This window comes from Lactobacillus helsingborgensis, assembly GCF_003173695.1.
Taxonomy (GTDB): domain Bacteria; phylum Bacillota; class Bacilli; order Lactobacillales; family Lactobacillaceae; genus Lactobacillus; species Lactobacillus helsingborgensis.
Window position 1 is genome coordinate 230,686 of the sequence record NZ_CP029544.1, and the last position, 461,373, is coordinate 692,058.

A 461,373-nucleotide genomic window follows, 5' to 3' on the forward strand; every position below is an offset into this window, starting at 1 on the left:
ATAACTGTAAGCAATATAATAGCAAGGTGTTTTTTTAAGGAGGACTTAGATGCGTAGAAAAGAAACTAAGAACCTGGCTATTACAGCCATATTTGTCGCAATCTTTTTATTGCAAACTTTCATCCCTAATATCGGTTATATTCGAATATTGCCGACACTTCCTGCTATCACAACTGTTCCCTTGACTGTTGCCGTTTATTCTCTAATTATGGGACCAATAGCCGGGACTTTCTTTGGTATTTTCTGGGGTATTGCCCGTTTGGTACAGGCTTATACCCAGCCGGGAGATATTGTGAGTTTAATGCTCTTTCAGAATTTTGTTATCGCCGTGATTCCAAGTGTCTTAGCGGGACTATTCCCCGGACTAATTGGCAAATTAACCGTTAAAAAGAAAAACCGTTTTAAAGAAGTAAGTTATACCGCCGCTGGTGCTATTACTTCTTTGACCAACACCATTTTTGTAATTTTGTTAACCAGCCTTATTTTTATAGGTAATCCCGCTCAACTAGTAGGGCACTTAGGCAATTTTAGCCACGGCACGCCTTTGATAAAAGCTTTAATAATTGCTTTAGGCATGAATGGTCTGGTTGAAGCGGTGTTTACTGCAGTGGTGACACCGATTATTGTTACCCCGCTCAATAAGGTTTTAGCTCGACTAGGGTAAACCCAGTAAATTTTTAAACAAAATTTAATATTTCTTGTTTACCAGTAGCATCAACGAAAAAAGCTGCTATAAGTCTTTCAATTTTTGAAAGGCTTATTTTTTTGTTGACAATGTTGAGTAGTTAAATTAGTGTATTAGATAAATAGTACACAAGTATTACAAAGAGGATTATACAAATGACTGAAATTTTACGAGTAGATCAAGTCACTAAGACATACGGCAAGCGGGGCGAAAAGCAGTATCAGGCTCTCAAAGGAATTAATTTTGCGGTCAATTCAGGCGAATTTGTAGCAATTATGGGTGCTTCTGGTTCTGGTAAAACTACGTTGCTCAATATCTTGTCGACTTTAGATAAACCAACAACAGGCAATGTTTTTATTAATCACGAAGATAACAACACGCTAAATGCTAATCAGCTGGCTGATTTTAGGAGTCAGCAAATTGGCTTTATTTTTCAAGATTTCAATCTCTTGGAAAATTTAACTAATCGCGAAAACATTGCTTTACCTTTAAGCTTACAGGGTATTTCTCCCAGAAAAATTGATCCGCTGGTTGACAAAATTGCGACTAGGTTAGGGATTAGAGAAATATTGGCTAAATATCCTGCTGAAGTATCTGGTGGGCAAAAGCAGAGAGTGGCAGCTGCTAGGGCGTTGGTGCATGAACCGGCAATTTTGCTTGCGGACGAGCCAACTGGCGCCTTGGATTCAAAGAGCGCCAGCGAGTTGCTTTATACTATGGCTGATTTAAACCAAAACGATGGTATTACCACTCTGATGGTTACGCATGATCCGTTTGCTGCCAGCTTTGCCAGTCGCATTTTATTTATTAAAGACGGCCAAATTGGTGAACAAATGTTGAAAAATGGGCAGTCGAGGCAGGAATTTTATCATCTGTTAATTGATCACTTAGATACTGATGAATAAGGAGAACAAAAATGATTTGGAAGTTGTCCTTAACGGGAATCAAGAGTCGCTTTAAAGATTACGCGGTTTTGTTTTCCGGCTTGGTTGTTGCCAGCATGATTTTTTACATGTTCCTCACAATCACCATTAATCCTACTTTTATCAAAAATGATATTGCAGCACCAAGTAACTATGTCCGCTTTACCTTTGGTTTTGGTATTGTCTTGTTGGTCATCATCACTGCGGTTTACCTGGTTTATGCCAACTCTTTTTTACTGAGCATGCGCAAACATGATTACGGCATGTACATGATGCTCGGAGCTAAGAGTACTAAAATCGGGGCACTAATTTTTCTAGAAACTCTGATAACCGGTATTTTTGCCACAATAGTTGGTATTATGCTGGGCGTTGGTCTGACCGCTATTGTATCGCAGCTGCTGATATCTCGTTTAGGCTTGACGGTGAAGCATTTTGCCGTTATTTTACCCAATGCTATTATCTGGACGATTATCTTCTTCATTTTCATCTTCTTATTTGGTGCTTTGAAAAATGTCCGTAAATTAACCAAGACGCCGATAATTGAATTATTGCGTGATGACCAAAAGCCGGTCGCCTACAAGCGTCAGCCGGTCTTGCACTGGATTCAAGGAATATTGGGTCTGTTACTTTTAGCTGCAGGCTACTTTATTCTGGGTCTTCCAGGCGGTGCTATCTTATTTATTATTCCAGCAGCGCTAGTGACCATAGTTGCCGGTTCATACTTCACATTTAATGCTTTTTTCAGTGCCTTAATTGGGTTCTTGCTTAACCGCAGAAGCTTTTCTTATCATGGCATCCGGGTATTTACTTTAGGCCAGTTGAAGTTTCGGCTGCATGATTATACCCGAATTTTAACCGTGGTTTCACTGCTTTTTGCCTTGGCACTTGGTGCTATTACTGTGGGACTTAATTTTGGCACCCTCAGTGAGCAGCTTGAAGGCAATTTTTATTATGACACCACTATTATCAGTGACTCTCCCAAAGTTGAGCAGGCTAAAAATAAGCTAACTATTACCCGTAAGCAAACTTATCATTATAAGGAACAGGGCAAGTATTTATACTTTAACCGCAGTGAATTTAATAATAATCCAGTTAAAAACGTCAAGTTTTACATGAAAAATGGTCAGCCCGCCTACAAGACGATCAACTTGCCTACTGAAAAATTAGATGTGCCAGCAACGTATGCCAATAATGCTTTTGGCGCTATGGTTCCTGATGGTATTGCTAAAATCATTCGCTTGGTTTCACCTGAAAAGTGGGCACAGAAAAAAGGGCAGAATAAATTTGTCAGTTTCGTAAATGTGAAAAATTTCGATCAAGATTACCCCACCATCTTAAAATTACAAAAACAGCAGTTAAAAGAAAATTCTGCTTATGAGTATATATATACTTCGAGCAAGGCTGGCAGTTACCAGTTAATCAAGAATTTCAGCAGCGGGTTTGAATTTATGGGCTTCTTTTTAGGTATTGCCTTTCTAACCATGCTGGCTTCAACCCTGATGTTCAAGGTGCTAAGTGGTGCAGCCAGTGACAAAGTGCGCTACCAAATGTTATTTGAAATTGGCACAAGGGTAAAGGTATTGCGTCAATCTATCAGAAATGAGATTGGAGTGCTGTTTCTTCTGCCCGGTGTATTGGGCGTAATCGACGTGCTTTTCGGGTTAAGACTGTTTAAATTGCTTTTACCGCACCCCTACCAGAATTTATGGATTCCGTTTACAATTTTTATCGTGCTTTATCTGATTTATTACTTATTAACAGTGAAATTATATGAAAAAATTGTGCTTGCACATGAATAAAATTGGGGCAGTAATTAATACAAGTTTGTTTTTAGTAAAAGAAAAGGAGCAGTAATGATTTGGAAGCTATCCGTGACGGGTATTAGGAATAGGCTGAAAGACTATCTGGTATTATTTTCCGGCTTGATTGTAGCCAGCATGATTTTCTATATGTTCTTGTCAATTGCTACTAACCCTGTATTTATTAGTAAAGATGTCTACGGTAGAACAGCATACCTGACGTATATTTTTACCTTTGGCATTATTTTGTTAGTAATCATTACATCTGTCTACCTAATTTATGCCAATTCATTTTTGTTAAGTATGCGTAAACATGACTATGGCATGTATATGATGCTCGGGGCCAAAAGCACGCGGATTGGCTTACTAATTTTTTCTGAAACTCTGTTAACCGGCTTTTTAGCAGTTCTACTGGGAATAATACTGGGGCTCGGGTTGACCACAATAGTTACCAAGGTGCTGGTAGGTAAATTAGGGCTCGAAATTACGCACTATAAGGCAATATTACCCAGCGCAATAATAGGGACTTTGCTTTTCTTTGTTATTATTTTTCTCTTGGGTGCACTGAGCAATGTGCACAAACTTACACATACTCCGGTAATTGATCTTTTACACGAAGATCAAACTCCCATTAATCTTAATCATCATCCAGTTTTGCGGGGAATTGAAGCAATTTGCGGTGTGCTTTTGCTGGCTGTCGGTTACTATGTAATGACTTTGTCCACCAGATATATTTACTTTCTTATACCCACCGCTTTAGTAACAATTATTGCTGGTTCTTTCTTCGTCTTTAATAGTGTCTTTACAGCTATAATTAATTATTTACTTAATAAAAAATCTTTTTCATATCGTAGCATTAATGAATTTACTCTTGGGCAGTTGAAATTTCGTTTGCAAAGCTATACCAAGATATTAACTATGATTTCAATTCTGTTTGCTTTGGCACTAGGTGCAATCACAGTAGGGCTTAATTTTGGCTCCATGAAGGATGAGACGCAAAAAAGCATTTATTATGATGCTACAATTGTTAGTCAGACGTCAGCAGTTAAAAAAGCAGAAGCTAAGTTAACCATTACTAATAAGCAGACTTATCACTACAAAGAAAAGGGGATGCACCTCTACTTTAACCGCGCGGAATTTGAAAAACAGCCGCTGAAAGAAATAGAAATCTATTTTCATGACAATCAAGACAATTTACCTACATATAAAGTGAAAACACTGGTTACTGCCGAACTGGATCAACCGGAAACAGCTGCTAACAGCATTTTTAGCCAAATGGTGCCTAACGGCATTCCTAAGAAAATTAAGCTAGTTTCACCAAAAAGGTGGAATACACTTGGTGGTCAGAAAAAATTCGTCAGTTATATTAAAGTTAAAGACTTTGCCCATGATTTTCCAGTAATTAAACAAATTCAAAAACAGCAACTAAGGGAAAATCGCAATTACCAAGATATATACCTTTCTTCCAAATCATATAACTATAATAATATGATTGGCTTTACCAGTGCTTTTGAATTTATGGGCTTTTTCTTAGGAATAGCATTTCTGACCATGCTCGCTTCGACGTTAATGTTTAAAGTTTTAAGTGGTGCGGCCAGTGACAAGGTGCGCTACCAGATGCTACATGAAATTGGAGCCAGGCCACAATTATTGCGCAGTTCGATCAGAAAAGAAATTGGTACTTTGTTCACCATGCCTGCAATTTTAGGCATAATAGATGTCCTTTGTGGCTTACAACTGTTTAAAACATTGCTGATATCTCCATACCATAATATCTGGATTCCATTCACAATATTTATTGTGCTTTATCTGGGTTATTACTTGTTAACAGTTACGTTATATCAAAAGATTGTCCTAACAACTGAATAATTTTAGGGTGAGTTCCCAAAGTTAGATTAGAATTTTTAATAATTATTTTGTTAAGGCTTGATGTCGATATTCAATCGGCGTCAAGCCTTTTAATCTGCTCTTGATTCTTTTATTAATGTAATCACTGATTGCCCTTCTCCAATTCGATTAAGTTTTGATGGCAATCCCCCGGACTATAAAGCATTTCTGCTTTTAAGAACTCAAAGAAGTTCTTTGTTGAGTCCGTGATCCAGTGATAAGTTTATCCCCGAAAGCATGTAACGAATGCAGGAGGGTAAGTAGCTGGGTTCTGGTTTGTGAAAGTTAAAGTGGGCAGCCTAGGCTTTCTTTTAAAAAAGCAAAAAAGCAATCCACTGGATTGCCTAGACGTCTAGTACGCCTCTTTTGCATGCAAAGATCGCACTTTATTTCTTCTACTGAAATTATAGCATAAGAACACATGAGAGAATAGTGAAGTACGCCTTTCGATCCTCCCCGAAAAAAGGTGATAGCATGGGAAGGATTGTACATTTATTTCTTCTGAAGTGTTTACTACTAACAAGTCTAACGCCTGCATTGCGCAAGCTAGGACAAGATTTTGATAAATTAGCCAATTTAATCGAAAAGATGCTTCGGTTATTTAAGTAGTAATCAGAAAGAAATGGACTTTTGTCCTACCTCTTTTTGATTACTGCTTTATTTTTTATGTACCTTTTAAAATTGCTAGCTACTTGGCTTTAGCTCTATTTCAATTAATATACTATGTTAAGCTACTTTGGTATAGGTGAAAGTCGATAGGAAATAAATTCTGCTAGCTTTTGGATTTGTCATATCCACCTTATTTGCGTCAAATATGACAGTTTTATTAATAAAAATAAAAAGGCAATTATATTATTTATATAAATAACGAAGGTTTTTTGAAAGGAAAAGAAAATTATGGTTTATAAATACTATTCGCACTTTAAGTTTTTTTGTTTAAATATTTTTGGATTAATTTCCAGTATGCAGAATATTGTTACAGCATACATCGTTGGTTCGTTAATTAATTTGGCAACGGCTAAAAATTTTGCAGCTATTCCAGTCTTTTTTGGTAAAAACATTTTGTTATTGATCTTAATTTTAGTCGCCACTTTAATTTTTGATTATCTTAAAGCAGATGCTGCTAAGCAGGTCAATACTAAGTTAAGGCTTAAAGTGATGAGAGGTATGCTCTCGGATGAGCAAGAAAATGCTTCTAATTTAGGTTTTTTAACTAATGATTTTAAACTTTTGGAAACAAATCGCTATGATGCTGAAATAGGAATTTTGATTTATTCATACACTGTCGTATTTGCTATGGCATTCGCTTTGTATCTAAATTGGCAGCTTACAATAATATTCTTTATTGGTTCGGTTATACCAACAATTGTTTCCACCTTTTTCCAAAAGCCTATTCAAAATGCTGCAGAGGCTTGGACAAATGCTAATGATAAATATGTTAATCAAACTAAAAATTTGTTATCTGGTACTGCTACCTTTAATTTATATGATAAGCAGGATAATGCAGTTAAACAAAATCAGTATAAAGTTAACCAATTAGAAGAAAAATTAGCCAAGATGAATGTGCTTAATACTAATACCAGTGCTTTTCTTAATGCAATTGCAATTATGGGTACTTATTTATTGCCGTTTGCAATTGGTATTGCATTAGTAATTAAAGGCCAAACTACTTTAGGTGCTCTTTTTGCAATAACGCAATTATCGAATTCATTTGTAAATCCAATTTTACAAATTCTGCAAGAACGAAATAATTTGTCTACTACAAAGCCAATTGTTCGAAAGATAAAGCAATATATACAAAAAGCAGATAATGTGGAGCGTGAACAAACCAATGATCCTACATTTAATGAACTACAAGTGCAAGACCTAGATTTAATGCGTCAGGATAAGGTATTAGCACAACATATTAATCTTGATATTAAGTCTGGCCAAAAAGTTGCGGTCATCGGACCCTCAGGATCAGGGAAATCTACGATGTTACAGTTTCTAATGTATGGTAAGTATGGTAAATCTAAAAAAATTATACTTGATCATAACGAAGTAGCGGCAGGATCGTTTACTAAGTTGTTTGCCTATTCCAGCCAGAGTGCAGTTATTTTTTCTGATACGCTTTGGTTTAATCTAACTCTAGGAGCCAATATAGCTAAAGAAAAAGTTCTTGAGGTATGTCAAGGACTACAGTTAGGACAATTAATTAAAGAAAAGGGATTTGATTATCAATTAGGTGACAATGCAGATCAACTATCTGGTGGCCAATTGTCCAGAATTGAGGTGGCACGGGCTATTTTAGCCAATCGACCAATTTTATTACTGGATGAAATTAATGCTTCACTTGATAAAACTTCATCAAAGGCAATTCACCAATATATTTTTGATTCAAACTTTACTTTTGTTGAAGTTATTCATCATTACGATCCAGAAGAACTGCAAAAGTATGATGTAGTTGTTGATTTTAATCAATACCAATTTAACGATAAGAGCCTGTCGTAGTCAGATAGATAATAACCCAATTTACCTCAGCATTATATAATTTTCATTTTTAATTTAATAATACTTTTATATTTTTTGATTATAATAGATTATAATAAAATTAAAAAATTTAATATTTGATAGTTAATCAAATAGTTGAGGAAATTTAAATGACAATTGGTGAATTACTAAAAGACTATCGCATTCAGCAAAAGAAAACACAAAGGCAATGGGTTAATGATGTGGTAAGCCCGTCATTTTATGCAAAAGTTGAAAAAAATTTAAGCAGCATTTCAGCAGATAATTTAATTGAACTATTAAACGTTAACAAAATTTCATTAACTGATTTTTTTGGTAAGTTAAACCACCAGGCGAAGACCGTACATGACGAGAACCTAGAGATTGATAGAATGGTTAATGAAGCGTATTATCAAAATTCTGTGCATGATCTGCAACAAATACGAAATTTTGTTGCGGAAAGTGATTTTCCAAATAAAGAAGATAAATTAGATATAATTGATATCTTTATTGCAATAATTAACAAAAATCTTTCCAGTATTGATAGTGGCGTTATAGATAGATTGAAAGAAAGAACGTTTGATGTTTCTCATTTTAATTCTGATAGTTTAAGATTGTACTGCAACCTTATGAGTTTTTATGATTTAGATAGTAATTTATTGATTTCAAAAAGAGTAATACGTCAGTTTATTGGTTCAAGTAGCATAGATATTCAGAAGTTAGTTTTATCTATAATTATTAATATGATGATTTTGTGTATTCGTAACAAAAAATTCGAAGAAACAGCATTTTATGTTAGTAGTGAACAACAAATCAAAACAAAACCAGATATATTTTTCTATAAAACTATTGCTCCAGCTTTTGAAAATATAGTCAAATATCATTATGATCAAAATCCTAAGTATCTTAATAAAATACAAATAATAATTAAAAGTGTAAAAATTGCTGGCATGCCCAGTTATGGTAAAGAACTTGAAGAACTAATGATTGCTAATAAATAAAATTTTTAAATGTCATATTAAACCATTAAGAGTTAAATATGACATTTTTTATATGCTTATATAAAATCGTAATAAACTAGAAGTAAATAGAAAGGAGTAAGAAAATTGAAAATTTATTACATAAATTAATTCTTATTGTGCTCAATTTAGATTAATTAGAAACATGGGAAAAATGTTTTGTAAGTTAAGCGAAGATTTAAAAATTATGTCTAAAGTAGATGATCATATTTATGAAGCATTTGTAGATGGATTATTTATAAAGTTTAGACCGGAAAAAAATTATAAAGATAAGCAAGTTTTCTATAAAGGGAAATGCTTTAAAAACTAAGTATTAAAATATGCTAAAGAAAATAGATAGCTTATTAAAAAGTTGGTAGCGCTAACTATAATTAAGTTAAAAGGTGGTCTGCTTGAAGGAGCGAACAGAAAGTTTGGTGATCTTGATGCAAAAATTAAAAAATATGCGCGTTGGACTGATAGAACTTTGTGCGACACTCATTATTGGCGGTTTGATGATAATTGCTGGTATTATTTTAGGGTTGGATATAGCTTCTTTAATTATTAAGTTATTTAGCGGTTTAATAAAACCAAATGTGCCGAATTTTAACGTCATTAACAGTTTTCTGCGGATAAATTCAGGCATGCAAGTGGCTATGTTACTGGCGGTTCTAATAATTGTTGGCGGCATAGTAGTAACTTATAGGTTAACCAGAACTATTTTAAAAAGTGTAGCTGCAAAAGAAGTTGCACCTGCAATTTTTCAAAAACATTTAGGACTAAGAATAATTGAAATGGTTTTAGGGTTGATACTAATAGTAACCGGCTATTTTATACTAAATTTGCCTAGTCAAAATCTGTTTAATACTTTATTGGCAGCCTTTGTTACAATTGTGTCAGGTACTTATTTACTTTGCCACTCGTTATTAAGCTTGCTGCCTGCAACTTGGTTTAACAAAATTAAGTTAACTAAAGGAAAAACGCTGCTGGGACTTCATCATTATGCTGGCGTTTTTACTATCATTTCCTTACTTTTCGCCTTGACTATGGGCGCTCTGGCTTTAAGTCATGACTTTAATGCCTTTTCTCAAGATATTAAGAGAGGAACTTATTATGATGGCGTAATTGTCAGCAACACCGCCAATATTAAAAACGATGTGGCGCAACTAAAAATTAAAAAGCAACAAACTTATCATTATAAAGAAACAAAAGGGCACTTTTATTTTGTTCGTAATGAATTGGCAAATAATCCAATTAAGTATGTCAAAAGCACCGGTAGACGCAATTTTCAAGTCAAATCTATTAAGTTAGACCAATTGAATAAAAATTCTCTAGCAGATGACAGTTTTCGTGAACTCGTTCCCAATGGTTTTAAAAATAAAAAAATTGCACTTCGTTCAACTGCAGAATTAAATAAGATTAAAGGTAAAACTAAATATCTGACTGTGGTGCAGCTAAACAGTTTTGATAGAGACTGGCCGTTTTTACTAAAAATTGAGCATAAACAGGCTCAAAGTAATCTTGCTTATAGTCACCTCTATAGCAACTCTAAGGCGGCTACTTATCAGCTGATATTGGGGATGAATAAAGAAATGAAGATCTTGGGCTACTCATTGGCGTTTGTATTTGGTACAAGCCTGATTGCGATCTTGATAATAGCAGTCAAAGCTGCTAAACGGGATCAGAAATTTACGAATGAAAGACTAGCTCAAAGAACATGGCAGAGCAAAACCGGGCTTTTATTCTTTATTCCCGCAATATTTGGGGTCTTTGATGTTTTGTTTGGCTTGAGATTTTTCAATCAGGTTTTGCCAACAGCGTATTATGAAGTTTGGCTGCCAATAGTGCTAATGTTGCTGGCTTATTTTGCTATTTATCTGCTAACAGTAATGCGGCATCACAAAGTTGAGTTTTAAAAATTTAGGCAATGAAAAAGCACGCTAAAGAGCGTGCTTTTTTCAGCGTCTTTAATTAATGAAAGATAATGCCTAAAATTAGTCCGCAAACTTGCATTAATTGAAACCAAAATAAATTTTGCGGTGCTAAATCAAAAGTTGTGGGTACTCGGTGCTTAATATTATCTTCATCAACCCAGAAAGCCATATCCTTGGTCTGCTTCTGTCTGAATGCCTGCACGTTTTTATAGAGCTTCGGCAAAGTTACAAAAATTAATAGTTGCCAAACTGGTAAAAGACGGAATATGACGCTGATAGCGACTATTGCAAATGGAGCCAGGGTTAAAAAACTGAATAAGTTTAATGAATTTTTTACGCCAATGTATGAGGGGAGGGTATGGCGCCCGTTAGCCAGATCTTGTTTTAAGTCGCAGGTATTATCAGCCAGCATTGTCGCTGCGTTAAAGAATGCTTGGGGTAAAGCTACCCAAAAAATTAACAGGAGGTTGGCTAAATTGCCCCCAACAATAAATTGCGGCCAATCAAAGTTTAAATAGGCTAATTGACTTACTGGTGAATTGATGTAAACGGCTAAGAACATAATTCCCAGTCCTTCGAATAAGCCAGCAAGAATTTCGCCTAGCGGTACTCTGGAAAAGGGAACGGGGCCGTAGGTGTAAAATACAGCCACAAAAAGTCCGGGGGCACCGATCAGCAAAATAAAAAGATTGGTTCGCACAGTTAGCCAAATTCCTAAGACTGCTGCGATTAAAAGCAGAGTAAGCATGACCGCCATTGCAGTTGTCGGCGATAAATTACGTTTGCCAATTAAATTATGTTCTTTTTGATAATCTTTGCTTTTAGCCAGACGATAGTCCTGAACGTTATTAAAACCAGTCACAAATAAAGCGATTGCGCCTTGAGCAACTAAGTATATTAAAGAATTTTGCCAATTAAAAGTATGAAAATAAAAGTAAGCAAATAGAATTCCTAATAAATAAGGCATTAAACTATTGAGCTTGGTATTAAGCCGCACCAACTCAAAAAAATCGGTTACTGTAAAGTGACTGTACTTTTTTTTAGCCTCCATTGGTTTTCCTTTCAAAATATTGTCTTTATTTATCCAAAATTAATTGCTGGTTTTTAACTTTGCCAGTTGATAACCATTATCCGTAAACAGTTTGAATTTATCTTTTAAGCCCGAGGTGACGTAGACTTTTTTCTTTTTAGTAATAAAAATTGCCTCTACGCCAGACAGATGTTCTACATAGTCATAGCCCTTTTTCAAACCGCGATTAAATACTGCAGTTGACAGTCCATCACCTGTGGTTGACCGCTTAGCAATAATTGTGACACTTAACAAGTTGTTTTGACAAGGGTAACCCGTTTGGGGATCCATTAAGTGACTATAAATTTTGTTTCCGACTTTGAGATAACGTTCATAAATACCTGATGTTACTGCAGTAGCATTCTTTTCCGGTAAGGAGCCGATCGCATCACCCCGCGCAGCACTGGGGTCTTGAATCCCCACGGTCCAATTACTGTTATTGGTTGGGGAGTTGCCTAAAACGTAGATATTGCCGCCCAGATCAATAATGGCACTGGTGACGCCCTTTTTTTGCAAGACTTTCATAACTTCATCAGAAATAAAGCCTTTAGCCATTCCTCCTAAATCAAGCATCATCTTCTTTTTCTTTAAGAAAACGGTGCGTTTTTGATCGTTAAAAACCACATTACGGTAATTAACTAACGGTAGCCGCTTTTTAATGGTACTTGCTTTAGGTTTATGGGCATCGGGGAAGCCTATTCGCCATAAGCTGGTAATTGGTCCAATTGTTAAGTCGAATGTACCAGCAGAAATTTTGCTGTAATGATACGCGTCTTTACACATACGGTAAATAGTAGGGGTAACTTTGACCGGTTTAATTCCGGCATACCTGTTGATTTTGTCTATTTCACTGCCTTTTTGGTTAACCGTGGTTTGAGCTGCTAATTCCTTAATCCGGTTAAAGCCGGCCTTCAGGGCTTTTTGTTGGTGTTTATTGTAAATCTTGATGGTGCAAACAGTTCCCATTAAAAATTGGGTATCTGAAGTGGGAGTAGTGGTAACAGGTGTTTTTGTTGGGGCAGTAGTTTTACTTTGAGTTGAGCAAGAAGTTAGGCTAAAACATGCTAATAAAATTGCAATTACCAGCATAAACTTGTTTGGTTGCTTGGTCATATCACTTATTTCTCCTAATAAAAAAGAGCGGCTAAATGTCACTCTTTTTGTAATTAACTAATTAACTTTTTATTCTTGATAAACAATATTGTCAACCTTGATAGTTCCGCTTTCACCCTTTTGTGCGGCATTAATTAGTTGATCAGCATAAGCGATAAATGAATGAGAAGATTCTGTTGCTCCCGAAACTGCTTGAACTTTTTCGGTGTTTCCTTTAGCTTTTAAGAATTCTTTTTGTAATTTTGGAATGTACTCTTTCGGTCCAACTTTGTTAACTTTCTTCATCTGCTTTTCGTAAGCAGCATTCTTGGTCTTGGAAACACCTTTTTTGTTAATTTGGTCGTATTTAAAATCACTGACTTTGCCTTTTTTGACTACCATGGTTAACACTTGACGGTAACCGTGGCTGTAGTTCTTTTCTGCTAATTTATATGTGCCGTCTTTTAATTTTTTATTGTTATTGATGTGAATGGTAGTAGTATCACCTTTTTGAGCTGCCTGTGTTAACTGGTTGACATAGTTCTTTAAAGTGGTGCTTGAACTGGTAGCACCGGAAACGACTTGGATAGCGCTTGAATTAGCGCCACTAGCGGCAAATGATTTTTGCAATTTAGGGATGTATTCTTTAGGACCAATTTTTGCTTGAGAATACTTCTTCATTTGTGCTTCATATTTGGCGTCTTTCGCCTTTGATTTACCATTCTTGTCTACGTTATCATAGCTGGTGTCTGTAACCTTGCCATCTTTAACGGTCATAGAAACCTTTACTTTATAGCCATTGAAATAATTGTCTTCGACTAATTTGTAAACCCCATCTTGCAATTTGCCACCGGCAATCTGCTTAGGGGTTTTCTTCTTTTCGACCTTACTTTCTTTTGGCTTAGAATCGCTTGAAGAACTTTTCTTAGCCGTAGTTGAACAAGCACTAAGCAAAAGCGTAGAAAGTGCCAAAATAGCTGTGCTGGTTATAAATTTATTATTTTTCATAATATCTCCCTCAGTGATCATATCAAACCATATAACATTGTGTACACATTCACTTACTTAGATTATAAAATACAGTTTTACTTTGTGCAACTACAAAATTTAAAAACAAAAAAGTTATTTTAATAGCAAAGAAAGCGCGTAACAAAAACAAAATTAGGAAAGATTGTGAAAGTAGCCACTTTACCATAATTGTAAATACTAGTATAATAAAAGACAACTAGTACATTTGCATTAAGGAGTGTTAAAAGTGGCTGAAACGAATATTGTAGTAATTGGCGGCGGTTACGGCGGTCTGTATACCACCAAGCATCTTGCCAAAAAATTAAAAAAGCGGCATGATGTTAAAATTACGCTGATTGATAAAAATCCCTATATGACCATGATGACTTCTTTACACGAAGTAGCAGCTAACCGAGTAGAAGCTAAGAGTCTTAAGTATGATCTGCAGCGTTTATTTTCACGGAGAAAAAACGTTGATGTAGTAACTGACAATATTACTAAAATTGATCAATCTGCCAAAAAAGTTATTGGCGATAACGGCACTTATCCATACGATTACGTCATTTTAGCTATTGGTTCGCAGCCTAATGACTTTAACACTCCTGGTGTTAAAGAAAACGGCTTTGTTTTGGGTAATCTTGATGATGCAGAAAAACTGCGGGATCACATTGATCTGATGGTTCATTTAGGCTCTCAAGAAAGAGATCCTGAAAAAAGGGCACAATACCTCAACTTCGTCGTTGTTGGTACTGGCTTTACCGGAACTGAGATGGCTGGGGAATTAAACTCCTGGCGTGGTGATTTAGCTAAAAAATATAATTTGCAAAAAGACGACATCAAGATAACCATGATGGAAATGGCGCCAACGGTAATGAATATGCTTGATCGCGCTGATGCTGCCAAGGCGGAGAAATATCTCTTAAAGCGGGGCGTAGATATTAAAGTCAATACAGGTGTAGTTGGTGTTCATGAAAATTATATTGACCTGAAAGACGGTTCAACGTATCCAACGAGGACATTGATCTGGACTGCTGGTGTTAAGGCTGTTGCTACAGCTAAAAACTTTGGTTTTGAAACTGGTAGAGGCGGTAGAATTTTAGTTAATGAATATTCACAAATTCCAACCGATCCCCACGTTTATGTCATAGGTGATGTGGCTCTTTATGATGCTGATGGCAGCGGTCGGGGTGAACCACAGGTGGTTCAGGGAGCTGAATCCGCCGGTAAATGTGCTTTGAGAAATATTTTGAGCCAGATTAACGGCGGTGAACCCGTTAAATTTAAGGGTACTTATTCCGGCTTTATGGTTTCACTTGGACCTAGTTGGGGTGTTGCGTCTTTAGTTAATACTTTCCATCTGAGTGGCTTTTTCGCTATCTTGATGAAAGACGTAGTGGACATGATTTACTTTATGGAAATCTATTCCGGTTACTATCTTTTCCACTATGTAATGGACGAATGGTTCAGAATTAAGCGTCCAACTTTATGGCGGGGCAATCTTAATAGGTACGGCAATGTTTTATGGGCAGTACCATTGAGAATTTATTTAGGCTTGATGTGGTTAGTTGACTGCTGGTACAAGGTACAGGGCAGCGGCTCTTGGTTCACTAATAAGCTGCAATTGCAATTCCCGTGGCTGATTCAAGCTGCTACCAGTGGTGCTTCACAAAAGGCAGCGGCTACGACTGCCGCAAGTGGTAAAGCCGCTACAACTGCTGCTCCTGCTCTATTTTCCCTCAATTATGATTATGGTCATTCCCCAATGGCAGTCTTTGATAAAATGCCAAGTTGGGTGCAAGCAGTAACTAAAGTTCTAATTCCTAATAAAGAAGCTGCACTAGTAGCACAAAAGACTATGACGTGTTTGGAAATTGTTTTAGGAGTTATGTTAGTATTAGGCTTATGCACGTGGTTTGCTGGTGGTATGAGCGCAATCTTCGTAGCTATTTTCTGTTTATCAGGAATGAACTACTGGGTCAATGTCTGGATGGTATTTGCTGCTATCGCTGTAATGAACGGCTCGGGTAGAGCATTCGGTCTTGACATGTGGTTTGTTCCGTGGCTGCAAAAGAAACTGACTAAACTTAGATATGGCGTCTTGAAGCCGATTTACCACGTTGATAAAAATGGAATAAAAAACTAACAATGGTAATTCTAAAAAGTCCTATGGTTTTATCTATAAGACTTTTTTAGTTTTAATTGTTAGTGAGGTAAGACATGGAAATTTTAAAGAGGCTTAAACCTGGTGACTTTTTAATTGTAGTAATTTTATTAATTATTAGTTTCACGCCCTTTTTTATGGTACATAATTCTAAAAAAGAGGGTAATCAGGTAATCGCTATAGTAAAAGTTAATAATCGCCAAGTTAAAAAGCTTTCTTTAGATCATGACCAAAAATGGCAGTATCAAAGAGACGGTAAAATTAATATTTTACAGGTGAAAAACCACAAAATTCGCGCAATTGATGCTAACTGCAAGGACCAAGTATGTGTTAAAGAAGGCTGGAAAAGTAAAAGCGGAGATACAATTGTTTGTTTGCCACACAAATTTTTAGTTGAGTTAAAAAACGAAAATCAAATTGATGATGATAAATAGATTTAGATATTATGACTGAAACAAATAGTTATTTACGCACGTATGTGTTTACAGGAATTTTATGCTCCCAAGGAATTATTCTTAGCGTTGTTGAGCAAATGTTTCCTGCACCCTTTTTCTTTGCACCTGGTGCTAGGCTTGGCTTAACCAACATTATTACGATGATGGCATTAATGATTTTGCCTTTTAAAGATTGTATTTTATTGACGTTTTTGCGCTTAGTATTAGCCGCTTTGATGACAGGGGGCACCAGTACCTTTTTATTTGCTGCTGCAGGTTCATTTTTAAGTCTGTTTTTAATGAAAATGTTCTTACCGTTGGTTCCCAGATTTTTGAGCATAATAGGAGTATCAATCCTTGGCGGCGTCTGTCATAATTTTGGTCAATTATTAATTGCCGTGCTGCTAGCACAAAGTAAATATGTTTTATTATATTTGCCATTATTGACAGTATTCGGAATTCTTTCTGGAACAATAGTTGGTCTTGTCAGTAGTTTTTTAATGCATTACGTTGATGCATTGAGTTTTATTAAAGGGATAATTAATAAAGGTATTTAACATGTCAAGGCTAGAAAAAGAATTAAGAAAAGTCCAAAGCAGCATTCAAAAAAATATCAGGACTCCCAAAGGTAAACTGGGAGAGGCAATCAGGTACACATTTTCCAAGCCTGGCAAACAATTGCGTCCCAGTTTTGTCTTACTTTTTGGCAATATGGGTAATGAACCAAAAAAGGAAAGACTAATTAATATTGCCGGGTCAGTTGAAATTCTTCATAACGCTACCTTAATTCATGATGATATTATAGACAATTCCAGTGTCAGAAGGGGCAGTCAGTCAGTGCAGGCAAAATATGGCAAGACCATTGCGCTCTATGCTGGAGACTATTTATTTGCACTTTCATTACAATTGCTCAGTGAGAATACTTCAAAAATAACTAATCTGCGCGTTAATGGCTCAACTATGCAAAAAATTCTTGCTGGTGAGACTACTCAATTTGGTAATGAGTACAATACTTCGATTACTGAAAAAGAATATCTTGAACAAATTCGGGGCAAAACGGCAAGCTTGTTTGGTTATGCTTGCTATATTGGGGCACTTGAAGGAGGTCTTAACAAAAGACTGGCCAGAAGTGCTCAGCAAGTAGGTGTGCTATTTGGACAAGCGTTTCAATTACGGGATGATATTTTAGATTACACTGCGTCAACTGCCGAATTAAAAAAGCCGGTTTTATCTGATGTAGTTAACGGTGTTTATACCGGGCCACTAATTTTTGCCTTAAAAAAAGATAACACTGGTAAATTAAATAAGCTGGTTAAGAAAGGTAGAAACATAAGTTCTAGTGAGTTAGCCCAAATAGAATATTTAGTCAATGAATTAGGCGGCATTAGGCACGCCCAGAAGCTGGCAAATGACTTTACGAGTAGTGCGTTAGCACTGCTTAAAGATAAATTTAGCAATTATTCTGGATATGATGAGGTTGTTGAGATAGTTCGAAAAATGCTTACCAGAAATTATTAAATAGCAAAAAAAGGAGGTTGATTATTCAACCTCCCTTTTTGATATTAGGAAAACTTTTTAAGGTACTAAAGATGATTGTTAGTCTTAACCTTAAGCTTTTTTAGGCTTACGTGTAATGCCAAACAATACTTGCAAAACTACCAAAGCGCAGTAGGCAAAAAGCATATATACTAAAAGGCTAATGTCTGCCCTAGTGGAAGAAAACCAATACCACTGATTGCCCTCAGTGCTATAGATCAAATTAGCCAGACCTAGTAAAGCTAAAATCAAAACATTAATTATTGCAAAAATCCATAAGTTGCCGTTTTCATGTTTAGCAACATATATCATCGACCAGGCTGCTGACCATACTCCCCAAAGACCGGTAGCAGCAATTATAATCCAGTAAAAAACTGTAGCAAACATATTATGCCTCCTTCTCAACAACTTTATTTTACCATAAAGTTCATAAGATCACATGTTTAATTTGTGAGCAAGTGCAAATAGTATTTTGCCAGCTGCTAATCCTATTGCCAGCTGGATTAATAAAAAAAACTTAGAAATTTGTTCAAAATAATTACTAATTGTACTTGACATGCTACATACCTTTACTTATAATCCTAAGTATTAAATTAAATTTGAGGAGGCAATTTTAATGAAACATCAATTTTTAAGTAAACGAATCAACATTAGAAACAGCATTTCTCAAAATTTGATTGCCTTGTTGTTGTCGCGTAGGACTTAGCGTGAAAGAATTACTTTTAGTAATTAACATGTTGAGCCCTTGTTTGCGTCTTAATGAATAGGGCTTAACAAATAACTATCTTGGGCCTCATTCATTAAGTTGAATGAGGTTTTTGTTACCAGGCTAGTTAGAGAAGGAGAAAATGATGAACAAGTTTACTAAAAAAATGATGGGTATCCTAACGGTAGGAACAGCTGCCTTTATGATGGCAGGTTGTTCAGTTGCCAAGAATAGTAACAGTAGCGGTACTCATCAAGACAAAGACACTGTCAAAATTGGTGTCAACATGGAATTATCTGGCACGGCTGCAGGTTACGGAAATGCCCAGAAACAGGGAATTCAGCTAGCAGCAGCTGAAATTAACAAGGCTGGCGGCATTGATGTTAACGGTCATAAAAAGAAAATTAAGCTGATTATTCGCGATAACAAAACAGCGATTGCTACTTCTGCTTCGGTAGCAGCACAACTGGTAAATAAAGATAAGGTGGCAGCAATTGTAGGGCCGGCCACTACTAATGCGGGAACAGCTGAAATTCCTAATATTACTAAAGCAGCAGTTCCCAGCGTGAGTCCTTCTGCAACTGATCCTGATTACACTAAACAGAAAAACGGCAAGGTTCAACCATACGTTTTTAGAGCCTGTTTCCAAAACAATTTCCAAGGAGAAAGTGCCGCTAAGTTTGTCACAAAGAAGCTGAAAGCAAAGCGTGTAGCAGTTTACGCTGATAATTCAAGTGATTACGGTACCGGTTTAGCTAAAGCCTTTAAGAATACATATAAGGGTAAAGTAGTTGATAGCCAAACATATTCAGAAGGTGACAAGGACTTTAATGCCGTTTTAACTTCATTTAAGTCAAAGAAGATTGACGCTATTTATGTTCCGGGCTATTACACAGAAGTTGGTCTGATTGTTAAGCAGGCACGGCAAATGGGTATTAAAGTGCCAATTGTGGGTAGTGACGGTATGGCTGATCCTAAACTTGCCCAAATTGCTGGTGCTAAGAATGCTACCAAAGTTTACTACACTACACCATTTTCCACTCGTGTAGCTGCTAAAAATCCAACAGCTGTCAAGTTTATGAATGCCTTTAAAGCACGTTATCATGCACCGGCTCCAACGTTTTCAGCTTTAGCTTATGATGCAGTCTACATGGTTAAGACTGCCATTGAACAACAAAAATCAGATGATTCAACTAAAGTCGCTGCCGGCTTAGCTAAGATTAAAAATTTTGATGGGGTTACCGGTAAGATTACAGTTAATAAAACTCATGACCCAGAAATGCCAATTGCAATTGAAGAAATGACTAATGGCAAAGTAAGTAATTCATTTAGTGTTGAATAGATCCAAAATTTAAAAGGGGCGCTTAAATTTGCAAACAGTATTACAGCAAATCATTAATGCCTTGTCACTGGGCTCAATATATGCCTTGCTGGCATTAGGCTATAGCATGGTTTACGGCATTATTAATTTAATTAACTTTGCTCATGGCGATATCTACATGCTGGGGGCATTCTTTGCCTACTATGTAATTAATGCTTGGCATTTTAACTTCATCACGGCATTACTTTCAGCAATGATTGTTGGTGCGGTTTCGGGTGTAGTGATCGAGTATTTTGCTTATAGACCATTGCGTAAATCACCGCGAATTGCTGTCTTAATAACAGCTATCGGAGTTTCATTTTTACTTGAAAATGGCATGTCTTACTTTGTGGGTTCAAACGCACGTAGTTTTCCGCAGGTAATTGAACAAGTCAACTATGTGTTTGGCGGCGTTCAAATTTCCAATATTCAAATTTTAATTTTAGTAACTGCTTTGATACTAATGGTTTCACTGCAACTGATTATTAAAAAAACTAAGATGGGACGTGCAATGCGGGCTGTATCTGTTGATCCTGCCGCTGCCGAATTAGTTGGGGTTAATGTTAATCACACGATTTCTTTTACTTTTGCCTTGGGTTCAGCTTTAGCTGGTGCGGCAGGAGTGCTGATTGGCATGTACTATAATCAAATTGATCCTTTAATGGGGATGACTCCCGGTATTAAAGCCTTTGTGGCAGCCGTTTTAGGAGGAATTGGTTCGGTACCCGGTGCCTCACTTGGTGGCTTCTTAATTGGTATTTTAGAAACCTTCTTCCAATCTATTGGTTTGTCCGCATATAAAGATGCAGTAGTTTATCTTGTGTTAATAGTCATTTTGCTCTTTTTACCAGCAGGTATTTTCGGCAAAAATGCCAAGGAAAAGGTATAGGTGGCAAAATGAAGGTTAATTGGAAATACATTTTATCGTGGCTCGTAATTATGGTAGCCGGCTTTTACTTAATCAACGCCTTAATCATAGTTGGCGTAATTGATGATTTTATTGAAAACATGCTGGTTACGATTGGCATTAATATTATTTTGGCAACAGGTTTGAACCTGATTATCGGCTTTAGCGGTCAGTTTTCACTGGGTCATGCCGGTTTTATGGCAATTGGTGCATACGCTACTGCAATCATTACGCAACACATGAGTAATGAAGTTGGCTTTTTGCTTTCACTGCTAGTAGGTGTGCTTTTAGCCGTTATTATTGCGGGTGTGATTGGAACAGCCACATTTATTCGCTTGAAAGGAGACTATCTGGCAATTGCCACATTAGGGGCTGCCGAAATTATTCGCAACGTAATTAATAATTTAAAAATTACGGGCGGCTCTGCCGGCATGTTTAATATTCCCCAGTTATGTTCATGGCCTACCGTTTATATCTTAGTTTGTGTGACTACAATCGTTTTGATGAATTTTATTCGTTCCAAAAATGGGCGTGCAATTAAGGCTGTGCGTGAAGATGAGATAGCCGCTGAAGCAATGGGCATTAATACTACTAAATGGAAATTAGCTGCTTTTGTATTGGGCGCAGCTACTGCTGCTATCGCCGGCAGTTTACATGCCTCTTATTTACAAACAATTTCACCATCAAACTTTGGTATCATGGAATCAATTTCTATCTTAGTTATAGTTGTTTTAGGTGGTGTTGGTAGTATGACAGGCACATTTGTAGCAGCAACTGTGCTGGGAGTTTTAGATACTGTTTTACAAAACTTTGGTTCTTTGAGAATGGTTATCTATGCTATTGCCCTCATATTAATTATGATTTTTAAACCATCTGGGCTTTTAGGTAATTGGGAATTTTCACTTAAAAACTTAACCCGCCATTTTGGCAAAAAGGAAAGAGGCTAGTATATGGCACACTTATTACAGGTTGAACATGTAGTGCGCAAATTTGGCGGATTGACTGCAGTTAATGACGTTTCACTTCATTTAGATAAGCATGAACTAGTTGCCTTGATTGGACCTAATGGTGCGGGCAAGACCACTTTATTTAATTTGTTAACTGGTATGGTGCAGGTAACAAGCGGCAAAATCAATTTACAAGTTAATAATCAAAATTATGACTTAACCCATAAAAGTGCTGTTCAAATTGCTGACTTGGGCTTATCCAGAACTTTTCAGAATATTCGGTTATTTAAAAACTTGTCTGTCATGGATAACGTTTTAACTGCAATGACCAATGAGTACCAAGAAGGCTTTTTAACCGCTGTCTTTCGTTTGCCCCGTTATTATAAAACTGAGAAGGACATGAAAGAAGCGGCACAAAAACTACTAGCAATTTTTGATTTAACTGAAAACGAAAATACTCTTGCTAAAAACTTGCCCTATGGTACACAAAGACGGTTAGAAATTGTCCGTGCTTTAGCTACACAACCGCAAATTCTTTTCTTAGACGAACCCGCTGCCGGTATGAATCCCGAGGAAACAGCTGACTTAACCAATCTTATCAAATACATTCAAAAAGAATTTCAAATTACCGTTCTTCTAATAGAACATGACATGTCTTTAGTAATGAATTTAGCAGAACGAATTTATGTTCTAGATCAAGGAGAAATGCTTGCTACTGGCAGTCCAGAAGAAGTCAAAGCAAATCCTAAAGTGATTGAAGCATATCTAGGAGAGGGTGAAGACTAGATGGCTATGTTAGAAGTACGAGATTTGTCTGTTAACTATGGTGTCATTCAAGCAGTTAAAAACGTCAGTTTTGAAATTAATCAAGGTGAAATAGTAACTTTAATCGGAGCTAATGGTGCCGGCAAATCAACTATTGTCAAGACAATTTCAGGATTGCTCAAGCCTAAGAGCGGGCAGATTTTATATCTTGGTAAAGAAATTGAACATAAAAGTGCCCCGCAAATCGTCAGCGCCGGCATTTCACAAGTTGCAGAAGGCAGACATATTTTTGCGGGGATGACAGTAATGGAAAATCTGCAAATGGGAGCTTTTCTCCAAAAAAATCATGAAGAAACTGCAAAGACTTATCAGGAAATCTTCAAACGATTCCCTATTTTGCAAAAAAGGCGTCACCAAGATGCCGCCACTCTGTCTGGTGGTGAGCAGCAAATGCTGGCAATGGGTCGTGCCTTAATGGCAAAACCCAAATTGCTGTTATTAGATGAACCCTCAATGGGGCTTTCGCCTTTATATATCCAGGAAATTTTTAAAATCATTAAAGAATTGAATGAAAAGGGCACGACTATTTTATTGATTGAGCAAAATGCTAAACAAGCATTATCAATTGCCGATCGGGGGTATGTGCTTGCAACTGGAGTAGTGCAATTAAGCGGCACTGGTAAAGAACTATTAGCTAATCCGGAAGTCCAAAAAGTCTATTTTGGTGGTTAATAGATAGTATCTTTTTAAGTAAAAAATTTTAAATACAATCTTAGGTCAAAAATAAACTAAACTACATTAAAAGGCTAACTTTTATAATTATAAAAGTTAGCCTTTTTAGTGAATTTAAGCGGGTTTATGATAATTTTTGCGCAACTACTGAAAACTCAAGCGGAAATTGTGGTGAATCAGAGGGAAGAACCCAGCCCTCATCTTCTTTACTATAGATTAATGATGGCAAAGCTTTCCAATCAGTAACTTTTTCCTCTCCAACTTGTTTAATGGTTAAGCCCGCAGCAATCAATGAATTAATAATTTCCGCAAAATCATGGGCCCAATTATGATTAGTCTGGTGCTTAATTTTACCAGCAGAATTAGGCGTATACGAAGAATCTGACTGATAGGTAATTTCAGTGCCGCTAAAATAATCTTGAATAATTTCCAATCCCGCATTGTCTAAAGCAAATAATATTGGATGGCTGTCCCTAATCATAAAAGTGCCACCAACCGCTAATAGTTGTGCAATAGAGTTTGCCCATGATTTAAGGTTAGGAAGCCATGTAATAGTACCAGCACTAGTGACAATTAAGTCAAATTGACCTAATTTTTCAGGCATGGCTGCGGCCGCAAAACGAGCATCGCCTTCGACATAAGTAATTGGCGTTTTAGCTTGTTTAGCTAGATTACGCGCATATTTCAAAGCCGTAGGTGAAAAATCCAACCCATAAACGTCTTTAGCTCCCAGACGTGCCCAGCTGAGTGTATCGTCACCAATGTGACATTGCAAATGCAGTAGGCGCTTATTTTTAACAGAACTGGCAGGTAAAAAGGGCTTTAATACTGCTAAGTCATGTTTCACTGTAGTAGTGATAGCTTTGGGGTTTTGGGCAAATTCAGACAGATTGCCATAACCGCCATGGGCATGAACATCAGCCCGGTCGTTCCAATTGTTCAAATTATCCGTAATTGCAGAGTAGTCATCCTGAGACTGCATAGGTTCTCCTCCTAATTGCAGGAAAATATCATATTTTTGTGTTGTTGTAAGAAACAACTTTCATTTTTTGCTCAGTCATATTCATAACTGTTACAGAAGCATTGCGTGGATCTTCGGTAATAGCAAAATCACCATAACGATCTGCAATACTGCGGATAGTAAAACCATGAGTTACAAGTAAAATGTTTTCGGCACCATCTAATTGGCTAATTAACTTAAAGCCTTTATCAAGTCTTTGCCAATATTCTTGCGCGTTTTCCGCGTCATGAAATGGGTCTGCATCTTTAATCCAGTTCTTAATGGTGTCAATTGGTTCATTTTTAAATAAGTCACTGTGGTTCTGGTAGCCGTGAGGACCGCCAATCATTTGCCAAGCAGCGTCAATATCCATGCCTTCAAAGTAGCCGTAAAAGTGTTCACGGAAAAAAGGCGTCGCAATATGCTGAATTTCATCATGATTAACATTGTGCTTAACAATGATGTCGCAGGTATCACTAGCTCTTTTTACATCACTTGATAAAGCAATATCAAAAGGAATATCTTTTAAAATTTCACCAGCTTGATCAGCGCCGGCTATACCTTTGTCTGTCAAGGGTGTGTCACACCAACCCTGCATTTTGTGGTAACGGTTAATGTAAGTTTGACCATGACGAACAATATATATTCTTTTCATTTTCTCCTCCGCACTTCTAAAAATTTATTCGTGATATAGTTTCTCTACTCGATCAATATCGATAGGCTCAATAGGGTAAAGTGAGCCCGTTGGGTACATCACAGACACACCGTTATTATGCTTAAGTCCAATTGCATGCCCTAGTTCATGTTCTACAGTATTGAGAATACGTTCGTAGGTATAATTATACGGTGAAAAGTTCTGTAAATAATAAATGTTTAATCTGGTAACGGCAGAATACATAATTCCAGTCTTCACGTAGTAATGAAAAGTGGTGTAACCAGCATAGTTGGTGTTGGGACTATAAACTTGTTCAACAACAATATTGGCTTTTTTCCTACTGCTTGCTTTGGTAAAAGTAAAGGCATCGGTCTTGTTCCATGCCTCAATCGCATCGTTTGTAGCAGAAATAAGTTCCTGGTTGTCTTCAAGATCAATATAGACTGATGCCTTAGGTTTTTTCCACCGCCAAGATGTGGCGACAGCAGCTGCTTTTTTCTTCTTGGTTTTTTTACTTTTCTTGGCTTTCTTCTTAGCTTTTTTGGCATAAATGACTTGAGAAGACCACACAGATGATGAATTATCTGTAATTGCTGGTAAATTACTCCCAATTGTTAAAACGACTATTAATGCACAAGCCAGTTTAGCTAAGAAATGGCGCATATTTTTCATGCCTTGATCAACTCCATTACCTTTCATTATATAAGAAAAATAGTAAAAGTATCATATTTTACCAACTTTATTACTTAAAATTATAGTTATTAATTGCTCAACTTTCATAAATTTTTTCCTTTTTGTAAAAATAGTTAATAGGTTTTAATATAAACCGATTTCATGGTAAAATAGTATGCAAGTTTTGAAAAAAATAGGTGAGTTTATGACAAAAGCGATGAATGATAAAGAATTCGAACAAAAACATCTCGACCAGATTTTGAAAATGATCAGAGCAAAGAAAGTCGAGCTGTCTTCGTCAATTAGATCCGCTGAAGGCGAGGCCCAAGAACTTAATTCACACTTTTTTGATGACGTAAAATTGGATTATGACGGTTATTCAACCTCAATGGAAACTGCACTGTCTATTCATCAGCAACAACAACTACTTGATGAACGGCAAAATGCCTGGCAACATGCAGCCAAACAACTGAGTACAGTGCAAAAACTAGAGCAAAAACCGTATTTTGCCAGAGTTGATTTTAAAGAAAATGGTGAAAAGCCGGAGACTATTTATATTGGTCTGGGTTCCTTTGCTGATAAAAATAATCATTTTCTGATTTACGACTGGCGGGCACCAATTTCGTCGATATACTATGATGGCAAGATTGGCAAGGTTTCCTATATGTCGCCAGAAGGTGAGATTACCGTTGACATGACCAAAAAGCGGCAGTTCATGATTGAAGACGGCAAAATCACTAATATGTTTGATACTGATGAATCCATTGGTGACCAAATGCTGCTGGAAGTGTTAGGCGAAAAATCCAGCACGCAGATGAAGTCAATTGTCACGACAATTCAACGCGAGCAAAATAAAATCATCAGAAATACCAGTGCTGATTTGCTCTTTGTACAAGGTGCTGCCGGCTCAGGTAAAACCTCTGCTATATTGCAGCGTATTGCCTACTTGCTTTACCGCTACCGTGGCAACTTAACCAGCAGTGACGTGATTATGTTTAGCCCCAACCAGTTATTTAACGATTATATTAAAAACGTTTTGCCTGAAATGGGCGAGCAAAACATGGTGCAAATGACTTACTGGCAGTTTGTGGCTAGAAGGTTGCCGGGAATGACCGTGGAAAACTTATTTGATCAATTTGAAGATAGCGCTGCTGATTCCGCCATTAGTCAGTTTAAAGACTCTACCAATTTTTTCAATTTACTGCACCATTATGCGAAACACCTTAATAAGCGCGGTTTAATTTTCAAAAATATTTATTTCCGTAATAAAAAACGACCATTTTTTACCAAAGAAAAAATTAGTGAACTCTATTATTCCTTTAACGATAATTACAATTTAAGCAACAGAATTGATGCTACAAGAGAGGAATTAATTAAGTCTCTTAACCGCAAGATTAATGGTGAAACTAAGAAGGCTTGGGTATCTGACGCTATCCAAAACTTGAGCCAAGAACAGTTGAATGCTCTTTATGATCATCCTGACCAAGAATTTGAATCTGAAGAAAAAGAAGAAAAGTTCCTTAGTCGTAAAATTGTTGTGAAAGCACTCGATAAGGTTTTCCAACAAATTAGACGCAATAATTTTATCAACATGAGGGCGCAGTACCTGAATTTTCTCCGTGCAGTTCCTAAAATGACTGATTTAGCTAAATGGCAAATTACAGTGGAGGATTGGGAAAAGCATGTTGCAGAGGTTAAACAAAGCTTTATACGGCACTACATTCACATGAGTGATGTTTCCGCCTATTTATACCTCTATGACCTAATTACCGGGCGTCATGTTGATTATGAAATGCGGTATGCGTTTATTGATGAAATTCAGGACTACACTCCGTTTCAACTTTGTTATCTGAAATATAATTTCCCACGTGCCAAATTCACAATGTTGGGAGACTTGAACCAAGCTATTTTTACTAAAGATGAAAGTAGAAGTTTGCTTAAGCAGATTAGCGGTTTATTTGATCCTGAAAAAACAGATGTCGTTCAGCTGACAAAGTCCTACCGGTCGACTGAGCAATTGACTAATTTTACCAAGCAAATTTTACGGCAAGGTGAAAAAATTGAGTCTTTTAACCGGCAAGGACCTAAACCAACACTTTGGGGACGCTCCACTAATGCAGCGGCTGTAGCAGTGCTGGAAAAAATTTTAGCCCAAAATAATGAAGGTAAAATGACAACAGCTGTTATCACTAAAGATTTAGCCAGTGCGAAGATTGTTGCACAAAAACTGAAAGATGATGGGGTGAAGGCCACATTGATTGCCAGTGCTAATCAGCGGTTAGTCGACGGCACACTGGTTATTCCGTCATATTTAGCTAAAGGACTTGAATTTGATGCTGTTATCATGTGGGCAGCTTCAAAAGATAATTATCATCGCGTTGATGAAACGCAATTAGTTTATACAATAACTTCCCGTGCGATGTACAAGCTTGACATTATTTACACTAATGAAAAGAGTCCGCTGCTCGAGGTAGACCGGGAAAGTTATGTAGAAAAATAGGCGATTCTATGACTAACACTGAAAAATTTACCTTCAAACCAATTGCGCAAATGACCGGGCGGGAAATGTTTTGTGTTGCCCGCTTACGGATTGATACGTTTGTAACTGAACAGAAAATCACGGTACCGGAACTTGATGATCAGGATCTAGATGCTATTCAAGTTTATTTGCTAAATAAAGAAGAAACTGCCGCTTTAGCTGTTTGTCGTATTTTTCCAGAAAATGGCAAGTGGATGTTAGGCAGAGTAGCGGTTGCTGCAGCAGCCCGCGGGCAAAAGCTGGGGACCAAAATGATGGCGCAAGTTGATGAATATTTGCGTAATCAAGGCGCTAACCGGCTGTATTGCCATGCACAATGGCAGGCCAAGCCCTTTTATGACTTTTTAGGCTATAAAACAAAAGGAGAGCCCTTTGTAGAAGCTGACATTAAGCATGTCATGATGTATAAAGATTTATAGCAAAACAACTTGCACTATAATTGTGCAAGTTTTTGTTTAATTGCTGCGGCTACAAGATTAATTAAAATTTCGTTACCTAAAGCGGTAAAGTGCTGTCCATCTTTTTGATAATATGAAGATAGATTTGCCAATTGGCTGAAATGCGCAATCAAATTAATAAAAGGAATATTATTTTTAGAGGCACAATCTGCAGCAATCTGATTATAAGTTTCCATGTCCTTTAGAGTGTAATATTGCATGATATCCTTGTTATTAGGGTCTTGATAAGACGGACCTGTAATAATCATGCGGGAAGCGCCAATATTTTGAACCATGTGATTAAGGTTGGCAGCATAATTACTGCTGCTGATGCCCCAACTATTTGACATGTCATTTGTGCCATATTCAAGCACTACTATATCTGCCTCCTCAGGGATTAGATTTAACCTCTGTATTCCTGCAGTAGTTGTTGCTCCACTTAAAGATAAATTGATAATCTGCGCGTTATCCCCAAGTTTTTTCTGCACACCGCTGGTTATGACATTGGTATCACGCCCAGCACGATAGCCGTTGAATAAAGAGTCACCAAAGAGAACTATTTTTTTCATAAAAGCACCTTTCTTTTAGCTAGCAAATTAACTTGATGAGTGGTATTAATTTACTTTATATATTAAAACAAAAACTTAAGGAAGATTAAGATGAAGAACTATTTACAGTTTAACAGGGAACAATGGCAGTCTTTTTCTACTGCTGCACCAGTCAAAATCACTGATACGGAGTTAACACAGATTAAATCGGTGGGGGATATTATTAACTTAACTGATGTACAAGAAATTTATAGCAGTTTGGTTAAATACCTTTTTTTAATTTACCAGGAAAAATTGTCTTTACAACAAAAGCAAAGTGAATTTTTGCACCAAAAAGTAGCTGCTGCGCCCTTTATTATTGGCATCTCCGGTTCAGTAGCGGTGGGTAAATCTACTACTGCCAGATTGTTAAAGGTCTTATTAAGCCGTACTTATCCTGACTTAAAGGTTCATTTGATGACCACGGATGGTTTTATTTATTCAAATCAAGAATTAAAAAGGCGTAATTTACTTGAGCGCAAAGGTTTTCCTGAAAGCTATAACATGAACTTGCTTACCAATTTTTTGCAGGACGTATTAAGTGGTAAAAAAGATATTGTCTACCCGCTTTATTCACAGGAACTAAGTGATATAGTACCAGGGAAATACGGACATGTGCGCCAACCTGACATTTTGATAATTGAGGGTATTAATACGTTGCAATTACCCACTAATGGTCAAATAGTGACCAGTGATTTTTTTGATTTTTCTATTTATATTGATGCACCTGAGGATCTGATTGAAAAATGGTTTATGCAACGCTTTGTCAGGTTGCTGGAATTAAACAAAGATAATCCGCATAATTTTTATTATGAAATGGCAAATGGTCCAAGGGATGCAGCTTTGCAGTTTGCGCAAGAAACTTGGCAAATGGTAAATTTGGTTAATTTACGAGAATATATCGCCCCTACTAAACAACGGGCAAGCTTAATTTTGCATAAAACGGCGGGACACGTGATTGACCAAATATATTTAAAGCAAATATAACAGCTTAACGGCAGCAAAGTCTATTTGTGTTCAAGTGTTAGACAAAGGGTCGGCATCAATGTCGCAATATGCTTTTTTACTAGCTAGAACGCAAACTTTTTTAAAAATAAAAATGCTTGATTTTAAGGTGTTGGTAAAGGCCAAATTTTGCTATACTAATCATTATGAATGAGATTTATTTACTATTAATAAAAAAATTTGCTTTGCCTCCAGCGTGGTTTCCTCTAAATATCAATTAGTTTATAAATAGATTTAAAGGAGTAAAAAATAATGCAAGCAATTAACTTAAAAAAAGGTATGGTTTTCAGTCAAGACGGCAAATTGATTCGGGTTTTGAAAGCTAATCATCATAAACCCGGAAAAGGCAACACTGTTATGCAAATGGATTTGCGTAATGTGGAAAGTGGTGCTGTTGTTCATAAAACTATGCGTCCAACCGAAAAGGTTGATTTAGTAGAAATTACTAAGAAGAATGCCCAATATCTCTATAATGAAGGTGATATTTATACCTTTATGGATACAGAAACTTATGAGCAATATGAAGTAGCAAGCGATCAATTAGGTGATGATAAGCTTTACTTAATGCCTAACATTGAAGTGCAATTGGAATTTGCTAATGACCACAAATTGCTTGGTATTGAGTTGCCGGCAACTGTGACCATGAAAGTTACTCATACTGAACCGGGAATTAAGGGTGCAACTGTCACTGGCTCTGGCAAACCGGCTACTATGGAAACTGGTTTGGTTGTGCAAGTTCCTGACTTTATCAAAGAAGGAGAGGAACTGGTCATCAATACCTCTGAAGGTGTCTACAAGTCAAGAGCAGATGCTGGCAAGTAGTTCTGTCATTAACTGAATAATAAAAGGACGTAATTTTTATGATTACGTCCTTTTTTCTGGTTAAATATCACCCACAGCTTTTCTCGTGGTAAGCATTGATTCTTGTAAAGCAGTTTCTTCTTGCAAACATGAGGTCAAAATATCAATTAGATACATATTCGAGAATTGCGAGTTGATAAATTTTTCATTATTAGCAAACCGCGGATTATAGACGTGAAAAATCAAGTCACTAAGTTGAGCAACCGGATTTTCGAGATAACTGGTAATCGAAACAATTTTGGCATGGTGTTTTTGTGCCGATGTCAATGTTTTAACAATGCAATCGGTTGTACCACTATTTGATACCGCTAAAAACAGGTCATTGCTTTTGGCAATACTGGCACGCATTTCCATCCAATTAGGATCGCTGAAGCTCTGTGCATCAAATCCCATGCGCATTAATCGTAAACCCAGTGTAGCAGCAGAAACTCCGGAACTACTCGAACCAATTACAATAATATGTTCCTGCTTTTTTAACAACGAAATAAATTGCTTGATTAAACTTTGATCGATCATTTGTTGAGTATTTTTAATAACTGTTTGATAAAAATTGAAAACTTCACTCAAAATGTCATCTTTTTGTTTAGGAACAGTATTAATTAAATGATGACCAATGTTAACCTTCATATCGGAGTAACTTTTGCAGCCGATTTTTTTAACAAACCTGGTAATAGTAGAAATGGAAGTCGAAGTACGGTTAGCTAATTCTGTAATTTTCATATTATTTATTTCTGGACTGTTTTGCAAAATGTAATTAGCAATAACTTTTTCGTTCTTAGAAAAATTTAAGTAGTTTTTTTGAATTGCTATAAGTGGATTCAAAATAATTTCCTCCTGACAAAGCCTTAAAATTTATTGTAAGTGGATAGGTTTGCTTTTTTTCATTGTACTCTTTTTTGTCAAAAATGAAAATAATTTTCTTTAAAATAAAATTGCGAAAATTATTTTCTTGTAGTATTATCAGTTATGAAAGGGGTATCAAGAGCTAATGAAAAAGCAACCATACATTCTACCAAATATTTATATGAAGCGTGATGGCAAGCAGCTGACTATTAAATTACAAAATGAAAACAGTGGTCCTTATCAACTCTTAATGGGTGATGTGCCAGAAGTTAAACATATTCAAAATGTTGTAGCAGAAAGTTCTACTGGTGATTTTACAATCAAAATCGCGCGTAAAGACCTGCCAAAATACTACATCATCAAGAGTGCAGAGCCTGGCTTTGCAACCAATATCTTTGCTGAACGTGTTATTCCCCTTGAGAATGCAATTAATATTCGGGATATGGGCGGATATGCGGCTAAAGATGGACGCTTTTTAAAATGGGGCGTCTTGTTTCGGGGAGATCAGTTATCAAAGCTTAATGACAGCGATCAACAAATATTAACAAATTATAACTTGCAGACAATTGTTGATTATCGTTCACCACATGAAAGACAGTTTCATCCCAATAAATATTTACCCACAGTTTTAGAAATTCTCAATTGTGATCCACAGTCAAGTTTTTCTGAAGCCGCCGCAAATGTAGTTGATTTAAAGGGTGAAAATGAAAAATTGGTTCAGTCTCTGGAAAACGGAGAAGTACCAGAAAAGTATATTAACGATCGCGGCGAAAATGTCATCGAAAGTTATGAAGACTTGGTAACCTCTCCGATTGCGCAAAAGTCTTATGGCAGAATGTTAAAAGCTGTTGTGCGTAGAGAAGCTTTGCCATTGCTCCATCATTGCCGTGGTGGCAAAGATAGAACCGGTTTTGGCTCAATGCTGATATTGCTGCTGTTGAATATCAAAGAAGAAGATATAGTGCGCGATTACATGCTGACTAAGATTATTCGCAAAGAAAGAAACCAGTTAAAGTATGACTTGTATCATAAACTAGTTCAGAAAAAATCATATCTTGATTACTTGATGGCTATGATTGACACGCGTGAAAGTTACATTAAAGCGGCAATCAATAAAATATACGAGCTCTTTGGTACTCCCGAAAACTACTTTCAGCAACATTTTAAATTAACTATGGCTGAAATTAACCGTACTAGAGATTTTTACTTAGAAAAGGGGAATGAAAATGGCAAATAACAATTCCGAAGTTGCAGTAATTTTAGCCAGTCATGGCTATTTGGCAAAAGAAGCATTGCGGAGCGCAGAAATGATTGTAGGCAAGCAAGAAAATTGTGCTTATTTGGCTGTGACTGAAAATCTGAATCTGGATCAAGCAAAAGAAAAAATGAATCAAATGTATGATGAGCTTGACACCAGTAATGGCACCATCATTATATGCGACATTTTAGGTGGCACCCCGTCAAATGTCAGTGGTACCTTTTGCTTAGAAAAAGAAAATATCTTGGTGTTAAGCGGGTTGAACTTGCCAATGCTGTTAGATTTATTTACCAATCGCAATCGCAGCTTGGCTGAGCTAGCAGAATCACTTGAAAAGTCCTATAACATGGGCTTTCAGAATATTTCAGAAAGATTTAAAGAAGAGGAGCAAGACGAAGATGGCAGTGGAATTTTGTAGAATTGATGATCGTTTAATTCACGGACAAGTGGTAACAACTTGGCTTAATGTTAAGCAAATTGAGCAGGTAATCATTGTTGATGATAAAGTTGCTAAGGATAAGATTCAATCGAATGTTTTAAAAATGAGTGTTCCGCGCAATGTTAAATTACATATTTTTTCGACTGAAAAATTTTTAAAAATTGTTCCTCACAACCCGGTAACAAGGAGAACCATGCTTTTGTTTGCCTCTCCATTTACGGTGGAAAAAATTGTTGACAGTGGTTATCAAATACCAAAATTAAATATTGGTGGTATTCGCGGCAATGATGAGCGTAAGCAATATACGAAAGCTGTTTTCTTAACTGATGAAGAAAAGAAAGCATTGGAGAAGTTGCTGGACTTAGGAGTAGATATAGAAATTCAAATGGTTCCAACAGATGGAGCCGTCAAATTAAGTGAGGTTTTACAGAAATGAAAGTCTTTATCTTAACGGCTTTGGCCTTTCTCTTAGGAATTGATAATGTCAGTACAAAGATGTTCAGGCGCCCATTGTTAATTGCACCAATCGTGGGCATTATTTTAGGTAATTTACAAGCCGGACTTATTATTGGTGCAACTCTTGAAGTTATGTGGATGGGTATTGGTGACGTTGGTGCCTATATGGCTCCAGATATCATTACCGGTACGATGATCAGCACTTCACTTGCAATAATGGGTAATACCAGTGGCAATATTTCGACAATGGTGGCAACTGCAATTACACTTGCTGTTCCAACATCAATTTTGGCACAACAATTGCTGGTCTTAATTGAAACAGTTAACTGTTCTCTTAACGGCTGGGCTAAACGGCTAGCTGATAATGCTGACGTTAAAGGTACATTTTGGCTGACTTGGCCACCGGCATTTTTATACGGTTTTGCTTGTGCATTCCCTACCTTTCTGGCTCTACAATTTGGTGCTGGCGCAATTCAACAAGCAATAAATGACCTGCCTAAATTTATCATTAATGGTTTAAGCACAGCAGGTTCAATCATTCCTTCTGTAGGTATTGCATTATTAATGATGACAATGCTTAAAAAAGGTGAATTATGGATGTTTATTATTTTAGGCTTTGTGTTATCGTCCTATTTAAAGCTGGATATCTTACCGATTACATTGATCGCCTTAGTATTTGCCTTCTTATATGAAAGAGCAACTCGTGAGCCTAGTGCTAAAGCGCAAGTTTCACCAAATACTCAAGTCGACAATTCAAATAGCGCTGAAGAAGACGATGAGGAGGACTATGACCTATGAGTGAAGAAAAATTAACTGCGCCAGAACATAAATTGAACAATAGAGATATTTGGCGCATGTTTATGCGACTCAATACAATGCGCATTACCCTAAACTATGAAACACTGCAAGGTGTAGGATTTATGCGGGCAATCGCACCGGCTCTGGCAAAGATTTATCCTGATAAAAAAGACTTATCAGAAGCTATGAAGCGGCATTTGGTTTTCTATAATTCCCACGTTAACTTCGATGCCGTGATTTTAGGATTATCAGCTGCGATGGAGGAGACAACGACTCCCGATGAAAAAGATGGGATCAACCCGTTAAAAACCGGTTTGATGGGACCACTAGCTGGTTTAGGTGATAGTCTGATTAAATTTACCTGGCTGCCAATCGTTGGTAGTATAGGTGCCTCAATTGCTTTTGGTGGCAGTATCTTTGGCCCGATTTTAATGTTTATTCTCTATAACGTAATTAACATGGGGGCAAGATACTATGCCGTCTCATTTGGTTATAAGAAGGGCATTGATTTTTTAAATAATAATGAACAAAACGATGTTATCCAGCGTATTTCCACAATGGCTAATGTAGTAGGACTAATGGTTGTTGGTGCTTTGATTTCAACGGTTATTAAGGTCAAAACACCGTTAAAAATTGTGGTTCATTCTAATGTCTCTAACAAAGTTGGTGGCAATGTCATTAGCTTGCAAACAATGTTTGATAAGATTATGCCAGGTCTGTTAAGTCTACTGGTAACTGTTTTGGTTTACTACATCTTAAAGAAGACGAATGGTAAACATGCGGCAATGTTAATTATTGCAATGATGGTGGTAGTAGTGGGCTTAACATATTTCAAGATTTTATAATATAAGTCGATTCTTTAGTTTAAAGCTTTAATATAATTAAAAAGGCTGCTAAATTGCGTTAACAAAACGCTAATTTAGCAGTCTTTTAAGGTATAACCAACTTGCTATTTCTTCCTTATTAAAATATTTTTCTAGGGCTTTTTATTGAGTTCAGAAACATTATTTTTAACGTCTTTGGGATTAATTGGCTCTCCAAATGACAGTGTAGGAATTTTTAGTATAGCCCAAATAATTAAAGGATAAATCCCTATTTTCAGTTGTCCAAATACTGCAAGTACTGTTCCCAGCCATAAGAAGCAGGAACGGACAATTTTTAGATAGTATAACTGGCGGTTAGTTTTGATATCTTTTTGGTTTTTAATTTTAAAATATCTAATTTGTGCTTTTGGTTTACCAGCTGTTGACTGAGGATTATTTTTATTACTATTCATGTTTGCCTCATTTTGATAATTCATTTTATGTTGCTTATTAATAGTGCCGGAAGTTGACTTATTTTTACTGGAACTATTGTTAATAAATAATTTGCGAGTATCAAAAGTAGTCTTATTATAAATTGTATTATATATTTTTCTTTTAGGATGGGCCCAACCCATGCCGCGCTTGCCATAGTTGGGAATAATGGCTTTTTTAATAGCTCTCGTCGCTCTGCCTTTTGTTCTGGCAGAGATAGACTTTCTTAAACTGGGTTTTCTAAAACCGATTTTGACCATTATTTATTCTTCTCCTTAATCTTCCCATTTACATAAGGTGTAACCTTCGCTAATAGCTTCTTTTAAAGGCATTTGCGTAATGTTGCCATTTGCCGGTCGCAATCCGCGGCAATTAGGATCAAAATGGTAGCGTCTGCCAGAGGTGGGAGCTACGTAAACTGTCCGACTATTGCGGTCATTAGCTGCGGCCTGCTTTGCTTGTGCCTTTTTTTGCGCCAGTAACTGCTTTTTTTGCTTTTGCTGTAAAGCCAATTGCCGTTTTTGCGCGCGTCTTCTTTTTTGGGCTAGTTGTCTGGCACGCTTTTCCCGCCGCTTTTGCGCTAACTGCTTTTTCCTTAATTTTGCTTTTTTAGCTGCCAGCTTTTTGGCTTGGGCTTTTTTTCTTTCAGCGGCTAATTTTCGCGCTTTTTCTTCTTTTCTTTTTTCAGCTGCTGCCTTTTGCTTACGGCTTTTTTCTACTTTTGCTGAGCGAGCTTCAGTGGAATGGTGTGTACTTTGCGTTTCATTGTTATTGCCAGAACCGAGATTAGTAAAAACAGTGATTACTGCAATAACAAGCCAAAACCACCATTTTTTATAAAAAGGTCTTTTATATTGCATATTTTATACCCCCATATACTAAATAATTATTTAATATAATCATATCGCATATAGGCTTAAAATGCACAGCTTTTTTGTATAAATATATACAATATAAAGCAATAGCCACTTTTAATTTATTTGCTATCTAGAATAAAAATGGTTGTTATAAAGTGCTTCGCTGCCCATTTGTTAAAGGTATAATAATAGCCGGGAGGAAAATGACTATGAGTATAGGACCATTATCTGAGTGGGTGACAGCAACAGCTGAGATAGTAAAAATGATAAAGGTGTACTCAATAGTGCAGCATATTATCGAAATTCTGAATAATGATAATATGCCACATGCTAAAAAAGAAACGGATATTGAACAATCGCTGCAATATCTTAACTAAAAGGGTATCTAGTTTAAACGCTAGATACCTTTTTAAGGGCAAAGAGCAATTAATAATCATGAAAAAGTGACATTTATCATCTTTGAGTCTTGTTATTTTACCGTTATAATGACCTTGTCATGACTTAGAAAGCGCTTTTAAAAATGTAATTTAATTTTTAGGAGATAACTATGAAGTGCAGTAAATATCGTTTTATTACTCAAATCACTGTGGCAACACTTTTAGGCTTAAGTCTAAAAGTGTTAAGTACAACCAATGCCAAAGCAGCTCAAATTGATGTTCCAGCAGTACTTATACAGCAAAAAGATTTTGAGCAGAAAGGTCAAGATCCCTTGTTAAATGGCAAGTATGTTTCTAATGGTTACACGGATGGTGGTTATACGTATCTCAACCCCAGCGACACATCACCGGAGCGGGAGAGCTCCTATCATCTGGATACGGATGAGGGTTGGTCTAACGACTTGCAAACAATAGTTTATGATAATGCAAATAAAGAGTGGGTTATTTATTATTTACATACAGCAAAAGTAATTAATGGTGATGCTGGTGCCCAGCAAAATTGGCAGCGCGTAACCACAAAGGACTTTATTCATTTTTCTCAGCCAGCTATCGCCATCAAGGATTTAAAAGGTGATATAGGTGATGCCTGGAGTAGTGCTTGGACAGGCTCAATCATTGTTAACGCAGGCAATATTGCGGGCGTTCCCAAAGGTGCTCAAGTCGCATTCTTTTCAGGCTTAAGCAATAAAGATAACCAGCAGAATATCTGGGCTGCTTGGTCTGATGATAACGGCAAGACCTTTGCTCATCCTTTAAATGATAAAAAAATCATATTAGATCATTATTGGCCGTGGACTTCAATTAATAGGTCAGATGAAAGAGACCCTGCTGTTTTTTATTGGCACAATAAACTCATTATGTACGTAGCTGAAGGCGATAATATTGGCGTTTATCAGTCTGATGATGGTCTTAACTGGTCTAACGCAAATGGTAATCAGGCTGACAGCAAAATTGACAGCAGTACTTTTTTCAAAGGACTACCGTTTGAAGCACCTGTCGAATGCCCCGCTTTAAGGAGCATGAAAACGGCAGGCGGAGAAACAAAACAAGTGCTTTTCTTCGGTGCCAAAGCGCCACAAGCGAAACAGACAACTGGCACTTATTATATAGTCGGACACTTGGACGACAAGGGAATGTTTACTCCCGAAACGGAAGCGAAAAGATTAGACCAGGGTACTGATTATTACGGTGCCAACTTCAGTGGCAATTACGACTTGGAAAAAGCGGACGATTCACTCATCTCAATGGGTTGGATTGGCAACTGGAACTATACCAATTCAGGGATTAAGGCGAATCAAGAAGGCTTTTTACCAAATTCAACACGGATAGGAACGTATTCCTTAGCCAGAAAAATAAGTTTAAATGACGATTTGACAATCACTAGTGTGCCATTAACTACTGGACTAGAGGAAAAGAATGTTCAAAAGAGTGTAGGAAAAGTTGCCAGCCAAAAGCCGATTGCTAATGACTACTACAGTTTGTTAAATTTAAAAAAGCAACCAGCAAATAGTAAGTATGTGTTGCACTTTTCAACTAAAGACCAAAGTGCATATCAAGGAGCTGTGAGACTGGTGCTTAATCAAGGGCAGGACAACAACATTCTAATTTTTGATCCAGCAACCGGCAAGTACCGTCTTGACGGCGTAAGCAGTGAATTATCAGGAAACGCAGCTAGTTATTATAAAAATGGTTATGAAAGCGGCATGGGCTATATCAATGACTCCGGCTTGAAAGGGTCATCTGAATTTACAATCACAGTTTATACTGATAAAAATGCCATTGAAATTTTCTTTGAGAATGGTCAAGCGGCAACTGTAGCCCGCTTTTGCGTTAACAATGTGCAAGATGTGCAAATAGATGCCCAAGATGAAAGTAAGAAGAATCAATACGAAATAAACTATGGTCAAGTAGGCAAAGACCTAATCGGCTTTGAAGAAAAGCCTGCAGCAAGTGAATCTGGTGGAAGTACTAGTAGCGGAAATAACGTAATTAACACTGAAACTCCTACTGTAAATAGCCCTGTAACTAATAAGCCTGATGCAAATAAAGAAACTGATAATTCAGCAAAGAAAAAACAGGCACAAAAAAGAGTTGTGATGCATAATTCTTGGGTTTATCACAGCAATGGCAAAAAATCTTTTCTTAAAATAAATGCCGGGGCTACGATTTCTACGTATGGTGTAACAGAAATCAAAGGCAAGAAATACTATATTTTGGCAAGTGATAAGTATATTCTGGCAACTAATGTGACAGGCAAGAAACGGCAACTACGCCACAATACTTTTGTCTACAATCAAAAAGGACAAAGAATTAAACGTTACTACTTCAAGAAAGGCAAAAAATTGGTAACTTTTGGTGGCAGCGTGAAACTCAAGCATAAAGCCTTTTACATCATTGGCAAGAACATGTATGTCAAACGAGCTAATTTTTAACTATTTTGAATAGATAAAAATGCACTTTCACAATCTGAAAGTGCATTTTTGCTATTTAATTTGTTTCACTCTGATTAACCTGTAATTGGATATTGAATAGTTGGGTTTCTAAATTGCCGGCTTTGAGGGCATTCTGTATTTTGTAATCTAACTTTTCCAGATTATCGTTGTAATCCTTGAATTTAGGTAAAACCGCACCGTCTTTCATAATTAAATCAAGCTTTTTAATAGTTAGGTTATGAAAATTGATTACCTTTTCATCCAAGATTTTTTGTGCTTGTGTGCTTTTTACGACTGCTGGTAAAACCGAGCAGCCCATATTGGTCTTCATGACTTCTCTTTGGACTTTTTTATTAGTGCATAATAACTTCATGAATTCCCAAGCTCCCTTGGTGTTTTTGGCTTTACTTGAGATTGCAAACATGGTGGTCTCAATTGGAGTCGCTTTAATTCCTTTCATACCGGGCATTTTGGTACACTTCCATAAAAATTTGTTATTGCGAGTGATGTGGAAAGGATAAGAAGTGTAAGTCCGGTATTGGGCCAGCCCCAGCGGCATGAAGGTTACACGTCCTTTGTCAAATAACTGGGAGGTAACGTTAAAAGTCGACTGGTCGTTCACAATATTTTCTATCAGAGCAAAAGCACGTCTGGAACGATCTGAGGTCAATTCAACTTTGCCGTCATTTTTATTAAATATTTGCGCACCATAGGCAAATTGGGCGTCTTGCCAATTGTAATTCATCGTTACACCATAGTATTTTTTCTTGGTATTGGAATAAGTGACTTGGTGGCACAGTTTATAAAATTGCTGCGGTGTCCAGTCAAAACTCGGCGTCTTGATTTTGAATTTCTGCAGCAGCGTTTTGTTCATGACCATTAGTGTGGGATTAGCTTCATAAGGCAAGGCCAGCTGCTGACCACCATATTGCCCTGCTTTAAGCGTACTGGCATAAAAAGTTGAGTTTTTAATGTTATCTTGCCACATGAAAGAGGATAAGTTTTTAAATGCGCCTTCACTGGCCAGGGCATTAAAATCGCGGTTGGGTACAATTATCAAGTCCGGGGTTTTATTTTCAATGATTTTTTCACTTAACCAATTGCGGTAATCATCCTGTTGAATACCACTTTCATACTTTATTTTGATGTTGGGGTGTTCCTGTTTAAATTTGCGGATAGCATAATCAATTACTTTATATTGGTGTCCGTTGGGTACGTTCCAGCTGCTGCTGGTATAAAGCCCGATTGTTAGCGTCTTTTCGTTTTCTTTCACACGGTAGCGCCAATAAAAAGCGCCACTGATGATTAGGATAAGTGTAACCAGTATTATGATAATTTTATTTTTGCGTTTCATTGTCATCCTTAATATTTTCGCTTGTAACTCCAGTTTGCACAGCCCAAATTGCTAGTTGTGTGCGGTCGCGTAGTTGCAGCTTATCCAGAATTTTTGAAATGTAGTTCCGGACAGTTCCTTCTGATAAAAAGAGTTTAGCTGCAATTTCTTTGTTGGATAAGCCTAATCCTACTTGCTGGATTACCCGCCATTCGTGTTGGGAAAAGTTCTTAGTATCTTTATCGTTTACTTGAATAGCATAGTTGGCCTGTGCCATTTTGGAAAAGAGTCGAAAGACCTTTTCAGCAATATCAGGATTGATCATTGCTCCGCCGTGATACACAGTTTTAATTGCCTGATATAGTTCCTTGGTTGAAGCGCCTTTTAACAAATAACCTGAAGCACCATATTTTAAGGCGCTGAAAATAAAATCATCGTCATCAAAAGTAGTTAAGATTATTACCTTAATACTAGGATATTTTTCTTTGACATATTTTGTGCAAACAGTACCATCCATGACCGGCATCCGCACATCCATTAGGATAATGTCTGGCTTTTTCTTTTTAATACTCGCCAATACTTCTTGACCATTCGCAACGGTATCCGTAACGGTAAAGTCGGGATTGGCATCAAGAATTATTTTTAACGAGTCTCTTATTAATTGTTGATCGTCAGCTATCATTATTTTAATCATACATATCACCCTCTGCTGGAATATCAACTACTATTGTAAAACCGTTTTGGCCGTCAAAACTAATTTTTCCATTTATTATAGCTACCCGTTCTTTCATTTGCGTAATCCCATAGCCGGGAACAATTTTTTGGGCTCCCGTGCCGTTGTCCTTAATTACCATTTGGTATGTCTTTTGATCCGGTTTAGTGCAGGCAATAGAAACTTGACTTGCGTGACCATGTCTGAGCGAATTAGTAATTGCTTCTTCAATTATTCGAAAGACCACATCTTCGGTTGTTTTTTCAAAATCTGCCGAGCCCCAATGGTAAGAAAAATCAATTTTAATGCGGGAAATATCAGCATATTCCCTTAGCATTTTTTTCAGAGATTCTTGTAAAGTATAATTATTTAGCGCTCCGGGGCGAATACGGTTAAGCGCTTTACGGACATCCTTAATTCCCTCTTTGACTGCTGTTTGAATTTTTACCAGCTGTTTTTTAGTGGCATCCTTATCAACATCAATTAATACTAAGGTAGCGTCAATACCTGCTGCGATCCCAGTTAGTGCGTGACCCACTGAATCGTGAATATCGCGGGCAATGCGTTTTCTTTCACGGTCTTTAGCAATATATTCTGATAAAGCAGCATAGTTTTTTAACTCGTAGTTAGCTTTAGAAGCTAAAGCTAACTTGTTTTGGATGTCATTTTCTTGGTTTAACTGGTAAATAGCAAAATAAATTAAAATTAAGATAAAGAGCGTCAAGTTCAAGATGGTAATAAAATTTTTCCAGACTAACAATTTGGGTCCAATGTTAGAGGGTAAGAAGTTTAAGTAAATGGTCAAATCGGGTAGAGTCATGAAGTGGCTCAGAATTGAATAATCTGTAATCACTAATAAAAATAGCAAAAAGACTACTACCATCATCCATACAAGATAGTCGCGAAAATCATATTGGTTGCGATTACTAATAATAAAATCAACAAAAATCAGCAAAAAAATACCATTGTATGTCAGTCGTAGAGATAGAAAAACAAAAATGGCTAAAATGAATTCTACGAAGATTATAGTATTGTTTAATTCAGTGTCTTGTTTAAAAGCTGAATAATGGTGGTGAAAAGACATTACAACTGCCAAAACGGAGAAACTGATGATGCTTTCTCCAAAAATTGCTCGGGGCGAATCAGGAATATGGTGTAATGATTCCAAAAATTGGTAGGATTGAGATGTTTTAATGACATAATCTGTGGCATAAATAAATAATGTGGCATTAAATAAGATGGCAAAAAAATTGAGCCATAACATTGTTCTGCGTAAAAAGATTAAGACTTTGAATTTAGGCATTATTGCCACCCTAAGACGTTATAACGATTGATATTTTTATCTGTAATTAAATAAACCGGTAAGATAATTGTTCGTGGCACTTTTTTACCCGCAATTAACCTGTATGCTATTCTGATAGCTGTCTTACCCATATTTAAAGGGGTCTGAGCTGCAGAGGCGATGGCATTATGATTGACTCCTAACAGTTTTTTCATGTTTTCAGATCCATCCACGCTATAGACATCTATTTGTCGTTTTAACTTAACCTCATCAATTGCAGCTAGGGCACCAACAGCTGCTTGGTCATTCAATGCCATGATGGTATCAAATTTGGGCCCTTTTTTGAGTGCTTTTTCTACTAGTGGCAAAGTTATTTCAGACTGCCCGTAGGTATTAATTTTGCCCACGATATGAAAACGGTTGGCCTTTGGTGATTTTCTGATAGTATCAGTAAATCCCTGTATCCGATTATTGGCGGAATAAGCAGAATAGTGTTCCAAAAGCAAAATACGCGCAGTTTTTTTATGCTTTAACAGGTGTCGCGCACATAATTGCCCCGCCCGATAATTGTCGGATAGAATCGTACAATCAGCATACTTATCCGATTTCATCTGTGAGTCAACAACAATAATTTTAATTCCTTTTTTCTTAGCTAAACGCAGCGCATTTTGAATTTTTCTACTGTTGCCGTCAACCGGATTAATAATGATGGCATTCATTCTTTGCCGGATAAAAGTATGCAGTTCTTCAACTTGTTTATTCACAATTAGTGCTGGATCCCTATTATATAAGCGGTCGTGATGGTCTTCGACATAATTAGCAATTTGCTCGTTTAAGACGGGGTAAAAACTATTATTCATTGTCATATAAGTTGAACCGATTTTGACCTGCTCGTCCTGACTGGGATATACGATAAACGTTACATACACTAGTAAAATAAAAAAAGCAGCAAGAACCAACTCGCTTGCAAGCAGGATACTTGTTTTGCGGTGGGAATGTAGGTTGTGCTGCTTTTTTAGTTTAGTTAAATTCATGCCATCATCTCATTCACTATTCAGAATATCACTTATATAGTAATTATTGCCGAAAAAATAATTTCCTTCAACCATATTTTAGGAAAGCGCTTTTAAAATGTGACAATTGTCATATCCGATTTTATGACATTTAGCACTATTAGCACAGACAAAGATTGTGCTAATTTTAACTTATACTAATGAAGAGAGGAATGAAGTATTGAAATATTTAATTTTGGTTTCTCACGGACAGTTTGCTGAAGGAGTAAAAACTTCATTGGAAATGTTTGCTGGGGATGCTATTAAGCGTTGTTTTGCATTATGTCTTCATAATGGTGATTCTGCAGAAGACTTTACTAAGAAAGTTATCGCCTTTTTGCAAAAAGAAGAGTTTAAAAAAGAAGATGAATTTGTTGTCATTGCCGATATCATTGGCGGCAGTCCGCTAACTACTTTTTTAAATGTCTTTTCTGAAAAGGGCTATCTTGCAAATTCTGTAGTAATCGGCGGAATGAACTTTTCAATGGCACTTACCGCGCTAATCTCCTTAGACACTATGCCTAAAGAAGAATTGGTTAAGTCAGCTTTAAGTGAAGGTGAAAAAGCAATAAAGCAATATGAAATTCCACAAAATTCAGTTGATAACGAAGATGACATTTAAATCTAGGAGGAAAAACAATGACTGTTTCATTGATTAGAGTCGATGACCGGATAATTCATGGTTTAATTACTACCCGTTGGGCAAAAGAACGTCCTTGTGACGGAATTATAGCTGTAAATGACAAGGCAGCTACCAATCCTATCTTAAAATCCGCCTATAAATCTGCGGGGGAAGATCAGGGTAAGAAAACTTTTATATGGACAATGGCTCATTTTAATGATGTTAAGGATAAAGTATTGAATTCTAAGACGCGGTACTTTTTGATTACCAAGAATCCACAAGATATGAAGCACATTTTGGTCGATCTTGATTTTGTCCCAAGTGACCAAAAAGAGTTGATTGTGGGTCCAGGTAATGACCGTCCGGGAGCAATCAAATTAGGTAGTAATCAATCTTTTACACAAGAAGAAGGTGATGCTTTTGAGGCAATTAGCCAAAAAGGATATAAGGTTCACTTTGCTTTATTACCAGATAAACAATTAGGCTACTGGGATAAATTCAAAGGGAAATTCGGTTATTGAGATATATTTACTCAAACGAGTATCTAGCCTTAATAATTTTAATAAGAAGAAGGAGAAAAAATGACTATAAGTTGGTTACAAGCCGCTATTTTGGGAGTATTTGCGTGTTTATGTTCAAACTCCTGTATGGCTGGTCAAGCAGTCGGTAATTATACTATTGGACGGCCACTAGTTGGTGGATTGGTCTGTGGTATCGTTTTAGGCAACTTGCCGCTAGGAATTGCCTGTGGAGTTGCTACCCAGTTGGTTTACATTGCGTTAGTTACACCCGGTGGTACGGTTGCTGCTGATGTGCGGGCAATTTCATATATTGGTATTCCTCTGGCTATGGTTGCTATTTCATCACGTGGACTTAACCCAATGGGTTCAGCAGCTGCAAACATGGCGAAATCTCTTGCCACTTTGGTAGGTACAGTTGGCTCGGTACTATTTTACGCAGTGGCATTTATGAACTTGATTTGGCAAGCATTTGGCTGGAAAGATATTCAAAATGGTAAGTTAAATCGCCTCTACGGAGTTGATTTTGGCTGGCCTTGGTTATCTCACTTAGTATTCTCATTCCTGCCGACACTTTTGATGACGCATTATGGTGCAGAAGCCGTAACTGCTTTGAGAACAGCCTTACCAATGAACGGCATCCCAATGAAGACCCTGTTTACTGTTGGTGCGATGCTACCATGTGTTGGTATTGCTATCTTGCTTCGTCAAATTATTAATAAAGCGACTGATTTCATTCCATTTTTAGTTGGTTTCACTTTAGCAGCTTCATTACACTTAAACCTTGTTGCTGTGACAGTTATTTCATTATTGTTTGCTGTAATTATGTATGAAATTGAAATGGCTAAGGGCTCAGGAAATTCAAGTACTAGTTACGCCTCATCAAATGAAAATGCCGTTGGTGACGATGAAGAAGAGGAGGACATCTAAAAATGGATGCAGAAAAAAAGAGAATTAGCCATAAGACCCTGAATAAGTCTTTTAATATCTGGTTTTGGGGTGCATTAACCTGCTTTTCACAAGAGCACATGCAGACGTTTGGCTATTTATGTTCGATGTTGCCAATTATCAAGGAATTATATCCTAATGATAATGAAACACAGACTAATAATATTAAGGCATATACAGCGTTCTTCAACACCAACCCGATGCTAGGTTCAGTTATCATCGGTGCTACTGCCAGTCTTGAAGAAGCTCGTGCAAATGGCGAAAATATTGATGGTCAAACTATTAATGACATGCGTGCCGGTTTGATGGGACCAATAGCTGGTATTGGTGACTCTTTAATTGACGGTACTTTGATTCCGATTTTACTTGGTATCGCTTTGGGTATGTCAAGAAACGGTTCACCAGTTGGTGCTATTTTTTACATCATCGTTTGGGATCTCATTGCTTACTTTGGTCAACGTTTCCTATACTTTCGTGGTTACAAGCTGGGGGATAAAGCTGTCGGCTTTTTAGTAGGTAAGCAAGGTAAAGCTGTTAGACGTGCGATCTCCATTGTCGGTGGTATGGTTGTTGGTGGTGTTCTGGCTACCTGGGTTAACGTCACTACTTCTTTACAACTGAGAGATAATACCGGACACGTTTTCCTTGATTTGCAAAAGCAGTTAGATGGTATCTTCCCTGGTATCTTAACAGTAATCGTTACTCTTTTCTGCTGGTGGTTAATGTCCAAAAAGCATGTTTCTGCTATCTGGACAATGATCATTTTGATTGGTGTAGCTTTTGTCGGTGTTGTCCTTGGCGTATTCAATCCAGGACTCAAATACTAGAAGTAAAAACGGTGTAATAATGGACCTTAAGAAAATAACTGCCGGTTATCAAAACGAAGTTAATTATCAAAAAAAGATGCTGCAAAATTTACAGTATTGGCTGCAGACTTTATTGGCAATTGCCGCAATCGGCTTGGTCTTATGCTATTATTTCTATGGCAAAACAACTTGGCTCTTTATTGTGGGCGTGATTTTACTGGTATTTGGTGTTCTTGGCGGAGCTATTGTTGCTTATGGCAGGCACCGTGGTAAGCAGAATGTCAAATTGATAATTTCTGATTACGAAAAGAAAGTTAACTATTTAAAAAATAAATAAAGAGTAAATCAAATAGGGCTGAAGAAATAATTCTTCAGCCCTATTTTTGTATTTAAAAATAATATTTTAAAACTTGGTTTCTTTAATGTCGTCTTCTGGACGGTGTTCTTGGATTCGTATTATTTGCCAGTCATAATCGTTTTTGTTGCTATTAGTTAGATCAATAGTCAGTTCATTATTGCTAAACTCAAACTCTAATTCTGTTCTTTGATCAATCAGTTCGATGCGGTTAGGCTTAGCAGTTAGACCGATAATTTTGATAGTTTCGGGTAAGGGAGTCTTAACAAAAATATATTTTTGATATTTTGCATGTCTATTTTGCAAGATAAAGCAGCTGTCTTCTGCTACATTGCCAACTTTAAGGGTACAAGGCTCGCTTTCATTAAAAGCATGACCAAAAATGTGCATCCAATTGTTGATTTGTTTTAGCATTAATTCTGTTTCAGGTGCTAGCTTGCCATCTTCAGTGACTGGAACATTAATGATCGTTTTTGCTCCTGCTTTGCGGTTTAAAACCAGTCTGTCTATTACGTCTGTCGCAGTCAAGTCAGTACCTTGTGTAGGCTTTTCTATTAAAGAAATAGTGTATTTTGCACATGCTTTCTTAAAATCAGGAATATTTGCATCAGCAGCAATAACGCGGGCGCCAATATTGCGGGCAGTTTTTACTAAAAAATCAGCATCTACATCTTTTGCATTTTTTAGTTTAAAATTTAATACGATGGCAAAATCGGGATTCATTAATTTCTCTCCTTTAGTAAATATTATTAATAAGTTTAACCCAAAAGGTGGTAAAGATGAAAATTATTATTTCACCAGCAATGAAAATGACAGTCGACCGCGAATCTTTTCCAGCTAAGTCGCAGCCGCAATTTTTAGCCCAAGCACAAGAATTAGCTGCTTTTTTAAAAAAGTGCAGTTTTAATGAATTACAAAAAATCTGGCAGTCAAGTGAACGTATGACTAAGGAAGGCCAGAGACAAATAAATGAGCTTAATTTAAGCCAAAAAGATGGCCTGACCCCGGCAATCATCTCATATTCTGGTATTCAGTATCAATATATGGCGCCTGATCTGTTCACAGCACCTGCGTTATCCTATTTACAAGAAAATGTCCGCATATTATCCGGATTATACGGTGTACTGCGTCCTTTTGACGGAGTTTGGCCCTACCGCTTGGAAATGAAAAATAAAGTTACAGGCTTTAAACAACCTGACTTATATCAGTTCTGGGGAGCAAAAATTGCTGACAATCTTTTTGATGAAGATCAGATACTCATTAATTTGGCTTCAAAAGAATATTCTCGTAATATCAGCCCTTATGTGACAGCAGGCAGGCAAATGATCACCATTAATTTTCAGGAAAAGAAAAATGGTCAGTGGAAGACGGTTGGTGTTCACGCTAAAATGGCTCGTGGAGAAATGGTCCGGTATATTGCGGAAAAGCAGTTGACCAGGCCGCAGCAGCTACGTGAATTTACTGATTTTGGTTTTGCTTTTATGCCAGATTTGAGTACTGCTGCTTCTTATGTTTTTAGGACAGAATATGATTTTAAGCGGCGGTAGAACAAAAAGATATTTGGGACAAAGCACACTAAGTAAGATTATGAATGAGGGAATAATATGGAAATAGTTTTTGTACGTCACGGCTTAACTGATTTGAATAAGATTGGCCGCATGCAAGGGTCATCATTTGATCACGATTTAGATGAAATTGGTCAAAAACAGGCAGAGACAGCCGCAGCGAATTTTGATCCTGCACCTTTTGACGTCGTTTTTTCAAGCCCATTAAAAAGGTCGTTAACAACCGCTAAAATTTTTACCAAGGGTCAAAAAGAAATTAAAATTGATCAACGCCTGACGGAAATTAATTTCGGCGAATGGGACGGGCAATTTTTAACCGCGCTGGGGCAAAAATATCCCGATGCAATTGATCCTTGGGGTAAAGCGGCTGCTGACTACATTAAATATGCACCCAGTGGCGAGTCATTTACGGCGCTTAACCGCAGGTGCGGCAGTTTTATGACTGACATGGAAAAGAATTATCTGGATAAAAAAATTCTGGTATTTTGCCATGGCACCTTAATTAGGATGATGTTTGCCCACTGCTTAACTAATGGCGACATGAATTGCTTTGAAACTATGGCTAATTGCGCATTAGCTAAAATGTCCTATCGTGACGGCATATACAGGTTGAATTACTATAACCGGATATTGACATTTGAATAACAATAATAGGCCTTGAAGTAAGGCCTTTTTTGTTAGTGCATTTTAATTGACTAGAGCTAATAAAAAAATTATTCTGTAATAAGTGACGCAGTGTCACTTATTAAAATTAGAAGGTAAATAACGAGATGGTTAAAGCTACTTTTATTAACTTGCCGGCAAGCAAGAAAAAGATAATCAAACAGTCTTTGGTAAATGAGTTTAGTACCTATCCACTAGCAAAGGCGCAGGTGGCACGGATTGTTGCTCAAGCAGGTATTGCGCGCGGCGCATTTTATAAATATTTTACCGATTTAAATGATGCCTACCAGTATATATATAAGATTGCCTTAAAGGCGGTTCATTCACCGGTTGAACTAACTTCGGATTTTGAGCCGCAGCAATATTACCAGAATGTAGCCAATTTCATTGAAAAGGCGCAACAAAGTTCTTATGCAGGTCTAATCAAAATGCACATTTTGTACAACGAGAATTCAGCGGCACAACCTTTTCCGCGAGAATTAATCACTAAATTAGATCCGCAAAATTGGAGTGCAATGGTTCTTAGTCATGCGACAATCCGCTTGGTGATGGAAAATCCAGAACAAGAAAAAGAGGTTATGGCTCGCTTTAAGGCCAGTTTAGAACTATTAAAAAGGGGAACAAATTAATGTTTTTAGCAATTAAAGAAATAAAAAGAGAAAAGCTGCGTTACGGACTAATCATTTTGATGATTTTTTTAATTAGTTACCTTATATTTGTCCTTTCGTCTCTGGCAGTTGGTTTAGCCAGTGAAAATACGCAGGCATTAAAGTCTTGGGATGCTCAGAAAGTCGTTTTAAATAAAAATGCGAATGTTAGTATGAGCCAGTCGGTTTTAACTAAAAGTGATTTAGCAAAAACTACTTTAACTAAAAATGAGGCGCTGGTGGGACAAATACCAGTTGTAGTTAAAAAATCCGGAAGGCCGCAAATCTCAGCGCAATTTATTGGTGTCAAGAAAAACCAGTTCATTTATGATGATCAAGAATTAATTGCAGGCAGAAAAGCCAAAAAGAACTATGAAGTTACTGTGGATCAAGCTTTTAAAACTAAGGGCTACCAATTAGGTGATCGCTTAGAGTTAAATGGTTCAAGTAAGAAATATCGCATCGTTGGTTTTGTCCAAAATGCTAAAATCAATATTGCCCCAATTGTTTATGGTACATTGCAGTCGTGGAAGAAGCTGCGGCAAGGACTGCCGACCTTAAGGGCCTCGGCTATTATTTCACGTGATCATAATTATAAATACAATCACAAGGACAGTAAGACATATCCCATTGCGCAATTTATTAAAAAGCTTCCGGGCTATACCGCACAAAATATGACATTCGAGTTAATGATAGGTTTCTTATACGTTATTTCACTGATCATAATTGCCGTCTTTCTTTATATTCTAACGATGCAAAAAATGCACAATTATGCAGTGATGCGGGCACAAGGGATTCCGTGCAGCACGTTAGTTAAGGCAACAATCAGTCAAGCGTTAATTTTAGTTTTAGTTGGATTGGTTATCGGGTTAGTGGCTATGGCGGTAACTGTCAAAGTTTTACCTGCTGCAGTACCTATCAGTTTTACCCCGGACATCATTTTGTCGGGTACGTTGGGATTACTCATAACTGCAATTATTGGTAGCTTAATTCCAATCAGATCAATTCTCAAAGTAGATCCAGCACAAGCAATAGGTGAATAATATGGCAATTATTGAATTAAAAAATGTTCAAAAAGTATATGGTAAAGGTGCCGCAGAAGTAACAGCACTCAATAACGTAAATTTTAAGGCAAATTTAGGTGAAGTGGTATTAATCATGGGGCCTTCAGGCGCTGGTAAAAGCACCTTTTTAACCATTGCAGGTTCTTTACAAAAGCCAACCGCAGGAGAAGTCATAGTTAACGGCCAAAATATTGCAGATATTTCTGCTAAAGACAGCGACCGTTTACGTCTGACTCAACTTGGCTTTGTATTGCAGGCGTATAATTTAGTACCATTTTTAAAGGTCAAGGAACAGTTTGAATTAGTTAATAAGGTGAAAAAAACAGGCAATATCAATGAAGAAACGTTACAAAAATTGCTCAAACAATTAGGTATCAGTTCATTGCTTGATAAGTATCCCGCTGAATTATCTGGTGGACAGCAGCAGCGTGCTGCTATTGCCCGTGCACTTTATGCTAATCCTCAAATTTTATTGGCCGATGAACCTACAGCTTCTCTAGACAGTAAAAATGTCAGTGAAGTGGGGCAACTTTTTCAAAACTTGGCTAAAGACTATCACAAGGCTATTCTACTGGTAACTCATGATCCTAGACTCAAGCAGTACGCAGATCATATTTATGAAATGATGGATGGTGAGATTAAGCAAAAAGTTTAGTTATTAAATTATAGCTATAAAAATAACACTATAAAAAATAACCATAGAATAGAATTTAATTAAAAGCAAAAAATTAGCTAAACTTTTTTTCTCAGTAGTAATTTTATTATTTATAATAAAACTATTTTATCCGGATTTTTGTTATTAATTAGAATTAACTATTTAAAACCGAAATTTTATAGAAAATCACACATTTCTTTTATATTATAAAAAGTACTTTGCTCTTGACAAAGTACTTTTAAATTTACTATTCTTATATGTGAAAAGAAAATGTTATTTTTTGAGATAAGATAACTGGAAAAATTAAAAATAAAATTATTAATTTGTTTTTTAACTATTTGAGTAAATTACTAGGAAATAATAGTTTCTTTGCTAAAATAACAAAAAGTTATTTTTTTGTATATGTTTTTGTTTGGTATAATTTTTATTTTATTTTATTAGTGGCAATCAGAAAAGCTACTATAATAAATCAATTTATGTAGAGGTACAAAAATGAATGATGTCCCTGAAGATAAGTCGATTGAATTATCGACCGACTATCAAAATCACAGTATTAATATGAACTTTTCAGATAATCTGACAGAAGATTCTGAAGTAGGCTATATTCTTTCTGCTGCTTTCTTTTCTTTTTGCGCTGCTCAAGGTTTGAGCAAAGATGAAGTAAGTGACATGGTTTCACAGTATTATGATGAGTTTATAGAAAATAATGGAGAATAATTTTCTTCATTAAAATATATATCATTCGGCAATAATTTGATTGTCGGGAAATAGCTGGTTTTTGTTAGGAATAACAGTACGTTTTAAAGTTAATCAAGGAATACCAAAATGGCTAGAAAAAAAGAAATAGGAAGAAATAAAATTTTAAGCATTGCCTATAAGATGGTTGTTAAAGATGGTATTGAGAGTTTGACTGCCCGCAATATTGCCAAGGCAGGGCATTTTTCAACGCAGCCTTTATATCTTGAATTTAACAGTATGGAAGACTTGCGCAAAGAAGTATTGCGTAAAATTGCGGACAATTTAAAGAATAATATTTTGCAGAAAAGGTATACGGATAAGCCTTTAATTGATATGGATTTATCTTATATTGATTTTGCCAAGGAACAGGAAAACTTGTTCAGAGCAATGTTTGTTGATGGTAAGTTCGGCAGTAAGATAATTGCTGATACTTTAATTGACTTTGGTGTGGAAAAGTTCAGGGAACAATATCCTAAGACTAAATACCCAGAAGACAAAATAAGAAGCATTATCATTGCCAATTGGATTACTACTAGCGGTATCGCTTCACTACTCGTTAATAAAATAGCAACTTTTACCCAAACGCAGATCATCAATGTTTTAACAGCTCAAATTAATGATGCCATTTTAAATGATTGGCTCAGTAAGACTAATAAAGTTTCATTATTTAAAACTGGCGAAGCGGAAAGCAAAAGTAAAAGCAAGAAGTAATTCTTAGTGTTTGCAGAGTGCTTATAATGTACTAAATCAACCATTTTACAGAAATTATCTATATAAATCTTTTTAAGAGCAGGAAAATGTTAAAAGCATACGGATATGCTATAATTAATCTTGAAATTAGTTTCTGAAAGGTGGTTTTTATGAAAATTCTTGCATTATCTGGCTCAAATGCCAATAATTCATTTAATGAGGCATTGCTTAAATTTATATCTAAGCAATTTGCCGACAAGTATGATTTTAAACTGGCAACAGTAAAAGGGTTGCCAATGTTTAAAGAGGGCGAAGATGCTCCAGAATCTGTTCAAGCTTTGACAAAAGAAATTGAAGATGCCGATTTAGTATTAATTGGTACTCCTGAGCAGCAACACTCTGTTACTAGTGCGTTAAGTAGTGCTTTAGAATGGCTTTCTTGCGTGACTCATCCGTTTAAGAATAAGCCAGTTGTGATTGTTTCTACTTCACCAATGCCACAAGGTGGTTCTCGTTCACAAGGTCGTTTAAAGAGCGTGTTGACAGCACCTGGTTTTGATGCCCAAGTCTTTAATGATGACGAATTTATGTTGGGAGTCGCACCAAAGCAATTTGACGAAAACGGTAATTTGACTAACAAGGAATCTGTTGAATTCTTGGGTCATTTCTTCGACGAAGTTGATAGTTGGTACGCACAAGTTACTAAGTAGGAGGGTCGAGAATGAAAATATTAGCAATTGTTGGTACAAATGCATCTTTTTCATATAACCGTTTTTTAGCACAATTTATCGCTAAGCGTTATGCTGATAAAGCAGACATTGAAGTAAAAGAAATAGATAAGTTAACACCATTCTGCAGAACAGAAATGGCTGATGATACTATTAAGGCTTGGATTGAAGAAGTTAAGAGCGCTGATGGTATAGTAATTACTACACCTGAATATGATCACACTATTCCTGCTCCGTTAAAGAGTAGTCTTGAATGGTTGGGTTCACATGCTGGTCCTAATGTCATGAAGATGAAGCCAGTAGCTGTTGCTGGTGTATCATACGGTTCACAAGGTACTGCTCGTGCTCAAGAAGATATGCGTGAAATTTTGCTTTCACCTGACATGAGCGCAAATGTTTTACCTGGTAACGAAGTTTTAATTGGTCAAGCTCCAGATAAATTCAATAAAGAAACTGGTGAATTGACTGATGAAGCTACCATTAAGCAAATTGATGGTATGATGGACAACTTCTTCAAGTTTGTTGAACAAGCACATAAATAAACTTTTGCTAGATTGATTAGCAGAGAGTAAAATAACCGGATAGGAGTGTCCTATCCGGTTATTTTTGTTTGAAAGGAAGTTGGCATGTCTAAACCCGTTGTTCTGCCTCTTAAGTCTGTGCGTAATCCCCGAGATTTAGGGGGATATATTGGCTTTAATGGGGGCAAAATTAAAGCACACCGGCTATTGCGGTCTGGTAATATTAGTCAGATAACTGCTGCCGACCAGCGTTTTTTGCTTGATTACGGTTTAACTAAAATTATTGATTTGCGCTCGCCAGCAGAATGCAAGGCAAACCAGGATCGCGATCTACCGGGCGTTACGCATTATGAGTTTCCGCTATCGGCTGAAGATAATACTGGTGGTCATGGCTTGGATATGAGTAAAGAATTCGCCAAATACCGTCGTGATCAATATGCTGGGTTTGATATGATGTGCAGGCGATACCGTGAACATATCAACAATAAGCAAGCTCAGCGCAGTATTCATCAAATTGTAAGTGTCGTAGCTGATACTGCTAATGGTGCAGTTTTGTATCATTGCTCAGAAGGTAAAGACAGAACAGGTTTAGTAACGATGGTGCTTTTGTATATTTTAGGTGTTGACCTAGAAGTAATTAGACAGGACTACCTTTATTCAAACTATCTGCTGAATAATTATCGTCACGTTCGGGATGAAAAATTTAAAGCAGCGGGAGAAAATGATAAGTTTCGTGCCAATATGCGCATTCTAGGCTCAGTAGCTAATGCTTTCTTTGATACCAGCTTGATTACAATTAATGATAATTTTGGCGGTATTGATTCATACATATCTAATCAACTGGACATAAACGCAGAAATGCAAGAAATGATGAGAGAAAAATATTTAGAGGATTAGGGATAAGATTATGATTAAAACTTTAGCTTTAGAACAACAGGTAGGACAACATCATGCTTTAGGAACGTCAATTACTTTACAAGTTTTTGGCGCCAGAGATAAGAAAGTAATTAACGATTCTTTTGCTTTAATTGACCATTACGAAGACATATTGACGGTTAACCGTGATGAATCGGAAGTAATGGATGTTAATCATGCGGCTGGAAAGAAGGCTGTACAAGTTTCCAGCGGCACTTATGATTTAATTAAACTTGCTGTAGAAGAAAGCCGGGAAAACTTTGGCTTTAATGCTCTTATCGGTCCGATAGTTAAATTGTGGTCAATAGGCTTTAAGAATGCTCATGTACCAGAGCCTGAGCAAATTAAAGAGAGAATGAAACTGATTGATCCTTATAGCGTTGACTTAAATGATCTTGACCAGACAGTTTACCTGAGAAAGGCTGGGATGGAATTAGACCTTGGTGGTATAGCTAAGGGCTGGATTGCTGATCGAATCAGGGATTTGTGGCGTGCTTATGGTGTGCACGCTGGAATTATTAACCTTGGCGGCAATATCTTGCTAGTTGGTGATTCTCCTAAAAGAGCCAATGGTCAGTGGTCAGTCGGGGTGCAGGATCCAAAAGAGCCTCGGGGCAAAAATATTACTTCTGTCATGGTACCGCAATGTTCAGCTGTTACTAGTGGCACCTATGAACGCTACTTAGAAGTTGCTGGTCATAAGTATCATCATTTAATTGATCCCCGTACAGGCTATCCAGTTGAAACAAATTTAGCAGGAGTCACTACATTTACAAAAGATTCTGTTGAAGCTGAAATTGAATGTAAACGGCTGTTTTTTGCGGGAAAACCTCTTGCGGGTTGGCATGACGATCCCGACCGCATTGGTGCCATCTTTGTGTATAATGATGAACACATTGAGTATGACAATTTTCAAAATTGATAAATAAAAAAGTGCCTCAAAGGCACTTTTATTTTGCCGTTATTTCCTGCAATTTAAGCAGCGGTACGACTAATACTAAAAATACTGTTAAATAGGCCGTTGGATAAACCAGGGGTGTTGTAGATAATAAATCTAATGAAGGAAGAATCAAGGGTTTGCTGAATGAACCACGGATTCTGTAAGGCGTTAAGCATTGATAATATGATGTAGACAAAGAAATAACTGGCGAAAAAAGACACTATCGCGCCTAAAACGCTGTCCAGCAGATTACCAAAATTGGTAGCATGGGGGTTTTTATTTGGCACCCAGCCTTTAAAAACTTTAACAATCATTTTGCCTACAAAAACAATCACGAAAAATGCTAAAAAGCGAAACAACATCAGGTTGGTTCCGGGAGTTAAAGTGGTCTGAATATTTTGCCCTGTTATCTGACTGTATAGCCAATTGCCGACTGGATTTTGAAAAAGAATTGCGGCAATAAAAACAATAGCAGCAAAAATCAAATTAATAATTAATCTGGTGAAGCCGGTTTGAAAACCTTTGTAGGTTTTTAGTGCCAAGTAGGCCAGAACAATTAAAGTAACTATCATATTTATCTCCTTTGACGATATTATAGCTTATTTTAGTCGTTTAGACTTTGACGACAGTCGAAAAATATTTCATAATTAAAGGGATGCATTGACTTTACATTAAGCCAATTTTAGCGTTAAATTTAAAGGGTGTGAAACAAGGTTTCACGGGTGAAAAATGAATCCTGAACAGTTTGTCCAAGAATTATCAAAACGTAATTTTAAATTAAATGAAAAACAAATCAACCAATTTAACCAATACTTTAACAGTCTAATTGAAGCCAACAAGCACGTTAACCTCACGCGAATAACTGCAGAAGATGATGTTTATCTTAAACATTTTTATGACAGCATTACGCCGCTTTTGACCTTTAGTACGGTTTTGAAGTCAAGCAGTTCTTTATGCGATGTTGGTGCAGGTGCCGGTTTTCCTTCGATACCATTAAAAATTATGCAACCGGACCTGCAAGTAACAATAGTTGATTCTCTTGGTAAAAGGCTGAATTTTTTGCAGGATTTAATTGCACAATTGGGCTTAAAAGATGTTGCTTTAGTGCATGGCAGAGCAGAAGATGTTGGTCAAAATAGCCGCTACCGTGAACAATTTGATATTGTTACAGCTCGTGCTGTAGCCAACATGGCTGTTTTAAGTGAATACTGCTTGCCACTTGTCAAAAAAGGCGGCAATTTTATCGCCCTCAAAGGTCCAAAGGCAGAAGATGAATTAGGAACTAGTAAAAAAGCGTTAAGCATTTTAGGTGGTAAAACAGTAGCTGTTAAACAACTGCAACTACCCCAAAGTACAGAGGAACGCACGCTTATCCTAATAGAAAAAGTAAAGGCAACGCCTAAAAAATATCCACGGCAGGCGGGAACGCCTCACCGTAAACCAATACATTAAACAGGGGGACTCAAAATGTCATTATTTTCTTCTTTGCGTCATCATGAAGAAATTCCTAAAAGTAAACAAATTCAGGATATTGAGTTAAGTAAAATTAAACCTAATTCTTATCAGCCACGACATGAGTTTTCCGAGGAATCAATTCGTGAATTAGCATCGACTCTTGATAAAGAAGGCTTACTGCAACCGATTATTGTACGTGAAAAAAATGACAATTACGAAATTATCGCGGGTGAACGCAGACTAAAGGCAGCTCAACATCTGGCATGGGAAAAAATTCCAGCAATAGTCAAGAACATGGATGACAGTCAAGCAGCATCATTAGCTTTAATTGAAAACTTGCAAAGAGAAGATTTAAATCCAATTGATGAAGCTCAGGCCTACAATAATTTGATGAAGTTAAATAAGCTTACGCAAACCACATTGGCGCAAAATATTGGCAAGTCCCAATCTTATGTCGCTAACAAGTTGCGTTTACTCAAGTTAACGCCCAAGGTGCAAAGCTATTTAGCTAGTGGTGAAATTTCACCGCGTCATGGACGCTGTTTAGTTGGACTGAGTGAAAAAGATCAGAGCCGCGTTCTGGATGAAATCTTGGCAAATAACCTGAATGTTAATGACACTGAAAAAATTGTCAAAAATGTTGACCAATATTTTGCCGGTAAAAAAAATCAGGCGAAAGAAAAAGAGCAGTCTGAGCAAACGAACAGGTCGGTTAATCGTATCCCTAAGGACTTAAAAGTACAAATAAATACGATTAAGAAGGCAATTAAGCTTGCCCAACAATCAGGCATCAAGGTCAAATTTAAGGAAAACAACGATCCTGATGATTATATGATTACAATTGAATTAAAAAGAAAGTAGGAAGGCATGGAAAATATGGTGAGTGTAATTTCGGTTGCTAACCAAAAAGGTGGCGTCGGTAAAACGACAACCACAATTAATTTAGCAGCTTCAATTGCGGAACGTGGGTACCAAGTTTTAATTGTAGATATTGATCCACAAGGTAATGCAACTTCTGGATTGGGAATAGAAAAATCCGAGATTGATCAAGATATTTATAGTGTGTTGATTGACGATGTTCCTCTTAAAGATACGATTTTCCATACTTCTACTAACCGCCTCGACTTAGTTCCAGCAACTATTAATTTGTCAGGAGCTGAAACAGAATTAATTAGCATGATGGCACGGGAAACCCGCTTAAAATCTGCTTTAGACACAATTAGTGAAAATTATGATTTTATTTTTATTGATTGTCCACCGTCTTTAGGGCAGCTGTCGATCAACGCTTTTACAGCATCAGACTCAATTTTAATTCCTGTTCAAAGTGAATATTATGCTATGGAAGGTCTAAGTCAGCTACTCAACACCATTAGGTTAGTCCAAAAACACTTCAATAAAGATTTGGGTGTTGAAGGTGTTTTGCTCACAATGCTGGATGCACGGACTAATTTAGGTGCTGAAGTAGTCAAGGAAGTACGCTCCTATTTTTCTAATAAAGTATATAAAACTATTATTCCGCGGATTACCAAATTGGCGGAAGCGCCAAGTTATGGTGAAGCAATTACAGAATATGCTCCTAATTCCCGCGGAGCTGAAGTTTACGACGATTTAGCCAAGGAGGTGTTAAAGAATCATGGCAAGAAACTCAAGAAATAAGGAAACCAAAAAGCATGGTGGTCTCGGTCGCGGCATCGAAGCGCTGTTTGAAGACGAACCTCAGATCGAGGACAACGAAGAAGAAATTCAGGACCTTAATTTAAGCGATATTAGACCCAATCCATATCAACCACGTAAAAATTTTGATGACAAGTCACTGAAGGAACTGGCTGATTCTATTAAAGAAAATGGTGTCTTTCAGCCTATAATTGTGCGTAAGTCTATTAACGGCTATGAAATTATTGCCGGTGAAAGACGGTTTAGGGCTTCGAAGATGGCCAAGAAAGGCACAATACCTGCTATAGTCCGTGATTTTAGTGAAAGTCAAATGATGGAAGTGGCAGTGTTAGAAAACTTGCAACGTGAAGATTTAACACCGCTTGAGGAAGCTCAAGCTTACGAAATGTTGCAAAAAAACTTGGGCCTTACCCAAGAAGAAGTTTCTAAGAGAATGGGTAAATCTCGTCCGTATATTGCCAACTACCTACGTTTATTGACCTTACCTAGCAAAACTAAGCATTTGTTGCAACATGGTGATCTTTCAATGGGTCAAGCGCGGACGCTTTTAGGTTTGAAAAACAAAGATAAAATTGATGAAGTGGCTAAGCAAGTGGTTAAAGAGGGAATGCCGGTGAGAAAAGTGGAAGCTTTGGTTGCTAACCTTAATTCCAAGAAGCCGCGCAAGAAGACTGTTAAAAAATCCGCTTTTATTCGTGCCACAGAGCATCAATTAGCAGATAAATTAGGATCTAGTGTCAATATATCCGAAAATAAAAAGGGCAGCGGCCATTTATCAATAGGATTTTCATCAGTTGACGAATTGAATAGAATACTTGATGTTTTGGGAGTAGATCTTGATGAATAAAGAAATCTCCTATAATTTAGCTGATACTGTACTCATGAAGAAACCTCACGCTTGTAAGACTAACGATTGGGAAGTTTTGCGTTTAGGAGCAGATATCAGATTAAAATGTATGGGATGTGGTCACATTGTAATGATGCCCAGATCTAAATTCACACATAATCTGAAAAAAGTCTTAACTAAAGCAAATGATCCCGTTAATGTTAAAAACGAGCTTTATGTACCTAAAAATGACATAGCGCGACCAAATTTTAATCAAGATAATAAATAGTTTTTGTTAAAGAAAGAGGATAAAAATGTCATTAACTGCTGGGATTGTTGGGCTACCAAATGTCGGCAAATCAACATTGTTTAATGCTATTACCAAAGCTGGTGCGGAGATGGCCAATTACCCATTTGCGACAATCGAACCTAATGTGGGCATGGTTGAAGTTCCAGATAAAAGACTGGCAAGGATTCAGGAATTAATTCCTGCTAAAAAGATTGTTCACACTACTTTTGAATTCACCGATATTGCTGGTTTAGTTAAAGGTGCTTCCAAAGGAGAAGGCCTCGGCAACAAGTTTTTGGAAAATATTCGTCAAACTGACGCAATTATTCATGTTGTGCGGGCTTTTGAAGATGATAATATTACTTCTGTTACCGGTAAAGTTGATCCGGAAGAAGATATTAATACTATTAATTTAGAACTCGCAATTGCCGATTTAGATGCTGTTAACCGCCGGATTAATAAGGTTAAAAAGATTGCCCAGCAAAATGATAAAGAAGCTAAAGCTGAATTTAATGTTTTACAAAAAATCAAGCCGGTTTTAGAAGAAGGCAAGGCTGTACGCTCCATCAGTTTTAATGAGGACGAGCAAAAGATCGTCAAAGGCTTGTTCTTGTTAACAGATAAGCCTGTGATTTACGTAGCTAATATTGCAGAAAGCTCAATGGCTGAACCTGAAAAAGATCAGTATTACCAAATTGTTAAAAAGCACGCTGAAAGTGAAAACGCTGAATGCTTAGGTATTTCTGCTGCTACTGAGGAAGAGATTGCTGGTTTAGAAGATGATGAAAAAGCTGAATTTTTAGAGGCAGAAGGCGTAACTGAATCTGGACTTGACCGTTTAATTCGTGCAGCTTACCACATTTTAGGACTGAGAACATTCTTTACAGCTGGTGGACCGGAAACGCGAGCTTGGACTTTCCATGAAGGAATGAAAGCTCCACAAGTTGCGGGAGTAATTCACTCTGACTTTGAGCGGGGCTTTATCCGCGCAGAGGTAGTTTCATTTACTGATCTTGATCAATATGAAACTATGCAAAAAGTTAAAGAAGCAGGTAAATTACGTCTTGAAGGTAAAGACTATGAAGTTCAAGATGGTGACATTATTGAATTTAGATTTAACGTTTAGGAAAAAATAATGGCAGAAAAGAAAACTGAAGAACAGGCTAATCAAGCTAACATAGATGTAAATAAGCAACAAAAGCTTAAAGAGAAAGTAATCAACCAAAACAGGGACGATGAAGTTAAGCAGATGACACCCACTGAATTACGTAAGCAACTCAGTAATAAGAACTCCGATTACGTTTTTCGTTTGCAAAAAGAACTCGAAGCTCAGGGAAAAATGAGCAGTGAAGATGCACAAAAGCGCATTGATGCCCTTTTAAGTGATTTAGTAGTTGCCCAGCGTCACGGACAACCTGCTAGCACTTACTATAATATGTCTCCTAAGTTAAAAGCAGCAGACATGTTGAAGCCTAAGAAAAGAAAAGCGTCAGATATACCATTTTGGCAATATGCTACGGATAATGCAATGTTTTACACCGCCTTATTCTTTGGACTTTTTGGTTTAGTAGGTTTGTTCCAAAAAAATGAAAAGTATAATCCACAGACGGGTGTTCTGACTTTGCTGGTTATTGGCGTAACTTTAGGAGTCTTCATGACTAAATATAATGATTGGGTTGTTCCCAGTACCGGTAAGACTAAGAAGATACCGTGGTCCAAGTTTATCTGGAGTTCTATTTTGTTAATGGTAGTTCTCTTTTTATTCCTCTACATCGTTTCAATACCAGCGTTTCGCATTATTAATCCTGCTTTGCCTGCTATATATAACCTCATTATTGCAGCTGCAGTTTATGGTATTCGGTGGCTCTTTAGGAAGCACTACCAAATTATTGGTTCTGCCTTTGCTCCAGCTGATAGGAGCAAATAAAGTGTTTTTTGTCAAGAAAAGAGCTATACTTAGATAACTATATATTTTAAAGGATAAATAGATTTATCATAGGTCTATTTATCCTTTTTAAACTGAATTCACTTACGAAATTAAGCAAATGCAGTAAAAATCAGAAAGGGGTATTCAATGATTAATACGCTGCGTAAATCAATTAGGCAGTATAAAAAACTATCTTTACTGTCGCCTTTATTTGTTACTGGTGAAGTTATCATTGAAATGTTAATACCGTATTTAGTTGGTATTTTGATTGATAATGGAATAATGAAAGGGAACATGGACTATATTACTAAGAGTGGTATAGTTTTGCTGGTGTTGACCCTGGTTTCACTTATTTTAGGTTCAGGTGCCAGTTACGCTTCCGCACATGCCGCAGCTGGATTTGCTGCTAATTTACGTAAAGACATGTTCTATCATGTGCAGGATTATTCTTTTGAAAATATTGATAAATTTTCAAGTGCCAGTTTGGTAACGAGAATGACGACTGATGTTAACAACATTCAGATGTCTTACCAAATGCTAATAAGAATTGCAGTCAGAGCGCCAATGATGTTGCTGGTTTCAATCATCATGTCTGTTATTGTCAGCCCGCGGTTGTCACTGGTTTTTGTTGTGGTTGCACCCATTTTTGTAATTCTTTTGGGCTTGGTTATCAAGAGTGCCAGCAAATATTTCCCTAAAATCTTCCGCGGTTACGACCGCATGAACCAAGTAGTTAGGGAAAATATCCGCGGTATCCGTGAAGTTAAGACTTATGTGCAAGAAGAAGCGCAGACTGTTAAATTTAAAAAGTCAGCCGGCTTTATTTATAAGTTATTTGCTACAGCACAGAAAATTATGTCGCTTAACTCAATGATCGTTATGGCGGTGTTAAACATTTCCAACTTGGCTATCTGCTGGTTTGGTGCAAAAGAAATAGTTGGCGGTAGTTTGCAAACCGGTCAACTGATTTCAATGTTTTCATATTCCAACTCTGTTTTGGGCAGTTTGAATATGCTGGCTATGATTATTACCCAGTTAGTTGTTTCAGGTGCTAGTGGTCATAGGGTTGCAGCGGTCATTAATGAGAAGCCTTCAATTGAAAATCCGCGTAAGCCATTAAAGCACATGAACAACGGCGAAGTGATTTTTGATCATGTAAACTTTAAGTATGATCCAGATGATAAAAACCTGGCCTTAAATAATATCAACCTCAATATTAAAACGGGTGAAACGATTGGTATTATTGGTCGGACAGGTTCTTCTAAGTCAACGCTAGTGTCAATGATTCCGCGTCTTTACGACACAGATTCAGGAGCCGTGCGGGTAGCGGGACATAACGTGAAGTCTTATGACCTGAAGACCCTGCGTGATAACGTTGCTATGGTTTTGCAGAATAACGTTCTCTTTTCCGGTACTATCAAGGAAAACTTGAAGTGGGGTAATGAAAACGCCACTGATGAGGAGATTATTGCTGCAGCCAAAGTTGCTCATGCTGACGACTTTATCCGCGAAATGCCGGATCAATACGATACAATGGTTGAGCAAGGTGGTAATAATGTTTCTGGGGGACAAAAACAAAGAATTACTATTGCGCGGGCATTATTGAAAAAGCCTAAAATCTTAATACTGGATGATTCTACTTCTGCAGTGGATACACAGACTGAACGGCAGATTCGTGAGGCTTTAGGTCAGAATATGCCAGACACAACCAAGATTATCATTTCTCAGAGAATTGTATCTATTAAGGATGCAGATCGCATCATAGTAATGGATCAAGGAAAAATCCAGGACATTGGTACACATGATGAATTGATGAAACGTAACGATTTATACAGTTCAATCGCTAAGTTCCAAGAAGAACAAAAGAAGTAGGTGATTAATTTGGATAAAGCAGTAGAAAATAATAAAACTAAGAGTACGGCTAAGCGTACGAAAACTCTGGGACGTCTGCTCAAATTAGTTGCCAGTACCAGTCCCTGGATGCTCATTACTTCAAGCGTTGCGATTATTTTAACCGCTGCAGCAAATGTTTTAGGGTCATTATTTATTGAGCGTTTAATCAATGACTATATCATTCCGCTTACTAAAGAGGCTCAACCTAACTTTGGTCCGCTTTTACATGCAATTGCCGTGATGTTTGGTTGCTATGCTATTGGTTTTATTTCCAACTATCTTTTTGCCGTATTAATGGCGGTTTTAGCGCAAAAAGTACAGTTCAGGGTTCGTAACGAAATGTTCGAACACATGGAAAAATTGCCTATTTCATATTTTGACGAAAATGACTACGGCGATATTATGAGTCGCTACACTAACGATATTGATACGTTAATGCAGATGATTTCACAGTCAATTCCGCAATTTATGAACTCAGCATTAAACTTAATTTTTGTATTAGGAGCAATGCTGACATTAAGCTGGCAATTAACTATTTTTACATTATTTGTTTTTGCACTCTCGATCATTATTGTTCGCTTCTTGACTGTCCGTTCTTCACATTTCTTTAAATTGCAACAAAAGGAATTGGGACAAGTTAATGGTTATAATGAAGAAATGCTTAATGGCCTTAAAGTTATCAAGGTCTTTAGTCATGAACCAGAAGTCGAAGAAGACTTTAATGATTACAATGAATCTTTAAAAGAAGCTGCTGGCAAGGCTAACACTTACGCTACAGTTTTATTCCCAATTATGGGCAACATGGGCAATTTGCTGTATGTTTTAATTGCAGTCTTAGGTGGAGCGGTTGCTATCAATCGTATTGCCCCGCTTTCTCTCGGTGTAATTGGTGCCTTTTTACAGTTATCTAAACAGTTTGCTATGCCAATTGCTCAGATTTCACAGCAGTTGAATTCTATTGTGATGGCCTTAGCTGGTGCTGAAAGGATTTTTAATTTAGAAGATCAATCAGTTGAAGTTGATGACGGTGACGTCACTATTACCAAAGATGAAAACGTCAAAGGTGCATGGCACTGGAATGTACCGCAAAAAGACGGTTCAATCAAGAAAATTACGGTTAAAGGTCATATTGTGTTTGACCACGTTAACTTTGGTTATTCACCGAATAAACAAATTCTGTATGATATTTCCATTGATGCTAAACCTGGTATGAAAGTAGCATTAGTTGGTGAAACCGGTGCTGGTAAAACCACTATTTCAAACATGATCAATCGTTTTTATGAAATTAATTCAGGAACGATTACTTATGATGGTATTCCAATTAGCAGGATAAAAAAGGATGATCTGAGACGGTCATTATCAATAGTTTTGCAAGACACTCACATGTTTACCGGAACGGTGATGGACAATATCCGCTTTGGTAATGCTGAAGCTAGTGACGATGATGTTTATCAAGCAGCCCACTTATCTCATGCTGATGAATTTATCCATCATTTAGATGAAGGCTATAAGACTATTATTGATGGTAACGGTGGTGATTTATCCCAAGGCCAAATGCAACTGCTCAGTATAGCGCGGGCAATGATTGCCGATGAACCAGTGATGATTCTGGATGAGGCAACTTCAAGTATCGATACGCAAACTGAAAAATTGGTTCAGGCGGGTATGGATAATTTGCTTGCCGGCAGAACCAGTTTTGTTATTGCGCACCGTTTATCAACAATAATTAACTCAGATTTGATTTTGGTCTTGGATCATGGTCATATTATTGAAGCTGGTAATCATGATCAGCTCTTAAAGAAAAAGGGCTACTATTACGAGCTGTATACGGGTAAAAAAGAAATAGAATAAGTAAAAAATATTCCTAGTTTTTAAATGACTGGGAATATTTTTTTGTGTCTATTAAGACTATAAGCAATTATTACTTTTAAAATATGAGTTTGTGTTATGGTAAAACAAAAGAATTTAACAGACTAGAGCTATTATTATTTTAGTTATTAACCTAAAAATTGACGTAAAGCGAAGGAATTAAGCAATGAATCAAATTATACAAATCTTAAGTGAACGCAAGGGTGATTTGGGGATTGCCTTATTGCAGCATTTACAAATATCACTTCTTTCATTGCTGATTGCAATGGTAATTGCAATGCCGTTAGCTTTTTGGGCTGTGAAGCATAGCAAGGCGGCAGAATTTTTACTGCAAGTTGCCAGTATTCTGCAAACAATTCCTTCTTTAGCATTGCTGGGTTTATTAATTCCGCTAGTCGGCATTGGCACAGTCCCAGCAGTAATTGCGCTTGTAGTCTATGCTTTATTGCCAATATTTCAAAATACCTATTTAGGCTTAACTGAGATTGATCCGGCACTGGAAGAAGCCGCGGACGCATTCGGGATGTCTCGCATGCAAAAATTGCTCAAAGTGGAATTGCCGTTAGCAATGCCTACTATTATTTCGGGTATCAGAACTGCTTTGGTTTTAATTATTGGCACCGCCACTATGGCTGCTTTAATTGGCGCCGGCGGTCTTGGCAGCTTTATCTTGCTGGGAATAGACCGCAATAATACTGGGTTAATAGTAATTGGTGCAGTTTGCTCTGGCGTTTTGGCTATTACCCTAAGTGCTTTAATTAAGTGGTTAGAACACGCCTCTGTCAAAGCAGCTTTGGGTATTTTGCTGGTCTGTGTCTTGTTTTTAGCAGGCAGCGGTATTTATGAAGCTGCCGCAAATCAAAAAGAAACTATTACTATTGCCGGTAAATTGGGATCTGAACCCGATATTTTAATTAATATGTATAAGGAATTAATTGAACAAGGAGATTCTCACGTTCAAGTTACTTTAAAACCTAATTTTGGTAAGACCACTTTTTTATTCAGTGCTTTGAAAAACTGTAAGATAGATATCTATCCGGAGTTTACGGGAACTGTTTTGGAAACTTTTGCTAAAACCCCAGTCAAAACTGCGGGTTTAACCGAAAAAGAAACTTATGAAAAGGCCAAAAATTTAATGAATAAACAGGATAAGCTCACACTGCTTAAACCTATGGCCTATGATAATACCTATGCTTTAGCCGTTAAAACATCATTTAAAAAGAAAAATCATTTGGCCAAAATAAGTGATTTAGCTAACATTACCAATCAGTTAAAGGGTGGCATGACGCTAGAATTTATTGATCGTGATGATGGCTTTAAAGGAATTAAAAAATTATATCAAATTGATTTCCCTGTTAAATCAATGGAACCGGCATTGCGTTATCAGGCAATTGACCAAAATAAAGTTAATATTGTTGATGCCTACTCAACAGACAGTGAATTAAGGCAATATCATTTAAGTATCTTAAAGGATGACAGGCATAATTTCCCGATTTATCAAGGCGCACCTTTAATGAGCAATGATTTTGCCCGTAAACATCCCCAAATTGTCCGCAGTTTGAATAAGCTGGCCGGTAAAATAACTGAAAAACAAATGCAGGAGATGAACTACAAAGTAAATGTTAAAAACATGGATCCGGGACAGGTAGCGCATGACTTTTTAGTGAAACAGCATTTGCTTAAGGAGAATTAAAATGACTTCAGCGATTAAATTTGAACATGTAAAAAAATCTTTTGCTGATAAAGTAGTGGTAAATGATCTTAATCTTGATATTCAGCAGGGTGAGCTTTTTGTTCTTGTAGGCAATTCTGGCAGTGGGAAAACTACTTCTATTAAGATGATTAACCGTTTGGAAGATCCTAATGATGGCCGCGTTTTAGTCAATCAGCGTCCTACTACTGAATATAACGTGCAGAAATTGCGCTGGCAAATTGGTTATGTGTTGCAACAAATTGCTCTTTTTCCTAATATGACTGTTGCTAAAAATATCACCCTAATTCCTGAAATACAGGAAAATAAAGGCAATTTAGCAGAAACTGCCGCCAAGTTACTACAAGAAGTGGGGCTGAATCCAGAGGAATATGCTAAGAGATACCCTCATGAATTATCTGGTGGTGAGCAGCAGCGAATTGGTATTTTACGGGCAATCGCCTCTAAGCCGCCGATTGTTTTAATGGATGAGCCCTTTAGCGCCCTTGATCCTCTTTCTCGTGCCAATTTACAAAGCTTGGTAGTTGATCTGCATAAGCAACTGCACAATACCATTATCTTTGTTACCCATGACATGAATGAGGCTTTACGTTTAGCTGATAGGATCGCCATTATGAAAGATGGGCAATTATTGCAGGTTGATCAGCCTCAGGAAATATTGCGGCATCCGGCAAATAAGTATGTCAAGGACTTTTTCAAGGGCAGTCTTGGTAATGACTTGTATGAAACACCTTTAAGGCAAGCCGCTTTGTTTAATGAATTTAAGCAGAAAAAAACAGCAACACTAGCATCTATGACTAAGGTTAGAGCTGATGAGAAACTTGCCAAGGTCTTAGCAATCTTAAGTGAGCAGGAAGAAGTTGCCGTGCAAAATGAAAATGGCACATTTTTAGGTTTCGTTGACCGACAATGGCTTGTGGCATACTTAAATGGTATTAATAAATTAAACTAAAAAATGAGCTGGAGTTTTTCCAGCTTTTTTAATAAAACGATAAAGTTGTGCCTGAATATTAGTAGTTTGTTACAAAATTGTCTAAAATATTAGACATAAGTTCTGCTACACTATATTTAGTAGACTACAAAAATAAAACAAATATAATTAATAAATAAAAAGAAGGGAAATAAGCCCTATGAAAATTTTAGTTGTCGATGATGATAAAGAAATCGTCGAATTGTTAAGTATTTACCTTAAAAACGAAGGATATACTCCCGTTGTTGCCTATAGCGGCAAGGAAGCAATTACCAAGCTGACAACTACTCCAGATATTGCACTGATGATTTTAGATGTCATGATGCCTAATATGAGCGGTATTGATGTTATTAAAGAAGTACGTAAGGATTCAGATATTCCTATTATTATTGTATCAGCCAAAACCGGTGATATGGATAAAATTCAGGGGTTAATTACTGGAGCCGATGACTATGTGTCTAAACCATTTAATCCGTTAGAGGTAATGGCGCGTGTTCGTTCACTGTTACGTCGTAGTCAAAAGCAGGTTAAAGACGATGAACCTGATATTTTAGAGGTAGGACCGCTAATTATTAACCGTGATTCTCATGAAGTTAAAACGATTGATGGTCAGGATATTCAATTAACAGCTTTAGAATTTGGTATTCTGTACTTATTAGCCAGTCACCCTAACCGCGTATTTTCTGCTGATGAGATCTTTGAACGGGTTTGGCAACAAGAGTCAATTGTTTCCGCTAAGACTGTCATGGTACATGTTTCGCACTTGCGCGATAAGATTCAAAAAGCGACTGGCGGCGAGGATGTCATTCAGACTGTTTGGGGTGTAGGCTATAAAGTTGAGGCTTAGCTAAATGAAAAAAGAACGGGTCAAGCTGACAGCTGCTGAAAAGAGTGAGTTGTTTGCTGAAGGTGTGATAACTGTTATTCTGCTCCTGCTATTAAACCTGTCAGTAGTTATTTTAATCAACTTGACAATTTTACAAAATAAAAACCTGGTTAATGGCATTTATTTTTTAAAAAGGACTATTACTTTTGCCGGTGGACGCCACTTATGGTCATGGCAGAATACTTTTATCATTTTTATGGGAGTTGGTGACTTAATCGTTCTTTATTGGCGGTTAATTCGGCGCTATCACCAAATGCAATTAAGGCACGTTATTTCCGAATTGCATTATATTGCTAAAGGACATTTTGACCATACCATATCTTTTAAGGTTAAAACCGATTTGCAAAAGGTTATTGATTCAATCAATTCACTAGTTGACAGTACCGTGAATGCAATTAATGAAGAAAAAGCAATTGAAAAGTCTAAAGACGAACTGATTAGCAATGTTTCTCATGATATCAGGACACCTTTGACTTCTATTATCGGTTATTTGGGATTACTTAAATCGGGGGTGTCGGATCCAGCAGATCAACAAAAATATCTTAATATTGCGTATATGAAAGCAGAACAGATGAAGTCGCTGGCTCACGATTTGCTTGAATATACCACATTAAAATCAACTAGTACCAAACTAAACTTGTCTTCTTTGCATATTTTTTCTATGTTAGAGCAAGTAGCAGCTGGTTTTGAATTCGAAGGTCAGGAAAAAGGGATAGTATTTAATATTGAAGCCAGACCGAAGAATTTAACCATTGAAGCTGATGCGGAAAAGTTGGTTCGCGTTTATAACAACCTGATTACCAATGCTTTAAAGTACGGCACCGGTGCCACGCAGATCAACCTGATTGCCAATTTAGTTAACAACAATGAGGTAGAGTTACGCGTAGAGAATAATGGTGCCCAAATTCCGGCTGATTCGCTTAAAAAAATCTTTGAACGTTTTTACCGGGTAGAAGGTTCACGGAATACCCAAACCGGTGGTACAGGACTGGGATTATCAATTACCAAAAGCATTGTTGATTTACATCATGGTAAAATTCGCTGTGAATCTGATCAGGATTGGACCCGTTTCATTATTTGCCTGCCATTAAACTTAAAGAGTGAGCAAAACCCCGGCGCAGCTGTGGTATAATTTTGACTGAGATAATAAATAGAGGAGTATAGCATGAGTATTTCTTTAAATACCTGTATTTTAATTTTAAAAGAACACCATCTGCTTAAGTCCAGCGCAGTTCAAGATACTGTTTCATCTAAAATGGAATATGTGTCTTATGACTCACGCGATGTTCAGACGAACACACTGTTCTTTTGTAAGGGAGCCGGCTTTCGCCCCACATACTTATCAATGGCAAAAGCTAATGGTGCTAACTGCTATGTAGCTGAACAGCCTTACCCAGAAGGTAAAGGGATGCATGCGCTAATTGTGCGCAATGTTTCAAAGGCAATGGCTTTGTTATCCGCTGCCTTTTTCCGTTTCCCGCAAGATGATCTGTTTGTAGTAGCGATCACGGGTACTAAAGGTAAGACAACCACGGCGTACTTTTTAAAAGGGATGCTGGACCAAATGAATGGTGGCAAAACCGCTTTAATTTCATCTGTTAATACTGTAGTAGGACCAGAAAAAGAAGATACTTTTAAATCAAGTTTGACTACGCCCGAATCATTAGACTTGTTCCGTGATATGAGAACAGCTGTTGATAATGGCATGACCCACATGGTTATGGAAGTATCGAGCCAAGCATATAAGAAAAACAGAGTATTTGGTTTGACCTATGATTTAGGTTTCTTTTTAAATATTTCTCCAGATCATATTGGACCAAATGAGCATCCTAACTTTGAAGATTATCTGCATTGCAAATTGCAGCTATTGGTTAATGCACGCAAGTGCATTATTAATGCTCAAACTGATCGTTTTGCTGAAGTTTATGCTGCCGCCACAACAACTACTGATCCAGACAGTATTTATTTATTTGCTGATGAGAAATTTACTAATCCGGATTTAAAACAGACGATTGATTTTCGCTTTGCAACTGAGGAGCTGGATATGGTGCGGACTAAATTCCAAGTGCTGTGCGTAACTCCTAAAGCAAAGAAGCTGAATATCAGTGGTAATTACCAGTTGAAAATGTTAGGTGACTTTAACGAATCTAACGGCACAGCTGCTGTAATTGGAGCCGGACTAGCGGGTATGGATCATGATTCCGCTGCTAAAGGCATTAGTCAGGTTACAGTACCTGGGCGGATGCAAACCCAAGTTACCAAGGACCACGGTGTGGTAGTTGTAGATTATGCTCATAATGAAGCGTCAATGATGGCACTAATGGGCTTTATGCAACGTGAATTTGATAATCCTAGGATTATTGTGGTTGTGGGCGCACCCGGTGATAAGGGCGTTTCGCGGCGTCCAGGATTTAGTCATAGCTTAAATGCGTTTGCCGATAAGGCCTTTTTAACCACTGATGACCCGGGGTTTGAAGACCCACAGGAAATCGCCCAGGAAATTGATGCTGGAATTGATCATTCTAAGGTTGACGTCACAATTGAATTAGATCGAGAAAAGGCAATCGCAGATGCTATCAGTATGTCTAAAAAGGGCGATATTGTTCTTATCTGTGGTAAAGGAGCAGATGGTTATCAAAAAGTGCGCGGTGTAGATACGCCATATCCTTCCGATATTACGGTTGCGCAACAAGTAATTGCTAAATTAGAAGGCTAAAAAACTTTAACGATTAGAAAAGTTGGTATAATGAAAAATTTTTTTACTATTATTGGCGGGATGGGCACTATTGCCACTGAAAGTTTTGTGCGTATGATTAATCATCGCATTAAAATTACTAAGGATCAGGATTATTTGAATTATATTTTAGTGAATGATGCACAAGTTCCCGATCGCACCACCTATATTAAAGATCACAGTAAGCCTAATTTTTTTAATGCCTTACGTGATGATGTTTTGCAGCAAGCGCCGCTAAAGCCTGACTTTTTTATCATGCCATGTAATACTGCTCATTATTTTTATGATGATCTGGCAAACTTAACTGATGTTCCCTTCTTAAATATGATGCGTATTGCCGTGCATAAGTTCTTAGTCGATTATCCCAATGAAAAAAAGATCGGGTTAATTGCTACAGAAGGGTCTATTTATGACCATTTATATGAAGATGAAATTAAGCAAGTAGGTCGCGAAGCTGAGCTTGGCGGTCCAGAAATTCAACCAATGGTTACCGAATTGATCTACTCGAATATCAAAGAAAAGGGTGTAGTTGACAAAGAACTCTATCACCGGATATTGCGTACAATGCATGATCAATACGGTTGCAATGTGATTTTGCTTGGTTGTACGGAATTATCACTGGCTCAGGAAAAAGCGCCAGATCACCCTTATAATGTAATTGACCCGCAAGTTACTATTGCCGATGTTGCAATTGAACTGGAGTTGCAAATACGCTCAGGGATGGATCCACAAACAGTGGTTAAGAAGTATTTGTATTAAGGTAAATAAACTGCTTAAAGAAGTTTAAAAAGATTAATAACCTGAAGTGACCCCCAAATTTAGGACAAATTTGGGGGTCACTTCAGTACACATCAAAGGTTCATGCTTTTTTTGTTTGGTCGTATTTTAATCGGTCATGCTATATTATTATACAGCAGGGGTAATTTTCACTTGGCGTTGAAAAAGGTGCTAAATGGAGCGGGTTTAATATCTAATAATAAATATGAGATAGCTAGTCCCATGCTCTTAGCGTGAGAGCTTTACTAACATCTACTCACGTTATAACCGATTTTGGGTTTAAGTAAAAAGTTTGCAGCAAAGCCAATAAGGATTAGCTACTCTGGGGTAAATCTTGGAAAGTGGCGAAAGCTATGCTAGCAACAAATGCCAGTTTGGCAGTCACTATGGTATTTTTACCAGTAATTGCGCACGTATTATGCAAAATGATTGATCGGTATTTTTTAATGAAAGGTAGTAAATAAGCTGAAATGAAGCAATTGGTCTAATTGTTAAATTATCAGGTAACGAAAAAAGGGAAGGCTGTTAAATCAACCTTCCCTTTTGCTATACGGCTTCAAATTCACAAACAATTATTTGCTGCAGTTTTAAGCCATACAGCTCTAAGTTTCGTAGCAATTTCACTTAATGTACACTATGTTAAGCGAAGTTGCTTTGGTATATATGGAATTATTTTTTTGATTAGGTATTTAATTTGCTTAATTTGTAATTAATTTGCGTATTTGGTATTTGGGTTGCTTATTTTTTGTTATTTCTGAAGAATATCATCCACTCATAAACACATGTAATAACTGTTATTAGATAATCATACCAATGAAAAGCTTTTGCAAAGCCCACTAGAGAGAGGAGAAATACAGCAATCAACGCTAAAGTAAAAAAGATAGGTATAGCAAGCGTCATATTATATCTGGCAAGCCAAGTATCGATTGGCAAAAGCTCTAGAGCCAAGATAATGATTATTATTAAAGTAGTATTCATGTTATAGTCACACCTTTTAGATTATTTAAAGATAGATAAATACGATTGTTCGTGCGGTCCAGTAAGCGACTGTGCTGTTAAAGTGAAAATAATGAATTAGTGCATATCGTATACCATCTTCAGCTTTACCTTCATAATCAGTTAGAAAGTTTACAAAAGCTTTTAGTGATTTAGCTTTTAAACTGTTACCAGTGATTTTAGCAACATATTTGGCAATTTCTTTAATTGTTTCTAACTTTAAACTACGCGTCTGGTTATTGTTTTGTTCAGTAATTTTATCTTGTAAGAGAGTATTCTGTTGCTCCTCACTAAGTCCAGCACCATTAACAATTTGATCAAACTCATCTTGTTGATCTTTAGTTAATGAACCGTACAATGCCTCATATGAACTGTCGTTTTGATTTTCATTGGAATTACTTACGGAGTTATCCGTAGCAGCAAATGTATTTACTACAGTTGTTGCCATAGTCGTTCCTATAAAACTTGCTGCTGCAAGAGAAATTCCCAATTTTTTAATGGTACTTTTCATAATAGTACACCTTTCATAATATTTTTCGTCAATGTCGACATTGATATTAAAACTATAATTCAGTATAAAAATTTGTCAATAAATAATATTAAAAAATAGTTATGTATATATAAACATATAGTTCGTTAAATATCCAGTTAATTTGTGCTTTATAATATGAAATTATCAAGTTTTTCAAAGATTAATAACTAGAAGATAAAATAAAAAATGACTCTTACGAGTCATTTGAAATAGTGATTACTTATTTAAAAAATACAGTGAAAATTAATATTATAGTAGGTGAAATTATTGTCAAAATAACTTTGAATACGTTACTTTTAAACGTTAAGTTCCCTATTGTTAGTGAATAATTATAAGCCAGTTAGAAGTGATCTTAATATGTCTCAAGGTCTTATGCCCAATTACTTAAAAATTTTTTGCCACCAGTGTTCATTTTTTCGAACTGGCTCTTTTAGGCCATTAGCAATATTTTTTCTTTATGTTCTAAAGAGCCCTGGCAGTTACCCAACTAAGGCGCGAGCTTAAAGTCAGCGTAACTTTTATTCTTGATACCATTAATGCCAATCCCAATCTGCCCCATCTATCCCGTAGTAATTTACTACTACACTTTAAAGAAGAAGGACAAAGAGCGGGATAATCGAGAAATAATGACTGAAATCAAAGCTATTTATGAAGAACACAAGCACCGCTATGGCTATCGCCGCATTACTGCAGAACTTAAGCGTCGCAGTTTATTAGTCAATCAATGTCACGCAAGGGCAATTCGCTTGATGATGGATTAATAGAAGGCTTTTTCGGGATACTCAAACTAGAAATGTTTTATGGCTTTGAAAAACAGTTTAAAAATCTCACTGAACTGGAAGATGCGATTAGAGACTACATTGAGTATTACAAGCAGAAAAGAATCAAGATTAAACTAAAATACACGACTCCGATTAAATATCGGAATCGTGCGTTAGGTCTTGCTTAATAATAAAATGTCTAACTTTTTAGTTGCACTTCAAAGTCTGAGGGTTTATTTTGGATTGAATTTGCCTAAATAATGGCAGCAATCCATTCGCTAACTTTAATAAATATCCAGCCAATCCAAGTTGTAGCTGAGCCGACAATGTTGGTTATTGAACTAAAAGATTTAATCGAAGTAACATTTGCTTGTAAAGCCGCTTTAGTAAATTCGGGTGCAATAGAAGTGCCAATATAAAAGATGGTGATGATAATTAATAAACCCGAGATAAGCATTCTGAAAATGTTACGATTGCAAAATGGTGCAACCAAAGCAAAGAGAAACATTAGTGAAGCTAAATCAGCAAAAGGCAGTACTTTATTACCAGGCAAAAGAAAGGCTAAAATTATTGCCAGTGGCAAGAGTAACAGTCCTGTTGAAAGCACTGATGGATCATCAATTAGTAAAGCGGTATCCATGCCAATGTAGAATTTTCTTTTAGGAAACCAATCCTTCAATTTGGCATTAACGTGATCTTTAACCATCACGAGTCCAGATACTAATACGTTAACAACTATGGGCAATAAGTACATTGAGGCAGCGATATTAACCCCTAATGTTAAAATTTTAGAAAAACTATAATTTGCTAAGATGCCCATTAATACACCAATAATTGCCCCAAAGCTGATTGGTTCGCCAAGTATACCCATTTTTTTGTTGATAGTTTCAGGATCTAACTGGATTTTATTCAAACCAGGGATATGTTCACAGATCCAATTACCAATGATACCGAAAGGTACCCAGGCCAAACATGTTAAGTGGGGAAAAGAAATGCCATTTAAGTCCTTGTTAGGAAATTTCTTTTGAATGATAGGTTGTGTGATATCAGCGATGATTAAAGTCAAAGTGTAAATAATCCAATCAGCAATAATAGCGATCCAGTAATTATTGGTCCCGGCGTAGATAACGGCGCCAACTAAGAGGAAGATCCAAAAATTGAAGATATCAAGATCAACCGTTTTAGTTAAATTTAAAAACAATAAGATTGCATTTATGACTAAAAAGCCTACTACTGCAACTAACATAATTGGCGAGCCCCAGCCGATAGTAGACGCCGTTCCCCAACCAACATCTGTGACTGTGAGCTTTAAGCCTAGTCGTTCAACCATTGCTTTAGATGCTGGACCCAAAGCGCCAAGCATCAAGTTAATTACCATTGATACTCCGGTAAAGCCGACTCCAACCAGCATACCTGCTTTAAAAGCTTTTGCAGGATGCATTCTGAAGATTAGACCAACGATAAAAAAGATGATAGGCATCATGACGGCGGAGCCCAAACCGATAATAGAATTAATAAAAGCCATTTAATAACCTCCAATTTATTTATTCATGGTTATTTTTGTGCACTTAAAAATCTTTCAGCAAATAGTTTTGGAGTATTCTTGAAAGCATCGGCGGTAGAACCAGCTAAGTGCGAGGTTAAAGTAACGTTTTCCAAACTTAAAAATGCAGAGTTTGCGGGTAATGGTTCATCGTCAAAAGTATCAATAGCTGCACCCGCAATTTTGCCCTGCTTGAGTACAGCAATCAGAGCTTTTTCATCGACCAGAGCTGAACGCGCCGTATTAATAAAGTAGGCCGTGGGTTTCATTAAATCGAACATATCTTGGTCAATAATGTGATGGGTTTCTTCCGTAGCCCGCATGTGAATTGTAATAATATCGGATTGTCTAATTAGAGCTGAAATGCTGTCGCTTTTTTCGGCATAAAGATTGTTACCCTTAACATAAGGATCGTAAAAAATAATTTTGGCACCAAAGCCCTTTAAAAATTGAGCTACTAATTGGCCGATGTGCCCAAAACCGATGATTCCAATGGTTTTACCACCAATTTCGGGAATATTATCTTTGTTAGGAAAATCCTTGTACCAAATGTCTTCGTGCATTTTGGCATTAGTACGGGCAATATTTCTGGTTTCGGCTAAAATCATACCAACGGTGAATTCCGCAACTGCTCGTGCATTGCGTCCGGCAGTGTTAATCACTTTAATCCCTTTACTTTGGGCATAATCCACATCTACATTTTCCATACCACCTCTTAAAACACCTATGTATTTAAGGTTTTGAGCCAGATCAATGACCTGTTTTCCGATTGGCATAAACTGCGTAATGATCATGTCATAATCTGCTATTTCAGCTAACAAATTTTGGTCAGTAATTTCGACTGCATTCGCTCCTTCTTGTTCAATTTTAATATTGTCATTTTGCAAACTTTCTACGGTTTCATGGCTCCAATCACGAATTTCTACAATGTCGCCATTTTCCTGAAATTGTGTTAAACCTGCTTTTAACATTTCGGGAGTAATCAAGTTATCTCCAAATGCTATTATTTTCATAATTATTCTCCTCTTAACTTTCTGATTAATGCATCAGCATTCCACCGGTTAAATCTACTGTTGCTCCAGTCATATAGCTGTAGACATCGGAAACTAACAGCGTGCCCATTTTGGCAATTTCTTCTGGTTCGACCACTCTGCCCATTGGAATCCTGCTGACATAATAATTAGGATCTTTGTCAAGATTGGCCTGAATCATTCTGGTATGCATGATACCGATAGCAATATTGTTGCTGTTGATGCCGTTTTGAGCCTGTTCTCTGGCAAAAGAGGCATTAAAAGCTATTAAGCCTGCCTTTGATGCAGCATAATGAGAGTGTCCGGTTGTTGAACCATAGTAAGCGGCCTGACTAGTTACATTTAAAACGTGGCCGCCGTGTTTTTCCTTATTGGCGGCAAGTGCGAATTTTTGGGCAAGTAGAAATGGTGCCCTAAGATTGGTTTTCATTTCCAAATCCCAATCTTGCTCTTTAATTTCCGTTACTTTGCCACTTAGCCAGATACCGGCGTTATTAATTAAAATATCTATTTGTCCCAACTGCTCGTGGGCTTCATCAAACAGTTTTCTGGCTTGATCAACTTGGGACAAGTCTGTTTTAAAGCCGTAAGCTTTTTGATGAGTCTCTTTTTCTACTTTGTCCAGTGTTACTTCCGGATGTTCTTTTTCATTTAAATAACTAAAAGCAACTGTGACGCCTTCTTTTGCTAAAGCTAAAACAAATTGTTGTCCTAAACCTGTAGCACCACCGGTTACTAATGCGTTTTTACCTTGTAGTCCTAGTTTCATTATTAATCCTCCTTAAAATTAAATTTTGTTGTTAGTTAGTTGTTTCTAATTGGGTATTGCCGATATCATTCCAAACAAAAGATTGGTCTTTAACTACTTTTTGATATAGATCATATTTTTCCTGATAAACCTCTGCCAGTTCAGGATTAGGAGTAATTGTTCTTGAAATATGAACCATACTTTTTGCTGCTGCTTTAAAGTCGGTAAATAAGCCGGACATTACGCCAGCTGCCATAGCTGCTCCCATTGCGCCGTTTTCCTTAACGTTAACTAGTTCTAATGGTTTTTGAAAAATATCTGCAAACATTTGTAACCATACTTGTGAATTAGTGATTCCGCCGGCTATGCGAATTGGAGAAGACAAAACATTGGCATTTATTTTGAGTAATTTTTCAACGTGAGCTTTATGGGCGAAACAAACGCCTTCATAAACTGCATTTACAAATTGGGCTAATGAGGTATCTTTTGAAGCCCCAATGAAGCCGGCAGATGAGTTCGCAATACCAGCGTTAGAGCCAAAAATGAATGGGTAAAAAATCAGTTTGCTTTCCCAAGGTTTAACTGCTGCCACCAATTTTGAGCAGTAATCATAGATACTATGTTCATCATTAACCATCTTTAACAGTTGGGTATGATCCTTCATAAATGTTTCTGTGAACCAAGTTAAGTTAGAGCCACTTGTAGGTGACGCCTCAGTTAAGAGATATTCGCCTTTAATCGGATAATCAGAAGTCATAAATAAGTCTTTAACAACTGAGATTTTGCTATCAATGTACTGGTTAATGCTCCAAGTTCCAGTTACAATTGATAACTGATTGTGTTTAACCAGTCCTGTTGAAAGTGCGCTTGCGGTGATGTCAAATAGCCCACCAGCTACTGGAGTTCCTTCACACAGTCCGGTTTTCTTGCTGACAGCTGCAGTGATTTTCCCGCATTCAGCTGTAGAATCTACTAGTGGTGGAATCTTTTTTAGCCACTTTTTGATACCGAAAAATTCGAATACCTTTTCATCTAATTTTTCTGTGTCTTGGTTAAAAAGTGAGGTGCCACTTGCGTTTGAAATTTCAAAACCTGCCTTGCCGGTTAGCCAATATCTGACTAAGTCGGTAATCATGAAGACATATTCTGTTTTGTCATAGACTTCAGGTTCATTTTCATCAAGCCACTTTAAAAGGGCAGCTGGTTGTGAACTCCAAATAGTGGCGTAGGTTCTAGGTCTGACAGCTGTTTCATAATTTTTATCAGCAAGCCATTTTTCGACAATAGCACTAGCCCTATTATCTGTAGAAATAATGCCATTGCGCACAAACTGACCATTCTTACCGATTAAGTAAAGGCCATTACCATGACCAGTCATACCGACCCCAGCAATTTCTTTCGGGTTAATTTTTGATTTTTGCAAAACATCATGAATGACCTGAAAGTTTACTGCTCTTAATTCAGACATATCCCTTTCAGTCCAGTATTCATGAGGTGTTATCATTTCCGTATATATTGTGGACTTTGCAATTTCGTTACCGGCAGCATCATAAATAGCTGCCTTAGTTGAAGTACCACCATTATCTATTCCCATTAAATATTTGGTCATTTTATACCTCTTTCATTGCCATAATTTGCTATTACTAGTAGTAATGCCAGAAAATCCTAATCTAAAAATCTGATCGACCATATTTAAAGTTTTAATAAAACCTCCGGCAAATAATTTAGAACTTATGTTTAATTTAGCTAGATCAGCTGATTCAGCTATTGCTGAACATGCTGGCAAAACTTCAATAGCATCAAACTTATTATTTTCAAGTATTGCGCCAGTTCTTTTAAGAGAACGACTGTCAATTAAGAAAAAACGATAGATCACGTTGAGGCCAATACTCTTTGCAATATTGCCTGCTTGAATATTAGTAGTAAAAACACCATCCACTTGGTACATGTTTTTAAGTAACCGCAAGCCTTTTGCATCTGGTGCAAAACCTGCAATTAATTCCAAATGTACAAAAGCTTTTTTTCTGAATTTATGAACGTACGAAGTTTGCTTAATTAAGTTTCCTATATCAGTGTTACTCAATAGAATAATTGATGCCTTAGACTTACAAGCAAGTTGCAAAAGTTTTAGCTCTCTAACTGAGGGTATGATTGTTTTCTGGTTCTGCATTCAATTTCCTCCAATTAAATTATTACTAGGCTTTATTAAAGAAAATTATTAAGTGGTAATTAGGATTTGGTAGTTGAATATATTTGAAGAGCCTCCTCAACTGTTTTGCCATCATGGACAATTGCAGATAGAGCTGCTACCTTACCAACTGGGTTAGGGTCTTGGGTAATATTTCTTCCAGTTGCAATTCCGCAAACTCCAGCTGTCATTAAGTTGTGGACGTATTCAAAGTAGGTCTTGTTGTCAGTTTTTGGTCCTCCCAAAGCTACTGCAGGACGTCTGGTGTTTTCTACAATTTTTCTGTCAGTCTCAATATCACCAGTAAATCTGGTTTTAATGACATCGGCACCGTATTCAACGCCTAATCTTGCTGCCGTTTTAATATAGTCTGGATTATCTGAGTTAGGTTCTTGGTCAGAAACGGCGTAAGAACAAGGAAGGGTCTCAGCAATCACTGGCACGTTCCATTCCTCGCCTTGTTTTGCGAGCCGCGCTAACATTTTATGAGAAAATTCTTCTCTATCACCTTGACTGCCGGGGAAAGTCATGCAGACAACGCCGCTTGCTCCTAGTTTTAATGCATCAGTGACATCGAAGAATTGTGCTGTTTCAGGAACACTGCTGTCAAAAACATTAACCGACCCGTCTACTCTTAAAATTGTCGGCACATCAATTAAATCTTGCGCAAATAATTGAGCTTGCCCGTAAGTAACTAAGGCACAGTTAAGCCCATACTTTAATAACTGATGAACGCTTTTGACTGAAAAATCTACCCCGTCTGTATTAGCGGAAAAACCGAATCCGTCTAAAGCGACAATAATCGTTTTGCCATCTTTACCAAAAATATTATTTAAACGTTTTGCTTTATCCATTTGTAATCTCCTTTTCTAATTGAAGTCAAAAAAAGAAGGTCCAAATAAACCCAAGTGCAGAATTCTGCACAGGTTTAATTGAACCTTCTAATTTTCTCGTTCAGTTTTATATTTTATTACGATGTAAGCATAGCAGTATTTGAAAACGCTGTCAATGAAATTTGGCAAATTGTTTTAGTAATAATTTTTCAAAGCAAATGCTATTGCTCATATCGTATAACTATACTATACTTGAAATAGTTGAATACGGTTTCTTCGGGGCAGGGTGCAATTCCTTACCGACGGTGACAATTAATAATTGAAGTCCGTGACCCGCGTTTTGCGGTGGAACTAGTGAGAGTCTAGTACCGACAGTTATAGTCTGGATGGGAGAAGAACAAACAAGATTAGACAGAAAACTCGCGTCGTTATTAAACTTCGCTGAAATCTTATTTGATGAATAAAAAATAAGCCTCGTTGATAAAATCAACGAGGCTTTTTAATGCTTAGGAAGTGAGATAGTGCAAGACAAGGATTATATGCAAATGGCAGCCCAAGAAGCTGTGAAAGCAGAAGGGATGACTTGGACTAATCCATTAGTTGGTGCGGTTTTAGTTAAAAACGAGCAAGTTTTAGCAACGGGCTATCACCATCAATATGGCAGAGAACATGCTGAAGTAAACACGTTAGCACATTTATCTGACCCCAAAGAGGCTCAGGGAGCAACCTTGTATGTCACGCTAGAGCCCTGCAGTCATTATGGCAAACAGCCTCCTTGTTGCAAAAAAGTAGCCGCAGCTGGAATTAAAAGAGTAGTTATCGGTCAGGTTGATCCTCATCAAATTGTAGCAGGTAAGGGCATTAAATATTTAGAAAGTCATGGTGTTCAGACTGAGGTCATTGGTGGCACTGAAAATTTAAATGTTGCGTATAACTTTTTTTATCGGCAAAAAAGACCGTTTGTAACACTTAAATATGCAATGTCTATTGACGGCAAAATTAATGCTGCGGGTAAAACGAGAACGCTTTTGACTGGGGATGCAGCTCAAATAGATGTGCAAAGGTTGCGCCTGCAAAACCAAGCAATTTTAATCGGGGCCAATACCTTACGAATTGATAATCCGCTGCTAACAGTTAGAATTAAGAACTTACCACAGCCACCAATTAAGATTGTTTTAACTAGGGATGCTAATCAGCTTGATTTTTCCAGTCAGATATTTAAGACACGTGGTGAAATTTGGCTGTTAAGTGCAACCAATTTATCGCAAAAAGTAGCTGAAAACGTTCATTGCTATACTGCAACTAATTGGACACCAACAAAAATAGTGCAATTTTTAGCTGAACATGAAATTCAGTCACTATTAGTTGAAGGTGGTAGCAACGTACAGACTCAATTTGTGGCAGCCGGTTTGGCGGACGAGATAGTAACATACGTAGCTCCTTTAGTTTTAGGCGGCACTGGTTTACCAGCTGTGTTTGGTCAGCCTGCAGCAACAAAAAGTGACTATCAACTTTTGGATGTTAAGAGATTCAATCAAGATATCAGAATACGCGTGAGGAGAAAAGAATGTTTACAGGAATAATTCAGGCAACAGGCACCATTACTCGTTTAGAAATTAGTGAGCAACATGCCAGATTGGGCATCTGTGCTTCTGCATTAACGCCAGCAGATTTGCCTTTAGGAGCAAGTATTGCCGTTAATGGTATTTGTTTGACTGTTACCGATTGGAGCGATAATGACTTTGCGGTAGACGTAATGCCGGAAACGATGAAAAGGACTAATCTAGGCCATTTACAAAAAGGTAGTTTGGTAAATTTAGAGCCCGCACTAGCACTGAACGGCAAACTAGATGGTCATATTGTTGCGGGTCATGTTGATACTACAGCTGAACTGGTTATAAGAAACGAAAATGAAAATTCCATAGAATTAGAATTCGCAGTACCACATAAGTATGCTCCCTTTATTGTTGAAAAAGGGTCGATCGCTATTGACGGCATCAGTTTAACCGTCACGATGGCAGAGAATGATCAATTTGGCGTAAGTTTAATTCCTTATACTATCCAAAATACTACGCTTGCACATTATCAGGTCGGTGATAAAGCAAATATTGAAGTGGATATGATTGGTCGCTACGCAGTTAAGCAGATTCAGGCTTGGAAAAAAGAATTTTGATGGAGAAAAAAATGACAGAACAATTGAATGAAAAAATGCAAAAGGTATTAAAACATATGCTAAAAGGTGGATTAGTTATTGTGGCTGATTCACCGCAGCGTGAGTCTGAAGGGGATATGATTGGCTTAGCAGAGAAGGTTACACCGCAAGCGGTTAATATGATGATTACTAAGGCTCGGGGATTATTATGCGTACCAATGAGCAAAGCGTATGCCGACCGTCTGCAATTAAAACCAATTGAAACTGGCTCGAACGATACTTTTGGCACGGCTTTTACTCTTAGTGTTGACTCCACTGAAACTACTACGGGAATTTCAGCTTTTGATCGTGCGAAAACAATTAAAAAGTTAGCTGATCCTAATAGTCAATGGGCTGATTTTTATCATCCTGGTCATGTTTTCCCGTTAGTAGCTAAAGGAGGTGGCGTGCTGGAACGGACCGGTCATACAGAAGCAGCCTTAGATTTGGCAAGACTAGCTGGCGTTGCTCCTGTTGGCTTTATCTGTGAATGTATTAAAAAAGACGGAACAATGGCCAGACGCAAAGATTTAAAAGCTTTAGCAGAAGGACTTGGCATACCTTATTTGACCATTGAGGAGTTAATTGAGTACCGTAAAAATCAGGAAAACAAAGATTTGGGAATTGAGTCTTTTACCAAGGTTGACTTTCCCACAAAATATGGTCATTTTCAGCTTGAAGGTTTCAGAGATACAAAGCACCCTGAAAAGCAGCCTACTTTGTTAATTAGCAAAGGTGAAGTTAAAAAAGGTGAGCCGCTTTTATTGCGGCTTCACAGTGAATGCTTAACGGGAGATGTGTTTGGTTCTAAGCGTTGTGATTGTGGCGCTCAACTTGCCGCAGCATTAACTAAAATTGAAGAAAATGGTTCAGGAGCGGTTTTATACTTGCGTCAAGAAGGTCGGGGAATTGGTCTTGAGAATAAATTACGTGCTTATAAGCTGCAAGATGAGGGTATGAATACAGTAGAAGCTAATCAACATCTTGGTCTGCCAGTTGATGCTCGCCGCTACAATGTCGCTGCTGAAATTTTAAGACAAAAGGGCGTTAGCGAGGTTAAATTAATGACTAATAACCCAGATAAAGTAGCGCAATTAGAAAACTATGGCATCAAAGTTACTGAACGCATTCCAGTTGAAGTGGGCATGACTGCAGAAAATAAAAAATATTTGGCAACTAAAAAACATGAAATGAACCATATTTTAAATGAGGTGGATTAATATGAAAGAAATTAACGGAAACATTGCTCAAGGACAAGATAAAAAGATTGGGATTGTTGTTGCTCAGTTTAATGGTGTGGTCACAGATCGTTTGCTTTCTGGAGCAGTGTCACAATTAAAAAAATCGGGCGTGAAAGATGAAAATATTGTGATTGTGAGAGTACCTGGAGCCTTCGAAGTTGCCCGCACAGTTAACTGTTTGGCAAAGAGTGGTAAAGTCGATGGTATTATTGCTCTAGGCGCAGTAATTCGGGGCGAAACTGCTCACTTTACCTATGTTTGTGAAGGCACTACGTCGCAGTTGGCAGCAGCATCAGCTAACGGAAAAGTACCAGTGATGTTTGGCGTGTTAATGACTGATACAGTTGCACAAGCAACTGATCGTGCCGGTGGTAAGTCAGGCAATAAAGGTGCAGAATGTGCGACGGATGTGTTAGAGGTTTTAAATATAGAAGAACAAATTAAACAATTATAATTACTACATTTAATCACTGTTAATAATGACTAGAAAACAAGTCGTTTCTATTCTCAGAAACGACTTGTTTTATTTTTTAATTAATAAATATGTGATTATCAATTATATATTATATAAAAGCTATTAATGTTATTTTATATCTTGAATTTTACTGTAGTATTTTAATTTATTTATCATTGTTTTAGTAAAAATAATTTATAATAAGCTTGCTTTGTTATTGTTTAATATATATACTGATGATGTGATAGTATACATACTTTTTTAGACAAAATAGTTCGATTTATGATAGAGGTAAGAAATGAATAAAGGATTAGATCACAATAAGCGGACTGGAGCACTGCTTTTTAGCAGTTTAACGGCAGCTGCGCTTGGTTTGATGAGTTTGAATACTAATGTCGTAAAGGCTGATAGCAATTCAGGAACACAAGACACTGCACGAAGCTTTAATAAGAATGATAATGATAGTCGTGTTAAAACTCGAGTAGCAAACAATACTGTATCTCAAGTAAATAATCAGGTCGTTACTACTAATAATGCGAATACCACTGCACCAGAAGGAAATGCTAATGGTACTACAGATAATGCAGATGAAACTCAAAATGGGAGTGTAGACTCACCGCAGGGCAACAATAAAGATTCCAACTCTCAAACTTCTGCTGGTAATGACCAACCAGAAACAGACATCACTCAGAATAAAAATAAAATTAGTACAAAAGCTATTAAAACAGGTAAGTGGGGTAATGCTGACGTAAGTTACGATAGTGATACTCACATATTAACTGTAAGTGGTAGTCATGATAAGGATAATCCGACTATTGTAAGTAATGCTGGTCTCGTAGCTGGATTTCTAGGTCAAGATGGACCAGACCCTGAGTGTACGCATGTAAAAAAGGTAAACTTTGACGGCTACTTTAAAGTTGTCGGCGATGTTAAGTCAGTTTTTATTCGTCTTAGAGGCCTAACTGATATTGAAGGTTTAGAAAACGTTGATACTTCGGAAGCAACCACCATGTATGCCTGGTTTAGTCAATGCAGTAGTCTTAAACATGTAGATCTTTCTCATTTTAATACCTCAAATGTTAAAAATATGTATTGTATGTTTGACCGCTGTACCAATCTTGAAGATCTTGACCTAAGTAAATTTGATACTTCCCAAGTCAAAGATATGTCATATATGTTTGCTGGTTGCAAAAGTCTCAAAGAATTAGATTTGCAGAATTTTAATACTTCCCAAGTCACAAATATGTCATGGATGTTTGCAGGGTGTGAGAGTCTTGAAAAATTAAATGTTACTAGCTTCAATACCACTAATGTTAAAGACATGTCATATATGTTTAATCACTGTGCAAGTTTGACTAACATTGATGTACACAGTTTTGATACTAAAAATGTTGAAAACATGACGTCAATGTTTAGTATGTATTATAAATACTCTAGCGATACGAGTTCAGTATTCGGTTGGGATTCCAGCCTTGTCTCACTTGATCTTTCTAACTTTAATACTAGTAAAGTTACGGATATGTCATTTATGTTCATGAAATGTACAAAGCTAAAAGACCTAAACATTTCTAGCTTTGACACCTCTCAAGTTACAACTATGAATAGTATGTTTCAAGGATGTAATAAGTTAACATACTTAGACCTGCGCAACTTTGATACTGCAAATGTTGTAGATATGTCATACATGTTTCGTGATACGAATAGTTTAATCGGTTTAAATTTGTCAAGTTTCAATACTTCTAAAGTAAAAAGCATGAGTCAAATGTTCTATCTCTACGCTAATCCTAAAGTAGATGGTAAATATCCTCAACTTTCGAACTTAAGAACCCTAGACATCAGCAATTTTGATATGAGTAGTAATGGTAACACCTATGGTATGCTGAAAGGGCACCAAAACCTGCTAGTTTTGAAACTGGGAAAAGGAAACAAACTCGTTTCAATTATGGGTCTTGATACACCAGGAACTTGGTTAAATGTTGGAAAGAAAACAATGCAGGATCCTGAAGGCTCAGAAAAATGGTCATCAGAACAACTGATGAAAAATTGGCAAGTTGGTGCAAAAGATGAAACGTACGTGCGTGAAACTACAATAACAGCTCATTATCAAGATGAAAAGGGCAAGACGCTTGCAGATGATGAGACCTACACTGGTACATACGGCACTCCTTATGAAGCTAAAGTCAAAGAAATTCCTGGTTATGTTTTAACGGCTATGCCGAAAAATGCTAAAGGACTGATAGGCGAAAACGTAGATGATATTATGTTTATTTATCAAAAACCTACAAATAACGGTAAAACGCCTGTTAAGGCCGCTGATGTAACGGTTCATTATGAAGATGAAAACGGTAATCAAATCGCTCCTAAAGTTATTTTAAGCGGTAATGTTGGTGACGGCTATCAAACTGAAATAAAAACTATTTCCGGTTATACGTTAAAGGCTAGACCTAATAACGCCACAGGATTCTTTACCAGCCAACCTCAGGACGTGGTTTACGTTTACACGAAGAATGATCAAAGTGCTAAGGAACCGGGAAAAGAACCAGGACAGGAACCAAGCGACAATGACAATAGTCATAATTCTAGCGGTAATTCAAAGCCCAATAAGAATAAGAAGGGACCACATAAGACTAATAAAAAGGCAACTAAAGAAAGCAAGTCTACCAGTAAGCCAAATGAAGGTCGTAGACAATCAGGTAAGTCTACTGGTGCAAGTAAAAAGACCAGAACTTTGGCTCAGACAGGTTCAGATTGGAAATCTCAAATAGGCATGCTTCTTTTAGGTATTTCAGCACTAGTTTTGAGTCTTTTAGGTGTGGGGACTAAACGCAGAAGAAAAGAATAAGAACTGTTTGAAGCATATTAATTTAAAAAGTTAACTTAAATCAATCATTTCTATTACGAGAAATGGTTGATTTTTTTGACCAATTTTTAATTGATCATTTCTTGGCGGTACCGCTGCATATTATTGCCAAGAAGGCTAAAAACAAGTAAAAGGGCAATTCCTGCAGCAAGTAAAGTAAGAGCTGGTTGGTGGCAAGCATTGGCGATTGCAGATATTCCGACAGTAAAAAAGATATTCAAGAGAGCACTCCCCAGCTGCAAGAAACTTGACTGGGAAGACTGCACCTCTTTACCGGTTCTTTTAATTCTAGTTTTATTGCACCAATTAGCGATTGGTAAAGTTTCGCCATATATCAGTACAGTAATAACAGTCATAGTAACGATTGTTTGGTTTAAAAAGAAAATTCCTAAAGCCAGCGTGGTAATAAATACTAAAGCACTAAGTAGCCAAAATCTATTATCAAAGCGAATAAGAATAGCACCTAAGAAAAGACCACTGACTACGGCAACTAGTAACCAGTAGACGTGACTGTAGTTAGGATCAATCGCTTTCCAGAAATAGATCATCAATCCGTTAAATACTGCTTGGAGAGCACTGGTAAAGATGGCAACAAAAATTGAGGCGCGTAAGCCTTTGCTAGCAGTTATTTTGTGCCAAACTGTCACGAGATGGGTTAAGGTTTTAAAGCTATTTTGGTTTTTAGTAAAGTGCCTTTGGTGTAAAGCAATAGAGAGAAAGATATTTATAAAAAAGCCGCTGCTTGCTACCAAGAGGAAAGACAAATAGTTGCGGGTAGTAAAAATTAAAACTGCCATCGCTGCCACACTGGCAATATTACCAATAAGTCCGGCAATGGAATTATGGTTAATAGTTCGCTCCAGTGCATTATCAGTCAGAAGTGACTTTAAATTCCCAGTGAAAGATAACCCTTCTACTAAGCTAAACATTGTTATACACAGATCAACCAGTATGTATAAAGGTACAAAGTATTTTTGCGGGAAAGTAAAAGGGAGTAATAAAAATAAACTCAGTAAAATATACATCCAGATAAGCATGCGCCTTTTGTCAGTGTTATCAAGCTTGGAACCGATAAATAAAACACTCACAATAAGTGCTAATGAACTGATGCTTGAGATCAAGCCGTTAATAACGATATTATCTGAATATTCACGGATAATTAGTGAACCGCCAATTCCAACCAAGATGCTGCTAAAATTCGTCAAAAAATTGATTAGTGGTAATAATATTTGATTACGGCTAAGAAAGTTATTATTCAATTTTGCCACGCTTTCGTTTAATTTAACGAAAAGCGTACCATGTAGCAATTTTTCTGGCACCAAATGCAACACAAAAGACCGTTTTCTTTGCGTAAAACGGTCTTTTTTAATATACAAATTCGTAAATCAAAGATTTTTTTCACTAGATAAATCTTACTTAATTCGTTTTGACAATTTACTACTGCCAAAAGTGCCACTAGATTTCCTTGTAAGCGTATACAGGCTCCCATAGAATTAATATAGATAGATTTAAAGAGGAGGAAAATGATGTCACAAGAAAGTTTAGCTACTGGTCAAAATACAGTAAAAAGTAAAAAATCAGTCAAAACTAGAGTGCAGCAATTTGGCACAGCGCTTTCGGGTATGATTATGCCCAATATTTCAGCGATTATAGCTTGGGGCCTAATTACTGCTTTGTTCATGGTTCCAGGCGGCTGGTTCCCTAACGCACATATTGCAGAGTTGATTAATCCAATGCTGCATTACTTATTACCATTGCTGATTGGCTATGTAGGTGGTCGAATGGTCTATGATGAGCGCGGAGCAGTTCTTGGCGCTATCGCTACCACCGGTGTTATCGTCGGAGCCAAAGTGCCAATGTTTCTTGGTGCGATGATTATGGGTCCTTTAGGCGGTTGGTGCATTAAGAAATTTGATCAATTATTTTTAGATAAAATAAGAGCCGGTTTTGAAATGATTTATAAAAATTTCTCTGCCGGTATCATTGGTATTATTTTAGCCATTATTGGCCAATCCATCATTAATCCTTTAGTTGTCAGTGGGAGTAACTTAGCTGCTAAAGGTGTTTCTTGGATTATTTCCGTTCACTTATTGCCATTAGCCAACATTTTTATTGAACCAGCAAAGGTTCTATTCTTAAACAATGCTGTCGGTAACGGTATCTTGGTTCCCTTGGGTATCCAGCAAGCAGGACAGCTGGGTAAGTCAATGCTATTTTTACTGGAATCTAATCCCGGCCCCGGTTTAGGAATTTTATTAGCTTTTTGTCTTTACGGCAAAGGAAGTTCTAAGTCTTCTGCTCCTGGTGCAGTCATCATTCACTTTTTGGGTGGTGTTCATGAAATATACTTCCCCTACATTTTAATGAAACCTATTTTAATTATTCCGGCAATTTTAGCAGGTGTTTCAGGTACATTTACGTTCCAATTATTGGGTGCTGGTTTAAAAGCTGCTGCTTCACCGGGTTCCATTATTGCAATTTTGCTAATGACGCCAAAAGGCAGCTATATAGCAAATCTAGCCGGAGTTTTGGTAGCAACTGCTGTCTCGTTTGTTTTATCTGCAATCATTTTAAAGCGGGATAAATCTTTAGGTGGTGACCTGGAAGAAAAACAGGCACAAGTAGAGCAAATGAAAGCTGAATCCAAAGGAATTACCAATAATAATGCGGACTTCAGCAAATCTGGAAAGATTAACAAGATTATTTTTGCTTGTGATGCCGGAATGGGTTCATCTGCAATGGGCGCATCTTTACTTCGTGACAAACTGAAAAAAGAAGGAATTACTGATATTCCAGTTACCAATACTGCTATTCGTGATCTTAAACCTGAACCTAATTTATTAGTTGTAACCCAAAAAGAATTAGCAGATCGGGCTATTGCCCAAACTCCAGACGCAATGCACATTTCTGTAGGTAACTTTATGAGCAGCAGCCGCTATGATGAAATTGCTGCAATGCTCAAGCAGGAAACTAAAGAAAATAAGCCTAGTGGCGCAGATAAGAATACGGCAGATACTACTAATGTTCTTGACAAGATCGACTTTGACAGAGTCCAAAAAATATATTTTGTCAGCGGGCAAAATAATATAGGTTCTACTACCATGGCTGCAAGCTTATTCAATGATGAGCTTGCCAAAACTCACCAGAAATTTGTTGCTGCCAGAAAAGCACTTGATGAAGTTGTTGATAGTGCAGATGAGCTGTTCATCACAACTAAACCTGTAGCAGAGCAGTTAGGTAGTCAAATAAGTAAAGCACAAGTGATTGTGGTTGATGATTTACTAAAAAGTAAAGAATTAAAACAACTAGTTCTTTATTTAAACGGTGAGGATGTGTAAGATGATGAACCTTGATCAAAATATGATAGTACTTAACCAAAAATTTGACACAAAAGAAGATGCGATTCGCACAGCTGGACAGTTGTTAGTTGATGGTGGTTGTGTAAGCACTGATTATATTGACTCAATGATTGCTCGTAATAAGGAGCTTTCCACCTACGTTGGCAACTTCATTGCTATTCCCCATGGTACAGAAGAAGGGAAAAAGTACATCAAAAAAACCGGCATTTCTTTTATTCAAGTTCCAGAGGGGATTGACTTCTCAGATGATCCAGCAAAAAAGCAAATTGTGACTGCCATTTTTGGGATTGCGGGTATTAATAATGAGCATTTACAAGTTTTATCACAAATTGCATCATTTTGTGGACAGATTGAAAATGTCGCCCACTTAGCAGACGCTCAATCAAAACAAGAAGTGATTGATTTATTGGAAGGAGCAAAAGGTTAATGAAAGCAGTTCATTTTGGAGCAGGTAATATTGGTAGAGGCTTTATTGGAGAAACTCTTGCCGCTAATGATTTTGCAATTACATTTGTTGACGTTAACGACACCATCATTAACGAACTTAACAAACGTAAAGAATACACCATTGAACTAGCTGCAGAAGGGCAACAGAAAATTACTGTCAAAAATGTTTGTGGCATAAATAATGGGCAAAATCCAGAAGAAGTGGTCGCTGCCATTGCTCACACAGATTTAGTGACGACTGCTATTGGACCCAAGATTTTGCAGTTTATTGCTCCACTGATTGCACAAGGGATCAGTGCCCGTAAGAATAGTGGCAATGAAGAAAAGCTGGATTGCATAGCTTGTGAGAATATGATTGGCGGTTCACAATTATTAAAAAAGGAAGTCTATCAACATTTAAACGAAGATGATAAAGAATACTGCGAGCACTATATTGGCTTTCCCAATGCAGCTGTAGACCGTATTGTTCCTTTACAAAAGCATGATGATCCGCTGCTTGTCTCAGTGGAGCCGTTTAAAGAATGGATAGTTGATGAATCTCAGATGGCTAATCCATCTTTAAAATTAACTGGAGTTGATTATGCACCTGATTTGGAACCATATATTGAGCGCAAATTATTTTCGGTTAACACTGGGCACGCTACGGTTGCCTATACTGGAAAAACTCTAGGGTACACCAATATTGGCGAAGCGATTAAAGATGAACAAGTATTAAAGCAACTAAAAGGTGTTTTACAAGAAACTGGCGCTCTGCTGATTGCTAAATGGCATTTTGATCCCGCTCAACATGCACAGTACCAAAAGAAAATTATTCAGCGTTTTGAAAATCCATACATTTCCGATACTATAGCTCGCGTCGGACGCACCCCAATCCGTAAGTTAGGTTATGATGAAAGATTTATCAGACCAATTCGTGAAGCTAAGAAACGGGGATTAAAGTATGACAAGTTGCTTGAAACCGTAGCTAAAATATACCAGTTTGATGTTCCAAGTGATGATGAAAGTGTCAAACTACAACAGTTAATCCAGAATAAATTTGCCGAAGTAGTTAAGCAAACAACCAGCTTGCAAGATCAAGATTTGATTGGTGAAATTGCTACTCAAATATCAGCAGAATTTAAAAAATAAATTAATTTAATGTATTAAAAACAGCCGTTATATAGTTTAATCATATTAATGGCTGTTTTCTTAATTAAATGTATTATCGCATATTTAGCAAGAGTAGAAAAATGGTTGTATTTACAGAGCGACAGCAGAAAATTTTGTTAAAGTTAATTAATAATAAAAATGGCCTGTCTTTAGCTGAATTGGAACAACAACTTGGTATTAGCCAGAGAACGTTATACAGAGAATTTGCTGATTTAAGACCAAGTTTACGGCAAGAAGGAGCAGTACTGACCAGCAAAAATGGTATTTATCAAGTTGAGGGTAGTGCTGCAACATTAAATAATATAGAAATAAGCTTGGCGGGGCAGAAAAATACACTTTATTTAGCTACTCCTTCAAGACAGAATGCAGTAATTTGCATCTTACTATTAAGCACTGCCGAAATGAAGATTAATAATTTGGCTTTAACTCTGGAAGTGAGCCAGGGCACAATTCAAAGGGATCTGGATGTGGTCGCTAAGTCATTGAAAGACTATGGCTTATCACTAATACGAAAAAAAGGCGTGGGAATTGTAATTAGTGGTTCCGAAGAAATCCGCAGATATCTTTTTTGCAGAATAGTTTTGCAAGAAATCAATGAATATCAATTTTTACAAGGACTAGCAAATAACGAAATAACGGGTAATTTGTTTGCCGTTCTTATTCCTACTGATCTCTTATTAGAATGTTATCAAACTCTAGCAGATTGTGTTTTGCCTCAACTTACAGGAATTTATGACAGACAGACCATCTCTTTAGTTTTAATGTTTTCTTTATCGTTATACCGTTTTAAGAATGGTTGCGTTTTAACTAATACAGTAGACAATAATATAAAGCCTAAATATGTCAAACTTGTAAAAGATTTTTTAACAAGACTAAAATATCATGATCTTGGCCACAAGTTAACCGAGAATGAAATCAACTTTCTGGCACTGCAATTGCAAAATAGTGATCGGATAAAAGCTCCTAGTAATATTGATGACATGGATTTATCACTTTCACTTCAAGTTAAGGAGTTCGTATCGTTGGTATCTACTGCCTATGGTTGGGATTTTACACGTAATCCAGATTTTTCTGAAAAAATTACCCTTCATATAAAAAGCCTGTTGCAGAAATCACAGCCTGTGTTGCCTGAGAATAGTTTAGAGTCAATTACCTATTTAACCGAAAAGTACCAAAAGCTAATCACTGTTATTAGTGAAAAATGGGCTGAAGTATTTACAAATAAAAAGCTTCATCAGTACGAAAAGCAACTTTTGCTTTTGTATTTTGCCAATGAAATTGAAAACCATAAATTTCGTCAAGGTCTAAGTGCCCTGGTAATTTGCGAAAATGGCTTTTCAACATCACAAATCTTAAAGAGCCGACTGCAACAAGAAATTCCAGAACTCACTCAAATTGATACGACTAAAATAACTAAGTTAAATCAAATTGAACTGGCAAATTACGACATTATTTTGACCACAGTTGATTTGCCCGGGTTTGCTAGAGATTATCTAGTTGTCAGTCCCTTGCTCTTAAACGATGAGGCGCAAAAAATAAGAAATTACTTGCAGACATACCAATATCAGAATGCTAATTTTAAGCAGGATAATAGTCAGCAGGCTTTGAAACAGCTGCAAGAAAGAAAAAAGGAACTTGACCTTTATCTTGATTTAGTTGATAATGTGCAACTTTTTACGTATCAAAATAATGAAGAACAAACTCTTAAAGAGGTCATTAAAGGCGTTATAGATTTACTGCCTTCAGCTATAATTATTGATTCGCAGCAGGTGGCGCAAAAATTATTTAAGCGTATTAACCAGTCTCCCGTGGGTATTCCCAATAGTAGTTTAGCTCTTGTTCACGCCAGTAGTTCGGCTGTCAGAAAGGCTTACGTTGCTGTGTGCCAGCTGCAGTCAGTGGTGAAAATGAAGGCAATGGATTATGACGAGGTCAGAGTAAAAAGATTTCTGCTACTTTTAGCTCCAAGCAAAAGCAGTAAGGTTGAAACTAAAGCATTGGGCACGGTCAGTAGTACACTGGTAATGAATAATGACAGTATCAGTTTATTTGAAAAAGGCGGTACTAGTGATTTAAAAGAGTTTTTAGCAGAAAATTTTTGGACTTTATTAGAGCAAAAAGATTAAAGAAAATTTCAAACACCCTTTTCCCAAGGGTGTTTTTTCTATTAAAAAAATCAAGCTTTAAGAAAATATTGCTAACTTGCAAGTCATTTTCTATGTGCTTGATTTTTGAAAATTATATTTTTAAAAAGGGAAATTTAGATATCAGGCATATTATTTAAAATCCACTGTTCTGCTTCGTGGGACCAGATACCGTTGTGCTTTTTGAGAATCTTACCTAACTCTGAATCAGGATCTACTTTAGCTAATTCTATCCGATCAAATTTCTTGTGGGTATAAATCAGCTTTTTACCACCACCAATTTCGGGTTGTGACAAGGTAGTTTCAGCTGCGGCATTAAGACCTAAGACATGAGTAATGACTTTGGCTACATCTAGTTTGTGCTCGGCAATTAATTTAGCTGCTTTAGCTTCGTTTTCCGCATTACCACCCGAAGTGCCAACAACGTGAGTAAAGTTGTAGTGGATATCATAGAAGTTGAGGTCAGCAGAAAATGATTTGTCGACTGGTCCAGCGAACTGGTTAAGGCAGGCATCTGTATTCATTAAACGCCCAGCCATTTCAGCCAGTGGCTTGACACTAATCATTAAGAACAAGTCATCGTATTTTTCATTATTTACTTTTGCATTCAATAATTTCTCTTGTTCGTCAACTGACAAGCCCTTAGTATTGACGAAATGAACTTCGACTTCGTCTGACGGGTAGAGCTCCTTGGCCCTATCTAATTTTGCCTGATCAATATCGGTTACAACTAGTCGTTTAGGCTTGGTATCAGCGTGAAGTGCATAGTCAATAGCCAGCAGCCCCATAGGACCGGTTCCGCCCACAATTAACATGTTGCCACCTGCTTTAATTCCCATTTTGTGATTGTAAGTATGGGGAATGAGGTGGTATTGGGCGTCAAAGGCAGCGATGACGCAGCTGACCGGCTCACATAAAGAACCTTCATAATAAGAATCGCCCTTAAATGGAATGAGGCAGCCTAATTCCATCACTTCATTAGGAATAATAATATATGTCGCATCACCGCCAATATAAGGATATGAATACCCCGGAACAAATGGTGTGTCGTCTCTAGCTAAATTTGGTTGAACTACGAAGTCTTCATTTTCGTGAAACTGATCTTGCCACTTAGAACCAACTTTTAAAATTTTGCCTGAAAATTCGTGTCCCACCATGATGGGATGATCTTTTAAATTATTAGGCGTTTTTTTGTGTTCTTCACCTTCCTTGGCTAATTTCCAAGAAGACATGCACATTGAATCGGACATAACTTCAGCCAGGATCTCATCGTCTTTTATTTCAGGTAATGAGACCTCATCAATTTTCATATTGTCTTTGCCGTATAATCGTAAAGCTTTGCTTAAAACCATTTTTAATCTCCTTAATGCTAAAAAACAGAAAGCGCTAACTTCACAAATGATACTAATAAATATTTACTGCAATTGCAATATGATTTAGCTTTATTGCACAAATGTGATTTAACTACATAAATCACGAATACCCAACGCGGTAATATCCGTAGTAATTAGAACATCTAAAATATGGGCGTTGAGAGCACCTAAAATTGATTTTATTTTATTTTTGCCACATGCGATTCCTATAACGGTTGGGACTTTTTTCAGCTCGTCCAGGTTCATGCTAATAATATGGTATTTGGATGAACTGATAATTTCACCATTCTCAGAAAAGGGGCGGGAAAGAATATCGCCTACGGCATTAGTTTCACTGAAAATTGTGGCGAAGCTGGAATTTTTATAAAATTCCTGCCACTGTTCCATATCAATTATTAAGTTGCTACCAATACCGACAATGGCATAGTCAAGATTTTGCCAGAGGTTAAAAATAAGCTGATTATTAGGGTTAGACATTAATTCATCTTGTAAACTCTGAGAACTGACTATCGCGGGACAATTGAGTGTTTCGCTTTTTGCGTTTAGTTTTTCACTCAAAAGGTAAGCCAAGCGATTGGACTGATAATCATTCTTAAGCCTCCCTGCTGGTCCACCAACTAAAGGGACAACCACGATACCGTGCTTTTCGTTTTTAGCTGGCATGGCCTGAAAAGCGTGCGCCAATGTTCTGCCCCAAGAAATGCCGACAATCGAATTGCTGCTAATTGTGCTTGAGAGATAATTAGCCGCAAAATTACCCAGTGTTTTTAAGTTTAAATCATTAATATTTTCAGGCACAATTAGAGCCTCTTTTAAATTGAATTTTTTCACAAGGAAGTCTTGCAGGTCGGTAAAATCTTGCGAACCTGAAGTAACTGTTATTTTTACCAGCCCGAGCTTTCTAGCTTCTTTTAACATTCTGCTGATTTGGCTTCTGTGAATATGAACTTTTTTTGCAATTTCTTCTTGTGTAAGACCATTTATATAATAAAGTTTTGAAACTGAAATGAGTTGGTTTATTAAATTTTCTTCCATAGTATATTGACCTTTTTAATTTAACAATAAAATTTAAAATACATCTTTATTATAAATCACATTTGTGAAAATTACCACAATATTATTGAATGTTACCCCATTAGTTGCTATATTTTTAGTTAAGATAGCGCTAACAAAAATACTAAATTTATTATTCACATTTGTTAAAAGGAGATAATAATATGGAAAATTGGATTGATTTGGCTAAGAAAACATACATTGTAACTGGTGGTTCTTCGGGAATTGGCGATGCAATTGTGAAAGAATTACTAGCAAACGGTGCCAATGTTGTTGATGCAGATTTAAATCCATCCCAAATCAATGATAATCATTTGCTTTACGTAAAATGTGACGTCACTTCACCTGAAGATGTTACTAATGTTATTAATCAAACTAAAACTAAATTTGGTCAGATTGATGGCTTAGTAAATAATGCCGGCATCAATTTACCAAGATTACTGGTTGACGAAAAAGAGCCTGAAAGCAAATATGAGATGCACCTAAATGACTTTAAAAAGATGTTTGCTGTAAATGTACAAAGCGTTTACTTGTTATCCCAAGCCGTTGCCCGTGAACTGGTACAAAAGCAAAAGGGCGTAATTGTGAACATGTCATCAGAGGCTGGTCTAGAAGGCTCCCAGGGACAAAGCATTTATTCTGCAACCAAGGGCGCAATTAATGGCTTTACCAGATCATGGGCAAAGGAATTAGGCAGATTTAATGTGCGTGTCGTTGGTGTTGCACCGGGCATTTTAGAGGCAACCGGTTTACGAACACCTTCTTATGAAGAAGCCCTAGCATATACCAGAAATATCACTGTTGAACAGTTAAGAAAAGGTTATTCAAGTACTTCAACCACTCCCCTTGGCAGAAGTGGCAAATTGTCAGAAGTAGCAGATTTAGTGAGCTACCTTTTGTCTGACAGAGCCAGTTATATTACTGGGGTCACAATTAATGTTGCAGGTGGAAAATCAAGGGGTTAAAGATGAAAGTTATTTTAATTGGTCATGGTAAAACAGGTGTTGCTTTTAAAGAAGCTGTGGAAATGATCTTTGGCAAAGCCGAAAATTTGATAGCTTTAACATTTGCTCCAGGAGAAGGGCTAAAAGATGTTTGTAACAAAATTATCACTGCCAGCTCAGGCATTCCCAGTGAACAAATCTTAATCGTGACAGATCTGTATTCTGGCACACCATATAATGCTGCGGCCAGTTTGGTTTTAAAGGGAAAAGCAAAAGATGTAATAGCGGGAATGTCGCTGCCAATTTTATTAGAAATTGTAACTAAGATGAATAGCACCTCAATTACAGATATAGTTAAAGGAATTTTGCAGGATTCTGGCACCTTTACCACGGCTTTAAGTGCAGAAATGCAAAAACAAGAAGAGGAGGATGATTTTTAATGATTATTAAATTTGCCAGAATTGATGACCGATTAATACATGGTCAAGTTGCTACTGTATGGGCTAAGTTAGCTAATGCACAAAGAATAATTGTGGTTAGTAAAGAAGTATTTAACGATAAAATCCGTAAGGTTTTAGTCAAACAGGCTGCTCCGGCAGGGATGAAAGTTAATGTAGTTGATGTGCCCAAAGCAATAGCCGTTTATAACAACCCAAAATATCAAAATGATACAGTTTTCTATTTGTTTACCAATCCTTCAGAAGTACTGGAGTTGGTAAAGGGCGGAATTCCGTTGAAGTCAATCAATATTGGTGGTTTAAGTTATGCCGAAGGTAAAAAGCAAATAACAAAAGCAGTATCTGTGACCCCAGAAGACGTACAGGCCTTTAAAGAGCTGGATAAATTAGGTGTAAATTTAGATTTACGAGTTTTAGCTGATGATCCTAAAAAGGATATTCTCAAACTAATTAGTTAAAAGTCTGTGGTCGAATTAAATAGGAGAATAAACATGACAACATTTCAAATTATTTTAGTTTTCTTGTGGTCATCTATTGTAGGCTGTGGAAGTGTCTTGGACGAATTTCAAACGCATCGTCCTTTAATTGCATGTTCCGTGATGGGCCTTATTTTAGGCGATCCTGTTAAAGGCATTATTTTAGGTGGGACATTGGAACTCATTGCTTTAGGTTGGATGAATGTCGGTGCAGCACAATCACCAGATTCCGCCTTGGCCAGCACTGTTTCCACCATTTTAGTAATTATTGGTCATCAAAGCATTACTAAAGGGATTGCTATAGCCCTTCCTGTAGCTGCTGCTGGACAAGTATTAACAGTTATCGTTCGTACGTGTACTGTCTTCTTTCAACATGCTTCGGATAGAGAAGTTGAAAAGGCCAACTTTAGAGCTATTGAATGGCTCCACTTTTCTGCTTTAATCTTCCAAGCATTGAGAGTGTCAATTCCGACTACTCTAGTTGCAGCCTTTGTAAATCCGACAATGGTTCAAAATGCTTTGAATTCTTTACCAGATGTCGTTACCGGTGGTTTGGCTGTCGCAGGCGGCTTTATCGTAACTGTTGGTTATGCGATGATTTTAAACATGATGTATGTGAAGTATTTAATGCCATTCTTTTACTTGGGCTTTGTTTTAAGCGGTTATTTAAAGCTTAGTTTACTTGCCTTTGGTGCAGTGGGTTTGATATTGGCATTAATCTACGTTCAATTAGACCCGCAATTTTCACAAAAGACAGTCCCAGCGAACTCTGCAGCCGCAGATCCTGATAGTGAATTAGCCGAAGATGAATTGGAAGACTAAATTTGGAGATTTATTATGGTAGAGAAGAAAATCAAAAATCAATTAACTAAAAAAGATATTTTTCAAACTTTTATCTTTGAAAATTTTCAACAGGCATCATATAACTACGAAAGAATTCATGCTTTAGCGTTTTGTGTTGACATGATTCCCACAATTAGAAGGGTATATAAGAAAAAAGAAGATCAAGTTGCCGCTTTGAAAAGGCACAACACATTCTTTAATGTTACACCCGCATTTTCTGGTCCTGTTATAGGCTTGACCAGTGCTTTGGAACAAGCTAAAGCCCAAGGAGAAGATATTGATGTTGGAACTATTAACAGTTTGAAAGTTGGTTTAATGGGTCCACTGTGTGGGGTCGGCGACCCGGTGATGTGGGGAACATTAAGACCTATATTAGCTGCTTTGGGTGCAACTCTGGCATTACAAGGCTCTTGGCTGGGACCTGTTCTATTTTTTGTTGTCTTTAACATCGTTCGTTTAGGAATTAAATGGTACGGCTTAAAACTTGGCTTGAATAAAGGTATGTCGTTAGTTCAAGAACTTTCGGGAAACTTTTTAAAGAAATTGACTGAAGGTGCCACCGTTCTGGGATTATTTATCATGGGAGTGCTGGTAAACAAATGGACGACAATTAATGTTCCACTCGTTGTTTCAAAAACTACCCTTAATGGCAAAACCACCATTACCACTGTGCAGAATATTCTCGATCAATTATGTCCGGGTTTACTTTCTTTAGGATTAACTCTGTTGATGATGTATTTACTGAAGAAGAGAGTAAGTCCAATTATACTAATCTTTATTCTGTTTGGAGTAGGAATACTTGGATACGGAATTGGTGTTTTAAAATAGAAAATGGTGACCAAAATGGGTATAGACAATTATATTACTCTTGCAGTCGGCTTTCTGCTTTTTATTACAGGTTTTATTACTAAAAAAAGAACGGGCGTTTATGATTGGCTGTACATAATTTTGGGCTTTGTTATCATTTGTATAGGCATTCTAAGAGCCTTTGGGTTGATAAACCTTAATTAGATTTTTAGTCATGTTTTTTACAAAGTTTAGATTGTTGATAATTGTCTTAATGTTCAGGAAATAAAATTCCTGGGCTTTTTTGTTGTCTGATTTTTGCTTTTAACTTTTTAATGGTCAAAAGGGTTCCTGAAAGTTAACTAAAGTCATATCTGAATAGCAAGATATTGGCAAAAATTTGAAATAACAAAAATATTTTTGGTAATTATTATTTGAATTAACGCTCTTAAAAAATTTTTTAAGTAATAAAAAATAATCTAAAATGTGGCCTTTGTGCCTAAATCCCTTGGTACTGTATAAAAAGCAAGAACAAGCGCTTACAATAAAAATGAAAATTATATAATTTTCACTCAAAAGCGGAAGGGATTAATGCTGATGAAAAAGTTGATTATTAAAAATGTTAAGACAATTATTACTGCACCGGAAGGTATCAATTTACTGGTTGTAAAGGTTGAAACAAATGATCCAAGTATTTACGGAGTAGGTTGTGCTACCTTTACTCAGAGGGTGAAAGTTGTCAAGGAGGTAATTGACCAATATTTAAAGCCTATTCTAATCGGTCAGAGTCCAAATAAAATTGAAGATATCTGGCAAGTTTGTACATCTAATGCCTATTGGCGCAATGGCCCTGTCTTAAATTGTGCTATTGGTGGTGTGGATATGGCACTATGGGATATCAAAGGTAAGTTAGCCGATATGCCGCTTTACGAATTACTTGGAGGAAAATGTCGAAATGCGGTTCCAGCATATGCGCACGTGGATGCTGGTTCTATCAAAGATGCTCTAAAGCAGGTAAAAGAGAGAACTGATAATGGCTGGACTAATCTTCGTGTTCAAATAAACGGCTATGGCGGTTCTGAAGTAGAAAAGCCAAAAGAAGAAAATGATGGCAATTATTATGATCCTTTGAGATATATGGAGACAACTGTCAAAGCCTTTAAAGAAATTAAATCTGTTTTTGGCAACAAAGTTAACCTTATTCACGATGTCCATGAAAAATTAACACCCAATCAGGTAATTACCTTGGCAGGGAAATTGGAAGAATATGATTTAATTTTCCTAGAAGACCCTGTTTCACCTGAACAACTCTCGTGGTTAAAACAGATAAGGAATCACACCAATATTCCCCTAGCGATGGGAGAGCTTTTTAATAACCCGCAAGAATGGCAGCAGGTAATTCAAAATCATTATGTTGATTACATAAGATGTCATATTAGTCAGATTGGTGGAATTACTCCAGCTAAAAAAATAATTGCATTCGCGGATATCTATGGTGTGCAAACTGCTTGGCATGGCCCAGGTGATCTTTCGGGAATTGGTCATGCAGTAAATGCCCAATTAAGCATAGTTTCACATAACTGTGGTTTACAAGAATGGAGCAACAGCATAAAGAAAAATACCTATGATGTATTCCCTGGGACACCAGTTGCTAAGTCAGGCTATATCTATTTAAATGAGGAACCCGGTCTTGGTGTTGATATTAATGAAGAAGCTGCTGCAGAATTTCCAGAAATTCCGTTTGCAAAAGATTGGACAAGTAAGTGGACAACAATGAGACTGCCAGATGGCACCTCAGTAAGACCTTGAAAAGAAAAGAGGAGTATGAATATGAAAAGAAATGATCAAAATATTGCTAAAGCTATTTTAGCCAGTATTGGCGGCGCCAAAAATATAGCTAACATTTCCCACTGTTCAACCAGATTGAGAATTACCCCTGTTGACAAGGATAAAGTAGATGAAGCTGGTATTGAACAAATTGACGGTGTTAAAGGTCAATTTTATTCGGGTAATCAGTTGCAAATAATTTTAGGAACTGGATTAGTGGGGAGGATCTATGACATCATTAATCCAGAAGAAAAAGAAGGCAGCACTGACCAATATGCTGGTATGTCGTTACCTAAAAAGCTTTCCCGAATTTTAGGTGATATTTTTATACCAGTCATTCCAGCGTTAGTTGCGACTGGATTATTTAGTGGGATTATCAATTGTTTAACTGCTTTTCATGTGCAAATGAGTCCAGCGGTTTTAACCATAGCTACTGTTTTAATGAAAACAGCATTTACATTTTTGCCGGTACTAATTGCATGGTCAGGAATGAAACAATTTGGCGGCTCTCCTGTTTTAGGTCTGATTTTGGGTTTAATGCTGGTCAACCCGCTTCTTCCTAATCCCAATGATGTGATTAAAGGGACTGTAAAGGCATTAACTGTTAACATTTTAGGTATTAATGTCAATATTGTCAGTTATGCGGGATCAGTTTTACCAGCTCTTGTGGTGGTATTAGTAGCTGCAATGATAGAAAAACGATTAAAAAAAGTTGTACCTGATAGTTTAGACTTAATTATCACTCCGTTTGTCACACTCTTGATATCCGGTTTATTAGGAATACTGATAATTGGACCAATTTGTCAACAAGTAGAACAGGGAATTTTGTTTGTAGCAAAAGCAGTGATTAATTTACCATTTGGTCTCGGTGGATTAATTATTGGAGGAACGCAACAAGCAATTGTTGTGACTGGGATGCACCATATCTTTTTGGCTTTGGAAAGCAGCCTGCTGGCGACAACTGGTTATAATCCCTTTAATGCAATGATTACTGGGGGAATTATTGCCCAGGCCACTGCCGCTTTTGTTACCGGCTTAAAAGTAAAAGACCCTAAAAAGCGCAGCTTATATACTTCTTCATCATTACCAGCATTTTTAGGTATCACAGAACCAGCAATTTTTGGTGTGAATTTACGTTTTGGTTTGCCATTTATATTTGCGTTATGTGGTGGAGCTGCATCAGGAATGCTAGCTGGTCTACTCCACGCTGCAAGTACAGGAATGGGTGTTGCTGCATTACCGGGTTTAGTAACATATTTATACAGCAAACAAGCTATTTTAAATTATGTGTTAATCCACGTAACAGCCATGTTGGTTTCAGGTGGACTAGTTTACTTCTTCTTTGACCCGAACAAAGAAATTAAAGACGAACCAGAGCAAAAAACAAATCAACCTCATAATTATGCTATCGTTTCACCCGTCAATGGCAGTTTTAAAAGTAATGATCAAATTAAAGACCAAACCTTTGCTAAAGAAATATTAGGACAGACAGTTGGAATTGAACCTAAAGATGGCAAAATTTATGCTCCTATTTCCGGCAAAGTAGTCATGCTGGCTCCTACAAAGCATGCAATTGGAATTAAAGATGATAAAACGGGTATAGAAGTTTTGTTGCACTTAGGTATTGATACTGTTGAAATGAAAGGCAAACCTTTTAAAGCAGCGGTTAATGTTGGAGATACTGTTTTTAAGGGACAGTTATTGCTAGAAATGAATATTGAAAGTATTAAACAAGCCAATTATGATCCTATAGTTTTGCTGGTGATTACCAAAAATACGGGTGAAAAGTTTGAAGTTAAAAAGCAAAGTTCAATAATTCATGCAAGACAAGATTTACTTTATTTAAATTAAAATTACAGATATAGCCTTCAAGAAATATCCTTAAAATGATATAGTTTTTGAAGGCTATTTTTGATAAATAAATAGAAAGGGGGCGGGAAAGTGATCGAAGACTTAGTAATCAAGAATTTTGAAATGTTAACTACAACTGATAAACATATTTGGCAGTACATTAAAGAAAATAAAAATAGAGTTTATAAGTTTAATTTAAAAAGCTTGGCTCAAAAATGTAATGTTTCAACTTCTGCAATAGTAAGATTTTCTAAGCGTATATCTTTACAAGGGTTTTCCGAATTAAAATATTTGTTAAGACAAGAAGATGAACCAGAAAAATTTAATGGCAATATTTTTGAGCAATACCAAATAAAAATGGATGAGTTTTTCGAAAATATTACTAAGAAAGACCTTAGACCTGTTTGTCGTTTGTTATGTAGCAGTAAAAAGATTTTTGTTTATGGTACTGGCACTTTGCAGAGAACCATAGCTCAAGAAATTAGGCGCTTATTTTTAACAATTAATATTCCCATCTTTTTTATTGAAGGCGTTGACGAGCTGTCGGCCTTGACTGCTTCTTTGACTCAAGATGATGTGGTCATTTTAATAACGTTAAAGGGTTCTTCCGATAACGCTATACTTTTTGCCAAGAATTTAAAAGCTAATGGTATACCGTTCATATCTATTGTGGAAAGAGTTGATAATGAAATATCCCGCTTGAGTGATCAAAATATTTTTATTGATCCGATTGAACTTAAACTAAATCCAAGTAGACAACTATCAATTAAAGATCCGTATTTCATAATGGTTAGTGTACTGTTTATAAGAATGAATCGTTATTTATGTGAAATTAAAGAAAATACGATAGACAGAAAGCAAAACAATTGAAGTTTAACTGCATCAAAAAAAGCTTTGCACCTTGAATACACCATTCAAAATACAGAGCTTTTTGTTAATTAAATTTAGTTTTTTTATGCCAACAATATCGCATCGTCTTCAAGACCTGCACCTACATGCTTTTGGAATAATTCCATTAACTTGGGTACAGTTAAGTTTTGCTTATCTTCCCCGGCTAAGTCAATGGCAATACGCCCTTGGTGCAACATAATCAAACGATTGCCATAGCGGATTGCATCTTCCATGTTATGGGTAACCATAAAAGCAGTTAGGTGTTGTTCTGATATTAATTTTTCGGTTAGCTGCATGACCGTTATTGAAGTTTGCGGATCAAGAGCAGCAGTATGTTCATCCAGTAAAATCAAATCTGGCCGTTGCAGCGTTGCCATTAAAAGGGTAATGGCTTGTCTTTGACCGCCAGAAAGAAGTCCGATTTCAGTTTCCAAACGGTTTTCCAAATTTAAGTTAAGTTGGGCAAGCTGTTTTTTGAAAAATTTTCTATCCTGTTTTTTAACTCCAGGACGAAAATCGCGTCGTTGACCTCTTTTCATTGCCAAAGCCAAGTTTTCTTCAACGGTCAGTCTTACTGCAGTCCCCATTTTTGGATCTTGAAAGACGCGACTGATATTTTGAGCACGTTTAGTTACAGGCAATTTGGTAATGTCGTTACCATTTAAAACTATTTGTCCTTCTTGAATTGGCAGCGTTCCGGCAATGCTGTTAAGCAGCGTAGATTTTCCAGCACCGTTACTACCAATAATAGTTACAAAATCGCCCGCTTCTAAATTAAGGTCAATTCCGCGCAAAACCCGATTTTCGTTTACAGTTCCGCGCTCGAATGTTTGATGTAAGTTTTTAATTTTTAGTACTTCCGGCATCTTTTTTTCCTCCTTTTAGATTGTGTGGTAAATGGAAATTAGGTAACGTTAAACAGACCACTAGAACTAAGGCTGAAGCTAATTTGGCATCGGACGGTTCAACGTTCATTTGGAATACCAGAGCTAAAATTAAGCGGTAAATGATCGCGCCTACAACTAATGTAAGTAAACGACCGCCAATTGGCAGATTCCTGATAAGTACTTCTGCAATAATAATTGAAGCCAGTCCAATAACCAGAGTACCTACACCAGAGTTTAAATCCGCAAAGCCGTTATTCTGTGATAAAAGTCCGCCGGATAGGGCAATGCAGCCGTTAGAAATCATGTAGCCTAAAATTTTCATTCCCTGAGTTTTGATGCCGTTGGCAGCACTCATTTGAGGGTTATCACCAGTGGCTCTCATAGCCAAGCCTATTTCTGTTTTGAAGAAAACGACTAATAAGAAGATCACTAAAAGTGCTATTATCAGTCCCATTGCAATCACAGCATTATTACGACTTAATCCCCAGCTTTGAGCTATGGTAAAAACCGTGTCTTTGCCAAGTAGCGAAACATTAGCAGCATTCTGCATTACTCTGGAAGTAATTGAATATAATCCAGTCATAGTGATAATTCCTGCTAACAAAGAAGGTATACGCAATTTTGTGTTCAAAATGCCCGTAACCAAACCAGCAATTAAGCCGCCAATAAATGCAGCGCCTGTTGCTAATATGGGATTAATTCCCTTAATTATGCACATGGTGGCAATGGCTCCTCCTAAGGGAAAACTGCCTTCTGCTGTCATATCGGCTAAGTCTAAAATACGAAAAGTTAGGTAGACCCCAATTGCCATCAACGACCAGAGTAGTCCCTGCGAAGTAGACGATAGTAATAACTCCCAAAATGTGTTCAACATATTCTTTATTCACGCTGCCTTTCCTAATTATTTAGGTGCTTTAATCGAATTAGGGTTAATGCCAAGGGCTTTAGCCATCTTTTTATTAACAACTAATTTTAGATCTGTAGCTTTTTCAACTGGCATATCTTTAGGTTTTGCCTTACCAGATAAAATTTTGGCAGCCATTTTGCCAGTTTGTTTACCCAGAGCTTCATAATCAATTCCGATAGAAGCCAGACCACCAGTTTTTACTTGATCAGTTGAACCGGCGACTAAAGGAATTTTCTTTTCTTTAACTACTTTACCAATAATTGAAGAAGCTGAGGCAAAGGTATTATCTGTAGGAACATAAATGCCTTGGACTTTACCAGCTAATGTTTCTGTTACTTGTTGAACATCGTTAGTGGTATTAGCAGTCTTAACTACCACTTTAACTCCAGCTTTTTTAAGTGACTTAATGGCTAAATCTGCTTGAATTTTTGAATTGGCTTCACCAGCATTGTACATAATCCCGATTGTTTTGGCTTTAGGCACAATTGATAAAAGCAGTCTGATTTGTTTATCAATTGAAACCATGTCGGTTGTACCCGTAACATTACGCCCCGGCTTAGCATCCGAATTAACCAGTTTAGCTGCCTTTAGGTCGGTTACAGCAGTAACCACGATGGGGATATCCTGCGTAGCGTTGGCCACACTTTGTGCTGCTGGTGTGGCAATACCCAATATTAAATCTGATTTTTCATTAACTAGTTTTTCACTCATACTCTTTAAATTGTCTTGACTGTTTTGGGCATTTTGGTAATCAATCTTGAGATTTTTACCTTCAACGTAACCTTCTTCTTTTAAGCCTTCCTTAAAACCTTTGTTGGCTTCATCTAAAGACGGGTGCTGCACCACTTGCAAAATTCCCACGTGTTTAACAGTGGAAGTGCTGCCGGTTTTTTTGCTGCTGCAACCTCCTAGCAGCAATAACCCGGCTAAAGTTATTCCCATGACTAATTTTTTGATCCGCATTTTCTTTTCCTCCATCTAACTATCAGTAACATAAAAACACCCACTTATTCCTAAGTGGGTGTACAAGTTATTATTTTGATTAATAATCAATTGTGATTAACCACTTAGAAAGCTATGTGGCTAACCGCAACTAAAGGACTCTAGCCATCATAGATAAATTCAAAACTTGAATCTGGTTTGAATTCATCTTGATGAACCCAAACCCTATCTAAAATAGCTAAAGTAATAACGATTATTCAGTTGTGAGACGTGTTTAATATAATATTTCATTAAGATCAACCTCCAACCTTAATGAGAAGATTATAAAAAATAAAGAAGAAAATGTCAAGAAATAATAAAGTATTATTTTAAAAATTGTGTTTAATTATATTTTTCTTTAAATTAAAAGACCGCTTCTGTGCGGTCTTTTAAACGTCTTACAAAAAATTATTTAGGAGCTTTAATTGACTTGGGATCAATTCCCAGTGCCTTGGCCATGCTCTTGTTTACCACTAATTTCATATCATGTGCTTTTTCGACCGGCATGTTCGCTGGTTTAGCCTTACCAGATAAAATTTTGGCAGCCATTTTGCCTGTTTGTTCACCTAATAATTCGTAATCAATTCCGATTGAGGCCAAGCCACCAGTTCTAACTTGGTCAACTGAACTTGCTACTAGGGGAACTTTCTTTTCTTTGACAACTTTACCAACTACTGAAGCGGCTGAATCAAAGGTATTATCAGTAGGAACGAAAATACCGTCAACTTTTGAAGCCAGAGTTTCTGTTACTTGCTGGACATCATTAGTCGTATTTGCTGTTTTAATTAAAACTTTCACTCCTGCCTTTTTAAGTGCAGCTGTTGCTAAGTCAGCCTGAATTTTGGAGTTTGATTCACCTGCGTTGTACATGATACCGATAGTTTTAGCTTTCGGCACAATTGACAGCAGCAACTTAATCTGGCGTTTAATTGAAACCATATCTGTTGTTCCCGTAATATTCCTGCCCGGTTTCTCATCTGAATTAACAAGTTTGGCTGCTTTTAAATCAGTAACTGCGGTGACAACAGTAGGAATTTTTTGCGTAGCATTGGCCACACTCTGAGCAGCTGGTGTCGCAATACCTAAAATTAAATCGGACTTTTCGTTGACTAGTTTTTCACTCATACTCTTTAAATTATCTTGATTATTTTGCGCATTCTGGTAATCAATCTTGAGATTTTTGCCTTCAACGAAGCCTTCTTCTTTTAGTCCTTTTTTGAAACCTTTGTATGCCTTGTCTAATGACGGGTGCTGCACTACTTGCAACACACCGACATGTTTAACTTTAGTGGCAGATTTGTCCGCTTTTTTACTGCTGCAACCGCCTAACGTCATCAATCCTACAATTGTAATTCCTGCAACTAATTTTCTCAAATGCATCTTGTGCCTCCATAAAAAAATACCCACTTACTTCTAAGCGGGTACACAGGAATTAAATTACCAAAATGATTGGATGTGGTTAGCCACTTAGAAAGCTATGTGGCTAACCATACTAAAAGAGCCTAGCCATCATAGATAAATTCAAACTTGAGTTTCGTTTGAATTCATCTAGATGAACCCAAACGCTTATCTATAGTAGCTAAGGTAATAACGATTATTTAGCTGTTTACTAAAAGTAATCATTAAAACTTACCTCCAACTTCGATAATCGCATTATAAAAAAATAAAAATTTAAAGTCAAGTATTAATTTTACTTTTATTTAGTTTAAAAATAAAATCTTGTTGGATATTGGGACAAAAACGCTCTATTGATATAAGTAGTAAAATTTTGCAGTTGGCTTTACAAAACCCGCTATAGAAGCATCTTTTAGCATTTCTCTGACAGTAGCTTCAGCTATGGTTAAAACAATTTTACTTTATGAACTTCTGCCAAAATTAATTAGTAAGCGCTCTTTTTAATCGTTATAATACAGATAATAAAAACATGGGGGAGATAAACATGCAGGCAGCTAAAGAAAGAGTGCTAAAGCAAATAGATGAATTACCGGATAACGTGACAATTGCGACCAGCGAACTAGCTGAGAAACTAAATTTATCCAGATCAGTAGTTAGTCACTATTTAAATCAATTGCTTAAAGACAAGAAAGTACAAAAAATTACTCAAAGACCAGTTAGGTGGGCTAAAATTTCTGCTGCCAATTTTTCTGATCAAGCAGCTTTTAAGAACGTGATTGGAAATAGTGGCTCGCTTAAAAAGGCAATCGCACAAATTAGTGCGGCGGCTGCTTATCCACCGGATGGGTTGAACGTCTTAATTACCGGTAAGTCAGGCGTAGGAAAAAGCTTTTTGGCCAGTAAATTATACACGTATTCTAAGGAAATAGGCGTGATTGGCAAAAAGGCTCCGTATATCGTTTTAAACTGTGCCAATTATGCCAATAATCCTGAACTTGTGTCCAGTATGCTCTTTGGCTATGTTCAAGGAGCTTTTACCGGGGCAGACACGGACAAAGAGGGATTATTAAAAGAGGCCGATGGCGGCTATTTGTTTTTAGATGAAGTACACAGGCTGAGTAGTGAAAATCAGGAAAAACTCTTTAGCTTTATTGATTCTGGCGAATTTTACAAAATGGGTGATAATGCTCACGCTTGTAAAGCAAATGTCAGGTTGATTATGGCAACAACCGAAAAGCCGGAAGCTGTTTTGTTGCCCACATTTTTGAGACGCATTCCTGTCCGCATAAAATTACCGGATTATATTGAGCGTCCAATTGATGAACGGCTGCAACTAATTAATTCGCTATTTTTGCATGAAGCTCATAAGATAAATAAAAAGATTGTAATTGATCAAAAGGTAGTTTCAGCACTTTTACAGCTAAAGCATACTGGTAATATCGGCTATTTGAAAAATATTGTGAAAGTTTCTTGTGCCACAGCCTATCATGACAGCAGTAGATCGGAAACAATCACCCTAAAACTAAAAGACTTGGATTTGGCTTCTTTGCCGCATTTTAAAGATTATGGTGTCTTGACAGTTGATCCCAATGAAAAAGCCCAGTATGCACCACGTATCAGTTTGACCGCAAAACTATTAGAAATAACTTCTGCTTTACAAAAACTCAGCATGGATTTTACCAACACCAATTTAAATGCCTGTCGTTTACAGATTCAGGCGCTTAATAAATTTATTACGCAAGGGATGCTGGCATCAGGATTGCATGTGCAACACAACTATCTTTTTAAAAAAATCATCACTAACCAGTACGGCTTGAATAAAACGGACTATTTGGAACCGGTCATGTATGTTCTGTACGAGCGCCATTTTAAACCTAACTGCGACAAAGAAAAACTTACAGAAGTCATAACTACTCATTTACCAAGATCGCTGCATGTTGCCAGTAAATTTTATGAAAAATTATCCGTTCTTGATGAGGAAAGTCAAACCAGTTTAGCGTTAATTTTAGCATTACTTTTAAGTGATCACGTGGATGAAAATATTCAGCTGCGCGGATTAATGGTGGCACATGGAGAAAGTACGGCAACCAGCATTCAGGCTGTGGTAAATTCTCTATGTGGCAATTATGTTTTTGATGCGATTGATATGCCTATTGATGCCGACATTGCGACAATTATTAATGAAGCTAATAAGTTGATCAGCAGTTTTAATACCACTAATGGTTTCATATTAATGGTTGATATGGGATCGCTGAGCCAACTCTATAGTCAAATCAGTGCACAATTAGATGGTGATTTATTAGTCGTCAATAATTTGACGACTTTAACTGCTTTAGATTTAGCACTCAAAATGAAGCAGAATTTACCTTTTAAACAAATTGCAGAAAAGGCTGATAAAGACTATGACATTGGAGTGAAATATTACGAAGGCTTTTCTCAGTCAATGAACATCCTAGTCTCGTGCATTTCGGGCTTGGGTATAGCTGAGAAAATTAGTGATATCATTAGGGACTATTTACCTGCCAGCATAAAGGTGATCCCCTTAGGCTATAATTCACTAAAAGAAAAAATTGCCGGCAAAAAATGGTCCTACTTTGACCGAACTTTATTTGTGTTGACTACTATTGATTTAACTGAAAAAGTTAAATTTAACCACATGAATCTGTATGACATACTAGATTCCAGTGGTGAAAACAAGTTGAAAAAATGGCTTTCTCCTTATCTGACTCCAAAGCAGATGGAAAACTTCAACAACCAATTACTGCGGTTCTTTTCTAAAGAGGGTATCTCTGAACGTTTAAGTTTTTTAAACCCCGATGTAGTTTTAAGTGAAGTGGAAACCATTAATAAAAAATACGAGGACTTTTATAATTTAAGGTTAGATGGCAAGGTTAAATTAAACTTATACATGCACGTTGCTCTGATGATTGAACGCTCAATGATGCACAACACGTCTGAAGTCGAAGTTGAACCTAAGTCAGACAAAGAAAAAGGCTTTTTCAAAATTACCAAGAGTATTTTTCAACCAATTGAAATCAAATACAACATTAAGGTTTCTAGTTATGAAATGTCATTGTTGTACGAGTTGTTTAAACAGTTTATTTAAAAGTGTTTAATAATGCAAAAAGAAGTATTTAGATTTTAAACACTTCTTTTTTTGTTGCCTTCATTTCGGGCTTCACTTTACTTGGCACGCCTTTTGCTAAAGAGTTAGTGATGATTGATTTAGGAAAAGGAGTGACAAGATGACAGACATATTAATTGCCAGTCACGGACATTTTGCCAGCGGCTTAAAAAGTTCCATTGATATTTTAACGGGAATGGCAAAAAAGATTCAGGTGATTGATGCGTATGTTGATAAATCTGATTATACGAAGCAAATTACGGATTTTATTCAAAATGCTAAACGTCCAGCCGTCATTTTTACTGATTTAAAGGGAGGTAGTGTAAATCAGAAAGTTGTTTTAAAGGCGGCCCAAGAAAAAGACATTTTTATTGTTACTCAAACCAACCTTGCAGTTGTATTGGCAGTCTTTTTAGACAATGAAAAGCTTACGAAAGAACATTTGCAGGATTTAATTAATCAAAGCCAAGTTGAACTGTTTCAACTTAATGATGGTGATGAGTCGAGCACTCAAGAAGATGAATTTTTTGGATAAGGAGAAATAAAATGATTGCACAACTTAGAGTAGATGACCGTTTAATTCACGGTCAGGTTGCATTAGTTTGGACCAAAGAACTGAATACACCAGGAATTATTGTAGCTAACGATAATGCAGCTAATAATCAAATGGTCCAGATGACGCTAAAAATGGCAACGCCAACGGGTAAAAAACTGCTAATTAGAACAGTTGATGATGCCATTAAAGTTTTTAACAATCCTAAGGGCGCCAATATGAGAATTTTTGCTCTGACCAATAGCGTTAAAGATGCACTGAAAATTGCCCAAAACGTTAAGGATATTGAAGGAATAAACGTTGCTAACGTTGGCCGCTTTGCCAAAGACGCCAATGATGCGGTTCAGCTTTCTTCAACCTTAATGCTGTCGCAAGATGAATTGGAGTCTTTAAAAGAACTGGCTAGTTTAGATATTCCTGTCTTTAACCAAGTGGTGCCAAGTAACGCTAAGACACCAATTAAAACCTTATTGAAAAACAAATAATGACTTAACTTTGAAGGAGGTAAATTATGTTACAAACAGCCTTTCTGGCAGCCCTCTGTGTTTTTATCTGCTTAGGCGGAAACTGGCTCTGGGGTCAAACAATGATTGAGCGACCATTAGTGGTTGGTACAATTATGGGCTTAATTATGGGAGATATGAGAACCGGTATCTTAATCGGAGCATCTCTTGAGGCTATTTTCATGGGCGCCGTTGATATTGGTGGTGCGCTCTCGGCTGAGCCTGTTACTGCTACAGTATTGGCAACTACTTTTGCAATTACTTTAGGGGTTAACACGAAAGCAGCCTTGGCTTTAGCTGTGCCCATCGGAGTTTTTGCGGCATTTATCTTAATGTTTATGAAGAACGTAGTGATGAATATTTTTGCGCCGCTGGTTGATAAAGTAGCTAGTGATGATAATTCTAAGGGTTTAACTAGACTTCATTTTGGGATGTGGTTTTTGAATTATTTTATCTTTTCATTAGTTACATTCTTCGCAGTTTTAGCCGGTGCTCGTCCGGTGCAACAATTAGTTGCGAAAATTCCTGCCAACTTAATGGCTGGTTTGGCAGCAACTGGTGGATTGCTCCCTGCCGTTGGTTTTGCCATCTTGATGAGAATGTTATGGAGTAAGCAACTTTCACCATACTACTTTTTAGGTTTTATCTTAGCTGCATATATGAATTTGCCATCAGTCGCTGTGGCTGCAGTCGGAATCATTATTGTTGTTATTCAATGGATCCGTGATAAGCAAATCATGGACATTGAAAATAAGCAAAAAGAAATGGTGGCTATGCCACATAATGAAAATCAGACCAAGAGTACTGAAACAACTGCTGAACAAGAAGAGGAGGACTTTTTCTCATGAAATTAACTAAAGATGTATCACCGACAGACAAGAAAATAATTAATCGAATTTTTTGGCGTTCATTCACAGTTTTTGCCAGCCGGGTAGGAGCAACTAAAGCCCATGCCCCTGGTTTCATGTATTCAATCATGCCCGCTCTTGATGAATACTATAAAAATGACAAAGAGGGTCACCGTAAAGCAATGATGCGCCATACAACTTGGTACAATATTACGCAAAATGTGGGTACTTTTGTAATGGGACTAGTTGCTTCAATGGAAAAAAAGACTGCCCAAGACCCTAATTTTGACCCTGAAACCACGGTTGCGATCAAAACTTCCTTAATGGGGCCATTATCTGGTATCGGCGATTCAATTTTCTGGGGAGTATTGAGAGTTATCGCTGCCGGTGTTGGTATTAGTCTGGCCAGTCAGGGCTCTATCTTGGGACCGCTTCTTTTCTTAATAATTTATAATGTACCGTCAATTTTAACGAGGTATTACTTAACATACATGGGCTTCACTTTGGGTGACACCTTTATTCAAAATATGTATGAAAGTGGCAGTATGAAGTTACTGAATAAGGCTGCTTCAACTTTAGGATTAATGATGATTGGCTGTATGACGGCGACAATGGTGCAATTTAAGTCTAAGTTAAGTATTCCGATTACTGGCGGTAAGCCAATTTTAATTCAGACATACCTTGACCAATTGTGGAAAGGATTAGTACCTTTACTAGTTACTCTTGGCTGCTACTGGCTTTTATCTAAAAAGGTTAATGTTAACTGGATTTTATTAGGAGTACTTGTTTTAGCAATTATTTTAGGATTAATTGGAGTGGTTTAATTGGATATAGCCGTGACACTACCGGAAATTATTGCTAGATTAGCTTTATCTATCGTAATTGCAAGTGTTATTGGTTTTGATCGAGAACATAAAAATAGACCAGCAGGAATAAAAACCCACGTTTTAGTTTGTGTTGGTGCTTGTATAATCGCTTTAATTCAAAAAAAGATTGGTTTTGATGCTCTGCAGATAGCAAACGCACAGCCCAAAATGGCGGGTGTTGTCAGGGCAGATGAAGCTCGTTTAATTGCACAGGTTGTTTCGGGAATAGGATTTTTGGGAGCAGGAACTATTTTAGTTCAGCACCGGACTATCTTAGGACTGACTACCGCTGCCAGTTTATGGGCAGTTGCTGGAATAGGATTGGCTTTAGGTATGGGTGATTATGCAATTGGAGTAGTAGGAGCAATAGCAGTAATTATAGTTTTGGTTTTTTCAAAAAGATTGATCCACATTCATCCAATGAAAAAGCTGGAGATAAAATATAAGCACAAAGTAGAAACAAAAGAGTTTATTAACGATTATTTTAAGAAACATAATATTACTGTTGTCAACGTAAATTTTAAAGTCACGCAAAACTTAAATGATATAACCTATGTTAATATATATGATATAGAAACCCCACGTTCTATTGATTATGCAAATATAATTGAAGATCTGTCTATGAATAAGAATGTCATGGAAATTCAATTAGTAAGTATTTAGGTTCATTAAGGAGAAAAGCCGATGACACGATTGCAAAAAATGGTATTGAAACCAAAAGAGCAGTTAGTGTCACGGCTTTTTTTGTCGCCTAAGTTAAGGCAGAATCTGACGGTTCTTTCATATAGTACTCATGATTTAATTAAAGCGATGAAAGAATTAAGTGTCAGCGATCCCTTTGTTCTTTTACGTGAACCGCAAAGTGACGCGATGCAAAATCTGGAATGGTTACGTGCACCTGAGGGAGAAAATCTAGTGGATCATTTGTTGGTCCAGGTTGATTTGAGTGATTGGCATGACTGGGAAAAACGTGCGGTCAAAATGTTGATCTATCATTTGGATGAAGATGGTTATTTAAGGGTGAGCTTGACTAAAATTATTGAGCATAGTGAGTTTTCGCTTGAAAACTTAACTAGAGCGAAGAAATTACTTCAAAGTCTTGACCCATGCGGCATTGGCGCTGTCGACCTAAATGAATGTCTCTTGCTTCAAGCGCGGCACAAACCTCACTTTAATCCTGTTGCCCTTGAAATTTTGCTCAATAAACAGTTAGAAATATTAGCTGATCCAAATCAATGGCATGATTCTGTATTTTCGGAGACGGAACTAACTGCGGCATTAGCTAGTATTCAGACTTTAGATCCTACACCGGCAAGTGATTATGTGACGGGAAAAAACACGCAATATTTACTTCCTGACCTTATTTATAAAGTAAATGACGGGCACTTAATGATAGAGAATTTGCAAAGTCAGATACCGGAAATGGTTTTTGATGAGCAAGCCTTTAATGAATTAAAAGAGCAGGCAGATGAAAATAAATATTTTTCCCAGCAAAAACAGCGTTATGAGGAAATGAAGAATGCAATTGCGGAACGGCAGAAGACTATTATGCGGCTGGGTGAATTTGTTGGTCAGTTTCAGTATGAATTTTTGACAACAATGCACAAAAAAGAATTAAAACCGCTGGGCTTAAAAGAAACCGCACAGGCGTTGAACCTAGCACCAAGTACGATTAGCAGGGCTATCAAGGATAAATACATCCAGTGTCAAAATAAAATTTTTAGTTTTAAAATGCTATTTCCGCGGGAAGTCACTACCGATTTATCACAAGCCCGCGTAGAATATGACTTGTGCAAAATTATTAGAAAAGAGAATACCCATGCGCCACTTAGTGACCAGCAGTTAGTGGAAATTTTTGCTAAACATGATGTCTTTTTAAGTAGGCGCGTCATAGCGAAGTACCGTAACAAGCTCAAGATACCCAACAGTTATGCCAGAAGAGCAAAATAAATAAAAGGGTCTGGGGGAAAAACTCTAACCTAACAAAAAGGCTGACAAATAACGTCAATAAAACGTTGATTTGTCGGTCTTTTTAAATTGTTAAATTTTTTAATTTAACTTCAAAGAGCACTTTTTCCCAGACTCTTTGTTTTAGCTAAAAGTGTTTATGGTAAATCATTACCGGCAGCTAAATAAATGTCATACCATTCTTGAGCTGTAAGGGAAATATCCGCCCCCTTGGCGCTGTCAATAATATGGGCTGGCGTCATTGTTCCTATAATAACTTGGGTATTTGCAGGGTGGCGTAAGATCCAAGCAGCGGCTACCGCATTTTTCGAAACACCTTTTTGATCAGCTACTTTTTGCAAAGCTTCGTTAACTTCCGGAAACTTCGGGTTGCCAATAAAGTTGCCTTCGATTTGACCATATTGGAAAGGTGACCATGCTTGGACAGTCATGTTGTGTAAGCGTGAATAATCTAAAACTCCGCGGTCATGATCAATACTGCGCTCATCTGTCATATTGGTGTGAATGTTGAAATCGATTGGACCGGTGTGCATGACGCTAAGTTGCAATTGGTTAATTAACAGTCTTTGGCTGACTCCACTTTGCAATAAGTCTACTTGCATCGGGTTAAAGTTTGATACACCAAAGTGTCTTACTTTGCCGTCTCTTTGCAATTCATCAAAAGCAGCAGCAATTTCTGCAGGATCCATTAAGGCATCAGGTCTGTGGAGTAGCAGACTGTCCAAATAATCAATTTTCATACGGGAAAGAATGCCATCGACTGCTTTAATCAAGTACTTTTTAGAAAAATCGTACCTCGTCGTCTTGTAATCTAATTTAGGATTTTCATAAATACCGGTCTTAGATTGAATATAAAAATCGTCTCGAGTTAACGATGACTTTTGGAATGCTGCACCAAAGACTTCCTCAGATTTGCCATGACCATAAATGTCTGCCGAATCAATATAGTTAATTCCTGCTTGATGGGCAGTTTCCAAAGTTTTAACAGCTTCGTCAACACTCAGTTTGTTCATGCGCATAATTCCCAGTGCAATGGCCGAACCGGTGAAGTTAGTATTACCAATTTTAATTTGTCTCATAATGTACCTCCTTTTCTTAGTATACGCTTTCTTTACCTATAATTATCAAAAAGTGTGGTTTTAATTTACATTTAACGATGATAACTAAAAACTAATATTTTTTTAAATATTATTTTATTTTTATCACAATTTTATATATAATAGATCTTACATAATTTTTTAATATTTATTAAAACAGTAGGAGAGAGAATTATGAGTAATAAGATTGGAATTATCGGAGACGGTCACGTTGGCAGTACGGTAGCGCAACAGCTGATATTAACAGGTCTGGTAGACGATCTCGTTATGATTGACGTTAATGAAGCAAAAGTTAGAGCAGATCAGCTTGATTTTCAAGATGCCATGGCAAATTTGAAGCACCACATTACTATTAATATCAATGATTATTCGGCCCTCAAAGATGCAGATATTGTAATTAGTGCTTTTGGAAATATTGAATTGGAAGCAGGCGGTGAACGTTTTGCCGAATTGAACTATAACCGTGATCGGATTGGAGATATTGCGAAGTCAATTAAGAAGAGTGGCTTCAACGGTATCTTGCTTGTTATTACCAATCCAGTAGATGCAATTACTAATATGTATCAGGAATTAACTGGCTTGCCGCGTAAACACGTGATTGGCACCGGTACTCTTTTAGATACAGCCCGCATGAAACGTGCGGTTGGTGAGCTCATGAATGTGGATCCTCGTTCAGTGGAAGGCTTTAACTTGGGCGAACATGGTAATTCGCAATTTACTGCTTGGTCAACAGTCAAAGTTTTAGAAAAGCCAATTACCGAAGTAGCTCAAGCAAAGCACTTAAAGCTTGAAGATTTAAATGATGAGATTAAGTTTGGTGGTCAAACAGTATATAAGGGTAAACAATATACTAACTATGGAATTTCGGCGGCTGTGACTCGTTTGGTAGAAACTATTCAAAGCGATGCCCATACTGAAATGCCGGTTTCAAATTATCAAGAAAAATATGGTACTTATCTGTCTTATCCTGCAATTGTTGGTCGTGACGGTATTATCCAAACTGTTGAATTAACTTTGACGGATGAGGAAGAAAAGAAGTTACAGGCATCTGCTGCAACAATTAAAGAAAAAGCCAATAAATAATGAAATAAGTCCTAGAGTTTATATATCTACTAGGACTATTTTTGATTTATTTATTCAAAATTATGGTCAAAATAGTCAACATATTTATATTACTTTAAAATCGTAGTGAATTTTAGCGCTACAAGGGGTATTCTTATAGTAATAAATGATGTAAAAAGGAAAAAACTATGAAAGCTATTACTGAAGATTATATTTTAGGACTTGATATTGGGACCAACTCTTGTGGTTGGGCTGTAATGGATAAGAAAAATAGGTTGTTAAGATTAAGAGGCAAGCGTGCCATTGGCTCACATTTATTTGAAGAAGGACATTCTGCTGCAGACCGGCGTGGTTTTAGGACTACTAGAAGGCGCCTTAAGCGCAGAAAGTGGCGCTTAAGACTTTTGGAAGAGATTTTTGCGGAGCCGATGGCTGAAGTGGATCCGGGATTTTTTGTGCGCCTGCATCAATCTTGGGTGTCACCATTAGATAAAAGCAGAAAAAAATACCAGGCAATTGTATTTCCAACAGCTAAGGCAGATCATGATTTTTATGAAAAATATCCGACGATCTATCATTTGCGTGACGCACTAATGAGGGAAGACCGTCAATTTGATTTGCGTGAAATATTTTTAGCTATCCATCACATTGTTAAGTATCGCGGTAATTTCTTACAAGACACACCCGTAAATAGTTTTGTCGCCTCAAAAATTGACGTGGCTACCTTTTTGACTAATGTTAACCAAGCCTATGCGGACAAATATGGCGAAGAGCAAAATTTTATTGAATTAAACGAGAATAATGCTGCTGCAATAGAAGCTGTAATTCGTGGCAAAGATAAAGACAAAACGACTAAACAGTTAGATAAAGCCAAAAAAATTGCCAAGTTATTGCAAAGCTCCACTAATAAATACGAGAAAAATGTTACTAGGCAGATAGCTAATGCCATTATTGGTTATAAGACACAGTTTGAAACTATTTTAGGTAAAGACATTGATAAAAATGACAAAGCTGATTGGGAATTTAAACTTTCCGACGGGGATGCCGATGACAAGCTTGAAAACTTGCTGCCAGAATTTGACGACAATGATCAATACATTGTGGCTGAGATCAAAAAATTATTTGGTTCGATTGCTTTAAGCCAGATAGTTTATGAGAATATGACTCTGTCACAGTCCATGAAATGTAAATATAAAGATCATGGTGATGACTATCATTTATTAAAGCAGTATATTGCAACTCTATCTGATCACGGTCAGGTAAGGAAACTGCTTTTAGCTTATGACTTGTATGTCAATAATCGTCATGGTCGCTTGCTGGAAGCAAAGAAAGAGTTTAAACAGGATAAAGCATTAACGCAAGACGAGTTTTATAAAATAGTTAAGGAAAATTTGGATGATTCCCAACTAGCTCAGAAAATTTTGCAGAAAATTGAAGAAGAGAAGTTCATGCCCAAGCAGCGGGTTAATAAAAACGGCTTTATTCCCTATCAATTGCACCAAATAGAATTAGATCAAATTATTGCTAACCAGAGTAAGTATTATCCATTTTTGGCAGAGGAAAATCCGGTAAAAGAACACCGCAAGCAAGCACCCTACAAGTTAGATGAACTGGTTAGATTTCGCGTTCCTTATTATGTGGGACCTTTGATTAGTCCAGATGGTAAAAGAAAAGATGGGCAACAAAATAAGAGCCAGGAAATGTTCAAGTTTGCGTGGATGAAGCGTAAAGATAATAACGGTGCAATTACCCCTTGGAATTTTGCCCAAAAAGTAGATCGCGAAACCTCAGCAAATAGATTTATTAAGCGCATGACCGTTAAAGATACCTATCTGATTGGAGAAGACGTATTGCCTGCACGCAGTCTGCTTTACCAAAAATTCGAAGTCTTAAATGAGCTGAACAATATTAGAGTTAACGGTAAACGACTTGAACCTAAGTTTAAGCAAAAAGTATTTAATGAACTGTTCAAACAGAAAAATAAGGTAACAAAGAAGGCGTTTAAGGAATTTATTTTACAAAATACCAGAATGAAAACGGCTGAGATAGATGGTTTGGCTGATCCCACTAAATTTAACTCTAGTTTGTCAAGCTACTATCACCTTAAGAGTACGAAAGTGTTTGATAAGCAGTTAGATGATCCACAATATCAAGCAGATTTTGAAAAAATAATAGAATATTCATCTATTTTTGAAGATGCAGAGATTTATCAAGAAAAATTACATAAAGAAATTAAATGGTTAACACACGCACAATTTAAAGCAATTGCAAACTGGCGTTTACAAGGTTGGGGCAGGTTGTCTCGCAAATTGCTGGTAGAGCTGAAAGGTAAAGGTGGGAAAAATATTATATATCAGCTCTGGAATACGCAGAAGAATTTTATGCAAATTGTGAATGAACCGGAATTGAAAAAAGCAATTGTTAAAGAAAACCATCAAGCAACAGAAGAAAAAGGCATTGAAAAAATTCTTGATGATTCCTTTACTTCCCCTGCTAATAAAAAGGCCATTAGACAGGTTATTAAAGTGGTTGATGATGTAGTTAAAGCAGCTGGTGGTAAAAAGCCTGCCCAATTTGCCATTGAATTTACAAGAGAGCCAAAGTGGAATCCACATCTATCGAATATTCGGGGTACTAAACTTTCGAAAATTTACGAAGATACTGCCAAAAAATTGGTAGATCAAAGTCTGACAGACAGTCTTAGAGAAAATATGACCAACCGTAATTTACTTAAAGATGAGTATTTCTTGTACTTTATTCAGGGGGGTAGGGATGCTTATACAGGCAAAAAAATTGATATTGATGATATCCCTAAAAAATATCAAATTGATCACATCTTACCCCAATCATTTATTACAGATGATTCACTAGATAACAGAGTACTGACTGAAATCGAAATAAATCAGAAAAAAGGTAAAAAATATGCTTCCCATCTTTTTGCTGCACAACCTGCTTTTGGGTTAAACCAATCAATTAGTGAAATGTGGAAGACATGGCAAAAAGCTGGATTAATTAGCCAGCGTAAATTGAATAATTTGTTATTTGATCCAGATTTAGTGAAAGATAAGCAGAAAAAAGGTTTTATAAACAGGCAATTGGTCGAAACCAGTCAAATTATTCAATTGGTTTCAATTATTCTACAAGATAAATTTCCAGATACAGAAATTATCACGGTCAAGGCAGGTTATAACACCGCTTTGCGTAAGAAATTAAAATTATACAAGAGTAGAGAAGCTAATGATTATCATCATGCAATTGATGCTTATTTAACAGCAATTTGTGACAATTTCCTTTACCAGGTATACCCTAATTTTCGACCGTTTTTCGTTTACGGACAATTTAAAAAATTTAGTCAAGATACGGATAAGCAAAAAGAAGCTATTAAATATTATGGTCTTAAAAATTTCTTGTTGCCGTTGCTAGATGACAGTATGGGTGATGAAGCTATGGTAAATCATACTAAGCATGTGGTCTTTCATAAACAGCGTGACATTTTTAACAGATTGATTCAAGCCTATAATTATAAGTATATGTTGGTGTCTCGCGAAACTACAACTGAAAACAGCAACATGTTTAATATGACAATTTACCCGCGTGGAGAACGGGATCGCAAAAAGACCAGAAAATTGATACCCAAAGGTAAAGATCTAGATCCAGCTATTTACGGTGGCTATAGCGGCAATACGGATGCGTATATGGTAATTGTCAAAATAGAAAAAACAAAAGAAACACTTTATAAGGTAGTTGGGGTCCCAATGCGGGCTTTAGCCAGTCTAAAGAAGGCTCAAAAGAAAGGTAATTACGACCAAGAGCTGAATAAAGTGCTTGAACCGCTAATAATGTTCAATAAAAATGGCAAAAGTAAAGCTGGCATAAAAGGTTTTACAGTAGTTAAAGATCATGTTCATTTTAAGCAGGTTGTTATAGACGGCGACACCAAGTTTATGTTGTATTCAGCACAATATAGGGCTAACGCTAAACAACTAACTTTGTCTCAGGAAACGATGAAAGTTGTAACTGATAATACTGATGATATGGATCAAAAAGATGCTGATAAAGATCAGCTTCTCCTGAATGCCTATGATGAAATTCTTGAAAAAGTTGATCAATATCTACCACTCTTTGATATTAATGGTTTTAGACAAGGGCTACATGACGGCAGAGCAAAGTTTGCTGCACTAAAAACCAGTGAAAAGAAATATACATTAAAAAATATTTTAAATGGTTTGCATGATAATTTAGTTACTCCTAATTTGAAAAACATAGGAATTAAGACCCCATTTGGGTTGATGCAGTCATCAAGCGGGATAACTTTGTCTCCTAATGCTAAATTGGTTTTCCAGTCACCTACCGGATTATTTGAAAAACGCGTTAAGCTAACTAATTTATAAGTGCATACAAAAAAGAGAGCTAGATTAATCGCTCTCTATTTTTGTGTATAAAAAAAGCCTCTGCTATGGAACCTAATATATAGAAATAATTAGAGCCTGAGGCGTGACGATAATAAATATCGCGTTGAAACTTGTACAAGAGTACATCGTTTGATTTTAAATCTGGTTGTTAAATCAATAATGATTAGAAGTTGGTAGCTAACCAACACCTATAGCTTAACATTTTTTCAAAAAAATACAAGGAGGAAATATGGGATGGAGATCAGTAATCATCACGCAGCATGCGAAATTAACATATTCAATGCAAATGATGATTGTTCAAACTCGTGATGGGATAAATCAAATTCCAATTGAGGATATTAATTTATTGCTTGTTTCAACTACACAGGCAGTGATAACTAGTGCACTTATTAGTAAGTTGGCGCAGAATCAAACCAAAATTATATTTGTTGATGAAAAAGACAATCCAGTTGTTGAAACAGCTGTTTATTATCCGGGAGCAAGAAATATAGCTAAGTTAAAGGAGCAGTTTAATTGGGATGAGCATTTAAAAGAATTATTGTGGACAAAGATTGTTAGTCAAAAGATCAAAAATCAGATTGTAGTTTTAGAAAATTATCATTTGGCTAAAGATGATGTTCAAAATGAACTGGATCAGTTGGAAATTAATGATGAAAGTAATCGCGAGGCAATTGCAGCGCGTAAATACTTTATGCTTTTATTCGATAAAAATTTTGTTAGACGTGATACTAGTGCGGTCAATGCAGCATTAGATTATAGCTATGCTATTTTGCTTTCTAGTTTTAACCGTGAAATTGTAATGAATGGCTATCTGACATATTTTGGTATTCACCACTGTTCGCAAGAAAACCAGTTTAATTTAGCTTCGGATCTAATGGAACCATTTAGACCATTTGTTGATTATTGGGTTAAGGCTCATGAAAGAATTAAAGAACTAACTCCAGATATTAAGTATGGTTTAGTTGAACTTTTAAGTTTAGAAATAAAGTTTAATGGAAAAAGTACTCTTTTAACAAATGCCATTACGGTTTATACGAGGGAATGTTTAAAGTTTCTGAGTGGGGATAGGAAAGAATTGCCAGAAATGGAGATGAGTTTGACTAATGAGGTACCGAATAATGCGCTTAATGATAATGTTTGATTTACCAACAGAAACGGCTGAAGAACGAAAAGAATATCGCCAATTTCATAAAAAGTTGATTAATGAAGGTTTTCTGATGGTTCAATTTTCAGTATATGTGAGAGTCTGTGTTACTAGACAAACCGCTAAATTCTTAGAAAATCGTATTAGAAAATTTTTGCCTCGCGGAGGACTAGTGCAATCGCTTATGGTAACAGAAAAGCAATATAATGACATGCATTTTTTAGTTGGAAAGCCAATTGATGATGTGCGTAATACTTCAGATAGGACGATAATTTTATGATTTTAACTTATGCAACTCATAAAAAATGGGTTCTAAAAAAATTTGGCGTAAAAATCATTGCTACAGGAAGTCCAATCGCATACCGTGACTTGATTCAAGGCTTTCAGGGGCAAAATCAACTCTTACTTTGCTCAGACGATAATTATAATGCACTAAATATTTCTGAAACCTTTGATTTTATAGGCGATCCGCTACTTAGTGGCGATATTACTAAAAAGTATATGACACATATTGTAAGTAGTTATATTACAAACTTGGATGAGGAAAATCGCAATAAGATTATTAAATCTTTTTATAATTTAGAAACTACTTTGCATGATACGTTATTACTTGAAGACTTACCTTTAGAAATTACTTTTGATGAAGACCTGAAAAAGTTACTTAAACTAACTGATGTTCATTTGGACAAAACTATTTTAAATAGTCCGTATGGTATAATAGAAACAGTTTTAAGAATTCACCAAGTTTGTAATTTGAGGACGATCCCCGTTATTTGTAATGTAGCTCATTACATAGAAGAACGGGAGTGGCAAGAATTAGCTAGTCTTGTTACTCAAATGAAATTGATTGTGATTTTAATCGAATTTACTGATGCTAAAAATTTGCAGATACCTAAAGACATACCTTTTTATTATATTGATAAGGATCTAGTTGATTGGTATTAACTATATTATTAAATTTAGATTGTTTTAGATAGTTGTTAAATTGATGATGATTAGAACATGGCAACATTGTTAATAATCCGGAAGCAGGTTTTAGATGGTTGTTAAATTGATGATGATTAGAACTTTACCACTTTAGCTTCCGTAATCGCATTAGTTTTAGATGGTTGTTAAATTGATGATGATTAGAACTGATTTGGAAAAAGCAGATGTCTGGTTTATGTTTTAGATGGTTGTTAAATTGATGATAATTAGAACTCTTCAAATGGCTCTTTGGCATCAACTACTGTTTTAGATGGTTGTTAAATTGATGATGATTAGAACGAGTAACTATAATCATCGTCATTATCGTTAGTTTTAGATGGTTGTTAAATTGATGATGATTAGAACCCTCGCCACACATTAGCGCCCCAGCGATTGGTTTTAGATGGTTGTTAAATTGATGATGATTAGAACCTTTAGAAAATGGCGAAATTGTCTTTACGAGTTTTAGATGGTTGTTAAATTGATGATGATTAGAACCCCCGTCGCTCGCCGCTAGGCAGGTCAAACGTTTTAGATGGTTGTTAAATTGATGATGAATAGAACGCCAACGGCTGCGCCCAAAGGGCCGCCAAAGTTTTAGATAGTTGTTAGATCAATACTCCTTTAATAATTTAAAATAAGTACCCTAAAATAAAGAAAGGTTTTTGTTTGTTTACATGAAAAATATACTAAAAAGTAACAACAACAAACTATACCTTTTGTCAGTGATCACCGATAACTTGGGCAGCTCTTTAATGTCATTTGCATTGCCGTTAATGATTCTTGATATTACTAAAAATGGTATCCACTTATCGATAATTTCCGTTATTGAAACATTGCCCATTTTGATTTTAGGTCTTCCAGCAGGTGCGTTAACAGATAAATTCGACGTTAAAAACATCCTCATTTTCAGTGATTTGATTAGATTAATCAGCTATTTGATTCTTTCCGCATCCTTTCTATTCCATTTAACAGTCAATTGCATGATTTTCATTATTTATGCGGTATCACTTGTTGTCAGTGTAACCAACACGCTTAATATGGTGTCAGAAATTACTTTTGTTTCTTTTTTAGTAGAAAAGAAGGATTTTTCTGAATTAAACAGTCTGGTTTATGGCATACAATATGCAGCTAATTTTGCATTGCCTATTTTAGGCGGGATATTATATCAATATATTTCACATAGCCTTTTAATTGGTATCTGTGCAGCTTTTTATTTAATTAGCCTTTTACTAGAAAAAAAGATAAGCTTGCAAACTAGGGCTACTGTTTTTAGCGGCTATGCAGCTCTCAAATCTGCACTTAAAACGGTAAAAACAGATATAAAAGAAGGACTGCAATATACGCTTAATCTTCATTCTGTTTTATATCCGTTAATATTAGCTGCACTAGTTAATATTGCTTCAGCAAATTTTGATAATGATAGTCTCATAATATTACGCACACAAATAGGACTTTCTTCTCAAAATATTGGAATAATTTCAGCCATTTCAGCTATCAGTGCCTTAATTGGTACTTTGGTGGTCAATTGGTTGAATGAACGCATTGGGTTTAATCTATTGTTTGTATTGTTAATTTTTGCAGGTGCTTTTTTTCGTGTAGTTTTTGTGCTGAGCCAAAATGTACCAACAATGGTTCTAGCAATTGCATTTGTTTCTATAATTGAATCTATTATTAATATTAGTATCATCACGAACAGACAACAACAAGTTGAACATAGATATCTTGGACGGGTAACAAGTATCTATAAAACAGTGTTAATTGGGGTAAACTCTTTGGGCTTTCTTTTAGGTGGTCTTGTCGCCAAAAAAATAGGTTCAAGATCAGGCATTGGAGTATCAGCAATTGCACTTTTGCTAGTTACCGTAATTAGTATTTATTTGCTGACACATAAAATAAAGCAGGATAATAAGCCTTAGCAGCAAAAACTTAAGCAAAAAAACAATTTAGAGGCAAAGTGGAAAACTGTGAAATTTTTATATATGCAGGTGATTTGTTTAAGATGACAGATGTATAAAAGACTATGATTCATAATAATAACTGTGAGGTTAAACCTAATTGCTACTTCAGTAAGACGGCTGGCTACAATTCAGAAGAAAACAGTAGTACATTTAATTGGGATTAATGCGATAATTTCATATCTAGCAGAGAATAAAAGACTAATAAATTGCTTATTACTGCACAAATTTATTAGTCTTTTTGAATGTAAAAATTTTTAAAATAGTAATTAATTACAATTTCTGTGATTTTAGTTATGAGAAGTTTTTGACCAAGAGTTATTGCCAACTATTAATCGTCCCAATGCCTTGTAGGGCACGATAGCTAGAGACCATCTGTATATATCAAGCAGAAAGATTATTTTTATTAAGATAGAAAATGATATTGGTGCATCAAATTGGGCTTCGCGCCATTGCTTGATGATTAATAGACTGTTTGACAAATACTGTACTAACAGCAAACCCACAATAATTGATATACTAAGCCACGGATTAGTTCTGGCGTAGATTAACAATGCTATTAAAGAAATCGCTGCTGCTGGTGTGATAATGATTGAAAATACAGGGATTAATAGGAAAAACATTACAAAAGTCTTGACCATAGTCGGCACAGAATTTGAACGTACGATGCGAATACCATAATTATTGAGACATTGAAAGCCACCTTGGCACCAACGTGTTCTTTGGCGTATTAATTTTTTATAATGAATAACACCTTGCTGCGCGATGCTGACAGTGTTGAGAAAGGTACCGTGATAGCCTTTTAGTAATCCCTTTAAGGAAAATTCACAATCTTCTAGCAAGGAAGATGACCAACCCACGTCTTTAGCCATTTTTAAGGTCATAAACTGTCCGTTCCCAGAAGCTAAGGATGAACCCCAGTTTGTCCTGGCCATTTGTAAAAGGGAATTATAAATGGAAAATTCAAAATTCTGCATTACCGCAATATTATGGTTGAGATTGTAAATGTTCACTCTTGTTTGCACTAAATCATAATTTGAATGATCAAAAGCATGTACTACCTGTTGCAAGTATTTTTTACTAGGATGACTATCGGCGTCTACTACCCCGATAATTGTCTCGTCTATTGAATAATTCATTTTAAAAATGTGATTAGCAGCATCCTGTAGCGCCGGACCTTTTCCCAGTTGTGCGTTAGGTTTGATGCGATGAATGACTATGATATCAGGATGATAAGCATATTTTTGTAATAAGGAAGATGTGCCGTCATTTGAATCATCGTCAATAAAGACGAGTTTAAGTTTGATAAAATCCTCGCACTGCTTTTGTAAATCAATTAATTTGGGGATATTTTTGCGTAAAGCTTGATATTCATTCATTGCCGGTATCAATAAGAACAGGGTTTTAAAATTGCGACTGCGTTCGCCGTACGGGTCCTGCTTGACATTATCACTAAATGTCAAATAGAGCATCCAGAACAAGTCAAAAACGAATGAACAGCCACCCAAAATTAATACGATGTCTATAAATAATTTCAATTTAAGGGTCTCCGATTATTTTTCCATAATTCTAAATATATTTCATGTTTATAATAACATTAATTGGTATAGACGTTAAATATATAATCTCTTAATTATTAGTAAAATATTTATATCACAATACAAATACACTTATAAAGATTGCTTTAATAGTGGTAAATTTAAGACTTTAAAAGATAAAAATACTTGTCATCTGATTATTATTCTTATTCATTTATTTTGATTAATTATAAAAATATAAAAATTATTTTAGTGTTATTTTAATAAGGGAAATATTTTAGGGAAGCTGTTATTTTTTGCACTTACTATTTATAAGTAGTTAGGATTCGGGTTGTCTGTTCAAACTATAATTTTTACCCTTGCTGTAATTTTAACGAGTGAAAAAACAAATAAAAAAACAAGCAGCTATCTGCTTGTCTGAAATTTTTTGCCTGAAAAATATTATTATTCGCCTTTAAAAGTGCCGTTTTCTACCTGACTAATGAAATCAGCTAAATGTTTGTAATAAACGTCCGGATTATCAACCATGTGGTGGTGACCACCATTAGGAGTCGTAACTAAACGGGAATTAGGAATTTCCTTTTGCATAATCTGTGCCGTAGCGATTGGCATTGTTTCATTTTCACCAAAGGTTAATAGTGTAGGCACTTTAATATTTTTGAGCTGATTCCTAAAATGCCAGTCTTTTAATTTACCGGTGATAACAAATTCGTTGTCACCTTGGAAGGCTTGGTAAACAGCGGAACCACCAATATCTTTTAGGTGATACAACTTAGACGGCTGTTTCCGATCAACAAAGTTTATGTTTAGAATGTTAACGTCTTCCTGGTAACGGGCATTGCCATAGTCATTATTCTGTTCACATTCATGCATAAAATCAATTTCGGTTTGGGGTAAAACCTCTTGGCGCCTGCGATTAACGGCCTTGACATAGTCGTCAATATCATCGACCATTGAAGAAATAATTGCACCTTTTAAGTGTTGCCCATATTTAACGGCATATTCTTGTACCAAAAGTCCGCCCCAACTTTGTCCAATCAGGTAAAAATTATCTAACCCCAATTTCTCTCTGACTTCATCAACTTCATCTAAGAAATAGTCGTAGGTTAAATATTTGCTGGCAATGGCTGGATCTGAGTAATCTGGCTGGTCGGAATAAAGAGAACCCAGTTGATCATACATTGTTACTTGAACGTTTAAGCCTTGCCTTTGCAGTTGTGCCGCGGTGTCCTCCCAGTATTCATGGTTGCCTCCAGGTCCACCGTGCAGAGCTAGTAAATGAATATCTCCTTTACCTTGGGTATTTGTCCATAGATGATAGCCGTTATCAAGCGTAATAATTTTTGTCCCTGTTTTCATATTTTTCTCCTTTTTATTATCAGTTAGACTCTATTTTAGCTCATTACAATGGAAAGAAAAACAAATCAAAAATGAAAAATGTTTTAAAATAGCAAATTTCGCTAAGCGCTTACGTGTTACAATGAAATTATTACTTTAGCTAAAAATTAAGGAGAATGAAAATGGCTGAACCCAAATGGTTAAAAGATATGGACAAAGATCAATATTTAAAGGAAGACTTTGATGCTCAAGGCAAAAGCCGTTATACTGTGGCGGATCTGATTAAGAACGATCCAGATTGGCTTGATAAGGCGGCAGAAAAAACACATGCTGCTACGGGCGACGATTATGTCAAGCTTGATAGCGGTCTGTTAACGGTTAACCAAATTAACTGGATGCTGCGCAATACAATCGGTGAGCTAACTTTTGTTGACGATAATAACCAATTCCTGTGGTACAACCGTCCGGTTGATCCTAATGTCAAAATGAAGGCTAAAAGGGTACCGGCACAAGTAGGAAATACGATGGGTGAGGTTCATCCCGATGTACGTGATGTCATTCCGGAAGCTAAAAAAGTTGTCCATGCTTTGCGGACCAAAGAAGGCGGACACGACACGGTTTACATGCCGGTCCCAACTGGCAACCTTAAGCAATTGGTTTTGCATTATTATAAGCGTGTTGAAGATGATGAAGGCAATTATGCCGGTATTTATGAATGGGTACAGGACCTTTATCCGTTAGTAAAATACTTCTGTGAAACGACGGGACAAAAGCTGGTAGTTGATCCAGACGCTACAACAGGAGCTACATATAGGAGAAATTCCGCTCCTGATGCTCAGACGAAAGCTTCAACTAAGGCTGCAGCAACTGCAGAAGAAGCCAAGGTAGTTGAGCCGGACACTGCAACAGGAGCTTCTCATAACTAAAAATAAATTAAATATTTGCAAGTGGTAGTTAGACTGGTTCTAACTACTTTTTTGTTATACTGATAATAGGTAGGCTTATAAACACAGTTAGAGCCTAGAAGGAGGAAAATAGCTATTCTTAACTATATTTGGTAGATATAAAACGATTAATAGCAGCTTTTATAAGCGGATTAATTATAAAAAATAGGTTGAATTATTTTAATAGAGGTAATTATGTTATGACTTTTTACACACTTAAATATATTGAGCAAAATCAAAATACCAGTAAAACTATTCTATATGTTTTGATTGCAGTCGCGGCTTTGACCATGATTGCTTTCACCGTACTTTATCTCAGACACAGATTTGATACCCGTTACCGTGATTTAGGGATTATTGCGCTATTATTTTTATTATTATTTATGGGAACGCAATATGAAAAATATGTACAAACTAATGTAGTAAAATCGCAGTCTGAACAAATTGGCCCCTTTATCAAATCAGTGGCTAAAGATAATAAGGTCCCGGTCTCTGATGTGATGGTCAATTCTACCACGTTGCAAGATGGCTTAATTGTCAGAGTAGATTCAAAAGACATTGATTACCAGTTGGAATTAAATGATGACAATAATTCATATACATTAAAGCAGGCACACGTGATCAATCACAAAGTCGATGTCAAGAATTAGGAGGAAGCAATAATGAACTATACGCAGCTTTTTATTAAATTTGTTTTAGGTGTGTTAACTTTAATTTTTCAAATCAATGTTTTTGGCAAAAGTAACATTGCTCCTACAACTGCTTTGGACCAACTGCAGAACTATGTTCTTGGTGGCATCATTGGTGGTGTTATCTATAACGCTAATATTTCCGTTTTACAGTTTCTGCTGGTTTTGATTGTTTGGACATTAGTGGTCTTTATTTTGAAGTTTGCCCGGGAACACAGTAATTTTATTCGCAGTTTGATTGATGGTAAGCCAATTCAAATAGTTAAAAACGGTCAGGTTTTACCGCGTAATTGCTTATCTGCTGGACTTTCGGCCAATGAATTAATGTTTAAATTACGCAGTCAGGGCATCTATTCTGTTGATCAAGTGAAAAATTGTATCTTTGAAAAGAATGGTCAACTAACCGTAATCAAAAAAGATGAAAATAATGTCCGTTTTCCTTTAATTAATGATGGTCAAATTAACCAAGATGTGCTTGAATCTATTAATAAGGATGAAGATTGGCTGAATAAACAGCTCAAAAAAGCTGGTTATGATGATCCCAGTGATATCTTTTTAGGTGAATTTGAAAATGGTCAAGTTTCTTTCACGGGTTATAAGCAAAAATAGAAAAGGGAAATAAATGGAAAATTTGAATAAGGCGCAAAACTTAGTGCAAAATGCGGAAGCTGTGATAGTAGTTGCTGGTAATGGTTTAGCTAAAGCGGAAGGGCTTGACCTTTTAGGTGAGGAAAATTTTGAGCGGGCTTTTCCAGATATTGTGCAAAAATATGATGTCCACTCTGTAGGCTATGCACTTGACCAGCACCTTTCTTCCTGGTCTGAAAAGTGGCAGTTATGGTCGCGCCTTATTCAAAAATATTCTCTGGCGTATCGTCCCAGTGAAACATTAAAACAATTAAAGCAGTTAATTGGTAAGCGGCAATATTTTATTGCTACCTCAACTTTTGGTCATTTTTTCGAAACTGCAGGTTTTAACGAAAATCGTATCTTTAATGCTTTTGGGGACTGGACCAAGATGCAGTGTTCCAGTGGTGTCAATCATGGTCTGCAAGACTCTTACAACGTGATGCAAAAATTTGTTGCAGCTAAGTCAGGTGCAGCTTTAGAACATCTGGTTCCCAAATGTGAAGTTTGCGGGCAGCCACTGGAAATTCACATGCCTTTAAACGATCATTTTTACCCAGATACCGATGCCAATACCCGTTTCCGTTGGTTTTTGACTGGCAATGAGGACAAAAATACGGTCTTTTTAGAACTGGGTGTTGATGAAACCAGTCCGCAATTGCGTGAGCCAATTGAGCATTTGGTTGCCGAATACCCGCAGTGGTCGTACGTTGCCGCAGATTTCCCGCAAGAAACGTTACTGCCCGAAATTCAGGAGCGTAGTGCCGGCGTGAATGGAAATACAGCGAGTTTAATTAATTATTTAGTGACGGAGTAACTGATTTTCAATGAGTATTTACGTAAAAAATGGCGTGCTGCATGTTTCTGGCGTTCAAGATAAAATAAGGGGCAAAGGGCAGGAATGGCCTGATTTTATTGCAGACTATACCATGCTTGATATTGAAACCACGGGTTTAAACCCATATCGCGATCATGTGACCGAAATGGGCGCAGTTAAAGTACGTAACAATAAGGTCGTGGATGAATTTAGCCAGTTGGTAGTTTATCCGCGTTCAAACCGTGTTCCCAGTTTTATCACTAAGTTAAACGGTATTACTGAAGAACTGCTGCTTAAAGAAGGAAAGCCTGTAAAAGAAGTAATGAAGTCTTTTCGCAGTTTTATTGGTGATGATATTATCATTGGTTACAATGTCAATTTTGACTTGAATTTCCTGTATGATTTAACGCAAAAGTTTCATTTGCCTGAACTGAATAATGACTATGTTGATGTTTTGCGTCTAGCTCGCGTTTATTATCCCAAGCAGCATAACCGCTTGCTTGACTGTATTCAACGCGCGGGTATTGCCCAAGTAGAGCAGCATCATGGTCTGGATGATTCTCTTGATACTAAAAAAGTTTATGATGATTTTCGCCAACATTTTACGCCCGAACTTTTAGAAAAAGCACAAGGCAAACTAAAAAACTTTGATTTATTACAAGATGAACTTGAAACTTGGGAATTGGGTTTTCGTAACCCGGTTAACAATAAGAAGATTGCTTTTGCTCCCGAAGTAGAAATAGATGCTGCTGAAGCTGCACAAATGGTTAATAATATGAACGGGATTGCGCAAACTGGGGTTAAAGCGGATACTGATTATTTAATCATGAGTGATGATGGCTTTTTTAGTAAAAGCAATGCGGAAGCTCTCAAAGCGAAAGAATTTAATCGCGCTGGGAGTAAAATTAAGCGTCTGTCTGAAAGCTATTTCTTAAATATGCTTGATGAATGGGCTAGGAGTTAAAAAGAGCTAAGTTAAGAGTCCTGAAAGTTTGCCTACTTTTAGGACTTATTTTGTTAATAGATTTTCCTTTTTATTGTTCCGGTTGCAAACAGTAGTTCGTTTAGCTATACTTAATTATTATTAAATAAGGAGCAATTTGAATGGCACGCAGGCGAGGCAGACGGAGCAATAAAGCCAATATCAGCGACTTCTGGGCAATAGTTATTCTGGTTTTATTTTTAATCTGGTTTATTTCAACTAAAGGCGGCTCTGATCCGAATGGGCACCAAACAATTGACAGAATTACCTGTAGTGACCATCAGAAAAATAATAAGATTACGCAGGCAAAACCGGCAGCTAAAGTTTATGGTGGTTTATCAAGTCAAGATTATCAAAAATTAGCTAATTTAGATTTTAAGAGCGGCAGTTCTGCATATATTACGGTTAATAATGATCACTCAACTTTGATTAAAAATGCTTGGCGGGTTAACCGCGTCATTTATGCGAATTTAGACAGACTAAACCGCACTTCACATTCCAACACGGCTTTTTTACAAAAAAGGAATGTGGCAAATGATAGCCTTAGAGTGCGGCAATTCGTTGAGCCTACAGGTTGGCACTACAATCGGCGTAACGGTACCCAAATTTATAATCGCGGGCATTTGATAGCCTATTCTGTTTCTGCCGGTATTGATCAAGAGGGTAATTTTAATCCTGACAATCTTTCCGGTGATCAAAATAATCCTAAAAATTTGTTCACCCAGTCTGCTTTTTCGAACCAGCGAATCCAAACCATGTTTGAGAGTCGTATTCGTGTAGCCTTGAGACAGAATAAAAAAGTGATTTATCAGGCCACCCCTATTTTTCGGGGTGAAGAACTAATGGCACGGGGAATTAACTTGCAGGCAGTTTCAACTGACGGTGAACTTGATTTTAACGTTTACTTATTTAACGTTCAGCCGGGCTACTCTTTTAACTATAATAATGGGCGGGCTAAGGTTGATCATGAGATGCTGGTTGAAGAAAATTATAATTGATGTGTTCTAGAAAAATGAAAACGAATAGGCAAATGTTCGGATAAAATTGTAATTAATATATACAGGAATTAAAAGGGGCAACGGTAAGATTTACAGCTGCCTTTTTTGTTAATGGTAATATGAGAAAAAGAGAACATTAAATACTATTTTGATAAAATAATTAGCGATTTACACAAGTAATACGAATATTTAGGTCAAAAAGGTGCTGATCACAACTGAACTCCGAATTTTCATTGAGCAAATAAGGTTGTGTTCTAAGAACTTTTATCATAAAATTAAAGAAGTAAAAAGTAAAATACAAATTATAGTGGTGCGAGTTAAATGGATAACAATAAGTTTGTTGAAGTAAAAAATTTGCGGAAAGTTTATGACAATGGGCATGAGGCGATCAAAAATGTCAGCTTTTCCGTTAAAAAAGGAGATCTGGTCTGTTTGCTGGGACCGTCTGGGTGTGGTAAAACAACCATTTTAAATATGCTGGCAGGCCTTTTGAACCCTACAGAGGGAGATATTTTATTTAACGGTAAGTCAGTTATAAAAGTTGCGCCTAAAGATCGCCATATTGGCTACGTTTTTCAAAATTACGCATTGTATCCTCATATGACTGTTTTGCAAAACGTAATGTTTCCGTTAATTGTGGGAGCTAATAAAAAGTCTAAAGCTGAAGCTAAAGAAATTGCTACTAAATATATGGAGTTGACTCAAATTACTGAGCTGGCTGACCAAAAGCCGGGTAATCTATCCGGCGGTCAGCAGCAAAGAGTGGCAATTGCCCGCGCCTTAGTACAAGAACCCCAAATTCTGCTGATGGATGAGCCATTAAGCAATTTGGATGCCAGATTGCGTCTGAAAATTCGTGAAGAAATACGCTCACTGGTAAAAACCGTAGGGATCACGACCCTCTTTGTCACTCACGATCAAGAAGAAGCGTTGTCTATTGGTGATAAGATTATTTTGTTCAATGATGGCATTATTCAACAAGATGATTTGGGTCAAAACTTCTATTTGGAGCCTAATAATTATTTTGTAGCCAATTTTGTAGGCAATCCGGTAATTGATAATTTTAAAGTAACTAAAACAGCAAATGAAATAAAGTCAAGCCAATTTACGATAAATCTTGCCGATATGGAGCAGTCACGTTTTAAGCGTGAACTCCCAGACGGCGAGTATGTCTTATCTGTACGACCAGAAAATATCGTTCCCGACCCTGATGGCCTTTTTGAAACAAAAGTGGACGATATTGAATTAATTGGACGTGAACGAATTTTAAAATTTACATTTGATAATCAGCAAGTGCGTTCACTAATCAACTTAGAAGCTCCAATTAAACATGGTGATGTAGTAAAACTGAAAATGCGGCTAAATAGGGTATTCCTGTTTACCCCTGAAGGAGAGCGAGTTTACTAATGAAGACAAATCAGAAAAAGGCTTGGCTTTTTTTAGCACCAACAATTATTTTCGTCACTCTGTTTAGCATTTATCCTATTTTACGTGCATTTGGCATGAGCTTTCAGGGTGGTTCCTTAATTGACTTACATTGGAATGGTTTTAGCAACTACCAGTATATTTTTAACGATCCCGAGTTTTGGCTGGCTATCAAGAATACCGTTCTATATGCCGTTATTTCAGTGCCGGTTGGACTGGCAATCTCAATTATGCTGGCCTGGATTATTTTTGATAAGGTAAAACACAAGTCATTTTTTGAAACCACATTCTTCATGCCTTATGTTACTTCAACGATTGCTATTGGTATTGTTTTTCGTTATATCTTCAATGGTGATTACGGGATGCTGAACTTTTTGCTCAGGTCACTGCACCTGCCAGCTCCTGACTGGATTGATGATCCAGCAATGTCTTTGACGACTATTATTATCTTTGGTATTTGGTCGTCACTGGCTTTCAACATAGTTATTTTGATGGGGGCACTACGTAATATTGATCCCAACTTTTACACTATTGCCGATATGTATGGTGCCAGCGGCCGCGATAAGTTTTGGCGCATTACCATGCCCGAACTAGTTCCTACAATTGCATTTCTACTTACCATGAATGTGATAGGGGCATTTAAAATTTATACATCTGTTTATGCGCTCTTTAACGGGCAAGCCGGAGTCGGAAATTCAGGGACAACCGCCGTCTTCTATATTTACAATAAGTTCCAAATTGTCGGCACCCCTGGAGTTGCAATGGCGGCGACAGTGATCTTGTTCCTGATAATTCTGTTTGCTACATTTTTGCAGCGAAAAATGATGAAGAAGGTAGGAGAAAATTAAATGAAACGAATTCGCTTAGGAGTTTTATTCAGTTACATTATTTTATTTATCTTTGCCATCATTACCGTTTTTCCCTTTATTTATATGATTTTGGGCGGTTTGATGAGTTTTCAGGAAACTACTTCAATTCCTCCTACATTAATTCCACATCACTTTGAGTGGTCCAACTACGCTACAGTTTTTGCGCGGGCACCATTTGGTCGTTACTTCTTCAATACGGTCTTAACTGCTAGCGTCACTACGATTGTTAGTTTGTTTAATTCTTTATTAGGTGCGTTTGCGATGGTTAACCTGCGCTTTAAGGGCAAAGGCTTAATTCAATTGGTGCTTTTGTCACTATTGATGGTTCCAGGAGAAGCAATCATCTTTACTAACTATAATACGATCGCGCACATGGGTTTATTGAACACTTATGTGGGTTTGGTCTTACCGTTCTTGACTTCTATTTTCTACATGTATTACTTGCAAAGTTACTTTGGTTCAATCTCAGATACGATTTATAAAGCCGCTATGATTGATGGAGCAAGCGATTGGGATTATATCTGGAAAATTTTAGTCCCGATGTCAAAAGGTGGTTTATTTACTGTCGGTCTTTTAAGTTTCATCTCTGGATGGAATTCTTTCCTTTGGCCTTTGCTTGTAACGAATGAAGATACTATGAGGCTGCTTAATAACGGCTTGTCAGCCTTTGCATCTGATGCCGGTAGTGAAACGCAGCTGCAATTAGCCGCTGCAACCCTTACGGTTTTGCCTATTTTGGTCTTGTACTTAATCTTTAGAAAACAGATTATTAAGGGGGTAGTGCGTAATGACCTCAAAGGCTAAGACCACCATTACCTTTTATAACGGCTTGAATACCATTGGTGGACCGATGATCGAAGTCGCTTACCGTAAATCGCATATTTTATTTGATTTGGGTGAGGTCTACAGACCGGAATTAAATCTGCCTGATGAAAAGTACCAGACTTTAATTAATAACCAGTTGATTGGAGATGTGCCCAACTTTTATGATCCCGAATTAACTGGGCAAACACTTGATCACGAGCGGTGGACACATGCGGCAGCTTACATGTCGCATCTTCACCTTGATCACAGTAAGGCTATGAATTTTTTGGCACCTGAAATACCTTTGTATGCTGGGCCGCTTACCGCTAAGATGCTGCCGGCTTTAAATGAAAAGGGAGATTTTCTGTTACCGGCAGCTAATCATGGGCTTGACTATACCCGTCCCATTATTGCAGCGCAGTACCAAAAGCCGATTGAAGTGGGCGATATTACAATGACGGTTTGGCCTAGTGACCACGATGCCTATGGTGCGACTGGACTTATTGTCAAGACACCTGATTTAGCAATTGCATATACTGGTGACATTCGCTTGCATGGTTATCACCCTGATTGGGTCAAAAAATTTTTAACAGTTGCAAAAGAATGTGATGTTTTGATTACTGAGGCAACTGGGTTTTCCTGGCCGGAAGAAAAGCATGAAGAAAATAGCGAAGAATTTACCGGTCCTAAAAATGAGGCCGAGCTAACTGCTCAATTTATCCAATTGCAAAATGACAATCCCAAGCGGCAAATCACCTTCAATACATACCCTACCAATGTTGAACGGTTGCTGCGCATCATTTCTGACTCGCCACGCCGCGTTGTTTTACATGCTGCCAGGGCCCATTTGCTCAAGGAGAGTTTAAATAAGGACTTTCCGTATTATTACTTGCCAGGGGAGCAAAAATTCGCTGATCTGAAACCAGAATTAGCGGTTCATTATGAAGAACTGCTAAATGATGATCACGAATTCCTCTGGCAAGCCGTTGCAGATTTTGATCAGTTGCAAAAAGGAGGGCTTTATATTCATTCTAATGCGGAGCCCTTAGGTGATTTTGATCCAGCCTATCAACCTTTTATGCAAAAATTGGCTGATCAAGAGATTGAGGTTCAGACGTTGCGTTGTTCTGGTCACGCCGACGAAAAAGAACTGGCACAAATTATTGATTTGGTTCAACCACCAACACTTATTCCAGTGCACACATTGCATCCGGAGCTGGTGGAGAACCCTTATGGTAAAAGGATTTTACCAAAGCGCAACCAAACAATTACGCTTTGATTAATCAAAAAAATGTTGTTTAGTTTATATTTGGGAGGTTTAACCAAATGAAGTTTCGTAAAAAGTTAGCCGTTGCGTTTGCAATTGGCTTAGCTCTTGTTGGTACTGCAGCTTGTTCCAATGGTGGAAATAATTCTTCATCATCTTCAAGTTCAGGTAAGATTGCTAAAGTTAAAAAGACAACTAACATTGTCTTTTGGCATGGTATGACTGGTGTGCAACAATCAACTTTAAAGAAATTGACACAGGAATTTGAAAGTAAAAATCCTAAAATTAAAGTTAAGTTGGAAAACCAGGGTGCATATAATGACTTGCAAGCCAAAATTAATTCGACCCTGCAATCACCTAATAACCTGCCTACTATTACCCAAGCATATCCTGACTGGCTCTTTAATGCAGCTAAGAAAAATATGCTCGTTGACCTAACACCTTATATTAATAATAAAGAAGTTGGTTGGGGCAGCAGCAAGGCGTCTGATATCAAGTCTGCACTTCTGGATGGTGCGAAGATTGAGGGCAAACAATACGGTATTCCTTTTAATAAATCAATTGAAGTTTTGACTTACAATGCAGATTTGCTTAAGAAATACGGCATTAAGAAGGCTCCGGCAACTATGGATGAGCTGAAAAAAGATTCACAAATCATCTATAAAAAGAGTAACCATAAGGTAGTCGGTGCCGGTTTTGACTCTTTGTCAAATTACTATACTTTAGGTATGAAGAATGAAGGCGTCGACTTCTCAAGTAAAATTGATTTTACCGGCGACACTTCTAAGAAAGTTATTAATTTCTACGCAGATGGTATCAAGGCTGGTTACTTCAGAGTAGCTGGTTCAGAGCATTACCTCTCTGGTCCATTTGCTAACCAAAAGGTGGCAATGTACATCGGGACTTCTGCTGGTGAAGGCTTTGTTAAACAAGGAGTCGGCAACAAATTTACTTATGATGTTGCACCTCGCCCAGGCAAATACACTATGTCTCAAGGTACAGACATTTATATGTTTAAACATGCCTCAGCAGATCAAAAGTCAGCTGCATTTACTTACATCAAGTTCCTAACTTCAAAGGCGAGTCAACTTGAATGGGCTAATGCTACTGGTTACATTCCAGTTAGTCAAGCTGCTGCTGATTCAGCTGAATACAAGGACAGCAAGAAGCTGAAATTGCCAGCTAAACTTGAAGACGCAATGGCAAATCTTTACAGCGTACCAATTATTAAAAATGCTGGTGCTGCTTATGGTAACTTAAACCCAGTTATGCAAAATATTTTTGCTGCAGCACAAAAAGGGCAAAATGTTGATAACGCTATTAAAAGTGGTAAAGCAAAATTCGATGCCGCTTGGAAACAATAAAAACTAAATAGCAATTTTTATTACCGAACCTGTCATTAAATGACAGGTTCTTTTTTTAGCTTATTGGTTAAAAAAGAACAAAATAGCGGCGAACGATTAATTGTTCGCTACGTATCGAACTTTAAATCAAAATAAGTTTAAATAGCCAAAAAAAAGCGAATTTTTTCAATTGGATTTATTGTATTCTGGTATTGTTTGCTATACAATAAGTGAGAGTTAAATGCTCAAGTAATCACTACTGGGCAATTGAAAATATTCTGGAGGAAAAAATATATCATGAATTTTAGTAAAAAGCTGGCGGCATTTGCAGTCGCGAGCTTGGCGTTAATTGGAACTGCTGCTTGTTCTAACAATAACAATAGTTCATCATCCTCAAGCTCTAAAATACCAAAAGTTACTCAAAAAACTACTGTTGTCTTTTGGCATGGAATGCAGGGCTCTCAGGAAAAAACGCTAAAAAGTTTGGCTCAAGATTTTGAAAATAAAAATCCTAAGATTAAGATTAAACTTGAGCAGCAAGGTGATTATGATAACCTGCAATCTAAAATTACATCAACTTTGCAATCACCTAAAAATTTACCGACAATCACCCAAGCATATCCTGGCTGGCTTGAAAGTGCAGCTAAAAATAAGATGCTGGTCGACCTTAAACCATACATCAATAACAAAGATGTTGGTTGGGGCAGTATAGAAGCATCAGGCATTAAAACCGATATGTTGAACGGAGCCCAAATTAAAGGCACGCAATACGGTATTCCTTTTAATAAGTCGATTGAGGTTTTAATTTATAACCCGAAAATGCTTAAGCGCTATGGCGTTACAAAAGTACCTACAACTATGAGTGAGGTCAAGGCTGCAGCTCAAACTATTTACGAAAAGAGTAATCACAAGGTAGTAGGTGCCGGCTTCGATGACTTGGACAACTACTATGTTTTGGGTATGAAAAACCAAGGTGAAGACTTCTCCAGCAAAATCAATTTTACGGGAACCAAGTCAAGAAAGTTACTCAATTACTTTATAGCTGGTGAAAAAGCGGGCTACTTTAGAATGCCAGGCTCTGATAAATACTTGTATATTCCATTTACAAATGAGAAGCTGGCTATGTTTGTGACTTCTTCATCAACAGAAACATGGATCAAGCAAGCAGCTAAAAAGGGTTTCAATTATGAAGTTGCTGCCCGCCCAAGTAAATACACTATGTCACAGGGTACCGATATTTACATGTTTAGTCATGCGAGTGCGATGCAAAAGGCAGCTGCCTTCAAATTTATGAAATACCTTTCTAGTAAAGAAAGCCAAATTAAGTGGGCTAAAGAAACGGGATATATTCCAGTTAATGAAGAAGCAACTAAGTCAGATACTTATAAGTCAAACAAAGACTTTAAGCTGCCTGCTAAGTTGGAAGATATTCTTAATGCCAATTCACTATACAGTGTTCCTGTGATTAAGGATTCTAGTGCTACATTTAGTCAATTGACACCGATAATGCAATCTATTTTATCGGCTGCACAAAAGAACCGGAATGTTGAAAAAGCAATCACAACTGGTAAAAATAAATTTAATGCGGCATGGCAACAATAACAAAGCGCTATAAGATTAAAAAAAACAGGTTGATGCCTGTTTTTTTATTTGTCGTTTTTCACTTGAATGGTAAGATAATATTGGCATAAAAAAGCTGGCACAACACCGGCTAAATATAACGGCCAGGGGTGAAAAAGTGATTAGAGAGCAAAAGTTTCCGGTGGAAACCAATTATAAATGGTATGACATCAGTAATTTGAGTGAAGAAGACAGCAACCGACTGCAAATAGATTTCCATTTCACTCCAGATATGATTTCTTATATTTCTGATAGACATGAAAGGCCGCACTATGATTACGATACGCACACTCATATTCACTTACTAGTTTATGATGTGCCGATTTGGCCCACTAAGACAATTAAGCACTTTACGGCACATCCAGTTACTTTTTTAGTATCTGGTCAAAATATTTTTACGTTTCACACAGAATCAACCAGTTACGTGTTTGATGAATTCAATGATAATACTTCAAGACGGGATTTATCCTTGGCTCAGGACGTGACTGAATTGCTAATGAAATTTTTGTTGTACTTATCACAGTATTTTCAACGTGCGGTTACGCAGCTTGACGCTGAGCGCAACAGTTTAGATCAAAAATTATCTGGCGATATTAATAATAAAGATTTGGTTGAATTGTCAAATATTGAAAAAAGCTTGGTGTATCTTTCCAGCTCAATTCAAACTAATTTAATGATGCTGCACAGCTTAAAAATGTCTGAATTGGATTTTACTAAGCCTGGGCGTGAACGTCTAGATGATGTACTGATTGAATCAAATCAGGCAGCAGAAATGGTAAAAATTTCGCAACAGGTTACGCAAACTTTGTCTGCAACTTCTAACAACATGATGAACAATAATTTGAATGATACTATGAAGTTCCTAACCGTTTGGTCTTTGGTTTTAACAATTCCAACGATCTTGACCGGCTTTTATGGTATGAATGTGAGCTTGCCGGTTGGTCATAGTTCTTCTGACTGGATTGCGATCATAGTGGTGACAGTCTTTCTAATGGGTTGGTTGATTGTTTTAATGAAACGACATCATTTCTTTTAAGCTGAGGCGAATACATGAAAAATAAAGTTTTGCTAGGTTCATTAATTACAGCGCTTCTTGCTTTTATGCTTTATTCCGTTAATCTTAAGCGGGTTGAAAATACCAAATTAAAGATTGCAGGACCAAAGCAGGAACAAGTAGTAAAGAATAAAAAAGGTAAAAAAGATCCCAGTGAGCCAAAAGTTGCCACTGTTGAGTACCCTAATCACATTAAAGTAGCAGCAGGCAGTGAGAAAAAATGGGCACAGAAAATTGAGCAGGTAATGGGAAAAGATCATAGCTATCAGGTATGTGTTCAGGATCTGAATAATAATAAATTTGCCCGCGTTGCTAATACCAGTCAACGTCATAGTGTAAATTCTGTCAGTCGTTTATTTTTATTGATTGCACTCACATACCAAGAGCAGCATGGCAAATCAATTAACAACAAGACGATAAAAATTAAAAAGAGTGATCGCGCTAAAAAGGAAAAATTGCTGCAAAAGGGGATAGCATACAATGCGTCCTACCTAAAGCAACTAATGCTGCAAGGCAATCAAACAGCTGCTAATGCACTCTTGCGGACGCTTAAACCAGCTAAAGTTAATGCTATTATTAAGAAAATCGGTGTTAAAGATACTGTCATTAAAAATAAGTTTGCCGCTAAAGCAGCAGCTTTGACTACTGCTAACGATTTAAACAAGATTATGGTCAGTCTTTATCATGATCAAATATTAAGCAGACAGTATTCTAATCAGGTATTGGGCGCTCTGAATTCAAGCAGAACCAAGCCTAAGATTATTCGTAATACTAAAGGCTTAATCTATGCTATTGGCGATAGTAAGGCCAATGTAGCTCTGGTACAATCTAATGGTAATGCCTACTGTGTCAGCGTTTGGAGTAATAATGACCAAGACTTTGTTAAACTGGGAAAAGCAGTTAACAGCTTCTTTAAATAACGTTTTTAAATAGTGCTTTACCAAATCTTAAAAATTTGGCCCTAATCAGAATTGAGTTTTAGGGCTTTTTTAATAATATAAAATAATTTACAGCTTGTAGATTGTATTCTTCACATTGTAGTGATATATTATTCTGTATGCTGTCAAAAGGAGGGGTGAAATTGGTTAGAAAAAGAAACCTTGATTTGGATAAGGTGATTGCGAAGGCGACGGAGCTGATTGGACGAAAGGGACTTTCCGCGACCACTCTGCCGAACCTAGCTAAAGAGTTAGGCGTTCGTTCACAGTCGCTTTATCATTATGTTTCAGGTCGAAAGCAACTGTTGTCGCTTGTAGGTGCAAGCAGAATTAAAATTTTAGGTAAAAAATTAGTTGATAATCTGATCGGAATTTCAGGTGAAGAAGCTTTACTCAAGTTTGCAGATATTGTCCGTGACTTCATTCTGGACGATCCCGCATTAATTAGTATTCTCTATCATTTGAATGAATACAAAAAAGACGATGCTATTACCCAAGAAATTTTAAAGATAATAGCTTTGGCTGACAAACTAAATTTGAGAAGTGACAGCACGGTTTCGCTCCATTCCTTAATTGGAGCAGTATTGGGATACGTTTTTTTAGATGTATCTGAATCTTTTACAGAAGAAACTAGTGATGAGGCTGATCAGGGTTATCATGAATTAATTATTCAACTAGTTCAGCCTAATAAATTATTGCAAAAAAATAGAAAGGAAAATCGGAGTGCATAAACTAGTAAAAAATCATATTTTCTCGTTAATTGCATGGATTTTAATTTTAATCATTTCTGTTGTGGCTTTGCCAGACGTTACAGGGTTAACCCGTGAGCACTCAAATATTTCCTTACCGTCTGACGTTCAAAGTGAAGTTGCAAAGTCAATTCAAAATGATTGGGGTCCCAAACAAAAAAATACTTATCAGGTTGCGGTAGTTTTTAATAAAGAAAAAGGCAAACTGACATCTGATGATAAGGATGCCATTAATGAAACTATTGCTAAGCTGAAAGATAATCAAGATCATTATGGTATTAAAATGGTCTTAGGTCCTGACGACAATATTGCGACTAAGAAAAAACTGCAATCAAAGGATAATACCACATGGATAATGCAGTTAAATGTTGCTAAAAAGCACGGACCTATTAATGATGTTGAAGCGCAGCTAACTAAAGCAGTTAAAACAGCTGGTATCAGAACGTATGTTACTGGTGCGGATGTTTTGCAAAATGCCTTTTCAAATGCAATTCAAGAAGGAATTAAGAAAACTGAAGTAATTACAGTAGTCTTTATTTTCATTGTGTTAGTAATCGTCTTCAAGTCGCCGATCGTGCCGTTAATTTCATTACTAACTGTTGGTGTTTCCTTTATTACATCATTTGCGATTGTTACTAACTTAGTTAAATACCAGAACTTCCCGTTTTCCAACTTTACACAAGTCTTTATGATTATTGTGTTGTTCGGAATTGGTACAGACTATAACATCCTGTTATATGACAAATTTAAAGAGGATCTGGGTAAAGGGATGAATCGCTACGAAGCGATGAACAGTGCCTTAAAGGTTGCTGGAAAAACTATCCTTTATTCTGGTTCTTCCATCTTAATTGGTTTTTCAGCTCTCAGTTTAGCCAACTTCTCCATTTACCAATCAGCCGTTGGTGTTGCGGTAGGTGTCGCTGTTTTACTAATTGTATTACTGACACTTAACCCATTCTTCATGGCTGTTTTAGGTGAAAAAATGTTCTGGCCGGTAAAGAAATTTACTGGTGAACACGAAGATAAACTGTGGCACGGTATTTCAAAAGGTACTCTTGCTCACCCAATTATCTATTTAATTGTACTGGCTGTGGTCGTTATTCCTTTTGGCTTAATGTACACTGGTCATTTGAACTATGATGATACCGACGAAATAGATAATAATGAAACTGCTAAGGCTGGGATGCTGATTGTTGAAGACCATTTTTCAAAGGGAATGGCCGAACCGTCAACACTCTACATTAAGAGTAATCATAAACTTGATAATGAAGCAGATTTGCGTCTTATTGATCAATTGACTAGACAATTGCAAGCTTCTAAAGATGTGGCTTTCGTCACTTCTGTTACTCAACCTTATGGTGAAAGCATTGATCAGCTTTACGTTAAGAACCAGCTTAATACTGTTAACCAAGGTGTTGATCAAGCACGTGCCGGTTTAGGTAAATTAAGCAAAGCAAGTAAACAATTGTCTGCTGGCGCAAATAAGTTGGCAGATGGTACAAGCCAACTGCAAAACGGCACTAGCCAACTCCAAGATGGCGCAAGTAAGTTGCAAAGCGGTACAAGCAAATTGCAAAATGGTGCGGGCCGTTTGCAAAATGGCACAGGTCAACTGCAGGGCGGCGCCAGTCGTCTGCAAAATGGCACACAACAAATGACAAGTGGTTTAAATCAATTAAACTCTCAACTTGCAAGTGGCAGTGCTGGTATTGCGAATGCGCAGAAGAATACCAAGGCTGCTTTAGAAAAGAGCTATAAAGCTAACTTATCTAAGAGCATTAATAGTATCCCTGGCTTAACCCAGCAGCAAAAGATGGCTGCAATGCAAGCTGCAGGTGCTGCTTTAGAAAAATCCTGGGCAGAAGCTTCCGCATCAATGCCTAACGTATCTGGACAAATGGGTCAGCTTCAATCTGGTGTCGGCAGATTAGCCACTGCTTCGGGCCAATTGAATAATGGTGCCTCGACTTTGAACAGCGGCATTGGTCAACTTAATTCTAGTGCTGGTCAATTAAGCTCTGGTATTGGCCAAGTTAACTCCAGCACTGGTCAATTAAGTTCAGGCATCGGTCAATTAAATTCCAGTGTTGGCCAACTTAATTCAGGTGCCGGTCAGTTAGCAGCTAATACGCCAAAACTGACTAATGGTGTGGATGAAGTTAATAGTGGCTTAGGACAAGGTGCTGCTTACCTTAATGGCTTAGCAAGTTCTTCTGCCGCAGATACTTTCTATATTCCACAAGAATTTATCAAAAACGATACTTTCCAAACTTCGATTAAGAACTATTTGAGCCCTGACAAAAAGTCAGCTATGCTGATGATTGTCTTTAAGTCAAATCCAAGTAGTCTTAAAGCAACCAAAAAGGCGCAAGATCTGAGCTTAATGGCTAAAAAATCTTTTGCAGGTACTCGTCTTAAGAATGCGACAGTAGCAATGGGCGGCGAAAGTTCTAACATTGCTGACATTAAGGATATTGCCAACAGGGACTTTATTAGAACTGCGGCCATAATGCTAATTGGAATTGGCATTGCCTTAATTTTTGTAACTCGTTCACTTTTACAGCCTGTCTACATTTTAGGTACACTCCTGATTGCTTACTTCTGCTCATTATCAATTACAGAGTGGGTAGTTAAGGCTACTTTAGGTAAAAGCATGCTAACTTGGAACACACCGTTCTTTGGCTTTATCATGTTAATTGCTTTAGGTGTTGATTACAGTATCTTCTTGATGACACGCTACCGTGAACTTGAAAACGGCAAGCCAAGTCAAAGAATGCTTAAAGCATGCGGTATTATTGGAACTGTGGTGGTTTCAGCAGCCATTATCTTAGGTGGTACATTTGCCGCATTAATTCCATCAGGAATTCCGACCTTGATTGAAGTTGCTTTGGCAGTGATTATTGGTTTGATAATATTAGTATTTATTATGCCGATTACCTTGTCAGCTGCAGTCAAGTTAACTTATGAAGGTGTTCATTGGCGCAAGAATAAACGTGTTAAAAATTAAGCGAAATTAATTAAAAGGTTGAAATTCTCAGTTAGAGGATTTCAGCTTTTTTTATTCAAAACAATTTTTTAATCCATTTACAAATGTTAATTAGTTATAGTATACTGTTTTTAATTAAATTTTAAGTAGAAGGTAAGGAATACTGGCATGTCAAGACAAGTAAATAATCAATAAGCTCTAGTTGTAGTTTTAAATCAATCACCACTTTTTAATTTTTAACTCAACGTAGAGCGATCTTATTTATCAGGTAGAGTAATTTCAGCAGCTTATAATTGCGGCTTACTTTACTAATTACGCATATACATTGAGGTATTATAGTGGAATTAATTAAAATAGATTATTTACAAATTGACGTGGCAGCTTCTAAACTGCTGACTGTCTCAAATTTGAGCATCAATTCTAGACAAAAAATTGGTTTGGTTGGTAATAATGGTGCCGGTAAAACCACTTTAATGAAGATTCTTGCTCAAGAAAAATTTACAGATTTATTTACCATTAAAGGTGCAGTTATTAACAATTGTAATTTTGCTTATGTTCCGCAATTGCTTGATGCTGGTGATAAGAGTGGCGGGCAAAGAGAGAAATTAGCTCTCAGTAGGGCCATTGCCAAATTAAAAAATATGCCTAACGGCTTGCTGTTTTTGGACGAACCCACATCTAATTTGGATATTACGCAGCAACAATGGTTAATAAAGTTAATAAATAAAAGCAAAATTGCCTGTTTAATTGTCAGTCATGACCAGAACTTTTTGGATAGCGTCTGTAATTCAATCTGGTATATTCAAGATCAAGAAGTGCACAATTTCTCTGGGACTTATGAAGAATTTCGCAGCTTTAGACAAGATGAACAAAAACGAGCAGAAACGATTTATGAGCAAAAGGAAAAGCACCTTGAGCAGTTAAAGAGAAGTTATAATCAGCATTTTAATAAGGCCAGAACTTTTTCTCGTAACAAAAAGGGACTTTCTTCATCTGACTGGCGGTCAAAGTCGCTAGGAAAACAAAAAACAGCAAATAATGTTATCAGAGCCAGTAAAAGTCTTGCTAACCGCATCAATAAGGAAAAAGGAGAGCTAAAAAGGCCACCAGTTCATCATGCGATTACCTTGAAAAATGGCAACAATGGGATAACTGACCTGTCTATTTCTTCGAAAAGCAAGGCATTACGGCTGGAGAAACAACCGCTTAATGCATATGGGCAGAAGTTGTTTAACATTACGCAGGAAGCAAATCTTGCTTATGGTTCAAAAATAGTTTTAACTGGGCAAAACGGTGTTGGCAAAACTGTTTTTCTGGAACAAGTTAAGGATAGGAAACTGCATGGTTTTTATAATCCGCAATTAAAAATAGGTTATTTTAACCAAAACATAGTTACAAGCCAAACGGATAAAACGTTATTTGATTCTCTTTTTGCCACCAGCATATTCGATGATAGTTCGACTATGCAGGTCTTGGGCGATTTGCATTTGCGCCAATATGGAGACCATAAAATAAGTTATCTTAGTGGTGGCCAGCTTGTGTGTTTCAATTTAGCAAAAATAATTACCGGTCAATATAATTTATTGCTGCTTGATGAACCCACAAACTTTTTAGATATTGCCTCTATTAATGCACTGGCGGAATTTGTGAGAGTTTATCCGTTTGCTATGATACTTGTGTCACACGATCAAGCATTTATCAAACAGCTTAAAGTTGAAAGATGGCAAATTAAGAATGGTCTGCTGCTCACTTCGCAGGCGCAAAAAGTGAAGCAGCAGAAAAGGAATAATAATGAGTTAGAACTACTCAAGTTTAAGCTCGATCAATTAATGCTTGATTCGAAAGCTTCAATTTCTGAAATAAAGCAAGTTAAAGCAAAAATTCAAGAATTACAGTAAAAGACTGTATTAAAATAGTGATAAAGAATTTTCCTTATCGCTATTTTTGTTTTATGATTAACCTATTAACAATTATTGATTAAAGGAAGCTTCTTATGACTACTTGTCCAAACTGTGGTCGTCCCATCACTGATGAGGATGTTAAATGCCCAAATTGTCATTTTGACTTACAAAAATATCGTGAGACTTTTTTCACAGATCAACACCAAAAGGCTGTTTTTGAAGATGAAAAGACCGGCAAAAAAATTGCTAGTCGCAAATTATACCGGCAAGAATTTTATCCAGCAAAGCAAAACTCTGTTATTGCACGAATGCTAAAGTGGATTCATGTGAACAGTATGATCGTATTTCTGCTGGGAATTGCATTGTTAATCCTGATGAGTTTTTCTCGCAGTTTTGGTTGGATTTGCTTTTTTGCTTTATTAGTTTGGCTCTATTTTGTGTGCAGCCGTCAGGAAAAGATTGACCGCTACACCGTAGATGAACGCTTAACACAAAAAATAAATCAGCTCGGATCCAATATGTTTAATGACGTAGCTGAATCAAAAGAAAAGGTGAGATCAAAGAGCAGGCTAGCCCAGAAAAGTATTAAAAATAAGGAAAATGCCCCAGTGAAAAAGCACTTTTCTTATGTACAGCTGTTAGTAGTTTTGCTCGCAATAATAAACTTAATAGTTTTATTTACTGGATCAGGTGCGTCTGTTTTAGACGTGACTTACAGTCAAAAAATGTCAATTACGCGGGTAACTTTCAGATTAGCCGGCAGACTCTTTTCTTCAAATGCCACATTACTATCTGGAGTAGTGCTTTGTGTAATCTGGCTAGTCATCGTTTTGATTCCGCTGTTTATTATTTACCATACAATGAAAGATACTAAAAAGAGCAGAATAATCGCTTTTTCATTGTCTTTAATTGAAAGTATTTTTCTAATTTACCTTATTTTTAGAATGTCAAACAGTTCATTGTCTAATCGGGGTATTTTGCATAGCATTACTAGCCAATTGCTTTTATATGCTGTTTCAATAGGAGCATCAACGTATTTTTTGATTTTAGCCAGCGTGATGACGACGGGACTAACCGGCTATAACATCATGCGCCACCGTTAAAATAAATTTAATCAAATAAAAAGCTGATAAACTAGCGTCTATCAGCTTTTTTAATTTGTCTTCTTATAAATATTACTTGGTCGGCATAGAAATTACTAAGTGCTCGTTAACAAAAGCCATCAAGCCAAGATCGCTGAGTTCACGACCATAGCCGGATTTCTTAATGCCACCGAATGGTAATTCACCTGAACTAATCCAAGTACCGTTAATTACTGTCATACCAGTTTCAATTTGAGCGGCAACGTTTTGTGCACGTTCAAGATTGGAGCTGATAACTGAAGAACCTAAGCCGTAGCTGGAATCATTAGCTAAAGCAATAGCAGCATCTTCATCTTCTACTTCGTAAACGATAGCAACTGGGCCAAAGAACTCTTGGTCAAATGCAGGATTGTCACGATCAACATTGGTCAGGATAGTTGGACGGAAGAAGGCACCATCTGAATCAATTTCAGGATATTGATAGAATACTTTGGCGCCTGCACCAATAGCTTGGTCAACTTGTTTAGTTAATTTATCCTTGGCACCTTGTGAATTCATTGGTGGCAAAGTTGTGTTTGGATCAAGCGGATCGCCAGCTTTTAAGCTAGAAAAGACGCTCTTTAATTCTTGGAGAGTTTCTTCATAACGTGATTTAACAACAATAATACGCTTAGAAGATGTACATACTTGTCCGTCATTATAGGTTCTAGCAGAACTAAGTGCTTGTTTTAAGACTTGCGGATCAGCATCATCAAGAATAATGAAAGCATCATTGCCGCCAAGTTCCATTGTCGACTTTTTCAGGTTTTTACCGGCATTTTCAGCAACCGAAGAACCACCACGCTCTGAACCAGTTAAAGCTACTCCTTGAATTCTAGGATCAGCAATAATTTGATCAAGTTGGTCATAACTTGGGTAAAGGTTGATTAAACTTCCTTCCGGAGCTCCTGCTTGTTTAATAATTTTAGCAATTAATGCTGCTGAACCAGGAACATTGTGCGCATGTTTGAGAATAATAGGGTTACCCACAATAAAGTTTGGTGCAAATACTCTGATTACTTGATAAAGTGGGAAATTCCATGGTTCACAAGCCATTACTACACCAGTTGCTTGCTTTAGGTAATATGCATCGCCCAGTTTGGAGTCAATTGGCTCTGGTTTTAACAATTCAGGACCTTTATCGGCAAAATAGTCACAAATAGAAGCGCAAAGATCAACTTCACCTTCTGCTTCACCAATCATTTTACCCATTTCACGGGTCATGATTTCGGCCATTTCTTTTTTATGCTCGCGCAAACCGTCTGCTACTTGATGCAGGGTCTTAGACCGTGTTTCAGGCTTTTCATGACGCCACTTGTGATACAATGCATCGGTTAAATTAAGAGCATCCTCTATTTGATCAGAAGTAGGATTGTCATAATTGGCAAAGTTTTCGTTAGTATATGGATTAATTGATTGATATTTAGCCATAATATTATCTCCTTAAAAATTTGTAGGATAAGCTTATCAAGAATATAAAACGTTTTCATTAATTATTATAGCACATACAGAATATTTTACTAATCAATAGTAAGTAAAAATAAAAATTATTTTATTGCATTTAAAAGATAGTTTAGTGATTGCTCCAGATATTGAGTGGAGTAAGACATTGCATGCTTGTTACCAGCTATTATTTTCAAGTCAACCGCATGATTTTTTTGAGCGAGAACAGCAATAAAGTCAAGCAAATACTTAATAGGCGATAATTCATCTGCAGAATTAATCATCAATAGCTGCTGTAAATTACTATAGTCATAAGATGTAGCATCTATTTTCTTTAAGACTGATGCGTCTTCTGAACCGGCATATGCTAAAGTAAAATATTTATAAAAAGCATCATTAATATCATGTAAATTAGTTAAGCCCAACTCCTTGCGACCATCAACTGAAGCTGTCACTTTCTGGTGGTCTTTCATCCACTTTGAGTAGTTAACTGGTGCTGACCAAGTAACAGTGGGGAAACCATATTTGCCAGCAATATTAAGAGCCATTGTTCCACCACTGCTAGCTCCTATTTGAGTGATGTCTACCTTTTTATTAGCAACGTATTTACTTTTTAACAACCACTTTACAAAATTAATGCTGTCTTCGTGTGCGGCTGGAAACGGGTGTTGCGGTGCAAGGGAGTAGTTGGGAGCAAAGACGGTAAAACCATGAGCGGCTATTTTACTACATAGTTCTTTAAAGCTGCTTTTGTCACCGCGAAACCAACCACCGCCATGCCAAAATAATAGTATTTTATTATTGGAACTATCATTATCTGGCTCATAAATATCTACTTGTAAATCTTTTTGTTTATCATAAGTGACGTCAGTAATAAATTTGGTCATCCGAATTTCCTCCAAAAATTAATTAAGTATTATTAACTATTATACTGTAATTAGGACAGCTGACCGTTTTAAAACAAGCTTCCTTTTATTTCATAAATGTAAATATTTAAGTTATTTTAATTATTAGTATTTAATGAATTAAAAAGTAATCACTTTGCTTATTTTTTGGTAAAATGAGGCTTAACATTGGAGGTAAGTTATGCATCTGTCTGCTAAAGCTAGTCGAAGATTAATTAACATCTTGACCGTTGTCAGCGGGATTATCATTATTCTATTGTGTATTTATTGGTACAAATTAGGAATATTTACTAGTCAAGCTAAAATGAAAGCATATTTGGCTGATAAGAGAATAATTGGGCCAATAATTTTTGTTGTGATTCAGATTATACAGGTGGTTATCCCTATTATTCCAGGTGGAGTCTCACTTTTAGGCGGAGTGATCTTCTTTGGACCAGTAGCTGGTTTTATTTATAACTATGTTGGAATCTGTGTTGGCTCAATCATTAACTTTTTTTTGGCACGCTTTTATGGCAGACCCTTTATCCTTCATATTGTTTCCGAAAAAACGCTTGATAAATATATGAAGTGGACCAAAAATCAAAGCAAATTTAACTGGTTTTTTGCGATCTGTATTGTAGCGCCAATGGCACCAGATGACGTTTTGTGTCTACTAGCAGGCTTAACAGATATGAAGTTCTGGACTTATTTTTGGATTATCATCTTAGGTAAGCCTTGGACTATTGCAGCCTATAGTTTTGCACTCCAGTTTGGCATGGATTGGTTGCTCAAATTGGTGGGCCATTAATGGCTAATCGCATTTATTTGCGCCCTTTTAACTTGTCGGATGCATCAACTTTACTTAAATGGGGGCAGGATGAATATTATCAGCGCTTAGCAGGCTTTGGTCATTATCAAAATCTAGGTGATGCTGAAAAAGCGGCTGGGCAATATGCAGCAAGAAAGTATAGTTATGCTCTCTGTTTGCGCCAATCTCAAAAAATGATTGGTTTAGTTGAGCTATATGAGCGCGGCGTCAGTACCAAAGAATTGCAGGCAACTAAAGAAATTGGCTTTTTGTTAGACAAAGACTTCTCGGGACACGGTTATATGACTGAAGCACTAAAAATAGTGCTGGATTATGCATTCCAAAAACTCAATCAAACTGAAATTTGGGCTGGGGTTTTTGAAAATAATCTACGCTCAAAAAAATTACTAATGCGCCTGGGTTTTAAATTTATCTATGCTGTTGATATGAGTAAAGTCAGTGAATTTTCTCAGTATCAAGAAGACTATTTCTTACTGCAAAAGGCAGAGTGGTTAGAAGGGAAAAAGTAATTAGGAAATACCGAAATCTTTATCTCATCATTTAAAGTATGTCCGTATTTTTTTAAATACTTAATTTGCGCATAAATAATTGCAAATACTAATAAATACTATTTGCCAAAAAAAGCATAATAGCTTAAAATAATATCCAAACACGGAATCCTAAGACTGTTTTAGAGAGTTCGCGCTCTGGTGCAAGCGAATAGAAGTCGTTTCCAGATTCCATTAATGTGGGTAATTAATAGTTACACGGCACGCGGCATCGTTATCGCCGACTTAATGAAGCGCAGCTAACTTATTAGCTGAAAATGGGTGGTACCGCGAAGCCATGTGAAAGCCAATTCGTCCCAATTTTAGGGATGAATTGGCTTTTTTGTGTGGAGGTTAAAAATGCTGGATATAAAATTGATTCGTGAGAATCTTGATTGGGCTAAAGATAAGCTGGGTAGACGCGGCGTTAAGCCAGAAGAACTGGATGAATTAGTCAAAATTGACGCTGATAGACGTGAAGAATTAAATCGCAGTGAGCAACTGAAGGCGGAGAGAAACAAAGTTTCTAAAGAAATTGCTGAAATTAAGAGAAATAAGCAAGATGCTTCCGCCGCTGTGCAAAAAATGCGTGAAGTTGGACAGGAAATTAAGGAACTAGATGAAAAGGTTGCTGAATTAACTGAAAAGCAAAACTATATTTTATTAAGGCTGCCTAATTTCCCTGATGATTCTGATCCAATCGGACCTGACGAAAGTTATAATGAAGAAGTTCGTAAGTGGCACGAACCAACAAAACTCGACTTTAAGCCCAAAGCTCACTGGGAACTTGGTACTGATTTAGATATTTTAGACTGGGACAGAGGCGCTAAGGTTTCAGGTGCGCGTTTTGTGTATTATAAAGGTGCTGGTGCCTTGCTTGAACGGGCAGTGTTTAACTTTTTCTTAGATGAAAATACTAAGGAAGGTTATACCGAAGTTATTCCGCCATATTTAGTCAACGACGAGTCAATGCAGGGTACAGGTCAATTTCCTAAATTCCGCGAAGATGTTTATACAATTGTGGATAATGATGATCCTGATAAGCCACTCGATTTAACTTTGATACCAACTGCTGAAGTGCCACTGGTTAACTATTTCCGTGATGAAATTATTCACGCAGACAAATTACCAATTAACGTTACTGCACTTTCTCCAGCCTTTAGAAGTGAAGCTGGTTCAGCTGGACGTGATACTCGGGGCTTAATTAGAATGCACGAGTTTAGAAAAGTGGAAATGGTTAAGATTTGTAAGCCGGAAGAGTCTTGGAATGAATTGGACAAACTCACAAACAATGCTGAACATTTGTTACAAAAACTAGATTTACCATATCATGTTGTAGCATTATCAACTGGGGATGCTAGTTTTACTAGTGCCAAAACCTATGATTTGGAAGTGTGGATGCCGGCGCAAGATAAGTATCGTGAAATCTCCAGCTGTTCTAACTGTACTGACTTTCAAGCTCGGCGTGCGCAAATTCGTTACCGTGATGAAGATGGTAAACTCCATTTGGCACATACGCTTAATGGCTCAGGCTTAGCTGTCGGCAGAACAGTTGCTGCAATTTTAGAAAATTACCAAAATGAAGATGGCACTGTAACAGTACCCGAAGTTTTAGTTCCTTATATGAATGGAATGAAAAAGATTACTAAAGAAGAAAGTTTAATCTAGTTTAATAGACTCGTTAATTTCGTAAGCTGATCAGCTTACGAAATTTTTTTGGTAAAAAATCAATCTGAATTTAGCTCAAAAGAGCCTAAATTACGAATATTTAACAAATTGGTCTAGTCAAAAAAAGTAAAAATAGCGTGTATCAGGTATTAGTAAAAACTAATTTGAAAGCAAAATAACTTAAATAACGAACAAAAACTTTAATTTGACGAACTAACACAAAAAGAGTAAGGTATTACTTGTGCTTGAGCGAGTTACAACAAATAACAAGTTCAACATAAATCGAGCAAAACCAGTTGACAAAAAGCGACAGGTTTAGTAAGATAATAAACGCTGTCAGGTAAGGCAGCGAAAACAAGTCAGAAAAAAGTGCTTGACAAAAGCAGTTGAATCTGGCAAAATGAAAAAGCTGTTTTAAAGAAGACAGCAGGTAGTACCTTGAAAACTGAACAATGTTTTCGCAAAAATGTGCGGGTTTAAAGAACCCAAAACAAAAGAGCGAAGTCAATTTCGCAAGCAAATAAATCCGAGATGCGAATCTTGGAACGAATGAGCAAACATTCAAACAAACATTTAAAAAAATGAGAGTTTGATCCTGGCTCAGGACGAACGCTGGCGGCGTGCCTAATACATGCAAGTCGAGCGAGCAATTTTGACGGAATACTTCGGTAGGAAGTCAGAAGCGCGAGCGGCGGATGGGTGAGTAACACGTGGGCAACCTGCCCTTTAGCTTGGGATACCACTTGGAAACAGGTGCTAATACCAAATAAGCAGCACGAGCGCATACTCGAGCTGAGAAAGGCGGCTTTCGAGCTGTCACTAAAGGATGGGCCCGCGGTGCATTAGCTAGTTGGTAAGGTAACGGCTTACCAAGGCGATGATGCATAGCCGAGTTGAGAGACTGACCGGCCACATTGGGACTGAGACACGGCCCAAACTCCTACGGGAGGCAGCAGTAGGGAATCTTCCACAATGGACGCAAGTCTGATGGAGCAACGCCGCGTGAGTGAAGAAGGTTTTCGGATCGTAAAGCTCTGTTGTTGGTGAAGAAGGACAAGGGTAGTAACTGATTCTTGTTTGACGGTAATCAACCAGAAAGTCACGGCTAACTACGTGCCAGCAGCCGCGGTAATACGTAGGTGGCAAGCGTTGTCCGGATTTATTGGGCGTAAAGCGAACGCAGGCGGGAGAATAAGTCAGCTGTGAAAGCCCCCAGCTTAACTGGGGAAGTGCAACTGAAACTATTTTTCTTGAGTGCAGAAGAGGAGAGTGGAACTCCATGTGTAGCGGTGGAATGCGTAGATATATGGAAGAACACCAGTGGCGAAGGCGGCTCTCTGGTCTGTAACTGACGCTGAGGTTCGAAAGCATGGGTAGCGAACAGGATTAGATACCCTGGTAGTCCATGCCGTAAACGATGAGTGCTAAGTGTTGGGAGGTTTCCGCCTCTCAGTGCTGCAGCTAACGCATTAAGCACTCCGCCTGGGGAGTACGACCGCAAGGTTAAAACTCAAAGGAATTGACGGGGGCCCGCACAAGCGGTGGAGCATGTGGTTTAATTCGAAGCAACGCGAAGAACCTTACCAGGTCTTGACATCTAGTGCCAGTCCTAGAGATAGGATGTTTCCTTCGGGAACACTAAGACAGGTGGTGCATGGCTGTCGTCAGCTCGTGTCGTGAGATGTTGGGTTAAGTCCCGCAACGAGCGCAACCCTTATTATTAGTTGCCAGCATTAAGTTGGGCACTCTAATGAGACTGCCGGTGACAAACCGGAGGAAGGTGGGGACGACGTCAAGTCATCATGCCCCTTATGACCTGGGCTACACACGTGCTACAATGGTTAGTACAACGAGCAGCGAACCTGCAAAGGCAAGCGAATCTCTGAAAGCTAATCTCAGTTCGGATTGCACTCTGCAACTCGAGTGCATGAAGCTGGAATCGCTAGTAATCGCGGATCAGCACGCCGCGGTGAATACGTTCCCGGGCCTTGTACACACCGCCCGTCACACCATGAGAGTCTGTAATGCCCAAAGCCGGTAGGATAACCTGCAAGGGAGTCAGCCGTCTAAGGCAGGACAGATGATTAGGGTGAAGTCGTAACAAGGTAGCCGTAGGAGAACCTGCGGCTGGATCACCTCCTTTCTAAGGAAAAGCAAAGGCCGAAGCGGAGAGTAGGAATACTAAGAGAAGCCAAGGCAAGAGCAAGGAAAGCACATGAGTAGCGAAGACATTGTTTAGTTTTGAGGGTAATACCTCAAAGAAAAGAGCAGATACGCTAGAAACGGGCCTATAGCTCAGCTGGTTAGAGCGCACGCCTGATAAGCGTGAGGTCGATGGTTCAAGTCCATTTAGGCCCATAGGCAAGTAGAAACAAGCGTGTCTAACAAAGAAGAAACATTGGGGGGCTTAGCTCAGTTGGGAGAGCACCTGCTTTGCAAGCAGGAGGTCATCGGTTCGAACCCGTTAGCCTCCATTGGGTCTGGTAAAAACAGATCCAACGAGTTAGTACATTGAAAACTGAATATAATCCAAGAAAAACCGAGAAACAATCAAAAGAGAACAGATTGCTAAAGAGCGACCGAGAGAGTATCTTGAGTAAGGTCAAGTAAAGAAGGGCGCACGGTGAATGCCTGGGCACAATGAGGCGAAGAAGGACGTGACGAACCACGAAAGGCTTCGGGGAGCGGTAAGTACGCAGAGATCCGGAGATATCCGAATGGGGGAACCCAATGCATGCAGATGCATTACCAAGCGGTGAATAGATAGCCGGTTGGGGCAAGACGCAGTGAACTGAAACATCTAAGTAGCTGCAGGAAGAGAAAGAAAGATCGATTTCCCTAGTAGCGGCGAGCGAAGCGGAAAGAGCCCAAACCAGATGATTTATCATCTGGGGTTGTAGGACCGCAGGAAGGCAGCGCAAAGGATAGCAGAATTATCTGGGAAGGTAAGCCAGAGAGGGTGAGAGCCCCGTAAGCGAAATCCGGAGCGCGCTGAGCAGGATCCTGAGTAGGTCGGGACACGAGGAATCCCGATTGAAGCAGCGAGGACCATCTCGCAAGGCTAAATACTACATTGTGACCGATAGTGAACCAGTACCGTGAGGGAAAGGTGAAAAGAACCCCGGGAGGGGAGTGAAAGAGAACCTGAAACCGTGTGCCTACAAATAGTCAAAGCCCATTAAGGGGTGATGGCGTGCCTTTTGTAGAATGAACCGGCGAGTTACGTTAATTAGCGAGGTTAAGTCAGAAAAGACGGAGCCGGAGCGAAAGCGAGTCTGAAGAGGGCGCGGAAGTTAGTTGATGTAGACCCGAAACCAAGTGACCTACCCATGACCAGGTTGAAGGTGCGGTAAAGCGCACTGGAGGACCGAACCCACGTAAGTTAAAAATTGCGGGGATGAGTTGTGGGTAGCGGTGAAATTCCAAACGAACTTGGAGATAGCTGGTTCTCTCCGAAATAGCTTTAGGGCTAGCCTGGTGCGAGGATGATAATGGAGGTAGAGCTCTGTTTGGACGAAGGGCCCGTCAGGGGTTACTGAATTCAGATAAACTGCGAATTCCAGATATCAAAGCACTGGAGTCAGACTGCGAGTGATAAGATCCGTAGTCGAAAGGGAAACAGCCCAGATCACCAGTTAAGGTCCCCAAATCTATGCTAAGTGGAAAAGGATGTGGAGTTGCGTAGACAACTAGGATGTTGGCTTAGAAGCAGCCACCATTAAAAGAGTGCGTAATAGCTCACTAGTCGAGTGACGCTGCGCCGAAAATTTACCGGGGCTAAGCATAGTACCGAAACTGTGGATGTGCAGTAATGCATGTGGTAGGAGAGCGTTCTAAAAGCGGCGAAGCTTAACTGAGAAGATAAGTGGAGCTTTTAGAAGTGAGAATGCCGGTATGAGTAGCGCAAGATAGGTGAGAATCCTATCCGCCGAAAGACTAAGGTTTCCTGGGGCAGGCTCGTCCGCCCAGGGTAAGTCGGGACCTAAGGCAAGGCCGAAAGGCGTAGTCGATGGAGAACAGGTAGAGATTCCTGTACTGCGCAGCTTCGTTAATAGCGAAGGAGGGACGCAGGAGGCGAAGGACGCATGGCGCTGGAAGCCATGTTTAAGCGTCAAGTGTGGATATGAGTCAAATGCTTGTATCCGAGAAGCACAAGGCGTGATGAGGAGCGAAATTAAAGTAGCGAAGGTCCAAGAGTCACACTGCCAAGAAAAGCTTCTAGTGAGAAGCTGCGTACCCGTACCGCAAACCGACACAGGTAGTCGAGTGGAGAACACTCAGGTGAGCGAGAGAACTCTCGTTAAGGAACTCGGCAAAATCGCCCCGTAACTTCGGGAGAAGGGGTGCTGGTGTAAGAGCCAGCCGCAGTGAATAGGCCCAAACAACTGTTTATCAAAAACACAGGTCTCTGCAAAGTCGTAAGACGACGTATAGGGGCTGACACCTGCCCGGTGCTGGAAGGTTAAGGAGAGCTGTTAGCGCAAGCGAAGCAGCGAACTGAAGCCCCAGTAAACGGCGGCCGTAACTATAACGGTCCTAAGGTAGCGAAATTCCTTGTCGGGTAAGTTCCGACCTGCACGAAAGGTGTAATGATTTGGGCACTGTCTCAACGAGAGACTCGGTGAAATTATAATACCCGTGAAGATGCGGGTTACCCGCGACAGGACGGAAAGACCCCATGGAGCTTCACTGCAATTTGATATTGGGCAGCTGTTAAACATGTACAGGATAGGTAGGAGCCGGAGAAGATAGCACGCCAGTGTTATCAGAGGCAATGTTGGGATACTACCCTTGTTTGATGGCTGCTCTAACCAGGGCCTCTAAGCGAGGCATGGGACAGTGTCAGACGGGCAGTTTGACTGGGGCGGTCGCCTCCTAAAGTGTAACGGAGGCGCCCAAAGGTTCCCTCAGAATGGTTGGAAATCATTCACAGAGTGCAAAGGTATAAGGGAGCTTGACTGCGAGAGCGACAACTCGAGCAGGGACGAAAGTCGGGCTTAGTGATCTGGTGGTACCGTATGGAAGGGCCATCACTCAACGGATAAAAGCTACCCTGGGGATAACAGGCTTATCTCCCCCAAGAGTTCACATCGACGGGGAGGTTTGGCACCTCGATGTCGGCTCGTCGCATCCTGGGGCTGAAGTCGGTCCCAAGGGTTGGGCTGTTCGCCCATTAAAGCGGCACGCGAGCTGGGTTCAGAACGTCGTGAGACAGTTCGGTCCCTATCCGTCGTGGGCGTAGGAAATTTGCGAGGAGCTGTCCTTAGTACGAGAGGACCGGGATGGACATACCGCTGGTGTACCAGTTGTCTTGCCAAAGGCATCGCTGGGTAGCTAAGTATGGTCGGGATAAGCGCTGAAAGCATCTAAGTGCGAAGCCCCCCTCAAGATGAGATTTCCCATACGAAAGTAGTAAGACACCTCAAAGACTAAGAGGTAGATAGGCTGGGAGTGGAAGAGCCGTGAGGCTTGGAGCGGACCAGTACTAATCAGTCGAGGACTTGACCAGAGCTTAGCAGCAGTCAAGGTTTTTCAAGCGGATTATATTTAGTTTTGAGTGTAAAAGCTCAAAGGAAAAAAGTACGGTGGCAAGAGCAAGAAGGAAACACCTGTAACCATGCCGAACACAGCAGTTAAGCTTCTTCACGCCGAGAGTAGTTGGTGGGAGACTGCCTGCGAGGGTAGGACGCTGCCGTGCTTTTTAGTATTCCGGCTTAGCTCAGTTGGTAGAGCGCTTGACTGTTAATCAAGATGTCGTCAGTTCGAGTCTGACAGCCGGAGCGAGCAGCAAAAAGGGGACCTAACGGTCCTCTTTTTTGTTCCTGTTTTTTCCTTAATATTAAAAATATCAAAGGAAATGGCATTTAATATGAGAAAAGAATGGGGTCACGTGACTTAAAAGCACTTTCACGGTACAATAGTAGCGGATACATTTTATCTAAAGGAGGAAATCTCATGGTAGGAATTGTTTTAGCCAGCCATGGTGGTTTTGCCGATGGAATTGCGCAGTCTGCGCAAATGCTGTTTGGCGAACAAGACAATTTTGCTCATGTCATTTTAAAGCCTGATGAAGGCCCAGATGATATTAGGGGCAAAATGGAAACAGCAATTGCTTCGTTTGAAAATCAGGATGAAGTTTTGCTGATAGTCGATTTATGGGGTGGTACGCCGTTTAATCAAGCTAGCGGTTTACTTGAAAAGCATCCTAAATGGGCAGTAGTAGCAGGTATGAACCTGCCTCTGGTGGTAGAAGCTTTAACACAGCGGATGACTAAGCCAGATGCTACAGCTCACGAAATTGCAACTGCTGTGGTAGAGCCAGCACGTGATGGTATTAAAATAAAGCCGGCAGAACTAATGCCGAAGTCTTCAACAAAAGTTCAAACTAAGGCACAAACTGCTGGTAAGAAGAAGACCATTCCCGCGGGTACTGTTGTTGGTGATGGTCATATAAAATTTGTTTTGGCACGAATTGATTCTCGTTTATTACATGGTCAGGTTGCTACAGGATGGATACCATCCATGCACCCGGACAGAGTAATTGTTGTTTCTGACAGTGTGGCGAAAGACGAAATGCGTAAGAGCATGATTCGTGAAGCAGCTCCTGCCGGTGTTAAGGCACATACTGTTCCTTTAAAAAAGATGGTTGAGATTGCAAAAGATCCCCGTTTTGGCAACACACATGCGTTATTATTATTTGAAAATCCTGAAGATGTTTTAAAGGTAATAAAAGCTGGAGTTGACATTAAGACTGTCAATGTTGGATCAATGTCTTATAAAGTTGGCGACGTCAATGCTAACAATGTATTGTCTATGAATCAGGAAGATGTTGATACTTTCCACGAACTTGAAAAAATGGGAGTCAAGTATGATGTGCGCAAAGTTCCAACTGATAAAGAAGGCAATATGGAAGCTATTTTAAATAAAGCTCAAAGTTTGCTTGACGAACAAAATAAATAAGAGAATAGGAGTAAAACATGAACGCTATTCAAATGATTTTAGTTGTCATAGTTGCCTTTCTTGCAGGTATGGAAGGCATCTTGGATCAATGGGAATTCCACCAACCACTGGTCGCTTGTACGTTAATCGGCCTAGTAACCGGTAATCTGGTTTTAGGCGTTACTTTAGGTGGATATTTACAAATGATTGCCTTAGGCTGGGCTAATATTGGTGCCGCTGTTGCGCCTGATGCTGCTTTGGCTTCTGTTGCTTCAGCTATCATTTTAGTTCAAAGTGGTCAAGGAACAAGGGGGATTGGTATGGCTACAGGTATTGCGATGCCTTTAGCTGTTGCCGGACTCTTTTTGACTATGATTGTGCGGACTATTTCTACTGGTATTGTGCACATTATGGATGCAGATGCCAAAAAAGGTAATTGGCGTAAAATTAATATGTGGCAATGGATTGATGTTTGTCTGCAAGGGTTGAGAATCGCTATTCCAGCCGCTTTGTTACTAGCTATTCCAGCTTCTACTGTTAAATACTGGCTAGGCTTAATGCCAGCATGGCTCAGTGATGGTATGTCAATCGGTGGTGCCATGGTTGTAGCCGTTGGTTACGCGATGGTTATTAACATGATGGCTAGCCGTGAAGTTTGGCCATTCTTTGCTATCGGCTTTGCCTTGGCGGCTATTAAAGACTTAACTTTGATTGCCTTAGGTGCCATTGGTCTAGCAATGGCTCTTATGTACTTAGCTTTAGAGTCAAAGGGTGGTAATAACGGCAGTTCAAATTCTGATAATGAAGGTACCGGCGATCCACTCGGCGATATCATAGATGACTATTAAAGTGATATTTAAGAGGAGGATTTTACAATGGCTGATAAAAAAATAAAATTAACTAAAGCCGACCGCTTCAAAGTTATGTGGCACTCACAATTTTTGCAGGCTTCTTGGAACTATGAAAGAATGCAGAATGGTGGGTACGCATATTCACTTATTCCTGCTTTGAGAAAACTTTATCCTAAAAAAGACGACATGGCTGCAGCTTTGCAAAGACATCTGGTCTTCTTTAACGTTCACCCTTATCTAGTATCGCCAATTTTAGGTGTTACTTTAGCCTTAGAGGAAGACAAGGCTAACGGTGCTAAGGTTGAAGATGAAGCTATTCAAGGTGTTAAGGTTGGAATGATGGGACCTTTAGCCGGTGTTGGTGACCCTGTATTCTGGTATACCGTGCGGCCAATAGTTGGTGCCTTAGGTGCTTCAATGGCTATTCAGGGCAACATTTTAGGACCAATTTTGTTCTTCGTTATTTGGAATGTAATTAGATTGGCTTTCATGTGGTACACACAAGAATTTGGTTACAAAGCAGGTTCTGCGATTACTAATGATATGTCTGGTGGTCTATTGCAAAAGGTAACTCGTGGAGCTTCCATGATGGGTATGTTTGTTTTAGGCTCCCTGATTGAGCGCTGGGTCAATATTAAGTTCACCCCAATTGTCTCAAAAACACCTGTTCAAAAGGGTGGCTATATTGATTGGAGTTCACTTCCAGCCGGTGCTAAAGGTATTCAACAAGCTTTAATTGATCAGGCAAATGGCTTATCTCTTACTAAGTTTAAAGTAACTACTTTGCAAAACAATTTGGATAGTTTAATTCCCGGTTTAGCCGGGCTACTCTTGACATTCCTTTGCATGTGGCTGCTAAAGAAGAAAGTTTCACCAATTGTGATTATTATTGCCATCTTTATTGTTGGTGTTGTTCTGCACGTTCTGAATGTGCTTTAATTCAAAATGGTTGAATCAAGTAACACTAAAGTTGATTTAACGGCAAATGCGACTTGGTTTCGCGCATTGTCGACATACGGTAAAGTAATGGTCGGAGATAAGGCGTTTGAATTTTATAATGACCGCAATATCTCTGACTATGTCCAGATTCCGTGGCAAGAAGTTACCTATGTGGTGGCGGATGTCTATTTCCACGGTCGTTATATCCCTCGTTTTGAAATTCGCACCCGTGCAAACGGAAAATTTATTTTTACAACACGAAATAATAAAAAGACTTTGCGCGCTATTCGTAATTACGTGCCTGCTAATCGCATGCGGCAAGCACTGGGATTGTGGCAAAAAATCAAAAGAAGAATAATGCATAAATAAAAAGTTCCTAGACAAAATCGATTGTCTAGGAATTTTTGTTAATTATTGGTTTTAATACTTATGTCTACCACAACACCGAATTCCGCAGGAATTTTTTGTTTTCAAAATTTGCGTTGTTTTGTCATTTTTTCCTTATGCCAAATTTTAGACAGAGTTGACAAGGCTATAAAGATTAGCAGTGCTGAAATCATAGAAATCCTGTTTTCAGGTAGGATTAACAACAGTATGATCATTAAAATAAAAAAGATCAGTGTTATGTAGTCCAAAAAAGGAAAACCGGGCATTTTGAAATCAGTGAATTCTTGCGCAGGTGTTTTTTTCCTATATGCAATATGCGTTAAAAGCATCAGGCACCAAATAATTAAAAACATACTGGTAGAAGTAGAAGAAATAAAATTAAATGCCTCATTGCCGATAACGATGATGACAAAAGGTGCTAACGCCATTAGGCAAGCTGATAAGGTCAGTGCGTTTTGTGGTAATTGTCTTCTTAAATGACCAAATGTCTGGTTAAATTTACCCTTACCGTTAAAAGTAACTGAAAATAACAATCGGCCTGCACTATACAGAATACTATTAGTTGAAGAAACTGCAGCAGAAATGACCACAAAATTGATAATTGAGCCGGCATTGCGGATGCCTGTTGCCGCTAAAGTTTGTACAAACGGACTAGAATTTGTCGCCACCTTATCCCACGGAATAACTACTAAAATTGCGATGATAGCCAATACATAGAATAAAATTATTCGTAGTGGAACCTCATTAATAGCCTTTCTAATCGTTACTTTGGGGTTTTGTGCCTCTGCTGCAGTTAAACCTACTAGTTCAACGCCAACAAAGCTAAAGATGACCATTTGGAAGCCGGAGAAGAAACCGGTGCTTCCTTTAGCAAAAAAGCCACCATGCGCAGACAAGTTAGCTAGAGTAACGGGACCAAAAGAGGTTTTGCCACCAGTTATTAATAAATAGGCTACTAAAATCACAAAGGCAATAACCGTCACAATTTTAATTATGGCAAAACTAAATTCCAAGTTGCCAAAAAGACGGGCAGAAAGCAAATTGATAAATAGCAAAACAGCGATGGTAATTAAACCAGGCACCCAGGTAGGTAAATGCGGGAACCAATATTGAAAGTAAATCCCTAGAGCTGTCATTTCCGCCATGCCTAACGTAACCCAACTAATCCAGTAAAGATAACCTGAAATAAAACCAGTGTTTTTACCTAAATACTTTTCAATAAAATCAATATAGGTGTGTTTAGATAAATCAGAAACTATCAGCTCTCCCAAAGCCCGCATTAGTAGAAACAAGAAAATACCGACCACGACATAAATCAGAATGACGCTGGGACCGGCTCGTCTAATGCTGTTACCTACACCTAGAAATAAACCAGTGCCAATTGTCCCACCCAGGGCAATTAATTGAATATGCGCGTTAGTCAAGGTTCGTTCGTAACCAGAACCGTTATTTTCCTCTTCTTCGCTCATTAAATCACTCCAAATACTTAAAAATTAGTTACATTATTAAATTATAGCATTATACAAAAGTGTATGTTTTTAACTAATTAAAAAAATAGCAGATTGTAATTTTTGTTATGCTAAAAAGGGCTATATTTAAGCTTAAATTGTAGTATGATATACTTTATTAAAATTTAATTAAGGAGAAGGATGCAATGTTTACCATTAGTCAATTTACTATTAACAACATGACGATTAGTTTAGTTTTACCCGAAATTAGACATGCAGAGGCTTTATATGAAAATATCGCCCATGATCGTAAAGAGCTGGCACATTTCCTACCCTGGGCAGATAATATGACAAGCGTTGATGATGAGGTTGATTTTATCAAGGCGATGCGTGTCGATACGGCGCGTTATGAAAAGTTGGCTCTAGTTGTTCTAGTTGATGGTGAACCAGCAGGAATGGTAGATTTGCATAATATCAAACTCAAAAATGAAAGCGGCGAAATTGGTTATTGGCTGGGGCAAAAATATCAGGGCCAGGGAATTATGACCCGAGCTGTTAAAAAGCTAGTAGAAGTTTCGTTTAACCAGTTGGGTTTTCACAGCATTAAATTACTGGCAGATACTAATAATCAGCCTAGCAGAGCTATTGCAGAAAGGCTGCATTTTGCTCACGTAGCTACACTCAAAGATGAAGTTAAATATCACGGTCAGTTTTGTGATATGGAGTTATACATCACATTTAATCCTCAAAATTAGTCAAAAAAATTGCTGGTAAATTTTACCAGCAATTTTATTATTTGTCTGCGTATCCTTGGGGATGACTTTGGTGCCATTTCCATGCACTTGTCATCATATCCTCAGCGTTCTCATGTTGTGGCTGCCAGCCTAAAATAGTTCTGGCTTTAGCTGAATCGGCAACCAGACTGTCTGGGTCACCTGCACGGCGTGGGCCCATGGTATATGGAATTTCAACGTTGGTAACTTTACGAGCTGCTTGTAAGATTTCCAAGTTGGAGTAGCCGTGAGCAGTCCCGAGGTTGAACACATCGGACTTGTTAGTTTTAACTAAGTATTTTAGTGCCAGTACATGCGCGTCAATGAGATCTTCTACTTGAACGTAATCTCTGACATTGGTACCATCTTTGGTGTTGTAATCATTCCCAAAAATAGTAAATTTGCCGTCACCGGTCAGAGCACTTTTTAAAATATTAGGAATTAAATGCGTTTCGGGGGCATGATCTTCTCCGATTAAACCGTCACTTGCGGCACCGGCAACATTGAAGTAACGTAGTGCAATTGATTTGATGCCATCCGCTTTATCTGCCCAATGCATGATTTTTTCCATCATTACTTTAGTTTCGCCATAAGGGCTGATCGGATTAAGCGGTGAATCTTCAGTGATTGGCAATTTCTTAGGGATGCCGTAAGTTGCCGCACTTGAAGAAAAGACGAGGTAATTGACACCGGCATCTTTCATTGCTTCTAGGAGCGCAATCATACCCGAAACATTATTGTCATAGTATTTCAGTGGATTTTGTACAGATTCAGGCACTAGAGAATAAGCGGCAAAATGCATTACTGCTTCAACTTTCTCTTTACGCAATATTTGGCTAACTAAAAACTTGTTCTCAATGTCGCCTTGATAAAATTTAGCTTTTGGATTGACTGCTTTTCTATGGCCTGTATACAAAGCGTCAAGGACAACAACATCATTTTTTTGCTCAATTAGTTTCTTAACAGCTATTGAGCCAATATAACCGGCACCGCCGATAACTAAAATACGCATAAATTCCTCCAATTATTATATGGTAATGATCTTCTGTCTAAATTTTAGCACAGTCTGTTAATTTAAAAGACAATTATTGACAGTAAAATCATTTTGCAATACAGTTACTTTTAGTAAGATAGTTAGAAAGAAGTATCAAAATGATTCATAATTCCACAATTAACCAACAAATCAATCATCGCTCTATCAGAAAATTTAAAGATCAAACACTAAATGCAGAACAATTAAATACTTTGTACACCGTTTTTCAACATACAGCGACAAGCATGTTTATGCAAAATGCTACAATGCTTCATATTACTGATGAAGGTAAAAGGGCAAAAATCAGAGAATTGTGCGGTCAAAAATATGTTGGTGCTGAAGGAGATTTGTTTATCTTTGTAGTTGATTTATACCGCAACCAACAAATTCGCCGCCAATTAGGTAAAGATGACGGACGTGTTCATACCACGGATATTTTCTTTCAGGGGATGGATGATACATTACTTGCTTGGCAAAATGTGGCTAATGCTGTTGAAAGTATGAATTTAGGTTATGTGCCACTAGGCACCATTAATGATCACCCGTTAAAAATGTTAGAGGTATTAGACTTGCCTAAGCTGACATTTCCGGCTCTAGGGATGCAAGTGGGTATTCCTGATCAAGAACCGCAATTAAAGCCACGCTTGCCACTAGCATTTACTACTTTTGAAAATGAGTATCCGCGTGATTTTAAAGTGGCAGACTTGAAAGAATATGACCAAGTCGTTACCACTTACTATGACTTGCGGGATGCTAATAGACGTATTGATTCATTCACTAATCAAATAACTGGTGACAAGTTAAACGATAAGAGAATTGATCGTGACGAGTTGCCAGAATTACTGCACAAACAAGAGCTTTGCCTAGATTGGAAATAAAATAAAAGTCGCGCATTCGATTGCACGACTTTTTTTGTTTTGGTATAATTTAAACGTTGTGAAAATTGCTGATTTAGCTCAGTTGGTAGAGCGTTTCCCTCGTAAAGAAAAGGTCGCCAGTTCGATTCTGGCAATCAGCATAACAAAGGCTAATATAGCATTAAAGCCCGTTGTATCAATCTTGATATGACGGGCTTTTGTTTGTTATGAAGCATTTTAAATAATTGTAAATTAATGTGAAATGTTGTGGTCAGTCACACTATAGGTCACACAAAGTAAAATAAGTTGAAAATTTGTCGTCATAAATTTTTCAGGAATGGATATAACCCTTGATGTAGCAGGCTTAATTGCCTGCTTTTTTGTGTGACTGAGTGTTAACTTGCAGTTAGTGTAAAATACATGAAATATATATTAAACTATATAGTAAATTTTCATCATGTTTTAGAAATTGTTACGCTTAGATTGTAAACTTAGCGTAAACTAGATGAATAAAAAATAGCTGAAACAAAATTGATCATTTCTTGTTTTAGCTATTAGTCTTAATTTAATATATGTTTTTATTCAACACATTCTATAGTTGTGCAATTACTGTAGTGGCAGCTATCACTATCTTCAGGAGCTTCATTAGTTGAATCAGCCATATCAACTGCTAGTTTCTGCAATCTAATTAATTCAGTCATTTTCAAGTCCTACCTTTCTATAAACCGCAATAATTATTACTTAAAGCAAGTATACAACATTTATTTTTAATTGTTAATAAAAAATGATATAATTTTTAAAGGGTGATATTAATATGTGTAATTATTTGTTAAATAGTTATAAAAAGATTTATAGTACATCAGTTCTTCCAGACAAAGTTAAAGACATTTCATACTATCATATTTCCAGAAATGCCAATCATTATTTCCTTCAGTTTGACTTTTCAAATAAAAAATCATATCGGCAAGGATTTAAAATTCATATTTCAGCAACTATGAAAAACTATCAAGAGATTTTAAATTCAGTTTTTGAGTTCTGTAAAAATCATAAAGTTGATTTTAAATATATATCAAATATGAAAGAATTATATTTAAACCTTTCTGGTACTACTAATAATCTTTGGTCCACTGGAAAGTTCATAACAATTTATCCAAGTAATTATTCTGATTTTTTGAATTTGGTTAAAGATTTGTATGCTTTGCCTAATTTTAAAGACAAAGAAGGAATTTGCATCTTAACTGATAAAAAGTATAGGGATTCAAATAATATCTTTTATCGTTATGGGATGTTATCTAAAAATGATAATAAAGGAATATATGATAAAAATGGTCAAAAATTATACGATGATTACAAAACTTTAGAATACAAATTACCTTACTTTGTTAAGGAGCCTTTTCCAAAAAAAGAAGCAAGCAATAAAAATAAAAGTAATAATCTTATTTTTAATAGCTATATACCAATTAAAGCATTACATTCTAAGGCTGCAGGCTCCGTTTTCCTAGTAGAAACTAATAAAAGAGAAAAGTATGTTCTTAAGAGTGCAATTAACGGATACTATGACACAACACAGTCAAAAATAGAAATATTAAAGAATGAAGAAAGAAATATAAAAAGAATGCATCATTTAAGTTTCGTTCCTAACTATGTAGATTCTTTTTATGAAGAGAGAAATTATTTTTTAGTTGAAGAGTATATTAAGGGAATAACTGTAGATGATTATAGAGCCTTAACTAGTAATGACTTTATTTCAAACAAAGATACTGCTAGTAAATTCTCTAAGATTATTATAGATTTACTTTCTAAAGTTGATAAACTACATAAGTCTAATGTATTTTTAGGTGATATCTCTAGTCAAAATATTTTGGTTAACACAGATAAAAATGAAGTTTACTTTATTGATTTAGATCAAACTATATTTCTTGGAGAAGTAGATCTACATAAAAGAGAAAATAATTTCTATAGAACAGAAGGATTTTATGATAATAAAATTCAGTATTTGACTCCATTAAAGCAAGATATTGAACAACTGGGATATTTACTTATTTCGTTTTTTTGCCGTGCTAATATGTTTTTAAAAATTGATAATTCTGGTCAAACATCAATAAAATTTTTTGAAAAATTTGCCAATTTAAATAAAATACCTAAAGTTTTCGTTGAAGCAGCAGAACAGCTAATTAAGAATCCTGATATTGATCTGCAAAAAATGATAAATTACTTGAAAACTAGTAATTTAGATTCAGATTCAGTAATTAGCACTGATAGTTTTCCTGATAATTTTTTAAATAGATTAATTAAAACAGATGAATGCGCTAAAATTGATAACTTACTTATATCTGAGTCTTCCGATTCTTTTGTACTTACATATACAGATGATTTTATTTATTCTGATAAACTTTCCAAGCTAAGATTGTATTATTTAAAAGATGAGTCGTTAATACAAAACGTATTTAAAGATTTTAAAATGAGAACAAAGCTTTTTGATAAAGTAAATATACTTATTAAGGAAATTGAAAAACAGAACAAAGATATTAAACAGCTTAGTTTAGAAAATATTATTTCATTAATTTTTTGTTGTCTTGTTATCATTAAAGATTATAAACTGCATGATTCTGATTTCTTTAATAGAATAGTTGAATGTACAGATTTAATATTATCTAAATATTGTGTGCGAAACAAAAATTCAAAGTTGTTAGGATTTAAGGTAAAGCTTATATCAAAATATTTATCACCATACTTAAGTGACGGAACAGCAGGTATTTTAGAATTATTGATATATTTTAAAAAATATTTTGGAATTAATAAGTATGATGAATACATTTTTGAGATGGCAAAAAACCTTAGTAAGGCTATAATGCCTAAAAATGCTTCACTTTATCGTGGCTTAGGTGGAATAGTTAATGCACTATTGGACTATAGAATGGCTTTTGATGATAGCAGATATGATAATACTATTATTAAAATGATCAATTGCTTTAAGTACTATTCAATTAATTCACACGGTACTGCTTTAATGATTGATCAAAGTTTTGGAACAGCAACAACTAATTTTAAAGATGGTAATCAAGGAATAATTTATGTTTTACAAAAAGCAAAACATATTCTTGGAAAGTGACACCAATGAAATTAAAAGATCTTTTAAAATTAAATATTCCACTAAGTGTTGTAATAATCTTTCTTACATTATTAGGATCTATATCAATTGCATATAAGAATTATATATTATCAATAACTATTAATGCCCTAATAGCAACAAACTGGAGTAAATGGTGGCTCTTTACTTTCTTAGAAATGATAACAGATATTTTAGGACATTTTTTAAAGCGGTTAGGGATATATCTTTTTAGTAAACAAAGTCAAGCTTATATTCATCAGATAAGATATCGCATAACCGAAAATTATTTTTCAAAAACTGATAACATTTCTAAAGTGTCTACAATGCAGAATCGATTAACAAATGATTTAAATATGCTTTATGATTTGTATTTAACGCCAACTTATAGAATATGGGGGTTAGTTTGTGATATCATTTTTTCTTCCACAATGATTTTTACTTTTAATCCATTTTTACTTGCTCTAACTTTTATACTTGCAATTATTTTGCTTTTTGTCCCTAAAATATTGTCTAACTCTTTGCAAAAAGCCACCACTAAAATTTCTGTTAGCAATTCAACCTATCTTAATACTTTAGAAAAATGGTTATCTGGTTTAGCTATTCTTCAACGCTACAATGTTCGTAAAAAATTGTTAACAGTATTATCAGATAGTTCGGCAAAGTTAGAACAGGCAACAGTCACTAAAGAGAAAAAAGTTAATGAATTAGAAACTGTCAACATGGCGGCTAATATGATAGCGCAGATGCTAGTTGATATTAGTGCAGGTATTTTAGTATTAACTGGTCAGTTAAACATAGGACTATATTTTAGTTTAGGAAACTACTCTAGCGTAATTTTTAGTGAATTAGGTGCGGTGACATCAAGGATTACCCAAGTTCAATCAACTAAGAGTTTAAGAGATAGTGTTAGTACTAGTTATTCAATTATTCTAAAAAACAATCAAGAATTATCTAAATCTACTTTAGACAATTTTGCTACAATTACAATTAATAATTTAAGTTTACAATTTCCTAATGCTGAGCGACTTGAATATCCAGATTTTACTATTAATGCTGGTGAAAAAGTTTTGCTATCAGGTGATAGCGGTACAGGAAAGTCAACACTTTTAAAATTAATATTAGGAGAAATTATTCCATCAACAGGAACAATAACTTTTAAAGATAAAAATGGCAACTCATTGCAACCAAACTTATCACAGATTGGTTATGTTCCCCAAGAAGCGCAACTATTTCCGGGAACGATTGAAGAAAACATTACTATGTTTAATTCACAATTAGACCATAAGGCGTCGGCTTGGGCGGAAAAAATGCAATTATCCGCAGACTTAAATAAATTTCCAGCCGGGATTCATACAGCGGTCAATTTAAATAAGGAAAACTTATCGGGAGGACAAAAACAAAAAATTGTCTTAGCTAGAACAGAAACTTATGATAATAATATCATTTTAATTGACGAAGGTACATCTGCCATAGATTCTAATGCTACACACAAAATTTTAAAAAATATTCTTTCTAGCAATTCAACAGTAATCTTCATTGCTCACAACTTAACACCGCAAATTCATCAAATGTTTGATCATGAAATTCATTTAAAAAATCCCCAATAAATTTATAAACTGAAAAAAGGCTAGTGAAAATTGATATGGACCCTAAAATTAGGACAAATTATTAATTTTTAACTTAGGACTAGCTGCTGATATTTTATCTTAATTCTTTTGTTATTGTAGTAATCAATATATTCTCTAATTGCCTGTTCTAATTCAGTTGGCTTTTCAAGGCCATAAAGCATTTTCCGTTTTAAGATATCAAAAAACTATCCATTAATCCATCGTCTAATGAATTACCCTTGCATGACATTGATTACTCAACACCACTACTTTTTTAGCCATGCCTGGAAAGTGGTGAGTTGATACTGCCAATCTCGGTCAGTGTAAGTCATATAGTGCCGGATGCTTTTGCCAAGTTAACTCTAATATTAGTCATTGTCTGTCTTAAGTTAGGACTGTAGGAAATTGTATAAGAAATAATTTCTTGCGTGCAGCCATTAATAATTGTTGATAAGTAGGTCTTTTGTCCGTTAAGTTTGAACTCACTTACGTCGGAGTACCATTTATAATTAGGCAAGATAGAGAAGAAATTACGGCGAATTAAGAATAAGAATTTGGAATTATATAGTTTAGTTAAATCAACACCAAAAAGCTCAAGCAATTTCTGAACTACATTTTGTGTTTAAGAGTTTAGTTTTTATAAGACGCATTTTTCTGCATAAATTTTGAATTAATCTAAGTTCCAAATTATGTAGCCATCACTAGTTTTGGTCGCACTTATAAAAGAAGTCTGGTAATAAGTTTCGGAAATAGAGTTAAGGAGAAAATTTAAAACTTTAAAAGCCGCATTTAGCACAGATTCATTTTCGTGTTCTGATGTACTTAGATTATTAACTTCTGCTGCCATTCTTATATATATATTATTGTATTTTAACTCGTTATTTCCCTTATCTTGCGAAAGCGGATTGCCGCTTGGAAAATTTGTACGATTAATGGAAACCAAGAATTGCGACTTGTTTTTTTTGGCAGTTTCAATAATTGAATCAAGTACTTTAATATCCGACTTGGCAAATTCTTTAATAATTTCTTTTGTGATACGCATATTTCCTTCGGGTATCCCTTTACCCAGAGAAATATGCGTTTTTTTAGTTTGGAGGGATTTTTCAAGTGCCATTTTGCCGGTAGTTAAGGCTTCATGGAAAAACATTATCAAGCTTGCAGAAGACAGCTCCTCAGAAGATACTGACCCAGTAAATAACTTACTAGAACTCATGAAATAATCAAATGCTTCAGAAAAGTTAATAATACTAAGAACAAAATTGGCTACGGGCGCAATAAACTGATATTTCGTATATAAAATTTTTTCTTCTAATGTGCCAGCAGTTAATATATTTACGTCATCTGTAAAAAAATTCTTATCCCGAATTTCTTCAAGATACTTTACAGCGTAATTATATACATTGGTTAAATATTTTGTAACTTCTTGTCCATTGTCAAATAGAGTGCCAATATATTTCTTTTTTAGTGTGCGAATAATTGCTGCTCTTTGGACTGGATTTTCGGGTCTAGTAGGATTTGTGGGAGAAATCCAATTAGTAAAAGTTGAACTAGCAGTTTTTTTACCGTATTCATCGATCCGGATAGGTATTTTGTCTGCTTCTATAAAAATATTTTGATTTATATCTTCAATAACTTCAAAATTTTTCTTGTTTTTCTCTTTCCTATATTCAGTTAATAACTTAGGAAATTTGTTTTCAGGTTTAGGACATTCGGGCATAGTTTTGTCTCCTTTATTATTTTTGCTACCCATCATTTTGTATAAGAATGATGGGTTATATTTTTGTTCTAATAGCTATCATACTTAACCATGAAGATTAAATCTGATTGCAATCAAACAAATCTTCATTAGTTGAATAGTATATAAGTGAAATTTTACACCTAATTATGTAAGCGTATGTAAAAAAGCGCTTAGATTGGAGATAAATATGACAATTAAAATAAATTTAACGGCAAAACAAGTATTAAATGGTATCACAGCGATTGTTACTGGAATTAATGAACGTAAAGCCAGTGAAAAATATGACAATGCTAAAGATGTTACCGAATACCCTTATCTAGTGAGAATGGCAATTACAGTTGATAAAAACAATGTTAATAACGGTCAAATGTTAAACTTCAAACTTAAAAAGGTTGATGGATTAAAAGCTGGTAAAATGATCGATTTTGATAAAAGTTCTATTAAGAATGATCAAGTTAATTTATGGGCTAACCAACGTGGTTATGTTCAAGTTTCCATTAAAGGAGATGAGATCATTGCAGGGTAAACATACAACTATCTGTAATTATATTGAAAATGTGCTTGATAGTGTCTTATCGGATGAAGCAAGCACAATTAAGCAATCTTATCTAGTCTTGGAAGTAATTAAGGAGCCTTGTGGCTTCTTGTTTATTCCGCGTTACCCAACAAATTTAGTATTAAATACAGATACCTATTACCGTATTTACGATATTATTTCGGCAGCTGTTTTCCCTGAATATACCTGTGTTAGACCTACTTCTATGCAATTAGTGGAAGTGGACGGTGAACAATTAGCAACAGCCAGAGGGTTTTATTTTCCAGGTTACAAGGGTAAGAAACAACGGCTTGTTGGCACAATTACTAAAATTGTGGCTGATTATGATTTAAATAAGGAAATACCGTTGATGCGGGGCTTAACGGTTGGCAGGAATGCCACCACTTGGATTATTAGTGGTAATACAGGCAGTGGTAAAAGCTATGCTTTACGCTATTTAGAAGAAATAATTAGCCGTTTAACTAATCAAAATGGTGATAAATCAGCACAGGTTATCATGATTGATCCCAAAAAGTCTGATGGTGCAAGATATGCGAAAAAACATACTGAAATCAAATTGTTAATTCCAGAAGATAGCGATCGCCCAGAAGATTTTTTAACTAGAGTGAATGCGGAATTGGCTGCTGTAGTTAAGGAAATGCAGTTAAGGCAAAGTAAGCTTTATGAAGTTTCAAATAAGATTAGTACTGACGCTAACGAAATCAATGTACCACCGATTTTTGTTGTTTTGGAAGAAATGGCAAGCTTAACTTTGGGCTTAGCACCAACTTCAAGACAAGTTAAGGATTTATACCGTGAATTAGAATTAATTGCCTTACTTGGCAGAGAAAGCTTAATCAATTTAATTATTACCAGTCAAATTGCTAGAAATGATATTGTGCCTATTCCGATTCGCTCACAGATGAACGTTAGAATTTTGCTGGGTAGAATTGATAAAGCAACCGTGCAGTATTTATTTCCGTCAATGATTGATGGCTTGTCTATCCCTATTGGTGGCTTAGGAACAGGAATAATTGAGATTAATGATGGTAAACATTACGGGATTGAACCACTTGCAATGCCGACAATAACCAAAGGAGAAGAATCGTGAAGAGGATAGACTTAATTAATAAGTTATTTGATAAATTAATTGCTTTGCTTAGTAAGATCAGCGTAATTTTGTTGATTGTTCTAGTAATTCTGCTAATCGTACATTATTTTCTAAAATTTTATGGTAAATCAATTTCTAAAACAATTGCATTAGAACAAACATTAAAGCTTATGGAACCAGAAAAGCCAGATAAAATAATTGTGGCAGTTAATAAAGTGGTTTGTTGGGCGGGTGTTAAATACCTTGATAATAAAGAGCGTGTGCAGATAATTGTTCCAACTAAACGCTGGTTTCAATTATCATCACAATTAGAAGTTAAAAAACGGATTAGGGAAATGCTTAATTCAGAAGACTTCAGATTATTTTTAATGGATAATTTAAGCAATTATCGTTTTGTAAGTAAGCCTGACTATTATCATAATCAGTTTGTCTTAATCGGTACAAGAATTTAATAGAGGCAAGGTGCCAGCTTTGTCCTCAAGACAAAAAGAATGGCACCTTGCATAATTTATAAATATTCTACTGTGCAAGTGTGTTAAGCATTGATATAACAACATTTGCTGGGCTTGTTATGGCAAATGTTAAAAGTGTGCAAACTGTGCAGAAGGGAATTATATGGCAGAGATTAGAGCTAGACAGTTTATGTACATGCAAGATTTTGACCATTTAAAGATAGATTTTACTGAACTAACCAATATTTTAACTAAGGCTAATATTCAAGAGTGGGCTTATATAATTCATGACCAAGATTTTGATCAAGATAATAAGCTAATTAGGAAACATCTACATGTGGTCTTAAAATATGCTAATCCGCAAATACTTTCTCATGTTGTAAGGCTTTTTAATGATGAACCGCAATATTTAGAAGTTTGGCAAGGAAGAATCAGTAACGCTTATAGCTATCTAATTCATGCAACATTGGAAGCTAAAGATAAGTATCAATACGATCCTAATAGTGTGGTGGCTTCATTTGATTTTCCCGCAAGGATTACTGAAATACAAAGCAGTGTTAACCAAAGCAGGTTAAATTCTAAAGTAGTGGCTAATTTCTTAACGCAATATGCTAATGAAGAAATTGATTATCAAGAATTAGCGGATATTATTGGTTTAGCTGAAGTTGCCAAAAGAAAAAGTGTGATTGACAATATTACCAAATTAATCGCGGACAAAAAGCATGAAGAATGGTTACATGAATATCATGATCGCAAAGCAGAAACAATTTGGTTATGGGGCAGTGCAGGAGTTGGTAAAACACGTTATGCCAACAAGCTAGTTCGTGGTGAAAAAGTTGCTATTTTAGGCAGCAGTCGGGATTACTTTCAAGATTATCATGGTGAACATTATGTAATTTTGAATGATTTGCGTCCCAATGATTTTAGATATGCCGACTTATTAAGGCTATTAGATCCATATGAGCATGATAAAGTAGCGCCAAGACGTTATCATGATGTGAAATTGAACATTGAAATGTTGATTATTACTACTCCTTATAGTCCGTTTGAATTTTATCAACATGTGAAGATTGCTGACGAAAGAACAGATACTTTTGAGCAGCTTAAAAGACGAATTCATGCAATCCATATTACACCCAAATTTATTGCAGAAGTATTTAAAGACAGTGAATCTGAATATGAAGAATTATTTGAAGGTAAGTAAAACAATGAAAGAAGATGAAAAAATGTTTGGCAATGAATTACTTAATGCTAGGCAAATAGCAGAAAAGTTAGAAATTTCTAGCACCTACTTTTTTAAATTAACTAAATTAGGTATGCCATTTCACCGCGTAACTCCAAGAGGTAGAAAGTTCTATAACTATGATGAAGTGGTAAGTTGGATTAGAAATCGGTAGGAACTATGGTAAAATTTAAAGTGGTCAAGGGTATGTTCTTCTTGAAAATAAAAGGAGAGTAAACATGCCAATTAGTAAAATTAATAAAGGTAAGAAAGCTGGTAAGTATCGCGTAAGAATACAGCCAAGAGATGAACATACTGGAAAAGTTATTCCAGTTCCTAGTCAAGTTGCGGACAATTATCGGGCAGCTAAAGCTCTTTATGAAAAAATGTGGGTAGATTTTCGTTCTAATCCACGTGGTAATTATCAGGAACTGAATCAACCACTGGTGCAATCATATAAAAGTTTTATTGAAAGTGAGCATAAGTTAGGTAGATGGCAATCTGCAACTACTTATAAAGCGTGGACTTATACAGTTAGGCTATTAGAAGATTATTTTGGTGATAAAAAGGTAAAAGATATTACTGAAACTGATATCAGGCAATTTGCTCGTGATTATGTTGAAAAACATCATGCAAGTGTTGCGCCACATGCAACTATCGAACGCCAGTTACAGATTATTAGATGTTATTTTGGTTCATTAGATAATATTGTAAAAAATCCTGTTCCTGTAAAAGCTCTGTATAAGTTCTTTCGCAATGATGAGATGACTGTACCAGATGAAAAATATGTTTTTACTGATCAAGAAATTACTGCTATTATTGCAGATATTAAAAAACGTTTAGCTTTGACTAAAACAAATTATTGGTGTAGTCGCTTGGCAATTTGGATAGCTTTGGAAACAGGAATGCGACCGCAAGAAATTCAAGCTTTGAAATGGACAGATTTAACTAAAGATCATGATAAAGTAGTGTTTGAAATTAGCGATTCATGGAATAGCAAAGCAAAGAAATTAAACGGTCATTTAAAAAGTAGACCTAAAGGCGCTAAAAGATTAACTTTGCCAATATCTGAAACTTTGTATAAGACATTAATGATCTTTAAAGACAAGCAAACTGATGTATTGCAAGAATATGGTTTAGATAATGAGCAGGATTATATTTTATTAGCATTAACTACCTATAATTTATGTTCGTTAGGGATGCCAATAGATCAACGTGGCTTAAATGATATGATACGTAAAATCTGTAAAAAGATTGGTGTTAATAATCGTGGCTTGCGTGTTAGTATGTATACTTGTCGTCATACGGTGGCAACCAAATTAGCCAACATTCCAGGTATGAGTTACCCTTGGGCAGCTTATCGATTAGGTCATTCATTAAAAACTTTTATGAAAGTTTATGTTCATGTTGATCAAGATAAGAACGAAGATATGTTAAATATCGTCAGTTCACAATTAGTCACACAAAATTAGATACAATAGTTATAAATGCTAGAGTAGTACGACTTTAAAGTGTTTTGCTACTCTGGCAATCAGCATTCAGAAGAATAAAATTGTTAAAATAACCTTGATATATCAATATTTTCTGCTGGTAAGTTAAGGTTATTTTTTGTTTATTAAAGATAATTATGCACACACTACGGAACACGTTTTAACCTGTGTTCATGCAAAAACTTTTAGGTAGGCTTTTAGGTTGATATAACGGGATTTATAGTTACTTTTTTGTGTGCAATGACAAAATTGTCATTAATCTACTAACCTCTTTAAAAGATGTAATTATTAAAATGTTCACATCAATTCTTTATTTGATTAATGTCTGCTATGTTTATAATTTATAAAACCTGGAAAGCAGCTGAAGCGAAATTATTTATTCTTATGGCAATGTTTAATTTTATCGTTGAAAATCAATATGGTAACTTGTTACAAGTATGAAAGTAATGATATATTAAACTTGTTGTTTTGTCTGTTGAACTAATTTTAAAGAAAAAGAATTCATTATGGAAATTAAATTAAATAGAAAATTTATTAAACTTTGCGTTGCAGCTTTAGCTTTAATTACTACCACTGGTACTTTATCACCAAATACTATTAACAATGTAACTAGTGTTTCAGCTAAAGCTAAAAAACATCACAAAAAAGTAAAGAAAACGAAGAAATCTAAAAAGAAAACATACGTCATTGCTAAATACTACGATGAATTTAAACCCGGTTACAGCTATTCCTACGACAAAAAGAAAGGTGTTTTCATCGGTCATAAAATGAAGAAACGTCATTCTTCAACCACTGACTCTGATGAGCCTAAAGTTGAACAAGCCACTAGCACTTATGATGTACCTAAAGTAAAACAATTTACTAAAAATATAGAAAATGAATACAACATCTATGATGAACGTTGGGCAAAAACCACAATAACTTACCATATTGAACAGGTAAACAATGAACAAAAACAAATTATTGAGGAAGCTATCGTCCAAATAAACAATATAAACATAATTAAACTAGAAGAAACAAATAAAAGACCAGATATTACTATAAGTATTTTAAGAAAAAATGGAACAAGATTAGGACAATCTATAATTGAAACATCAGGTGATCACTATAAGAATTTAGATTTATTGGAAAGTGCAAAAGTAGAACTTTTTAATGACACAATAACAGAATATGCTAACGGTAACTATGCTCTAGAATTAAACCAAGTAGTCTTACATGAAATTGGACACTCTTTAGGTCTTAACCATAATAACAATGACAAAATAAAAATAATGTACCCCGTAGCATACATAGATCAAATGACAAAACTCGATTCAACTCACGTTGCAATTGACCAAGATTACATCGATGGTTTAGCTATTCTTTACCAAAACTAATTTTTGTATCAGTAAATAAGCCATATCAATAATTATCATTGATATGGCTTATTTACTTTCTAATTTAACAAATTACATTCAGTAAGTTTTATTTCGAGAAATTAAATTTTTACTACTTAAAAATTATTAATGATAAAACCTATTATTTCCATAAAAGTACTTAACGCCAAAGCTGAAAAAGTCACATCTTGGTTTTGCAATGAGTGATTTTATTTTTCTGGAGAATTAATGATTTTTATACACTGCCTAAAAACTTCTATATTATCAATTATAATTAAATATAATTCCTCTTTGGTGCGAGTCAAATTTTCAAATAGAGTTTTTACAGAAGGATAATAGGTATTAGCACTAGTTAAATCTCCAGTCTGTTGATTATATTTAAAATTTGACCCAATAAAAGTAGCAACCTTGTCAAATTCTTGCCCGATTACATCATGTGAGCTATATTCCGAGATTTCTTCAAAATCTTTGTAATATTCTTCTTGATTATATCCCGGTGTCAAATTAATAACTGTCCAATTTTTTTCTATTAATTGCGATGCAAATTGTTTTGCCTTATTTTTGTCTTGAAAAAATTCAACATGAATATGATTGAATGTGATACCTTTTTTTATATCTTGATTAGCCTTACTTAGTTTATATAGGTGTTTTATGAAAAATGCTATTTCTTCATTATTCCTAATTTTTTCACTTAGCTTTAAACAAGAAATATTATGTTCTTTAAGTAATTTGTCTAGATCAACTGGATTTATATCTGGATTTTCTTTTTGGTTTAACCACTGTTTTGGATCTCCAGATATAATAATTTGACCTCGAAATTCAAAAATTTTATCTACCGTTGTTAATTCATGCATTCTTTGGAATTCATCTACAATAAGAACATCATAATTAGAAAAATCAGTTTGTGTGTAATTATTGATTTCTTTTATAGGAACTATTGTAAAACCAGACATATTTAATTTATTTTCTTGGGCTGTATTTAAATTTGCACAGTGAATAATTAAAACTCGCTTTTTTTCTTTAGTTTGATAAGTTTTAGCTATATCGTACGCCAAAAGGGTTTTTCCAGTACCAGCTTGTCCTTTTATAAAATAATTTTTTTCATAATTATCAAGTATGGTTTTTTTGAAATCTCTTTGTTGATTTGTTAAAAAATATTCAGAATTCAAAAATTTATCAGTATTATTAAACGGAGATACTAAGAATTTGTTTGCCGTGCATATATTTGAAAGATTAACTTTTTCCGAATTATTAGATAAATCACGGATTAAGGAATTCCAGTCATTCTTCGTTAACACATAAACATTTTTTGAGTTTTTAATCAAATGGTATAAACAATTATTTTCGCTCATATAAGTATATAAGTGAATTTCTTTGGCTTCGTAATTAAATCCCTTGAGGTAATACAAGTTTTGAACAAGTTGCTTTTCGATTTCTAATTCGGTTTTATTTTTCGATTTAAGTTCTATATTAAGTATCAAGTCTTTTGAAAACCTAAGTAAATCGAACTCTTTTGAAATTTGTGGGATTTTAAATCCCAGACAGAAACCATCTGTATTTACTTCTTGAGAGTGATCATTTAGTTGTTTAACTAAATTTGAAATATCATTAAGTTCCTGTGATCTAAATGCTGTATCTAAATATTTATAATATTCATTAGTAGTTTCAAAACTATTTACTGTCCTAATATTATCAAGGGTCATCAAATCAAAAAATCTCATATTATATAAATTCCATTCTATAACTATTTTAAACCAAAAAAGTTTAACTATTTCATATTTAAATCACAATTTATTATATAACTATATATTTTATTGTAAATATGATGACTTAAAAATCTATTAAGTTAACCCCTAGATAGAAAGAACATTATTTTAAAATCTATCAGTAGTTTCAACCTTTATTAAAAAATTAAATAGTAGAAAACAAAAATAAGCAATTAGCATAAATGTATATATATGATAAAATTTATGTATTAAATAATGTGAAGTAACTAAATAATAGAATTTATGCAACAAAAACAAAATTTTTCAGAAAAAGTTTTTCAATTTGATCAGAAACTGAGTAATGTAAAGATTGATTTACCTGACCCATATAAAATAATTAACCCTTATAGTGGCAGAAATAAAAAGCAAGTTTTACAAATGGTTCAAATTTTCTATCAAAAATATTTCAATGATACTAACAAGCGGCGCTTAATATTAGGTAGTTCACCTGCGAGAAAAGGATCGGCAATAACAGGGATTCCCTTTGAAGATGCTTCAAACCTCCAAAAAGAAACAGGAATTTCAATAGCGAACTTTCATGTTAATAGTGCAGCTTCTAATTTTTTAAATGAAGTCATAGATGAATACGGTGGTAGGCACAAGTTTTATCATGATTTTTACCTCAATTTTGTTTGTCCCGTAGGCATTTGCAAGACCAGTTCCAAAGGTAACCAAGTAAATTGCAATTATTATGAAAACAAACAAGTTGAAGAAATGGTAACTCCTCTTATAATTTCTGCACTTAAAACGCAAATTAGCTTTGGAATTGATACTTCTGTTTGTTACTGCATAGGCAGTGGTCAAAATTATCAAGAACTAAGCAAGATTAATAAAAAGTGGTGCTTTTTTAAAAAAATAGTTCCACTTGAACATCCGCGTTTTATTACACAATATCATCCTGAAGATAAAGAAAAATATTTGCATAAATATTTGAATTCTCTGATGTATAAATATTAAGCGTTTGTTTGAAAAATAAGTGAGGTCATCGATTTATGTCCGATGTAATTCTTAAAAAAGCAAGAAAAATTTATCAAATGTACCAAAATGGCGATTTAGGTGATACTATTTTACCTGAAGATAGCAACCCGCACTTAGATCCAAGTACTAATGAAAATGCGCTCTATTTCACGTTGCCAATGCCTTTAAATTATCAGAGAAATTCCTATACTTTGTGGGAAAGTGCCTTGAAGACATATGAAGATCCCGAAACTAGTTTTGTTTTTATACCGGCAAAAGTGATTACTGCTGTGTATAAATCAGTACAAAAAGCTTTGACTAAGTATCGGCTTGCTTTGCAAAAGAACAAGCAAACAGATATTTGGCTTAAACTCTGTCAGACATTTATGGAGCTTTCTGACGGTAATATTATCAAATTCATTAACAATTTGGATAATGATGTGAATAAAATAAGGCATTTCATGCAGAAAGACGCTAAGAAAAAGTTCCCTTATTTGTCTGGTAATAAGCTTTGTAACTATTGGTTGTATGTTCTCAGTAAATGCACTGCAATTTTCTTAAAAAACACTAATAATATTTATATTGCTGCAGACAGGCATGTAATCAGAGCAAGTTATAAATTAGGCTTAATAACCAAAGAACAAATGGAAAGTGCTAAAGTGCAAACTGATGTGATTAGTGCTTGGGCAAAAGAACTGCAGGGCACTGAATTTGTGCCAACCGACTTGCAAAATCCGTTGTGGTCATGGAGTAGGAGTAATTTTAAAGAATTGGATTCATACAATTGAGAGTAAATACAATTACATAAAAGATCTACAACTAAAATTGCTTAAGCAAAAAACCTTTCAAAACAATTCTTAACGAATCTGTATTTGAAAGGTTTTATTTTGCAACTAACTTTATATAGATTAAAGAGTCTTACGCATAGTAGTCAATGATTGCTTTCAACGTTTTCGCAGCGTCAGGACTGCCAGTGCCTTTTTCATAATATTTGCTAAAACGTGGGTCACAGACATACATTTGGGCAAGTTTCTTATGTGCTTCTCCCGAATACTGACCTTTAGGCCATATTGTCAATAAATATTCTTTATGTAGGTCAAAAAGATGTTTGCCAGCAGCTTGTTTGATATCAGCAGTCTTATTAAAGTTCTTTAATTCAGTTAAAATTTCAGCGGTCAATTTTTTGAAATGTGCTAATTCATCTGCAGATAAAGAACTGAACTTTTCATTACTAAGATCTATTTGAGCATCCCCATATTTCTTCCTGATTTCCGAACCGTATTGTTTTTCATTTTTGGTAATCATTTCTTTTTTTAATGTGGCAAATTTTTCCGTGTCAGTCATTTGTGCTTCTCCCTTCATTGTTGCAAGTGTCTTGTCTAAATTCCTAATCAAATCACCCAGATATTGCTCTTGAGCAACTAATTTGCTGCGCTGATTTCGTAAAACTTGATATTGAGTTTCCGGTGAAGTCTGCATTACCTGTTTTATTTGTTCCAGTGGCAAGTCAAATAGCTTTAAAAATAGAATTTTCTGCAATTGATCAACTTCGCTTTCTTCATAATAGCGATAATTATTTTCGGGATTCCTGCGCGCTTTTAAAAGTCCCTGTTTATCGTAATAACGTAAAGTTCGTGTTGAAATGCCAGCTAGTTTTGCTAGTTTATTGATAGAATACGACATGTTTAAAATCTCCTCACTTGCAAAATTAAGTATATTGGTTGACGTAACGTCAAGGTCAAGCACGGAAAATAATTTTTAGAATAAAAAGCCAGTAATCAATCAAGATTACTGGTTTTTGATTATGATATTTAATTTACGACGTTTAATTTTTCACTTTTTAGAAATGCCTGCAGATTTTCAACGACAATACCCAGCAAACGATTGCGAGTTTCGCGCGGTGCCCAAGCAATATGAGGGGTAATGTAACAGTTTTTAGCAGAAAGAAGTGGACTGTCAGCAGGAATGGGCTCTTTTTGGGCAACATCAATCCCCGCTGCAGCGATCTTGCCTTCATTTAAAGCGTCTGCGACATCTTTTTCATTAATTAAACCGCCACGAGCAGTATTAATTAAAATGACGCCGTCCTTCATTTGAGCAATTGCCCCTTGATTAATCATTTCCGTAGTTTCTGGAGTTTGTGGCACGTGTAAACTGACGATATCTGCTTTTTGATAAAGTTCGTCAAGTTCAACCTGCTTAACGTAATCTGGTAAATCTGATTTTGGCCGATGGTTCCAAAAAATTATGTTCATAGAAAAAGCATGACCGATTTCTGCCACTTTTTTAGCTATGTTGCCAAAGCCAATTAATCCTAAAGTTTTACCGTTTAGTTCCATTAACGGTTTTGCCCAAAAAGTAAAATCAGGGTTGCTGCTCCAGCGACCTTCATGGACTAATTTGTTATGTAAGCCAACTTGACTGGTAATTTCAAGTAGCAATGCAAAAGTAAATTGGGCAACCGCATCAGTACCATAAGTAGGGATGTTAGTTACAGGAATGCCAGCTTCACGAGCTGCAGCAGTGTCAACAATGTTATAACCTGTAGCAGTCACACCAATATATTTGATGTTAGGCGCAGTCTTAAGGACTTTTTCGTCAAGGGGCGTTTTGTTAGTCAAAACAATTTCAGCATCCCCAATCCGCTTTAAAATTTCATCATCGTCGTCCACTGGAGTACGATCATAAAATTTGCATTCACCTAATTTTTCAAGCGCTGACCAATCTAAATCACCAGGATTTAGAGCATAACTATCTAAATTAACAATTTTCATATCTTTACCTCATACATATCTACAAATCTTCTTTTAATTTCTAGTTTACTACATATACGTCTGAATAATTGGAAAACCTTAAATTGTATTAATGTAGTAATTGCAATCTTATTTGACAGTGTTTATAAATAATTTTAAACTTAACGAGTATTCTGCTTTTTTAGTAATATTTAAAAATTATTAACTAGGTTGAAATAAAAAAGTGTTAATGAGCTATTTCTAGATTTTTAAGCTAAGATCATGTTTTTAAATAGTGGTATAAATAAATTAGTAAATAAATATAGAAGTTAGTAGATTTATGAAGGAGTTATCTATGAAAAAATGTCCTCAGTGTGGCGCCATGATGGAAAAAGATGTTAATTTTTGTACGTCATGTGGTTATGATTTACGCAATGTTGATGTTCAAAAAGAAAAAACAGTGTCTGCTGCTGATTTAGTGCAAAATACTGCAAAAACAGGACCCCAACAGACTGAACCAGAAGTTCAAAATGTCAATACACCGAACAAAACGGAAGGACAATTTCAAAATTACTGGCAATGGTGTGTTGATTCTTGGCGTAATCCGGGGACTAGCAATCCGAATGTAGCTAGTTGGTATGGTTGGCTAACGATTTTAATTAAAGACGCTCTAATCGTTTTAGGTCTGTATTTTTGTGCCAACACTATTATTAATACGTTAATTGATTGGGCTAATCATAGAGGCAGCAACATTAGCGGCTGGGAAAATTTTCATGTCCCGTTTAACATCATGCTTGAAATATTTGTGGTTGTAGTCATTTTTGAAGCAGTAGTAATTGGTGGCTTTTATGCTGGCTACAGATATATTTATGACAGAAAGCTCAGCTTTTTAGAGTTTGTTAACCGTAGTGCCCATGCTTGCAATTTAAACCTAATTTTGGCTGCAGCATTCTTTTTATTAATGATTCTGGGACTTAACAGTATTAAATTTGTCGTTGTTTTATTTTTGGTTATGTTAGGCTTATTTATCGCAAGTCAACACGTTATCTTGTTTGGTGATGATGGAGCGGTTCGCGATAAAATTTATGGGTTTTTAATCGCGTTTGCTATTATATTTTTATGTTTGATGATCTTAGATTCAGTTATTTATAGCTCTATGATTCATTCAATCATTAACCAAATAATGGCAACGCAAAATGGATCAATGTAGATAGTGTGAATAAGATGAGTGAATCTAAATTTTGTCCTAATTGTGGTAAGCAGGTAAAACCTGATGCCGAATTTTGTCCTAATTGTGGTCAGAAACTCTCTCCTGCAAGGCCCAGCAGAAAAGAATATCGTTCTAACCAGACTAACACTTCGGTTCAACCAGTCGCTAGTCAGCAGAAGGTTGTAACAAGAACTGTCCATCAGCCGATGAAAAAAAGAAATAAAATTTTGTTAATCTGTTTAGGAATTTTGGTTGTGGCTTTTGCTGCTTTTTATGCTTGGGGTTCTAATCATTACCAGAGAAATAATCAGATTAGTCAGATTGCAGCGAGTCTAAAAAACCCGCATGCTGATTTAGCTCCATATGTGGTTTCTGAAAATCCAAATGCTAGTGTAACCACAGCGGCTTTAAAACCCACTCAGGAATATTATGCTGATCATTATGTTGAAGCTGACAAGATGGCTGAAGCTTTTAAATATGGTAATCAATATGAAAATGTTAGTTTGGTCCAAAATGGTCGCTATTTACTCTTATTCCCTAAATATTGCTTACAGTTAAAAACATATTCACCGCAAATAAGAACAAATCATGCTAATTCGACAATTTATATTAATAACAAAAAGTTTGGTGGAGTTGATGGCAGTGGCGAAGATTATTATAAAAAGGTCACACCGTTATTTCCTGGTAAATACCATATTGAAGTAAAATCAACTGCATCAGGTCATCAGTTATCGGCTGATAAGAGTACTAATATTTTTTCCAATAAAGAAATTGATATGAATATCAAAACGGTCAATTTTACGATTAAAAGTATTCCTGCAGCTGCAGTTTATATTAATGATAAAAATGTGGGTAATCTTGATAAAAAAGGAAATAAAGTATTTAAGGATTATCCGGTAACTGATGATATGAAAATTTATGTGGTTACTAAAGTTGATGGCAAAACCATTAAATCCGAAACCGTTGATTATGATGAAATGGGTTTTGAAGATGATGATGACAGTAGCAGTAATGTAATTAAGCCAGAATGGCCAGGTCTAATTAGCAAAGATGATGCTGAGGATATTTTAGAAAATGACTTTAATTCTCCAGAGGAAGATGACTTTATCGGTGGTGCAGAAAATAAAGGCTACCAAGAATTACATTCTCAAAACTCTGGCTTTAATAATGACGATGACATTAATGACTATAATATGGAATGTTCTGTAGTTTCGATTACACCTGCACCTAACAACTGTAGTAGCGTAACCTATAAGATTACTTACACTTTTGAGCATGATGATTTTGAACATAAGCAAGTCATGTTGTATACTGGTGGACTTTTTAAACAAACAGGTGATAGCGATGACGGCAGTCAAAAAATCAAATCAATTGGTAATGGCAAAATAATCAGTGATAAAAAATACGATAATTAGGAATATTTGTCAAAAAGCAAGTTTATTAATACTTGCTTTTTTATAAAAAATAAAGCTGTCTATATTTTTACCCTCTAGTTGAATAAATGGTGCTATGATAACAGTAACAAGATGATAATCATATTATTTACAAAGCAATTGTTACTGCTAGGAGGTATTTTTTATGAAATGGCCGCTAAAAATATATGAATGGACAAATAAACTTTTTCCAACTACCAATAAATATTTTAAAGGAGAAACTGTTTTTTGGAGCTCTACTTACTTGATTACGCTTAAAGGTGGTCTAGTACTAGATGTTAATGATTACCCAGCTTTAAAGAAATTAGGTTATTGGGTTAAAAGTGCTGACCGCAAAAATCTCAAAGTTTGGTCACATTTGTCCCAGCCGGAAGTAGAGCGGAAATTTACTGCAATTACGGGATTAACACCGGACCAATATGATATTGGTTCTATTGCGGGCTTATGGCAACTATGGCCTAAAGTTAGCTAATAATAATGATCTGGAACCACTCTCTTATAGAGAGTGGTTTTAGTATGCATAAAAACAATTAAATTTCCTAATGCAAAACAACTATTATCATTAATAAAATTGTGCTAGTATTTTAATAGATTAAGAAAGAGAGGTAAATTATCATATGTATAAATCAATTCAAATTACTGAATCAGATTTTATGCTTAATTTGCTTTTTTCTTATCTCTTTAAATTGTTGTTGCTGTTTTTTAATAAGATCAATAAGGGGCTTAGCATTACATCTATGATATGTTGAGCCTTTTTGATTGCTATATTTCCAATGTGGGAGGAAATTATGCCAAAATTTAAAAAATTTTTAGTCGGTGCAGTTGCTGTTTTAGGGGCTGCTTTTCTGGCTGGATGTTCAAATTCAACTAAAAAACAAAGCGATAGTGGAACACCCAAATCTTTAAACGTACAGTTCGTACCCAGTGTTTCTGCTAACAAGCTAGAGGGCAAAGCCAAGCCACTAGAAAAAATGCTGTCTAAAAGGCTCGGAATCCCGGTTCACGTTTCTGTTTCAACAGATAATAATGCTGTGGTAGAAGCGATGAAGTCTAAAAAAGTAGATGTGGGTTTCTTACCAGGCGACGCCTATGTGCAAGCTCATAAACAACATGCAGCTGACGTCTTATTGCAGTCAGAACGTTACGGACTGAAAGCTCCGAGTGGTACTTGGACTAAAAAGTTAGTTCATACAATGCGTTCAGAGATTTTGGTCAGAAAGGGTTCAGGTATTAAGAGCTGGAAAGATCTGAAAGGCAAGTCAATTTCCATTCAAGGTCCTACTTCGACTACGGGCTATATTTTCCCAGTAGCTGAATTAAAGCAAAAAGGGTTAGATGTTCCGCGCAGCTGTAAGTTAGTTACCGTTACCGGTCATGACCAAGGTGTACTCAACGTTTTAAATAAGGATACCGATGCTGCCTTTGTCTTTGAAGATGCGCGCAATAACGTCATCAAGGATAATCCTAAAATTAAATCGCAGGTTGTCCCAATTTACTACAGCCGTCCCATCCCTAATGATACGATTTCAGTAGTTCCCAGCATGTCTAAAGCGTTTAGAGAAAAATTAGCCAAGGCCTTTATTGCTATTGGCAAGTCGAAAAGCGGCAGAAAAGTGATTGAAAATGTCTATGACCATGAAGGATATGTCAGGGCGAAAGACAGTGACTATGATATCGTACGCAAGTACCAAAAGATTGCTGAAGCAATCAAAAAATAACAATCTATTATCAAACTAATTCTTTAATGCACCACTTCTGATAAATTTAAATTTATCTCAAAGGGTGCATTTTTTAAAAAAAGCAAAATTTCTTTTGCTAAAGAGCACTTTTTCCATTTAAATAATAGTATCAATGTTAATAAATACTCACTTTGAAAGGAGACTTGATTATGAAAGTTGTCATTGGCAGTGACAAAGATGGTTTTGCCCTAAAGGAAAAAGTAAAACATTACCTAAAAGAACATGACTATGAAGTTTTAGACGTTACACCAGAGCCCGCTGTGGACTTTGTCGAATCTAGCCTAAAGGTAACACGTAAAGTTTTGGAAAATAGAATAGAAAAGGCTATCATGTTCGACGAGTATGGAGTTGGGTCAGCAATGGCTTCGAATAAGGTCAAGGGCATGATCACGGCAAACTTAAATGAAGAGAGAACCGCACACATGACCGCCATGCACAATGGTGCCAAGGCTATTGCTCTTGGCAGTGGCATTGTCGGAGAAAAGTTGGCCTATTCAATTGTGCAGCACTATTTAGATGCTAAGTATGCAGGTGGCCGTCATCAAATACGTCTGAATATGCTTGAAGAAATGATTTAAGGGGGATCTCATGTTAGATAACGATAGACCGCAACCGGAATTTGTTGATCCTAAGGTCGATAAGCACACTGTTGTAGCTTTAGGAAATGATCACGTTGTTACTGCCGTAAAAATGGCTATTTCTGATCACTTAAAAGAAAATGGCTATCAGGTAATTGATGAGGGTACCCACGATAATACCAGGACGCATTATCCTATTTATGGTAAAAGAGTAGCAGAAGATGTTGCTTCTGGTCGTGCTGACTTCGGTATTGTGTTGTGTGGTACCGGCATAGGTATTTCAACGGCTGCTGACAAAAACGAAGGAGTCCGTGCTGCGATGGTCGGGGATGTTACTCAGGCTAAATACGCCCGTCGTGAACTAAATGCTAACGTACTGGGTTTTGGCGGTATTGTACTGGGACGCGATTTTATTTTTGATATTGTAGATGCTTTTTTAAATACAAGTTATCACGCTACCAGTAAGAATAAGCAGTTAATTACAAAAATTGATCAGATTGCGCAGCCAAATCCTGAACAAAAAGATAATGAACACTTTTTTGACGCTGAAAACAAGAAGTGGGCTGAAGGCAAATATCATGACTAGAAAAATTTAAGGATAAAAGTATGACATAAAATGTAAAAAGCCGTTAGGTAAAAAATTGCGGCTTTTTTATTTACATAAGTTACAAAAGGTTACTTTAGTTTGTTAAAGTTACTAACTTCACAAATAAGTAGTATTATTAATGTGAAAAGAATAACTAACAGGAGGAAATAAAATGAATATTGCGCAAGCAATCAAAGTAACTTTTTCAAATGTTGCGATTGTCAGTTCAATAACATCAACAATTTTCATTATTCTATTGGGCTTTTACCTGCGTAAACGCGGTATTTTTACTGAAAAATTCGGTAAAATTTTGTCCAAGATAGTTTTGACGGTTGCATTACCAGCTTTGGCTTTTAACTCATTTATGCAACCGATTAGTAATGAAACTTTATCACAAGGGATGAACGTTTTAATCTGGGGAATTGTAATTTATATCATTTTGATATTCTTAACCCCATTGTCCTATGTTAAATACCCTCAAGATAAAAGAGATGTTTTAGCCGTACTAACTACATTTGGTTCAACTACTTTCTTTGGTATTCCAATTGTAGGGGCTGTTTTCGGTCCTAAGGGTATCATGTACAGCTCCATCTTTAACATCGGTTACCGTATCTTCTTATATTCGTATGCGTATATAAAGATGTCTGGATTAAAGATGAAGGCCAGCAACTTAAAGAAGATGTTTGTTAACCCAGTCGTAATTGCTACATTCTTGGGTTTGATTTTATGGTTGTGCCAAAATTACGTACCGCAAGTAGCTGTTAAACAAGCAGTTAACGGCGTAATTGATGCCAATGCACCAATAGTTCACGTTGCGTTTTACCGTATTGATCAAACCGCAATTTGGCTATATAAACCGATGCAATACTTAGCAAATCTGGCTTCACCTCTGGCTTGGTTATCAATCGGTTCAACTTTAGGCTCAACCTCATTCAAAGAAGCTGCTGCCAACAAGACTTCTTGGTACTACAGCTTTAACAAGGTTATACTAGTGCCAATCTTGAACTTACTGCTTTTGGTTATTTTAACTGTAACTAATATTTTACCTGTCAGCTACATTGCGTTAGGAACAATTATTATCATGATGGCTACCCCAACTGCAGCTGTTGCATCATCTTATGCTATCAGCTTTGATCGTGAGCCGGTGCTATCTTCTGATGCATCATTTATTTCAACAATTATGGCGGTTATTGCCATGCCAATATGGATCGCTTTTCTGGGTGTTCTGAGCCAGATGGGTATATTTCACTAATTAGGAGGGAAATTCTATATGTTTAAAATAGTAGCCTACGGCGTTCGCAAAAATGAAGTAGATTATTTTAAGAAATTAAATAAATATAATTATGATTTACAACTTGAATCTGACATGTTAACCCATGATAATGTTGAAACGGCCAAGGGGGCTGATGCGGTTTTACTCAGAGCCAATTGTGTGGGTGATGAAACCAACTTGGCCAAATTCCATGAGTGGGGCATTAAATATGTTTTCACAAGAACAGTAGGTTATAACCATATTGATCTCAAGGCAGCTAAAAAATATGATATGAAAGTTGCCCGCGTTCCTGCTTATTCACCATACGCAGTGGCCGAATTAGCTATGACTTTAGGAATGATGCTCTTTAGACATACTGCCTTAGCTACCAGCTTGACTAATAAAGGAGACTTTTCAGTTTCGACAGCTACTTTTTCAGGGGAAGTTCATTCAAGTACAGTAGGTATCATTGGTACTGGTAGAATTGGTGCTACCGAAGCACAACTATATCATGGTATGGGGACCAATGTTTTGGGCTATGATCCTTATCCGAGTGACTTTGCCAAGCAATATGTTAAGTTTGTAAGTCAAGACGAATTATTAGCGCAATCAGACATTGTTTCAATTCACGTACCGTATTTCCCAGGACAAAATGACAATTTAATAGATGCGACTTTTCTAAGTAAAATGAAGAAAAATGCTGTTCTGGTTAATACAGCCAGATCACAACTGGCAGATTACCCTGCTGTGATTAAGGCAATTAAAGATGGTCAAATTGCCGGCTTTGCAAGTGACGTGCTACCTGATGAAGAAGAAGTATTGGGACATAATTTTAATGGTAACATCACAAATGATTTGACTAGACAATTAACAGAATTATATCCTAAAGTTCTATTAACCCCTCATATTGGCTCATACACCAGTCCAGCTTTAACAGACATGATTAACGTCAGTTATGAAAACTTCCACCAAGTTTTGGAAACAGGTCATACTGATAATGATGTCAAACTTGACTAAAGTTTATCTAATTAAAAACAAGCTACATTAGTAGCTTGTTTTTTTATTTATTCAATTTGTAGATTTTAATTGGACGACCAATTTTTAAATAGTGTACTTTGGCAGAAAGTTTGCCGGTTTTTTCCAGATAATCCAAGTATTTCTTAGTAGTAATGCGTGATAATTTTGATTGTCGTGCTACATCTTGATTGGAAAATTCGCCGGCAAGTTTAGAAATAGCAGCTTCAATTTTGGTTAAAGAAAAGTCCGAAAGTCCTTTAGGCAAACCATTATCATTATTTGAGTTATTAATATCTTGAGTGATAAAAATGCGATCTAGTTCACCTTGTGATACCACATTGTCTTTTTGCAACAATTCGTTATATTTTAGAAAATGTTCAATTGCTTCTTTAAAACGTTTAAAAGAAAAAGGTTTAAGTAAGTAATCCAAAATACCATATTTTAAAGCTATATTGATATTTGAGCTGTCTTTGGCGGCAGAAAGCATAATGACATTGGGGTGGAGATTGTGCTTAATAAATTGTTTCAACAGTTCGGTACCGGAAGTTTTAGGGAGATAAACATCAAGCAATATCAGGTCAGGACTGATTTTTTTAGTAATTGCCAATGCCTTTTGGGCCGTATCAGCTTGATAAACAGTCAAGTTTTCCGGCTTAATAATTCTCGTTAAATATTGTTTGTTAATTGAGCTGACCATTGGGTCATCTTCAACTATTAAAATTGTTAACATTTTATTCCTTTTCGCTTTTTTCCTGCAAAGGTAATTCTATATAAAAATTGCTGCCATGAGGCTTACAAGATGAAACTACAAGATGACCACTATAGGATTTAATGATTTGCTGCACCAGTATAAGTCCATAGCCGTGATCTTTACCCTTAGTTGAATACTTCTGTTTAAACAAATGCTTTTTGACTTCGCTTGAAATGCCAGTGCCGGTATCTGTAACTTCAATAATCAAAACGGAACTTTCGCTGTCAAAATTAATTGTTAAGGTAATTTTGCCACTATCTTTAATTGCCGCGAGCGAGTTGTCAATGAGGTTGCCTAGTATTTTAATCAGGTCCAAATTCAGTTGCTCAGTAACAATCTTTTGCGGTAAGTTGGAGTCTGGCGTAATTTCCAAGCTGATTCTCTGCTCTTGTGCCTGGTTCATTTTCCCAGTCAAGAAGCCAACGAGTGCAGGAGATTCGAGTTGCTTATTCAATTGGCCAAATTCTTGCTGGTAATTTTGATTTATTTGCGCGATGAATGAGTTAACTTGATCATACTGTTTTAATTCAATCATGCCATAAATTGCCTGCAATTTATTTAGAAATTCGTGTGACTGTGCCCGCAGTGACTGAATGTATTGCTGACTGCCTGCAAGCTGCTCGGATAGTTTCTGATATTTGGATTGATCCTGCAGTAAAGCTACTTGACCAAAAATCTGCTTATGGTATACCAGCTGGCTGACTGAAACAATATATTCTTTAGCATTGATCAAGACCAGTTCATTTGTCTTAGGCAATTGCTGGTTATCTGCAAATAATAAATCATTTAAATTTTTATCCAGAGACTTTCCTACTATTAGAGCAGGAAAAGTTTTCTTGGCCAAGTGATTAGCCGTAATTAAAATTTTTTGATTATTAACCACGATAAGCGCTTCATCAATACTATCATTAATAGCATATAATTCTGTGAGCTTAAATGCAATTTCATTTGGCTCCATGTCGAACAGCGTTTTTTTAATGTGCCTTGCTATTAATAACGCCAGCAGTATGCCAATTATTAGGGCAACCAAAGAGCCAATCACAACAGATCTTTGAGCAACTCGAATAACTTTACTGATTGATTTGTCAGTTAAGCCGACACAAACAATTCCGATTTGCTTTTCTTGCGCAAAAATTGGACGAAAAATACGGTAGCCGGTTCCCAAAACACCCATACGGTGTGAATAATGCGCCTTACCGGAACTTGATTTTTGAGCATCAGAAGGCGAACTAAATTTTTTGCCGATATGATTTTCAGCAGGGTGGGAATAACGGACGTAGTTATTGTCAAGTACCACAATAAAGTCTACTTTAGTCTCTTTTTTTACTTGGTCAGCATATTTTTGGATCGAGTTATCTTTTGTCGGTTTGACTCTTTTTCTTAAAGCAGTTTGTACCTGCTGATTATTGGCGACAATTTTAGCCACACTATTAATTTCTTCTTTGATGATTTGCTTTTGGTTTTGCGCTACTTGATATGATGTGATGGTGCCAGCAGTTAAAATAAAAACAATAGTGGTAAAAAAAACCAGAAAAATAGTTTTTGACTGTAGCGTAAAACGTGTTTTTTTGAACATATATCTTCCTTTGTTTTTGCAATTATATTTAATTGTAATATAAATTCTTAAATTAAGATTTTTAAAATAAAAAACATAAAAATAAGTGATTTTGCTAATTGGTAAAATCACTTATTTAATTAAAGAAAGAATGTGTATTGTTATTGCAAATGCAAAGCACTGATAACTTGATCAACTGTATTATCCATATTAATGCCGGTGAGAAAAGCTAAGCCGTTAATGACCGGAGTACCTACGTCTTCAGTATACTTTGCAGTAGTGACGATTAAATCATAGTCATTTGCTTGACTACGTAATTGGGGAATTGAAGTCTGTGAAAAGCTCACTTTATCACTACCAAACCCCCGTTTTTTCAATTCTTCTTCCAATTTGTTGCGTGCAACTGTTGAAGTGGCTATCCCAGAACCACAAGCTACTAAAATCTTTTTCATAATTCTATTCCTTTCTCTGACTAAATATTAAATGTGAACTTCTTGAAAAATTTGGTTTAAATCAGCAAATAATTCTTCTGCTGTAGTGTATTTCATGAGTTCTTTGAGATGTTCCGCATCTTGCACAATGCCCATGATCTTTTGCAACATTGATAACTGTCCTTTTGGCTCTGCAATTGCCATCATAATAACAATGGAAACTGGTAAAGTGCTTTTTGGTTCTCCCATATTATGAAAGTCTACGGGCTCTTTTAATGTCATTACAGCTAAAGTAGATGTTATTACATGTTCTGAATCTGCGTGAGGAATAGCAACGTTAATTTTACCGGTTGGCAAACCCGTAGGAAAGATCTTTTCCCTTGCTAGCACAGCATCTTTATATGTAGAACGAGCATAACCGGCATTTTCAACCTCTAATGCCAGAAAAGACAACGCATCATGATCATTTTTAAATTTTTTATTTGGAAAAACAAGATTTTTATGAATTATTTCCAATATAATCATCTCCATTAGCTTAAATATTTTTATAAAAACTGAAGTAGTCTTAAAATAGAATAGCGCTTTCATTAGATATTTGCAATACTTTTAGACAAAAAAATTGTCATATTTTATTTTTTGCAAAATATTTTTGTCAAAAGTATTGCAATTGTACTTAATCAGTCTTATATTAAATTCGAAGCGAAAAAAAAGGAGTGTAAATTTGGACGCAACAAAACGTAGAATGAAAATTTTAGATATGTTTCAATCACAAAATACTCTAAAAATTTCTTTTATATCCAAAAAGTTAAATGTTTCCAGGGAAACCATTCGAGGCGATTTATCAGTATTACAAGATCAAGGCAAAGTAACTTTGATCCGTGGTGGTGCTATCTTAATTGTTTCAAAAGATGAAACCCCTTACGAAAAAAGATTAGACTTTATGGTCGCAGAAAAAAACGAAATTGCTGAGTCATTTTGTAATTGTATTAAAGAAGGGGATACGATTTATTTGGACTTCGGTACCACGTCCTTGTTCGTAGCTCAGAAACTTCATAGGTTTAAAAAACTGACAGTTGTAACTAATTCGCTTCCTATCATCAATGAGCTCTATAAAGATGATAATATTGCACTCTTTGTATTAGGGGGGAGAGCTAGGAAAAATGAAGGGTCTTTTGTAGGCGAAATCGCTCATGAATATTTAGATTCATTAAACATCAATATTGGTTTCTTTAGTGGTGGCGGTTTTGATACAAAGGTAGGACTTTCAAACTTTAGTATAGATGAGTCTAAATTATCAAGAATCTTTGTAAAGAAGTGCTTGAAAGTAGCAGTTGGGGTTGATCATTCAAAATTTAATCAGATTTATACCCAAAATGTTGCCAGCATAGAAGATATTGATATTTTAATTTCAGATACGATTGATAGAAAAATATATAAAAAACTGGAAGATAAAATTCCAGAAGTTATCTCAAGAAAATGAGGTGTTTAAATGCAAGTTTTACAATATATAGTTAACTTAGGTGCCTCAGTTATGATACCAATTGTGATCTTTATCATTGGTGTCATTTTCCGCGCAGGTGTGGGTAAATCCCTCAAAGCCGCTCTTTCAATCGGTGTCGGTTTTACAGGAATAAACTTGGTAATTCAACTGCTTACCAATAACTTGGGTAAAGCAGCCGAAGCAATGGCTAAGAACTTTCACTTAGGCCTAGACGTCGTTGACGTTGGCTGGCCAGGAACATCACCTTTAGCGTGGGCATCAGAACTAGGATTAATAGCAATTGTAGTTTCAATTATCGTTAATGTAATTATGCTGCTGACTAAGATGACAAAAGTTGTTAATGTCGACATTTGGAATATTTGGCATATGGCTTTTACTGGCTGTATTGTACAAGTTGTTACAGGCAGCTACTGGCTGGCAATTATCGCCATCATAATTCATTCGGCCATTGTTTTTAAACTGGGTGATATTTTTACGCCAGTTACAGATAATTATTTTGGCTTAAACGGTATCTCAATCCCTCATGGCGATTCAGCAATCATGGGAGTATTTGCTAAGCCAATTGATGATTTAATTGACCACATTCCAGGATTAAATAAAATAGATATTTCTTTTGAAACTATTGAAAAGAGATTTGGAGTTTTTGGTCAACCATCAATTTTAGGTGCCTTTTTAGGATTAATAATCGGTCTATTAGCAGGACAAGGAATTGGTAAAGCTTTAACTTTGGCCATTCAAATGGCGAGTGTCATGGTTTTGATGCCAGTGGTTGTGAAATACATTATGGAAGGTTTAATTCCAATTTCAGACGCTGCCAAAAAAATTATGGATAAGCACTTTAAAAACGCTAATTTCACAATTGGTATGGATCCAGCCTTGTTACTAGGTGATTCCAACGTAATTGCGACCAGTTTATTGCTAATTCCGATTACACTCCTTTTAGCGATGATCATCCCTGGCAACCGCATTTTACCATTTGGTGATTTGGCTACTATTGGATTCTTTGTTGCTATTGCGGCAGGTATTCATAAAGGTAACATTTTTAGAACATTGATTTCAGGTACTGCTATTATGACCATGACGATCTGGATTTCTAACCAAACTTGGAAGTATCAAGTTAAGCTAGGTCGCTCTGTTGGTTTGTTAGCAGCAAATAAGAAAGTCGGCTCATTAGACCAAGGTGGTAATCCTATTACCTATATCTTGGCTAAGGGTCTTTCAAAGGAATTCAGCATTGGGTTGCTTATTATTTTTGTCCTTTGGGTAAGCGCTTTCGTTTATACCTATATCAGCTACAAAAAGAAATCATTGTACAAGATTGATTCAGTCGAAGAAAAAAATTAGAACAAAATAGAACAAGAGGTTAGTAATGTTGCACGAGAATGATTGGTTAAATATTAAGAATAAGGTCTTTATCGTAACCGGCGGCTCTTCAGGAATAGGGAGCGCGATTGTAGATGAACTGCTTGATGATGGAGCTAAGGTTGTCAATGCTGATTTAAATGATGACAAACGTGAAGCACCAAATTATTTATGGGTTAAAACAGATGTCACCAGTAAAGAAGATACAGAAAATGTCGTTAAAACAGCAATTGATCACTTCGGTCAGTTGGATGGATTAGTGAATAACGCTGGTATTAACATCCCTCGTATTCTGGTTGATCCCAAAGATCCAGACGGTAAATATGTAATCAATGAAAACAATTATGACAAGATGTTTGATGTTAATGTTAAAAGTGTTTTCTTAATGTCTTCTGCAGTTGCTAAAATTCTTGTTAAACAAAAACATGGTGTAATTGTTAATATGTCCTCTGAATCAGGCTTGGAAGGCTCACAGGGTGCTGGAATTTATTCTGGAACCAAGGGAGCAATCAATGGTTTTACCAGAGCTTGGGCTAAAGAATTAGGTCAATACAATGTCCGCGTAATCGGTGTTGCACCAGGTGTACTGGAAGCAACTGGACTAAGAACCCTATCTTATGAAGAAGGCTTAGCATATTCTAGACATGAAACTGTTGAGCAATTACGTGCTGGCTACGCCAACACTTCAACAATTCCTTTAGGTAGGAGTGGCAAATTATCTGAAGTTGCCAATCTTGTTGTCTTTTTCCTTTCAGACAGATCAAGTTATATGACCGGACAGACTGTTAATGTGTCTGGCGGTAAATCAAGAGGATAAACTTTTAAATTTGTATTTCATTTTTAATCTTTTCACTCGTCGTTTTAAAGATGAAAAGAAAAATGATATTGAAGGAGAGATATAATGAGAACAATTTCTGCAGCAGTTGCTGAACACATGGCAAAATTGTCAACGGCTGACGGCATCATCAGCGCCTTGGCAATTGATCAACGTGGCTCTTTGAAAAAAATGCTGGCTGATGCTGCTAATAAGCCTGCTGACGAAACAACGATTGTTGATTTTAAAAAAGCAGTTTCCAGTGAACTGACTCCTTATGCTTCAGCCATTTTGACTGATCCTGAATATGGCTTACCGGCAACCAAAGTCAGAGATCAAGCTTGCGGCTTGCTGCTTTCTTATGAAAAAACTGGTTATGATACGACAGAACCGGGCAGAATGCCTGACCTAATTGCTAACCAGTCTGGATTAAGAATTAAAAATGAAGGTGGCGATGCCATTAAGTTTTTGGTTTACTATGATCCCGATGAAGGACAGGAAATTAATGATAAGAAGCAGGCTTTTGTTGAAAGAGTTGGTGCAGAAGCTCAAGCTAATGAACTACCATTCTTTTTAGAAGTTTTAACTTATGACGCAAATATTGCCGACGCTAAAAGCGAGGAGTTTGCAAAAGTTAAGGCTGATAAAGTGCTTAAAACAATGAAAGAATTTTCCAAACCCCAATACGGTGTAACTGTCTTAAAGGTTGAAATTCCTTTCAACATTAAGTTTGTTGCCGGCTTTAATGGGGACAACAACGTTGTTTACACTCAAGAAGAAGCTAAGGTTTTGCTAAAGAAGCAGTCTGAAATAACTGATTTACCATATATTTTCCTGTCTGCTGGTGTAACCAGTGAAGAATTTATCGCTGAAATCAAAATGGCTGAAGAAGCTGGTGCTGATTTTAACGGTGTTCTTTGCGGGCGAGCTACTTGGAAACCCGCAATCAAACCTTTTGCGGCTGAAAGTGAAGCAGCAGGTAGAAAATGGTTATCTACTCAAGGTAAAGAAAATATCGAAAGCTTGAATGAGGCTCTTAAAAAGGCTAAGTCCTGGCAGGAAAAGTTAAAAATTGCTAAGTGATTTTTAGATTAAAAGAAAACTTTCTACACTGTAATTAGATGTAGAAAGTTTTTTTATTTAATATGATAATTTTCAAAATAAGACCAATATTTTTGTTTCCGAACTAGTTTTGTCGACCGAGTGCCGCCCAAATGAGGTAATTGCTGTTTAATTCCGTTCATCATTTTGTTTAAAAATAAAAAAGCGGCATTTGCATACTGTAGTTTAATTCATGAATTCTTCTCATTCAGATATTCAAATCAAACAAAAACAGAGGGCAAATTGCTGCCTTCTGTGATCAGTGTATTTTAATCTGCTATTTTTTTAGCGTTTTCCATTGCTTTCATAATTGCAGGATTTTTGGAATGACAATCCTTAATCATTTGCAAGTCTTCTTCATCTAAAATAACTTCGTATTTGCTCATTGTGTTTTTCCTTTCTGCCAAATCTAAATTTTACTATAACACTTTATTGGGTAAACGAGTAAAACTAGTCAAAGTTTTTCATTTGTGTTGCAAAATTAGTTTTGTTCAGCTATGTTTGCACATTGCAAACGGGTGTTCTTGCTATTAGCAATTCAAGTTTAATCCCTTGCTGCTGCAGCGTTTTCAAGCACTAAATTTAGAATAAATTTGTGTTACAAGTGTGACATTTTGAGTGGCAGAGGTAATTAATTCTTAAAAGTTGAGTGATATTCCTGTTATGGTTCTGCAACTTTAACGTTGTACTATATAAACCATCAAATTGAATAATACTTTGCTATTTTTGATTTGAAAAAATTGTTAAGGATTTTTATTTAAGGAGAGAATTTTTTTGAAGGTAAAATCTATCTTAGTTAAATCAGCAGCAGTAGCAGCATTATCTGCTTCAGGAGTTGCGATCATGAGCAAAGCTAATACTAGCGATGTTCAAGCAGCTACTGTAGAAAATGATGCAGCAGTTGTGACTGTAAACTACGTTGATGGCAATTCAATTCGTGTTTGGGACAGTTACAAACATCCTGAAGCTACTGGGCAAATTTTACCAAGTAATTCTTCTTGGAAAGTCATTAAAACTGCTTATGACAAGAAGGGTCACAAGTGGTATGACCTAGGCAAGAATCAATGGGTTAGAGCTAAATATGTTAATAAAGGCTACTACCCAGCAAATGAATCTCAAAATACAGCAGCTGCAACCGGCAGCGTAACGCAAAACAGTACAGTTGCTGCTAATAATGATTCTACAAATTATAATAATGTAAATTACACTGCTGCTGCTTCTGATACAGAAGCAGGGGCTAAGGCATGGATTGCAAATCGTGAATCCGGTGGCTCATACAGTGCACAAAATGGACAGTACATTGGTAAATACCAACTTTCTGCTTCATACCTTAATGGTGACTACTCAGCTGCTAACCAAGAACGTGTTGCTAACAATTACGTTGCGACTCGTTATGGTTCATGGGCAGCTGCTAAACAATTTTGGCAAGCTAATGGTTGGTACTAATTAGCTGGCTGTTAAAAATAAAGATTGATATCAGCAGACGCTCGTGAATTAGCGTCTGCTTTTTATTTTCTAGTTACTTAGTTTTATTTTTACCAATTTAGTAAATTAACTAATATTTCAAGTTGTTTTTTGAATTGAAAAAATAATTTAATTGGAATTCTCTAGTAATAAGTTTAGAATTAAATTTATACCAAAAAGAGCCAATATAAGAGTAACTCTCGAGGAAGATTATGAAGAAAAGCAAACTTGCTATTGCCGTCGTTAATATTATTTTTTTAATCACAATTCCAGGATTGACTTTAGGTGAACCTGAACAAGCAGCAGCAGCTACTATAAAAGGTTACGTTAAAGTAAAAAAGAAGAAAAAAGTACGACTTTATAAGTTATCTGGTAAGCATTCCAACTTTTATGCGCAATCTAAATACCGCTATCCCTATAGCGCAAAGAAAAAGATTGGCAAGAAAAAGAAAATGGCTTATAAAATTGGCAACAATTCCCATTGGATTCTGGCTAAAGATGTCAAAGTCATTAAAAAGAGTACCAAACGTGTTTATACCAAAGCAAAGATGGTGCTGCCAAGCGGCTATACTAAAACTGAACTGTTATCTGCCTATCAGGGCAAACCAAGTAAAAGTTTTATTGATGCATCAATGCAGGGGATGAAGATCAATGATTTTAGCCGTCTAAAAGTATCTGAAAGTAAAGCTGATGATGAAACCCAAGTAGATTTAGGTCAGCTAACCCCACAGCAGATTGGTGATCTAACAGCTTTTTCTTTAAGACTGATCAATGAAGCTAGAAATGATTTAAGCCTAGCTCCGTGGGTTGCAAGTGGCGGAACAGGTAAGTTAGCCGCTGACATTGCGCTAGAGTACAGTAAAAACAATAAGACCATTAAAGACAGCCACTATGTTCCCGGAATTGTTCGTGCATGCAATGCTAACGGCTTAAAACTTGATGACAACTTTGTTGAAGATATGGCTGGGTTTTATAATCCTAATTCGACAATGACTATGACAGAACTAAAAAAGAGTATCTATTTTGGTTTAAAACAAATGATTTTTGGTTATGTCGGCAGTGGCGAAGAAGAAAGTGCCGACCGGAATTATTATCAGGAATGGGAGCACGCTGGCGATTTGTTTAATACTCAAGGATCGTTGCATGATGGCGACTACAATTATTATGGCTTTAGTATCTCTCATAATGATAATATTTGTTCTTTGCACTTTATCAGCGTTCCCACATACATTGTAAAAAGTAAAAAATACAACTCTGGGTTTGAGCCTTAAAAAGAGCAGCCTTGTTGACGGGCTGCTCTTGCTTTCACTTATAAGTTTGACAAGATAGGATATGAAAATGTTAGTATACATTCGTTTAGCCAAAAAAGAAGATCTGGATCAGGTCATGACAATCATTGATGAAGCAAAGAAGCTATTAAAAAAAGACGGCATTCCTCAGTGGCAAAGTGGCAGTCCCAATCGGGAAATGCTTACTGAAGATATAGCTAAAGAGCGTGCTTATTGCCTTGTAGCAGATCAAACCATAGCGGGAGTGGCAGTTTTACTGACAACACCTGATCCCAACTATGCACAAATAGACGGTTCTTGGGCAAATACTAGTGAACAATATGCCACCATTCATCGGATTGCAATAAGCACAGAATTTCGCGGACAGCACCTGAGTCAATTTATGATGTCAAATTTAATTTCTCGTGGTCTAATGTTGGGCATCAAGAACTTCCGTATTGATACCCACGCACTTAATCAGCGCATGCAGGGCCTGATTAAAAGTCAAGGGTTTAATTACCGGGGGATAGTTCAGGTTGATCAGACTGAAAACAGTGCCAGAAACGCCTATGAGCTCAATTTATCATAAGAAAAATATTTTTTTGCTTGACTTGCAGGACACAATTTCCTATACTATTTAATGTTGAGCAAGCAAGTAAAAGCTCAAATGGCATTGGGTTATAGCCAAGCGGTAAGGCACTAGTTTTTGGTACTAGTATGCGCTGGTTCGAATCCAGCTAACCCAATTGTTCTTACGAACACCCAACCCGAAAAAGAAGCAGTTTTAAATAGACTGCTTCTTTTTTTGCCTGTTTAATTCCAGTAAAACTTGAAGAAAATAAATTACAATTATTTAGCTTTTGCTATTTAAATTTTATATGAATGGGTTTATTATATTTTCTGTGCTTTGTTTGTAATGTTTATATTCAAAATGAGGTAAAACAAACATAAAAATATGAATAGCGGTAACAACAAAACAATTGTATTTGGCCATAGGGGTTATCCCGCTAAATTTGCTGAGAATTCAATGGAAGGTTTTCGTAACGCAGTTGAAAACGGGGCTGAAGGGATTGAATTTGACGTTCATTTAACTAAAGACAGTGTACCAGTAGTTATGCATGATGAAAAGGTTGATCGTACAACTGATGGTAGCGGCTATATTAAGGACTACACTCTTCAAGAGTTGAGAAAGTTGCATCTAGCAAATGGTGAGCGGGTACCAGAACTGAAAGAATTATTTGCGTTACTCGAAAATCGCGATCTTCAGATTAATTTAGAGCTTAAAACAAATACTATTCATTATCCTGGAATTGAAAAAATCGTTTTAAGTCTCGCACAGAACTATCATTTTATTCATCCCATTATTTACTCGTCATTCGATTATGTTACTTTAAAAAATTGTCAGGAGATTGACCCTAAGCAAATTTATTGTTACTTAACCGATGAGGATGTAACTAATTCGGCTAAACTAGTTAAAGATAATCATTTTGCTGGTATTCATCCGGGAAAGTTTTTGCCGGCGACTGAAGCAATAACTGAGCGTATTTGGACGGTAGATGATCCCCAAACTGCCAAAAAATATTTTCAGGAACATGTTGCAGGTATTTTTACCAACAATTATCCTGCGATGATTAAACTAAGAGACCAAATACAAGGCTAAGATAATCTGCATTTTAACAGACACCTTTAATTTTTGAATTAAATGTGTTTTTTAATTAAAACGATTTTGTTTTATACCAATTGTATGAGCCGGAAATTAGAAAAATATTGTAGAAAAATAATTTTATTAAAGGTATAATTTAGATAATTAAAAAGAAAGTTTGGTGAAAGATATGGCAAAATTAATTAAATATGTCCGCAAGGGACTAGCTGAAACCCCTTCTAGCCCAATCTTAAAATTTTCAGATTACGCTAGTAAAATCCCTGATGTAGTTAAATTTACTCTCGGAGAACCCGATTTTAATACTCCTGACCATATTAAGGAGGCTGCTAAGAGAAGTATTGATGAAAATCATTCTCACTATGCTCCTTCAAATGGAACAATGAGCTTACGCAAAGCCGCTAGTCAGTTTTTGAGTAAAAAATACGATCAAAATTATGATCCGGAAACTGAGGTACTAGTTACTACCGGTGTGACTGAATCAATTTTTGATGCCGTTTTAGCAACTCTTAATTCTGGCGACGTGATGGTTGTACCCACGCCTATTTTTCCGCTCTATATGACGGATGAAAATATTATTAATGAGGGTATAGAAGTTGTTAAAGTTAACACATCTGATGACGGCTTTAAGTTGACGCCAGCAAAATTGCAAAAGGTAATTGATCAGTACGGAGACCGGGTGCGAATGCTGGTCATGAATTATCCGACTAACCCAACTGGGGTAATGTATAGTCAAGATGAATTGGACGCATTAGCAGATGTTATCCGCGACAAACCAATTTTTGCGCTATGTGATGAAATCTATAGTGAATTAAACTATGACCAGCCGCACGCATCAATGGAAAAATCATTGCATGACCAAGTTATTTTAATGAACGGCGTTTCCAAGTCATGGGCCATGACCGGTTACCGTATTGGGATTGTTTGTGCTCCAAAAGATATTTTGCAGCAAATTGCAAAAATTCACCAAGCAATTGCCACAACTGAACCAACACCAATGCAAGATGCAGCAGAAGAAGCCTTTAAGAACGGAATGGATGATGCACTGCCAATGAAAGAAGAATTTCAAAAGCGGCGCGATGTTCTATATGCCGGTTTAACTAAATTAGGCTTTGAATGTGCTAAACCCCAAGGCGCATTCTATATCTTTGCCAAAATACCAGAGGGCTTTGACCAAGATGATAATCAATTTATCTATGAACTGGTTGATAAAGCTCATGTAGCTGTTTCTGCAGGCTCTAGCTTTAGTGAGGGCGGACAAGGCTATATCAGATTTTCTTACGCTGTTGCTATGGATCAAATTAAAGAGGGATTGAAGCGATTAGAAAAGTTTGTTAAAGAAAATAAGAAATAATTTTTAAGCAAATTTTGCTTGCAATCACGTACGTTTTTCGGTATTATAATTAACGTGCGTGACGGAGGAGTAGCGAAGTGGCTAAACGCGGCGGTCTGTAAAACCGCTCTCTCTGAGTTCGGCGGTTCGAATCCACCCTCCTCCATTATCACTGGGTTATAGCCAAGCGGTAAGGCACTAGTTTTTGGTACTAGTATGCGCTGGTTCGAATCCAGCTAACCCAATAATCAAAAAGACGACTCGTACGAGTCGTCTTTTGTTACTTCAGGCTATGTTATTAACCTTAATATACTTATTCTTATCAATTACATAGTAGAACTTCTTTTTAATTTTGATCGGATTACCATAAACCCGAACTGATTTGCCTTTCTTTACCAGTAATTTACGAATTCTTTTGCCTTTTTTGTTATAAACGAATGAATTGTGTTTAATTTTTCTTTTCTTACCCTCAATGTCTTGTAAGTTGGCAAAAATATTTTTACCCAGTTTATAAAACTTTTGGTTATTAATAGTTTGTGTACCGAAAGTTTCAACAGTCATTCCCGGTTTAAGAATAAAGCCTTGAATTGGACTGCCTGTTTTATCATAAACCTGAATTGAGCAATAAATTGTACGTGGCGCCTTAACATTGTTGCTATCAACTGACTGCGGCTCTACCGTTTGCTTTTCATCTTTAGCTGGTATTGCGACCGGCTCATCTTCTGTGGCTTTGTTGCTATTTTGGACTTCACTAGCGGGAGCAGAAACAGGAGGGACATTAGTTGAAACACCTGTGGTGGTTCCGACTGAACCAGCGGCAGAATTATTGGACTCAAAATTGGAGCCCCCTTTATCAACAGGTAAGTGATTCTCACTAGTGGTGTGATCTAGATCAATTGAACCATTAGACCAAGTTATAGGCCGACTGACATAGGTTTCAGCTGGACAATTGACATCTTCTTTATCGTATAATTTTGCTAATTCTGCTACCGAAATTGCTTTTCCTGCAGGTTTAGCTATGCTGCCATTACTTACTGGGATAACCTTAGGCATTTTGAAAGTGGCAAAAGCTGCTGATTTCAGTCGATGCTTTCCGAGACTAAGAATAAAACCATTACTGTTATTGCCTAGTCCGTCTAACATGCTTGTCATTTCAAAAATGTTACCCGTATCCCAGTGGCTTAAGTTTAATTGCCTTAAATTAGGATCATTGAACATATAGCTCATATTAGTGACGTTATATGTTTGCCAAGAAGTAATATCATCTAAATCCGTAGCAGCTATCCCATTAAACATATAACTCATGTTTTTGACATTGCCGGTTTTCCAGTTAGCCAATTTTAGAGTTGTTAATGAAGTGTCACCCTCGAACATGTGACTGAAATCAAAGACACTGTCAGTCCTAAAATTATCTAAATTGACCTCAGTTAATTGAACATCATTTTTAAACATGCTGTTCATGTCCCTATTTGAGAGTGTATCCCATGAGCTCAAATCAAGCTGCTTGAGACTAACGTCATTAGCGAATAAACTGCTTAAATCACTGGCATTGCTGGCATCAACATTATCTAGACCGATAAAACCAATTAAATTCGGTAAATTAGCAAACTTGCTACTGGAATTACGTGCTAGGCCAGCTTTTAGATACTCGCCATAATCAGCCATCACTAATTCAAACTTAATATATTGAATATCGCTAGGACTAACTTTTTCACCTTCGTAATCATGATCTGCCAATATCTGGCTGATTGGTGTCGCTGACAAAACCCCACCTTTAATTGTTAAGGTCTTTGTGTCCTCGTTATAGGTCCAGTCACACTTGTTATCTTTACCGCGAGCGGTAAATTTTTCGTTTTGTGTGCTTTTGGTAACACTATTTTCAATTTCTGACTTAACAGTAATGTTATTTTTAAAACTGTTATTATTTTTGGTGTCAGAATTACTTACTGAAATGGGTGACGAGTTAACACTGGCATAGACCGCTTTTTCAGTAGTTACCATAGCTGAACCGATTAAAGCGCTTGCAATTAAACTATAAGAAAAAAACTTAACCCTGTTATTTTTTGAAAAATAATAGGCGTTATTTTTCCCCTCTCCATTATTAAACTTTAGCATAATTAAAACCTCTTTATGTAATTTATACATTTACCTTTACCATAGGGTATACAGCATTTTTTATGGTAGGTCAACTATTTATATCGAGGAATTAAATACTTTTTGTTATCTAAAAAAGCCAAAATAGTCATTACTATGCACGGTAATTTATTAGTTATTTATTTCACAAAATATAAAAAATGTTATTTATAAAAAATCGTATATAATTGGTCTGAACCAATGTTAATAAAGTAGTATTTATATGCAAAAACAATATTGTATATATTATTTTATGAAGTTAGCAAATTGTAGTTTGACAAATTCAATGGTTATTTTTAATTGCAATAGAGCTGTTATTTAGCTCAAAAATCAAATCGGTAAATTTTAACTATTTTTGCGCTAATCATAGTACAATAGATGCTAGCTTACTTTTAATTGAGAAGGGAAATTTATGTCAAGACTTGTGCGAGTGGGCGCTGGTGGCAAGGAAATCAGCTGGCACGATGCCTTAAAAGACTTGCGTGCAGATGATGTTCTCTTATTAGAGCCCGGATTTTATGAATTGCCTACAGGAATATATCTATCTGATATCACAATTAAAGGAACTGGCAATCTGCCTGAAGATACAACAATACTTGGTTATGTTAACGTTGATGCTGGCAGTCAGTTTATTAATTTAGAAAACTTATGTATTAATACGGTTGATGACGCTAATAGTTTGTTTTTGCCAGCAGAAGCAAACGCTTTTTTGTCATTGCGCAATTGTATAGTTAAAGGCTTCGGCAATGATACTGCTGTTATTGCAGCAAATGGTAAAGTCACTCTTGAATTATATTCAACTGTGATAATGAACGGTTCCGTTTCTTTATTTGCCGATGCAAATTTTCGCTTAGAGATGAACGATTCTACCATTAAAAATGTTACTAAAGATATCGGTGCTTTAGCTTTAGAAGGTCACGGTACCGCTATAGTTAATAATTCTCGCATTCAAGGTAGTATTGATACTTTTACAAAATCTAATGTAGAGCTTGATGTTAATAATTCTCAGGTCGACTCATTGCTGTTGCAGGGACAAGTTTGGCTGAACATGCTTAATAGCACGGTATTATCACAAGAAGATACTGGAATGTTTGTTACAGATGAGGCTTGGGTTAATATTATTGGCAGCGAAGCTAAAGGTGGTATTTATTTTGAAAAGAAGCCGCATGCTATTATTCAAAATAGTCGGCTTAATCGTTTAATTGCGACAGGAGAAGCTCAGCTTACACTTAATAATTCTGTGATTGTTAATCACGCTGATTTTCAGGATAAAGTTGATTGTAATTCTCGGCGGGTTACCTTCAATGGTGGTAATGAATATGAATATTTTTTAGCACTTAGTGATCATGCACAACTAGAAGGACATGACCTTATTTTTAACTCTAACGGAGCTAATTTAGCGGTAGAAAACAAGGCACAAATGCATGCGACTGTGATTGCGACGAGTGATAAATCAATTACTGTTGAATGTGGGCAAGATGCTGAATTTCGCCTGTGGGGAATGAAATGGACCACCAAAAAAAGTTAAAAGTAAATAGGTGAATGATAGCGCTTTATGCAAAATAGACCAATTTAGATTATAATAAAAGATGTAATGGGGGTGTATACATGGAAGAACCAATGTACATCAAAATTCATAATCAAATTAAAAGAGAAATAGAAAATCATGATTATCAAGTTGGCAGCAAGATACCAGCTGAAAGACAATTAGCGCAAAAGTTCGGTGTTTCCCGCATGACATTGCGTCAAGCGATAAAAACTTTAGAAGATGAAGGGATCCTGGAGCAGCGTTTGGGTAGCGGTACGTATGTTGCTAACCAAAAAGTGCAGGAAAAAATGTCAGGTATTATGTCATTTACCGATATTACCCATGCCAATGGTCAAACGCCATCCAGCAAGTTGATTTCGTATCGCTTTGGTAAGCCGTCTTTATCTGAAATGGAAAGGCTTGACCTAAGTGATAAACAAGAAGTTCTGCGGATGGAGCGAATTCGCTATGCCGATGATGTTCCTATTTGTTATGAAGTAGTAACCATTCCGCAAAGTGTAATTGCGAATATGTCAAAAAGTGATATTTCTTCGCATTTATATCAAACTTTAGAAAAAAGCGGCTATAGTATTGGTCGGGTAACTGAACATATTTCTGCAGCTGTCGCAAATGAAAATGCTGCGCGTTTACTCGATGCCAAAAAGGGTGAGGCGCTGATTACGCGTTTGCAAGTAACGGAATTATCAGACGGTACCCCTTTTGAATACACCAGGGCCAGCTACGTGGCAGATCGTTTTGAGTTTACTTTTTCTAAATAAAAAGCTCTGAATTAACTTCAATCAGTTAGTTCAGAGTTTTTTTATTTCAAATCGTTTTTGATTTTAGTGGTGGAGATTCCCGGCGTTCGCGGCAAATAAACTACTTTGCAATAAGGTTTTAAAAAGTCAAATTTGCCTTGCCAATCATTTCCCATCACAAAAGTGTCAATGCCGTATTTTTTAACATCATTGGTTTTTTGTTGCCAGTCTTTTTCAGGAATAACTTCATCGACGTAACGAATGGCTTCAAGAATATATTTACGCTCCGCATAAGTATTATAAGATTCTTTATGCTTTTGCAACTGATTAAATTCATCGGTTGATAAGCCTACAATCAGGTAATCTCCAAGTTCACGTGCGCGCTTTAATAAACGAACATGACCATAATGCAACAAATCAAATGTGCCGTAAGTAATAATTTTTTTCATATCGGTACTCCTATTATTTTGACGAGTTAATAGTATCATATTTATAGAAAAGGTAAAGCATGTCCAGAAATGGATATTAATTTGGTAAAATAAAAGTAAATTGAATGGTAGGAGATAGTTATGGCTAAAGTAAATATTTTAGGAGTTAATTTCGATAATAAAAGTTTTACTCAGTTTCAAAACGAATTTATTGGCCGAATTAACACCCACAAATCAACTTTGATCGTTACCGCCAACCCAGAAATTGTCATGGCAGCTAATGAAAATCCTGAATTCATGAAAATTTTAACTTACGATGCTGATTATATCACTGCTGACGGTATTGGTATTGTTAAGGCAAGTCAGATGTTAAAAAAGCCTATTAAACAACGGGTAACCGGCTATGATTTATTTGTTTGGCTGATGAAATTAGCTAATGAACGGGGACTACGGGTATACCTGATAGGAGCCAAACCTGATGTAATACATGCTATCCAGGCAAAAATTGCACGTGATTATTCTGATATTCAACTAGTTGGTGCTGAGGACGGGTATTTTAACGAAGACCTTGAACTTGTTGCTTATCAAATTGAGCGCACCGAACCTGATTTAGTTTTTGCTGCGTTAGGTTCACCCCGGCAAGAACAGCTTTTATCTATTTTACGTAAAAATTTATTACCTGCTTTGATGATGGGAGTTGGCGGCAGTTTTGACGTTTTTTCAGGAAAGACAAAACGCGCTCCGCAAATTTGGCAGTCAGCTCATTTAGAATGGTTTTATCGCCTGCTTAAAAATCCTTCACGTTATAAAAGAATGCTGGTTTTACCACGATTTGTTAATGAAGTTTACAAATCAAAAAAGGGAAAAGAATAATTATGAAAGTTTTGCATGTTAATGCCGGTCTGGAAAATGGCGGCGGTTTGACGCATATTATCAACCTGTTAAAGCAGGCAAAAAGTGAGCAGCAAGACTTTTCTTTGCTCTGTTTAAGCGATGGACCCGTTGCTCAAGCTGCAAGAACTGCAAAAATAAAGGTGCATGTTTTGGGAATAACAAGCCGCTATGACTTAAGAAGTTTAAAAAAACTCACTGAATTTATTAATAATGGCGATTATCAAATTGTTCATACTCATGGTGCCCGTGCAAACCTGTTTGTTTCCCTAATTAGGCGCAAAATAACTGCTAAATGGTGCATAACTATCCATTCAGATCCCTATCTTGATTTTGCTGATCGCGGTATGAGTGGAAAATTGTTTACCAAAATTAACCTCAGTGCTATTCGTAAGGCAGATTGTATTTTTGCTGTTACCAAAAGATTTGCCGATTTAGTGGTAAAGAAGGCAAAGGTAAAAGCTGAAAAAGTTCATGTCATTTATAATGGCACTTTTTTTCATCAAGACAGTGAAATTCCGGCAAAATACGAACACCCTAACTTTAATATTGTGAATGTTGCCAGAACTGAAAAAGTTAAGGGTCAGGATTTGTTATTAAAAGCTTTGAAAGAACTAAACAATGCCAACGTGCACTTATTTATTGCTGGGGATGGTTCACAATTAAAGGCACTAAAAGACTTAGCCCAGAAGTTAAATTTAGGACCACAAGTTACTTTTCAAGGTTTCATGACACATAAGCAGTTGAAAAATTTATATCGGCGAATGGATCTAGCTGTATTGACTTCTTATTCTGAAAGCTTTCCTCTGGTTTTACTAGAAGCAAGTGACAATCTGCTGCCGCTATTATCGACAGCAGTTGGTGATATTAACATGATGATCCCTGATAAAGAGCATGGCTTTGTGGCTCAAATTGGAGATGTTTCTTCAATCTGTTCTGCCTTAGAGCAGGCAATAAGTATGCCCCAAAAACAACTGAAAGAAATGGCATATCGGGAAAAGAATTATGTGGTAAAGCACTTTTCATTACACCAGCAGCTAGATAGTATTTTGCGGGTGTATGACACTATCCTTTGAGTTGGTAAGATTGTTAAAAAGTCCACAAATGTTTATAATAAAACAAAAATATTTAGTGAAATTAGTTAAGAGGACAGAATGTTTTACCAAGAATTGGATAAAGATGATTCGTTAACCCTTCATACAGACCTGTATGAAATTAATATGATGTATACCTACTTTAAAAAAGGAATTGCGGAGCGTAACGCTGTTTTTGAAGCGTACTATCGTCAAGAACCATTTGGCAATGGCTATTCCGTTTATGCAGGTCTAGAACATGTGATTATGTACTTAAAGAACTTAAAGTTTAAAGAAAGTGATTTGAAGTACTTAAAAGAAGAAGTTGGTTACGATGATGACTTCATTGACTATTTGTGTCATTTAAAAATGAAGTTGACAGTTCGTTCTATGCCGGAAGGTGAAATTGTTTTTGCCAATGAACCTTTATTGCAAGTTGAAGGACCGCTTGCGCAATGTCAATTAGTAGAAACTGCTATTTTAAATATTATTAACTACCAGACTTTACTTGCTACTAAGGCGGCGCGTGTTAAATTGGCTGTTCAAGGTGACGGTGTGATGGAGTTCGGTACACGGCGCGCACAAGAAACAGACGCCGCACTTTGGGGCACCAGAGCAGCATATATTGGTGGCTTTGACTCAACAAGCAACGTACGTGCCGGTAAACTGTTTGGCATACCAATTTCAGGTACTCATGCTCATTCTTTAGTTGAAGCCTTTGGCAATGAATACGAAGCATTTAAAGCTTATGCAGAAACGCATAAGGACTGTGTATTTTTGGTTGATACCTACGATACGGTCAGAAGTGGGGTTCCCAACGCAATTCGGGTTGCTGATGAAATGGGAGAGCGGATAAACTTCCAAGGCGTAAGAATTGATTCAGGAGACATGGCCTATATTTCAAAGCAGGTTCGCCGTGAACTTGATAATGCTGGTTACACTAAAGCTAAAATTTACGCTTCTAATGATTTAGATGAAACAACAATTACCAGTTTAAAGATGCAGGGCGCTAAGATAGATGTTTGGGGTATTGGTACCAAGTACATTACCGCTTATGATCAGCCTGCTCTAGGAGCTGTTTATAAATTAGTTTCAATTGAAGATGATCAACATCGTATGCGTGACACATTAAAAATTTCTTCGAATGTGGAGAAAGTGTCAACACCTGGTAAAAAGCAGGTTTGGCGGATTTCAGCTAATACGGAAAAGAAAAATGAAGGTGACTGGATTGCGCGCGTAGGCGTAGATCCCCGCAATTTTGATTCATTGTACATGTTTCACCCACAATATTCATACATTAACAAAGTTGTGACTAATTATACTGCTGAGCCTCTCTTAAAAGATATTTTTGTTGATGGCAAACTAACTTATCAGCAACCTAAATTAATTGATATTAAGAAGTTCTGTGCTGCTAATTTAGACGGGTTATGGGAAGAATATAAGCGCAGCCTGAACCCGCAAGAATATCCAGTTGACTTATCCCAAGATTTATATGACAGTAAAATGAATATCATTCAAGATATTCGCAATAATATCAACAAAGGAGTTGCTGCACAATGAGACCGTTGCAAGAAAAAATCATTGCCTATGAACATGTTTTACCCCAAATTGACCCTGAAAAAGAAGTGAGACGGTCAATTGATTTCTTGAAAGATTATCTCAAAGCTAATTCTTTTTTGAAAACTTATGTTTTGGGAATATCGGGCGGTCAAGATTCTACTCTAGCTGGTAAACTTTGCCAGATGGCGATTGCAGAAATGCGCGCTGAAACGGGCGACAACTCCTACCAATTTATTGCAGTTCGTTTACCATACGGTGTTCAGACAGATGCACAGGATGCAGCAGATGCAGTAGCTTTTCAAAAGCCCGATCAAGACTTAATCGTCAATATCAAGCCTGCTGTCGATGCTTTGGTAACCAGTTTGCATGAAGCAGGGCAAGAAATTACGGATTTCAATAAAGGCAATATTAAGGCCCGTGAGCGTATGGTAGTACAGTATGCTATTGCAGGAGCTAATAACGGTGCTGTTGTCGGGACAGATCACGCAGCTGAAAACTTTAGCGGCTTCTACACTAAATATGGTGACGGTGCGGCAGATTTAACACCACTTTTCCGCTTGGATAAAAGACAAGGCAAGCAGATGCTCAAGTTTTTAAATTGCCCAGAGCATTTGTATCACAAAGCACCAACTGCAGATCTGGAAGAAGAACAGCCGGGTCTACCTGATGAAAAAGCCTTAGGTGTCAGCTATCACGATATTGATAATTATTTGGAAGGGCAGACTGTAGCAGACGAGGCAGCAGAAAAGATCGAAGCTTTGTGGCGCAAAAGTGAGCATAAGCGGCATTTACCGGTAACTGTTTTTGATGATTTTTACCGCTAATATGAAAGTGGATATTTTGTGCATAACTTAGTATAAATTGTCCAGTTATTGACAAAAACTATGCAAGTAGTACAATTACTGTTAACTTAAGATATGTTTTTTAAGATTTGCAGTTCAAAGAGAGAATCGTCTGGTGAAAAAGATTTACTGTTACTTAAAAAATGCTCCTTAAAGTTCAACAAATAAAAATAATTAAGAGGTAACAAACACTGTTGCAATTGAGGTGGTACCGCGTTTAAAGGCGTCCTTAAAGTAAGCAACGGTGTTTTTATTTTGGCAAAAAGGGAGATATATTTGATGAAGAAACTGACAAGTTCAGAATTTAGACAAATGTTTTTGGATTTCTTCAAGCAGCACGGACACATGGTATTGCCGAGTCAATCTTTAATCCCACAAGATGACCCAACTTTGCTGTGGATAAACTCTGGTGTAGCAACCATGAAGAAATATTTTGACGGTTCTGTAGTCCCTAAGAATCACCGGATTACCAGTTCACAAAAGTCCATTAGAACCAATGATATTGAAAATGTTGGTAAAACTGCCAGACACCAAACCTTTTTTGAAATGCTGGGTAACTTTTCAGTCGGAGATTATTTCAAAAAAGAAGCAATTACTTGGGCTTGGGAATTTTTGACGAGCCCAGACTGGCTTGATTTAGATCAGGAAAAGCTATACTGCACGGTTTATCCTAAAGATACCGAAGCTTACAAAATTTGGCTGGAAGTTGGGATGCCTGAAGATCATATTGTTAAGCTAGAAGAAAATTTCTGGGATATTGGTGAAGGTCCTTGCGGTCCTGACTCCGAAATCTTTTATGATCGTGGTCAAGAAAATAATGACGTGGCAGAAGATGATCCCGAAAACTTCCCTGGTGGTGAAAATGCCCGTTATTTGGAAATTTGGAATATCGTCTTTTCACAATACAATCACTTAGCAAATGGCAAGTATGTTGATCAACCACATAAGAATATTGATACCGGTATGGGCCTAGAGCGTGTTTTGTCTATTTTGCAAGATGCACCAACTAACTTTGAAACTGACCTCTTTTTGCCGATTATTCATGAAACCGAAAAAATGGCAGCTGGCAAAAAATATGGCACTAATAATGCCGATACTACTGCTTTCAAGATTATTGCCGATCACGTTCGTACTGTTAGTTTCGCTATTGCTGATGGTGCTTTGCCATCAAATACAGGCCGGGGCTATGTTTTACGGCGTTTAATTCGTCGGGCAGATTTAAATGGTCAAAGGTTGGGCATTAAAGGTGCTTTTCTCTACAAATTGGTGCCAGTAGTCGGTAAAATCATGGAGAGTCACTATCCAGAAGTTACTAATCAAAAAGACTTTATTGCCAAGGTAATTAAAAATGAAGAAGAAAGATTTCAACTGACACTTGAATCCGGTTTGTCTCTGCTAAATGACTTAATTGTCAAAGCGCAGAGTTCAAATGATAAGACCATCTCTGGTAAAGACGCCTTTAAATTATTTGATACTTACGGTTTCCCATACGAACTTACCTTTGAAACTGCCCAGGATGCAGGTTTAAAAGTTGATCAAAAAGGTTTTGATGCTGAAATGGCTGCTCAAAAAGAACGTGCCCGTAAAGCTCGGGGTAATCTGCAATCAATGAGCTCTCAAGATGCAACTTTGATGAATTTAAAGGACAAGTCAGAATTTGAATATGGCGTTTATGAAGAAAAACATGCCAAATTAATTGATATTATAGTCAATGACCAATTAGTTGATAAAGCTGATGGCGACAATGCTGTTTTAATTTTTGATAAAACGCCATTTTATGGTGAACGTGGTGGACAGGTTGCCGATCACGGCAATATTTATGATCAAGAAGGAGAACTTGTAGCCCAGGTAACTGATGTGCAACATGCGCCGAATGACCAGAACATGCATTTTGTTGACGTAATTTTACCATTGAAAAAGGGTGAAGAATACACATTAAAAATCGACCGGGTTCGCCGTGAAGGTTTGCGCCATTCACATACTGCTACTCACTTATTACATGCAGCACTTAGAAGCGTCTTAGGTGAGCATACTCATCAAGCCGGCAGTTTAGTTGAACCTGATTATCTGCGTTTCGATTTTACAGCTGTTGAACCAATGACAGATAAGGAAATTAAATCGGTCGAAAATCTGGTAAATCAAAAAATCTGGGCTGCAATAGAGGTTCAAACAACGATTACAGATCCAGAAAATGGTAGAAAAATGGGTGCGCTAGCATTATTTGATGGCAAATACGGTGATAAAGTCCGGGTTGTCCAAATGGCAGATTTTTCAATTGAATTTTGTGGTGGTACGCATTGTGCTAATACTAATCAAATCGGTATTTTCAAGATTATTTCCGAATCAGCTATTGGTGCGGGGATGAGAAGAATTGAAGCTGTCGTTTCTAAAAAGGCTTATGAATACCTGGCTAATAGATCAGAACTGTTAGATGAGATACAGGCAGAAGTAAAATCAACTAAGCCTGAAGATATTATTGATAAAGTTGATTCTCTTGAAAAAGACTTGCATGATAGTCAAAAGCTGGTTGAAGATTTGAACTTGCAAATTAATCAAAGCAAAGCCAACTCTATCTTTAATAACGTAGAGCAAGCAGGAGATTTAAGTGTGATTGCGCAAGAGGTTGATGCAAACAGTATGAAAGATTTGCGTGAGTTTGCTGATACTTGGAAGAACGGTAATAAATCTGATGTGCTTGTCTTGGCAAGTGCTAGCGCGGGTAAGGCTAATATGATTATTAGCTTGAAAGAAAAGGCACTAGCAAAGGGGCTTAAAGCAGGAGACTTGATTAAGCAAGTTGCGCCAATCTTTGGTGGCGGCGGAGGCGGTCGTCCTGATATGGCACAAGCAGGTGGTAAAAAACCTGAGGGTCTTAAAAAGGCTATTCAGACAGTAATCACAGCGATATCAAAAAATTAATTGATTGAGTTTGTACTATTTTTCAAGTAAAATTATGCTAGGAGGAATGATTATGAGTTCGCTAGATAAAACGATGCATTTTGACTTTAATGAAAATAAAGGCAAAAATGTGCATGATACTTTGCAGGACGTTTATAATGCTTTAGAAGAAAAAGGTTATAATCCGGTTAACCAAATTGTTGGTTACCTATTGTCTGGCGATCCAGCATATATTCCACGGCATAATGATGCTCGTAATTTAATTTTGAAGCACGAACGCGATGAAATTATTGAAGAGCTTGTCAAAAATTATCTTGGAAAAGATAAATAATGCGACTAGTTGGTTTAGATGTTGGGTCAAAGACAGTAGGTGTTGCGGTTAGTGATGAATTAGGTATTACTGCGCAAATGCTTGAAACTATCCCTATTGATGAAACGCGTTATAATTTTGGTATGCGTGCAATTAAAAAAATTGTGCGTCAATATGAGCCAGAAGGCTTTGTCTTAGGCCTACCTAAAAACATGGATGGGTCTTCTGGACACTCTGTTTTAAGGAGTAAGAACTACGGTAAACATTTAGAGCAAAAATTTGGGTTGCCGGTTTATTATTCCGATGAACGTTTAACAACAGTTGAATCAGAACGGGTTTTAGTTGAAGAAGCTGGCATGCATAACCGTCATCAACGCAAAAAAGTAGTAGACCAAATGGCTGCTGCTTTGATTCTGCAAAACTATTTGGATCTAAACCGAAAGGATTAATATGGCACAAGATATTAACGGCGATGACCGTCAAATTACCTTGATCGATGATCAGGGTAACGAAGAAATATATGAAATTTTATTCACATTTCATTCAGATGACTACGATAAATCATACATACTGCTGTATCCAGCAGCTGCTGATGATGAAGATGAAATTGAAGTTTTAGCCTTCAGTTATGATGCAGATTCTGCAGGAGATGTAACCAGTAGCGACTTGCATGAGATTGAAGCAGATGATGAATGGAACATGGTTCAAGGTGTATTGAATACATTTTTGGACGATGATCGCTTAAGTGGAGAATAACAAAAAGACTGGCCAAGCCAGCCTTTTTTATTCAAGATAATAAATAGAGAACTAATGAATGATAAAATATTAAAAACTTTAGAATTTGCAAAAATTACTGAGCAATTGGAGCAGTTGGCTATAACCAGACCAGCGAAAATGAAAGCAATAAATCTTGTTCCCAGTAGTGATTTTGCTCAAGTTGAACTGGCATTAAAGCAGACACTTGCAGGTGCAGATATATTGCGGATTAAGGGGCAATTACCTTTAACAGATTTTACTGATGTCAGACCTAGTACTAAGCGCTTACGGATTAAAGCAAACCTAAATGCTAAAGAATTAGGTAATTTATTATTGGTTTTAGCATTGGCAAATGAAATTAACGAATTTTTTACTAATACTGATGCAGAAAAATTAGATTTAACGGTAATCAGTCCAATATTAGCGCAATTGGAAGTACCGCAGTCTTTATACGCCACGCTTAACCGTTCACTTGATTTTGATGGAGAAATGCTTGACGCTGCATCAAGTGAGTTGTCTCATTTGCGTCATGAACTAAAAAGTAATGATGCAGAAATCAAAGATAGAATGGATGGCTACATCAAGGGCAGCAGTAGCAAATATTTATCTGAACAGATTGTGACGATTAGGGATGAACGCTATGTTATTCCGGTTAAGCAAGAGTATCGTAATAAATTTGGCGGCGTTGTTCATGACCAAAGTGCTAGTGGACAAACATTATTTATTGAGCCCAGTGCTGTTTTAAACCTTAATAACCGCCAGCAAAATCTCTTGGCAAAAGAAAGAAGAGAAATTAATCGTATCCTGCATCATTTATCTGATCTGGCTCGCGTTGAAGTTGATAATATTGATAATATTGCTGCCGGCTTAGTTAAATTAGATTTTATTCAGGCTAAAGCAAGATTGGCTCAAAGTATGAGAGCAACTGAACCAAGACTAACTCGTGATCAATCTTTGTCGTTTTTGCAGGCGCGACACCCCTTGATCAACCCCAAAACGGTAGTAGCAAATGACATTCGCTTAGGCGAAGATTTTGATACTATTTTAATCACGGGGCCTAATACTGGCGGTAAGACTATTACCTTAAAGACAGTTGGTATTTTACAACTAATGGCGCAGTCTGGTCTTTTCATTCCAGCTGCAGAAGGCAGTAAAGCAGGTATTTTTAAGGATATTTGTGCTGATATTGGGGATGAACAATCTATTGAGCAGTCATTAAGTACTTTTTCTTCACACATTAACGGTATTGTTAAAATTATGAAAAAAGTAGACGCCGAAACACTGGTCTTAATAGATGAAATCGGTGCTGGAACAGATCCAGAAGAAGGTGCAAGCCTTGCAATCAGTATTTTAGATTTTTTGCGCCAACGAAAAGCCAAGATTATTGTTACCACGCACTATCCTGAACTAAAATTATATGGTTATAACCGTGAAAGAACGACTAATGCATCAATGGAATTTGACCTAAAAACTTTGTCTCCGACCTACCGTTTACAGATTGGTATTCCTGGTCATAGTAACGCTTTTGCAATTGCACGGAGACTTGGTATGCGTGAAGATGTTGTTAAAAAAGCTCAAGGATTAATGAGTGACCAAAATGTTGATATTAACCAGATGATTACTGAATTAACCAAACAAACCAAAGCGGCAACAGATGCGCATAACCATTTAGCAACCAGCCTTGATCGGGCACAAAAACTGGAATTAAAACTTGAGCAGGCGCTTGATTGGTACAATCAACGTGTACAAAAGCAGTTGGAATTTGCGCAAGAAAGGGCTAACGAAGTAGTAGCTAAAAGTCGCAAAAAAGCTGATAAAATTATAGCGCAGCTTGAACAGCAAAAGGGGAATGTGAAGCAAAACGAGATAATTGCAGCCAAAGGTGAATTTAATCAGCTTGAACGGCAAAACGAAAACCTAGCCCATAATCGGGTGTTACAACGTGAAAAAAGACGGCATCATGTTAACGTGGGTGATCAAGTAAAGGTCTTGTCATACGGACAGACTGGCACGATTACCAAAAAATTAGCTGAACATGAATACGAAGTGCAGATGGGGATCATCAAGGTTAAAGTTAGTGATCGTGATATTGAAAAAATTGGCTCGCAGCAAAAGTCACAATCTAAACCAAAGGTGAGCGCTGTCAGCGCCAGCAGGCGCAGTAATATTAGAAGTGAGCTTGACTTGCGTGGTCAGCGTTATGATGAAGCAATGACCAACTTAGACCGCTACATTGATTCAGCGTTATTGTCCGGACTAGATGTTGTGACAATTATTCATGGTATTGGCACAGGTGCCATTAGAAAAGGTGTCTGGCAATATTTAAAGACAAGTAAACATGTTAAGAGCTACAATTATGCCCCGGCCAATGAAGGTGGCAATGGTGCAACCATAGTTCATTTGCAGTAAATTGCTTTACTTGTAAAAAGTAAGTCTACTTGCTATAATGAAAATATCAATAGATAAAAATATTTTCCTTAAAGGAGGTTTTTTCATGGTTGATGAACTTACAGATCAGAACTTTGAAGAAGAAACAAAAGACGGTGTCGTTTTAACAGACTTTTGGGCAACTTGGTGTGGTCCATGTAAAATGCAATCACCAGTAGTTGATGAATTAGCTGAGGAACGCCAAGACGTCAAGTTTACTAAGATGGATGTTGACCAAAATAAAGAAGTACCTAGTTCTTTAGGGGTCATGGCTATTCCTACTTTATTGATCAAGAAGAATGGTGAAATTGTTGACCGTATTACCGGTTATACCCCTAAGGCAAAACTTAGTCAGATTTTAGATCAATATACTAAATAAAAAATTCCTGCAAATGCAGGAATTTTTTTAATTGCTTTTTTCTTTTAATAAGTCGCGGATTTCTTTAAGGTAATCTTCAGCAGACGGACCAGCTGGTTGTTTTTGGTCATTATGCCTCATTACTTTATTGACAGCTTTAACTAGCAAAAAGACAATAAAAGCAATAATTATAAAGTTAATGACTGTATTGATAAATTCACCGTACCTGAAGGTGGCTCCACCTGCTTTAAATACCAAGTTGGAGAGATCAATCTTCCCGATAAATAAACCTAAAAGTGGATTGATCAAATTGTTTACCAATGAATTAACAATGTTGGTAAAAGCACCACCAATAATTACACCAACGGCCAAATCAATAACATTGCCACGTTCAATAAATTCTTTAAATTCTCTTAGCATCTTATTTCCTCCATTCCTACTTTAATAATATTGCAAAAATGGTAAAAAACTAAATTATTTGTTTTTTGAGAATTTAATCAAATTTTGCCAGCAATTTTACTTCCTTTTTGCGGTCATCTATTTTTATTTCACATTCGGTTGTGCGACCGGTTTCCTTTTGTATTGCTTCGGCAACTATTCCAGCTTCTAAGGAAAACTCCTGACTGCCACTATTAATGCGGTCCGTGACGCTTTGACCTGTTAATTTGAAAACTTCTTCATTGCGATGGGTTTTGGTCTTTTCCAATAAGCCAAATTCGGCAGTATTAAAAAAGCTAACCACATCTTCAAATGACAATAAGTCATATTTCCGGGCAATACGCTTGCCACCCCAATAAAGAATAGCATCATTATCTGTGCCTAAAATAGTAGGTAATAAGAAGTCGCGGTATAGTTGATTAACAAAATATACGTGTTCATGTTGGTTATTGTCTTGCATAAAGAAATTCATCCCTTTTATTTTCTTTTATTTTACCGTAAAATTGATTGAAGTATAAATTATTTAGGGAGACTTTTATTATGGATAATCGACCAATTGGCTTGCTGGATTCTGGTGTTGGTGGGTTGACAGTAGTTAAAAAAATTATTGCCAAGATGCCTCACGAATCGACTGTTTTTATTGGTGATAATGCCCATATTCCTTATGGGGACAAGACAAAAGAAGAAATAATTGCCCTAACGACCCAAAGTGTTAAGTTTTTATTAAGTAAAAACGTCAAGTTGATTATATTTGCATGTAATACAGCGACTGCTGTGGCCATGAACTTTATTCAAAAGGAAATTGAGCCCCAAATAATTGGCGTAATCCAATCGGGTGCACTGGCAGCAGCAAATACTACCAAAAATAAAAAGGTTGCTGTAGTGGCTACAAAAATGACAGTCGGTTCACATGCTTACCAAAAGGAAATTCAAACACGTGATCAGCAAATAGAGACTATTGAACTAGCTGCTCCTAAAATTGTGCCTTTAATTGAAGCTGATGCGGGTCATAAAGCCTATATGACCGAGCTTAAAAAGACTTTGGCACCGATTAGTAATTTGGACTTTGATACCTTAATCTTAGGCTGCACTCATTACCCAATTATTCAAAAAGAATTTGCTCAGTGCTTGAAACCTGATGTCCAAATAATTGATCCGGCAGACCAAGTTGCTCAGTATACATATAACGTTATGAAAAGAGACCAGCTGTTCTCTGCTAACACAGCAGAAGGTAAACACGAATACTTCACAACGGGAAATGTGGCACTGTTTGACGAACTTGGCCGTTTGGTATTGAATGACCAGCAGTTTCAGGCTCAGCAACTTTAGAGAAAGGATCTAAATAATGGAAATCTTATTTGCGACTACTAACAAGGGAAAAGCAATAGAACTGCGTGCAGCTTTTAAAAATGCTGGAATTACTGCCACGATTAAAACCAATGCTGATCTGGGTAGACCACCAGTAGTAGAAGAATATGGCACCACTTTTGAGCAAAACGCTAAATTAAAGGCACACGCATTAGCGGATTACAGTCAAATGCTGACGATAGCTGATGATTCCGGTTTGATGGTTGATGCGCTTGATGGTGCTCCTGGAGTTCATTCTGCCCGCTATGCAGGAATTGAACATAATGATCATAAGAATAATGCTAAACTACTGGCAGAGCTTGGTGGTGTGCCGTTAAAACAGCGGACTGCCAAATTTAATACCACAATTGTCGTATCAAAACCGGGTCATTTTGACCAAGATTTGGTTGTTTCAGGTCAATGTGCTGGTTTGATTTTACCAGCTCCACAAGGTGAAGATGGTTTTGGCTATGATCCACTATTCTTTGTGCCTGAAAAGCAAAAAACTTTTGCGGAAATGACGACAGCGGAAAAAAACAGTTTATCCCATCGCGGTAGAGCAATTTCCCAATTGCTGCAAAAATTACCTGCTTGGCTTGAACAATTTGAATAAAACAAAAACTGATAAAATTTCTTATCAGTTTTTTTATTTTATTCTGCTAGGTGAATTTGATTTTTTTGCAAGATTTTCAAATATTGTGTTAAGTATTCATCTTGTACTTCTTTTTCGTAACCGGGTTTAACTTGAAAGTGGACAACATAGTTGACCGTTTGCGCCGTTTGCGCTGTAATGCCCACTATTTTAGGCTCCTGGACTAAAACTTTAATATTGGTACTCAATTCATTATTTATTTGATTAATTAAATCATGAACTTGGGCAAAATCGTTATTGGCCTTAAGCTGAATATTAATATCCAGTCCAATACCACCATGAGCCAAATTTTGTACAATAGAAATATTGCGGTTGGGGATATAAATGATAGAACCGTCTGAACCTTTAAGTCTGGTAGTTCTTAAGCCCAACTGAACTACTACCCCGGTTTGATCATTAATTGAGACGATGTCACCAACGTCGAATTGATCTTCGCTTAAGATGAAGAAGCCGTTGACTAGGTCACTCACAAATCCTTGAGCTCCCATGCCTAAAGCTAAAGAAAAAATACCAGCACTGGCAAGCAGTGTGCCAATGGGAATGCCCAAAATTGATAAGACTGCAAATAAATAAAAGAAAATCACAGTGTATTCAAAAATACTGTTAATTAATGCAGTAACTGTTTGTGTTCTCTTGTTTTGTTTTCTTTTACTATGCTTTAAATAATGATTGATGATTTTTTTACCAATGCGGTCAATTATGTAAAAGACCAACGTTGAAATGGCTAATTGCCAAAGTATTGTTAGTGCTTGTTCACCCAATCTGTCCCAATTGAATTTTAAAACACGTTTGTTTATTTGAAATATTTTATTCATAATAATTGCCTTCCGTATATGCATATTAACTATAACAAAATATGACATATAGATTGAGATTGAAGCATTTTCATGCTAGACTTTTTTTAGGTATAGAATTGGAGGTAAAAGATGGGATTATCTTATGGTGCATTAGCGGGACTAATAGCTGCCATTGCATTTTTAATTTTAGTACTTTTCACAATTCCAGTGCTTATACGTGCCGCGAAAGCGACTAGAGAAGCAGAAAAAACGATCCAGAGTGCTAACGAGTCAATTCAACAGGTTACTGGGGATGTTAATGATTTACTTCATCAGACTAGTGATTTGCTTGATAAAACTAATGTCTTGCTAGCAGATGTTAATGTTAAAATGAAAACTATTGATCCTGTTGTACAGGCAGCAGCTGATTTAGGCGAAAGCGTTTCAGATGTCAACACATCTACCAGAAAGATGGCAAAGCGTTTCAATAATTTTCATTGGAAACGTAACGGGTTGATGTCATCTGCTTTAGCATCAGTGTTTGCACGGCATAAGCGGCGTAAAGGTGAAGATTAAGTAAAAGGAGTTACTTTTATGAAAAAGTTTGCAAGTTTTGTTTTGGGAACAATTGTCGGAAGTGCGGCAGGATTTCTTGCCGGTTCATTTTTAGTTAGTGATGACCAAATTGATGAATTAAAGAAAAAAGTTAAGAACAATGAAACCGTTCAAGACTTAAAGAAAAAATATGATAATGGTACTGAAGTTGTGAAAAATCAACTGGCTTCATTCCCTAAGAACGTTGAGGATGATTCAGAATTAAAGGATTTTGATGATATCGTCATTGATAATTCGAAGGATGAAGATTTAAAGAATAAAGATGTAGCAGAAGACTTACATCATGCTGAAGCTCCAGATAATTTAAATCATCCCGAACCTCCAAAGCCTGAAAGACCGGAAGACTCAGCTGACGCACCAGCAGATCCATTTGACAGACCATAAACAATTATTTATTAAAATGGCACTAGCAGATTGATATTTCTGTTAGTGCCATTTTTTTGTAACAAAATTGCTGTTTTACAAAGGCAAAATCTTTAGTTCTTTACTGGTATGAGTAAATGGTTCATAGCCGTTTTTAGTGACAACACCACAATCTTCGATTCTAACACCTGCTACATTTGGAATATAAATTCCTGGTTCGATTGAGAAACACATGCCTTCCTCAATAATTAAATCGTTGCCTTGAACGATTGACGGGTATTCATGCACTTCTTTGCCAATTCCGTGACCCAGACGGTGAATAAAGTACTCACCATAACCAGCTTTAGTAATAATGTCACGTGCAACACTGTCAAGTTCTGAAGCAGTCATTCCTGGTCTAACAGCATCAATTGCAGCTTGTTGGGCTTCGCGATCAATTTCATAGATTTCCTTTTCTTTGGCTGATGGTTCACCATAGGCAACTGTTCTACTGGAATCAGAAGCATAACCGTTATGCATAGTGCCCAGATCGAACAATACCAGTTCGTTAGGCTTAACTTTGTTCATAGTAGGACCTAAATGAGGATTAGCAGCGTTTGCCCCGGCTTGCACAATTGTTTCAAAACTTTCGTGCATAACTCCTTTTTGAACCTTTAGCTGGTACTCAATTTGTCCAGCTATGTATCTTTCAGTTACACCGTTTTTAATCGCATCAAAACCAATTTGAAATGCAAAGTCGGCTTCACGTCCAGCAGCTTGTAATTGCTTTATTTCTTCTGGAGTTTTGTAGAGACGAATTTTTGCAACAAAATTAGAAACGTCACCGTCAAAATTAGCATCAGGAAATTGTGCGTGAATGAGTTGATAATGAGAAACAGACAAATTGTTTTTCTCAAGAGCCCATTTTTGGTAGTCTTTAGTTCTGCCTTTTACCTTGTCAGCGATAATCTCCCAAGGATTTTCTGAATCAAGATAGCCGTACACATCGCCATTCCAGGCTGAATTTTTGGCTTCTTCAACGTTTAATGCAGGAACAAAAACGAAAGGATCTTGATCTTTGAACGCTAAAAGAGCGAAAATCCGCTCATGTGGTTCCATATCATATCCGGTAAAGTAAGCAATTGTAGTTGGATTAGAGATATAGGCAACATCGTTACCGGAACTTTGCAGCCATTCTTGTAATTTGTTTAAATTCATAACTTCTTCTTTCTATTTCAAAATGTATAGTTAATGCAAGTATATCATGTTCTTGTCTTGAAAAAATGAAAGAATAGCTGTAAACGTTTGCACTTTTTGCAAAATCATGATAAATTTTATACTAGTAATTGTAAAATGGGGGAACAAAAAAGAATGCGTAAACAAGAAATTACAATTTATGATGTTGCTCGTGAGGCTAAAGTCTCAATGGCCACAGTTTCACGAGTGGTTAATGGCAATACTAACGTGCGTAAAGACACACGTGAGCGGGTGATGAAAGTAATTAACAGGCTGCATTACCAACCAAATGCTGTGGCACAGGGTCTTGCATCTAAAAGAACAACCACAGTGGGGTTAATTGTACCTGATTTGACCAATCTTTATTTTGCCGAATTGTCAAAAGGTATTGATGATATAGCTCTGTTATACAAATATAATATTATTATTACCAGTATTGAAAATCGCTTAATGAGAGAAGATCAAGCGATTCAAGGTTTACTTAATAAACAAGTAGATGGTGTAATTTACATGTCTGACAGTTTGCCTGAGGAAGCAGTTACTGCATTTAAACGGACTGATACTCCGGTTGTTTTGGCTGGAACCAAAGACAGTCATAGTGAATTTCCATCAGTTGCCATAGATTACAAAAAAGCAGATACAGAAGCTCTGAACCTGCTTTATAATGACGGTAGGAAGAACTTGGCGCTAGTTATAGGCAACCCAGACACGGTAGTCAATGCCCAAGAAAGAATACCTGCTTATAAAAAGTTCATGAAAGATCATAATTTGGGCGAAGGTCATATTTATTCTAATATTAAGGATCACTCTGATGGCTATAATTTATTGTCACAATTAGAACAAGATGGCATTGACGGTGTGATCGTAACACGTGATGTTGCTGCGGTAGGCTTACTCAATTCTGCTATTGACGCCGGTAAAAAAGTACCTGCTGACCTAGAAATAATTACAGCAAGTGCTACACAAATTGCTTCGGTTGTGCGTCCGGCATTAACTGCCGTTCGTCAGCCGCTTTATGATATTGGTGCAGTTGCCATGAGAATGTTAACTAAACTCATGAATAATGAAGAAGTACCGGAAAAACAAATTGAGCTGCCTTATGAAATATTGAAAAAGCAGAGTACTACAAATGAATAAGATAATTTAGTCACGTAAAAAGTGCCGCATGTTAGCCATGCAGCACTTTTTTGCTGGTTATTTTCTGCACCTTTTTTATCTGTTGCAGTATATTTAGTGTTTTGCCGGATTGCAGCGGCAAGTATGCTGTTAAAGCAATATTGGAGTAACGGCTCATGCGTGGTAATTGCCGGTAGTTCTGCCAGCTTGTTTCGCCGAAAAAGCCATAGAAAAGAATATCACGGGCCTTGATCCAACCTAAAGAGGTATAAAGCCACATACTTTTAGGGCTGCCATTAAAATTCTGAATTTTATAAAGAGTATTGATGGGCATAAATTTTTCGGTCTTAGCTTGATTATCCGGGTAACGATAGATTCGGACATTTTTTTCCGGCTTAGCCAAAATTTGCTTATTTTGATAAGGTGCAATCTCCTCCGGCCTTAGATCCATATTAACAAACTCTGCCGAAATAAATGTTTGATTGGCAATTTGATAGTAAAGCTGATCATGTGCTCTGACACCGTACATTACCTCAAACTTTTGGCCGGGATAGACATATTTATTTTGTTTGTCCTGCACATACGGGTTCATCATTGTTTTAGTTTTCTTCTTACCAAAATAGATACCATTGCGGTGAATATCGTATTTTTTGGTGCCTTCTTTAGCTAACTTGTACTTAAAGCCGGTACTGGGAAAATTGGTAACAACCCCGTCAACGTTTTTATTAATCAACCACTGCCATAGATCAGGGGATTCATCCATTTCAGTCCACACAAAGACTTGTTTATTTAATTGATGCAGCCAGTGGATCAGCCAAGCATGGTTTAAAATCAGGTCAGAAGAAACATTGACTGCATTTACTTGAGGCAAATTGCTGAAATTCATTCGTTTCAAACTGCCAACGATCAGTATTAAATATGCGTCAGGGATGATTTTGCGAAAATGAAATAAGCTGGCTGCAGAAAAAGAGTGGATCATAACTCTTTTTTCCATATGGTATTTTTTGATTGTAGCCGCGATTTTGTCTTCTAATTCATAAGACGGCTCTAACGAATGATCAATTTTGGTTTCCAAAATAAATTTAGTATTAGGTCGTTTTTGATAGTATTCAAATAACTGTGGTAAACTCAGCACATGTTCGCCATTATCATAGGTAAGTTGGCTAAGTGCCTCCCAGTTATTTTGTGATACAATTGCATGTGTATGGGTCACTCGAAATAAGTCGTCGTCATGTGAAATAACTAACTCACCGTCTGCAGAAAGATGAAGGTCAAGTTCGACATAATCGGCTCCTGAATTAAAAGCAGAGTTGTCACTTTGAATGGTTTCTTCAGGATATTTACTGGGATCTCCCCGGTGTCCAACGACAGTGAAACCACAAGTTGTTATGAATATGATGCTAAAAATGAGAGCCGTAATAATATGGCTTTGATATTTCATGTGTACACCTCTGTTGTTTACTACAATAGCATGGTTGCACATTTTTTGCTATATGTCACAGATTTAATTTATGCGGGGAATATTAATGAATGAACAATATGAAGAATTGGATTTAATTGAAGAAATTGTGCGTAATGATGGCAGCAAGTATTTTGAAATATCTAATATTGATCAAAATGGCATCGCCGAGCTGGCTGCTGACCGGGGAAAGATTAAAAGCGTACGTATCTTACAATTAAATATTCCGCGTACTAAAGCTCTGATTACTTATGAAGAATATATTAATAAGACTTATAAACTTGAAACTTTGACAAATGAAGATGACTGGAAAAATCCCGACTGGGTTGAATGGCAGAAGCCAAAAGGCAAAATTTTAGACGCCTATAATATGGTATTAAAATCAAATCAAATAGGATAGAGAAAAAATGGAAAAAATCCGCATCTTACATACTAATGATTTACATTCTCATTTCGAACATTTTCCTAAAATTGGTCGCTACTTAAGAGAAGCACAAAAAGATAAGTCCGTCGACCAGGTTTTTACTTTTGATGCAGGGGATTTTATGGATCGCTCCCAGCCATTAACCGATGCCACTTATGGTCAAGCTAATATCAGATTAATGAATAGTTTTCATTACGATGCGATTACTATCGGTAATAATGAGGGCATCTCTAATTCACATGAAGTAGTCGAAAAATTGTTTGATCATGCTAATTTCCCAGTTATTCTGGCTAACTTGCGTGAAGAAGATGGTTCAATGCCGCATTGGGCGGTGCAATATAAGATATTAACTACAAAAAAGAAGACGCGTATTGCGCTAATTGGTTTAACCGCAGCTTATCCTCTTTCTTATGAACCTAATCACTGGCACGTTAAAATGCTAAAAGAAACTATGGACGAAGTTTTACCCCAGATTAAAAATCAATATGATGTTTTAATTTTAATAACTCACATTGGTTTAAATATGGATACTTTTTTAGCCAAAAACTATCCTGAAATTGATTTGATTGTTGGGGGTCACAGTCACGACTTACTGCCACATGGTAAAAAAGTCAAAGATGTCTGGATAACGCAAACGGGTAAATGGGGCAATTATGTTGGAAATACCTATGTGGAAATTGATGACAACCATCATGTTAAAAAAATAACCCCGCATGTTGAGCCGACAAGTTTGATGAAATCGCATTTAGCCGATGAAGAGACGATTTTAAACTACAGGCAAAAGGGTAAAGAAATTTTGAGCCGCGAGCTTGTTGCTGATTTGCCTGAAAAATTTAATGATGATAAAGAAGCAGCTATTCAAGTTTCCATGAATGCAATTGCAAATTTTGCCGGAACCGATTTGGCTATGTTAAGTTCGGGCTTGTTCTTAACGCCTTTTAAACAGGGTATTTTAACTAAATATGACTTGCAAAAAGCACTGCCACATTCAATGCACGTTGTTCGATCGACATTAAAGGGGAGTGATCTTTGGCGTTTAATTATGGAAATAGAAAAAAACCGGCACTTTTTAGATCATTTTCCATTACAGGGAATGAGTTTTCGGGGAAAAATCTTTGGGCAAATGCACTATAAGGGAATTAAATTTGACCCGATGAGTAGAGTGGTTTTTGTAAATGGTAAAGAGGTTGATCCTTATCAAGAATATCAAATTGCCGTTTTAGACCATTACGTTTTAGTGCCGTTTTTCCCTACTCTAGCAATTGTGGGCGATAATGATTTTCTTTTTCCGCAATTTTTACGCGAGGTAATTGGCAAGTATTTAGCACAAAAATATCCACTGCAAGGAAGTGAAGTAAATGGTAGAGCAAAGTAGCACTAATAAACAAAAAGAAAATAAATTTGAGCAGGAACAACCCTTGCGTCATCCCTTAGCCGCTGTAGCTTGGGATAAGGAACAATTAAAAATCAATAAGCAACTTTACCAAGTAGTTGTCGATAAAGCAGCAGCTTTGGATATTGAGCAATTGCGACGCAAGTATGACCCATATTTGGATCAATACGATTTTATTGTTGGTGATGTTTCCAGTGGGCATTTAAGGTTGAAGGGCTTTTATCAAGATAATGTGCCAACAGCCCTAGACCGTAAAAAACAAACTATTGCTGACTATTTATTAGAGTACTGCAATCCTGGTGGACCATATTTTATCTTGCAACTTTTGAGCCCCGTGCATCATTATCATAATAGTAAACGTAAAAAGCGTCCTAATTCATATAAAAATCGCGGACAAAGTTTGCGCCGGAAAAATTCCAATAAAGCAGTTAAACGTTATCGCGTTCGGCAAAGTCATCTAAAAAAGCCTGAAACTGCACCTGTTAGAAAAGAGCATGGCAGTCGTCATTCTTTTGTAATTAAAAAAAGAAAGAGTAGCAAATAGTGAAGAATTACCGTCTATTTTTAATTGATCTTGATGGCACAATTTATCGCGGTAAGGAAACTATTGCCTCAGGAGTTCGTTTTATTAAGCGTTTAGAAGAAGCGCATAAAGACTATCTTTTTTTGACAAATAACACCACGCGAACACCACAAATGGTAGTGGATAAGCTAAAAACTCATGGTGTTGCAACAGATACTGCTCATATTTATACACCATGTATGGCTACCATAAGTTACATTTTAAAATGCCAAAAAAAGCAGACAAATAAAATTGGAGTCTACTTAATTGGTCAGATTGGTCTCTGGCAGGAGTTTATCCAAAATCCTGCATTTGAACTTAATGAAACTAATCCTGATTATGTGGTAGTAGGGATGGATACCGACTTAACGTATCATAAAATTCAGGTGGCCGTTTCTGCTATTAGAAATGGTGCAACTTTCATTGGTACTAACGCCGATCTTAATTTGCCTAGTGAGAAAGGCTTGATGCCCGGCAATGGTTCGCAGTGCGCTATGATTGCGGCTTCAAGTGGACAAGAGCCTTTTTATATTGGTAAGCCTTCTTCTGTAATTATTGACATGGTTTTAGCCAAATACGGCTGTGCTAAGAGTGATGCGCTGATAGTTGGTGACAATTATGATACTGATATTAAAGCTGGGTTTAACAGTAACGTTGATCAATTGCTGGTTACTACCGGAATAACGAAAGCAGCGGATATTGAAGGGAAAAGACAACCTACTATTTTGACTAATAGTTTGGATCAGGTTGAAATATGAGCAAAAAAAATAATATATTAACTATCATTTATCATTTTATTTTTGCTGTTTCAAGTAGTGTTGTGGTCACGCTGGTTGCGAGCTGGCCCTTATTATTTGTCTTTGTTTTAGTGCAAAAGACTAACAAAACAGTAAATTTGTCAGTTAGTCAGGTGATGCATAATTATAACCAACTGCTGTGGTATTTGACTTGGCCGTTTAAGGACAAATTAAAAATGCAGAATCTGCCAACTTCAAGAATGGCAGCGCAACATTTTGCTGATGTCAAAAAATTATTTGTTTTAGCAATTGTTGCTTTTATCTGTTGCATAGTAATTTATTTTTGGAGCAAGCATCATAACAAAAAAATATTGCGCTTGGATAAAATTTGGGCCCTATTATTTTTATTAATGCCAGTAGTTGTCTTGCCTTTTGCTTTGGCTAACTTTGACAACTTTTTCATTACTTTTCATCATTTGTTTTTTGCTGGCAGTAATACCTGGTTATTTGACCCTGCAACCGATCCGATTATTAATGTCCTTACTGAAGGCTTTTTTGCCTCATGTTTTGCTATTGCAGGCATTTCTTACGAATTATATTTTGCAAATAAGTTGCTGCAAAGATAAAAAAGGAGTTCTTAGTGGAACTCCTTTTTGTTTGTTATACGTTTTTTTAAGGCGACTATCAAAATTGGCAAGACAGAAATCAAAATAATTGCGATTAGTAACATTGAGAAATGCTCTTTTACAAATGGGATGTTACCAAAAAAGGCACCTAACACAGTAAATAAACCACCCCAGATAATTCCGCCAACTACATTATAGAGCGCAAATTTGCCGTAATGCATGCTGCTGCCGCCAGATATGAAGGGAACAAAAGTCCTAATAAAAGGGATAAATCTGCCGATTACAATTGTGATCGGACCGTGGCGGTTAAAGAAATTTTCGGCAGCCGCTCTATTTTTTTGATTAATCAGTTTATTAAACCAATTATGCTTAGACCCTTGTCTAACAGACCATGCGCCAATTTCATAATTACAGGCATCGCCCAACACGGCAGCCGTCAGTACGGCAAAATAAATCCACCAAATATTTAAATTGTATTTAGGGTTCACAGCTAATGAGCTGGCGGCAAAAATGAGAGAATCCCCCGGTAAAAAGGGGAAGATAACTAGTCCAGTCTCAATAAAAATAATGGCAAAGATAATCAAGTATGTCCAGTTCCCGAATTGATTAACTATTTCTACTAAATGGTGATCAATGTGCAGAATAAAATTGATTATTGTCATAAACATCTCCTTAAATGCTGGTTGAATGTATCGTTAAGGTCTTTTCTGGAAAGAGTGTGCGCATAATAGCAGCGACTGCAATCTGTGCCTCACCAAATCCTAATCCAATAAGCGGCACCCGTTCAGGATAAGTGACTACATCACCAACCGCATAAATACCGGGAATATTAGTTTCCATTGTGCGTGACACTTCTATATGGTTGTTAGTCAGATTGACACCCCACTTTTTAACAAATTGGTTATTAGCCCGGAAACCGTAAGCAACAACAATTTGATCAAATTTTGCAGAAATTATGTCGTTACTTCCCATTTCTTTCAAACCAATATTAAGTTGATTATCGCTAAGTTCAATTGATTTGGGAAGATATGGCGTCTTTATTTCAACATTTTTTAAATTTTGTAGTTTTTTGACGCTTGATTCTAAGCCGCGAAATACTTTTCTTCTATGTATTAGTTTTATTTTTGTACCTGGCTGGTTTGCCAATTCGATAGCCCAGTCAAGCGCTGAATCGCCGCCGCCAAAGATACCTATTTGCTGGTGAGCAAAAATTTGCGGTTCTTTAACATAGTAGTGAATCTTTTTTTCGATCTCATTATCTACTTTCAACGGAAATTTTTTAGGACTGAAAAATCCAGTGCCTGTCGCAATAATAATGCTTTTAACAATAAAGCTATTATCAATTACAAATTCTTTATTACTTTCTTTAATAGATTCAACGCGGTGATTTAGGATAAACTTTGCGTTATGTTCAGCATCTTTTTGCAGATTAGTAATTAATTCTTGGGCTGAAATAGAACTGTAAGCCGGTATATCCAATATTTGTTTAAAAGGATAAAGTAATTTTGGCTGACCTCCTACTTCACTCAGTGATTCAAAAATTACTGTATTTAACCCATGAAGATGAGCAAAATTGGCACAGAATAATCCAACCGGACCTGCTCCTATAATTGCTAAATCAAATTTTTTTATTTTAAAAACTCCCCTCTAAACCTTGATATGACAACTTTATCATGAAAAAAGAAGTAAGTCACTTTAAGAAATTACAAAAAAGACTTGCAAAAAGGAAAAATACTTGCTAGTATTAATAACTGTCGTCGGGCAATGAGCCGCAAGGCAAGAGGAGCCAAGGGGCGACAAAAAAATCGAGCAAAACCAGTTGACAAAAAGCGACAGGTTTAGTAAGATAATAAACGCTGTCAGGTAAGACGGCAAAAACAAGTCAGAAAAAAAGTGCTTGACAAAAGCAGCTGAATCTGGCAGAATGAAAAAGCTGTTTTAAAGAAGACAGCAGGTAGTACCTTGAAAACTGAACAATGTTTTCGCAAAAATGTGCGGGTTTAAAGAACCCAAAACAAAAGAGCGAAGTCAATTTCGCAAGCAAATAAATCCGAGATGCGAATCTTGGAACGAATGAGCAAACATTCAAACAAACATTTAAAAAATGAGAGTTTGATCCTGGCTCAGGACGAACGCTGGCGGCGTGCCTAATACATGCAAGTCGAGCGAGCAATTTTGACGGAATACTTCGGTAGGAAGTCAGAAGCGCGAGCGGCGGATGGGTGAGTAACACGTGGGCAACCTGCCCTTTAGCTTGGGATACCACTTGGAAACAGGTGCTAATACCAAATAAGCAGCACGAGCGCATGCTCAAGCTGAGAAAGGTGGCTTTCGAGCTGTCACTAAAGGATGGGCCCGCGGTGCATTAGCTAGTTGGTAAGGTAACGGCTTACCAAGGCGATGATGCATAGCCGAGTTGAGAGACTGACCGGCCACATTGGGACTGAGACACGGCCCAAACTCCTACGGGAGGCAGCAGTAGGGAATCTTCCACAATGGACGCAAGTCTGATGGAGCAACGCCGCGTGAGTGAAGAAGGTTTTCGGATCGTAAAGCTCTGTTGTTGGTGAAGAAGGACAAGGGTAGTAACTGATTCTTGTTTGACGGTAATCAACCAGAAAGTCACGGCTAACTACGTGCCAGCAGCCGCGGTAATACGTAGGTGGCAAGCGTTGTCCGGATTTATTGGGCGTAAAGCGAACGCAGGCGGGAGAATAAGTCAGCTGTGAAAGCCCCCAGCTTAACTGGGGAAGTGCAACTGAAACTATTTTTCTTGAGTGCAGAAGAGGAGAGTGGAACTCCATGTGTAGCGGTGGAATGCGTAGATATATGGAAGAACACCAGTGGCGAAGGCGGCTCTCTGGTCTGTAACTGACGCTGAGGTTCGAAAGCATGGGTAGCGAACAGGATTAGATACCCTGGTAGTCCATGCCGTAAACGATGAGTGCTAAGTGTTGGGAGGTTTCCGCCTCTCAGTGCTGCAGCTAACGCATTAAGCACTCCGCCTGGGGAGTACGACCGCAAGGTTAAAACTCAAAGGAATTGACGGGGGCCCGCACAAGCGGTGGAGCATGTGGTTTAATTCGAAGCAACGCGAAGAACCTTACCAGGTCTTGACATCTAGTGCCAGTCCTAGAGATAGGATGTTTCCTTCGGGAACACTAAGACAGGTGGTGCATGGCTGTCGTCAGCTCGTGTCGTGAGATGTTGGGTTAAGTCCCGCAACGAGCGCAACCCTTATTATTAGTTGCCAGCATTAAGTTGGGCACTCTAATGAGACTGCCGGTGACAAACCGGAGGAAGGTGGGGACGACGTCAAGTCATCATGCCCCTTATGACCTGGGCTACACACGTGCTACAATGGTTAGTACAACGAGCAGCGAACCTGCAAAGGCAAGCGAATCTCTGAAAGCTAATCTCAGTTCGGATTGCACTCTGCAACTCGAGTGCATGAAGCTGGAATCGCTAGTAATCGCGGATCAGCACGCCGCGGTGAATACGTTCCCGGGCCTTGTACACACCGCCCGTCACACCATGAGAGTCTGTAATGCCCAAAGCCGGTAGGATAACCTGCAAAGGAGTCAGCCGTCTAAGGCAGGACAGATGATTAGGGTGAAGTCGTAACAAGGTAGCCGTAGGAGAACCTGCGGCTGGATCACCTCCTTTCTAAGGAAAAGCAAAGGCCGAGGCGGAGAGTAGGAATACTAAGAGAAGCCAAGGCAAGAGCAAGGAAAGCACATGAGTAGCGAAGACATTGTTTAGTTTTGAGGGTAATACCTCAAACGAGTTAGTACATTGAAAACTGAATATAATCCAAGAAAAACCGAGAAACAATCAAAAGAGAACAGATTGCTAAAGAGCGACCGAGAGAGTATCTTGAGTAAGGTCAAGTAAAGAAGGGCGCACGGTGAATGCCTGGGCACAATGAGGCGAAGAAGGACGTGACGAACCACGAAAGGCTTCGGGGAGCGGTAAGTACGCAGAGATCCGGAGATATCCGAATGGGGGAACCCAATGCATGCAGATGCATTACCAAGCGGTGAATAGATAGCCGGTTGGGGCAAGACGCAGTGAACTGAAACATCTAAGTAGCTGCAGGAAGAGAAAGAAAGATCGATTTCCCTAGTAGCGGCGAGCGAAGCGGAAAGAGCCCAAACCAGATGATTTATCATCTGGGGTTGTAGGACCGCAGGAAGGCAGCGCAAAGGATAGCAGAATTATCTGGGAAGGTAAGCCAGAGAGGGTGAGAGCCCCGTAAGCGAAATCCGGAGCGCGCTGAGCAGGATCCTGAGTAGGTCGGGACACGAGGAATCCCGATTGAAGCAGCGAGGACCATCTCGCAAGGCTAAATACTACATTGTGACCGATAGTGAACCAGTACCGTGAGGGAAAGGTGAAAAGAACCCCGGGAGGGGAGTGAAAGAGAACCTGAAACCGTGTGCCTACAAATAGTCAAAGCCCATTAAGGGGTGATGGCGTGCCTTTTGTAGAATGAACCGGCGAGTTACGTTAATTAGCGAGGTTAAGTCAGAAAAGACGGAGCCGGAGCGAAAGCGAGTCTGAAGAGGGCGCGGAAGTTAGTTGATGTAGACCCGAAACCAAGTGACCTACCCATGACCAGGTTGAAGGTGCGGTAAAGCGCACTGGAGGACCGAACCCACGTAAGTTAAAAATTGCGGGGATGAGTTGTGGGTAGCGGTGAAATTCCAAACGAACTTGGAGATAGCTGGTTCTCTCCGAAATAGCTTTAGGGCTAGCCTGGTGCGAGGATGATAATGGAGGTAGAGCTCTGTTTGGACGAAGGGCCCGTCAGGGGTTACTGAATTCAGATAAACTGCGAATTCCAGATATCAAAGCACTGGAGTCAGACTGCGAGTGATAAGATCCGTAGTCGAAAGGGAAACAGCCCAGATCACCAGTTAAGGTCCCCAAATCTATGCTAAGTGGAAAAGGATGTGGAGTTGCGTAGACAACTAGGATGTTGGCTTAGAAGCAGCCACCATTAAAAGAGTGCGTAATAGCTCACTAGTCGAGTGACGCTGCGCCGAAAATTTACCGGGGCTAAGCATAGTACCGAAACTGTGGATGTGCAGTAATGCACGTGGTAGGAGAGCGTTCTAAAAGCGGCGAAGCTTAACTGAGAAGATAAGTGGAGCTTTTAGAAGTGAGAATGCCGGTATGAGTAGCGCAAGATAGGTGAGAATCCTATCCGCCGAAAGACTAAGGTTTCCTGGGGCAGGCTCGTCCGCCCAGGGTAAGTCGGGACCTAAGGCAAGGCCGAAAGGCGTAGTCGATGGAGAACAGGTAGAGATTCCTGTACTGCGCAGCTTCGTTAATAGCGAAGGAGGGACGCAGGAGGCGAAGGACGCATGGCGCTGGAAGCCATGTTTAAGCGTCAAGTGTGGATATGAGTCAAATGCTTGTATCCGAGAAGCACAAGGCGTGATGAGGAGCGAAATTAAAGTAGCGAAGGTCCAAGAGTCACACTGCCAAGAAAAGCTTCTAGTGAGAAGCTGCGTACCCGTACCGCAAACCGACACAGGTAGTCGAGTGGAGAACACTCAGGTGAGCGAGAGAACTCTCGTTAAGGAACTCGGCAAAATCGCCCCGTAACTTCGGGAGAAGGGGTGCTGGTGTAAGAGCCAGCCGCAGTGAATAGGCCCAAACAACTGTTTATCAAAAACACAGGTCTCTGCAAAGTCGTAAGACGACGTATAGGGGCTGACACCTGCCCGGTGCTGGAAGGTTAAGGAGAGCTGTTAGCGCAAGCGAAGCAGCGAACTGAAGCCCCAGTAAACGGCGGCCGTAACTATAACGGTCCTAAGGTAGCGAAATTCCTTGTCGGGTAAGTTCCGACCTGCACGAAAGGTGTAATGATTTGGGCACTGTCTCAACGAGAGACTCGGTGAAATTATAATACCCGTGAAGATGCGGGTTACCCGCGACAGGACGGAAAGACCCCATGGAGCTTCACTGCAATTTGATATTGGGCAGCTGTTAAACATGTACAGGATAGGTAGGAGCCGGAGAAGATAGCACGCCAGTGTTATCAGAGGCAATGTTGGGATACTACCCTTGTTTGATGGCTGCTCTAACCAGGGCCTCTAAGCGAGGCATGGGACAGTGTCAGACGGGCAGTTTGACTGGGGCGGTCGCCTCCTAAAGTGTAACGGAGGCGCCCAAAGGTTCCCTCAGAATGGTTGGAAATCATTCACAGAGTGCAAAGGTATAAGGGAGCTTGACTGCGAGAGCGACAACTCGAGCAGGGACGAAAGTCGGGCTTAGTGATCTGGTGGTACCGTATGGAAGGGCCATCACTCAACGGATAAAAGCTACCCTGGGGATAACAGGCTTATCTCCCCCAAGAGTTCACATCGACGGGGAGGTTTGGCACCTCGATGTCGGCTCGTCGCATCCTGGGGCTGAAGTCGGTCCCAAGGGTTGGGCTGTTCGCCCATTAAAGCGGCACGCGAGCTGGGTTCAGAACGTCGTGAGACAGTTCGGTCCCTATCCGTCGTGGGCGTAGGAAATTTGCGAGGAGCTGTCCTTAGTACGAGAGGACCGGGATGGACATACCGCTGGTGTACCAGTTGTCTTGCCAAAGGCATCGCTGGGTAGCTAAGTATGGTCGGGATAAGCGCTGAAAGCATCTAAGTGCGAAGCCCCCCTCAAGATGAGATTTCCCATACGAAAGTAGTAAGACACCTCAAAGACTAAGAGGTAGATAGGCTGGGAGTGGAAGAGCCGTGAGGCTTGGAGCGGACCAGTACTAATCAGTCGAGGACTTGACCAGAGCTTAGCAGCAGTCAAGGTTTTTCAAGCGGATTATATTTAGTTTTGAGTGTAAAAGCTCAAAGGAAAAAAGTACGGTGGCAAGAGCAAGAAGGAAACACCTGTAACCATGCCGAACACAGCAGTTAAGCTTCTTCACGCCGAGAGTAGTTGGTGGGAGACTGCCTGCGAGGGTAGGACGCTGCCGTGCTTATGGAGGATTAGCTCAGCTGGGAGAGCATCTGCCTTACAAGCAGGAGGTCACAGGTTCGAGCCCTGTATCCTCCATTCCGAGTCGTTAGCTCAGTTGGTAGAGCATCTGACTTTTAATCAGAGGGTCGACGGTTCAAGCCCGTCACGACTCATGGCCCCATTTTGCGGGTGTGGCGGAATTGGCAGACGCGCTAGATTTAGGTTCTAGTGTTTTCGGACGTGTGGGTTCAAGTCCCACCACCCGTATTCGCCAATAATATATACCATATTTACATCTTGCCGATTTAGCTCAGTTGGTAGAGCATCTGTCTTGTAAACAGGGGGTCGTACGTTCAAATCGTATAATCGGCATTTCATATCTTGCGGAAGTAGTTCAGTGGTAGAACATCACCTTGCCATGGTGGGGGTCGCGGGTTCGAATCCCGTCTTCCGCTTTCATTACTTGCCGGGGTGGCGGAATTGGCAGACGCACGGGACTTAAAATCCCGCGGTTGGTTTCAACCGTACCGGTTCGACTCCGGTCCTCGGCATTTAGTGATGCGCCCTTAGCGCAACTGGATAGAGTGTCTGACTACGAATCAGAAGGTTGAAGGTTCAAATCCTTCAGGGCGCATATCCCGGGAAGTGGCTCAGTTTGGTAGAGCACCTGGTTTGGGACCAGGGGGTCGCAGGTTCGAATCCTGTCTTCCCGATTGTAATCATTACACAACGGTTACATTTGTTGGCGGTGTAGCTCAGCTGGCTAGAGCGTCCGGTTCATACCCGGGAGGTCGAGGGTTCGATCCCCCCCGCCGCTATTCGCTAGAGCTTGGACCTTTAGCTCAGTTGGTTAGAGCAGACGGCTCATAACCGTCCTGTCGTAGGTTCGAGTCCTACAAGGTCCATAAAGTATGGAACTAATTTGTACTTTTATTTATTAATAATCGCGGGATGGAGCAGTCTGGTAGCTCGTCGGGCTCATAACCCGAAGGCCGGTGGTTCAAATCCACCTCCCGCAATATGGTCCATTGGAGCAGTGGTTTATCTCGTCTCCCTGTCACGGAGAAGATCATCAGTTCAAATCTGATATGGACCGTAGGATGGCTCGGTAGCTCAGTCGGTAGAGCAAAGGATTGAAGCTCCTTGTGTCGGCGGTTCGATTCCGTCCCGCGCCATTTTTATTCGTGCGGGTATGGTTTAGTGGTAAAACGAAAGCCTTCCAAGCTTTAGTCGCGAGTCCGATTCTCGTTACCCGCTTTTTGGGGCCTATAGCTCAGCTGGTTAGAGCGCACGCCTGATAAGCGTGAGGTCGATGGTTCAAGTCCATTTAGGCCCATTGTGGAGACTTACTCAAGTGGCTGAAGAGGCGCCCTTGCTAAGGGTGTAGATCGGGTTATTCTGGTGCGAGAGTTCGAATCTCTCAGTCTCCGCTTAAAAAGACTCATAACAGTTGATGTTATGAGTTTTTTAATTGCTTTATGTTCGCTAAAAGTTCGAGAGCTGTTTTTTTGCAATTTTATGAGTATGCGAGTGCGTTTTATTTAACTAACCTCATCTGTGGTAGGTCAGTGGTATAACGCATTCTAAGGCCTATAAACTGGATTGCAGATACTTTTCTGAAACAGTCATGTGAGAGTTCTTATTTTGTATTTCTAGAGGCAATAAAAGGGATAAGCGGCTTAAAGCAAAAATATTCAACTTTTTGCACAAAAGTCTTGCATGATTAACCATAATCCTGTATTATAAATAACGTTGTGAATCAGTAACTTAAAAGGATTTGCAAAATCAACGAAGTAAAAAAATAGTTGACTTTTGCTAATAAGTTCGGTATTATAATTAAGCGTCTTATGACGTAAGAACGATAATGACGACCCGTTGGTCAAGTGGTTAAGACATCGCCCTTTCACGGCGGTAACATGGGTTCAAATCCCGTACGGGTCATTACCATTCTTTGGTATATTTACAATTGGAGGATTACCCAAGTGGCTTAAGGGGACGGTTTTGAAAACCGTTAGACGGTCTTGCCGTGCGTGGGTTCAAATCCCACATCCTCCTTTATTAATAATCGCGGGATGGAGCAGTCTGGTAGCTCGTCGGGCTCATAACCCGAAGGCCGGTGGTTCAAATCCACCTCCCGCAATATGGTCCATTGGAGCAGTGGTTTATCTCGTCTCCCTGTCACGGAGAAGATCATCAGTTCAAATCTGATATGGACCGTAGGATGGCTCGGTAGCTCAGTCGGTAGAGCAAAGGATTGAAGCTCCTTGTGTCGGCGGTTCGATTCCGTCCCGCGCCATCAGCCTGGAGGAGTAGCGAAGTGGCTAAACGCGGCGGTCTGTAAAACCGCTCTCTCTGAGTTCGGCGGTTCGAATCCACCCTCCTCCATAATAGGGATATAGTATAAAGGTAGTACATCGGTCTCCAAAACCGCTAGTGTGGGTTCAATTCCTACTATCCCTGTTTAACTTCATGGCGGAATTGGTGAAGGGGTTAACACACCGGTTTGTGGATCCGGCATACATGGGTTCGAATCCCATATTCCGCCCTAGCATTGGGATATAGCCAAGCGGTAAGGCACTAGACTTTGACTCTATTATGCGCTGGTTCGAATCCAGCTATCCCAATCTATTATTAATAAAATTCGATGGCGGTGTAGCCAAGTGGTAAGGCAGAGGTCTGCAAAACCTTAATCGTCGGTTCAAATCCGATCCCCGCCTTTATCGGTTCACTCATTGAACTGTTAATTTTAAAATATTGCCATGGCGGTGTGGCGGAATTGGCAGACGCGCCAGACTCAAAATCTGGTGTCCGTTGAGGACGTATCGGTTCGACCCCGATCACCGCTATTATCAAAGCAGCTCTTTTTAAGGGCTGCTTTTGTTTTGGCCGTTATTTTTATATATAAAAATTGCACAAGACTGGTGTAATCTTTATAATACCTTTTATGGAGGTATTCAGATGAATATAGGTATTTTTACCGATTCATATTTTCCACAAATTAGTGGTGTTGCAACTTCGATTAAAACGTTGAAGGATGCTTTAGAAGAACAAGGACATAATGTGTTTATCTTTACTACTACAGACCCTCATGTCAAAAAGGGGACAGTAGAAGCCAATGTTTTTCGGTTTAGCAGCGTTCCTTTTATTTCATTTACAGATAGACGTGTGGCCTATAGGGGGTTCTTTGAAGCGACGAAAGTGGCGAAGGAAGTTAAACTGGATATTGTACACACACAAACTGAATTTGCTTTGGGAATGATTGGTAAATATGTGGCACACCAACTAAAAATTCCAGCAGTTCATACATATCACACTATGTATGAAGATTATCTGCATTACGTCTTAAATGGGCATTTGCTTAGACCATATCACGTTAAGCAGTTTACTAATGTTTACTTAAAAAACATGGATGGCGTTATTGCCCCGAGTAAGCGCGTAGAAACTCTTTTAAAGCGTTATAAGGTAAATATACCTATGAGGGTCATACCGACCGGTGTGGACGTAAATAGCATTAATAAACCAGCTACATTTGATGTAAGAGAAGAACTAGGAATACCAACTGATGTTCCAGTTTTATTAACATTAAGCAGAATAGCTGAAGAAAAGAAAATCGATCGTATTCTAAATGTGATGCCAGAAATTATAGACGAATTTCCTAAGGTACAGTTGGTGATATCTGGAGACGGTCCAGATCTTGAAGTATTGCAGGAGCAAGTAGAACGATTAACGCTCGAAGATAATGTCATATTTACCGGTGATATACCTCATGAAGATGTGGGTTCATACTACAAAATGGCAGATCTTTTTGTTTCCGCAAGCGATACCGAAACACAAGGATTAACTTATATTGAAGCCTTAGCTTCTGGTACCAGGTGTGTTGTTTATGATACTGATTACACTGAGCAGGTATTTGACAATGATGATTTTGGCAAAGTCTTTAACGGCTCCAGTGAAATGCGTGAAGAAATACTTTCATATCTGAGACAAGGACGTAAGCCAATACCGACGGATAAGTTAGCTGCTAAACTAGATCAAATATCTGCAAAAAGGTTTGCCAGTTCTGTTTACCAATTTTATCAAGATGCAATTGCAAATTACCAAAAGGATCTCAAAGAAAAAATAAATGATTAGAATAAATATGTTTTCACAAGCAGCTTCTGTTAAAGGTCAAGGTGTTGGTTCAGCATATACAGAACTTATTCGCCTGCTTAGGACGCACCTAGTGGACAAATTTTATGTTACTAATAATAAATATGGTAAAAGTGATTTAACGCACTACCATACCGTTAATCCTACTTATTTTGCTAACAGCTTTTCTCCAGCAAGAGGGCGAAAAATTGGCTATGTTCATTTTTTACCTGAAACACTTGAAGGATCAGTAAAATTGCCCTCTCTAGCTAAAAATGTCTTTTACAAGTATGTAATAGATTTTTACAAAAGAATGGATGAAATAGTCGTTGTTAACCCAATTTTTATTGATAAGCTAGTCAAATACGGTATCAAACGCGAAAACGTTAAGTATATTCCCAATTTTGTAGCTAAAAACGAATTTTATCCGGAAAGTCAGGAAAAAAAGAATTCCTTTCGCCATCAATTAGGTATTCCGCTTGATAAATTTGTTGTTTTTGGAGACGGGCAAGTACAGGCGCGTAAGGGTGTCGATGATTTTGCCAAAATGGCGAAAGCTAACCCTAATATTCAATTTATCTGGGCTGGTGGTTTTTCTTTTGGCAAAATAACTGACGGTTATGACCACTTTAAGAAATTAGTAGCAGAACCGCCGCAAAACCTAAAATTTACAGGAATTATTGATCGGCAAAAATTAGTAGATTATCTGAATATTGCAGATTTATTTTTCTTGCCTTCTTATGATGAATTATTCCCAATGTCCGTATTGGAAGCATTTAGCTGCAACACTCCCGTTTTATTGCGTGACCTTGATTTATATGAGGCAATAATTAGCGGCTATTACATGAAAGGCTCAGATTTTACGGAAATGAATAGGCAGTTGCAATTAGTGGCACATGATCATGCAATCTTAAATAAATACAGCAAGCTGTCTCAAGAGGCAAGTGCAAAATATTCTGAAGATAATCTAGCTCAGATATGGGATGATTTTTATCACGAACAATATGAAATTGGTAGAAAATTAGGACAAATTCACTGATGAATAAAAAACACTTATGGGGCGTAGCCATAGTACTCATAATTAGTGGGATTGTTTTATACGTTGACTTAAAGGGCACTCCGGTTGCGCAGCTAGAGCAGGCAGCTCGTAATATCAATGTGATCGCATTAATCGCCGTATTTGGGTTAATGCTGCTGTCTTATATTTTTGAAGCCAGCATTTTAGCTGTTCTCAGTAAACGTAAAAATGAGCCGCAGCGCTCAAAATGGTCTTTCTTCAGAATTCCGTTAATACAGGCTCTTTTTAATGCTATCACGCCAATGTCAACTGGTGGGCAGCCGTCACAACTGGCTGCTATGATCCAAATGGGTATTGAAGGCGGTCGGGCAACTTCACTGCTACTCATGAAATTTATTATTTACCAAATAGTTGTTTTTTTGGCTTATGTAACGACAATTATTACGGGTTTTCACATGGTGGCAACTAAATTTTCCGGGTTAGCTTTTTTTATTGCTATCGGGTTTTTAATTCATGTGACTTCTATTTTGTTTTTACTGGCAATTCTATTTGCTTACAATTGGACCAAAAATGCTGCTAACTGGTTAATGGACCTACTTGCTAAATTTCTAAATCCAGATCGGGTTAACGTTTGGCGTAAAAATACACTTGAAAAGATTGATACGTTTTATCATGAGAGTCAAAAGTTAAAAAAAGAGCAGGGGAAATTAATTGTTTGTGCTGTTCTCACTGTCTTGCAGCTTTTGTGCTTCTATTCTATTCCTTATATGATTCTAGTAACACTAAATGTTCCGGCAGACTGGGCAAGTGTGACCCAGATGAATATTATGATTATTATGTTCATGGCGATTATACCGATTCCAGGTGCTTCAGGTGGTGCCGAATATAGTTTTCAGACTCTTTTTGCCACCTTTATTTCTACAAACGGAACTTTAATTGTCGGGATGTTTTTGTGGCGTTTTGTGACCTACTTTTTTGGGATGATTTTAGGGATTTTGGGCTGGATATTTAAGCCCCAAAAAGTCGTAAGCCCAACAAATGATTAATTTTTATTAAAATATCTGCACTTATTCGCAGTTAAGGGTAAGATATAAGCTTAGTGAGAGGAGAATAGGATGACACGTATCAGGTCTTTTCTGCAATGGCTGACCGAAACCAAACTAGGCTTTTTTACTATCGTTTTAGGAACTTTTTGGTTAAAGACATACGTAATTTATCTAACAAAGTTTAACTTGGGTGCAGAAGGTGCAATGCAGAATTTTCTGCTGTTTTTAAATCCTTTGCCAAGCGGACTACTTTTGCTAGGAATCGGTCTTTTCTTTAAGGGAAGAAAGTCCTATTGGATTATGATTATGATTGATTTCATACTCAGTTTGTGGTTATTTGCCAATATTCTTTATTACCGCGAATTTTCCAACTTTTTATCGTTATCAATTATAAAAACTTCCGGTTCAACTGCTGATAATCTTGGCAAAAGTATTGTAGGAATAACACGAGTAACAGATTTTTTAACTTTTATTGACATTGCGGCCATTATCGCTCTGATGTGCTTTAAAGTAACTAAATACGATTTGCGCCCATTAAAGCTGAAGTTTAATCTTTTGCTTGAAGGAATTGCCATCCTTTTAATTGGGATTAACCTGCTGATGGCACAAAAAGACCGTTCAGGCTTGTTAACTAGAACATTTGATAATAGTTACATTGTTAAATACTTGGGCATGAATGAATACGCAGTATATGATGCGTTTAAAACTGCTCAAACTAGTGAACAAATGGCCAAAGCAAATGTTTCTGACTTACAATCTGTGAAAAAGTATCTGAAAGTCAATTATGTTAAGCCTAATAAAGCATATAGCGGTGTTGCCAAAGGCAAAAATGTGCTGGTCATTCACCTTGAAAGCTTTCAACAGTTTTTAATAGACTATAAGTGGAAGGGCAAGGAAGTAACGCCTAATCTGAATAAGTTATATCATGCTAAAAACACGCTCAGTTTTGCTAATTTTTATAATCAAGTAGGACAAGGCAAGACTTCTGATGCTGAAATGATGCTCGAAAACTCCCTTTTTGGGTTGCAATCAGGTTCAGCGATGTCTAGTTATGGTACTTCCAATACCTTTGAAAGTGCCCCTGCTATCTTGAAGCAGCAACAAGGCTATACAACTGCGGTTATGCACGGTGGGGCTGGCTCTTTTTGGAACCGCAACAATGCTTACAAACAGTTTGGCTATGACTATTTCATGCCACTGTCATATTATGAAAACAAGCCCAAATATTATATTGGATACGGCTTAAAAGATAAGATTTTCTTTTCTCAATCCATTAAGTATATTGAGCGTTTGCCGCAACCTTTTTATCTTAAGTTAATTACAGTGACCAATCACTATCCCTATGATTTGGATAAGAAGAACCAGTCAATTGCTAAAACCGAAACTGGTGATGAAACTGTAGATGGCTACGTACAGACAGCCCGCTACTTGGATCAGGCAATAGGTCAATTAATGCGGTGGCTGAAAAAAACGGGTCTAGATAAAAATACCATGCTCGTTTTGTATGGCGACCATTATGGCATTTCAGGCAATCACCATAAGGCGAGTGCAGAATTACTTAAGCAGGATGAATTTAATAATTTTGATAATTTAAAATTTCAGCGGGTGCCGTTAATGATACATCTGAAGGGTTTAAGAGGCGGGGTCAAGAAAACCTACGGGGGCGAAATTGACGTCTTGCCAACCCTGCTTAACTTGCTGGGGATAAGCAACAAGGGGACCATTCAATTTGGGCATGATTTGTTAAGTAAAGATGCACCACAAATAGTGGCACAACGTAACGGTGATTTTATAACGCCAAAATATGCTAAAGTGGGAAGCACTTATTATGATACTAAGACTGGGCAAGAAATAATTAAGCCTGACAAGAAACTAAAAACAGAGTTGATTGCGTTGTCAAATAAGGTTACTACTCAGCTTTCTTTGTCTGATCGTGTTATTGCCGGCAATCTTTTACGATTTTATAAGCCTAAATGGTTTAAAAAAGTTAAACCACAAGATTATGACTATAATGAACAGAAGGCATTAAAGAGGCTATACGCAAAAAATAAAACATCTTTGTGGTATAAAAATCAGCAAAAAACAACACAAAATAAATTTAAAACTGATGCTCCTGAACTCAGAAAATAATACTCGAAATTAAATCTATTTTGTGCTAAAATTTATCAGTAACGTATCTGTATATTGGAGGCAGCGCATTGTACAATTTATTTATGACGCTACTAATTATTGTTTCAATCTTAATCGTTATTGCGACAATGATGCAGCCGCAAAAGCAGCAAGATGCATTGAATGCACTCTCTGGCGGTGCAGTTTTTAGTGGTCAAACGAAGAAACGTGGTTTTGAAGCATTTATGGAAAAGGTTACCGCGGTTTTACTGGTTCTCTTTTTCGCTTTTGCTATAGTATTAGCTTATTTGTCTTCAAAATAACTATTGATTCCTCCCGCTCTCAAACGATGGGAGGACTTTTTTTATCTTTTATTAAGGAAATGGAGTTAAGTGCATGGCACAAAACGAGAATATCTTAGCTAATGTTTTAGAGATTTTTCGTCATAATCCTAAAAAACAATATCAAGTAGAGCAAATTGACCGTATGTTGCGCCGAGACAGGCTTGGCAGTTTTTCAGATATGGTCAAAGCCTTATCCTACCTTGAGCAAAAAAAGAAAATAATTACTGATGGCAACGGTCATTACCAATTGGCTGAAGAAAATACTGAGGTTGAGGGTGACTTTAAAGCCAACAGTAAGGGGTTTGGCTTTGTCAAACTGGATGATGAAGAAGCAGACGATATCTTCATTGCCCGAGATTATACCGCATACGCTGTAGATGGTGACCGCGTTAAAGTTAAAATAACTGCTGGTGGCAATCCTTGGAATGGTAAAGGACCTGAAGGACAAATTAGAGAAATTCTTGAGCGTGGCACTAAAACACTTGTAGGAGAATTTCATCCTTTAACAGATGCTCAAGTAAAAATCAGTCATTTTATTGGTTATGTTTTAAGTGCAAATAAAAAACTTGCCAATTACCGGGTTTATGTCAAACAGGATAGTTTACATCCGCAAAAAAGTGATATTGTCAAAGTTTCCGTTTCAAGTTATCCCGATAAAGATAATCCGGACTCAATGACTGGTGTTGTTACTAATATCATTGGTAATAAAAACTTGCCTGGTGTTGATATTATGGCAATTGTTTCAGAACATGATGTTCGTACGGAATGGTCTGAAGACGCACTTACACAATCTAATGCCATTCCAGATCAGGTTACTGAAGCCGAAATGGCAGACCGCGAAGACATTCGGAATCAGCCTGCAGTTACGATTGATGGTGATGATTCCAAAGACTTTGACGATGCAGTTGTTTTATGGAAATTGCCGAATGGTAATTTCCATTTGGGCGTTCATATCGCTGATGTTGCGCATTATGTTCAGGAAAATTCCCCATTGGATAAAGAAGCTTTTACCAGGGGTAACAGTACCTATTTAGTTGATCGGGTTATTCCCATGTTGCCATTCAGATTGTCTAATGGGATTTGTTCTTTAAACGAAGGTCAAGATCGACTGGTATTATCTTGTGAGATGGAAATTTCACCTGCAGGCGAAAGAGTTAATTACCGCATTCATCCTTCTGTTATGCGGTCACATGGTCGTATGACCTATAACAATGTCAATAAGGTTTTGGATCCTGAAAACCATGAGCAACTGGAGGAAAAATACGTTAAACTTGCTCCAATGCTGCAAGAAATGGCCGAGTTGCATAATGTGCTATACCAAAAAAGACATCAGCGTGGTGCAATTGACTTTGAGGAACCTGAGGCAAAAATTATTGTTGATGATCAAGGCAAGCCAACTGATATTGTTTTGCACAATCGCGGTATTGCCGAAAAAATGATTGAATCTTTCATGCTGCTGGCAAATGAAACCGTCGCTGAAGATTTTTATCGTAAGCATGTACCATTTTTATATCGTGTACATGAAACACCTGATGGTGAACGCATCAAAAACTTTTTTGAATTTTGTAGTGCTTTTGGTCTGCATATTACAGCTGATCCTAATCATATTAAGCCAATTGACTTGCAAAAAGTAGTGGCCAAAACAACGGATACACCAGAAGAAGCAGTTGTGCAGATGATGATGCTGCGGAGCTTAAAGCAGGCGCATTATTCAGAAGAACCGCTAGGGCACTTTGGCCTTGCCGCCAAGTACTACACTCACTTTACTTCACCAATTAGGCGGTATTCTGATTTAATGGTACACAGAATGATTCATGCTTATAGTGAAAAAGGGACAAATCAGAAGGTGCAAGATCATTTTGCCAATTATTTACCAGAAGTGGCAGATCAAACTTCAACTCAAGAAAGAGTATCGGTTGATACTGAAAGAGAAGTAAATGATTTAAAGATGACTGAATTTATGGCAGATAAGGTGGGAGACCACTTTGATGCTGTTGTATCTTCGGTAACTAGTTTTGGAATGTTTATTCAATTACCAAATACAGTTGAAGGATTAATTCATATTTCAAATTTGACTGATGATTTTTACAGTTATAATGAAAAAAGTATGACTTTAACTGGTCGGGGTACTCATAAACAATATCATGTGGGGATGCCGCTGAAAGTGACCCTCACTAATGCTAATGTTGAACAGCACCAGCTTGACTTTGAAATTTATGATCCCAACGCACCTAAGAAGCGGCATAATAGTGGCGGTTTTAAAAATGAAAGACGTGGTAATCGCGGATTTCGCAACGATCATGCCCATAAGGGTCACTATCGCAACAATTTTCAAAAAAATGGCAATCATCCACACTTAAGTAGATATAAACATTAGGTTGAAAAATTGAAAAAAGAACAAAATGATAATTTAATTGCTCAAAACAAGAAAGCACACCATGATTATTTTATAAAAGATACCTATGAAGCGGGAATTGCTTTAACGGGAACTGAAATTAAATCTGTGCGAGCACGACGTATTAATTTACGCGACGGCTATGTGCAAATTATTAATGGTTCAGCCTTCTTAGAGAATGTTCACATTAGTGAATATAAGCAAGGTAATCGTTATAATCATGAGCCTCTGCGCAGTAGAAGATTACTTTTACATAAAAAAGAAATTGCTCGTCTAGCTAAAGATCAGTCTGCCCGCGGAATCGCGATCATTCCTTTAAAAGTTTATTTAAAACATGGTTTTGCCAAGGTTCTGATTGGTGTTGGTCAGGGAAAGAAAAAATATGACAAACGAGAAACCATTAAGAGGCGAGATCAAGATCGTGAATTGCGACGACGTTATAAAATATAAATAAACGGTTTAATTAGATTCTAGTTGAACTGTTTTTTAATTTTCTAAATGATCAATACTTAACAACATGCTGAATTTTAAGGCCAAAATAGTAAATGCAGATTGCTTAATAGCGGTTTCATCATGCGATATTAAAGGTAATTATTGTGATTTATTTATTAAAGTTGGCAGATAAAAAAGCAAAAAGTTAAAAAATTTATGTTATCTTTACTAAATACCTTTGCAATATTGCCTATAATTTATTAATATTATTAATGTGTATATGACTGATTTTATTAGATTGTAATGCTTAAATGTAATGCTTAAATTTGTAACTTTAGGTGAAGCGTAAACAAGTGAGTATTTGAAAATAGAGTTTTTTTTGATTATTTCTACCTGTATTTGAAATTCTAGAGAAATTTTGTTTGAAAAGTAGGGTATTTTGTAATGCTCTTTTTATATGTAAGGATTTGAATCGGAATGGAATTTAATAATGTATATAACCATGAAAGGGTTACTCGCAAGTTTACTAGTAGAAAAGTTAATGAAAAGTTACTTGCCAAAATTATCAAAAAAGCACAGCTTTCCCCGTCACTACTTAATTCACAGCCCTGGAAGGTCTATATGATAACGGGTGATGCCCTAGATGCTTTAAAAAAGGAAGTAAAGGCTCAGATTGATAATAATGTTGAGCCTCATGAAGATTTCGTTAAAATGTTATCGCTAGATTGGGATTCTTATCCTAGTCAAAATATGGCTGCAGTCGGTGCATCACAACCTTATTTTTTTAATAATAAGATGGAACTCTTTTCCGAAGCTAATGATAACATGTTTAACGCTCAGGACATTGCCTTTCTTACTATTCCCAGAACATCTCCGGTTTGGTCTGTTTATGATTTGGGTATTTTTTCTCAAAGTATAATGTTGCTGGCGCTTGATGAAGGTTTATCTATTATGCCGGCACACTCAATGGTGTCATATCCTGAATTAGTCCGCAAATACGGCAAAATTCCAGAAGATGAACTGGTAGGCATGGCAATTGGACTGGGCTATCAGGACAATGCCGCTGAAGTGAATGACCCCAAGTTTTATCCGGACCGTTTGCCTTTTGAAAAAATATATAAATTAGTTAAATAGAGAAGTAATTTATTAAAATAAAGCGCTATTAATGATAAAATGTTAAATAAGAAATTTAAAAGGTGATAATTAATTAAAGGTGATATAAATTTTGAGTACGTCCCAAATAGTTACTAATCTAATAGCAACTTTAGTGATCTTTGTTTTTGCGGCTTTCTTTGTAGCTGCAGAATTTGCTTTGGTTCAAACAAGACCAAGCCAACTTGAGGATATGTTGTCGAATAAGATCGGCAGCCAGCGCAAAGTAAAGCGCGCTTTGCATATGACCCATAATTTAAATGAATATCTCTCTACCACCCAAGTAGGTACAACTTTGGTCGGAGTTGTTTTAGGTTGGTTTTCAGCTGATACTTTGGCTGCTTTATTTGAACGGGCGTTTAATATGATGGAGCTTAATCATTCAGTTATCCGTTCAATCAGTGCAATATTAGGGGTAATCTTACTGACTTATTTAGAAGTTGTAGTTACTGAAATTGTTCCGAAGAACATTGCAATTGATATGCCAGTGAAAATATTGCTTAATATTGTTACTCCACTGCAATTGTTCCATACTTTAGTTTATCCTTTTGTTTGGTTGCTCAATACCAGCTCAAACGGCTTACTAAAGATGTTAGGTTTTGATCCAGCTGATGAGGAAAATCAAGTATATTCCCAGTCAGAAATAATTAAATTATCTCGTAAGGCTGTCCACGGCGGCTCTCTTGATAAAAACGATTTAACTTACATGAAGCGTGCCTTCGAGCTAAATGACAAGATTGCCAAAGACATCATGACTGATAGAACCCGTTTAGTTGTCATTAATTCGACGGATACTATTAAGCAGGCCTTAAAATTGTATCTTGATGAAGGGCAAAGCAGGATTCCCGTTGTTCGAGATAACAATAAGGATGATATTGTAGGATACGTTTATGCGTTCGATGTTGTTCAGCAGAGTAAGATTGATGAGCAAGTCCCTGTCACTCGTATTATTCGCACGATGATCACGGTACCAGAGTCAATGCCTATTCAGGATATTCTGCAGTTAATGATTAAGAAACATACGCCCATTGTATTGGTTGTGGATGAATACGGTGGTACCAGCGGTATTGTCACAGATAAAGATATCTACGAAGAATTATTTGGAACTGTAAAAGACGAAATTGATGATGTTTCTGATGACTATATAATCAAGGACAAGCAAAATAATATCCATGTTTCTGGCAAAACTACTCTTTATGATTTTGCCCGTTATTTTAGAAGGGACATCAAGAGTTTTCAAGATAGCGATATTATAACTATTGGTGGTTATATGATGGAGCATTATCCTAATCTCAAAAAGGGCGATAAAGTCGAGTTGGAGAACTTTGAGTTTAAACTTGATGATATTGAGCAGGGCTTTATGCGTTGGTTTATTGTTAAAGACCTAGGCAAAAAAGCAGAAGCCCCAAAAGAAGAATAGGACGTTAAAAAGGAGTTGACTTAACGACAACTCCTTTTTTTATTTATTATTAACTAATTTAATAATTTCGGGTTTTAGTACACCAATGTAACGCAAGTTACGGTAATAATTCATAAAGTCTAAACCATAACCTACAACAAACTCATTACCTACTTTTGAACCATAATATTCGACTTCAACGTCACTTGTCCTATTAGCTTCTTTATTAAGCAAAACGCAGCACTTGACACTTTTAGCTCCGCGTTTTTTGAGCAAATCCTTCATGTATTCTAATGTCAAACCAGTGTCAACAATATCTTCAACAATTAAAACGTCACGATCTTTTACATCAGTAGCCAAGTCTGAAATAAGTTTAACTTCTCCAGATGATTCCATTTCATCGCCATAGCTGGAAACATCAAGAAAATCAATTTCCGCTTTGACATCCATTTCTCTAACCAAATCGGTTAAAAAGAAAATAGCCCCCTTAAGTGCACCTACAATTAAAGGCTTCTTACCAGCATAGTCAGCAGTAAGCTGTTTGCCCAGCTTAACACACATATTATGGATGTCTTCTTCAGTAAACAATTTGTGATCAATAATATTATTAATGTTGTCGGTTTTTGGCATTTATCTACCCTTCATTTAAAACAATCTAAATTCCTAATAAATTTGATTATATCATTTTTTGGTCAAAAAAACAGATTATTTTTGTCAATTTACGTAATTTATGGAGCTAATTACGTACAAAAAGTATATATATTGTTAAAAGCAGTAGGATTATTTGCAAATCAGCTTAAAGCACTAGTTTAATTAACTGTGACTTTGGTACAATGAAAGATAAGATATTTTAAGTGAAAGGCTGAATAAAATGGATAAAAAACAAGAAATAAAGATGCTTAAAGCTTTTTCAAACGCTAATTCAACATCAGGATTTGAAGAGGAATTTGTTAAGCTTTTTACGGAAACTGTACATGACTTTGCTAATGTCAAAGTTGACGGCATGCTCAATGTGTATGCCAGTAAAAAAGAGAATAAGCCGAATCGACCAGTAATCCAGCTTGATGCGCACTCTGACGCTGTCGGCTTTATTACGCAAGCAGTTCGTCCCAACGGAATGATTAAGTTTGTACCACTTGGCGGCTGGGTAAAGTATAATATTCCAGCTTTACGCGTTAAGATTAAGAACCGTGCTGGTGAATATGTGCCGGGAGTGGTTGCTACTAAACCACCACATTTTATGACAGAAGAAGAAAGAAATAATGTTCCTGATGCAGCTGATATGTCAATCGATGTTGGCTCTAGTTCTCGCGCTGAAACTATTAATGATTATCAAATTGACACAGGCTGTCCTATTTTTGTTGATGTGAAGTGCGAATACAATGAAAAAACCGGCTTATTTTTCGGAAAAGACTTTGACGATCGCTTTGGTGCTGCTGCCATGGCAGATGTCCTTGATAATTTAAACGGTGAAGAAACCGATTTTAATGTCGTAGCGGCACTTTCAAGTCAGGAAGAAGTTGGTTTGCGCGGAGCTTATGTGACTGCCAGAGCTATCAAGCCAGATTTAGCAATTGTCCTTGAATCATGCCCAGCAGATGATACATTTACACCAGATTGGCTGTCACAAACAGGATTAAAACGTGGTCCGATGCTGCGTGATATGGATACGTCGTTTTTACCAAACCCTAAGTTTCAACAGTATGCTTGTGCTATGGCTGATCAAAATCATATTCCGTATACTCGTTCTGTTAGAACTGGTGGCGGTCAAGATGGTGCTGCGATTTACTATGAAAATGGCGCCCCGACAATTGTTATCGGCATTCCAGTGCGTTATGAACATTCGCCATATTGCTTTAGCGCCTATAGCGATTTTAAAGCTGCTGTTGATCTGACAGTAGCCATTATCCGTGATTTGACTAAGGAAAAATTAGCTAGTTTTAGTCAATTTTAATCAGTCTAAAAAAACTATCTTCAAAATTGACCAGAAAAATTATTTAACTTGTGTTATACTAATAAAAATTAAATAAGTCACTAGGGGTGCCAAAAAGCTGAGAAATACCCTCTGAACCTGAACGGGATAATACCTGCGCTAGGGAAGTGTTCAATTAGTTAATGATGATACTCCTAATGACATGTTAAGTTAGGAGTATTTTTATGTTTACAAGATCATCAAAGTGGAATGTAAAGTCAATCATCTTAATTGCACTGATTGGAATTATTATGGGTGTCATTTATACCTATGGCTTTAATTGGGCATTTAATTTAGTTAAAATGTTACTGGTTCCAACTGGCTTTGCCCCGGTCACAGACACTGTCTTTTCAGGTTTATGGCTTATGGCAGGACCTTTAGCAATGTATTTTGTCCCTACAGTGGGTTCGGGTACAGTTGGCGAATTATTGGCTGCCGTTGTGGAAATGGCAATCGGGGGCCAATGGGGAGCCACAACCATTCTATCAGGAGTTATCCAAGGTGCTACCAATGAAATTGGCTTCTTCCCTAAAAAGGAACGTTACCAAAAATTCACTTGGAAAAGTGTTCTGACTGGTGCATTTTTTGCTTCATTTGGTTGTTTTATACCTTCATATATTTTATACGGCTGGAGCAAGTTCAGCATGCAAGTTCAAATTGTAATGTTTATTACCAATATTATTTCAGCCCTAGTTTTTGACGGTGTTTTGGTTAAATTGATTACTAATTTATTTGACAACGCTTTAAAACCAAAAATTGATTAATTAATTTGTTAATAAAAAAAGAGTATTGCGAGCAAGGTGCCCCCCGAATTTAGGACAAATTTGGGGTCACTTCAAAAAAGCAACTACTCTTTTTTATTTTTCCTTTTGACTTAAAATTGAATGCACCTTTGTAGTTAACATGTCAATTGCCACATCGTTTTTGCCACCTTCAGGGACAATGATATCAGCATAGCGCTTAGTGGGTTCGATGAACTGATGATACATGGGCTTGACCGTATTTAAATATTGTTCAATCACTGAATCAATAGAACGACCACGTTCACTTAAGTCCCGCTCTAGTCTTCTAATAAAACGAATATCATCATCTGTATCGACATAGACTTTGATATCCATTAAATCACGTATTTCTTTATTAGCTAAGACTAAAATTCCTTCAAGAATAATAATATCAGCAGGTTCGGTGTGGACAGTTTCTTTGCTGCGAGTATGTTCTTTAAAATCATAAACAGGCATTTCAATGGGTTGATAATTTAAGAGGTCACTTAGCTGTTTCCTAAGTAAAGGAACATCAAAGGCGTCAGGATGATCATAGTTAATATTCATCCTCTTACTCATGGGGATGCCGGTGTTATCCTTATAATAAGAATCCTGCGTCATAATTAAAACGTGTTCATCTTCTTGCATTTGAGCAACGATTTTTTGTGCAATGGTAGTTTTTCCGCTGCCTGAGCCACCAGTAATACCAATCACAACAGGCTTTTCAAGTCTAGACATTATGCCACTCCCTTTTTAATCCTTAAACATTTTACTTTACTTTGTCTTTAATTACCAACAGTTAACGTGAATTTACTTATTCTCGCCAATTTTTTAAAAATATGGTTTAAAATGCGACTTAATTTTTATATTATAAAATGTGAAAAAGGTAATTTGAGCTAATTAATAGTAGGTGCAAAATGAATGATTTGGCATCATCCGGCTCCTCATTTTAAAAAATTGTTGCGCATTCATTTTTGCAGGGCTTTGAAAGAGACGCTGCCATGCTAACTGCTAATTTACCTGCTATTTGCCAGACTAATTTTGATGAGGAAAATTGTGATACATGTATTAAAAGGTTAATTGAAGGCAATGATGACTTATTAGTGGGATTTGACTTAGCCATTGGCGGTAATAATAAAATGGACTGTTCACATCAATTAAAGCTATTATCTTTTTTTGCGAAAAAATAATATTCGTATTAGTAAGCGCTATTTTAATAGTGCTATAATGGAGAAGACAAATCTTAAGATACATTTTAGGAGGAATAGGATTATTATGGCTGAACAAACAATTATGCTCAACTGCAGTGCAGGAATGAGTACTTCGTTACTAGTAACTAAAATGCAAAAAGCAGCTGAAGAAGAAGGCATTAATGCAAAAATTTTTGCCTGTCCAGCTGCAGAAGCTGATCAGCATATTGAACAAGACGAACTTGATTGTGTATTGCTTGGGCCACAAGTTCGTTATATGGAAGATGACTTTAAAAACAAAGTTAAAGGTAAGGGCAAAGATGGCAAAGATATTCCTCTGGGAGTAATCGAAATGCGTGCATACGGCATGATGGACGGCAAAACAGTTTTGCAACAGGCTGAAGATTTAATTAATGGTTAAAGGTGATTGAAATGGCTGAACAAGAAACTTCTGCTCAAAAAGAACAAGAAACATTAGAAGCTGCTATGGGTCTGATTGCAAATGGTGGTAATGCTAAGAGTCTTGCTTTTGAAGCAATTCGGCTAGCTAAAAAAGGTGATATTACTGGAGCCCGTGCCAAGTTAAAGGAATCAGACGAATCTTTGAATGATGCGCATAACTCTCAAACCGGGATGCTTACTAAGGAAGCCCAAGGTGAACATACCAAAGTTACTCTTTTAGTAGTTCATTCACAGGATCACCTGATGAATGCTATCACTTTTAGAGACCTGGCAGGAGAAATAGTTGACCTTTATGAGAAACTTTATCAGGCAAATGCACTGCAAAAAGAATCTCAAAATTAACAAGAACTAATTAAAAAAGTGAAGCTGCATTTGCAGCTTCACTTTTTTTGTTAATTTAAATCTAGACCGTTAGTTTTGATCACCTTTTTATACCAGTAAAATGAATCCTTGCGTGAGCGTTTTAAGGTACCTTGACCAGCATCATTTTTGTCAACATAAATAAAGCCATACCGTTTATCCATTTGCCCTGTTCCTGCAGAAACTAAATCAATTGGGCCCCAAGGTAGATAACCCATTAAATCCACGCCGTCCATTGCAACTGCCTTTTCCATTTCTGAAATATGTTTTCTTAAATAATCAATTCGATACTCGTCGTGAATAGCTTCATCTTTTTCTACTTTATCGTAAGCCCCCAAGCCGTTTTCAACAATAAATAAAGGTTTATGATACCGATCAGTTAAGTGGTTTAAAGCGATTCTTAATCCTACAGGATCAATTTCCCAGCCCCAATCGCTTCTTACTAAGGTGGGATTTACAGCTATCGCTTGAGCTAAATCGTTTAATTTATCAGGTTTAACATTCTGGGCTGAAACAGTCGTTGTTTGGTAGTAACTAAATGCAACATAGTCAACCGTACCTTCTTTTAAAACAATTCTGTCTTCATCACTAATGTCAGGACGATAGCCATTTCGTTCAATATAGGCTTCAACTTCTTGGGGATATTCACCAAAGACATGAACGTCAGAGAACCAGTCACGGCGCTGTTCGAACTTATCAGCTAGCAGCACATCATCTGAAGAAGGTGTTAGTGGTCTAACTGGCGAATAATTAATCATACAACCGATTTGAAAATCAGGATTGATCTCATGACCAATTTTAACAGCTAAAGCCGAAGCAACTAACTCATAATGAGCTGCTTGGTACATCGCTGCTTCTTTTTCCTTGTCGCTCATACCATCGAGTATAATTCCAGAATTGGTAGCCATCAAAAAATCTTCGGTATAAGCTGACTGGTTATCAATTTCGTTAAAAGTCATCCAGTACTTAACCTTATTCCGATAACGTTTAAAACAAACTGTCGCGAAGCGCACAAAGTAATCAATTAATTTACGATTAGTAAAGCCATTGTATTTTTTTACTAAATGAAAAGGAATTTCAAAATGAGATAAGGTAATTACCGGCTCAATACCATAATGGCGGCAAGTATCAAACAAGTCGTCATAAAACTTTAGACCTGCTTCATTGGGCTTTTCATCATCGCCATTAGGAAAAATCCTTGTCCACGCAATAGAAGTTCTGAAGGCTTTAAAACCCATTTCTGCCATTAATTTAATATCTTCTTGATAGTGATGATAAAAGTCTATGGCACTGTGATTAGGGTAATTTTTGCCGGGAATGACACCGTCTGTAATTTCACGTGGTTGAGTGGCAGAGCCAACTGTCATCACGTCAGCTATTGACATGCCTTTTCCGTCTTCGTTCCATCCACCTTCTAACTGATGAGCAGCGACGGCACCACCCCATAAAAATCCGTCTGGCATTTTGGCTGAAAACATTTTTATCTCCCCTTATTAAATGTGATAGCGTTAACAAAAATATTTTATAACAAATAATCTTTTTGCACCAGTTATTCTGAGGGTACATAGCACCAGTTATTTTAAGTATGATAATTTTATTTAGTAATTCTTGCAGAAAATGCAAAAAAATAATGTTAGAGCTTTCAAAAAAATTAAAACGGGATTAAAATAATAGTGAATTGAAATTTAATTTTTAGGAAGGATGGTAATTATGTTTACTTTTGGTAAAAAAATGAACTTTTGGCCTTTATCTTTATCTTTGGGCTTATCTGTATTTATTGGTTTAGCCTTCTGCCTTCTTTTTAATTTTGTTGCACCTAATTTGATTTTATGGTCATTATTACCTGCAGTCCTATTTTTTATATTAATGGTGGCAGTATATTACCCGTTAATTTTACAGTACGGCTATAATTATTGTGAGATTTCACAAGACCAGATTAAATATTATGATTTTAGTAATTACTGGCAAAAGGTGATGATGGTCTTTAGAGGACCTTCTAGCCCTATGAAAGCTGTCCCAATGAGCAGTGTTAAGAGCGCTAAGCCGTATGGAAAAGAAGATCTCACACAACTTCCTGCTCTAGCAGCTGATTTTGTTTTTATTGGTCTTTTTGCCGGGAAAATGGCTACAATTAAAAATGCTTATGGCATTGAACTAGAACTTGATAATGGTGACAAACTGCATATTTCTACAGCTAGAGAAAAAGCCGATCATCATGATCAAGGAATTGAAAAAACTCATGAGGCTTTACACCTAATTAAGCACAATATTGCTATGGGTCAGTTTGCCTAAATCAGAGTGATTGAATAATAAAAATTATAAAACAATATTTTAGTATTAATAGCGCTTACTCGCTATAATAAAAGTGTAACAATATTAAGTAATTTTGGAGGCACTTTTATATGAAATATCCAAAGACTAAAGAAGTTTTAAACCAACTGGTTGCTGATTTGACACAATTACATATGGTTGTGCATCAACATCACTGGTATATGCGTGGTAACCGCTTTTTGAAGTTGCACCCATATTTAGACAAAGTAATGGACGAATTAGCCGATCAGTTGGATGAAGTTTCTGAACGTTTGATTACTCTAGATGGCTCTCCAGTTTCAACATTAAGTGAAATCGCCGCAAAGACTAAAATTCCTGATGAAAAAGGGAATTGGAATGAAACCATTGATGAACGCTACCAAAAGATTATTGACGGCTATCATTATCTTGATCAGCTTTATGAAGAAGGCATCAAGGTTAGTGATGAAGAAGGAGATTACTCCACTAATGATTTGTTAACTGGTTTCCATTCAGACGTTGAAAAGCGGATCTGGATGATGTCAGGTGAAATTAATAAAGCTCCAGAACTTGATCCAGAATAATTTTGATGAGAAAGCAGTTATAATAACTGCTTTTTTTGTGTCTTCATTTAGTTTTCTTTTTGCTATAATGAATTTAATTTAACATTCGTTTAATTATTTAGAGAAAGCAAGGATCATGGATAAAGAAGAACAAGATAAATTAAAAAAGCAGGCAGCAGTTAGAGCAGCTGGTTTGGTTAAGTCTGGTATGAAGTTAGGCGTCGGAACCGGTTCAACTGTAGCATTTCTAATTGATGAGTTGGGTAGGCGCAGAAAAGAAGAAGGACTTAAGTTAAAGGCGGTCGTCACCACTTCAAGTAGAAGCAAAAAGCAAATGGAAGAATGGGGTTTTAAGGTAGACGAATTATCATCTGTTACTCAACTTGACCTGACCATTGACGGCGCTGATAGGTTAGCTGCCAACTTTGATGGTATTAAAGGTGGTGGCGGAGCTTTGACTATGGAAAAGAACGTAGCTGTTAATTCGCAAAAAGTAGTCTGGATTGTTGACGAATCAAAAGTAGTAGACCGCCTAGGTGGTTTTCCGTTGCCAGTTGAAGTATTGCCAATTTCTTGTGAACAAAATTTTCAGCGTTTTAAAAACGCAGGCTTAAACCCGCAATGGCGTATGTCTGGAAAAGAACGCTTGGTAACGCATTATGGTAACTATATTATAGATTTAAATGTTGATCCGGTGCCTGTTCCGGAAGGGTTAGCCGCTTACCTTGATCACACGGTAGGTGTTGTGGAACACGGACTTTTCCTAGACATGTGCGAGGAAGCAATTATTGCACATTCTGATGGCACAATAGAAGATCGTCAAAAATAAAATTTAGGGACTAACTTGAACTGCTTTAACGAGTTAGTCTTTTTTTTGCCAGCAAGTAATGCTTAAATTTGGTATCATTATTCTATAACTATTTTAAAAGAAGGATACTTATGTTAAAAAAACCATTGATAATTAGTACTGATCCGGGAATTGATGATGTAGTGGCACTTACTGTTGCTTTATTTTCGCAAAAGCTTGACGTAAAATTAATAGCTGCTACTTGGGGCAATGTCCCTCTTTCAAAGACTTTGGCAAATTCATTAAAATTAGAAACTTTTTTAGGAACAAGAATACCAGTGGTAAGTGGTGCGGTAAGACCGTTATTGCGTAACCAGATAGATGCGTCTGATGTTCATGGAAAAAGCGGTCTGGCTGGGTTTGATTTCCCTGAACCAGATAAGACCTTATTGAAACCGGGAATAGCTGCAGAAGCTATTCATGATGTAGTCAAAAAGAGCACTGAAAAGGTAACCTTAATGCAGATAGGGCCAGCAACTGATTTTGCACTCTATTTCAGGCAATTTCCAGAAGATCTGCCTAAAATTGAGCAATTGGTGATAATGGGTGGTGCTATTGGCCGCGGTAATTGGGGTCCTTATGCAGAGTATAATGTTGCAGGCGACCCAGAAGCAGCTCAGATAGTTTTCTCAAGTGGTGTCAAAATTTTACTTGCACCTCTTGAATTAGGACATCAGGCATATATCACGCAGGCCACTCTGGAAAGAATTAAAAATACGGGTAAAATTGGTGATATGTTGTATCATATTATGACCAATTTACACGATCATACGGATAGTAATGGTCGTGAAGTATATGATGCTCTGGCGGCAGGGATGTTAATCAAACCTGAAATGTATACTTTTAAGCCAGCCTATGTTGTAGTAGATACAACCAGCACTAATGCTTATGGCGCATCGATGATTGATTTTGACGGCTTTTTTGACCAACCAACTAATGCTCAGGTGGGTGTTAAGATTAATCAAGAAAAATTCGCCGAGTGGCTTGTTGCTGAAATTGAAAAAGCTGATAACTGAGGTAAAAAATGGCAGATTTTGTTTATCGCACAGTGATGCGTGATATTAAACAAAAAATTTTAGATAATAAATATGATGGCATGCGTCTTCCAGATGAACGGAGTCTTGCTGAGCATTATCAAGTTAGCCGCTCATCGATGAAAAGAGCGATGGAACTTTTGTCTCAACAGGGAATTGTTTTTAAAAAACGTGGTAGTGGCACTTTCATCAACCCTTTGTATTTAAAAAATCAATCTCTGTTTCGTTATGAAGGCTCAAACTTAGGTTTGACTGATAGTCTTAAGGTTCCGGGCAAAAAGCAGGGTATCAAGCTGCTTGATTTTAATGTCATTAAAGCGCCATCAAGTATCGCGCAAGATTTATTTCTTAAAGAAAATGATTTTGTTTATGAATTCAAAAGACTGCGTTTTTTAGATCAACAACCTTTTTTAATTGAAACAGGTTATTTGCCTATTAAAATTGTTCCCGAACTAAAACCGGAGCACTTGCAAAAGTCGCTCTTTAATTATTTAGAAGATTCGCAAAATAAGGTCGTAACCAAAGCCTTTCTCAATATTACGGTGGAACCGTCAAATGATGAAGACCAGAGTCGACTTAAATTAAGGGCAAACGAGCCAGTGGGCGTAATGGAAGGTATTTTCTTTTTGGATGATGGTACGCCTTTTGAGGTATCGACAATGCGTATTCATTACCAATACATGCGTTTTAATACCTTTGTTAATTTAAATAAATAAAAAAGCAGGCTTTTGCCTGCTTTTTTGGATACATTCTATAAAAAGAAAAAATTTAATATGTGCGAAATTGCTGCATGTCTGTGATAGGTCCAGAATAGACGAAATTCAGATCGATGTGCTTAGTCTTGTCACTGATATTATTCAATAGTTTTTGTTGAAAGGAAGTTAGATGTAAATGCTGCAATACAACTCGTGACTGAATATACATGACTAATTTACCAGCATATGCCAGTGGATGATCGTGACTATCAAATTTACGCATCACGAGTCCTACGGCATCACGAATTTGCTTATATTTGGCAATATTTAATTCATTATAAATATTATCAAAGAAACTATTATAAAACAGATCTAAGTCCTGATACACATCTGCAATCAATTTGTCATTCTTATTTGAGCAATTGTTAAAAAATTTAAGCATAGCCTCACTTCCTTAAGACCGAAATAAACTGAGTATTCGGCGCAAAATGTTCTTTTATCTTCTGAGCCAAAGGTTCATCAGTAATAACTACATCAACCTGACTTAAAGGAATTGACATAAAAGGAGAAGTATTTTGACTATTGAATTTGTATTTTTCAGCTACAACCACAACTTGTTTTGCTCTAGATGCTGCAACCCTGATTAACTCTGAATCGCTCATTCTAGTGAGATAGATGCCATCACTTTTAACATTTGAAGTACCTATAAAAGCCGTGTTGAATGTCATACGTCTTAAAGTATCAAGCGAAGTGACAGAGTAGTTAAACCTATGTTCCTTATCAACTTTGCCCCCTAGAAGTCGAACGTTTGGTAATTTAGATTGCATTAATGCCAAAGAATTATCTATGGAATTAGTAACTATTTGCAAGTCCATGCCGTTAATTAACTCACATAGCTTTTTCAAAATGGTAGATGGGCCAATGAAATCGAACTGATTGGGGTGAACAAATTTTTGAGCCTTCTGAGCCATCTTGGTTTTAACTGGTGAATCAATAGAGCTTCTAGTTAAAAAATTGGGTACATCATCTTGGTCGACCGCTATTAAGCCACCATGAACGCGAATGGCTTGTCCAGTTGAAGTTAACCGCAAAACATCTCGTCGTGCCGTATCAAATGATACATTAAAATAATCCGCTAATTCTCGTGTAATCAAATGATGTTTTTTGTTAAGCAATCGTTTGATTTGTTGAATTCTAGCTTCTTGTGTCATCTTGCTTCTCCCGCTAACAATTTACCATTATTTTTTCTTTTATTTAACGATAATTCAGTATTTCAAATATAATTATCAGTATTTATCAGTATTTGAACATAAAAATGCTGAATAGTAAACCCAAAATGCCTTTTTATAGGGTATAAATTTTTACTTTGAATAAGCATTCACTGATTTTTAAAATTGGAACGAACCAATTTGTAAAATGGTTGAACTAAGATGAAAACTTGCTATAATATGTTTATCAAGTGAATTTTAGCAAACAGTAAAAAGGGAGAATTAAAATGGCAGTTGATTATGATTCAAAAGAATTTTTAAAAAGTGTTGATGCCCACTGGCGTGCCGCAAACTACTTATCTGTTGGTCAGCTCTTTTTGATGAGCAACCCATTATTAAAACATGATTTGCAGGCAAGTGAAGTTAAGCCTAAGCCAATTGGACACTGGGGCACCATTTCACCACAAAACTTTATTTATGCCCATTTAAACAGAGTTATCAAAAAATATGGTCTAAACATGTTCTATATTGAAGGTTCAGGTCACGGCGGCCAAGTGATGGTTTCTAATTCCTACCTTGACGGCTCATATAGTGAACTTTATCCTGAAATTCAACAAGATGAAAAGGGCATGGCTAAACTCTTTAAACGTTTTAGTTTTCCAGGTGGGTCAGCTTCACATGCCGCACCAGAAACTCCTGGTTCCATGCACGAAGGTGGAGAATTAGGCTACTCTCTTTCTCATGGTACAGGTGCAATTTTGGATAATCCTGATGTGATCGCCGCAGTTGAAATTGGTGATGGTGAGGCTGAAACTGGTCCACTTGCAGCCAGCTGGTTTAGTGACAAGTTTATTAATCCGATCAAAGACGGGGCAGTTTTGCCAATTTTGCAAATTAATGGTTTCAAGATTTCAAATCCGACAATTGTTTCCAGAATGTCAGATGAAGAATTGACCAAGTATTTTGAAGGCATGGGCTGGCATCCTTATATTATTTCCGCTTATAACGGTGGCGAGTTTGACGGCTATAAAGATCACATGCAAATTCATGAAGAAATGGCCAAACTAATGGACACCGTAATTGAAGAAATTAAGGCTATTCAAAAGAATGCTCGTGAAAATAATGATGAAACTTTGCCACACTGGCCGATGATCATTTTCCGTGTACCAAAGGGCTGGACAGGTCCAAAGAAGGATCTTGATGGTAACCCAATTGAAAACTCATTTAGAGCTCATCAAATTCCGATTCCAGTTACTCAAGATGATATGGAACATAAAGACATGCTGGTTGATTGGCTTAAGAGTTACAAGCCAGAAGAATTGTTTGATGAAAATGGTGTTCCGACTGAATTAGTAACAGCAGATAACGTTACTGGTGACAGTAGAATGGCTATGAATCCAATCACTAACGCAGGTGGAGAGAAAGCTAAGCGTCTTAGTTTGCCCGATTACCGTAAGTATGCCTTAAAATTTGATCAACCAGGTTCAATTGAGGCTGAAGACATGACGGAATGGGCTAAATATTTAAACGAAATTGCTGAACTTAATCCCAATACTTTCCGGGGTTTTGGACCAGATGAATCTAAGTCTAACCGCTTATTTAAGTTTATTGATGAACAAAAACGGCAATGGGAAAGCTCTGTTCATACACCTAATGATGAAAACTTGGCACCAAGCGGCCGTTTAATTGATTCTCAATTATCAGAACACCAAGCTGAAGGTTGGCTTGAAGGTTACGTTTTATCAGGTCGTCATGGTTTCTTTGCTACTTACGAATCATTTGGTCGGGTTGTTGATTCAATGTTAACTCAGCACATGAAGTGGTTAAGAAAAGCTAAGGAACAGTATTGGCGCAAAGATTACCCATCACTTAACTTTATTGCAACTTCAACTGTGTTCCAACAAGACCATAACGGTTATACTCACCAAGACCCAGGTGTATTGACTCACATGTATGAAAAGAATCGTCCTGATTTAGTTCATGAGTATTTGCCTGCTGATACCAACTCCTTGCTGGCAGTTTCGCAAAAAGCTTTTACAGATCGTGAATGTATCAATATTCTGGTTACTTCTAAACAAGAAAGACCACAATGGTTCTCAATTGACGAGGCAACTCATATTGCTGAACACGGCTTATCATATATTGATTGGGCATCAACTGATCAAAATGCCAAACCAGATGTTGTGTTTGCTTCAACTGAAACTGAACCAACAATGGAATCGTTAGCAGCGATCGACCTCTTGCACAAGAGTTTCCCTGATCTCAAAATTCGTTACATCAATGTCATTGATGTGATGAAGTTGATGAATACCAAAGACAATCCGGAAGCAATTTCAGATGCTGAATTTGAGCAATTGTTCCCAAGTGATGTGCCAGTGATTTTTGCATGGCATGGCTATAAAGCGATGATGCAGTCAATCTGGTTTGGCCGCAAACGCAGCAATGTTCATATTCATTGTTATGAAGAAGAAGGAGATATTACTACTCCGTTTGATATGCGGGTGGTTAACGAACTTGACAGATTCCACTTGGCAAAAGATGCTATTTTAAGCGTTTCTCGGTATGCAGATAAAAGTGCAGGCTTTGTAGCAGAAATGGACAGATTACTTGCAAAACACCACCAATACATCCGCGACAATGGTAAAGATATGCCTGAAGTTACTGAATGGAAATGGACAGGCTTAAAATAATAACAATTCAAACAAGTAAAAAAGAGTCTGGAAAAAAGCTCTAACCTAACTAAAAAGGCTGATAAATCACGTCAATAAAACGTTGATTTGTCGGTCTTTTTAAATTGTGAAATTTTTTATTTAACTTCAAAGAGCACTTTTTCCCAGATTCTTTTTTGTTTAAATAATTTTAACGGTCTAATTCTTGTTAAAAATAAAAAAGTTATTTATAATAGATATGATCATAAGGGAGTAACAGCAATTACTTGCGATAAGCCCAACACCCGAAGAAATACTTCTGGACTTATCTTAAATAGTGAGACTTGTGTGTGTTGTACATATAAGTCTCTTTTTTGTTATTAGGAGGTAAAAATGCCCCAGAATTTTTATAATCAAAAAATTGATGATGTAGCTCAAGAGTTAGCCACATCAAAAAGTCAGGGTTTAAAAACAAGTCAAATTAGTGAATTGCGCACAAAATACGGCGCTAATAGTTTGGCCAGTAAAAAGAAAACCAGTATTTGGCAACGGTTTTTAGCGCAATTTAAAGATTTCATGATTATCGTTTTGATTGTGGCTGCACTGCTGTCAGGCTTTGTGGCACAAGAATGGACAGATGCTGCTATTATCATGATCGTGGTCATTTTAAATGCCGTTTTAGGTGTTTTTCAAGAAACCCGTTCAGAAGAAGCTATTAATGCTTTAAAGAAAATGGCAACACCTAATGCTCATGTCCGCCGTGACGGTCAAATTATGGAGATCCCAAGTACAGAATTACTGCCTGGCGATGTTGTTTTGCTTGAAGCAGGAGATGTAGTGCCGGCTGATTTAAGGTTAACGGTAACTAAGAGCCTTAAAATCGAAGAATCAGCTTTAACTGGTGAATCTGTTCCAGTTGACAAAGTTTCAACCACTATTGACGAAGAAAAAGTAGCATTAGCTGATCAAGATAATATGGCTTTTGCTAATACTAATGTCACTTATGGGCGCGGTGAAGGTATCGTTACTGAGATTGGGATGAACACCGAAGTCGGTAAAATTGCTACTATGCTTAATAACACTGACGAAACGGATACACCATTAAAGCGTAACCTCAACCAATTGGGTAAGACACTCACTATTATGATTTTACTCATTTGTGCTGTGGTATTTGTGGTAGGCTTTTTTACTAAAAAGGGAACGGAGCCTACTAACAAGCTCGCAATTGATATGTTCTTAGTAGCAGTTTCGCTTGCTGTTGCGGCAATTCCTGAAGGCTTGCCTGCCATTGTAACCATCATTTTAGCTTTAGGTACACAGGTAATGGCTAAGCACAATTCGATTGTACGTAAGCTGCCTGCCGTTGAAACCTTGGGAGCTACTGATATTATTTGTTCCGACAAAACCGGGACTTTAACTCAAAATAAAATGACAGTGGAGCAGGTATATTACGACAATGAAGTCCATAAATCAGCTGCTGGTATCAGTCAGGATAATCATGCGCTAATGGCGATGGTTTTGGCTAATGATTCCAAGTTGGATGATAATAATAAACTTTTGGGTGATCCAACTGAAACTGCTCTAGTTCAGTATGCGCTTGATCAAAAAATTGATGTGCATGATTTAATTGCCAAGCATAAAAGGGTGCAAGAGGTCCCATTTGATTCTGGGCGCAAGTTGATGAGTACTGTGAACGAAAATAATGGTCAATATTTCGTAGCTGTCAAAGGTGCTCCTGATCAACTGCTTAAGCGGGTTACACGCATTGATCTTGACGGTAACGTCACTGCAATCACCGACAAACAAAAAGAAGAAATTATGCTTTCAAACCAAAACATGGCACAAAATGCTTTACGTGTTCTAGGTTTGGCTTATAAACCTGTTAAGCAGCTATATGATGATCCTACAACTGCTAACGTCGAGCAGGATTTAATTTTTGCTGGTTTGGTAGGGATGATTGATCCTGAACGGCCGGAAGCCAAAAAGGCAATTGTGGAAGCTCATAATGCCGGTATTAGAACTGTTATGATTACAGGTGACTTTCAGGTAACTGCACAGGCAATTGCGGAAAGACTGGGTATTTTAAAGCCGGGACAAGATGAACGAGTAGTCACCGGTGCTCAACTTGATGAATTTAGCGATGAGTATTTAGAAAAACATGTGACTGACTTTGAGGTTTACGCCAGAGTTTCACCCGAGCATAAAGTTCGCATTGTCAAGGCTTGGCAATCTCAAGGCAAAATTGTAGCTATGACAGGCGACGGAGTTAATGACGCACCTAGTTTAAAGCAAGCTGATATTGGAATTGGCATGGGTATTACCGGTACTGAAGTATCAAAGGGCGCTAGTGACATGGTTTTAGCAGATGACAACTTTGCTACTATTGTTGAAGCTGTCAAGCAAGGACGTAAAGTCTTTAGCAATATTCAAAAAGCCATTCTTTACCTAATGAGCTGTAACGTCGGTGAAGTTTTAACAGTATTTATGATGACTATGTTAGGCTGGGATATTTTAGCTCCAGTACAGTTATTATGGATTAATTTAGTAACCGATACTTTGCCTGCTATTGCCTTAGGTCTTGAACCTGTTGAAAAAGGCATCATGAAACGAGCACCGCGTGGTAAAAAATCCAACTTCTTTAGCGGTGGTGTTGCGAGTTCAATTATTTATCAAGGAATTTTAGAAGGGGGTATTGTTTTAACTACTTATCAGTTGGGCTTGAATTTTGGTCCTCATATGGGTAATGCCAATTTACAACATGCTGATGCTTTGACAATGGCCTTTCTCACCTTAGGGTTAATACAACTGTTTCACGCCTTTAATTCTAAATACATTCACCAATCAATCTTTTCCCAGAGGACTTTTGCTAATAAATGGTTTAACTGGGCAATACTGATTTCTGCTATTGTCATGGCAGCTGTTGAATTGCCTTTCATGACCAAGTTCTTTGATGTGACTGAATTAAATTCAACTCAATGGTTGATAGTTTTAGGGGCTGGAATTTGCATGATTTTGATTGTTGAAATCGTTAAGTTATGTCAGCGTTTAGCTGGTAAAAAATAGCACAACTAAAATTTAATATCTTATAAAAAAAGATGATAAATTTGGGTTTAATTAACCAAATTTGTCATCTTTTTGTGTATATTTTGAAAGTGAGTTGCTTAGTTTAAAATAAGAGCGGCAATTTGCGACAAGTAATCTGCATCCACCTGATCAAATCTGCTAAAGCTATTGCTGTCAAGATCAAGCACTGCAATAAGATTATTATTTTTTAAAACAGGAATTACAATTTCAGAATTTGTATTGGCATCACAGGCGATATGACCAGAGAATTGGTGGACATCAGGCACAATTTGAGTTTTGCGCGTTTTTGCTGCTACCCCGCAAACCCCTTTTCCGAGTGCAATATGCATGCAGGCGACAGGGCCCTGAAAGGGTCCTAAAATTAACTCTTGCTTTTGATAACGATAAAACCCGGCATAGCTGACGTCTTTTAAGCCGTTATAAAGCAGAGCGCTGATGTTACTCATATTGGCAATTAAGTCGTGTTCATTTTGCAGCAGACTTTGAGCTTGTTTATAAAGTAGTTGATAATTTTCACTTTTTTTCATAAAAATCTCCTTTCTAAAAAGTGTAATCCAGCTTGTTTGAATTTAAAAGTGGTAATATGCAAATAGAGCTAGTTTATTTACCAGATAATTTTAATTATTACTGGCAACTTTTACCGGTAAAATATTATTAATGAACATAAAAAGTTTTGCAAAACCTTTAAATTTGTTGATATAGCAGTGCAAAATTCACTTTTGAGATAATGTGAATTAAACATGTGCTTCTATAAATTTTTATTAAAAAACGTGTATAACTTTTAAAATTCTTAACTGGTATAGTAAAATGGTTTCTATAACTTATTATTTCATGCATTGATTATGAAAGGGGCGATGACAATGTCGATGATTGAATTCCATAATGTGCAAAAATTTTATGGCCATTTTCATGCATTGCACGACATTAATTTAGAGATTGATCAAGGTGAGACGGTGGTTTTAATTGGACCATCTGGTTCCGGTAAGAGTACTCTGGTACGTACCGTAAACGGCCTTGAAACAATCCAGAAAGGTAAGTTAATAGTTAACGGTCACGATCTGTCAGATCCTAAGACCAATCTTAATATTTTACGTAGTGATGTTGGCATGGTTTTCCAGCACTTTAATTTATATAAAAATAAAGATGTGCTTGAAAATATCATGTTGGCGCCTAGAATAGTAAGTCATATTCCTGAAGATGAAAATAAAAAACAGGCTTTAGACTTACTTGATATGGTTGGACTGCGGAAATGGGCACATAATATGCCGTCACAGATTTCCGGTGGTCAAAAGCAGCGTGTCGCGATAGCGCGGACCTTGGCAATGAAGCCAAAGCTTATTTTATATGATGAACCAACCTCTGCTCTTGACCCGGAAATGATTGATGACGTTTTACAAGTTATGAAACGAGTTACTAATGAAAGTGGAATGACTTCACTAATTGTTACTCACGAAATGGGCTTTGCCAAAGAGGTAGCTAACAGAGTTATCTTTATGGATCAAGGTCGGATTGTTGAGGATGACGATAGCGAGAGCTTCTTTAAACAGCCTAAGACGGAGCGGGCACAACAATTTTTGAGTAAAATCATTTCTCACTAAGGAGGCCAATCATGAAAAAGAAATTTTGGCTACTTCCTTTATTAGCATGTATTTTAATGTTAACCGGCTGTGGTAAAAGCGTTAATGATCAATCCGTTTTAAAAAATGCTAAGCAATCTAATACTATTGTTTGGGGTGTTAAAGGTGACGTTAAGCTTTTTGGCTTAATTGATGTTAAAGACGGACAGCAAAAGGGCTTTGATGTTGATATGGCCAAACATATTACCAAACATATTTTGGGACCTAGTGGCAAGGCAGAGTTTGTCACTACCACCTCTCAATCCAGAATCCCACTGTTAAAGAATGGTAATGTCGACGCCGTAATTGCCACTATGTCAATTACGCCAGAACGTAAAAAGATTATTTCTTTTTCAAAATCATACTTTGATGCCGGTCAATCTCTGTTAGTTCCTAAAAACTCTCCAATTAAGAGTACCAAGGATCTAAATGGTAAGACAGTTATCGGTGTTGTGGGTGCCAACTCGGTTGCAAACATTAAAAAAGTAGCTCCTAAAGCAAAAGTGATCGAATTGCAGGATTACGCTCAAGCAATGAATGCACTGAAGTCACATCAAGGAGATGCTCTAACTACTGATAACGGAATTTTATTTGGTTTGGCGGTGCAAAATCCGGGCTACGAAGTTCGTGGCGGCACCTTTACTGTTGAACCATACGGTGTTGCGGTTAATAAGGGACAAACCTCATTTACTGATGCTGTAAACAAGGCAGTTCTTGAAATGCAGCATAACGGTGAATACAATCGCTTAATTAAAAAGTGGTTTGGCGATGTTCCAGGATTTAAGTATAAGGAGCTGTATCGCCGATGATTAATATTTTTTCAAAATTCAGCACCCAGCTGTTTATCGGCTTGGGTTGGACAGTATTATCCAGTGTAATTGCTCTATTTTTCAGTTTAATAATTGGAACAATTTTTGCAATTATGGAAGTTGTTCCAAGTAAAGTAATGCGTGTAATTGGGCATGCTTATGTGGAAATTATGCGTAACATTCCTTTGCTTGTAATTACTATGTTTTTCTATTTAGTAATTCCTATGTATGTCGTCAAAATAAATGGTTTTACTGCGGGAACTATTGGCTTAACACTTTACACCTCCGCTTTTATTGCAGAAACAATTCGTTCAGGTATTCAATCTGTTTCTGGCGGACAAATGGAGGGTGCGCGGTCAACTGGCATGACTTATTGGCAGGCAATGCGTTACATTATTTTGCCTCAGGCATTTAAAATAGTCATCCCACCATTAGGTAACCAGTTTGTTAACTTGGTCAAAAATTCATCGGTTTTAGCTTTTGTGGCTGGATTCGATTTAATGTATCAGGCAAACTCAATTGCATCTACTACCTTTGATACTATTAACAGTTATTTGGTTGTAGGGGTTTTATACCTAATAGTGACATTACCACTCAGCTATTATATGCGACACTTAGAAAAGAAATTAGGTTAAAAGGAGGTACTAGAAAATGCAAAATTGGATTAATGCCTTTTCATGGCTTAATGTGCGCTTTTTGTTAATGGGCCTCTGGGTAACTATTTACATATCTGTAATTTCAGTTGTTTTAAGTTTTATTATTGGTTCAATTTTAGGAATAATCAGATACTCTAAAATTAAGTATCTTTCGGCTTTTGTAGGTTTTATTATTGATATTATTCGAAATATTCCTTTGCTGTTGATTATCTTCTTTACTTATTTTGGCTTACCGAACTTTGGTTTAAGACCAGAGACAATCCCTGCCGCAATAATTGCGATGACGGTATTTGAATCTTGTATGATTGCTGAAATTGTGCGTTCAGGTATTCAATCCGTTTCCATTGGTCAAATGGAAGGTGCGCGGTCAACTGGCATGTCCTTTGTTCAAGCACTCTGGCATGTGGTTCTACCTCAAGCATATAAAAACATGATTCCGACAATTATCAGTCAGTTTGTTTCCCTGATTAAGGATACTTCACTTGCGACGATCATTGTTGTGCCGGAAATGATGCAACATGCGCAGGTGATTTATGGGCAAAACGCAAACTACATCTTACCGATGTTTGCTGCTTTGGCAGTCCTGTATTTTGTTGTGTGCTTTACATTATCAATTATTGGTAGTGCTATTGGTAAGCATTTATCGTAAATTAATAAGAATAAAATGCGTAATACTACAATTTAGTATTATGCTTTTTTTATTACCAAGTTGTCTTTGCATAATTAGTGCAAATTAATAAAATCTTTTCAAGAAACAAATAATCTATGCTAAAATGATAAAAGTTGAAAAAATTGGGATTTTAATAAAGGGTAAAAATATGCCACGACCAAAAACAAAAACAGAATTGATTGAAGCTAGTAATTCTTCATATCAAAAGATTGTTGATTTGATTGCTAATCTTCCTGAAGAAACAAGGTCTGAAGACTTTAACTTCGACACGAGCAAACTAAAAGAAGCTCACTGGAAGCGAGATCATAATGTGCGCGACGTATTGGTCCATTTATATGAATGGCAAAGGTTGCTGTTAGACTGGATTAAAAATAATCAAGCTGGTAAAGAGCAGGATTTCTTGCCGGCAGGGTATAATTGGCGCAATTATGGTGAAATGAACCAGCAATTTTGGCAAAAACACCAAACTACTTCTTTGCCGGAAGCAGAAAAGTTATTAGCTCAAAGCCATAAAGAAACAATGAAATTGCTAGACACTTTTTCTGAAGAGCAGCTTTTTCAAAAGAAAGTTTTTCCGTGGACTGGAAATAATGCTTTAGCTACATACTTTATTGCGAACACTTCTAGTCATTATGACTGGGCGTTAAAGAAATTGCGTAAATTTCAGCGTTCATTAAAGAAAAAATAAGATCAAGCCGTTAGCACGTGATACTACCGGCTTTTTTATTTGGTTGTAATTCTATTAAAAATAAGCATTTGACATTTGATTTCTTAATAGATAATGTTGCATTAAATATCAAGCTTACGGGTTAAGTTTTCTGAATAAATAAAAAATCATAACTGCCAAGTTAAATAGTAGTTATGATATAAACTAAAAGCAAGTTTTAGTAATTATTTTGTTACCAGTAACAACATTAAGAAAGCTAAAGTATCAAATAGGAAGTGAACTAAAAAGCTCACCCACATGTTGTTTGTTTTGATAAAAGCCCAGTTTAATACTAAACGTGTGAATGCTAACCCCAAGATAACGTAGCCTAAATTATAATCATAAGTAGATAAGTGTAATAATGAAAAAATTAAAGCTGAAGCTATATTGCCCCAGAATAACGGATGAGGCCAGTGTATTGCATTAGCCAATTGGGTGACAGCTAAAAGCGGCATAATTGCTAAGAATTCTTCACCCATAATTTGAATTGCACTGCTAAAGCGCTGATAGATAAAGATTAGCCAAACATTGGGCGTGTTCATTGTCAGTCCAGCAGCAGCATTTCCTGACACCGAGCCGAATAGTTTTTGAGAAATCATTCCTGATAAAACAGAAACTATGTAAGCAAAAATAAAGAAAACTAATACCCACAGCCATTCTTTAGCGTGAGGAACATGGAAAAGTTCATGCCATTTTCGTCCAGTAGCAATTTGTACACCGATAATTTGAATTAGTAAAAAGACAGTTACTACCAAAATTTGAAAACCGGCGGCTACTAAAGTAGGATGATTTTCATCAAAAACTAAAAACTCCGGTACTTGTATACCAGGCATGATCAAGCAACAATAGGCTATTACATTTGCCAGTAGTATTATCAACCATTTTTGTCCAGATAATTTATCTGAATTTTTGAAATTATTTACCATTATAATTTACCTCTTTAAGTTTGATTTTATACTGATAATAAATAAAAAACAATTACTCCGCTTTCACATAAAAAGACATTATCAAGTAAGTAAAGTGGTGTCACATTAAAAGAGAAATGTATAGGCTTTATACGGGACATATTCGCGCATAGCGCAGGCAAGTGGTGTTACAATTGGTTCTAGCAGGTATAAATGTTTAGAATATGTTTTATTATAATGTAAATCATGTACCTACATATCATCAGTTATATATACACAAATAAAGTTGGGTGTTGTTCATAAGGAGGTTTCTTATGAAAAGTGTCACAATTAACGACCAAGTTCTACCAGCACTAGGTATTGGCACTTGGGAAATGGGAGATGATCCAGAAGTACAAGATGAGGAGATAAAAGCTATCCGTGCTGGTCTTGATGCTGGATTAAAGGTAATTGATACCGCCGAAATGTATGGCAATGGGCGTTCTGAATTACTGGTAGGCAAGGCTATAAAAAAATATCAGCGCTCTGATATCTTCTTAATTTCTAAAGTGCTGCCACAGAATGCTTCTGCAAAGAGAATGCGTCAAAGTTTGACTGCAAGTTTGCAGAGACTTCAAACTGATTATCTGGATTTATATCTTTATCATTGGCGGGGCATGGTCCCTTTAACAGAAACCGTGGCAGAACTGCAGTCTTTACAAGATGAAGGTCTTATTCGCTCTTGGGGCGTATCAAACTTTGATATTGCTGATATGCAAGAATTATGGCAACTGCCACATGGTAAAAACTGCGCGGTTAATGAGGATCTTTATAATTTAGAAACCAGAGGAATTGAGTTTAGTTTGCTTCCGTGGCAAAAAAAGCATCGTGTTCCTCTCATAGCTTATAGTCCGCTAGGTCGTGGACCCAAGATGGGTAGCACCATGATGCAAAATCAGGCTGTCTTAGAAGTAGCGGCTGAGCATCATGCCAGTGCATACCAGATTTTGTTAGCTTGGGTAATGCAACAGGACGAAACATTAGCAATTCCAAAAAGCAGTAGTTCAACTCACCTGTCATCAAATATGAAAGCTTTGGATATTGAATTGTCTGCTGCAGATTTACAGGAATTAGAACGCGCTTATCCTAAGCCGGATCATAAGGAACCATTAGCTATTTATTAAGAAAAAGACAGTGAATATTCACTGTCTTTTTTGTTTTTAAAAAATCGTCACGATTATGTCCCAAAGCATATGATAAATGATCGGAACCCAGATGTTTTTGCTTCTGATAAATAGCAGCCCGAATATCAAGCCCAAAATAAAAACACTGATAAAACCACCCGAGGTAAAATTAGCTACCAAAGTATGGGTCTGATACCAAATTGGCAAATGAATACACAAAAAGAGTAAATTGTTAACGATGAGAGCCAGCCAAGTTGACATTTTCTTAAGCAGAGCATTTAAAAGCCAACCGCGAAACACTAATTCTTCAGTAATTCCAACCACTAAAAATTTATCAATGAAATCACTGGCTCTAAAATTAGGATTAATTTTAAAACCGCCGTTTTCAAAGTAAAGTATAATAGCCAAATAGGTTACCATAATAAAGATACCAACTAAATATGGCCATAGCTTAAAACGATTTTTGAATAGTTGGGGATACCCGATTTTGAGTTGATGAGAATATTTTTTAATTAAAATAAATGCCGGGATACTCCAAGTAAGTAATTTGACTGATGAACTTAGTAAAACCTGTGCTAAAGTGTTGCTGGTATAACTCCAATATGCGAATTCTTCAATCGTCCACCAAATGTTAAAGATGCCGAGATATATTACTATAACTTTGTTAGAAACTGAATTTTGGGTGTTCATTTTTTCCTTTGTTTAAGCTCTATTTAACATTTCATATTCTAATAGTAAATAGTACATTTGCAAACTGCTTTTTGCTACTAGAATGAACGTTTTTGAAGTTTTACTGAGTGATAATCATTAAAAAACAGAAAAATAAAGCAAAAAAGCTTGAGTTCTCTCAGGCTTTTTCTGTACTCTTATAATGAATAAGAATTTGGGAAGTTAAATAATGAAAAATATTTTATTTCGGCTATATCTCAATTTAATGAGAATCGGAGCTAAACTTACAAGGATCAAGGAAAATAAGGTAGTAATTTTGAATGGTGCAGGACGTTCCGGCTCTAACGGCTATCTGTTTGCCAAATATTTAAGACAGCACCATCCGGAATATGATGTTGCTTTGGTGGAACCTTGGCCATCCTCACATTTACCGCTTAAAACTTGGAGACAAATTGGTGCAGCAAAATACGTTTTTACGACACACCAACCGTTTAAAATTCACCATAAGCAAATTAGCATCCAGTTTTGGCATGGTATTCCACTCAAGAGAATGGGTATCATGGCTAATAATACTGATTATAAAACTGATGCGCGCAATGCCAGATTATGGCGGCGAAATGCCGATATGGTTTGTTCCAGTTCGGATTTTTATGAAACTCTGATGAGTGCGTGCACTGGTATTGAAACCAGTAAGTATCGCCAAGTTGGCTTTCCCCGTCTTGACGCCTTAACCAGACCGGCAGTGACGAAAAAAGAACTTTTACAGCAATTATTTGGCCAAGATGATGTTCAGGCACAGATTGGAATTTTTATGCCCACATTTCGCTATGAAATGGCGGATGAAGAAATTATGAATCGCATTAAGGACGGTAATTTTTTGGCATTACCCGATTTTGATGTGGAAAAGCTGAATGCCAGTTTAAAGGCCAAAAACCAATTTTTAATTGTTAAATTGCATCCCTACGAAATGCGTTTATTCAAAAAGCAGCACAGTCATTTTTCAAATATCAGTTTTCTCAACAACGATTTTTTGTACGAACATGACTATGATTTGTACGAATTGCTGGGCAGCACTGATTTTCTGATTACTGACTTTTCTTCAATTTATTTTGACTATCTCAATTTGAATAAGCCTATTATTTTTATAACCGCGTATCTTGAGCAATATGAAAAAACTCGAGGGCTGCTATTTGGACCATTTAAAGAGGTGGTTCCCGGTAAATGTGTTAATACGCAAACGCAATTATTAGAAGCAGTTGCTGCTCCAGACCATTACCAAGCTAAAAGACAATATTGGCACAATTTAACCAATGAGGTGCAGTCTGCTTCATATTGTGAGCAGGTTTTCACTTTAATGACAAAAAAATACTAGAGGGAGAATTGTGAAAAGAACTTTTTTAAATATTCTATATAATGCGGTTTACCAAATATTTCTAGTATTAGTACCTTTAATAACGGTTCCTTATCTTTCTAGAATTCTGGGTCCTAAAACTTACGGTATTTACAGCAATGTTAACAACATTGTGCAGTTTTTGATGATTTTTTGTACGCTTTCTGTTTCCTATATTGGTATGCGGACAATTTCTCAAATCAGAGCCTTTGGTAATCAGCAAGATTTGACTAAGGCATTCTGGGGCTTATGGTATTTTCAAGCAATTGCCGGAATTGTAACTATTGGTATTTTAATTGCTGTGACCAGCTTTTTTAAGATTAAGTACGGTCAATATTTATTGTTAATGGTGCCGTACCTGATTTCAGCTCAAGTAGATATTTCCTGGTTTTTTCAGGGATTGGCAGATTTTGGTCGGGTAGTTTTGAAAAATACTGCTGTTAAATTAGTATCTGTAGTTTTAATCTTACTATTAGTAAAAAATCCGGGTGACTTGTGGAAGTACATGTTGATTATGTCAGTTTCTACAATGCTAGGATCGTTTGTTTTTTGGTTTGACATTCACCGCTATGTTGGCGGACCTGTCAAGCATTTTTATCAATATCGCGCAACTGGTAAAGCAATCATTACCCTTTTAATTCCGCAAATTGCCACCCAAATTTATACCTCGCTTGATAAACCGATATTAGGGCTGTTTCAAAATTCGACCCAAGTTGCTTATTATGATAATTCGCAACGAATTTCCAATATGGTTTTAGGAATTGTTACCAGTATCTCTTTAGTCATCATGCCTAAAATGGCGGGTGAAGGTAAAAAAGAACAAAGGGTCATTTTAAAAAAATCTTTGGAAGCAACCGTGATGCTGGGAACATTGTTTGCAGTCATCATAATGGCTAATACTAAAGAATTTGTGCCCTTCTTTTTTGGTCATAAATTTATTCCTATGACCCCGCTGATGTTTTTCTTTGCGTTGACAATCATTATGATTCCTACAGGCGGGGTATTTGCCAATCAATTTGCACTTGCTAATCACCGAGATCGTGACTATGCTATTCCAGTGATAGTCGGCGCTGTGTTAGAAGTGGTATTGAGCTACTTTCTAGATCAGCTTTACGGCGCCACGGGGGCAATGATCGCGATCTTAATCACCGAGTTCATTGTGTTAATCTTGCGTTTATGGATAGTTCGCGATGGCTATGATTTTAAATACTCTTTTCGTGAAATTCCTAAATATTTTATAATTGCTATTATTGTTTTAGCAGTCGGGCTCTTTTTACCACAAATGTTTGCTTCTGCTTTTCTTAATATGTTATTCAAGTCAATTATTATGTTTGTTTTATACATTGCCTTGATGTTTTTGTTTAAACTTGATTTTAACCAAGACATAATATTGTTATTGAAAAAATTTTTTACTCGAGGTTAGTTATGATTCCGAAAATAATTCATTATGTATGGGTAGGCGGCAATCCCAAACCCAAGAATATTCAGCGCTGTATGAAAACTTGGTCAAAACATTTGCAAGACTATCAGATTATTGAGTGGAATGAGCATAATTTTGACATTCACGAAAATAAATATGTTGAGCAGGCTTATCAAGCAAAAAAATGGGCGTTTGTTTCCGACTATATCAGGGCTAAGGCCGTTTACGAAATGGGCGGCATTTATATGGATACTGACGTCTTGGTGCTGGATAATTTGCATGATTTATTAAATAATAAGGCATTTGTTGGCTTTGAAAATAAAGAGAATCCTTTTACGGCAGTCTTTGGAGCTGAAAAGGGACATCCTCTCATTCAGGACATGCTTTCTTATTATGATGACCGCAACTTTACCTTTGATAAGCAAGACCAACTGGCAGGCGTTAATACGGTTTCTGTGTCTGATATTTTAAAAAATAAGTATGGTGCCCAACCAAATAACCAAGAGCAGGAGTTGCAAGCAGGAATCCATGTTTATCCTGATGGCGTTTTGTGCAATCCGTCAGCACAATCAAAAACTATTCACGTATTCACCGGGACTTGGATGGAGGGTGCTAAACCTTTAAAAAGAAAATTAGTTACGGCTTTAAAAGTAAGGATTAAGACTAAAAAAGAGGCAGCTCTTTATGCCAAACTTTTCAGATAATATGACTGCAGCAGAATTGCAAAATTTAGTGGAGCAAGTGTCTCTCACGTATTTTGGCAGGCAATTTAACCACCAAGTAAAAATTAATTACCGGATGACCACAACCGGTGGCCGTTATCATTTAGACGATCATCATATTGAGATTAACGCCCATTTTTTAGCACCACAATATTTCCGGGAATTAATTGGCATTATTAAACACGAATTAACCCATTATCACTTGCATTTAAGCCAGCAAGGCTATCGGCATCAAGATCAAGATTTTAAGACTTTGCTTAGTGCAGTAGGAGGCTCGCGCTATGCACCGGATATTGGCTTAAAAAGGACTAGGAAAGCAAAATATTTATATGTTTGCACCAAATGCGGCCAAGAGTTTTTACGTGTCCGGCGGCTTAACATGCGGCGCTTTGCCTGTGGCAGATGCGGGGGAAAATTAAAATTGTTGAAGCAGAATTTAGCCATTAATTTACACTAAAAATCTTTTGCTATAATTTGACATTTTGTTAGGTACCAAACTATAATTAAATTATAAATATTAGGTACCTAACTTTTTTAATTTAAAGGAGATTAATTATGAGTGAATTAAGTGATGATTTAATGAGACAGCTTCATTACATAATGCGTGCCAGTCGTTATTATTTATATCAGAACAAGGGACCAATATCGGGGCAAAAACGGGTTTTAGCAGTCTTAAAACTTGCTGACGGCTTATCGCAAAATTACTTAGCGGAGATTCTGGCTCTTAAACCGGGTTCTCTTGCTGAATTATTGAAAAAAATGGAACTAAAAGGCGATATTACCCGTGAAACTGATGACCAAGATAAACGGGTAAAACGGGTTTATTTAACTGATTCTGGAAGAGAAAAGGCTAACAAATTAAAGCTGTTGATAGATAAGCGGGATACTGAACCATTTTTTGCTGGTCTGACAGAGGAAGAACAGAAGCAACTAAGACAATTATTAGAAAAAATAAGCAATAATTGGGATGACGATTTCAAAGAAAAAATGGGGGAAATGGTTGATCCGGCAGACTGCATGGCAAAGTTTAAGAAATGGTGTAAATATGCAGCAGATCATGATTGTTCTAAAGAGGAGCTACATAAAATGTGTAAACATATGCCAAAACACCATCATTGTCGCCCTGATTTTGATATGGATGATGATTGTGTGCGGAATTATTGTAGATTTGTTAAAATGCACAAATACAACCGCGATTTTTACCCTAAATGCTGGCATAATGAAAATGAAGATTTATAATTAGAAAATAAAAAGTTTTTCAATAGATAATTGAAAGACTTTTTATTTAGTCTAAATTCAGAAAGCCGGTATCCTAGATGGCATTCAAGTCACGTCAAGATAAAACGCAAATGGTTAAACTTAGTGATTTTTTAGGGCTCTTAAAAAGTTTAAACGTTAAGAAATCATTATTTGCACTCGGATTAATACTTAGTTTAATTACCAGTGTTGCTAATTTGGCTTTGCCTTTGCTGACTAAGGTGCTGGTAGACACAAGTAAATGGGATAGTTTTAATTATTCAAGTTTAATAATTATTATCGTTGTTTTTGTTTTGCAGTTAATTCTGGGAACTCTGGGCGGCTATGTTTTGCGTTTTTTTGGCGAAAGCGTAGTTAAGAGTTTGCGTGAGCGCCTTTGGGAACATTTGCTTAAACTGCCAGTGACTTATTTTGATGAAAATAAAGTTGGTGAAAGCAGCTCTCGGCTAGTGAATGATACGGGAATTATTAAAGACTTACTGGCCTCACAGTTTCCCAATTTTATTACCGGTGCTATTCAGCTTTTGTTTTCACTAATTATCTTGGTAGTCATGGATTGGCAAATGGCAACACTCATGTTTACGGTCGTGCCCATTGTGGTAATCATTTTACTACCAGTGGGGCGCATAATGGTGCGTTTAGGACGCAAGCTGCAATCAGCAACTGCCGAATTTAATGGCGCTGTCAGTGAAAAACTATCCGAAGTCCGTTTGATAAAATCCAGTAATGGTGAAGAATGCGAACAAGAAGCGGGCAATAAAATGATCCAAAGAATCTTTGGCATCGGGGTGCTCGACGCGCGGGTCGAAGCTGTATTGCAGCCAATTATCATGACCTTGATGATGGCTGCCTTCGCTGGTATTTTAGCTTTTGGCATTATCAGAGTGGGTCAAGGATCATTAACAAGTGGCTCCTTAGTGGCCTTTCTACTTTATTTATTTAATGTGATTGCACCGGTTGCCAATTTTGCGACTTTCTTTTCTCAAATTCAAAAAGCTTTGGGATCAACCGAACGTATTCAGGCAATTTTAAAGATTAAGCCTGAACAAAATTTGTCGCACCAAACTTGCGATTTAACTAATAAAACTCTCACTGCTCAAAAAGTTAGTTTTAGTTACAAAATAGGCGAACCGGTTTTACAATCAATTTCCTTTACTGCTAAACCTAACTCGGTAATCGCTTTTGTAGGACCAAGTGGCGGCGGTAAATCTACCATTTTTTCTTTATTAGAGCGTTTCTACCAACCGGCTAGCGGTCAATTTACTATTGCAGGCCAAAATATTCAGGATATTGATTTGGTTAACTGGCGTAACCAAATAGGGTATGTTTCACAAAACAGTGCAATATTTTCTGGAACAATCCGTGATAATTTGGTTTATGGGTTAAATCAAAAATTAACTGACGATGAGCTGTGGCATGGACTTGCTCTGGCTTATGCTGATCATTTTGTGCGGGTATTTCCTGACCAAATGGAAACTGAAATTGGCGAGCGAGGAATTAAACTATCAGGCGGACAAAAGCAGCGCTTAGCTATTGCCCGTGCCTTTTTAAGAAATCCTAAAATATTGATGCTGGATGAAGCTACTGCCAGCCTTGATTCAGAATCAGAGGGCAAAGTACAGCAGGCGCTTGACAAATTAATGGTTAACCGCACCACGTTGGTCATTGCTCACAGGCTTGCTACAATTGTTAATGCCGACCAAATTTATTTTGTTGAGCATGGCAGAATAACAGGTCACGGTACTCACCATGAATTGATGCAAAATCACAGCCTGTATGCCCGGTATGTCAATGAGCAAATGGTAAATTAAACCATTTTTAGCTAAAATGAGTAAGAAAAGTCTTGTGTTAAAGTTAATTTTGGGTTATAGTATTGAATGTGTTGCGGGCATGGCGGAATGGCAGACGCGCAAGACTAAGGATCTTGTGATCGTTTTTAGATCGTGGAAGTTCGAGTCTTCTTGCCCGCATAAAACTTATTGGAGCTGAAGCTCCTTTTTTTATGCCCTAATTTAAAGAACCAAAGAAAGTATAATTTTTACTATTTTTATTTTAAAAATTAATTACATTGCATAATTTACAGCCAATAGAGGTTATACTTAATTAAGAGAATTTTTTAAAGCAAGGGAAAATCTATGGCGAGAAAACGAAAAAGCAGAAAATTATCTAACACAGCGATCATTATCCGCACGTTTATTATTTTATTTGCACTTATTGTTGCGTTTGCAGCTTTTCGCTATTATCGTCGTCAGGCAATTCAGTCAGAGCAAATTAGACAAGAGCAACTTGCTCGCGAAGAAGCCAGACAAAAAATAATCAGGCAGCATAAAGCTTTTATTAGGGAGATTGGACCAATAGCCAAGGAAGTTGATAAGTCCTTTGATTTATTACCCAGCATTACAATAGCTCAAGCTTGTCTTGAAAGCGATTATGGCAAGAGTGACCTTTCGCAAAAATATAATAATTTATTTGGTGTCAAGGGCAATAATCCCAATACTTCGGCTGTTTTAAAAACTAAAGAATTTGAAAAGGGTAAGTGGATTATCGTTAAAGCCCGCTTTCAAATTTATGACTCTTATGAGGCTTCTATCAGGGCCCATGCGCGGCTGTTTCAAAAAGGCACCAGCTGGGATGCTAACCAATACAGCCATGTTTTAGCTGCCAAAAATTATCGGGCACAGGCACGCGCTTTGGTTAAAGATGGCTATGCCACTGACCCTAATTATGCTGATAAATTAATCAAATTAATTGAAGAATACAACCTTGACCGTTTTGACAAATAGAGTGCAATCAACTCCAAAGATGGTCATGATTTTTGGTACAATAAAATAGTTATAAATTTTCGGGGTGAAAGGATTCAGAATGAACGCAGAATCAATTTTGACAGGATTAAATCCACAACAAAAAAAGGCAGTTAAGATTACGGAAGGACCATTATTGGTTGTTGCAGGAGCCGGTTCTGGCAAAACATCTGTATTAACTCGCCGAATTGCTTATTTAGTTGCTGAAAAAGAGGTTGCGCCCTGGAATATTTTAGCTATTACTTTCACTAATAAAGCAGCTAGTGAAATGAGACAAAGAGAACAGAAATTACTGGGTGTCCGCGCCGATAGCATTTGGATGTCTACTTTTCATGCTCTTTGTGTACGTATTTTAAGGCGGGATGCTGAAAAAATCGGCTATACTGGTAATTTTTCAATTGCTGATTCTGCAGAGCAGCTTACGTTGATTAAGCACATTGAAAAAGAGCAAAATATTAACCCGAAGATGTATGAACCTAGAAGAATCCTAGCGGCAATTTCTAACGGAAAGAATGATTTGCTTACGCCAGATGCCTATGCAGCTAGTGCGGCTTCACCTTTTGAAAAGATAACTGCAAGGGTATATCAGGAATATCAGAGACGCTTAAAGCACGATCAAATTATGGATTTTGATGATTTGATTATGCAGACTTTGGTTTTATTCAAGAGCGATAATACGGTTTTACATTATTATCAAAACAAGTTTCGCTACATCTTGGTAGATGAGTACCAGGATACTAATCAAGCCCAATATGAATTATGTCACGCACTGGCAGCCCAATACAAAAATATTTGTGTTGTGGGCGATGCTGATCAGTCTATCTATGGTTGGCGCGGCGCTAATATGGAAAATATTATGAATTTTGAGCAAGACTATCGTGATGCCGGTGTTCAAACAGTTAAGCTTGAACAAAATTATCGCTCAACAGGTCATATTTTAGCAGCTGCGAATGCGGTTATTAAGAATAACAGTCACCGCAAGGCTAAGAACTTGTGGACTGATCAAGGTGAGGGTGCCAAAGTAACATATTATCGTGCTCAAAGTGGCGATGATGAAGCCCATTTTATTATTGCTAAAATTCAGGAAGAAGTTAAAACTAAAAAGCGGTCTTACAATGATTTTGCGGTTTTATACCGTACAAATGCGCAATCCAGAACTGTAGAAGAGTCTTTTGTAAAGTCAAATGTGCCTTACCAAATAGTTGGTGGTCATAAATTCTATGATAGAAAAGAAATTATGGACATTATGGCTTATTTGAAGCTAGTAGCTAATCCGAGTGACACAATGAGTTTTAACCGGATTATTAATACTCCCAAAAGAGGTATTGGACCAGTGAGCGTACGCCGCTTTTTAGATTTTGCCCAAGAAAATAATTTGACGCTTCTCGAAGCGTTTAATCATCTAAATATGTCGGGAGTTTCACCTCGCGCCGCCGCCAAATTAAGCGACTTCGGAGCTAAATTACGTGATGCAATTAGTTATGCTGCAGGTCATAGCGTTACCGGTCTAACTGAAAAAGTCCTGCAGGATTTTGGCTATACAGCTGCGCTTAAGTCTGAGCATACTATTGAAGCTGAAACCAGACTGGAAAACCTTGATGAATTTCTATCGGTAACAAAGCGTTTTGATGATGAATATGAGGAAAGTGCTGCAGGTGACAACGCACTTAGCGATTTTTTAGCGGAAGTGTCCCTTTTAAGTGATCAAGATGATTTGGCCAATAATGATGATCAAGTAGCATTGATGACCTTGCATGCGGCAAAAGGCTTGGAATTTCCAGTGGTCTTTTTAGTCGGAATGGAAGACGGACTCTTTCCTTTATCAAGGTCTTTAATGGAAGACGACCAGCTGGAAGAAGAAAGACGATTGGCCTATGTTGGCATTACCAGGGCTAAACAAGAATTGTTTTTAACTAACGCATATTCACGAATGATGTACGGGCGGATGCAAAATAACCTGCCTTCAAGATTTTTGGCAGAAATTGATCAAGAAGATTTGAACACCGAAAATTCTGTGCCAATTGACTTAACTAGTGCCAATTTTCAAACTACAACAGCACCATTTGCTAATAGTGATGAGCGTGCTCGAGCACAGGTATATACACCCAAAGTCAAACCATCTGGAGCTGTTGGCGCCGAAAAGAAGGGTTGGAACGTTGGAGACCAAGTTGAACATAAAGCTTGGGGTAAAGGCGTTGTCACCAAAGTTAACGGTAAAGGTGAAGATATGGAGCTTGATATTGCATTTAGTGGTAAAGGAATCAAACGGCTTCTTGCAGCATTTGCACCAATTAAAAAGGTATAATAAAAATAGAAGTTTAAATATATTTTTTAATCGGGAGGAAGAAAATGGCTGATTTAACTCTTGATGAAGCCAGAAAAGAAGTTGCTGCGCTGAGAGATAAGTTGGACGAATGGGCCAACGCATATTACACGAAGGATACCCCAGAGGTAGAAGATAATGTGTATGACAAAAATTATAATCGCTTAGTTCAATTAGAGCAGGAATTTCCTCAGCTGGTGTCGCAAGATTCCATAACGCAAAAAGTTGGTGGACAAATTGACAACCAGTTCACCAAAGTAACGCATGAGATTCCAATGCTTTCAATGGGCGACGTCTTTTCTAAAGAAGAACTCCAAGAATTTGATAATCGTGTGCGAAAACAAATTGGTCATGAAGTTGCTTATAATGTGGAATTAAAAATCGATGGCTTATCGATTGCGTTAGAATACACTGATGGCAAATTAACTAGGGCATCTACTAGAGGTAACGGTCAAGTCGGTGAAGATGTTACTCCCAATGCCAAATTTATTTCAGATATTCCGCAAACCCTACCAGAAAAATTGACCACAGAAGTTCGTGGTGAGTGCTATATGGGTAAAGAGCCTTTTGCCAAGCTTAATGCTGAACGCGACGAAAAAGGTGAATCGGTTTTTGCCAACCCCCGTAACGCTGCTGCTGGTTCTTTACGGCAACTGGATGCAAGTATTACTAAGCACCGGCATTTAAGTACATTTATTTATACTTGGGTTAATCCACCGCAAGAAATCACGAGTCAGCATCAGGCAATTGAGAAAATGACCCAGCTGGGTTTTCATACTAATCAAACTGGTCGAAGAATTGCTAAAATGTCTGAAATCTTCGCTTTTATTGATGAATATACGGCAAAGAGAAATTCTCTGGATTATGGTATTGACGGGATCGTCTTAAAGGTTGATGATCTGAATTTACAACAAGATTTGGGTAATACGGTCAAAGTACCACGTTGGGAAATAGCTTATAAATTTCCGCCGGAGGAGCAGCAAACAGTGGTTCATGAAATTAAGTGGACAGTTGGTCGTACAGGTGTCGTAACGCCAACCGCAATCATGGATCCGGTGCAACTTGCTGGTACAACTGTTTCACATGCTGTTTTGCATAACGCCGATTTATTACAGCAAAAGGATGTTCGCATTGGGGACACCGTTATGTTGCACAAAGCGGGCGATATTATTCCTGAAATTTCAGAAGTAGTTTTGGCTAAAAGACCTAAGGATGCACAACCATATCCTATTCCTACTTCTTGTCCATCATGTGGTGAAAAATTAATTCACTTAAAAGATGAAGTGGCGCTGCGGTGTGTTAATCCTTCTTGCCCAGCACAAATTGAGGAGGGTATTACCCACTTTGCCTCCAGACCCGCAATGAATATTGATGGTTTGGGACCAAAAATTGTCAGACAGTTAATTAAAAATGATCTGGTCCATAATGTAGCTGATTTGTACCATTTACAAGCTGCAGACTTGGAAAAATTAGATCATTTCAAAGACAAAGCGATTAGCAACTTATTGAATGCGATTAATAATTCAAAGAGTAATTCTGTTGAATTGCTACTGACGGGATTAGGCATTGATCATGTTGGCGCCAAAGCTGCTCGTTTGATAGCACAAAAGTTTAAAAATATGGCAAAGATTATGTCAGCAGACGTGCAAGAAGTAGCTTCAATCGCTACAATAGGCATGACAATTGCAGAATCTTTGACTACCTATTTTGCCCAAAATGAAGTGGTGGAATTAGTTAACGAACTTAAGGCCAGTGGGGTTAATATGGATTATTTGGGTAAGAGTCCTGAAGCTGCAGCGGCAGATATTCCTGATAACGATTTTAAAGGTAAAACCGTTGTTTTGACTGGTACTCTGGCACACTATACCAGAAGTCAATTTACTCAGAAGTTACAATCCCTTGGCGCAAAAGTAACTGGTTCTGTTTCTGGTAAAACTGATTATGTTATCTATGGTCAAGATGCTGGTTCCAAGTTTACAAAAGCACAGAAGCTAGGCGTGCAATTATTGACTGAAGAAGAAGCGATTGCCAAAGTTAAATAAAGGAACGTTTAAAGTGAAAAAATACTTGCAAATATTAGCACTTCTGGGAACATCGCTCTGTTTGACGGCATGTGGAAATTTGAAAAATTCCGACTTGGCCAACAACGCGAAAACTTCTTCAAATTCTAATGCAAAAAGTTATCAAACTACTGAAACAGGTAATAATGGCTATACCGTTTTGCTCAAAAATGGGCATTATGTTACAAGTCCGATAGCTGGTCTGACTGCAACTAATAATAATAATTCGGTTGATTCACGCGAACTGGAGCGCGGTTTAGTAGATATTTCTAAAGGCGTCTATTCAACTAATTCTTATGTTTTCCAAGAAGGGCAGTATATCACTGCCAATATGGCAAATGAGTGGCTTGGTCGAAAATCTAAAAACAATCCGAATGGACTTAATCCCGAGGCAGGAACTAAGAAAAATTATCGGCCCTATTATCTAGAAGAAATTTTTGAGCAGGATTATTTAACAGGTTCTGGTTCGAATTATCATATCGGTGGCATTAGTATCGGCTTGGCAATTAACTCAATTGACTACTACCAAAAGGTAAAGGATGGCCCTGAATATCAAGCTGAAATTTCCCGTTCTCAACAAAAGCAATTTGGTCAACAAGCAGCCGAAAAAATTGTCTCCCGCCTGCGCAAGAAAAAGGCTTTAAAAAAAGTTCCAATTACTGTAGGTCTTTTTGCTAAAGAAAGTAAAGACTCATTAGTAGCAGGAACTTACTTTTTAAGCGGGACAGCGGCTGCCAATAGTAGTAAAATAACTAAATGGAAAACTATTGATACCCAAGCAGAAGTATTGCCTACGGTTGGCAATAAAAAAGCAATCAACAGCAGTGATGCCTCAAGCTTCAATAGTTTCAAGGAATCTATTCAAAATTATTTCCCTAACGTTAGCGGGGTAACGGCAACATTACGCTACGAGAATGGTAAATTAGCTCAGGAAAACATTTCAATTACTACTCAATTTTATGGGTACGAACAAATTCAAAGTTTTACTAGGTTAGTGTTATCAACCGCAAAGAAATATCTGGCAAATAATGTACCGATTGAAATCAAAATTGGCTCTGTTAATGATATTCAAGCACTAGTTGCCAAGGAAACGGGAGATAGTGGTTATCAAGTTCATATTTATGGTGGCGAATAAGGAGGTATATTTGCGTGAAAATCACAGAAGATACAATTAAGCACGTTGCGGTTTTGTCGCGACTAGAAATTGATGAAAAAGATATTGCGAAGGTAACTGAACAGATGAGTTCGATTATCAATATGGCTGATCAATTATCTGAAGTTAATACTGATGGAGTTAAAGAAACTGTTCAAGTTGTTGATCGCGATACGGTTTTCAGAGAAGATAAACCGGAACACTGGCAAGACAGAGATGAATTAATGAAAAATGTTCCTGACCAAGCCAATGGCTTCATTAAGGTGCCTGTAATTATTAATAAGGATGAGGACGAGTAATGAATTATTTAAATGAAGATATAGACTCTTTGAATAAGAAACTTGCCCAAAACACTTTGTCAGCTGACAAATTAGCGCAAGATACAGTTGAAAATATTAAAAAAACTGATGACAAGTTAAATGCTTGGATCACAATCCAAGAAGATGCTAAACCAGCAAATGACTTGGATTTTGAGCATAATAAATTAGCAGGTATTCCAATCGCCATTAAAGATAATATTATTACTAAAGGCGTTAAGACTACTGCCGCTAGTCATATTTTGGATAATTACATTCCAGTTTATGACGCAACAGTAATTGAAAGATTGAAAAAAGCGCAAGTGACTTTTGTGGGTAAAACCAATATGGATGAATTTGCGATGGGTTCATCTACGGAACACTCTTATTTTGGTATAACTCACAATCCGTGGAATTTAGATAAAGTGCCAGGTGGCTCCTCTGGTGGTTCAGCAGTTGCAGTTGCTTCAGGTCAAGTAGTTGCCGCCTTAGGTTCTGACACTGGTGGTTCAATTAGACAACCTTCTGCATTTAATGGTATTTTCGGTATCAAGCCAACCTATGGTCGGGTTTCACGTTGGGGTTTAATAGCATTTGGTTCTTCTTTAGATGAGATTGGCGTCATGAGTAAGCGTGCTAAAACTTCAGCTCAAGTCTTAAATGTTATTGCCGGTAGTGATGGTCATGATTCGACCTTGTCAACTAGGGCAGTTCCTGACTTTACCAAATACATTGGTCAAGATGTCAAGGGATTACGCGTAGCAGTAGTAAAAGAATATATGGCTGCCGTTGATGGTGATATGCGTGCAGCTATCCAAGAACAAATCGATGCTTTGGAAAAAGCAGGCGCAATTATCAGTGAAGTATCTTTACCTTTAACTAAGTACGTTGTTCCAGATTATTACATCATTGCTTCAAGCGAGGCTTCATCGAATTTGCAAAGATTTGATGGTATTCGTTACGGTTATCGTGCTCAAGATACTAAGAATTTATTAGATGTTTACGTTAAGTCACGTTCAGAGGGCTTTGGTGAAGAAGTAAAAAGACGAATTATGCTCGGCTCTTTTGCGCTTTCAGCTGGTTCTTATGATCGCTTCTTTAGACAAGCTTCTAAGGTCAGAACGCTGATTTGTGAAGAATTCGATCAAATCTTTGCTGAAAATGACGTTATCGTGGGACCAACTACTACCACACCTGCTTTTGGTATTGGCAGCGAAATATCTGATCCAATTAAAATGTATAACAACGATATCTTGACAATTTCCGCAAACTTAGCTGGAATCCCTGCTGCCAGTGTTCCTGCTGGATTAGTAGACGGTATGCCTGTTGGTCTGCAAATTATGGCTAAAAGATTTGATGAAGGCAGCATCTTCCAAGTGGCTGACTTTATTGAACGTACTAACAAGTTTTATGAAAAAACACCAACTGGAATGGAGGATTAACTGATGAATTTTAAATCAACAATTGGGTTCGAGGTTCACTTTGAATTAAAAACTAAAAGTAAGATTTTTTCACCTTCGCCAGTAAGTTATGGAGCTAAACCCAACACAGAAACTAATGTCATTGATTGGGCAATGCCAGGTGTTTTGCCATACGTTAACAAAGATGTTTACCGTTTAGGCATCATGGTTGCTTTGGCAACCCATTCACATATTTTGCCAACCACTCATTTTGACCGGAAAAATTATTATTACCCAGATAGCCCTAAGGCTTATCAAATTACCCAATTTTTCCAACCACTAGCTCGTGATGGCTATGTTGAAATAGAAGCTCACGGTAAGAAAAAGCGTATTGGTATTCACGAAATGCACATTGAGGAAGATGCCGGTAAAAATACTCACGGTACAAACGGTTATTCCTATGTTGACTTAAACCGTCAGGGTGTGCCTCTGCTTGAAGTTGTCTCAGAACCGGAAATTGCCGATCCTGATGAAGGATACGCTTACCTCGAAAAATTGCGTAAGATAGTTCAGTTTACCGGTGCCTCTGACGTTAAGATGGAAGAGGGATCAATGCGTGTTGATACCAATATTTCCATTAGACCTGCCGGTCAAAAAGAATTGGGTACTAAGGTCGAAATGAAAAACCTGAACTCATTTGAGCATGTGCGCAAATCACTAGCTTACGAGGAAAAACGGCAGGCGCAAGTTTTGCTTTCCGGTGGCCGCGTGCAACTTTCTACTCGTCGTTTCGATGAGGCAACTGGTAAAACTGTTTTGGAGCGGGTTAAGGAAGGCGATGCGGACTACCGCTATTTCCCAGAACCGGATATTGCTCCCGATCATATTAGCCAAGAGTGGATTGATGAAATTAAAGCATCCTTGCCACGCTCTGCGGAAGAACGCTATAACCAGTATGTTAATGAGTTTGGCTTAAAAAAATACGATGCCAATGTCCTTTTGCAAACTAAAGAAAGCTCAGACTTTTATGATCAAGCCGTTGCAGCTGGTGCTGATCCGCAACTTGCTGCCAACTGGATGAATACGCAAGTTAACGGTTACTTAAATGATAATCGTGTTTCTTTAGCTGATATTAAGTTGACCCCTGAACACTTAGCAGCTATGATTAAGTTAATCAAAGATGGCACAATTTCTTCTAAGATTGCGAAAAAAGTTTTTGCGGAAACTATTGCTAATGGTACTGACCCTAAGAAGTATGTGGAAGACAAAGGCATGGTGCAGTTGTCCGATACCAGTGTTTTAGCGCCAATGGTAAAGGAAGTTGTTGATAACAACCCGCAATCAGTTGAAGACTTTAAGAACGGTAAAGATCGTGCAATCGGCTACCTTGTTGGTCAATTGATGAAGCAAACTCGCGGAAAAGCCAATCCAAAAATAATTAATAAATTATTGAATGAAGAATTGCAAAAGCGCTAAGTAAGTTATTGTAGTGATAAAGGGTAGAAATTATGACTAAAAAAGCAAGACTGATTTATAACCCTGTTTCCGGCCACGAACAGATGCCAAAAAATGTCGCAGATATATTGGACGTTTTAGAACGTGCCGGTTATGAGGCGAGTGCTTTTCGAACCACCCCTGAAAAACAAAGCGCGCAAAAAGAAGCAACCCGTGCTGCCAATGAAGGTTTTGACTTAATTGTCGCTGCCGGTGGTGACGGCACAATTAATGAGGTTGTAAATGGCATTGCCTATCTGGAACAAAGACCGAAGATGGCAATAATTCCAGCAGGCACTACCAATGATTATGCCCGTGCTCTGCATATTCCTCGTAATGACGTTGCCGAAGCTACTAAAGTCATTCTTAAAAATAAAACGCGCAAAATGGATATAGGTCAAGCTACTTTTGCTAAAGACATCCAATATTTTGTTAATATCGCAGCTTGTGGCTCACTAACTGAACTGACTTATGGTGTTCCTTCAGAAGTTAAATCAGCTCTTGGCTACACAGCGTACTTGATTAAGGGTGCTGAGATGCTACCACATTTAACTGAAAATGAAATGCGTTTAACTTATGATGAAGGCGTATATGAAGGTAAGCTATCAATGCTGCTCTTAGGCATGACCAATTCTATTGGTGGCTTTGAGCAAATAATGCCAGATGCGGAATTAAGCGATGGCTTATTTCAGTTAATTATTGTTAAGCCAGCTGATCCGGTAAAGCTGCTTAAATTAATGGCACTGGCACTGAACGGGCGTCACGTTGATGATCCTGATATTATTTATACCAAAACTACGAGTCTCAAAATTGAATTAACCGGTAAAAGTGCACACGAAAAATTACCTGTTAACCTAGACGGTGAAATCGGTGATTATTGTCCTGTTACCTTTAAAAATTTGCAGCAGCGCATTGAATTCTTTATTGGGGAATAAAATAATCAGTGATTCTGACATAAAACAACAAAAAGGGAAATTAAGCATTAAGTTACTATTTTCTAGTAACTTAATGCTTTTTTATTGGCTTTTACTAACCCCAATCTTTAACTTAATACCCAAAATTTCTGCCAATGCTGAAAATAAGGTTATTAATATCTGCAAGCGATTTCATTAAACTGGATAATGTAATCGAATACAGAAAGGAATATTAACATGGAAGATTGGTTAAATATTGAAGATAGAGTTTACATTGTGACAGGAGGCTCATCTGGTATTGGAGCAGCTATTGTTAAGGAGCTAGCCGATAGGGGAGCAAAAGTTGTCGATGCAGACTTAAACGAATCTAAAAATGCTAATAAGAATGTGGAATTTTGCCACACCGATGTGACAAATAAAAAGGAAGTGGAGCAAACAGTCAAACATACAGTTGAAAAATATGGTCGAATTGATGGTGTTGTAAATAATGCTGGTATTAACTTGCCCCGGCTTTTAGTAGATGATAAAGAGCCTGAAAGTCAATATGAAATGACCGAAGATGACTGGGCAAAAATGTTTACGGTAAACGTTAAAAGTGTAATGCTTATGTCTCAAGCAGTCGGTCGCTTTTTAGTAAAACAAAAACACGGTGTAATTATTAACATGTCTTCTGAGGCTGGATTAGAAGGCTCGCAAGGTCAGAGCATTTATTCGGCTACTAAGGGTGCTATTAATGGCTTTACCAGATCTTGGGCTAAGGAACTGGGCAAATTTAATGTCAGAGTTGACGGTGTGGCGCCAGGAATCATGGAAGCAACAGGTTTAAGAACACCAACTTATGAAAATGCGCTGGCTTATACCAGAAACATTACCGTAGATGATTTGCGTGCGGGCTATAAGAGTACTTCAACCACTCCAATGGGTAGAAGCGGTCACTTATATGAAGTTGCAGATTTAGTAGCTTATCTTCTCTCCGATAGAGCAAGTTACATCACTGGTGTCACCATCAATGTAGCCGGAGGAAAATCGAGGGGCTAGATGAAAGGAAACTAATGGATAGCTATTTATTTGGACTCTTAAAACTCTTCATTGAAAATGGCTCAATGACGATGCAAGAAATTGAAGCTTACAGTAATATTTCTGCTAAAACAGCTAATAAACGTATTGCTGAAATAAATTCTATTTTAGGAAAATCAGCACATATTTCGGCTGGCATTGAAAGATTTCAGTTAATAATAAATGACTATTCAAAATTTCTGGATATTGAAACTCAATTTTTAAAAGGGGAGCTGGATTTAAATGATCCGGTTAAGAGAAAGGCATTAATTATTGATATTCTTATTAAAAATAAGAATTTTATTTCAATTGATGATATAGCAGATAAAGTAACCGTTAGTAGAAAAGTAATTAATAAGGACTTAAAGCAGATTAGAGCTAGTCTTAGTTCTTATAAGGGTGAAATTGAGTCTAAAACGGGAAAGGGAATCAAAGTTAGCTTTGCCAGCAATTTCGATGAGATCTGTGCATTAAGAAATTTTGTAATTAATCACACTTCCAAATCAAGCTGGTTAAGTTTTACTGCCACCTTTTCTGAGACTGTTAAAAGCTTAGAAGTTTCAAAAGAAGCTCACCACCAAATATTAAACAATATCTTAGCGGTCAAAGTATTCAATAATTACGGCTATACTCTGCAGCAGTTGCCTGAACACTATTATCCTTTATGGGATGAAACTAGCGCTATCTGCAACTTAATTGCCGAGTTAAAAGAGACAATCAAGGATATTACTAAGGCAGAAATAAAATTTATTCTTTCGCCATTAGATTTGTCTAAAAATAATTATTTAAATTTAGCTAGTGTGGAACAGGCTTTTCACCAAAATTATGAGTTGTTATTTGTTCCGTTTAAAAGTACCTTGCTGCAGTATGGATTAAATGCTCAAACTGTTTATGAAAGAATTAAGTGGCATTTATTATTTTCAATTAACCGGACACTTTTATATACGAAAATTATTGAGGTTTTACCCAGAAATATTTCTGACAACTATCCGATAGCCTTGGAATTTAGTTTAAAACTAGCTGATAGGATAAATACTCAATTTGCAGTTTGCCTTTCAAAAAACGAATTAAATTATTACGTGGTCTATTTTGAAATGTTTCTGGAAGAAATTTCTGAAGACACCAAAGAACAGGTAAGAGTGGCCTTTGTCGGCTCAATTCGTAGTTCCGTTAAAGAGTTTATCGAAAATAAATTACTGAATGTTTTTGAGAATTTAAGAACTTATTCTTTTGCTAATGTGACAGAGTTCAAGAAGGCGAATGACAAGTTCCTCTTAGTTTTTGTGGATAAGCCTTTAAAAATAAAAGATGTGCAAGTGGTAAATGTGGGCACGGCTTTCAGACCGGAAGCATTGTCGATAATTATGCAAATTTCTGTGATTGAGCAATTAATAAAGCAGGGGAAGATTATTTTATCCGTAGAACACCTTGAAGCCGAAGATTACTATGACGCCGTTGACAAGATGATTGACCATCAAGTGCAAAAAGGGCAACTAACTCCTGATTTTAAGCGCACCTGGATTGAAAGAGAAAAAGATACCAATAATATTTTTACGAATGGAATTGCAATTCCTCATGCGATTGATTATTCAAATAAAGAACGAATACTGGTTAGTGTTGGCATTATTGACAATAAAATTTCATTCAAAAAGAATGAACTAAAATTGATTTTTTTAATTGGCATTCCGAACAGCTTAAATAAGGAACTTATCGATGCAACATCAAGACTTTACGATTTTATTGGCTTAATTTCTAGAAACGAAATTTTATACGACAACATTGCTCAATATGATGACTCAAAACAATTAATTCAAATAGCAGAGGGTGTGTAAATTGAATATTTTATTTATTTCACTGTTATTAGGGGCAGTTTTTCTACTTCAAAGTTTTTTCGGTTTTTTACAAGTTAAGAATTTTGTCAAAGTTTTTCGCAAGATGTGTAAAAACGGAAAAGTTTTAATTGGAAAGAATCCTAAAAAACTTAGGGCGGGAACTCTGTTATTACTTAATATTGATAAACAGGGCAATATCAGTCACGCTCAAATAATGAAGGGCGTAAGCATTTTTGCCAGATTTAAACAATTAAAATCATTAGAAGGTAACTGCTTACCTTTACTAGCTAGCAGTTACGAAGAATTAAATAATTACGATTCTCTCACACAGGAATGTATTTTGAATGCTTACCGCAATTTGATTAATTATCAAACCGGCAAGATGAGTCGAGAGGATATAGACACGAGTACTAATTTTCTTTCTCTGCCTGTATTTTCAATGTGGAAGAATGAGTTAGTTGGAAAATTTAAAGAAATAAGGAGAAGGCGAGAATTATGAAATATATTATTAATTTTGCCACTTGGTTTATGGGGTTATTTCAAGCCGGTGGTAAGCAATTCGCAAATTGGGTAAGCACAATTATTCCGTTAGTTTTGATTATGCTCGTATTCATGAATGCCTTAATTGCAATGATTGGGCAAAAGAAAATGAACAAATTTGCCCAGGCATCTTCCAAGAATCCGTTCATGAGGTATATGATTTTACCTTTTATTGCAGCATTTATGCTGGGTAACCCTTTAGCACATACTATGGGCAAGTTTTTACCCGAATATTACAAACCTAGTTACTATGCTTCATGTGCCCAATTTTGTCACACGAGTAATGGTGTGTTTCCGCATATCAACCCAGCAGAGTACTTCATCTGGATGGGAATTGCGGCTGGTGTCCAGAAGTTAGGCTTGAATACCATGGATTTAGCCGTGAGATACTTACTTGTCGGTTTAGTTATGAACTTTATTGGCGGTTGGATTACCGATTTTACTACTGAATATGTATGTAAGACAACGGGGATCAAATTGTCTAAAGAAGCTAATGTTGCGGAATAGCTTAAGATGGGAGATGACAAAATTATGACCAAATGGAAAAGCGTGAAAATAGTTCACGGTTCTGGTGGCTGGGGCGGCCCCCTAGTAATTACACCAACTGAACAAAAACACACAATTTTGTATGTGACTGGTGGCAACAAACCGGCAATAGTTGACAAGCTGGTTAAGTTAACGGGTATGAAAGCGGTAGATGGTTTTAAAACATCTATTCCTGATGCAGAAATCGCTGTCGCAGTTGTGGACTGTGGGGGTACGTTAAGGTGTGGTATTTATCCTAAAAAGAAAATTAAAACAATTAATGTGCTTTCGACAGGAAAATCAGGACCGCTAGCAGAATTCATTACACCAGAACTTTACGTATCTGCTGTTAATGTAGATGAAATTACCAGTACGGAAGAAAACGCTTCAGCAGATAGCACTCAGAACGCAGCGGAAACTGAGCCAACTGAAAGCAGTATTGATACTGATAAAACCTTAACGCAACAAAATGATGGTAGTTGGGTAGCTAAAATTGGTGTTGGCGTTGGTAAGGTTGTGGCGATTTTTAACCAAGCAGCTAAAAAATCTGTTGATACGGTGATTAAAACTATTTTGCCTTTCATGGCGTTTGTATCGCTGCTGATTGGTATTATCAATGCCTCTGGTATTGGTAAGTGGTTTGCCAAATTGATGACTCCGCTGGCAGGTAATGTATGGGGCTTAATGCTTCTAGGCTTTATTTGTTCCTTACCATTTTTATCACCATTATTAGGACCCGGCGGAGTTATTGGTCAAATTATTGGTACTTTGATCGGTGTAGAAATTGGTAAGGGTAACATTCCACCACAATACGCTCTGCCAGCATTATTTGCCATTAACACCCAAAATGGTTGTGATTTTATTCCAGTTGGCTTAGGTCTAATGGACGCAGATGCAAAAACCGTTGAAGTCGGAGTTACTTCAGTATTATATTCAAGATTTATAAATGGTGTGCCACGTGTATTTGTAGCATGGCTTGCAAGTTTCGGCCTTTACAGTGGAAAATAGAAAGGATTTCTAAAAATTGGGAAAAGAGCCTATATTTAAAACAGTAGTTAGAGAAATTGGCAAAGAAGCACAAGATTTCAAAGCCGTTGACATGTTGATTTTCTTCGGTGATGAAGCACCAAGTGCGTTACGTGACTCTTGCTTCATTATTGACGTTAACAAAGTAGATGCCCAAATAATAAAAGGCATGACACTTAAAATTGGTGAAACTGATTATCAAATTACCGCAGTGGGTAGTGAAGTTAATACCAACTTAAGTAATTTGGGTCATATTGCCGTTAAGTTCACGGGCGATGAAGAAGCCGATTTACCAGGTTCCTTATATGTTGAAAAGAAAGCTTTTCCAACAATTGAAGTAGGTACTGAAGTAGAAATCTTTTAAAGGCTTTAGTATATTAGTTAAATTTCGGGAATTTAAAAACACTCCTTTTTAACTTGATTAGTTATCAGGAGTGTTTTTTTGATATAAAAAAATAAGTAGTTCTATCTTAAGAACTACTTATTATTATCTTGATGGTTTGGCGCTAATTGCGACTATTGCTGCTGCCACCAAAGATTTCTAGTAAGAACATAAAAATATTAATGAAATCAAGGTAGAGTTGTAATGCACCGAGAACTGCCAAGCCATTAGTTGAAACCTGATTACCGTAATTGATGTATATTGCTTTCATCTTGTTAGCATCACTCGCGACTAAGCCTGTAAAAAGAATGACGCCAATAAATGAGAAGACATAGTTAACGGCAGGGTTGCGTAAGAACATGTTAACTATCAGAGCAACTACAAAACCAAGTAAAGCAGCACTCAGGTAGGCATTCCAGTTGCTAAGATCCCTTTTAGTGAAAGTACCAAACAAAGCCATGGCAATGAACACCGCTGCTGCTGAAACGAAAGCAGAAGTGATTTGCGTACCGGTATAAAAGCCTGCAATCAAGGCAAACTCAAAGCCGTAAATTCCGGCTAAAATTGTTAACATTACTAGACTGGCAACTGGACTGCGATCAGCTTTAAAACTAATACCCATTGATAAGCCAAAGGGTACAAATAAGATGAGCCACATCATTGCTACTGGCATGTTCATCACAACGCTTCTGAATACGGTCATTGTTAAATAGGCAGCTAATGCAGAAACAAGCACTGCACCACCCATCAGCGCATACATTTTAGTTAAAAAAGTATTAGTTTCTGAGATGGTGTGGATTTGGCGCCTATCTGAATTAGTATCATAATTATTCATGAAAAACGTCCTTTCTTTAATTTATTAATAATAAAAGTAACACAGACTAAAGTAAGTGTGAAGGGAAAAAACTGAAATTAATCCAATATTAAGAATACAGCATGTACATTACTTTTAACGGGATTTTTAGTAAAATAGAGATATTAATTATGTTTGTAAAAAAGGACAAGGTATGGAAAAAAATCAAATTATTAAGTTAGAAATTACCGATTTATCTTATGAGGCAATGGGTGTGGCCCATTATGAAGGCATGACAGTATTCGTTAACAATGCTTTACCGGGAGAAACGGTTGAAGCCAAGATCTTAAAAGTAAAAAAGAGTTTTGCTTTTGCTAAAATTGAACAAATTATCAAGGAGAGCCCTGACAGGGTTAATATTAAGCTCAACCAGTGGGTCCAAACCGGCTTGGCATCTTTAGCACACATCAAATACGATAAGCAGCTCGAGTTTAAGCGCAATCAAGTGGTAAATTTACTGCAGAAAGCCCATTTAGATGATGTCAAAGTAGCAGAGACTTTGCCTAGTCCAGAACAAACTGGCTACCGTAACAAAGCACAGGTGCCAGTGCGTGAGGTTAAGGGCCAGCTTGAAATTGGCTTTTTCAGAAAACATTCACACGACTTAGTGCCTCTGACCAATTTCTTTACGACTGATCCAGAAATTGATCGCGTTTTGGTTGCAGTTAGGGATTTATTGCGTCAATATCACGTACCTGCATACGATGAAATTCATAATCAAGGTGAAATCAGATACTTGGATGTTCGCCGTAGTAAAGCCACTGGTGAAATTATGGTCATCTTGGTTTGTCTGCACAAGGATTTTCCGCAACTACCTAAAGTAGCAGAGGCAATTAAGCAAATTGATGGCGTAACTAGTTTGGTCTTGAACTATAACCCGAAGAAGACCAATGTTATTTTGGGTAAGATTGATTACTTGATCTTTGGTAAGCCACAAATTACGGACCAAATAGGTGATGTTAAATTTAAGATTTCCCCTGAAAGTTTCTTTCAAATAAATTCACTGCAAACACCACGTTTATATGATTTAGCGATTAAAAAAGCTGATTTAAAGGCGGACGATATCGTGGTTGATGCTTATTCTGGCATTGGAACTATTGGTTTAAGCGTTGCCAAGCATGTTAAATCTGTTCGTGGAATGGAAAGCGTGTCTGACGCGGTGAAAGATGCCAATAATAATGCTAAGTTGAATGGTATCAATAATGCCAAATATGTGACTGGTAAGGCAGAAGAAGTGATGCCAAGATGGGCTGCTAAGGGGATGAAAGCTGATGTTATCTTTGTCGACCCACCACGAAAAGGCTTAACGCCAGAATTTATTGAAGCAGCAGTAAAAACTAGTCCAAAGAAGATTGTCTATATTTCATGTAATCCTGCAACTATGATTCGTGACTTGCAGGAATTTATGAAGGATGGTTACACCTTTAGCCAAATTGACCCCGTTGACATGTTTCCACAAACACCGCATGTTGAAGCGGTGACGGTATTGGAACGGACAGGTAAATAAAAACTAAAGTATTGAATTAATATGTTAAAAACTATAAAAATTACAACATTGCTTAGTTTGAAAATAATTATAAAATTTGAAATTGTTTTGAATTTTTTAAATATAATCTGCGATAGAATTATGAAACTTGAAAGTTATAAATAGTTTTTTGAAAAAATAAGTAGATTTTTTATAATATGGTTATAGCGTTACCGGATTAATAAGAGTTGATAAATTAAAACGGTAGAATTATTTTATTAGATATAAAATAGAAGTGAGGCATAGTTGGTGTCAATAAATAAGTTTCAAAAACAAAGAGATAGTTCAAGACAAAGGTGTATTCCTATGACTAGACGAGAAGAAGAGAACTTCTTTTGGAAAAACTATAAAATTAATGACTTAAAATTAAAGAAAAAAAATGAATTCGAAATTCAAAATCGTCGATATCTTGGTTCGAAAGAAAAATTATTATCTTTTATCAATAGAGTTGTATCTAACAACACAAAAGGAATCAAATCTGTTGCTGATATTTTTGGTGGAACAGGCGTTGTTGCTGATATGTTTGCTAGTGAAGGTAAACATGTTATTATCAATGATATCCTACATTCAAATTATTTGATTTATCAAACATTTTTTGGTAATGAACAAATTAACCTGAATCATATAAAAAGTGCTCTTGAAAAGATGAATTCTATTCGGGGCTATGGAGATGGGTACCTAGAAAAAACTTATGGTGGTAAATATTTTAGTATAGGTAATGCTGACAAAATTGGTAGTGCGCGTCAGTGGGTTGAAGATCATAAAAATGTATTTAGTAAAAGAGAATACGCTGCTCTTATTACGTCAATAATTTATGGTAGTGATAAAGTAGCTAATACAGTTGGTCACTATGATTCGTATCGTAAAAAAATGGATTCTTTTGATAAGGTTTCATTTAAAATGCCACTAATTAATCATTCCAACAGTCAAATTTTTAAAGAGGATGCTAATAAGTTAGTTCGTCATATATATGCTGATTTGATTTACATTGATACTCCATATAATTCACGACAATATGTGGATACATATCACGTTCTAGAAAACATTGCAGATTGGAAAAAACCCGAAGTAGTTGGTGTTGCTAGAAAGAGTATTGATCGTAATGATCGTAAAAGTAAGTATAATTTAGTTAGTGCACCTCAAGCTTTTGACGATTTAATTCGTCATATTAATGCGAAGTATGTATTAGTTTCTTTTAATAATATGGATCAGAAAGGTTCAGGAAGATCAAATGCAAAAATATCTCATAGTGAGATTATTAATTCACTGAGTAAACGTGGGGAAATTAGAATATTTACTCAAAATTTTAAACCATTTTCTTCTGGCAAGTCTAATATAAAAAATCACCAGGAATTATTATATTTGTTACAGGTGGAAAAGTAATATGATTAAATCATTTCTTAATTATACTGGTGGAAAATATCGTATTATGAATCAGCTGATACCATTGTTTCCGACTCAATGTGACACAATGGTTGATTTATTTGGTGGAAGTGGTGTTGTTACACTTAATTATCATAGCGCTGATCGGTATATTTTTAATGATAATAACAAGCAATTAGTAGATCTTATTCGTTTTATCGATAATAATTCAGCAATATTTATTGAAGAATCAATTGATAAGATTATCAGACATTATGACTTATCTAATACAATGGCTTTTGGATATGAATTCTACAAAACTTCTTCCTCAAAAGGTCTTGCCGCAATTAATAAGTCTGGTTATATGAGATTACGGACTGACTATAATAATAGTTCACAATATTCATGTCTAAGACCTTTATATTTATATGCTTTAATTATTTTTGGTTTTAATAATCAAATTCGGTTTAATAAAAATGGTTTTTTTAATAATCCTGTGGGCAAACGTGATTTTAATGTCAATATGAGAAAAAAACTTCATGATTTTACTTACTTTTGGAAAAAAATTTCACCATATGTGATATCTAAAGATTTTCGTGACATTGAAGTTACTAAAGGAGATTTTGTATATGCTGATCCTCCATATTCGATAGCAACAGCGACTTATAATGAAACAGATGGTTGGAGTGCCAAGGATGATCAAGATCTTTTTCATTATTTAGACAAAGTTAACAAAAAAGGTGCTAAATTCGCTCTTAGCAATGTTATTGAGCATAAAGGCAAACAAAATATTAAATTGCTAAATTGGGGAAATAATTATAATATTAATAGAGTTACAAATTCATTTAAATATTCAAATTATCATACAAAACGGTCTTCTAGTCAGGAGGTATTAATTACAAACTATGAAACTTCAATCTGACAACAAAATTTTCAACTTATATGATACAAATGGACGGAGAAGAGATGTTTTAAATGCTTATAAGATTTATTTACGCATTATCAAAGATCTTAAAATTAATTCACATAATCCCTGGGCGGCTTATCCAAATTCATTAAATCAATATAGATTTTACAAACGAGCGGTTAATGATTCTGTCGGTACATTTAAAGACCATCCTCAATTTGATCATTTTGAAGACTATTTAACAAAAAATCCAGATTTTAAAAAAAAATTCCATTCATTAGATTCCTCATTAGATTTTACTAAAAAAGTTTATAAGAATAAAAAGGGTAAGGAATATACGTTAGGAACCATTCTTGATAATGGAATTGAATCACGTGCAAGACACTATACTAATTCATTAAGTAATATGGGTTTTGTCGATAATAATCGTGAATTAACACCTGCTGGAAAAGCTTTACTTACTCCCTCAGAATTTGACTTAGACTTACTTGAAAAATCATTAAATTTAGCTCCAGATAATATAATTATATTACGTCAAATTCTCAAAGTGAGAATTTATAATAAAGATGGTAGTTTTTATTATTCTCCAGGTAAATTTGCCTTGTATTTAATATTAAAAAAGTTTAACGACGATGATATTTACAAAGTTTCGAATTTTATGAAGCTAATTCAATTGGTTTCTCCAACTAGAAAATATACTATTGATAAAATTGAAAATTACTTGAAAAATCATAGATTTAATGATTTATTATTTTGCCTTATTAGGGAAAAAAATATTGATAAGAGTGGGGCTGAATGTATTAAAAGTTTAGGTGATAAAAAAATTCCTAAAAAAGATTTCAAAAATATTTTTACTAATCGGAAATCGTCATCAACTACTGACATATATTTTTCTTTTTACAAAATTCTTTGCGACTTTATAGAAAGTGGCAAATGCCAAAAAAATTATTGTAATCTTAAACGGTTATTTTCAAATTCGAAAAGTAAAGATGCTCTAAAAAAAGCTTTTGGTTATGGTAAATCAATTTTTAAACTCCAGTCTAAAACATTACTTAAAGATTTTTTGAATAATAATCATGATCATGAATTGCTCACTTGCGATAATTTTTATAAATTAAATCAGGTATTTTATAAACGCTTTATTGTATCGAAAACAAAGGATCGGTTAAAAGAAAATACAAGTGAAACTAAGTATTTGCTTGAAGCTACAGGGTTATTTAAAACAAAATCAGGTCCTATTTCTATTAGAAATCAGGATTTTTTTGAAAATAAAGAGATTATTAACAATCTGCGAGACGATATTTTAAATTCTGAATATTTTCAAAATTATGAGTCTGGTGTATCAAGTCCTTTTGGAGAATTAAATTCATTAACTGAAATATTAAAAATAAACGAAAACGATGTTAAAAAACAAATCGAGTCTGTTGTTAAAAAATATAACCTACATGATGCAGACTCTCTTGATAAATATCTTGAGAAAAAGAAGGACAAGGAATTTAATTGTTTTGTTAAGAAAACTTTTCCAAAAGACAAGGTATTCAATCTACTCAATATGTTTAAAGACAGAAATAATGATGAAAAAATTAGAAATAGAGTGACCAATCAAGCTGATATCCCAACTATTTTTGAATATATTTCTGGTCTTGCTTGGTATTATCTTTCAGATAAACAGTATAGCTTAATGGATTCATTTCGATTAACACTTGATGCTAATTTTTTACCTTTAACACATGCGGGTGGTGGAGATGGTGATATTATTATCAACTATAAAGATTATATAATAATGATAGAAGCCACATTGATGAATAAGCAAGCACAGAAGCGTGGCGAATGGGAGCCAGTTTTAAGACATTCAGCAAATCTTTCCATTGATTCTGATAAACCATCGACAACTTTATTCCTAGCAGATGATCTTGATAGCAACACGATTAATATTTGGAGAGCTGTTGCAACCATTCCATTAGAATCATCAAATCATGCAGGAAAATTTACAAATTCTGTTGTTAAGATTATGCCTTTAAAAATTGATGATTTTATTACATTTAGTAAGGACCTCAATTTTACCTCAAAAAAATTAATCCAGGCAATAGATGATTCATACACTTCATTAAAAAATAAATCTTTTGATACTAAATGGCGCGAAGAAATTATTGAAAATTCGTGTAAGATAAATCAAAATGCAAAGCGTAAAGCATAAGTTAATTTAGCAAAGATGTTTTATAGTCTCATTTCATATACGTGACTCTATTATTTATCTAAGTAGCTTAAGTTATTAATTTTTGAGTACAAAATATCATGAGATTATGGCATCAAGATTTAATTTGGCGATTACCTAGGCAGCAGTTATTAGAGCAACATCGAGAAATTGCCGCTTTGCGCGGACGTGGCTGGGGCAAATCGCATGCCACCGTTAATTATGTTTTTCAGTATTCACCATATAAATTGTATCAATTTCATTTATTAGTATTAGCTGAAATGCAACGTCGCCATTATCATCCAGATCTTAAATGGTTTGATCCTTATTATAGAGGGCAGTATTGTCCTGAGTACGAAAGTTTACCAGCTATTCCGTGGACTGATCCAATTTACCCAGAGCACGACGATGCTTATTTACAAAGTTGTTTGGATAATTTACATCAAAAAGGAATAGATTTATATTAAGTTTAGTTTGCTAAAAAGCGGAAGATTAACATTGAATGATGATCTTTTCCTAAATCTCTTTTTTAAGAAACACAAGTAAAAAAGTTGAGCACTTTGATATGAATGCTCAACTTTTTTGACATTGTAATTAGATTACTCTTTTTTGATTTTATGATTAATATTTGCAATTTCCTTTGCAATTTTATGGTAATTATAATACCAGCAAATTAAGTAGATGATGACAAAAATCACAGTAAATTTTGTGAAGTTAATCAAGTCTAACGAAACCCAACCAGCTAAAAGGGCCAAAAAAACAAACCCAAAATAGTAGGTGAAGAAATTTATAACTGTTTTCTTTAATAATGACCAATGATTAATAGTGAAGATAAAACTGCCAAAACCGAAAAATATTCCAGTCACCGCCCAAAGAATAATTGAAGCGGTAAAAGCATTAAGCAAATTGCTAAAGTTTGTCGTAAAAGATGGACTGGATGGAACATAAATTGCGCTATGTGATGCATAACTGCAAAAGATAGAAATCATTAAACCAATGAAGATGCCTTCAGTAGCAAAAGTAAACAAATAATTGATAAATCTCTTGGTGTTTTTCATATTCCTAACCTCTCTTTCAGGTTCTTAATATTTCTTCTTGATATTTGTACGCGATGCTTATTGGTCAGAACAACATCGATTAACCCATTATTAAGTAATTCAAGGTGATCGATGTGTTGATAATTAAATATAGCGCTGCGTGAAGCTTCAATAAAATAGTTCGGTAGATCTACTTTCAAATTTGATAAACGATCATTATATGTAAGTTGCTGCTTTTCTGTATAAACATTAATATCTCTATTAGCAACTTCAAGTGAATAAATGTCTTCAAATTGAATTGGATAAATTTGAGATTGATAATGGCACCATAGTGAATTTTCGGACTGCGATAATTTTTGCAAAAGTTCATTAATTGCTGGTGTCATTTTTTTGATCCATAATTCACCGTGTTCTTCACTAATATTAGGATCGATGTGACAATTAATTTTCATTCCTGGCGCTCCTTTCTGTTAATAAGTATAGTAGATGAATTTCACTTTTATCCCAGATTACTGCAAATGGTGGAATAAGTGTCATAAATGGTTACAAAAATTTATCTTTCTGGTTGAAATTTAGCTTTTATAATTAAAAGAGGGTTTGAGTGCATGAATATACTAAAGTATAATTTAAAAGAAAAGGTGTTTTACTTAAAAGGATGAAGATGATGAAAGAAATTGATGAATTAAGATTAGATTGTGCTCTTAAGCAAAAACGAGGACTACATATAATATTGGCTTCAATTATTATTTGGCTAGCCATTGCAATTATTCACTTTTCGTCTATTCCAATATTAAAGAAAAATCTTTTTACTTTTGTTTGTGCTGCAGTTTTACTGCCATTATCTTATTTTATTTCCAAGCTGATTAATGTTGATTTTCAAAATAAAGGTAATCCACTAACAGAGTTAGGAATCCTGTTTTCTGTTAACCAAGCACTGTATTTGCTAATTGCGATGTGGATTTATCCAACTATACCAGAAAAAATGCTTATTATATTAGCAATTATTTTTGGCGCACATTTACTACCATATAGTTGGCTTCAATCATTGGACTAAACTTTGAGCCAACAATTTTGGCTTTAACAATGATGGAAACTGAAATAGTCTTTTCTTTGTCTTTAGTTTGGGAAAATAGGAAAATTATAGATTAAATTTGTTTTATATTTGTATAGAGAAAGGAAATACTTTTGAAAAAAAGAGATTTAGAACCAACTGAAGAAAATATAATAGATACTTTTGTTAAGAACAGTGTTGGAAGAAATAATAGCTTATTTAAGTTTATAGAAATGCTTAATTATCAAGATGATTCATACTCAATTGCCTTTGATGGTCGATGGGGTTCAGGTAAAACCTTTTTTGTAAAACAATGTAAATTAGTATTAGATTGTTTAAATGAAGAGAATCAGTACTCATATAAAGATCAAATTTTAGATGTAATAGGTCAAGATGAAATTGCTAAACTTACAAAAATTAATTTTAAAACTGTTTATTTTGACGCTTGGAAAAATGATAGTGATTTGGATCCGATTAGTTTGATCTTGACTTTTTTCTGATTGTACTAAATTGTACAAAAAAGCAGTTAATTACTGATGTTATTTTCGCATAGTTTATCCTATCCTTCATTGATGATAGATTCAAAATTACAATTATTTTTATTCTTAGGTCTCATTTTTATTAATAAGTTATAGTAAACGAATTACATTTTATTTGTAGAAAATGTAAATGGCTGAATAAATATCATTAAAAGTAACTAAATTTTGTAATTTTTGACAGAAAATATATTTTTTAAAATCAAAGTTTGAATATATAAATATACTAAAGTATAATTGAGTAGTATGGAAATAAAAAAATATGTGGCTTGAAGGGGGCATTTTGTTCACCCAAATGTGAAATATTAATATAATAGAATTGCAAAACAAGGAAAAATAAAAATGTCCAAATAGTTTTTACTGCTATTTAGGAAATAGATTAGACAATTAAAACAAACAATGAAAAACAACCAAGGGACGTGCATATGACAATTGATAGAAAGTATAGAACAGGTATCGCAGGTTTTTGGTAAAAGCATGTATGCATATGGTTAAGAATATGGTTTTAACTATGAATTTCCAGATAGGGATCACTTTATCATAATTTAGTCGTAATGAAGATAAAGCTCTATAGATAATATATTTGTTGTTTGATAATTATACATAACAAGCTTGTCTCAAAATAATATTAATGTTAGTATTACTGTTTTGATTTAAATTTATATAAAAACTACTGTTAAACAAACAAATAAATAGATATTATACAAGGATTAATGGATACCGAAATAAAAGAAAGTAAAAATCAAATTGATGATTTGGAAAATATTAAAACAATACTTTCTTTTATATCAGACGAATGGGTCGATATTTCTCTTGCAATTAAGGAATTAATAATGTAAATGAAATTGGAAATATAGAAGCTGCTCGCTTATGGAATTAGCCATGTTTCTGATAAACATATGAATAAAATCAGGAAAAGATAAAAAGTATTAAAATAGTATAAATTATAATATACCATTTTTTAGTTTTAAAATAATAGTAGGAATATTAGTTAAAAAAAAATTATTTACTTTTTTAAGGATATTAGCAGGTTAGGTAATACATTATGGAAGAAAAAGAAAAAAATCAATTTGACTTAAATGAAATAATTAAGGATATCGAATCTATTGAAAAAGATAATAACTTTTGTAAAAAAATACAAATTTTCTTGATAAGAATAAAAAAGAAAAAGAATGAAATTTACAAACAAGAAAGTTCTGATAAAAGTAAAAAACTATTATTTAAATCTTTGAAATATGAATTGAATCAACCTAGTTTTAAAAATCGAGAAATAGTAGATTATGATATTGTCATGAAGAAGAAAAATATGCATGAACTTGTTAAAATAAGTGATTTTGACAATATTGGTGAAGAATTAAAAAAATTTGACGATGGCGATGAGTTCATGACAAGCACAAGGAGCTTAATTGAAAAAGATTTTGATATTTATATGGTATCCATTACAACAAAAAGCAATAATTACAAAATTTTTGGTAGTTTTTCTGGCATTTTTAAATTACAAAAAAAATATCTATTTGGATTAGTGCCTAAAGGAAATTTTTCAGATTCTAAAATCAATTTTTCAGATTCTGACAACATAGTTGGATTTAATAGAAAAATAGATTTGTTAGTCGTAAATAATCAATTTCTGTTGATAAATCAAGCTCAATCAAAATTTGATAATTTGTTTCAAATGAATGATTATTTTTCTGGTGAAGCAATTAAAAGACTTAATAATATTAAAAAACTCAAAACTCTCCTGACTGATAGTAACAGTAAACAGCTGGCTAAAAAAATGAAGGAAAGAAAAACTATGGCTAGGAAATTTATAAAAATCACAAATGATAGAAACCGTTTCTATGAAACGATTAATAGAATTGGTGAATATATTAATAATGGAGAAGATGACTTTCTAAGAATTAAAATTCCAGATGTAACATATAAAAATCATAAATTAATAGCTGTGGAAGGGAAAGAAAGTGAATTACTTGATGCTTTAGCAGATTTTTCCTATACAGCAAATGTCTCACATGTTCAAAGTAAGGACGAGTCAAGGACATAAAATGAAAAATGATTATATTTCAAAATGGAAACTTTTTATTACTTCTTATTTGCCACTCTATATATGGTTATTATTTAGTAACATTAAATATCAGAAATTACCGAAAATTTTCAGAAAATGTCTGAAAATTATATGCGAAAAGGGCATTGAATATTTAATTAATAATTATAGGTTTTGGTTTGTTTTTTTGATAGTATTAATATCATTAATTACAATTTCAATTTGTCAAATCATACAATTGTTTATTGGAAGTGGATCGGAAATCCAACCATTACCAAGAAAAATGGAAATAAGTCCTGAAAGTGATAGTTTAATGAACTATGTTGTAACTTATTTTACACCATTACTTTCGTTTAATATACATGACTTAAAATCTATAGTAATGAATGTTTTATTATTTTTACTAATTGGATTAATGTATGTAGGTAGCAGTGCTACGTATTTAAATCCGGTTTTAGGAATATTTGGATTTAGGGTTTTTGGAGTTTCTGGGTATCCTAATGCGCATCATATTATTTCACGGCTCTCTTTTGATGATATTGAAACAGCTAAAAAACGGGGAGATGAAATTGAAAGATATAGAATAGGAGATGGTATTTATATAATTAAACCTAAAAGTTTAACAAAAAATAAAGTCAGAAAGTAAAGATTTATTTGTTAAAAAACGCATTTTTTTATTATTTCGAAATCTCCCTAAAGACTGTTATGAGGATAAAATATTTGATGACCCAAATTTAGAAACTTTAGTTGAAAAAACAGGAGAGAGAGAAACTACATAATTAAAAGCTCAGTTGAGGATTGATGTTAATTATCAAATCATTGAATGCATTCATACATTTGTTGCAAAGGGAGAATCGAACCAATTCCAACAGATAAAGATGAAATTAAATATTTGGTTATCCAATGTTAATGCAAAACGTAATTGAAAAAAACACATTAGAATCTCGTCTTTTATGGAATCTGCTATAACTGATATCGTGAAACTTTTTAAGTCTAAAGATAATGCTGTTGTCAGTGAAAAGATAGTAATGTGTTATTTTTATAAATTAGTCAGAGAATTAAAGGCACTGACATTAGAAGAAGTTGGTGAAGGTTAAATTTTCGCCCGGTTTCAATATTGGTAATAGTCAGGTGGTCAAGCTAATTTAATTCGTCTAGCACCAAATAAATTAAGACTTAACAGTGGTTCATTGCAAACTAAATGGTTTTTGTAAGAAAATTTACTCTTACAAATACTTAAGAATTAAGGTTAAACCAATTATTGACGGTATACTGCAAAAATATTTATATATACCTTTTACATTAATTAATTTTTTAATGTACACTTCCTAGGTTATAATTACAATATCTGCTTCTTTATAAGTAATGTGATACCAATGTCGACTATACAATTTGGAATTAGATTAGATAAAAAAGAAAAGCAAGAACTAGATGACAATGCCAAGCAAATCGGCTTGACAGCTGCTACGGCAGTTAAAATGCTTATCTCTCAGTTTAACCATGATAAAGGATTTAGTTATCCTGTAAATCGTAAAGAGGATAATATATCAGATACAAATTTACCTTCCGAAGTTGAAAAGGCTATGGTAATAGCTAAAGCTGAAGAGTTAGGCTTAATTAAAGATAGTAGTATTAAAGTAGATAATCTAGATGATTGGAAAAAGCGGTGGACAGAAAATTAAAATATGAAGTGCGTTTTGAAAAATCTTTTGTAAAAAGAATGGATAATTTACAAAGTATGTTTAATCTTTCTTCTGTTGATACAATAGATGCAAGGATGATAACTAGGTATGTTTTTGAAATCCTAGCTATTGAAAAAATATACTGTTCATAAAGTTTTGAAAAAACTCTAGAGTGAATACCACGAATTTCATGTTCTTAATGATTTACTAGTAATTTATTATCAGGTGGATGCCAAAAAGCGTTTAAGGATGGTAACTATCACCAATCATAAGGAACTTTCTACTGGTAAGTTATGAAGTAAGATTCAAAATAGCATCTTTTAAGAAAATAACGCCAAATGAACAAAAACGAAACATTACATTACCTTAATCAACTGGGAATTAAATATGAAATAGTGGAGCATCCAGCTGTTTATAATATGGCAGAAATAGAAAAGATTGCTCTGCCTCATCCTGAAGCAGATGCTAAAAATCTGTTTGTGAGGGATGACAAGAAACGTAACTACTATCTTTTGACTATTAAGGGCGATAAAAGAGTCAACTTACAGCAATTTCGTGAGGAAAATGGCACTCGCAGACTTAGTTTTGCCTCACCGCAAGATTTAAAAGAAAAATTGGGCTTAGAACCGGGCTCAGTCACACCTTTAGGTCTGCTAAACGATCCTAGGCATGAAATACCGTTTTACCTTGACTCATATTTTAGTCAACAACCGAGAATTGCCGTTCATCCCAACGACAATACAGCTACTATTTGGTTAAAGCCGCAAGCTCTAATTCATTTCATAAGGGATTTGGGCAATCCAGTCAAAGTAGTGAAAATGTAGCCAAACAATACCTCCTGAATATCAAGACACAAGATTAATAACTTGTGCCTTTTTAGTTTTAAAACATACAGTATTTATGTTTGTATACAATTATTAAATAAGTAATATTAAATTGTTACGAAATGGTAAACTTTTATATTTATGATTTTAATTAGTTAAAAAAAAACTACTTTCATTGTAGAATTTAAAATCGTTACTGCTAACATCTGGTCAGAACTAGTAATTTACTTAGGCAGGTACCAAGAATCTACAGCCTATTGTTAGGCAAGAGCAGTAACGCTGCTAGTATTAAGTTTGTAGTTTGAAAATTAAGCGTGACAGTAATTTCCGTAACTTATATAACTCTACTTTCTCATAAATAAAACATCTTTCTTTCTTGTGTATAATCCAATTCTTAAAAACCATTTTAGTTAAAGTTACTCAGGAACAAATTTAGTCATTTGAAAATAAATCCTCTATCAGTTTAAATAAAATATCTAATATCTCATCAACGTTTAAATAACAGAGATAGAATGGTAAAAAGCTAGTTGTCTTGATTTTTCGGCAAAAGGTCAGTTGGTAGCCAAAATTACTATTTTGTAAAAGAAAAGCGCATGTGAGTCAGGGATAGATTAATTATTAGTATTTTTTATTAAGCTGTCAGTTCAACTGGTAAGAGAAGCTAATTTTACGGTCATCAGTGGAGGTGCGGCGTTTAGTTCAGTTTCGCCATTATCAGTTGACAGAAAAATATTACCTAGCATCAAAGTGACTAAATTAAATTGGAAAAGATTGTTGCATTAATTTCAACTGCTATGAACTTGGTCATTCAGCATTTAAAAGATTAAAACTATAAACTAGTTGGCAAGCACAAAAGTTTGTGGTTTTAATCAAGTAGTTTATGCTATACCCCTAAATTTAAACTGCCTTTTTGTTTTTTACTTCGTAGAGTTGACATGATTAAGAAATAATGATAAATTAAAAGTCAATTAAATATTAAGCATCTTGCAAAGCAGAGTAACTATTGTATTGCTAATAAAGAGAGCTATCATTTTGGTGAAAGTTAGCTAGTGGTAGGTAGTGAACATGGGCTTCTAATTGATGTCTACTGGTGATAATCAGCCTGTAGCGGAGTTGCATCCGTTAATTTTGCAAGCTATTGTTTGATAGTTAATGAGGTTTATTACGTGAGTAATAAATGAACAAAAGGTGGTAACGCGGCACTCGTCCTTGAGAAGAAAAGGATGAGTGCTTTTTTAATACAAAAATTGGAGGTTTGTTGATGACTAAAACTGCATATACTAACGTTAATTTATTTAATGGGATTGATAATAAAATTCAACCCAATACGACTTTAGTAGTTGATGATGATAGCGGTAAAATTACCGCAATAACGGAGAACACTGCACCTCAAGTAGACAAGACAGTTGATTTAAATAATAAATACGTGATTCCTGGTTTGATCAATTGCCACACGCATATCATTATGGATCCGTTAACTCCAGATGGGGGCAGTGAAACTGATGTAGTTTCTTCAACTGTCCGTGCAGTAAGTAATTTGCATGACTTGCTCAGATCTGGAGTAACATATATCCGTGAATGCGGTAGTACCTATAACATTGACATCGCTCTTAATAACTTAATTAAGCAAAATAAATTGACCAAAGTTCCAGAAATTGTCCCCTCTGGTCACCCATTTTCTATGACTGGCGGTCATGGTGATATGCCTAATTTTGGTGTTTTGGTTGATTCACCTGATGAAATGCGTAAAGCTGTCCGCCAAGGAATTAAAGCAGGTGCCAAAGCAATTAAGGTCATGGCTACAGGCGGCGTAATGACAGAAAATGACTTTATGGATGACCCGCAATTAAGTGAAGCTGAAATGCACGTTGCCGTAGAAGAAGCTCATCACAAAGGTTTAACTGTAGCGGCGCATGCGGAAGGCAATCCTGGTATTCTTAATGCAATTAAAGCCGGCGTTGATAGTATTGAGCATGGCTTTTACGTTAATGATGAAGAAATTAAGTTGATGCTGGAAAAAGGAACATACTTGACCCCAACAATTGTTGGTGCTTGGGCATTCATTGAATATGCACCGGGTAAAATTCCTGACTGGGAAATGAACAAGATTGCGGCTGCTTGGAAAGACTTGCGCGGTAATATTACTAAGGCCAAAAATGCGGGAGTCAAAATTACTCTTGGTACTGATGCAGGCACACCGTTTAACGACTTCACGATGACGCCTGAAGAACTGCCTTTACTGGTTGAACAAGGCTTTACTAATTTCGAGGCTTTGGAAACCAGCTATAATTCTGCCAAACTCCTCAAAATCGCTGATGAATATGGTTCATTAGAGGAGGGTAAATACGCAGACTTTTTGGTACTTGATGAAAATCCGCTCGAAAAAATTAGCGCAGTTGTGCAAAAGGATAAGGCAGTTTATAAAAAGGGTAAGAGAGCTTACTAATTATAAGCAAATGATTTTGCAGTTTCGAACAAATGTTCTATAATAAAAGAAGCTACTGAAAAAGTAGCTTTTTTATTATGGGGAGGAGAAAAAATGAATCAAAAATTTTTAGACGTCATGAGTGATGAAGGCCCAGTCACAATTGTTACTATTAACGCCAATCCTGTCAGCGTAGTAAACACTTGGATGTCCTATGTTAAAATCGATGAAAAGAATAATTTACTGTATATTCCTGCTGCGGGGATGCACAGCATTGAGAACGATTTTGCCAAAGATAATCATGTCCTGTTAACTATGGGTTCTAAAAAAGTTGAGGGCACAGCTGGACCTGGAGCCGGTTTTCATGTTAGGGGAACTGGTCAATTTTTGGCAGAAGGGCCAGAATTTGCCGAAATGAAAAAGCGCTTTCCGTGGATGCGAGAAGTTTTGCAAGTCAAAATTGCTCAGATTGAACAAAAGATATAAGACAAGTCACTTAGTTAAAACAAAAATAGATTCCCAATTTAGTTTTTAAGCAAAAATTATTAATCGCTCTTTTTTTAAATTTATCTTTAATTTCATCTTAATTTTAGATACAATAATAGATATAAATTTTTTATCCAAAAAAGGAGGATTAATAATGAAAGCTTTACTTTACAATATGACCCCGGAGCAAAAGGTCTATGTAGATAAGTGGAACGAAAATCATCCAGAAGATGATTTGGTCACAACTGATGACAAGCTCGATGCTAAGACTGTGGAGATGGCAAAAGGTTATGATGTTGTTAGTGTTTTGCAGGTCTTTGATATAGATGAGGAAGAGGTCTATCGTAAATTAAGCTCTTATGGTATCAAACAGATTGCCTTAAGGTCTGTTGGCTACAATATCGTCAATTTTGACTTTATTCACAAGTATCACATGATCGTTACTAATACCCCTGCATATTCTCCCCGTGCAGTTGCGGAAAATACTCTCACTTCTGCAATGTACTTGTTAAGAAAATGGGGTCCAATTTTAAATAATGAAAAAGAACACCTGAATTTTGTCCGTGAAGAAAATTTGATGAGCGATGAAATTTATAACCAAACAGTTGGTATTATTGGTGTTGGTCGTATTGGTTCTTGTGTAGCTGAAATGTTTCATGCTTTAGGAGCAAAAGTTATTGGCTATGACTTGGTTGAGAATCCTGCTAATGAGGCGTTTTTGGAATATACTGATTTCGACACAGTAATTAAAAATTCTGATATTTTAACTCTGCATACACCGCTTGAACCTTCAATGGAGGACATGATCAGTGCTAAGCAATTTAAAGAAATGAAGAATACTGCATATTTGATTAATGCAGCTAGAGGACCCTTAGTTAATAATCATGATTTGATTGCAGCGCTGAAGAACAAAGAAATTGCCGGTGCTTCTCTTGATGTAATGACTGGTGAAGAAGCAATTGTCATGAAAAAGTTCAATGATATTTCGGAACTACCTGTTGATTATCAGGAATTAGCCCAAATGCCTAACGTAGTTTTCACGCCGCATTCGGCATACTACACCAAGACATCTGTTAAAAACATGATTGAGCAAAGTATGACGGACGTCAAAAGAGTTTTAAATGGTCAAAAACCAATATATTTAGTAGAGGAATAGTTTTAACACAAAAGGTGCCTGACTTTTTAGTCAGTCGCCTTTTTTAATATGACAAATTGTAGTTACCAATTATAATTAAAATGTTGGTATAATGGACAAGTGTAGAAAAAACAAACGGAGAAAAAGTTGAAAAGGTTTCATCACAAATTCACATTACCAGCAATTTTAATACTACTGGCAGCTGCAATAGGTCTCCTTTTTGCTGGCATCAGCAACATGCGTAATCAAACAACTTTACCACCCAATGGGACTGCCAGTGCTATTGGTGTTGAGCTAAATCAGAGCTTTGGCTTTATTGATTTGCATGAACTGCAAGCAAACGGTGTTTCCTTTGTCTATTTGCGCGGGACTCAAGGAAGATCATATTTTGATGATGATTACTTAACTTACCGCGATCAAATTTTAGGAACTAAAATGGCTTTTGGCACCATTGTTGCCTACAGTAACGAATCAACCCCGTTGCAACATTATCAATTTTTTATGAAAAAGGTGGGCACAAATACAGGCAGTCTCCCAATCTGGATTGAACCTGCAATAGATGACTATGATTTGAACTACATTAAACAAATGGCTCAATTTGCCAGGATGTTGCAGCAACAAAATAAGCGGGTAATGGTGGATGTTGATATTAAATATAAAAAATATTTTGCCCATGATGTTCAATTTATTACAGGTGGCAGGAAAGCGCCCAACAAATTACAGTACTCTTTTTGGCGTTATACCAATAATGGGCGTGTAAAATCAGTGAGGAATTTTGAAAATGGGGTCACTATGCTTACTTATAACGGTACAGTGACGCAATATAAGGAAAAATACGGACAACTAACACAATAATGAAAAAAGAAATCCAAACAGTTTTAACAAATTTAAAAATGACTGAACCAACTTTAATTCAGGAGAAAACGCGTACCCCAATCTTAAATGGTGCAAGCTGTATTGCGCTAGCTAAAACCGGAACGGGAAAGACGCTTGCTTATGCTCTGCCGTCACTTGAAAAAGTTGCGCAGGGTAAACCAAATAGTTTAGTCATTATTGCTCCTACCACTGAATTAGCTGTGCAAATTCGTCACGCCATTAATCCCTTTATCCATGCCTTGAAGTTGACGGGAATCACACTTGTGGGTGCTGGCAATCGTCAACGTCAGGAAGATAATTTAAAAAAGAAGCACCCAGAAGTTGTGGTTGCAACTCCCGGCAGGTTTTTTGATTTCTTTTCGGCTGGTCGAATTAAGGTAGACCAGATCAAGACTTTGGTAATTGATGAAGCGGATGATGTTTTAGAGTTTAATAAAATGGAACTACTAAGTTCTTTAGGACAAAACATGACGCCCGATTCCCAGATTTTGCTTTTTGGTGCCACTGAGTCTGAAATAACCCAACAAGCACCTGAGATTTTTGCTCGTCAGTTTGAAAAAATTGATGTCAGACCGGATCAGGAAACAACTGTTAAAAATTATTTCTTACAAATAGATAATGCGCATAAAATTGACTTTATTCAGCGCTTACTTAGACTTGATGGTTTCAAAGGAATTTTATTTTTTGATTCCAATCAAACTATGATGCGGTTTGCCGGTATTTTGGCTCACACAAAAACCAAATTTGGCATACTGGCTAATGATTTTGGCAAGCAAAAAAGAGCAGCAGCTCTCAATGACTTTAAAGTTGGAAAAATCAAACTGCTTTTAGCAACAGATTTAGCTGCTCGGGGTTTGGATATTGCGGGTGTCACTTACGTGGTAAACTATGATATTCCTAGTGAAGAAAACACCTATTTGCACCGTGCTGGTCGGACTGGCAGAATGGGGGCCACGGGTTATGTTGTGACTCTAGGTGACGACCATGATTTGCGCGATTTAAGAAAATTGTTGGGTACCAAAATAAAAATTGCGCGCGTGTATTTTGCTGGTTTTCGTTTAACAGAAAAATTACCACAGAAAAAAGCTCAAAAGAATGAGTCGGCGAATAAAAAAGCGGCTTTAATAACGAAAAAGAAAAAGCATAAAAAACACAAAAACAAGAATAAGGGTTATCATCCCCATTATTTAAAGAAAAAGGAGCAAAAATGAGTCGATTAGTTACTTGGCTGGAAGACTATATTTTGCCTTTAGCAAATAAATTAGGACAAACCCACTGGCTCGTGGCTTTACGGGATGCGTTTATTTCTGTAATGCCAATAACTATCGCCGGTTCAGTTGCGGTACTCTTAAGAAGCCTGATTGCAGCTGCCAAAAGCGAATTGGGCTGGCATACTTTTGCCTGGGCCATGCAGCCGCTGGTTTTGGTTTGTAACGTAGTTTGGCGGGGAACTTTTGCTTTATTTGCGCTTTTCTTAGCCATGTCTTTGGGATACCATTTAGCCAAAAGTATGGAGGTGGATCCGATAGCGGGGGCAATTGTTTCATTGTCATCTTTGGCAATGAGCATTGCTAATTTTACTAAATTAAAAGTTAACGGCAAACTTGTCCCGATACATAAAGTATTTAATATTTCGCAGTTTTCAACTACAGGAATTTTTACGGCAATTGTGTTTGGCACGATTGGTGTTGCTATTTTTGCAATTTGCTTTAGAGCCCGCATTAGGCTGCATCTTTCCGCTAATTTGCCCTATGCCGAACAAATGGCTTTTGATTCTCTTGTCCCCGCGGTTATTGCAATCTTTTTTGTAGGTATGATCAATTTTGTGTTTCAAACCATCACTGGTACCTTTTTTGGTAATTGGCTGCTTAATTCAATCCAAAAACCGTTGGTAAAACTAGGACAGGGCTTTGGCATGGTAATGCTGGTGACACTACTGGTACAAATATTCAGCTTCTTTGGCTTTAATGGTCTGAGCGTGTGGGCACCATTACTGGATTCAATTTGGCTAACCGCCCAGAATGTCAATGTAACCGCTGCTCGCGAAGGCACGGTAATGCCATTTATTTGGGTTCGCGGCTCTTTTGATGCTTTCGCTTGGTTCGGCGGAGCAGGTGGCACATTAATGCTGATTGTTGCTATCTTGCTTTTTTCAAAAAGAAGCGATTATCGGACAATTGCTAAAGTTGCTTTGGCACCAGGAATTTTTAACATTAATGAACCAATCGTGTTTGGTCTGCCCGTAGTATTAAATCCCGTTTACTTCATACCTTTTGTACTTGCCCCAATGGTCAATGTCGCATTTTCTTATGGCGTAAGTATGATGAATTTGGTTAATCCGGTGCAAGTAGCAGTGCCGGCAATTGTGCCACCTATTATTGGTCCTTTTCTGGCATGTAATTATGATTGGCGCGCAATTGTATTGGCGGTAATAAATATGCTAATAGCTTTAGCGATATGGACTCCCTTTGTTTTCGCTGCAGATAAAATTGCTGAGTCGAATAATCCGCAACCATATTTTACCCGTCAATATTAATTACTAAAAAAGTTGGCTTTTACCAGCTAAATTTGGTAAAGTTAATCTGTTGCGACCCTGTAGTTTATCTGGATAGAACAATGGTCTCCTAAACCGTAGAGGTGAGTTCGAATCTCACCGGGGTCATATAATATACGTTCTAAATTGTTGCCATCCACCGCTTCATTTCATGACTTAATATTTAAATAAAAATAAAATGCTTTTAATAGTTTTACTTTAGCAATTACTATTAAAAGCATTTTTTATATGTCTTTATTAATAAAATATTCGGGAAACTTATCTATAACAGTTTTTTCTTCTTCGAGAGCTAAGTTTAAATGATGTTTTGTACAATCTTGGACACGAGAAGTTTCATGATCTAAAACGGCCTTTAATATATCCTGATGATCATTAATTAATCTTTCCCAAGAAAGTTGTTCTACATTCAAGCTTAAAAACCTGTATCTATCGAATTGAACGTTTATTGTCTGAATCCAATTCCAAATTTTCGAATGATTAGTTAATTCATAAAAAGTATGATGAAACTCATTATCTAAGTCTAAAAATAGATTAAAATCTTTGATAATCATTGACTTATATTGGTTTTGCAAATTGATTTCTAACAATAATTTTTGTGAATCTGAAATTTTTTTAATAGCGGCTTCTTTCATAACTTGTTGTTCAATACTGGTTCTTACAAATCTTGCATCTAAAACCGACTTTAAATCAATTTTGGAAATATAGGTCCCAGACTGTGGAATTACTTCTATTAGTTGTTCTTGTTTCAACCGTAATAGTGCTTCTCTAATTGGTGTTCTACCAATTTTCAGGTCAGATTCAATTGCTTTTTCAGATATTTTGCTCCCAGGTTTATAAATTGTTTTAATTATTTTTTGTGAGATACGATCATAAGCCTGATCTGTTAAATTGCTTTGCGATTTTATCATCTAAAAAATTTATATCCTTTCTCAAGTTGAAGTTTAAAAAATAAAACCTATTTAGAATATTAGTATATCACTATTAATGAACGAATATTGCCACGGAAAATGAGCAATCAGCTAAAAACTTTTAAAAAAATCTTGCTTTTAAATTGTCAAGCGCTTACAATTATGTTTGTAAAATACTAAAATACTAATATATCAGTTTAAGTGAAAGGAAAAATAAATGGTTAAATTAGCTGATGACTATCAAACACCGGACAATAAGTTTGTTAAGCTAGGTATTAAAATACCTAATTTTAATCAAGAAAAAGTGAAATTGGCTACAAAAAAACACCCAGTGTGGGTTCATTTCGGTGGCGGAAATTTATTTCGTGCTTTTCATGCAGTAATTGCTCAGGAATTACTTAATAAAAATGAAATGAAGAGTGGCATTATCGTTGCGGAAACCTATGATGAAGAAATTATCAGAAACGTATACAAAAAAGATAATGACAGACATTTGAGTGTAGTTATGAATGCTGATAACACGCTTGATAAAGAGTTAATTGCAAGTGTAGCCGAATCTATTTACTACAATAAAGATAATAAAGAGGGTTGGCAAAAACTAGCTTTAATTTTCGAACAACCTTCCTTACAATTAGTTACTTTTTCTTTTACTGAAAAGGGCTATAAGTTAGATGATGGCAAAGGAAATCTTACGAAAGCGGCTCAAAGAGATATGGCAAGCAACCCAGATGAAGCTTCTACTAACATGGCTGCCATTGCTCGTTTGCTTTATAAACGTTATTTAGCTGGACAATACCCTATTGCTATGGTGTCAACAGATAATTTTTCTCAAAATGGTTTGGAACTTCAAAAGGAAATTATCAAAATTGCTCATGGCTGGGTAGCTAATAAAGTGGTAGAGCCTGAATTCCTTGATTATCTTTCAAATAAAAATAAAGTTTCTTTTCCCTGGACAATGATTGATCGTATTACTCCAAACCCGTCATTCACTGTAGCAGGTGAACTAAAGGAACAAGGCTTTGAAGATAGTAATATTATTCATACAAAAAAAGGAACGAATATAGCCTCTTTTACTAACACTGAAGAAACACATTATTTGGTAATTGAAGATGATTTTCCAAATGGTCGTCCCAAGTTAGAGGATGCTGGTGTAATAATGACTGATCGAGAAACTGTTAACGATGCCGATCAAATGAAAGTCACAGCATGCTTAAATCCTCTGCACACTGCTTTAGCTATTTTGGGTTGTTTACTAGGCTATGATTCAATAGCCACAGAAGTTAGGGATCCGGACCTCAAAAACTTTATTATCAACTTAGGATATGGTGAAGATCTTCCTGTAGTTAAAGATCCTAAAATTATTAATCCTCGTCAGTTTATTAATGAGTTAATAACTAAACGTTTACCTAATAAAAATATTCCAGATACTCCACAACGTATAGCAAGTGATACTTCACAAAAAATACCGATTAGGTATGGGGTTACAATCCAGAAGTACATTGATTCTGCTGAACTTGATCCTCAAAAACTGATTTTTATTCCTTTTGTTTTGTCCGCATGGTGTAGGTATTTGATGGCTGTTAATGATAATGGTGAACCGTTTAGTCCTAGTCCTGATCCTCTTTACTCGGAACTACATCAGCAAGTTGCGCGTGTGAAATTAGATCAAAATAACAGAGTAAATGTTCATAAAGTTTTGCAACCAATTTTAAGTAATGAGGAAATTTTTGGCAATAACTTATACGAAACGAGATTAGGATCAATTGTTGAAAAGGACTTTGAAAAGTTAATCAAAGGCAAAAAAGCTGTCAGAACAGAATTGCATAATTTGGTTGAAAATCACTCATACGATTTGGAAGTTTAGATAGAGGCAGCATGATGAAAAAAATGGGTTTTCGTTGGTATGGGCCTAATGATCCAATTACTTTGAACAATATTCGGCAAATTCCAGATACAAAGCAAATTGTAGGAGCTTTGTGGGATGTTCCAGTTGGAGAAGTATGGCCTGAAACAGAAATTAAGGAAATGAAAGAGCAAGTTGAAAAAGCTGGCTTAAAATTAGAGGTAATCGAGTCAGTTAATGTTCATGATGACATAAAAATTGGTTTACCTACGCGAGATCAATACATTGAGAACTATATCAAAACTATTCGTAATTTAGCAAAATATGGTATTAGGGTAATCTGTTATAACTTTATGGCAGTATTTGATTGGATGAGAACAGATTTACGTTATCAGTTACCAGATGGCTCAAAAGCCATGAGGTTTCAGCACAAATATTTTAAGGGTAAATCTCCTGAACAAGTTGTGAGTGATGTCGAAAAAGCTTCAGATGGCTTCACAATGGCAGGTTGGGAACCAGAAAGGCTTGCACAAATAAAACAGCTGTTTAAAAAATATGAGGGTATTGATGAGGAAAGGTTAACTCAAAATTTAAAATATTTTTTACAAGCCATTATACCCGTATGTGAAGAGTGCGACGTCAGAATGGCTATGCACCCAGATGATCCCCCTTTTTCAATTATGGGGTTGCCTCGTATATATAAAAATGCGGAAGATATGCGAAAAATAATGTCATTATACGATTCGAAATATAATTCATTTACAATTTGTGCAGGCAGTTTGGGTGAAGATAGAAACAATGATGTACCGGCAATCATGCGTGAATTTGTGAAAAAAGATCGCGTAGCATTTGTTCATTTGAGAAATATTAAATTCGAAAATGATGAAGGAGACTTCCATGAAACAAATCAATCTTCCAGTCAAGGTTCGCTTGATATGTATAAAATTGTAAAAGCACTTTATGACTGCCATTATGATGGTTACGTTCGTCCAGATCATGGTAGAGATATTTGGGGAGAAAGAGGTGTCCCAGGCTATGGACTTTATGACCGTGCCCTAGGTATTAATTATTTACACGGACTATGGGAAGCAATTGATAAGGATAATCAAAAATAATCTGATAAGGAGGAAATTATGTTAGCAGTACGCGTTTATGGAAAAGAAGATTTAAGAATAGTTGAAGTTCCTAAGCCAAAGATTGAAAAGTCAACAGATATTATTGTAAAGGTAAAAGCCGTTGGTATATGTGGTAGTGATAAAGCTATCTATAATGGTTCTAATCCTTTTGTTGAACTACCTAGAGTGATGGGACATGAATTTGTGGGCGAAGTATCAGAAATTGGTGAAAAAGTAAGAAATTTCGCACTTGGCGATCATGTTGTTATTGAACCAATTAGTTATGACGGTACCTGTTATGCTTGTCGCCAACATATGCCAAATGCGTGCGCAAATTTAAAAGTTTTAGGAGTACACCAAGATGGCGGAATGCAGGAGTATATTAAAGTTCCTGCTATTCAATTGCACCATATTAGTAAAGAAGTTCCCTGGACTACAGCAGTGCTATCCGAACCGTATACTATTGCTGGCAACGCAACAACTCGCGGCAAAGTTGGATTAAGTAAGACAGTTGTTATTCAAGGAGCTGGCACAATCGGTCAGTTGTCGTTAAGGGTTGCCAAAGCTAAAGGTGCAAAAGTTTTGATCTCTGATGTTGCACAAGAAAAACTAGATTTTGCTAAGGAAAATGGTGCAGATGCCATTGTAAATATTAAAAAAGATAATTTACTAGAAAAGGTAAAAGAATGGACAAAAGGTGAAATGGCTAACGTGGTTATTGATGCCGTAGGAGCACCTGCAACTTTCAAGGATTGCCTTGATATAGCCGGTGTAGCTGGAAGAATTGTTCCAATGGGTTTTTCAAACGCTCCGGTAACTATAACTCAGCAACCAATTATGCAAAAGCAATTGACCATTTGTGGCTCTAGACACCAAACTTTTCAATTTGAACCGATTATTCATGCTATTGAAGATAATAAGTTAGTTGATGATGGCATGGTTAATCAGAAATTTAACATTAAAGATGTGCAACAAGCAATGGATCTAATGGATAATGATCCCGATAAGGCAAGAAAAATTGTACTTCTATTTGCTTAAATGTTTGGCATCTGGTCTTAAATTATTTTGCAGTCGATGTAAGCGCTATCTAAAGAAAGGAAAAATATGAATAATGACAAAAAAGATGTAACTATAGATAATAAGGAAATCATTAAAGTTACTGCCAGTGGATGGCTAGGAACTGCAATGGAATTTATGGATTTCCAGCTCTATTCGTTAGCTGCGGCGATCGTATTTAATGAAATATTTTTTAATAATGAAGATCCTTCAATGGCATTAATTATGGCAATGGGTACTTATGGAGCAGGATATTGTGCTAGATTGATTGGTGCTTGGTTTTTTGGAAGGCTGGGAGACAAAATTGGTCGTAGAGATGTGTTATTTTTTACCATAGCATTAATGGGGATAGCATCAACTGGTATAGGTTTCCTTCCTACTTATGCACAAGTTGGAATCTGGGCACCTCTTGGATTAGTCATTTTGAGAATAATTCAAGGTTTTGGGGCAGGAGCAGAAATTAGCGGTGCAGGTATTATGACCGTTGAATTTGCTAAAAGAAAGAATAGGGGTTTTGTAGGTAGTTTTGTCTGTTTAGGTACATCAACGGGAACTTTAATTGCTAATGGAATTTGGACTATTATTCTTACACAATGCAATCATACACAACTCTTATCCTGGGGCTGGAGAATACCATTTTTCGCTTCTTTTATAGTTATGATAGCAGCCATTCTTATTCGACTTTTTATTAAAGAAAGTCCGGTTATGGCTCAAAAGAAAAAGGAACTCGCTCGTTTGCGTGAAGACATGGCAAAAAGTGAAGGCGTTGGTATCGGTGGTAAGGAACTCAATGAAAAGGTAGCTTATAAAAAAATATCACAAAAAAATCGCCGCGCTTCAATTAAAAATTTTGTATTAGCGGGTGGACTAAGATTTGGTCAAGCAGGCAATAGTGGATTGATGCAAACGTATCTTGCAGCTTTTCTTGTTACTTATCTGTCAGTTGCTCGTACAGTTCCAACTAACGCAAATATGATAGCCTCTATTATTTCATTTTTCACTATCCCACTTGTTGGCTGGCTTGGTGATAAATTTGGTAGAAGAACTATGTATCTGGTTTTATCTGGCGCAATGGCACTTTTTGCAATACCAATGATGCTAATGATCAGTACTAAAAATACGACTTTAATTACTATTGCAATAATTGTTGGTCTAAATATAGGAGTACAAGGCTTGTTTTCATTAGAAAACATTATGATACCTGAGCTTTTTGGTTCACTTCATAGAATGACATTTTCTTCTTTAGCTAAAGAAATTGCAGGATTATTTGCGACCGGATTTGGTCCAGTAATAGCGGCTTCTTTAGTAAGTATGGCTATGGGTAGTTGGTGGCCACTAGCTTTAATGATGATTTTCTTTTCTGCTTGTACCTTTTTAAGTGCCTGGTTAGCACCAAATACTAATGATCGTGATTTAAATGATTTATATGATCCGGTGATAACCAAACATGGTAAAAAGCGTCATTTTAATGAAATAGAAGAAGCTAATTCATAAAGTTAAACTTTAATTGATCGTAATCAAAAAGTCCGATTATCAAACTAATAATCAGACTTTTATAAGAAAATTTTGTAAAAAATAAAATATGAATAAAATTTGTGTTTTAAAATTAGAAAGATAAAAAATAATTATAATGCCAGTTTTTTAGTAATGATACCTACAAAATAGTTTAATACAGGATGTATTAATACATTCTATCCTTTAGTTTTGGGACTATCGTGACCGTATGAATTTTTTAAATTAATACGGCCATTTCTTTTTTGACTGATTAATTCTGTCTTTTCTTTTTTGGCTAAACCTTTAGCGTATTCAAGAGCGTCTTCCTTGCGATCAAAAAGTTTAGAAATTTTATCACTATCCGCAATTTTCACTGCCCATTGGTCACCGTGTGTTGTAACCCACACGTTTTTGGTAACTTCTTCTTTACTCATTATTTATTCACCTCTTTTCATGCTAATTATACAGCTAGTTGTACTATAAAGTGAAAGGATACACATTTAATAAATAATAATATATCAAAAAGCGATTCATAATCTCGCATACTGCAGAACTGTTTACTAATTAAAACGCTTACTTGACAGTAGGCAAAAATAAGGTTATTATGCACTTAAATCAGGATTGTAATCGCATACTTTTATAGTAATGTGAGCAAAACCAAAATAATTGCAACTTTGTTGCGCTTATTTTGGTTTTTTTTATGCCCTAATTTAATTATTAGTTTTAGGAGGAATAAATGAATGGTAGTTGTAGGTACAAGAATAGACAATAGATTATTGCACGGAATTGTAGCGACTTCATGGGCCCCACAATCTGGCGCAACAAGAGTAATGGTAATTGACGACGAAACTGCATCAAGTCCAGTTTTAAAAGACGCGATGAAACTTGGTCGTCCAGCAGGAATGGCGGTTTCTGTAATTACTGCAGCAACTGCTTTGGCAAATTTCAAGCGTAATAAATACGATCACCAAAAAGTATTTATTTTAGCTAAAACGCCAAATATTTTTCTCGAACTGAGAAAAAATGGGGTTTTGTTTAATGAATTAATTTTAGGAGGAACCCTGACCTATGAAAATTCTGTCCGCATAACGAACAGAGCATACGTTAAGAAAGAAGACATTCCTGTTTATAGTGAACTGGCTCAATTAGGAGTGACGATTAAATCTATGTATACCACGAAAGATAATCCTATTGATGTCATGGCTGTTTTAAAGGAAAAAGGGGAAATATAAAATGGGACTAACAATTAAAGAAGTTATCTTAATATCATTACTCGCCTATGTTTATTCTTTAGATAGGCACAGCACGCAAATTGCCGGAAAAATCACGATATTATACGGTGCACTGGCTGGCTTAATTCTAGGCGATTTTAAACAGGGACTTGAGATTGGTGCCACGTTGCAATTAATGTCACTAGGAGTGGCAAATTTAGGTGGTGCATCAATGCCTGATTATCCTACTGCTGCGATTATTTCAGCTACGATCGCTATCACTTCGGGCAAAGGGATGGCAGCAGGAATGGCAATTGGCTTGCCCGTGGGCATGTTAGGTATGAACTTTGACGTTTTAATCAAGCTGATTAATTCAGCAATCGCTAAAAGAGCTCAAAATTTTGCCCATAAAAAACAGTTTGGCAAGATGACGAGAACTATTCCACTTGCTACCATAATCTATCCGCTAGAATCAACAATACCAGTTTTCATTGCGATTGTTTTTGGTAAATCAGTAGTTCAAGCGATTTTAAATTTCATGCCTCAATGGTTTACCGTTGGGCTAAATGTAGCAGGAGGGATGCTGCCAGCAGTTGGTTTTGCTATGCTGCTGGTTTACATGCCATTAAAAAAATATGGTTATTGGCTAATCGTGGGCTTTGTCGCTACAGCTTATTTAAAAATGCCAGTTTTAGGAGTCGCACTATTAGGTGCAGCTGCAGCTATACATCTTTACTTAAGTCTTTCAAGTAAGAATAAAGTAGTGGTTAATACCCATAATAATGTAGGTAATTTATCAGAGGAGGATATGGAAGATGAGTGATCATAAACTGACCAAAAAGGATATTTTGAGAACCGCTTTAAGGCATTATTTAGGAGTTACAACTTTTAATTATGACACAGGAATTGCTCCGACAATTGTTTGGGAATTGTTTCCGGCTTTAAGAAAAATATACGCCAATGATGATGATTTAGTTTTATCTTTAGATAATCATTTCAGATACTACAATTGTAATCCATGGCTATCTCCTTTAATCACCGGTGCAACTTTAGCAATGGAAGAAAAAGATGGCGTCAAGTCTATTGAAGCAGTTCAGAACCTGAAAACAGGATTAATGGGTCCGTTATCCGGCATTGGTGACACTATTATTTGGGTGATGATGCCGACCATATTTGGTGCTATTGCAGGCTCAATGGGTAAAAAAGGCAACCCCCTGGGTATGTGGCTATTCCTAGCTGTTTTTCTCATTTGCTTTTTCTTAAGACCCTACCTTTATTTTGTGGGTTACCAAACGGGAACAAATCTTATTGCGAAATTAGGTCAGAAGCTTGATGCTTTTACAGACGCGGTTTCGGTATTGGGTATCATGGTTATAGGATCGATAGTATCGTCAACTGTTAACGTACAAACGGGCTGGGCTTTTCAGACTGGTGGGGTCAAAATTACATTGCAGAGCATTCTTGACCAAATCTGTCCGTCTCTTTTACCCGCAATCTTAGTGGCTGTTCTCTATTATATGTTGAAAAAGAAGGTTAAAATGGCAACCTTAATTTTAGCAGTTATTGTAATAGCCATGTTGGGAGCTGCCATCGGGCTTTTTAAAGCCTAAATAAAGTATAAAAGTGGAGAAATTGATTTTGGTAAAAATAATTATTGTCACTCACAAAACTTTGGCTCAGGGATTTAAAGATTCCCTCAACTTTTTTACAGGACTTGATAAGCAAATTGTCGCCATCTGTGCTTATGAAAATAGTAACCAATTTCCGGAAAAAGAATTGGCTGCAGAAATAAGCAAAGTGAAGTCAAACGAAAAGTGTCTTATTTTAACTGATTTATTGGGCGGTAGCGTTAACCAGAATGCCGCTAAATACATCAAGGAAAATATTTTTTTAATCACAGGAATTAATTTAATTGTTGCTATTCAATTGGCACTGCTACCTGCAGACAAATTAACATCTGACAGCATTATGCAGGTTGTACAAGATGCCAGGAAACAAATAGTTTTTGTAAATGATTACTTAAAAAATAAAAAAAGTGACTTCGAAGATGAATAGCAAATCAGGCCTTTTGTGGAGTAATTAAATGATCATTGTGAAAGTTTTTAATAATAATATTGTTTTAGTTAAAAACAAAAAAACCGCTAAAGAAAGTATTCTTTGGGGCAAAGGAGTTGGTTTTCAGAAAAAAGCTGGACAAAAAATTGTCATGAACAAAAACGATGCGATTTTTGTTAAAGAAGCAGAATCAGATTGGTCTAGATCGTTTCTCTCACTAAGTGAAGAAATACCCCTCAAATACTTCGAAGTGGCCAAAAAAATAGTTCAAGATGCTAGTGCAAATATGCAAGCCACTTTTAACCCGTTTTTACTGATTTCTTTAGCAGATCACATCTTCTTTACCATTAAACGGGCAAAAGAAAAAAATGGGGAAACTGAATTACCAATTAGTGAAATAAAAGAAGACTACTATAAAGAATTTAAGCAAGCGCAACTAGCCAAAAATTACATTGAGCAGGAATTTGATGTTGCTCTGCCTGAAAGCGAAGCTGGTTTTTTAGCCATCCATTTTGTAGAGAATGAAAAAGAATCAGTAAAAAATTACGATGATAGTAAGCAAATTAAAAATCGTGCTACTAATGACATTTTAGAGATTATTGCAGAAAATTTGCACCTTGATATGACTGATGAAAAAGTCAATTTTCGGCGTTTAAAAACTCATTTAAAGTTTTTACTAACCAGAATTCAGAATAAGGAATTTTTTAGAGATAGTAAGGAAGATAAAAAACTTTACCAGCAAATAATAAAGAATTATCCGGAACTATTAGACTGCGAACAGGCAATTAGTGACTATTTAGCAGAAACCTTTAATTATCACCTTAGCAAATCGGAGCAAATATATTTGATTATGCATCTCAGGCAAATAGTGAAACAAAAAGATACTCAGAAAGAAGCAGAAAATGAAGATTAAAGAAGTTATCGATAAAATGATAAATTATCATTCCGGTCAAAAACTTGGTTCGGATATGAAACGGGATCAGATTTTGTTTGGCAATGAATTTAGCAATAAAGAATGCACCGGCATTGTGACTACTACCTGGGCTAATATCGACGTGATTAAAGCAGCAATTAAACGGGGCGCAAATTTGATTATCTCTCATGAGGCCTTGTTTTGGAACCACGGCGATCATACTGATTGGCTGACGTCTAATAAAAATAAAACTTTTGCTCTGAAAAAGCAGCTGCTGGAAGACAATCAGATTGTAGTTTGGCGTGATCATGACCACATTCATTTTGGTGGCATTCCCGTTAAAGACCAATACTTCGATGGTATTTTTTATGGCTTTGCCCAAGAAATGGGCTGGGCTGAATATGCGACAGGAGGTGTAAAGGGAACGGCTGGATATTTAAGAGCTAAGTATCGTGAATATCAAATTCCGCAAACGACAGTTGCTAGTGTAGCCCAGAAATTAATGGCAAAAGGAGATTTGAATGGCTGCAAGATTTTTGGTGACCCTATGACGCCGGTAAGTAAAGTGCTGATACCGACACATAATTTAGGGGATGCTAAAGAATTAATCACCAAAATTGATCAGGAAAATTTTGACTTAGTTTTAGGACTTGAAGTGATAGACTTCACGTTAAGTGAGTACATTAGGGATAGTAATATGTTAGGACTTAACAAAGCATTGTTGACGGTCGGTCATTTTAATTTGGAAGAGTTTGGGGTTAAGTATATGATGAATTATTTGCCACAGATTTTTGCTAATCAAATACCATGCAGTTTTGTTAAAGCGGGAGATAGTTATAACTATCTTTTAAATAAAAATAAATAAGATCATTCATACTTTTTTGATTATCCAACAAATCGTAACACTTGTTTGTGTTACGATTTTCGTTTAATTACTCAAGTTTTTTACACAATACTAACTTAGAAATATTATCCTAATGGTGAATACCAAATTTTCATTACTAAAAGGCCAATGATAAGAAAAAGAATTAAGGCAATTGCTAACAAAATTTTTCTTTGTTTTGGCGTTCTTTTTGAGTCGCAACTAAAGACTAGACAAAAACTGGCAACAACAATCAATAAACCAGTGATTAACAATAAGGTAAAACTATAATTCATTTTTTCACCAACTTTTGCTTAAGAATAAAAATTAAGAAAATAATAACTTGTCTTTTTGTGAATATTTTATTAATATGGTAATGATGTGGAGGACTTTATGAGTAGAATTAAAGTAATGACGGTTTTTGGAACCAGACCAGAAGCAATTAAGATGGCTCCTTTAGTGCAAAAACTAAAAAAAGATGAACGTTTTACAGAAGTCACAGTAGTAACTGCCCAGCACCGAGAGATGTTGGACCAGGTACTTAACATTTTTAAAATTAAACCTGATTATGACTTTAACATTATGAAGAAAAACCAAACCTTGGAAGGTGTCACAACTAAGGTATTGCTTGATATGGTTAAAGTATTAAAGGAAGTTAAGCCTGACATTGTCTTGGTTCATGGGGATACTACTACCAGTTTTGCAGCAGGGTTAGCCAGCTTTTATCTTCAATGCCCACTCGGTCATGTTGAAGCAGGCCTTAGAACATGGCATAAATACTCACCATTTCCTGAAGAAATGAACCGGCAAATGACTGATGATTTGGCTGATCTTTATTTTGCACCTACTAAAGTAAGTAAGCAAAACTTATTAACAGAAAATCATAACGCAGAGAATATTTTTGTAACTGGCAATACAGCTATTGATGCTCTATCAGAAACTGTCCAAGCAAATTATCATCATGAAGTTTTGGATCTAATTAAACCAGAAAGTAAAATCATTTTGGTGACAATGCACCGTCGGGAAAATCAAGGCGAACCAATGAGACGGGTATTTAAAGTTATGAAACAAGTTGTTGATAGCCACGATAATGTTGAAATGATTTATCCCGTCCATCTTTCTCCACGAGTACAAAAGGTCGCCCATGAAATCTTTGGTGATGATCCCAGAATTCATTTAATTGCGCCACTAGATGTAGTAGATTTTCATAATTTGGCTAAGCTCAGCTACTTTATTATGACTGATTCCGGCGGCGTTCAAGAAGAAGCTCCAGCTTTAAACAAACCTGTCTTGGTTTTACGTGATACCACGGAAAGACCAGAAGGCGTTGAAGCAGGGACGCTTAAGTTGGTCGGAACGCAAGTTGATGCCGTTAAAGCGGCGATGGTTGAACTACTTGATAATAAAAAGGTTTATGATCAGATGGCCAGTGCGAAAAATCCTTATGGTGATGGGCACGCGTCAGAGAGAATTATGGATGATATTGCGTATTATTTTGCTAAAAATAAAGGACAACGTCCAGAAGACTTTGAATAAACTACTTAAATTTGATATTAAAGCTGCTAGTTTTGAGCTTTTTTGTTTCTTTGGGCGTTAATCAAGCAATTATCAAAAAATATGATTGCTCCCACAAGTGGAGACTTACTATAAAAATAGATAATTTAAAAAGGTGATAACTTACAAGTTATCACCTTTTGTTTTTGCGCGCTTTAATTTTTTCTTTTGCCCTCTTAATTATCGTTGTTTCTTGTGCTTGAAACACGGATCTAGTAGTCAGGTAATTGAAAATACCTACTAAAACTTGATCAACAATTTTCACGAATAGGGCGTCTAAGTGCAGCCAAGACAAACCAACCAGCATGATTAAACTGTCAGGAATAAGACTAATAATTCTGTAGGTAAAGAAGACAATTAATTTTTGCCAAGTTGAATGTTCCTCATCTACGTTGTTAATAAAAACGGCTTTTTGATTAAATACGAACGAAGCCAAGTTTGAAATAATAAAGGCAATAGTATTAGAAACTAGCACCACACTATGCCACCACTTATGCAGTACCATAAACACTACTGTATTGATTAGAGCTGCAATAAAGCCAAAAACCATGTAAACAAATAGATTACGGTGTCTTTTAACCAGATTGTTGGCTAGGCGATGGATTTTAGGATCTGATACCGAGTTAAATTTTCTAGAATCCATTTTTTTATTCTTAACCATTTAGTTGCTCAGCCATTTCCTTAGCTGCGTTGTCAATAAGGTCGAGGTCGTCATCGCCAGGGGCATTTTCAATTGTTACAGGCTTAGTGACTTCTTTAGCGCCCACTTCTTTGAACATTTTTTCAAAATCAAAAACATTTTCGCAAAAATGATCGTTATATACTCTGTCGCCACTGCCCATAACAGCAAAGAACTTGCCGCTCAAATCTAATTCTTTTAATTGATCATAAAAATCAGCAATTTCATCAGTCATTTGTCCTTCACCATAAGTATAGGTGACGAAAATGCACAGATCAGTTGTTAAATAATCACTAGCATCGGTAAATTCAGCTTCACTGGTTTCAACATCAAAACCATAATCTTGTAAATCTTCATCTAATATATCTGCTATATCAGCATCATTACCGGTCATACTTGCGTAGACAATTCTAGCCTTCATTTTGTTCATACCTTTCACAAAAACTGATTCACCAAAACATTATACCCAATTTTGCTGCTTTTATGAAATTCTTTAGTAAACTTTTAAAAAACGCTATAATGTAATCAAACATCATTTTACAGAGGGGAAATTAAATTTGATTACAATTAAATCCGTTAGAGAACTCAAGGGTATGCAGGCATCAGGTCGATTATTAGCTTCAATGTTTGAAGGCTTGCGTGATGTAATTAAACCGGGAATTACAACTTGGACAATTGAAGAGTTTTGTCAAGATTTTGTTAAAAGCCGGGGAGGTCGACTTTCAGAACAAGGCTTTGAAGGTTATAAATACGGCACTTGTATTTCTGTTAATGATCAGATTGCGCATGCAACACCGCGAAAAGACTTCGTTTTAAAAGAAGGCGATCTGGTAAAAGTTGACGTTACTTGCAACCTTAATGGTTATGAAACAGATTCATGTACCACTTATCCAGTAGGCAAAATTTCTAAGGCAGACCAGGATTTAATGGATACCACAAAAAAGGCTATGTATTTAGGAATTGATCAGGCAGTTTTAGGAAACCGCATTGGTGACATTGGGGCTGCTATTCAGCATTTTGTAGAAGATGAACACCATTATGGTGATGTGAAAGAGCTGGTAGGTCACGGTATTCAACCAAGCATTCACGAAGATCCTGAGGTACCTCATTGGGGCAAAGCCGGACATGGCCTGCGCTTACGTGAAGGAATGACTATCACTTGTGAACCAATGGTTGAAGCTGGTGGCGACTGGCGAATTGTAGAAAAAAGCGTACCAGATCCTAAAGATGACTGGGTGTTTTATGCTACACCTGATGGTTCAAAATCCGCTCAATTTGAACATACTTTTGCCATTACTAAAGACGGACCTAAGATTTTAACTTTGCAAAAACCCTACGATGGTTACGAAAAATATCTACCTCATTTTGACGAAATGGATGACTAAGGTGCATGGGAAGAAAAGCTGAGGCAATCAAAAAACGGTCATTTTTATTTTATAAAACTGTCTCCTTAAAATTTACTCAAGGTGAAGTTTTAACCAGTGCAATTGCGATTGCTTATTATGTCTTGTTTTCGATTTTTCCATTAATCATTATAATCGGGAACGTTTTACCGTTATTTCATATTGATACTGACCCAATTGCCAGTTATTTAAAATTAATTTTTCCAGATAAGATTGCCAAATTTATCATGCCAATAATAAATTCTTTACTTAAGAGTAAGTCTACTGGCTATATTTCTTTTGGTATTGTTTTGGCATTGTGGTCCGTATCTTCTTTGGTTAACGCAATTCGAATTGGTATGAACCGTGTTTATGGCGTACGTGCAGTTGAATTAAAACAAAAATGGCAAATTACTGTTTGGACAAGATCAATCACTATTATGCTGACTAATTTAATGATTATCGTTTTTGCTTTGCTTAGTTTGACGCTCATCTTTGGTCAGCAGGTACTGGAATTTTTAAAACCTATTTTTTCTTTTTCAGTTGGGGAAATTGAAAAAATATTTAGTTATCGCTATCCCGTCATCATAATTACGATGATTGGCGCGCTATATTATTTAAATTACTTTTTGCCTAATATTAGGCTGAAAAAGAAAGTTATTTGGCCGGGTGTATTTACCACCTTATTCGGCTGGATTATTTTGTCTTGGCTTTTTGGCTTCTACCTGCATCATTTTCGCATTAGCTGGGAAAACTATGGCATTATTGGTACATTTATCATATTTATGCTTTGGCTCAATATTTCGTCGATTGTATTCCTGTTAGGTACTTGCGTTAATTCAGCTATTGTGACGCTTAATTATGGTGGCGTCCATTATTCTGTAGGCCGACTTGCTGAATATATTCAAAGAAAGCGCCACCGGTAAAAATTGGCACAATGGAAAATATTTTGGTATATTAGGTTTGTGATTTATAGAAAGTGTACAGGTAATGAAAGTAAGGAAAGCAATTATTCCGGCAGCAGGACTGGGTACAAGGTTTATGCCGGTAACCAAGTCAATGCCTAAGGAAATGTTGCCAATTGTTGACAAACCTACAATTCAATTTATTGTCGAAGAAGCCAAGAAATCTGGTATTGAAGACATTTTAATTGTCACCGGTAAAAATAAACGGTCAATTGAAGATCATTTTGATTCAAATCCAGAACTTGAACAAAATTTACAAGAAAAGGGCAAAACGGGACTGCTAAAAATGTCTCAAGACATTACGCACTTGGGCATTAATATTTACTATACCCGCCAACCTTATCCGGCAGGTTTAGGAGATGCAATTGCGCGCGGACGCAGTTTTGTCGGAGATGAGCCATTTGTCGTCATGCTCGGCGATGATTTGATGATGGATAAAGTGCCGTTAACTAAGCAGCTAATTGATCGCTATAATGAAACTCATGCTTCTACAATTGCTGTCATGTCGGTGCCTCACAAAGAAGTTTCTAAATATGGCATTATTAAGCCTGAAAATGAAATTATGCCCGGTTTGATTAACGTTAAGTCTTTTGTAGAAAAGCCGGCTGTTGATAAGGCACCAAGTGATTTTGCCATTATCGGACGCTATCTTTTAACACCAGAGATTTTTCCGATTTTAGCTGAACAAAAACCTGATAAGGGTGGAGAAATTCAGTTGACAGATGCAATTGATACTATGAACAAAACTCAGCGTGTTTTTGCCCATGTCTTCAATGGCGTACGCCATGATGTTGGTAACAAGGAAAACTATTTGGAAACCTCAATTGAATACGGCTTAAAGCATCCTGAAACAAAAGATGCTTTGCGCAAATATATTATCAATTTGGGTAAAAAATTGGAAAAGCAAGGTAAAGAATAATAAATAGTTGAATTTTGCAACTTTGGAAACCATTAATTAATGGTTTCTTTTTTTGTATAAAATTTTTCTTAATGTGGCGCTTTTTACTGTCTTTGAGCAATAAATTTTTGTATCATGCACGTTGAAACTTTTTGCTAGGGGATAGGTAAAATGAAAGATATTTATATTGTTGCAGCTAAAAGGACTCCTTTTGGTCGGTATCGCGGCTTGTGGGCAGAAAAAAGCGCTGTCGATTTGGGCGAATTAGCACTATCAGCAACTTTAACAAGCATTGATTTAGCAGCTGAAAAACTTGATGCGCTATTTATGGGCAATGTTTTAGGAGCTGGTTTAGGTCAAAATATGGCTCGGCAAATTGCTTTAAATGTTGGGATGAGTGAAAAGAGCAGCAGCGTTACCATCAATGAAGTTTGCGGTTCAAGCCTGAAAGCACTCCGCGTGGCTCAAGGACAAATGGAGTTAGGTGACTTTGACTTAGTGGCTGTGGGCGGCGCAGAAAGTATGACTAATGCGACTTATTTGGCAAAAGATAAAGCAAAGCCCCAGTTTCAGAGCGAAATGCTCCAAAATGGTCTAACTGATGCTTTTTCCGGTTCACACATGGGATTAACTGCCGAAAATGTGGCCGCAAAGTATGGTATTAGTCGCTTAGAAATGGATCAATATAGTGCAAAGTCGCATCACAAAGCAGCAGAAATTGTCCAACAGGATTTTTTTAAAGACGAAATAATTGCTGTAAAAACTAACGGAAAATTTGTCCAGCAGGATGAAACAATCCGTCCAGATACTAATTTAGATGCGCTAAGCAAACTAAAGCCTGTTTTTAAAGAAAATGGTTTAATCACTGCCGGTAATTCTTCTCCATTAAGTGACGGTGCCAGTATGATTATTTTGGCGACAGGCGAGAAAGTCCAAGAATTAAACTTAAAACCACTTGCGCGACTAGGCTCATTTGCTGAATCAGGTACTGATCCCGCATACATGGGCATGGCGCCTTATTTTGCAGTCAAAAAATTATTGCAAAAAACAAATAACACGCTAGATGATTACGATGCAATTGAAGTTAATGAAGCTTTTGCTGCTCCAAGTGTTGCTCTAGCTAAGCAGCTGGAAATTCCAGAGGCCAAGCTAAATATTTTTGGTGGCGCTATTGCTTTAGGGCACCCACTGGCTGCCACAGGTACTCGCTTAGTGGGGACAGCAATCAATATCATGAATCACATCAATGGTCGCAAAGCGCTAGTTACCCTTTGTATCGGTGGCGGACAGGCAATCGCATGTGAAGTTGAGAGATGTTAAAATGAAATTTTATGAATTACCACCTGCTAAAAGACGGGAATTGCTTAAGCAGCAGGGAATTGAACTGGATGAGATTGACACCGAAGTGCTGGACGAACTTAATTTGTTAAGTGAAAACGTGGTAGGACAATTGCGTTTGCCGATTGGCATTGTGCAAAATCTCCGTGTTAATGGTCAAAACTATCAAGTTCCTATGGCCACTGAAGAACCATCAGTAGTGGCTGCGGCCAATCATGGTGCGAGTATTGCAGCAAAAGCTGGAGGTTTTACAGCGGAAAGTCACCGTGACGGCATTTGGGGTCAAATCATACTGCAAGTTAGTGAAAATTTTCAGGCGGCTAAATTGCAGGCTTTTTTCCCAGAACTTATTAAGCTGACTAATAATAAATTTGCCAGTTTAGTCAACCACGGTGGCGGTGTGAAAACTATCACTGCAAAACAAGAAGCAGAACTGCTTTTTTTAAAAGTCCTAGTCGATCCAGCTGAAGCTATGGGGGCAAACAAGGTAAATTCTATTTTAGAGTACATGGCGGCTAAGCTGGCTGCTTGTCCTGGTATTGAGCAAAAATTATTTGCTATTTTATCTAATTATCCCAGCCAAATAACTAAAGTTAAAGTTGAGGTGCCTATTGCAATAATTGGCGGCAGAAAAACAGCTCAAAAAATCGCTTTGCTAAGTAAAATTGGTCAAACTGACCCCATGAGAGCTGTTACCAATAACAAGGGGATTATGAATGGCATTGATGCAGTCTTACTAGCAACCGGTAATGATACCAGGGCTGTAGCAGCAGCTTGTGGAGTCTGGTCAAGTAGCAGCGGCTCATATACCAGCCTGAGTGAATGGATTGTGCAAGAAGACAAATTGATAGGTCAGGCCAGCGTTCCTTTACCAATTGGCACCGTTGGCGGCTCAATCAATTCCAGAAAAGATATCAAGCAAAGTTATCGCATTTTGGGTAAAAATATTACCAGCAATCAACTAGCGGATATTATCGCTGCGATTGGTTTAGCTAATAACTTGGCGGCTTTATTGGCAATCGCCACTCAAGGTATTCAAAAAGGACACATGAAATTGCAAGCCAGGAATATTGTTGCCAGCCTTAAAGCAACCTCCCAAGAGCAAAAAGCAGTTTTGCAAAAGCTGGTCAGCTCTAAAAAATACAGTCAAGCAGCTGCGCGAGAATTTTTACAAGAAGTTAGAAAGGAAAACAATGCAAGTCGGAATTGATCAAATTGGTTTTTATACTCCAAATAAATATGTTGATATGGTGGATTTGGCGCACGCGCGCAATGAGGATCCCAATAAATTTTTGATCGGGATTGGACAAAGAAAAATGAGTGTGGCTGATCAAACTCAAGATGCCGTGTCAATGGGAATAAACGCAACTTTGAGATATTTAGATCAGGTTGAACTCGAAAAAGTCGGGCTATTGATAGTGGGAACAGAAAGCGGGGTTGATCAATCTAAATCAGCTTCACTTTTTATTAAATCAGCTTTAAACTTGCCTGCAAATGTGAGAACTTTCGAAGTAAAAGAAGCATGTTTTGGTATGACCGCTGGCATAATGATTGCTCGTGATTATGTGCGCTTGCACCCAAACCACAGCGCAATTGTTATTGGAGCAGATATTGCACGGTATGGTGTTAACACCGGTGGCGAGGTCACTCAGGGTGCAGGTAGTATAAGCATCCTGATCAAGGCTGATCCCCAAATTATAACCTTGAATGATGGTCATAGTGCTTATAGCGCAGATATTAACGATTTTTGGCGCCCCAATAATTCTCCGGTGGCGCTGGTTGATGGTAAATATTCCAAAAACGTCTATTTGGACTTCTTTAAACATACTTACACTGCATATCAAACTCAAACAGGTAGCAAAACCAGTGATTTTACAGCGCTACTTTATCATTTGCCTTTTGTGAAAATGGGTTTCAAGGCAAACCAGTTGGCAATTGAGAAAGAAGATGAGGAAACTAAAAAGCGTCTAGCGGATAATTTTACTGCAAGTACTTGTTATAGTAAGAAAATTGGTAATATCTATACTGCATCTTTATACCTAAGTCTTCTGAGTTTATTGGAAAATGCACAGTTGTCAGAAAACGCCAAAATTGGCTTGTTTTCTTATGGTTCCGGTGCAATGGGAGAGTTTTACTCTGGGCAAATTGTTAGCAATTATGAACAAGCTTTGCATAAGACTGCAGATCAAACAATGATTGCGCGAAGACAAAAATTAAGTATTCCGGAATATGAACAAATTTTTAATCAAGCTTTGCAAGTCCCAGAAGATGGTTTGGAACTTGCAAGTGATGAACAGAGCGGCATGTGGTATTTTGCCGGTACTGAAAATCACGTCCGGCAATATCGGCAAAAATAGTTCAAGCAAAAAATGCTGCTTTTAGCAGCTTTTTTTAAGTTAGTCTAATGGCATTTTGACTGGTCATAATTTGTATCCCATAAACTGAAATTTTTTGGTCATTCTGACTTATGTATATGGTAATACTACGACCATGAATATTTTGTACCAATTTAATAAATTTGTCTTTGGTTAGGGGCTTCTTGCCCGGAATAAATAGGCAAGCTGTACTGGTAATCTTTACTTTTGCCAGCGGAATTGCCTTTTGGTCAATAGTTAGGTACAAGTTAGTTTGGTTATTTAAATCGTTGGTTAATTGTAAAAAGTCAGTTAATCGCATTTTATTATTCCTATACAAATTAAAAATGTTATACTATAAGATATTATTTTAGTAAGGACGGCTTAACTAATTGAAAAAATTAAAACATAAAAAGTTGTGGGTGTCATTAATTGTTATTATCTTACTAGTATGTTTGCTATTTACGGGAGCTGGCTACTACTTTTTCACAGTAGCATGTGTTCCTGGTGAAAAAAGCTTTTTATCGTCATCAAGCAAGGTGATCAAGAAATCAGACCCACTTTACCGTGAAAAAATCTGGTTTAAGAAAACCGCAAAAGAAAAGTGGTACATGACTTCGGCTGACGGTAAATATAAGTTAGATGCTAATTATATTCCTCATAAGAATTCTAGTAAAACAGCTATTGTTTTGCCGGGTTATATGGATACCAAAGAAGATATGGGTGAATATGATGCCTTGTTTCACGAATTGGGCTACAATACTTTAACACCTGATCCGCGGGCCCAAGGCAAGAGTGAAGGAAATTATATCGGTTATGGTTGGCCAGAAAAAGATGATGTCAAGAAGTGGATTAATTATTTGTTGCAAAAGACTGGTAAGCAGCAACAAATTGTAGTTTATGGCTTGAGCATGGGTGCGGCAACTGCCATGATGACCAGTGGTCTGAAACTGCCTCAGCAAGTTAAAGTATTTATTGAAGACTGCGGCTATACTAGTGTTAAAGACGAAATTGAACACGAGGCAGGAGTTTTATACAATATGCCTGCCTTTCCACGTTTTCCTTTAGTTGAGATTTTAAGCGGCATTAATAGGCTGAAAGTTGGCTACTTTATGGGTAATGCCTCCAGCGTAAACCAATTAAATAAAAATCATCGGCCAATGCTCTTTATTCATGGCAGTCGTGACAATTTTGTACCTACTAGAATGGTCTATCCTAATTATAAGGCTACTAAGGGGCCAAAGGAAATATGGGTTGCACCCAAAGCTAAACACGCCAAGTCATTTTCAAAGCATCCCAAAGAATACAAAAAACGGGTTGCAACATTTTTAGCTAAATATATCAAATAGATTACGCTTTATGCTTGCTAGCGCTTACATGTATCTGTTAAGATAAACGTGTGGTTAAGGTTATCATATTTTCTATCTCCATAATTTGTTTGTTGTCTAATCTTAAATGGCAAGCTCAAAAAAGTTTATTTAGTTTTATACAAATGATTATTTGCTTAAAATCGCGAATTTTAAACATTTAAACCTAATCCACTAAAAAATAGTTGTCGCAATTTGCGGCAACTATTTCATTTATCTTAAAGTTAACTTAACAACACATTCACAGCGCGGTGTTTGCGGCAACATGTCTACATTTTCTATTAGCCTGACATTATAGGCCTCGCTTAATAAAACTAAATCCTGCGCCAAAGTGGAAGGGTTGCAAGAGATGTAAACAAAGGTTTTAGGCTTAACCTTCAATAAGGTTTTGATTAAGCTTTTAGCTAAGCCGGTACGTGGGGGATCGACAATTAATGCGTCAATTGGCACGCCATTGTTGGCTAATTCAGGTAAAATCTTTTCTACACTGCCCTGAATGTAATTAGCATTTTTAATATGGTTGAGTTCCACATTATGGTTTGCATCAGCAACTGCCTCAGGGATGGTTTCAATACCAATAACCTGCTTGACCTGATCAGCTGCTAAAATTCCCAGTGTGCCGACACCACTATAAGCATCAATCAGAGTTTCTTCAGGCGTTAGATCTAAGAATTTGAGCGCTCTTGAATAAAGGGTAATGGTTTGTACTGGATTTAATTGGAAGAAAGCTCGTGGTGACAATGCAAATTTTTTACCGAGAATTTCATCAGTAATCTGATTTTTGCCGGCCAATTTAGTGGTTTTGTTGCCCCAGACTTGCGGATTACGCCAGTCAGTTTCATTTTGATAAACACTGACTACGTTAGGAAGCTGCATAATTTCTTGGGCCAGCTGACTTAGACTTTTAATACTGTGACCGACAGTAATTAGTGTTACCTGAATTTCACGGGTAGCATGTGCTTGACGCACCACGATTGTTTTAAGACCATCAAAATGCAGGTAAGGATCAGCTATTTTAATGTGCATCTTCTCTACCAGATTTTTGATTTTGCGCTCAGTTTCTTGAGTGTCTTTATTTTGAGTGGGCATTTCCGGCAAATCAAACAGTTGGTGTGAATTGGGGGCAAAAAGACCTAAGTTTATTTGACCGTGATTTTGTTCAATTTGATATTGCGCTTTGTTGCGATATTGCCATTCTTCAGGTGCAGGAATAGTCTTTTTAACTTTATATTTGTTATAACCGCGGGGATGGTATTTTTTAAGAGCTTCTAGAACATTATCTCTTTTAAATTCAAGTTGTTTTGGATAAGCTAAATGAGCAAGTTCCAGTCCGCCAATTGCGGGGTCAACATTATTAGGGAAAGCAACTCTATCTGGGCTTTTCTCCTTAATACGTACCAGTTCAGCATCAATGTAGCGCGGATATTCTTTAATAATCTTGGCTACTACCACTTCGCTTGGTAAAGCACCTGGTATAAAAATGATTTTCTTGCGGTAATAACCAATTCCTTCACCATTAATACCAAGTCTTTTGATGGTAATAATAATATCTTTATCTTTTTGTTTCTTTTGATTAAAATTCTTGTACATAGTTTTCTTTCTACAATAAAATAGTAAATGTTAACAATTTATTGTACTCCCAGAAAAAAGTATTTAGCAAGAATGAGCAAAATTTGCTAGCATGGAGTTGATGAGTAGAAAGGTAAATTATTATGCCAATTATTACTAAAGTTAGCAGTCAAAAAAGACCTGAACGCTACAACATCTTTTTAGATGGCACATACTCTTTTTCTGCCAGTGAACAAACAGTGGCTGAGTTTATGCTCTTGAAGGGTCAGGAATTAACTGAAGAACAAATTGTGGCAATTAAACAGTTTGATGCCGGTGCAAAGGCAACTAATATAGCGACAAATTATTTAAGTTATGAACCCAGAACGGTTTTTGAGGTTTTGCAATACCTTAATAAACACGACATTGACAATGAGTCGGCGCAAGCAGCGGTCAGTCAGCTAACAGAAATGGGCTTTTTGGACGACGCCAAGTACGCCCAATTATTGGTTAGACAAAATTTGCGCATTGGTACTGATGGACCAATTAGTATCAGTAATAAGTTGAGGCAGAAGGGCATTGCTCCGGAAATAATTGACAATACTTTAGCTGAAATAGCTGATGATGACTGGTTTAAGCCGGGTGAGAAGGTCCTTAAATCTATGAAAAGTAAAGTGGGGAAATTTTCCAGGCGCGAGCTTGAACGTAAAATGACAGCCAAGTTATTAAGTCATGGCTTTTCTAGTGCTCTTGCCAGTGAAATAATTGCTCAAATTAATTTATCGCAAAATGACGAAGATCAAATAGAAGCATTAAAAAAGCAGGGGATAAAGGCGTATAAACGGTTTCGTCGTTTGCCTGAAGGCCAGAAACAAAACAAAATACGCAACTATTTATTTACTCACGGCTTTACCACTAGCGAAATTGATGCTTTTCTAGCTGGTGAGATTATTTCCTTAGCTGAATTAGATGAATATTAGGAGATTTTATGAAAAAACTGCAAAAAAAAGTAACTTTTGTTGGACGCCCTTTTCCGGACCAATTAATGGATGAACAGAAAACTTTCACCGAATCAAATATGGCAATGGAACAAGACCAGACTTTTCTGAATTTTATTGCCCAGAATAATTTAAATAATACTCGCAGTAGTTTGGTGGTTTTTGGTCCTGAAAATTTTATGTACTGGTACGGAGTAATTGCGCCAAACGAGATTGAGGTTCCGCGAGGATTAATGAAATTTGTGCTGCCTGAAACCCAAGTAGCAGTTGAGGAAAAGGATAATCAGAATATTTCTTTTTTTAGTCAACCCTTAAATATAGTAATTTCACAATTTTTAGCTACTGTGGCAGATACAGGAATTAAAATTTATCAAAATCCCGGCGATAGTTTAACCCCTTATGTTTTGCAAAATTTAGATTTAAAGACAAAAAAACTGACCCAAGAACTATATCTTGAAGACGATCTTTAACAGTTAGTGTTGTTTAGGATCAATTGACAGGTTGTCATACTCAACATAAGCGCCCAGACAAGTTGATAAAAGCATTACCAGCATCACAATTCCCACAGATTTACCCACTATTTGATCTAGGGTTAAAAATTCACGCACGACAAAAGTGGCTGCAAAACAAAGAATAAAATCTAAGATTACATTGGCAACTTGTAGAAAATAGCGCCGTCTAATACTGAAAAAGCGTAATAATTGTTTTAACAAGCCATCATCTATTTCAACGGCTAACAAGTCAACTGGTCTTTGAATCGTGGCTTTGATGGCAAACATTATTAAAGCTCCGACTATAGCGCCAATGGTAGTGCGGAAAAGATCGGCTGAATGCAAAACAAGAGCATCGTAGCCAATGCCAATAATAGTTAAACTACATAAATAAGGAATTAAAAGTAGGAACGTAAAAACAAGTATGACATGACTTTTTTTCATGGTAAAACCTCATTTCTTACGTGCTATTCTAACATATTGTTTGTGTACATGATATAATGTTGATATTTAATACGTTATTTTAAGAAAGAGAGCAAAAAAATGACTAGCGACCCTGAGAAGGGGAATTTATTTGAGCGTTTCAGAAATAAATTTTCCCCTACAAATGATGAAGAAACAAGAGAACATTTAATTTCAGAAATTGAAGATTTACATCAGCAGAAAAAAATCAATGATAATGAATTTTCAATGTTAAATGCAGTTTTGGATTTTCAGGGACGGATGGTACGTGAAGTAATGGTTCCGCGAATTGATGCTTTTATGGTTGATTGCCAGGAGAGTTTGCAGGATCATCTTAAGGAAATACTGCGTGAACCATATTCCAGAATACCGGTTTATCAACACGATAAGGATAAAATAGTAGGCATCATTCATATTCGGACGGTTTTGCGTAAAGCTTGGGAGAAGGGCTTTGACAAAATTACTTATGATGACGTTATGAATCCACCCCTCTTTGCTCCAGAGACAACTGAACTTAGTGATTTGTTGTTTGAAATGCAGCAGACGCAGCAGCAATTGGCTATTTTGACGGATGAGTATGGTGGTGTGGTTGGTATTGCTACAATAGAAGATATTATTGAAGAAATAGTCGGTAATATTGATGACGAAGTAGACCAAACCGAAGTTTTGGTACACCAGATTGCCCCTAATAAGTATGTCATTTATGGTAAAATGCCTCTTGATGAATTTAATGAAGAATTTGGTACAGATCTGGAAATGGAAAATGTAGATACCATTGCAGGTTATATGATTACCAAATTAGGCATAATTCCAGCCAAAGGAGAAAAATTAGCGGTTAAATTGGATAACGGCATGGTTTTGACAACTAGAAGGATGATGCGTTCAAGACTGATGACTGTTTTACTAACTATACCTGAGGAAAAACCGAAGAAGAAAGAAGAACAAAATACTTAATGAGTAATGAACTATTAGATAAGGTTAAAAAAAGAAGAACATTTGCTATTATATCGCACCCGGATGCAGGGAAAACTACGATAACGGAGCAAATGCTTCTTTTTGGTGGCGTAATTCGTAGTGCAGGAACTGTTAAAGCTCGTAAAACTGGTCACTATGCGACTAGTGATTGGATGGAAATCGAAAAGCAACGTGGTATTTCCGTTACCAGTTCAGTTATGCAGTTTGAGTATCAGGGAAAAAGAATTAATATTCTCGATACTCCCGGGCACGAAGATTTTTCCGAAGATACTTATCGGACCTTAATGGCGGTCGATTCCGCGGTTATGGTCATTGATTCGGCTAAAGGTATTGAACCGCAAACCAAAAAATTATTTAAGGTGGTTAAGCAAAGAGGAATTCCGATCTTTACTTTCATGAATAAGCTAGATCGTGACGGCAGACCGCCACTTGATTTGATTGCTGAACTTGAGGACCTGTTAGGTATCGAGGGCGTAGCCATGAATTGGCCGATTGGTTCTGGTCAAACGTTGGAAGGCTTGTATGATATTGCCAACAACCAAATTGAAATGTACCACAAAGATGGACCTGACCGCTTTTTAGCACTTAATAAAGAGGGTAAGTTACCTGCTAGTGAACCATTTAGTCAAAATCCGCAGTTTCAGGATACTCTGGGAGAAATCGAATTAATTAAAGAAGCTGGTAACCAGTTTGATCTTGCTAAAATTGTTAAAGGAGATCAGACCCCAGTATTTTTTGGCTCTGCCTTAACTAATTTTGGAGTTGAAACATTTTTAAAGAGCTTTGTCAAGCTTGCACCTTCACCTGCCAGCCATGAAGTTAATGATAACGAAAATTTAGCCCCAGATGATCAAGATTTCTCCGGTTTTGTCTTTAAAATTCAAGCTAATATGAACCCTCATCACCGTGATCGTATTGCATTTGTCCGTATTGGTAGCGGTGAATTTAAAAAGGGACTAGATGTTACTTTGGCTCGTACGGGTAAACCGATTCGCTTGAACAATGCAACTGAATTTATGTCAAGTGAAAGAATGCAGGTTTCGGATGCCGTGGCAGGTGACATTGTCGGATTATATGATACGGGTAATTTTCAAATTGGTGATAGTATTTATGCTGGTAAGCGCAAGATTGTTTACCCTCCGCTACCGGAATTTACACCGGAGTTATTCGTCAGAGTCACTGCCAAAAATGTGATGAAGCAGAAGTCGTTTCATAAGGGAATGGTGCAACTGGTTCAAGAAGGAGCCATTCAGTTATACCAAAATTATCAGACTGATGAATATATTTTAGGTGCTGTGGGACAACTGCAATTTGAAGTTTTTAAATTTAGGATGAAGAATGAATATAATTCCGATGTGGAGATGACAAATATTGGTCACAGAGTTGCACGTTGGATTGATCCTGATCAGCTTGATCCCGCTATGGCTAATAGCCGTAACCTTTTGGTCAAAGATCGCTACGGTCAACCATTATTCTTATTTGAAAACCAATTTGCTGAGCGCTTCTTCCGGGATAAGTATCCTGACGTGAAATTAACAGAAAAGCTCTAAATAAAAAACTGGCATTAAGCCAGTTTTTTTATTTATCAATGTGAATTTCAATTACATGTTGACTTTTGTCAAAAGTTAAAACATAGGAAGGATTTTTTTGTTTAACTAATCGTTCAATTACAAATTCTGTTTCATCTTTACGGACGCGTCGATTGTGGTTTTCCAAGACAATCCCGATAGCTTTATCACTTTCGGTGTATATAACAGAGGTATTGCCTAGAGAATATACTTTAACATAATTTACATTAGTGGTATTTAGTTGACTATGAACAAGGTCCCGATAACTATTGGTTACATCTATCAAATGCATGGATTTCACCCGTTTCTTCTAGTAGCTCTTTTTTATTTTAGTATACAACTAATCATAACTTTTTTCTTTAATAAAAAGCATGATTATCATAATTTGCAATAATCATGCTTAGTGAAAAATTAATTTAACTAATTATTTTCGGTGTTAGCCTCGGTATCACCGGTATTTTCATCATTACTAATCACAATTTTGCCATCAGCTACGCTAGCTAATAAGCGCTTAGCTGCAGGATGATCCAGTTTATAGTCTGCCACTTTGTCTTCAATTTCTTCTTGAATAGTTCTCCTAAGAGGTCTTGCACCCATAGCTGGGTTATAACCTTCTTCGACCAATTTGTTCTTTGCTTCATCGCTAACAGTAATCTGTAAACCTTGGTTTTTAACCATATCGTTGACTTCTGTTAACATCAAATTGACAATTTTTACTAAGTCTTCCTTAGTTAATTCGTTAAATTCGATTACATCATCCAGACGGTTGAGAAATTCCGGCTTAAAGAACTGGCTCATTGAACTTCTTGCTGAATCAGGCTTATCATTAGCATTTTCAGCAGTAAAGCCGACACTGGTATTTTTAATACCCTGACCCGCGTTAGAAGTCATGATGATAATAGTATCTTTAAATGAAACCGTTCTTCCCTGTGAATCAGTTAAACGACCGTCATCAAGTATTTGTAAGAACAAATTCATAACAGCAGGATCAGCTTTTTCGATTTCGTCAAGCAGTATTAGGCTGTATGGGTGACGACGTACTCGTTCAGTAAGTTGTCCAGCTTCTTCATAACCAACATAACCCGGAGCAGAACCGATCAATTTAGAAACAGAGTATGACTCCATGTATTCAGACATATCAAACCGAATTAAAGCATTTTCTGAACCAAACATTTGTTTAGCCAGTTGTTTGGCAAGTTCGGTTTTACCAACTCCCGTTGGTCCTACAAAGAGGAAGGAGCCGATTGGTCTACCAGATTTGTTAAAACCGATCCGATTCCGGCGAATTGCCCGCGCCAACTTGTCAACGGCTTTGTCTTGACCGATAACATGCGCTTTAAGATTTGGTGCCAAGTTTTGTAACTGATTTTCTTCCTGCTTTTGCAAATCGCCAACAGGGATACCAGTCTTTTCTTCGACAATCTTGTTCATAATCTTACTGGTGATTACCGGAGATTTATCTGGATCAACTTTTTGATCCTTCATTTTATTATATTTTTCAATTTGGTCGCGGTAATATGCGGCCTTTTCGTAGTCTTCATTCTTTAATGATTCCTGCTTTAATTTTTGCGCTGCTTCAATCCGTTCCTTCATTTTTTCTTTATCAACATAAGGAATGGTTAAATTCATTCGTGAACCAGCTTCATCGAGTAAGTCAATGGCTTTATCAGGTAAAAACCGGTCTTGAATGTAACGCTCAGACAATTCTGCAGCAGCTTTGATCGCATCATCGGTATAGTGAACGTGATGATAATCTTCGTAACGCTTTTGAATGCCCTTTAAAATACGGATGGTTTCAGCTACTGACGGTTCTTTGACATCAACAGGTTGGAAACGTCTGGCTAAAGCAGAATCTTTTTCAATTTCGCGATATTCTTTTAAAGTGGTAGCGCCAACAAGTTGTAAGTCACCACGAGCGAGGGCAGGTTTAATGATGTTGCCGGCATCCATTCCGCCTTCGGCATTGCCAGCACCAACGATTTCATGAATCTCATCAATAAAGAGAATAATATCATCATGGCCTTGTACTTCTTTAAGTAGTTGCTGCATACGCTGTTCAAATTGACCACGAATACCTGTACCTTGAACTAAAGAAACTACATTTAGTGATATGATTCTTTTATCTTGTAGCTTGGCAGGTACCGAGCCATCGACAATTTGTTGGGCCAAGCCTTCGACTACAGCTGTTTTACCGACACCGGCTTCACCAATTAAGACTGGGTTGTTTTTAGTTCTGCGGTTCAGAATTTCTATCACGCGCGCAATTTCTTTATCACGGCCAATTACTGGATCGATTTTGCCTTTTCTTGCTAGAGCGGTTAGATCTGTTCCGTACTGATCAAGCAGTGACCGACCACCGCCAGCACCATTATTGCCGTTAGCGTTGCCCGGACCACCAGTACTCATTCTAGGATCCCCTGGGTTACCAGCGTTGCCATTATAGTTGAAGAAATCGCTGAGATCGCCGAAGAAGCCGTTATTGTCATTGTTCATATTAATATTTCCTTGTTGTTTAAGTTGTTGATAACATTGTCCACATAAATTAATTTCTCGACGCTGTCCATTAACTTCTGCAAAAAGGTGAATGGAGGCTGGTCGTTTTTGACAATTTTGACAAAGCAATTATATTACCGCCTTTCATATCAATTTACTAAATTATATAATTAGCACTCGCAATAATCAAGTGCTAAAACTTATTTCTTATTATTTGTAAGTAGCCTAAATATGATAAAATAATTCTAGGCAAAATCAAAAAATTGCTTTAATGATATCGGTTTAAAAAAAGCGGTGGTAAAATGGATTATCAAAAAATTTTAGAGCAGTTGGCAAATGGGGAACTTGATCATTACGAAGTTGGCCCGCAAAATGCTTTTGAATTTCAAGCTGCACTAAGGTCTTTTGGCAAAAGGCAAAATATAACCGGAAAGGCTTTGAGGGGCGGTAAAATAATTTATTCGCAAACCAAGACTGAAGTTTAATGATGTAAACTGTTACATTTATGTTGTCTAATTCACAAAAAAATGATAGTCTAAGTAGGCGAATAGGTATTTACTACCGGTTTGATTTTTTGAATTCAAAGGAGATATATATAATGGAAAAACGCGATTTTCATGTTGTTGCAGAAACAGGTATTCATGCTCGTCCAGCTACATTGCTAGTACAAGCTGCTTCTAAGTTTGGTTCAGATATCAACTTGGAATACAATGGTAAATCAGTTAACTTAAAGTCAATCATGGGTGTTATGTCACTTGGTGTTGGTAAGAATGCTGATGTTACTATCAGTGCTGATGGTGATGATGAAAAAGATGCAATCAATGCTATTTCTGAAACAATGAAAAAAGAGGGTTTGGCTGAATAATGACCAAGACATTAAAAGGAATTGCTGCAAGTGATGGCATTGCTGTAGCACCAGCTTATCTCTTGGTTGAACCAGATCTTTCATTCACCAAAGCCACAGTTAGTGATGTTGATAGTGAATTAGCTCGTTATAAAGAAGCAATTTCAGTTTCTACTGCTGAAGTTGAAAAAATTCGCGATAGTGCGAAGAAGAGTTTAGGTGAAGATGAAGCTCAAGTCTTTGAAGCTCACTTAATGATTCTAAATGATCCTGAGTTTACGGGTGCAATTGAAAATGAAATTAAGGAGCAGAAGGTTAATAGTGAAGCTGCTCTTGATGAAACTGCGCAAAAATTCATTACAATTTTTGAAGGCATGACTGATAACGAATACATGCAGCAGCGTGCAGCTGATGTGCGCGATGTTTCTAAGAGAATCATGGCTCACTTACTGGGTAAAGAATTACCAAATCCAGCTTCTATTGACCATGAAGTTGTAGTGGTTGCTCACGACTTAACCCCTAGTGATACGGCTCAATTAAATAAGAAATACGTTAAGGGCTTTGTTACAGACATTGGTGGTAGAACTGCGCACTCAGCAATTATGGCACGTTCTTTGGAATTGCCAGCAGTTGTCGGTACAGATTCTATTACCAAAGATGTTCAAAATGGTGAGACTGTTGCAGTTAACGGTCTTAATGGTGACGTGATTGTAGATCCAACTGATAGTCAAATCGCTGATTATAAGCAAAAGAGTGCTGATTTCTTAAAGCAAAAGGCTGAATGGGAAAAATTAAAGAATGAACCTTCTGTCACAGCTGATGGCAAGAAGTTCACAATTGCTGCTAATATTGGTACACCAAATGATATGCAGGGTGTAAACGATAATGGTGCTGAAGCCGTTGGATTATACAGAACTGAGTTCTTGTATATGGATTCAAAAGACTTCCCGACCGAAGACGAACAATTTGAAGCCTACAAGGAAGTTATTGAAGGAATGCACGGTAAACAAGTTATTATCAGAACCATGGATATTGGTGGCGATAAGCATCTTGACTACTGGGATTTGCCAGATGAAATGAACCCATTCTTAGGTGTGCGTGCTATTAGACTTTCACTTCAAAATGAAGAAATCTTCCGTACACAACTAAGAGCTCTTTTGCGCGCATCAGCTTATGGTAAGTTGGGAATTATGTTCCCAATGATTGGTACTTTAGGCGAATTACGCAAGGCTAAAGCAATTTTGACAGAGGAGCAAGAAAAATTAGCAGCTAAAGGCGTTAAAATGGGTTCTGACTTAGAAGTTGGAATGATGATTGAAGTTCCTGCCGCTGCTGTTTTAGCTGATCAACTTGCTAAAGAAGTTGATTTCTTCTCAATCGGTACTAATGACTTGATCCAATACACAATGGCTGCCGACCGTGGCAATGATAATGTTTCTTATCTTTACCAACCAGCCAACCCATCAGTTTTACGCTTAATTAAGCACACAATTGATGCAGCTCATGAAAATGGCATTTGGTGTGGCATGTGTGGTGAAGCAGCTGGAGACAGCACAATGTTCCCAATCCTGCTTTCAATGGGATTAGACGAATATTCAATGAGTGCTACTTCAATTTTGCGCATTAGAAGTTTAATGAAGAAGTTGAACACTAATGATATTAAGGAATTAGCTAATAAAGCTTGTTACGTTTCAGAAACTGCTGAAGAAAATGAGCAGTTAGTTAGTGACTTAATGAAAAAAGTGGACAAATAAATATTGATTAAAAAAAGGATACATTCATAAAAATTTAATGTGTCCTTTTTTAATTTCTTTAATCTTTCTTGGTAAAAAAGTCATAGAATATTCACTTTTAAAAATTACCATAAAATTATAGTTAGTTATGGAAAATCTACTTACAAAAAAGAAGTAGTATGCTATAATAATTTAGAAGACTAATTCTGAAGGAGCGTGAAATATATGGTCAATTTATATATATCTCCGAGCTGTACATCATGCCGTAAAGCAAAGGCTTGGCTAAAAAAACATGACATTCCTTTTAAGGAAAGAAATATTTTTTCTGAGCCTTTAACTAAAGAAGAGCTTTTACAAATTTTACGTATGACCGAAAATGGTACTGAAGAAATTATTTCTACGCGTTCAAGAGCATTTCAACAATTAAAAGTAAATCTTGATGACTTGTCAATCGATCAACTACTTGACTTGGTTGAAAAGAATCCAAGTCTTTTAAGACGTCCAATAATTATGGATGACCGTCGACTTCAAGTTGGCTATAACGAAGACGAGATCAGACGCTTTTTACCTAGAAAAGTCCGTCGTCTTGAACTTGAAGAAATGCAAAAAATTGCAGATCTATAAAATTCATGAAAGTTTAAAATAAAAGCGTTAGTTTTTAAACTAACGCTTTTATTTTATTGGGAAAGTACGCTACAATAGAACAAAGAACCTGATGGAGGTGAGAACTCATGCAAGTAGATCATATTAACGACAACACAATTCGCGTGAGAATAGGTAAAAAAGAACTGGCTAATCGTGGACTTAAAGTTTTAGATTTACTGGGCGATAAAAATAAAATTCAACATTTCTTTTATTCGATTTTGGACGAAATAGATACTGATCACTCATTTAGTCAGGATGCGCCGGTTACTTTTCAAGTAATGCCTAATAATGGTGGACTTGATTTACTTATCACCAAAGTAACAGATAAAGATCGGAATAATTTAGCCCAATTATTTGATAATGATACCGCTAATAATGGGAAGAACAATCAAGATTCACGGAGATCTTTTCTTGATCTGGAAAATGAAGACGAAGGAAATAGTGAAGAAGATACTTCTTCTACTCCTAAGGGTAAGAAGGAATTTTGGAAGTTACAAAAGAAACAGGGATATTGTTTCAACGATCTTAATCAAGTAGTGGAACTGGCTGATAGTCTGTTAGCTGCTGATTTAGAATCCAGTCTTTACTTTGAACGAGGAAAATTTTACCTTGAACTGACCTTTACTGATACTGATTATGCAGAAATCAAACCTGCCGACGCATGGGCGATTGCAAATGAATATGGTATTAAGGTTAAAGCAAATGAAATGGCTCGCGTACGTATCAATGGTAAACAGATAATTGCACATGATGCTTTAGGTTGCTTGCGCCATTATTTTAGCAAAATTAAATAGAAAATATTTTTAATTAGATAGAAGGGCAAGAATTAATTCTTGCCTTTTTTGCGTACTTATTTTTAGGTGATAAAAATGTACGCAGCTCTGTTGAATAATGTCTTAGTATTAGCTGTTGATGAAGCGCAAAAGCAGCAAAATAAAAATTTAAGTCAAAAATATTTCTGTCCGCATTGTCAAAGAGAAGTGCAGTTGATAATCAAAAAAGGGGGGTCTTATTTTAAGCATCTTGCCCAAGTGATTAACATGTCTGGGGAAAATAAAGAACATGCTCTAAGTAAAGAACTGCTTTATACAGCTCTTAGAAAAACGCATTTTGATGCACAAATAGAAGCTAGTTTAGCAAATGGGCAATTGCGTGCTGATATTTTGGCCAGTCCAAAACTCGCTTTTGAAATTCAATGTGCTCCTCTTAATAAATCAGAATTTCGTCACCGCCACTTGCTTTACCGGCATTTAGGGGTGAAAGATATTTGGATTGTAGGTAAGAGGCACTATTTGGAACAAAATTTAAAAAAGTCGCAACTTATCTTTTTTCGCAATAATCAAGCATGGCGAGATTATTATTTGGAAATTAATCCGCAGCAAGAAATATTGCGCCTTAAATATAACGTCTTATTAGAACCCGTTACGAATAAACTTCATTATCAAATACAGGTTTTTAATTTAAATCCAGTTGGATTAAGAAATTTATGGCACTTTCAGCCAAATTTACAAAAATACCAGATAAACGCTCAAAAGCAAAAAGAGTACCTGCAATTACAACTTGCGCAAAAAAGTTTAAAAGGCATGCAAATAGCAGAAAAATTATACAAAAAGCGGCAAACCATTGAAGATTTGCCGTCCTGGGTTTTTCAAAATTTTCGCGCTGTTAACACTTGTGATAATGTCACTAAGTATTTAAATCAAACGTAAGTGTCTAATAGGATAGTAATTTTTTTCTTCTTCATTGATACAGCCGTTGCTTTTAAAAAGCTTAACTAGTTTATCATGAGCTAATATTCCTTCCAGCATGATCCCGCTGTAATTACCACTTTCATTGAAAATAATTGTAGTAGGTATATTTCTTACATTAAATTTACGAACTAATTTTTTGTCTTGGAAAATTGAATCGTCAATATAGTGGGCAATCCTGCGATCATTTATACGATTAAAATTTAAGTTAAGGTCACTAGCAACTTGTCTGGGCAAATCTGCAGAGTATTTATTAAAATCTTCGCTCATTGCTCTTTGCAAGGCAACTAAATAAGCACGTGCCTTTTTGTTACCGTATTCAAGTTTAATTGCATGATAATGACGTAGCGCCTGAAAAGACGCAATAGTATATTGCGGTATATCAGTAATTCTTTGACCAGCTTTTTTTCTTCTAATGATGTCTTCTTTAATAACTTTAGCATTTATTACGGGAACAAAATGGTAAGAAGAATTAATATTGAGTTCATCAATTGCATCTTTAATTAATGTCTCTGTGTTGTAGCAATAAATGCCAACAGGATTCACAAAGAGAAAAATCTCAAACATGATCAGGCTCCTCCAAAACTGATTATTATGTACAACTCTATCAAATACCTATCCTTTGAACAAAAAACATACCTTCTCTATCATATTTTAACACGATGAATGTAAGCGCGTGCAATTTTTGCTCGATTGGTATTGCTTTTGGTTTGAGTAAAACCATATTCTTTCTTTAGCTTATCCAAAACTACGCTAATTGTTTGAGGATTAGTATTTTCTATTTCAAGTTCAAAATCTTCATAGCCGTCGGGATAGGTACTGTCATCAAAGGTCAGTTCACAATTTTCAGGACCATTTGCAAGTATGCGGTGCGTTTTACTATAGGTTTGCAAGTCTAGTTGCAGATTCTGACCAAAGTGCTGGTTTAGATATTTACCAGCGCTGTATTTAAAGGTAATGTGCTGATTGTTAAGACCATTTTGAACATAATCTTGGGCTTCTTTTAGCGAAAGCTTATCATTTATTTCAATCGCCTCATGAAATTTGTTTTGCAATGGATTTTGATGAGGCACTTTGAGTGTTTGTTCAGCCCGATCAGAAAAAATACGGATACGGCAACTGATTCTACTTTTTTTGAGTAATCTATTGCTGGTATCAAAGTAATAATTTTCTTGGTTAAAACTTTCTTTTACTGTAAAATCACTACACAGCTTTTGGAAAATTTCTTGTGGTAAAAGTATTTTTGCTTCTATCTCGGTATTTTCTGCCATTAGTACTTACTCCATTCTTTTTATAAATATAAAAAGTGTCTATAAAGTATTTTGTACACTTCACTACAAAAATTCAAAATTTAACTCTGAAAAAAATAAATAAATCGAGTAGGTATTCAGCAAATTATTATTCTAATAAGATTTCTGATAGAAATGCTATAAGAGTACATATTTGCTAAAATTAATAAATTTATCATAATCTTAAAAGGTTGATTGTGCAAGGAATAAATCCTATGGCTAAAGAAGTTTTTGGGGTTGTGTATAGCTCAAAAAGGGCAAGAATGCTTAAACAAGGTAATCCTATGAAATTGCTATCATATATTTTATGTTAAAATGGATATGCTGTTGAGAAAGGAATTATTTCTATGAATTTTGATTGGGATAATTTTTTATGGCCTTATGATGAGGCCGTGCGAGAATTAAAGGTGAAGTTTCGTTCTTTGAGACAAAGTTTTTTGACTCAAGGGGAACATTCACCGATCGAATTTGTGGTCGGCAGAGTTAAAACTGTTGATTCAATTAAAGAAAAAATGCAAAGGCGTGTTATCAGTCCGGATGTGATTGAGACTGACATGCAGGATATAGCAGGGATACGAATAGTTTGTCAATTTGTAGATGATATATATAAAGTAGTAGACTTAATCCATGAGCGGGATGATATGGAAGTGATTGAAGAACGAGATTATGTTCAAAATGCTAAGCCTTCTGGTTATCGTTCTTACCATATGGTGATTTCATATACTGTCTATTTACCTACTGGATCAAAAAAATTGTTGGCAGAAATACAAATTAGAACTTTGGCAATGAATTTTTGGGCAACTGTTGAGCATACTTTAAATTATAAGTACCAAGGCTCTTACCCCAAAGATATTTCCCAAAGGCTAAAATCCACTGCAGAAACAGCCTATAAACTTGATGAAGAAATGTCTTTAATTAAAGATGAAGTGCAAGAGGCTCAGAAGGTTTTTACCAAAAACAAGGGTAAGGAAAAATAATGAGAATTACAATTGCCCATAACACTAATCAAGAAACTTTAAAAGTGGTAGCGCATTTGCGGAAATTATTAGAAACGAAAAAAGGGGTAGTTTTTGATGCCAAATACCCTGATGTGGTTATTACTGTTGGCGGTGATGGGACCCTAATTAATGCTTTTCATCGTTATGAAAATCAAATAAGCTCAATTCGTTTTATTGGCATTCATACTGGTCATCTCGGTTTTTATACTGACTGGCAAGGCCCTGATGTTGATAAGATGGTGGATGCACTGTTTTTACGAGAACCAGAATCGGCCGCTTATCCTTTGCTTGATGTAAATTTACTGACTGAAGCTGGCGAAAAAAAGCACTTTTTGGCATTAAATGAATCTGCAGTCAAACGGATATCCCATACACTTGAAGCCAAGGTTTATATAGATAACCAGCTGTTCGAAAATTTTCGGGGTGATGGTCTATGTATTTCCACGCCGACTGGGTCAACCGGCTATAACAAGTCAATTGGCGGGGCGGTGATCCATCCTCGGTTAAAAGCGCTGCAAATGGCTGAAATAGCTTCTATCAATAATCGTATTTTTAGAACGCTATCTTCACCCATTGTACTTGCGCCAGAGCAGTGGATTACAGTAGTGCCCAAGGCTGATCATTTTGTCATGACTGTGGATGGGCGCCGCATCAATGTCCGTAATGCCAAGAGAATTGATTATCGTATTTCTAGCAAAGAAATACACTTTGATCGTTTTGGACATACTCATTTTTGGTCACGGGTTCAGAGTGCCTTTATTGGAGATGAAGATGACAGTATTTAAAGTTTTGGTACAAGATAAAGCCCCCAAAAAATTAGGGGCTTTTTTATTGAAAAATGGTTTTTCAAAAAGAGCTGTCAATAATGCCAAAAACGCTGGCGGTTTATTGCTGGTCAATCACAAAAGAAGATATACCAATTATCTTTTACATACCGGTGATGAAGTTATTTTCGTGCCGGGTAAAGAAAAGGATAATCCCTGGCTGGTCCCTTCACAAAAACCAGTGGATATTATTAAAGAAACTGATAATTATTTAGTGGTTAATAAACCGGCTGGTATTTTATCCATACCCTCACGCTATGATGATAATGCAGTTGTTAATCAGGTTTTAGGCTATTTTGCTCAAAAAAATGAGCGTGGTGTCAAACCGCATGTTGTTACTCGCCTTGATCGCGATACGTCAGGTTTAGTTCTAATTGGTAAAAATGCTATTGCCCATGCACGTTTTAGTCAAATTCCTAAAACAGACTTTGTCAAAAAATATCATGCAATAGTTCACGGTAATTTTACTCAAAATGAACTTGCTGGCATAATTGATCAGCCAATTGGGCGGAAGGGAACTGCAATAGTGCGCTCTATTGACCCTGAAGGCAAGAGAGCCAAAACCGCTTATCAGGTTATTGCACAACGACCTGGTGTCAGTTTAGTTGAATTGCGTTTATTTACCGGGCGGACGCATCAGATTCGTCTACACATGCAATATATTGGTCATCCTCTTTTTGGCGACCCCTTTTACGGTATAGAAGATGATTTTAGCCGCCAGGCACTAAGCTGCTTTTATTTAGAATTTCCTGATCCTTTTAATCCTGCCAAAAAAGTAAAAATTGCGATTGCTGATGCATCTGATATGAGAAAATTGTGGCATAGTTTTAAAAAATGTTAGTAAAAAAGGCTGTCTCTAAATAGAGACAACCTTTTTGTTTTCCTAAATTATTCACTGAAAAGTACGCGTGTACCCTCAGGGACAAAAATATCTTTTTGGATAGGGGTGAGACAGCCGTTTTCTGCGTCACGAGTATATAAAGTAGCATTATCTGTATTTTGATTAGTAGCTACCACGTATTTCTCGCTCTTATCCCAGTTAAAGTCACGCGGAAATTCTCCAAAGGTTGAAATTCTTTGCCGTAATTGCAAGGTGTGATCAGCATTAACGGCGAAAACCGTAATAGTATCGTGACCCCGATTTGAAGTATAAATAAATTTGCCATCTCGGCTAATTTTAATTGCTGCTGAACCGTTATGATCTGAAAAATCAGCGGGGATTGTTGAATAGGTGGCAATATTTTTAAAATGCCAGTTAGTTTCATCCATTGCTACCAAATTGATCTTGCTTGAAAGCTCTCCCACAACGTAAAAGTAACCACCATCAGGGCTAAAAACGATATGACGGGTCCCAAATCCCGGCTCATTTTGATATTTAGCCAAGTGTTTTAGTTTGTTGTTATTGAAACTATAAAAATCAACACAGTCATTGCCTAAATCACAACTCACTAGGTTGCCTTGAGGGGTTTCGTCAAAAAAGTGCGGGTGGGGGCCATCTGCTTGTTCTGAACAAGGACCAAGTGTGTCAGCTGTGTGGGTTACTGAATCTAAATAGGTCAAACTACCATCTTGATCGTAAGAAAAGACAGCCAGAACAGCAGTGTGATAATTTGCTGTATAAAGCAGCTTTTTGTTTCTGTTGATCCCGATATAAGCTGGTGATGAACCAGGGGTCAAGTATGAATCTTTTTGCGTATATTGACCATTGACTAATTCAAATGAACTAATACCGCCTTTATCCCCAGCATTGTTAATAGTAAAGATGAATTTGTCATCTTGTACGAAATAAGTTGGTCCACCAACCTTAATTACTTCTTTAGCAGGCCCCATTTGCATTTCCAGGCCGTCTTCTTTTTTAAGCGGCAATTCATAGATTCCTGTGGCCCTTTTCTTGGTATACCCGCCAATTAATAATTTCATGTTTGAAAAGCCTCCAATTTAATTTATAATTGTTCCAATAATTAGTATAGCATGACATGCAATTGTAAAAATTTTGAACAGCTCAACATATATAAAAAGTGTTAAAGTATGTTGTCAGTTATATTAGTTACTATCAACAAAAAAATATGAATTTAAGAGGTATGTCGAAAATGGATGAAAATAAAATTCGGGAGCTTTATGCCAAGAATGATATTTCTGAAGTTTATACTATTCTTCACTCATCTTCTGCAGGTCTGACCTCTGCAGAAGCAACCGCAAGATTAGAAAAATACGGTCGTAACGAAATTAAAAAGTCGCAAGAAGAATCAGAATGGAAAGCATTTTTTAAAAATTTCATCAGTATGATGGCAATTTTATTATGGATTTCTGGTTTAGTTGCTATGTTTAGCGGAACAATAGAGCTGGGAATTGCAATCTGGCTGGTTAATATTATTAACGGTCTCTTTAGTTTCTGGCAGGAGCGAGCAGCTAAGAGAGCCACAGATGCTTTGAATAATATGTTACCGACCTATGTTCAGGCCATACGTGACGGCAAAAAAATACAGATTGATGCTAAGGAATTAGTTCCGGGTGATGTTTTCATTCTACAAGCTGGTAATGCTATTCCAGCTGATGCCAGACTAATCACTGCTAATTCCATGCAGGTAGATCAAAGTGCTTTAAATGGTGAATCTGTTCCAGAATCTAAGACCACGGATTATGCTCCTGGAGAAGGCAGCTATGCGGAGACCGACTTGGTCTACTCCGGCACAACTGTTGGGTCTGGGACAGCACGTGCAATTGCTTTTGCCACGGGAATGAATACTGAATTTGGTAAAATTGCTCAGTTAACACAAAAGCAGAATAAGGTAGATAGTCCTTTGACTCAGGAACTCAACCGCTTAACTAAACAGTTATCCTTGATTGCTGTTTCGATTGGTATAGTCTTTTTGATCGCTGCCATTTTCTTTGTTAAATATCCGTTTGCTAAAGCATTTATTTTTGCTTTAGGGATGATTGTTGCGTTTATCCCAGAAGGATTATTGCCAACTGTTACTTTAAGTTTGGCTCAAGGGGTTAAGCGCATGGCTAAAAAGCATGCCATAGTTAAGGAATTAAACTCTGTTGAAACTCTGGGAGAAACCACGGTTATTTGTTCTGATAAAACTGGAACTTTAACTCAAAACCAAATGACTATCCACTATTTGTGGACTCTTAAAAATGAGTATAGAGTTACTGGTAATGGTTATGTGAATAACGGGCAAATTGAACTAAACGATAAACAGCTTTGGTACGAAGAAAACCCAGATTTACATAAACTGGTACAAATTGCATCTTTAGATAATGATACTGCTGTTCAACCAAGTAAAGTAAGGGGTGGAAAGCCCAAGATTTTGGGAACGCCTACCGAGGCCTCTTTAATTATCATGGCTGAAAAAGCCGGCTTTGATCGGCAAAAGGTTTTGGTCAAATACCCCCGCTTACGTGAGTTACCGTTTGATTCTAACAGAAAGCGGATGTCTACTATTCATCGCTGGAATGATCACCAATATATTATTTTTACTAAAGGCTCATTCAGTGATGTGATCAAACAATGTGATCAAGTTCAGGTTGACGGTAAAATTCGGGAAATGACCCCTGATGATATGAAGCGTGCTCAACAATATAATGCTGAATATGCTGCTAAAGGATTAAGAAGTATGGCGATGGCTTATAGAATTGTTGACAAAGTAGATACCGATGTTACTAAGTTAACCATCGAGTCAGCTGAACAGCATTTAGTGTTTGTTGGACTTACCACTATGAGCGATCCGCCACGTCCAGAGATATACAATGCAGTCAAACGTTGCCATGAAGCAAAAATCAAAATTATTATGGTTACGGGCGACTCGAAATTAACTGCAAAATCTGTTGCAGTGCAGATTGGTCTAACTTCTGATAAAGCTCGGGTTATTTCTGGTGACGAACTAGAGTCTATGAGCGATGCTGATTTACGTGAGGCTTTAAAAGGCGAAGTTATTTTTGCCAGAGTTGCACCTGAACAAAAATACAAAGTTGTTAAAACATTGCAGGAGAATGGCGAAATAGTCGCGTCTACCGGTGACGGAGTTAATGATGCTCCTGCATTAAAACAAGCGGATATTGGTATTGCAATGGGTTTGTCGGGTACTGATGTTGCTAAAGATGCGGCCAATATTATCCTAACAGATGATAACTTTGCTTCGATTGTAGCCGCAATCGAAGAAGGTAGAGCCGTTTATAGTAATATTCGCAAATTTTTGACCTATATTTTAACTTCAAATGTACCTGAGGCCTTTCCTTCAATCTTGTTCCTGTTTTCTGGAGGTGCAATACCACTGCCAATGACTGTTATGCAGATTCTAACAGTTGATTTAGGAACGGATATGCTTCCAGCATTGGGATTAGGAGAAGAAGCAGTTGATCCCGATGTTATGAAACAAGCACCGCGGCAGCGCAACGAACACTTGCTTAATAGAAGCGTCATTATCAAGGCATTTTTATGGTATGGTTTGATTTCCAGCGCGATTTCAGTCGGAGCTTATTTCTTCGTCAATTTTCAAAATGGATGGCCACAAAATCCGTTAGCCGCTAGCGGCCAAGTTTACATGCGTGCTACTACTATGGTATTAGGGGCAATCATTTTTACGCAAATCGCCAACGTATTGAACTGTAGAACAAACAAGATTTCACTTTTCAAAAAAGGCTTGTTTAGTAATAAGAGTATTTGGTTTGGGATCCTTTTCGAAATTCTTTTATTCTTTTTATTAACGGTTACTCCAGGGCTGCAACAGTTATTTAATACCACTAGATTATTGCCTGTTGACTGGATATTCCTATTTTGTTTACCAGTACCGCTGGTCATAATTGATGAAATAAAGAAATGGCTTTTATACCATCAAAAATAAAGAAGTCACAAAGAAAACCGCTTATATATTAGTTAAGCGGTTTTTGTTATGCTAAAATTAGAGCTTAAGGAGAGCAAAAAATGAAGTGGACAGCAACTATTACAAAAATTGGTAAACAAGCTATTGAACCTAAGGGTAATATGGTGATTTTATTTGGCGAAAATGTTACTCCAGAACTGGTAGACGTTTCCGTTATTCAAAAATTCGATCCTCAAACCCCTTTAGCTAGTTTTATTATGAAAAAAGGCGATACAATCACAATTGATGGTCAAACCTATGTGGCCGATTTTGTCGGTGCCATGGTTACCAGTGATATGCGCGCTTTGGGTCATGTCACATTATTTTTTAATCAGAAAAAGTCTAAAAATCCTTTAGCAAATGCCGTATATTTCACAATAGAGGATAAGCAGACAATACCTGAATTTAAAATTGGCGATGATATTGTATATGAACACATTTGATTAGGATGATTTGATGGACTACGAGAAAAAACATAAAAAGAGAACCATCTTTCAAAAATGGTTTTTAAATAACAGATTTAGTATTGCTTTACTAAATATTTTGTTGTTCTTCCTTGTAATTTGGTTATTCAACAAAATTTCATTTGTTCTGAACCCGGCAAAAGTTTTCGTGAGTGCAATTTTACCACCACTGATGCTGGCTTTAATTCAATTTTATATTATGAATCCGCTGGTAGACATTTTAGAGCGGAAATTTAAGGTGCCGAGACTGATTACAATCTTGGGACTATTTATTCTAGTGGCAATTTTATTGGTTTGGATTGTGAATACTTTACTACCAATAGTTCAAAGTCAAATTAATTCTTTAATTGTACATTGGCCGCATATTTGGAAAGATGCGACCAACGCTTTGCAGGATGCACTAAGCAATCCGCAGCTTCATAGTGTGAAGGGCAACATTAACGATGCTATTAATCGTGCACAAGATATGCTCTTTAAGTCAGGTCATGAGGCAGTTAATGCGGCGTTAAGCAACATTTCTTCAGCAATTAGTGTAGTGACTATTATCGTTATGACTTTACTTACCGCACCCTTTATTCTGTTTTTCATGTTAAAAGATGCTCATAACTTGCGTCCATACTTAATGCAATTTGCTCCAAAGCGCTGGCAAAAAAGTTTCGGCGAACTTCTTTACGATATTAATACTGCACTGGCATCTTATATTAGGGGACAGCTTACTGTTGCCTTTTGGGTCGGAGTCATGTTTGCCATTGGTTACAGTATTATTGGCCTGCCGTACGGCATTGCCCTTGCAGTTTTAAGCGGTATTCTTAACCTTATTCCATATTTTGGTACTTTTATTTCCTTTATACCTGTAATCGTGATTGCTATCATGCTTTCTGTACCAATGGTAATTAAAGTTTTGGTTGTTTTTGCAATCGAACAAACCATTGAATCAAGGGTTATTAGTCCTTTGGTAATGGGAAACAAGATGGAGATGCACCCGGTAACCACTATTTTATTATTAATAGGTTCAAGTTCTGTTTGGGGACTTTGGGGCGTCATCTTTGGTATCCCAATTTATGCTATTTTAAAAATCATTATTTTACGTGTGTATAATTACTATCGTAAAGTTTCACAAGTTTTTAGAGAAGATGAGGTCGAAGAAACTGTACCAGTGATTTCTGATAACGACAAAAGTGTCAACGGCGATCAAGCTGAAAAAAAGTCTAAAAAATAAATTCGGTTTTTAGTGAATTTTTGGTTAAGGAGAAGAAAGAGATTGACAAATCACGTAGTTTTATATGAACCACTAATGCCTGCAAATACAGGTAATATTGCCCGAACATGTGCTGGAACTAATACTGTTCTTGACCTGATTGAGCCCCTTGGGTTTCAAATTGATAATAAAAAGATGAAACGGGCCGGACTAGACTACTGGGATAAAGTAGATGTTCGGCTACATGATGATCTTAACGCTTTTTTAAATCAACTTGGCCCCAATGATGAAATGTACCTTATTTCCAAGTTTTCATCTAAAAATTACGCGCAAGTTGATTATACTGATCCCGCAAAAAATTATTATTTTGTATTTGGCAAAGAAACTACTGGTTTACCAGAAACGTTTATGCGAGAATATTATGAACGCAATTTGCGCATCCCGATGTCCAATAATATTCGTTGCTATAATCTAGCTAATTCAGTGGCAATTGTTTTACTTGAAGCTTTGCGGCAGCAAGGTTTTCCTAATTTGGAAACTTCTCATCATTATGAAAATGATAAGTTGAAGGACAGCTATAATCGCCCTGAACGCTATGAACGCAATTTAGGAGGAAAATAAGATGGATTTTGAAAAAGAAACTCCTGTTTTGGTTAAAAATTTCCATTATGACATTAATGAAGAACCTGAAGTCAAGGATCAGGTGAACTTTGGTCTTAAAAAAGTCGAAAAGCAAAATGAAGATGGTACAACTGACGCTGGTGTAGATGGCAGTTATTTTGACGTTACCGTTGTTTTCGATGTTGCACCAGCACCAGGAGAATTTGCAGTTAGTGGCATGATTAGTCAGATTGTCAAAATAAAAGATTACTTTGGCGATGGGAGCGATCTCGGTAAGGCTGATTACCAGCTTCTTAGCCGTCCCCTAGTTGAATACATTGAAACTTTAACTTATGAAGTTACTCAGATTACTCTTGATAAACCAGTTAATTTGAACTTCAAAGCTAATTTTTAAGTTGTGAACTGGTAAGATCATGCCTAGAAAGAAAAGGAGAAAAAATACCAAAGTCGCCAACAAGAAACAGACCAATGGGCTCATGTGGGCAATTATTGGACTTGCTCAAATTATTATTGCTGTCTTAGCTTTTGCTAAATTTGGAATGTTAGGAAAGCAAATTGCCAATGTGTTTCGGCTCTTTTTTGGCGATTCTTATTTACTTGCCGCTGGAATTTGCATTATTTTTGGTTTGGTGATGCTTATTTATAACAAGCCAATGCATTTTAAATTTAAGCGCAGCTGTGGCCTATTTTTAGCTATTTTAGGTTTTTTGCTGATTCAAAGTAGCCTCTTTTTTGAACATGAATTGGTAAATAATGCTTTTATGAATGCTTTTTGGCATGAAATGGCAGCAGAGTTTAGCAGAATAGCAGTGACTAAATCTGTGGGCGGCGGCATAATTGGAGCATTGTGCTATCAAATATTTTATCCGCTGCTGGGGCATATTGGTCTCAGAATTATCGCCGTTTTGCTAATTCCTAGTGGCATCTTGATGTTTTTTGACGTTAAATTTGCTACGCTGATCAAGAAGTTTCAATCCTTCAGCCAACTTTTTATAAACAAGAATAAAGCAGCTGGTTCTAAGATAAAAGACAAGTACAGTTTATTAAAGGAAAAACAGGAACAAAAGAAAGAACAAGAAAATGCGCGCAATTTGCGTGATCCGCTTTCTGATAATTCAACAATTTTTCCCGACGTAGAAGACTTTTCAGTTGATAATTTTCCAACTGAAAAAAGTGCTGCTGCAACTGGTGTAAATGATTTTGATTCCGGCAGTGCTGAATTTGATGATGTTCCTGAACATGAGCCAGTAGAGCCGCAGATACAAGTTGCCAGCCAAAATAATATTGCTAAGAAGCAACCTCATCAGGAACCAGTAAAAAGTGCTACTAAATTACCACGCTCTCATTCATTTATTGCAGAAGATCAAAAACTCAAGCAGGATTTAGAAGCTGTTGATCATGGCGAATTTAATAAAGAGCAAGAAGTAAGTGCAGATTACCAAAAGCCACCGCTAAACTTGCTAGACAATGTGAGAAATATTGATCAAAGTACTGATAAAGCTCTTATTCGTCAAAATACGCAAACTTTACAATCAACATTTAAGAGTTTTGGCGTTAAGGTAATTATCAAAAGGGCAATTTTAGGTCCAACAATTACGCGTTATGAGGTTCAGCCTGCGGTTGGTGTCAAGGTTAGTCGTATAGTCAATTTAGCTGACGATTTGGCACTGGCCTTGGCCGCCAAAGATATTAGAATAGAAGCACCTATACCGGGTAAGCCCTATATTGGTATAGAAGTGCCAAACAAAAATACTTCAGTGGTGGCATTTAAAGATGTTATGCAAAGTCAAGACAGGAAGGCTAAAAAGGATCCAATGCAGGTGCCTTTAGGTAAAGACGTAAGTGGTCAGACTATTTCTGCTGATTTGACTAAAATGCCCCATCTTTTAATTGCCGGTTCGACCGGATCTGGAAAATCCGTAGCCATAAACACCATTTTAACCAGCATTTTGATGAAGGCATTACCAGATCAGGTCAAACTGATTTTAATTGACCCTAAAATGGTTGAACTTTCTGTTTACAATGGGGTGCCCCATTTATTAATTCCGGTTGTGACGGATGCCAAACTTGCGGCAAATGCACTAAGTAAAGCTGTCAAAGAAATGGAACGCCGTTATAAGCTTTTTGCAGCTGGTGGCGCCCGTAATATGAGCGAATATAATGAAAAAGTGCGTCTAAATAATCAAGATAAGTCAAAGCCGGCTATGAAACCTCTACCTTATATTTTGGTTGTAGTTGACGAACTTAGTGACTTAATGATGGTTGGTGGCCGTGATGTTGAAGGTGCTATTGTACGTTTAGGGCAAATGGCTCGTGCTGCCGGTATTCACATGATTTTGGCAACGCAAAGGCCAAGTGTGGACGTCATTACCGGATTGATTAAAGCAAATGTCCCTTCACGTATCTCTTTTGCAGTTTCAAGTGGAATTGATTCACGAACTATTTTGGATCAAACTGGTGCTGAAAAATTGCTGGGCAGAGGAGATATGCTCTATATGCCTGTTGGTGCTTCAAAGCCTGAACGTATTCAAGGGGCGTTTGTTTCTTCTCATGAAGTTGAAAATGTAATTTCATGGGTCAAAAAGCAGCAAAAGCCGGAGTATGACAAGGGAATGATTCCGCAAAAGGGTCAAGAAACCTCTGAAAATAAAGAAGAAGAACCTGAAGATGAATTTTATGATCAAGCCGTTGACCTGGTTAGACGGCAGCAAACTGCCAGTGTCTCTCTTTTACAAAGGAGATTCCGTATTGGCTATAACCGTGCTGCCAGAATAGTCGATGCTATGGAAGAAAAGGGCGTAGTAGGTCCATCTGAAGGCTCTAAACCACGTCAAGTATTGTTACCACCTAAAAAAGAAGGCGAACAGGACTAATTTTTAAGAAAGTTTATTGACTCGTTTTAATAGTTCAAATTTACAAAAAAATAATGGTAAAATAAAATCGAATATGAATGCATAACTGATTTTGTTCTATAATGACAGACATTTACTGCTGTGCGGTCATCTTCAAAATCTGAATTCATAAAAATAAGTTTAAAAGGAATGTTGTAATTGCAACGAGCGATAGTATTTGGTGCAACTGGTGGGATTGGTCAGGCAATATGCACAGACTTGGCCAGTGCTGGTTGGTCACTTTATGTCCATTGCAGTCAAAATTGGCAAAAAGCCTGCACAATAGCTCAAAAATTAAGTCGTAAATATCCCCAGCAGGATTTTATTCCTGTCAAACTTAATTTTCTGGCTAAAAATGACGAATTAAAAGAATTTGTTAACGGGCTTTTACCAGTTAATGCCGCTGTTTTTGCTCAGGGTATTACAGATTATAACTTTGTCAGCAGTCAATCTTTGACGAGAGTTGATGAAATTTTACAAGTCAATTTGACTGTGCCGGTTAAATTAATTGGGCTGCTTGAGCCAGCTTTGATTAAAAATGATTATAGTCGAATTGTATTTCTGGGCTCTGTTTATGGTGGCTCAGGGAGTGCTATGGAGGCAGTTTATAGCACTTCTAAGGCTGGGCTTGCTCGTTTTGCACAAGCTTATGCCCGTGAAGTCGCTTCAGCTAATTTAACTGTTAATGTCGTTGCCCCGGGAGCTGTGAATACTGCAATGAATTCAATGCTCGCTCCTGAAGCAATGGAAGAAGTTAAAGGCGAAATACCAGCTGGCAGGTTAGCTGAAGGCAAAGATATTTCTTATTGGGTTAAAACGCTACTTGATGCCCAATCCAGCTATTTAACTGGGCAGACAATTTACGTCAGCGGCGGCTGGCTTATTTAAATATAAAAATAATATTGAGTATATGTTATACTCAAAGAGTAAATTATAGATTTAAAGAGGTAACTATGGCAGATATCGGAGATAAATTACGCAGTGCCAGAGAGGCAAAGGGACTTTCAATTGAAGACATTGAAAAAGCAACCAAGATTCAAGGCAGATATCTGACGGCAATTGAGCAAAATGATTTTGATAAACTTCCTGGTGATTTTTACGTAAGAGCTTTTATCAGGCAATATGCTCAAATAGTTGGATTAGATGGCAAAAAGCTTTTAAGTGAATATCATGATGATATTCCTAAATCTGAGCCAGATGAGTTTGTTGAAGATTCAATTGATAATAAAAGCGAAGAAGTTAGCAAGACAACCAATAGTAAGAAAAAGATCTGGCAAGATTACCTTCCGCGGATTATCGTTGGGTTAGGAATTGTTGTCGTTATTCTAGTCTGCTATGTTGTCTATGCCCATTTTTCATCCAGTCGCAATGACAATAATAATGCTGCTAACGATGTAACAGTTTCTTCTGATAATGGCAAACGTCATCATAAGACTAAAAAAATTAAAAAGAAGACTGTTAAAATTAAAGAATTAGCTACAAATCAATATCAGATTACTGGTTTAAAAAATAATCGTAACTTAGTTGTGCGTGCTGGTAATCAGGCAACTACTGTTTCAATAGCAATGAACGGAGTTAACCAAAGTAGTCAAACTTTGACTGCGGGTCAAAAGCACACGTTGAGAATTCCTGAAACAGCACAAACAGTGGTTGTGACTTTTAGTAACGCGCTAAGTACGTCTATTACAATTGGTGGCAGAAAAGTACCATATAACGCTCAAAGTTCAAATCTTGCTCTAACTTTCTATATTGGTAAGAGAACTAATAGTCAAACTAACCAAACGCAGCAGAATCAAAATAATTCTGGTACCACAAATCATAATTCTGAACATAATAGTTCAACTAACCAAAGTCAAGAACATAATCAGTCTACTACCAACCATAATAACGGCAGCAGCACTAATAATTCTGGTTCAACAAGTGGTCAACAAAACAATCAAACTAACCAAAATAACCAGAATAATAATCAATCAAATCACGAAAATAATCAGACGAATAACAACCAAAATACCAATACTAATAGCGGTCATTCTGGAAATAATTCATCTGATGGAAATGATCGTAATGAATAGTTATTATAGTGGGAGGAAAAGTTAAGAATGAATTTGCCTAATAAGTTGACGGTTTTTAGAATTTTGCTAATACCAGTCTTTATGTTAATTGTTATTTTCGGTGGTAATGCCAGTTTTCAATTTGCTGGGAAAACTATCTACTGGAAATTAATTATTGCTGCTATTGTTTTTGCAGTTGCTTCAGCAACTGATTGGTTTGATGGCCACATTGCCAGATCACGCAATTTGGTTACTAATTTCGGTAAATTTGCTGATCCGCTGGCAGACAAAATGCTTACCATGACAGCTTTTATCATGTTAATTTCCTTGAAATTAGCTCCAGCATGGGTGATAGCTATTATTGTTTGTCGCGAGTTGGCTGTTACTGGCTTACGACTGATATTAGCAGAAAACAAAGGGCAAGTTATGGCAGCTGCTATGCCCGGTAAAATAAAAACTACTTGCCAAATGTTATCCATCATTTTTCTATTAATTGGTGATATCTATAATATTGGCACAATCTTGCTTTACATAGCTTTGATCTTTACTATTTACTCTGGTTGGGATTATTTCCACAGCTCATGGGATGTTTTTGATGGCTCCATGTAAATTAAGTAAAAATTAAATATTAAAAAAACACTAACCATGTTAGTGTTTTTTTGCATGAATTCAGGATCATACTCTGCTGTTAAGACGAAAGGTGATTGCTTAAGCGTAAATTAATTGTTAGGATTAAATTAAAAGAATATTGAAGAAGGGGGAAATTTTATGGTAGAAAAAATACCAGTGGTTGAATTTAAGGATGTGTCCAAAATATATCCTAAGATGAAGAATCCAGCTGTTAATCATATTAGTTTTGAAATTGATCAGGGTGATTTTTGCTGCCTGATTGGCACCTCTGGTTCAGGAAAGACTACTTTGATGCGAATGATTAATCGCATGAACAGTGTAACTAAAGGTGAAGTACTTGTTAACGGAAAAAATGTCAAAAGTTTTAATCCCGTCAATTTAAGACGTCACATTGGTTATGTGATTCAAAATAATGGCCTAATGCCACATATGACGATCAAAGAAAACATAGTTCTAGTTCCTAAATTGTTGAAGTGGCCTAAAGAAAAGTTGAATGACGAAGCTAAAAAATTAATCAAAATGGCTGAATTACCAGAATCATATTTGGATCGTTATCCAACTGAACTTTCTGGTGGGCAGCAACAAAGAATTGGTGTAGTTCGTGCACTTGCAGCTAATCAAAATTTAATCTTAATGGATGAGCCTTTTGGAGCTTTGGATCCTATAACACGAGAGAGTTTGCAAAATTTGGTGCAAAGCTTGCAAATGCAATTAGGCAAAACAATTGTTTTTGTAACTCATGATATGGATGAGGCTTTAAAGTTAGCTACTAAGGTAGTTGTATTACACGATGGAGAGCTGGTACAAGTAGGAACACCGGATCAAATATTGCATCACCCAGCAAATGAATATGTCAAAAGCTTAATTGGTAAAGAACGTTTATCAGAAGCAAAATACGAAACTGTTAAAGTCAAAAACGTGATGTTAACTAATCCGACAAAAATTGATTTGGGTGCTTCATTGGCTGATGCTTTGACGATGATGAAAGAAAATCGTGTGGACACTCTTTTGGTAGTAGATCATGATGATCATTTAAAGGGCTATATTTCAATTGATGATCTTCAACGTAACTATTCCCCAACAAATAGTGTTAGTGATATTTTAATAACCAAACTAAGTACAGTAGGACCTGAAGAATATTTGCGTGATAACTTCAGTCGCATTATGAGTCGGAACAAGAGTTATATACCTGTCATTAATTCAGATAAAAAATTAGTTGGTATTGTGACCCGCTCAAGTTTAGTTAACGTAGTTTATGAAAAGATATGGGGAGATAAAAGCCCATTAAAACAGCAATCAGAAAAAGAGGCGAAATAATATGTCTGCCTTTTTTGTACAACATGGTTCGGAACTATTAGTCAAAACGTGGCAGCAAATATACATTTCTGCCATTTCTTTAGCTTTGGGAATAATTGTTGCTATTCCCTTAAGTATTATTTTAATGAAATTTCCGCGAGTAGCTAAAATAGTAATTGCTATTGCTAGTATGTTACAAACCATTCCGGCTCTGGCACTTCTGGCAATGATGATTCCTTTCTTTGGTGTAGGGCGCTTGCCAGCAATAATAGCACTTTTTTTGTATAGTCTAATGCCTATTTTACGTAATACTTATGTTGGTCTCACCGGGGTAAATCAAGATACGATAGATTCTGCCCGGGGTTTAGGTATGACTAATATGCAATTAATTTTAAAAGTTGATATTCCTTTAGCAATGCCTGTCATTATGGCGGGAATCAGACTCTCTGCTATTTATGTTATTGCATGGGCTACTCTTGCTTCATATATTGGAGCAGGTGGTTTGGGCGACTTTATTTTTAACGGACTTAGTCTATATCAAACTGACCTAATTTTTGGGGGTACTATTCCTGTAATTATTTTAGCCCTGTTAACAGATTATCTATTAGGTAAACTTGAACGTAAACTAACGCCAAAGGGAATATAGGGAGGTGCTAATCATGAAAAGATATTTGCAAAAAATATTAGTGATGATTACTGCCTTTTTAATAATGATAACCACGAGTGCATGTGGATTACCCGGTCTTTCTGATAGTGAAGGCAGTCAAGAAAATATCAGAATAACGGCACTTACTACCACCGAATCTCAAGTTATGGCCAATATCATTGCGCAACTTATTGAACACGAAACATCATATAAAACCTCAATAGTTAATAATTTGGGCTCTGCACCAATGCAGCATCAAGCTTTATATCGTCATGATGCTGATATACAAGCTGCCGCTTACGATGGTGGCGAACTAACTGCCAATCTATTGTTACCGGCAATTAAAGATTCTCAAAAAGCAAATAACACTGTCAGACGGGAAGTAAAGAAAAGATGGGATCAAACTTATTTACACACCTATGGCTTTGCAAATAATTATGCTTTTATGGTGAGAGCCAAAGACCAAAAGAAATATCACCTTTACAAAATTTCTGATTTAAAAAAGGTCAAAGATAAGTTTTCTGTTGGTATAGCTTCTGAGTGGATCAATGCTCCCGGTGTGGGTTATCCTGCATTTCAAACGGCCTATGGCATTACTTTTACTAAAGCTCATCCTATGAATATTGGCTTGGTATATTCTGCTTTAAAGAGTGGCAAAATGGATGTCATCTTGGGTTATTCTACGGATGGTCGCATCGACAGTTATCACCTGCACTTGTTAAAAGATGATAAACATTTCTTTCCCCCATATAATTGTGGCATGTTAATTAATAATTATATATTAAGGCAGCACCCTGAATTAAAACCAATACTGAAACGCTTGGTTGGAAATGTAAGTGTGCATGATATTCGTAAAATGAATTACCAAGTAGATGATAAACTGCTTGAACCAGCTACTGTAGCTCACCAGTTCTTGGTAAAGCATAATTACTTTAGGGGGGAGAAATAATGTCTCATTTATCTTTATGGCAACAATTTATTTATTATTACGCCCATAATGGCAGTTACGTATTAGCACAATTTAATCGCACTTTTTTAATTTCAATTTACGGTGTTCTATTTGCTGCGGTGATCGGTATTCCTGTTGGGATTTTTATCTCTCGTAATGGTCATTTAGGTGATTTTGTGGTTGGAATTGCCAACTTTATCCAAACCATTCCTTCCCTTGCTCTCTTATCTATTGTCATGATTGGTTTAGGGTTAGGCGTTATGACTGTGATTGTCACAGTGACGCTTTATTCACTTTTGCCCATAATTAAAAACACTTATACTGGCATGAGTAACGTCAACAAGAACGTCATTGATTCAGGAAAAGGAATGGGCATGACTAAATTTCAGTTACTTTATATGGTACGCTTGCCTTTATCGATGTCTGTGATAATAGCCGGTTTAAAAAATGCGCTGGTAATTGCTATTGGTATTACATCAATTGGTTCATTTGTCGGTGCTGGCGGATTAGGTGATATTATTATTCGTGGTACTAATGCCACTAATGGTAGTGCAATTATATTAGCTGGTGCTCTCCCTACAGCCTTGATGGCGATTTTAGCTGACATTATTTTGAATTTTCTCCAAAAACTGTTACAACCAAAAGGGTTAAAGAAAATAAATTAAAAAAAGGCCGAAAATTTTGCGTAATTATTATTGTGAATAAAAATATTAAACATTTGTTCGCTTTTTCCTTGCAAATATACACTAAAGCAAAGTATAATTATTAAGTACTAAAATAATGAAACTAATTAGAGGAGGACAAAGTCTTGGCCAAAGATGAAAAACAGGCCGCATTGGAAAATGCGCTTAAGAAAATTGAGAAAAATTTTGGTAAAGGCGCCGTTATGCGAATGGGCGATAAGGCCGATACTAAGATTTCGACTATTCCCTCAGGCTCGCTTGCTCTTGATGCAGCCTTGGGTGTTGGCGGCTATCCCCGGGGTAGAATTGTAGAAATATATGGACCAGAGTCTTCTGGTAAAACTACTGTTGCGCTACATGCAGTAGCTGAAGTGCAAAAAAGAGGCGGAACTGCTGCTTATATTGATGCTGAAAATGCCATGGATCCGGCATATGCCGAAGCTTTAGGCGTTGATGTTGACTCACTAATCTTATCTCAACCCAATACTGGTGAAGAAGGATTGCAAATTGCTGATACTTTAATTACAAGTGGCGCAATTGATATTTTAGTTGTTGATTCGGTTGCAGCACTTGTACCTCAAGCCGAAATTGACGGAGAAATGGGCGATAGCCATGTTGGTCTGCAAGCTCGTTTGATGAGCCAAGCCCTCCGTAAACTTTCTGGTAATATCAATAAGACTAAAACTATTGCAATCTTTATTAACCAAATTCGTGAAAAAGTCGGCATTATGTTTGGTAATCCTGAAACTACCCCTGGTGGTCGTGCGCTTAAGTTCTACGCAACTATTCGCTTAGAGATTAGAAGAGCCGAAAAGATTAAACAAACTGGTGGAGAAATCACCGGTAACCGTGTGAAAATTAAAGTTGTCAAAAATAAGGTTGCTCCACCTTTTAAAGTTGCTGAAGTTGATATGATGTACGGCAAAGGTATCTCTCAAAGTGGTGAACTTCTTGATATGGCAGCCGACAAAGACATTATCGCAAAGGCTGGTTCATGGTATTCATATAACGATGAACGAATTGGACAAGGGCGCGAAAACGCTAAAAAGTATCTGGAAGATAATCCGGAAGTTTATGATGAAGTGCAGAAACAGGTTCGTCAGGCCTACGGTATTGACGAGGAATCAGTTGCTGAGCGCGAAGACCCAGAAAAAATAAAAGAGAAGAAAGCTAAAAACGCTGCAAATACAGAAAAGGAAGCTTCTGCTAAAAAAGAAGCCGACAGCAAAAGCAATTAGTTTTGAAGAAATAGACCTTGACTTGTGAAAACAAGTTAAGGTTTTTTCTTGTCGTTTGACATAATCCCCGTGGTTCTTTATCATTAATATTGTGTGAATAATCTAAAAAAATAAAAAAGGCGATAGAAATCATGACAAGTAAATTTTTGATTCCCGTCGCGATTGCTATTATTTCAATTATATTAGGCATAGTTATTGGTTATGTTATCCGTAAAAGTGCTTGGGAGAAAAAAGCCCGGAACGCCCAAAACGATGCCGATCATATTTTAAGCGAAGCTAAAGCACGAGTTGATGCTGCAAAAGCTGAAGTCAATGCACAGAAGCAAGCGGCTGATGCTATAAAACAAAGTGCACAAAACACAAAGAAAGAAAAGATTCTTGAAGCTCAAGAGCAAATTCAGGATTACCGACAAAAAGTTGAAGATGAATTAAACGATAAGCGTGATACAATTGCGCGTGATCAAAATCGTTTAACACAAAGAGAGGATACTCTCGATCATAAGAACTCTTTGCTAAAAGAAAAAGAGGACGATTTAGCTAAAAAAGACGAACAGCTAGAAAAAAAGCAAACTGAATTAACCACTAAATTACAAAAAACTGATGAATTAGTTGAACAGACTACGCAAAAGCTTTATGAAGTAGCCCATTTAGACAAGGAACAGGCTAAAAAGCTGGTTCTAAATCAATTAGCAGATGAGCTAGTCAAAGAGCGGGCTGAAATGATTAGCAACAGCAATGAAGAAGTAAAAGCGAAGGCTGATCATTATGCTCGTAAAATAATTATTGATGCTATTCAAAGCAGCTCAGCTGATACAGTGGCTGAAACCACAGTATCAGTGGTAGATTTACCTAATGAAGAAATGAAGGGTCGAATTATTGGTCGTGAAGGACGCAATATTAGATCATTTGAAGCACTCACAGGAGTAGATTTAATAATTGATGATACTCCTAAAGTTGTAACACTAAGCGGTTTTGATGCGATTAGGCGTGAAATTGCTAAAAGGGCAATGGAACGCCTGATTAAAGACGGACGAATTCATCCGGCTAGAATTGAAGAGACAGTTGATAAGGCTCGTAAAGAAGTTAATGATGACATTTACGAAGCGGGCGAAAGCGCTCTAATGGAGTTAGGGATTCATAAAATGAATCCTGAGTTGGTTAAAATATTGGGTAGGCTCAAATACCGGACATCTTATGGTCAAAATGTATTGGGACACTCAATTGAAGTTGCAAAGTTAGCTGGAACAATGGCTGCGGAGCTTGGATTAAATGAAAAATTAGCGGTTCGCGCGGGATTATTACACGATATTGGAAAAGCAGTCGACCATGATATTGAAGGTTCACACGTAGAAATAGGTGTGGAATTGACAAGAAAATATCATGAGCCGGATGTGGTTGTTAATGCAATTGCGGCGCATCACGGGGATGTGCCTAAATTATCATTTATTGCTGAATTGGTAGTGGCAGCAGATACGATTTCTTCTGCAAGACCTGGTGCCAGAAGTGAAAGTTTGGAGAATTACATTAGAAGACTGACTGACCTTGAGCAAATAGCAAATAGGTATGATGGAGTTAAACAGGCATACGCTATTCAAGCTGGGCGAGAAGTACGGGTGATGGTTGAACCCGATAAGATTTCAGACGATCGCATTACAGTTTTAGCACGTGATATTCGTAATCAGATTGAAAAAGAACTTGATTACCCAGGTAATATTAAAATAACAGTTATTCGTGAAAAACGTGCTGTATCAATTGCAAAATAAAGAAAAAGGATTGAACTAAAGAATTCAATCCTTTTTAGTTGTAATTTGTGCATTTTTATTCCACCCTGTATAATTAAGACAACTATAAATGAAAGTAGCCGACCATGTTTAAAATTATTGTTGAATTATTCTTTTTGGTGATTATCCAAGCAGCGATTACGCCTTTTATTAGAAGATTAGCTTTTGTATTAGGTGCAGTCGACATTCCCAACAAAAGAAGGGTAAACAAAAAACCAATGCCGACTTTAGGCGGATTGGGTATTTTTGTGACTTTTAATATTGGTGCTTTTATTCTTTTACGTGATCAATTTCCTACACACGAGGCGTTCAGTATCCTTCTAGGTTCTAGCGTAATCGTTCTAACTGGTATAATCGACGATATTATGGAATTGAAGCCAAGACAAAAAATGCTGGGCATCTTTATTGGCGCCTTAGTCATTTATTTTCTTGCCGGCATCAAAATGAATGTTCTCAATCTGCCATTTTTAAATAAACAAATAAATTTAGGTTGGTGGAGTTTACCAATTACTATTTTTTGGATATTGGCCTTAACTAATGCAGTTGACCTCATTGACGGTCTTGATGGCTTGGCAGACGGCGTTTCAATGATTTCACTGATAACAATGGGAATTGTCGGTTATTTCTTTTTGCATACGGGGCAGCTCTATATTCCAATCGGTTGTTTCATGCTGGCAGCCTGTTTACTTGGTTTTTTACCATACAACTTTCATCCGGCAAAAATATTTTTAGGTGACACTGGTGCACTATATATTGGGTTTATGATTGCGGTTTTTTCGCTTAAAGGTTTAAAAAATGTCACCTTTATCTCGTTATTAGTACCTGTCACTATTTTAGGCGTGCCGATCACAGATACTATTTACGCCATGATACGCCGCAAATTAAATAACCGACCTGTCTCTCAAGCAGATAAGCACCATTTACACCACCAATTAATGAAAATGGGTTTGACACACAGGCAAACTGTTTTAACCATTTACGCGTTGTCACTTATTTTTTCATTTATTTCCCTCTTATTCTTGCTGTCACCAATGTGGGGGATGTGGGTCCTAATTGCTGGTCTGGCTGTTGCTCTAGAATTTTTCGTGGAGTCAATTGGACTGCTGGGGGAAAAATATAAACCGCTGATGAATTTGACGCAAAAATTAATCAATTCCCGGAGTAAGAAAGACCCTACTGTAGAAGTTTGGCACCTTGGGCAAGATAAGCCTGAACAATTAAAAAAGAAAAAGAAAGATTAAGTTGGAATGGATTCACAAACACTTGTGGGTCTTTTTTTATTGGTCGTGATAATTGAAATTAGCAATGTCAATTTCATTATACCTTTTGGGCACCAGTTCAAAATTTACTTTGCCAGCTAGCAGATTGTTTAAGTCATTTTTAAGCTGCTCTAATTTATTTTCATCAATAAAGAGCGTAATGGCTACCTTGACGCCATATTCTATTTGATCAATAAAAATTTGATTTTGATTTAAATAGTACTGAATCTCATCAAAATTTTTATAATCCACCTGAAATTTAAGGCCTTGCTGCTGAACACGTTTAACCACGCCTATTGCTTCTGCAGCTTTTGTCACACTGTTGGAATAAGCGCGAATTAACCCTCCGGCTCCTAATTTAATTCCGCCAAAATACCGGGTAACAACAACGGTAACATTTTTAAGTTTCATCAATTGCAATGCTTTTAATTCTGGTACTCCCGCTGTTCCTGAGGGCTCACCGTTGTCACTGGCTTTGACCTGGTCATCATTTAGCCCGATTGTATAAGCAAAGGTATTATGAGTGGCGTCATGATATTTTTGCGAAATAGTAGCAATTGCCTGATCTGCTTCTTCAACCGTTTGCGTTCGAACTAGAGTGGCAATAAAGCGACTTTTCTTGATGATTATTTCATGTGTGCCGTTTTGTTTGATAGTTAAGTAATTTTGCTGTTCTTTCAAAAGATTTTTCTCCTTTTTGCGTATTTAATAATTGGAGGACAGAAATGGAAAATATCTCTCACCTTGCTGGTCGTCAATGGCTTAGCAGTCAGATGGATTGTAGCATAAAGGAAGGCTTAACTAAAACTAGGGCAATCAAGCATGGGCACTGCTTACGTTGCGGGGCAAGGGTTTATGCTAAATTACCCAATGGCAAAAAGTATTGCAGGGCTTGTATTGGTTTAGGAAGAATAGTTACAGATGATTTCTTAATACGCAATGAACAAACAATTAAGTTTCCTGCAAAAGAAAATGGGGGGTTGACTTGGAAAGGACAGCTGACTAATTCACAGACAAGAATAGCACGCAATTTAATTTGTAATTATGTTGCTAAAAGAGATTCACTTGTTCATGCTGTAACTGGTGCCGGTAAGACAGAAATGTTATTTCCACTGGTAGCTTATAGTTTAAAAAACGGTGAAAGGTGCTGTATTGCCACTCCCCGCATTGACGTTGTTAATGAACTCTATCCTCGTTTTAAAGCTGCTTTTGGTGAGATAAAAATTGGTAAATATCACGGGCGCGAATATCAAGAACCTGAAGCAGACCAATTAACGCTTTGTACAACACACCAATTATTAAAATACTTTCATGCCTTTGATTTATTAATAATTGATGAGTCAGATTCTTTTCCTTACGTTAACAACTCTATGCTTCATTTTGCCGCCCAAAATGCCATTAAGCTTACTGGTAAAAGGGTATTTCTCACTGCTACGCCTACCGGTGATTTATTATCCTCTGTCAAAGCAGGAAAGATCCACCTTTTAAAATTAAAAAGACGCTTTCATGGTCAGCCCTTACCCGTACCTAAGGAAAAGTTGTTTTTACGTCCTTTTTTGCGTGACCAAAAAATTAACTCCCGCCTGACAGCTGAGATTATTAAAGTCATTCAAGCAGGACACCCGTTACTCCTTTTTGTTCCGAGAATTAATCAGATTGGGCCTTATATCGCCGCACTCAAAAAAATACCGGAGCTTGCTGAAATTAAAATTGCCGGTGTACATGCAAATGACGCTGAAAGAATTGTCAAAGTCGACCAATTTAGAAGTGGGCAAATACAATTATTAGTTACTACTACAATTTTAGAACGCGGGGTAACTTTCAATCATGTGTGGGTCATTGTTGTGCAGGCAGATGATAAAATTTATACTTCTTCAAGTTTAGTACAAATTGCGGGTAGAGTAGGACGCGCTAAAAATGATCCCGAGGGTCTAGTGCTGTTTTGTTATCAAAAATACACTTCTTGTATTCGCACTGCCATGAAGCAAATTCGCGGGATGAATCAATGACCAAGTGTTTATTATGCGGGCGATATTATACTGCAAAATTATCATTTACCAGCCTGTTTTCTATTAGCAAATGTCAGGAGGGCGGCATTTGTCCGAACTGCCTGTCAAAGTTCGATCCAGTGCCTGCTCAGCATTGCCCTATTTGTTATGGCAAAGCAGAAAATAATGAATTGTGCCTAGATTGCAGAAACTGGCGCCAGCTTTATGGGAATGATTTGTTAAGCAATCAGTCTGTATATTTATATAACGCGGCTTTCCATGACCTAATGGTGAATTATAAACGTTATGGTGATTATTATTTGTCTTATGCTTTACAAACTCTCTGTTCAAATCAACTGAATAAAATAAAAGCTGACCTTTATATTCCTATTCCTACTTCTTCTGAACATATTGCTAAAAGACAATTTGATACCATCAGTGCTATTTACGATAATCTGGTTCCGCTGACGCATATGCTGAGTAAGATATCCGGATTTGGAGCTCAAGGAGAAAAAAATCGTCTTGAAAGATTAGCAAGTAAACAAACTTTTTTTGTTAAGGAAAACTTTAAAGTTGATAGGAAAAGTTACCGGGTTCTTTTATTAGATGATATCTATACTACAGGCAGAACACTTTACCACGCGCGTGACGCTTTGAAAAAAGTTCTGCCCAATGCAAAAATTAGTAGTTTTACCTTATGCAGATAGAATAAAATTGTTCAGCGCTTTCATGTTTTGTTATAATTTTGCTATAATAAAGGTAACATAAGACTGCATAAGCAGTTGAAAGGAGAATCTCAAATGTTAAAGTATAATGTTCGTGGTGAAAATATTGAGGTAACTGATGCTTTAAGAAGTTATGTTGAAAAGCGCCTTAAGAAATTGGAAAAATATTTCGATTTAAATCAGGATATGATTGCCCATGTAAATTTGAAGGTTTATCGTGATCATAAGGCTAAAGTTGAGGTCACCATACCACTACCATACTTAGTATTGAGAGCTGAAGAAACAACTGACGATATGTACCGGAGCATTGACTTTGTTTCTGAAAAATTAGAAAGACAAATCAGAAAGTACAAGACCCGTGTAAATCGTAAGAGTCGTGAAAAAGGTTTTAATGATTTCTTCGTTGAGAGCGCTGAAGAAAGTTCAAAAGATAAAGATAAAGAGAATAACGAATTTACAATTGTACGTAATAAGCAAATAGGTTTAAAACCTATGAGCCCAGAAGAAGCTATTTTACAAATGAACATGCTTGAGCATGATTTCTTTGTTTTCCAAGATGGTGAAACTAACGGCACCAGTGTGGTTTATCGCAGAAATGATGGTCGTTACGGTTTGATTGAAACAAAATAAAAATAATATAATTCAAGCAAGGGCCCCGCATTTAGTGTGAGGTCTTTGTTTTGTTTATTTTTAATTTAGCGCTAATCATGGTAAAATTATCTTGTGTTTTTATACTTTAACTACATATAAGGATCGATTAAATGGTAAACATTTTAAAGAAACTATACAATAACGATAAAAGAGAACTGAAAAAATTTGAAAAAATTGCTAGTAAAGTGGAAAGTCATGCTGAAGAGTATGGCAAACTTTCAGATGAGGAATTACAGGCAAAAACACCTGAATTTCGTGACCGTTTGCAAAACGGTGAGAGCTTAGATTCACTTTTGCCAGAGGCTTTTGCAGTTGCTCGAGAAGGTGCTAAACGAGTATTAGGGTTATATCCGTTTCACGTTCAAGTGCTAGGTGGTATTGCCTTACACTATGGTAACATTGCCGAAATGATGACCGGTGAAGGTAAGACATTAACTGCGACTATGCCTGTGTATTTAAATGCCTTAACTGGCAAGGGCGTTCACGTTGTTACCGTCAACGAATACTTGTCAAGTCGTGATGCTGAGGAAATGGGTCAACTATATAAGTGGCTCGGTTTAACTGTTGGTCTTAACTTGAATGCCATGTCACCTGATGAAAAAAGAGAAGCCTACAGCTGCGATGTAACTTATTCCACCAACTCTGAACTCGGCTTTGATTATTTGCGTGACAATATGGTTGTTTACAAAGAGCAAATGGTTCAACGTGAACTTAACTATGCTATCATCGATGAGGTTGACTCAATTTTGATTGATGAAGCCAGAACGCCATTAATTATTTCAGGTGAAGCTGAACAGGCAAACGGTGATTACATCCGTGCTGATCGTTTTGTTAAAACTCTTCAAGAAGATAAGAGTGACGATGATGCAGATGATGATAAAGATTATGGTGACTATAAAATTGACTGGCCGACTAAAACCATTTCTTTAACTAGGACAGGTATTCAAAAAGCCTGTGACCATTTCGGCCTTAAAAATCTTTACGATGTTGAAAATCAAAAATTGGTTCACCATATCGATCAATCTTTGCGCGCAAATTATATTATGCTCAAAGATATTGATTATGTGGTCCAAGATGGCGAAGTCTTAATCGTTGATTCTTTCACTGGGCGTGTTATGCAAGGTCGGCGTTATTCTGACGGATTGCACCAGGCTATTGAAGCTAAAGAAGGCGTAAAAATTCAGGAAGAATCCAAGACGCAAGCCACAATTACTTACCAAAACTTCTTTAGAATGTACAAAAAGCTGGCGGGAATGACCGGTACTGCTAAAACTGAAGAAGAAGAATTCCGTGAAATTTACAATATGCAGGTAATTACTGTCCCAACTAACCGTCCACTAATTAGAAAGGATAATCCTGATATTCTTTACCCGACTTTGTCATCGAAATTTGCGGCAGTCGTTAATGAAATTAAGGAACGTCATAGTAATGGTCAACCAGTTCTAGTTGGTACCGTTGCGGTTGAAAGCTCTGAAAGACTAAGTAAATTGCTGGACAAAGAAGGAATTCCACACGCTGTTTTAAATGCTAAAAATCACGCTAAAGAAGCTCAAATTATTATGAATGCGGGACAACGTGGTGCGGTTACTATTGCCACCAACATGGCTGGTCGTGGTACTGACATCAAATTGGGGCCTGGTGTCAAAGAATTAGGCGGACTTTCAGTTATTGGTACTGAGCGTCATGAATCACGTAGAATTGATAATCAATTGCGTGGTCGGTCTGGTCGTCAGGGTGATCCCGGTGTTACACGTTTTTACCTTTCACTTGAAGATGATCTGATGAAACGTTTCGGTGGCGACAGAGTTAAAGACTTCCTTGACCGTTTGTCTGATAACGATGATGATAAGGTAATCGAGAGCCGCTTAATTACAAGGCAAGTTGAATCAGCGCAAAAACGGGTTGAAGGAAATAACTATGATACTCGTAAACAAACACTGCAATACGATGATGTTATGCGTATTCAACGTGAAATTATTTACGGTGAACGGATGCAGGTTATTGGAGAAGATAAGTCTCTTAAAGATGTACTAATTCCGATGATCCGCCGCACTATCAATAGCCAAGTGGATATGTTTACACAGGGCGATCGCAGTAAATGGCGACTTGATTCCTTACGGGACTTCATCTCATCCAGTTTGACCAATGAAGAAGAAACTGATGCAATTGACTTCAAGACAATAACGGTTCCTGATTTGAAGCAGAAACTGTATGATATCGTTGAAGCAAATTATGAAGAAAAAGAAGAAATTTTAGCTGATCCTTCAGACATGCTTGAGTTTGAAAAAGTAGTTATTTTACGAGTCGTAGACGACCGCTGGACTGATCATATAGATGCTATGGATCAATTGCGCCAATCAATTAGTTTACGGGGATATGGTCAGTTGAATCCACTGGTTGAATATCAGGATTCAGGCTACAACATGTTTGAAGAAATGATTTCAAATATTGAGTTTGACGTAACTCGCTTATTTATGAAAGCTGAAATTAGACAAAATCTTAGTCGTTAATAATTAAGATGGAAGAGAAAGCAGCTGCTTTCTCTTTTTTACTGAAAATTTATGGGATAAAGGAGTTCATGCAACTAATGGAATTAAGCGAAATTCAAAATGATTTAGATAATTTAAAAAAGCGATTAGATCGCTTTAGGGGGTCTCTTTGACCTAGATTCTATTAATGAAAATATCATTGTAAATGAAAATAAAATGCAGGAACCATCGTTTTGGGATGATCAAGAAAAAGCGCAAAGTTTGATTAGCGCAACCAATTTATTAAAGGAAAAACGCGATTCTTTTATTAAATTGCAGACTGACTATCAAAATGAAATAACAGCAGTTGAATTACTGCGAGAAGAACCAGATAAAGATTTGCAAGATGAAGTAGAAACTGATTTGCAAAAATTACAATCTGAATTTCACAATTACGAATTAGATTTGCTCTTGTCGGGCAAGTATGATAGTCATAATGCCTTGATCGAAATTCACCCAGGTGCTGGTGGCACTGAAGCGATGGACTGGGGACAAATGCTGTTAAGAATGTATCAGCGCTATGCGGATATTTGCGGTTTTAAGTTTGAAATAAATAATTATGAACCTGGCGAAGAAGCAGGCCTTAAAAGCGTCAGCGCTAAAGTTAGTGGTAAGAATGCGTATGGCTTAATGAAGTCTGAAAACGGTGTCCACCGCTTAGTAAGAATTTCACCATTTGATTCCGCTAAAAGAAGGCATACATCCTTTGCATCGGTAGAAGTTATTCCAGAAATTGATGATAGTATTAAAGTTGATATCAATCCCAAGGATTTGCGGATTGATGTTTACCGTTCTAGTGGTGCTGGGGGCCAGCACATTAACAAGACTTCAAGTGCTGTCAGAATTACCCACTTGCCCACAGGGTTTGTGACCACATCACAAGCTCAGCGTTCACAACTGCAGAACCGTGAAACCGCCATGAATGAACTGAGAGCAAAGCTGTTTCACTTGGAAGAAGAAAAAAAGCGTCAGCATAAGCAGGCGCTTAAAGGTGATCAAAAAGAAATTGGTTGGGGCTCCCAAATTCGTTCTTATGTTTTTCATCCTTACAATTTGGTTAAAGATTTACGTACAGGCTATGAAACCTCAGATACAAGTGGTGTAATGGATGGCAAGCTGCAACCATTTGTTTATTCATATTTGCAATGGCTTCTGAGCCAGGAGAATCCAGAGTAGGTGATTAAATGAGTTTTTGGGGAATTGTTGGTTTAGTTTTTCTAGCTGTGGTGATTTTAAGTTTTATTTTCGCACTATTTCACATGTTCTTTATGATATTGCCGGCAGCTTTAGTAATTATCGGTATCATTTGGTTGATCAATCATTTTACTAAAAAAGATGATGACAATATGAGTGCTAATTCTAATTTTGATCAGTGGCATAATTGGAGTGAAAATAAAGAACCCCGACCAAAACGTAAAAAAGTACGGGATGCTAAAACTAAAGATGTCGACAAGTAAAAAAAGGGGCATTTTAAGATGACAAACTCAGTTAAACTAAAAAATCTAATTCGTGATAATAAAATTGTCCACGTTGTGCAAGGAAAACAATATATTCAAGATAAAGAAATTGTAGTATCTGATATTTATAGACCCGGATTAGAGTTGACAGGCTACTTTGATTTTTATCCGCGCCAGCGTATTCAGTTACTGGGAAGAACTGAAATTTCTTATGCCGCCAGATTAGATCATGATAGTTTGGTCCAAGTGTTTAATAAACTTTGCACACCTGAGACACCGTGTTTCTTTGTTTCCCGTTCATTGCGAGTACCACCAGAATTGGCGCAAGCTGCTGAAGAAGCTAAAATTCCTATCTTGTCTTCACCTGAGTCAACTACTTATGTTTCCAGTATTTTGACTGAATATTTAAGAGAAAGACTGGCTGTGCGAGATACAATTCATGGGGTTTTAATTGAAGTTAAAGGTATGGGCGTCCTGTTAACAGGTGATTCCGGTGTGGGTAAGTCTGAAACGGCATTGGGCTTGATACATCGTGGTCACCGTTTAATCGCCGATGACCGCGTTGATGTCTACCAAAAAGACGTTGAAACAGTCATGGGTGAAGCGCCGGCAATATTAAAGCATTTAATGGAAATTCGCGGTATTGGGATCATTGATGTAATGGATTTGTTCGGAGTTGGTGCGGTTAAAAACCGTGAAAGTATCCAGTTGGTGATCAAACTAGTTAATTGGGACAATCAAGCAAATTATGACCGTTTAGGTTTTGAGGAAAGTAAACGTGATATTTGCAACGTTGAAGTACCTCAAATTACAATCCCTGTAAAAGTCGGCCGTAACATGGAAGATATTATTGAAATTGCCACAATGAATTTTCGGGCAAAAAGAAGTGGTTACAACGCGACTAGGACATTTGACAACAATTTAACCAAATTAATTAAGCAAAATTCTAAAAACGATTCAAAAAAGGAAAGTAATAAATGACATTGACAATCAATCCCGTAGCCTTTAACCTAGGAAATTTAAGTGTCAAATGGTATGGCGTCATTATGGCGCTGGCTATTATTTTAGCCGTGTCAATGGCAATTATTGAAGGACGAAAAAGGCAGATCGAAAGTGACGATTTTGTCGATTTGCTCTTGTGGGCTGTCCCCTTGGGCTATGTTGGTGCACGAATTTATTATGTTATTTTTGAATGGCAATATTATGCGCAGCATCCAGACCAAATAATTGCTATTTGGAATGGGGGCATTGCGATCTATGGCGGTTTACTTGCCGGCTTAGTGGTTCTATTAATTTTTTGCTACAAAAAGATGCTGCCGCCATTTTTGATGCTTGATATCATTACTCCAGGAGTAATGGCTGCCCAAATTTTGGGTCGTTGGGGTAATTTTATTAATCAGGAAGCACACGGTGGTCCCACAACTTTGAGTTTTCTCCAAAGTTTGCATTTACCGAATTTTATTATTAGTCAAATGAAAATTAATGGGATCTATTACCAGCCAACCTTTTTATATGAATCATTTTTTAACTTAATTGGTTTAATATTAATTTTGGTTCTAAGGCATAAAAAGCATTTGTTTAAACAAGGTGAAATTTTTATGCTTTATTTAGCATGGTATTCCGTCGTTCGTTTCTTTGTAGAAGGTATGAGAACGGATAGTTTGTATCTTTGGGGATCAATCAGAGTTTCACAGCTCCTTAGCTTGATACTCCTGATGATTGTCATCGGATTGTTTATTTATCGCAGAAAAGTTGTTAAACCCAAATGGTATCTTGATGGCAGTGGCCTAAAATATCCCTATAATCGAGATTAAATATTAGTATTAGTTGAAAGAGAGTTAACGAATGACAAAAATTGCAGTTTTAGGAGCAGGTTCTTGGGGCACAGTGTTGGGCTCTATGCTGGCTGATAAAGGCTATGACATTGTACTGTATGGTAACAATGAAAAAGTTAATCAGGAAATTAATGAAAGTCATACGAATGAACATTACATGAAAAATTGGCATGTAAATGAGGCCGCTACAGCAACGAGTGATTTGAATGAAGCTTTAAGTGGAGCAGAAATTATTTTATTTGTTCTTCCTACTCAAGCAATTCGTAGCGTTGCCCAAAATGTAAGTAAAATTCTAGCACAAAGGAAAGATAAACCACTTATAGTAACTGCTACCAAAGGAATTGAACCGGGTTCTAAAAAGTTAATTTCTGAAATTTTGACTGAGGAAATTTATCCCAATGATGAAGACAAGATTGTAGCGATTTCCGGACCAAGCCATGCCGAGAGTGTGGCACAAAAAGATTTAACCGCAATCTCTTGTGCTTCAACGAGTATGAAAAACGCTCAAAAAGTTCAGGAATTATTTTCAAATGACTATTTCCGTTTATATACTAATAATGATCTGATAGGCGTTGAAGTTGCGGGAGCTGTTAAGAACGTAATTGCGATTGCAGCCGGTATTCTGGTAGGTAAGCACTATGGAGATGATGCTAAAGCTGCGCTTATGACAAGAGGTTTAGCTGAAATTACCCGTTTGGGTGTGAATTATTTCGGAGCTGATCCTATGACGTTTAGTGGACTTTCAGGTATAGGTGATTTGATTGTTACTTGTACTTCGGTTAATTCACGTAATTGGCGCTGTGGTAAGCAACTGGGTGAGGGCAAGAGTTTAGACTATGTTTTACAAAATATGGGTCAAGTAGTTGAAGGCGCAACTACTGTCAAAGCAGTGCACGAGCTATGCCAAGAAAAACAGATTGATATGCCAATTAGTGAAGCAATATACCGCGTTTTATACCAAAATGCTGATGTTGATTCTGAAATAGCTCAGATGATGGGTAGAAGTCCTAAACAGGAAATTAGACTTTGAGAGCGATATCGTTGTAATATTACTTACGAAAAATAAGAAAGTGCTGAAGGTGAAATTATGACTAAAAAATACGATGTAATCATTATTGGAGCGGGCCCCGGTGGACTTACAGCCGCTTTATATGCTTCTCGGGCTAATTTATCCGTTTTGATATTGGATCGAGGTTTGTATGGCGGGCAAATGAATAATACGGATGCAATAGATAATTATCCGGGCTTCAGTGAGATTAAGGGTCCTGAACTGGGCGAAAAAATGTATAATTCAATCATGAAATTTGGCGCAAAGTTTGAATATGGTGATGTTCAAACAGTTACGCTAGATGGGGACCAAAAAATAGTCAAAACTGATACTGCCGAATACAGCACACCCGCTCTTATTATCGCTACCGGAGCAGATCACCGTCACTTAAATGTGCCGGGTGAAGATGAATATTCAGGTAAAGGCGTTTCTTACTGTGCTGTTTGTGATGCTGCTTTCTTCAGAGACGAAGATATTGCGGTTATTGGCGGTGGCGATTCAGCTATTGAAGAAGGTATTTATTTGGCTCAGAGTGCTAAATCTGTCACGGTTATTCATCGGCGGGACCAATTACGTGCGCAACCCACATTACAAAAACGGGCTTTTGCCAACTCTAAGATGAATTTTATTTGGAACGGGTTAACGCAATCCATTGACGGCGATGGCGATAAAGTTACCGGTGTAACTTATAAAGACAAGGAAACCGGTGCTGAGAAACATATTAAAGTTCGAGGCGTCTTTATTTATGTTGGCGTTATTCCGCAGACAGCGCCATTTAAGGACTTAGGCGTGACAGATGAAAATGGTTGGATTCCTACTGATGAGCACATGAGAACTAAAGTTGATGGTATCTTTGCTTTAGGTGATGTCCGGGCGAAGGATTTACGGCAAATTGCCAATGCTGTGGGTGACGGCAGTATTGCTGGTCAACAAGCATATAATTATTTACAGGATCTGAATGATCGTAAAATTTAAAGATTAAAAAAAGAATTTAGTTAAAACTGAATTCTTTTTTTATTTTTACAGATAGCAATAATGATAAATGCTAGAATAGAGTTTATGTAAACGAATTTATTGCTAGAAAAAGGGGTACATTGCTGAAATGAAGGCAGAAGAAACTTTTCAAGAATGGCAGCAGGCGCACAATCTGCCAGATTATTTACAAGATCAATTGCAAGAACTTGGTAAAAATCCCAAATGGATTAATGATGCATTTGGTCAAGACATTAATTTTGGTACAGCTGGAATGCGCGGCAGGCTCGAGCCGGGAATTAATCGTATTAATATCTATACCATTGGGCGAGTAACAGAAGGCTTGGCACGTTTAATTAATGAAAAAGGAGCAAAAGCGCAAAAAGATGGTGTGGTCATTGCTTACGATTCGCGCTATCATTCCCGCGATTTTGCGGAACATGCCGCACGAATATTGGGTGCGCATAAAATTCATGTTTATCTATTTGATGATTTACGACCGACGCCTGAATTATCTTTTGCTGTGAGATACCTTCATGCTTCTGCCGGAATTAATATTACTGCTTCTCACAATGCCAAAGAATACAATGGCTACAAAGTCTATGGCCCTGATGGTGCCCAGATGGGACCTGAAGATGCCAGTCGCGTTTTTGCTTATGCTCAAAAAGTAACTAATATTTTTACCGTTAAAACTGCTCCGATTGCACGATTGCGCTCGCAAGGAGTTTTGCAATTGATTGGTGAAGATATTGATGAGGTTTATTTAGCGCAACTAAAAACTGTAAATGTTAATAGTGAACTGATACAAAAAAACGCTCATAAGTTAACGATTATTTACTCACCATTACATGGGACAGGTAAAATGTTATATGATCGGGCTTTTAGACAAAATGGTTTTACAAATGTGTTCCCAGTTCCCAGCCAAGCAATTATTGATCCGGAATTTCCCACGACCATCAAACCCAATCCAGAATACCGTGATGTGTTTGATCCTGGCATCAAACTGGCAAATGAAAAAAATGCTAATCTAATCATTGCTACTGATCCTGATGCAGATCGTATGGGTGCCTGCGTGCGCACAAAAAATGGCGACTTTCAAGTTTTAACCGGGAACCAGATTGCTACGCTCATGATCTATTATCTGCTGGTTAATTTAAAAGATAAGGGGCAATTATCTGCCGATTATGAGCTGATTACTTCGATTGTTTCCAGTAGTATGCCACTTAAAATTGCAAAAGATTTTGGTATCAGAACAAAGTCGGTGTTAACTGGTTTTAAATTTATTGGTGAAGAAATTGACCGTATGAGCAAGATGCACGACGGTAAGTTTTTAATGGGCTTTGAAGAAAGCTATGGTTATCTTTTCAAACCTTTTGCACGTGATAAAGATGCGATGCAAGGCGCTTTAATGTTTGCGGAAGTGGCATCTTATTATGCTGCTAGAAACATGACTGTATTAGACGGCCTTAATGAAATCTGGCAAAAATACGGCACTTCTTATGAAATTACCAAGGCGATTGAAATGCCGGGAATTGGCGGACAAAAGAAAATGGCAGAATTGATGGCTAAATTGCGTTCAGAGAATTTGCAAGAGCTAAATGGGGTCAAAGTCAATAAAATTCAAGACTTTTTAAAACAACAGGAAATTGTTGGTGGTACGGTTAAGCCACTTACGGGACTACCAAAATCTAATGTATTGAAATACTTTTTGGCTGATGAAACTTGGTTAGCTTTAAGACCATCTGGCACAGAGCCAGTAATTAAAGCTTATGTTGGTGTCAATAAACCTAATATTGAGCTTGCACACCAAGCAGCTGAGAATTATCAAAATGCTTTGGCAGAACTGTTAAAATAAAACAAAAAGAGTGCGAAAATATGTTCGAGAGTGTAAAATAGAATACGTCAAATAAGAGTTGGGCTTTATTTGTCCAACTTTTTCTACGAGGAGTCTTTCGATGATTAAACGACAAGAAGAACGTAAATTTGAACTAGTTTCTAAATTCAGTCCAGCGGGTGATCAGCAACAGGCTATTGATAAATTGGCTGCTGGCTTTAAAAAAGGCTATAAGGAGCAAATTCTGGAAGGTGCAACCGGTACGGGCAAAACTTTCACAATGGCGAACATTATTGCTAAATTGAATAAACCTACTTTAGTTATTTCTCACAATAAAACTTTGGTTGGTCAGCTTTATGGCGAATTTAAAGAATTCTTTCCGCATAATGCTGTCGATTATTTTGTTTCCTACTATGATTACTACCAGCCGGAAGCGTATGTGCCCCAATCGGATACATATATTGAAAAGGACTCATCTATCAACGATGAAATTGATCAATTACGTCACCAAGCTACCAGCGATTTGATGGAACGTAATGACGTGATTGTTGTGGCATCTGTTTCGTGTATCTATGGTTTAGGTGATCCTAAGGAATATGCTGCCAGTGTAATCACGGTTCACGAGGGTGAGGAATATAACAGAAATACGTTGCTGCGCGATTTAGTCAATATTCAATACGATCGCAATGATATTGACTTTCAACGCGGTCGTTTTCGCGTTCGTGGAGACGTCGTAGAAGTTTTTCCTGCTGGTAATTCTAATCATGCTTATCGTATTGAATTTTTCGGGGATGAAATTGATAGAATTGTTGAAGTGGACTCACTAACAGGAGAAGTAATTGGTGAAAGAGAAAGTATATCATTATTTCCTGCTACCCACTTTATGACCAATGAAGAACAGATGAGGCGCGCTCTTAAAGCTATTTCACAGGAAATGAAAATTCAAGTGAAAAATTTTGAAGGTCAAGGTAAATTGCTTGAGGCAGAACGTATTAAACAGCGCACTACTTTTGACATGGAAATGATGGGTGAAGTTGGTTACACCAATGGCATCGAGAACTATTCGCGTCATATGGAAGGAAGAAAAGAAGGAGAGCCGCCTTATACCTTATTAGACTTCTTTCCTGATGACTTTTTGATTTTAATTGATGAGTCTCATGCCACTATGCCTGAAATCCGAGCAATGTATAACGGCGACCGCAATCGGAAAAAAACTTTAATTGACTATGGTTTCCGTTTACCTTCTGCGCTTGATAACAGACCATTGAAACTGGCTGAATTTGAAAAGCACGTTAACCAGATTTTATATGTTTCAGCAACTCCAGGAGATTATGAATTAGCACGGACAAATCATAAAGTTGAGCAAATCATCAGACCGACCGGTTTGCTTGACCCTAAAATTGAGGTCAAACCTGTTGAGGGGCAAATTGATGATTTAGTGGCTGAAATCAACAAGCGCATTGAAAGAAATGAACGTGTCTTTGTCACCACTTTAACCAAAAAGATGGCTGAAGACCTAACAGATTATTTGAAAGATCTGGGCATTAAAGTGCAATATTTGCACTCTGACGTGAAGACGCTGGAACGGATGCAAATATTGCGTGATTTGCGTATGGGCAAGTACGATGTGCTAATTGGTATTAACCTATTACGTGAAGGTATTGATGTGCCGGAAGTTTCTTTGGTCGCAATTCTTGATGCTGATAAGGAAGGCTTTTTGCGTGCTTACAGACCATTAGTGCAGACTATGGGTCGCGCTTCCAGAAACGCTGATGGTGCTGTGATCATGTATGCTGACACGGTTACTGATTCGATGCGGCAAGCGATTGAAGCAACACAGAGAAGACGGCAATTACAGATCAAGTTTAATAAAGAACATGGTATGAAACCCAAGACCATCGTTAAGCCAATCAGAGATGTCATTTCTGCTACTAAAGTGGCAGATGAAGATGTTCAAAGCGATAGCTTCGCTGATTTGAACTTTGATGAATTAACTGTCAAACAAAAGAGAACCATGATTAAAGACTTACGTAAGCAAATGCAAGAAGCTGCCAAGAAACTGGACTTTGAGGGCGCTGCAACTTTGCGGGATGCAATCATGGAATTGGAGAGTTCAACTAGAAGCCCAATTAAGAAAAAAGGAAAAGCATTAAATGGTAAATGATAAGATTGTTATTCGGGGTGCACGTGAACATAATTTAAAAGATATTAACCTTTCTATCCCTAAGGATAAATTGGTTGTGATTACGGGTTTATCTGGTTCTGGAAAAAGTTCGTTAGCCTTTGATACATTATATGCTGAAGGGCGCAGAAGATACGTTCAGTCCTTATCAAGTTATGCCCGCCAATTTTTAGGACAAATGGATAAACCAGATGTTGATTCAATTGATGGCCTTAATCCTGCAATTTCAATTGATCAAAAAACTACTTCCCATAACCCGCGTTCAACTGTTGGTACTGTTACTGAAATAAACGATTATCTCAGACTTTTGTGGGCGAGAGTAGGTCATCCTGTGTGTCCTAATGATGGTACTCTAATTGAACGTCAATCTGTAGAACAAATGGTTAACCGCATTTTGGCATTGCCTGAAAGAAGCCGTATTCAAATTTTAGCACCGGTAATCAGGTCTAAACGTGGTGCGCACAAAGAAGTATTTAAACGCGTACAACGTGCTGGCTACGTGCGCGTCATCGTTGATGGTGAAATGCACGAGATTGGTGAAAAATTTGATTTAGAAAAAAATAAGCGCCATTCAATCGACATTGTGGTTGATCGTTTGATCGTCAAAGATGGTATCCGCTCGCGACTTTTTGATTCAGTAGAAGCTGCTCTGCGTCTATCAGATGGCTACATGAATGTTGATGTTATTGGCGGCGATTTAATCAGCTTTTCAGAGTATTATGCTTGTCCTAAATGTGGTTTTACCGTGGGAGAGATGGAGCCCAGGCTATTTTCCTTTAATGCACCATTTGGTGCTTGTCCTGACTGTGATGGTTTAGGTGTTAAGTTAGCAGTTGATGAAGATTTAGTAGTGCCTGATAAAAGCAAAACTTTAGCTGAAGGAGCTATTGCACCGTGGAAGAATTCCAAGTATTACGGGGAAATGCTAGAGCAGGCATGTAGTGCTTTAAAAATACCAGTTGATAGACCGTTTAGTAAGCTGACTAAAAAGCAAAGAGAAACAATTTTGCATGGTTCTACTAAGAAAATTAAGTTTCACGTTACTGGTGATTTTGGAGTCAATGATACTACCGCACCCTTTGAAGGTGCTATGGAAAATGTAGAAAGACGTTATTATCATCCCATGTCAAAATTTATGCGGGATGTAATGGGCAAGTACATGACCGAACTCACTTGTTCAACATGTCATGGCAAAAGGTTAAATCGTAAAGCGTTAGCAGTTAAAGTAAACGGTAAGGATATCGCTGAAGCGTCAGAATTAGCAATTAGTCATGCCCTGGAATTTTTCACCGATATTAAGTTGGATGAGCAAGAGAATATAATTGCTAAGCCGATATTAAAAGAAGTACGTGATAGATTAACTTTCTTGAATAGTGTGGGATTAGACTACCTGACATTGTCACGTTCAGCTAATACCTTATCTGGTGGTGAAGCACAAAGAATAAGGCTAGCGACCCAAATTGGTTCTAATCTTTCAGGAGTAATGTACGTTTTAGATGAGCCTTCAATTGGTTTGCATCAACGCGATAATGACAGGTTGATTGCTGCTTTAAAACGGATGCGTGATTTAGGCAACTCGTTGATTGTCGTCGAACACGATGATGAAACAATGAGGCAAGCTGATTATTTAATTGACATGGGACCAGGCGCTGGAACTTATGGTGGAGAAATTATGGCTGCCGGCACTCCAGCAGAAGTTGAACATAATGAAAAGTCACTGACTGGACAATACATGGCCGGTAAAAAATTTGTCCCCGTACCTTTAAAAAGACGCAAGGGTAATGGTAAAAAGATCATTGTTACAGGTGCAGCCGAGAATAATCTTAAAAATCTTAAGGTTGAATTTCCTTTAGGGAAGTTAATTGTGGTTACAGGAGTTTCCGGTTCTGGTAAATCAACTTTGGTTAACATGATTTTAAAACGGGCTCTAGCCCAAAAAATAAACCGCAACCAAACTAAACCGGGTAAATATAAGACGATCAGCGGTTATCAAAACATCGAAAAGATTATTGATATTGACCAAAGCCCGATTGGGCGTACGCCTCGTAGTAACCCTGCTACTTATACCAGCGTTTTCGATGACATCAGAGCTTTATTTGCTCAAACTAACGAAGCTAAACTCCGTGGCTACACTAAGGCGCGTTTTTCATTTAACGTTAAGGGTGGACGTTGTGAGGCTTGTCATGGAGATGGCATTATCAAAATTGAAATGAACTTCTTACCGGATGTTTATGTTCCTTGTGAAGTTTGTCATGGTAGCCGCTACAATTCTGAAACTTTAGAAGTTTCCTATCGTAAGAAAAATATTGCGCAAGTGCTGGATATGACTATCAGTGAGGCCTGCTCATTTTTTAAGAATATTCCTAAAATTGCGCGCAAGTTGCAAACAATTGTTGATGTGGGGCTTGGCTATGTCAAGCTCGGACAGTCAGCTACTACCTTGTCTGGTGGTGAAGCGCAAAGAATGAAACTGGCCGCTGAACTGCAAAAATTGTCAACTGGGAAGAATTTCTATATTCTGGATGAACCAACGACCGGACTACATACTGATGATATCAAGCGACTGCTAGAAGTTCTACAAAGACTAGTTGATCAAGGTAATACGGTTTTAATAATTGAACACAATCTTGACGTGATTAAAAATGCTGATTGGTTAATTGATTTGGGTCCTGAAGGCGGCGAAGGCGGCGGTCAAATAGTTGCTACAGGCACACCTGAACAGGTAGCACAAGTTAAGGAAAGCTATACTGGTCAATACTTGAAGCCAGTGCTTAAGCGGGACACAGCTTTAACAAAAAAGGCCAGCCAAAAAACAAGCAAATAGTATTAATTGATTCTGATAAAGTGTAAAATAAAGCCCAAGGAGGAATAAAAATGGATAATTTTTCTAGTTACAGAGGAAATCGCGGATTTAACTGGGCTGCATTTATCTCTGGTGTTTTAATGATAATTGCAGGGCTCTTTTTACTGCGGCATCCCGGTAAGGCATTACATGCTTTTGTATTGCTCTTTGCCATAGTGTCAATAGTTCAGGGCTTTGTCTGGTTAGTTTTCTATAGTCGTTTTCGGTATTTTATCCCTTCAAGCTGGTTGTCGATTGTGTCAGGAGTTTTAGACATTATTGTTGGTATTTTGTTCCTATATTCCTATGATGCTGGTGGCTTAACCATTGCTTACTTATTTGCATTTTGGTTCTTATTCGACTCAATCTCTGGCATCGTTTTCTCTTGGCACATGCGGGCTGTTTCAACCTTTTTCTTCTGGGTTAATATAATCCTGAATATCCTAGGCTTGTTTATCGCCATTAGTTTGATGTTTAACCCAGCTTTATCAGCATTAACTTTAATTTGGTTAGTTTCTTTCTGGTTACTAATTTTTGGTATTAATGAAATTATTGCTGCATTTGTTAACAGGTAAAAAATAAAAAGTTCTATTGAACTTTTTTTTTGCCCAAAAAGTAATGGCACACCTGGTATGTTATAATTTTAGTAATAGGAGGTCAGCAAAAATGGCTAAGCATAAAAAGCAATTACTGATTGTGACAGGCATGAGCGGTGCGGGAAAAACGGTCGCTTCTCATGCTTTAGAAGACATGGGCTATTTTGTAGTTGACAATTTGCCTCCATCTCTTTTATCCAGTTTTTGGGATTTAATCGTTAACTCAGATGATTTCACTAAAGTTGCAGTAGTAATTGATCTGCGGGTGAGACGGTTTTATAAAGATTTAGATAACGAAATTAATTCTTTAGAAGATAATGGTACGGTGCAGACCCGGATTGTCTTCTTAGACGCTGCGGATGATACTTTAGTTGCTCGTTATAAAGAGACTAGACGTGTTCCGCCTTTAGCCCAAAATGAACGTTTACTAGACGGAATTTTAGCAGAAAGACGTATTTTAACCGGAATAAAAAACCGTGCCAATGATATTATTGATACTTCTAATTTAAGTCCAAAAGAATTAAAACAAGAACTGGCAAATAAATTTAGTGCCAAACACCGGCAGCCGTTTTCAATTGAGGTTCTATCTTTTGGGTTTAAATACGGAATGCCCATTGATGCGGATATTGTAATGGATGTGCGCTTTTTGCCCAATCCCTTTTATATTCCTGAATTGCGACCATTTACTGGTTTGGATAAAAGGGTATTTAACTATGTGATGGACAAGAAAGAAACGCGTATTTTTTATCAGAAATTTTTAGATCTGATAAAAAGCGCATTACCCGGGTATATCAAAGAGGGTAAGACTAAATTAACTATTGCAATTGGGTGTACCGGTGGGCAACATAGAAGCGTCGCAATTGCACAGCAGCTGGCTAAAGATTTAGCTGAAGACTATACAGTTGATATAACCCATCGTGAAATTAGTCGCTACACTAGAAATAGGTGATAATTAGATGACATATAATGATAAAGTAATTCATGTTACCAGAAGCAGACGACCACAGGTTGTCGTTATTGGTGGAGGTACTGGATTGCCTGTAGTTTTAAACGCGTTAAAAGAGCAAAATGCTGAAATATCGGCTATTGTGACTGTTTCTGATGATGGCGGCTCTTCCGGCTCAATTCGCAATTTTATCAACGTAGTTCCCCCTGGTGATATTCGCAATGTTTTGGTTTCTTTAAGTGAAATTTCTCAGGAAGAAAAGGATGTTTTCCAATACCGCTTTGATTCTTCCGACTCATTTTTTTCAGGACATGCTATCGGCAATTTAATAATTGCTGCTTTAAACGAAATGCACGGTAATATTTTTGACGCTGTTCAAGCACTTTCAAAAATGATGCGGGTTGACGGTCATGTTTACCCTGCCTCTAATGAACCATTGACACTGAATGCGGAATTTGTGGATGGCTCTATTCAAGCTGGTGAAAAGGAAATTACTGACAAGGATAAAAGAATTAAACGAGTTTGGGTTACCAACACTAAGTCAAAGAGTGAACCTGAAGCGGTGCCACCAGTTTTAGCCGCTATAAATAATGCTGATGCGGTAGTTTTAGGGCCTGGTAGTCTATTTACGTCCATCTTGCCTAATCTCATGATCCCCAATTTAGGCGAAGCAGTAAGAAAAACAAGCGCAGAAGTCATTTATATTTGTAATATTATGACGCAAAAAGGTGAAACCGATCATTTTTCAGACTGTGAACATGTTAAGGTAATTAATGAGCATTTGGGCGGACATTATATTAATACCACTTTAGTCAATGGCGCTAAAATTGATATGTCTAAGTTTAACCCTAACGATTATGATGCTTATCTTGAACCTGTTAAGAACGATTATCAGGGCTTGCGGGAACAGGGAAGCAGAGTCATTACCGCTGATTTTATTGATCAGCGAAGTGGGCTAGTCTTTCACGATGGTAAAAAAGTAGCCAAAGAAATTATTAATCTGGCATTTGCTGCGATGGCTCGCAGGAAGGACTAAATAATGGCAAGCTACGCAAGTAACGTGAAGAAAGAATTAACTTCTTTAAAAATTCATCCCGAACATGCCAAAGCTGAACTGGCAGCTTTTTTGCGTATGAACGGCGTTTTGAATTTTCACGAGCACCAGTTTAGCCTTGACATTACTACTGAAAATCCTGCAATCGCTAGACGAATTTTTTCGTTAATAAAAATTGCTTACAAGGTAGAACCGCAATTAATTGTTTCGCGCAAAATGAAGTTGAAGAAAAATAATCAATATTTGGTGCGATTGCAAAATCATGTCAAAGAAATATTGCAAAATTTGGAAATTCTTACCCCTTCCCTTCACTTAATTACTAGAATACCAAAAAGGATCATAGAGTCACGTGAGGGTGCAATGTCCTATTTACGTGGCGCTTTCTTAGCAAGTGGCAGTGTTAATAATCCTACTACCAGCCGTTATCATTTAGAGATATATTCAGTTTATCAGGATCATAATAATGACTTGTTAACTATTATGAATGAACGATTTCATCTTAATGCCAAGAGCACTCAAAGACGGCGGGGCTATATTGTCTATTTGAAAGAAGCTGAAAAAATCGGCGACTTTTTGCATATTGTTGGCGCTCTAAATGCGATGTTGGCATTTGAGGACTTGCGCATTATGAGAGATATGCGTAATTCGGTCAATCGGCTAGTAAATTGCGACACGGCCAATTTGAAAAAAACAGCTAATGCGGCAGCCAAACAAGTTGAAGACATTGAACTAATAGCGCAAAAAATCGGTTTAGAGAATATCCCAGAGAAATTGCAGGGTATAGCCAGATTGCGCTTAGATGAACCTGAACTCTCGCTGAAAGAAATAGCGCAGCAAACTCCGGACGGTCCTATTTCGAAGTCTGGAGCCAATCATCGTTTTAAGAAAATACACGAAATGGCACAAAATTTGAGAAAATAAAAAAGCAACCCATCATTTGATAGGTTGCTTTTTAAAACACAAATTTTTAAATACTTATTTCTTTTGGTTAACCATTATTTCATCGATTAAACCATAGTCTTTAGCTTGTTCAGCTGTCATGTAGTTGTCCCGTTCAGTATCCTTTTGGATTTTTTCCAACGGCTGACCAGTAGTTTCATGTAAGATACGGTTAATCTTTTCACGGCTCTTTAAGATTTCATTAGCTGCGATCTGAATATCAGTTTGTTGACCTTGAGCACCACCTAAAGGTTGGTGAATTAAAACAGTGGAGTTAGGTAAAGCAAAACGTTTACCTTTTGCACCACTGGTTAACAAAATGGAAGCCATTGAGGCTGCCATACCAATGGCAATGGTTGAAACATCTGATTTAATAAAGTTCATGGTATCCATTATTGCCAAACCAGAAGTAATTACTCCACCAGGTGAGTTTATATAAAGTGAAATATCCTTGGTGTTATCTTGAGCATCAAGAAATAATAATTGTGCAATAATCGAGTTAGCCATATCATCGTTAATTTCACCACTAAGCATGATGATACGGTCTTTTAACAAACGTGAATAAATGTCGTATGCGCGTTCGCCACGTGCAGTTTGTTCAATAACTGTAGGTACAAGCATCTTTCTACCTCCTAAATATAATTAGCACTCTATCAAGTACAGTGCTAATTAAATCACTTACATTACTTGCTGTCAATGAAAGTGTATTAATTTTGTATTCTTTTTAGTGAAGGTTTTATTATATAATTTAAGTATAAATTTAATTTTTGGAGGATTTATTTTGAAGCTTTATAAGAAGATAGCAACAATTTCACTGACATTAGTTGCCGGTTTATTAGTTTACACCGGTCTATCAACTACATCAGTTGCGGCAGATTCAGATAGCCCTCAGCCGCCAGTTCAAGATGATAATAAGTCATCAAATAACTCAACTGATGCAAATACAGACACGAATACCGATAATGGTAGTACTGATAATACCAACAACTCTGACCAGACGGGTGAAGACAATCAGAATACTAAAAAACCTAAACCAAAGCAAGTGGTTACTGGTTATTCAATGATGACCAAGGTCGCTGGTAACAAAAACTATAAGGTTTGGAAGGAAGTTACTAATGGTAAAGTTAAAACCAAGGTAGCTGACGGCATTAACTTTCGTTACAGCCATATTCAATCAGACCAACTGATTGAAACGAAAAAGTACCGTTATTGGCGCATTTATGTTAACGGGCGTGAAGTAGGTTATGTTAACGAAAATTACTTTGCTAGAAATCAAATAGCAGTGCCTAAGACTATTTCTTTGGTGCGTAATGATTTTTACAGCTTTTCGACTAGAGACGCTATTTCTTATGTAACCAATTATATGGGAACAGTAATTGATAATAGCATGGTCACTGTTTCACGCGAGAGCATTGATTGCTGGACTCCTAAGACATATAAAGTGAAATACACTTATGGCGATGCAACTGCAACTGTTAAGATTACAGTCAGAAAGAGCACCAAGGAAGGTATGGTTGACGCTGATGCAGTAAATGCAGTAACTGCTCAACCCGGTACGAATGACTATCAAGCGTGGAAGACTCACTATGGTTCATCAATAAATTACATTAGCCCTACAGAATATACACCGGAAACCAGCAAACACACTTTGACTAGTGGGGATATGACTTTAAAAACTAAATTCTATCAACCAGTTTTACTGAGTGTTGCTGACCCAACAGACGATAATATAAACCGGGTTGGTCATATACCAGAAGGCGTGACAGTTTCTAATGGCTGGGCTTATACTAGTCTTTTAAGTCATACAAACTTAATGTCTGGTCATATTGTTGGCTACGACTTGAACAAGTTGACTAATCCATACAATGCGCAACATTTGCTAGATATGTCGCAAAAGAAATTCAACAATTATGTTAAACATATCAAGGTAAGTCCGTATATCCCAATTGGTCACGGTCAGGCAATGGGTGCAAGTGATAAATATATTTATGTTTTGAATAATGATAATACTTTGAAAAACACCACTGATTCAGAGGAGTTGTTACAAATCCGTAAAAGTGATTTACAAATTAACAAGATTTGGACAATTAAAGCTTGGGTTGGGGATGAAAAGAATCCCCGCTACTTCCATAATGGTGTGATTGTTTCAGATTATGACATGTACACTGTCTATCACGATACTGAAAACAATTGTTTTGAATATTGGGAATTTACCCGTAAGGGAGATAATTGGTACCCACAATTAGTAGGCAAGACAGATGGCAATTTTGTGAACAATAACGCTCCGATTCAAGGTTTCACATACGATACTAAGAATAAAAACTTTTACCTGGCATTTAACGACTTGATCTTTAAGATTGGTCGTAATGGTAAGTTGAAAGATACTTATTCATTTGATACAGGTCGCGAAATAGAAGGAATGTCAGTTAGCGATAATAAACTATACGTCAATTTGGCTCAAAGAGCTGAGTTGTTAGTAAGCGCGAAAGTCAACTAGATTGATAATTTAATAAGAGCCGTATGGCTCTTATTTTTTTACTTTAAAATTTCTAAAAAGCTGTCTTGTAAACAAGAGCAAAAGAATATTATTTTGAATATTATTTTATAGATAAATTAAAATGAATTAAACAACATTTATAGGAGTAAAAAACTCTTTATTTGGTTGATACCAAGTTTGTAAATAAATTATAAACTACTAATAAAATTCTTCTTCTCTGTTTTATTAATATAATGTTAAAAAACTGTTAATTCTGTCTTATGATTACTTGTAGCGCTTTTATACCTAATTATATTTAACAAATAAGTCATGACTTATATTTTGTTAAGTTAATAGGGATATAAACTGAATTAGCTACAAATATATTCAATCAATAGGTCATGAAGGCAGTTAATAATCATTTGATTAAAATCGTTTTAGTAGTAAAACATTATGACAAATATTGAATTATTAAATAGACAAGAATTAATTATTTTCTTAGAGCAATCGTTAAAAGTTGCTCTTTTTCAAGAGCATAAAAGTAAAAACTATGTTAGATTACTGGGGGAGATTTCATGTAGAGCATACAAAATTCTTACGAGTGACGATGACGAATTGGAACAGATTTATCCGAAAATTGCCGCGAATATTAATCAGGATCATTAGATTTTAGAATATCAAGCGCAATTAAAAGATTTGATTTTAACAAAGCCACCGGAAACTAATATTATACTGGCTTTAGCTATTTCTACCTTGATACTATTTGCTATCGGAATAATGCTGAAGATGTTAGATCAGCTAAATATTCCTTTAATTAAAGGCGTCTGTGCAATTCTAAGTATTTTAATCTTGATTTCTGCTACTGTTGCCTTAATCTTCTTAGTATATAAAATTGTCGTGTTGCTATGGAATTACTTTGAGCGGGCACAAGTGAAACCTAATAATTTAAGAAACAGTATTGAAAAGCCTAGGCAAGCTGCCCTAAAAAAGAAAAAATTGCTTAATGAACTAGATCAAAGAATCAAAAAAGATATCTTTCAATTTGATAACCAAACTCCTGAAGCTAAATCATATCTTTTAGAATGGAGTAAGGAAATGAATGAATTGAGTTTTTTGAGTTTAGCTTGCTATAGTAACTTGTGCAGTATGAATCAGGCCTATCACAAAGCACAAGTAATTGACAGGACGCTTGATAATTGCTTACATAATAAAAATTTCAGTCTGAATTCTACAAATCAAATTCGCAGCACAAATGATTCAAAAGATAATAACTTGTCTAAAATTACCTCTCCTGCTTGTCATGATATTTGTCATATGAACCAGAAACTGGCTGAATTAGGCAAAAACGCTAGTAGAAAAATTGATTTGGCAGCTGAATTAGAGCAGAAAAAAGCAAAAGATAGTTTTCCAACCACATAAAAAAAGAGCTTGTCAGCTCTTTTTTTCTTTATCTTGGCATTCTGGACACAGCCCATATATCTCAACATGACTGGAAGATGTGGTGTAACCTGTTTGCTTTTCTGCTTCAATTCTCATATGATTTTCAATCGTATCAAAGTCAGGGTAGTAAACGTCAGCAATTTTGCCGCAATTTTTACAAATGATGTGAAAGTGCGGTTTGACAAAATAGTCATAATGCAGAGAATCATCGCCATTTTTAATTTCGATTACAATTCCAGCCTCAACCAGCTTATTGAGTGTGTTATAAACCGTTGCCCTGTAAGTTGGTTCAGCACCACTAATAGCATTATAAATGGTTGCAGCAGTTGGATGATTGTGATGCGCCATTAGGTATTCCAAAATCTTTAATCGCGGCTTAGTAGCTTTTAAATGGTGACTTCTAAGCAGTTTTTCAGCATCATCTACAAAATTAGGCAAAATTCTCATCTCCTTCTTGATAAATACAGTTTAACATTTTTGCTAAATAAAAAACCGCCAATTGCTAGGCGGTTTTACGAATATTTAACTGTTACAGCTTATTTAGCTTTGGCTTCTTCACGACGTCTAATTGTTGGCATGATCAAGCCGAGCAGTAATAAAACTACTGGAGTGGCAATATTCAAGCAAAGTGTAAACGGATCGTTAGAATACATCCCCATTAAACAACAAGCAATAGTTACTGCTAAACCCCACACACCAGCTGTGTATGCCAGCCATTGGTGCTTAGTCATCTGATAGTTTTCAAGTCCGGTGTGGAATTTTTCGTGTTGCTTACGTAAAGCTAAGTAAGCAATGAAAACCCAAAGGTAACGCATTGGCATGACAATTGAATTAAGCTTAACTAATTGAGCCATTACAGCTTGAGCATCAGGCATAATTGCTTGCAGCGCGATAATACCACCAGAAAGAATAACGATCATCCAGATACCATTAATGTAGGCACCATGCTTGTTGACCTTTAATAATTTCTTAGGGATAAAGTCTTTAGCTTCTTTACCACCTAATAACATTCTTAAAGGTGCATCAATACTGATTACCAGAGCAGAAAATTGCCCAATTACGTTACACCAAGCATAGATGTACAGGAACAATCCGCCTACACCGTAATATTCTCCCAATTTTTGGAAGGCAATGTACGGACCGTTTGAAATGTATTCGTTTAAATTACCATTTACAGTTTTAGGATCGAACATTAATGCTAAAGCAATTGTTCCTAGAATTGCGGAAATCATAACCATTCCGGCTAAGCCTAACATAGCTTTAGGAAAGTTCTTAGACGGATTCTTCAACTTATTAACATACGGCGAAATTTTTTCAGCGCCACCAACAGCGAATACCAGAATTGAAAGGGAAGTGAAATACTTCGTATTGAAATCTGGCATAAAGTTTTGCCAATTCCAGTTAATAGTATAGAAATTAGCGTGTGGGTTGATCATTGGAGCTGCAAACATCATGATAATAAACAAAATTGACATGATGAACATAGAAGTTCCAGCAATAGTTGACAAAGTTTTAATAACTGGAATTCCGCGACTAGCTACCCAGCAAAAGAAGAGAAATACCACTAACGTAGCTAATTGTGTCCAGGCAGTTGGTAAACTGTCGTACCAATTAGTATTGCCAAAGATCCCCCAGGCCATTCCTCTTAAACCGCCTGTGCCTTTACTGGAAATGTAAACCACATGAACTGCCCAGAATGTCCAGCCGGCGTAATAAGCCCATTTAGGCCCAATAGTGGCATTAACCCATGAGGCCACGCCACCTTCAGAATCTTTAAAAACAGATCCTAACTCACCGACCATCAGAGCATAAGGAATAAAGAAAAGCAGGAAAATAATAATCCAACTGAAAATTACCTTGGTGCCGTCAAAATATATGAATCCGTTAACAACATTACCAAAGCTCCACACAATGGAAAAAGCCATGGTAGCAAGAGTTGTCCACATCATCTTTTTAGAATTATTTGGTGTTTCACCCATGAAACTACTCCCTTATTTAAAGATAACAAGTCTATATTTTAGCTTAAATGATTTTAAAAATCTAATGATAAGGTATCTTTTATTTTATAACACAAGTAACTATTGATTTATGCCATAAAAAGTGCAAAACTATTATTATATTATATTTATAGGAAGGTTGAGAAAGTTTAATGGAAAAAAGTTTTAAAAATAAGTTGCTGGTTGCCGGCACGATAGCTGCAGTCGGCTTATTTGTTGGGAGTAATAATTCTTATATTTCTGCTAAAACCTACCACAAGGCTGTCACTAAAATAGCTGGTAATGGTACTTATGCAGTCTATCATAATGCTTCGAAAAAGGGCCCGTCAGGCAAGTTTACTTCAACTAAGTATTTCAAACATGCTCAAATTCAGTCCAAGCAATCAATTGCCACTAAAAAAGGCAAGTTTTGGAAGATAATTGTTGACGGCAAGACTGTCGGCTGGGTTAGTCAAAACTTCTTTGCCAGAAACCAGATTTCTGTCGCAAAGAACGTCAGTCTGGTTCAAAATGATAAATATTCGTTCAACACTAAAGATGCCATTAATTATGTGACTGATAGTGCAGGTACAGCAGTTGATGCAAGCAAGGTCACAGTTTCCAAGTCAAAGATTAGTTCAAATACTCCTGGTAAGACTACAGTTGATTATAGTTACGGCAAGGCTAAAGCCAGTGTTGATGTTACCGTCCGTTCAGATAAAAAAGAGGGTATAGCAAGAGCTGACAAGACACCTAAAAATGGTCCCAAGGAAGTTTCTACTTGGAAGGGCAGTTCAAAATCTTCTTCAAGAAACTGGAACGCAGCACATCACTATACTCCGGAAACCAGATCTAACACTTTTAAAGCAAACGGCTTAACTCTAAAGACTAAACTGTTCCAACCGCGTTTTGTAAGTCTTGATTATCACAAGGCGGGAGACAAGATGGGTCAAGTAGGTGTAATACCTGAAGGAATTACAGTCTATGGTTCTAACTTTACTGTGGCACTCTTTAACTCCAGTAAAGCGCAAAATGGTCACCTAGTTTCTTATGACTTAAAGCATATTAACAAATATAAAGCCCAAAACCTGTCCACTTTAAACTGGTCAACCTTCAAGAAATATGCTTCACATATTAAAGTTAGTCCTTATATTAAATTAGGTCACGGTCAGGCTATCGGCTCATCAGCTAATTACAGTTATGTAATTGCCAATAACAACACTTCGAGCAACTCTGACGCTTCAGAAGAAATTTTGCAAATCCGTAAGTCAGACATGAAGATCAATCAAATTTGGACTTTCAGAATTTCCAACTATGGTAATCCAAGATATATTCATAATGCTACTTTTGCTGGTGACAACACGATGTATTGCCTCTTCCATAATGGTGGTAACGGCTACTACGAATACTGGAAAGTAACAAGAAATGGTGACACTTGGACTCCTGTAGAGGTGGGAGCTACAAAGGGCAACTTTGTTAAACCAAATAAGAACGAAAGCAAGGCTTCTCCAGTTCAAGGCTTTACCTACGACAAAAAGCACGACCAATTCTACATCGGCTTTAATGATTACATCTTTAAAGTTGATAAAGATGGTACTTATAAGAAGACTCATCGTTTGCATGTTAAACGTGAAATTGAGGGTCTGTCAGCATACGGTAATAAACTTTATGTTGAATTTGCTCAACGCGGAGAGTTGACCGCTGGTAAAACTAACTAATAAAAATTTAAGCAGTTTGAATAATCAAACTGCTTTTTTGCTGCCTTTTAATATGCCTAAAAATATTGCTGATATTTTTTGCTTATTATATAATCATCATAATTATTTTTTAGCAGTTGAACTGCACTAATAAAACAGAAGCCGTAATAGCTTTTAAATATGATGTTTGAGTATACTTTAAGAAAATACTGCAGTATAAAAGGAGAAAACATGACAGATTTACTAGTAACAAATAAACTTACAAAGAAGTTTAAAGACCAAATTGTACTTGATCAATTAAACATGCGTGTCCCAGAAAATCAGGTTTACTGCTTGCTTGGGCCTAATGGGGCTGGCAAAACTACGTTGATGAAAATTTTAACGGGAATTATTTCTGCTACTAGCGGTACTGTCACTTTTGCAGGTCACGAATGGTCCAGGCATGATTTAACTGCTATTGGTTCCTTAATTGAAACCGCACCACTTTATGGCAATTTGACTGCTTATGAAAATTTGCAGGTAATCTGTCGCTTAAGAGGAGTAGCAGAAACTGAAATCCAATCAATTTTAACTACTGTTGGCATAGAAAAAACAGGAAAAAAGTTAACTAAAAACTTTTCTCTGGGTATGAAAGAAAGGTTGGGTATTGGCTTAGCCCTTGTGGGTAAACCTAAACTGTTAATTTTAGATGAACCTACAAATGGACTTGACCCACTGGGAATTCAGCAATTGCGCAATTTAATTGTCAGTTTAAAAGAAAGTGGTATTACTATCATTATTTCTAGCCACATGCTTTCGGAAGTAGAACGATTAGCTGATAATATCGGCATCATTGGCAATGGTCACTTATTACTGGAAAAGCCGTTAGATCACGCGGAAAATTTGGAACAACTATTTAATGATACTTTGACAAAGGCTGGTGCTATTAATGCTTAATACTTTGGCAATTGAAAAAATCAAAACTAAAAGGACATTTATCAGGCAGCTATTGTGGCTTTATCCGTTTTTCATAACAGTGATAGTTTTAGTGATTTTTGCTCCTACTGGTTACGTTATTCAAAGCGTCATTAATCAATGGAGCATTATTTGGTTGCCATTATTTCTTGCTTTAATTGCTGGGTTGCTTGACCGGCGTGAGAAAAATAGCACAGATTATAAGTTGATTTTAAGTTCACCTTGCAATTTGTTTGATTATGAATTAGGCAGAATACTGCATGTCGCTGTTTTAACTTTCATTTCCTCTTTGTTTCTGATTATTTTCATCGCTTTAATGTTTTTGCTATCTGATAGTCAGATCAGCCCAATTTCATGTGTACTTGCTATTTTAGGCATTTGGCTAGTTAATCTGTGGGAAATACCACTTTATATTTGGTTTAGCCGCATTACTAACATGTACGTCACAATTATATTAGCTTTTGCCGGAATCTTTAGCGGTTTAGCCGTCAATAATTATGTCCTTGGTAAAATTTGGCCATTTACCTGGACTGAACTTTTTCCGGTATCGTTAATCAAAATAAACATTAATGGGCTGCCTCTGAAGGCAGGCACCACTGCCCCTAATAATTATTGGACGTTAATAGTGGCTATTTTGTTGTTTGTGTTAGTTAGTTATTTAGCCGCTAATTCATTCAGAAAGCAGGTAGTAAAAAATGCTTAAAAATGTTTTCCGGTCAGAAAGCATTAAGCTCAAGCGCAGCTTTTTGCTCTATTTTCATTTAGTGGCTTTAATTATTTTTCCGGTATTACTAGGGCTTTATTACGGCAATAGAAAAAGCGCGGTCACCACGACCACTATGGTAACCATTTTTTATGAATTGTTGGCAATTAGTTCTCCGATAGTTATCAGTATAGTCATTAGCTTAGTTTTCGACCGTGAGGAAAAAGCTGGTCATTGTAAAAATTGGTTAACAATTCCAGGTTCAAGGGGCAAAATTATTCAATTGCAGTTATTTTACTATTGGGTGCTCTATTTTATTGAAATTATTGGTATGAGCCTGCTTTATTTTTTGATCTTGCGTTTTGCTTTTCGGGTAAATGACCTATCATTTATCAAAATTTTCCTCACCAGTTTTATTTTTGCAGTTTTTGGTTTTCTTCAATATGAGATAACACAATGGCTGGTTTTAAAATTTAACGTTGGCGGAGCCATGATCTTAGGGTTCTTTGGGTTAGTTTTTGCGTGTCTCAGCATTACTAATCTCTTTGATTTTATTTGGCCAGTAGTTCCTTGGGCTTGGCAAATGAGACTAATGAGCTTTTGGCTGGCTGGAGTTACTCGCCAAGTACAAAGCTGGACAGCCATGGCAATGGCTGTGCCCGTTATTTTAACTTTAGGGTTACCTTTTTTAATTATAAAAAGTTTCAATAATTGGCAAAATTAGATTGGTTTTATAAGAATAAGTAAAATAAACTACTGCAAATGTTTCTGCAGTGGCTTTTTAGGTCCCAAAAAGTTAATATATACTTAAATAGTAAAACTTTTCTTTAGTTAGCAGTTATTAATTTCATATTACTAGTGATTTCTGTATTATGATATGCGGCAAAAGAAAGAATTTTTATAAAGGAGAACTTTGTGGTAAAAAAAGATTTTATTGATACTTGTACCTTTTCAAAAAATGAAATGCAATACCTGGCTGATTTAGGTCTAAAAATTAAGGAGGCTATCAACCATGGCTATTACCCTCAGCTTTTAAAAGGCAAAAGCTTAGGTATGATCTTTGATCAAACTTCGACTAGGACTCGTTGTTCTGCTGAAACAGCAATGACGGAACTTGGGGGTCATGCGCTCTATCTGGCTCCCGGACAAATTCAGTTAGGAAAAAATGGTCATGAGGGTTTGGCTGATACCAGTCACGCTTTAGGTGACTTAGTTGATATCATTGGAGTTCGAACGGCTAGTCAAGAAGATATTGTGGAGATTGCCCAAAATTCGCATGCACCTGTAGTTAACTTTATGAGTGATGATGACCATCCTACTCAGGCTTTAGGTGATTTGATTACAATTAAAGAATTTTTACCGGAAGGTAAGAGATTATCTGACATTAAACTGGTTTTTGTGGGGGATGCAACGCAGATTACTATTTCAGCATTATTTTTGTGTGCCAAAATGGGCATGCACTTTGTTCAATATGGTCCAAAATCCAAGTGGATCCCACGAGATATTTATAATAAAGCCAATAAGATTGCTGAAAAAAACGGTGGCTCAATTACATTAAGTGAAGATGAAAGTTCACTTCAAAACGCTGATTTTATTTATACCGATGTTTGGTATGGTTTATATGATCATGAACTTGAAAAAGATGAATACATGAAGATCTTTTATCCTAAATATCATGTCAATGATGAATTATTGGCAAAAACGGGCAATCCTAATGTTAAATTTATGCATTGCTTGCCGGCGAATAGGGGAGAAGAAGTTTCCGCTGCGGTTCTTGATGGCGAACAATCAATAGCTTGGCAGCAAGCAGCCAATAAAAAGACTGCTATGCGAGCAGTTTTTGTTTATTTGCTTAATTCAAAATTCACTGATATGAGTGATTCAAGTCAAAAGGCCATCAAATATAAATATAATGAAGAATTAGCTTATTTGCTTGCACAAAGACCATAAAGAAAAGACTAAAAGCTTTTGGCTTTTAGTCTTTTTGTATGCAAAATATTAATTTTTTTCCATTAATCTGACGTAATTTATTATATAGAAGTACTATATTGCATTCTCTATATCTGCTTTAGTTTTTAAGCCTTCTTGAACCCATAATTCTTTCTTAGAATTATCAATTCTGAAATGGGGGGCGCTAATACTAAAAGCGCCTAATATTTTGTCGTTTTTTAATATTGCAAATCCTAAGCAATATATTCCGTTCTGATTTTCTCCATCATCAATCGCATAGCCTCTTGTTCGAGTTCTTTTTATTTCTGCTAACAGCTCTTTGCGATTGGTAATCGTATTTGCCGTTAAACTTTTTAACGCGGTTTCGTCAAGATATTTTTCAATCTCACTATTTGACATACAAGCCAAAATTGCTTTCCCCATACCTGATGAGTACATGTTCATATGGCCGCCTAATTGCAAATTTAAACGAATGGTGTTTGTACTTTGAGCTCGATCCAATAACGTAATCACATTTTTGTCTTTAATACCTAAGTTAACGGCTTCAGTTGTTCTATCTCTGAGTTCATTAATATAAGGCATTGCTATTTTGTCTAAGCTGAAACTATTTCTAGCCTTTTGTGCGTACTTTAAAAACGTTAACCCTAAATAGTATCTTTTTGGATTACCAAAACAACGCACAAACTCACAATATTCCAATGTATTTAATATTTTGAGAATAGTCGGTTTAGTGATAGTTATATTATCACTTATTTCTTTTAAAGTTGGTGCCGTTTCGCATTTAGAAATATAATCTAATATTTTCTTTGCTTTAAGCAGAACCGTACCATATAGATGATTTTCGGTCATTAGCTCTCCTTGTTTTTCAAAAAAATGTTTGAAAGCCCTTGCATTATTTTTAAAACATCCTACAATATTATTGTAAATAAGAAATGCAGTTTCTAAATAAGAAATTTGCTGATTTAATATAGGAGGAGTTATAAAATGGTTGAAATTCATGAATCAGAAGAGGAAATTCGTCAACATGAAGAGGAGTTGAAGAATAACTTCGATATGAATAAGTTTAGCCTTAAAAATAAAGTCGCAATTATTACTGGAGGCAACACAGGATTAGGACAAGGCTATGCAATAGCTATGGCTAAAGCTGGGGCCAATATTTTTATCCCGACCTTTAATGAGTTGGAATGGGATAATACACGTTCAATTATTGAAAGTGTGGGACAAAAAGTTGAATTCATGAAGTGTGACCTTACAGTTAAGGGTGAACCTCATAAAGTTATTGAGGAAGCTTTAAACAAAATGGGTCACATTGATATTTTAGTAAATAATGCCGGAATGATCAAACGTAATCCTTTACTAGAGTCAAAGGATGAAGACTGGGACAAAGTTATTGCAATCAATTTAAGTGCTGTTTATCACATGTCTTTGGAAGCATGCAAAGTGTTTGCTAAACAGAAGTCGGGCAGGATTATCAATATTGGTTCAATGCTCTCATATCAGGGTGGTAAATTTATTCCTTCCTATACTGCTTCAAAGCATGGTGTAGCAGGTTTAACAAAGTCTTTTGCTTCTGAAATGGGTGCATACAACGTTACAGTTAACGCAATAGCGCCTGGTTATATTAAGACTGAAAATACTGCACCAATACGTGCACAAAAAGACAGAAATGATGAAATTTTAGGAAGAATACCAATGGGTCATTGGGCAGAACCATACGAATTAATGGGTCCCGCTGTCTTTCTAGCAAGTGATGCTGCGGCATATGTCAATGGAGCAATTCTACCTGTTGATGGTGGTTATTTGGTTCGTTAATTAGTACTTGCTAAAAATAGGAGACAATTATGACGTTTATAAATTACATAATGTCTCTGGGAGCAAGTGTGATGATGCCAATCATTTTTCTGATACTTGGCTTGTGTATTGGGATGGGTTTTGGCAAATCACTTGTTTCTGGACTTAAAGTCGGAGTTGGTTTTGTCGGGTTAAGTGTGGTTACACAACTTCTTTCTGATAATATTGGTCCTGCTGTAAATGCAATGGTAAAAACTTATCATTTACATCTTTATACGTTGGATATCGGCTGGCCTGCAGCTTCGCAAGTTGCTTTTGCAACTTCTGTCGGCGCGATTATTATTCCTTTAGGCTTGTTAGTGAATATAATTTGTTTACTAATAGGTGCTACTAAAACTTTAAACATTGACCTGTGGAACTACTGGCACTTTGCCTTTATTGGTTCAATAGTCTATTTTGCAACCAACAACTTTTGGTGGGGAATGTTTGCAGCTTGTGTAACTATTATTGTCACGTTAATAGGTGCTGACAGATCGCAAAAAAAGGCAGAAGATTTTTATGGGAAAGATTTAATTGGTATATCCATACCGCAAGCTTTCTGCGTAAGTTTTATTCCTTATGCAGTCATTGTAAATTGGATAATTGATCGTATTCCCGGTCTCAATAAAATAGACATTGATGCTAATAAAATGAAAGAAAAATTTGGCGTTTTGGGAGATCCAATCGTTTTAGGCATCATTGTGGGTATTTTAATTGGCATTTTAGCAAGATATTCTCTTGCTAAAATTTTACAACTAGGAGTTATCTTGGCTGCTGTAATGGTTTTGATACCAAGAATAACAAGTCTTTTTATCGAAGGTTTGTCACCAATTGCAAAACGGACCCAAAGCCTAGTTAAAAGTCACTTTAAAGGCAAGGACTTTAATATTGGAATGACACCTGCTTTAGTCATTGGTCATCCAGTAACACTGGTAACGAGTTTACTTTTAATTCCAATAATTCTATTTTTGTCAGTGATTATTCCTGGTAATCAATTTTTACCGCTTGCCAGTTTATCAGGCTTAATTTACATTTTCCCTTTAGTTCTACCGTATACAAAAGGAAATGTCTTTAAGACTTTGTTAGTTGGTATAGTCAGCTTAGTATTAGGAGTTCTTTCAGCTACAACCTTAGCGGGCATTTTTACTAAAGCAGTTAAAATTGTCCAAGCAAGCTTAATACCAGCAGGAACATCTTCAGTTGCAAGCATTGATTTTGCTTCGAGTCCTCTTGCTTGGTTAGTATACGAAGGGACAGTCAATCTTCCAGTCATTGGCGCAATAGCTATTGCAGCTATTGTCATTGGTTTAATGATATGGAACAGAAATCAAATTAAAAAGGGTTTATAATCACTTAAAAGAAACTAATTGTAGATTTTTAATAGTAAAAGCTACTGATTTTTAGGGCAAATTTGAGCAGTTTGTTAATAATCAACAAAAGGAGATTAGTCTAAGATTAGACTATCTCCTTTTTGGTTTTATTATTTAAATATGGGTCCCCTGAGAGTCGAACTCAGATTTTAAGAACCGGAATCTTACGTGCGATCCATTACACTAAGGACCCAAATTGACACAACAACAAGTATAACAGAAAAGAAGTAAAAATTGAATTCTTTTTTCTTACATTAGGAAAACAGGTTAACTTTTGCATCATCAAGCAAAATTGTTAAGACTTTTTAATGGACACAATTTTTCTTGAATTATTTTATAGGGGTTGCTATACTATAGGTGTCGATTGAGAAATGGGTAACTTATTTAGCATGAGTTCATGTTTCTCTTATATTTTTAGACAATCTGGGACAGTTAATGACAACAATTGGGTCAAAAAAGTCCCAGAAGAAGGAGAGATATTAATGTACTCGGAATTTCCCGTGCTTGAAGCTCTCGTTCCAGACATCTTAAAAGTTTTTCGGCAAAGATATCTTGTCCTTGAGCAAATTTCTTTTAATGCACCAGTAGGTCGTAGAAGTGTTGCTCAGTGTTTAGGACTTTCTGAAAGAAATGTGCGTACGGAAACAGAATATTTGCGCGATCACGGTTTGATCGAAATCAAAAGTTTCGGCATGTTTATGACAGAGAAGGGCAAAAAAATTTTGCAGGAAGCTGCTCCTCTAATTGATCGCTTGTTTAATGCAGGAAAGACTGAGATTGAGTTGGCCCGCAAGCTTGGTATTGAGCGCACGATTATAGTACCAGGAGATAGTGATTTACAAGAATTAGTTTATGAGAGAATGGGCGAAGAGCTTAATGCGGCTCTTGATTTGCTTTTACCATTAGGACATTCAATCATTACAGTTTTAGGCGGCGAAGCCCTTGCAAAATCAACTAGGAATTTGTCTAAAAGTTTAAGCAAGAATCGACAATTGGAATTTGTGCCTGGTCGTGGTGCTTTAGGTGAAAATGTTGCTATTCAAAGTAACACCATTGTGCAAGAAATGGCAGCTGAAACTGGTGGTAGCTATAAAACGTTGTATTTACCAGAGCAGATTTCTTCGGCAGCTTATAAATCTTTAATTCGTGAATCGGCATTTACAGATGTACTTGAAGATATTTCACAGACAGATGTGGTAATTCATGGAATAGGTTTAGCTCACGATATGGCAAGACGCAGAGGGTACGATTCGATTCGCTTATCCGAATTGCGTGAAAAAAAAGTAGTCACCGAATGTTTTGGGTGTTTTTTCGATGGCGAAGGTAAGATTGTTGACCGCGTGCCTCAGGTTGGCTTGCAGTTTGAGAATCTTAATAAAATACCTCACATATTTGCCTTTGCTTGTGGCGGCCGCAAGGCTAAAGCAATCAAAGCTTATATGCCTAATGCTCCGCATCAAACCTGGTTAATTACTGATGAAGGAGCCTCAGAGAAGATTTTAAAGGAGAAGTAATTCTCATTTAAAATAAATTGATGTAAACATATCTTACATAGTTCTTAAGGAGGACTTTAGAATATGACAGTTAAAATTGGTATTAACGGCTTTGGCCGTATTGGTCGTTTGGCATTCCGTCGGATCATGGACTTAGGCGAAAAGTCAAAGGATATTGAAGTTGTTGCTATTAACGACTTGACTACTCCAGCACTTTTGGCACACTTGCTAAAATATGACTCAACTCATGGTACTTTTGACCACGAAGTTTCAGCTACAGAAGATTCAATTGTTGTTGATGGTAAGAAATACCGTGTATACGCAGAACCTCAAGCTCAAAACATTCCTTGGGTTAAGAATGACGGTGTTGACTTTGTTCTTGAATGTACTGGTTTCTACACCAGCAAGGCTAAGTCACAAGCTCACCTTGACGCAGGTGCCAAGAGAGTCTTGATTTCAGCTCCTGCCGGCAATGACTTAAAGACTATTGTTTACTCAGTAAACGATGATACTTTAGATGCAGACGACAAGATCGTTTCAGCTGGTTCATGTACTACTAACTCATTAGCACCAATGGTTGATGCTTTGCAAAAAGAATTTGGTATTAAAGTAGCTACTATGACTACTATCCACGCTTACACTTCAACCCAAATGCTTTTGGACGGTCCTGTTCGTGGTGGTAACAAGCGTGCCGCTCGTGCTGCTGCTGTTAACATTATTCCTCACTCAACTGGTGCTGCTAAGGCTATTGGTCTTGTTGTTCCAGAATTGAACGGTAAAGTTAATGGTCACGCACAACGTGTTCCAGTTACTGATGGTTCATTAACTGAATTAGTTTCAATCCTTGACAAGAAAGTTACTGCTGACGAAGTTAACTCAGCATTGAAGAAGTACGAAAGCCCATCATTTGCTTACAACGATGACGAAATCGTTTCAAGTGATGTAGTTGGTATGACTGCTGGTTCAATCTTTGACCCAACTCAAACCATGGTAACTACTGCCGGTGACAATCAATTAGTTAAGACTGTTGCTTGGTACGACAATGAATACTCATTCACTTGCCAAATGGTTCGTACTTTGTTGAAATTTGCTACTCTTTAATCTGTAATATTTGATTACTGTTACGTGGCAAAAGAGAAGGCGGAGGGAAATTCTTCCTTCCGCCTTTTTTTCAAAATTAAAATAATTAAGTTATCGGAGGATATAGATGGCTAAATTAATTGTTTCTGACCTTGATGTAAAAGACAAAAAGGTTTTAGTCCGTGTTGATTTTAACGTGCCAATTAAAGATGGTGTGATAGGCGACGACAACAGAATTGTTGCTGCTCTTCCTACTATTAAATACATCATTGAAAATGGCGGTAAAGCAATTTTGCTTAGTCACTTGGGACGTGTTAAGTCAGATGACGATAAGAAAGAATTGTCTTTAAAACCAGTTGCTGAACGTTTAAGCGAACTCTTAAAGAAACCTGTAACTTTTGTTCCTGCTAATGAAGGTAAAGAAGTTGAAGACGCTGTTGCCAAGATGCAAGACGGAGATGTTGCTGTTTTAGAAAATACTCGTTTCCAAGATATTGACAATGATTTTGGCAAACGTGAAAGCAAGAATGATCCTAAGTTAGGCGAATACTGGGCTTCATTAGGTGACATGTATGTTAACGATGCCTTTGGTACTGCTCACAGAAGTCACGCTTCTAACGTTGGTATTGCTGAAGCCATGAAGAAAGATGGTAAGCCTGTTGCTGCTGGTTTCTTAATGGAAAAGGAAATCAAGTTCTTGGGTGATGCTGTTGCTAACCCTGTACACCCATTTGTTACCATCTTAGGTGGTGCTAAGGTTTCAGACAAGATCGATGTTATTACTAACCTCATTCCAAAATCTGACCACATTTTAATTGGTGGTGGGATGGCTTATACTTTCTTAGCTGCTCAAGGCCATGAAATTGGTAAATCTTTATTTGAACCAGATAAAGTTGATCTTGCTAAAAAATTGTTGCAAGACGCTGATGGCAAGATTGTATTACCTGTTGACAACGTTGCAGCAACTGAATTTTCAAACGATGCTGCCCGTAAAGTTGTCGGTGATGATATCCCAGAAAACATGATGGGTCTTGATATCGGTCCTAAGACTGTTGCCAAGTTCAAGGATGTTTTAAAAGATGCCAAGACAGTTGTTTGGAATGGACCAATGGGTGCATTTGAAATGTCAAACTTTGCTGAAGGTACTCTAGAAGTTGGTAAGGCTCTTGCTGACTTAACTGATGCTACTACTATTATCGGTGGTGGTGACTCAACTGCAGCCGCTAAACAACTTGGTATCGCTCCAAAGATCACCCACATTTCAACTGGTGGTGGTGCTTCTTTGCAATATCTTGAAGGTAAAGAATTACCAGGAATTGCCTGCATTTCAGACAAGTAAACTTTAAGAAAGGACATTATTTACATGCGTACACCAATTATTGCTGGTAACTGGAAATTACATATGAATCCAGAGCAAACAAAGGAATTTGTTGCTGCTGTAAAGGACAAGTTGCCAGAAGCAAGTAAAGTTGAAGCTCTGATTTGTGCCCCAGCCGTTGACCTTGAAAGTTTAGCTCAAGCTGCCGCTGGTTCAAACTTGCGTGTTGGTGCAGAAAATGCTTATTTCGAAGATGAAGGTGCCTTTACTGGCGAAACTTCACCTAAAGTTTTAAAAGAAATGGGCATGAATTACTGCATTATTGGTCACTCTGAACGTCGCGGTTACTTCCACGAAACAGACGAAGACATTAATAAGAAGGCTAAAGCTTTATTTGCTAATGACGTTACTCCAATTATTTGCTGTGGTGAATCACTTGAAACTCGTGAAGCCAACAAACAAGAAGATTGGGTAGTTAGCCAAATCAAGGCTGCACTTGCTGGCTTATCAGCCGATCAAGTTGCTAGTTTAGTTATTGCCTATGAACCAATCTGGGCTATTGGAACCGGTAAGACTGCCAGTTCCGATCAAGCTGAAGAAATGTGCAAGACTATTCGTGATACTGTCAAGGATTTGTATAATGAAGAAACTGCAGAGAATGTTAGAATTCAATACGGCGGTTCTGTAAATCCAGGCAATGTTAAAGAATTAATGGCTAAACCTGATATTGATGGTGGTTTAGTCGGCGGTGCTTCACTTAAACCTGATTCATTCTTAGAATTAGTAAATTACCAAGATTAATTTTTAACTGTATATAACCAAAAAGTCTCTGATTTTTCAGAGGCTTTTTTGTTTATATATGTTTAATACCGATAACATTACTAAAAATAAACAAGTTACAAGTTGTTAATTATATAGTCATGTATTAAAATTTAATATATTAATTAAACTATTTCATTTAATTAATGATAATCTCGAAAAGAATAATGAAAAAATAAGTCAAATTTAAGTTTGTTGTTAAGCACCTTACTTTTATTCTGTATAAATCTTGGATCAACAACTAGAATTTCTCGTTAGAAAATAATAATACATCTGTTGTTGCAAAAAGTTCACGGTATACAATACGTGACAAATAAAAAGTTAGCTGCACATGTGCGTACTTATGAAATAGTAGCAAAGGGAAAAACAGCAAATTAAAGAAAGAAGTGTATATTATTTTCCCAAATGGTGGAAAATTAAGAAAACTAAAAAAGCGCATGAGAGTACTGACATATGCACTACCGGTCTCAGATTACATAGGTAAAAAGTACTATACTGTAAAATATGAGAAGGTTTGCTAAAAATCAGCTTTTATTAACTCAGAAGGGTGAAAAGAAAATTGAATAAACAGGTAAAAAATAGCAAAATAAAGATGCTTATTGCTATAACTATGTCTTTAGCACTTGGATTGTTGGCAGGAAAAGCCAGTGATAGTAGCTTGTTCAATACAAATATGGTTGTTCAGGCAGCTCATGTAAAAGGCAATTTAGGGATACTGACCACACCGAAAAAGATGCGTGGCACCTGGTATGGCAAAGCTTTTGATTTAAACTATAAATCTAAAGTACTTAATAAATTAAGGGTAAAAGCTCATAAAATCGATTCTAATGAATTACATAGACAAGACACTAATGCCAAGGGGATCAAAAATACTAGGCAAACTAGAAATTGGGTAAAGGCTTTTTACCCTGTAACTTTTAAAAAAGACAAAAATATAAAGTATATCTTAATGTTTCCTTGGTTTAGTCCTGCTGCATCAGGTTGGAGCTTGGGTATATATCATTACAAAGGACACCGCGTTTTAATTGAAAGAACCACTTCTTCTTATAGAATAACTAATGTTTATTGGCGCTCAGCTAAGCTAGCTAGAATGTATGGTGGTAAAAAACCGAAGGAGTTAAAAACATACGCTCAATGATAAAAACATTTTAACGAATTTTGTTATAGTCGATGCAAATGTCTCTGATTTTTCAGAGGCTTTTTTGTTTAATATTTTTACTATCACTTGCTTTTATCATAGTGCGTGTCCATAATAGAATGAAATAATTTCAATAGGGGAGGCAAATACTATGAAATTACGTAAAACACTTACTTGGTCAGTTGTTGTAGCTGCTTTAGCTGCAGCAAGCGGAATTAGTGTTAATCAAACAAATTTGGTTCAAGCGGCTACTTCAAAAAAAGCCCAAAATACTGTTAACAAAACCAAATATGGCTTTAAGAGAGACTTTATTTTTCCTAAATCTTGGCAAGGCAAATGGTATAGTAATACTCATGATAAGTTAAGTAAAATGACCATTAAAAAGAATGGTTTCATAACACCTTGGACCGGCGAGTATGTTGAATTGGTTTCAGCAGGTAAAGTAAAGGTCACAAATAAGTACTTGTGGCAAATGCCTCAAAGTTGGTTTACCAAGCATGATAAAATTTTCAAACATTTGGGTCGAGTAACTACTAATAAGATTAACAACAAAAAATGGACTGTCTATAGTCCAATAGATGAAAACAATATTGAAATTGGTTTCGCTTTTAGATTAAAGAACGAAAAAATTGCTGGTAAAACCCAAAAAGTATTATTTGAGGCTAATCCCAAAACTGGTGAAGTTATTGACCAGTTCTTCCCTTCAGCGAAATTAGCTAAGAAATATCAACATTACAATTTTAAAGGTGAAACATACGCACCTTCATTTAATCAATATCAAGAAAAGTAAATACATCTGATTTAGAATAGAACTAATTCTCAGCTTGAGAATTAGTTTTTTTATACTAAATTGAATTACTTTGAAGGACCAACAAGTTTATAATTATTCCTATAATGAATAAAATATTTTTTTACAGGAGAGAAAAAATGGCCAAAAAATTTATTACCATGTTTGCACTAGCAAGTTTGGCAATGTCTATGACAGTGCCAGTTGGAAGTATTAAACCAAAAACTGTGCAAGCTGCGCAAATAACCAAAAGCAAATATGGGTTTGATAAACAATTTAAATTTCCTAAAATTTGGCGTGGAAAATGGTATAGCAACAACAATTTCACTCCCAATCCCATGAATATTCATACATCTGCAATCAATCTACCGTTAACCAATGAATATATTAAAGTAATTAAAGTCGGGATGCTCAAGGGTACAAAGAAATATCCTTGGGAAATGTCTTCGGCCTGGCAAGAGAAAAATCAGAACGTTTTAGCAAAATATTTACGAGCATCGAGTAAAAAATTGCGTGGGAGTAAATGGATTGTACTAAGTCCGGTACAGGAAAAAACAACTAAAAATGGGAATGCTTTCACAGTTAAGACTGAAAAAATAGCTGGTAAAAAGCATAAAGTGTTATTTCAAAGTAATCCAGAAGACGGGTTAGTAACCAACCAATTTTTTAAAACAAAATCTTTAACTGATAAATATAGTGCTTATGAATTTAAAAATGTGAAATATAGTAAAGTTAATCCGCGATAGTAGCAAGCTGCAATCTTAAATATTATGATTGCAGCTTTTAATTTTTAAAAAGAAGAAAAAGTGAAACTATTAGTAACAGGAGATAGCATTATTGCGCGTAACGAAGGCTTATCAAAGCCACTCATCAATATTGAACTGTAGCAAAAAGTATCGGAATTAAAATTAATCAATATTGCTGTGTCTGGTATCAATTCTAGAGCCTTTTATTCATTACCACCCCAGTTAGTACTTAAGATTGACCGTTGTGACAAGTTGCTTTTACTTTTAGGCACTAACGATATTGCGCAGTACAAGCAAGTTCCCCAAAACCAATTTAAAATTAATATGGGTTTGATCAGTTCTAGTGTGATTTGTTCATATTATCCGCAAAATATAATTTTGGTTCCACCACCGGCTGTAGATGAAAATAAGCAAAAAAAGAGAACTAACCAAGAAATCGCATTTTATACTTCTGACTTAATAAAATTGGTAACTACATATAAATTGCAATTTATCAATCTTTTTCAGGCCATGATTGCTTAAGGCTATTTAACAACTCTATGTAAAGGACAATTAGATGACGGCTTACATTTCGGTGCAGAGGGATACCAACTGTTAGCCAACCTGATTGTAGAAAAGTTGGCAATTAACAGACGGTAAAAGTCAAGCAGCTGTTGACATATTTTCTCTTTTTGCTATGATAAAAATTAAAATTTAATTAAATGTATATTGTTGTTAAGGAGGGCCAAAATGTCTCAATATCTGAAAAAACATGCACTTGCAGTTATAGCAGCTTGTCTACTATTATTAGTAAATTCAGTATTGCAAGTTTTGGCTGCTACCAAGATGGCTGTCTTGGCAAATTACTTAATTGCCGGAAAAATTAGTCCCTTTATTGACATGCTTATATTTATTTTCTTACTTTGGTTTCTGACCTTTATCATTTCTTTTCTCGAAAAATATATTCAAGAAACTGTGACACAAGACATTCTCAGTGATATTCGCAATGATATAGTCACTAGTCTAATTGAACTTCCACAAAATAAATTTAAACAAAATCCGGTTGACTATTATGAATCATACCTGCAAAATGACGTCAATCTAATCCATAAAGAAGGACTGGATACTTTTTTTCTCATCGTCCGTTTTAGCGGTAATGCTATTTTTGCTTTAGTAGCACTATATCTTTATAGTTACATTTTATTTATTGTAGCAATCATGCTCGTGATTTTAATCGTCTTAGTGCCACGTTTATGTAAAAAATTTTTGACTACTGGTGTAACCGCAATTTCGCAAGCTAATGAGCAGTTCTTAAAATATACGAGTAGTGGTTTACACGGCTACGATACCCTTTATGCCTTTAATGTTTTACCTGAAATTAAAAAGCTGGCATCAGCGGGGTCACAATTATTAAAGAAAGCAAATGTTCATAACACTGTCAGAAGATCTACTGTTGATATTGTCACCGGAGTAATTAATATCGGCAGTCAACTACTGATTTTAGGCGTTACTGGTTGGCTGCATTTTAAAGGCGTACTCACTGCAGGCGCAATTTTAGCAACCGCCGAATTAGGGACTAAAGTTTTTGATTCCGCTGGCATAATTAACCGCTACTTTGCCCAATTACTCTCTACTTCAAGCATTTTTGCGAAGTTTAATAATTTAAAGCAAGCGCTAAAAACTGCTAGTCCTAAATTTCTTGCAGCTACTTTTCCGTTAGAGTTTAAAACGCTTGAATTTAAAAATGTTTCTTTTTCTTATCCGAATGCCAAAGAACAAGTACTGCATGACTTTTCTTTTGTTTTTGAAAAGGGCGCCTTTTACAAATTAAACGGGATTTCTGGACGGGGAAAATCCACATTACTGAAATTGGCTACAGGGCAACTCATTCCTATCAAGGGAGAAATTCTTTTAAATGGTGTCAATATTGCCACTATCCCTCGTAACGTAATAAATTCAATAATTATCTATATGCCGCAGACAGTTACAATGTTTCCGCGCTCCATTGATTATAATATTTTGCTGGGGCGTAATTATGATAAGGCAAGTCTGAATAAGGTAAAACAAGATTTTGAAATTGATGAAAATTGGCAATATGATTCTTTATCAGGTGGGCAAACTCAACGTGTTGCTTTAGCTAGGCTGATAGATACAAAAGGCAAGTTAATTTTACTTGATGAAAGTTTTTCCAGTATTGATCTGAAAACGGCACAAGATTTATTGCAAAAATTACTTAAGCGAATAGAAACTGTAATAGTAGTTTCTCATCGTGATGAAGAAGTAGCCAATTTTCCTTTTAAAGATTTGTCATTGAATTAAAAAACGTTAAGAACCAGATGAAATTTCATCTGGCTCTTAACGTTTTTAGTTGAAATTAACATTATACTTTCTGCCGATTGGAGGAAAAGTAGGTAATCTTAAAGGTGTCGTATGCCATTGAGTGAAAAGTGTGGCACACAACAGAATAAAGGGCACATCTTCTGGACGCTCAATATCACAAATTAGCACAACGCCTTGATTGCGCACGACGGTTTCAACAGTGGCAACTTTTTTGATGCCAAACAAAAACTTATAGCTTCCTTTTTTGATACTACCCGAAACAATGTAGTTTAATCTGGTGATATAGAAAAGGTTGGCTATTTTATTATTAAGTCTTTTGACTTTAACTAATGAGTGGTTTACAACATCAATTGTATATGACGAAATGATGCCACCGCCATCTGTATATAGACGACCTATTTCTTCATTATTAATTTTTTTCAAATAAAGGGTATGATTAGGATTATCTAAATTGCCTTGAATGATATATTGAATTTTTCCATTGTCATTTGCGACAGGAATTTGACCATATTCCTGCTTTTGAGTTAATTCCAATAAGTAGCGCATTTAAGCACCTCTATTCTTCAGCGTTATTTTTGATAAATTTCTTTAAAATATAAGCAACTCCATTATCATCATTAGATTTTGTTTTGACTTGGGCTAATTTTTTGATAGCGGGTACCGCATTTGCCATTGCAACACCGACTCCGGCATCTCTAATCATACTAGCATCATTGAGATTATCGCCAATTGCGGCTACTTCTTCTTTTTTAAAACCTTTTTTCCTGGCATAGTCTAAAAGTGCAGGTCCTTTTTGCGCTTTAATATCATTAATCTCAATGTTAGCCGCCGCGCTTGAAGTGACTGCCACATCACCTAAAGACATAATTTCTTTTTTAGCACTAGAAAAAGCAGAAGGACCGTGAGCATCAAACGAAATAATTTTCATAATCTCCGTTTTGGGATCAGCTAGTAACTGGTCAAAATCTTCCACCAAAGTCATACTTAACATGGCGTTGCTGCCAGCTGCTGTTGCTACCGCCTTTTTGAAAGTCACTCCCGGATTAAGCGACATTAAAGAACGCGCTAAATTAACTACACGTTTACTAATATCATTTGAATATATTTTATCAGCTGTAACCAATTCAAAATATAGCTGATTTTTAAGTAAAATATGTGCAACTAATTTTGCTTTTTCATTTGGTAATTGATGCTTAACTTGTAATTGCTCATTTGCATCATAGACCAAAGCACCATTAATATTAATGAAACCAGTTTTGAGACCATATTCGCGCATATTTTTGCGTGACTGCTGCGGTGAGCGGCCTGTTGCCACTAAGAATTCGATCCCATTTTTTTGGGCTAATTTAATTGCAGCAGCATTTTCTTCTGAAATAGTCATGTTGCTGTTAAAAAGGGTACCGTCTAAATCGCAAGCTACTAACTTAATCACAGCTTACTTACTCCTCCTATATAGGTCATTTTCTTATCTACCATATTATCATATATGAAGAAGTTATTACTTTTATATTTTGAGATAATAAAAAGAATTAAAAAGTAGCAGAATCTCCCACATTGATAATTAATTTCATGATACCATAAAAGTTAGTGAAAGAGAGGATGTTGTGGTAATGAAAAAGTTTATTGGTAATGACTGGGATGAAATTCTGGCTCCTGTTTTTGCAAGTGATCAATATCAGCAGCTGCATGAATTTTTAAAAAAAGAATATGCCACTAAAAGAATTTTCCCTGACATGTACCATATTTTTACTGCTTTTAAGTTAACTTCGTTTGCAGATACCAAAGTTGTTATATTAGGACAGGATCCTTACCATAACCCTGGGCAGGCTACAGGTATGAGTTTTTCGGTTATGCCGGGTGTCAAGTTGCCGCCATCTTTGCAAAATATTTATAAAGAACTGTATGATGACGTCGGCTGCAGACCGGTTAATCACGGTTATTTGAAAAAATGGGCTGATCAGGGTGTCTTACTTTTAAATGCGGTTCTCACAGTTCCTTACGGACATGCTAATGGTCATCAAGGAAAAGGCTGGGAAGAAGTAACGGATGCCGCCATTAAGGCTTTAAGTGATCGGGGTAAAGTAGTTTTCATACTTTGGGGACGTTACGCCCAAAATAAAATCGTTTTAATTGACCAAGACAAAAATTTTGTGATTAAATCAGCTCATCCAAGTCCTTATTCAGCTGATAGAGGATTTTTTGGCTCAAGACCTTTTTCCCGTTGTAATGCGGCTTTGAAAGAATTTGGTGAAGTTCCAATTGATTGGCAGTTGCCAGCCAAAGTTACGCAGACAGATTTAGCATAGAAAAGAACTAGATTATATGAGTGTTTTTGATTTATTAAAAAATAAAGTTCAAAATTCTAATAAAACTTATCAAATTGTTTTCCCTGAAGGAAATGATTTGCGTGTTTTAAAGGCAGCCAGTAAATTGTCGCTGGCTGATATCGTTAAACCAATTTTATTAGGTGAGCCTGAGGAAATTAAGGCTTTAATCACAAAAGAAAATCTTGAATTTTCGCAGTTAGAAATCATTGATCCACTTCACTACGAAAATAAAAAAAATATGGTGCAGGAATTCATTGACGCACGCAGAAAAGACATTGCAAAAAGTGAAGCAGAAAAGGCACTGGAAGACCCTAATTATTTTGGGACGATGCTGGTCAAAATAGGTCAAGCTGACGGCATGGTTTCTGGTGCTACTCATTCAACTGCTGCCACTGTCCGCCCGGCCTTGCAGTTGATTCATACTGCAGCTGGTATGAACAGGGTATCTGGCAGTTTTATCATGGAACGTGCACAAGAAAAATATATTTTTGCTGATTGTGCAATTAATATTGATCCAGATAGTGAAACATTAGCGGAAATTGCATACCAGTCTGTTCAAACAGCACGAATGATTGATATTGACCCTAAAGTAGCATTTTTAAGTTTTTCAACTAACGGTTCTGCTAAAGGTGAAATGGTCACCAAAGTCAAAGAAGCTGCAACAATCTTCCATCAGCAGCATCCAGAAATTGTTTCTGATGGTGAACTGCAATTCGATGCCGCGTTTGTCCCCGATGTAGCAGCCAGCAAAGCACCTGCTTCTGCTTTAAAGGGTCAAGCTAATATTTTTATATTTCCTGAATTGCAATCTGGTAATATTTCTTATAAGATTACCCAACGCTTGGGAAACTTTACTGCCATTGGCCCCATCTTGCAGGGGCTGCAAAAACCAGTGAATGATCTTTCTCGCGGAGCAAATACTCAAGATATATATCATATTGCAATTTTGACTGCTGCACAGGCATTACTTAGGGATGAACAAAATGAAGGTTAATGTTAATTCCGCAGCTGAAATGCAGAATATTGGTGCTGCAATTGCTGATACAGCACAGGCGCATGACTTGTTGCTGCTAAACGGTGATCTGGGAGCGGGGAAAACCACTCTAACTCAAGGTATTGGTTCCGCTTTAGGAATTAAGCGGCCTGTTAAAAGTCCCACTTTTACGATAGTCAGAGAATATCCTGAGGCCAGATTGCCTTTATTTCATATGGATTTTTATAGACTTGAAAATGATGATTTATCTTCAATTGATTTAAATGCTTATTTAACAGAGCCGGGTTTAGTGGTGATTGAATGGCCAGAAGTAGTTCAGGCACAATTACCCCAGGAGTTCTTACAAATTACTATTAAACGTATTGACGATAGCTGGGATTCCACTAAACGGATAATTGAATTTGAGCCGCAAGGACAGAGAAATAAAGCTTGGGCTGAACAAATTTTAAGTTTAATTGAAAAGAAAAAGTAGAGCTTTTATGCTCTACTTTTTTAGATTAAATTTGGTAAACCAGGTTTTTAAGTGTTTCATCGCCAAATTGTTTATTTTGTGCTATTAAAATACCCGCACAGGCCTCACTATCACTTAAAGCATTGTGGTGGTGCCATAATTCAACGTTTAATGCTTTTGCAACGGTATCGAGTTTATGATTAGGTAGATTTGGTTCAAGTAACTTACTCGATTGTAAAGTATCAAGTACAAAGTAATGTGGTTCTGCAATATCATAACGGGCTAAACTTTGATGCATGACGTTGGTGTCAAAACGGGCGTTATGAGCTGTCACTAACATTCCGGGTTGAAACAAAGCTTTAATTCTGGGCCAAACTTCTGACATTGTCGGTGCATCCTGCACGTCTTCGGCAGTAATATCATGAATTTGAATATTCCTTGCGTCAAAAGGCATCTGCGGATTGATTACAGTGTAGAAACGGTCAACAATGACATTATTTCGTATCATTACTAACGCCAAAGAACAAGCGCTTTCTGGATGACGATTGGCAGTTTCAAAATCCATCGCTATAAAATTCATTTTTTCTCCTTTAAAACTTAATTTTAGTATAACATATGATGAAGCTGGTTTCGTAATGCGGTAAAATAGTAAAAGATTATATAAAGGGGATTTTTGTTTTGAAATTAACAGATTTAGCAAAAGAAGGTATTGAAATAAGAAGGCAAGTTCCACTAAGTAAGTACACCTTCACCAAAACAGGTGGACCAGCGGAATTTTTGGCTTTTCCCCAAAACGAAACTGAACTTAAAAAGTTGGTTGTGGCCACCTATAATAATAAAATTCCCTTAACGATAATAGGTAATGCTTCTAACTTAATAATCCGGGATGGTGGCATTTCTGGCTTGGTAATAATTTTAACAAACATGAATCAAATTAAGGTTCAAAAAACCAAAGTTATTGCTCAAGCGGGTGCCACAATTGTTGATACTGCATTTACCGCAGCTGGAAACGGTCTTAGTGGCTTGGAATTTGCAGCAGGTATACCAGGAAGCATTGGGGGAGCAGTATTTATGAATGCCGGTGCTTATGGGGGTGAAACATGTAACGCAATTGAGAATGTCAAAGTCTTGACGCGTTCAGGAAAAATTAAAAATTATAGTAGAAAAGACATGAAATTCTCTTATCGTCATTCGTTAGTGCAGGAAACTGGCGATATTGTTCTTGAAGCTACTTTTGCCTTAAAAAACGATGTTAAAAGTCGCATTTTGGCAGATATGAATTACCTCAATGCCTTGCGTAAGTATAAACAGCCTTTGGAATATCCTTCATGTGGTAGTGTTTTTAAACGACCAGCAGGTCACTATGTGGGGCCAATGATTATTCAGGCTGGGTTACAAGGCAAACAAATTGGGGGTGCCCAGGATTCAACTAAACACGCCGGCTTTATCGTTAATAAAGGCAATGCGACTGCGACTGATTATCTTGACTTAATTCATTTAATTCAAAAAAGAATCAAGTCACAATTTGGTCTTGATTTGCACACAGAGGTTAGAATTATTGGTAACCCAAAAGATTGAATTGATACTGAAATTATGTTTATTTAAATGGGAAAGGAGTATTTATGCAGACTAGCGGTATACATATTTTTACTTGGGCAAACTTATCAACAATTCTTGATGTGCTGATAATCTGGTTTGTAGTCTATCACTTGGTTATTTTAATTAGAGGAACAAAAGCAGTTCAACTAGCCAAGGGCATTGTTCTAATTTTTATTGTCAGAATTATTGCCGGAATACTGCAATTGCATACAACCACTTGGCTGATTGACCAAATTGTTTCTTGGTCTGTGGTTGGCATTATAGTGATTTTTCAGCCGGAAATTAGACGCGGGCTTGAACATTTAGGTCGTCTGCCTATTTTTGGTGGTCGTGAAGATAGTGCGCGTGATGAATCAATCAAATTTATTAATGAACTGGACAAAGCTATTCAGTACATGTCAAAGAGACGGATTGGTGCGCTAATCACTGTGCAACAGGAAACGGGTTTGGAAGATTACATTGAAACTGGAATTAAACTTAATGCTGATGTCACAGGAGAATTGCTTATCAACATTTTTATTCCTAATACTCCGTTACATGACGGTGCTGTAATTATTAACAAGGATCACAAAATTGCGGTAGCTGCAGCTTACTTGCCTTTGTCTGATAACAGCATGATTCCTAAACGGTTAGGAACACGTCATAGAGCTGCAGTTGGAATTTCAGAAGTAACTGATGCGATCACGATTGTAGTTTCAGAAGAAACGGGTGGTGTGACAATAACTCGTAATGGGCGCTTTTTAGTGGACATGACACGTGATGAATATCTGAAATATCTTAAAGCAGAATTGGTACCTAAGAAAAATAGCAATGATAAATGGTATCAAAAAATCCTGCGGAAACTGTGGAAATGGGGTGCTGACCGATGAAAGAATTTTGGAAAAAATCTTGGTTTATCAGACTCGTTTCACTCTTAATAGCCGTTTTACTGGTTATTTATGTTAATTCCACTCAAGAAGGCTTTTTATCTCAAGGGCAAACTGAAAAAACTAAGCAAACTGCTAATAAAACTCAAACCATTAAAGTACCTTTGCAGGTTTCTGTTGATACGGATAAATATTATGTAGTTGGTTATCCGGAAAAGGTAAGTGTGACTTTAGAAGGATCCGCTGCTCTGGTAACTTCGACTATAAATACGCAAAATTTTCGTGCTTATATTGATTTAACCAAAAAAAGTATTGGTATGCACAATGTCAAAATTCACGTTAATGGCATTAATAAACAAATTTCTTATTCTATTAACCCGCGGAGTGTAGAAGTTGATATTCAGCGCAGAAAGTCTACGACAATGCCTGTACAGGTAGAGTATAATAAAGGTGCTGTTGCTCAAGGTTATCAACTAGGTCATGCGAGTGTTTACCCACAACAGGTTGAGGTAACAGGAGCGCGGTCTGAAGTCGATCAAATTGATCAAATAATAGCCAAAGTAGTTTTGCCAAATAATATTGATCATACCTTTGAAAGACAAGTTAACCTGGTTGCTGAAGACCATAAGGGTAGGCAGTTAAATGTCATTATTGATCCAGCAACAGCTAAAGTTTCAATACCGATTACAATATCTAAAAAGTCAGTTAAAATGAAACTTGAACCGGAACATGAAAAATTGGATAAAATCTATTCTCTTTCATTAAAACATAATTACGTTACGCTATATGGTAACAAGGATGCTTTGGCAAAGATCAAACACCTCAAGGTTCCAGTTGATTTAGCTTCTGTTACTAGTTCGACTACTAAAACTGTAACTCTTAATCTGCCTGATGGAGTAGTTAAAGCTAATCCTAACCAGGTTGAAGTTGAAATAAAAGTGGAGAAAGCAAACAATTCTAGAAATAAAAATAATTAATTAGAAAGGTTGTTTAGTAATGTTGAAATATTTTGGCACAGATGGTGTACGCGGGGTGGCTAATCAAGAACTGTCACCTGAAATGGCTTTTAAGTTAGGTCGTGATGGTGGTTATGTCCTAACCAAAAACAAAACTAAAGAAGAACAGGCAAAAGTATTGGTCTCACGTGATACCAGAATATCTGGTCAAATGTTGGAGTATGCCTTAATATCTGGACTGTTGTCAGTCGGAATTGAGGTTTTAGAGGTGGGAGTGATTACTACACCTGGTTTATCATATTTAGTTCGCGCTCAAGGTGCCGACGCAGGTGTACAAATTTCAGCTTCACATAATCCAGTTGAAGATAATGGTATCAAGTTCTTTGGTAGTGACGGTTTGAAATTATCCGATGAGATGGAAGAAGAAATTGAAAAACTAATTGATGCACCGGAGGATAAATTACCTCGACCATCTGCTAAAGGGCTTGGGTCCGTTACTGACTTTCATGAAGGCAGTGCTAAATATTTACAATTTATCGAAAATACTATTCCAGAAGAACTTGATGGTATTAAAGTGGTCATTGATGGTGCAAACGGCGCAGCTAGCCGCCTTATTTCTCGTTTATTTGCTGATTGCGGGGTAGATTTTACTACTATTGCTACTCATCCGAACGGCTTGAATATCAATGACCATGTTGGCGCAACCCATACTAAAAAATTACAGGAAGAAGTAGTTAAACAAAAGGCTCAACTTGGCTTGGCTTTTGATGGTGATGCCGATCGCTGTATTGCGGTGGATGAGAATGGCAATGAAGTCGATGGCGATCATATCATGTATATTTTGGGCAGCTACATGGAAGATGGCGGCCGCTTGAAAAAGGATACAATTGTTACCACAGTAATGAGTAATCTTGGCTTTACTAAAGCTTTAGCAAGACGCGGCATCAAAAATGTACGTACTCAGGTAGGAGACCGTTATGTATCAGAAGAAATGCGGGCGAATGGCTTTAACCTGGGCGGCGAACAATCTGGTCACGTAATTATGAGCGATTATCATAATACTGGTGATGGGATGCTGACTGGACTGCATTTAATGCTGGTAATGAAGAGAACTGGTAAAACTTTATCGGAATTGCTAACCGATTTTAAGGAATATCCGCAATGTTTGGTTAACGTACCAGTTAAGGATAAAAAGAACTGGAAAGAACACGAACCAATTTTAGATGTGATAAAAGAAGTTGAAAAAGAAATGGGTGATGAAGGGCGCATTTTAGTTCGTCCATCCGGTACCCAGTCCTTATTGCGAGTCATGGCTGAAGGACCAACTCAAGAAGAAACCGATGCCTATGTCAAGAGAATCACTGATGTAGTGGAAAAAGAAATGGGCGTTTAAAGGTTAAAAAATTCAAATTTAAAAAGCAGGCAAATTAATTTTGCCTGCTTTTTGTGTTAATGATAGTTGTTTCACAATATAGTATAGACCAATTATGAAAAATATTACTTGACCAATTACAATATAAAGGCTAATATTCCATACGTGACTTAAATATATAAATTAGCCCAAAAATACAAGATTTAACTAGACCAAAGGAGAAACACATGTGTGGAATTGTCGGAATAATTGGAAAATCAGCTAGAGAAATAGTTTTAAATGGCTTGTCTAAATTGGAGTATCGGGGATATGATTCAGCAGGAATATACCTTAATGATTTGGCAGGAAAAGAATTTTTAACTAAAACCACTGGTCGTATTCAGGATTTAAAAAATAAAATGAAACCTGATGAACAGGGCCAAGTCGGTATCGGACATACACGCTGGGCTACTCATGGTAAACCAACTGAGGCAAACGCCCATCCCCAATTTGATGAAACTAAGCGTTTCTATTTGGTTCACAATGGTGTTATTGAAAATTACCAAGATTTAAGAAAAAAATATCTCAATAATGCGTCATTCAAGTCTGATACGGATACGGAAGTGATTGTTCAATTAATTAGTAAAATTGCCCGAGAAAAAAACGTCGCTGCTTTGACTGCTCTCAAAGAAGTTTTGACTATGATCAAGGGGTCCTATGCTCTTTTGTTAGTTGATAACCAGCATCCAGATCATATTTATATTGCCAAAAACAAGTCACCACTACTATTAGGTTTGGGCGCAGACTTTAACGTTATTGCTTCTGATGCTCTTTCCGTCTTAGACCAAACAAAAACTTTTGTTGACTTACATGACGGCGAAGTGGGTGACATTACCAAAAGTGGTTACCAAATTGAAACTATTAGTGGCGCGCAAGTTACAAGGGAACCTTATCAATTAAATGTTGCGGAAGACGCTGCTTCTAAGGGTACTTATGATTTTTACATGTTGAAAGAGATATGTGAACAGCCAGGTGTTTTAAGGCATTTAGATCAATTTTATCTTGATCAAAATGGCAAGCCAAAAGTTAGTGCGACAATAATTGATGCTTTGGCAAAGGCTGATAAATTATATATTTTTGCTGCTGGCACAAGCTATCATGCCGGTTTAGTGGGAAAACTACTTTTTGAAAAATTAACCAAAATTCCCACTGAAGTTGGATTTGCATCAGAGGCTGGCTATCATTTTCCAATGATGTCACAACATCCCTTCTTTATCTTTTTGTCGCAATCTGGTGAAACCGCCGATTCGAGAGTGGTGCTTCAAGAGGCAATTAAGCGCAATATCCCGAGTTTGACTTTAACTAACGTCCCAGAATCTACCTTAGCGCGTGAAGCTAATTATTCAATGGCGCTTGAAGCCGGTCCAGAAATCGCCGTTGCTTCAACTAAAGCATACACCGCGCAAGTAGCTGTTCAAGCAGTAATTGCCAAAGCTTTAGGAGAAAAAATGGGCGATGAGGCTGCTGCAGCATTCAAACTCAAGCAGAATTTAGCCTTGGCTGCAGAGGGAATTGAACAGGTAATTTCCAATCAGGAAAAAATAGAGCAGCTGGCACAAAAAGATTTAATACCATCCCGCAATGCATTTTATATTGGTCGTGGCATTGATTATCCGGTAGCATTAGAAGCAGCACTTAAGCTCAAAGAAGTTTCATACATTCAAACTGAAGGCTTTGCAGCAGCTGAATTGAAGCATGGCACCATTTCTTTAATTGAAAAGGGGACTCCTGTTATTGCTTTGATTAATGACCCACTAACTGCTGATCTGATGCGGGGTAATATTCAGGAAGTAGTTGCACGAGGAGCAAACGTTATTACTATTGTCAATAAATCATTAGCGCAAACAGGCGACGATATTATTTTGCCTGAAGTAGACTACTACTTATCACCATTAGTTACGGTAGTAGTGACACAGCTTTTAGCTTATTTTGCGGCTAAAGACAAGGGTCTGGATGTTGATAAGCCACGTAATTTGGCAAAAAGTGTGACTGTTGAATAAAATAAACCGCCAATTTCATTTGTGATCTAGATAAAACCCTATTTAAACAGAATATTTCTTGAAAAAGTCGTAAGTAATTACGACTTTTTGTATAATAAAGAAGATAATGAAGAAATGTGGGAGGAAATTATTTTGTCAATTAAGTTAATTGCGGTTGACCTAGATGGTACTTTACTGACGAGTACCAAACAAATCTTACCTGAAACAGAAAAACTTCTTAAACAAGCTGATAGTCAGGGAATAAAAGTAGTTTTAGCAAGCGGCAGACCATTATCCGGAGTTATGCCTTTTAACCAACAATTAGGCTTGATAGGTAAAAAGCAATACGACATCGTTTTTAATGGTGCAGTTATACAGGATCTTGCAGGTAACGTCTTGATGAATGAAGAAATGAATTACCGGGATTTCACCAATATGCGCCGCCTGCAGCGTTTGGCCCATGTGAATCTTCATTTTGAAACGCCTGAATGTTATTGGACTTGTGATCGTGATATAGGTGTTAATTTAGCCGATAGTGCCACCAATACTAATAATGTAATCAAAGTCCGCAAAGCCGAGGAAATTCCTCAAGATTTTGCTTTTAATAAAGTAGGCCTTAGTGTCTTAAGTGATGTTAAAGAAGTAGATAAACTGTGGGAAAATATTCCCCAATGGGCATTTGCCAAATATGATGTGGTCCGCAGCTTTTCAACGATAGTTGAAATTAATATTAAAGATGCTTCAAAAGGCAATGCTTTGATGGAACTGGCGGACAGGTTAAAGATCAGGCCGGATCAAGTAATGGTTTTCGGCGATCAGGGCAATGACATCTCAATGTTTAGTAATCCAGATTTTAAAAAGATTGCTATGGGCAATGCGATTGAAATGATTAAAGAAAATGCCGATTTTGTGACAGACGATAATGATCATGACGGAATTGCCAAAGCACTAAAAAAATTAGTTCTGTAGTAAAATAAAGTTGAGTTGATTATTATGGTAGAAAAAAATAGAGAACATAATATTTCCGAAGCTGAATGGGAAGTTATGAGAATAGTGTGGACGTTGGGCGAGATTCATACTGGTGAGATCATTAAACAGCTCCAAGCCAAAAAGAATTGGTCTGAATCGACTATTAAGACTCTAATGGGTCGTTTAGTCAAAAAAGGACTGTTAAAGACGCGTAAAGATGGCCGCCGTTTTGTTTATTCGGCCACAGTTACTCAGATTGAAATGATGATCGAAGTAACTAAAGAGATGATGAACCACATGTGTGATATGCACAAAGGTCAAGTCTTAATCGCTATTCTCAATGATATGCCTCTTTCTGAAGGTGATATTAACAAGATCGAAGGAGAACTTGCTCATAAAAAGGAGCATGCTCCCAAGATGATTAAATGTAACTGCTTAGCTTCGGGACAACACGACTGTTAGATTGATGTTAATTTGACTGTGGAGGCTAGGTTAATGAAAAAAATTGCTAATATATTGCTACGTCTGATTTTTACTGCGGCAGTTTGTATTTCAGGCTTTTTAGTTATGGAAGCGCCGATAACTCTGAATGTCAAAAATGTACGGACAATGGCGCAAACGGTGATTAAGAAAAGTGTTAATAACACGGGTGACTCCAGACTGATTGGCACATTGAAGTTGGCAAAAGACTTTGGTGTAGAAGACAAGATTTTAGAACAGCTACCTAAAAAATATCATTATGACTTGTCTTATGTCAGTTTGTACAACTTAAGCGCAAGTTACCAAGCAAATGGCGAAGTCACAGCGAAAAATCTTTCCTTCCCAGAAAATAATGATGTTCAAAAAACTGTCAGTAAATTAATGTTAAATAGAATTAATGATGGACTTGATAAAAATAGCAACAAGGTAAATCGCGCAATTAATATTTTTCATTATTTCTTCTTTGCAGCAATACTATTATTCATTTTAGCAGCACTACTGATACTTTTCGGTAAATATTGGGCTGCCATCATTTTATTAATTTCTACTGTAGGTTCTTTTGGTGCATTACAGTTTTTTGCTAATCAAGTGGTTCAATGGCTTGAAAGTAATACTGCCCGTGGTTTTACATTAATTACGTCACCAATTTTATGGACTGGATTAGCTATTGGAATAATAACTGCTATAATTTGGCCTTTAGTTTTGAGACTTACCAAAAAAGATTAGTGATTATATAAAGTAAAAATAAAGCATTGATTCAAGGTCAGTTTGAATCAATGCTTTTTATATTGGTATTTATACTTTTAAAAACCATTTTAAATAATAAAATATATGCTAAAATTGGTAAGGATAGTTAAAATGTGAGAATAAAAGGTAAAATAATGTATTATTTTTTAGATAGTAAATTAGATGCAAATAGTTCAGGAATAGAACACGCAGAAGTTAAAAGGCTAAAGTTGTTTAAACGTAATCATGTCAAAGCGAAAATAACGACGAGTGAATTTAACCGTTTTGGTCATCGTAATTTAGCTCTTTATGGTTTGGACGATGATGATTACGTCAATATGTTTGACTTTTTTGCCGGAACCGTTAATTATGCCAGTCACATTGTCACACTAAAAGACTTGCCCATTCCAGGTTTTAACCAGGTGAAGAAAATTACTAATGGTTATGAAGTATATGAAGACAATCGTAAAACCATGACCATTAATATGTTCCCTAATGGCAGCGTAGATACGATTATATATTATAATGGCGATGTTCACCGTATCAAAGAGGATTTTTATGATACACGTGGTTTTAAGAGTCTGACCCAGATTTTTGATACAGCTGATGACCATTTGGTCTACGAATTATTTTTCCGTCCGAACAATACCATTTATTATGAGATTTCTTACGAAAAAAGGCCAACTTACTACCCAGCAACTAACATTCAGTTAACAGATGTTCATGGAGTTGTTCATTCACTAATGAATAGTGGTCAGGCATTCACCATTATGCTTGACCAATTGAATGAGCAAGATGGGGCTGAAAAATCTACGTTTATTTCTGACCGCAGCAATATTACTAACGTACCCATGATTAACATGAAAACACCGGCTAGAAAAATTGAGCATTTTCATAATATTCATTTTAGGGATTACTGGGATCCCAGTTCTCCACTGACTTACAATTCTATTTCCAACAATGAATTATTAAGCAAGACTGATTTAGTTATTACGCCAGGAAAACATCAGGCAGATGACATGCGTAAAAGGTTGAGGACGCAGGTGCCGATAGTTTCAATACCAGTTGGAATAGTTCCTGATGAGCAGCTACAGGCAGAACATATTCCAATGAGTGACCGGACTAAAGGAAAAATAATAATCATAGCCAGATTATTTTATGAAAAGCGTATCGACGATGCGATCAAAGCCTTTAATCAGGCTTATCAAAAAAATGATTCTTTAACATTGGATATTTATGGTTATGGCGACGGTAACGATAATTTTAAAGAAGAAAAAATGCTAAAGAAATTGGTGCAGGATCTTGGATTAGAAGATGTTATTCATTTTATGGGTTATACGCAAGATATGGATTCTGTGTATGATAATGCGCAGCTTTCAGTTCTTTCTTCGCGGTATGAAGGAGCACCACTTTCGATAGTTGAAGCCCAATCACATGGTGTGCCCGTAATCGCTTATGATATTAACTATGGTCCTGCAGATCTGATTGCAGATGGGCAAAGCGGCTTTATTGTTCCTAGTGGTCATATTGATGAATTAGCAGCCAAAATTACTGAATTTTTTGCTAGTCCTAAATTACGCAGAAAATTGAATGAGGGAGCGTATGAAAATGCCAAACGCTCGTCTAGTGAGAATGTTTGGCGTTACTGGCAAAAATATGTGATTGATACAGATAAGTAAGTATTTTAAAAAATTACTCACCTTGAATTCCAAGGTGAGTTTTTCTTTCTTTTAAAATTGATTGCATTTCAAAAAATGTGAGTTACTATGGTTATTTAGTTAGCTTGCTAACTAAATTTTAGGAGGAATTTGAATGCAAAGAAAATTAGATGCAAAACTAATTTGTTCAATTTTTGCAGCTGGATTAATGTCTTTTTCAGGTGTGTTAATTGAAACTGCAGGAAACGTTACATTTCCTGTTTTAATGAATGATTTTCACGTCAATATGGCAACAGTACAATGGATGACAACAGGCTACTTACTGGTTGCTTCTATCATTATGCCGCTATCTGCGTACCTGAAAAGGAATTTTAGTTCACGTAAGCTTTTTGTGACCGCGGCAGTCTTATTCATTTGTGGTTTATTAATTGATGCTGTTGCAAATCAATTTATCTTTTTGGTTCTTGGTCGCGTTATTCAGGGAGCAGGAGCCGGTATTGCAATTCCATTAATGTTCAATATTATTTTGGAAAGAACACCGTTAGATAAGATAGGTTTACTCATGGGAATAGGAACAATGATCACAGCTGTGGCACCCGCTTTAGGACCCACATTCGGTGGTTTAGTCGTTAACACCTTAGGTTGGCGCTATATCTTTATTTTCATTATTCCCGTCATGATCATTTCTTTAATCATGGGTCTAACAGCTATTACTGGTGAAACTGGACAAGTTAAACACACGAAACTCGATGTAGTTGGCTTTATAAGTATTGCTTTAACTTTTATCGGATTAATTTTTGCTTTTAGTAACTTGTCAACTATTTTACAGAAACCATTAATGTTTATTAGCCCTTTAGTTATCGGTATTATCAGCCTTGTGGTTTTTATTAAGCACTCACTTAATACCTCCAACCCTTTAATTAATATTCGTGTCTTTAAGAAGACTAAATTTACGCAAGGTATTACAGCTTATTTTATTTTTCAAGTAAATACTTTAGGTCTGTCCTTTATTCTGCCAAATTATGTGCAAATTGTTAACCACTCCACTGCAATGACAGCAGGTTTATTACTGCTCACTGGGGGACTTGTAGGAGCAATTATGTCACCTATTAGTGGTAGACTCCTTGATAACTATGGTGCACAAAAGCCCATTATGACTGGGGCAGTTTTTGAAATTATTGGTGGTCTACTATACTGCATTTTTGCTTCTTCACTCACTTCTGGCAAAATAATTTTATTTTATGCTATTACAATGTTAGGGATCGGATTAGTTATGGGTGATACGATGACAGCTTCGATTGGCCAATTGGCAGAAAGTGAAAATACAGATGGTAACGGCTTGTTCAATATGGCACAGCAATTTGCAGGTGCTGTGGGAACTGCAATTATTTCCGCAATTATGCAGTTTGTTGAACAAACGAGCAGCCAAACTTCTGTTACAGGAAAATATATTGCTGCTGCTCAAGTTGGCTTTATTTTTATTCTATTGATTGTTCTTATTGGTGTATACTTACTGTATGCGGCAACGAAACCAGTAAAAACAAAGGAATAAAATAATGAACAGACTCGGATTGGCCTTGCAGCGTGTACAAAATACTTTTAATCGTAATGCCGATTATTATGCTAGAAAAATTGGCTTGACTGGTACACAGATGCTGATTATTGAATATTTAGCTTCATTTGCGCAGAATAAGTCAATTTATCAAAAAGATATTGAGCATGAATTTAACATCAGGAAATCGACTGCTACTAATGTTTTACGTTTAATGGAAAATAAAGGCTTGATCTATAAGAAAGTAGATCAACGTGATACACGACTAAAGGCAATTCTACTGACTGATAAAGCGATTAAACTCGAAGAAAAAATAACTAATTATTTTATTAGCTCTGAAAATAGTTATGCTGCAATACTTGGGGCAGACACTAAAAAAGAACTAATAGAAAACTTGCAAAAATTAAATAAAGCAATTTCAGAAAATTAGTTGAAACATAAAAAAACTAGTTATTGGATTAAACCAATAACTAGTTTTTTTGTTTAATTATCTTTCATAATTTGGTGCATTCTTAGTAATTTGGACGTCATGAGGATGAGACTCACGTAATCCAGCATTAGTAATTTTAACAAATTGAGCATTTTCACGCAGATCGTTTATTGTAGCAGCGCCTACATAACCCATACCTGAACGCAGTCCACCTATAATTTGGAAGACAATATCAGAAACATCGCCTTTGTATTCTACTCGAGCTTCAACACCTTCAGGCACTAATTTATTAGCCTCATTAACACCACCTTGGAAATAGCGGTCAGAAGAACCATGCGCTTGTGCCATTGCACCAACCGAGCCCATACCACGATAGGTCTTATATTTACGACCATTGCTCTCAAAAATTTCTCCGGGAGCTTCGGTAGTGCCTGAAAGCATACTACCTAACATAACTGCATTGCCACCAGCAGCTAATGCTTTAACAATATCACCTGAATACTTCATGCCGCCATCAGCAATAATTGGTTTATCGTATTCCCGTGCAGCTGTAGCCGCGTCATAGATGGCAGTAATCTGCGGTACGCCAACACCGGCTACTACGCGGGTTGTGCAGATAGACCCGGGGCCAATACCCACTTTCACGATATCCACACCAGCATCAAAAAGTGCTCTGGTAGCATCGCCTGTGGCAACATTACCGGCAATTAACGTAATATTGGGAAAATGATCGCGAATCTCTTTAATTTTGCGCAAGACTCCAGCGGAATGACCATGGGCAGTATCGATTACGATCGCATCTGCACCTTTTTCAAGGAGCGCTTCGGCTCTTTCGAAGGTATCGCTAGTAACACCAATGGCTGCCGCTACTAGTAGTCTATTGTCGTCATCAACTGCAGCTTTAGTAATGTTAGCGGGAACAACAACGTTTTTTACATTGGCAACTTCACTAGCTTGGGCACTAATCGACATATTTTTGTGAATAACGCCCAGACCACCTTGTAGTGCAATGGCAATAGCCATTGCACCCTCGGTGACAGTATCCATGCCGGCACTTATCAGAGGGATGTTAAGCTTAAGATTTGGTGCCAATTGTGTGTGTAAATTAACTTCATTTGGCAAAACGTGACTTTCTGCCGGAATTAATAACACATCATCAAAAGTTAAACCCTCTTTAACAAATTTGGTTGTCCAATTTGACATTTAATGCACACTCCTTTTTGAAAAATAATAGATAAATTGATTACACTTTACTAGTGATTTAGTTCCGGGTCAAGTCGAAAATCGTTTTTTTTCAAAAAAAGCTTCAAAAAAATTTGTAATTTAATACGAACGATTAATTATTTATTAAAAATTATGTATGTGATTAATTAGAGATAAAAATATTTAAGCTTTAAAATATAGGGCTAATATTTGTAAGTAAAAAATAAAGTTCGGCTATTATAACTAGGTAAGAAAATACAGGGATAATTCACTTAAAGTAAAACTTATACTTAGAAAGAAAATAGCTAATACTTACCGCGAAATAAAAATAAGTAAAAAGAGCGCATAGTAATTACTTGGAAAAAACATTAAATATAATTTAAAAATAACGGAAGACATGGTAAAATTTACCTAGTGTTGCTGATTTAAAATCTTTTTTAAAAGTTTAAATTAATGACATTTCCTAATTAAGTATTATGATTTATGTTCAAACAAAAGCAATTTTATTGAAAAAATTCTTGAAATTGCTTTTTTGTGCTAACTATTTATCCATAAAGAGGTAAATCATGGGTAAGAATGCAATTGAAGTACATAATCTTTCCAAAGAATATGTTATTAATAGCAGGGGAGAAAACTGGGCAGCAGTGGCCAAGAATATTTTTAAGCCACAAAAGTCTGTAGTTAAAGCCGTACAGTCGCTCAATTTTGAAATCAAGAGTGGAGAAAAAGTGGGCTTTATTGGCAAAAATGGTGCTGGGAAAACTACGACGATTAAGATGCTAACTGGTACCTTGTTTCCTTCATCTGGTTACTGTAAAGTGAACGGCTATAATCCGGTTGAAAGGACTAACGATTTTAAAAAATCAATTTCAGTGGTAATGGGCAACAGATCACAACTTTTTCCAGATCTAACCCCGCGGGATTATTTAGAGTTGCTCCAGACCATGTACGACATTCCTGAAAGTGTTTTTGCGAAAACCGTCGCCAACTTAGCGCGTATTCTCAATGTTACTGAAAAACTAGATCTGCAGACTAGGAAATTATCTTTAGGTGAACGCATGAAAATTGAATTTTTAGCAGGGGTAGCCACTAGGCCTAAAGTGCTTTTCCTAGATGAGCCAACAATCGGTTTAGACGTCATAGCCAAAAGGGATATTCGCAAGTTTTTAGTATCATTAAACAAGGAGGAAAACCTAACGGTTTTTCTAACCTCTCATGACATGGAAGATATTGCCAGTATTTGTGATCATTTGATTATTGTTGACCGCGGGAAAATAATCTGGGACGGTCAAAAACAGGAGCTATTAAATAAATTTAGTAATAATAAATATATTAGCTTTATAAAATCTGAGTCTTTTAATGAAACTAATATCAAAGCTAAAATAATTGATCAAGATGATGTCACAATTACAATTAAAGTTCCTGCACAAAAAGTTGATCATGTGATAGCACAATTAGCTCAAAACAACCAAGGCACAGATTATCAAATAAACGATCTCAAACTGGAAGATATTATCTTGGAATTGTTTGCTGAGGAAAATTAAAATGCTAAAAACATATTTATCTATCAGCAAAATTTCTCTGAAGTCGATCTTGGCTAATAAAAGCAGTGTGGTGATTTTGCTTTTGCAAGCACTTGTGCCTAGTCTAGTCATGTTTTATTTATGGTCTCTAATTTTAGATCAGGGACAAACAATTGGCGGCTTTAGCAAAAATCAGATTGTGATCTACTATATAGGTGTCAATTTTATTAATTCTTTTGTATGGTACGCAGTAGATTGGGAACTAAATGATGATATTCATTCAGGAGAACTGTCTAATATCATTCATCGACCCATAGCAATTGAAAAATATTACTTCGCTAAAATGCTTGGTGACCGACTGGCAAATTTGCTTTTACTTTTGCCAATTCTTGTAATTGGTTTCTTGTACATTCTGTTAAATAATTTGTTGCATGTTTCGCTAATGGTTTTGGTCGAATTTGCTGTTAGCATAGTATTATCTGCAATTTTGTGGTTTTTATTTTCATATATCGTTGGCAGTGTGGCTTATTGGTTTGATAATCTCTTTTTTGTTTTACTTGTGAAAGAGGTAGTGGTGAACCTGCTTGCTGGTTTTTACTTTCCGCTGGAAATTTTACCGTCCTTTTTAGTAAAAATAACTAAGTGTTTGCCATTTCAGTATTTTAGCTCTTTTCCAATTGATACTCTGGTCAAAGGCATTTCCTTAGCAAATTGGGGTAAAAATACCTTGGTAGAGCTAATTTGGGCAGCTGTATTTTATCTGATGGTGCAAATAGTTAATAAGAAGGGGCTTCAGAGATATTCTGATGTAATGGGTTAAACGATGAGAAATAAACTTAAGTTAATCAGGTCTTTGGTAAAAATTGCTCTTTTGGAAACAGTGAGTTTCAGATTAGACACACTCTTTGGTATTATTTCATCAGTCCTGTGGTTAGGTATTCCCATTGCATTTTTTAAGGTGATTTATTTAAGCGTTGACACAATTGGCGGCTGGACATACAAAGAATGTTTATTGCTCGTTGGTGTTTACACTATGCTTGATGGCTTTTTAATGGCTTTCTTGGTTAAATCCATGCCCAAAATGGAAAATGATATTAGGGAGGGAACACTTGATTCCGTCCTGTTAAAACCAATCAATACTAAATTATATTATTTCTTTAGTGCTATTGAGTTTACGCAGCTGGTAAACTCATTCTTAGGCTTAGTCGTAATTATTTATGCTTGTCAAAATATCAAGATCACATTAGTGCAATTACTTTGTTTTATATTTTCATGTATCTGTGGGTGCATTCTTTACTATTCATTATGGTATTTATGGACTATTTCGGCTTTTTGGTTTCCTACTAATTTTGGCAGGAACGATTTGTTTTTAAGCATGATCCAAATGAGCAGATATCCAGCCAGTATTTACCGCGGAGTAGGCAATATTATTTTTAATTTTATTCTTCCTTTTGGCCTGGTAGCTTGTCCTGCAACAATAATTTTGTTGCAGGCTCAAGATTGGCAACTTTTGTTATTACAATTACTAATGGCGGTTATCTTTATTTTTTTGGATCACTTTGTCTGGAATTTGGGCTTGAAAAAATATAATGGTGCTGGCAGATAGACCACGTAGTTATTTTTTTATTTGCTAAAAGCTTGCGTAGCGGCAGGTAATTTCTTTAAAATGGTCTATTAGTTTTAATAAAAAGGTTTGGGGATTAAATATAAAATGAAAGATGAAGTACTCTCAATTAATTTAGCAAGTGCAACGGTAAAACAAGCACAATATAACTTAGATCGGCATGGACTTTCGGTACCTGCTTTTTTGCAATTAATGCTGTCATTAGCTGCGGAAGACAATATAAAGCTGGAACATGTATTAAATGAAGAAAAAGATTTGGCAAAATGGTTGCAGAGCCTCAATGCTGATTAGATAGTTTTTTCTTCACTGACAAAAGCCAGTGCTTTTTTTGAGCATTAATGTTTACAATTGTAAATTAACCATCTATACTAATTATAGTTTACAGATGTAGACACTAACTTAAAGAAGAAAAAAGGAGAAATTATCATGGATAAAATCATTACTTTAGCTTTAGGACTTGCACTCATTGCTTTTATTGCATGGTGGTTCTTCGGCAAACATGATGTGGCGGCAGCAAATGCGCAAGTTAATGCCAATCAACAAAGTGTTGACATTGAAGTCAAGGGTGGATATTCACCTGAAAGAGTTGTTTTAAAAAAGGGCGTTCCGGCTACTTTGAATTTTAAGAGAACAGACTCCTCCAATTGTCTGGATCATGTTGTCTTTTCTGATTTTGGTATTAATCAAAAGCTGCCTCAAGGTAAAGTAGAACAAATTAAAATAGATACTTCCAAGCCGGGTGAATATGACTGGGAATGCAGTATGAATATGTTTCATGGCAAAGTGATTGTTAAATAAGCGTAGGTAAAGAAATGAAGATAACAACACGCTTTTGGACGTCACTGATACTTTCATTGCCAATGCTTCTGGAAATGATCATTCACCCGTTTACAGGTTGGATGCTGCCAGGCGGCAAATGGACCATGCTGATTTTTACTACAATTATTATGCTCATTTCTGCAGGGCCGTTTGTTTCCAGTGCATGGTCGGCTTTTAAGAAACATCATTCTAATATGGATACACTGGTAGCCTTAGGAACTTCAATTACCTATGTTTATAGTATTTATGCGATGTTTACGGGCAAACCAGTTTTCTTTGAAAGTGCTGCTTTTGTAATTACCTTTGTTTTACTCGGCCAGGTCTTAGAAGAAAAAATGCGTGCTACAGCTTCAGATGCAATGGGCAAACTATTAAACTTGGGTGCTAAGGATGCCTTGGTTAAGCGTGGCAATGAATTTGTCAGTATTCCAATAACTAAAGTTGTTAAGGGCGACTTGATACAAGTTATGCCTGGACAAAAAGTTCCCGTGGACGGCAAGATAGTTTCGGGAAATTCAAATATTGATGAGTCAATGGTTACCGGTGAAAGTTTACCAGTTAAAAAAGCCCAGGGCGATCAGGTAATTGGTGCGACGATTAATCAAACTGGATCTTTCGTGATGGAAGCACAAAAGGTGGGCAATGATACTATGTTGGCCCAAATTATTGATATTGTGAAAAAGGCGCAAAATAGTCATGCACCAATTCAAAAGTTGACTGATAAAGTTGCAAATATCTTTGTTCCTACCGTCTTAATTATTGCTATCGTGACTTTTTTGGTTTGGTTTATTGTTCTAGGCAAAAATGTCGCTACTGCTTTAGTTTTTGCGGTAGCAGTGATGGTGATTGCCTGTCCTTGTGCCTTAGGTTTGGCTACACCCACCGCCTTAATGGTGGGTACGGGTCGTGGTGCTAAAATGGGCATTTTAATCAAAAACGGAGAAATTTTAGAAGCTGCAAATAATATAGATACCATTGTTTTTGATAAAACCGGTACTATTACTAAGGGAAAGCCCCAAGTAACAGATATTGTAGGTGATCAAAAAAGCGTTTTACAATTTGCTGCTAGTTTGGAAAAACTTTCTGAGCACCCTCTTGCACCCGCCATTTTAGCTGCTGCGAAAAAAGAAGATATTACCCTGAAACCAGTAGCAAACTTTACTGTAGTTGAAGGGCAGGGCGTAAGTGGCACTGTTTCTGGCAGTAAAATTTTAGTTGGGAGTCCAAAAAATCAGAGTGAAATTGAGCTTTCTGCGGAGTTTAAGACCAACATTATGAAATTGCAAAATGAAGCAAAGACTGTAATTGCGGTTGCTCAAGATGAAAGAGTAATTGGCTTAATTGCAATTCAAGATGCTCCCAAAGAAAATGCTAAACAGGCAATAAGTGACTTGCACCAATTAGGGTTGAAAACCGTAATGCTGACAGGTGATAATCAGCAAGTAGCTGATGCAATAGCTGGGCAAGTTGGTATTGATCAAGTAATAGCTGAAGTTTTACCGGTTGATAAAGCAGATGCTATTAAAAAACTGCAGAAAAAGCATCATGTGGCTTTTGTGGGTGATGGCATCAATGATGCCCCGGCTTTGACCCAAGCAGATGTTGGTATTGCCATGGGTTCCGGTACCGATGTCGCCATCGATGCAGGTGGTATTGTGCTAATTAAAAACGATCTTGAAGACGTTGTGCGGGCTTTGAAGCTTAGCCGTAAGACTTTTAACAGGATAAAGTTAAATCTGTTTTGGGCTTTCATTTATAACGTTTTAGGTATACCGGTTGCAGCTGGTGTGTTTGCTGGCGTTGGTCTTACTCTTAGTCCAGAAATAGCTGGCCTGGCTATGGCATTTAGTTCACTATCAGTTGTAATTAGTTCAGTTTTATTAGGCAAAGCCAAAATATAGGATGTTAAAAACAAAAAGGGCGGTTGAAAAATATTCAACCGCTCTTTTTTACTGTGTAAGCCTTAATAATGATGTTTTCCTTTAGCTAAAACAGGCTTGATTTGAAAAATATAAGCTAAAATGCCAATTATAAGCCAAATAAAGGTAATAAATACACTATAAGTTAGGTTAGCATCACCCGTTTTGATATAAGTAACTTGTTCTGAAAAGGGGAATAAAAAAGAAATTGCTTTTAACCAATCAGGATAAGCTGAAATTACAACTAGCACTCCTGAGACTAATTCGGCTATACTACTGATAATATTCTCTAAAAAATAGGGATCATTCATTTGCCAGGAAATAGCCCAAGATACAAAACCTAAAGCGCAGCCATAAAGACATAAAAGCGGCAGCATGAGTAAAGCTCGTCCAATAATGACTAAAGGCGCACCTACTAAGTACAAGAGAAAAAGGTTAATCAGTGCTAAAGTGCTTCCTATAATAAGGGCAACAATGCACTTAGTAAGCCAATATCTGAAACTGAAAGGTTTTTTGGCAATTAATTCAAAGTCAATTCTTAAATTAGCATCGTTAATCACAGCTGAACAAAATGTTTCAAGAGTAAGTACAGCTGCAGATATTGCAATTGAACTAATAGCAACTCCCCAATTAAATTGATTAGAATATTGCATATTAATTAATACTAACAGGGCCAAACTAATCATTGGTGTGATGAAAAAGTAAGTCAGCTTTGTCCGCCAATTATTCAGAAATGAAAGGCCCGAGAACTGTGTAGCAAACATTAGATAATTTTCAGAGCTCCTTTCCTTCTTACCAGGTCATTAATTTTTCTGACAATAACCACAATTAATACAATCCAAAGAAGTAAACTGCAGAAATAAGAAGACCAGTTGAGACTTTTATTATGGGATAAAGCAGCAATTGGTGCCGTGATTGGAATAAACCACTGTGATACGTTGGTTAATGGCCCTAAAACGGTATCATTGCCGAATAATCCTGCTAATAATAATATGGGGGTTCCAATTAAGCTCTCATAGACCATTGCATTTGGTGACAGAGTTAGAAAAGATGAAATTAAGATGCCCATTACTGCACAACCGACCCACATTAGCAAAATTAATAAAATAATGTAAAGAGAAACTGTACCAGTAGCTGCTCCTAAAATTTTTGCCAGAATAAATGCAATCGGAAACGAAAACAGGCCATAGCTGGATGCAGGCAAAAGCAAGGTAATTAACGAAGCTCTTTCATCATACTGGCTGTTTAATAAATATGGCAGCGTTCCTTTGTAACGTTCAAAACTGATGCAACCGGCAACGGTTGTACAAGAAGTCCACATTCCAAAAATACCGCTTTGGAGCCATATTTGTGTATTATCCAAATTATGTGTAGCATACGCCATAATATATTGCATTAAAAAAATAGAAGTAGTACTTGTAATCGTCAACCAGACAAAATATTGATCTGAAAGATAATCTTTAACATGAAAGAGGAAAAGACGAATAAAACGCATTTTTATTTCCTCCTTAATTTAGGCGCTAAAGCTAAGTAGGCTTCTTCTAAATTTTTAGGTTTTTGGTTTATTTCTTTTTCAGCTAAGCCAAAAACAGTATTAATGGTGCCGGTGAAAAATACTTTTCCTGCACCTAAAATGACTACCCGTTTAGCCAATTTTTCAACTTCGGACATAGTATGACTGGTTAATAAAATACTAATACCCGAGTCAGACAGACTTTTAATTGTATTCTGCACACTCTGTGCAATTTCAACATCAAGACCACTTGTGGGTTCATCCAAGAGCAATAGATTAGGATTATTGAGCAAAGAGCGCGCTATATGCAGTCTTTGCGTCATTCCTTTAGAAAATTCTCCCACTTTTTTATTGGCAACATTTAGAAGGTCAACAATTGACAGAACACGTTCAATTTCTTTATTCTGCTTGCGGAAGGGTACCTTAGCCAAGTCCGCAAAAAATTGTAAATTTTGCTTGGCTGTAGCGTTACGGTAAAAACCTAAATCACCACCAAAAGAAACGCCAATGTTTGGTCTCTTTCGTGCAGTGGTAATATCTTGACCATTCAAAATCACACGGCCGGAAGTAGGGATTAAATAACCGCCAATGATTGAGACAATAGTAGTTTTTCCAGCACCATTAGGGCCTAAAAGCGCCAGTATTTCTCCTTGGTCAATTGTAAAAGAAACATCATCTAAAGCTTGAAATTCCTGCTTTTTATCCTTATAGGTTTCTTTTAAATGTTTAACTTGTAAAATATTATTCAATTTTTTCTCCAAAATTAATTTGTAGTAACTTTATCATTTAAAAAGGAAGGATGATAAATATTTCGTATACAGGTTAATTTGAAGATCTTTTCATGAACATTAAATCTAATAAAACAATTATAGCATAATTTTAGTTTAATTTAATATTTTTATAAAGAAATAAAAATAATGCTCTTTGTCAAAAGAGCATTACAATTTAATCCACTGACTTTAAAGCTTCCAGCATGTCCAAATTCTTAAGTTTTCTATTCACGATAAAGCCTAAAACAATAGTAATTGTCCCGATAACTCCCAGTGGCCAAAGAAAACTAGACGTTGATAATGCTGGATTAAACATGACATTATCAGGTGGAACAACATAAAGAATATAGCGATAGAGCAAATCACCAGTCAAATAGCCTACCAAAATACCAATTACTGTTAACAAAATGGTTTCACGGTAGATATACATGGTAACTTCATTATCGTAGAAACCTAAAACTTTAATAGTTGAAAGTTCACGTATTCTTTCAGCAATGTTGATATTAGTTAAATTATATTGGATAACAATTGCTAGCAGACCTGCAACCACTATTAAAACAACCATAATCAAGTTTAAAGATTGCACTACAACGTCTAATTCTTGGCTAACTGCTGTATTTTGGACAACTCCTGCCACGCCGTTTAGTGCCATAAATTGTGCGGCCATTTTTCTCGTGTTCTTGCGACTCGAATTCTTTAAATTAACCAGATAGGCATTAGATTTGAAATTACGTTTAAAGACTCGCTGGTATTCTGTTTTGTTCATGAAAACAAAATGCCCCATATACATCTCTGTGATACCAGCTACTTTCATTTTTCTAACGTGGTTATCTTTATCTGTGATTGAGATATAGCCGCCTTCACTCACATTAAGCAGGGTAGAAAGGCGTTCAGAAATGATTACGCCGTTATTACTTAAATGAAGGGTCTGTTTTGTTTTACGGTTATTTAAATGAACATAATCCTTTAAGACTTTACTGGAAGAAGGAGCAATTAACGTGATATCTTGAGTGTCACCGGTTTTACCAGCAGTTTTAGACAAGGATTCATAATAAATAGGGGTTTCCGACTTAATGCTGCCAGCTTGTAATTTCTTACTTAAACTTTTTTCTTGCTGATCGGAAATGCCAGGTTTTTCTGCCACAATCATGTTGTAGTGAATAAGATCATTGAATTGCCTGTTATTCATATTAGTGATCGAATTTTTAACTGCAAATCCGGCAAATAGCATTGTAGCGGCACCACAAACGCCAAAAATTGTCATTAACATGCGCTTCTTATACCTAAAAATATTACGCGCAGTAACCTTATGGGTAAAACTAAGATGGTTCCAAATAAAAGAAATTTTTTCCAGTAGAATTGTAGAACCGGCTGCTGGCGGCTTTGGCAATAGCAGTGCAGCTGGTTTTTCCCTAAATTCATTCTTAGCAGTCAAGTAAGCAGGCAAAACTGAACTGATCCAGGATAACAAAAGAGCGATTATACTAATTTGCCAATGAAAGTGTAATTCGATTGGCGGTATCGTGATAGATTTGTAATAGGCATGATAAACAATCTGGGGCATCAAAGTATGACCTAAATAAACGCCTAAAATAGTACCGATTGTGCCGGAAATAAAGCCATAGGCAATAAATTTATTGATGATGACATAATCGTCATAGCCCAATGCTTTCATTGTACCGGAGTTAATTCTTTCCTCATCAATAAAACGGTTCATGGTGGTAAAGGTAACAAGAGCAGCAACAAAGTAGAGAAAAATCGGGAACACTTTAGCCAGATCTTCTACTACTTGTGCAACAGTTGTGTAGACTAGATTTCCTTCACCACCCGGAACCTCACGCCTGTTATATACGCTGTAGTTTGGTAGCTCTAGCTTTTTTAACTTACTCTTTATCTTATTGATCTTATTTTTGCCAGCTTTTATTTTCTCAGTGGCAACGGCCGATTGATGGGAAAATTGCCTTTTTTCTTGCTGCAGCTTTTGTTCGCCTGCAGCAATTTCCTGTTGAGCTCGTTCAAGCTGCATTCTGGCAGTGGCTGGTAAATTTGTACCTGCGTTTTTTGCCTGTGCTATTTGCGTATTTAGTTTAGCCTTCTGAGTTGCTAATTGTTTTTCAGCCGCATTAATTTGTTGATTTGCCACTTTTATTTTTTGCTCGGCACGTTGGATTTTCTTTTCCTGAGGAGCTAATTTTTCTTGCGCAGAATTTAAAATTCTTTGTTTTCTTTGATGAGCACTATTTTTAAGAGCGTTTTGCAAAACTTTTTTATGTTTTTTGACTTTACTGGTGTAAGTTTTACCGTATGAATCAAGTCCACGTAAATCTTTATATCTTAAATTGGCAGTAGTATAAACTGTCTGGTCAAATGCCTTGGGGCTAACTACAGCGTATCCTTTAAGTTCACCTGTACCACTATTACTTTGGCCTAAATTAACGTTGGATAAAATTTGGCTTGAGCGCACGAAACCAGTGATCTTAAAACTTTTACGTTTTAGTAATGTGGTCCCTAAAAT

General features: G+C 36.7%; 426 protein-coding genes, 36 tRNA genes, 6 rRNA genes, 4 pseudogenes, 1 CRISPR repeat array and 2 riboswitches (1 of these 475 only partly in view). Of the genes and pseudogenes, 377 read left to right on the plus strand and 95 right to left on the minus strand.

All coding sequences use genetic code 11. The features are described from left to right. Positions 1-49: 49 nt before the first annotated feature. The 4 genes from DLD54_RS01105 to DLD54_RS01120 all read left to right on the plus strand — a co-directional run bounded on the left by DLD54_RS01105 (position 50) and on the right by DLD54_RS01120 (position 5,276). Entirely contained in the window at positions 50-664 is a 615-nt protein-coding gene (locus tag DLD54_RS01105; protein WP_109917946.1) for an ECF transporter S component, read from the plus strand. Positions 665-840: 176 nt separating this feature from the next. Beyond that, positions 841-1,590, plus strand: coding sequence for an ABC transporter ATP-binding protein (locus DLD54_RS01110; RefSeq protein ID WP_109917947.1), 750 nt, complete (start codon positions 841-843; stop codon positions 1,588-1,590). A gap of 11 nt (positions 1,591-1,601) precedes the next feature. After that, positions 1,602-3,407, plus strand: a complete 1,806-nt coding sequence (locus tag DLD54_RS01115; RefSeq protein WP_109917948.1) for an FtsX-like permease family protein — start codon at positions 1,602-1,604, stop codon at positions 3,405-3,407. A gap of 54 nt (positions 3,408-3,461) precedes the next feature. Further along, complete coding sequence (locus DLD54_RS01120) at positions 3,462-5,276, plus strand: FtsX-like permease family protein (RefSeq protein WP_109917949.1); 1,815 nt, start codon at positions 3,462-3,464, stop codon at positions 5,274-5,276. 42 nt (positions 5,277-5,318) lie between these two features. On the opposite strand, the pseudogene DLD54_RS08970 reads toward DLD54_RS01120, so the two are convergent. Then, positions 5,319-5,484 (minus strand): annotated as a pseudogene (locus DLD54_RS08970) (IS3 family transposase); the annotation flags it as partial. Between the two features lie 707 nt (positions 5,485-6,191). On the opposite strand from DLD54_RS08970, the gene DLD54_RS01130 reads away from it, so the two are divergent. The 3 genes from DLD54_RS01130 (at position 6,192) to DLD54_RS01140 (ending at position 10,695) form a co-directional block, all read left to right on the plus strand. Further along, positions 6,192-7,784, plus strand: coding sequence for an ATP-binding cassette domain-containing protein (locus DLD54_RS01130; protein ID WP_038520963.1), 1,593 nt, complete (start codon positions 6,192-6,194; stop codon positions 7,782-7,784). 149 nt (positions 7,785-7,933) lie between these two features. Further along, positions 7,934-8,782 (plus strand): helix-turn-helix domain-containing protein, encoded by an 849-nt coding sequence (locus tag DLD54_RS01135; RefSeq protein ID WP_038520966.1) that lies wholly within the window; start codon positions 7,934-7,936, stop codon positions 8,780-8,782. Between the two features lie 410 nt (positions 8,783-9,192). Next, positions 9,193-10,695, plus strand: coding sequence for a hypothetical protein (locus DLD54_RS01140; protein WP_109917950.1), 1,503 nt, complete (start codon positions 9,193-9,195; stop codon positions 10,693-10,695). Positions 10,696-10,750: 55 nt separating this feature from the next. Here the strand turns inward: DLD54_RS01140 and DLD54_RS01145 are convergent, their stop codons facing one another. The 3 genes from DLD54_RS01145 to pplA form a co-directional block, all read right to left on the minus strand. Further along, positions 10,751-11,764 carry a UbiA family prenyltransferase gene (locus DLD54_RS01145; protein WP_109917951.1) on the minus strand — a complete coding sequence of 338 codons (1,014 nt, stop codon included), beginning with the start codon at positions 11,762-11,764 and terminating at the stop codon, positions 10,751-10,753. Between the two features lie 39 nt (positions 11,765-11,803). Beyond that, positions 11,804-12,895 (minus strand): FAD:protein FMN transferase, encoded by a 1,092-nt coding sequence (locus DLD54_RS01150; RefSeq protein ID WP_109917952.1) that lies wholly within the window; start codon positions 12,893-12,895, stop codon positions 11,804-11,806. Positions 12,896-12,964: 69 nt separating this feature from the next. After that, entirely contained in the window at positions 12,965-13,882 is a 918-nt protein-coding gene (gene pplA / locus DLD54_RS01155) for an extracellular electron transfer flavoprotein PplA (protein WP_109917953.1), read from the minus strand. Positions 13,883-14,129: 247 nt separating this feature from the next. Here pplA and DLD54_RS01160 point away from each other — a divergent pair, with 247 nt between their 5' ends. The 4 genes from DLD54_RS01160 (at position 14,130) to DLD54_RS01175 (ending at position 17,995) form a co-directional block, all read left to right on the plus strand. Further along, a complete protein-coding gene (locus DLD54_RS01160) occupies positions 14,130-16,025 on the plus strand; it encodes an FAD-dependent oxidoreductase (protein WP_109917954.1) in 1,896 nt (631 codons plus the stop codon). Between the two features lie 74 nt (positions 16,026-16,099). Then, the gene (locus tag DLD54_RS01165) at positions 16,100-16,477 is read left to right on the plus strand and encodes a NusG domain II-containing protein (protein ID WP_109917955.1); all 378 of its coding nucleotides are present in this window, start codon (positions 16,100-16,102) and stop codon (positions 16,475-16,477) included. 11 nt (positions 16,478-16,488) lie between these two features. After that, entirely contained in the window at positions 16,489-17,034 is a 546-nt protein-coding gene (locus tag DLD54_RS01170; protein ID WP_109917956.1) for a Gx transporter family protein, read from the plus strand. A 1-nt stretch (position 17,035) separates the two neighbouring features. Next, a complete protein-coding gene (locus DLD54_RS01175; RefSeq protein WP_109917957.1) occupies positions 17,036-17,995 on the plus strand; it encodes a polyprenyl synthetase family protein in 960 nt (319 codons plus the stop codon). 90 nt (positions 17,996-18,085) lie between these two features. On the opposite strand, the gene DLD54_RS01180 is transcribed toward DLD54_RS01175, so the two are convergent. Next, entirely contained in the window at positions 18,086-18,400 is a 315-nt protein-coding gene (locus DLD54_RS01180) for a hypothetical protein (protein WP_109917958.1), read from the minus strand. A 461-nt stretch (positions 18,401-18,861) separates the two neighbouring features. On the opposite strand from DLD54_RS01180, the gene DLD54_RS01185 reads away from it, so the two are divergent. From DLD54_RS01185 to DLD54_RS01205, 5 genes are read left to right on the plus strand one after another with little or no spacing between them, the layout of a single operon-like run. After that, positions 18,862-20,061, plus strand: coding sequence for an ABC transporter substrate-binding protein (locus DLD54_RS01185; protein WP_370448305.1), 1,200 nt, complete (start codon positions 18,862-18,864; stop codon positions 20,059-20,061). Between the two features lie 28 nt (positions 20,062-20,089). Further along, positions 20,090-20,968 (plus strand): branched-chain amino acid ABC transporter permease, encoded by an 879-nt coding sequence (locus DLD54_RS01190; protein ID WP_038520996.1) that lies wholly within the window; start codon positions 20,090-20,092, stop codon positions 20,966-20,968. Between the two features lie 8 nt (positions 20,969-20,976). Continuing rightward, positions 20,977-21,933 carry a branched-chain amino acid ABC transporter permease gene (locus DLD54_RS01195; protein ID WP_109917960.1) on the plus strand — a complete coding sequence of 319 codons (957 nt, stop codon included), beginning with the start codon at positions 20,977-20,979 and terminating at the stop codon, positions 21,931-21,933. 3 nt (positions 21,934-21,936) lie between these two features. After that, complete coding sequence (locus tag DLD54_RS01200) at positions 21,937-22,719, plus strand: ABC transporter ATP-binding protein (protein WP_109917961.1); 783 nt, start codon at positions 21,937-21,939, stop codon at positions 22,717-22,719. After that, the gene (locus DLD54_RS01205) at positions 22,720-23,430 is read left to right on the plus strand and encodes an ABC transporter ATP-binding protein (RefSeq protein WP_162542253.1); all 711 of its coding nucleotides are present in this window, start codon (positions 22,720-22,722) and stop codon (positions 23,428-23,430) included. It abuts the gene before it with no gap. A 124-nt stretch (positions 23,431-23,554) separates the two neighbouring features. Here the strand turns inward: DLD54_RS01205 and DLD54_RS01210 are convergent, their stop codons facing one another. From DLD54_RS01210 to DLD54_RS01220, 3 genes are read right to left on the minus strand one after another with little or no spacing between them, the layout of a single operon-like run. Further along, the gene (locus DLD54_RS01210) at positions 23,555-24,412 is read right to left on the minus strand and encodes a class I SAM-dependent methyltransferase (protein WP_109917962.1); all 858 of its coding nucleotides are present in this window, start codon (positions 24,410-24,412) and stop codon (positions 23,555-23,557) included. Positions 24,413-24,440: 28 nt separating this feature from the next. Further along, positions 24,441-25,085 (minus strand): histidine phosphatase family protein, encoded by a 645-nt coding sequence (locus DLD54_RS01215; protein ID WP_046326657.1) that lies wholly within the window; start codon positions 25,083-25,085, stop codon positions 24,441-24,443. A gap of 24 nt (positions 25,086-25,109) precedes the next feature. After that, positions 25,110-25,757 (minus strand): M57 family metalloprotease, encoded by a 648-nt coding sequence (locus DLD54_RS01220; RefSeq protein ID WP_158593307.1) that lies wholly within the window; start codon positions 25,755-25,757, stop codon positions 25,110-25,112. 205 nt (positions 25,758-25,962) lie between these two features. Here DLD54_RS01220 and helD point away from each other — a divergent pair, with 205 nt between their 5' ends. Both helD and DLD54_RS01230 read left to right on the plus strand, forming a co-directional pair. Beyond that, complete coding sequence (gene helD, locus DLD54_RS01225) at positions 25,963-28,257, plus strand: RNA polymerase recycling motor HelD (RefSeq protein WP_109918990.1); 2,295 nt, start codon at positions 25,963-25,965, stop codon at positions 28,255-28,257. Positions 28,258-28,265: 8 nt separating this feature from the next. Next, on the plus strand, positions 28,266-28,715 hold the full coding sequence (locus DLD54_RS01230; protein ID WP_109917964.1) for a GNAT family N-acetyltransferase: 450 nt from the start codon (positions 28,266-28,268) through the stop codon (positions 28,713-28,715). Between the two features lie 14 nt (positions 28,716-28,729). Here DLD54_RS01230 and DLD54_RS01235 read toward each other — a convergent pair whose 3' ends face one another. Further along, entirely contained in the window at positions 28,730-29,302 is a 573-nt protein-coding gene (locus DLD54_RS01235) for an SGNH/GDSL hydrolase family protein (RefSeq protein ID WP_109917965.1), read from the minus strand. Between the two features lie 90 nt (positions 29,303-29,392). Here DLD54_RS01235 and coaA point away from each other — a divergent pair, with 90 nt between their 5' ends. Further along, complete coding sequence (coaA, locus tag DLD54_RS01240; RefSeq protein WP_109917966.1) at positions 29,393-30,307, plus strand: type I pantothenate kinase; 915 nt, start codon at positions 29,393-29,395, stop codon at positions 30,305-30,307. A 267-nt stretch (positions 30,308-30,574) separates the two neighbouring features. Next, positions 30,575-31,147 carry an elongation factor P gene (gene efp, locus DLD54_RS01245; RefSeq protein WP_109917967.1) on the plus strand — a complete coding sequence of 191 codons (573 nt, stop codon included), beginning with the start codon at positions 30,575-30,577 and terminating at the stop codon, positions 31,145-31,147. A gap of 60 nt (positions 31,148-31,207) precedes the next feature. Here the strand turns inward: efp and DLD54_RS01250 are convergent, their stop codons facing one another. Then, positions 31,208-32,008: a MurR/RpiR family transcriptional regulator gene (locus DLD54_RS01250; protein WP_109917968.1), complete on the minus strand. Its 801-nt coding sequence runs from the start codon at positions 32,006-32,008 to the stop codon at positions 31,208-31,210. A gap of 166 nt (positions 32,009-32,174) precedes the next feature. Here DLD54_RS01250 and DLD54_RS01255 point away from each other — a divergent pair, with 166 nt between their 5' ends. The 5 genes from DLD54_RS01255 to DLD54_RS01275 are packed head-to-tail and all read left to right on the plus strand — an operon-like array spanning position 32,175 to position 35,825. After that, positions 32,175-33,266: a tyrosine-protein phosphatase gene (locus tag DLD54_RS01255; protein ID WP_109917969.1), complete on the plus strand. Its 1,092-nt coding sequence runs from the start codon at positions 32,175-32,177 to the stop codon at positions 33,264-33,266. Continuing rightward, positions 33,256-33,705 (plus strand): PTS sugar transporter subunit IIA, encoded by a 450-nt coding sequence (locus tag DLD54_RS01260; protein WP_038521023.1) that lies wholly within the window; start codon positions 33,256-33,258, stop codon positions 33,703-33,705. Before DLD54_RS01255 ends, DLD54_RS01260 begins: the two co-directional genes overlap by 11 nt. Beyond that, positions 33,686-34,162 (plus strand): PTS sugar transporter subunit IIB, encoded by a 477-nt coding sequence (locus tag DLD54_RS01265; protein ID WP_038521026.1) that lies wholly within the window; start codon positions 33,686-33,688, stop codon positions 34,160-34,162. Before DLD54_RS01260 ends, DLD54_RS01265 begins: the two co-directional genes overlap by 20 nt. Next, on the plus strand, positions 34,159-34,980 hold the full coding sequence (locus tag DLD54_RS01270; RefSeq protein ID WP_109917970.1) for a PTS mannose/fructose/sorbose/N-acetylgalactosamine transporter subunit IIC: 822 nt from the start codon (positions 34,159-34,161) through the stop codon (positions 34,978-34,980). The genes DLD54_RS01265 and DLD54_RS01270 overlap by 4 nt, the downstream gene beginning before the upstream one ends. Continuing rightward, positions 34,977-35,825 carry a PTS system mannose/fructose/sorbose family transporter subunit IID gene (locus tag DLD54_RS01275; protein WP_046326663.1) on the plus strand — a complete coding sequence of 283 codons (849 nt, stop codon included), beginning with the start codon at positions 34,977-34,979 and terminating at the stop codon, positions 35,823-35,825. The genes DLD54_RS01270 and DLD54_RS01275 overlap by 4 nt, the downstream gene beginning before the upstream one ends. Positions 35,826-35,956: 131 nt before the next feature. On the opposite strand, the gene DLD54_RS01280 is transcribed toward DLD54_RS01275, so the two are convergent. Both DLD54_RS01280 and DLD54_RS01285 read right to left on the minus strand, forming a co-directional pair. Beyond that, a complete protein-coding gene (locus tag DLD54_RS01280) occupies positions 35,957-36,535 on the minus strand; it encodes a hypothetical protein (protein ID WP_109917971.1) in 579 nt (192 codons plus the stop codon). A gap of 15 nt (positions 36,536-36,550) precedes the next feature. Further along, positions 36,551-37,135 (minus strand): hypothetical protein, encoded by a 585-nt coding sequence (locus DLD54_RS01285; RefSeq protein ID WP_046326665.1) that lies wholly within the window; start codon positions 37,133-37,135, stop codon positions 36,551-36,553. Positions 37,136-37,341: 206 nt separating this feature from the next. Here DLD54_RS01285 and DLD54_RS08805 point away from each other — a divergent pair, with 206 nt between their 5' ends. Both DLD54_RS08805 and DLD54_RS01290 read left to right on the plus strand, forming a co-directional pair. Beyond that, complete coding sequence (locus DLD54_RS08805) at positions 37,342-37,509, plus strand: hypothetical protein (RefSeq protein WP_158593308.1); 168 nt, start codon at positions 37,342-37,344, stop codon at positions 37,507-37,509. Positions 37,510-37,679: 170 nt separating this feature from the next. Next, the gene (locus DLD54_RS01290; protein ID WP_109917972.1) at positions 37,680-40,001 is read left to right on the plus strand and encodes an SLAP domain-containing protein; all 2,322 of its coding nucleotides are present in this window, start codon (positions 37,680-37,682) and stop codon (positions 39,999-40,001) included. A gap of 55 nt (positions 40,002-40,056) precedes the next feature. On the opposite strand, the gene DLD54_RS01295 is transcribed toward DLD54_RS01290, so the two are convergent. From DLD54_RS01295 to DLD54_RS01310, 4 genes are read right to left on the minus strand one after another with little or no spacing between them, the layout of a single operon-like run. After that, the gene (locus DLD54_RS01295) at positions 40,057-41,355 is read right to left on the minus strand and encodes an ABC transporter substrate-binding protein (RefSeq protein ID WP_158593309.1); all 1,299 of its coding nucleotides are present in this window, start codon (positions 41,353-41,355) and stop codon (positions 40,057-40,059) included. Then, complete coding sequence (locus tag DLD54_RS01300) at positions 41,339-42,028, minus strand: response regulator transcription factor (RefSeq protein WP_038521043.1); 690 nt, start codon at positions 42,026-42,028, stop codon at positions 41,339-41,341. Before DLD54_RS01300 ends, DLD54_RS01295 begins: the two co-directional genes overlap by 17 nt. Then, positions 42,021-43,349, minus strand: coding sequence for a sensor histidine kinase (locus DLD54_RS01305; RefSeq protein WP_199692032.1), 1,329 nt, complete (start codon positions 43,347-43,349; stop codon positions 42,021-42,023). Before DLD54_RS01305 ends, DLD54_RS01300 begins: the two co-directional genes overlap by 8 nt. After that, on the minus strand, positions 43,349-44,362 hold the full coding sequence (locus DLD54_RS01310) for a sugar ABC transporter substrate-binding protein (protein ID WP_109917974.1): 1,014 nt from the start codon (positions 44,360-44,362) through the stop codon (positions 43,349-43,351). Before DLD54_RS01310 ends, DLD54_RS01305 begins: the two co-directional genes overlap by 1 nt. 199 nt (positions 44,363-44,561) lie before the next feature. Between DLD54_RS01310 and DLD54_RS01315 the strand changes: the two genes are divergently transcribed. From DLD54_RS01315 to DLD54_RS01335, 5 genes are read left to right on the plus strand one after another with little or no spacing between them, the layout of a single operon-like run. Beyond that, positions 44,562-45,002, plus strand: coding sequence for a PTS sugar transporter subunit IIA (locus DLD54_RS01315; protein WP_109917975.1), 441 nt, complete (start codon positions 44,562-44,564; stop codon positions 45,000-45,002). Between the two features lie 17 nt (positions 45,003-45,019). Next, a complete protein-coding gene (locus DLD54_RS01320) occupies positions 45,020-45,523 on the plus strand; it encodes a PTS sugar transporter subunit IIB (protein ID WP_038521053.1) in 504 nt (167 codons plus the stop codon). Between the two features lie 60 nt (positions 45,524-45,583). Then, positions 45,584-46,450 carry a PTS mannose/fructose/sorbose/N-acetylgalactosamine transporter subunit IIC gene (locus DLD54_RS01325; RefSeq protein ID WP_109917976.1) on the plus strand — a complete coding sequence of 289 codons (867 nt, stop codon included), beginning with the start codon at positions 45,584-45,586 and terminating at the stop codon, positions 46,448-46,450. Positions 46,451-46,452: 2 nt separating this feature from the next. Further along, positions 46,453-47,295 carry a PTS system mannose/fructose/sorbose family transporter subunit IID gene (locus DLD54_RS01330; RefSeq protein ID WP_046326670.1) on the plus strand — a complete coding sequence of 281 codons (843 nt, stop codon included), beginning with the start codon at positions 46,453-46,455 and terminating at the stop codon, positions 47,293-47,295. A gap of 19 nt (positions 47,296-47,314) precedes the next feature. Next, positions 47,315-47,611: a PTS fructose transporter subunit IA gene (locus DLD54_RS01335; protein ID WP_038521061.1), complete on the plus strand. Its 297-nt coding sequence runs from the start codon at positions 47,315-47,317 to the stop codon at positions 47,609-47,611. Between the two features lie 66 nt (positions 47,612-47,677). Here the strand turns inward: DLD54_RS01335 and DLD54_RS01340 are convergent, their stop codons facing one another. Beyond that, positions 47,678-48,352: an alpha-amylase family protein gene (locus tag DLD54_RS01340; protein WP_109917977.1), complete on the minus strand. Its 675-nt coding sequence runs from the start codon at positions 48,350-48,352 to the stop codon at positions 47,678-47,680. 56 nt (positions 48,353-48,408) lie between these two features. On the opposite strand from DLD54_RS01340, the gene yaaA reads away from it, so the two are divergent. The 11 genes from yaaA to DLD54_RS01395 all read left to right on the plus strand — a co-directional run bounded on the left by yaaA (position 48,409) and on the right by DLD54_RS01395 (position 56,737). Beyond that, on the plus strand, positions 48,409-49,176 hold the full coding sequence (gene yaaA, locus DLD54_RS01345; protein WP_109917978.1) for a peroxide stress protein YaaA: 768 nt from the start codon (positions 48,409-48,411) through the stop codon (positions 49,174-49,176). A gap of 57 nt (positions 49,177-49,233) precedes the next feature. After that, positions 49,234-49,839 carry a histidine phosphatase family protein gene (locus DLD54_RS01350; protein WP_109917979.1) on the plus strand — a complete coding sequence of 202 codons (606 nt, stop codon included), beginning with the start codon at positions 49,234-49,236 and terminating at the stop codon, positions 49,837-49,839. A gap of 125 nt (positions 49,840-49,964) precedes the next feature. After that, entirely contained in the window at positions 49,965-50,486 is a 522-nt protein-coding gene (locus DLD54_RS01355; RefSeq protein WP_109917980.1) for a TetR/AcrR family transcriptional regulator, read from the plus strand. Beyond that, positions 50,486-51,547, plus strand: a complete 1,062-nt coding sequence (locus tag DLD54_RS01360) for an ABC transporter permease (protein ID WP_109917981.1) — start codon at positions 50,486-50,488, stop codon at positions 51,545-51,547. The genes DLD54_RS01355 and DLD54_RS01360 overlap by 1 nt, the downstream gene beginning before the upstream one ends. A 1-nt stretch (position 51,548) precedes the next feature. Further along, positions 51,549-52,223 carry an ABC transporter ATP-binding protein gene (locus DLD54_RS01365; protein ID WP_046326679.1) on the plus strand — a complete coding sequence of 225 codons (675 nt, stop codon included), beginning with the start codon at positions 51,549-51,551 and terminating at the stop codon, positions 52,221-52,223. Positions 52,224-52,715: 492 nt separating this feature from the next. Then, positions 52,716-52,940, plus strand: coding sequence for a hypothetical protein (locus DLD54_RS01370; RefSeq protein ID WP_038521078.1), 225 nt, complete (start codon positions 52,716-52,718; stop codon positions 52,938-52,940). Between the two features lie 108 nt (positions 52,941-53,048). Continuing rightward, on the plus strand, positions 53,049-53,672 hold the full coding sequence (locus tag DLD54_RS01375; RefSeq protein WP_038521081.1) for a TetR/AcrR family transcriptional regulator: 624 nt from the start codon (positions 53,049-53,051) through the stop codon (positions 53,670-53,672). Positions 53,673-53,821: 149 nt separating this feature from the next. Further along, entirely contained in the window at positions 53,822-54,361 is a 540-nt protein-coding gene (locus DLD54_RS01380; RefSeq protein ID WP_109917982.1) for an NADPH-dependent FMN reductase, read from the plus strand. An 11-nt stretch (positions 54,362-54,372) separates the two neighbouring features. Further along, positions 54,373-54,921, plus strand: coding sequence for an NADPH-dependent FMN reductase (locus tag DLD54_RS01385; protein WP_109917983.1), 549 nt, complete (start codon positions 54,373-54,375; stop codon positions 54,919-54,921). An 84-nt stretch (positions 54,922-55,005) separates the two neighbouring features. Beyond that, the gene (locus DLD54_RS01390) at positions 55,006-55,797 is read left to right on the plus strand and encodes a tyrosine-protein phosphatase (RefSeq protein WP_109917984.1); all 792 of its coding nucleotides are present in this window, start codon (positions 55,006-55,008) and stop codon (positions 55,795-55,797) included. A 10-nt stretch (positions 55,798-55,807) separates the two neighbouring features. After that, the gene (locus DLD54_RS01395) at positions 55,808-56,737 is read left to right on the plus strand and encodes an FAD:protein FMN transferase (protein WP_046326681.1); all 930 of its coding nucleotides are present in this window, start codon (positions 55,808-55,810) and stop codon (positions 56,735-56,737) included. A 53-nt stretch (positions 56,738-56,790) separates the two neighbouring features. On the opposite strand, the gene DLD54_RS01400 is transcribed toward DLD54_RS01395, so the two are convergent. Further along, a complete protein-coding gene (locus DLD54_RS01400; protein WP_109917985.1) occupies positions 56,791-57,327 on the minus strand; it encodes a CvpA family protein in 537 nt (178 codons plus the stop codon). Between the two features lie 157 nt (positions 57,328-57,484). Between DLD54_RS01400 and rsmG the strand changes: the two genes are divergently transcribed. The 15 genes from rsmG (at position 57,485) to DLD54_RS01475 (ending at position 73,748) form a co-directional block, all read left to right on the plus strand. After that, complete coding sequence (gene rsmG, locus DLD54_RS01405; RefSeq protein WP_109917986.1) at positions 57,485-58,207, plus strand: 16S rRNA (guanine(527)-N(7))-methyltransferase RsmG; 723 nt, start codon at positions 57,485-57,487, stop codon at positions 58,205-58,207. Positions 58,208-58,222: 15 nt separating this feature from the next. Further along, positions 58,223-59,071: a nucleoid occlusion protein gene (noc, locus tag DLD54_RS01410; protein ID WP_109917987.1), complete on the plus strand. Its 849-nt coding sequence runs from the start codon at positions 58,223-58,225 to the stop codon at positions 59,069-59,071. A 15-nt stretch (positions 59,072-59,086) separates the two neighbouring features. Beyond that, complete coding sequence (locus tag DLD54_RS01415) at positions 59,087-59,866, plus strand: ParA family protein (protein ID WP_038521105.1); 780 nt, start codon at positions 59,087-59,089, stop codon at positions 59,864-59,866. After that, positions 59,844-60,731 carry a ParB/RepB/Spo0J family partition protein gene (locus tag DLD54_RS01420; RefSeq protein ID WP_046326686.1) on the plus strand — a complete coding sequence of 296 codons (888 nt, stop codon included), beginning with the start codon at positions 59,844-59,846 and terminating at the stop codon, positions 60,729-60,731. The genes DLD54_RS01415 and DLD54_RS01420 overlap by 23 nt, the downstream gene beginning before the upstream one ends. Then, positions 60,724-60,999, plus strand: a complete 276-nt coding sequence (locus tag DLD54_RS01425; protein WP_109917988.1) for a DUF951 domain-containing protein — start codon at positions 60,724-60,726, stop codon at positions 60,997-60,999. Before DLD54_RS01420 ends, DLD54_RS01425 begins: the two co-directional genes overlap by 8 nt. A 25-nt stretch (positions 61,000-61,024) precedes the next feature. Next, positions 61,025-62,125: a redox-regulated ATPase YchF gene (gene ychF, locus DLD54_RS01430; RefSeq protein ID WP_046326687.1), complete on the plus strand. Its 1,101-nt coding sequence runs from the start codon at positions 61,025-61,027 to the stop codon at positions 62,123-62,125. A gap of 9 nt (positions 62,126-62,134) precedes the next feature. After that, the gene (locus tag DLD54_RS01435) at positions 62,135-62,926 is read left to right on the plus strand and encodes a DUF1129 family protein (protein ID WP_109917989.1); all 792 of its coding nucleotides are present in this window, start codon (positions 62,135-62,137) and stop codon (positions 62,924-62,926) included. 147 nt (positions 62,927-63,073) lie between these two features. Then, entirely contained in the window at positions 63,074-64,798 is a 1,725-nt protein-coding gene (locus tag DLD54_RS01440) for an ABC transporter ATP-binding protein (protein ID WP_109917990.1), read from the plus strand. A 9-nt stretch (positions 64,799-64,807) separates the two neighbouring features. After that, positions 64,808-66,670 (plus strand): ABC transporter ATP-binding protein, encoded by a 1,863-nt coding sequence (locus DLD54_RS01445; protein ID WP_109917991.1) that lies wholly within the window; start codon positions 64,808-64,810, stop codon positions 66,668-66,670. A 184-nt stretch (positions 66,671-66,854) separates the two neighbouring features. Further along, entirely contained in the window at positions 66,855-68,381 is a 1,527-nt protein-coding gene (locus tag DLD54_RS01450) for an ABC transporter permease/substrate-binding protein (protein WP_109917992.1), read from the plus strand. Between the two features lies 1 nt (position 68,382). Continuing rightward, positions 68,383-69,351: an ABC transporter ATP-binding protein gene (locus tag DLD54_RS01455; RefSeq protein WP_109917993.1), complete on the plus strand. Its 969-nt coding sequence runs from the start codon at positions 68,383-68,385 to the stop codon at positions 69,349-69,351. A gap of 178 nt (positions 69,352-69,529) precedes the next feature. Continuing rightward, positions 69,530-70,216 carry a response regulator transcription factor CroR gene (gene croR / locus DLD54_RS01460; protein ID WP_038521131.1) on the plus strand — a complete coding sequence of 229 codons (687 nt, stop codon included), beginning with the start codon at positions 69,530-69,532 and terminating at the stop codon, positions 70,214-70,216. Positions 70,217-70,220: 4 nt separating this feature from the next. Further along, positions 70,221-71,387 carry a sensor histidine kinase gene (locus tag DLD54_RS01465; protein WP_046326693.1) on the plus strand — a complete coding sequence of 389 codons (1,167 nt, stop codon included), beginning with the start codon at positions 70,221-70,223 and terminating at the stop codon, positions 71,385-71,387. A 33-nt stretch (positions 71,388-71,420) separates the two neighbouring features. Further along, complete coding sequence (locus DLD54_RS01470) at positions 71,421-72,971, plus strand: UDP-N-acetylmuramoyl-L-alanyl-D-glutamate--2,6-diaminopimelate ligase (protein WP_109917994.1); 1,551 nt, start codon at positions 71,421-71,423, stop codon at positions 72,969-72,971. A 30-nt stretch (positions 72,972-73,001) separates the two neighbouring features. Further along, on the plus strand, positions 73,002-73,748 hold the full coding sequence (locus tag DLD54_RS01475; protein ID WP_109917995.1) for an aspartate/glutamate racemase family protein: 747 nt from the start codon (positions 73,002-73,004) through the stop codon (positions 73,746-73,748). Between the two features lie 756 nt (positions 73,749-74,504). Here DLD54_RS01475 and DLD54_RS01480 read toward each other — a convergent pair. Next, positions 74,505-74,744: a hypothetical protein gene (locus DLD54_RS01480; RefSeq protein ID WP_046325869.1), complete on the minus strand. Its 240-nt coding sequence runs from the start codon at positions 74,742-74,744 to the stop codon at positions 74,505-74,507. Positions 74,745-74,769: 25 nt separating this feature from the next. After that, on the minus strand, positions 74,770-75,273 hold the full coding sequence (locus DLD54_RS01485; RefSeq protein WP_109917996.1) for a hypothetical protein: 504 nt from the start codon (positions 75,271-75,273) through the stop codon (positions 74,770-74,772). 647 nt (positions 75,274-75,920) lie between these two features. Between DLD54_RS01485 and DLD54_RS08875 the strand changes: the two genes are divergently transcribed. Both DLD54_RS08875 and DLD54_RS08880 read left to right on the plus strand, forming a co-directional pair. Then, on the plus strand, positions 75,921-76,055 hold the full coding sequence (locus tag DLD54_RS08875; protein WP_233559188.1) for an IS3 family transposase: 135 nt from the start codon (positions 75,921-75,923) through the stop codon (positions 76,053-76,055). Then, a pseudogene (locus tag DLD54_RS08880) lies at positions 76,007-76,243 on the plus strand (IS3 family transposase); the annotation flags it as partial. The gene DLD54_RS08875 and the pseudogene DLD54_RS08880, both read left to right, overlap by 49 nt. Before the next feature lie 65 nt (positions 76,244-76,308). Here DLD54_RS08880 and DLD54_RS01495 read toward each other — a convergent pair. The 6 genes from DLD54_RS01495 to DLD54_RS01520 are packed head-to-tail and all read right to left on the minus strand — an operon-like array spanning position 76,309 to position 82,419. After that, the gene (locus DLD54_RS01495; protein ID WP_046326698.1) at positions 76,309-77,580 is read right to left on the minus strand and encodes a PTS galactitol transporter subunit IIC; all 1,272 of its coding nucleotides are present in this window, start codon (positions 77,578-77,580) and stop codon (positions 76,309-76,311) included. Between the two features lie 29 nt (positions 77,581-77,609). Continuing rightward, positions 77,610-78,611, minus strand: a complete 1,002-nt coding sequence (locus DLD54_RS01500; RefSeq protein ID WP_109917997.1) for a 2-hydroxyacid dehydrogenase — start codon at positions 78,609-78,611, stop codon at positions 77,610-77,612. Between the two features lie 25 nt (positions 78,612-78,636). Further along, positions 78,637-79,398, minus strand: coding sequence for an SDR family NAD(P)-dependent oxidoreductase (locus tag DLD54_RS01505; protein ID WP_038521180.1), 762 nt, complete (start codon positions 79,396-79,398; stop codon positions 78,637-78,639). 31 nt (positions 79,399-79,429) lie between these two features. Continuing rightward, positions 79,430-80,986: an FGGY-family carbohydrate kinase gene (locus DLD54_RS01510; RefSeq protein WP_109917998.1), complete on the minus strand. Its 1,557-nt coding sequence runs from the start codon at positions 80,984-80,986 to the stop codon at positions 79,430-79,432. Between the two features lie 12 nt (positions 80,987-80,998). After that, complete coding sequence (locus DLD54_RS01515; RefSeq protein WP_046326702.1) at positions 80,999-81,547, minus strand: glycerol-3-phosphate responsive antiterminator; 549 nt, start codon at positions 81,545-81,547, stop codon at positions 80,999-81,001. Between the two features lie 59 nt (positions 81,548-81,606). Then, positions 81,607-82,419, minus strand: coding sequence for a class I fructose-bisphosphate aldolase (locus tag DLD54_RS01520; RefSeq protein WP_046326703.1), 813 nt, complete (start codon positions 82,417-82,419; stop codon positions 81,607-81,609). A gap of 247 nt (positions 82,420-82,666) precedes the next feature. Continuing rightward, positions 82,667-82,800, plus strand: a riboswitch (FMN riboswitch). Between the two features lie 119 nt (positions 82,801-82,919). On the opposite strand from DLD54_RS01520, the gene ribD reads away from it, so the two are divergent. From ribD to DLD54_RS01545, 5 genes are all read left to right on the plus strand, one after another. Further along, entirely contained in the window at positions 82,920-83,981 is a 1,062-nt protein-coding gene (ribD, locus tag DLD54_RS01525) for a bifunctional diaminohydroxyphosphoribosylaminopyrimidine deaminase/5-amino-6-(5-phosphoribosylamino)uracil reductase RibD (protein WP_199692033.1), read from the plus strand. After that, positions 83,966-84,571 (plus strand): riboflavin synthase, encoded by a 606-nt coding sequence (locus tag DLD54_RS01530; protein WP_109917999.1) that lies wholly within the window; start codon positions 83,966-83,968, stop codon positions 84,569-84,571. Before ribD ends, DLD54_RS01530 begins: the two co-directional genes overlap by 16 nt. 11 nt (positions 84,572-84,582) lie before the next feature. After that, on the plus strand, positions 84,583-85,809 hold the full coding sequence (gene ribA / locus DLD54_RS01535) for a GTP cyclohydrolase II (RefSeq protein WP_109918993.1): 1,227 nt from the start codon (positions 84,583-84,585) through the stop codon (positions 85,807-85,809). A 1-nt stretch (position 85,810) separates the two neighbouring features. Next, on the plus strand, positions 85,811-86,284 hold the full coding sequence (gene ribH, locus DLD54_RS01540; protein ID WP_109918000.1) for a 6,7-dimethyl-8-ribityllumazine synthase: 474 nt from the start codon (positions 85,811-85,813) through the stop codon (positions 86,282-86,284). A 298-nt stretch (positions 86,285-86,582) separates the two neighbouring features. Continuing rightward, the gene (locus DLD54_RS01545; protein ID WP_109918001.1) at positions 86,583-89,126 is read left to right on the plus strand and encodes a BspA family leucine-rich repeat surface protein; all 2,544 of its coding nucleotides are present in this window, start codon (positions 86,583-86,585) and stop codon (positions 89,124-89,126) included. Positions 89,127-89,212: 86 nt separating this feature from the next. On the opposite strand, the gene DLD54_RS01550 is transcribed toward DLD54_RS01545, so the two are convergent. After that, positions 89,213-90,520: an MFS transporter gene (locus DLD54_RS01550; RefSeq protein ID WP_147442449.1), complete on the minus strand. Its 1,308-nt coding sequence runs from the start codon at positions 90,518-90,520 to the stop codon at positions 89,213-89,215. Positions 90,521-90,667: 147 nt separating this feature from the next. Between DLD54_RS01550 and DLD54_RS01555 the strand changes: the two genes are divergently transcribed. The 4 genes from DLD54_RS01555 (at position 90,668) to DLD54_RS01570 (ending at position 96,225) form a co-directional block, all read left to right on the plus strand. Beyond that, positions 90,668-92,482: a PTS mannitol transporter subunit IIBC gene (locus DLD54_RS01555; RefSeq protein WP_240596456.1), complete on the plus strand. Its 1,815-nt coding sequence runs from the start codon at positions 90,668-90,670 to the stop codon at positions 92,480-92,482. A gap of 4 nt (positions 92,483-92,486) precedes the next feature. Next, positions 92,487-92,930 (plus strand): PTS mannitol transporter subunit IIA, encoded by a 444-nt coding sequence (locus DLD54_RS01560; protein ID WP_109918994.1) that lies wholly within the window; start codon positions 92,487-92,489, stop codon positions 92,928-92,930. After that, positions 92,930-94,078 (plus strand): mannitol-1-phosphate 5-dehydrogenase, encoded by a 1,149-nt coding sequence (locus tag DLD54_RS01565; protein WP_109918004.1) that lies wholly within the window; start codon positions 92,930-92,932, stop codon positions 94,076-94,078. Before DLD54_RS01560 ends, DLD54_RS01565 begins: the two co-directional genes overlap by 1 nt. Positions 94,079-94,179: 101 nt before the next feature. Beyond that, positions 94,180-96,225 (plus strand): BglG family transcription antiterminator, encoded by a 2,046-nt coding sequence (locus DLD54_RS01570; protein ID WP_158593310.1) that lies wholly within the window; start codon positions 94,180-94,182, stop codon positions 96,223-96,225. Between the two features lie 134 nt (positions 96,226-96,359). On the opposite strand, the gene DLD54_RS01575 is transcribed toward DLD54_RS01570, so the two are convergent. Both DLD54_RS01575 and DLD54_RS01580 read right to left on the minus strand, forming a co-directional pair. Beyond that, a complete protein-coding gene (locus tag DLD54_RS01575) occupies positions 96,360-97,595 on the minus strand; it encodes an MDR/zinc-dependent alcohol dehydrogenase-like family protein (protein ID WP_109918006.1) in 1,236 nt (411 codons plus the stop codon). Between the two features lie 108 nt (positions 97,596-97,703). Continuing rightward, entirely contained in the window at positions 97,704-98,651 is a 948-nt protein-coding gene (locus DLD54_RS01580) for a sugar-binding transcriptional regulator (RefSeq protein ID WP_109918007.1), read from the minus strand. Between the two features lie 182 nt (positions 98,652-98,833). On the opposite strand from DLD54_RS01580, the gene DLD54_RS01585 reads away from it, so the two are divergent. The 8 genes from DLD54_RS01585 (at position 98,834) to DLD54_RS01620 (ending at position 106,724) form a co-directional block, all read left to right on the plus strand. Continuing rightward, entirely contained in the window at positions 98,834-99,634 is an 801-nt protein-coding gene (locus tag DLD54_RS01585) for an SDR family oxidoreductase (RefSeq protein WP_109918008.1), read from the plus strand. A 2-nt stretch (positions 99,635-99,636) separates the two neighbouring features. Continuing rightward, positions 99,637-100,053, plus strand: coding sequence for a PTS sugar transporter subunit IIA (locus DLD54_RS01590; RefSeq protein WP_109918009.1), 417 nt, complete (start codon positions 99,637-99,639; stop codon positions 100,051-100,053). Then, positions 100,053-100,529 carry a PTS sugar transporter subunit IIB gene (locus tag DLD54_RS01595; RefSeq protein WP_109918010.1) on the plus strand — a complete coding sequence of 159 codons (477 nt, stop codon included), beginning with the start codon at positions 100,053-100,055 and terminating at the stop codon, positions 100,527-100,529. The genes DLD54_RS01590 and DLD54_RS01595 overlap by 1 nt, the downstream gene beginning before the upstream one ends. Before the next feature lie 33 nt (positions 100,530-100,562). Continuing rightward, positions 100,563-101,369 carry a PTS mannose/fructose/sorbose transporter subunit IIC gene (locus DLD54_RS01600; protein WP_109918011.1) on the plus strand — a complete coding sequence of 269 codons (807 nt, stop codon included), beginning with the start codon at positions 100,563-100,565 and terminating at the stop codon, positions 101,367-101,369. A gap of 15 nt (positions 101,370-101,384) precedes the next feature. Beyond that, the gene (locus tag DLD54_RS01605) at positions 101,385-102,218 is read left to right on the plus strand and encodes a PTS system mannose/fructose/sorbose family transporter subunit IID (protein ID WP_109918012.1); all 834 of its coding nucleotides are present in this window, start codon (positions 101,385-101,387) and stop codon (positions 102,216-102,218) included. Positions 102,219-102,773: 555 nt separating this feature from the next. Next, entirely contained in the window at positions 102,774-103,985 is a 1,212-nt protein-coding gene (locus DLD54_RS01610) for an enolase C-terminal domain-like protein (RefSeq protein WP_109918995.1), read from the plus strand. A 21-nt stretch (positions 103,986-104,006) separates the two neighbouring features. Continuing rightward, entirely contained in the window at positions 104,007-105,854 is a 1,848-nt protein-coding gene (locus tag DLD54_RS01615; RefSeq protein WP_233559187.1) for a PTS sucrose transporter subunit IIABC, read from the plus strand. A gap of 90 nt (positions 105,855-105,944) precedes the next feature. Then, positions 105,945-106,724 carry a MurR/RpiR family transcriptional regulator gene (locus tag DLD54_RS01620; protein WP_109918014.1) on the plus strand — a complete coding sequence of 260 codons (780 nt, stop codon included), beginning with the start codon at positions 105,945-105,947 and terminating at the stop codon, positions 106,722-106,724. Positions 106,725-106,807: 83 nt separating this feature from the next. Here DLD54_RS01620 and DLD54_RS01625 read toward each other — a convergent pair whose 3' ends face one another. The 4 genes from DLD54_RS01625 to DLD54_RS01640 all read right to left on the minus strand — a co-directional run bounded on the left by DLD54_RS01625 (position 106,808) and on the right by DLD54_RS01640 (position 110,855). Beyond that, a complete protein-coding gene (locus tag DLD54_RS01625; protein ID WP_109918015.1) occupies positions 106,808-107,611 on the minus strand; it encodes an ABC transporter ATP-binding protein in 804 nt (267 codons plus the stop codon). Next, the gene (locus DLD54_RS01630) at positions 107,589-108,506 is read right to left on the minus strand and encodes an ABC transporter permease (RefSeq protein WP_109918016.1); all 918 of its coding nucleotides are present in this window, start codon (positions 108,504-108,506) and stop codon (positions 107,589-107,591) included. Before DLD54_RS01630 ends, DLD54_RS01625 begins: the two co-directional genes overlap by 23 nt. Before the next feature lie 27 nt (positions 108,507-108,533). Next, positions 108,534-109,502, minus strand: coding sequence for an ABC transporter substrate-binding protein (locus DLD54_RS01635; RefSeq protein WP_370448306.1), 969 nt, complete (start codon positions 109,500-109,502; stop codon positions 108,534-108,536). Between the two features lie 426 nt (positions 109,503-109,928). Next, complete coding sequence (locus DLD54_RS01640; protein ID WP_370448308.1) at positions 109,929-110,855, minus strand: ABC transporter substrate binding protein; 927 nt, start codon at positions 110,853-110,855, stop codon at positions 109,929-109,931. Positions 110,856-111,459: 604 nt separating this feature from the next. On the opposite strand from DLD54_RS01640, the gene DLD54_RS01645 reads away from it, so the two are divergent. The 7 genes from DLD54_RS01645 to rpoN all read left to right on the plus strand — a co-directional run bounded on the left by DLD54_RS01645 (position 111,460) and on the right by rpoN (position 118,759). Next, positions 111,460-114,021 carry a sigma 54-interacting transcriptional regulator gene (locus DLD54_RS01645; RefSeq protein WP_109918018.1) on the plus strand — a complete coding sequence of 854 codons (2,562 nt, stop codon included), beginning with the start codon at positions 111,460-111,462 and terminating at the stop codon, positions 114,019-114,021. Positions 114,022-114,160: 139 nt separating this feature from the next. Then, the gene (locus DLD54_RS01650) at positions 114,161-114,574 is read left to right on the plus strand and encodes a PTS sugar transporter subunit IIA (RefSeq protein ID WP_038521250.1); all 414 of its coding nucleotides are present in this window, start codon (positions 114,161-114,163) and stop codon (positions 114,572-114,574) included. Between the two features lie 11 nt (positions 114,575-114,585). Then, on the plus strand, positions 114,586-115,077 hold the full coding sequence (locus DLD54_RS01655) for a PTS sugar transporter subunit IIB (protein WP_038521252.1): 492 nt from the start codon (positions 114,586-114,588) through the stop codon (positions 115,075-115,077). Positions 115,078-115,103: 26 nt separating this feature from the next. Further along, the gene (locus DLD54_RS01660; protein WP_109918019.1) at positions 115,104-115,943 is read left to right on the plus strand and encodes a PTS mannose/fructose/sorbose/N-acetylgalactosamine transporter subunit IIC; all 840 of its coding nucleotides are present in this window, start codon (positions 115,104-115,106) and stop codon (positions 115,941-115,943) included. Continuing rightward, entirely contained in the window at positions 115,940-116,767 is an 828-nt protein-coding gene (locus tag DLD54_RS01665) for a PTS system mannose/fructose/sorbose family transporter subunit IID (protein ID WP_038521258.1), read from the plus strand. The genes DLD54_RS01660 and DLD54_RS01665 overlap by 4 nt, the downstream gene beginning before the upstream one ends. After that, on the plus strand, positions 116,768-117,472 hold the full coding sequence (locus DLD54_RS01670; protein WP_046326724.1) for an MgtC/SapB family protein: 705 nt from the start codon (positions 116,768-116,770) through the stop codon (positions 117,470-117,472). A 21-nt stretch (positions 117,473-117,493) separates the two neighbouring features. Beyond that, a complete protein-coding gene (gene rpoN, locus DLD54_RS01675) occupies positions 117,494-118,759 on the plus strand; it encodes an RNA polymerase factor sigma-54 (protein WP_109918020.1) in 1,266 nt (421 codons plus the stop codon). Between the two features lie 155 nt (positions 118,760-118,914). On the opposite strand, the gene DLD54_RS01680 is transcribed toward rpoN, so the two are convergent. After that, positions 118,915-119,856, minus strand: a complete 942-nt coding sequence (locus tag DLD54_RS01680) for an aldo/keto reductase (RefSeq protein ID WP_109918021.1) — start codon at positions 119,854-119,856, stop codon at positions 118,915-118,917. 192 nt (positions 119,857-120,048) lie between these two features. On the opposite strand from DLD54_RS01680, the gene DLD54_RS01685 reads away from it, so the two are divergent. From DLD54_RS01685 to DLD54_RS01710, 6 genes are all read left to right on the plus strand, one after another. Then, complete coding sequence (locus DLD54_RS01685; RefSeq protein WP_109918022.1) at positions 120,049-120,957, plus strand: L-lactate dehydrogenase; 909 nt, start codon at positions 120,049-120,051, stop codon at positions 120,955-120,957. Positions 120,958-121,124: 167 nt separating this feature from the next. Beyond that, on the plus strand, positions 121,125-125,327 hold the full coding sequence (gene cas9, locus DLD54_RS01690) for a type II CRISPR RNA-guided endonuclease Cas9 (protein ID WP_109918023.1): 4,203 nt from the start codon (positions 121,125-121,127) through the stop codon (positions 125,325-125,327). Positions 125,328-125,577: 250 nt separating this feature from the next. After that, a complete protein-coding gene (gene cas1 / locus DLD54_RS01695; RefSeq protein ID WP_109918024.1) occupies positions 125,578-126,489 on the plus strand; it encodes a type II CRISPR-associated endonuclease Cas1 in 912 nt (303 codons plus the stop codon). Beyond that, on the plus strand, positions 126,467-126,772 hold the full coding sequence (gene cas2 / locus DLD54_RS01700; protein WP_109918025.1) for a CRISPR-associated endonuclease Cas2: 306 nt from the start codon (positions 126,467-126,469) through the stop codon (positions 126,770-126,772). The genes cas1 and cas2 overlap by 23 nt, the downstream gene beginning before the upstream one ends. Next, complete coding sequence (csn2, locus tag DLD54_RS01705; RefSeq protein WP_109918026.1) at positions 126,769-127,437, plus strand: type II-A CRISPR-associated protein Csn2; 669 nt, start codon at positions 126,769-126,771, stop codon at positions 127,435-127,437. The genes cas2 and csn2 overlap by 4 nt, the downstream gene beginning before the upstream one ends. Before the next feature lie 21 nt (positions 127,438-127,458). After that, positions 127,459-128,022: a CRISPR direct-repeat array (repeat unit 36 nt; unit sequence GTTTTAGATGGTTGTTAAATTGATGATGATTAGAAC). Positions 128,023-128,135: 113 nt separating this feature from the next. Beyond that, positions 128,136-129,377: an MFS transporter gene (locus tag DLD54_RS01710; RefSeq protein WP_147442450.1), complete on the plus strand. Its 1,242-nt coding sequence runs from the start codon at positions 128,136-128,138 to the stop codon at positions 129,375-129,377. A 329-nt stretch (positions 129,378-129,706) separates the two neighbouring features. Here the strand turns inward: DLD54_RS01710 and DLD54_RS01715 are convergent, their stop codons facing one another. Together DLD54_RS01715 and DLD54_RS01720 are read right to left on the minus strand one after the other, a co-directional pair. Next, positions 129,707-130,954, minus strand: a complete 1,248-nt coding sequence (locus tag DLD54_RS01715) for a glycosyltransferase family 2 protein (protein WP_109918028.1) — start codon at positions 130,952-130,954, stop codon at positions 129,707-129,709. A 444-nt stretch (positions 130,955-131,398) separates the two neighbouring features. Beyond that, positions 131,399-132,313 (minus strand): proline-specific peptidase family protein, encoded by a 915-nt coding sequence (locus tag DLD54_RS01720; protein ID WP_109918029.1) that lies wholly within the window; start codon positions 132,311-132,313, stop codon positions 131,399-131,401. Between the two features lie 161 nt (positions 132,314-132,474). Between DLD54_RS01720 and DLD54_RS01725 the strand changes: the two genes are divergently transcribed. The 18 genes from DLD54_RS01725 to DLD54_RS01810 all read left to right on the plus strand — a co-directional run bounded on the left by DLD54_RS01725 (position 132,475) and on the right by DLD54_RS01810 (position 153,408). Then, positions 132,475-133,218 (plus strand): PAS domain-containing protein, encoded by a 744-nt coding sequence (locus DLD54_RS01725; RefSeq protein ID WP_109918030.1) that lies wholly within the window; start codon positions 132,475-132,477, stop codon positions 133,216-133,218. Between the two features lie 218 nt (positions 133,219-133,436). Next, a complete protein-coding gene (locus DLD54_RS01730; protein ID WP_109918031.1) occupies positions 133,437-133,886 on the plus strand; it encodes a DUF3290 domain-containing protein in 450 nt (149 codons plus the stop codon). A 12-nt stretch (positions 133,887-133,898) separates the two neighbouring features. Further along, on the plus strand, positions 133,899-134,534 hold the full coding sequence (locus DLD54_RS01735; protein WP_109918032.1) for a DUF421 domain-containing protein: 636 nt from the start codon (positions 133,899-133,901) through the stop codon (positions 134,532-134,534). A 13-nt stretch (positions 134,535-134,547) separates the two neighbouring features. After that, positions 134,548-135,369, plus strand: a complete 822-nt coding sequence (locus DLD54_RS01740) for an SIR2 family NAD-dependent protein deacylase (RefSeq protein WP_109918033.1) — start codon at positions 134,548-134,550, stop codon at positions 135,367-135,369. A gap of 10 nt (positions 135,370-135,379) precedes the next feature. Continuing rightward, the gene (locus DLD54_RS01745) at positions 135,380-136,333 is read left to right on the plus strand and encodes an exonuclease domain-containing protein (RefSeq protein WP_109918034.1); all 954 of its coding nucleotides are present in this window, start codon (positions 135,380-135,382) and stop codon (positions 136,331-136,333) included. Between the two features lie 140 nt (positions 136,334-136,473). After that, on the plus strand, positions 136,474-137,349 hold the full coding sequence (locus DLD54_RS01750) for a DNA/RNA non-specific endonuclease (RefSeq protein WP_109918035.1): 876 nt from the start codon (positions 136,474-136,476) through the stop codon (positions 137,347-137,349). Positions 137,350-137,670: 321 nt separating this feature from the next. Then, a complete protein-coding gene (locus DLD54_RS01755; protein WP_038521302.1) occupies positions 137,671-138,756 on the plus strand; it encodes an ABC transporter ATP-binding protein in 1,086 nt (361 codons plus the stop codon). Continuing rightward, complete coding sequence (locus DLD54_RS01760) at positions 138,756-139,622, plus strand: carbohydrate ABC transporter permease (protein WP_038521305.1); 867 nt, start codon at positions 138,756-138,758, stop codon at positions 139,620-139,622. Before DLD54_RS01755 ends, DLD54_RS01760 begins: the two co-directional genes overlap by 1 nt. Then, a complete protein-coding gene (locus DLD54_RS01765; RefSeq protein WP_046326738.1) occupies positions 139,623-140,447 on the plus strand; it encodes a carbohydrate ABC transporter permease in 825 nt (274 codons plus the stop codon). Then, positions 140,431-141,726: an MBL fold metallo-hydrolase gene (locus tag DLD54_RS01770; protein WP_109918036.1), complete on the plus strand. Its 1,296-nt coding sequence runs from the start codon at positions 140,431-140,433 to the stop codon at positions 141,724-141,726. The genes DLD54_RS01765 and DLD54_RS01770 overlap by 17 nt, the downstream gene beginning before the upstream one ends. 47 nt (positions 141,727-141,773) lie before the next feature. Further along, the gene (locus tag DLD54_RS01775) at positions 141,774-143,078 is read left to right on the plus strand and encodes an extracellular solute-binding protein (protein ID WP_109918037.1); all 1,305 of its coding nucleotides are present in this window, start codon (positions 141,774-141,776) and stop codon (positions 143,076-143,078) included. A 276-nt stretch (positions 143,079-143,354) separates the two neighbouring features. After that, positions 143,355-144,659: an extracellular solute-binding protein gene (locus DLD54_RS01780; protein WP_109918038.1), complete on the plus strand. Its 1,305-nt coding sequence runs from the start codon at positions 143,355-143,357 to the stop codon at positions 144,657-144,659. A 136-nt stretch (positions 144,660-144,795) separates the two neighbouring features. After that, complete coding sequence (locus tag DLD54_RS01785; RefSeq protein WP_046326741.1) at positions 144,796-145,713, plus strand: magnesium transporter CorA family protein; 918 nt, start codon at positions 144,796-144,798, stop codon at positions 145,711-145,713. Between the two features lie 14 nt (positions 145,714-145,727). Further along, entirely contained in the window at positions 145,728-146,651 is a 924-nt protein-coding gene (locus DLD54_RS01790) for a serine hydrolase (protein WP_109918039.1), read from the plus strand. Positions 146,652-146,812: 161 nt separating this feature from the next. Continuing rightward, complete coding sequence (locus tag DLD54_RS01795; RefSeq protein WP_046326743.1) at positions 146,813-147,400, plus strand: TetR/AcrR family transcriptional regulator; 588 nt, start codon at positions 146,813-146,815, stop codon at positions 147,398-147,400. After that, positions 147,393-150,425: an MMPL family transporter gene (locus DLD54_RS01800; protein WP_109918040.1), complete on the plus strand. Its 3,033-nt coding sequence runs from the start codon at positions 147,393-147,395 to the stop codon at positions 150,423-150,425. Before DLD54_RS01795 ends, DLD54_RS01800 begins: the two co-directional genes overlap by 8 nt. Before the next feature lie 317 nt (positions 150,426-150,742). Continuing rightward, positions 150,743-152,302: an ATP-binding cassette domain-containing protein gene (locus tag DLD54_RS01805; RefSeq protein WP_109918041.1), complete on the plus strand. Its 1,560-nt coding sequence runs from the start codon at positions 150,743-150,745 to the stop codon at positions 152,300-152,302. A gap of 95 nt (positions 152,303-152,397) precedes the next feature. After that, entirely contained in the window at positions 152,398-153,408 is a 1,011-nt protein-coding gene (locus tag DLD54_RS01810) for a zinc ribbon domain-containing protein (protein ID WP_109918042.1), read from the plus strand. 72 nt (positions 153,409-153,480) lie between these two features. Here the strand turns inward: DLD54_RS01810 and DLD54_RS01815 are convergent, their stop codons facing one another. Further along, a complete protein-coding gene (locus tag DLD54_RS01815) occupies positions 153,481-154,857 on the minus strand; it encodes an NAD-dependent succinate-semialdehyde dehydrogenase (protein WP_109918043.1) in 1,377 nt (458 codons plus the stop codon). A 116-nt stretch (positions 154,858-154,973) separates the two neighbouring features. Further along, on the minus strand, positions 154,974-155,756 hold the full coding sequence (locus DLD54_RS01820; protein WP_109918044.1) for an alpha/beta hydrolase: 783 nt from the start codon (positions 155,754-155,756) through the stop codon (positions 154,974-154,976). Positions 155,757-155,955: 199 nt separating this feature from the next. On the opposite strand from DLD54_RS01820, the gene DLD54_RS01825 reads away from it, so the two are divergent. The 13 genes from DLD54_RS01825 to DLD54_RS01885 all read left to right on the plus strand — a co-directional run bounded on the left by DLD54_RS01825 (position 155,956) and on the right by DLD54_RS01885 (position 167,875). Beyond that, complete coding sequence (locus DLD54_RS01825) at positions 155,956-156,561, plus strand: TVP38/TMEM64 family protein (protein WP_046326749.1); 606 nt, start codon at positions 155,956-155,958, stop codon at positions 156,559-156,561. Further along, the gene (locus tag DLD54_RS01830) at positions 156,561-157,091 is read left to right on the plus strand and encodes a GNAT family N-acetyltransferase (RefSeq protein WP_109918045.1); all 531 of its coding nucleotides are present in this window, start codon (positions 156,561-156,563) and stop codon (positions 157,089-157,091) included. Before DLD54_RS01825 ends, DLD54_RS01830 begins: the two co-directional genes overlap by 1 nt. 378 nt (positions 157,092-157,469) lie before the next feature. After that, positions 157,470-158,777: a serine--tRNA ligase gene (gene serS, locus DLD54_RS01835; RefSeq protein ID WP_046326751.1), complete on the plus strand. Its 1,308-nt coding sequence runs from the start codon at positions 157,470-157,472 to the stop codon at positions 158,775-158,777. A gap of 577 nt (positions 158,778-159,354) precedes the next feature. Further along, positions 159,355-160,920: ribosomal RNA gene (locus tag DLD54_RS01840) — 16S ribosomal RNA — on the plus strand. A 141-nt stretch (positions 160,921-161,061) separates the two neighbouring features. After that, a tRNA-Ile gene (locus DLD54_RS01845) sits at positions 161,062-161,135 on the plus strand. Between the two features lie 43 nt (positions 161,136-161,178). Beyond that, positions 161,179-161,251 (plus strand) — tRNA-Ala (locus DLD54_RS01850). 126 nt (positions 161,252-161,377) lie between these two features. Next, positions 161,378-164,286, plus strand: a 23S ribosomal RNA gene (locus DLD54_RS01855). Between the two features lie 72 nt (positions 164,287-164,358). Further along, positions 164,359-164,475: ribosomal RNA gene (rrf, locus tag DLD54_RS01860) — 5S ribosomal RNA — on the plus strand. The 16S, 23S and 5S rRNA genes sit together here with 3 tRNA genes alongside, the layout of an rRNA operon. A gap of 10 nt (positions 164,476-164,485) precedes the next feature. Next, positions 164,486-164,558: transfer RNA gene (locus tag DLD54_RS01865), tRNA-Asn, on the plus strand. Positions 164,559-164,732: 174 nt separating this feature from the next. After that, a complete protein-coding gene (locus DLD54_RS01870; protein WP_109918046.1) occupies positions 164,733-165,737 on the plus strand; it encodes a mannose/fructose/sorbose PTS transporter subunit IIA in 1,005 nt (334 codons plus the stop codon). A gap of 17 nt (positions 165,738-165,754) precedes the next feature. Further along, on the plus strand, positions 165,755-166,564 hold the full coding sequence (locus DLD54_RS01875) for a PTS mannose/fructose/sorbose transporter subunit IIC (RefSeq protein ID WP_046326753.1): 810 nt from the start codon (positions 165,755-165,757) through the stop codon (positions 166,562-166,564). Between the two features lie 27 nt (positions 166,565-166,591). After that, positions 166,592-167,506, plus strand: coding sequence for a PTS system mannose/fructose/sorbose family transporter subunit IID (locus DLD54_RS01880; protein WP_046326754.1), 915 nt, complete (start codon positions 166,592-166,594; stop codon positions 167,504-167,506). Positions 167,507-167,512: 6 nt separating this feature from the next. Beyond that, complete coding sequence (locus DLD54_RS01885; RefSeq protein WP_046326755.1) at positions 167,513-167,875, plus strand: DUF956 family protein; 363 nt, start codon at positions 167,513-167,515, stop codon at positions 167,873-167,875. Between the two features lie 101 nt (positions 167,876-167,976). Here the strand turns inward: DLD54_RS01885 and DLD54_RS01890 are convergent, their stop codons facing one another. Then, entirely contained in the window at positions 167,977-169,362 is a 1,386-nt protein-coding gene (locus DLD54_RS01890) for an amino acid permease (protein ID WP_109918047.1), read from the minus strand. Between the two features lie 185 nt (positions 169,363-169,547). Between DLD54_RS01890 and DLD54_RS01895 the strand changes: the two genes are divergently transcribed. Then, complete coding sequence (locus DLD54_RS01895; protein ID WP_109918048.1) at positions 169,548-170,096, plus strand: GNAT family N-acetyltransferase; 549 nt, start codon at positions 169,548-169,550, stop codon at positions 170,094-170,096. Positions 170,097-170,133: 37 nt separating this feature from the next. On the opposite strand, the gene galE is transcribed toward DLD54_RS01895, so the two are convergent. Continuing rightward, entirely contained in the window at positions 170,134-171,126 is a 993-nt protein-coding gene (galE, locus tag DLD54_RS01900) for a UDP-glucose 4-epimerase GalE (protein ID WP_109918049.1), read from the minus strand. Between the two features lie 140 nt (positions 171,127-171,266). On the opposite strand from galE, the gene DLD54_RS01905 reads away from it, so the two are divergent. Continuing rightward, complete coding sequence (locus DLD54_RS01905; protein ID WP_109918050.1) at positions 171,267-172,025, plus strand: NADPH-dependent oxidoreductase; 759 nt, start codon at positions 171,267-171,269, stop codon at positions 172,023-172,025. A gap of 67 nt (positions 172,026-172,092) precedes the next feature. After that, positions 172,093-172,165: transfer RNA gene (locus DLD54_RS01910), tRNA-Thr, on the plus strand. Between the two features lie 417 nt (positions 172,166-172,582). Here the strand turns inward: DLD54_RS01910 and DLD54_RS08905 are convergent. Further along, positions 172,583-172,705 (minus strand): hypothetical protein, encoded by a 123-nt coding sequence (locus DLD54_RS08905; protein ID WP_255409515.1) that lies wholly within the window; start codon positions 172,703-172,705, stop codon positions 172,583-172,585. Between the two features lie 113 nt (positions 172,706-172,818). On the opposite strand from DLD54_RS08905, the gene DLD54_RS01915 reads away from it, so the two are divergent. Next, complete coding sequence (locus DLD54_RS01915; RefSeq protein ID WP_038521373.1) at positions 172,819-175,116, plus strand: class III lanthionine synthetase LanKC N-terminal domain-containing protein; 2,298 nt, start codon at positions 172,819-172,821, stop codon at positions 175,114-175,116. A gap of 5 nt (positions 175,117-175,121) precedes the next feature. Then, entirely contained in the window at positions 175,122-176,723 is a 1,602-nt protein-coding gene (locus tag DLD54_RS01920; RefSeq protein ID WP_038521376.1) for an ATP-binding cassette domain-containing protein, read from the plus strand. 98 nt (positions 176,724-176,821) lie between these two features. Here DLD54_RS01920 and DLD54_RS08975 read toward each other — a convergent pair. Then, a pseudogene (locus DLD54_RS08975) lies at positions 176,822-177,267 on the minus strand (DDE-type integrase/transposase/recombinase); the annotation flags it as partial. Between the two features lie 126 nt (positions 177,268-177,393). Beyond that, positions 177,394-178,473 carry a hypothetical protein gene (locus DLD54_RS01930; protein ID WP_162542254.1) on the minus strand — a complete coding sequence of 360 codons (1,080 nt, stop codon included), beginning with the start codon at positions 178,471-178,473 and terminating at the stop codon, positions 177,394-177,396. Positions 178,474-178,648: 175 nt separating this feature from the next. On the opposite strand from DLD54_RS01930, the gene DLD54_RS01935 reads away from it, so the two are divergent. The 7 genes from DLD54_RS01935 to DLD54_RS01965 all read left to right on the plus strand — a co-directional run bounded on the left by DLD54_RS01935 (position 178,649) and on the right by DLD54_RS01965 (position 184,647). After that, positions 178,649-178,987, plus strand: coding sequence for a hypothetical protein (locus DLD54_RS01935; protein ID WP_052059631.1), 339 nt, complete (start codon positions 178,649-178,651; stop codon positions 178,985-178,987). Then, a complete protein-coding gene (locus DLD54_RS01940; RefSeq protein ID WP_052059632.1) occupies positions 178,968-180,107 on the plus strand; it encodes a chromosome partitioning protein ParA in 1,140 nt (379 codons plus the stop codon). The genes DLD54_RS01935 and DLD54_RS01940 overlap by 20 nt, the downstream gene beginning before the upstream one ends. After that, positions 180,104-180,559: a hypothetical protein gene (locus DLD54_RS01945; protein ID WP_038521387.1), complete on the plus strand. Its 456-nt coding sequence runs from the start codon at positions 180,104-180,106 to the stop codon at positions 180,557-180,559. The genes DLD54_RS01940 and DLD54_RS01945 overlap by 4 nt, the downstream gene beginning before the upstream one ends. Positions 180,560-180,722: 163 nt before the next feature. Beyond that, entirely contained in the window at positions 180,723-181,763 is a 1,041-nt protein-coding gene (locus DLD54_RS01950) for a Rep family protein (RefSeq protein WP_038521390.1), read from the plus strand. Between the two features lie 4 nt (positions 181,764-181,767). After that, positions 181,768-181,956 carry a hypothetical protein gene (locus DLD54_RS01955; RefSeq protein ID WP_038521393.1) on the plus strand — a complete coding sequence of 63 codons (189 nt, stop codon included), beginning with the start codon at positions 181,768-181,770 and terminating at the stop codon, positions 181,954-181,956. Between the two features lie 64 nt (positions 181,957-182,020). After that, on the plus strand, positions 182,021-183,253 hold the full coding sequence (locus DLD54_RS01960) for a tyrosine-type recombinase/integrase (protein ID WP_038521395.1): 1,233 nt from the start codon (positions 182,021-182,023) through the stop codon (positions 183,251-183,253). 524 nt (positions 183,254-183,777) lie between these two features. After that, positions 183,778-184,647: a matrixin family metalloprotease gene (locus DLD54_RS01965; RefSeq protein ID WP_109918052.1), complete on the plus strand. Its 870-nt coding sequence runs from the start codon at positions 183,778-183,780 to the stop codon at positions 184,645-184,647. A 209-nt stretch (positions 184,648-184,856) separates the two neighbouring features. On the opposite strand, the gene DLD54_RS01970 is transcribed toward DLD54_RS01965, so the two are convergent. After that, positions 184,857-186,368, minus strand: a complete 1,512-nt coding sequence (locus DLD54_RS01970; RefSeq protein ID WP_109918053.1) for a DNA/RNA helicase domain-containing protein — start codon at positions 186,366-186,368, stop codon at positions 184,857-184,859. Positions 186,369-186,656: 288 nt separating this feature from the next. On the opposite strand from DLD54_RS01970, the gene DLD54_RS01975 reads away from it, so the two are divergent. Beyond that, positions 186,657-187,370, plus strand: coding sequence for a uracil-DNA glycosylase family protein (locus DLD54_RS01975; RefSeq protein ID WP_109918054.1), 714 nt, complete (start codon positions 186,657-186,659; stop codon positions 187,368-187,370). A gap of 35 nt (positions 187,371-187,405) precedes the next feature. Further along, positions 187,406-188,158, plus strand: a complete 753-nt coding sequence (locus DLD54_RS01980; protein WP_109918055.1) for a hypothetical protein — start codon at positions 187,406-187,408, stop codon at positions 188,156-188,158. A gap of 130 nt (positions 188,159-188,288) precedes the next feature. On the opposite strand, the gene DLD54_RS01985 is transcribed toward DLD54_RS01980, so the two are convergent. Both DLD54_RS01985 and DLD54_RS01990 read right to left on the minus strand, forming a co-directional pair. After that, positions 188,289-189,053: a MerR family transcriptional regulator gene (locus tag DLD54_RS01985; protein ID WP_109918056.1), complete on the minus strand. Its 765-nt coding sequence runs from the start codon at positions 189,051-189,053 to the stop codon at positions 188,289-188,291. Positions 189,054-189,181: 128 nt separating this feature from the next. Continuing rightward, entirely contained in the window at positions 189,182-190,144 is a 963-nt protein-coding gene (locus tag DLD54_RS01990; protein WP_109918057.1) for a D-2-hydroxyacid dehydrogenase, read from the minus strand. A gap of 313 nt (positions 190,145-190,457) precedes the next feature. Here DLD54_RS01990 and DLD54_RS01995 point away from each other — a divergent pair, with 313 nt between their 5' ends. From DLD54_RS01995 to DLD54_RS02030, 8 genes are all read left to right on the plus strand, one after another. Further along, a complete protein-coding gene (locus DLD54_RS01995) occupies positions 190,458-191,312 on the plus strand; it encodes a zinc ribbon domain-containing protein (protein ID WP_158593312.1) in 855 nt (284 codons plus the stop codon). A gap of 14 nt (positions 191,313-191,326) precedes the next feature. Then, positions 191,327-192,727 (plus strand): zinc ribbon domain-containing protein, encoded by a 1,401-nt coding sequence (locus DLD54_RS02000; RefSeq protein WP_109918059.1) that lies wholly within the window; start codon positions 191,327-191,329, stop codon positions 192,725-192,727. Between the two features lie 163 nt (positions 192,728-192,890). Then, a complete protein-coding gene (locus DLD54_RS02005; RefSeq protein WP_109918060.1) occupies positions 192,891-193,217 on the plus strand; it encodes a hypothetical protein in 327 nt (108 codons plus the stop codon). 316 nt (positions 193,218-193,533) lie between these two features. After that, positions 193,534-194,463, plus strand: a complete 930-nt coding sequence (locus DLD54_RS02010; RefSeq protein ID WP_046326770.1) for a phosphate/phosphite/phosphonate ABC transporter substrate-binding protein — start codon at positions 193,534-193,536, stop codon at positions 194,461-194,463. A 170-nt stretch (positions 194,464-194,633) separates the two neighbouring features. Then, a complete protein-coding gene (gene lacA / locus DLD54_RS02015) occupies positions 194,634-195,062 on the plus strand; it encodes a galactose-6-phosphate isomerase subunit LacA (RefSeq protein ID WP_109918061.1) in 429 nt (142 codons plus the stop codon). A gap of 10 nt (positions 195,063-195,072) precedes the next feature. Continuing rightward, complete coding sequence (gene lacB, locus DLD54_RS02020; protein ID WP_109918062.1) at positions 195,073-195,648, plus strand: galactose-6-phosphate isomerase subunit LacB; 576 nt, start codon at positions 195,073-195,075, stop codon at positions 195,646-195,648. Positions 195,649-195,820: 172 nt separating this feature from the next. Beyond that, positions 195,821-196,900: an AEC family transporter gene (locus DLD54_RS02025; RefSeq protein WP_109918063.1), complete on the plus strand. Its 1,080-nt coding sequence runs from the start codon at positions 195,821-195,823 to the stop codon at positions 196,898-196,900. An 18-nt stretch (positions 196,901-196,918) separates the two neighbouring features. Continuing rightward, the gene (locus DLD54_RS02030) at positions 196,919-197,917 is read left to right on the plus strand and encodes an NAD(P)-dependent oxidoreductase (protein WP_109918064.1); all 999 of its coding nucleotides are present in this window, start codon (positions 196,919-196,921) and stop codon (positions 197,915-197,917) included. 43 nt (positions 197,918-197,960) lie between these two features. Here DLD54_RS02030 and DLD54_RS02035 read toward each other — a convergent pair whose 3' ends face one another. From DLD54_RS02035 to DLD54_RS02050, 4 genes are all read right to left on the minus strand, one after another. Beyond that, entirely contained in the window at positions 197,961-198,647 is a 687-nt protein-coding gene (locus DLD54_RS02035) for a response regulator (RefSeq protein ID WP_109918065.1), read from the minus strand. Position 198,648: 1 nt separating this feature from the next. After that, positions 198,649-200,244: an ATP-binding protein gene (locus tag DLD54_RS02040; RefSeq protein WP_109918066.1), complete on the minus strand. Its 1,596-nt coding sequence runs from the start codon at positions 200,242-200,244 to the stop codon at positions 198,649-198,651. A 140-nt stretch (positions 200,245-200,384) separates the two neighbouring features. Further along, entirely contained in the window at positions 200,385-200,675 is a 291-nt protein-coding gene (locus DLD54_RS02045) for a PTS sugar transporter subunit IIB (protein WP_046326777.1), read from the minus strand. A 27-nt stretch (positions 200,676-200,702) separates the two neighbouring features. Continuing rightward, the gene (locus tag DLD54_RS02050; protein ID WP_109918067.1) at positions 200,703-201,170 is read right to left on the minus strand and encodes a PTS sugar transporter subunit IIA; all 468 of its coding nucleotides are present in this window, start codon (positions 201,168-201,170) and stop codon (positions 200,703-200,705) included. A 205-nt stretch (positions 201,171-201,375) separates the two neighbouring features. Here DLD54_RS02050 and DLD54_RS02055 point away from each other — a divergent pair, with 205 nt between their 5' ends. The 12 genes from DLD54_RS02055 (at position 201,376) to DLD54_RS02115 (ending at position 211,402) form a co-directional block, all read left to right on the plus strand. Beyond that, positions 201,376-202,134 (plus strand): DeoR/GlpR family DNA-binding transcription regulator, encoded by a 759-nt coding sequence (locus DLD54_RS02055; protein WP_046326779.1) that lies wholly within the window; start codon positions 201,376-201,378, stop codon positions 202,132-202,134. Positions 202,135-202,143: 9 nt separating this feature from the next. Further along, positions 202,144-203,499 carry a PTS galactitol transporter subunit IIC gene (locus DLD54_RS02060; protein ID WP_109918068.1) on the plus strand — a complete coding sequence of 452 codons (1,356 nt, stop codon included), beginning with the start codon at positions 202,144-202,146 and terminating at the stop codon, positions 203,497-203,499. 25 nt (positions 203,500-203,524) lie between these two features. Continuing rightward, positions 203,525-204,334, plus strand: a complete 810-nt coding sequence (locus tag DLD54_RS02065; protein WP_046326781.1) for an SDR family oxidoreductase — start codon at positions 203,525-203,527, stop codon at positions 204,332-204,334. Between the two features lie 84 nt (positions 204,335-204,418). Beyond that, a complete protein-coding gene (locus tag DLD54_RS02070; protein WP_109918069.1) occupies positions 204,419-205,414 on the plus strand; it encodes a tagatose 1,6-diphosphate aldolase in 996 nt (331 codons plus the stop codon). Positions 205,415-206,206: 792 nt separating this feature from the next. Beyond that, positions 206,207-206,878, plus strand: a complete 672-nt coding sequence (gene apf, locus DLD54_RS02080; RefSeq protein WP_109918071.1) for an aggregation-promoting factor — start codon at positions 206,207-206,209, stop codon at positions 206,876-206,878. A 230-nt stretch (positions 206,879-207,108) separates the two neighbouring features. Continuing rightward, entirely contained in the window at positions 207,109-208,167 is a 1,059-nt protein-coding gene (locus tag DLD54_RS02085; RefSeq protein ID WP_109918072.1) for an SEC10/PgrA surface exclusion domain-containing protein, read from the plus strand. 67 nt (positions 208,168-208,234) lie between these two features. Then, complete coding sequence (locus DLD54_RS02090) at positions 208,235-208,753, plus strand: GNAT family N-acetyltransferase (RefSeq protein WP_046326785.1); 519 nt, start codon at positions 208,235-208,237, stop codon at positions 208,751-208,753. Between the two features lie 85 nt (positions 208,754-208,838). Further along, a tRNA-Gln gene (locus tag DLD54_RS02095) sits at positions 208,839-208,910 on the plus strand. Between the two features lie 209 nt (positions 208,911-209,119). Then, the gene (locus DLD54_RS02100) at positions 209,120-209,824 is read left to right on the plus strand and encodes a glycerophosphodiester phosphodiesterase family protein (RefSeq protein ID WP_038521465.1); all 705 of its coding nucleotides are present in this window, start codon (positions 209,120-209,122) and stop codon (positions 209,822-209,824) included. A 172-nt stretch (positions 209,825-209,996) separates the two neighbouring features. After that, complete coding sequence (locus DLD54_RS02105) at positions 209,997-211,178, plus strand: aminotransferase class I/II-fold pyridoxal phosphate-dependent enzyme (RefSeq protein WP_109918073.1); 1,182 nt, start codon at positions 209,997-209,999, stop codon at positions 211,176-211,178. Between the two features lie 63 nt (positions 211,179-211,241). After that, a tRNA-Tyr gene (locus DLD54_RS02110) sits at positions 211,242-211,323 on the plus strand. A 7-nt stretch (positions 211,324-211,330) separates the two neighbouring features. Continuing rightward, positions 211,331-211,402: transfer RNA gene (locus DLD54_RS02115), tRNA-Gln, on the plus strand. 40 nt (positions 211,403-211,442) lie between these two features. On the opposite strand, the gene DLD54_RS02120 is transcribed toward DLD54_RS02115, so the two are convergent. Beyond that, positions 211,443-213,272, minus strand: a complete 1,830-nt coding sequence (locus DLD54_RS02120) for a BspA family leucine-rich repeat surface protein (protein WP_158593313.1) — start codon at positions 213,270-213,272, stop codon at positions 211,443-211,445. Between the two features lie 430 nt (positions 213,273-213,702). Here DLD54_RS02120 and DLD54_RS02125 point away from each other — a divergent pair, with 430 nt between their 5' ends. After that, positions 213,703-214,818 carry a hypothetical protein gene (locus DLD54_RS02125; RefSeq protein WP_109918075.1) on the plus strand — a complete coding sequence of 372 codons (1,116 nt, stop codon included), beginning with the start codon at positions 213,703-213,705 and terminating at the stop codon, positions 214,816-214,818. A gap of 80 nt (positions 214,819-214,898) precedes the next feature. Further along, the gene (locus DLD54_RS02130; RefSeq protein WP_038521477.1) at positions 214,899-215,597 is read left to right on the plus strand and encodes a GntR family transcriptional regulator; all 699 of its coding nucleotides are present in this window, start codon (positions 214,899-214,901) and stop codon (positions 215,595-215,597) included. Positions 215,598-215,638: 41 nt separating this feature from the next. On the opposite strand, the gene tagD is transcribed toward DLD54_RS02130, so the two are convergent. Next, the gene (tagD, locus tag DLD54_RS02135) at positions 215,639-216,025 is read right to left on the minus strand and encodes a glycerol-3-phosphate cytidylyltransferase (RefSeq protein ID WP_038521479.1); all 387 of its coding nucleotides are present in this window, start codon (positions 216,023-216,025) and stop codon (positions 215,639-215,641) included. 120 nt (positions 216,026-216,145) lie between these two features. Between tagD and DLD54_RS02140 the strand changes: the two genes are divergently transcribed. The 10 genes from DLD54_RS02140 (at position 216,146) to trxA (ending at position 227,140) form a co-directional block, all read left to right on the plus strand. Beyond that, positions 216,146-216,877 (plus strand): WecB/TagA/CpsF family glycosyltransferase, encoded by a 732-nt coding sequence (locus DLD54_RS02140; protein WP_109918076.1) that lies wholly within the window; start codon positions 216,146-216,148, stop codon positions 216,875-216,877. A 2-nt stretch (positions 216,878-216,879) separates the two neighbouring features. Beyond that, a complete protein-coding gene (locus DLD54_RS02145; RefSeq protein WP_109918077.1) occupies positions 216,880-217,971 on the plus strand; it encodes a glycosyltransferase in 1,092 nt (363 codons plus the stop codon). A 78-nt stretch (positions 217,972-218,049) separates the two neighbouring features. After that, a complete protein-coding gene (locus tag DLD54_RS02150) occupies positions 218,050-219,528 on the plus strand; it encodes a nicotinate phosphoribosyltransferase (protein WP_109918078.1) in 1,479 nt (492 codons plus the stop codon). Further along, positions 219,525-220,352 (plus strand): NAD(+) synthase, encoded by an 828-nt coding sequence (gene nadE, locus DLD54_RS02155; RefSeq protein WP_109918079.1) that lies wholly within the window; start codon positions 219,525-219,527, stop codon positions 220,350-220,352. The genes DLD54_RS02150 and nadE overlap by 4 nt, the downstream gene beginning before the upstream one ends. A 297-nt stretch (positions 220,353-220,649) precedes the next feature. Beyond that, a complete protein-coding gene (gene alaS / locus DLD54_RS02160; RefSeq protein ID WP_109918080.1) occupies positions 220,650-223,289 on the plus strand; it encodes an alanine--tRNA ligase in 2,640 nt (879 codons plus the stop codon). 52 nt (positions 223,290-223,341) lie between these two features. Next, positions 223,342-223,599, plus strand: a complete 258-nt coding sequence (locus DLD54_RS02165; protein WP_038521496.1) for an IreB family regulatory phosphoprotein — start codon at positions 223,342-223,344, stop codon at positions 223,597-223,599. Beyond that, a complete protein-coding gene (ruvX, locus tag DLD54_RS02170; protein ID WP_109918081.1) occupies positions 223,599-224,027 on the plus strand; it encodes a Holliday junction resolvase RuvX in 429 nt (142 codons plus the stop codon). The genes DLD54_RS02165 and ruvX overlap by 1 nt, the downstream gene beginning before the upstream one ends. Before the next feature lies 1 nt (position 224,028). Further along, the gene (locus DLD54_RS02175) at positions 224,029-224,334 is read left to right on the plus strand and encodes a DUF1292 domain-containing protein (protein ID WP_038521502.1); all 306 of its coding nucleotides are present in this window, start codon (positions 224,029-224,031) and stop codon (positions 224,332-224,334) included. Positions 224,335-224,388: 54 nt separating this feature from the next. Next, positions 224,389-226,743 (plus strand): endonuclease MutS2, encoded by a 2,355-nt coding sequence (locus tag DLD54_RS02180; RefSeq protein ID WP_109918082.1) that lies wholly within the window; start codon positions 224,389-224,391, stop codon positions 226,741-226,743. 85 nt (positions 226,744-226,828) lie between these two features. Beyond that, entirely contained in the window at positions 226,829-227,140 is a 312-nt protein-coding gene (gene trxA / locus DLD54_RS02185) for a thioredoxin (RefSeq protein ID WP_034980713.1), read from the plus strand. A gap of 27 nt (positions 227,141-227,167) precedes the next feature. Here the strand turns inward: trxA and mscL are convergent, their stop codons facing one another. Continuing rightward, entirely contained in the window at positions 227,168-227,539 is a 372-nt protein-coding gene (gene mscL, locus DLD54_RS02190; RefSeq protein WP_038521509.1) for a large-conductance mechanosensitive channel protein MscL, read from the minus strand. A 73-nt stretch (positions 227,540-227,612) separates the two neighbouring features. Further along, complete coding sequence (locus DLD54_RS02195; protein WP_038524923.1) at positions 227,613-228,017, minus strand: YslB family protein; 405 nt, start codon at positions 228,015-228,017, stop codon at positions 227,613-227,615. Positions 228,018-228,097: 80 nt separating this feature from the next. Here DLD54_RS02195 and murI point away from each other — a divergent pair, with 80 nt between their 5' ends. Together murI and DLD54_RS02205 are read left to right on the plus strand one after the other, a co-directional pair. Then, positions 228,098-228,886 carry a glutamate racemase gene (gene murI, locus DLD54_RS02200; RefSeq protein WP_109918084.1) on the plus strand — a complete coding sequence of 263 codons (789 nt, stop codon included), beginning with the start codon at positions 228,098-228,100 and terminating at the stop codon, positions 228,884-228,886. Positions 228,887-228,902: 16 nt separating this feature from the next. Next, positions 228,903-229,517, plus strand: a complete 615-nt coding sequence (locus DLD54_RS02205) for an XTP/dITP diphosphatase (RefSeq protein WP_109918085.1) — start codon at positions 228,903-228,905, stop codon at positions 229,515-229,517. Between the two features lie 38 nt (positions 229,518-229,555). On the opposite strand, the gene DLD54_RS02210 is transcribed toward DLD54_RS02205, so the two are convergent. Further along, the gene (locus DLD54_RS02210; RefSeq protein WP_109918086.1) at positions 229,556-230,371 is read right to left on the minus strand and encodes a mechanosensitive ion channel family protein; all 816 of its coding nucleotides are present in this window, start codon (positions 230,369-230,371) and stop codon (positions 229,556-229,558) included. A gap of 111 nt (positions 230,372-230,482) precedes the next feature. Between DLD54_RS02210 and DLD54_RS02215 the strand changes: the two genes are divergently transcribed. Next, positions 230,483-230,908 (plus strand): DUF948 domain-containing protein, encoded by a 426-nt coding sequence (locus DLD54_RS02215; protein WP_046326798.1) that lies wholly within the window; start codon positions 230,483-230,485, stop codon positions 230,906-230,908. Between the two features lie 18 nt (positions 230,909-230,926). Continuing rightward, entirely contained in the window at positions 230,927-231,331 is a 405-nt protein-coding gene (locus tag DLD54_RS02220) for a DUF1269 domain-containing family protein (RefSeq protein ID WP_109918087.1), read from the plus strand. A 75-nt stretch (positions 231,332-231,406) separates the two neighbouring features. Here DLD54_RS02220 and DLD54_RS02225 read toward each other — a convergent pair whose 3' ends face one another. Beyond that, positions 231,407-232,507: an aminopeptidase P family protein gene (locus DLD54_RS02225; protein ID WP_109918088.1), complete on the minus strand. Its 1,101-nt coding sequence runs from the start codon at positions 232,505-232,507 to the stop codon at positions 231,407-231,409. 153 nt (positions 232,508-232,660) lie between these two features. On the opposite strand from DLD54_RS02225, the gene DLD54_RS02230 reads away from it, so the two are divergent. Further along, positions 232,661-233,662 carry a substrate-binding domain-containing protein gene (locus tag DLD54_RS02230; protein ID WP_046326801.1) on the plus strand — a complete coding sequence of 334 codons (1,002 nt, stop codon included), beginning with the start codon at positions 232,661-232,663 and terminating at the stop codon, positions 233,660-233,662. A gap of 31 nt (positions 233,663-233,693) precedes the next feature. Here DLD54_RS02230 and DLD54_RS02235 read toward each other — a convergent pair whose 3' ends face one another. After that, the gene (locus DLD54_RS02235; protein ID WP_109918089.1) at positions 233,694-235,082 is read right to left on the minus strand and encodes a glycerophosphodiester phosphodiesterase; all 1,389 of its coding nucleotides are present in this window, start codon (positions 235,080-235,082) and stop codon (positions 233,694-233,696) included. Positions 235,083-235,167: 85 nt separating this feature from the next. On the opposite strand from DLD54_RS02235, the gene DLD54_RS02240 reads away from it, so the two are divergent. From DLD54_RS02240 to DLD54_RS02260, 5 genes are read left to right on the plus strand one after another with little or no spacing between them, the layout of a single operon-like run. Next, complete coding sequence (locus DLD54_RS02240; RefSeq protein WP_038521531.1) at positions 235,168-235,500, plus strand: hypothetical protein; 333 nt, start codon at positions 235,168-235,170, stop codon at positions 235,498-235,500. A 7-nt stretch (positions 235,501-235,507) separates the two neighbouring features. After that, positions 235,508-236,899: a bifunctional metallophosphatase/5'-nucleotidase gene (locus DLD54_RS02245; protein ID WP_109918090.1), complete on the plus strand. Its 1,392-nt coding sequence runs from the start codon at positions 235,508-235,510 to the stop codon at positions 236,897-236,899. Next, positions 236,883-237,461, plus strand: coding sequence for a YutD family protein (locus DLD54_RS02250; RefSeq protein WP_109918091.1), 579 nt, complete (start codon positions 236,883-236,885; stop codon positions 237,459-237,461). The genes DLD54_RS02245 and DLD54_RS02250 overlap by 17 nt, the downstream gene beginning before the upstream one ends. Continuing rightward, complete coding sequence (locus tag DLD54_RS02255) at positions 237,461-238,237, plus strand: TIGR01457 family HAD-type hydrolase (protein ID WP_109918092.1); 777 nt, start codon at positions 237,461-237,463, stop codon at positions 238,235-238,237. The genes DLD54_RS02250 and DLD54_RS02255 overlap by 1 nt, the downstream gene beginning before the upstream one ends. Further along, complete coding sequence (locus DLD54_RS02260) at positions 238,234-238,842, plus strand: TIGR01906 family membrane protein (protein WP_109918093.1); 609 nt, start codon at positions 238,234-238,236, stop codon at positions 238,840-238,842. The genes DLD54_RS02255 and DLD54_RS02260 overlap by 4 nt, the downstream gene beginning before the upstream one ends. Positions 238,843-238,853: 11 nt before the next feature. On the opposite strand, the gene DLD54_RS02265 is transcribed toward DLD54_RS02260, so the two are convergent. Both DLD54_RS02265 and DLD54_RS02270 read right to left on the minus strand, forming a co-directional pair. Further along, a complete protein-coding gene (locus DLD54_RS02265) occupies positions 238,854-239,504 on the minus strand; it encodes a VTT domain-containing protein (protein WP_109918094.1) in 651 nt (216 codons plus the stop codon). 10 nt (positions 239,505-239,514) lie between these two features. Then, positions 239,515-240,474, minus strand: a complete 960-nt coding sequence (locus tag DLD54_RS02270; RefSeq protein ID WP_109918095.1) for an NAD(P)/FAD-dependent oxidoreductase — start codon at positions 240,472-240,474, stop codon at positions 239,515-239,517. Positions 240,475-240,942: 468 nt separating this feature from the next. Here DLD54_RS02270 and DLD54_RS02275 point away from each other — a divergent pair. The 39 genes from DLD54_RS02275 (at position 240,943) to DLD54_RS02465 (ending at position 259,849) form a co-directional block, all read left to right on the plus strand. Next, positions 240,943-242,508, plus strand: a 16S ribosomal RNA gene (locus tag DLD54_RS02275). Positions 242,509-242,726: 218 nt separating this feature from the next. Continuing rightward, a 23S ribosomal RNA gene (locus DLD54_RS02280) occupies positions 242,727-245,635 on the plus strand. 72 nt (positions 245,636-245,707) lie between these two features. After that, positions 245,708-245,824, plus strand: a 5S ribosomal RNA gene (gene rrf, locus DLD54_RS02285). Positions 245,825-245,828: 4 nt separating this feature from the next. Continuing rightward, a tRNA-Val gene (locus DLD54_RS02290) sits at positions 245,829-245,901 on the plus strand. Positions 245,902-245,905: 4 nt separating this feature from the next. Next, positions 245,906-245,978, plus strand: a tRNA-Lys gene (locus DLD54_RS02295). A gap of 12 nt (positions 245,979-245,990) precedes the next feature. After that, positions 245,991-246,072, plus strand: a tRNA-Leu gene (locus DLD54_RS02300). Positions 246,073-246,104: 32 nt separating this feature from the next. Continuing rightward, a tRNA-Thr gene (locus DLD54_RS02305) sits at positions 246,105-246,177 on the plus strand. 11 nt (positions 246,178-246,188) lie between these two features. Then, positions 246,189-246,260, plus strand: a tRNA-Gly gene (locus DLD54_RS02310). Positions 246,261-246,270: 10 nt separating this feature from the next. Beyond that, positions 246,271-246,356: transfer RNA gene (locus tag DLD54_RS02315), tRNA-Leu, on the plus strand. Positions 246,357-246,365: 9 nt separating this feature from the next. Further along, a tRNA-Arg gene (locus DLD54_RS02320) sits at positions 246,366-246,439 on the plus strand. A gap of 5 nt (positions 246,440-246,444) precedes the next feature. Further along, positions 246,445-246,518 (plus strand) — tRNA-Pro (locus DLD54_RS02325). 31 nt (positions 246,519-246,549) lie between these two features. Further along, a tRNA-Met gene (locus tag DLD54_RS02330) sits at positions 246,550-246,623 on the plus strand. A gap of 13 nt (positions 246,624-246,636) precedes the next feature. Next, positions 246,637-246,710, plus strand: a tRNA-Ile gene (locus DLD54_RS02335). Positions 246,711-246,750: 40 nt separating this feature from the next. After that, a tRNA-Met gene (locus DLD54_RS02340) sits at positions 246,751-246,824 on the plus strand. 3 nt (positions 246,825-246,827) lie between these two features. Further along, a tRNA-Asp gene (locus DLD54_RS02345) sits at positions 246,828-246,901 on the plus strand. Positions 246,902-246,907: 6 nt separating this feature from the next. Continuing rightward, positions 246,908-246,980: transfer RNA gene (locus DLD54_RS02350), tRNA-Phe, on the plus strand. 11 nt (positions 246,981-246,991) lie between these two features. Next, a tRNA-Gly gene (locus tag DLD54_RS02355) sits at positions 246,992-247,062 on the plus strand. A 5-nt stretch (positions 247,063-247,067) separates the two neighbouring features. Next, positions 247,068-247,141 (plus strand) — tRNA-Ile (locus DLD54_RS02360). 4 nt (positions 247,142-247,145) lie between these two features. Further along, positions 247,146-247,235: transfer RNA gene (locus DLD54_RS02365), tRNA-Ser, on the plus strand. 439 nt (positions 247,236-247,674) lie between these two features. Next, positions 247,675-247,746 (plus strand) — tRNA-Glu (locus DLD54_RS02370). A gap of 27 nt (positions 247,747-247,773) precedes the next feature. Beyond that, positions 247,774-247,860 (plus strand) — tRNA-Ser (locus DLD54_RS02375). 11 nt (positions 247,861-247,871) lie between these two features. Continuing rightward, a tRNA-Met gene (locus DLD54_RS02380) sits at positions 247,872-247,945 on the plus strand. A 3-nt stretch (positions 247,946-247,948) separates the two neighbouring features. Continuing rightward, positions 247,949-248,022: transfer RNA gene (locus DLD54_RS02385), tRNA-Asp, on the plus strand. Between the two features lie 6 nt (positions 248,023-248,028). Further along, positions 248,029-248,101: transfer RNA gene (locus DLD54_RS02390), tRNA-Phe, on the plus strand. Between the two features lie 7 nt (positions 248,102-248,108). Beyond that, a tRNA-Tyr gene (locus tag DLD54_RS02395) sits at positions 248,109-248,190 on the plus strand. A 4-nt stretch (positions 248,191-248,194) separates the two neighbouring features. Next, positions 248,195-248,265: transfer RNA gene (locus DLD54_RS02400), tRNA-Trp, on the plus strand. A 12-nt stretch (positions 248,266-248,277) separates the two neighbouring features. After that, a tRNA-His gene (locus tag DLD54_RS02405) sits at positions 248,278-248,350 on the plus strand. 7 nt (positions 248,351-248,357) lie between these two features. Further along, positions 248,358-248,429 (plus strand) — tRNA-Gln (locus DLD54_RS02410). A gap of 22 nt (positions 248,430-248,451) precedes the next feature. Continuing rightward, positions 248,452-248,522 (plus strand) — tRNA-Cys (locus DLD54_RS02415). A 44-nt stretch (positions 248,523-248,566) separates the two neighbouring features. Next, positions 248,567-248,651, plus strand: a tRNA-Leu gene (locus tag DLD54_RS02420). A 112-nt stretch (positions 248,652-248,763) separates the two neighbouring features. Then, a complete protein-coding gene (locus DLD54_RS02425; protein WP_109918096.1) occupies positions 248,764-249,936 on the plus strand; it encodes a glycosyltransferase family 4 protein in 1,173 nt (390 codons plus the stop codon). Beyond that, positions 249,929-250,972, plus strand: coding sequence for a glycosyltransferase family 4 protein (locus tag DLD54_RS02430; protein ID WP_109918097.1), 1,044 nt, complete (start codon positions 249,929-249,931; stop codon positions 250,970-250,972). Before DLD54_RS02425 ends, DLD54_RS02430 begins: the two co-directional genes overlap by 8 nt. Then, complete coding sequence (locus DLD54_RS02435; RefSeq protein ID WP_109918098.1) at positions 250,972-251,997, plus strand: lysylphosphatidylglycerol synthase transmembrane domain-containing protein; 1,026 nt, start codon at positions 250,972-250,974, stop codon at positions 251,995-251,997. Before DLD54_RS02430 ends, DLD54_RS02435 begins: the two co-directional genes overlap by 1 nt. Before the next feature lie 69 nt (positions 251,998-252,066). After that, positions 252,067-254,127, plus strand: coding sequence for an LTA synthase family protein (locus DLD54_RS02440; protein WP_109918099.1), 2,061 nt, complete (start codon positions 252,067-252,069; stop codon positions 254,125-254,127). A 68-nt stretch (positions 254,128-254,195) separates the two neighbouring features. After that, positions 254,196-254,429, plus strand: coding sequence for a preprotein translocase subunit SecG (gene secG / locus DLD54_RS02445; protein ID WP_038521563.1), 234 nt, complete (start codon positions 254,196-254,198; stop codon positions 254,427-254,429). Positions 254,430-254,502: 73 nt separating this feature from the next. Then, positions 254,503-256,827, plus strand: coding sequence for a ribonuclease R (gene rnr / locus DLD54_RS02450; RefSeq protein ID WP_109918100.1), 2,325 nt, complete (start codon positions 254,503-254,505; stop codon positions 256,825-256,827). Between the two features lie 9 nt (positions 256,828-256,836). Beyond that, positions 256,837-257,295 (plus strand): SsrA-binding protein SmpB, encoded by a 459-nt coding sequence (smpB, locus tag DLD54_RS02455; RefSeq protein WP_109918101.1) that lies wholly within the window; start codon positions 256,837-256,839, stop codon positions 257,293-257,295. 459 nt (positions 257,296-257,754) lie between these two features. Continuing rightward, a complete protein-coding gene (locus DLD54_RS02460) occupies positions 257,755-258,411 on the plus strand; it encodes a nitroreductase (protein ID WP_109918102.1) in 657 nt (218 codons plus the stop codon). Between the two features lie 91 nt (positions 258,412-258,502). Further along, on the plus strand, positions 258,503-259,849 hold the full coding sequence (locus DLD54_RS02465; protein ID WP_109918103.1) for a hemolysin family protein: 1,347 nt from the start codon (positions 258,503-258,505) through the stop codon (positions 259,847-259,849). A gap of 39 nt (positions 259,850-259,888) precedes the next feature. On the opposite strand, the gene hpt is transcribed toward DLD54_RS02465, so the two are convergent. After that, the gene (gene hpt / locus DLD54_RS02470) at positions 259,889-260,458 is read right to left on the minus strand and encodes a hypoxanthine phosphoribosyltransferase (RefSeq protein WP_109918104.1); all 570 of its coding nucleotides are present in this window, start codon (positions 260,456-260,458) and stop codon (positions 259,889-259,891) included. A 241-nt stretch (positions 260,459-260,699) separates the two neighbouring features. On the opposite strand from hpt, the gene DLD54_RS02475 reads away from it, so the two are divergent. Together DLD54_RS02475 and DLD54_RS02480 are read left to right on the plus strand one after the other, a co-directional pair. Next, on the plus strand, positions 260,700-261,782 hold the full coding sequence (locus DLD54_RS02475) for a M42 family metallopeptidase (protein WP_109918105.1): 1,083 nt from the start codon (positions 260,700-260,702) through the stop codon (positions 261,780-261,782). Positions 261,783-261,854: 72 nt separating this feature from the next. Beyond that, positions 261,855-261,944, plus strand: a riboswitch (TPP riboswitch). Positions 261,945-261,985: 41 nt separating this feature from the next. After that, complete coding sequence (locus DLD54_RS02480; protein ID WP_046326819.1) at positions 261,986-262,564, plus strand: ECF transporter S component; 579 nt, start codon at positions 261,986-261,988, stop codon at positions 262,562-262,564. A 93-nt stretch (positions 262,565-262,657) separates the two neighbouring features. Here the strand turns inward: DLD54_RS02480 and udk are convergent, their stop codons facing one another. Beyond that, on the minus strand, positions 262,658-263,299 hold the full coding sequence (gene udk, locus DLD54_RS02485; RefSeq protein WP_109918106.1) for a uridine kinase: 642 nt from the start codon (positions 263,297-263,299) through the stop codon (positions 262,658-262,660). A 263-nt stretch (positions 263,300-263,562) separates the two neighbouring features. Here udk and DLD54_RS02490 point away from each other — a divergent pair, with 263 nt between their 5' ends. From DLD54_RS02490 to DLD54_RS02500, 3 genes are all read left to right on the plus strand, one after another. Then, positions 263,563-263,751, plus strand: a complete 189-nt coding sequence (locus DLD54_RS02490; protein ID WP_109918107.1) for a hypothetical protein — start codon at positions 263,563-263,565, stop codon at positions 263,749-263,751. Between the two features lie 85 nt (positions 263,752-263,836). Further along, on the plus strand, positions 263,837-264,172 hold the full coding sequence (locus DLD54_RS02495; protein ID WP_046326821.1) for a PTS sugar transporter subunit IIB: 336 nt from the start codon (positions 263,837-263,839) through the stop codon (positions 264,170-264,172). Positions 264,173-264,183: 11 nt separating this feature from the next. Then, complete coding sequence (locus tag DLD54_RS02500; protein WP_038521599.1) at positions 264,184-264,555, plus strand: PTS sugar transporter subunit IIA; 372 nt, start codon at positions 264,184-264,186, stop codon at positions 264,553-264,555. 50 nt (positions 264,556-264,605) lie between these two features. On the opposite strand, the gene DLD54_RS02505 is transcribed toward DLD54_RS02500, so the two are convergent. After that, positions 264,606-266,051 carry a 6-phospho-beta-glucosidase gene (locus tag DLD54_RS02505; RefSeq protein ID WP_109918108.1) on the minus strand — a complete coding sequence of 482 codons (1,446 nt, stop codon included), beginning with the start codon at positions 266,049-266,051 and terminating at the stop codon, positions 264,606-264,608. Positions 266,052-266,283: 232 nt separating this feature from the next. Between DLD54_RS02505 and DLD54_RS02510 the strand changes: the two genes are divergently transcribed. The 5 genes from DLD54_RS02510 to DLD54_RS02530 all read left to right on the plus strand — a co-directional run bounded on the left by DLD54_RS02510 (position 266,284) and on the right by DLD54_RS02530 (position 270,022). Next, positions 266,284-266,865 carry a hypothetical protein gene (locus DLD54_RS02510; RefSeq protein WP_109918109.1) on the plus strand — a complete coding sequence of 194 codons (582 nt, stop codon included), beginning with the start codon at positions 266,284-266,286 and terminating at the stop codon, positions 266,863-266,865. Positions 266,866-266,975: 110 nt separating this feature from the next. Next, complete coding sequence (locus tag DLD54_RS02515) at positions 266,976-267,446, plus strand: Dps family protein (RefSeq protein ID WP_046326825.1); 471 nt, start codon at positions 266,976-266,978, stop codon at positions 267,444-267,446. A 115-nt stretch (positions 267,447-267,561) separates the two neighbouring features. Beyond that, the gene (rpiA, locus tag DLD54_RS02520) at positions 267,562-268,254 is read left to right on the plus strand and encodes a ribose-5-phosphate isomerase RpiA (protein ID WP_109918110.1); all 693 of its coding nucleotides are present in this window, start codon (positions 267,562-267,564) and stop codon (positions 268,252-268,254) included. A gap of 110 nt (positions 268,255-268,364) precedes the next feature. After that, the gene (locus tag DLD54_RS02525; protein WP_109918111.1) at positions 268,365-269,288 is read left to right on the plus strand and encodes a nucleoside hydrolase; all 924 of its coding nucleotides are present in this window, start codon (positions 268,365-268,367) and stop codon (positions 269,286-269,288) included. A gap of 8 nt (positions 269,289-269,296) precedes the next feature. After that, positions 269,297-270,022: a GntR family transcriptional regulator gene (locus tag DLD54_RS02530; RefSeq protein WP_046326828.1), complete on the plus strand. Its 726-nt coding sequence runs from the start codon at positions 269,297-269,299 to the stop codon at positions 270,020-270,022. 52 nt (positions 270,023-270,074) lie between these two features. On the opposite strand, the gene DLD54_RS02535 is transcribed toward DLD54_RS02530, so the two are convergent. Both DLD54_RS02535 and DLD54_RS02540 read right to left on the minus strand, forming a co-directional pair. Further along, a complete protein-coding gene (locus DLD54_RS02535; protein WP_046326829.1) occupies positions 270,075-270,443 on the minus strand; it encodes a bacteriocin immunity protein in 369 nt (122 codons plus the stop codon). 4 nt (positions 270,444-270,447) lie between these two features. Then, positions 270,448-271,212 carry a DeoR/GlpR family DNA-binding transcription regulator gene (locus DLD54_RS02540; protein WP_046326830.1) on the minus strand — a complete coding sequence of 255 codons (765 nt, stop codon included), beginning with the start codon at positions 271,210-271,212 and terminating at the stop codon, positions 270,448-270,450. 284 nt (positions 271,213-271,496) lie between these two features. Here DLD54_RS02540 and DLD54_RS02545 point away from each other — a divergent pair, with 284 nt between their 5' ends. Both DLD54_RS02545 and DLD54_RS02550 read left to right on the plus strand, forming a co-directional pair. Next, positions 271,497-273,899 (plus strand): phosphoketolase family protein, encoded by a 2,403-nt coding sequence (locus DLD54_RS02545; protein WP_109918112.1) that lies wholly within the window; start codon positions 271,497-271,499, stop codon positions 273,897-273,899. Positions 273,900-274,250: 351 nt separating this feature from the next. Further along, on the plus strand, positions 274,251-276,920 hold the full coding sequence (locus tag DLD54_RS02550) for a calcium-translocating P-type ATPase, PMCA-type (protein WP_109918113.1): 2,670 nt from the start codon (positions 274,251-274,253) through the stop codon (positions 276,918-276,920). Positions 276,921-277,018: 98 nt separating this feature from the next. Here the strand turns inward: DLD54_RS02550 and DLD54_RS02555 are convergent, their stop codons facing one another. Then, positions 277,019-277,468 (minus strand): GAF domain-containing protein, encoded by a 450-nt coding sequence (locus DLD54_RS02555; RefSeq protein WP_109918114.1) that lies wholly within the window; start codon positions 277,466-277,468, stop codon positions 277,019-277,021. Positions 277,469-277,801: 333 nt separating this feature from the next. Between DLD54_RS02555 and DLD54_RS02560 the strand changes: the two genes are divergently transcribed. The 5 genes from DLD54_RS02560 (at position 277,802) to DLD54_RS02580 (ending at position 281,380) form a co-directional block, all read left to right on the plus strand. Continuing rightward, the gene (locus DLD54_RS02560; RefSeq protein ID WP_038521630.1) at positions 277,802-278,539 is read left to right on the plus strand and encodes an amino acid ABC transporter ATP-binding protein; all 738 of its coding nucleotides are present in this window, start codon (positions 277,802-277,804) and stop codon (positions 278,537-278,539) included. Between the two features lie 11 nt (positions 278,540-278,550). Next, a complete protein-coding gene (locus DLD54_RS02565; RefSeq protein WP_109918115.1) occupies positions 278,551-279,366 on the plus strand; it encodes a glutamate ABC transporter substrate-binding protein in 816 nt (271 codons plus the stop codon). Next, positions 279,363-280,001, plus strand: a complete 639-nt coding sequence (locus DLD54_RS02570) for an amino acid ABC transporter permease (protein ID WP_046326835.1) — start codon at positions 279,363-279,365, stop codon at positions 279,999-280,001. Before DLD54_RS02565 ends, DLD54_RS02570 begins: the two co-directional genes overlap by 4 nt. Positions 280,002-280,017: 16 nt before the next feature. After that, a complete protein-coding gene (locus DLD54_RS02575) occupies positions 280,018-280,671 on the plus strand; it encodes an amino acid ABC transporter permease (RefSeq protein ID WP_038521635.1) in 654 nt (217 codons plus the stop codon). A gap of 169 nt (positions 280,672-280,840) precedes the next feature. After that, positions 280,841-281,380, plus strand: a complete 540-nt coding sequence (locus DLD54_RS02580; protein ID WP_109918996.1) for a ClbS/DfsB family four-helix bundle protein — start codon at positions 280,841-280,843, stop codon at positions 281,378-281,380. Between the two features lie 203 nt (positions 281,381-281,583). Here DLD54_RS02580 and DLD54_RS02585 read toward each other — a convergent pair whose 3' ends face one another. Beyond that, positions 281,584-282,324 (minus strand): CPBP family intramembrane glutamic endopeptidase, encoded by a 741-nt coding sequence (locus tag DLD54_RS02585; RefSeq protein ID WP_109918116.1) that lies wholly within the window; start codon positions 282,322-282,324, stop codon positions 281,584-281,586. A gap of 293 nt (positions 282,325-282,617) precedes the next feature. On the opposite strand from DLD54_RS02585, the gene DLD54_RS02590 reads away from it, so the two are divergent. Next, positions 282,618-283,466 (plus strand): aldo/keto reductase, encoded by an 849-nt coding sequence (locus tag DLD54_RS02590; protein WP_109918117.1) that lies wholly within the window; start codon positions 282,618-282,620, stop codon positions 283,464-283,466. 36 nt (positions 283,467-283,502) lie between these two features. On the opposite strand, the gene DLD54_RS02595 is transcribed toward DLD54_RS02590, so the two are convergent. Next, the gene (locus tag DLD54_RS02595) at positions 283,503-284,156 is read right to left on the minus strand and encodes a CPBP family intramembrane glutamic endopeptidase (RefSeq protein WP_109918118.1); all 654 of its coding nucleotides are present in this window, start codon (positions 284,154-284,156) and stop codon (positions 283,503-283,505) included. A gap of 208 nt (positions 284,157-284,364) precedes the next feature. Here DLD54_RS02595 and DLD54_RS02600 point away from each other — a divergent pair, with 208 nt between their 5' ends. The 21 genes from DLD54_RS02600 (at position 284,365) to DLD54_RS02700 (ending at position 306,708) form a co-directional block, all read left to right on the plus strand. Next, positions 284,365-285,507: a CDP-glycerol glycerophosphotransferase family protein gene (locus DLD54_RS02600; protein WP_109918119.1), complete on the plus strand. Its 1,143-nt coding sequence runs from the start codon at positions 284,365-284,367 to the stop codon at positions 285,505-285,507. 10 nt (positions 285,508-285,517) lie between these two features. Then, positions 285,518-286,948 carry an oligosaccharide flippase family protein gene (locus tag DLD54_RS02605; protein ID WP_109918120.1) on the plus strand — a complete coding sequence of 477 codons (1,431 nt, stop codon included), beginning with the start codon at positions 285,518-285,520 and terminating at the stop codon, positions 286,946-286,948. A gap of 2 nt (positions 286,949-286,950) precedes the next feature. Then, on the plus strand, positions 286,951-287,649 hold the full coding sequence (locus DLD54_RS02610; RefSeq protein ID WP_109918121.1) for a glycosyltransferase family 32 protein: 699 nt from the start codon (positions 286,951-286,953) through the stop codon (positions 287,647-287,649). Between the two features lies 1 nt (position 287,650). Further along, positions 287,651-288,124 carry a SprT family protein gene (locus DLD54_RS02615; protein ID WP_109918997.1) on the plus strand — a complete coding sequence of 158 codons (474 nt, stop codon included), beginning with the start codon at positions 287,651-287,653 and terminating at the stop codon, positions 288,122-288,124. Positions 288,125-288,222: 98 nt separating this feature from the next. Next, the gene (locus DLD54_RS02620) at positions 288,223-288,906 is read left to right on the plus strand and encodes a MarR family winged helix-turn-helix transcriptional regulator (protein ID WP_109918122.1); all 684 of its coding nucleotides are present in this window, start codon (positions 288,223-288,225) and stop codon (positions 288,904-288,906) included. 77 nt (positions 288,907-288,983) lie between these two features. Then, positions 288,984-290,735, plus strand: coding sequence for an ABC transporter ATP-binding protein (locus DLD54_RS02625; RefSeq protein ID WP_109918123.1), 1,752 nt, complete (start codon positions 288,984-288,986; stop codon positions 290,733-290,735). 73 nt (positions 290,736-290,808) lie between these two features. Next, positions 290,809-290,894 (plus strand) — tRNA-Leu (locus DLD54_RS02630). Positions 290,895-291,059: 165 nt separating this feature from the next. Then, positions 291,060-291,707 carry a glycoside hydrolase family 73 protein gene (locus DLD54_RS02635; protein ID WP_038521656.1) on the plus strand — a complete coding sequence of 216 codons (648 nt, stop codon included), beginning with the start codon at positions 291,060-291,062 and terminating at the stop codon, positions 291,705-291,707. Between the two features lie 79 nt (positions 291,708-291,786). Beyond that, the gene (pcrA, locus tag DLD54_RS02640; protein ID WP_109918124.1) at positions 291,787-294,030 is read left to right on the plus strand and encodes a DNA helicase PcrA; all 2,244 of its coding nucleotides are present in this window, start codon (positions 291,787-291,789) and stop codon (positions 294,028-294,030) included. A gap of 44 nt (positions 294,031-294,074) precedes the next feature. Beyond that, positions 294,075-296,090, plus strand: coding sequence for an NAD-dependent DNA ligase LigA (gene ligA / locus DLD54_RS02645; RefSeq protein ID WP_109918125.1), 2,016 nt, complete (start codon positions 294,075-294,077; stop codon positions 296,088-296,090). Between the two features lie 13 nt (positions 296,091-296,103). Beyond that, entirely contained in the window at positions 296,104-297,243 is a 1,140-nt protein-coding gene (locus tag DLD54_RS02650; protein ID WP_109918998.1) for a CamS family sex pheromone protein, read from the plus strand. Between the two features lie 14 nt (positions 297,244-297,257). Then, the gene (gene gatC, locus DLD54_RS02655; RefSeq protein WP_038521665.1) at positions 297,258-297,560 is read left to right on the plus strand and encodes an Asp-tRNA(Asn)/Glu-tRNA(Gln) amidotransferase subunit GatC; all 303 of its coding nucleotides are present in this window, start codon (positions 297,258-297,260) and stop codon (positions 297,558-297,560) included. After that, a complete protein-coding gene (gatA, locus tag DLD54_RS02660; protein WP_109918126.1) occupies positions 297,560-298,999 on the plus strand; it encodes an Asp-tRNA(Asn)/Glu-tRNA(Gln) amidotransferase subunit GatA in 1,440 nt (479 codons plus the stop codon). Before gatC ends, gatA begins: the two co-directional genes overlap by 1 nt. A 3-nt stretch (positions 299,000-299,002) precedes the next feature. Continuing rightward, positions 299,003-300,433: an Asp-tRNA(Asn)/Glu-tRNA(Gln) amidotransferase subunit GatB gene (gene gatB, locus DLD54_RS02665; protein ID WP_109918127.1), complete on the plus strand. Its 1,431-nt coding sequence runs from the start codon at positions 299,003-299,005 to the stop codon at positions 300,431-300,433. Positions 300,434-300,465: 32 nt separating this feature from the next. Beyond that, complete coding sequence (locus tag DLD54_RS02670) at positions 300,466-301,386, plus strand: diacylglycerol kinase family lipid kinase (protein ID WP_109918128.1); 921 nt, start codon at positions 300,466-300,468, stop codon at positions 301,384-301,386. Between the two features lie 216 nt (positions 301,387-301,602). Continuing rightward, positions 301,603-302,403: an SDR family oxidoreductase gene (locus DLD54_RS02675; RefSeq protein ID WP_046326847.1), complete on the plus strand. Its 801-nt coding sequence runs from the start codon at positions 301,603-301,605 to the stop codon at positions 302,401-302,403. A gap of 14 nt (positions 302,404-302,417) precedes the next feature. After that, positions 302,418-304,253, plus strand: coding sequence for a PTS sugar transporter subunit IIA (locus DLD54_RS02680; RefSeq protein WP_109918129.1), 1,836 nt, complete (start codon positions 302,418-302,420; stop codon positions 304,251-304,253). A gap of 1 nt (position 304,254) precedes the next feature. Beyond that, positions 304,255-304,752 carry a transcriptional regulator GutM gene (locus tag DLD54_RS02685; RefSeq protein WP_052059640.1) on the plus strand — a complete coding sequence of 166 codons (498 nt, stop codon included), beginning with the start codon at positions 304,255-304,257 and terminating at the stop codon, positions 304,750-304,752. Beyond that, positions 304,749-305,300, plus strand: a complete 552-nt coding sequence (gene srlA / locus DLD54_RS02690) for a PTS glucitol/sorbitol transporter subunit IIC (protein ID WP_038521683.1) — start codon at positions 304,749-304,751, stop codon at positions 305,298-305,300. The genes DLD54_RS02685 and srlA overlap by 4 nt, the downstream gene beginning before the upstream one ends. Positions 305,301-305,324: 24 nt before the next feature. Continuing rightward, entirely contained in the window at positions 305,325-306,326 is a 1,002-nt protein-coding gene (gene srlE / locus DLD54_RS02695; RefSeq protein WP_109918130.1) for a PTS glucitol/sorbitol transporter subunit IIB, read from the plus strand. A gap of 16 nt (positions 306,327-306,342) precedes the next feature. Beyond that, positions 306,343-306,708, plus strand: coding sequence for a PTS glucitol/sorbitol transporter subunit IIA (locus tag DLD54_RS02700; RefSeq protein ID WP_046326850.1), 366 nt, complete (start codon positions 306,343-306,345; stop codon positions 306,706-306,708). Positions 306,709-306,850: 142 nt separating this feature from the next. Here DLD54_RS02700 and DLD54_RS02705 read toward each other — a convergent pair whose 3' ends face one another. Next, positions 306,851-307,561 carry a Bax inhibitor-1/YccA family protein gene (locus tag DLD54_RS02705; protein WP_109918131.1) on the minus strand — a complete coding sequence of 237 codons (711 nt, stop codon included), beginning with the start codon at positions 307,559-307,561 and terminating at the stop codon, positions 306,851-306,853. Positions 307,562-307,733: 172 nt separating this feature from the next. Here DLD54_RS02705 and rlmD (DLD54_RS02710) point away from each other — a divergent pair, with 172 nt between their 5' ends. The 5 genes from rlmD (DLD54_RS02710) to DLD54_RS02730 all read left to right on the plus strand — a co-directional run bounded on the left by rlmD (DLD54_RS02710) (position 307,734) and on the right by DLD54_RS02730 (position 314,034). Next, positions 307,734-309,086 carry a 23S rRNA (uracil(1939)-C(5))-methyltransferase RlmD gene (rlmD, locus tag DLD54_RS02710; RefSeq protein WP_109918132.1) on the plus strand — a complete coding sequence of 451 codons (1,353 nt, stop codon included), beginning with the start codon at positions 307,734-307,736 and terminating at the stop codon, positions 309,084-309,086. A gap of 324 nt (positions 309,087-309,410) precedes the next feature. Next, on the plus strand, positions 309,411-310,487 hold the full coding sequence (locus tag DLD54_RS02715) for a DNA adenine methylase (RefSeq protein WP_109918133.1): 1,077 nt from the start codon (positions 309,411-309,413) through the stop codon (positions 310,485-310,487). A gap of 1 nt (position 310,488) precedes the next feature. Next, on the plus strand, positions 310,489-311,388 hold the full coding sequence (locus tag DLD54_RS02720; protein ID WP_109918134.1) for a Dam family site-specific DNA-(adenine-N6)-methyltransferase: 900 nt from the start codon (positions 310,489-310,491) through the stop codon (positions 311,386-311,388). Beyond that, positions 311,372-313,570, plus strand: coding sequence for an AlwI family type II restriction endonuclease (locus DLD54_RS02725; RefSeq protein ID WP_109918135.1), 2,199 nt, complete (start codon positions 311,372-311,374; stop codon positions 313,568-313,570). The genes DLD54_RS02720 and DLD54_RS02725 overlap by 17 nt, the downstream gene beginning before the upstream one ends. A 98-nt stretch (positions 313,571-313,668) precedes the next feature. Then, positions 313,669-314,034 (plus strand): TIGR02328 family protein, encoded by a 366-nt coding sequence (locus tag DLD54_RS02730; RefSeq protein WP_109918136.1) that lies wholly within the window; start codon positions 313,669-313,671, stop codon positions 314,032-314,034. 132 nt (positions 314,035-314,166) lie between these two features. Here the strand turns inward: DLD54_RS02730 and DLD54_RS02735 are convergent, their stop codons facing one another. Both DLD54_RS02735 and DLD54_RS02740 read right to left on the minus strand, forming a co-directional pair. Then, positions 314,167-314,625 carry a DUF3021 domain-containing protein gene (locus DLD54_RS02735; protein ID WP_109918137.1) on the minus strand — a complete coding sequence of 153 codons (459 nt, stop codon included), beginning with the start codon at positions 314,623-314,625 and terminating at the stop codon, positions 314,167-314,169. Continuing rightward, the gene (locus DLD54_RS02740; protein WP_109918138.1) at positions 314,622-315,056 is read right to left on the minus strand and encodes a LytTR family DNA-binding domain-containing protein; all 435 of its coding nucleotides are present in this window, start codon (positions 315,054-315,056) and stop codon (positions 314,622-314,624) included. The genes DLD54_RS02735 and DLD54_RS02740 overlap by 4 nt, the downstream gene beginning before the upstream one ends. A gap of 209 nt (positions 315,057-315,265) precedes the next feature. Here DLD54_RS02740 and DLD54_RS02745 point away from each other — a divergent pair, with 209 nt between their 5' ends. The 14 genes and pseudogenes from DLD54_RS02745 to DLD54_RS02805 all read left to right on the plus strand — a co-directional run bounded on the left by DLD54_RS02745 (position 315,266) and on the right by DLD54_RS02805 (position 328,322). Further along, entirely contained in the window at positions 315,266-315,658 is a 393-nt protein-coding gene (locus DLD54_RS02745; RefSeq protein ID WP_240596461.1) for a DUF7010 family protein, read from the plus strand. Positions 315,659-315,789: 131 nt separating this feature from the next. Continuing rightward, positions 315,790-316,155 carry a P-loop NTPase fold protein gene (locus tag DLD54_RS02750; RefSeq protein WP_109918139.1) on the plus strand — a complete coding sequence of 122 codons (366 nt, stop codon included), beginning with the start codon at positions 315,790-315,792 and terminating at the stop codon, positions 316,153-316,155. A gap of 1,081 nt (positions 316,156-317,236) precedes the next feature. Then, complete coding sequence (locus DLD54_RS02755; protein WP_109918140.1) at positions 317,237-318,232, plus strand: hypothetical protein; 996 nt, start codon at positions 317,237-317,239, stop codon at positions 318,230-318,232. Between the two features lies 1 nt (position 318,233). Further along, complete coding sequence (locus DLD54_RS02760) at positions 318,234-318,878, plus strand: KwaA family protein (RefSeq protein WP_109918141.1); 645 nt, start codon at positions 318,234-318,236, stop codon at positions 318,876-318,878. 730 nt (positions 318,879-319,608) lie between these two features. After that, positions 319,609-319,914: a hypothetical protein gene (locus DLD54_RS02765; protein WP_109918142.1), complete on the plus strand. Its 306-nt coding sequence runs from the start codon at positions 319,609-319,611 to the stop codon at positions 319,912-319,914. A gap of 186 nt (positions 319,915-320,100) precedes the next feature. Beyond that, positions 320,101-320,211: pseudogene (locus DLD54_RS08980) on the plus strand (type II toxin-antitoxin system mRNA interferase toxin, RelE/StbE family); the annotation flags it as partial. 41 nt (positions 320,212-320,252) lie between these two features. After that, positions 320,253-320,738, plus strand: coding sequence for a prolyl-tRNA synthetase associated domain-containing protein (locus DLD54_RS02770; RefSeq protein ID WP_109918143.1), 486 nt, complete (start codon positions 320,253-320,255; stop codon positions 320,736-320,738). Positions 320,739-321,999: 1,261 nt separating this feature from the next. Beyond that, positions 322,000-323,184 (plus strand): metal-dependent hydrolase family protein, encoded by a 1,185-nt coding sequence (locus DLD54_RS02775; protein WP_109918144.1) that lies wholly within the window; start codon positions 322,000-322,002, stop codon positions 323,182-323,184. A 93-nt stretch (positions 323,185-323,277) separates the two neighbouring features. Next, the gene (locus tag DLD54_RS02780) at positions 323,278-323,649 is read left to right on the plus strand and encodes an FMN-binding protein (protein WP_109918145.1); all 372 of its coding nucleotides are present in this window, start codon (positions 323,278-323,280) and stop codon (positions 323,647-323,649) included. 154 nt (positions 323,650-323,803) lie between these two features. Next, positions 323,804-324,805 carry a D-2-hydroxyacid dehydrogenase gene (locus tag DLD54_RS02785; RefSeq protein ID WP_046326864.1) on the plus strand — a complete coding sequence of 334 codons (1,002 nt, stop codon included), beginning with the start codon at positions 323,804-323,806 and terminating at the stop codon, positions 324,803-324,805. A gap of 126 nt (positions 324,806-324,931) precedes the next feature. Then, on the plus strand, positions 324,932-325,639 hold the full coding sequence (locus DLD54_RS02790; RefSeq protein ID WP_109918146.1) for a GH25 family lysozyme: 708 nt from the start codon (positions 324,932-324,934) through the stop codon (positions 325,637-325,639). Then, the gene (locus tag DLD54_RS02795) at positions 325,636-326,871 is read left to right on the plus strand and encodes a DEAD/DEAH box helicase (protein WP_109918147.1); all 1,236 of its coding nucleotides are present in this window, start codon (positions 325,636-325,638) and stop codon (positions 326,869-326,871) included. Before DLD54_RS02790 ends, DLD54_RS02795 begins: the two co-directional genes overlap by 4 nt. Beyond that, a complete protein-coding gene (locus DLD54_RS02800; RefSeq protein ID WP_046326867.1) occupies positions 326,868-328,196 on the plus strand; it encodes a PTS sugar transporter subunit IIC in 1,329 nt (442 codons plus the stop codon). Before DLD54_RS02795 ends, DLD54_RS02800 begins: the two co-directional genes overlap by 4 nt. A gap of 53 nt (positions 328,197-328,249) precedes the next feature. Next, a tRNA-Arg gene (locus DLD54_RS02805) sits at positions 328,250-328,322 on the plus strand. A gap of 116 nt (positions 328,323-328,438) precedes the next feature. On the opposite strand, the gene DLD54_RS02810 is transcribed toward DLD54_RS02805, so the two are convergent. Beyond that, on the minus strand, positions 328,439-329,122 hold the full coding sequence (locus DLD54_RS02810) for a GntR family transcriptional regulator (RefSeq protein ID WP_109918148.1): 684 nt from the start codon (positions 329,120-329,122) through the stop codon (positions 328,439-328,441). A gap of 217 nt (positions 329,123-329,339) precedes the next feature. Here DLD54_RS02810 and DLD54_RS02815 point away from each other — a divergent pair, with 217 nt between their 5' ends. The 4 genes from DLD54_RS02815 (at position 329,340) to DLD54_RS02830 (ending at position 334,630) form a co-directional block, all read left to right on the plus strand. Next, complete coding sequence (locus DLD54_RS02815) at positions 329,340-330,986, plus strand: mannitol dehydrogenase family protein (RefSeq protein WP_109918149.1); 1,647 nt, start codon at positions 329,340-329,342, stop codon at positions 330,984-330,986. A gap of 14 nt (positions 330,987-331,000) precedes the next feature. Then, positions 331,001-332,080 (plus strand): mannonate dehydratase, encoded by a 1,080-nt coding sequence (gene uxuA / locus DLD54_RS02820; RefSeq protein ID WP_109918150.1) that lies wholly within the window; start codon positions 331,001-331,003, stop codon positions 332,078-332,080. Positions 332,081-332,098: 18 nt separating this feature from the next. Next, a complete protein-coding gene (locus DLD54_RS02825; RefSeq protein ID WP_109918151.1) occupies positions 332,099-333,118 on the plus strand; it encodes a zinc-binding alcohol dehydrogenase family protein in 1,020 nt (339 codons plus the stop codon). A 66-nt stretch (positions 333,119-333,184) separates the two neighbouring features. After that, positions 333,185-334,630: an MFS transporter gene (locus DLD54_RS02830; RefSeq protein ID WP_109918152.1), complete on the plus strand. Its 1,446-nt coding sequence runs from the start codon at positions 333,185-333,187 to the stop codon at positions 334,628-334,630. A gap of 197 nt (positions 334,631-334,827) precedes the next feature. Here DLD54_RS02830 and DLD54_RS02835 read toward each other — a convergent pair whose 3' ends face one another. Continuing rightward, positions 334,828-335,064 (minus strand): DUF2188 domain-containing protein, encoded by a 237-nt coding sequence (locus DLD54_RS02835; protein WP_109918153.1) that lies wholly within the window; start codon positions 335,062-335,064, stop codon positions 334,828-334,830. Positions 335,065-335,370: 306 nt separating this feature from the next. On the opposite strand from DLD54_RS02835, the gene DLD54_RS02840 reads away from it, so the two are divergent. The 7 genes from DLD54_RS02840 to wecB all read left to right on the plus strand — a co-directional run bounded on the left by DLD54_RS02840 (position 335,371) and on the right by wecB (position 341,207). Beyond that, positions 335,371-335,862, plus strand: a complete 492-nt coding sequence (locus tag DLD54_RS02840) for a PTS sugar transporter subunit IIB (RefSeq protein ID WP_038521745.1) — start codon at positions 335,371-335,373, stop codon at positions 335,860-335,862. Between the two features lies 1 nt (position 335,863). After that, positions 335,864-336,664, plus strand: coding sequence for a PTS mannose/fructose/sorbose/N-acetylgalactosamine transporter subunit IIC (locus tag DLD54_RS02845; RefSeq protein WP_109918154.1), 801 nt, complete (start codon positions 335,864-335,866; stop codon positions 336,662-336,664). Continuing rightward, entirely contained in the window at positions 336,657-337,451 is a 795-nt protein-coding gene (locus DLD54_RS02850; protein WP_046326870.1) for a PTS system mannose/fructose/sorbose family transporter subunit IID, read from the plus strand. Before DLD54_RS02845 ends, DLD54_RS02850 begins: the two co-directional genes overlap by 8 nt. Positions 337,452-337,479: 28 nt before the next feature. Further along, positions 337,480-337,896, plus strand: a complete 417-nt coding sequence (locus tag DLD54_RS02855) for a PTS sugar transporter subunit IIA (RefSeq protein WP_046326871.1) — start codon at positions 337,480-337,482, stop codon at positions 337,894-337,896. A 28-nt stretch (positions 337,897-337,924) separates the two neighbouring features. Beyond that, the gene (locus DLD54_RS02860) at positions 337,925-338,809 is read left to right on the plus strand and encodes a PRD domain-containing protein (protein ID WP_046326872.1); all 885 of its coding nucleotides are present in this window, start codon (positions 337,925-337,927) and stop codon (positions 338,807-338,809) included. Continuing rightward, the gene (locus tag DLD54_RS02865) at positions 338,799-339,674 is read left to right on the plus strand and encodes a Nif3-like dinuclear metal center hexameric protein (protein WP_109918155.1); all 876 of its coding nucleotides are present in this window, start codon (positions 338,799-338,801) and stop codon (positions 339,672-339,674) included. Before DLD54_RS02860 ends, DLD54_RS02865 begins: the two co-directional genes overlap by 11 nt. Before the next feature lie 390 nt (positions 339,675-340,064). Beyond that, positions 340,065-341,207, plus strand: coding sequence for a non-hydrolyzing UDP-N-acetylglucosamine 2-epimerase (gene wecB / locus DLD54_RS02875; protein ID WP_109918157.1), 1,143 nt, complete (start codon positions 340,065-340,067; stop codon positions 341,205-341,207). A 151-nt stretch (positions 341,208-341,358) separates the two neighbouring features. Here wecB and DLD54_RS02880 read toward each other — a convergent pair whose 3' ends face one another. Continuing rightward, on the minus strand, positions 341,359-341,886 hold the full coding sequence (locus DLD54_RS02880; protein ID WP_162542256.1) for a GtrA family protein: 528 nt from the start codon (positions 341,884-341,886) through the stop codon (positions 341,359-341,361). After that, on the minus strand, positions 341,879-342,325 hold the full coding sequence (locus DLD54_RS02885; RefSeq protein WP_046326876.1) for a flavodoxin: 447 nt from the start codon (positions 342,323-342,325) through the stop codon (positions 341,879-341,881). The genes DLD54_RS02880 and DLD54_RS02885 overlap by 8 nt, the downstream gene beginning before the upstream one ends. Positions 342,326-342,461: 136 nt before the next feature. On the opposite strand from DLD54_RS02885, the gene map reads away from it, so the two are divergent. From map to DLD54_RS02915, 6 genes are all read left to right on the plus strand, one after another. Next, a complete protein-coding gene (gene map / locus DLD54_RS02890; RefSeq protein ID WP_109918158.1) occupies positions 342,462-343,289 on the plus strand; it encodes a type I methionyl aminopeptidase in 828 nt (275 codons plus the stop codon). 5 nt (positions 343,290-343,294) lie between these two features. Beyond that, positions 343,295-344,212, plus strand: coding sequence for a YihY/virulence factor BrkB family protein (locus tag DLD54_RS02895; protein ID WP_046326878.1), 918 nt, complete (start codon positions 343,295-343,297; stop codon positions 344,210-344,212). Positions 344,213-344,276: 64 nt separating this feature from the next. After that, on the plus strand, positions 344,277-345,170 hold the full coding sequence (galU, locus tag DLD54_RS02900; RefSeq protein WP_109918159.1) for a UTP--glucose-1-phosphate uridylyltransferase GalU: 894 nt from the start codon (positions 344,277-344,279) through the stop codon (positions 345,168-345,170). A 150-nt stretch (positions 345,171-345,320) separates the two neighbouring features. Beyond that, positions 345,321-346,469, plus strand: a complete 1,149-nt coding sequence (locus DLD54_RS02905; protein WP_038521777.1) for a thiolase family protein — start codon at positions 345,321-345,323, stop codon at positions 346,467-346,469. A gap of 1 nt (position 346,470) precedes the next feature. Further along, positions 346,471-347,697 carry a hydroxymethylglutaryl-CoA reductase, degradative gene (locus DLD54_RS02910; RefSeq protein WP_109918160.1) on the plus strand — a complete coding sequence of 409 codons (1,227 nt, stop codon included), beginning with the start codon at positions 346,471-346,473 and terminating at the stop codon, positions 347,695-347,697. Continuing rightward, entirely contained in the window at positions 347,681-348,844 is a 1,164-nt protein-coding gene (locus tag DLD54_RS02915) for a hydroxymethylglutaryl-CoA synthase (protein WP_109918161.1), read from the plus strand. Before DLD54_RS02910 ends, DLD54_RS02915 begins: the two co-directional genes overlap by 17 nt. Positions 348,845-348,878: 34 nt before the next feature. On the opposite strand, the gene DLD54_RS02920 is transcribed toward DLD54_RS02915, so the two are convergent. Next, positions 348,879-349,163, minus strand: a complete 285-nt coding sequence (locus DLD54_RS02920) for a hypothetical protein (protein WP_109918162.1) — start codon at positions 349,161-349,163, stop codon at positions 348,879-348,881. 70 nt (positions 349,164-349,233) lie between these two features. Between DLD54_RS02920 and DLD54_RS02925 the strand changes: the two genes are divergently transcribed. Then, positions 349,234-350,190, plus strand: coding sequence for an alpha/beta hydrolase (locus DLD54_RS02925; protein WP_109918163.1), 957 nt, complete (start codon positions 349,234-349,236; stop codon positions 350,188-350,190). A 231-nt stretch (positions 350,191-350,421) separates the two neighbouring features. Here DLD54_RS02925 and rlmD (DLD54_RS02930) read toward each other — a convergent pair whose 3' ends face one another. Beyond that, entirely contained in the window at positions 350,422-351,798 is a 1,377-nt protein-coding gene (gene rlmD, locus DLD54_RS02930) for a 23S rRNA (uracil(1939)-C(5))-methyltransferase RlmD (RefSeq protein ID WP_109918164.1), read from the minus strand. Positions 351,799-351,920: 122 nt separating this feature from the next. Between rlmD (DLD54_RS02930) and recX the strand changes: the two genes are divergently transcribed. Beyond that, positions 351,921-352,736, plus strand: a complete 816-nt coding sequence (recX, locus tag DLD54_RS02935) for a recombination regulator RecX (RefSeq protein WP_109918165.1) — start codon at positions 351,921-351,923, stop codon at positions 352,734-352,736. An 8-nt stretch (positions 352,737-352,744) separates the two neighbouring features. Next, positions 352,745-353,224: a hypothetical protein gene (locus DLD54_RS02940; RefSeq protein ID WP_109918166.1), complete on the plus strand. Its 480-nt coding sequence runs from the start codon at positions 352,745-352,747 to the stop codon at positions 353,222-353,224. A 3-nt stretch (positions 353,225-353,227) separates the two neighbouring features. Here the strand turns inward: DLD54_RS02940 and DLD54_RS02945 are convergent, their stop codons facing one another. Further along, positions 353,228-353,689 (minus strand): hypothetical protein, encoded by a 462-nt coding sequence (locus DLD54_RS02945; RefSeq protein ID WP_046326887.1) that lies wholly within the window; start codon positions 353,687-353,689, stop codon positions 353,228-353,230. A gap of 99 nt (positions 353,690-353,788) precedes the next feature. Between DLD54_RS02945 and DLD54_RS02950 the strand changes: the two genes are divergently transcribed. Together DLD54_RS02950 and DLD54_RS02955 are read left to right on the plus strand one after the other, a co-directional pair. Beyond that, positions 353,789-354,661: a hemolysin family protein gene (locus tag DLD54_RS02950; RefSeq protein WP_046326888.1), complete on the plus strand. Its 873-nt coding sequence runs from the start codon at positions 353,789-353,791 to the stop codon at positions 354,659-354,661. Beyond that, entirely contained in the window at positions 354,661-356,232 is a 1,572-nt protein-coding gene (locus tag DLD54_RS02955) for a peptide chain release factor 3 (RefSeq protein ID WP_046326889.1), read from the plus strand. The genes DLD54_RS02950 and DLD54_RS02955 overlap by 1 nt, the downstream gene beginning before the upstream one ends. 28 nt (positions 356,233-356,260) lie before the next feature. Here the strand turns inward: DLD54_RS02955 and DLD54_RS02960 are convergent, their stop codons facing one another. Both DLD54_RS02960 and DLD54_RS02965 read right to left on the minus strand, forming a co-directional pair. Next, positions 356,261-356,542, minus strand: a complete 282-nt coding sequence (locus DLD54_RS02960; RefSeq protein ID WP_046326895.1) for a DUF1827 family protein — start codon at positions 356,540-356,542, stop codon at positions 356,261-356,263. Positions 356,543-356,670: 128 nt separating this feature from the next. Beyond that, positions 356,671-358,872, minus strand: a complete 2,202-nt coding sequence (locus tag DLD54_RS02965) for an ATP-dependent Clp protease ATP-binding subunit (RefSeq protein WP_109918167.1) — start codon at positions 358,870-358,872, stop codon at positions 356,671-356,673. A gap of 173 nt (positions 358,873-359,045) precedes the next feature. Here DLD54_RS02965 and DLD54_RS02970 point away from each other — a divergent pair, with 173 nt between their 5' ends. The 6 genes from DLD54_RS02970 (at position 359,046) to DLD54_RS02995 (ending at position 363,674) form a co-directional block, all read left to right on the plus strand. After that, a complete protein-coding gene (locus tag DLD54_RS02970) occupies positions 359,046-359,228 on the plus strand; it encodes a hypothetical protein (RefSeq protein WP_109918168.1) in 183 nt (60 codons plus the stop codon). Between the two features lie 113 nt (positions 359,229-359,341). Next, complete coding sequence (locus DLD54_RS02975) at positions 359,342-359,608, plus strand: phosphocarrier protein HPr (RefSeq protein WP_034977366.1); 267 nt, start codon at positions 359,342-359,344, stop codon at positions 359,606-359,608. Further along, entirely contained in the window at positions 359,608-361,341 is a 1,734-nt protein-coding gene (gene ptsP, locus DLD54_RS02980; RefSeq protein WP_109918169.1) for a phosphoenolpyruvate--protein phosphotransferase, read from the plus strand. Before DLD54_RS02975 ends, ptsP begins: the two co-directional genes overlap by 1 nt. 204 nt (positions 361,342-361,545) lie before the next feature. Further along, entirely contained in the window at positions 361,546-361,944 is a 399-nt protein-coding gene (gene spxA, locus DLD54_RS02985; protein ID WP_038521818.1) for a transcriptional regulator SpxA, read from the plus strand. A 107-nt stretch (positions 361,945-362,051) separates the two neighbouring features. After that, positions 362,052-362,759: an adaptor protein MecA gene (locus DLD54_RS02990; protein ID WP_109918170.1), complete on the plus strand. Its 708-nt coding sequence runs from the start codon at positions 362,052-362,054 to the stop codon at positions 362,757-362,759. 75 nt (positions 362,760-362,834) lie between these two features. Beyond that, positions 362,835-363,674: a competence protein CoiA family protein gene (locus DLD54_RS02995; RefSeq protein WP_109918171.1), complete on the plus strand. Its 840-nt coding sequence runs from the start codon at positions 362,835-362,837 to the stop codon at positions 363,672-363,674. Here DLD54_RS02995 and DLD54_RS03000 read toward each other — a convergent pair. Together DLD54_RS03000 and DLD54_RS03005 are read right to left on the minus strand one after the other, a co-directional pair. After that, the gene (locus tag DLD54_RS03000; protein WP_046326899.1) at positions 363,660-364,280 is read right to left on the minus strand and encodes a DsbA family protein; all 621 of its coding nucleotides are present in this window, start codon (positions 364,278-364,280) and stop codon (positions 363,660-363,662) included. The genes DLD54_RS02995 and DLD54_RS03000 overlap by 15 nt on opposite strands. An 80-nt stretch (positions 364,281-364,360) precedes the next feature. Further along, entirely contained in the window at positions 364,361-364,984 is a 624-nt protein-coding gene (locus tag DLD54_RS03005) for a CYTH domain-containing protein (protein ID WP_109918172.1), read from the minus strand. 365 nt (positions 364,985-365,349) lie between these two features. Between DLD54_RS03005 and yjbM the strand changes: the two genes are divergently transcribed. From yjbM to DLD54_RS03020, 3 genes are read left to right on the plus strand one after another with little or no spacing between them, the layout of a single operon-like run. Further along, positions 365,350-365,979 carry a GTP diphosphokinase gene (gene yjbM / locus DLD54_RS03010; protein WP_038521832.1) on the plus strand — a complete coding sequence of 210 codons (630 nt, stop codon included), beginning with the start codon at positions 365,350-365,352 and terminating at the stop codon, positions 365,977-365,979. Next, positions 365,979-366,785 carry an NAD kinase gene (locus tag DLD54_RS03015; RefSeq protein WP_109918173.1) on the plus strand — a complete coding sequence of 269 codons (807 nt, stop codon included), beginning with the start codon at positions 365,979-365,981 and terminating at the stop codon, positions 366,783-366,785. Before yjbM ends, DLD54_RS03015 begins: the two co-directional genes overlap by 1 nt. Further along, positions 366,772-367,665 (plus strand): RluA family pseudouridine synthase, encoded by an 894-nt coding sequence (locus tag DLD54_RS03020; RefSeq protein ID WP_109918174.1) that lies wholly within the window; start codon positions 366,772-366,774, stop codon positions 367,663-367,665. The genes DLD54_RS03015 and DLD54_RS03020 overlap by 14 nt, the downstream gene beginning before the upstream one ends. 47 nt (positions 367,666-367,712) lie before the next feature. Here DLD54_RS03020 and DLD54_RS03025 read toward each other — a convergent pair whose 3' ends face one another. After that, positions 367,713-368,744, minus strand: coding sequence for a lactonase family protein (locus DLD54_RS03025; protein WP_109918175.1), 1,032 nt, complete (start codon positions 368,742-368,744; stop codon positions 367,713-367,715). A gap of 170 nt (positions 368,745-368,914) precedes the next feature. Here DLD54_RS03025 and DLD54_RS03030 point away from each other — a divergent pair, with 170 nt between their 5' ends. The 16 genes from DLD54_RS03030 (at position 368,915) to DLD54_RS03105 (ending at position 387,378) form a co-directional block, all read left to right on the plus strand. After that, positions 368,915-371,671: a cation-translocating P-type ATPase gene (locus tag DLD54_RS03030; protein WP_109918176.1), complete on the plus strand. Its 2,757-nt coding sequence runs from the start codon at positions 368,915-368,917 to the stop codon at positions 371,669-371,671. Between the two features lie 80 nt (positions 371,672-371,751). Then, entirely contained in the window at positions 371,752-372,132 is a 381-nt protein-coding gene (locus DLD54_RS03035; protein WP_038521847.1) for a PTS glucitol/sorbitol transporter subunit IIA, read from the plus strand. Positions 372,133-372,145: 13 nt separating this feature from the next. Beyond that, entirely contained in the window at positions 372,146-373,372 is a 1,227-nt protein-coding gene (locus tag DLD54_RS03040) for an AI-2E family transporter (RefSeq protein WP_109918177.1), read from the plus strand. A 42-nt stretch (positions 373,373-373,414) separates the two neighbouring features. Continuing rightward, positions 373,415-373,972, plus strand: a complete 558-nt coding sequence (locus DLD54_RS03045; RefSeq protein ID WP_038521850.1) for a tRNA (cytidine(34)-2'-O)-methyltransferase — start codon at positions 373,415-373,417, stop codon at positions 373,970-373,972. Position 373,973: 1 nt separating this feature from the next. Continuing rightward, a complete protein-coding gene (locus tag DLD54_RS03050; protein WP_038521853.1) occupies positions 373,974-374,366 on the plus strand; it encodes a DUF1149 family protein in 393 nt (130 codons plus the stop codon). A 19-nt stretch (positions 374,367-374,385) separates the two neighbouring features. Then, positions 374,386-376,845 carry an FtsK/SpoIIIE family DNA translocase gene (locus tag DLD54_RS03055; RefSeq protein ID WP_109918178.1) on the plus strand — a complete coding sequence of 820 codons (2,460 nt, stop codon included), beginning with the start codon at positions 374,386-374,388 and terminating at the stop codon, positions 376,843-376,845. 177 nt (positions 376,846-377,022) lie between these two features. Further along, a complete protein-coding gene (gene ymfI / locus DLD54_RS03060; RefSeq protein ID WP_046326908.1) occupies positions 377,023-377,751 on the plus strand; it encodes an elongation factor P 5-aminopentanone reductase in 729 nt (242 codons plus the stop codon). A gap of 65 nt (positions 377,752-377,816) precedes the next feature. Beyond that, positions 377,817-378,935 (plus strand): helix-turn-helix domain-containing protein, encoded by a 1,119-nt coding sequence (locus DLD54_RS03065; RefSeq protein WP_109918179.1) that lies wholly within the window; start codon positions 377,817-377,819, stop codon positions 378,933-378,935. A gap of 27 nt (positions 378,936-378,962) precedes the next feature. Continuing rightward, the gene (pgsA, locus tag DLD54_RS03070; protein WP_109918180.1) at positions 378,963-379,523 is read left to right on the plus strand and encodes a CDP-diacylglycerol--glycerol-3-phosphate 3-phosphatidyltransferase; all 561 of its coding nucleotides are present in this window, start codon (positions 378,963-378,965) and stop codon (positions 379,521-379,523) included. 159 nt (positions 379,524-379,682) lie between these two features. Then, positions 379,683-380,861: an ABC transporter ATP-binding protein gene (locus tag DLD54_RS03075; RefSeq protein ID WP_038521867.1), complete on the plus strand. Its 1,179-nt coding sequence runs from the start codon at positions 379,683-379,685 to the stop codon at positions 380,859-380,861. Between the two features lies 1 nt (position 380,862). Next, positions 380,863-381,486 carry an ABC transporter permease gene (locus tag DLD54_RS03080; RefSeq protein WP_038521870.1) on the plus strand — a complete coding sequence of 208 codons (624 nt, stop codon included), beginning with the start codon at positions 380,863-380,865 and terminating at the stop codon, positions 381,484-381,486. A gap of 13 nt (positions 381,487-381,499) precedes the next feature. Then, the gene (locus tag DLD54_RS03085) at positions 381,500-382,435 is read left to right on the plus strand and encodes an osmoprotectant ABC transporter substrate-binding protein (RefSeq protein ID WP_038521872.1); all 936 of its coding nucleotides are present in this window, start codon (positions 381,500-381,502) and stop codon (positions 382,433-382,435) included. After that, a complete protein-coding gene (locus DLD54_RS03090; RefSeq protein WP_109918181.1) occupies positions 382,435-383,100 on the plus strand; it encodes an ABC transporter permease in 666 nt (221 codons plus the stop codon). The genes DLD54_RS03085 and DLD54_RS03090 overlap by 1 nt, the downstream gene beginning before the upstream one ends. A gap of 143 nt (positions 383,101-383,243) precedes the next feature. Next, positions 383,244-384,356: a recombinase RecA gene (gene recA, locus DLD54_RS03095; protein WP_109918182.1), complete on the plus strand. Its 1,113-nt coding sequence runs from the start codon at positions 383,244-383,246 to the stop codon at positions 384,354-384,356. 131 nt (positions 384,357-384,487) lie between these two features. After that, positions 384,488-386,119 (plus strand): ribonuclease Y, encoded by a 1,632-nt coding sequence (gene rny / locus DLD54_RS03100; RefSeq protein ID WP_109918183.1) that lies wholly within the window; start codon positions 384,488-384,490, stop codon positions 386,117-386,119. A 104-nt stretch (positions 386,120-386,223) separates the two neighbouring features. Continuing rightward, positions 386,224-387,378 (plus strand): glycosyltransferase family 4 protein, encoded by a 1,155-nt coding sequence (locus DLD54_RS03105; protein WP_038521883.1) that lies wholly within the window; start codon positions 386,224-386,226, stop codon positions 387,376-387,378. Positions 387,379-387,414: 36 nt separating this feature from the next. Here the strand turns inward: DLD54_RS03105 and DLD54_RS03110 are convergent, their stop codons facing one another. Beyond that, entirely contained in the window at positions 387,415-388,077 is a 663-nt protein-coding gene (locus DLD54_RS03110) for a YigZ family protein (protein WP_109918184.1), read from the minus strand. Positions 388,078-388,121: 44 nt separating this feature from the next. On the opposite strand from DLD54_RS03110, the gene DLD54_RS03115 reads away from it, so the two are divergent. The 17 genes from DLD54_RS03115 to whiA all read left to right on the plus strand — a co-directional run bounded on the left by DLD54_RS03115 (position 388,122) and on the right by whiA (position 408,975). Next, positions 388,122-389,405, plus strand: a complete 1,284-nt coding sequence (locus DLD54_RS03115) for a helicase-related protein (protein ID WP_109918185.1) — start codon at positions 388,122-388,124, stop codon at positions 389,403-389,405. Beyond that, positions 389,402-390,091, plus strand: a complete 690-nt coding sequence (locus tag DLD54_RS03120) for a ComFC family protein (protein WP_109918186.1) — start codon at positions 389,402-389,404, stop codon at positions 390,089-390,091. Before DLD54_RS03115 ends, DLD54_RS03120 begins: the two co-directional genes overlap by 4 nt. Before the next feature lie 93 nt (positions 390,092-390,184). Then, on the plus strand, positions 390,185-390,739 hold the full coding sequence (gene hpf, locus DLD54_RS03125) for a ribosome hibernation-promoting factor, HPF/YfiA family (RefSeq protein WP_109918187.1): 555 nt from the start codon (positions 390,185-390,187) through the stop codon (positions 390,737-390,739). 131 nt (positions 390,740-390,870) lie between these two features. Next, complete coding sequence (secA, locus tag DLD54_RS03130; protein WP_109918188.1) at positions 390,871-393,270, plus strand: preprotein translocase subunit SecA; 2,400 nt, start codon at positions 390,871-390,873, stop codon at positions 393,268-393,270. A gap of 77 nt (positions 393,271-393,347) precedes the next feature. Beyond that, positions 393,348-394,464 (plus strand): peptide chain release factor 2 gene (gene prfB / locus DLD54_RS03135; protein WP_109918189.1). Its coding sequence is split into 2 segments (ribosomal slippage): positions 393,348-393,419 and positions 393,421-394,464, totalling 1,116 coding nucleotides; the frame shifts between segments, so codons are not numbered across the junction. An 8-nt stretch (positions 394,465-394,472) separates the two neighbouring features. Next, positions 394,473-394,745 (plus strand): hypothetical protein, encoded by a 273-nt coding sequence (locus tag DLD54_RS03140; RefSeq protein ID WP_109918190.1) that lies wholly within the window; start codon positions 394,473-394,475, stop codon positions 394,743-394,745. A gap of 18 nt (positions 394,746-394,763) precedes the next feature. Beyond that, entirely contained in the window at positions 394,764-395,726 is a 963-nt protein-coding gene (gene hprK, locus DLD54_RS03145) for an HPr(Ser) kinase/phosphatase (protein ID WP_109918191.1), read from the plus strand. After that, entirely contained in the window at positions 395,723-396,559 is an 837-nt protein-coding gene (lgt, locus tag DLD54_RS03150) for a prolipoprotein diacylglyceryl transferase (RefSeq protein WP_109918192.1), read from the plus strand. The genes hprK and lgt overlap by 4 nt, the downstream gene beginning before the upstream one ends. Before the next feature lie 31 nt (positions 396,560-396,590). Beyond that, complete coding sequence (locus DLD54_RS03155) at positions 396,591-397,610, plus strand: NAD(P)H-dependent glycerol-3-phosphate dehydrogenase (RefSeq protein ID WP_109918193.1); 1,020 nt, start codon at positions 396,591-396,593, stop codon at positions 397,608-397,610. Between the two features lie 57 nt (positions 397,611-397,667). Next, entirely contained in the window at positions 397,668-398,603 is a 936-nt protein-coding gene (gene trxB, locus DLD54_RS03160; RefSeq protein ID WP_109918194.1) for a thioredoxin-disulfide reductase, read from the plus strand. Between the two features lie 127 nt (positions 398,604-398,730). After that, positions 398,731-400,455 (plus strand): phospho-sugar mutase, encoded by a 1,725-nt coding sequence (locus DLD54_RS03165; RefSeq protein ID WP_109918195.1) that lies wholly within the window; start codon positions 398,731-398,733, stop codon positions 400,453-400,455. Between the two features lie 100 nt (positions 400,456-400,555). After that, the gene (gene uvrB / locus DLD54_RS03170; RefSeq protein ID WP_109918196.1) at positions 400,556-402,598 is read left to right on the plus strand and encodes an excinuclease ABC subunit UvrB; all 2,043 of its coding nucleotides are present in this window, start codon (positions 400,556-400,558) and stop codon (positions 402,596-402,598) included. Further along, positions 402,588-405,440 (plus strand): excinuclease ABC subunit UvrA, encoded by a 2,853-nt coding sequence (gene uvrA, locus DLD54_RS03175; RefSeq protein ID WP_109918197.1) that lies wholly within the window; start codon positions 402,588-402,590, stop codon positions 405,438-405,440. The genes uvrB and uvrA overlap by 11 nt, the downstream gene beginning before the upstream one ends. A 50-nt stretch (positions 405,441-405,490) precedes the next feature. After that, positions 405,491-406,033, plus strand: a complete 543-nt coding sequence (locus tag DLD54_RS03180; RefSeq protein WP_038521922.1) for an HdeD family acid-resistance protein — start codon at positions 405,491-405,493, stop codon at positions 406,031-406,033. A gap of 91 nt (positions 406,034-406,124) precedes the next feature. Continuing rightward, on the plus strand, positions 406,125-407,003 hold the full coding sequence (gene rapZ, locus DLD54_RS03185; RefSeq protein WP_046326923.1) for an RNase adapter RapZ: 879 nt from the start codon (positions 406,125-406,127) through the stop codon (positions 407,001-407,003). 7 nt (positions 407,004-407,010) lie between these two features. Continuing rightward, positions 407,011-408,036, plus strand: coding sequence for a gluconeogenesis factor YvcK family protein (locus tag DLD54_RS03190; RefSeq protein WP_046326924.1), 1,026 nt, complete (start codon positions 407,011-407,013; stop codon positions 408,034-408,036). 3 nt (positions 408,037-408,039) lie between these two features. After that, complete coding sequence (whiA, locus tag DLD54_RS03195; protein WP_038521929.1) at positions 408,040-408,975, plus strand: DNA-binding protein WhiA; 936 nt, start codon at positions 408,040-408,042, stop codon at positions 408,973-408,975. A gap of 54 nt (positions 408,976-409,029) precedes the next feature. Here whiA and clpP read toward each other — a convergent pair whose 3' ends face one another. Continuing rightward, on the minus strand, positions 409,030-409,614 hold the full coding sequence (gene clpP / locus DLD54_RS03200) for an ATP-dependent Clp endopeptidase proteolytic subunit ClpP (RefSeq protein WP_038521932.1): 585 nt from the start codon (positions 409,612-409,614) through the stop codon (positions 409,030-409,032). 160 nt (positions 409,615-409,774) lie between these two features. Between clpP and DLD54_RS03205 the strand changes: the two genes are divergently transcribed. The 3 genes from DLD54_RS03205 (at position 409,775) to DLD54_RS03215 (ending at position 412,888) form a co-directional block, all read left to right on the plus strand. Further along, positions 409,775-411,490: an SH3-like domain-containing protein gene (locus tag DLD54_RS03205; RefSeq protein ID WP_109918198.1), complete on the plus strand. Its 1,716-nt coding sequence runs from the start codon at positions 409,775-409,777 to the stop codon at positions 411,488-411,490. 432 nt (positions 411,491-411,922) lie between these two features. Further along, positions 411,923-412,135 (plus strand): hypothetical protein, encoded by a 213-nt coding sequence (locus DLD54_RS03210; protein WP_109918199.1) that lies wholly within the window; start codon positions 411,923-411,925, stop codon positions 412,133-412,135. Positions 412,136-412,165: 30 nt separating this feature from the next. Then, on the plus strand, positions 412,166-412,888 hold the full coding sequence (locus DLD54_RS03215; protein ID WP_147442452.1) for a hypothetical protein: 723 nt from the start codon (positions 412,166-412,168) through the stop codon (positions 412,886-412,888). A gap of 12 nt (positions 412,889-412,900) precedes the next feature. Here DLD54_RS03215 and DLD54_RS03220 read toward each other — a convergent pair whose 3' ends face one another. Together DLD54_RS03220 and DLD54_RS03225 are read right to left on the minus strand one after the other, a co-directional pair. Next, positions 412,901-413,347 (minus strand): Fur family transcriptional regulator, encoded by a 447-nt coding sequence (locus DLD54_RS03220; RefSeq protein ID WP_223895503.1) that lies wholly within the window; start codon positions 413,345-413,347, stop codon positions 412,901-412,903. 98 nt (positions 413,348-413,445) lie between these two features. After that, complete coding sequence (locus DLD54_RS03225) at positions 413,446-414,888, minus strand: APC family permease (protein WP_038521937.1); 1,443 nt, start codon at positions 414,886-414,888, stop codon at positions 413,446-413,448. A 170-nt stretch (positions 414,889-415,058) separates the two neighbouring features. Between DLD54_RS03225 and DLD54_RS03230 the strand changes: the two genes are divergently transcribed. The 5 genes from DLD54_RS03230 to argF all read left to right on the plus strand — a co-directional run bounded on the left by DLD54_RS03230 (position 415,059) and on the right by argF (position 420,189). Next, a complete protein-coding gene (locus DLD54_RS03230) occupies positions 415,059-416,603 on the plus strand; it encodes an LBA0864 family S-layer associated protein (RefSeq protein WP_109918201.1) in 1,545 nt (514 codons plus the stop codon). 210 nt (positions 416,604-416,813) lie between these two features. Then, complete coding sequence (locus DLD54_RS03235) at positions 416,814-417,518, plus strand: lantibiotic protection ABC transporter ATP-binding subunit (protein ID WP_109918202.1); 705 nt, start codon at positions 416,814-416,816, stop codon at positions 417,516-417,518. Then, complete coding sequence (locus DLD54_RS03240) at positions 417,511-418,239, plus strand: lantibiotic immunity ABC transporter MutE/EpiE family permease subunit (RefSeq protein WP_109918203.1); 729 nt, start codon at positions 417,511-417,513, stop codon at positions 418,237-418,239. Before DLD54_RS03235 ends, DLD54_RS03240 begins: the two co-directional genes overlap by 8 nt. Beyond that, positions 418,232-418,963, plus strand: a complete 732-nt coding sequence (locus tag DLD54_RS03245) for an ABC transporter permease (protein WP_109918204.1) — start codon at positions 418,232-418,234, stop codon at positions 418,961-418,963. Before DLD54_RS03240 ends, DLD54_RS03245 begins: the two co-directional genes overlap by 8 nt. Positions 418,964-419,154: 191 nt before the next feature. Continuing rightward, a complete protein-coding gene (gene argF / locus DLD54_RS03250) occupies positions 419,155-420,189 on the plus strand; it encodes an ornithine carbamoyltransferase (RefSeq protein WP_109918205.1) in 1,035 nt (344 codons plus the stop codon). 93 nt (positions 420,190-420,282) lie between these two features. Here argF and DLD54_RS03255 read toward each other — a convergent pair whose 3' ends face one another. Further along, positions 420,283-421,038 (minus strand): IclR family transcriptional regulator, encoded by a 756-nt coding sequence (locus DLD54_RS03255; RefSeq protein WP_109918206.1) that lies wholly within the window; start codon positions 421,036-421,038, stop codon positions 420,283-420,285. A gap of 135 nt (positions 421,039-421,173) precedes the next feature. Here DLD54_RS03255 and kduD point away from each other — a divergent pair, with 135 nt between their 5' ends. From kduD to DLD54_RS03310, 11 genes are all read left to right on the plus strand, one after another. After that, entirely contained in the window at positions 421,174-422,001 is an 828-nt protein-coding gene (kduD, locus tag DLD54_RS03260; protein WP_038521956.1) for a 2-dehydro-3-deoxy-D-gluconate 5-dehydrogenase KduD, read from the plus strand. 29 nt (positions 422,002-422,030) lie between these two features. Then, the gene (locus DLD54_RS03265; protein ID WP_109918207.1) at positions 422,031-423,368 is read left to right on the plus strand and encodes a PTS galactitol transporter subunit IIC; all 1,338 of its coding nucleotides are present in this window, start codon (positions 422,031-422,033) and stop codon (positions 423,366-423,368) included. A gap of 503 nt (positions 423,369-423,871) precedes the next feature. Beyond that, positions 423,872-424,903, plus strand: a complete 1,032-nt coding sequence (locus DLD54_RS03270; protein ID WP_038521962.1) for a sugar-binding domain-containing protein — start codon at positions 423,872-423,874, stop codon at positions 424,901-424,903. Between the two features lie 63 nt (positions 424,904-424,966). After that, a complete protein-coding gene (gene gap, locus DLD54_RS03275; RefSeq protein ID WP_038521966.1) occupies positions 424,967-425,983 on the plus strand; it encodes a type I glyceraldehyde-3-phosphate dehydrogenase in 1,017 nt (338 codons plus the stop codon). A gap of 106 nt (positions 425,984-426,089) precedes the next feature. Continuing rightward, positions 426,090-427,301 carry a phosphoglycerate kinase gene (locus DLD54_RS03280; RefSeq protein WP_109918208.1) on the plus strand — a complete coding sequence of 404 codons (1,212 nt, stop codon included), beginning with the start codon at positions 426,090-426,092 and terminating at the stop codon, positions 427,299-427,301. A 24-nt stretch (positions 427,302-427,325) separates the two neighbouring features. Beyond that, the gene (gene tpiA, locus DLD54_RS03285; protein ID WP_038521973.1) at positions 427,326-428,081 is read left to right on the plus strand and encodes a triose-phosphate isomerase; all 756 of its coding nucleotides are present in this window, start codon (positions 427,326-427,328) and stop codon (positions 428,079-428,081) included. A 577-nt stretch (positions 428,082-428,658) separates the two neighbouring features. Next, positions 428,659-429,237 (plus strand): hypothetical protein, encoded by a 579-nt coding sequence (locus DLD54_RS03290; RefSeq protein ID WP_109918209.1) that lies wholly within the window; start codon positions 428,659-428,661, stop codon positions 429,235-429,237. 151 nt (positions 429,238-429,388) lie between these two features. Then, positions 429,389-430,027 carry a hypothetical protein gene (locus DLD54_RS03295; protein WP_109918210.1) on the plus strand — a complete coding sequence of 213 codons (639 nt, stop codon included), beginning with the start codon at positions 429,389-429,391 and terminating at the stop codon, positions 430,025-430,027. Between the two features lie 137 nt (positions 430,028-430,164). Continuing rightward, the gene (locus tag DLD54_RS03300) at positions 430,165-430,770 is read left to right on the plus strand and encodes a hypothetical protein (RefSeq protein ID WP_109918211.1); all 606 of its coding nucleotides are present in this window, start codon (positions 430,165-430,167) and stop codon (positions 430,768-430,770) included. 177 nt (positions 430,771-430,947) lie between these two features. Beyond that, the gene (locus tag DLD54_RS08940; protein ID WP_338033547.1) at positions 430,948-431,292 is read left to right on the plus strand and encodes an SGNH/GDSL hydrolase family protein; all 345 of its coding nucleotides are present in this window, start codon (positions 430,948-430,950) and stop codon (positions 431,290-431,292) included. 207 nt (positions 431,293-431,499) lie between these two features. Further along, positions 431,500-433,068 (plus strand): ATP-binding cassette domain-containing protein, encoded by a 1,569-nt coding sequence (locus tag DLD54_RS03310; RefSeq protein ID WP_109918212.1) that lies wholly within the window; start codon positions 431,500-431,502, stop codon positions 433,066-433,068. 45 nt (positions 433,069-433,113) lie between these two features. Here DLD54_RS03310 and DLD54_RS03315 read toward each other — a convergent pair whose 3' ends face one another. Together DLD54_RS03315 and DLD54_RS03320 are read right to left on the minus strand one after the other, a co-directional pair. Continuing rightward, entirely contained in the window at positions 433,114-433,635 is a 522-nt protein-coding gene (locus DLD54_RS03315) for an LURP-one-related/scramblase family protein (RefSeq protein WP_038521986.1), read from the minus strand. Positions 433,636-433,645: 10 nt separating this feature from the next. Further along, positions 433,646-434,521 (minus strand): Cof-type HAD-IIB family hydrolase, encoded by an 876-nt coding sequence (locus tag DLD54_RS03320; protein ID WP_109918213.1) that lies wholly within the window; start codon positions 434,519-434,521, stop codon positions 433,646-433,648. A gap of 178 nt (positions 434,522-434,699) precedes the next feature. Here DLD54_RS03320 and DLD54_RS03325 point away from each other — a divergent pair, with 178 nt between their 5' ends. From DLD54_RS03325 to tsaE, 3 genes are read left to right on the plus strand one after another with little or no spacing between them, the layout of a single operon-like run. Beyond that, the gene (locus tag DLD54_RS03325) at positions 434,700-435,395 is read left to right on the plus strand and encodes a uracil-DNA glycosylase (RefSeq protein ID WP_046326946.1); all 696 of its coding nucleotides are present in this window, start codon (positions 434,700-434,702) and stop codon (positions 435,393-435,395) included. A gap of 16 nt (positions 435,396-435,411) precedes the next feature. Further along, complete coding sequence (gene pta, locus DLD54_RS03330; protein WP_109918214.1) at positions 435,412-436,410, plus strand: phosphate acetyltransferase; 999 nt, start codon at positions 435,412-435,414, stop codon at positions 436,408-436,410. Further along, a complete protein-coding gene (tsaE, locus tag DLD54_RS03335; protein WP_109918215.1) occupies positions 436,400-436,882 on the plus strand; it encodes a tRNA (adenosine(37)-N6)-threonylcarbamoyltransferase complex ATPase subunit type 1 TsaE in 483 nt (160 codons plus the stop codon). Before pta ends, tsaE begins: the two co-directional genes overlap by 11 nt. Positions 436,883-436,907: 25 nt before the next feature. Here the strand turns inward: tsaE and DLD54_RS03340 are convergent, their stop codons facing one another. Then, positions 436,908-437,441, minus strand: a complete 534-nt coding sequence (locus tag DLD54_RS03340; protein ID WP_109918216.1) for a 3'-5' exonuclease — start codon at positions 437,439-437,441, stop codon at positions 436,908-436,910. A 98-nt stretch (positions 437,442-437,539) separates the two neighbouring features. Between DLD54_RS03340 and murB the strand changes: the two genes are divergently transcribed. From murB to DLD54_RS03395, 11 genes are all read left to right on the plus strand, one after another. After that, positions 437,540-438,439, plus strand: a complete 900-nt coding sequence (gene murB, locus DLD54_RS03345) for a UDP-N-acetylmuramate dehydrogenase (RefSeq protein ID WP_109918217.1) — start codon at positions 437,540-437,542, stop codon at positions 438,437-438,439. 44 nt (positions 438,440-438,483) lie between these two features. Further along, a complete protein-coding gene (gene cdaA, locus DLD54_RS03350) occupies positions 438,484-439,329 on the plus strand; it encodes a diadenylate cyclase CdaA (protein WP_109918218.1) in 846 nt (281 codons plus the stop codon). After that, on the plus strand, positions 439,326-440,303 hold the full coding sequence (locus tag DLD54_RS03355) for a CdaR family protein (RefSeq protein WP_109918219.1): 978 nt from the start codon (positions 439,326-439,328) through the stop codon (positions 440,301-440,303). Before cdaA ends, DLD54_RS03355 begins: the two co-directional genes overlap by 4 nt. Positions 440,304-440,322: 19 nt before the next feature. Then, positions 440,323-441,675: a phosphoglucosamine mutase gene (gene glmM, locus DLD54_RS03360; protein WP_109918220.1), complete on the plus strand. Its 1,353-nt coding sequence runs from the start codon at positions 440,323-440,325 to the stop codon at positions 441,673-441,675. A 206-nt stretch (positions 441,676-441,881) separates the two neighbouring features. After that, complete coding sequence (gene glmS, locus DLD54_RS03365; RefSeq protein WP_109918221.1) at positions 441,882-443,693, plus strand: glutamine--fructose-6-phosphate transaminase (isomerizing); 1,812 nt, start codon at positions 441,882-441,884, stop codon at positions 443,691-443,693. 132 nt (positions 443,694-443,825) lie between these two features. Next, a complete protein-coding gene (locus DLD54_RS03370; RefSeq protein ID WP_109919000.1) occupies positions 443,826-444,641 on the plus strand; it encodes a Cof-type HAD-IIB family hydrolase in 816 nt (271 codons plus the stop codon). Positions 444,642-444,665: 24 nt separating this feature from the next. Further along, positions 444,666-445,103, plus strand: a complete 438-nt coding sequence (locus DLD54_RS03375; RefSeq protein ID WP_046326954.1) for a CopY/TcrY family copper transport repressor — start codon at positions 444,666-444,668, stop codon at positions 445,101-445,103. Positions 445,104-445,136: 33 nt separating this feature from the next. Beyond that, a complete protein-coding gene (locus DLD54_RS03380) occupies positions 445,137-445,847 on the plus strand; it encodes a hypothetical protein (protein WP_109918222.1) in 711 nt (236 codons plus the stop codon). A gap of 155 nt (positions 445,848-446,002) precedes the next feature. Continuing rightward, positions 446,003-447,526 carry a glycosyltransferase gene (locus DLD54_RS03385; RefSeq protein WP_109918223.1) on the plus strand — a complete coding sequence of 508 codons (1,524 nt, stop codon included), beginning with the start codon at positions 446,003-446,005 and terminating at the stop codon, positions 447,524-447,526. Positions 447,527-447,659: 133 nt separating this feature from the next. Then, positions 447,660-449,057 (plus strand): DHA2 family efflux MFS transporter permease subunit, encoded by a 1,398-nt coding sequence (locus tag DLD54_RS03390; protein ID WP_109918224.1) that lies wholly within the window; start codon positions 447,660-447,662, stop codon positions 449,055-449,057. A gap of 4 nt (positions 449,058-449,061) precedes the next feature. Then, entirely contained in the window at positions 449,062-449,487 is a 426-nt protein-coding gene (locus DLD54_RS03395) for a MarR family winged helix-turn-helix transcriptional regulator (RefSeq protein ID WP_109918225.1), read from the plus strand. 57 nt (positions 449,488-449,544) lie between these two features. Here DLD54_RS03395 and guaB read toward each other — a convergent pair whose 3' ends face one another. Continuing rightward, a complete protein-coding gene (gene guaB / locus DLD54_RS03400) occupies positions 449,545-450,690 on the minus strand; it encodes an IMP dehydrogenase (protein ID WP_109918226.1) in 1,146 nt (381 codons plus the stop codon). A gap of 566 nt (positions 450,691-451,256) precedes the next feature. Between guaB and DLD54_RS03405 the strand changes: the two genes are divergently transcribed. The 6 genes from DLD54_RS03405 to DLD54_RS03430 all read left to right on the plus strand — a co-directional run bounded on the left by DLD54_RS03405 (position 451,257) and on the right by DLD54_RS03430 (position 456,557). Next, on the plus strand, positions 451,257-452,234 hold the full coding sequence (locus DLD54_RS03405) for an ABC transporter ATP-binding protein (protein ID WP_109918227.1): 978 nt from the start codon (positions 451,257-451,259) through the stop codon (positions 452,232-452,234). 1 nt (position 452,235) lies between these two features. Next, positions 452,236-453,033 (plus strand): ABC transporter permease, encoded by a 798-nt coding sequence (locus DLD54_RS03410; RefSeq protein WP_109918228.1) that lies wholly within the window; start codon positions 452,236-452,238, stop codon positions 453,031-453,033. A gap of 3 nt (positions 453,034-453,036) precedes the next feature. Further along, positions 453,037-453,819 (plus strand): ABC transporter permease, encoded by a 783-nt coding sequence (locus DLD54_RS03415; RefSeq protein WP_109918229.1) that lies wholly within the window; start codon positions 453,037-453,039, stop codon positions 453,817-453,819. A 105-nt stretch (positions 453,820-453,924) separates the two neighbouring features. Then, positions 453,925-454,128 (plus strand): hypothetical protein, encoded by a 204-nt coding sequence (locus DLD54_RS03420; protein ID WP_038522038.1) that lies wholly within the window; start codon positions 453,925-453,927, stop codon positions 454,126-454,128. Between the two features lie 135 nt (positions 454,129-454,263). Continuing rightward, positions 454,264-454,635 (plus strand): cupredoxin domain-containing protein, encoded by a 372-nt coding sequence (locus tag DLD54_RS03425; RefSeq protein ID WP_109918230.1) that lies wholly within the window; start codon positions 454,264-454,266, stop codon positions 454,633-454,635. 14 nt (positions 454,636-454,649) lie between these two features. Then, the gene (locus DLD54_RS03430) at positions 454,650-456,557 is read left to right on the plus strand and encodes a copper-translocating P-type ATPase (protein ID WP_109918231.1); all 1,908 of its coding nucleotides are present in this window, start codon (positions 454,650-454,652) and stop codon (positions 456,555-456,557) included. A gap of 62 nt (positions 456,558-456,619) precedes the next feature. On the opposite strand, the gene DLD54_RS03435 is transcribed toward DLD54_RS03430, so the two are convergent. The 4 genes from DLD54_RS03435 to DLD54_RS03450 form a co-directional block, all read right to left on the minus strand. Beyond that, the gene (locus tag DLD54_RS03435) at positions 456,620-457,339 is read right to left on the minus strand and encodes an antibiotic transporter permease (RefSeq protein WP_109918232.1); all 720 of its coding nucleotides are present in this window, start codon (positions 457,337-457,339) and stop codon (positions 456,620-456,622) included. After that, entirely contained in the window at positions 457,339-458,070 is a 732-nt protein-coding gene (locus tag DLD54_RS03440) for a multidrug ABC transporter permease (protein WP_038522051.1), read from the minus strand. The genes DLD54_RS03435 and DLD54_RS03440 overlap by 1 nt, the downstream gene beginning before the upstream one ends. 2 nt (positions 458,071-458,072) lie before the next feature. Next, positions 458,073-458,837 carry an ABC transporter ATP-binding protein gene (locus DLD54_RS03445; RefSeq protein ID WP_109918233.1) on the minus strand — a complete coding sequence of 255 codons (765 nt, stop codon included), beginning with the start codon at positions 458,835-458,837 and terminating at the stop codon, positions 458,073-458,075. A gap of 196 nt (positions 458,838-459,033) precedes the next feature. Beyond that, positions 459,034-461,373: the 3' portion of an FtsX-like permease family protein gene (locus DLD54_RS03450; RefSeq protein ID WP_109918234.1), read on the minus strand. 453 nt of this gene lie beyond the right edge of the window; 2,340 of the gene's 2,793 nt are visible here — the last part of the coding sequence; the start codon falls outside the window, past its right edge; it ends in the stop codon at positions 459,034-459,036.

What these genes read in the sequence shown, in the direction of transcription:
- DLD54_RS01755 (WP_038521302.1), top strand. Translation starts at nt 137,671, where the DNA reads ATGGATAACAATAAGTTTGTTGAAGTAAAAAATTTGCGGAAAGTTTAT.
- DLD54_RS01195 (WP_109917960.1), top strand. Translation starts at nt 20,977, where the DNA reads ATGAAGGTTAATTGGAAATACATTTTATCGTGGCTCGTAATTATGGTA.
- DLD54_RS01290 (WP_109917972.1), top strand. Translation starts at nt 37,680, where the DNA reads ATGAAGTGCAGTAAATATCGTTTTATTACTCAAATCACTGTGGCAACA.
- DLD54_RS02165 (WP_038521496.1), top strand. Translation starts at nt 223,342, where the DNA reads ATGAGTTCGCTAGATAAAACGATGCATTTTGACTTTAATGAAAATAAA.
- DLD54_RS02620 (WP_109918122.1), top strand. Translation starts at nt 288,223, where the DNA reads ATGAGTGAATTAAGTGATGATTTAATGAGACAGCTTCATTACATAATG.
- DLD54_RS01915 (WP_038521373.1), top strand. Translation starts at nt 172,819, where the DNA reads ATGTGTAATTATTTGTTAAATAGTTATAAAAAGATTTATAGTACATCA.
- DLD54_RS01760 (WP_038521305.1), top strand. Translation starts at nt 138,756, where the DNA reads ATGAAGACAAATCAGAAAAAGGCTTGGCTTTTTTTAGCACCAACAATT.
- DLD54_RS03115 (WP_109918185.1), top strand. Translation starts at nt 388,122, where the DNA reads ATGGAAAATATCTCTCACCTTGCTGGTCGTCAATGGCTTAGCAGTCAG.
- DLD54_RS03165 (WP_109918195.1), top strand. Translation starts at nt 398,731, where the DNA reads ATGAAGGCAGAAGAAACTTTTCAAGAATGGCAGCAGGCGCACAATCTG.
- DLD54_RS01510 (WP_109917998.1), bottom strand. Translation starts at nt 80,986, where the DNA reads ATGACCAAATATTTAATGGGAATAGATAATGGTGGTACTTCAACTAAG.
- cas9 (WP_109918023.1), top strand. Translation starts at nt 121,125, where the DNA reads ATGAAAGCTATTACTGAAGATTATATTTTAGGACTTGATATTGGGACC.
- DLD54_RS02745 (WP_240596461.1), top strand. Translation starts at nt 315,266, where the DNA reads ATGATGAAAGAAATTGATGAATTAAGATTAGATTGTGCTCTTAAGCAA.
- DLD54_RS02720 (WP_109918134.1), top strand. Translation starts at nt 310,489, where the DNA reads ATGATTAAATCATTTCTTAATTATACTGGTGGAAAATATCGTATTATG.
- DLD54_RS03270 (WP_038521962.1), top strand. Translation starts at nt 423,872, where the DNA reads ATGTACTCGGAATTTCCCGTGCTTGAAGCTCTCGTTCCAGACATCTTA.
- DLD54_RS01780 (WP_109918038.1), top strand. Translation starts at nt 143,355, where the DNA reads ATGAATTTTAGTAAAAAGCTGGCGGCATTTGCAGTCGCGAGCTTGGCG.
- DLD54_RS02730 (WP_109918136.1), top strand. Translation starts at nt 313,669, where the DNA reads ATGAGATTATGGCATCAAGATTTAATTTGGCGATTACCTAGGCAGCAG.
- DLD54_RS01955 (WP_038521393.1), top strand. Translation starts at nt 181,768, where the DNA reads ATGAAAGAAGATGAAAAAATGTTTGGCAATGAATTACTTAATGCTAGG.
- DLD54_RS03225 (WP_038521937.1), bottom strand. Translation starts at nt 414,888, where the DNA reads ATGGGTGAAACACCAAATAATTCTAAAAAGATGATGTGGACAACTCTT.
- DLD54_RS03235 (WP_109918202.1), top strand. Translation starts at nt 416,814, where the DNA reads ATGACAGATTTACTAGTAACAAATAAACTTACAAAGAAGTTTAAAGAC.
- DLD54_RS03020 (WP_109918174.1), top strand. Translation starts at nt 366,772, where the DNA reads ATGACAGTATTTAAAGTTTTGGTACAAGATAAAGCCCCCAAAAAATTA.
- DLD54_RS02880 (WP_162542256.1), bottom strand. Translation starts at nt 341,886, where the DNA reads ATGGTTAAGAATAAAAAAATGGATTCTAGAAAATTTAACTCGGTATCA.
- nadE (WP_109918079.1), top strand. Translation starts at nt 219,525, where the DNA reads ATGAGACCGTTGCAAGAAAAAATCATTGCCTATGAACATGTTTTACCC.
- uvrA (WP_109918197.1), top strand. Translation starts at nt 402,588, where the DNA reads ATGGTAAATGATAAGATTGTTATTCGGGGTGCACGTGAACATAATTTA.
- DLD54_RS02510 (WP_109918109.1), top strand. Translation starts at nt 266,284, where the DNA reads ATGTTTACTTTTGGTAAAAAAATGAACTTTTGGCCTTTATCTTTATCT.
- cas1 (WP_109918024.1), top strand. Translation starts at nt 125,578, where the DNA reads ATGGGATGGAGATCAGTAATCATCACGCAGCATGCGAAATTAACATAT.
- DLD54_RS01825 (WP_046326749.1), top strand. Translation starts at nt 155,956, where the DNA reads ATGCATCTGTCTGCTAAAGCTAGTCGAAGATTAATTAACATCTTGACC.
- glmM (WP_109918220.1), top strand. Translation starts at nt 440,323, where the DNA reads ATGTTGAAATATTTTGGCACAGATGGTGTACGCGGGGTGGCTAATCAA.
- DLD54_RS03000 (WP_046326899.1), bottom strand. Translation starts at nt 364,280, where the DNA reads ATGTTTGAGATTTTTCTCTTTGTGAATCCTGTTGGCATTTATTGCTAC.
- DLD54_RS01180 (WP_109917958.1), bottom strand. Translation starts at nt 18,400, where the DNA reads ATGTTTGCTACAGTTTTTTACTGGATTATAATTGCTGCTACCGGTCTT.
- rapZ (WP_046326923.1), top strand. Translation starts at nt 406,125, where the DNA reads ATGGCTAAGCATAAAAAGCAATTACTGATTGTGACAGGCATGAGCGGT.
- DLD54_RS03380 (WP_109918222.1), top strand. Translation starts at nt 445,137, where the DNA reads ATGAAAAAAATTGCTAATATATTGCTACGTCTGATTTTTACTGCGGCA.
- DLD54_RS02565 (WP_109918115.1), top strand. Translation starts at nt 278,551, where the DNA reads ATGAAAAAGAAATTTTGGCTACTTCCTTTATTAGCATGTATTTTAATG.
- DLD54_RS01965 (WP_109918052.1), top strand. Translation starts at nt 183,778, where the DNA reads ATGGAAATTAAATTAAATAGAAAATTTATTAAACTTTGCGTTGCAGCT.
- ptsP (WP_109918169.1), top strand. Translation starts at nt 359,608, where the DNA reads ATGACCAAGACATTAAAAGGAATTGCTGCAAGTGATGGCATTGCTGTA.
- DLD54_RS02850 (WP_046326870.1), top strand. Translation starts at nt 336,657, where the DNA reads ATGAGTGATCATAAACTGACCAAAAAGGATATTTTGAGAACCGCTTTA.
- DLD54_RS02540 (WP_046326830.1), bottom strand. Translation starts at nt 271,212, where the DNA reads ATGACACAAGAAGCTAGAATTCAACAAATCAAACGATTGCTTAACAAA.
- DLD54_RS02125 (WP_109918075.1), top strand. Translation starts at nt 213,703, where the DNA reads ATGTCAAGACTTGTGCGAGTGGGCGCTGGTGGCAAGGAAATCAGCTGG.
- clpP (WP_038521932.1), bottom strand. Translation starts at nt 409,614, where the DNA reads ATGCTTGTACCTACAGTTATTGAACAAACTGCACGTGGCGAACGCGCA.
- DLD54_RS02785 (WP_046326864.1), top strand. Translation starts at nt 323,804, where the DNA reads ATGAAAGCTTTACTTTACAATATGACCCCGGAGCAAAAGGTCTATGTA.
- DLD54_RS03375 (WP_046326954.1), top strand. Translation starts at nt 444,666, where the DNA reads ATGGTAGAAAAAAATAGAGAACATAATATTTCCGAAGCTGAATGGGAA.
- DLD54_RS02675 (WP_046326847.1), top strand. Translation starts at nt 301,603, where the DNA reads ATGGAAGATTGGTTAAATATTGAAGATAGAGTTTACATTGTGACAGGA.
- ribA (WP_109918993.1), top strand. Translation starts at nt 84,583, where the DNA reads ATGACAGAACAATTGAATGAAAAAATGCAAAAGGTATTAAAACATATG.
- DLD54_RS01930 (WP_162542254.1), bottom strand. Translation starts at nt 178,473, where the DNA reads ATGGGTAGCAAAAATAATAAAGGAGACAAAACTATGCCCGAATGTCCT.
- DLD54_RS03055 (WP_109918178.1), top strand. Translation starts at nt 374,386, where the DNA reads ATGCCTAGAAAGAAAAGGAGAAAAAATACCAAAGTCGCCAACAAGAAA.
- DLD54_RS01505 (WP_038521180.1), bottom strand. Translation starts at nt 79,398, where the DNA reads ATGAAACTAGGACTACAAGGTAAAAACGCATTAGTAACCGGTGGTGCT.
- DLD54_RS02195 (WP_038524923.1), bottom strand. Translation starts at nt 228,017, where the DNA reads ATGCAAGACAATAACCAACATGAACACGTATATTTTGTTAATCAACTA.
- DLD54_RS02545 (WP_109918112.1), top strand. Translation starts at nt 271,497, where the DNA reads ATGGCAGTTGATTATGATTCAAAAGAATTTTTAAAAAGTGTTGATGCC.
- DLD54_RS03310 (WP_109918212.1), top strand. Translation starts at nt 431,500, where the DNA reads ATGTCTCAATATCTGAAAAAACATGCACTTGCAGTTATAGCAGCTTGT.
- DLD54_RS01775 (WP_109918037.1), top strand. Translation starts at nt 141,774, where the DNA reads ATGAAGTTTCGTAAAAAGTTAGCCGTTGCGTTTGCAATTGGCTTAGCT.
- trxA (WP_034980713.1), top strand. Translation starts at nt 226,829, where the DNA reads ATGGTTGATGAACTTACAGATCAGAACTTTGAAGAAGAAACAAAAGAC.
- DLD54_RS03300 (WP_109918211.1), top strand. Translation starts at nt 430,165, where the DNA reads ATGGCCAAAAAATTTATTACCATGTTTGCACTAGCAAGTTTGGCAATG.
- DLD54_RS03395 (WP_109918225.1), top strand. Translation starts at nt 449,062, where the DNA reads ATGAACAGACTCGGATTGGCCTTGCAGCGTGTACAAAATACTTTTAAT.
- DLD54_RS03035 (WP_038521847.1), top strand. Translation starts at nt 371,752, where the DNA reads ATGAAGTGGACAGCAACTATTACAAAAATTGGTAAACAAGCTATTGAA.
- DLD54_RS02940 (WP_109918166.1), top strand. Translation starts at nt 352,745, where the DNA reads ATGAAAAAACTGCAAAAAAAAGTAACTTTTGTTGGACGCCCTTTTCCG.
- DLD54_RS03210 (WP_109918199.1), top strand. Translation starts at nt 411,923, where the DNA reads ATGACAAATATTGAATTATTAAATAGACAAGAATTAATTATTTTCTTA.
- DLD54_RS01725 (WP_109918030.1), top strand. Translation starts at nt 132,475, where the DNA reads ATGGCTGAACCCAAATGGTTAAAAGATATGGACAAAGATCAATATTTA.
- DLD54_RS01950 (WP_038521390.1), top strand. Translation starts at nt 180,723, where the DNA reads ATGGCAGAGATTAGAGCTAGACAGTTTATGTACATGCAAGATTTTGAC.
- DLD54_RS02225 (WP_109918088.1), bottom strand. Translation starts at nt 232,507, where the DNA reads ATGAATTTAAACAAATTACAAGAATGGCTGCAAAGTTCCGGTAACGAT.
- DLD54_RS02205 (WP_109918085.1), top strand. Translation starts at nt 228,903, where the DNA reads ATGGAAATCTTATTTGCGACTACTAACAAGGGAAAAGCAATAGAACTG.
- lacA (WP_109918061.1), top strand. Translation starts at nt 194,634, where the DNA reads ATGAAAGTTGTCATTGGCAGTGACAAAGATGGTTTTGCCCTAAAGGAA.
- DLD54_RS02425 (WP_109918096.1), top strand. Translation starts at nt 248,764, where the DNA reads ATGAATATAGGTATTTTTACCGATTCATATTTTCCACAAATTAGTGGT.
- DLD54_RS02105 (WP_109918073.1), top strand. Translation starts at nt 209,997, where the DNA reads ATGGCAAAATTAATTAAATATGTCCGCAAGGGACTAGCTGAAACCCCT.
- DLD54_RS01355 (WP_109917980.1), top strand. Translation starts at nt 49,965, where the DNA reads ATGGTTAAAGCTACTTTTATTAACTTGCCGGCAAGCAAGAAAAAGATA.
- cdaA (WP_109918218.1), top strand. Translation starts at nt 438,484, where the DNA reads ATGCAGACTAGCGGTATACATATTTTTACTTGGGCAAACTTATCAACA.
- DLD54_RS01935 (WP_052059631.1), top strand. Translation starts at nt 178,649, where the DNA reads ATGACAATTAAAATAAATTTAACGGCAAAACAAGTATTAAATGGTATC.
- DLD54_RS03420 (WP_038522038.1), top strand. Translation starts at nt 453,925, where the DNA reads ATGAAAGATGAAGTACTCTCAATTAATTTAGCAAGTGCAACGGTAAAA.
- DLD54_RS01400 (WP_109917985.1), bottom strand. Translation starts at nt 57,327, where the DNA reads ATGATAGTTACTTTAATTGTTCTGGCCTACTTGGCACTAAAAACCTAC.
- DLD54_RS02845 (WP_109918154.1), top strand. Translation starts at nt 335,864, where the DNA reads ATGGGACTAACAATTAAAGAAGTTATCTTAATATCATTACTCGCCTAT.
- DLD54_RS02740 (WP_109918138.1), bottom strand. Translation starts at nt 315,056, where the DNA reads ATGAAAATTAATTGTCACATCGATCCTAATATTAGTGAAGAACACGGT.
- DLD54_RS02825 (WP_109918151.1), top strand. Translation starts at nt 332,099, where the DNA reads ATGTTAGCAGTACGCGTTTATGGAAAAGAAGATTTAAGAATAGTTGAA.
- rpoN (WP_109918020.1), top strand. Translation starts at nt 117,494, where the DNA reads ATGACACGATTGCAAAAAATGGTATTGAAACCAAAAGAGCAGTTAGTG.
- DLD54_RS02000 (WP_109918059.1), top strand. Translation starts at nt 191,327, where the DNA reads ATGAGTGAATCTAAATTTTGTCCTAATTGTGGTAAGCAGGTAAAACCT.
- DLD54_RS02920 (WP_109918162.1), bottom strand. Translation starts at nt 349,163, where the DNA reads ATGCGATTAACTGACTTTTTACAATTAACCAACGATTTAAATAACCAA.
- DLD54_RS01300 (WP_038521043.1), bottom strand. Translation starts at nt 42,028, where the DNA reads ATGATTAAAATAATGATAGCTGACGATCAACAATTAATAAGAGACTCG.
- gatA (WP_109918126.1), top strand. Translation starts at nt 297,560, where the DNA reads ATGAATTATTTAAATGAAGATATAGACTCTTTGAATAAGAAACTTGCC.
- DLD54_RS02235 (WP_109918089.1), bottom strand. Translation starts at nt 235,082, where the DNA reads ATGAAATATCAAAGCCATATTATTACGGCTCTCATTTTTAGCATCATA.
- DLD54_RS01110 (WP_109917947.1), top strand. Translation starts at nt 841, where the DNA reads ATGACTGAAATTTTACGAGTAGATCAAGTCACTAAGACATACGGCAAG.
- DLD54_RS01480 (WP_046325869.1), bottom strand. Translation starts at nt 74,744, where the DNA reads ATGAATACTACTTTAATAATAATCATTATCTTGGCTCTAGAGCTTTTG.
- DLD54_RS01305 (WP_199692032.1), bottom strand. Translation starts at nt 43,349, where the DNA reads ATGCCTAAATTCAAAGTCTTAATCTTTTTACGCAGAACAATGTTATGG.
- DLD54_RS01730 (WP_109918031.1), top strand. Translation starts at nt 133,437, where the DNA reads ATGACTTTTTACACACTTAAATATATTGAGCAAAATCAAAATACCAGT.
- DLD54_RS01320 (WP_038521053.1), top strand. Translation starts at nt 45,020, where the DNA reads ATGACTGTTTCATTGATTAGAGTCGATGACCGGATAATTCATGGTTTA.
- DLD54_RS01275 (WP_046326663.1), top strand. Translation starts at nt 34,977, where the DNA reads ATGAGTGAAGAAAAATTAACTGCGCCAGAACATAAATTGAACAATAGA.
- DLD54_RS02250 (WP_109918091.1), top strand. Translation starts at nt 236,883, where the DNA reads ATGGTAGAGCAAAGTAGCACTAATAAACAAAAAGAAAATAAATTTGAG.
- DLD54_RS02525 (WP_109918111.1), top strand. Translation starts at nt 268,365, where the DNA reads ATGTTAAAAAAACCATTGATAATTAGTACTGATCCGGGAATTGATGAT.
- DLD54_RS03140 (WP_109918190.1), top strand. Translation starts at nt 394,473, where the DNA reads ATGAGTTTTTGGGGAATTGTTGGTTTAGTTTTTCTAGCTGTGGTGATT.
- DLD54_RS02945 (WP_046326887.1), bottom strand. Translation starts at nt 353,689, where the DNA reads ATGAAAAAAAGTCATGTCATACTTGTTTTTACGTTCCTACTTTTAATT.
- DLD54_RS02090 (WP_046326785.1), top strand. Translation starts at nt 208,235, where the DNA reads ATGTTAGTATACATTCGTTTAGCCAAAAAAGAAGATCTGGATCAGGTC.
- DLD54_RS03255 (WP_109918206.1), bottom strand. Translation starts at nt 421,038, where the DNA reads ATGACCGAAAATCATCTATATGGTACGGTTCTGCTTAAAGCAAAGAAA.
- DLD54_RS01165 (WP_109917955.1), top strand. Translation starts at nt 16,100, where the DNA reads ATGGAAATTTTAAAGAGGCTTAAACCTGGTGACTTTTTAATTGTAGTA.
- DLD54_RS01295 (WP_158593309.1), bottom strand. Translation starts at nt 41,355, where the DNA reads ATGAAACGCAAAAATAAAATTATCATAATACTGGTTACACTTATCCTA.
- DLD54_RS01360 (WP_109917981.1), top strand. Translation starts at nt 50,486, where the DNA reads ATGTTTTTAGCAATTAAAGAAATAAAAAGAGAAAAGCTGCGTTACGGA.
- DLD54_RS01500 (WP_109917997.1), bottom strand. Translation starts at nt 78,611, where the DNA reads ATGAAAATAATAGCATTTGGAGATAACTTGATTACTCCCGAAATGTTA.
- DLD54_RS01905 (WP_109918050.1), top strand. Translation starts at nt 171,267, where the DNA reads ATGATTCATAATTCCACAATTAACCAACAAATCAATCATCGCTCTATC.
- DLD54_RS01415 (WP_038521105.1), top strand. Translation starts at nt 59,087, where the DNA reads ATGGTGAGTGTAATTTCGGTTGCTAACCAAAAAGGTGGCGTCGGTAAA.
- DLD54_RS03440 (WP_038522051.1), bottom strand. Translation starts at nt 458,070, where the DNA reads ATGCGTTTTATTCGTCTTTTCCTCTTTCATGTTAAAGATTATCTTTCA.
- DLD54_RS02430 (WP_109918097.1), top strand. Translation starts at nt 249,929, where the DNA reads ATGATTAGAATAAATATGTTTTCACAAGCAGCTTCTGTTAAAGGTCAA.
- DLD54_RS02995 (WP_109918171.1), top strand. Translation starts at nt 362,835, where the DNA reads ATGTACGCAGCTCTGTTGAATAATGTCTTAGTATTAGCTGTTGATGAA.
- DLD54_RS03410 (WP_109918228.1), top strand. Translation starts at nt 452,236, where the DNA reads ATGCTAAAAACATATTTATCTATCAGCAAAATTTCTCTGAAGTCGATC.
- galU (WP_109918159.1), top strand. Translation starts at nt 344,277, where the DNA reads ATGAAAGTAAGGAAAGCAATTATTCCGGCAGCAGGACTGGGTACAAGG.
- DLD54_RS02210 (WP_109918086.1), bottom strand. Translation starts at nt 230,371, where the DNA reads ATGAATAAAATATTTCAAATAAACAAACGTGTTTTAAAATTCAATTGG.
- DLD54_RS01830 (WP_109918045.1), top strand. Translation starts at nt 156,561, where the DNA reads ATGGCTAATCGCATTTATTTGCGCCCTTTTAACTTGTCGGATGCATCA.
- DLD54_RS01605 (WP_109918012.1), top strand. Translation starts at nt 101,385, where the DNA reads ATGGTAGAGAAGAAAATCAAAAATCAATTAACTAAAAAAGATATTTTT.
- DLD54_RS01870 (WP_109918046.1), top strand. Translation starts at nt 164,733, where the DNA reads ATGGTAGGAATTGTTTTAGCCAGCCATGGTGGTTTTGCCGATGGAATT.
- pcrA (WP_109918124.1), top strand. Translation starts at nt 291,787, where the DNA reads ATGAACGCAGAATCAATTTTGACAGGATTAAATCCACAACAAAAAAAG.
- DLD54_RS02780 (WP_109918145.1), top strand. Translation starts at nt 323,278, where the DNA reads ATGAATCAAAAATTTTTAGACGTCATGAGTGATGAAGGCCCAGTCACA.
- DLD54_RS03425 (WP_109918230.1), top strand. Translation starts at nt 454,264, where the DNA reads ATGGATAAAATCATTACTTTAGCTTTAGGACTTGCACTCATTGCTTTT.
- DLD54_RS02770 (WP_109918143.1), top strand. Translation starts at nt 320,253, where the DNA reads ATGAACAAAAACGAAACATTACATTACCTTAATCAACTGGGAATTAAA.
- DLD54_RS02570 (WP_046326835.1), top strand. Translation starts at nt 279,363, where the DNA reads ATGATTAATATTTTTTCAAAATTCAGCACCCAGCTGTTTATCGGCTTG.
- DLD54_RS01890 (WP_109918047.1), bottom strand. Translation starts at nt 169,362, where the DNA reads ATGAGCGAAGAAGAGGAAAATAACGGTTCTGGTTACGAACGAACCTTG.
- croR (WP_038521131.1), top strand. Translation starts at nt 69,530, where the DNA reads ATGAAAATTTTAGTTGTCGATGATGATAAAGAAATCGTCGAATTGTTA.
- DLD54_RS01555 (WP_240596456.1), top strand. Translation starts at nt 90,668, where the DNA reads ATGATGTCACAAGAAAGTTTAGCTACTGGTCAAAATACAGTAAAAAGT.
- DLD54_RS01815 (WP_109918043.1), bottom strand. Translation starts at nt 154,857, where the DNA reads ATGGCTAAATATCAATCAATTAATCCATATACTAACGAAAACTTTGCC.
- DLD54_RS01655 (WP_038521252.1), top strand. Translation starts at nt 114,586, where the DNA reads ATGATTGCACAACTTAGAGTAGATGACCGTTTAATTCACGGTCAGGTT.
- DLD54_RS01515 (WP_046326702.1), bottom strand. Translation starts at nt 81,547, where the DNA reads ATGCAGAACCAGAAAACAATCATACCCTCAGTTAGAGAGCTAAAACTT.
- DLD54_RS01960 (WP_038521395.1), top strand. Translation starts at nt 182,021, where the DNA reads ATGCCAATTAGTAAAATTAATAAAGGTAAGAAAGCTGGTAAGTATCGC.
- tsaE (WP_109918215.1), top strand. Translation starts at nt 436,400, where the DNA reads ATGAAGGTTAATGTTAATTCCGCAGCTGAAATGCAGAATATTGGTGCT.
- DLD54_RS02060 (WP_109918068.1), top strand. Translation starts at nt 202,144, where the DNA reads ATGCAAGTTTTACAATATATAGTTAACTTAGGTGCCTCAGTTATGATA.
- DLD54_RS01485 (WP_109917996.1), bottom strand. Translation starts at nt 75,273, where the DNA reads ATGAAAAGTACCATTAAAAAATTGGGAATTTCTCTTGCAGCAGCAAGT.
- hprK (WP_109918191.1), top strand. Translation starts at nt 394,764, where the DNA reads ATGACAAACTCAGTTAAACTAAAAAATCTAATTCGTGATAATAAAATT.
- DLD54_RS01895 (WP_109918048.1), top strand. Translation starts at nt 169,548, where the DNA reads ATGTTTACCATTAGTCAATTTACTATTAACAACATGACGATTAGTTTA.
- DLD54_RS03015 (WP_109918173.1), top strand. Translation starts at nt 365,979, where the DNA reads ATGAGAATTACAATTGCCCATAACACTAATCAAGAAACTTTAAAAGTG.
- DLD54_RS02735 (WP_109918137.1), bottom strand. Translation starts at nt 314,625, where the DNA reads ATGAAAAACACCAAGAGATTTATCAATTATTTGTTTACTTTTGCTACT.
- DLD54_RS03085 (WP_038521872.1), top strand. Translation starts at nt 381,500, where the DNA reads ATGAAAAGATATTTGCAAAAAATATTAGTGATGATTACTGCCTTTTTA.
- DLD54_RS01640 (WP_370448308.1), bottom strand. Translation starts at nt 110,855, where the DNA reads ATGACGTTAGGCGGTTGCAGCAGTAAAAAAGCGGACAAATCTGCCACT.
- DLD54_RS02555 (WP_109918114.1), bottom strand. Translation starts at nt 277,468, where the DNA reads ATGAAAAAAAGTGAAAATTATCAACTACTTTATAAACAAGCTCAAAGT.
- rlmD (WP_109918132.1), top strand. Translation starts at nt 307,734, where the DNA reads ATGGAAAAAAATCAAATTATTAAGTTAGAAATTACCGATTTATCTTAT.
- DLD54_RS02240 (WP_038521531.1), top strand. Translation starts at nt 235,168, where the DNA reads ATGAATGAACAATATGAAGAATTGGATTTAATTGAAGAAATTGTGCGT.
- murI (WP_109918084.1), top strand. Translation starts at nt 228,098, where the DNA reads ATGGATAATCGACCAATTGGCTTGCTGGATTCTGGTGTTGGTGGGTTG.
- DLD54_RS02905 (WP_038521777.1), top strand. Translation starts at nt 345,321, where the DNA reads ATGAAAGATATTTATATTGTTGCAGCTAAAAGGACTCCTTTTGGTCGG.
- secA (WP_109918188.1), top strand. Translation starts at nt 390,871, where the DNA reads ATGGTAAACATTTTAAAGAAACTATACAATAACGATAAAAGAGAACTG.
- DLD54_RS02895 (WP_046326878.1), top strand. Translation starts at nt 343,295, where the DNA reads ATGGGAAGAAAAGCTGAGGCAATCAAAAAACGGTCATTTTTATTTTAT.
- DLD54_RS02495 (WP_046326821.1), top strand. Translation starts at nt 263,837, where the DNA reads ATGGCTGAACAAACAATTATGCTCAACTGCAGTGCAGGAATGAGTACT.
- DLD54_RS03190 (WP_046326924.1), top strand. Translation starts at nt 407,011, where the DNA reads ATGACATATAATGATAAAGTAATTCATGTTACCAGAAGCAGACGACCA.
- lacB (WP_109918062.1), top strand. Translation starts at nt 195,073, where the DNA reads ATGTTAGATAACGATAGACCGCAACCGGAATTTGTTGATCCTAAGGTC.
- DLD54_RS03080 (WP_038521870.1), top strand. Translation starts at nt 380,863, where the DNA reads ATGTCTGCCTTTTTTGTACAACATGGTTCGGAACTATTAGTCAAAACG.
- DLD54_RS02475 (WP_109918105.1), top strand. Translation starts at nt 260,700, where the DNA reads ATGGATAAAAAACAAGAAATAAAGATGCTTAAAGCTTTTTCAAACGCT.
- DLD54_RS02130 (WP_038521477.1), top strand. Translation starts at nt 214,899, where the DNA reads ATGGAAGAACCAATGTACATCAAAATTCATAATCAAATTAAAAGAGAA.
- DLD54_RS01465 (WP_046326693.1), top strand. Translation starts at nt 70,221, where the DNA reads ATGAAAAAAGAACGGGTCAAGCTGACAGCTGCTGAAAAGAGTGAGTTG.
- DLD54_RS03155 (WP_109918193.1), top strand. Translation starts at nt 396,591, where the DNA reads ATGACAAAAATTGCAGTTTTAGGAGCAGGTTCTTGGGGCACAGTGTTG.
- DLD54_RS02810 (WP_109918148.1), bottom strand. Translation starts at nt 329,122, where the DNA reads ATGATAAAATCGCAAAGCAATTTAACAGATCAGGCTTATGATCGTATC.
- DLD54_RS01590 (WP_109918009.1), top strand. Translation starts at nt 99,637, where the DNA reads ATGAAAGTTATTTTAATTGGTCATGGTAAAACAGGTGTTGCTTTTAAA.
- DLD54_RS01365 (WP_046326679.1), top strand. Translation starts at nt 51,549, where the DNA reads ATGGCAATTATTGAATTAAAAAATGTTCAAAAAGTATATGGTAAAGGT.
- lgt (WP_109918192.1), top strand. Translation starts at nt 395,723, where the DNA reads ATGACATTGACAATCAATCCCGTAGCCTTTAACCTAGGAAATTTAAGT.
- DLD54_RS03280 (WP_109918208.1), top strand. Translation starts at nt 426,090, where the DNA reads ATGGCTAAATTAATTGTTTCTGACCTTGATGTAAAAGACAAAAAGGTT.
- DLD54_RS02885 (WP_046326876.1), bottom strand. Translation starts at nt 342,325, where the DNA reads ATGAAGGCTAGAATTGTCTACGCAAGTATGACCGGTAATGATGCTGAT.
- DLD54_RS02575 (WP_038521635.1), top strand. Translation starts at nt 280,018, where the DNA reads ATGCAAAATTGGATTAATGCCTTTTCATGGCTTAATGTGCGCTTTTTG.
- DLD54_RS01455 (WP_109917993.1), top strand. Translation starts at nt 68,383, where the DNA reads ATGACTTCAGCGATTAAATTTGAACATGTAAAAAAATCTTTTGCTGAT.
- DLD54_RS01940 (WP_052059632.1), top strand. Translation starts at nt 178,968, where the DNA reads ATGAGATCATTGCAGGGTAAACATACAACTATCTGTAATTATATTGAA.
- mscL (WP_038521509.1), bottom strand. Translation starts at nt 227,539, where the DNA reads ATGCTAAGAGAATTTAAAGAATTTATTGAACGTGGCAATGTTATTGAT.
- yaaA (WP_109917978.1), top strand. Translation starts at nt 48,409, where the DNA reads ATGAAAATTATTATTTCACCAGCAATGAAAATGACAGTCGACCGCGAA.
- DLD54_RS02070 (WP_109918069.1), top strand. Translation starts at nt 204,419, where the DNA reads ATGAGAACAATTTCTGCAGCAGTTGCTGAACACATGGCAAAATTGTCA.
- DLD54_RS02045 (WP_046326777.1), bottom strand. Translation starts at nt 200,675, where the DNA reads ATGAAAAAGATTTTAGTAGCTTGTGGTTCTGGGATAGCCACTTCAACA.
- DLD54_RS01325 (WP_109917976.1), top strand. Translation starts at nt 45,584, where the DNA reads ATGACTATAAGTTGGTTACAAGCCGCTATTTTGGGAGTATTTGCGTGT.
- whiA (WP_038521929.1), top strand. Translation starts at nt 408,040, where the DNA reads ATGGCAAGCTACGCAAGTAACGTGAAGAAAGAATTAACTTCTTTAAAA.
- DLD54_RS03415 (WP_109918229.1), top strand. Translation starts at nt 453,037, where the DNA reads ATGAGAAATAAACTTAAGTTAATCAGGTCTTTGGTAAAAATTGCTCTT.
- DLD54_RS08805 (WP_158593308.1), top strand. Translation starts at nt 37,342, where the DNA reads ATGAGTATAGGACCATTATCTGAGTGGGTGACAGCAACAGCTGAGATA.
- DLD54_RS02175 (WP_038521502.1), top strand. Translation starts at nt 224,029, where the DNA reads ATGGCACAAGATATTAACGGCGATGACCGTCAAATTACCTTGATCGAT.
- DLD54_RS02585 (WP_109918116.1), bottom strand. Translation starts at nt 282,324, where the DNA reads ATGGTAAATAATTTCAAAAATTCAGATAAATTATCTGGACAAAAATGG.
- DLD54_RS03075 (WP_038521867.1), top strand. Translation starts at nt 379,683, where the DNA reads ATGGTAGAAAAAATACCAGTGGTTGAATTTAAGGATGTGTCCAAAATA.
- noc (WP_109917987.1), top strand. Translation starts at nt 58,223, where the DNA reads ATGTCATTATTTTCTTCTTTGCGTCATCATGAAGAAATTCCTAAAAGT.
- DLD54_RS02005 (WP_109918060.1), top strand. Translation starts at nt 192,891, where the DNA reads ATGAAATGGCCGCTAAAAATATATGAATGGACAAATAAACTTTTTCCA.
- pplA (WP_109917953.1), bottom strand. Translation starts at nt 13,882, where the DNA reads ATGAAAAATAATAAATTTATAACCAGCACAGCTATTTTGGCACTTTCT.
- DLD54_RS01565 (WP_109918004.1), top strand. Translation starts at nt 92,930, where the DNA reads ATGAAAGCAGTTCATTTTGGAGCAGGTAATATTGGTAGAGGCTTTATT.
- coaA (WP_109917966.1), top strand. Translation starts at nt 29,393, where the DNA reads ATGAAGAACTATTTACAGTTTAACAGGGAACAATGGCAGTCTTTTTCT.
- srlE (WP_109918130.1), top strand. Translation starts at nt 305,325, where the DNA reads ATGACCAAATGGAAAAGCGTGAAAATAGTTCACGGTTCTGGTGGCTGG.
- DLD54_RS02960 (WP_046326895.1), bottom strand. Translation starts at nt 356,542, where the DNA reads ATGCATTTGATAGATGTAACCAATAGTTATCGGGACCTTGTTCATAGT.
- guaB (WP_109918226.1), bottom strand. Translation starts at nt 450,690, where the DNA reads ATGTCAAATTGGACAACCAAATTTGTTAAAGAGGGTTTAACTTTTGAT.
- DLD54_RS03315 (WP_038521986.1), bottom strand. Translation starts at nt 433,635, where the DNA reads ATGCGCTACTTATTGGAATTAACTCAAAAGCAGGAATATGGTCAAATT.
- DLD54_RS02490 (WP_109918107.1), top strand. Translation starts at nt 263,563, where the DNA reads ATGCTAACTGCTAATTTACCTGCTATTTGCCAGACTAATTTTGATGAG.
- DLD54_RS02840 (WP_038521745.1), top strand. Translation starts at nt 335,371, where the DNA reads ATGGTAGTTGTAGGTACAAGAATAGACAATAGATTATTGCACGGAATT.
- DLD54_RS02025 (WP_109918063.1), top strand. Translation starts at nt 195,821, where the DNA reads ATGAATATTGCGCAAGCAATCAAAGTAACTTTTTCAAATGTTGCGATT.
- DLD54_RS02950 (WP_046326888.1), top strand. Translation starts at nt 353,789, where the DNA reads ATGACTAGCGACCCTGAGAAGGGGAATTTATTTGAGCGTTTCAGAAAT.
- DLD54_RS01470 (WP_109917994.1), top strand. Translation starts at nt 71,421, where the DNA reads ATGAGTATTTCTTTAAATACCTGTATTTTAATTTTAAAAGAACACCAT.
- DLD54_RS02140 (WP_109918076.1), top strand. Translation starts at nt 216,146, where the DNA reads ATGGCTAAAGTAAATATTTTAGGAGTTAATTTCGATAATAAAAGTTTT.
- uxuA (WP_109918150.1), top strand. Translation starts at nt 331,001, where the DNA reads ATGAAAAAAATGGGTTTTCGTTGGTATGGGCCTAATGATCCAATTACT.
- DLD54_RS02460 (WP_109918102.1), top strand. Translation starts at nt 257,755, where the DNA reads ATGGAATTTAATAATGTATATAACCATGAAAGGGTTACTCGCAAGTTT.
- DLD54_RS02230 (WP_046326801.1), top strand. Translation starts at nt 232,661, where the DNA reads ATGCGTAAACAAGAAATTACAATTTATGATGTTGCTCGTGAGGCTAAA.
- DLD54_RS01260 (WP_038521023.1), top strand. Translation starts at nt 33,256, where the DNA reads ATGGCAAATAACAATTCCGAAGTTGCAGTAATTTTAGCCAGTCATGGC.
- DLD54_RS01920 (WP_038521376.1), top strand. Translation starts at nt 175,122, where the DNA reads ATGAAATTAAAAGATCTTTTAAAATTAAATATTCCACTAAGTGTTGTA.
- DLD54_RS01810 (WP_109918042.1), top strand. Translation starts at nt 152,398, where the DNA reads ATGACTACTTGTCCAAACTGTGGTCGTCCCATCACTGATGAGGATGTT.
- helD (WP_109918990.1), top strand. Translation starts at nt 25,963, where the DNA reads ATGACAAAAGCGATGAATGATAAAGAATTCGAACAAAAACATCTCGAC.
- DLD54_RS03405 (WP_109918227.1), top strand. Translation starts at nt 451,257, where the DNA reads ATGGGTAAGAATGCAATTGAAGTACATAATCTTTCCAAAGAATATGTT.
- rsmG (WP_109917986.1), top strand. Translation starts at nt 57,485, where the DNA reads ATGAATCCTGAACAGTTTGTCCAAGAATTATCAAAACGTAATTTTAAA.
- DLD54_RS01560 (WP_109918994.1), top strand. Translation starts at nt 92,487, where the DNA reads ATGAACCTTGATCAAAATATGATAGTACTTAACCAAAAATTTGACACA.
- DLD54_RS02150 (WP_109918078.1), top strand. Translation starts at nt 218,050, where the DNA reads ATGTTTTACCAAGAATTGGATAAAGATGATTCGTTAACCCTTCATACA.
- DLD54_RS01120 (WP_109917949.1), top strand. Translation starts at nt 3,462, where the DNA reads ATGATTTGGAAGCTATCCGTGACGGGTATTAGGAATAGGCTGAAAGAC.
- DLD54_RS02500 (WP_038521599.1), top strand. Translation starts at nt 264,184, where the DNA reads ATGGCTGAACAAGAAACTTCTGCTCAAAAAGAACAAGAAACATTAGAA.
- DLD54_RS02180 (WP_109918082.1), top strand. Translation starts at nt 224,389, where the DNA reads ATGAATGATAAAATATTAAAAACTTTAGAATTTGCAAAAATTACTGAG.
- DLD54_RS02705 (WP_109918131.1), bottom strand. Translation starts at nt 307,561, where the DNA reads ATGAATAATTATGATACTAATTCAGATAGGCGCCAAATCCACACCATC.
- DLD54_RS01175 (WP_109917957.1), top strand. Translation starts at nt 17,036, where the DNA reads ATGTCAAGGCTAGAAAAAGAATTAAGAAAAGTCCAAAGCAGCATTCAA.
- tagD (WP_038521479.1), bottom strand. Translation starts at nt 216,025, where the DNA reads ATGAAAAAAATTATTACTTACGGCACATTTGATTTGTTGCATTATGGT.
- DLD54_RS02835 (WP_109918153.1), bottom strand. Translation starts at nt 335,064, where the DNA reads ATGAGTAAAGAAGAAGTTACCAAAAACGTGTGGGTTACAACACACGGT.
- DLD54_RS01770 (WP_109918036.1), top strand. Translation starts at nt 140,431, where the DNA reads ATGACCTCAAAGGCTAAGACCACCATTACCTTTTATAACGGCTTGAAT.
- DLD54_RS02970 (WP_109918168.1), top strand. Translation starts at nt 359,046, where the DNA reads ATGGATTATCAAAAAATTTTAGAGCAGTTGGCAAATGGGGAACTTGAT.
- DLD54_RS01270 (WP_109917970.1), top strand. Translation starts at nt 34,159, where the DNA reads ATGAAAGTCTTTATCTTAACGGCTTTGGCCTTTCTCTTAGGAATTGAT.
- DLD54_RS02580 (WP_109918996.1), top strand. Translation starts at nt 280,841, where the DNA reads ATGCCACGACCAAAAACAAAAACAGAATTGATTGAAGCTAGTAATTCT.
- DLD54_RS01740 (WP_109918033.1), top strand. Translation starts at nt 134,548, where the DNA reads ATGGAAAATTTGAATAAGGCGCAAAACTTAGTGCAAAATGCGGAAGCT.
- DLD54_RS01650 (WP_038521250.1), top strand. Translation starts at nt 114,161, where the DNA reads ATGACAGACATATTAATTGCCAGTCACGGACATTTTGCCAGCGGCTTA.
- DLD54_RS01520 (WP_046326703.1), bottom strand. Translation starts at nt 82,419, where the DNA reads ATGGATAAAGCAAAACGTTTAAATAATATTTTTGGTAAAGATGGCAAA.
- DLD54_RS02435 (WP_109918098.1), top strand. Translation starts at nt 250,972, where the DNA reads ATGAATAAAAAACACTTATGGGGCGTAGCCATAGTACTCATAATTAGT.
- DLD54_RS01595 (WP_109918010.1), top strand. Translation starts at nt 100,053, where the DNA reads ATGATTATTAAATTTGCCAGAATTGATGACCGATTAATACATGGTCAA.
- spxA (WP_038521818.1), top strand. Translation starts at nt 361,546, where the DNA reads ATGGTCAATTTATATATATCTCCGAGCTGTACATCATGCCGTAAAGCA.
- DLD54_RS08875 (WP_233559188.1), top strand. Translation starts at nt 75,921, where the DNA reads ATGACTGAAATCAAAGCTATTTATGAAGAACACAAGCACCGCTATGGC.
- DLD54_RS01330 (WP_046326670.1), top strand. Translation starts at nt 46,453, where the DNA reads ATGGATGCAGAAAAAAAGAGAATTAGCCATAAGACCCTGAATAAGTCT.
- DLD54_RS01990 (WP_109918057.1), bottom strand. Translation starts at nt 190,144, where the DNA reads ATGAAAATTGTTAATTTAGATAGTTATGCTCTAAATCCTGGTGATTTA.
- udk (WP_109918106.1), bottom strand. Translation starts at nt 263,299, where the DNA reads ATGTCTAGACTTGAAAAGCCTGTTGTGATTGGTATTACTGGTGGCTCA.
- DLD54_RS01615 (WP_233559187.1), top strand. Translation starts at nt 104,007, where the DNA reads ATGAAAAGAAATGATCAAAATATTGCTAAAGCTATTTTAGCCAGTATT.
- DLD54_RS01350 (WP_109917979.1), top strand. Translation starts at nt 49,234, where the DNA reads ATGGAAATAGTTTTTGTACGTCACGGCTTAACTGATTTGAATAAGATT.
- DLD54_RS01285 (WP_046326665.1), bottom strand. Translation starts at nt 37,135, where the DNA reads ATGCAATATAAAAGACCTTTTTATAAAAAATGGTGGTTTTGGCTTGTT.
- DLD54_RS01985 (WP_109918056.1), bottom strand. Translation starts at nt 189,053, where the DNA reads ATGTCGTATTCTATCAATAAACTAGCAAAACTAGCTGGCATTTCAACA.
- pgsA (WP_109918180.1), top strand. Translation starts at nt 378,963, where the DNA reads ATGAATTTGCCTAATAAGTTGACGGTTTTTAGAATTTTGCTAATACCA.
- wecB (WP_109918157.1), top strand. Translation starts at nt 340,065, where the DNA reads ATGAGTAGAATTAAAGTAATGACGGTTTTTGGAACCAGACCAGAAGCA.
- DLD54_RS02755 (WP_109918140.1), top strand. Translation starts at nt 317,237, where the DNA reads ATGGAAGAAAAAGAAAAAAATCAATTTGACTTAAATGAAATAATTAAG.
- DLD54_RS02120 (WP_158593313.1), bottom strand. Translation starts at nt 213,272, where the DNA reads ATGCTAAAGTTTAATAATGGAGAGGGGAAAAATAACGCCTATTATTTT.
- DLD54_RS02220 (WP_109918087.1), top strand. Translation starts at nt 230,927, where the DNA reads ATGAAAAAGTTTGCAAGTTTTGTTTTGGGAACAATTGTCGGAAGTGCG.
- DLD54_RS02030 (WP_109918064.1), top strand. Translation starts at nt 196,919, where the DNA reads ATGTTTAAAATAGTAGCCTACGGCGTTCGCAAAAATGAAGTAGATTAT.
- DLD54_RS02625 (WP_109918123.1), top strand. Translation starts at nt 288,984, where the DNA reads ATGGCATTCAAGTCACGTCAAGATAAAACGCAAATGGTTAAACTTAGT.
- DLD54_RS01340 (WP_109917977.1), bottom strand. Translation starts at nt 48,352, where the DNA reads ATGAATCCCGATTTTGCCATCGTATTAAATTTTAAACTAAAAAATGCA.
- DLD54_RS01745 (WP_109918034.1), top strand. Translation starts at nt 135,380, where the DNA reads ATGAGTATTTACGTAAAAAATGGCGTGCTGCATGTTTCTGGCGTTCAA.
- DLD54_RS02670 (WP_109918128.1), top strand. Translation starts at nt 300,466, where the DNA reads ATGACTAAAAAAGCAAGACTGATTTATAACCCTGTTTCCGGCCACGAA.
- DLD54_RS02535 (WP_046326829.1), bottom strand. Translation starts at nt 270,443, where the DNA reads ATGCTTAAATTTTTTAACAATTGCTCAAATAAGAATGACAAATTGATT.
- DLD54_RS02910 (WP_109918160.1), top strand. Translation starts at nt 346,471, where the DNA reads ATGAAATTTTATGAATTACCACCTGCTAAAAGACGGGAATTGCTTAAG.
- DLD54_RS03340 (WP_109918216.1), bottom strand. Translation starts at nt 437,441, where the DNA reads ATGAATTTTATAGCGATGGATTTTGAAACTGCCAATCGTCATCCAGAA.
- DLD54_RS03090 (WP_109918181.1), top strand. Translation starts at nt 382,435, where the DNA reads ATGTCTCATTTATCTTTATGGCAACAATTTATTTATTATTACGCCCAT.
- DLD54_RS02085 (WP_109918072.1), top strand. Translation starts at nt 207,109, where the DNA reads ATGAAGAAAAGCAAACTTGCTATTGCCGTCGTTAATATTATTTTTTTA.
- DLD54_RS02590 (WP_109918117.1), top strand. Translation starts at nt 282,618, where the DNA reads ATGAAAAGTGTCACAATTAACGACCAAGTTCTACCAGCACTAGGTATT.
- DLD54_RS02760 (WP_109918141.1), top strand. Translation starts at nt 318,234, where the DNA reads ATGAAAAATGATTATATTTCAAAATGGAAACTTTTTATTACTTCTTAT.
- ruvX (WP_109918081.1), top strand. Translation starts at nt 223,599, where the DNA reads ATGCGACTAGTTGGTTTAGATGTTGGGTCAAAGACAGTAGGTGTTGCG.
- DLD54_RS02515 (WP_046326825.1), top strand. Translation starts at nt 266,976, where the DNA reads ATGAAATATCCAAAGACTAAAGAAGTTTTAAACCAACTGGTTGCTGAT.
- DLD54_RS01310 (WP_109917974.1), bottom strand. Translation starts at nt 44,362, where the DNA reads ATGAATTTAACTAAACTAAAAAAGCAGCACAACCTACATTCCCACCGC.
- glmS (WP_109918221.1), top strand. Translation starts at nt 441,882, where the DNA reads ATGTGTGGAATTGTCGGAATAATTGGAAAATCAGCTAGAGAAATAGTT.
- DLD54_RS02715 (WP_109918133.1), top strand. Translation starts at nt 309,411, where the DNA reads ATGACTAGACGAGAAGAAGAGAACTTCTTTTGGAAAAACTATAAAATT.
- DLD54_RS02245 (WP_109918090.1), top strand. Translation starts at nt 235,508, where the DNA reads ATGGAAAAAATCCGCATCTTACATACTAATGATTTACATTCTCATTTC.
- ligA (WP_109918125.1), top strand. Translation starts at nt 294,075, where the DNA reads ATGGCTGATTTAACTCTTGATGAAGCCAGAAAAGAAGTTGCTGCGCTG.
- gatB (WP_109918127.1), top strand. Translation starts at nt 299,003, where the DNA reads ATGAATTTTAAATCAACAATTGGGTTCGAGGTTCACTTTGAATTAAAA.
- DLD54_RS03240 (WP_109918203.1), top strand. Translation starts at nt 417,511, where the DNA reads ATGCTTAATACTTTGGCAATTGAAAAAATCAAAACTAAAAGGACATTT.
- DLD54_RS01375 (WP_038521081.1), top strand. Translation starts at nt 53,049, where the DNA reads ATGGCTAGAAAAAAAGAAATAGGAAGAAATAAAATTTTAAGCATTGCC.
- DLD54_RS02915 (WP_109918161.1), top strand. Translation starts at nt 347,681, where the DNA reads ATGCAAGTCGGAATTGATCAAATTGGTTTTTATACTCCAAATAAATAT.
- DLD54_RS01635 (WP_370448306.1), bottom strand. Translation starts at nt 109,502, where the DNA reads ATGCGGATCAAAAAATTAGTCATGGGAATAACTTTAGCCGGGTTATTG.
- DLD54_RS01425 (WP_109917988.1), top strand. Translation starts at nt 60,724, where the DNA reads ATGAATAAAGAAATCTCCTATAATTTAGCTGATACTGTACTCATGAAG.
- DLD54_RS03050 (WP_038521853.1), top strand. Translation starts at nt 373,974, where the DNA reads ATGGATTTTGAAAAAGAAACTCCTGTTTTGGTTAAAAATTTCCATTAT.
- DLD54_RS01585 (WP_109918008.1), top strand. Translation starts at nt 98,834, where the DNA reads ATGGAAAATTGGATTGATTTGGCTAAGAAAACATACATTGTAACTGGT.
- DLD54_RS01150 (WP_109917952.1), bottom strand. Translation starts at nt 12,895, where the DNA reads ATGACCAAGCAACCAAACAAGTTTATGCTGGTAATTGCAATTTTATTA.
- DLD54_RS01495 (WP_046326698.1), bottom strand. Translation starts at nt 77,580, where the DNA reads ATGGCTTTTATTAATTCTATTATCGGTTTGGGCTCCGCCGTCATGATG.
- DLD54_RS01970 (WP_109918053.1), bottom strand. Translation starts at nt 186,368, where the DNA reads ATGAGATTTTTTGATTTGATGACCCTTGATAATATTAGGACAGTAAAT.
- alaS (WP_109918080.1), top strand. Translation starts at nt 220,650, where the DNA reads ATGAAGAAACTGACAAGTTCAGAATTTAGACAAATGTTTTTGGATTTC.
- DLD54_RS01215 (WP_046326657.1), bottom strand. Translation starts at nt 25,085, where the DNA reads ATGAAAAGAATATATATTGTTCGTCATGGTCAAACTTACATTAACCGT.
- DLD54_RS02600 (WP_109918119.1), top strand. Translation starts at nt 284,365, where the DNA reads ATGAAAAATATTTTATTTCGGCTATATCTCAATTTAATGAGAATCGGA.
- DLD54_RS01420 (WP_046326686.1), top strand. Translation starts at nt 59,844, where the DNA reads ATGGCAAGAAACTCAAGAAATAAGGAAACCAAAAAGCATGGTGGTCTC.
- DLD54_RS02725 (WP_109918135.1), top strand. Translation starts at nt 311,372, where the DNA reads ATGAAACTTCAATCTGACAACAAAATTTTCAACTTATATGATACAAAT.
- DLD54_RS02610 (WP_109918121.1), top strand. Translation starts at nt 286,951, where the DNA reads ATGATTCCGAAAATAATTCATTATGTATGGGTAGGCGGCAATCCCAAA.
- DLD54_RS01580 (WP_109918007.1), bottom strand. Translation starts at nt 98,651, where the DNA reads ATGGAAGAAAATTTAATAAACCAACTCATTTCAGTTTCAAAACTTTAT.
- DLD54_RS01210 (WP_109917962.1), bottom strand. Translation starts at nt 24,412, where the DNA reads ATGCAGTCTCAGGATGACTACTCTGCAATTACGGATAATTTGAACAAT.
- DLD54_RS03040 (WP_109918177.1), top strand. Translation starts at nt 372,146, where the DNA reads ATGGACTACGAGAAAAAACATAAAAAGAGAACCATCTTTCAAAAATGG.
- DLD54_RS01660 (WP_109918019.1), top strand. Translation starts at nt 115,104, where the DNA reads ATGTTACAAACAGCCTTTCTGGCAGCCCTCTGTGTTTTTATCTGCTTA.
- DLD54_RS02990 (WP_109918170.1), top strand. Translation starts at nt 362,052, where the DNA reads ATGCAAGTAGATCATATTAACGACAACACAATTCGCGTGAGAATAGGT.
- DLD54_RS01735 (WP_109918032.1), top strand. Translation starts at nt 133,899, where the DNA reads ATGAACTATACGCAGCTTTTTATTAAATTTGTTTTAGGTGTGTTAACT.
- DLD54_RS02100 (WP_038521465.1), top strand. Translation starts at nt 209,120, where the DNA reads ATGAATAGCGGTAACAACAAAACAATTGTATTTGGCCATAGGGGTTAT.
- DLD54_RS02065 (WP_046326781.1), top strand. Translation starts at nt 203,525, where the DNA reads ATGTTGCACGAGAATGATTGGTTAAATATTAAGAATAAGGTCTTTATC.
- DLD54_RS01995 (WP_158593312.1), top strand. Translation starts at nt 190,458, where the DNA reads ATGAAAAAATGTCCTCAGTGTGGCGCCATGATGGAAAAAGATGTTAAT.
- DLD54_RS01545 (WP_109918001.1), top strand. Translation starts at nt 86,583, where the DNA reads ATGAATAAAGGATTAGATCACAATAAGCGGACTGGAGCACTGCTTTTT.
- DLD54_RS01790 (WP_109918039.1), top strand. Translation starts at nt 145,728, where the DNA reads ATGAAAAATAAAGTTTTGCTAGGTTCATTAATTACAGCGCTTCTTGCT.
- DLD54_RS01395 (WP_046326681.1), top strand. Translation starts at nt 55,808, where the DNA reads ATGATTAAAACTTTAGCTTTAGAACAACAGGTAGGACAACATCATGCT.
- DLD54_RS01625 (WP_109918015.1), bottom strand. Translation starts at nt 107,611, where the DNA reads ATGCCGGAAGTACTAAAAATTAAAAACTTACATCAAACATTCGAGCGC.
- DLD54_RS01665 (WP_038521258.1), top strand. Translation starts at nt 115,940, where the DNA reads ATGAAATTAACTAAAGATGTATCACCGACAGACAAGAAAATAATTAAT.
- gap (WP_038521966.1), top strand. Translation starts at nt 424,967, where the DNA reads ATGACAGTTAAAATTGGTATTAACGGCTTTGGCCGTATTGGTCGTTTG.
- DLD54_RS02560 (WP_038521630.1), top strand. Translation starts at nt 277,802, where the DNA reads ATGTCGATGATTGAATTCCATAATGTGCAAAAATTTTATGGCCATTTT.
- DLD54_RS01530 (WP_109917999.1), top strand. Translation starts at nt 83,966, where the DNA reads ATGTTTACAGGAATAATTCAGGCAACAGGCACCATTACTCGTTTAGAA.
- DLD54_RS01220 (WP_158593307.1), bottom strand. Translation starts at nt 25,757, where the DNA reads ATGAAAAATATGCGCCATTTCTTAGCTAAACTGGCTTGTGCATTAATA.
- DLD54_RS01685 (WP_109918022.1), top strand. Translation starts at nt 120,049, where the DNA reads ATGAGTAATAAGATTGGAATTATCGGAGACGGTCACGTTGGCAGTACG.
- DLD54_RS02145 (WP_109918077.1), top strand. Translation starts at nt 216,880, where the DNA reads ATGAAAGTTTTGCATGTTAATGCCGGTCTGGAAAATGGCGGCGGTTTG.
- DLD54_RS01135 (WP_038520966.1), top strand. Translation starts at nt 7,934, where the DNA reads ATGACAATTGGTGAATTACTAAAAGACTATCGCATTCAGCAAAAGAAA.
- DLD54_RS02865 (WP_109918155.1), top strand. Translation starts at nt 338,799, where the DNA reads ATGAAGATTAAAGAAGTTATCGATAAAATGATAAATTATCATTCCGGT.
- DLD54_RS02860 (WP_046326872.1), top strand. Translation starts at nt 337,925, where the DNA reads ATGATCATTGTGAAAGTTTTTAATAATAATATTGTTTTAGTTAAAAAC.
- DLD54_RS01200 (WP_109917961.1), top strand. Translation starts at nt 21,937, where the DNA reads ATGGCACACTTATTACAGGTTGAACATGTAGTGCGCAAATTTGGCGGA.
- hpf (WP_109918187.1), top strand. Translation starts at nt 390,185, where the DNA reads ATGTTAAAGTATAATGTTCGTGGTGAAAATATTGAGGTAACTGATGCT.
- uvrB (WP_109918196.1), top strand. Translation starts at nt 400,556, where the DNA reads ATGATTAAACGACAAGAAGAACGTAAATTTGAACTAGTTTCTAAATTC.
- DLD54_RS01680 (WP_109918021.1), bottom strand. Translation starts at nt 119,856, where the DNA reads ATGAGACAAATTAAAATTGGTAATACTAACTTCACCGGTTCGGCCATT.
- DLD54_RS01130 (WP_038520963.1), top strand. Translation starts at nt 6,192, where the DNA reads ATGGTTTATAAATACTATTCGCACTTTAAGTTTTTTTGTTTAAATATT.
- DLD54_RS01630 (WP_109918016.1), bottom strand. Translation starts at nt 108,506, where the DNA reads ATGTTGAACACATTTTGGGAGTTATTACTATCGTCTACTTCGCAGGGA.
- DLD54_RS03295 (WP_109918210.1), top strand. Translation starts at nt 429,389, where the DNA reads ATGAAATTACGTAAAACACTTACTTGGTCAGTTGTTGTAGCTGCTTTA.
- DLD54_RS03385 (WP_109918223.1), top strand. Translation starts at nt 446,003, where the DNA reads ATGTATTATTTTTTAGATAGTAAATTAGATGCAAATAGTTCAGGAATA.
- DLD54_RS03355 (WP_109918219.1), top strand. Translation starts at nt 439,326, where the DNA reads ATGAAAGAATTTTGGAAAAAATCTTGGTTTATCAGACTCGTTTCACTC.
- DLD54_RS03030 (WP_109918176.1), top strand. Translation starts at nt 368,915, where the DNA reads ATGGATGAAAATAAAATTCGGGAGCTTTATGCCAAGAATGATATTTCT.
- DLD54_RS02955 (WP_046326889.1), top strand. Translation starts at nt 354,661, where the DNA reads ATGAGTAATGAACTATTAGATAAGGTTAAAAAAAGAAGAACATTTGCT.
- DLD54_RS01610 (WP_109918995.1), top strand. Translation starts at nt 102,774, where the DNA reads ATGAAAAAGTTGATTATTAAAAATGTTAAGACAATTATTACTGCACCG.
- DLD54_RS01720 (WP_109918029.1), bottom strand. Translation starts at nt 132,313, where the DNA reads ATGAAAACAGGGACAAAAATTATTACGCTTGATAACGGCTATCATCTA.
- DLD54_RS01265 (WP_038521026.1), top strand. Translation starts at nt 33,686, where the DNA reads ATGGCAGTGGAATTTTGTAGAATTGATGATCGTTTAATTCACGGACAA.
- DLD54_RS02260 (WP_109918093.1), top strand. Translation starts at nt 238,234, where the DNA reads ATGAGCAAAAAAAATAATATATTAACTATCATTTATCATTTTATTTTT.
- DLD54_RS03390 (WP_109918224.1), top strand. Translation starts at nt 447,660, where the DNA reads ATGCAAAGAAAATTAGATGCAAAACTAATTTGTTCAATTTTTGCAGCT.
- DLD54_RS02765 (WP_109918142.1), top strand. Translation starts at nt 319,609, where the DNA reads ATGTCGACTATACAATTTGGAATTAGATTAGATAAAAAAGAAAAGCAA.
- DLD54_RS01750 (WP_109918035.1), top strand. Translation starts at nt 136,474, where the DNA reads ATGGCACGCAGGCGAGGCAGACGGAGCAATAAAGCCAATATCAGCGAC.
- hpt (WP_109918104.1), bottom strand. Translation starts at nt 260,458, where the DNA reads ATGCCAAAAACCGACAACATTAATAATATTATTGATCACAAATTGTTT.
- DLD54_RS03120 (WP_109918186.1), top strand. Translation starts at nt 389,402, where the DNA reads ATGACCAAGTGTTTATTATGCGGGCGATATTATACTGCAAAATTATCA.
- DLD54_RS01575 (WP_109918006.1), bottom strand. Translation starts at nt 97,595, where the DNA reads ATGGTTTTAAGCAAAGCTTTACGATTATACGGCAAAGACAATATGAAA.
- DLD54_RS03180 (WP_038521922.1), top strand. Translation starts at nt 405,491, where the DNA reads ATGGATAATTTTTCTAGTTACAGAGGAAATCGCGGATTTAACTGGGCT.
- DLD54_RS01380 (WP_109917982.1), top strand. Translation starts at nt 53,822, where the DNA reads ATGAAAATTCTTGCATTATCTGGCTCAAATGCCAATAATTCATTTAAT.
- DLD54_RS02775 (WP_109918144.1), top strand. Translation starts at nt 322,000, where the DNA reads ATGACTAAAACTGCATATACTAACGTTAATTTATTTAATGGGATTGAT.
- srlA (WP_038521683.1), top strand. Translation starts at nt 304,749, where the DNA reads ATGAAATATATTATTAATTTTGCCACTTGGTTTATGGGGTTATTTCAA.
- trxB (WP_109918194.1), top strand. Translation starts at nt 397,668, where the DNA reads ATGACTAAAAAATACGATGTAATCATTATTGGAGCGGGCCCCGGTGGA.
- DLD54_RS01450 (WP_109917992.1), top strand. Translation starts at nt 66,855, where the DNA reads ATGAATCAAATTATACAAATCTTAAGTGAACGCAAGGGTGATTTGGGG.
- DLD54_RS02505 (WP_109918108.1), bottom strand. Translation starts at nt 266,051, where the DNA reads ATGTTTTCAGCCAAAATGCCAGACGGATTTTTATGGGGTGGTGCCGTC.
- DLD54_RS01280 (WP_109917971.1), bottom strand. Translation starts at nt 36,535, where the DNA reads ATGGTCAAAATCGGTTTTAGAAAACCCAGTTTAAGAAAGTCTATCTCT.
- DLD54_RS01880 (WP_046326754.1), top strand. Translation starts at nt 166,592, where the DNA reads ATGGCTGATAAAAAAATAAAATTAACTAAAGCCGACCGCTTCAAAGTT.
- DLD54_RS01875 (WP_046326753.1), top strand. Translation starts at nt 165,755, where the DNA reads ATGAACGCTATTCAAATGATTTTAGTTGTCATAGTTGCCTTTCTTGCA.
- DLD54_RS01255 (WP_109917969.1), top strand. Translation starts at nt 32,175, where the DNA reads ATGAAAAAGCAACCATACATTCTACCAAATATTTATATGAAGCGTGAT.
- DLD54_RS02975 (WP_034977366.1), top strand. Translation starts at nt 359,342, where the DNA reads ATGGAAAAACGCGATTTTCATGTTGTTGCAGAAACAGGTATTCATGCT.
- DLD54_RS03430 (WP_109918231.1), top strand. Translation starts at nt 454,650, where the DNA reads ATGAAGATAACAACACGCTTTTGGACGTCACTGATACTTTCATTGCCA.
- DLD54_RS01385 (WP_109917983.1), top strand. Translation starts at nt 54,373, where the DNA reads ATGAAAATATTAGCAATTGTTGGTACAAATGCATCTTTTTCATATAAC.
- DLD54_RS03325 (WP_046326946.1), top strand. Translation starts at nt 434,700, where the DNA reads ATGAAAAAGTTTATTGGTAATGACTGGGATGAAATTCTGGCTCCTGTT.
- DLD54_RS01105 (WP_109917946.1), top strand. Translation starts at nt 50, where the DNA reads ATGCGTAGAAAAGAAACTAAGAACCTGGCTATTACAGCCATATTTGTC.
- DLD54_RS02040 (WP_109918066.1), bottom strand. Translation starts at nt 200,244, where the DNA reads ATGTTCAAAAAAACACGTTTTACGCTACAGTCAAAAACTATTTTTCTG.
- DLD54_RS02035 (WP_109918065.1), bottom strand. Translation starts at nt 198,647, where the DNA reads ATGTTAACAATTTTAATAGTTGAAGATGACCCAATGGTCAGCTCAATT.
- DLD54_RS01145 (WP_109917951.1), bottom strand. Translation starts at nt 11,764, where the DNA reads ATGGAGGCTAAAAAAAAGTACAGTCACTTTACAGTAACCGATTTTTTT.
- DLD54_RS03005 (WP_109918172.1), bottom strand. Translation starts at nt 364,984, where the DNA reads ATGGCAGAAAATACCGAGATAGAAGCAAAAATACTTTTACCACAAGAA.
- DLD54_RS02530 (WP_046326828.1), top strand. Translation starts at nt 269,297, where the DNA reads ATGGCAGATTTTGTTTATCGCACAGTGATGCGTGATATTAAACAAAAA.
- cas2 (WP_109918025.1), top strand. Translation starts at nt 126,467, where the DNA reads ATGCGCTTAATGATAATGTTTGATTTACCAACAGAAACGGCTGAAGAA.
- recX (WP_109918165.1), top strand. Translation starts at nt 351,921, where the DNA reads ATGCCAATTATTACTAAAGTTAGCAGTCAAAAAAGACCTGAACGCTAC.
- tpiA (WP_038521973.1), top strand. Translation starts at nt 427,326, where the DNA reads ATGCGTACACCAATTATTGCTGGTAACTGGAAATTACATATGAATCCA.
- DLD54_RS02215 (WP_046326798.1), top strand. Translation starts at nt 230,483, where the DNA reads ATGGGATTATCTTATGGTGCATTAGCGGGACTAATAGCTGCCATTGCA.
- DLD54_RS01390 (WP_109917984.1), top strand. Translation starts at nt 55,006, where the DNA reads ATGTCTAAACCCGTTGTTCTGCCTCTTAAGTCTGTGCGTAATCCCCGA.
- rpiA (WP_109918110.1), top strand. Translation starts at nt 267,562, where the DNA reads ATGGATAAAGAAGAACAAGATAAATTAAAAAAGCAGGCAGCAGTTAGA.
- DLD54_RS02830 (WP_109918152.1), top strand. Translation starts at nt 333,185, where the DNA reads ATGAATAATGACAAAAAAGATGTAACTATAGATAATAAGGAAATCATT.
- DLD54_RS02480 (WP_046326819.1), top strand. Translation starts at nt 261,986, where the DNA reads ATGTTTACAAGATCATCAAAGTGGAATGTAAAGTCAATCATCTTAATT.
- DLD54_RS03435 (WP_109918232.1), bottom strand. Translation starts at nt 457,339, where the DNA reads ATGTTTGCTACACAGTTCTCGGGCCTTTCATTTCTGAATAATTGGCGG.
- pta (WP_109918214.1), top strand. Translation starts at nt 435,412, where the DNA reads ATGAGTGTTTTTGATTTATTAAAAAATAAAGTTCAAAATTCTAATAAA.
- csn2 (WP_109918026.1), top strand. Translation starts at nt 126,769, where the DNA reads ATGATTTTAACTTATGCAACTCATAAAAAATGGGTTCTAAAAAAATTT.
- DLD54_RS03230 (WP_109918201.1), top strand. Translation starts at nt 415,059, where the DNA reads ATGGAAAAAAGTTTTAAAAATAAGTTGCTGGTTGCCGGCACGATAGCT.
- DLD54_RS01645 (WP_109918018.1), top strand. Translation starts at nt 111,460, where the DNA reads ATGCAGGCAGCTAAAGAAAGAGTGCTAAAGCAAATAGATGAATTACCG.
- DLD54_RS03025 (WP_109918175.1), bottom strand. Translation starts at nt 368,744, where the DNA reads ATGAAATTATTAATTGGCGGGTATACCAAGAAAAGGGCCACAGGAATC.
- DLD54_RS01205 (WP_162542253.1), top strand. Translation starts at nt 22,720, where the DNA reads ATGGCTATGTTAGAAGTACGAGATTTGTCTGTTAACTATGGTGTCATT.
- ribH (WP_109918000.1), top strand. Translation starts at nt 85,811, where the DNA reads ATGAAAGAAATTAACGGAAACATTGCTCAAGGACAAGATAAAAAGATT.
- DLD54_RS02635 (WP_038521656.1), top strand. Translation starts at nt 291,060, where the DNA reads ATGGCGAGAAAACGAAAAAGCAGAAAATTATCTAACACAGCGATCATT.
- DLD54_RS01765 (WP_046326738.1), top strand. Translation starts at nt 139,623, where the DNA reads ATGAAACGAATTCGCTTAGGAGTTTTATTCAGTTACATTATTTTATTT.
- galE (WP_109918049.1), bottom strand. Translation starts at nt 171,126, where the DNA reads ATGCGTATTTTAGTTATCGGCGGTGCCGGTTATATTGGCTCAATAGCT.
- DLD54_RS01975 (WP_109918054.1), top strand. Translation starts at nt 186,657, where the DNA reads ATGCAACAAAAACAAAATTTTTCAGAAAAAGTTTTTCAATTTGATCAG.
- DLD54_RS01370 (WP_038521078.1), top strand. Translation starts at nt 52,716, where the DNA reads ATGAATGATGTCCCTGAAGATAAGTCGATTGAATTATCGACCGACTAT.
- ychF (WP_046326687.1), top strand. Translation starts at nt 61,025, where the DNA reads ATGTCATTAACTGCTGGGATTGTTGGGCTACCAAATGTCGGCAAATCA.
- DLD54_RS01885 (WP_046326755.1), top strand. Translation starts at nt 167,513, where the DNA reads ATGGTTGAATCAAGTAACACTAAAGTTGATTTAACGGCAAATGCGACT.
- DLD54_RS01570 (WP_158593310.1), top strand. Translation starts at nt 94,180, where the DNA reads ATGGTTGTATTTACAGAGCGACAGCAGAAAATTTTGTTAAAGTTAATT.
- kduD (WP_038521956.1), top strand. Translation starts at nt 421,174, where the DNA reads ATGGTTGAAATTCATGAATCAGAAGAGGAAATTCGTCAACATGAAGAG.
- DLD54_RS02265 (WP_109918094.1), bottom strand. Translation starts at nt 239,504, where the DNA reads ATGACAATAATCAATTTTATTCTGCACATTGATCACCATTTAGTAGAA.
- DLD54_RS01820 (WP_109918044.1), bottom strand. Translation starts at nt 155,756, where the DNA reads ATGACCAAATTTATTACTGACGTCACTTATGATAAACAAAAAGATTTA.
- DLD54_RS01170 (WP_109917956.1), top strand. Translation starts at nt 16,489, where the DNA reads ATGACTGAAACAAATAGTTATTTACGCACGTATGTGTTTACAGGAATT.
- DLD54_RS02440 (WP_109918099.1), top strand. Translation starts at nt 252,067, where the DNA reads ATGACACGTATCAGGTCTTTTCTGCAATGGCTGACCGAAACCAAACTA.
- rny (WP_109918183.1), top strand. Translation starts at nt 384,488, where the DNA reads ATGACAAGTAAATTTTTGATTCCCGTCGCGATTGCTATTATTTCAATT.
- DLD54_RS01710 (WP_147442450.1), top strand. Translation starts at nt 128,136, where the DNA reads ATGAAAAATATACTAAAAAGTAACAACAACAAACTATACCTTTTGTCA.
- yjbM (WP_038521832.1), top strand. Translation starts at nt 365,350, where the DNA reads ATGAATTTTGATTGGGATAATTTTTTATGGCCTTATGATGAGGCCGTG.
- DLD54_RS01235 (WP_109917965.1), bottom strand. Translation starts at nt 29,302, where the DNA reads ATGAAAAAAATAGTTCTCTTTGGTGACTCTTTATTCAACGGCTATCGT.
- rlmD (WP_109918164.1), bottom strand. Translation starts at nt 351,798, where the DNA reads ATGTACAAGAATTTTAATCAAAAGAAACAAAAAGATAAAGATATTATT.
- DLD54_RS02815 (WP_109918149.1), top strand. Translation starts at nt 329,340, where the DNA reads ATGGTTAAATTAGCTGATGACTATCAAACACCGGACAATAAGTTTGTT.
- DLD54_RS03105 (WP_038521883.1), top strand. Translation starts at nt 386,224, where the DNA reads ATGTTTAAAATTATTGTTGAATTATTCTTTTTGGTGATTATCCAAGCA.
- DLD54_RS02680 (WP_109918129.1), top strand. Translation starts at nt 302,418, where the DNA reads ATGGATAGCTATTTATTTGGACTCTTAAAACTCTTCATTGAAAATGGC.
- DLD54_RS01440 (WP_109917990.1), top strand. Translation starts at nt 63,074, where the DNA reads ATGATTAATACGCTGCGTAAATCAATTAGGCAGTATAAAAAACTATCT.
- DLD54_RS03245 (WP_109918204.1), top strand. Translation starts at nt 418,232, where the DNA reads ATGCTTAAAAATGTTTTCCGGTCAGAAAGCATTAAGCTCAAGCGCAGC.
- rnr (WP_109918100.1), top strand. Translation starts at nt 254,503, where the DNA reads ATGGCACAAAACGAGAATATCTTAGCTAATGTTTTAGAGATTTTTCGT.
- serS (WP_046326751.1), top strand. Translation starts at nt 157,470, where the DNA reads ATGCTGGATATAAAATTGATTCGTGAGAATCTTGATTGGGCTAAAGAT.
- DLD54_RS02550 (WP_109918113.1), top strand. Translation starts at nt 274,251, where the DNA reads ATGCCCCAGAATTTTTATAATCAAAAAATTGATGATGTAGCTCAAGAG.
- DLD54_RS01435 (WP_109917989.1), top strand. Translation starts at nt 62,135, where the DNA reads ATGGCAGAAAAGAAAACTGAAGAACAGGCTAATCAAGCTAACATAGAT.
- DLD54_RS01230 (WP_109917964.1), top strand. Translation starts at nt 28,266, where the DNA reads ATGACTAACACTGAAAAATTTACCTTCAAACCAATTGCGCAAATGACC.
- DLD54_RS01335 (WP_038521061.1), top strand. Translation starts at nt 47,315, where the DNA reads ATGGACCTTAAGAAAATAACTGCCGGTTATCAAAACGAAGTTAATTAT.
- DLD54_RS02615 (WP_109918997.1), top strand. Translation starts at nt 287,651, where the DNA reads ATGACTGCAGCAGAATTGCAAAATTTAGTGGAGCAAGTGTCTCTCACG.
- DLD54_RS02800 (WP_046326867.1), top strand. Translation starts at nt 326,868, where the DNA reads ATGAGTCGATTAGTTACTTGGCTGGAAGACTATATTTTGCCTTTAGCA.
- DLD54_RS02595 (WP_109918118.1), bottom strand. Translation starts at nt 284,156, where the DNA reads ATGAACACCCAAAATTCAGTTTCTAACAAAGTTATAGTAATATATCTC.
- DLD54_RS01115 (WP_109917948.1), top strand. Translation starts at nt 1,602, where the DNA reads ATGATTTGGAAGTTGTCCTTAACGGGAATCAAGAGTCGCTTTAAAGAT.
- DLD54_RS03265 (WP_109918207.1), top strand. Translation starts at nt 422,031, where the DNA reads ATGACGTTTATAAATTACATAATGTCTCTGGGAGCAAGTGTGATGATG.
- DLD54_RS01600 (WP_109918011.1), top strand. Translation starts at nt 100,563, where the DNA reads ATGACAACATTTCAAATTATTTTAGTTTTCTTGTGGTCATCTATTGTA.
- DLD54_RS08905 (WP_255409515.1), bottom strand. Translation starts at nt 172,705, where the DNA reads ATGACTGAATTAATTAGATTGCAGAAACTAGCAGTTGATATGGCTGAT.
- DLD54_RS01185 (WP_370448305.1), top strand. Translation starts at nt 18,862, where the DNA reads ATGATGAACAAGTTTACTAAAAAAATGATGGGTATCCTAACGGTAGGA.
- DLD54_RS02010 (WP_046326770.1), top strand. Translation starts at nt 193,534, where the DNA reads ATGCCAAAATTTAAAAAATTTTTAGTCGGTGCAGTTGCTGTTTTAGGG.
- DLD54_RS01980 (WP_109918055.1), top strand. Translation starts at nt 187,406, where the DNA reads ATGTCCGATGTAATTCTTAAAAAAGCAAGAAAAATTTATCAAATGTAC.
- DLD54_RS03065 (WP_109918179.1), top strand. Translation starts at nt 377,817, where the DNA reads ATGGCAGATATCGGAGATAAATTACGCAGTGCCAGAGAGGCAAAGGGA.
- DLD54_RS01475 (WP_109917995.1), top strand. Translation starts at nt 73,002, where the DNA reads ATGAAAAATTTTTTTACTATTATTGGCGGGATGGGCACTATTGCCACT.